Below are 398837 nucleotides of genomic sequence, written 5' to 3' on the forward strand. Positions count from 1 at the left end.
ACGCCCATACTTATCGGCTGTAAATTTTTAATGATCTCAACTACTTGACAGCTGCTATTTGCCGCTGCTTTTTCGTTCTTCGCTGTGATCAGCTGAGCCTCGAATTATATACCGGCTTTTTCATCACCGGCAAACTATTTTCAAGTTTCTTTGCTTTCCGGTTGGCTTCTTGCAGTGTTTGCGAGAAGCTTCGTCTTCAGCAGAGCCGCAAATCATAGCACCGTTTTCGCGCCCCGGAAAAGAAATTTCAAATCGAAAACCCATCTGGATTCCGGTGCCTGGCTGCCTGCGATTCAAGCCCTTTTCCAGACTGGGATGCCGCGTACTACCGCCTGTCCCCGCTTGCCTGCCTGCGCATCCAAAACGTTTTCGGAAAGTCCTAAAACCTGGCGGTCCGTCGTCCAACTCCGACACCGGGATAATCTCTGCCCTATATGGCACTTATTACTTTACTGGACGCTCAACTCGCTTTTGGGCACGTCGCACTGCTGGATCACGCAGATTTTTCACTTGAAGCCAACCAGCGTATTGGCCTGATCGGCCGCAACGGCACCGGTAAGTCATCCCTTTTAAAGATTCTGGCAGGTCTAGAAAAGCCCGACGATGGCACGTTGCAGCTGCAGCAGAATCTGCGTATTGCCTACGTGCCGCAAGAGCCGAGCCTGGACCCACACGCTACTGTTTTCATCGCAGCAAGCGCCGGACTGGCTAGAACCCGGCACGTGGTCGAACTGTACCTGGCAGCTGACGAACACACTGACCTTGACGCCCTTCAGTCTGAAATCGAGGCGCTTGATGGTTGGACCTGGGAACAACGCGTTGAAGAAACCCTTCACCGCCTGCACCTGGACAAAGATGCGTTCGTCGGCTCGCTATCGGGGGGGACGAAGAAACGCGTGGCGTTGGCGCAAGCCCTGGTCGCCAAGCCAGACGTTCTGCTGCTCGACGAGCCGACCAACCACCTCGACCTCGACTCGATTGCCTGGCTCGAAGAGCTGCTGGTCAACTTCAACGGCAGCATTATCACCATCACCCACGACCGGGCCTTTCTGGATCAGGTCGCTACGGTTATCGTTGAGTTGGACCGCGGCAAGCTGCGAAGCTACCCCGGAAATTTTGCCCAGTACTTGATTCAGAAGGAAGAGCAGATGGCGCAGGAGGCGGTCATCTCGGCCAAGGCCGACAAGCTCTTGGCGCAGGAGGAAATCTGGATCCGTAAAGGGGTGGAAGCGCGGCGCACCCGCAGCGTGGCTCGCATTGGCCGGCTTGAGGGTTTGCGCGAAAGCCGTGCGGCGCGGCGCGATGTAGTCGGCCGCGTTAATCTAGATGTTTCCAGCGGCGAGAAAAGCGGCAAGATCGTCGCTGAACTTACCAATGTGTCAAAAAGCTTTGGCCATTCAGGCGCCGAGAAAATTATCGTCAGTAAATTCAGCGGTACGCTGCTGCGAGGCGACAAGGTCGGCCTGCTCGGCCCGAATGGGGCCGGTAAAACGACGCTCCTCAAGCTCATTCTGGGCGAACTACAACCTGACGTGACCACGCCGCCCGGCAAGATACGCCAGGGCGCCAATTTGCAGGTGGCGTACTTTGACCAGATGCGTGACTCACTGGATCTCGACGCCACGCTGGAAGATTTCATCAGTCCAGGCAGTGAGTGGGTAGAGATCAACGGTCAAAAAAAGCACGTCAAGAGCTATCTCACCGACTTCCTGTTCTCGCCCGCGCGAGCCAACTCCCCGGTCCGCACACTGTCCGGCGGCGAACGCAACCGTCTACTGCTGGCGCGCCTGTTTGCACGGCCTGCCAACGTTCTGGTTTTGGACGAGCCGACCAACGACCTGGATATTGACACCCTGGAGCTACTCGAAGACCTACTGCAAAACTACGAAGGCACCGTGTTCCTCGTCAGCCACGACCGACGCTTTCTTGACAACGTCGTCACGAGCACCATCGCCTACGAGGGCACACCCGAAAACCCTGGCTTTTGGCGGGAATACGAAGGTGGCGTGACGGACTGGATTACCCAATCAAAGCGGGCCGCCCAAATTACCGGCAGCGCCAAAACCCCCGTCGCCATCTCAAAAGCAAAAAATCCAGGCAAGAATGGCGACGAGCCGAATCAGGGCAGCCGTGAGCAGCTATTAAAAAGGAAACTGAGTTACAAGGAGCAGCGCGAACTTGACGGTTTGCCGACCTTCATCCAACAGCTTGAGTCGCAGCAAAAAGCTATCGAGCAGGAGTTGTTTGACGGGACGCTTTACACCAGCAACGCCAAACGGGCGGCTGAACTCACGGCGCGCAACACAAAAATTGAAGAAGAATTGATGACAGCGCTGCAACGATGGGAAACCTTGTCATCCTGAACGGATCTCAAACCGCCCGCTTGCGTTGTTAGGCCGGACGCCCATTTGATAGGAGGCAGATTTGCCTGGCTTTGACTCCTCAAAAACTTCTGTCTTAAGCTAAAGTCATCTCACCATGATCTCTCCTGCCACCGGGCTTCGCCTCGCTTCTTTCGCTCCGTCGTCAGCGCCCCGCGGCGCGGCGCGCTTGACGTGGCTGAGCGCGCTCCTTTTGAGCTTCTGGGTCGCAGGATGTGCCTCCCTACCCAGCGAGGTCGATAGGCCGATTTCCACGGCGTTGGCGAATCCTTCTGACACACGGCTGGGTCAACTCGTGGCGGCACGGGCCGCCAGCGCGAGCACTCGCAACGATTCGGGCTTCGCCCTGGTAGGTAGTGCCGAGCTGGCCTTTACCAGCCGCATGGCGCTGATCAAGGCTGCGCAGAAAACACTGGATCTCCAGTATTACGCCATCCTTGCCGACGACACCACCGAGCGCATGCTTGACGCCTTGCGCGAGGCCGCCAGCCGGGGCGTGCGGATTCGCATCTTGCTGGATGACTTCAACACTTCTGGCAAAAACGCCCAAGTGCTGAAGCTGGCTTTTGAGAAAAATATCGAGTTGCGCCTGTTTAACCCTCTTCCGGGCGGACGCAGCTCCCAGCTGGTTCGTATTTTGAGCAACCTCAAGGACGTTGCACGTATGCAGCGGCGCATGCACAACAAGATTTTTGTGGCCGACAACGCCGTGGCCATTACCGGCGGTCGCAATTTGGGCCAAACCTATTTTGGCCAAAGCGAAGGCACCAACTTTGTCGATATCGATCTCCTGGCGTCGGGCCGAATCGTGCGCGACCTGTCGCGCAGCTTTGACCTCTACTGGAACAACCCGCTGGCCTACCCGGTGCAATCGCTGATGACGAAAAAGGAAATTGACGCCCTTAGACCGCAATCGCCTCAATCCAACACGATCGACCCCGCCCAGACGGCACCTGCGACGAGCACTTCAAGCACGTCGATGGATCGCATCACCCTTTCACCCGATGGTTTTGCCGCCGCGCTCCCTGTCTTACCTGACTCCACCGACCTGCGCTTGCTGACATGGACCTGGGCGCCCTCTGTCATGCTGGTGGATAAACCCTCCAAAATTGCCGCCGATGCTGACGCTGTCGGTGAATCGCAGGACACCGCCGTTGATGGCTTGCTTCAGCTTATGTCGCAGGCCCAGACCGAATTGCTAATCGTCTCGCCTTATTTTGTGCCGGGCGAGCCGATGATGAAGCAGTTTGCCGACCTGAGGCAGCGCGGCGTGCGCGTTCGCGTCCTGACCAACTCGCTGGCGTCCAATGACGCACCGGCCGCACACGCGGGGTATGCGCGTTACCGCAACCCGCTGCTGGCGATGGGGGTTGAGATCTATGAGATGCGCGCCGAACAAAAGGGCACCATTGCCCACTTCGGCTCCGCAGCAGGATCTTTAGGCGGCTCAATTGGCGGCTCTCGCGCCAGCCTGCACGCCAAAGTGGTGGTGGTGGACGGACGACTGTTGGTGGTGGGCTCGATGAATCTGGATTTGCGCTCTCAACTGCAAAATAGCGAGGTCGGCATCGCCATTCGCAACCGTGCCTTGTCAGCTGAGGCGACGCGCATGATAGAGCCCGCACTGGCAGGCGGCTCCTACCAAGTGGAGTTGGTGAACGGTGACCTGCTCTGGCATGCGCCAAAAAGTTCTGCTCTAAAAGATTCCAGGGTCGAGCCAGACGCGAGCTTCGGACTGAGGCTTCTGCTCAAGCTGATAGGACCGTTTGCGCCCGATGAGATGCTGTGACGACCAAGCCAGTTCTTCACGTTTTCGGGTGAGTTTGCGGTCTCCCTCCGCGCTGAAATGGACGCCTTCAGCGACGGCATTGACATCAAGCCTTACTGATTGACCCTGACCTGGTAGGTCACCACTAGCTGCGTGGCCGAAGCCAGAGATCCGGTGAAAGTCCATTGCAAGCTGCCCTGCCCGCCTATCGCAGGCTGCGTGCTTGTGCTGCAACTTGTGATCCCCGCTGGCAATGCACCGGGGCACGCCGCCGATACATAGGTAGTGAACGCCGGGGTGGTGTCGTTGATAACCAGCGCGGACAAAGGCTGGGCGCCGTTGTTGACCGCCGTGAGGGTGTACTGGAGGGCGTCGCCCGGAGTGGCATTGACCGCAGTAGCTGGTCCCAGGCTTTGCGTCTGATTGCTGACCAGCTTGCTCAAAGCCAACGCACCCGCCTGGCCGACGGTCGTGATGTCACTGGCGCTGACAGTACTTGAAAGGGCCGGGGTGGCGTTGGTATAACTAAAACTTGCGTTAAGGGTTACGATATTTTGCGCGCCTAAAGCAGCGCCTGCCGGCACGAACTGTTTGACGGACAAGCACAGCGTCTGTCCAACAGACACATTGACGGCGGCAACGATCTGCGGCTCGTTGGCATCCAGGACGCCATTGCAGTTGCTGTCTTGGTAAAGCACTTGGTTCCAGCCCGGGCTAGCCGGAGTGGCCGCATTGACAAGCGAGAAGGTAACCTGCCCCGAACTGCCGGCCTGGAAGGTGTGCGCGTAGAACACCACAGTGCCTGGTTGCGCCGTCTGTGCGCCGTTGGGGGCCAGGGTATTGGACGGCACCAGGCCAAAGTTCACGCCACTGTAGATCTGCCCTGCGGCGGGCAGATAACTCACGCCAGGTCGACTGTAAATACCACTTGAAGCACTCGTATTACCCGCCGAACCGCCGGTGGCCAAATACCCGCTTGGCGCTGCAGGCGTGATGGTGACCGCACCGCTGACGCTTGCGGGTAGCCACAGCGCATAGCTGCCGTCGCCAGCGGTGTTGACGCTGGCGACGGTGGTCGCGCCGGCGCTGACGTTCACCGTGACACCGGCGATACCCAATTCACCACCGTCTTTTACCCCGTTGTTGGCCACCCCTGCATTCGCGCCGGTATCGGCGAAAACAGTGCCGCTGAGCTTCGATCCGTTGTACAAACCGACGTTTTGCGGTGAGGGAGGCGCGCCGATGACGCTGAGCTGGACTACGCCGCTCGGATTTTGCGTTCCGATCCAGCCCGAAGGAAGGGTCGCGGAAATGTCCGCCAGGGTGTTGTTGGTACTAAGAATCAAGCAATAGCTGCCTTGGGCAACATTGGGCAGGCTGTAGACGCCGTTGGAAGTATTGACGGCTGCTGATGCGGTGGCAGGTCCGGAGCACACACCGCCCGAAGACGGCGCAAGCTTGATGTACAGACCCGACACACCCGTACCCGTTTCGCCCACGTCCTGGCTCGCATTGTGATTGGCGTCGTTGTAGACCGCGCCCGCCACGGTTTGCGTCTTGAGTGTCAGCGTGAGGGTGCAGGCAATCGCATCCCCGATTTGCGGGGTCAGGGTGAAACTGGTGCCTGCACCCGATGGGAGCGCGGTGTTCACGCCGCCATAGCCCGTGGCACCCGGCCCGCTGTTGGCACAAGAGATGTTGCCGTTGTAGCTGGACAGCGCCGAGACACTGGCACTCGCCATGCTTGCGCCCAGGGTGATGTTATTGGTACCAATGACGGCGTTCGCTCCGGTTGTCGCCGTAGTGCCCGTGCCACTGGTCGTGGCGCTATTTACATTGGTATAAGGCGCGGAATAGCCCACACTGGCGGTCATCTGATCAGCGGCATTAAGCCGCCCCGAGATCACCAGATTCAGCGTGATCTTGGGCAGTGAAACTGCAAACACCGCCGCCTCGTTGCCGGTAAATGCGGTGGACACCTGAGTCGGGTTCAGCGTCGCCAAAATCACGGAACCGTTGAAATTGTTATCCCCCGTAGGGGGGCCGGTTTCGGTCACTGATCCCGAACCGATCCCAGTGACCACCACCGGCCCGCCGTTATAGGCAGGGTAGCCAATCACGTTTTCAATCTGATTCCACGCGGCGGTGCTGCTGTAAACAATTTGTTCAACCGACCCATTGCCATCGGTTTTTTCGCCGTCAGCGGCGGCCAGAGACAGATTTCGTACGTTGCCCGCGGCATCCTTCATGACCAATGAAGTCAGACTCGCCGTGACCGTCCCACCAGAACTCAATCCCGTCGACCAATAGAGACTTGGACTCCCGGTAATACCGTTGTATGCGCCATTGCCAAAGGCGCCGCCTCCCGTCCATGAGGGCAGAGTAGAGGCGGTCAGCACACCCGGACCTGTTTTTTTAACCGTCATGGTGAGCGTCCCCGCCCCGTTGGGCAAGGTGAAACTGTAGGGCTGGCCCGCCGCGCCGGCGGCTGTGGCGTCGTTATAACCGGCAAAGTCCAGCCACCAGAGACTCTGGGCGTAGGTACTATTTGTGGCGTAAGACCCCCCCGCGGCCAGCGCCGTACTGCTTCCAAATCCCAATAAACCGGCGAGCAGCAAGCCGCCCCCCCGCCGACAGAACCATAAAACAGCGGAAAGGCACAGGTGGCGGTACGAAACCTGACGCCCTGTTTGACGGATTTTCAGAAAATTTGAGTGGGAGCTCATTTTGCTTTGTTCGGGGTCGCAGCTGTGTTGCCAGACACTGGCCCAGCATTGTCGCCATTGCTATTCGACGCGAAGAGGTTTTCATCAAACTTGAAGCGCAGACGCAAGTAGACCCCGCGTTGGGTATAGGCCTCTCCCGCGAGGTCAGCAGCACCGAAGCCTTTGAAGTTGTAGCCCAGTGAAAGCCACAAATTTTTCCACGCCAGGTAGCCCACTTCCAGGCCCACGGCGTTTTCGGCAGCGCCGTCACCCCACATTCGGTAGCCTTGCAACCCGACATCCCATCGATCCGTCAGATCCCAGGTAGAGCGACCCCCCATCAGCTGGGTGAACGAATGACTTTCGATACCGCTGGAGCGGTCGGTGGCCCACTTCGCCGCATAACGCGCGTTCATAAGCCAGCGGCGGTTGGGCTGAACGTTGAGGTGCGTGGAAACTATCCAGTCGGATTCATCGCGGTTCAGGCCGACGCCCAGCGTGCTGTCGGCATCGTGCTTGTATTCGACGCGGCCGAGCGCATTCCATACATCGGTCTGCACCGGGCGATAGGCCAGGCCAGACTGTGCAGTGACGAGTCTGTGCTCGCCACCACCTTCTGCCAGGTTGCTTTGCACACTATAGAGGGCGCGATTGAGCGACGTCCAGTCTGCATCGAGCTTGTTGGCCAGCGCGGCGGTCACCAGCCAGCTGCGCGACGAGGTGGAGGTTTGCCATTGCATCTGCCCGGAGCCCTTCCAATCGGCAGCGGCGGTGTAATCGACCCCTAAAGTTACGGCACTGGAATCGTCGCTAACCGCGCCAGACAGGGGTTTGATGCGCTGCAAGCTGCCCGTGACCCCGAGCCCGTTATCCAGTCGCCAAAGCCTGCGCAAACCCACTGCGGCTTCACTGCTGCGCCCATTGATGCTGTCGCCCATCCGGTATTCGTTGAACAACTGCGTGCTATCCGACAACTCGGTGTTGAGGCCCGCCACGGTGGTGTACTGCGATACCGCCGGATTGAGGGTGTAGGGACCGTTCAGGCTGTTGATGAAGTCGTGGCGAACGTACAGTCGCGTCGCAGGATTGATCGCATAGTTACCACCGACGCCGATTTCGCGCCCACCGCTCCCATCGACAGCGTATTCAGCTAAACCGTAGACATCGGCTTGTGGCAGGTTGGGCACTGGCACGGTCAGTTTGACGCGCGCGCTGGTGGTGCCGAGCGAAGGTGAGGACGTTGCGAGCGCCGCTGCTGAGGGAGCCAGCGGGACCAACGCACCCGGCAAAGGCAAGGCCGACAGCACCGAATAGGCGTTCGCGCGGCTGTAGCGCACGCCCACTTCAAGTTTTGAATTACCCAGAAAGCTGTGCTCCAGCTTGAGCTCCAAGCCGCTCTGATCGGCTCCGGTGACGCTGTTGGTAGTTTTCAGGGCTTCCGCCACCAGCCGATTTTTTTCGTCGAGGGTGTAGCCCGCCTTGATCCCATATTCCGATTGCCCAGCCGACTGCAAGCTGTTCGGGTTGTAAAAACCCGCGTCGGTTCGGGTACCCCAGACCCGCGCCTGCAGCGTTGGGCCTTCGTGGCGCAGCTCCACTCGCTGGCCCGCACCGCTGCCTTGCAGGTCGGTGCTGCTTCGCGCGACTTCGGCAACAGCTACCGTTTTGTCGCCCAGCTTGAGCGTCATATTGAGTCCGGTCAGGTTTTGATTATTGGTCGGGTCGGCATCGCGGATGGCGGTAGCACCCAGGACCATGCTCGGATTGACCTGAAGCGTGATGTCGGCGCCTGCGACCGAATGTTTCGGGCCGCCGGAATCAACGGAGTATCCCACCCGGATGAAGACCGGATTGAGGTCGGCGTCAACGCTGGGAACGGGACTCTTGAGCAGCAACTGGCCGGAGAAAGGCTCGAGTTCGTAGTCGGTGAATGCCGCTAGCGGTGTATCTTTGACAATGACGGAGGGCTGGTTGCGATCGCGCGTAATGACCTCTACCTGTTGGCTATTGACGACGCCGTTGATATTCAGCCGGAACGGTCCAGAGGTGCCGTTGGCCCGGAATTCCTGAACCACCTGCGTGCTGGAGGTACGGCTTGCAAAGCCCTCAACCGTGATGGCGCCTTCCTGTAAACGACCCTTGACCCCGTTGAGTGCGCGTGAATATTGCGTCAGCTGGCGCGCCTGATTTTCGCTCTGGGTGGAATAGTCGCCGAGCAGCGCGTAGTTACTGCCGTTTTGCAGCATCACATACAGTTTTCCGGTGGACTGGGCCTCAAAGCCGCGCGCCGACGAATCGCCATACACCGGGTAAAACTGATTCGGCTGAATGTCCCGGAACAAGGTGGTGTCCGAGGGCTTGTCCGAGTCATAGGACAGCGTCAGTAGAGAGGAGCCGAGCACCTTGCCTCTAAGGAACAGCGCCGTACGCGCAGCCACATCCCCTTTGCCGCCCGCGAAGCTGCGTGAGGTGCTCTGAATCTGGCGCTCGAACACATCGCCACTTTGCGCGGGCTGCAAGGCGGATGGATTAAGGTTGCGCAGATTGAGGGTCCCTTCCATCAAACCGGCGGCAATCATGGGCCGTAAATTGGGCACGAACTCCACCAGGGCGTTGGACTTGACGGTGCCGCTGGTGGCGCTCAGCTCCGCTTTGCCGGGCTGGGCAGGAGGCAGCAGCAAAAAGCGCCCTTCCCCGCCTTCCACAAACACTTGGGTACCAGGTTGCTGCGGATCGAGATCAGGCGTTAACCACTGGCCGAGGCTGGCGCGCAAGGTGACCTGGGTACGGTCCGCTACCGGCAAACCCAGCGCATCGCGCAGGAGGATCGCCACCGGTATTGCAGTGGCCCCGTCCGCCACGGGCTGTGGCGGAGACTCAATCTGAATGGTTGCGAGCGGACCGGGTGCCAACACCGTGATCTGCATTTTGCCGCGCGCGTTCCCAAAGGTATCCACCGCGCGCACGCTGAGCGTATTGCGGCCGGGCTTCAGGTTGATTCCGATATATTCCCAGGCGACTGTGGCCGTCTTTTCCAGGCTGCTCTTTTTGCCGACCTGGCTGACGGGTATTGATTGGTCGTTGACAAAAAGTTCGAAGCTGGCACCCAGCGGCCCTTTGACCCGCACGCGCGTCTGATCGCTGGTCAACACCTGGTCGCCGTGCAAGCCGATAAATCCGACATCCGGTCCGAGCCCTTGCAACAAGTCTTCCAGCGGCTCAAGCGCTGGCACCAATTTAGCGCTGGCTAGCGGCGATGCCACAGCGGAGGCACCCTGCAGCAGCGCGCTGCTCGGGGTGAAGATCGGCTTCGGCAGGCCTTGGGCATTGGGCGCGTAAGGACCGCCGATGTCGCCCACTGCGCCCAACTTACCCAGCGATGCGGCCGAACTCGGGAGTGGCGCTGAAGCGCCGGCCAGCGGCACGAAGCCGTCACTGCTGGTTTTTCCCCGCAGCGCTCCCGGCAGACCGATCGTGCCACTGGCTGGCAAAGTACGCGCATCCACGGTTGCAACGCTGTTGCCGGACGACAGCAGCGTGCCCGCTGCGCGCAGTATTTCCGAGGGCTTGCTCAGTCCGCTGCGACGCCCGGCAATCTGGTCACGAATGCCGGGACTGCACTCGGCAATGGCGAAGTCGGCCTTGTGCAGTTCACCGTTGGTAAGGTCGACAAACTGACTGCCAGGGTCAAGCGCATTTCGGTTGCTCAGCAGCTCAAGCGTGGCGCCTGCGGGTAACGTGGTGCTGTCGATTTTGACCACATGGCTACGCGGGCTCAAGCCGTAGAAGCTGTATTTACCTACTTCATCAGTGACAGCATAGGTGCCATCCTCCAGGTAAATTCTTACGCCGGGAATGCCCAGGTAGCCTGCTTCCTGAACACTGTCTGCTGGGTCGGCCTTGCGACAGTCGGCGAATACCTTGCCGATCACATAGCCCTTGGTGGAGAACACGCCGCCCACCACCTGCACTCGCGCGCTGGAAGTGTTGGACTGTATGCTGCCGCTGGCGGCCTGCGCGGTGTTGATGCCATTGCCGCCCTGGCTGCCCACGCCAACGCGAAGGCGGTAGCTTAGCGTGGGCTGATCGGCCGGTGCGACGAGCCCGAGCCCAAAGTTAATACTTGCGCCCGTACCGCCAGATGGATCGGAGAGTGGTGCGCCGTTGAGGCGCGCTGAGCCTTTTACAAAGGCAAAACCTGCAGGTAAAAGATCGTGGATCACGACACTCGGCAAGGGCGCCCCCGTGACATTGTTGACCTTGACGGTGTAGTCCACAAAGTCCCCCACCTCGGCCGTGGTTTTGTTCGCCGTTTTGTTAATGAAAAATCCACCCGTCGCACCCGGGTCTAGCGGCACATCGAACTTCACCGGTGCCCTGTCAACAATGAAATTACGGCCGTAGGAGCCTTGCGCATCAATCAGCCGCCCGGCTGGTTGCGCATTGGGAAGCAACTTCGATGGAAACGTCAGAATGGTCGGGGGAATAACCAGTAACTTGTAGGTACTGGACAAGACCAGCGGAAAGGCATAAACGCCGTCGGCCCCTGTCACCAATTCAGCGGGCGCAGGCGTCACCCCGTCTTCTTTGAAAACAAATGCCGCCCCGCCCGCGTTGCCTCCATTGCCAACGCCGGTGACATCAATCAGCCGCACCGTCACGCCCGGTAGCGGCTGATTGGTGGTGCTGTTGTAGACAATCCCGGAAGGATCAATGAGTACCGAGGTGGTGGCAGACACCGGCGTGGAACCGCACCCTCGCGTGGTTGCCGTGACCTGATCGTTGCGCAATACCTCAAGGATGCCGTTGCCCGAAGTCACAACGCTCCCCGTGGCATCTGCGGTTTTTACATTCGGCAAAACGCGGTACAGCCCGGTATTGGCGGCAGTTTCCACGGCCAAATAGGCTTCGGTATCGCCGGTGAGTTGGCTCGTCAGGGAAATTTCGACCGTATTGACCCGAATGGGATCTACGTTGCAAGCACCGACGTCCACTTGCAAAAACAAGGGGGCGCCTGCTGTGGTGTCGGCCTGAGGTCGGGTATAGGTGTTATCGGTGTAGAACACTATGCGGGGCGCACGTTCTGGCAACGAGAGCCGCACCGTGTTGCTCACCGTCGTTAACGGCGTGACGAGCTGACTCCAGTCGATAAACGCGGTGCCGGAAAGACTACCCGCCGCGTTGACGTTGACCGTGATGCTGAACTGGCCTTGCAAACTAGCGCCCTGAGGCAAACTGGCGATACCCCAGCCAATTACATCAGCGACCGCACCCGCCGGCAAGGTTTTGACATAGCTATCGGCTACCGAGCCCTGCACGTGGTAAAGCGTTTGGGCGCCTGCGCTGGTTGAGGTCTGCACGGCGGTAAACCTGGCATTGGCCAGCGCGGGAATACGCAACACGATCAGGTTGGCAGGCGCGCCGTCCACGGTGACCGCCCTGGGATTGGCCGCTGCATTGCCGTTATTCAGGGCAGTCGCTGTGAAAGTCACCCCCGCACCTGGCGCGGTGATGGCGGTTGACGCCGCCAGCGTTACCTGCACTGCAGCGTCGTTCGTCAGGCTGATGTTGTCGGTGTTGCTTGCGCTGACGGTCTGCAATTGGCTAACCACCGTGAGCACGACTTGCGCAGCCTGCCCGGGTAGCGCCCCGGCTGGCGCCAGACCCGTTAGCAAGAGGTTGGCGCTGGCGCCTGGTGCCAGGGTGAGGGTGCCCCCGTTGGGGATGATGGGCTCGCCCGGGTCAACCCGGCCATTGGCATTGGTGTCGCGCACCAGTTGCAGGTTGACGGGCGTAAAGCCAACACCCGACACCGCACTGGCAGTGACCCCGTAGGTGCTTGTGCTGTTACCTGTGTTGCTCAGCGTGTGGCTGATGGTGAACGCCGCCCCCGAAGAAATCAACACATTTTGGCTGGCTGTAAGGGTGAGCGCTTCCCGCGGCGTGACAGTCGTGGTCACCGTGTTCGACGTTAAATTTGCGCGCAGCCCGCTCGCTGAGTCGACAAAAGTACCCGTTGCCGTGTTGCTGATTACCGTTCCCGCCGTCGCAGGGACAGCCTGCGCCGCTACCGCACAAAGCAGCAGGCAAACAGCGAGCAGCGCGTGCAGCGGGCGGTAAAGGACTTGAATGACAACGCCTCAAGTTAGGGGAGGTGAGTGGCTTGCGCTTGGCGGGCGAAGACTTTCATCCCCACCCGCAAAGAGCGTTCTGCCCTTTTGTCTTGAATCGCTTTTGGCGTGTTTACTGATCAATCTTTACGCCGAAAGTCACCACCGCCGACTGGCTGGGCGTCAAAATTCCAATGGTGGCGCTGATCGATCCTGTCGTCCCATCTCCGGGAGCGGTCACGGTGCCCAATGAAGTGGCTGCCAAGCCCTTCATCGACGTGTAGCTGGGTGTGGAGTCCGACACCACAACACTAGTGGCATTGGCCGAGCCGACGTTGGTCACCGTAATCTGGTAGAGCACGCACTGGCCAGGCTTGGCACTCAAATTGCCAGGCGTGTAGGTGGTGGAGCCCGTCGGTCCCGCGCACAAAGCGTCCGTAGACTGGGCCTTGTTAAGCGTCAGGTTCCCGGCGATCACCGTGGTGCTGTCAGTCACTGCGGTCGGTACCGGCACCAGGGTGGTGTAGCTGACGTTTCCGGTGGTCACCGTGAGGAGAGTTGCATTGACTGCGCCCAGCGCTGCACCGCTCGGCGCAATTACTTTAGTGAAGAGGGTGATAGATGCGCCGGGAGCGAGGCCAGAAGACAGCACAGCGCTAAGATTTCCGGTGATCTGCGAATCAGCCGCATCGAGCACGCCGTTACCGTTGGCGTCGTAGTAAATCGCCGAGGTCCAGCCAGGCTGGTTGTTGACAGCGACCAGGGCCAGCGCGCTAGACAAACCATTGCCTTCGACCACGTTGCCCGTGTTAGTGAGCGTATGGCTGTAAACATACGAACCACCAGGATAGGTTTGACCCATGCTGTTTGGCGTGATGGTGATGGAACGCACGGCATTGACCGTCACTGCATCGTGCAGGGTATCGGCCGCGCCAGAGGTGGGCGACAACGTGCGGAAGTACAGGTCGCTGGTAACCGCTGCGGCGCCAGTCCCTGAAGCGGGCACGGTGACCACCGCGCAAACTTTGACATTGCCACCCGCTGGCGCCGAGCCGGTATTGGTGATGGTCGCCCCGGTGGTGGAGCAGTTTCCCGCGCCGCCATCCAGTTTGAATGTGACAGTCCAGGCTGCAGGTAAAGTCAGGCTGCCGAAAGCAGAATCGACGCTCGCAGCGAGGTTGTAGCTGTCAGGCGAAGGGCCGGTATTGTTGGCAAACAAGGTGAAGACCGTGGTGTTACCAGGATTCACGCTGTTGGCAACGGCAAGCACGCCTGGGCCAGGGCCGAAACCGGGCACGCCAACCGCAGCGGCCGCGTTGTTGGTCAGGTCCACTGAAGCGCCAGCGATGGCGCTGAGCGTGTCTGTCGTAGTAGCCGTCTTGGTCGGATCGACCACAGAGGTCGCTGTCTTGCTCACGTTAAAAGGCGCGCCTGCATTGGTGGCGTTGGGCGGCAGTGTGGCCTTGAGGATCACGTTGTAGCTGGCGCCAGGAGCCAGTGGGCCGGTGTCGATGGTGCCATCGCCGTTGGTATCCACCAGGGGAGTAAGACCGTCGCTCTTGAACAACTGGAAAGCCGTTCCCGATGGAAAGCTGCTGGTGCCCAGGGTGATGTTGAACGTGTCGGTGCCATTGCCGGTGTTTTTCACCAAATTGGTAAAGCTCGTCGTGGAGCCTGGTGCCACAGGGCCCGCCACTGTTGAGCCCGTGAGGGTTACGGCAGCAGTCTGCGTAACGGTAAAGGGAACGGTATTGGACGATCCAGTTACCGTTGTCGCACCGTTGTTGTACGAAGTAGTCGCGGTGTTGTTCTGAATACCGGGCGCAGTGCCGGCAGCAACACTCACCTGAAAGCTGATGGTGCCCGACTGCCCCGGCGTCACCTGGTTAAGCGTTGCCAGGAAAGTTTTGCTGGCCGCGGTGTACGACGAGACGACTGTGTTGGGCGCTGTGCCAACTGCAGTGCCAGTGTCAATGGCCGCTGTGGACCCAGTGACACTCCAACGGGCAGAGGAGCCGACATACGCCATGCCGGCGGGAAGCACGTCCGAGATGGCTACATTGGTAGCGGTACTGTTACCTGTATTGGTGTAAGTCAGCGTGTAGGTGTACGGCCCCGACCCTGCAGCACCGCTGGAGACACTCACAGCCTTGGTTAAGGTGACTACCGCGCTGGTGGTGACGGTAGTGGTATCAAGATTGGTCGCGTTAAGCGCCGGGGTAAACAGGCTTGCACCAGTCACCGTAATCACGTTCGTCTGTGTCGCCGTCGCGGTGGCAGGTAGCGTGCCGCTCACGATGAATTTGAAAGCCGAGCCCGACGCGAGTGGCCCGGTGGCGGTAATCGCCGGACCAGTGGGCTGACCACTGCCGTTGTCGGCGAATATCTGCACCGCTGCCATCTGAAACGGTGAGGCCGCGCTCACTGCCGAGAGGCCAAACGTGTCCGTGCCGTTCCCGGTGTTGGTCAGGGTATGCGGGTAATACACCACGCTGCCAGGGGTGGCAGTCTGTGCGCCAGGCGCAGCCAAAGTCAGGCTGGCAACTTGCTGCACGGTGGTTTGAACCACATTAGAGGTCACCGTGCGGGAAACCGACGACGCATCCGTATAGGTCGCTGAGGCCTGGTTGCTGATAGAGGTACCCGCTGGCGGCGGTGCGGCATGGGCCACCATGCCGACCAGGGCCAGCAAAACAGCAACGACAAAACACCCCAGCCAGTTAATGGAAAACTGGGACTTCCTTGGGGGCCGGGGACTCGAGGGGATAGCGTGCATGGTGGGTTTCTCTACTGACTTCGTAATGACGAGGAATCAACGACTAACAACAAATAAAGGCAAGCAGCGCAAAGCAGTCTGGATCGGCGCTACGGCACAGGGAAATTGGGGTGCCTCAGAGCTTGGCGCTGGACGTGGCGGGCGGCTCATCAATTCGCACCCGCAGGCTGACCTGAGCGCTACCGCCAGGCTTGAGCGTGCCGACCTCCCAGCGAAGGGCGCGATATTCCGACAACGGCACGGCTTCTTTGCGTTTGCTGCCGTCGGGCTGCGAGACCACGCGCACCAATGGCATTGCCGCGAAACGCGTGCCGTCAGTTGAGGCCTCACCTTGCGCGGGCTTAGCGCTACCGCCGATAAAGGTGGTCCCCGGTGGCACCGGTATCGTGGCCAGCAGCTTCTCCACCCCCGAAGCACTGCCATTTCGATAGGTGCCGCTGTACTCGATAGCATCACCCGGCTTGCCTTCGGAAGCAGGTTTGAGGATGGTTTTTCCATCCACCGTCTCCACGCGCTGGGCCAGTAACTGAGAGGTCACTGTCGGGCTTTGGGCCAGCAGTGCCTGTGCCAAAAACCAGCTCGACACGAAAACGAAAAGGTGAAAAAGTTGCTTCATATGAATGTATCTTATTGTTACCGCTGGTGGATTTAGCTTAAATTGAAGCGCGTTTCCATCAAAAAATCAGTTGCACTCCGTAATATTTTTTCTCTTCTTGATGGTAACTATATATTTCATACAACAATTAAAGCAACAGAAATACACGCCGTTAACAGGAAAAAGCTGGAATATAACGATGCAGCGTTAAAAATTACTCAGCAATTGCTAAATTTATCTAGTCATACTAATTTAATGTAACTTATTGCTACTTAAAACCAGAACGAATAATCTGGTTCGGCGGAACGTAAAGACCGTTCTTAGCCGTCTGTGAGCAACTAAACGTATCTCAAATCATCCGTTGTGGTGCTGTAAGCGCCGCCCGCAGTCAGGGATGGGACGACGCGATAAAAGACGGGTCAACGCGAAGATTTGCACGACGTTCGCATGGTTTACCCTGACCCCAACGAGGCCCACAGTGGAAGAATCCGCAAAGTGGACTTGAAGCGGTCAGTCTTCTATTTTTTAAGGTCGTATCTTTGGTCGATCAGAGAAATCGGCCTCATTTGGCGACACGAAATTCCACCGGTAGTGGACTGAATCGCCATTCATAAAATAGCCCGCTGCGTCCGTATCTATTCTGCTAGAAAACTAAAGTAGTTTTAAGCTCAGGCTGCACGGCCCGGGCCTGTCAGACCTTATCGCGCAAGCGTGCAAACACCGACCAAAATGCTGATTCCTGCGTGGTTGCGAAATTGATACGCATCAAGGTGCATGGCTTTCGTACCGCGTGAAACAGCGCGCCAGGCGCAATCAAATACCCTTCATCCAGCACGCGCTGCGCCAGAACGTCAGTGTCCACACCGGTCTCGACCCAGCCGAACAGGCCGGCCGGCTCGGCCGCAAAGGTGCAGCCGTGCGCCAGAGCAAGCTTGACGCTGCGGGCACGGGCTTGCTCCAGACGCGTGCGGATGCGCTCTGCGTGACGTCGTAGCTGGCCCTGGTCTATGCACCAGGCCAGCGCTTTTTCGAGCAACGCGGGGGTGGTCAGCGTAGCCAGCAGCTTGGTATTGAGCAGGCGCTCCACCATGTCGGGCGGCGCGGCCAGAAAACCCACCCGCCAGCCGGGCGCCAGAATTTTCGCGAACCCGCTGACGTAAATGGTGCGCTGTAGACCATCGAGTGCGCACAGTCGGGTGGCATGCTCAGGCGCCAGATGGCTGTAGGTGTCGTCTTCAACAATATGGAAGTTGTGCTGGTTCGCAAGCTGCAGCACGCGGTGGGCGCTACCGGGGGTCAGGCAGTAACCCGTGGGGTTGTGGAACACGCTGACGCTGACAAACAGCTTGGGCTGGTGGAGTTGGCAGTATTGAGCCATCACCTCAAGATCGGGGCCCTCTGCCCGGCGCGGCACCGGCAAGATGCGCATGCCGAGCGCATCGAGCCGTGCGAACTCCACCGCCCAACCGGGCTCCTCGACCATCACGCAGTCGCCGGGTCGCAGCAAGGTGCGGCTGACGATATCCAGCGCATGAGTCGCCCCAACGGTGGTAATGATCTGCTCGGGCACCGCGTGCACGCTGAGCGCGCCGAGCTTTTGCGAAAGCGCTCGGCGCAGGCCAGCATCGCCCAGAGGCTCGCCGTATTGGAGTGAAAACTCCCGGAGTGCTTTGGCACTGGTCACCTTGCGAACAGCCGCCGGCATAAAGCTGGTTTCCAGCCAATCCGGCGGAAAGACCCCCATACCCGGCTGCGGCTTGTCGCTTACCTTGTAGAACATGCCGCGAATCAACGTGCTGGCATCCACTGGCCCAATTGCTATTGGCGGCTTTATGGCTGCTTGAGCCCTGCTACTGCCCACAAAAGCCAAATTTGGCGATGAATCCCGGACGAAAAATCCTCGATTCTTGCGCGCCACCACCAGCCCCTGCGCCTGCAATTGGTCATACGAGGCAACGACCGTGGACACGCTCACGCCTTGCTGTTCGGCGCATAACCGCACGGATGGCAGCCGCGCACCAGGCGCCAGCAGGCGGCTGCGAATACGCTCAGCAAACCGGGCGCAAAGCTGTTCGGTCAAAGATTGCGAAGCGGTTTTCATTAACATGGAGGGTCCTGATAACGGGTTACTGGTGCGGCTCTTGCCTTGTCTGTGTGTTGACAAAGCAAGCAATACAGTTCTGAAATTTGTAATTAAAACTGTATTGCCAGTGTGCTGGTTTCGACTATAAAGTCATACACCATGAACTGGCAAGAATTTACGGCGTTACTCCTGCTCGCGACAGCAATGAGCTTCTCGCCCGGACCCAATACCACCTTGGCTACGGCACTTGGAGCCAACCACGGCTTGCGGCCTGCCCTGCCTTTCATATTCGCGGTTCCAGTAGGCTGGTGCGCATTGCTGCTGGTGTGTTCGATGGGGCTGGGCGCTTTGCTGCTCGCCGTGCCCGCGCTGAGCTGGGCCGTCAAAGTGATCGGCGTGGCTTACCTGCTATGGCTGGCCTTTAAGATTTATCGGTCGCGCCCGCCAGGTGAAACCGACGCCGCTCCGCTGACCGTGAGCTTCAAGCAAGGTGTAGCGCTTCAGTTTGTCAACATCAAGGCGTGGATGCTGGCGCTGACAATTGTGAGCAGCTGGATCGCAGGACGCACCGACCCCGCCGTGCGCCTTGCCGTCGTACTGCCCGTGATGCTGGTCTATGCTTTTGCAAGCAACCTCACTTACGCGCTGATGGGATCTCTGCTGCGTGATTGGCTACGTGGGCCTGCCAACACCAATCGCAGGCTAGCGTGGTTTAACCGTGTCATGGCGGGCGTGCTGGTGCTCACCGCCATCTGGATGCTTTTTGCATGATCCACAGCCCCGCCAACATCAGCAAGGGCCTCTGGCTCGGGCTGCTGGGTATTTTGATTTTTTCAGTCACGCTTCCAATGACGCGATTGGCCGTCGGTACGCCTGAGGTGCCCCAAATGTCAGGCGTTTTTCTGGCGATGGGCAGGGCCGTTGTGGCAGCTGCTTTGTCAGCTGTATTTTTGATCACGACACGGGCACCTTTTCCCCGGCGAAAAGACTGGCCACCGCTGGCCATCACAACGGGCGGTGTGGTTTTTGGATTTCCACTGTTCACGTCCATAGCGATGCGTCATGTTGAAGCCGTGCATGCCAGTGTGATCGTAGGCGTGCTGCCGCTAGCCACCGCCGCAGTCGGCGCGCTGCTGCATCGCCAGCGCCCGTCGGCGGGCTTTTGGTGGTGCGCGGCGGTCGGCAGTGCGCTGGTCGTGGCGTTCGCCATGCTCCACTCGAGCAGCGCAGCCAACGGTTTGTCGATCAACAGGGCGGACCTTCTGCTACTGGCCGCCATGCTGTGTGCCGCCGTCGGTTACGGCTACGGCGGGCGGCTGTCGCACCATATGCGGGCTGAGCACGTGATTTGCTGGGCACTGCTGTTGGCGCTGCCGCTGACCTTGCCTCTGGCCGGAGCAACTTGGCCCACTGCAGCCCTCAAAGCGAGCGCGTGGTGGGCCTTTGCTTATGTCGCTCTATTTTCAATGTGGCTAGGATTTTTTGCATGGTATCGCGGTCTGGCGCTGGGAGGCACGGTGCGCGTTAGTCAAGTGCAACTGGTTCAGCCGTTTTTATCGATGATGTTTGCAGTTCCGCTGCTTGGAGAGCAACTTGACATGATGACGGTCGGCTTTGGTTTGGCCGTGATCGCCACCGTGTTTGTTGGCAAGAAGATGCCGGTCAGCGCCCAGACCTGGGGAAATCGGCAGTAGAGACCTAAGATTTTGGAATCTGGGCTATAGCATTATTGGGCGACCTTTCGTGGCCCGCAATAAGGAAAATAAATGAAATGGACACAAGCGCGACGCGCCCAAAAAATGAACCCGTCGGTGATCCGCGAAATCCTGAAGGTTACCGAGAAACCCGGCATCATCAGCTTTGCTGGCGGACTTCCGTCGCCTAAAACGTTTCCAGTAAGCGCTTTCGCAGCGGCCTGCGAAAAAGTGCTGCGCGAAGACGCCCACGCTGCCTTGCAGTACGCGGCCAGCGAGGGCTATGCCACCTTACGCGAGATGGTGGCAGCGGGTCTGCCCTGGAAAGTAGATCCTGCGCAAGTACTCATCACCACCGGCTCGCAGCAAGGGCTGGATCTGATCGCCAAAATACTGATCGACGAGGGCAGCCGCGTCTTGGTTGAAACGCCGACTTACCTGGGCGCCCTGCAAGCATTTACGCCCATGGAGCCGGAAATTGTCGGCGTAGCCAGCACCGACGAAGGCGTTGACTTGGCTGATTTGCGCGCCAAAGCCGCTGGCGCGCGGTTTTTTTACGTGCTGCCCAACTTTCAAAACCCCACTGGCCGTACGATGACCGAGGCGCACCGGGCAGCGCTCAGCGAACAAGCCGCGCAACTGGGCTTGCCGATGGTTGAAGACAACCCCTACGGAGACCTTTGGTTCGATACGCCGCCGCCGCTTCCGCTGACGGCACGCAACCCCGAAGGCTGCGTCTACCTGGGCTCATTTTCAAAGGTGCTCGCACCCGGCCTACGGCTTGGTTTTATGGTGGCCCCGCCATCGCTTTATCCCAAGCTGCTACAGGCCAAGCAGGCGGCCGATCTGCACAGTCCAGGCTTTAACCAGCGCATGGTGGCCGAGGTGATGAAGGACGGTTTTCTAGACCGCCACGTGCCCACCATACGCGCACTGTACAAGTCGCAGCGCGATGCCATGCTGGCCGCCATGAAGCGTGACATGCCCGAGGGTGTGGAATGGAACACCCCCGCCGGGGGCATGTTTTTGTGGGTGCGTTTGCCCGAAGGCATGAACGCTATCGACCTGCTGCCCAAGGCCGTGGAGCGCAATGTGGCCTTTGTCCCTGGCTGGGCGTTTTATGCGGACAAGGCCGACGCCCGCACGCTAAGGTTGTCTTTTGTCACCTCCAGCGTGGATCAAATCAACTTCGGCATTGCTGCGCTGGCCGAAGCCATTCGTGAAATGCGGAAGGAAACGTCATGAAGCAACGCCCCTTTAAACAAGTCGACGTATTTACCGGAACGCCTTATCTCGGCAACCCGTTGGCCGTAGTCCTGGACGGTAGCGGTTTAGAGGACGAAGCCATGCAGCGCTTTGCACGTTGGACGAATTTGTCAGAAACCACGTTTTTGCTGCCGCCTACCGATGCATCGGCTGACTACCGGGTGCGGATCTTCACGCCCGGCGGCGAACTGCCTTTCGCCGGCCATCCCACGCTGGGCAGTTGTCACAGCTGGTTGCAGGCCGGCGGAAAGCCACACGCTAAAGACTTGATAGTGCAGGAATGCAAACTGGGCTTGGTAAGGATTCGCCGCGAGCCCCGTGACATCGGGGGGCAACGCCTGACATTTGCAGCGCCGCCACTCAAGCGCTCGGCGCCCAGCCCCGTCTTGCTGGCGCAAATCGCGGGCGCTCTGGGTTTGAAAGCGTCCCAAATTCTAGCTGCGCAGCTGCTGGATAACGGACCCGTCTGGCTCGGCCTGCTGCTGGACAGCCCGGGAACCGTCCTGCGGCTGGCACCTAACCACCTCGCCCTGCAGGCACTGCAAACCCACGTCGGTATTGCTGCCCTTTACGCCCCCTCGGAAACCCCCGCGCTGATCGCACGCGCCAACCGCGAAGCGCGCGCCTTCGACCCGCCCGGTCATTCAGCAGTAGCCGCCACGGGGATGCCTGACCTGGAAGTACGGGCATTCGTCGCCTCCACAAGTGTGTATGAAGACCCCGTAACCGGCAGCCTCAACGCCAGTCTGGCGCAGTGGCTGATGGCGGACGGACATCTCACTGAACGCTACGTAGCATCACAAGGCGCGTGCCTGGAGCGCGCAGGGCAGATTTACCTCACACGCGATGCGCAGGGCCAGGTTTGGGTCGGGGGTGAAGCGGTGACCTGCATTGACGGTGTGGTGACGCTATAACCGATTGAAGTTATGAAAGCTGCAGTCTTCTCACACGGCGTTTCCCTGCCGCTGACTTCTCAAGTCGACCACCTGGTGGTGGGGGCCGCCACTCTGGCCGAGGGGGTGCAGTGGTGTGAAGACGTGCTCGGGATCACGCCCGGGCTGGGTGGAGAGCACGCCTTGATGGGCACGCACAACCGCCTCCTTGAGGTGGCTACAGCCGCATTTCCGCAGGCCTACCTGGAAGTGATTGCCATACATTCGGGCGCGCCTTGCGCCCGCCCTGAAGGCGCAAAACGCTGGTTTGATCTGGATGACGCGGCGTTGCAGGCGCAATTGGGAAAAACTGGCCCCCAACTGGTTCACTTTGTGGCCAGCACCCCCCAGGCGCAAGTCGGCGTGCGCGCGCTGGCCCGCCTGGGACTGGATCGCGGCGCGGTGCTGGCCGCCTCGCGCCCGACGTCGCAAGGCCTGCTGGCCTGGAAAATCACCGTCCGGGACGATGGGCAGCGACTCTTTTTCGGTGCGCTGCCAACGCTGATCGAATGGAGCGGCAAGCACCCCACGCAGAGCATGGCGCCGTCGGGTGTCAAGTTGCTGTCGCTACAGGCGCATCATCCGCGGCCCAACGCCTTGCATGCGGCCTATGAAGCCATCGGACTGACCGCTGTTGACGTGACCCAGAACCCACCCAATCTCATTGCCACATTGCAGACGCCGCGCGGCGTGGTCACGCTTGAATCCAACGGAATCTAAATGCACCCAGCCCTGCCAAGCCTGAAGAAAATTGAGCAGGCGGCGCGTGTGGTGTACCGTGAATTTCAGGCGACGCCGCAGTACCGTTGGGGCCTGTCTTCGCAACGGCTCGGCACTGACTGCTGGATAAAACACGAGAACCACACCCCGGTCGGCGCATTCAAGATCCGCGGCGGACTCACCTACTTTGATGCGCTTGAACAATTGAATGCGTTGCCGACCGAAGTGATCAGCGCGACGCGTGGAAACCACGGCCAAAGCATAGGGTGGGCGGCGCGCGCACACGGCGTAGCTTGCACCATCGTGGTTCCCCTTGGCAATTCGCCAGAAAAAAATGCGGCCATGCGTGCGCTCGGCGCGACGCTGGTGGAGCATGGGCAGGACTTTCAGGAAAGTCGAGAGTTCGCCATGAAACTGGCCGCCGAGCGCGGCGCACACATGGTGCCCAGTTTCCACCCCGATTTGCTGCGCGGCGTAGCCACCTACTGGTGGGAATTCATGCAAGCGGTGCCGCAACTTGATGTCCTTTACGTGCCGATCGGCATGGGCTCAGGTGCCTGCGCAGCCATTGCCGCCAAGTTGGCGTTAAAGCGCACGGTGCGTATTGTCGGGGTGGTAAGCGCGCACGCCACCACGTACGCCGACTCGCTGGCAGCAGGCAAAGTGGTGGAAGCGCCGGTGACCACGCAACTGGCCGACGGCTTGGCCTGCCGCAGGGCGGACCAGGCGGCACTCGACATTCTTATCCCACACCTTGAGCGAATCGTGCAAGTGACCGACGACGAGGTCGCCCAAGCCATGCGCGACCTGTACGCCGACACCCACAACATAGCCGAAGGCGCGGGCGCCGCCAGCTTTGCCGCTGCCATGCAGGAGCGCCACTTACTGAAGGGACAGGTCGTCGGAACCACCTTGTGCGGCGGCAATGCAGACAGCGCCACGCTGGCAAAAGTACTGGCTGGCCGCTAACCCCGGAAGCACCCGGCCGGCCATCTAAACCGGCGACAGCACCTGCAAGACCCTAGGGTTTCCGAGGGGGCATTTCGCCCCAAATAGGCGGTTCAATTTAGCCGTTTATTACCTAATGGTTTGAGTCAGCGCATAGAGTGAATACATGTTTTTCACAAGGCCTGAATGTCAAAAATTATCCACAGCATGATCCGCGTGATGGACTTGGACCAGTCACTGAAGTTTTACGCGGACTGCTTTGCCCTGCAACCCGCTCACCGTCTGGATTTCCCAAGCTTCTCGCTGGTGTACCTGCGCAATGCAGAAAACGACGCCGAGATCGAACTCACCTGGAACCGCGGCCATACCGAGCCTTACACCCACGGCGACGGCTATGGCCACATTGGCGTGTGCGTGCCAGATGTCGTGTCTGACCGTGACCGCCTGCTCGGCCTTGGCTACCACCCGCTGGACATCAAGGAATTCAAGGCCGACGACGACTCGCTGATCGCACGCTACTTTTTTATTCAAGATCCCGATGGCTACAAAGTGGAGGTACTCGAACGTCTCGGTCATTACCAGTGAACCCTTAAGGCTCTGGCACGCCTCACCTTACGTATCACGCCATAGATTCAAACCAAGCACAGGAGACAACCATGAAAGTCATACCCATTACCCTGAATCTAGGGGGTAACCCTGCCGTATCTGGCAGCTGCAGTGAAGACAGTGGAGAGGTGCCCAAACTGAAGCTGCCGCTGACGCGCCGAAGTCTGTTGCGCGGCAGCGGGTTTCTGTTGGGCACCCTGGCCACTGGCAGCCTCTTGAGCGCGCTGGCCCCTTCGCGCGCCTGGGCCGTGGAACTCAAAACACTGAACAGCGCCGAAGGCACCACGCTCATGAAGATGGGCCGTGTCCTGTATCCGCACAGCAAACTGCCGGATGCCGTGTACGCGTTGCTTGCCAAGGATCTGGATGATGCCGCGACAAAAGACAGCGCGACCGCCGCGCTGATGCATACCGGCATAGCAGATCTCAATAAAGCCGCCGGAGGCGATTTCCCCAAAGCGTCCGCTGCCCGGCAACTCGCGGCCGTCAAGTCACTCGAAGGCACGCCGTTTTTTGCGGCTGTGCGTGGCAAATGCGTGACCTCGCTCTACGACAACGACATGGCCTTCGCCGTTTTCGGGTACCCCGGCTCGTCCTGGGAAAAAGGCGGCTACATCACGCGTGGCTTTCAGGATATCAAGTGGTTGGCTGAGCCGACAAAAGAGGCCAGCCCGCCACCGTGGTTCGGCTGAACCCTCCTCCACCCAGTTTCCCCACACATTTCCCACCAGGACACTACCATGGCAAAAATTGAGAACAGCGACGACAGTGTTGTCGTGATCATCGGCTCAGGTGCAGGGGGCGGAACGCTGGCCCACGAGCTGTGCACCAAAGGCGTCAAGGTCGTCGTACTGGAAGCCGGTGCGATGCAGTCGCAGGCCACCTACATTAACGACGAATGGAAATCCTTCAGCCAGCTGGCGTGGCTCGACAACCGGACCACATCGGGCAACTGGCGGGTTGCCAAAGACTTCCCAAATCTGCCCACCTGGATTTGCAAAACCGTGGGCGGCACCACCACGCACTGGGCCGGTGCCTCGCTTCGCCTGCAGGAGCACGAATTCAGAGCCAAAACCCATTATGGCGAGCTCAAGGGCACCAATCTGTTGGACTGGCCCATCACGCTGCAGGAGTTGGAGCCCTACTACGCCAAAGCCGAAAACAAGATGGGCGTGACCCGCACCAATGGCATTCCGGGCCTGCCAGGCAATAACAATTTCAAAGTTTTGTATGCGGGTGCCACAAAGCTGGGCTACAAAGAAGTGCACACCGGGAACATGGCGATCAACAGTGAGCCGCGCGATGACCGCGGTCGCTGTATGCAGTTAGGGTTCTGTTTTCAAGGCTGCAAGTCCGGCGCCAAATGGTCCACACTGTACGTTGAAATTCCCAAGGCCGAGGCGACCGGCAACCTCGACCTGCGGCCCGAATCGCATGTCTCGCGCATCGAGCACAATGCCAGCGGCAAAGTAAGTGGCGTGGTTTACTTCGACAAAGACGGCAAAGAGCAACGCCAGAAAGCCCGCGTGGTCTGCGTCGCCGGCAACTCGATCGAAACGCCGCGGCTGCTGCTGCTGTCGGCCTCTCCGCAGTTTCCGAACGGTCTGGCCAATTCTTCGGGCCAGGTTGGCCGCAACTACATGCGTCACCTGACCGGCACGGTATATGGTGCCTTCAAGGACCCGGTGCATATGTACCGCGGCACCACCATGGCCGGCATCATTCGCGATGAAGCGGGGCACGACACCCGGCGCGGCTTTGTCGGCGGCTACGAGATGGAAACGGTGTCGCTGGGCGTGCCGTTCATGGCCGCGTTCCTGAACCCGGGTGGCTGGGGGACGGACTTCAGTTGGTGGATGGATCGCTACACGAACTTGGCCGGCATGTGGATAGTCGGCGAAGACATGCCGCGCGAAACCAACCGCGTGACACTGAATGCGGCAGTCAAGGACAAATGGGGCAATGCCGTGCCGAATGTGCACTATGACGATCACGACAACGACCTTGCCATGCGCGACCACGCCTTTACGCAAGGTGAGCGGGTCTACCAAGCGGCCGGCGCAATCAGGACCTTCCGCACGCCGCCCTACCCCTCCACCCACAATCTGGGTACCTGCCGGATGAGCGCCAATGCAGCAGACGGCGTCTGCAACAAGTGGGGACAGACGCATGACATCAATAACCTGTTTATCTCGGACGGCAGCCAGTTCACCACCGGCGGTGCCGAAAACCCAACGCTGACCATCGTAAGTCTCGCGATTCGGCAGGCCGACTACATCACCCGTCAAATGACAGAGAAAACAATTTGAGGCATGCTCCGAGCTGAGGTGGCGGCGACAGGCGCTGCCACCTCAGCCTTTTTTTGACCACGCGTTCCAGCCCGACTAGTCCGTCAAGGAATCCACCATGTGTTATGTCTATGTGCATGCCGACCCGATCCAGTATGAAGCGCGAACGCGTTCTCTGAGGATCAATAACGTGGTCACCACGATCCGGCTGGAGAACCTGTTTTGGGACGTGCTGGCAGAGATCGCCAGCCGCGAAGGCAAGACCACCAACCAGATGATCGCGACCTTGTACGAGGAACTGACCGCCCTGCGTGAAGACAACCCCAACTTCACATCGTTTCTCCGCGTCTGCTGCCTGCGCTACCTCTCGCTGCCTCGGCTCGATGAATCGGCGCAAGAGCTGGCAGTCTTGCGCACCGCGCTGGCACCCGCACGGCCGACCGCGCTGTCGCATTGAGCCCTTCCTGACGCGTCGCCCGAGTGACAAGAGCCGTCGGACCATATGGTCTAAATTCGCCGAATGGGAATTCTTTATTTAGTACGCCACGGCCAGGCTTCGTTTGGCGCCAATGACTATGACGTCCTGAGCAGCACAGGGCGAGAGCAAAGTGTCCGCCTCGGCGAATACTTCAAATACAAAGGCGTAAGCTTCGACGCGGCGCTGACGGGCTCGCTCAATAGGCAGATTCAAACTTTCGCCGGAATATGTCAGGGCATGGACACCACGCTGGACGCGCTGTCCTGGCCTGGGCTCAACGAATACGACAGTGAAGCGGTGATCGCCTCAGTCCATCCCCACAAACTGGAAAAAGCGAACGCGCCCGAGATGTACCGGCACCACTTCCGCCTGCTGAAGGATGGTCTGGCCCAGTGGATGGCCGGCGTGGTCAGCCCCCATGGAATGCCGAGCTATACCGATTTTGTAGCGGGAGTCACCAGTGCGCTGGACCACGTACGCACCAGCTATGACGGCAATGTGCTGATCGTCTCCAGTGGCGGGCCGATCTCCACCGCCGTCGGTCAGGTGCTCAATACCAGCCCGGAAGCGACCATTGAGCTGAACATGGGCATCCGCAACAGCTCGGTGACAGAATTTGCGTTTACCCCAAAGCGCCACAGGCTGGTAACCTACAACACGCTGCCGCATCTGGACGCGCCCGAGTACGCAAAATGGGTGACCTACGCCTGAGGCAAGCGCTGCCCTGACTTGCAGAATCGGCCACAAACAAAGATACTCTGCGGCACCATGACCGCCATTCACCGCACACGCTCCCGCACGGGCGGCATTCGCCTACGCACCGTATCAACCGACGCGCTGACGGCGGCGAGCCACAGCTTCCTGGCGCAGCTGGAGCGGCTCGGTCTCACGCCAAATGTTGAAACGGCGGAAGGGCTTGAAGTCCCGATAGGCGACGTCGAAAAGAGCTTTCACCTGCGCGACGACCTCGCGCAAAGCTGGGCGCCCGGTGGCGACACCACCACTTTGACGGCTCGGCTGCGGTTGAACACGGAGCGCCGGTTGGACGATCTGGAGCGGGAAATTTTGCTCGCCATGCTGCTGAGCCCGGTGGCGTTCGAGTTTCCGAGTCATGCCGAGCTGGCCGCCAGCGTACGCATACGCCGCAACATCGTGGTGGCCGCACGCAAGACGTCGCTGGCTTTTCACACCACCGAGCTTGATCGACCGGAGGATTGCTGGACCTACGCCAAGGGAAGGGGCTTCACCGTACGACCCGGCCATTCATTGATCGCCGCCCTGCAAAAAGCCACTCAGCCAGAATCCTCAGGCAAGCTGTACTCGTTTTCCTGCTACCGCGCCACGGAGTACGTGATTTTGCTGGCGATTGCGCAAGAGCTCGCGCACTGCAACCCGGTTCTACTGGAAGGCTTGCAGCGCCAGTGGGAACACCGCGCCATCATGTCGGGACAGTTTCATGACGTATTTTTGCGCGAATACGGTTCGATGGAAGCCCCGCTGCCGCCCAAATATTACGTGCCGGGTGATCGTCTGTGGTTTCGTAACCCGGATGCGCACTCTTCCGACGTCTCCGGCTATGAGGGCTCCTGGGTGTTTTATCTGGGAGGCGGGCTGTTCACCAATTTCTGGCAACGCGAGCGACCCTACACCTTGACCGCTAAATGCCTTGAGCTGTTTCATTGGCGCCACGCGACCTATGTCGATGCGGGCGGTGAATTGCGCATTGATGAAGATATCGTCAAGGCACTCGTCCAGGCCTCGATGGCTGACCCGATCGAATTAGCGAAGATTCTGGAACTCATGCTGCGCCTGAGAGAGCCCCAAGGGGTGTACCAGTCGGGCGGCTGCATAGACGCCTCTCGCGAATACCCCCGCTGGGTCTGCCCGGGCAGCGCCGACATGGTATTGCCGGCTGACTGATGCCACCTGGCGCGGTCCCGCAACGCCTATTTTGCAGCGCTGCCGCTGACGCGCCAGATCACATTGCCCACGTCGTCGGCCACAAGCAGCGCGCCGCGCTTGTCGATCGCCACGCCCACTGGCCGGCCGTAGGCATAGCCTTCGGCACTCAGAAAACCTGTCAGTACGTCCACGGGTAGACCGACCGGCTGGCCTTTAGAAAAAGGCACAAACACGACCTTGTAGCCGCTGTGCGGCACGCGGTTCCACGAGCCATGCTCACCTACAAACGCGCCGTTTGATAAGGAGGGAGGCAGAGCGTTTCCGTCCGAGAAAGCCATCCCCAAAGGCGCGACGTGGGAGCCCAGCGCGTAGTCGGGTGACAGGGATTTCGCCACCAGATCAGGCCGCGGAGGTTTGACGCGATCGTCGACGTGTTGGCCGTAGTAGCTGTATGGCCAACCGTAAAACGCGCCGTCCTTTACGGAGGTCAGGTAGTCGGGTACCAGGTCGCTGCCAATCTCGTCGCGCTCATTGACGACCGTCCAGAGGGCGCCGCCTTCCGGCGCCCACCCCATCCCGTTCGGATTGCGCAGGCCAGACGCAAACACGCGGTGACTACCGGTTTTGGGATCGACTTCCCAAATCGCAGCACGACCAACTTCCGCCTCAACGCCTCGTTCGCCCGCGTTGCTGTTGGAGCCGACCGTTACATAAAGCTTTGAGCCATCCGGGCTGGCAATCAGGTTTTTAGTCCAGTGGTGGTTGATCGGCCCACCCGGCAGATCCACCACCTTGACCGGCGGCGCGTCGATCGTCGTTTGCCCGGTTTGGTAGGGGAAGCGAACCACCGAGTCGGTATTGGCTACATACAAATCATTGCCTACCAATGCCATGCCGAAGGGAGAGCTCAGGTTTTCCAAAAACACGCTTCGGGTCACTGTTTTACCGTCGCCGTTAACGTCGCGCAGCAGTGTGATGCGATTGGCAGAAGGCACACCGGCACCGGCTCCTTTCATCACCCATCTCATGACCATGCCCTTGACGCCCCGACCGTCCTCAGGCTTAGGGGGCGCGTTGCTTTCTGCCACCAGGACGTCACCATTGGGAAGGACATAGACCCAGCGCGGATGCTCCAGGCCAACCGCGAGCGGCATGACTTCCAGCCCCGCCTGGGGCGTCGGCATCACACCGTCAGGCCAACCCTTGGCGGGGGCTATGTTCACCGTGGGAATCAGGCTCGTCTTGGGCAGAGGCAAGGTGGGATGGGCGCCCATGCCCGCCTCCGGTGGCAGCATCGCGGTGTCGCTGCAGGCAGCCAGGCCGCCAACCACACCCAGGCAAAGCACGGACGTACTCCAATATTTGACAAAGAAAGCTGGTGACTGCATGAAAAATCCTTTTGAAAACTTATGGCGTACTGACGACGCATAAATACTTTTGCACCCTGCATCATCCGCGCCCGGCCCGGCCGTATCTGTCAGTGAACCTCACCGGGACTTGTCAGCGTTTTACTGCGTCGGTCAGGGCGTCTGAGCCTGCATTTCAAAACGCCGTCTGGTTGCGCAAGGTGCTGGCAGGTAACTGGTCGATTTCGGCCAGCAGTTGGGCCAAGCTGCGGCCAGCGGCGTCCAGCAGCGCGCGCCCCTTGTCTACCGTAGCCGCAGCGGCATTGCCGACTGCGCCTTGCGGGTTGTAATCCTGCATTTGCCAGCCTAGCTTGGCACTCCGGCCATCGCCCAGAATACCGAATGTTTGCGCTCTGTCTTGTGAGGTGGAATGAAAATCTTGGGCCTGCGTCATGTCGACCTGCTCCGGTTTGAGGGCCAGCATCATCGAGGTTTCAATCTCTCCGGCGTGAATGCCGAAGCGGTGTTCGTCGGCGCTGAATCGGTCGCCCACGGAATCCCCCTTCCCGTCACTGAGCGGCAGGTTGAACCAGTTCACGCTGTACACCAACATATCGAGCCGTGCCCGGAGGTCGCGCGCCACCACGTCCAGCAGGCCAACCTGGCCACCATGGGAATTCAGCAACACGAGTTTTTTGATGCCACTGTGCGCCACGGATTCGGCCAGCTCGGTCCAGAGCCTGATCAGCGTGTCGGCCTTGAGCGTGAGCGTGCCTGCAAAGCGCGCGTGCTCGGGGCTCAAACCGACCGATTGCGTGGGCAAAAACAGCACCGGCAGGCCGGGCGACAGAAGCGGCAATGCGCTCGCAATCACGCCGTCGACCAATGTGGCATCCACATTGAGCGGGAGATGAGGGCCGTGCTGCTCGATCGCAGCTACCGGCAACACCGCGATGCAGCGGGTCAAGTCGAGGCGCGCGAAGTCGGGACTTTTCAGGTCGGCCCAAAAACGAGGTGTGGCGGCAGGCGTGGAAGGAATCGATTTCATATGAGTATTTTGGGGCCAACGGCTTAAAGGCTTTTCATGCGGCCGCCGCCGCTCGCTTGATCGCCTCGCGGTGAACTTGCAACGCCGCCTGACCGTTCTCTCCTTGCTGTTGCCTCACATGGCGACCCTGCCGTTCAGCATGGCGTTTTTCATTCGTTCCAGGTGAGTCGATTCGGTCTGCACTCAGCACCCTAGCCAGACAGTTTGGTTTGCCGCGCGCACCACTGGCGCGGTAATCAGCCAGCAAGGCGGTGCTCACCTCGTCCGCGAGCAACCCGCGCATGGCGGTGAGGTGTTCAAACAACAAATCTACCAGTTTTTCGAGTGCAAATTCATGCGTTTTTCCGGTGACCCGCCAGAGCCAGTCGCTAAAAGTCAAGAAGTGATAAAACGCCGAACCCGCCATATCGTCCTTGCTCCGAAGCAGCAAAGACAGCGCTTGTGAGAACCGCCCCGAGTTGGCGACCATTTCCCAATAGCGCGCGAAACGGTTGATGCGCTGCATGGTGACAAAGTCAATCGTCGAGTTCTGCAAAATCGTGTAGGGCGTCTGCGGGTCGTAGACCATCGAAAAATCAGCGGTATGCCGAGTGATGGGCGTGCCGCGCAGGCGCTTGAGAATGCCAAACTGAATTTCGTGGGGCGCCAGTTGATACAAGCGATCAAATCCCTGGGCAAAACTCTCAAGCGTTTCGCCGGGCAGACCAAAAATCAGGTCGGCATGCACGTGGGCCTGACTTTCATGAACCAGCCAGCGCAGGTTGTCGGCGGTTTTGGTGTTGTCCTGCTTGCGCGAAATGCGCTTTTGCACTTCCGGGTTGAAGGTCTGGATGCCGACTTCAAACTGCAGCGAACCGGCTGGGAACTTCGCGATCAGCAGTTTGAGCCGATCGGGCAGGCTATCGGGTACAACTTCAAAATGAACAAATAGATCGGCGGCCATGCGATCCAGAAAAAACTGCAGGATGCGCACCGAGTGATCGACTTTTAAATTGAAGGTGCGGTCCACAAACTTGAAGTTGCGCGCGCCGCGCTGGTAAAGCGCGTCCATCGCGGCCATGAACGGGTCCAGATCAAACGCCCAGGCCGTTTTGTCGAGCGAACTCAGGCAGAACTCGCACTTGAACGGACAGCCGCGCGAAGCCTCAACATACAACAGACGCTTGGAAAGATCCTGGTTGGTGTACTCGCTGTAGGGCAGGGCAAGCGCTGCCAACGCGGGCTGCTCGCCAACGATCACTTTCATCAGTGGCTTGGGGCCATTCAGCAGTGCGCTGCAGAGTTTGGGGAAGCTCACGTCACCCCAGCCGGTGACGACATGGTCGGCCAGGCGACAAATTTCCTGGTCGGCGGTTTCGTGACTGACCTCGGGTCCACCCAGCACCACTTTGATGTCCGGGCGCAGCGCTTTGAGCAGGCGCACCACTTGGGTGGTTTCCACCACGTTCCAGATGTAGATGCCGAGGCCAATGACGTCGGGCTCCAGTGCCAGCAGCTCTTCCACAATCTGCGTGGGACGCTGCTGGATGACGAATTCGCGCAGTTGCGTCTGGGCGCGCAGACCGACACCGCCATGCATCTCCATATTGGCCAGCAAGTAGCGCAAACCCAGCGAAGCGTGAATGTACTTGGCGTTGAGCGTGGCCAGAACAATGCGCCCGCTACTGGCGGGCTGACAAGGGGTGATCTGGGACGCAACGCGGTTCATACCGGTATTATCGAGCGATGACAACAACCCTGGTTTGTGGTGACGCGTAGAAATTCGACCGGCGATTCCTTTTTTGCCTGGGAGGGCGACACCTTGGTCGTGAATATTCTGGGCAAGCCGAACGCGGCACGCAATGTCATTGGAAAGCCCAAGGGAACACAACTTAAAGTCAGCGTCACCGCCGCACCGGTCGCAGGCAAGGCGACTGACCACATGGTTCGTTTTTTGGCGCCCCTTTTTGGCGTGGTGACGGCCGACATTGAGGTGGTGTTTGGCCGGGAAAACGTGAACAAGCAGCTGCGCATCAAAGCCCCGAAGAAACTGCCCGCGGTGTTTACACAATCGTCTTTGCTGCCAGCCGAGGATTAAGTTGTTGCTCTCGTTTGCTTACTCGAATCTGCTTCCCTCGCCTGCCGCACAATGCGGGGCACCGCTGCGCGTCTCCTGCGCCACTGGAACTAAAGCCCGGTCCACTGCTCACACCCTCATCATGAATTTCCAACGTCTGGTTTCAGCTATCTTTTTGGTAGCTGCTTGCGCCCTTTCAACAGGCGCTTCCGCCCAAAGCGGTCTTATCAGTTCCGCCGTTACCCCCGCAAAAGGCTCGGTTGTCACCACCGACCAGGTGCGCGCTGAACTCCTGGCCTGGGCGCCAGAGGGTGTAGAAGCAGGCAAGCCGGTCTGGCTTGGGTTGCAGCTCGCCCACCAGCCTGAATGGCACACCTACTGGAAAAATTCCGGGGACTCAGGCCTTCCGACCCAGCTGGAGTGGCAGTTGCCCAGTGGCATCACAGCCGGGGAAATTGCCTGGCCGACACCCAAAAAAATATCAATCGGAACCTTGGCCAACTATGGCTATGACAACACCGTGTTACTGCCGGTGCCGCTCACCATAGCGCCCGGTTTCGGCGGTTCGGGTTCCTCGCAACTCGATGTCAAACTCAAGGCCGCATGGCTGGTCTGCCGAAAAGAGTGCATCCCGCAAGAAGGTGAATTTGCGCTCAGTATTCCTGTTAGAGGCTCGACCGCGCTTAGCGGCGCGGCGTTCCAGGCCACTTTTGACGCGACTCCCAAACCACTCCCCCCGGGCAGTAGCGAGGTGGAGGTCAGCGGCCAAGCTTTAAAGGTGTCGCTGGCAGGGTTGCCGACCGCTCTCCAAGGAAAAACGCTGGCCTTGTTCCCGGAAACCGGTAGCGTGATCGAGCCGGCAGCGCCTTGGCAGCAAGCCTGGCAAGGCGCGCTTTGGACAGCGCAGCTGCCGATGTCCGGCCAACGTACCGAAAGTCCCACCCAACTCCCGGTGGTCGTTTCGTTCGACCAGGTGGCTTACCGCATCGAAGCGCCGGTCAAAGGCGAATGGCCCGCCGTAGCGGCTGCCGCAGTCGTACCTGCGGCACTTGAAGCAGCCCTTCGAGCCAATGCGGCTGTGGGTTCCGCACCGGTACAAAACGGCGGAGCGCCCCTGGGACTGCTGGCCGCGTTGATTGGCGCGCTGTTGGGCGGGATGATCCTGAATCTGATGCCCTGCGTGTTTCCCGTTCTAGCCATCAAGGTGGTGGGTTTTGTCCACATAAAAACCCAAGCCACGCGTCTGGCGACAGGGCTGGCTTACAGCGCCGGTGTGGTGTTGTCGTTCTTGGCGCTGGGTGCGTTGCTGCTGGGCCTGCGCGCCGCAGGCGAGCAATTGGGTTGGGGCTTTCAACTGCAGAGCCCCGCCGTGGTGGCCTCGCTGGCGGCCTTATTCACGCTGCTCGGTCTCAACTTGGCGGGACTCTTTGAATTTGGCAGCTTCCTGCCCAGCAAAGTGGCTAATCTGCATTCGAAAAATCCCAATATCAATGCGTTTTTGTCGGGCGTGCTGGCCACCGCCATTGCCGCGCCTTGCACCGCGCCATTTATGGGGGCGTCATTGGGGTATGCCATCGGGCTGCCGGCGCTGCAGGCGTTGGCGGTGTTTGGAACGATCGGCATCGGCATGGCCCTGCCCTATCTGGCTGCAAGCGCGGTGCCTGCCGTAGCGCGAGCGTTGCCGCGCCCCGGCGCCTGGATGGTGACGTTCAAGCAACTGATGGCGTTTCCGATGTTTGCCACCGTCGCCTGGCTAGTCTGGGTGCTGGGTCAGCAAAGCGGAATAGACGGCGCCGGCGCGTTGCTTGCGCTACTGGTGCTGATGACGATGGCGATTTGGGCCTTTGGCTTACGGGGACCGTCCCGCACGGTGATCGCGACGCTTTCCATAGCGCTCGGCGTCGTTGGAATCTGGGCTATCGGTCCTAATGTCATCAAACCTGTCACTACTTCCGCCACGACCGAAGCCTCCGGCAGATGGCAGGCCTGGGAGCCGGGCCGCGTGGACCAACTGACCGCACAAGGGCAAAGCGTTTTTGTGGACTTTACTGCCGCTTGGTGCGTGACCTGCCAGTACAACAAGAAAACCACGTTGTCTAACGCGTCGGTGCTGGCCGACATGGACGAAAAAAATGTGGCGCTGCTGCGCGCTGACTGGACCCGCCGCGACCCAGCGGTGACCGCGGCGCTGGCGCAGTTGGGCCGCAGTGGCGTGCCGGTGTATGTACTGTACAAATCAGGTCGACCCCCGGTGGTGCTATCAGAAGTTTTGTCTGTGGATGATGTCAGGGCAGCGTTGGCCAAGCTGTGACGTGTCGAGGGCTTCGTGGGCGAGTGTTCGACACTGACCACACGCAATAAAAGGAACCGCGCCTTATGAAACCGATACCGCTCGCCGAGCGCATCCCCTACATCCTCAACCACTGCCGCACCATTGCGGTGGTCGGCCTTTCACCCAAGCCTCACCGTGCCAGCTTTGATGTGGCGCGCTACATGCAGGCCAGCGGTTACCGCATCATTCCCATCAACCCGAACGTTGCCGGGATGCAAGGCCAGGTTCTTGGCGAAAAGGCTTACGCCACGCTACTGGAAGCCGCGCGACACGAAACGATTGATCTGGTCAACTGCTTTCGTAACAGCGAGGACATTCCGCCCATCGTCGACGAGGCCATCGCCATCGGCGCCAAGGCGATCTGGATGCAGCTTGCCATTACCAATGCAGCGGCGGCAACCAAGGCCGAAGCGGCGGGCCTGCTGGTGGTGCAGGACCACTGCATCAAAATAGATCACCGGGTGCTGTGGTCGCAAGGTCTGCTGCAAGCGCCCGCGCAGCTACCCGCGAACAGCCCAAACCCAGGTACACCTAAGGTTTAAGGTACTCGTCATCGCCGCATTCGCTGCGGCGGATGCCGCCCCTTTCTGCCTCTTTTCCCTGCCTCTTTTTTCTGCATAAGACACGCATGCCCCCTAACTATCTTCCCCAAGTCAGAAGCCAATACGAGGCCTTGCCTTATCCGCCACGCGACCCGGAAGACGATCGCAAGCGTCTGGCGCTGACATGGTTGGAAGACCTGCCCATGATTAACCACTACTGTTTTGCCGGAAAGCAGTCTTTTCAAAACGGCTTTAGGGCCCTGGTGGCCGGAGCGGGGACGGGCGACGCCACTATTTTTCTGGCCGAGCAGTTGCGCACCACCAACGCGGAAGTGGTGCATCTGGACATGAGCGAAGCCAGTACCGCGTTAGCCAAGGAGCGGGCCGACATTCGCGGACTGACCAACATCACTTGGGTCCACGACTCCCTGCTCAACCTGCCCACCCTGGGCTTGGGTAAATTCGACTACATCAACTGCAGCGGCGTGCTGCACCACTTGGCCGACCCAGACCTGGGTTTCAGGGCGCTGCGCAGCGTTCTCAAGGACGACGGCGCTATTGGCTTGATGGTCTATGCCACCACAGGCCGCACCGGTGTTTATCAAATGCAGGCGCTGATGCGTCTTGTGAACGGCACGCAGACTGACGATCTGCACAAGCTTGCCAATACACGCGACTTGCTGGCCAGTTTGCCACCCAGCAACTGGTTTATGCGCAGCGAAGATTTGGTGCATGACCACAAGGCCGGTGACGCCGGCATCTACGATCTGCTGCTGCATTCGCAAGACCGCTCTTACTCAGTTGGAGAACTGTTCGACTGGTTGGGTGATGGCGCAAAAGAAGGTCAGCACAGTGGGCACGGGATGCACTTGGCGTTCACTGACGTGCAGCGCGGGCGCTCGCCTTATTTGCCGCACATGGTGCTCGGCAACAAACCGCCTGTCATGGCCAACGCATTGCGTCAATTGCCGCGCCGGCGGCAGTATGAAATGGCTGAGCTCATGATTGGCAACATCATTACTCATTCACTGTATGTCACTCGGGATGCGAGCTGCACTGCCCCTTACGGAAATGCCGAATACGTGCCCTTTTTCTTCCACGAACCCCTGACAGGTGAAATGGCGGCGCAGGTCTTTGGCAGCAACCGAGGTCAACCCTTCATTCTGAAGCACCAGCACTCGAGGATGTCGCTGATGGTCAACCCGGGCAAATATGGAGCCAAAATATTAGGCCTAATAGACGGCCGGAAAAGTTTTGGCGAAATCTTTGATCAGTTTCGCGCCGAATGGCATGGGAAAGCCGCGGCCCCTAACAACGAGGTATTGTTCGCGGACTTTGCGGAGTCCTATGAGGCTCTTAATGCGCTCGACCGCTTGCTCCTCAAACACCCCGAAGCCGATGCTGTGGCAGCGAACTAACCGGCCACGCCCCCAGTTCCTGCAGCACTTCTTGAAAACGTCAAGCTAAGGCGGGGGTGCTACCCGGCAACGGTTTGAGCCGCTTACCGTGTTCCAGCCGAAAAATCAGCTCCTTGACGATCCCGTACATCACCGCGCGATCCCGACTCGGATGGTCTAAAAAATGAACGGTAGTGGTACCTATGCTTGCAAAACCATTGCCCGGCTGCTCGGGACCGTTGCCGTAAGTCACCGTGATGCCGTACTCGGTCATCAGCGGTCCACAGGCCTGCCAATCGCGCGTCCACTGCGGCAAGGCCAGCGCGTTGTCCCAGAGCGTTCCCGCACTTTCATAACATTCCTCGATGTGGTGATGCCCCAGCAGTTGCGCCAAGTGCCGCTCTTTGGCAATACAGCTGCGAAAATACTCCTGGTCATTCATGTGCATGGCGACGCCCTTTACAAGACAAGCAAAAACTAACCATGCCATGGTAAATCTGAACCCGTCCTGCGCATAGCGGCCCACGCGGAAAAGCTACTTCGGGCGAAGCGCACCTCACACCTGAGACAATCTAGCCATGTTTGCACCACTTCAAAACGACACTTTTCTCCGCGCCTGCCTGCGCCAGTCAACCGACTACACCCCCGTCTGGCTAATGCGACAAGCTGGCCGCTATTTACCGGAATACCGCGCAACCCGCGGCCAAGCCGGCAGCTTCATGGGGCTGGCCACCAACACGGATTACGCGACTGAAGTCACCTTGCAGCCGCTGGAGCGCTACCCGCTGGATGCCGCCATTTTATTCAGCGACATTCTGACCGTGCCCGATGCCATGGGTTTGGGCTTGTCGTTTGCGTTGGGTGAAGGCCCGCGTTTTGCCACCCCGGTCCGTGACGAGGCAGCGGTGGCCCGTCTGGCGGTGCCAGACATGAACAAACTGCGTTATGTGTTTGATGCGGTCACGTCTATCCGCAAGGCACTGAACGGCCGCGTGCCGCTGATCGGCTTTTCGGGCAGCCCCTGGACGTTGGCCTGCTACATGGTGGAAGGTGCCGGATCTGACGACTACCGCCTCGTCAAAACCATGCTCTACCAGCGCCCCGACCTGCTGCACAAAATCCTGGCGATCAACGCAGACGCGGTAGCCGCCTACCTGAACGCGCAGATTGAAGCCGGAGCCCAAGCAGTCATGATTTTTGACAGCTGGGGGGGCGTGCTGGCCGATGCCGCGTTTTACACCTTCAGCCTGGCCTATACCGCCCGGGTACTAGGCCAGCTCAAACGCGAGCACAACGGCGTGAAAATCCCGCGACTGGTATTTACCAAAGGCGGCGGGCCGTGGCTGGAAGCCATGGGCCAGCTTGATTGCGAGGTACTGGGTCTGGACTGGACTGTCAATTTGGCTCAAGCGCGGGCACGGGTAGCCGAACAAGGACCTCATGCCAAGGCACTCCAAGGCAATCTGGACCCCAGCGTGCTGTTTGCCAGCCCGGCCCAAATTGAAGCGGAGGTGGCCAGCGTGCTGGACAGCTTTGGCCCTCCTCACCTGGATGCCAGTCAGGCTGGGCCGACCCATATTTTCAACTTGGGTCACGGCATCAGCCAGCATACCCCGCCCGACAACGTCGAAGTGCTGGTTCGCGCAGTGCACACTTACTCTCGCAAGATGCGCACGGCTCGGGCCTGAGACCTTCCACGCACGCCAGGAAACCGCCGATTCAGCGGCTATTTCAAGCATGACTAGCACAAAATCAGGCGCCTGCATTGGGACTTATGCACAAATTCCATGCTGCGGTGCCGCAAGGCAGGAGTGGCTGCCGATACCGCGCTATCAAAGAAATAGCGCATCTAAGTTGTTGATTTATATAGGAACTTTAACCTGCCATTTTTTCAGGCATTTTAAGAAAAACGTTGATTTACAAGGCTTTGATCCGCTATCTTCCAAGCTATCAACAAAGTTATCCACAGAAAATCTTGACAGCTTCAAAGTGGTGATAAATCAACGACTTAGCGCATTCATTGGATGTGTTTTTGAAGAAGTACCCATAAGTGGGTACCCCAAATGAGTTACTGGCTAGGGGTGGTCGTGGCCACACCGGCACACAGCGGCATCGCCGGACCTCTGACTTATCGGAGCGAGTCACCGCTAGCGCCCGGCACGCTGGTACGCGTCCCACTGGGTAAACGAGAAGTGCTTGGCGTGGTCTGGGAACTCTTGCCAGACGCTGGGGACTTGCTTGAGACGCAAGCCCGGCCTCTGGCCGGCGTCCTGGATGGACTGACGCCCCTCTCCGCAACCTGGCGAAAACTTGTAACATTTACGGCAAGTTATTACCAGCGCTCTTTGGGCGAGGTGGCGCTGGCTGCGCTGCCGCCGCAGTTGCGCGAACTGAGCAGCCTCCAGCTGGCGCGCCGGCTGAAGCGTCCTGTGGTGGATACCAGCAGCATGCAGGAAATAAATAATTTGATAGCGCTTAGCGCCCAGCAGACAAGGGCGCTCGCCGAATTTAATGCCGATAGGCGACCCGCCTTATTGTTTGGTGCCACCGGCAGTGGCAAAACCGAGGTTTATCTGCGCGCTGCCGCCGAGGTGCTGGCGCAAGACCCGGGCGCACAGGTGCTGGTGATGGTGCCGGAGATCAACCTCACACCGCAATTGCAAGCGCGTTTCGAAGCCCGCTTCGCCCACTTGGGCAAAGAACGGGTGGTAGCGATGCACAGCGGACTGACGCCCGCCCAGCGGCTTAAAAGTTGGCTGGCCGCCCACGCGGGCCATGCGCGGCTGGTGTTGGGTACGCGCATGGCGGTGTTGGCTTCTCTCCCCAATTTAAGGTTGCTGGTGGTGGATGAAGAACACGATCCCAGTTACAAGCAGCAGGAGGGCGCCCGTTATTCGGCGCGAGATCTGGCGGTGTACCGCGCCCAACTGGAAACCGGGCAAGCTGCTGTCGCCGCTCCGCCTCACGGCGCCTGCCGGGTACTGCTGGGATCCGCCACACCTTCCCTGGAAAGCTGGCAGGCGACGATCACGGGCCGCTATCAGCGGCTCACCATGAGCGATCGTATCGGCTCGGATCAAGCGGACGGCGGCGCCTACCTTGGCCGACTGCCGACTGTAAGGCGGGTGGACATGAATCACCAGCCCAAACACAGCGTCATCGCGCCGCCGTTGCTGGCTGCCATGGCCGAAAGGGTGGCGCGCGGCGAACAATCGCTGATTTTTTTAAACCGCCGCGGCTACGCGCCCGTGCTGGCCTGCCACGATTGCGATTGGAAAAGCGAATGTCCGCATTGCAGCGCCTACCGCGTGTTTCACAAAATCGACCGTACCCTGCGCTGCCACCATTGCGGTTTCACCGAACGCGTGCCGCGGGCCTGCCAGAACTGCGGCAACCTTGACATCGCTCCGGTCGGTCGCGGCACCGAACGACTGGAGGAACATCTTGCTGAACTGCTAACGGGCGTGTTGCGGCCCGACGGAAGTGCCGCGCGCATCCTCCGCATCGACGCCGACACCACCCGGCTCAAGGGCGCGCTCGAGTCGCAATTGGCGAGCGTGCATGCCGGCGAGGTCGACGTGCTGGTTGGTACGCAAATGATTGCCAAAGGCCATGATTTTCGGCATATCACGCTGGTGGCGGCGCTCAACCCCGACGGGGCGCTATTCTCCAGCGACTTTCGCGCACCCGAGCGCTTGTTCAGCTTGCTGATGCAGGCAGGCGGGCGGGCGGGCCGAGATGCGCGACAGAGCGAAGCCAGTGAAATGTGGGTCCAAACTTTTCATCCTGATCATCCGCTGTTCGCCGCCCTCAAACAGCACGATTACCCGGCTTTCGCAGCGCAGCAACTCGCTGAGCGCCACGCTGCGGGCCTGTCGCCGTTCGGATTCTCCGCGCTGCTTCGCGCCGAGGCCCGAACGCAGGAAGTCGCCCAGGGATTTTTGAATGCCGCCGTCACCTTGGCGCAACCGCTTCAGCTGCCCGGCCAAGCTCAGGTGACGTTGTACCCGGCCGTTCCCATGACGATCCAGCGCGTCGCCAATATTGAGCGCGCCCAAATGCTGATAGAGAGTCCTTCGCGCACGGCGTTGCAGCGTTTCCTGGCAGCATGGCAGCCGGTACTGTTTGAAACACGTCGGCAAGGTGAGTTCAAAAGCCTGATTCGCTGGGCGATTGATGTGGATCCGATTGCCATTTAAGGGGTGTGGGCACATGTTCCGGGGGTGCATCAGGTCTCCGCCTTACTTAGAATCGTCGCTCCTTAAACCGCGATCGATGCGTTCGACGAGGCCCCCACGGCACGAATGACTGCTTGGTACCGCAATTTTTATTGAATTGGAGATTTCCATGGGCAATAACATCGAAGGCAAAATCGTTGTCATCACTGGCGCGAGCAGCGGCCTTGGCGAAGCGACAGCACGTCATTTGTCGCAGCTTGGCGCCACAGTAGTGCTCGGCGCCCGACGTCTGGAGCGAATTCAGGCGCTCGCCAAAGAATTGACGGACAGCGGCAGAAAAGCAATGGCAGTGCAGACCGACGTGACGCAGAGCGAGCAAGTCAAGAAATTAGTCGATGCAGCGGTTGCCGCCTACGGTCGGATCGACGTCATGATCAACAACGCGGGATTGATGCCGCACTCCCCCCTTGATCGTTTGAAGATTGCGGACTGGGACCGCATGATTGACGTCAACATCAAAGGCGTGTTGTACGGCATTGCGGCCGCACTGCCCCATATGCAGCAACAAAAATCAGGACACATCATTAATGTTTCTTCTGTCGCGGGCCATAAAGTCCGTCCCGGGAGTGCCGTCTACGCAGCCACTAAACACGCCGTGAGGGCGCTGTCCGAAGGTTTGCGCCAGGAAGTAAAACCGTACAACCTGCGCACGACTGTCATTTCTCCGGGCGCAGTGGCGACAGAGCTCCCCAACAGCATTACGGAAGCAGATGTTGCCGCGAGCGTCAAAAAAATCTATGAAACGGCCATACCGGCCGATTCCTTCGCCAGAGCGGTGGCTTACGCCATGAGCCAGCCAGACGATATTGATGTGAATGAAATCCTTTTCCGGCCCACGCGGCAAGAGGTGTGACGGCGGGTTAAGTCCAAAGGTTTATCCCGGCGCTATGGGCGGGACTTGCCTTGTCAAGAACAAGAGCCAGTTCCCTGCCGCTGTGCAAGGCGCGCTTAAGTCAACCAGGCTACCGCCGCCGAGAAGCTGAAAAAAGCGAGCACGGTCGACAGCAAAATGATGCGCGCAATGCGCCCGTTATCCGCACCGAAGCGCTCAGCCAGCATGGCCACATTGCTGGCGCTTGGCAAGGCGGCCACCAGCACCACCACGGTTAGGGCGAAGCGGCCCAGCGGCAGACCCAGCGCGATAGCGCCCAGCCCGACGCTGCCCACCAGCAGCGGGTGAACGACCAGTTTGATAAGCACCACTGGCACATAGTCGGCCAGTGGCGTTCGGGTGACACTATTTATTTGTGAGCGCGCCAGCACCGCGCCAATGGTGAACAACGCGACCGGCGAAGCCGCATCGGCGAGCAGACTGACCGTCCCCATAAGGGGCGTTGGCAGCGCGAAGTGAATGGCGGATGCGAGCGTGCCCAACACAATCGACCAGGGCAGCGGATTAGCCACCACCCCTTTAAACGCCATGCGTGCCGCCCTGGCGGCGCCGTGTTCGTCCGCCCGGTCAAGCCGCGACAACGCAATGCACAGCGACGAAGTCATCACCATGTCCACCGTGATGGTGACAATCGCCGGGCCCGCCGCCTGGGCGCCCAGCAGGGCCACCAGAAGCGGCACGCCCATGAATCCGGTGTTGGGGAAAGCCGCTACCAACGCGCCGAAAGAGGCGTCGTTCCAACCGATACGGCCTGCGGGACCGGTGCGGGTCACCGCGATTGTGAAGGTCACCATCAGCACAGCGCAGAGCAGATACACCAGCACCAGGCTGCCGTCCAGTAACTGTGCAATGGGCGTGCTGGCGCCAAAGCGGTACAGCATGCAAGGGAGCGCGAAATACAACACAAACCCATTGAGCCCCGGAATGGCTTCGAGCGGCAACAGGCGCCGCCGGGCGGCCACATAGCCGGCCAGCACGAGGGCAAAGAAAGGAAAGGTAACCAGGAGAATGCTTAACACAACGCCTATTGTCACTGGCAAAGTTAGCTGTCGACTGACTGGCTATGATGCCGGTTGCCTCCTTCTTTTTTTCTAAGTCATTAGTTTCGAATCTTCTCGTTTTTGCCTGCATGTCGTCATCCTCTCCCGTGTCCCCTACCGCATCTCCTGCCACGTCGGGACTCAACCTCGCCCAACAAGAAGCCGTCAACTACCTGCAGGGACCCTGCCTGGTACTGGCGGGTGCGGGCTCAGGCAAAACGCGGGTAATCACGCACAAGATTGGCCGACTCATTCAGTCCGGTCTCAAGCCCGACCAGATTGCCGCCATCACCTTTACGAACAAGGCTGCCGCCGAAATGCGCGAACGCGCCAAAAGCTTGATCGGCAAGCAAGCCAGGGGCGTGGTGATTTGCACTTTTCACGCGCTCGGCGTGCGCATGCTCAGGCAGGACGGCGAAGCGCTGGGCCTGAAACCTCAGTTTTCGATTCTGGACAGTGACGACGTGACCAGCATCCTGAAAGACGCGGGCGGCAGCACAGAAGCGGCCACTGTGCGCCAATGGCAATGGACCATCAGCCGGTGGAAAAATGGGGGCCTCAATGCGGCCCAGGCCGGTGCGCAGGCCAGCGACGACGAAGAGCGCGTGATCGCGCGGATCATGGCGCACTATGAAGAGCGTCTGACAGCCTACCAAAGCGTGGACTTCGACGATCTGATTGGTCTACCCCTCAAGCTGCTGCAAGAGCACGAAGCGGTGCGCACCAAGTGGCAACGTTCGTTGGGCCATGTTTTGGTAGATGAATACCAGGACACTAACGCCACGCAGTACGAGGTCCTGAAGCTGATCGTCGGTCCACGCGGCCGCTTCACGGCGGTCGGCGACGACGACCAATCGATCTACGGCTGGCGCGGCGCGACACTGGACAACCTGAAACGGTTGCCGCAAGACTATGCCAACCTGAAGGTGGTGAAACTGGAGCAAAACTACCGCTCGACCAGCGCCATCCTGCGGGCGGCCAATAACGTGATCGGCCCCAATCCCAAGCTGTTCCCAAAGACCTTGTTCAGCGAACTCGGCGAAGGCGAGCCGGTGCGGGTGGTGGACTGCGACAGCGAGGAGCACGAAGCCGAGCGCGTGGTCGCCCGCATCCAAAGCCTTCGTGCCGGCGCGGAACTCCAGGCCGTCGGCAGCCAGTACAAAGAGTGGAAAGATTTTTGCGTGCTTTACCGCGCCAATCACCAAGCCAAGCCGTTTGAAAAAGCTTTTCGGAAAGCGCAGATCCCCTACAAGGTCTCCGGCGGTCAAAGCTTTTTTGACCGGGCCGAAATCAAGGACCTGTGCTGTTGGATGCGTCTGCTGGTCAACAACGACGACGACTTGGCATTTAGGCGCGCAGTGACCACGCCCAAGCGAGGCATTGGCCACACCACCTTGCAGGCGCTGAACACCTTTTCCGAACGCTACAAGCTCAGCCTGTTCGAAGCGCTGTTCAGCAACTCACTGGGTTCCGTGCTGCCCGCCAAGGCGGTCGGCTCGCTGCACGAGTTTGGCCGCTATGTCAATGAGCTGGAACAGCGCGCCAGAAAAACGGTTGGTGCCGAGGACGCGCGCATCCTCTTGAAAGACTGGCTGAAGGACATTGACTACGAAAAGCACTTGTACGATGGTGAAGAGAGTGAAAAAGTAGCGGCCGCGCGCTGGAACAACGTGATGGATTTCTGCGACTGGATGGCGCAGCGCTGCGGCGGACAGATCGAAGACGCGTCGGGCGCCGTGGTCGAGAAGGAAACCAAGACCATGCTCGAGGTGGTGCAGACGATAGCCCTGCTTTCCACCATCAGCGAGCGCGAAGGGGAACAAAACGTCGTCACGCTGTCTACGCTGCACGCCTCCAAGGGACTGGAATGGCCGCACGTGGTGCTCGCCAGCTGCGTGGAAGGGCTGCTGCCGTTCAAACTCGAAAACGACGACGGGACCAACACCGACAACATTGCGCTGCGCCTGCAAGAAGAACGTCGCCTGATGTATGTGGGCATCACGCGTGCACAGCGCACGTTGGCGGTGAACTGGCTGCGCAAGCGCAAAAAAGGCCGTGAGATGATTCCTGGCGTACCGAGCCGCTTCATCGCCGAAATGGCGCTGGACAAAACGACCATCAGGGAAGATCCTCGCGAAAAGATCAAAGCGCTGCGCGCCGAGTTTGCAAAAAAATCAGCCCTTGCACTGGCTGCGACGGCTGCGGCCGCAGCAGCGGATCGCCGTTGACTCATGGGCTCCAACCTGGCATTGAACATGACTTTTAATTCCCTCCGGTTCGCTCTTTTTTTTATAGCCGCTGGTGCAGTTGCCGCAGGTGCTGGCGCTAAAAACCAGCCTGAGCCAGCGTGCCCAACGGTTCAGTCTATGAAAGCCGAACAACTTTATGGACGGTGGGAAGCACGTTTTACCCCTTCCCCAGCAGGACTGTCGAGCCGAGCCACCGTACTGCTCGAGCGCCATGCGGAATTTTCTGAAAGTCTGGCCGGCGTGGTCAGTCGCGAACTAAGCCATGCAGCCGGATCGAACGTCACAACCGCCCAAGCCGCATTGGCCGGCGATCTGGAAGACGGCATGCTGTTGCTCGACGAGTCCTCCGACAAGATCAGCATTACGGGCACCTGGAATGGTGAAGTGGTGGAAGGCTCCTGCGGCAAGGTATTTCGGGGCAGTTGGAAAGATACCAGCTCCAGCGCGCCCGACAACGCACCCGAGGTATCCTTCATCCTGACGAAGCTCCCTTGACCGAAGTCAGGACGACTTCGTCTTGGTCTGCGACCTGGCGCTCGTAGCGGCTTGTTGGACTACAACAGAAGCGGCCATGGGCTGAGCATGAAGCCGAGTTTGGTTCACGGCGGGTGGACTCGCCCCATCGTTGAATAAGCTACTCTTTCAATAGCTGACTTCGTTTCTGTTTGTTGGGCTACAGCCGCTTTTAATCCAAACACCTTGCGGGTTCAAAGTTGCGCCTTTCCTTTCAGGCGCAACCGGCGGTGTTGCGGGGCCAGCCCCGATTGCTTTAAGCTGTGTCGATGAACTCCACAGCGTTGCATGCGGCCAGCTGGCTGCGCCAAGCCACCCTACCTTGAACGAGCCAACCACCTTCACCTTAGCTTGCATCATCGTCGGCCTGCTGCTGATAGCGATGACGCTCGCCGGCTCCTTTGTTGCCCGCTTGCCGCTGAGTGCCGCCATGCTTTATCTGGGCGCAGGGGTGGCCATCGGCCCGATGGGCCTGGGCCTCATCCGACTCGATGCCTTTAAAAATGTGGCGCTACTCGAGCGGCTGACCGAAGTGGCTGTTTTGATATCGCTCTTCACCGCCGGCATGAAACTGGAATTACCGATCACGAACCGGCGTTGGCGCATTCCGGTGCAACTGGCCACGGTGTCCATGCTGATCACCGTCGGGGCGGTCACTGCGGTGGGCGTCTTCATTCTGGGCTTGTCTTGGGGTGCCTCGGTTTTGCTGGGCGCAATTTTGGCGCCGACCGACCCAGTGCTGGCCTCTGATGTGCAGGTGGGCGACCCGAGCGACCGCGACCGTCTGCGCTTTGGCCTGACCGGCGAAGGCGGACTGAACGACGGTACGGCTTTTCCCTTCGTGATGCTGGGCCTGGGCTTGCTGAACCTACACGAGCTGGGTGAAGGCGGCTGGCGCTGGTGGTCGATTGACGTGCTGTGGGCCGTCGCGGGCGGCTTGGGTCTGGGCTACCTGCTCGGCACCCTGGTGGGCCGTGCGATTATCAACCTGCGTATGCGCCACCGCGAAGCGCTGGGCTCGGATGAGTTCATTGCGTTGGGCTTGATCGCACTGACTTATGGGCTGGCGCTTTTAAGCCAGACCTACGGGTTTCTGGCCGTCTTCGCTGCGGGCTTGGCGTTACGCCGTATTGACGAGCCGAAATCGGTTCTGCCAGCAGAGTCCACACCTGCGCTGAGCCCCGCAGACCGCGAAGCATCAGGCGCCGAAGCACCCGCCCACATGATGAACGCGGTACAGCGTTTTAACAGCCAGCTCGAAAGCTTTGTGGAAGTCGCCATTGTGCTGGCCGTGGGTGTGCTGATAGCCACAGTTCAGTTTCGTAGCGAAGTACTCTGGTTCATCCCGGTGCTGTTTTTACTGATTCGTCCAGCGGCGGTTTACGTCGGCTTATTGGGAACGCACGTCAAAGGAACGCAGCGGCGCCTGATGGCCTGGTTTGGCATTCGCGGCATCGGCTCCCTGTACTACCTGCTTTATGCGATCAGCCACCACATCGAACCGGCTTTGGCGGAACACTTGCTGTCTATTACCCTGGCTGTGATCGTCGCTTCAGTCATCGCACACGGCATTTCGGTAACGCCGTTGATGACGCGCTACGAGTCGCGAAAACGCTCTGGTCGCGGCACCGATGCAGGATCGGGCGGGACTTGAAGAGTCGGCGATCCGCTGCTTGACACGCTCGAATGCGTCAACCGATAACGCGAGGCTTCGCCAAAGCGGGTCCGGTTTTTTCTGTGGCTTTATTACGGTCTGGCAATCAACTGATGATGCGCGTTGACACCGAGGTCACCGCGAGACGCTGCATGCGTTTTCCGGTCTGAATGGTAGACAACGAGGACCGCATTGTCGTGCGTAACGAGGGTCGGAGAAACCATTGACACGACGGCCTTTCCTTCGCCATCCGCAACAAAATTGTTGCCTGAACCGGTTCCATCAAGGGGTGTGAACCCAACAGGTTGTTGGTCGAAATGATTTTCAAACAAGCTGTAGTGGCCGTGGGGCTTCAGATCTGAAAGAATAACGGTGACTTTTTCCCGGCCGCCGGGCAGGGGCGTCAAAATCACCTCTCCTTTTGAAGCTAACCAAGCACCGAGAGACATGTCGAGGGGTTTTCCTGACGCGTTCAACAGCGGCAGCTCTTGGGTCTCACCAATCAGCGCATTCCGGATACCCGCCACGTGCTTGATGCCCTGGGGACCGATCGCCGCAGCCGCGGCAGGCGCGGCGACGAACACCTGGGGGTCCAACGGTGGCTTCTGGTGTGTCTCGTTGGAAAAGAATGCCGCGTGGGTTTGAAAGTCGATAACCTGGCTTTCATTGTCAGCCCGTGCCGATCCACAAATTAAAGTTCCAAGCACCACCAGGCTGGCGGCTAACGCAGGCTTAAATTTCAGAGTCGTGGACATAATCGTGTTTCCCCTTTTTTGGCGTCACGGTTGAGAGTTTTAGGACTTCTGCTCATGGTATCAAAAAAGCGGTGAATGCACCGATTAACCCGTGAACACTCTGTGTACCTCCCCTGGAACGGGGTTCGGGTTGATCGGTTAAATACAAGGCGATTTACTTCAGAACGCGTGGCCGACGTTTAACAAAGCCATGACCCCCAAGCTGAGAAAGACTAACGCCGCGATGCCGTGGACCAAGGGCATGGACACCTTCTGAGCAAAGGCACCCCCCAGAAATACGGCGGGCACGTCGGCGAGCATCATCCCAAGCGTAGTACCGGCCACAACGGGCACCAGATCATGGTATCGCGCGGCCAGCGCCACGGTGGCGATTTGGGTTTTGTCGCCCATTTCTGCCAGGAAGAACGCCAGCACCGTGGTCCCGAAAACACCGAACCGCTGCTTTCCTCCGCTTAAATCACCGCTGGCCTTGTCGGGAATAAGCATCCAGACCGCCATCACAACGAAGCCCACGCCAACTACCCAGCGAAGCATGGTTGGGCCAAGCTGTGCCGCAACCCAAGTTCCCGCCACGCCAGCAAAGGCATGATTAATAAGTGTTGCGATCAGAATCCCAAAGATGATGGGAATAGGGCGTTTGAATTTTGCGGCCAAAAGGAAGGCCAGCAATTGGGTTTTGTCTCCCATTTCGCCGAGGGCGACGACGCCAGTCGAGACCAGGAATGCTTCCAAAAAGATTCTCCGGGGCCGGCTGATTTCCAATGACCACAGCGCGTCCCCGGCCCATATCGGAGGCAGTGTGGTCAAAGGTCTTGCCAAGCATGAAGCTGCCTGCGCCATGGTCTACGACCAAGTATGTTGACGCAGGCCCCTTTTGAACAGAGCGGCTACTCCCCAATGACTGCGGAAAGTGTAGCAGAGGCCTATCCAGTGGGATCCTAAATCGCCTGCACGAAAGCCCGTTTGACACCTTCCTCGCCGATCGAGCGCGCCACACCAAAGCCGGAGACTTGTCGGGCACCCTTGACCTCTACTGCTACAAATCTGAAGTCGCCCAGTTGCGTCATGGGCGCTGCCTCAGGAAAGCGTTGCAAATACACAGCGCGGCAGGACTGCCAGGTCTGACCGCGGGGCTCCAACACCGTTGCAAGTCCTTCAAGGGTGACTCTGGGCAATGCATGCACCGGCTCATCCGGCACTTCCGCCTGCATCACCAGTAACGATATTTTCGGCCTGGCTTGAAGGTTACCCGTGTGCGCGGCCAACCCGCTGACATGGATTACCAGGCAGCCAAGCACCGGCTCCAGGGCAAACGGAACCATCGAAACAAATGCGCCCCCATCGTCGCCAATAGTCCCCAGGGCGGCAACTCGCTGAGACGCTATAAGCGCACGTAGTTCGCGGATCATTCCAGTTTCATCAGACACGATTTCCCCCTCGAAGGCTTGTTAATTTAACGATAACGCGCAGCCTGACGCCGCAATATCTCTGACCCCTCGAATTTCTTGCGGTCAGGGCGGTCGACAGCGCCCACTCCTGGCCATGGGCGGTGTGGCAGAATTCCCAACGATTTCCAATTACCCGTAAAGGCACCTCGTGGATCTATTACAAATCCTGCTCCTTGCTGTTATCCAGGGCGCCGCTGAACTCCTTCCAGTCTCAAGCTCCGCCCATGTGATCGTCGCCGAAAAGCTCATGGGACTGGATCCCACGGCGCCCGAAATGACGCTTTTGTTGGTGATGCTGCATACGGGAACGATGTTCGCTGTCATTGTCCATTTTTGGAAAACCTGGCGCGCCACCTATTTCGGGTCTTTGCAGGCTTTTCGCACCAACGCGCTCTACGTCGTAACCGCCACTGTCGCAACCGGGATCGTCGGCCTTCTGCTGCTTCAATTGATCAAATATGCGGTCGCCAAAAACTCCCCTGATTTCGAAATTGAACACCTGTTTGGCAACGCCCGATTGATGGCAGCGTCCCTGGCGGCTGCAGGCCTGCTGATCATCGTCTCTTCGCGTATGGATCAAAATGTAAAACGGAATTTGTCTTTAAAAAGTGCCACCTGGATCGGCGCCGTGCAAGGGCTGTGCCTGCCTTTTCGGGGATTCTCACGCTCCGGCGCCACGATCTCAACCGGTTTAGTCCTGGGCGTGGCCCGCACACGCGCTGAGGAATTCAGCTTTGCGTTGGCCGTTGTTCTGACTCCAGCCGTGATCGTCAAAGAAGTTTATCGACTTTACAAGGCACATGTCGCCACTTCAATCGTAGATGCCGGCAGCTTTTTGCATCTCCTGGGCCCCAGCTTACTCGGGATGGTATTTAGTTTTCTGGCAGGTCTGGTAGCGCTTCGCTGGCTTTCGCGCTGGCTTGAGCAAGGCCGGTGGCATTTTTTCGGGGGCTACTGTCTGCTGGCTTCATTGGCCGTGCTTTGGGTCGGCTGATACACCCTCCTCCATAGCGAAGCGCGTGTTGCCGTCGCTGCAATGCGCCACGCAGGCGAACTGAATGCCGCTGCGCGCCTTCTGTGGTAGCGCCTGATTCCGTGACTATCAGGCGTTTAAGCCGCTTATGCGGCGGTATCTGAGTGCCGTCCGAACATCCTGTAGTCGATATACAGCCAGGTTTCGCGCCATAGAAATTTCCCCCAAGTGGTCCAGGATCGAAAGCGGCTGGAAAGTGTCGGAGCAGGTTTAGCCTGCAGCCCGAGATCCAGTGCCATCGCCATCGCGCGGCTCATGTGCAGGGGGTCGCTCACGAGGAGCACCGACCGAATCCCGGCAAGCTCCATCAATTCCTTGGCCCGTTCCAGATTTTGCCAAGTATTACGAGACTCGATATCGACGAGCATCGCTGAATTAGGAACGCCATGCGCGGCAGAAAATTGACGTCCAACCTCGGCTTCCGAGGGATATCCCGACTGGGGCGTTCCACCGGTAAAAATGATCCAGTGAACCCTTCCATTTTTATACAGAGATATTGCCTCGTTAATACGTTCACGATAAACCGGTGAAGGCTTGTTTCCCCATGCTGCAGCGCCTAATACCACCGCTGCATCCGCTGAAGCGTCAGAAGTTTGGTTGCCGAATTGAACGATTTGCCACGCCACTGCGGTGTAGGCACTGATGAGGAGCACAAGCCCCAATAGGATGATTTTTCGAAATGAAAGCACTGAAAGTTGCATTGGAGCCGAAGGGCGGCTTTTGAAAGTAAGCCGGACTGCGTAATTTAATTCGCTACAGCAGCGGTATCTGAAAAGAAAAGTATACGGAGAACGCGGCGCGCCTGGTTCTCGCCCGGACGGCCCTGCATTACATCTATTATGTGCCGGCGCCGCAGCGGACATCGCGCAGATACCGCGCAGGCCCGTCAGAACAGGCTTGCGCCAATATTGATCAGTAGCGCCAAAACGGTCGTGTTGAAAAGATACGCCAAAATGCAATGGACCGAGCCGATACGACGCATGGGCTTGGAGACGAAGGACACGTCTGCAGTTTGTCCAGAGGTACCAATCACGGCTGCGAAGTAAAAAAAGTCACCGTAATCCGGTTGATCGTCCTCAGGGAACTGCAGCCCCACCGCACGACCATAGGCTGACGCCGCATAGTAGTCGTGTGCGTAGTGAAGTGCAAACATCACTTGAATGAAGGCCCAGGACGACAACACCGTGACCCCAGCCAGCGTGATGTGCGCAACCTTGAGCAGTCCGTGCATGTCCTTCACGACTGACAGTTCTCCCGCGATGGCCGCCAAGCTGGCAATACCCGAGACAACAACGAGGAACAGGATCACGAGCTGGCCATCGTCCTGCGTTTGCGCGCGCCGGTGCATCTGGTGCTGCGACGAGCGAATCATCATGATCGCAGCGAGCAGAACATAAAGACAGGTGCCCACGTTCCACGCGATTAGCAGACGTGTGACGGAATGACTGGCGAGGTCGGTTGGGAGAAAGAGACTAACCGCGATCGCGGCAGCGGCCGCGATAAAGATTCGGGGCCGGGCGCGCATCAAGCGAAGGATTTTATTTCGTTGCCAATTCATGCGTGAGATTTGAAGTTCGCTAATTTCAAAAAATCTAATCTTAATGGGAAACACGGGAGACGGCGTCGCCCTCGAAGCGGAGGACTCCGTTTAGGTCGGTACCTGGCACCTTTGGCGGAGACTCACAAAGTAGCGGGTTGAACTTTCCTCACCCTGCCCCCAACTCCTGTGAAATATTCGAAAGGTAAAGGACGATGGTTAAAACAATTCAGTTAAAACTTGCTCTGGTACTCGCTAGCGCTGTTTTTAGCGTCAGCGCATTTGCCGCAGATCCCACGTTAAATCAGGTCTATCAAGCCGCTGAAGCGGGGAACTACCGCGAAGCACAGAACATGATGGACCAAGTGCTGCGCGACCACCCCAACAGCGCGAAGGCCCATTTTGCAGAGGCGGAACTTCTCGCGAAGCAAGGACGCGCGGCCAATTCCCAAGCGGAGCTTTCGACGGCAGAACGGCTCGCCCCAGGGCTACCATTTGCCAAACCGGCTGCAGTGCAAGAATTGAAGGCACGGATCGCCACGTCGCAGACGCCGATCCGGTCCAGTTTCTCTCCGGGGTCTCCATCTCCGTCCTCGGGTCCCAACATCCCTTGGGGAATGCTTCTGGCAGGGCTTGCTTTGATTGGAGGGATCTTCTTGTTCTTCCGCTCCAGAAATCAGAATTCGGTTGCACCTGCGCAAAACATGGGCATGCCCGGTTACGGTAGCCCGGTCAGTCCGCCGCAATCCTTCGGTGCGCCAGGATACAACGCCGCAGGCGTTGGCTCAATGGCGCCACCGGTTGCGGGTGGAATGGGTTCGGGCATCCTGGGTGGTTTGGCCACCGGGGCAGCCGTCGGTGCCGGCATAGTGGCGGGCGAAGCGCTTATGCACCGGATGACGGACGGTGGACGCCACGACGGCAATGTTCGTCAGCCTGATAACCTTGCAGACTCCTCCTCGCAAGGCGTCCAGCCGCAGTACGACATGGGTGGCAACGATTTCGGCGTGGCTGATGCAGCCTCTTGGGATGACGCGGGCGGCGGCGGTTCAGACGATTGGAGCTAAAAGGCAGGGCCGAGAATCGCCAAAATGAGCGTGGTCTGACCGGCGCTTGCCTGCCGGCTCGACGGGCAATCTGTCGGCCATAGTGGTTGAATATGACATCTTTTTCTCCTGATTAGATTCGGTGTTTGGCCTTGCTGAGCCGACCCTCGACAACGCTAGACACTGCGAACTTGACGGGTCATGCTCCGTTGCCGTTTAGAACGTGATGTTGGTACGCAGGCCCCACACCATTTCGTTGCCCAGCCTTTGCGTGGCATCTTTCGGATTCTGACCTGCAGCCGGATTGCGGATGTACTGAACATCCCCCTGCAGTTGCCACCAGGGAGTAGCCTGGTATTGATACGTCGCTTCCAGAACCGTCTCGCTGCTACGTACCCGGTTAATACCGAAATCCCTGTCCAGTCCACGAACGTTCTTCCCGACTTTGGCATACGCCAAACCGACACCGACCGTATCGTTGTCGCGCCCTTTGAACGGCGCAGTCAGTGTCACACCGACATTGGCGCTCAGTCCGATCAGATTGCGGTCGCCCGGCGCGGTCATCAGGCGGGCGAACACACCAAGGGCACGCGGGCCGTCTTCAGCCTGGCGCCAGACCATCTGGTCCACCACGGCATAGACGCTGTAGTTCCCCTTGAGCGAGGCGGGATTATTGTTGCTGGCTGGATCGGCAAGCGACAGGCTGTCACTGCCATAACGCTGGTCGGCAAACTGCTGGCTGTTGTACCAGACCCCAAGTTTGTACGTGCCAGGTAGGCCTGTCCTGACCGCGGCATCTTTGGCGACAGAATCCGCTTGCCCGGCAGGCAGCGGCTGATTGACGGCGTATTGGATTTCGGCAATGTAGAGCGCGCGATTGTGCAGGTTGAAGTTGGTGCCGTGCCGGTTCGCCGCTTGAGGGTCGCCCACGTTGGTGCCGGCAGGATTACCGTCGTAAACGCCACCGAGCAAGGTGACCGATTCAGTCGGTCGCGCGCGCAATCGCAGGCCCAATGAGGAGAGCGGATAGGCCGGCCCCCCTGCCGGCATGTCATATGACGGAAGCGCTGGCCAGCCGAATGAAGCGTTAACAAAAGCGCCGGCATACTGACTCACCATGAATTCCTGGTCGATGCTTTGCTGGCCTACCCTGACGTCCATTTTGTCGTCGAGAATTTTTTGCTGATACCACAGTTCCCACAGGCGAGTGCCAGCGTTCGCTTCGATGCCGCTTGCGGACTGCAGGCTGCCGAGGTACGCGGGGCTTAAAGGACGACCATGAATATTCAGCGCACTGACGTTGACGTTGCCGCCCTGCCAGCCAAAGGCCTTCTCGGTGTCAAGACCCAGCGTCAGGGTGGTTAAGCCGTGGTAGGCCGATCCTCTTTTTAAACCGCCGTTGGCATTATGGAGAACTTCACTCGTTTCGGTTAGCCCCAGCGTCACGCCGCCGTTTCCGAGCGCGGTCCGCAAGCCGCCCATATCGCCGAGCAGGTTCGGTCGCGTCCAGAAATCGTCTGCCGGCTTGGCCGCAAGCGGGTCGGCGGGATTGACATCGCTCGCTGCCGCTTCCGCCGCTAAGGCGGGAGCAACGCCCAGAAAGAAAGCTAGGCACGCGATCACCAGTTCCCACCGGCTGGCGTTCCACAGGTTCAGTACGATATTCCGCGCTGAAGCGGAAAGCGCCGGTGACAGGCCCTGCTTCGGCAGCCTGAAATTGGCAAACCTTTGATTTTTTTTCAACATAGGTACTTCTCTTAGGGTTGGTAAGAGGCACCTTTCGTCGTCATCAGTTCGAGAGCCCTCTGCGTGTCTGCGGCGCAGCCACAGTCACTCACGCCCGAGCGTGCGCCCGGGTTGCATAAGACAACCCTCGTGAAGAAACCGTCAGCCCAGGAGCCGGGGAGTCAACAAAAAAATAAGTAGGGAGGAAATCAGCATGTTCGCGACGAGGTCAGGAACATCGAGACACCACCATCCGCCTGCGGCTAGAGGGTGGCAAGGGAGACTTGCGTTATCTTACCGAGACGGTGCCAAAAAAAGGTTTTGGCAACTACAACAATCCGAACTGGCGCCCACGAAAGGGTCTCCAAAAGTTAAACACCGGCGGACTTTAGCCCGGAAATTTTGTCGAGTCAATCTTTTTCGGTTCGAGAAAAATAACGTGTGGAAACTCACCGCGGTGTTGTCAGAAAGTGAGCGTTGCAGCAGGTTCCCATACTCGTCAGACCGGGTGGCAGGTTGAAGAAGAAATCGGGCAGCCGCAGCACAGCCCCGGTAAAAGCTGGCCTAAAGGTAACAAGTCGTTATCGCAGCTCTACCGCTGTCAACCCGGAGCGCGTGGCGGCGTTTCAAGGGTGTGCTTCTCATTGAGAGCAGCTTCTCGAACTCCACCACTCAAAGGATTAAAAATGAAAAAACTGATTGGCATCGCCGCACTTGTTTTGGCCTTCACCCCATTCGCACAGGCTCAAACCAATACAGGCGCACTTGCCGGGCATCCGGATGCACGCAACGATCGTCAGGTCGAGGCGCCTGTCCGCGGGAACACCATGCACAAGGGCTCAGCCGGTGCAAAAAAAGTTCAACACGTCAAGCATCATCGCCGCGTTAGCAAAGCAAAGTAAGCCTCTCCTCAGCGGATGTCGGGGTGCCTTGATAGTTACGTGAGCCCGCTGGAGAGTAGCGCGTAGACGCTGTCCAGAAATCTATACGGAGGAACACTTGCATCTTCCGCAAAGCGGCTTATCTCTGTCAGGTTTAACTAAGGCACGATCCACCCGCCGTCCGCCACCGGGTGAATAAAATCCGGTTGCGCGAAGCGCACGATATAGCCCCCCTTGGACGCGAAGCGTTGACCCGCTGCGAGTCCAAGCCGGGGGTAGTAACCGTTCACAAGCCGCCGGCTTAACATCGCCTCAAGCTGTTCGACCAGATAGTCGCGCTCAAAGCTATCCAGCATGTCGCCCAAGCTCTCGGACAAGATACGACACGCCAAGTACGTATCAGACTGAACCCGTTCGTTCACCACCGGAATATTCCGCACCTTGAACCAGCCCAGAGGGAAATTCATTCTGATCTTTCTAAGATCCGGCAGGTCGAATGGATAGGTCATGCGAATCGTTTCGCGCCAAGCCAGCGGAAGCGGCGCGTTTTCGAGTTCAGCCATCAATCCGGATACAAATACCATTTGGCTATTGGTCGTACGCGGCAGCAGCAATAGATCTTTGGGGCGAAGCCATAGAACCAGCACATCCCCTGCTTTCGCACTATTCACGGCGCGTGCCAGTTCCTGTTCCGACCCTGGTCTCTTGAGTACGAGTGACTCTGAACTCAATCCAGTAGCCTTTAATTCGTGGTCGAGAGCATTCGCAGTCTCCTGTCCAATATCGCCTTCGCGAAATATTTGCAGGACCCGCGTTGTACCCGCCAACTTTCCCCGCTCCGCCAATCGGTTTGCGATAAGTTGCGCTTCGAGCAGAACGCCTTTGGAAAAATAAACAGGATAAAAATCGCGCTCCGCGTTGATCGGTAGATCTAGATTGGGAAGCAAGCAGGGAATCGATTCGTGCTCGCAAAACCGGTGGATGGGCGCCCACGTTTTCCCACCCAGTCCAGACACCATGGCAAACACCGGTTCCGCGGCGATCCGTTCTTGCAATTGCCGCTCCCAAGTGTCTGCAGGGCCTTTGAGTTCCCAAACGTGCAACTGCCATTTGCGGGTAACCCTGTACATGACGCCTCTATCGCTTTTCATGGGCAACCTGCCACCGCGAATAAATTCATTTTTATCGCGGAAGAAGCGCTCCAACACGTCGAGCATCCCTTGGCGCTTGACAGCATCCGCATCGGGTGTAATGACCGTCGCAAAATGCAGCGTATCTTCGGTAACGCCTGGCACTGGTCCACTGGATAGATTTTTTAGATAAGCAACCAGGTCGGCCATGGTGGCATCGTCCAGCGCGAAACGTGGCATCAGCTCGCTTAGCGGCTTACCCTCTCTGCCGATGCCGGACCGGATGGCGCGCGCAAGCGTCGCATCGGTGTAAGGGTCGCGCTTGGGAATGAACGCTGGTCCATAGCGAAAATCCACATCTTCTGGCCCGTCACCATGCGGCCGGAACAGATATTTTCCGCTGATTGGGGGGATGATGAATTTGCCTTCGGTCGTTCCGAAGCCACTACGCCGATGACAGTTGACACAGGCGGCAGCGGAACCTTCGACGTATCCATTCGAATCTCTTTCGCCACGGAGCAATGCTCCTGAGGCCAGCGTACCCTGCCGATAGAGGCGTTGCGCGGACTCGACATCGGCAGACGAATTCGGAGCGAACGCAACAAGCGTGCTCAGCAGTATAAAGTCTGCGATTTTTAATACAAAGACCTGCCGCTCACCCATGCGCTCTTACTCACTGCTTTGGCGCATAGGTCGGCGCAGCAAAGATTGCGTCATCCAGCGCCGCGTTGACGTTGATATGGTCAATGATGATTCTTTCCGTGGTGTGAGCGCCTCCAATGGAAGTGTCAAGCACATGCGGTATTTGAAGCCCTTGTACATTTTTATAGGCTGAGAAATAGGTCTCTACGGGCCAGGGTGTTCCGGAGACCATGCGCATGCCATCTATTTTGGTATCTAAAAATGTCTCGGCGTCAATCCAGAGGTGACGCTCTTGTTGATCACGCAGGTTCAGCTTCAGGCGATAGGTCTTTCTTCCCTCCAAAAGCTCGACTGCTTCCACAGTGACTTTCGTTCCCTTGGCGGCGCTGTCGATCAATGGGCCGTCGAGATCCTGCTGTATTGAAGCCGCACGCGCTGCGTCTGCCTGGAATTTCACGGCGACGACACCGTTCGGAGAAGGCATCACTCTCCAACCTTGCTCACCATCAAAAACCTGAATAGCGGTAGTCCCTTTATATTGAAGCTGCAAATAGAACTTGTGCGGACGTTTCATATGCATCGTGAAGGCCACATTGGTATCGTTAGCCGCAACACTCATTTTTCGGCGAGCGTCTGTCCGCTTCGGGGAAGTGCCATTAGCCACCTTGAGCTGGACCATTTCCATCCGTCCAAATTCGCTCAAACTCGTCACTGCGCGCCATGCTTGAAGGCCTCCGCGAGCGGCAACATTGCGTTCGACAATTTGCTCGGCCGAAGGCGTCATGCCTTGCAGTTGGTCCGGCGCGCCGACCTGCACGCTGGGTTCGGCCGCCTGGAGCCCCGCCGTCATCACCAGCATGGCTGACAGGCCTACGGCCCGCAATACCGCACGTCCGTAAGCGTGCATTGGGGTTCTACTCAACGCCGTGTTTTTAAAGGTGCACCGCACTGGGTCGTCAATTTTCATCTTTTCCTCCCTCAGCACCGCGACAACACTTCTCGGAAGAGAGCGTACGGAGCCCATCGATGTTGCGTTAGCCATTAGATGGTTCATAGTTTTACGAAACGTGCATCGGGTAGATCTGAGTTGACCTCCGCTTTGTCGATGATGATCTTCTCGGATTCCTTTAATCCGTCTCCGCGCGTCACCAGGGAGAACGGAAGCATGACGCCACTAACTCGGCGATAGTCGCTCAATAAGGTGGTGACTTTGCGTGAACGCCCACCGACGTCCCGCACGCCATCCACCATAACCTCCAGGAAAGTCGACGCGTCCACCCAGACCCGGCGCACCTCGCCATTGCGCAATACGACCTTGAGCTTGTACGCCTTCTTCTCATTCACGGTATCCACGCCGTCCATAACGATCTGGCTGCCATTGGCGGCCGAATTAATTAGCAAGCCATCCAGGTCTTGCTGAGACTCCGCGATCTTCGTTTCCGCAGGGGTAAACGATTCGAATGCGGTGCGTCCGGTAAATGGGCGCAGTTTCCAACCGACGTGGCCGTCATAGATTTGGACGGCGGTGTCCCCCGCGAACTCAAGTTCCAGGCGGATCTTGCGCGGCCGCTTCATCTCGAGACGAAATGGCAAGGAAATGACCGTCGTCTCTGGTGCTGGCGCCGCCGCGAGCATCATGCGACGCTGTCCCGGGCTCAGGTTGGAGGGAATCGAGGAGAAGTTGTCGACCGTACCGGCGGGCGCCGGGTGGGTCTTTCCCGCATCCATTTTTCCGGCAAAGGAAATAGAGTGGATTGCCTGCCACGCGGCCGCACCGCCGCGCGCCGCCACATTCCTGTCAACCACTTGGGAGGCACTTAAGCCGGCAGTCTCTGCCCATGACGGCGTCGACAAAACGAATACCAATGCCAGCGCACTGCCGCATTGCACAGCAATGGATGTGAGATGTTGCCTGTTCATGTTCGCTTTTCCTTCGTCGTTGAATTACCTATCGTCCTTCTCATTCGACCACCAGGTCTTCCGCGCGGAAAGCACCAATTTCGATCGTCACGTGGCCACCCCGCTGCACCACCTTGTTCGCATTTCCAAAAATAATGAAGTAGTCTCTGCCGCGTTCGAACGACGTCGCTTGCCGCAATTCGCCGATATTTTCCATGGCGGGAACGGCGAGCATCGCCCCAGTGGTCTTATCCGTTAAGTAGGGCTTGGCAGTCCGGTCGAGCAGCAGTTTTGCTTTCTCAGGATCAATCACGTGGTATTTAAACTGCAGCATCCAATTTGAGGACACCAGCCGTACCCCAAGAATGTCCACTCCCCACGTCCGCTCGAACAAGGGATTCCGGTAAAGCCGCCATGCGCGGGCTAGATCGCGCGGATCCTGATTACTCTCTGCGTAAACCGGACTGAAGGTGCCAACAAAGCTCAGGAGACCCAGCGCAATGACCACGCTTCTTGTCCAATTTCTGCTGCCACACTCAGCAGATTCAACAGGATAAATAGACGACGGCTGAAGTTCCCTCCGTGCGTTCTTTTCAACCCCCTCCTCAGCTTGCCGTGAAGAGAGCGCGATCATCGCGGGTAGATCGTCAGGGGTGATCCAGCTCATGACATTTCCCCGTCAAAAGGTTGCGCCGACGAGCGTAACGGTCTGGGTACTGTTCACAAGGCCCTTGCTATTGTCCTGAACGGTAAGCGTCGCCTGCGCCGGGGAGGCATTGACTTGCGGACGATAGGTGACCGTAATCAGGCACCTGCCACCGGCCGCGAGGCTGGCACCGCAATTGTTCTCGATCGGGAACTGAGCGTTATTGCCACTGGTAATGCTGCCGATCGAAAGTGCCGAATTGCCCGTATTTGTCAGCTGGACGGTCCCCGTGCTGCAGGCAGGCTGCCCCACCGTACCGCAGTTGATGGCCGAATGAATAATGGCCGGCAACAGGTTACCCAACTGTGCCACTGGCGCGGCGGTCGCATTGGTTGGCGCTAGCGCTGCAACCGTCGCCGTGAACAGAGCCACCGGCGTCAATTGTCCGACGGTCGGAACGGTAACGCCGCCCGGAACCGGCACCGGTTTGAACACAGCAATCTGCGGAACGGTAGCCGTTTGCGTTGTTACGACCTGCAGGGGTGTCGGCGGAGTTCCATTGATCGGCAGCGCTGGGCGGGGCGGCACAATGACGGGCGTTGTCGGTGCGCCCGCTACCGGTGTTGCTGGCGTACCGGCTGCTTGCGTCGCACCCACGTCATAGCCCGACGAGCGTCCGGCCGTCGGCCTTGGAGCGCCGAGGAAATCGATACGAGTTGCGGCAAGGCGGCTGGTTGGATCGGCACCGACCCCCGCGTTGAATGCCGACCCGGTAGCGGTGATGCGGTAGTCGCCGTAGAACACGGAGCCTGGCTTCAGCGGATCGGTCAAAGACAGCGGTCCGTATTTCAGATCGACAAAGTTACCGGCTTCATCAAGCGTGACGCCAGCAACCATGTTGAAGGGGGGCAGGAACGGCTGACCCGGTTCAAACTGAGCGCCAGGATTAGCGCGTGGACCGTTGCAGTAGCTCTTGACCAGCCCCGGATCATTGACCGTGAGGCCTTTGGCTGGGTTATTGCCATAGATCGACCCCGACGGCGAGAGTACCGAGTCGTTAATATCCGCTATGGTAAAACGAGATGCTGCTGCCGAGACATCACCTACGGTACCGATATCCCAGTAGGCGGGCGCCCCTGTGCAGTCCCCGGCACTGGCTGACGGCGGAAGCGCGACGCAGGTCTTGTTGCCTGCATCGTTGCTGGTGCAGACATTGGTCGCACCAACGCCCCGGCTGGCATCGACGAAGAATGAACGGTTATGCCAGATGATGTCATTGAAGATGACCGGACTGGAGTAGGTGTTGCGCGCTTTTGTAGCCGATACCGGTACGCTTGCCGAAGCCGTGGTTGGTAACACCGCCAGCAGCGCCGGAGACGTCATGGCAGTGCTGATGCCCGCTGGGCTTGGATACGACGTCGTTGGGCCGCGGCCGTTGGTCCCAAAAAGAGCACCGACGATTGCAGTACTGTCGTTGTTGGCGATGGTGTTTTCATGGATGACGGCATTGAGCGTGTCCACCAGCGAGATGCCTCCGCCCGACCATCCCGCCACGTTGTTCGTGATGATGTTATTGGTGATCGTCGCCCGATACCACTTCGATGGATTGTTGGGATTCTGGACAATGTCGTTGCCATTGACCTGCTGCAAACGGATGCCACCGCCATGTCCGGATTGCGCAAAATTTCCGACAATAAGATTGGAGTCTATGGTGACGTTTCCGGTACCGTTCGACAACGTGGTGTTGGTAGTGAGATCGCCTTCTATATCGATGCCGCCGCCATTGACCGTTGCCGTGCGCTGTGAGCTTTGATTGAACAATATCTGATTGTGGGCGATCACGCCGTTCATGTTGACACCCAATGTGCCGATGCCGCCGCCGCCGCCGTTGCTGTAATTGCCGCAGATAAAGTTGTAGTTGACCTCATAGTTATCGGTGCCGGTGCAGATCGACACGCCCGCTCCCGCGCCAGTGACGTTCACCCCGCCCGCGCCAGGCGTTGCTTCAACCGTGCCATTTTTGGTAATCGCATTGTGATGAATTTTTACGCCAACATCGTATCCATAGCCGTTGGTAGGCGGCGTTTCTTCTTCAAAGGGCGAACCGATACGCAGGCCACCGTGCATCGCACTCGAATTGCCGTAAATGCGGTTATTGGAAATTTCCAGCCCGTGCGTCCAGCCATTCACGAAGATGCCGCCCCCTGCATCGCTGCCGGTAATGCTCAAGGCGTCGATACGCGACTTGGCGCAGCTGAAATTTGAATCTCCCATGTTCCAGTTGGTTGGCTGTACCGCAACTGCGCTTGGAATTCCCTGACTTCTCGCGGTTACCGCGAAGTAATTGCTGGGTCCGTTGTCTGGAGAAAACGTATTAGCGCAATCGCTTTGAGGCAGATTCTTTGCAAGCACGACGATACCGGGGCCTTCCTCGGTGGCGAGGATAGTGGGCTCAAGCCGTATCACCCCACCGGTGATGGGCTGCTGCGTTGGCAAAGGATCGACTTGCGGTTTGTCGGTCAGATTGCCCGTGATGACATCAACACCAAATAGTTTGTTGATGCGCGGCCGCCAGTCTTCGAGCTTTTGGGTCGGATATTTTGCCGCGTTAATCACTACTGAAGCGGCCCCCACGCCTTGAAGCTGTATCGGCTTCCACATGATCACCAGTTCAGGGTAAGTGCCTTCATCGACGATGATGAGATCACCTGGCTTGGCACTGTCAATGGCCTCCTGAATCGGATGGGGAAAACCTGCTCCTCGTGCAGTGATGGGCGTCGGGCTTGAAAACGCGGGTTTGACCACCACCGGCGTAGGGCCACCGACGTTTACCGTCACCGTGTCGACACTCGGCAGTCCGCCGGAGTTCGTAATCTGCAACTCGCCGGTAGTGACGCCGGCAGGCACCTTCGCGGTAATGACGGCGTCGGACCACGCGACACTGGTCAGTGCAATACCGTTGACACTTATCTTGCCAGGCACCGAACCAAATCCATAATGCCGTTTCACGGTGCTTTGGTTAAATGGCGCAGCGGTCCCGCTCGGCCCTTGAAACGCCGGATTGGGCACATCGGTATCGCCCAGGGCGGTAACCTTCAAAGTGTGCGTTCCATCTGCGGTGGCCACCCAAGGGCCGATTCCATCGCCGTCAACGCGCTTGATAGACGGCGTGTTCTGGGGGTAACTGCAATCGGGCGGATTGTAGCCATCAGCGAACGCCGCCACTGGCAGCACGGGTGTATCCAAATAGACTGTTGCGCCTGGCATGAATCCGTTGGTGTAGCAGAAATTACTGAAAGACGGGTTAAACAATGGGTCGGAAATTGTTTGTCCGAACGTGGACGAACCGGTCCGCGTGTCGACGATCGGTCCTGGATCGTTCATGCAAGTAATCAGCATATTGGGCGAGTAGCCCGCTGGATTCGGCACATTCACTTGCCAGGTCGAAGGGGCCATGCCGTTGTAGGTACCCCATTGGTCGGAATAGACCCGGGAGATTTCTACGCCGTTCATGTCACGGATAGAAACAGGGGCGTGGGCGATCGCAAACTTCTCCCCAAAATCGGGCGAGACGGCATTGATTTCAGTGGCTGCGTCGTCCAGGATCAGCCCGGTGAAATGAGCTGCCACGGGGGTATTACTGAACAGGAAGAAGGTAGCGGTTCCCGTGGCTTGATCGCCGAGCAGCACTTCTTTACGATCGCACAGCGGTTTAAGCACCCCGGCGAATGGCGCTACCTGGCCCGAGTTCGGGAACAGGCTCATGAAATCCGGCACCGTTCGCACGGTCCCGACACAGCCGGGGTATTTCAACTTCGCCCCCTGGAACCCCAGGCTGGTGGTTGGGTTGTTCGGATTGTTGGGGTTGTAATACGCCGCCACTTGCGCTTGATCCGGCAGAATAAAGATATTCGAGAGCGCACCGAACTGCTGGGCTGCAGGGGCAACAAAGGCATCGCCAATGAGGATGTTCTTGTCTTCTTCTTTGACAATTTCATAGCCTGGCGGCGGAATTATTTCGACGACATATCTGCCGGACTCAAGCGGCTTTCCAGCAGCATCCGTGCGGAACGAATAAGCGCCATCGTAGACCGCCGGTTGCACCTGATTCCACAGGTGGAAGCCGTCGTAGCACTTGAACTGGTCTTTTACGCCCAGGGTGTAGGTCAGGAACGGGTCATTCGCATCCTGCCCTGGGCATACCATATTAGGCGTGCCGTCTGCTTTGGCGCCATTGGCGTAATCGTCCCAACTGGTCGTCTTCGTAGAGTTGACCAGCGCCAGAGAGGCGGTACCGTCGGCATTTATCGATTTCTTGTACAGGTTGACCTTCACGCGCGGCACGCCGGGTTCCCACTTGAACTGAACCTCAAGACTGGGATCGTCAAAGCCACGAGTCGAGGCGTAGACCACCATGCCCTCGATGCCGCCGTTTTCGCCCACTTTAAAAGGACGCTTGCCCCAGTCGAGAATCTGCGTTTGGTTGATGAACCCCTGCAGTCCTTCATACAGAACGCTGCCGCTGTCCTTACGGTTCGTCGCATGGCCCATTCCGGTGGGTACTGCCCCGAAATTCTTGCCGGTAAGCGGATCATTCCAGACGTACGACGAGTTCAGAATGCCGCCGATTCTTGCGCAGGGCATGGCACTATTTTGATTCACCGAGCCAACCGTTCCTTGCCCGGTCGACGCGTTATAGCTCACACAATCCGGCAGTCCACCGGCATCGACGGTGACGTTCACCCCGGTGCTGGCAAAACGTGTTCGGTCGGATTCCACCACATACCAGTTAAACAGTGGAAACAGTTCATTGAAAATCGCATTGCCATCGGCGTCGGTGAACAGCACGTTGGAGACTGAGCCGTCGCGGAAACGGATGGTGACCGGCACCTGCGCAATACCGGGCTCGCCCGCGTCACGTGTGCCATTGTTGTTGGCGTCGGTGTAGACACTGGTCTCCACCCGCGTGAACCAGCTGAATACCGGAATGTTGCCCATGGCGACAGGACCGGTAGGAACAGGATTGCCATTCACGTCAGGCGTTTTTCCCGCTGTCACCTGAACCGACTTAAAGGAAATAATTTGGTCAAGCCAGCGGTCCCAGATCACCAGCATGTAAGAGCCGACTGGAACATTACTCAACGTGAAATTACCTTGATCATCGCAAGCGGCAAAGCCGATATTCAGGCCAAGTTCACCATCCTGATTCAGTCCAACCAGGCAATTGGTGGCAGCCAGTGGCGCGCGAGATCCGGAATCCCATAGGGTTTCCATGATGGGACGCGACATGTGCAGGCTGGTGACGCGGCCAGACACGGTGGTAGTCGCGAGCGCCACAGGTCCAGTGATCGGCGGCGCCTCGTTGTCGGCTGAAGGCGCCGGTGGTATGCCGCTGACCGGGACATGCGTGGCAATGACATTTTGTTGGGCGATATGCGCCGGGTTTAAAAAACCGATAAACGTATGGAATCCAGGCGGGCCGTACTCTTGGAAGTAGGCCGGTTCACCCGCCTTGGAAAAAGCGTCCTGGCCTGGCGTTCCTTCCAGCGTGGACACCTGGTACCAGGTCTCTCCCGCACCCCGGCGCGCCGCACCGGGATGGGCGATCACGTCAAAGCGCCCCGGCATGAGATTCTTGATCTGCGCCTGCCCCTGCAAGGCATAGTCGACACCCGGATTATTGGGGTCTACGGGATCGTCCGGACAGGTAATGATGACCCCCGTAAGGTCCTTGGAAGCGTAGTTTGGATTGGCAAGTCCAGTTGCAGGATCGATCGGGCGCGTCGCCGATGCCGTCGAGCTGTACACATTCGGGCAGCCTGGCGTGCCCAGCAGCGCGTTCGACAGCGGCATATTGAAGGCGTCGTAGGTGATCTGACCAATCGCGTCGCCGGTGCGGCCAGCCACATCCCAAACGCGAACTTCGAAACCGCCAAGACCGTGCTCATTCGCATCCGGATCTCCATTGGTCGGACTGCTGTCTTCAAAAATATACACGGACAACTGCGCGGGCCGCAACGGACTGGGCTCGACTTTGACGGTTGTGCGCGGATAGGCGCCGCCTGCAAGCGGCGAAATCGGAGCGCCGCTCAGGGTGTGTCCGCATTTCGCGTCATTCGTCGCCGGCCCACTCGGCTTCAAGCAATCCGGATTAACCAACGGATCACCTGTAAAACCAGCCACGAATGGATTAGCCGAGTCGCCGGGCAAAATGGAAATGAAATACCACTTTGACGGATCAAGAGCGACTTCGGATGGCAAAGAGCGCGGACCAGGTGACGTCGCAGTACCGCCCGAGGTCTGCGCGTCCCTGCAACTCAGCCGCCCCGTACAGCCGGACGCGACCACCGGCATATAACTGTGGAAAAAGCTCGTCGCCAGGCTGGGCGTCGGCTTGTCCTTGTTGATCGGTGGCGTCACACCAGGGTTGGTGTTGTGCCACGTCTGATCCTCTTCAATGATCCAGCTGTAATCGTCAAGCAATGCTGTCCCGCTCTGGGCATCCACCACGCTTACCGGAAGGCCGCTACCCACAGGGAAAACAACGGTGGCTGTTTGCGGCTGGCTAGGGGTTCCCTGCGAATTAACCGCGACGAACTGGAACGAACAAGTCGCGGGAGCGGGTGAACAAGGCGTAGCCTGGAACGAGCCGTCGTCGCTCAACGTGACCCAGGTCGGCGCCGTGCCAGAGAATTTCGCGGTCAGCGGATATCTATCGGGATCCACCGCGCCTTCAAGAAGGCCAGCGCCGCGCGGTACTTTGATGAGGGAGGCTACGTTGCTCGGATAGGCCGTCGTAGCGCCGTTGTTATAAACCCGCGCAGCAGCGGCTGGCGCTGCGCCCGTCGCCTCAAATGTGATCGATACCAACGCGCAGACAGTGGCCGAATCATTGCCGCAGTAAGTAAAGCTTTCAATGAAAGGCGACAGCGTGTTTGCAGGCGGACTGGTCACCTTGTATTGAAACGTGCCATTGGTATTGAGCGTGACGGTGCCACGTGCCAGCGTTGCCGTGGTCGATGTTGCGCCAGCGGTCAGGGTCTTTCCCTGCAACACGGCGCGCGTGACCCCGATATCGTTGGTAAGTACGTTGTTATTCAGGATCGTCGCATTAGGCGATATCGTGTAATAGTCCGGATTGGCGGTCGCCGCTACCGCAGCTTTAGCGCTCGCGCCGATTGCCTTGTTCAGACCCGCTGTCAATGCAGCGGCGCTGAGCGTGGCGGTTCTTGCCGGCGCCACCACGAGATACCCCTGCATGCCGCCTTTGGTGTGGTTGCCAGTCGTGAGGGCAAGCCCACGGTCAAAAAATGGGTACACCTCGTCGGCGTAACGTGTGAACGTGCCGGCAGGCGCACCCGCCATGGGACGGATCAACGCATCAATCGTTTTTCCCGCCGGCATATTGACCTCGTTTTGCAACTTGGTGTTGCCTGGCGCGACGTTGCCATCTTCACCGATCAACGTGAAGGGATGTCCCACCACGGACGGCATATGAGTACGCAACCCGGCATTCACCATGCGGACCAGAATATTGCCCGTCACGAAGTCACTGCCTTGCAAATCGGGCAATACCAGAGAGGTATCGGCAGGGCTGGTTTCGTTGTAGGTCTTTCCGTTAACGAGGAAATAGGTCGGTGTGTAGTTCACAGCCGCCGGGTAGCACGGCACCTGCGCTGCGCCGGGGCCGGTCGGTCCCGGTTTTTGCGATTGACTGCAACGCGCGTCATTCCAGCGAATCGATTCACTCGTACCCGCAACGGCCGCCGCATCAACCGCTGCATTTTGGACGGTATCGATCTCAGAAAATAGCAGCGTCGCATCCATGTCGTACGGAACATTAGCCAGCCCCGCAAGAGGCGACGGTGTCTGAGTATTTCTTGCAAAGGCGCCGGGAAAAGCCTGCCCTGGCGTTTCCAGCGTTTGCGAGGCTTCTGCGGTCCCAGGCTGCTCGATTTCGTACGATGGCCGACGCGTGACAATCAGCACACCATACAAGCCCATCGGTGCCTGCAGCGAAGGGTGGCTACCTGTTTCATAAAGGTAGGTGCCAGGTTTGAGATAGCTGGCCTGGCTGGCCGAGGGAGCGATATTCGTATTCCAGGTGTAGGCGATTGTTCCGTTGAAAGCGGCCTCCTGGGCAAAAGCCCGAGCGCGTAAGGCTTGTTGAGGTGGTGTAAAACTGCCCGCCGAGTTCACTGGCCACGTGGTCGAGGTTTGCGCAGGATGATCCACTGGTGCGGCATCCCGCGTTGGGTTGCCCGCGCTGCCGCCGATTTGACCGAGGATCACCAGCGAGGTCGACGTGCCGGCTGCCAGCTCGTTTTTCAGGTGGATAGTGAGCTGATTGCCGACAGGAAGAACAATCGTTGGACCAGGCGCCCATGTCCTATTGGCACCATTCGAAGTGGTGGCGCAGGCATTGACATTAAGCAGCCTGCCACCGTTCAAGGCCGGATTTTGGGCCTTGTCATCACTACAGTAGCCCCACATGGATGTGTTCGTGCCGTCCGGTAGCGTCAGGCCCATGCGCTGCGCGGTGAGGTTGACCGTGGTTAGCGCGCCCGTTTGAGCCGCCGCGGCCAGTGTCACGATGCCCAGGGCTGTGGCCACCGAGGCCGATCTGAATGACAGCCATTTTCTTGCAAATGTCTTTTTCATGTTGTTTTCTCCTCACCTGTACACCAGTGATTACTGCTTTTCGTCGATTGCGGCACTCGGCGGATCGACGATCATCATCATCATCATCCCGCCAGGAAACACATCGTTTGTCGTTATTTCGCGCTCATCGTGCGAGTGCCACATGAAGGCATAACCGGCAGTCGTATTTTGTGTAGAGGTAGTGGGGGGCAACGGTCGCGTTATCGGCTGGACTCCTCCGCTGTTGGCGCTTTGCAGTCCAAGGTAAGGCGTACCGCCATACCAAAAACCGTTAGTCATGACTTGCGGATCCGGCGGGGTAACGGGGATCGGCTTGTTGTGATCGGCGCACCATTCCCCGTAGTTTTCTGTCACCCCCGGCACCGCTGGAGGAGTGCTGGCATCGGTATAAAAACCTGAGGCATCTGGGTAGCACGGGTGCGGATCCGGGCCACCGGATCCCGGTACAAAATTGTGGCCGTACACGTCCCAATTCAGTCCCTTGCCGTTCCACGTGAAAAGAGCGTCAACCGTTTGCCCGGGAACTGTGGGAAAAGTAAAGATCAGTGGCCCCGCAAGACTCTTTTCGTCCGCAGCAGAAAGAAGCAGGTTGGCGTCACGTGCCAACACACGCGCATGATTGCCATGAATATGCAGCGGATGCTGCATGCGGCCCTGCCCAATTTCACGAATGAGGATTGACTCGCCTGGATGCAGATGGGGATTGCCGTTGTAAGGCTGACTCGGATAGGCCGGCGAGAACGCTGAATCCATGTCATCGGGCATGGAACGTCCGTTGATCAGGAAATAGTTCGGGTGATAGGGCTCCGTAACCACCGCTATCGGCGGGCAGCGAGTAGCCCCGCCGACCAGCGCGGCATCGCATGCCTGCACCTGGTTCAGCGCAGCCAGGTGGATATTGGAGTCCATTTCCGCGAGCTGGAACAGATATTCGCGGTCATAGCAAGTCTGTGGATGTGCGTAAGCTGCAGTTGCAAGTCGATAATCGACCTGGCGGCCGAGTCCAGACTTGTTGCATTGAGCCGGTGCGACTTTCGGCACCACGATGATCGCACCGTACAAGCCCATTTCGACTTGCAGTTCGGCCTGTGTCCCACTGTGATATCCATAGGTACCGGGCTTCGTTGCCACGAAAGAATAGTGGACCGTTTTGCCGCGCGCCGCTTCGCGCGTCAAGATACCGGCAACGCCGTCGGTCGTGGAGGGGCGGCAAACGCCGCCAGAAATCGCGCCGACGCATACTTGAAATCCTGGAAACACGATGGATGTGTTTCCAGCCGCTGCGGGCAACGCGTTAGCCAGTCTGACCGTGACCATATCGCCCTGAGTCACAACGAGCGTCGGCCCCGGTAGCTGCATCGCAGGGCAGGTACTGACGCCGCTCATCGCTGCGGGCGCGAATCCCGCTGGCGATGCAGGTGCAATGGCGCCCGGAGCGGCGCCGGCACTGCCGCATCCGTATCCCCATGAATAAACCAGAGCACCGTCCGGCTGTGAAGAATAGCCAGCGCTCGCTACCAGCGAAAAAACAGGTGCCGAGACGCCTCCGGTAATTCCCGGTACGGCGGCTTGCACCGGCACCCACCCGCACGCATTGGCTGCAAAAGCCGCTACAACAAATTGGAGGGAACGGGCAACTACCCGGAGGTGTTTATTGAGTGGATGATTCACGGCCATACTCCTAGAGAACGTGAATTTCAGTCATCATGCCGCCGAAATTTTCCGCATCGTTCGACAAATGGTCGAGTTGAGTCGTGTAGAGAAAATAGGTCCCCTGGGGAATATTGGTGACGTCGAGAATCACATCGGCAGACTCCCCGCCACCGATCGTCAACGAGTTGGTGGTGTAGTACAGGTTCTCGCCAGCCATATCTCGCAGCAACCGCGCGTGAAAACCAATCACCAGCATCGGCACACCGACAGTCGCCAGCGTGTGGTATTCGGTCACGCTGAGGTTCGAGATGCGCAGCAGTGCACGGGTCTGTCCACTCGTCTTGTCAATGGTGATCAGCGTTGGTTGCACCTGCGACGGTCGCGACACCCCGTCGCTGGATGCCGTCGTGATGGCGCCTCCAGGCAACGGGTTGGTCGACGAAACAGGCAGGTTTGCATAGCCCGGTACGCCAATGGTGTCGGGATAACTCCGCCCACTCAGGGTGAAATATTTGTCCTTCATATCGACAAATGGCTCGGGATTGAAAGTCATACCGATGAAGTGAAAGTTCGGATCGAACCCCATCATCTGTATCGGATGCTCGACGTCATATCGTGTAGAGCCATCGCCGTCGTTGTAGGCGTATTTCGCCCCTGCTATTTGTTTCGCGCCGGTATCTTTTCTGGGTAGAGGTGCCGAACAAAGTATGTCTTTGCTGCAATCTTCGGGCGGAAATGTCGCGTTTGGATAATGCGCAGAAGCCTGTGTTGAAACTGGCGCGTTCGGATGAAGATAGTCATGCAGCGCGGTGTACAGGCTTGCGCCTTCCGCCAGGCGGTTCTGACGAGGCCGAACAAAAAGTTGTCCCACCATCCCCATCTGCAAGTGCTCAGGAGGGGTGATATGGCAATGCCAGAAATAGGTGCCTGCATCGGGTGCGGTGTAGTAATAAGTAAAGCTCCCCGCAATATTGATCGCAACTGACGCGTCAGGTACTCCATCGAAAAAAGACGACGCGTTGGGGTAGCCGTGGAAGTGCACGGTGTGCTGCTCGAACAAATCAGGTCGCATGATCATTCCGACGTTCGACAGCGTGAGAAAGAATTCGTCATCTTCGTCAATGGCCATCATCGGACCGGGGGCCTGGGCGGCCAGTACACCGTTGTTCATCATGAGGGCGGGTTCCGTGATGGCTGCGTTGTTCGGCGGTGTAGCGTCACCCGGAAATATAGGGCCGACAAATGGGCTGTTAAATACTTCTGCCGACTGAGTGCCCGGAAGACCCGCGGAGAGATCAGCCAGTCCTGACAACGCCCCAAATCCGAATAGATACATCTGCTGTCCGTCGGCCATCGTGGCAAAGCCGTCGCCGCCCGAGATATGCTGGCACTTAATCTGCGGATTCGCATTTTCCACGGTCGGCCGCGTCGGGTCTCCGGGGATCATCGAGTCAACCTTGCCGTCAAGCGACTTGTGCAGGGTCGTACCATTCGGACACTGCACCCGAAAAGCCTGTGCAACGGCTGGTGCGCTGGCTGCGATCAGCAGCAATCCCGACAGGCCGCCGTAAATCAATTTAGTGATGGACATCTGACCCTCCCTTTCGTTAGCAGCGTCTGCGCGGCGATGATTTTTTTGTGTCTGAATAATCATCCTCGCGTACGGATTCTTCAGACTGCATCAACTCGACAATGCGTTGAATTCGGATTGCGCTATTGAGATGCCGCCGATCCGTTTGCTACACACTGATAATCCGCTGAGTGAAGATTACGTTTGCTTGTAGAAAATAAGAATGGGGCAGCCCCCCCCAACGCGAGGTAGGGTCTTCACCCGCTTGAGTAGGCGGTCCTTGCTCCCGGTTCGCTGCGAGTCAACCCTCAAATCTCGCGGTATTGCGCGGAGTCCGCGAGCGCGCGTTCAACGGATTACGGAGTTCACCGAAGGGACGCTGTCAAGAAAGTGCGTTCCGACAGGCTCGTTGATGAGCATTGGGCCGGCGGTGGCGGATGACGATCAATAAAGAAGGGAGAGCGGACGGTCTCGTCAGCTTAGAAGCACAGGCCTGCTTGAAATGCGGCGAGGCGTCTTTCAATGGGCAGGTGCCCGGCAGCAAAGTAAGCGCACTCAAAGACAGAACGCGACGTCCATCAGTTGAGCCCTCGTGCAAATGCCGGGCGGGCTGACGCTTTCAGCAGCAGGCGCACGGTCCGGGCCAACCGCCGCTTATTCTGGCAGCGCGACCTGCTGATCGACGCCAAATTGGTAGTCGCGAAAAATATGCTCTGTGGTCAGTACCTGGTAGCTGCCATCCGGAAGCCGCCGAGTGGTGTCCTTCAGGCGGTAAGTGGTGCTCCCGCAAGTCCAGCAGTTGTAGTTGCGCATGTGGGTGCATAGACAGGTCTTGTCCATGACCGAGATATTTTTGCCATCCGGGTGCAGCGCTATTTGTTGGTTGTACGCGTTGATATAGGCACAGTTGCCGTTGCCATCCAACAGGTAGCCGTAAGCTTCGCAATTGGGTCGAATGCCGGATCCAATTGCAGGAGTGCTGCGCAGCATGCGCATGGGGTAGCCAGTGGGTGAAATAGTGTTCACCACAATATCTTCTTCGCTCGCCCTGAAGTATTCCTGCTTGACCTTCGCGGGCAGACCGCATTCCTGCGCAACCGTAAAACGCGTTGCCACTTGCACGGCGGCCGCGCCATTTTCCAAAAATGCGGTGGCATCACTCCCGGTAAAAATCCCGCCCGCAGCGATCAGGGGAATATCAAGTTTCTCTGTTTTCAGGTATTGGGAAATTTCGGCCAGGATGGTGGCCAGGTCGTACCGGTCCCAATCCAATCCAAAGCCCAAATGCCCTCCCGCAAGAGGGCCTTCCACCACCACGTAATCCGGCAACCGGTTGAGACGGGCATTTTTTCGTAAGAAAATCTGCAGCGCGCGCACCGAAGAAACAATGATTCCCAGTTTGGCATCCCGAAACCGTGGCTGGTCTGCCATGAGACCGAAGGAGCCCAGGTGCAGACCGGCACTCAAGGTGATGCCGTCGATGCCCGCTTCGAGTGCGGAATTCAACCGCACCTGCAGCGTGTCGCGCGGCGAGTTCATGGTCAACTTTTCCATGCAGTTGAGAAAGACCAAGCCTTCACCGCGCTTGGCCTCCATGGTTTGACCGACGTGAAGCTTGGTGGCTTCCGCCAGGCGCGCCAAATCAAACTGAACGACGCTCTTGTCCGAGTTGTCGATGTTGTGCTTGTAGAGTTTGGTCTTTTCCTTGACAAAACTCGTGTCGAACCGCCGGTCCGACACATCCTGCACCATCGCGTCCGAAATATGACCAATCCCGCCCAGGCGTGCAGCTTCAATTGCCAGTTCGGCGGTGGAAATGTCCACGCCCATTCCGCCAACAATGATGGGGACCAGTTCTTTGCGGCCGAATCTCAGGCGAAAATCATCAACTCGTTTCATCGGTGTCCTTGGTGAGGGTGCTATGGTGCCGTATGGACAGCCCAGCGAGCCCGTAATGGCCTATTGTTCCGGATAAATGAAACTTATTACCGAGAATGGTAATACCTTGAAAGGCGGCACGAGGTCCAGGGTTGCCTTAAATACGGCTCAGAAAGTGGATAAGTGATCAGAGGTGACTTGAATTTACGGCGGCGGGAGGGGCTTATTGGGCGTGAGCCTGACCACCCAGTGAGCCTCAAGGCCAGCCCTGAGCCGTTTTAGAGTCGGTAAGCAGGCCTTGCGCGCCGGAAATGAGCAAACCGTCATAGTGTATTACGTGTCGGCGCTGCAGCCTCTGAGCGTGTAAGGCTTTGAGACAACCGGAGCTCTCTGCCACGGGCTAACACGCGCCGGACTGGACTATTTGGGCAGACTTGACCCGGCCGCTCTCCGCCGACTGAACCGCCTCACCCCGACACCTTATGGAAAGTCCACAGCACTATCGAGCGGATAAATAGGTCGTCGAATTTTCTTGAATGGAAACAGTGAATAATTTGAACTCGTAGGACCACCAGAATCGGAATCGCACTCCACGAGCCCTTTACTGAGGGGCTCAAACACAGGCCGACAGTACATCCGGGATTTCAACAACAAATAGGCTTTTTCGGCGGGCTCGATCCCCACGCAGGTGTAGACCCCCAGATCAAACGGCTCGACGCGCTCTTCGGTAACGACGATTTCCGCAGCCCCGATGTCGAACAGGACAGTACGCCCCATGTTGACTTTTGATCCCGTATAAATGGGGCCGCGAACGCAAAACTCGCCTGAACTGATGACGCGCACCACGCCGGTTAGTACCGGTGGCGTCTTGGTCAATCCTTGTGCTTTTAGCAAAGTCTTGTTGCCCAGCGCCAGCGAGACTTTGGCCCCGACGCCCGCGGCGACCAATTGCGCAACCGACTCCGGATCCCACAGTGGCCCGACCGCAATGCCGGTCAGACCGGCTTGCAACACCGCCTCCAGCACATCCATGGTGTCGCAACTGCCGCCTGACATGACGTTGTCGCTGTGGTCGAGCAACAGCACCGGTCCGCCGCCCGGGACAGCGGCAAGCGCCTGCGCGCGCTGCAGCGATCGTGCAAGCGGCTCGCTGGTGTAAATGAATCCCTCGCGGTCTTCCCAGATCTGATGCGAGATGCGTGCGGCAACCACAGCGGCAGAATCAACATGGCGGTCCGCCACCACCACCACCGACATGCCCGCGCCCTCAAAATCGGCGAGCGAAAATCCGGCCATGATCGACACCGCGAGAATGCCAGGCTCGGTTTCGGCGGCGAGCGCCGCGTTAACCGCGCGCTGCATTGCAGAAACCGACGTATTACTCATCAGGGTATGCGACAACAAAGGCAACTGGCACCATGCCATGACCGGCTGGATACGCTTCTCGAGCATCTCGACCAGTAAGCCTCCCGCATGAGCCCCGGTTTCGTACATGTCGATATGGGGATAGGTTTTAAAGCTCACAATGATGTCGCAATTAGCGACCATCTTCTGCGTCAGGTTGCCATGCAGGTCAAGAGCGACACATACCGGCACACCGGGTGCCATCTGTCTGATTTTTTCCAGTAAGTTACCCTCCCCGTCCTCGGCCTGTTCCGCCACCATCGCCCCGTGCAAATCCAGCATGATCGCGTCACATCCTTCCGCAATGGCCGCCAGGATGGACCCGCATATCGCGTCGTACGCGGCTGCCGCAACGATGCCACTGGGATTGGCCGTCGCCGCGACAGGTGTCACCACTGAGGCCCCTAAGACAGATTCCGCAATATCCAAAAATGCACCCATGGCGGTTCGAGCACCTTTCTGATCCCGGTAAGCGTCTTCGTTCCACATCGGCGCGAAGGCCCGGAGCGGGGTTTCGATTGGCGAGAACGTATTGGTCTCGTGGTTGAAGCGGGCGATCACAATCTTGCGCGACATAAGTTCAGCTCCTGCTAAAGGCTAAAGGCTATAAATAAGATAATTTGCGATTGAGCCAGACTGGCAAAACCGTATGACGCTGCGCCTGACCAACCGCCTTGCTTGCCGGAGAAGCCCGGCGCTGCCCGAATGTGCCAAAAGCTGTCGTCAAGCGCTCGGCTTTCTCGAGTCCAGAACCACCGGAACCATCCAGTGAAGTCCGACATGGCGCGTGAAAAAATGAGCCGGTCATACTGAGGGTCCTGTCAGCAATGCCTTGTGAGCCCAGTTCGCGAGCTGCAGCACTTTATGGTCGGATCCAAAGCGGCCGATCAGTTGAAGGCCCAACGGCAAACCTTGTTGGCCGCTGGCAAACGGCAGGTGGATACACGGCAGCCCGAGCAAGGTCCACATTCGGCTGAACACCGGGTCGCCAGTGGCATTCAAACCGGTCGGAGCTTCGCCGATCGCGCTTGGCGCAAGCAGCACATCGCAGGCATCAAAACACGCATCGATGAGTTGGCGTCCACGCATTGCCGCTGCCAGGTTTTCCTGATGCCGCTGACAGCTGATAGCCATACCTGCCGCTAGCAGGGTACTTAGTTCGCGGCTCAATGCCTTTGAATGGCTGATGCGCTCGGCGGCCAGACTGCGCGCCGCCTCGTAGGCCATGATGTCGGTCTGCACCTGCACCATCGATGCCATCAGGTCTGGCAAAGTCACATCGGTCAGCAAGGCGCCGGCGTGTGCAAGCTTGTCGCGGGCTTGCAGCATGATGGCCTGGGTATCGGCATCGGCACGCGGCCACTCGTGGGTGCGGCAAATGCCGATTCGAGCGCCGCTCGCGCCCTCAATATCCAGCAAGCGTTTGTCGCCAGTCAAGGCCGCTACAAAGAGCGCAACGTCTGCGACAGAGCGACCGAACGCGCCGACCGTATCGAGTGATTTCGACAAACTTTTGATGCCTGCCCGAACAATCCAGCCGTAGCTGGGTTTATAGCCAACCACGCCACAAAACGCAGCCGGGCGGATCACTGACGCGGCGGTCTGGGTGCCGAATGCGAGTGGCACCATGTAGTCGGCCACTGCGGCGGCGGACCCACTGGACGATCCACCGGGTGTGCAATCGAGGCGATGGGGGTTATGCGTTTTACCGGCGTGAAACGTCGCGAATTCAGTGGTTACCGTTTTCCCCAGGATGACCGCGCCCGCTTCGCGGCACAGTGCGACAGCTGCTGCATCGGTAGCGGGTTGGTGTTGCGCATAGATTGGAGAGCCATATTCGGTGGGCATATCAGCGCTATCGAAGAGATCCTTCACGCCGATCGGCAGACCATGAAGCAAGCCGCGAATCGGGCCGCGGTCGAGTTCGCGCGCATGCGCCAAAGCGCTATCGGCGGCGACGAAAGTCCAGGCCAGCACTGCCGCCTCGCGCGCGTCGATACGGTCGAGACAAGCGCGCACCAGTTGCTCAGCGCTGATTTCCCTGCGCTGCAGCAGGCGTGCCGCAGCGCTAGCGTCCAGTTCGTTGAGGGGAATCGGGTTCATGCTTTGCACCAGTCGAGGACGATGGGACGGAACAATTTCTAAGGGTGATCCAGAACGGGGGCGTCCAGCCATCGGCCTTTCGCGGCCATGTGTTCTTGCGTGTCCATACGGTAATTTTTGCCCTCGATGACGGCAAACCGATCCGCATCATTCAGGGCAATCAGACCATGATGCCAAGTTCCCCGATGCAAACTGATGCCTTGGCCGGGCGACGTCACGAAGGCTGCGGCGTGCTGCCACTCAGGGCTGGCGCGGCCGGGCGCCACCACCACGACAAAACGGTGCATGCCCATTGGAATAAATACCTGGCTGGCCTGCAGATGGCGTTCGAGCTTGACAATCCACAGTGGAAAAGTGCGTGCATTTGCAAGATAAATTCCGATCGTCGGCCTCGCAACGTCACCGCTCGAATCAAATTCAGCCAGATCCGGATAGCGTTTTGTCGTACCCTCGTTAATGAACTCGGCGGTAGCGCGCCTGATGTCGATCACCGCGCCATAGCCAGCAAAGTTTTCCGCTGTGACGTTCCGGCAGGCAAGCCGCGGCATCAAAAGTCCAGTCCCAGCCACTGCTTCACCTGTTCATGCAGATCGCCCTGAAATTCTTCTTTCTCGCCTGCCGCTGTGATGCGGCCAAGGCTAAGCACGTGCACCCGATCAGACATTCGCACAACGCGTCTGACGTTATGGTCGATCAGTAGAATTCCCATGCCCGCCTGGGAAAATTTTTCGATCCAGGAAAACACCTCTTCAGCCATGATCGGCGACAAGCCGATACTCGGCTCGTCGATCAGGCACATGCGCGGTTGCTGCAGCCACGCTTTTGCGAACTCCACCTGTTTCTGTTGCCCGCCGGACAAATCACCGGCCTGCGCCGCGCGCTTCTCGCTAATTGCAGGAAATGCTTCGAGCACCTCTTCATAGCGTTGAGCAATGACGCCAGAGAATTTCTTCTTGCGTCCCTGCAGCGGCAGCAACAAATTCTCTTCGACGGTCAGATAGGGAAAGAGGCTCGACTCTTGCGGGATGCAACAAATGCCGAGATCGATCAACTGATGCGGAGGAACCCCAGAGATCGATTGACCCAGGAAATTGACTTGCCCGGCTTTGGGTCGCAGGAGCCCGCAGATCGTTTTGACGACCGTGGATTTTCCGGCGCCATTCAGCCCAATCAGACCACTGACCTGGCCGGCGTGGACTTCCAGCGACACATCACGAAGCACGTCGATGTCTTGCGCATAGCCCGCAGTCACATTCTCGACGCTCAACAACAATTCAGACATGACTCGAACTCCCCAGGTAGGCCTCGATCACCGGTGTGCTTTCCAGCACGCTACGGGTCGGGCCGACCGCGATGACCTTGCCCGCATTCACGCAGACAGAGCGCTGACATAAATCGACAACGATAGGCATGTCGTGGCTGACCAGCACGAAAGTCTGGCCGTCGGCGTTGCGGCGCCGGATGAAGCTGGCCATGGTTTCGCGCATGACCGGATGCACCGCTGCAAAGGGTTCGTCCAGAAGCGCTATCTTCGGTGGCTCGATGAAGCACATCCCGAACTCCAGCAGCTTGCGTTGCCCGCCCGACAACTGACCGGCATCGAGATACTGTACGGGCGTGAGCGTCAGCTCTTCAAGGAGCGCTTGGGCGCGATGCCCCGCTTCTTTTTCCGTGAGCCCCATGGCCATTCCAGCCACCAGCAGGTTATCGAGCGTCGTAATCTGAACGAATACCCGCGTCATCTGAAACATGCGCAGCAAGCCTCGCCGGGCCAGTTCAACCGTACTCAAGCGCGTCACCTCCTCGCCCGCGAAGTGGACTTCACCAGCGTCCGGCCGTAAAAACCCGGACAACATATTGAGCACCGTGGTCTTGCCCGACCCGTTGGGTCCGATCAATCCAAGAATCTCGCCTTTTTCGACGGCAAAGCTCACGTCGTCCACGGCCGCGACGCCACCAAAGCGTTTTGAGAGACCACTGATCGTGAGTAGGCTCATGCCGCTTCCTTTCCCGCAGCGGGGACATCACGGAGGCGCGCTCTCCAGCGCGTCGCCATGCCCCAAAGACCGGTTCGGAAAAAACGCGCAAACAGGATCACAGAGGCTGAAAATACGATCAGCTGGATACCGCCCAGTTCCCGCAGCCATTCAGACGATAGATAAACAAGAAGCGCGCCGAGAATGGGGCCTGTCAGGGTACCAATACCGCCAATGACGACCATGGAGATCACCAAACCGGTCTGCAGCAACAGACCGAGTTCCGGGCTAACCAGCTGGCTGAACGTTCCATACAGCCCGCCGGCAAGGCCACAGATCGCGCATGACAAACCGAACGCAAGGGTTTTATAACGCACAACATCGATACCGCGGCTTTCGGCACCGGTGGGGTCGTCACGAATCGCGAGCCAGAAACGCCCCGTGCGCGCACGCATCAGCAGATAAAGCCCGACCAGCGTGAACAGCAGCACGAAGAGAAAAATATAGTAATACCCGACCCGGCTTTCCATCAAAGTGGGCACATTCAGACCCTGATCCCCTCGCGTAAATTCGTTGGAGTTGCTGATGACAACGCGCGCGATCTCCGCGAACGAGAGCGTTGTCAGCGACAGATAGGGGCCGCGCAAACGAAGAATCAACCGCCCCAAGACCCACCCGATCAGCGCCGTCCCAAGCACCGCGGCCGGAAGTCCGATTGCAAGCGGCGCTTGCCAGTGATAGTTTAGTAATCCGACGGTGTAGGCACCCAACATGGCGAATGCCGCCGGTGCCAGCGAAAACTGTCCGGTAAATCCAGCCAACAGGTTCCAGCCCATCGCCAACATGGCGAAATACATGCTGACAATCAGTATCCCGAGCGTATAAGGCGACGTCACGAACAGCGGGATGGCGGCCAGGAGCACCAATAACCCCAGCGCCGCCCGAAAATCCGTACGCAGCCGATTGGCCCAGAGGTTGCGCGGGGTACTCATACTTCACGTCCTTTCTCTCCGAAGAGCCCTTGCGGACGAAATATCAAAACCAGAATCAGCAGCAGCAATCCAAAGGCGTCGCGGTAGGCATAGGACACATAGACCGCGAAGAATGCCTCAAACACGCCGAGCACCAGGGCGGCCACCATCGCACCCCAAATGGAACCCATGCCGCCGAGTACGACGATGACATAGGACTTGATCGCCGGAAAAGCCCCGACATCCGGGGTCGGGTTAATCACCGGTGCCAGCAAGGCGCCTGACAGTGCCGCCAGCAGACCAGCGATAGAAAAAATCATGCTGGTCGTGCGGGTGGCGTCAATGCCGGCCAGCGAAGCGCCGAGCCGGTTTTGTGCAACCGCCTGAATCTGACGACCCCACAAGGAGCGCTTGATGAACAAGGCCAAGCCGCTCAGCAGCGCCACCGAAATGCCCGCAGCAATCAGCTTCTGACCATTGAGAACAACCGGGCCTAATATAAAACGAGAAGTTTCAATCAGCTCCGGGCCACGGTAGGGGTAGGGGCCGACGACCTTGTCCACGAGATTGATCAGCAGCAGCGACAGGCCGAACGTGACGACGACGGCATATTCATCTTTCATGATGCTCCAACTGCCATACCCCGTGTACAGAGGCCGCATTAAGGTGCGCTCGACCAGCCACCCGAGCGCTGCGCCTATGGCCGCAGCGGCGGGCAACGCGATCCACGGCGACACCCCCAATTTCAGCGCAATCAGTACATACGCATAAGCCCCCACCATGTAGAACTCGCCGTGCGCGAAATTCACCACTTTCAGGACGCCAAAAATCATAGCCAGTCCGACCGCCATAAGCGCGTAGAACAAGCCAAAAATTAGCCCGTTGATGAGAAGGTCAAGTGCCAGCATGAAACTCCTTAGGACTGTTGGGCAAGCGGATGCTGATTTCGCCAGGGGGACAAGTGCTCCAGCCGCGCGGCCACGGCCAGCACCTGCCAGTCACTGCCGCCTTTCCCGATGAGTTGCAGCGCTAGCGGCACACCGTCCGGCGTCAGGTTCCACGGGACGGAAATTGCGGGCAAGCCGGTCAGATTGAAGGGCATCGTCAGTTGGGTTACTGCGGTGTGAAGCGGATATGACGCCCCTTCGATTTCGACTTGGGCCGCACCAACCGGTGGCGCGGGTACCCGCATCGTTGGGCAGAGCAGGAAATCGGCCTGACCAAACGCAGCGTTGACGTTTTCGGCCAGTTGGCGCCGCATTTTTTGGGCCTTCACATACCAATGGCCAGGCAAAAAATTACCGATTTCGAGTCGCGTCCTGACGTCTTCGCCAAGCGCTTCGCCGCGCTGCTGCAACAGCTCGGAGTAAGTTGCGCTGGCTTCGGCGCAAATGGTGTTGAATTGAATAGAAGGGGCGGCGTCCATGCCGTCGATCTGCGCCACCGAGCAGTTTGCGCCGTCTTGTGCGAGGGCGCTCATGGCCTCTGCGACAGCCTGCCGCAAGGTCGGATCGACGGGATGGTCGAAGTATCCGGTCAACCGGGCAATTCTGCGTCCTGCCAGGCTGCGATACTGCCAAGCCGGGATAGCAGGCAAGTCCAACATGGCGGCAAACACTGCGGCAGTATCGGCAACCGTACGACCCATGGGGCCAACGTGGTCCAGCGAGGGCGAGAGGTCCATCACCCCCGCGCGAGGCAGCACATCGTAAGTGGGCTTGAAACCGACGACGCCGCAACAGGCTGCGGGCACCCGGATGGAACCCGCCGTATCGGTTCCGAGGGCGCCATTGACGATGCCAGCGGAAATAGCGGCAGCGGATCCGCCGCTAGAGCCGCCCGGAATTCGGTCCAGCGCGACCGGGTTCACTACCCGACCAAAGCGCGGATTGTCGCTGGTGATGCCGTACGCCAGCTCATGCAGATTGGTGGCACCCATAAAAACCGCCCCCGCACGCCGAAGTCTCGCAACGACCTCGGCATCCCGCTGCGCCGGCTTGCCATCCACGGCCGCGCTGCCGCCGCTCGTTGGGGCACCGTTGATCGCAATCAGGTCCTTAACCGCAACCGGCATCCCCGCCAAAAATCCGGGCTCATGCGGCGGCGCCTGGTCGGACAGCCAGGTGAACATTTTCCATCCCTGCAAATCCCTGGCGCGCGCTAACGCATCAAGGACCAATGCAGGCGAAGTCGCGACAACAGGGTGTGCCAAATCCGGAACGCCGTCTGGCATCGGCATCGGCCCCGGCCGTGCCACATAGGCCGGACAGGCCGGAAGCAAGTGCGCTCGAAAATAAAGAATCTCCGGACGATTGACCTCAAGGCGCTGTGCCCATCGCGCCGCTCTGTCCGGATGCCCGTAGCCAAGCCAATCGGAATAGCCGACCAACATTTCACTCAACTTGCTCACAGCAGTACCGATCAAGGAAGACGGCCCAGCCCGCGCAGGCCAGGCCGCAATGAACTTTTATTTGACAGGCTTTTGCAGTTTGCCGACATTCAGCGGCTGACCGGGCCCTTGAATCAGATTAGTTTTCGATACTGGCTGATTGACTTCGGTGAGCTGGTAATTGACATACGGAATATCCACCCACTGCTGAAAGGTGATACCCGGTTGGCTGGAAAACTGGAAGGGTCCTCGCACGCCGTCGTATTTCATGGTTTGCAGCGTTTTGATGAGGGTCGCCGGATCAGTACTCTTGCCTTGCCGGATCGCCTCCACAATCAAAAACAATGAATCGGCAGCCTGGAAAATCAGCCGGTTCGGTTCGCCCTTGGTGCGCTTTGTATATTCTGCCGAAACCTCCTGCCCTAACTTCGGCATGGGCATTTGGGGGTGGTAAAGACCAAAGGAAAGCATGTACTTGCCGGCATTCTTTACGTTTTGCCAGAAGTCAGGGTAGTCGGCCAGACCGGCACCGTCATACATCCAGGTTTTAGGGCTGGGCGCCACGCCCTGCTCGTAAAGCTGGTTCATCAGAATATAAGCGGCTGGCGGCAACATGACATTGACCACCATGTCGGGCGGATTTGCACGCAAGGCGAGAATCGCAGGCGTGAAATCCTTGCCGGCGCGATCCAATGTCTCGTACTTGTAATCGACCTGCGGCGCTTTGACCTTAATCAGCTCTCCCATCAACTTGGCCTGGCCTATACCGTAATCGGTGTTCTCTGCAAAGGCGACCACACGCTTGACGCCCATGGCACTGATTGTTTCGGCCATTGCAGTCGATACCCGGGTGTTGTAATTGCCCGGATTGAAGACTTGGACATACCCCTTTTTACGCACATCGTCAGACCAGCAATTGGTGTTGACGTAAGGCACGTTGTAGCGGTGTGCAACTTCGATTTCCGCCAGACACACCGAGCTTTGATGACCGCCCGTGATCGCGACGACCTTGTCCTTGACGATCAGTTTTTCGGTTGCCGACCTCCCTTTTTCGGGAATCCCCTGATTGTCTTCATAGATCAACTTGATCGGCCGCCCCAGCACGCCGCCTTTGGCATTGATCATGTCCTTCATGATCTCTACGCCGTCTTTAACCTGCATTCCCTGCACTACCGAACCCGGCGGCGACTGCGCGATGCTGATCCCGATGGCAATCGGCTCCTGCGCATAAACAGCACTGCCGAGAAAGGCTATCAGCAAGGGAGCCAAGATGTTTCGTTGCATTGTCGTCCTCCTAAGGTGGAAAATAGCGTCGTGTTCAGTTACTCTAGTTTTGACTGGTCCGACTGGTCTGACCAGTCAATATAACCGGGATTTCTTCGGTACACAACAGCAATCGAAAGACGGGAAAAAATGAAAAAGAGTGCTCCGCAAAGGGCGGCCGAGGCGATCCAGCAGCGCATACGCAGCGGCAAATATCCAGTCGGCGAATCTTTGCCCGGCCAGCGGCTACTCGCGGAGCAACTGGGCGTAGGAAGGCCGGCGATTCGCGAGGCAGTTTCCGCCCTGGAGGGGCTCGGAATGCTTCAGGTCGAAGCGGGACGCGGAGTATTTGTACGAGACCCGAACGCTGCACGAGTTGCACGCTGGCGCTTTGCCAAGCAATATTCTTTGGCAGACGTCTACACAGTCAGGGCCTCCTTGGAATCCCTGTCGGCATTGCTCGCCACGAAACGTTCTACCCCTGCAGCGGTGAAGGTTCTGGATTGTCTGGCGAATAAGCTTGCCGGCGCCGTCCAATCCGGCGATCTGCTTGCGATGGCAGCCGCCGATCGCGCCTTCCATCGCAAGCTCGCGGAAGTGTCAGGCAATCCACTGCTCATGGAGATCCTCGACGTATTCGACGTCGTGATAACCGAAGGAAGAAATCTGGCGTTTCACGATGCGAGTAGCAAACATCGCAATGCGCCCGTTCTCGAACATCGCGAGATCATCGAAGCCATCAAATCAGGCGATGCTAACGCTGCCAGCAAAAAAATGACGACTCATATTCTTCACGCTCAAAGTCGGGCTGGGTTAGGGATTTAATAAAACTTTTTTCCCGAAATACCTTTTTTGGAAAGCCTTCTTTCTTGACACTTTTACCCGATTGAGTGCGCCCTTGCACTTTGTCACCAACGGCGGGACAGCTTCCCGAATTGGACGCGTAATCATGGGAGGGAATAAGCGGTGGTGTTGATCCCCCGACAAAACTAGGGCGTTTACCTATTCAATCGGTTGCTCGCACTCAGTAGTATGGGTTTTAAACGGAAAGATTATTACGAAAAGCACCCAGGAAAATACAAACGTTTTTCCATTGCTGCCGGTGTTTTAGAGTTGCGAAGAACTTCATAACTTGTAGTTTTTGACGCTTTGCCGGATTCAGTAGTTTTGTGGTTTTTATTTTTTTATATCCGAGACTTTATCGCGCGCCCGACAGGCTTCGACCGGCTTCTTGCTTCTTGTTTGTATAGCCCATTGGGCCATTTTCACGGAGGTTCATTGTGAGATTCAATCTGTTTGAACGACAAGCGGACGCGCACCTTCGGAAATCCCGGGAATATCTTGGACAGGCGAATCTCGCCCGAGTTGAGCATCAAGCCGCAGCCGAGCACCATACCGCCTTGGCAAACATGTATGCGGAAAGAATCGCAAGAATTGAAGGGGAAATTAATAGTGCCCTCCAGCCCCGCTCCTTAGTGACACGTCAGCCCGTAGAGGAGCAGCTGCGCCCGACGGTCGAATCTGTTGTGGTCTATCCGTCTCGGGGCACACGCGCCTGATCGGCCGGGCGGGCGTCGAGGTTTAGACGGAAAATCCGCGCCGCCAGAGCACCGTACGCCGGTGCCGGATGTGCCTGCGTCTATCGGATTGAGTTTTCTTCGCGCATAACGTGATGCAGTTAGGAAGGCGCCGCAACAAGGTGAGGTGCAAGGACTTGCCGAGCCGCTTTTGTCCTCGTGGTCGGTAAGCCCTGTTCCGACATACCGAAGCGGCTTGCGCTGACATTTTTTTTCGCCGTGTTTAAGGATACTCAAAGTGTTTTTGAATAACCAAATAAATGAACCCGGGCAGTTGCGCCCACTTTCGTAAATTTTAAAGTGCGCGTTGCCTGATTTCACCAATATCGTGACCTTTCCTTTCATAATTTACAGGCTTCTTGGCCTTTTACAATGACTGCCTTTAATCAGACCGTACTACTGACCGGTGGCGCTGGCTATATCGGCAGCCATACTTTTATGGCGCTGAGCGATGCGGGATTTACACCCGTCATCCTCGACGACTTTTCCAACAGCCATCCTGCGGTGCTGGACCGGTTAGCGCACCTGACCGGGCAGCGTGTACTGTGCGAGCGGGGCAGCGTCATCGACACCGGCTTTGTTGCACAGGTCATTCGCCGCCACCAGTGTGTTGCGGTAATTCACTTCGCCGGTTTCAAGGCGGTGGGAGAAAGCGTCCAACAACCTCTTAAGTACTATCACAACAATGTCGGCGGCCTCGTCAGCGTACTGCAGGCGATGCAAACAGCCGGTTGCCAGTCAATAGTCTTTTCTTCCAGCGCTACGGTCTATGGCGATCCGGACAACGTTCCAATCACTGAGCAGTGTCCCTGTGCGCCGGAAAGTCCTTATGCCCATACCAAACTGATGTGCGAGGATATTTTGACCTCCTTGCGTGCCTCCGATCCGGCTTGGCGCGTCGGCATACTTCGTTACTTCAATCCTGTCGGGGCGCACCCGAGTGGGCTGATCGGTGAGGATCCGGATGGCATTCCAAACAATCTGATGCCGTATGTGACTCAGGTGGCGGTTGGCAGGCGTGACAAGCTCAATGTGTTTGGCAACGACTACCCGACGCCTGATGGAACAGGGATACGCGACTACCTTCATGTGACGGATCTGGCAGAAGGCCATGTGGCCGCTGTCCGCGCATTGCTCGCGCGTCATGACAGCTTTACAGTCAATCTCGGCACCGGCGAAGGGACCAGTGTGCTCGGCGTATTGCATGCCTTCGAGCGCGCGAGTGGCCGACCCATTCCCTTCGAATTCGCGCCGCGTCGCGCCGGCGATGTGGCCGAGTATTTCGCCGACGTATCGTTGGCGAAAACCCTGTTGAACTGGCGCGCGCTGCGCACCATTGACGACATGTGCCGCGATTCTTGGCATTGGCAGCAAAGTAACCCCGACGGCTACAGGAACATGGCACCTCATGATTTGAATGTTCTCCAGACGAACTCCCTGCTTTCAAATCACGACGGATCTCGCCAGCCTGCGGCATCCGCCTAGAAACAATCCAGCCATGCCAACTTTACATAGCATTGCGCAGCTGTCTCCAAATGAGAAAAGCGCGCCTTCTTGAGCCGTTCGGGCTATTGCTCATTACGACACCGCCCCTCAAACTCCGTCCCTTCAGCAACCGAGGAGAAATCCGTGTTTCGCCCCCTGTTATCACTAGTTCTTGCCGCTGCCGTTGCTACAGCTTCCGCTTCCGCTTCGATCCTGCCTGTCCCGCCTATGACCTCCGGCGCTCCTGCATCTTCCCCGACAGGACAGATAAAGCTGCAGTCTCAAGCCAAATCTATAAAGGTCAGCACGATTCCGGTTGCTGGTCAGGGCCGCGGCGTTGCCCCTCATTCTGAGCAAGACCAAGCCAGCACCAATGGGTCCGGATGGCGCGCTTACGGCACGCCCCTGTCCGCCCTGGTACTGATGGCAATTATTGCTTTTCGGCGCCGTAAAGCGGACAGGCATTGAGCATGAGCGGACTTGGCCGATCTGGAGTATCAGCGGTCAAATGGAGTGCAGTCTCGACCGTGGCCCGCTTTGCGCTGCAACTCGTCGCGCAGGTGGTGCTGGCGCGTACCCTCGGGCCGGATATTTTTGGTGTTTTCGCGATCGGCATGGTGGTACTGACATTCGCAAACTTTGTATCTGGCTTCGGCTTCAGTTGGAGCCTGCTGCAGCGCCCGACGCTGTGTGAAGAAGACATCCGTTTTGCGTGGACCTGGCAGCTGCTCGTGGGCGTCATAACGATGCTCGCCCTCTACTGGCTGGCGCCGCTGCTGGCGCAGTATTTCAGGGAGCCTCGGGCACAATCCGTGATCGAATGGCTGTCGTTGGCCTGCCTGCTCACAGCAGCGGCTGCGCCTTCAACTTACTTGCTGCAGCGCGACCTGAATTTTCGGGGCGTCGGGCTCATACAGGTTGGCAGCTACGCGGCAGGGTACGTTGCCGTCGGCATGCCCATGGCGTTATTGGGATGGGGCACCGCCTCGCTGGTTGCGGCCTGGCTGGTTCAGGCGACAGTGCTTCTGGTGGCGAGTTACGCGCTGAAACCCCACGCCCTGCGCCCACTCTTCTGGTACCACGACGCCGCTTCGGCCGTAGGCACAGGGCGCACCGTGTTTATCACCAACATTGTCAATTGGGTTCTCAACAACCTGGACCGGGTAGTCATCGGTCGCCTCCTCAACGCCCAGTCGCTGGGCCTTTACAACGTCGCTTACAACCTGGCCACGATGCCCAACACTTTGTTGCTCGGCGCGCTATCGCCCGCGTTCCTGGCAGCCGGGGCACAACTTCAAAACGAGCGACAGCGGCTAGGACGCGCCTACCTTCAAATGCTGGCGACCATTTTCGTTCTGGGAATCCCCGCCTTTGTTTTTCTGGCGCTTATTTCAGCCGATCTCGTACGCCTTCTGTATGGACCTAAATGGAGTGAAGCCGCCTGGGTCTTGGGTATTTTGTTCCTGAGCATGCCCGCGTATGTCGTTTGGGGCCTTTCCACTCCTGTGCTCTGGAATACCGGACGCAAGCAGTATGAATACGCGTTGCAGTTGCCACTTGTGGTCTTTGGTGCGCTGGGCCTTTACTTCTTTGTCGGAAAAGGGATCCGCGCTGCCGCCATCGTCGCCGCCTTGCTGCTGGTGCTGCGTGCAGCCGTGATCGCGACGGCAGCGCTCCGCGCGTTGGAGCTGCGCTGGACCGCACTACTGCCCCACGCCGCGCGCGGTCTGCTGCTCAGCGCCGTGTGCGCTGCATCCGTGCTGGTCGGCCAAGAGCTTGTGGCCCGATTTGAGATTCCGCTGCTATCGCTAGTCATCAGCACCCTCCTCGCTTTCTTCCCCGCCGCATTGCTTGTGGCAGTGCGTCCCCAGGTGCTGGGTGACCAGACGGCGGCCATGGTGTTGAGGTTTTTCCCTTGGCTGGAAAACCTTCTCAGGCGTGCAAGCCCCGTTCCGCTTTCAGAAAAATTTGGCGAACAACGCCCCTGACGCGATCCCACTATGCAACAGACTGTCACACTCTTCATTCTCGTAGCGGGTGCCGTACTTGCGGCACTCCTGGCGACGGTCGGCATGGCCGGTGCCGTCCACCTGACATCCCGTCGCACCCATGGCTACCTGCATTTTATTTTCTATGCCATGTTGCTGATGACGGCATTAACCAACCTGCTATCCGGGCGCGACCTTGCGACTACTGCGCTTAGCTTTGATGAGCCTGCGGCAGCGCTGCGCAATCCTTTAATCGCATTGGCCCAGCCCCTTATTTCGCTATTGATCCTGGCCGTCGCTGGCGAACGCCTCATTACGCACTGGCTGCAAAGAGAAAAGGCCGCGCCTGCGCCTTTGCTGTTACTGGTGACTTTTATTCTTTTCTGGGTAGGCACGGTGGCCGCTCCGGCGCTGCTCGGTGCGCACCCATTCCTGACCCATGATTATGTCTATCCGCTGATCATAGGGAGTGCAGCCGTGCTGTCCACCGGCACTGAACGTGACCTTGCCATCCGGGCTGCACGCAACGCGCTGGTGTTGTTTATGGTCGCGGGACTTCTCGTGATTCCATTCAAAACAGGGCTGGTGCTTGACACCTCCTACACGCAAGGGTTGCTGCCAGGAGTACCGCGTCTTGCAGGCCTTGCCGCGCACGCGGTGTCACTGGGAATACTGGCGCAGCTCGGCTTGCTGTGCCTGCTGGCGCGGCCTTACCGGAATCCCTGGCTTAACCGTTTTGCGTGGGTGATAGGACTTTTGGTTCTCTTTCTGGCGCAATCCAAGACCTCCTGGATTTCTTTTGTTTTATGTTCAGCCTGCATCATCGGCGTGCGAGGGGGCCCGACTTTCTGGCGCCGCTTTAGCGATCCGCTACGGCCTGAATTGGGCATCGTTTCTGTTTTGGTATTTATGTTCTCGGTAGCGGCTGTCGCCCTGGTTTTGATGTTTGGAAACGTGGACGCCAGATTGAGCAACTTCTTTAACAGCGCAGAAGGTGCGCAGCTCGCCTCGTTGACGGGTCGCGACAAGATTTGGGCTATCGCCTACGACGAATGGCAGCGCAATCCCGTATTCGGCTACGGACCTACGTTGTGGGACGCCAGCTTCCGGGCCAGTATCGGTATGCCTAACGCCACCCATGCGCACAATCAATTCATGGACACGCTGTCGCGTTCCGGCGCCGTGGGCGCAACGGATCTGGTGCTTTATGCGCTGGTGCTGCTGGTGCTCTCAGTCCGTTACGCCCGCGCCACCGCTGGGCTTTCACTGGCGCTGTTCATGGCACTGGCACTGCGTTCATTGAGCGAAGTGCCGCTCCTCCTCTTCGGCTACGGCCCCGAACTGGTCACCCATGTGTTGTTGCTCATAACCCTGGCAGCTGCCGCCAGCCATGCGCGGGTGCGCAAAGACCACAAAGCGGGTTCTAAAACACGCGCAGAGTTTCCCATCCCCGCCAAGGACCCGTTACTGGCCGCCAGGTTCGGTCTATGAAATTCTCCGTCGTCATTCCGCTTTATAACAAAGCCCCTTACATCAATTGCACGATTGAGTCCGCTCTGGCGCAAACTTTCAAGGACTTCGAGGTGATCGTCGTGGACGATGGTTCCAGCGACGGCAGCGCTGAACTGGTCGCCTTAATAACAGACCCGCGTTTACGTTTGATTCGGCAGACTAACGCGGGTGTTTCCGCCGCCCGCAACAGGGGGATTGCATTGGCGCGGGGAGACTGGGTAGCTTTTCTTGACGGTGACGACTGGCATTACCCACGCTACCTGGAAACATTGGTGGCGGCCCAAAACGCCTACCCCGACGCGGACACCGTCGCCACCGAATTTTTGCCTGTGCCCGATTCTGATGGCGCATGGCCTCCGCGCTGGTTGGTTTCAGCAGAAGCTCCCGATGTGGAACTCATCAAGGACTTGCCCTTGCGATGGATGGCTGGCCCGTCGGTCTGCACCAGCGCACTGGCGGTGCGCGCTACTTTGCTAAGGCAGATGCAGCCTTGCTTCGCAATCGGTGAATCGTGTGGCGAAGACCTCGACCTGTGGTTCCGCCTGGCCGAGAAGACACCTATTGCATTGGCGCGAACGCCGATGGTCGCCTACCGCGTCGCGGTGAAAGGCAGCCTGACGACGCACCATATTCCCTTGACGATGCCGCCGTTTCTCCAACGCATGCGCCGCCGCGCCGATTCGGGCGCCATGACCGCACCGCAACGTCGCTCTGCCCTGCGGCTGGTGGCACAGCAAGAAGTCACTTTTGCGCGTCAGGCAGTGGTGTCTGGCAAACGTCTCCAAAGCCTGCTTTGGTTGCTGCGCGGACGCCGCGCAGCAACCAGCAGACGCTGGTGGCTGACTGCAGCCATGACGCTTTTCCTGCCAGGTCAGCTGGTCAAAAAATGGCAACACTGGCGTGTGCGGCGGGCCGTTCAATCAGTCGATGTCGTCGATGCGGGATAGAAAAATGAATTCAATAATTCGTGGCGAATCGCCCCGGCCCCTTCCCTCCAACTGCCACGTGTCGATCATCATCAAAGCACTTAACGAGGAAAAGCGTATCGCCGCGACGATAGAGAGCGCGTTGCGCGCGGTTTCCAGAGTGGGTGGTGAGGTGATTCTTGCAGACTCCTATTCCACGGACCGCACGGTCGAGTTAGCAAGGGCTTACCCGATCCGCATCGTACAACTTATGCATGCCCACGAACGCTGCTGCGGCGCCGGCCCGCAATTGGGCTACCAGCATTCGCGCGGTGAATTTGTCTACATCCTCGACGGCGACATGCAGATGCTCGAAGGTTTTCTTGAGCAAGCTTTGATTTTTCTGGAAGCGCATGTAGACGTGGCGGGTGTCGGCGGCCGCGTGGTGGAGCAGAACACCGAGAGCCTCGAATACCTTTCGCGCGGGGAGCGCACCTTGGCCCACCAGTCGCCCGGCAGTGTGGACCGGCTCGATGGTGGCGGCCTTTACCGACGCAGCGCCATCGCAGCGGCAGGGTATTTTTCCGACCGCAACTTGCACAGCTACGAGGAGTACGACCTGGCAGTACGGCTACGCGCGTTGGGCTGGGGCTTGTGGCGACTTCCGGTCGACGTCGCCCATCATCATGGCCACGACGCGCCGCCCTACCAATTGCTGATGCGGCGTTGGCGCACTCGCTACATTTGCGGACTGGGAGAACTGGTTCGCGCCGCAGCGGGCCAGCCGCGTTTGAATCTGGTGCTGAGGGGTTTGCGCGAGTTACGCCTTTACCTCGCCGTTCTGCTGTGGTGGAGCGTATTAATTAGCGTGCCGTTCTGGCCGCTGGCGGCGTCTTCGCGCCTGGCCTGGTTTTGTGCCTTGGTCACGGCGCCCGTTCTGTTGATGACCTGGCGCAAGCGATCCGTCATCAAAGCCCTTTATTCAGTGGTGTCGTGGTGCTTCAACGCGGCGGGTCTGGTGCGTGGACTACTGCACAAACAGCAGCCCGCGCGCGAAGCCATTTCCAGTCGCGTCCTGAAGGAGCTGTCGGCTTTTTCCTCACAGTCGACTGAAGCGACTTCGGTCAGGGCGCCATCGGTGTCTTACAGAGAGAAGCTATGACCCGGCAGTTCACCGGGGTTCAAATTCTCAGATTTGTGGCGGCCATGCTGGTCGTGGTGATGCACACGACCCAAGCTATATCGATTCACATCACGGGAACCGGACCCGACCATTACTGGGCAGACGGCTCGGCCGGGGTAGATATCTTCTTTGTCATAAGCGGTTTTGTGATGGCGATGTCGACGCCCACGCCTCCGGCGGATGGACCCTCGCGCCTCCATGCTGCATGGATTTTCATGAAACGCCGCCTGCTGCGGATCGTGCCCCTGTATTGGTTTTACACCCTGCTTAAAGCGGCTTTGTTGCTGGCCTTGCCTGCCCTGGCGGTGCGCTCTTCATTAACGCCCGGGCACTTCGCAGCCTCTTTGATGTTCATTCCCGCCATGAGTCCGTGGGGTCTCATCGAGCCAACACTTCCCGTCGGTTGGACGTTAAATTTTGAAATGCTTTTTTATGCGATATTTGCACTTGCGTTGGCGCTAGGGGCAGCGCGAATCAAGTTTTGTCTGCTGATTTTTGCGCTGCTTTTTCTCTCCGCGCGTTATTTCCCGGACTCTGTGGCGTTGACTTTTTATGGGCGTTCCATCGTTTTCGAATTTATTCTGGGTGCCTGCATCGCCCACTTGTTTTTGCATTACCGCACGATGGCGCCGCCAGTGGGGCTACTCGCCGTGATGGCGGGAATGGTCTTCATGTTTGGCATTGATTGGGGCGTCGGGGCTGATCGCCTTGTCACTTGGGGCGGCGGGGCAGCTGTCGCGGTGCTTGGAGCAGTCTGGCTGGAACCGTGGACAGCGCGGGTTCAAGCGGCGGCGCGGCTCTCATTTCTCGGAGACGCGTCTTATTCCATTTATCTCTCCCACACCTTTGTGGTGCCCGCGGTCGTTCTGATGCTTAAAAAGCTAGGCGTGCTGGACAGTCTCGTCATTGTGCTTACCGTGGCCCTGACGGTGATTGTTTCGGGCTGCCTCTCGTATGTATGGCTTGAGCGACCCATGACGACCTACCTTAAACGCACCCTGTTCAAGAAGCGCGAACTCTCTTACCAAAGTCTCGGAAAATAACCATGCCAAGTCAAACGATGCCACGTAGCGCTGCGCGCGAGCGCAAGGGCCGCTACATCCTTATTGCATGCCCGTGGACGCCCAAAGGCGGCGGCATGTTCAAGGTGGCCGACTACCTCATCCAGGCGCAGGCTTTCTCCACGCCAGTCGAGGCGGCCGAGTTGCGACCGCTCGATACTCGCGGCGGTGCCAATGCGCTTTACTCGTTTTGGGTGCTTACCACCGCGTTGGCCGGGCTGGTGCGCGGTCGACTGAACGGCCGACTTGCCGGCGTACACGTGAATATGGCCGAGCGCTTGAGTCTGTTTCGAAAGGCTGCCGTGGTGATCACGAGCCGAGCGCTAGGCGTGCCAGTGGTGCTGCATCTGCATGCGGCCCAACTCCACCATTTCTACCACACGCTGCCCCGACCGCTGCAAGCCCTGACACGCTGGGTATTTTCCCTACCCGCCAGCTGCGTGGTGCTGGGGACCGCCGCTCGGCGCTTCGTCACGGAGGATCTGCGGGTACCGGCAAGTCGCGTCGAGATCGTCATCAACGGCGTTCCTGAACCCACCCATGCGCGGCGCAAAGTGGTCACTAACGCCGTGCAGCGGGTGCTTTTCCTGGGTAACCTATCCGAGCGCAAAGGTGTGTCTGATCTTTTGCAGGCCTTGGCCTTGCCAGGATTTGATCGGTTCCGCCTGGAGGTGTCCCTCGCCGGCGGAGGAGATCTGGAAGCCTATCGCGCGAAAGCACGACAGTTGGGCGTGGAGGGTTTTGTGCGCTTTGAAGGTTGGTCGGATCAACAACAAGTTGCCCGTTTGATGGCGCGTGCCGATGTGCTGGTGCTTCCCTCGTACGACGAAGGCCTGCCCCTGGTCATTTTGGAAGCTTTGGCCAATGGGGTAGCGGTGGTTTGCAGCCCGGTCGGCGAAATACCTTCCGTGCTGACCGACGGCGTCAACGCCTGCTTTGTCGCACCAGGCGATGTGGCCGGAATCGCCGCCGGCTTGCAGCGGGTGCTGCAGCAACCCGGTTTTAGAGAGCTCCTTGAGCGCAATGGGCGTGCACTTTACGAGCAGCACTTTTCATTGACCCGGTTTTTCGCCAGCGTTGCCAGAATCCACCAGCGGCATTTCGGAATTTCAGGCCACCCATCGGTGGGCAGCGTTGCCACGCAGGAAGGCTCGCCATGATTGCCGACGCTAACAGCCTCCCAAACGGAGTCCAGCTGAAAGCCGATGTCTGCGTGGTGGGAGGTGGCCCTGCGGGAATCGCCCTGACGCTGGCTCTTTCAGAACGTGGTTTTTCGGTCATTCTGTTGGAGTCGGGACAGCTGGAGGCGGATGAAAAAACACAGTCGCTGTATGAGGGCGAAGTCGCCGACGAGCGCCTACACAGCCCGCCTGATAAATATCGGCAGCGGCGCCTGGGCGGGTCCACGGCGATTTGGGGCGGTCGTTGCATGCCGCTGGATCCGATTGATTTTGAAACGCGAAGCCAGGTTCCGGACAGCGGATGGCCGATTTCTTATGCAGATCTGCTTCCCTACTACCCCCAAGCCAACGCGTTGGCAGAAGCCGGGCGTTTCAGCTATGACGCGGACGATGCGCTCGATCCGCAGGTCGGGCCCATGATTCGCGGCTTCAAAAGCATGCGCGTAAGCACCAATGGGCTGGAACGCTTTTCGTGCCCCACCCACTTTGGGAGCCGCTACGCCAAGCGGCTACAACTGGCGCCCGATGTCAAGGTCTTGCTCGGCGCCAACTGCACCGCTGTCCAGCTCCAACCCGACGGCCGGGCGGTGAGCTCGCTGGAGGTGACTACGTTGCAAGGGATCCGGTTTTCAGTGACGCCCCGGGCGGCGGTACTCGCTACCGGCGGCCTCGAAACCGCCCGCTTGCTGCTCGCTTCGCGCAACGTGACGCCTGCCGGAGTGGGAAACTCCCACGACGTGGTCGGACGCTACTACATGTGCCACATTGCCGGGAACGTCGGCACGCTGACGGTCCACGGGCCTACAAATTCCGTACGGCACGGTTACGAAGTAGCCCCGGAGGGCATTTACTGTCGCCGGCGACTATCGGCTACTGCCAGCGAGCAGCGACGCCTGGGGCTGGCCAACGCAGTGGCGCGCCTGCACTTTCCGCGTATCACCGATCCGGCGCACCGTAACGGGGTGTTGTCGGGTCTGTTCCTGGCGCGAAAACTGATCAGCTACGAGTACAGCAAACGTCTTAACGATGGCCATGCCACCACGCTCGGGACCTATGGCCGCCATCTTCTCAATCTCGCCACCGACTCGCTCGACACGACCGCTTTTCTGGCTCACTGGCTAAGCCACCGCACTTTCGCCGAGCGCAAATTCCCTTCCGTCATTTTGCGCAACCGCACCAATCGCTTCAGCCTGGAAGTGCATGGCGAGCAGCGGCCTCTCGCCAGCAGTCGCGTCACGCTTACCGACAAAGTCGACGTTCTCGGCATGCCCAAGCTGCGGGTCGACTGGCGCTACAGCAGCGCTGATATCGATTCGGTGCAGCGCACGCTGGAGCTGCTAGCCACCGAGTTTGAGCTAAGCGGTACAGCCCACCTTGACTACAACCGGGACACCCTTGAGGAGGACCTCATGCGTTTCGGTGCGTACGGTGGCCACCACATCGGCACTGCCCGCATGGGCCGGGATGTCCGTACCAGCGTCGTCAATGCAGACTGCCAGGTGCATTCAGTGCCCAATCTATTTATAGCAGGCAGCGCCGTATTTCCCACGTCGAGTCAAGCCAATCCAACCCTGACGCTCATTGCAATGTCCCTCAGGCTGGGTAGTCATTTGGCACGGCGACTCGGCACCAGTCAGGCGGCTGCGTCACTCGGAGAAAGTGCATGAAAGTACTCGTATTGGGAGCCTCCGGTCACATCGGGAAAAGGTTGTTGAACACCTTGAGAAGCACCTCTTGGGCCTTGCCTTTGGGCGCCTCGAGAAAACGCGAGCAAGACACCAGCGCGAACGCAAACTGGATTCAGGTCGATACCCGGGATGTCATGGCGCTGACCAGTGCACTGAAAGGTTTTGACGCCGTCGTCAATTGTGTCGCGGGCGATGCACGATCGATTTCCGAAGGCGCACGTGGCTTGGTACAGGCTGCGTTGGCGGCACAATGCCGGCGTATTATTCATTTGAGCACCATGGCCGTCTACGGTTCCGCAGAGGGCATCGTCCACGAAGACGCACTCCTCAAACCCGACCTTGGATGGTACGGCCAGGCTAAATGCGAAGCCGAAATCCATATTGGCAACTTCGTCCGTCAAGGGGGAGAAGCGGTGGTATTACGGCCTGGCTGCGTATTTGGGCCCGGTAGTCACCTATGGGTTGAACGGGTCGCCAGATGGCTGCAAGCGGGACGTCTTGGTGATCTGGGTTTGGCCGGCGATGGCTGGTCCAACCTGGTTCACATCAACGATGTTTGTCAGGCCGCTGTGGCCGCGCTAAAGATTCCGGTTCTGCCCGACAAATTCCCAGTCTTCAACTTGGCGGCGCCCGACAGTCCGCGTTGGAACGATTACTTCGTAGACCTCGCTCTCGAGATCAAGGCCACGCCGGTGCGGCGCATAGGCCCGCGTCAACTCCAGCTCGACGCCTGGCTCGCCGGTCCACCCCTTAAAGTGGCGCAACGTGCCTTCAAGTATCTGGGAAATCAACAGGCCAGATTGCCGGAGCCGATGCCCCCGGGGCTGCTTCGCTTGTGGAAGCAAGCTATTTTTCTTGATTCGATGTCAGCGACGCAACAACTCGGTCTTGGCTGGACGCCGTATACAGTCGGCCTGAAGAGCTCCGCCGCCTGGTTTTGCGAAAAAAAGGCGCCACACGAACAGGTGTGTGGCGAGGGTGAATGCACGCATTAAAAGCCGACACCTACCGTCAATTCGGGCGCTTCAGCTGGTGGCTGGTCGCCAAGGGAATCGCAGTGAACGGCGCGTTTCGCGTAGTCGTCACCATGCGCTGGTGCCAAGCCGCACAACACAGCCTCCCGGCCTTGCGCTGGCTTCTTCTAACGCCTGCCAAAGTGCTGCACCGGCTGGCCAGCCAATGGGGGGGAATTGAGCTTCCCTGGCGAACTTCGATCGCACCCGGACTGGCCTTGACGCATGGTCGAGGAATCGTAGTCGGCGCCAAAGTCCGAATAGGCGGCAACGTGACCATTTTCCATGGGGTCACGCTGGGGCAAAGCGACCATATTGACGACGAAGGGCGCCGGTTCTCAAGGTATCCGGTGATCGAGGACGACGTGTGGATCGGGCCTCATGCGATCGTGGTGGGGGGCGTCACTATCGGTAAAGGCAGCCGTATCGTTGGTGGCGCCTATGTCTGCGAAAGTGTTCCGCCGTACTGCATGGTGCTGGGAAACCCGGGCAAAATCGTCAAAAGCAACTGCACACCCGACGTCGAAAATCGTTACGACTTCCCTGACCTAGCGCCACCGACCGAATGAAATTCAGCGCTGTGATGAACGCAGGCGGTGGGGATCCATTTTCAGGTAGCTGTCAACGGCGGCTCACCGACGCCAGCCGCAGCGCCCGCATTAAAAACAGCGGGTTGCCCACCACGTAACGTTGGAAAAGCCGACGCGGTTCCAGCGCCAACCGAAATACCCACTCCAGGCCGATGTGACGCATCCACACGGGAGCTCGCGGCGTTTTTCCGCCCAGAAAATCGATGATGGCACCGCCGCAAATGATGAGACACGGAAGAATTAACACGGTTCGCAACGCGGCCGCCACTTCCTCCTGCCGCGGCATTCCCATGCCAAGCACAATGAGCGCGGGCTGATGCTTGGATGCCAGAGCGATATAAGCGGCCACATCGAGATAGCCATGCGCGCTGACATACGCACTCCGGGGTGCAAAATCCTGCACAACGACTTGCAAGCCCCTCTGCAAATAGGGGTCACGAGTTCCGAAAAGCGCTATGCGCCGGCCGTTGAACTGGCGGAGCAACTTCGGTATCAGGTCGGTACCGTTGAGATTAATTCCCGGCGGCATCTTCAGCAGTTTGAAAAGAATTTCCATTCCCGAGCCGTCTCTAAGCACCATATCAGCCGAGCGCAAGGCATCAAAAAAAGGGGTGGATTCTGCAAGGGAATTCATCGCATGCGCATTGGCAAAAGCCAGCACAAAAGGCCTGTCAGGGCACGCGAGGTGCACCAGTAACTGCTGCTCGTCGGCAACGGTTTGGACTCGCTCTATCTTGTCTACCAGCTGCAACCACCGTTGCCGCCAGTCCAGGCAGGGTGCCGGGTACGCACTCATGGCACAAAGAACCCCGGGAGCTGCGCCGGGAAGACGTGAATCGGTCCGGGCTCGGTGCAGAACCCAGCCGAGAAAGGCGCTTGCCGTCGCCGTCGACAGCGCAGGAATCCAGCGCCAAATTTGCGTTGACTGGCATGACCACCAATTGCGCCAACGCACCGCACGACTGGCACCGGATTTGGCACTGCCGAGTCGGCGCCGTCGCGAGTGACGTTCTGAAAGCTGACGCGCTTGACGAGTGGTTTGGCGAGGGCAACGGACTGAGGCGCCGGCGCACTAGGCATCGTTGAGTACCGAACCCACCAAGGTCACGCCAAATTCACGCAAGCCCTGGGTGAACTGGGACATTTGCCGCAGGGAGCTCGTATTTTGCCGAGCGACCACCAGCGCGGCGCCTGCACGAACCGCTACCGTATGCGCATCAGCGCATTCGCTGGCGGCCGGCGTGTCAATAATAATGATGTCGAATTCCTCGCCGAGCGACTTTAACAATGCGGAGAAGGTCGGACGGCCGAGCAGCTCCTGCGGATTCGGCGGGATGGCGCCAGCAGGCAATACGGACAGGTCCTGCAGCGCCGCAATACCGACGACCGCTTCTGGTCCGGCACGACCGGCGAGCATGTCTGAAAGGCCGACGTTCTTGCCAAGATTGAAGAGCTGGTGCTGACGCGGAGACCGCATATCCGCGTCGATCAACAAAGTGCGCTCGCAAAGCTGCGAGAACACGATTGCCAAGTTCGCGGCAATATAACTGCGACCTTCTTTGGGACCCGCACTGACAATGGCCAGCTCCTTTCGGTCGGCCCCGCTGTCGAACCAGCGCAGCATCAGTTGGCTGCGCAACGCGCGGAGCTGCTCGACAGGACGACTGCCCGGCTGGTACGCTGCCACCAGCTCGCGGCTCAAGTTGCTGTCGCGACCAAGATACGGGTAGTCGAACTGAACCGACAATGCAAATCGAATATCGTCGTCAGTCAGCAGACCCAACGCCATGCCGGAATCACCAAAACGCGCGCCGCGTTCCCGCTGAAACTGCAAAATTCGCTCTGCATCGGCAGCCGAGAGCCGTCCCGCATCTATCAGAATCGCACCCATGGACCGGGTTGCACCAGTCGCTGGCCTGCTACGCACGGTCAGGGGAACCGATCTGATAATCTGAGTACTATTTTTGTTCATATCAGCTTTCAGTTGCCAAGCGCCAGTCGGCGCGAACCTGGGAGACTGCCTCGCGGCCCCGAGCTTGAGGCGAGGCTGGCCAAAACGGGCAGATCAAGCATCTGCACCAAGTCTGCAGCGGACCGTACCCGACGGTTTGCCAGTTCCAGCATCAATGCGCAGGCCACGCCCAGCAACGTCCCACCAAAAGCAGCGATCAGCAGGTTGAGCATTATTTTCGGGCTTGACGGATCGAGCGGCGCCGTCGCGGTGTTGAGGCGCACCACATTGGTCTGGTTGGTCAGGCTCTGGAGACGTGTCTGTGAAGCACTCTGGCTGACCGCTTCGTAAGCACGCTGAGCCGACTCGACATCGCGACGATACACATTGAGTTCGTCACGCTGCTTGTTGAGCATAAGAAGCCGCGTTTTCTGCGCACCGACTGCCCCCTGCAATTCGCGTTCGCGGTCTTTGCTCACGCGATAGGCCGTATCGATCGAGGCGGTGATACGCGCTGTTTCGCTGCCCAGTTGTTTCTTGAGGGATGCCAGTTCCGACTCAGCCCGCTTGCGCAGCGGATGATTCTCACCGAGATTCACGCTCGTCTCCTGTACTTTGGCCTCCTGCCGCGCAATATCGGCTTTCAGCCCATTGATCAACGGGCTTTGCATGACTTCAGCAACCGTGTCGCCGCGGCCATTGCGCTTGCTTTGGCTGTCTGTGCCTTCCCCCTGCACCGTTGTGAGCTGCGACGAGATTTGTCCCAGTTTCGCAGTTTCGTAGTCCAAGCGTTCATCCGCGGTGACGATGCCGGCTTTTTGCTGGTAGTCTGACAAACGGGACTGCGCCTCTTCAAGTTTGGCGCGTAAACTTTTGGTTTGCCCGTCAAACCATTCTGCGTAGAGGCGAGCAGGCTCGGTTTTCAATGCCAGATTAATATCCAGATAGGCTTGGGCGAAGGCATTAACTATCGTCGCCGCCGACTCCGGGTCAGTGTCCTTGTACGCAATGTTAATGACGTTGCTTTCTCGGGCAGGCCGCACATCCAGTTTCTTCTGCAACGATTCCGCCAGCCAGACGTCCATACTGCCCCGGCCATTCGTCGCCTCAAGCCATCTCGTTTTAGTAAGCGGGTCCTGGTCCAGTTTCAGCACTTTCACGACGCGCTGTGCAACCCGGTCGCCGCTGATAATGTCCACCTGAGTCGCCATGTAGCTTGGCGCAGTCGGACCGGACAGCGCGGCGGCCACCGGATCAGGCGAGTGCATGTCGACCAATACGGCGGTTTGTGCAATGTATTTTTTCGGCAACAGCAAGCTGACTGCCAGTGCGGACAAGATCGCGACAACAAAGATTGAAACGGCCACGCGGTAGCGGGCTTTCAGAATTAGCAGGAATTGATGGAGTGTCATGGCGGCTACTTAAAAGAGGCTTTCACGGACATACAGCACATCTTCGGCTCGCACCGGATCTGTGAGCTTGGGTACTGTTTCAACGACATTCCCGGTGGCATCGCGGCGGTTCAGGATAAGGCGGTTCTGGCTTCCGCGCACCGTCGGCCCACCACCCTGCGCCAGCGCCTGCATCACCGTCATACCGCGCTCAATGCGGTAGGGACCGGGACGCTGGGCCTCGCCATAGATATAAAACATCGGTGCCTTGTTGACAAAGAGCGTGTCTCCGCCGGCCAGGAGGATGTCATCCTCTGATTTCGCGTTCAAGAAAAGCCCTGGAATATCAATCACTTTGCGGAACGGCTTACCTTCACGCTCCCCGGTAACGATGAGCACATCATCCCCGGTTGCCGTGGCGCCGCCGGCGGCCGCAAGCATATCGCTGACACGGGTGTTGAAGGTTTCAAGCGGGAATCGCCCAGGCCGGCTGACCTGCCCCAATACAGCCACCTGGTTGCCGCGTACTTGCCGCAGAACGATGTTGACTTGGGGCATCTTTATAAACCCCCCCGTTCGCAACGCGTCACCAATTTTTTTCTCGGCCTCGGAGATCGTCAGGCCGCCCACCTGCACGCTGCCCACCAGAGGGTAACTGATCACTCCGCTTTCAGAAACGCGGGCATCGACCGAAAGATCCGGACTCTGGTAGACCTGCACACCGATGGCGTCTCCTGCGCCGAGTCGGTAGTCCTGGTTGCGTGGCACTGAAGCCGCGGCTGAGGGTTGAGGCGACGAAACCGTCTGCGCAAATGCAGTCGCGGTGAGAAGGAAAAGAAATGTCGTGGCGAAGCAGCGAGCGAGGAGTTTCATCTTGGCACCTTTAGAAGGGGTGGATTTTTGAAGAGTTGGCCGAAAGTAAACCTGGGGAGAAACGGGATGGTCATGGCGGCCTCAGAAACTTGCCAAAGCGGTCAGCCCGACCGAGTTGCTCACATAGTCGAAACCAGGCAGATTGGACTGGCGCTTGTCGCGCTGAATCGACGCAGTCAACTTCAGTGCGCGGAGCGGTTGCCAGTCGAGCGCCAGGGTGGCCAGATCGGTGGTGTCTTGGCGGCCACTGCTGGCAAACCCAGCAAGAGGACCTTTGTAATCCCGGACACCGTGGTCATATCGAGCCCGTAGTGCAATTTTTTCCGTGGCTTTCCAGGTCGGCGCGACAAAGAGTCGATAGCCTTGGTAGTAACTATCCGTCGAGGTCTGATAACTACCCAAATCCCTCGCCAGGCCTCCCGTTATGGAAGTTTTCCCAGTGACCGCCCAGGAGCCGTTCAGTTCGCCGATGACGCCCGAGAAATTCCGCGCGGAAAATCCGTCGTAGGTCCGGTCAAATTGCGACATCCGGGCCTGAACCGTGGTCTTTCCGGTGGGTGCCCAGTCGAGCCTGAACTCATGCTCCTTGTCCTTGAAGTTGCCTGCGAACCCCGACGAAGGGGGGAGGCCGGCGTTCTCACCAGAGCCGTTCCTGAAGCGATAAGCCACTGAGGTGTCCGACGGAAAAACGTAACGCACACCGGCTTCCGCACCGACCACCTTGGAGTCACCTTCAAAAGTGAACGGTTGACTATTGGTATTGCTGCGCCGGAATACGCCGCCTACCAAGCGCCATGCACCGCCTAGCTCGTACTCTGCATCGAGCACCGTAGAGCGACTGGTTCGACGATTGAGCGCGCCCGTGTTTTGGACATCCGCGTAGTTATCGACAGTTTCCTGTCGGTCAGTCGTTAGATTACCGTGCAGTGCGGGCGTAAAGCTCCATCGCCACGCGGCGGCGTAATTAACCGCTGTGAAATTCAAATTGGAAAACCGCCGGTACCGATGGTCCTCGGCGTTGACCGCCAACTCGAAGCGCTGCAAGCTATAAGGCTTGTTCAACTTCAAGCCCACCGTGGTCACTGCAATGGTGTCGGAGCGGGTCGGCGTGCCAATCAGCGCCTGGGCATCGGCTGAGTCGGACAATCGATATACGTTGCTGTCATGCTGCACGCTTTCACTCGCTTGAAATTGGAGCGTATCAAGTTCGTCTGCCTGCGCGGCCAGGGCAAGGAGCCCCAACATGGCAAGCGGAAGTTGAATCAGGGTGCGGGAAGACAACAACGATAAGTTAATTCGCCGACTACGGCATATCGTGGTGTCATCGCACGCCCCTCCCGGTTGAGCAAGACCAGAGGGAACAAGAGAGTAGGTTTTTAAGTTCATGAATATAACTATATCAATAGTTCTTATTTGTATTGAACTTTTAATACGCCGAACTGTCTTTAAATACCAGGCGAACGGTCCTCACGATGATCAAAAGGTCCAGAGCCAACGACCAATTTCGCAGGTAAGCCAGATCGAAATCAATCCGTGATTGCATCTTGTCCAGCGTATCGGTTTCGCCACGTTGTCCGTTAACCTGAGCCCAACCAGTGATGCCCGGACGGACTTTGTGGCGAACCATGTAGCCCTTGATGAGTGCGCGATAGGTTTCGTTGTGCGCCACCGCATGCGGACGAGGGCCGACGATGCTCATCCGACCCTGCAATACATTAATAAACTGGGGTAACTCATCCAGCGACGTCTTGCGCAGAAAGGCGCCGAGCCGGGTAACCCGCAAGTCATTTTTTCGTGCCTGTTGAATCGTGCCGCCGTCTTCGGTCACGGCCATGGAGCGGAATTTATAAACCAGTATCTGCTCGCCATCCAGACCGTAGCGCCGCTGCTTAAAAATAATCGGCCCTGGAGAGTCGAGCTTTACCAATAGCCCCAACACAAGCAGGATGGGAGAAATCAACACCAGGATGAGCAGGGCCAGCAGCATGTCGCTGACCCACTTTAACGCCCCATTGAAACCCCGAAATGGCGTATCGCAAACTGATATCACAGTGACGCCGCAGACCGAATCACTGCGCCCCTGAATCAGATCGGTGACAAACATATCCGGAACAAAATAGATCGAGGCCGTGGTGTCTTTCAGACCGTCCAGGATCTCCAAAATACGGGGTCGAGAAGCCATGGGTAGGGATAAATAGATGAATTGGACCCGGTTCTTTTTGACGTAATCTGACAGCCCTTCTATTTTTCCCACCAGCTTGTACTCATCCTGCCTCACCCTGCGCTCTTCGCTGCGGTCATCAAAAAACCCCAACAGTTCAATACCCGAGTAGGCCGAGCCCGCGATGTTCCTGGCGAGACAAACCCCCTGGTCGTTCATGCCGACAATGACGCCCCTGCGCAGGGGGCCCTGCAACTTCAACAACTGGGGCGCTGCGGCTCGAAGCGCCAAATGAGCCCCCACTTGGGCGAGTGGTGCAACCCACAACCAGGTGCCCACTACCGCCATCGGAAATTTGTAGATATATTCCGTCGCGAAACCCATTAGCAGCAACAGGCCCGCAACCCATAACCATTGAAATGCGATGTTGAGCATCATTTTCCACACCGGAACCAGGAGCTTGGACGTACCTGGGAAAGTCAGGGAAAACACCATCACGGAGAGAATCAAATAGGCAGGGCGTACCGAACCTTCAAAGCGGAATGCCAGCGCCCAAAGAGAAAGGACAAACACCATAGGATCAAGCGCCGATCCCAAAACGCTAAAAAGCTGGCTTCGGCCAAGCTCCACGGAGCCGGAATCAGCGCGGTTGGGCCATGCAGAAGTCGCTTTGACGTGGTTGGCTTCAGCCATACGGTGTCACCCGAGTAACTTTAGAAACCGCCTGCGCGCGATTGAACACGTTCAATTTGCGAAAAATGCGCTGCATGTGATTTTTCACAGTACACCCGCTGATATTCAAAATATCCCCGATTTCAGAATTCGTTTTTCCCATCGCCACCCAGGCCATGACCTGGACTTCGCGCTCACTCAGGCCCAAGAGTTCTTCATGCGCAGTTTGTAAGGACAACGAAGTCTGCGTGTGTTGTTGCGGTAGCTGCGTAATGCGCCGTAACGCGGAATCAACGAAGGGAATCAGCACCTTCATCGCGGTCCCCGCCGGTTCAGCGGGAATCTCAGCGGCGCTCATCACGACGTAGAGGCATTCATGGCCACTTCTCTCGTCTCTGAGGCCGTGAACCAATACGGTGCGCATATTTTGCAATGCACTGCGAAACGATGCCTCCGGGCGAGAACTGCCGCGCAAATATTCAGACTCTCGAAAGTTGAGTCGACAAGGTTGCCGCTGCGCGCCTACCCAAAGCGTATGAAATTTTCGCAACAGAAACGCCAGGCTTTCGGTACCTGCAGCGTAAGAGCGCACGCCAGGCAATTTGGAGAGGAGGTCGTGCGCGATAGGCCCCTCGCGGAAATCACCCCAACCTGCCAGCAAGATATCGTGGGGCAGATGGTGCTGCACGTCACCCTGCAGCCAGTGCAGCAGATCGACGTGCCGTTCGAGCGCCAAGCCCTGCTCGATCACCGGCAAGAAACGATTGCGTTCTTCGCCGAGAGATAGCGCGTGAAAGTTCATGTTTCCCTCCAATTCCCTGGTTGTTTTTTGTTGGTGGCACTGCGTTGCGTTGTCGCCTCAAGTGCTAACTAAGAATCCAACATACCGCCACGCGCGGCAATTGGATTGGCCGCACATTTGACGTAGGAAAATAGATCATCCGCACGTAGGCAACCTCCAGTGCGCGCGTCAGATCTCACCTTGCGGTCGAATTTTCAGCATCAACAACCAGATCTGCAGGGGATGCCGCAGCCGTTGCAAAAGGTTGAACCAACGGCCCGTCGCCGTTTGTTACCATAATTCAAGCGCACCGCCAGGTTGCTAATGTCGTTTGCGTAAAGTGCATTCTTGGCCATGGAGAACACTGCACTGGCATTGGCCAATACAAGTCGCAACAAGGCGGGCGGGCGATCGATGAGCGGACGGCGTGCATGAAAGCATGGCCAGAAGGCCGCATGATCCAGGGGCCTTATTGCACTGCACACTCAAAGACCTGTCGGCAGTCAGTTTGTCAACACGTGCTTCCTGCAATACCCTTGAGGCAAGGCAAGAGCGGGGACACCTTTTCACGTCAACCCACGGTAGATTCAAGATCTGCCTGTCACTCTAAATAATCAGGAATGCCCTCCATGCATAGACGTAAATTTTCTCAAGCTGCGGTGGCTCTCGGTGGGCTGGTTTTTGTGCCAAAAAGCGGCTGCACGCCACAGCAACTTCCAGGCTCAAATTCCTCCGCCAGGGCCGGAGCGACCGCGATGGGCACCAACCTGTCCGGTATGGAGTGGGCCGCGCCCGGACTGCGATTTGGCATGAGCACTATGCCCAACCTTGATTTCACCGTGCCACGCAAAGCGGACGTTGCTTATCTGGCGGCCTGCGGCTATGGCAAAAACCGTTTACCCATTCAATGGGAGCTTTTGCAGCCGATGCTGCACGATACGCTCGCCAATGCAGCGGCCAAATCGATGATCGGCAACCCGGGCGTATTCCATGCGGGCTACGAGTCCTACATCACCGGAGTGCTCGACGCCCACGCCGCCGCCGGGACCAAGTGCATCATTGACTGCCACAACTACTGCCGCTATCAGGACTTCACCTTTCAGGCTGATGGTTCGGTTATTGGCCTGACAGCACCCGCAGACCCATTGCGCCGGCCGTACACCACCGATAACAAGCAGGTCCAAGTTCGGATTTTTGCATTGGCTGCGGGCGCGACGCTCAAGCAGTCCAACTTCAGGGATTTTTGGACCCGTGTGGCAACGAAATGGCAGAGTCACCCTGGCCTGGGCGGTTATGGCCTGATGAATGAGCCCCATGACCTGCCGCAACCCGGTAGCGTCATTGCCTCGAACGGAGGGGAAGACTTGACGATCTGGCCGACCTTTGCTCAAGGGGCGATCAAGGCCATTCGCGCAGTGGACGCAAGCACCCCGATCTATGTAGCCGGCAACGGCTGGGATTCGGCGATGGCGATTAGCACGCAAAACCCGGGCTTCCCGCTTTCGGGCGCCCACCTGATCTATGAGGTCCATATGTACCTGGACGCGTTCAGCAACGGCGCTGCCTTTGACTATGACACCGAGGTGGCCAAGAACTTCAGCGCCGGTTTCGGCTCGGGTGCTATTGGGCCGTCCACGGGACTGGACCGTATCAAGCTTGCTACCGACTGGGCCAAAGCCAAAGGCGTCAAACTGGCGTTGACCGAGGTGGGGATGCCGATCGACGACCCGCGCTGGCAAGAGATGTTCAAAAAGGCCGTCACCTATGCCCACAGCGTCGGCTGCGAGATCTATAGCTGGATGGGGGGCAGTCACTGGCCTATCCGCAACTACGCCATCAACCATGCACCGGGCTGGCACCAGAACAAGACGCTGGAGCCTTTGGTCTCCGGCGTGCTCGAGACTTCTGCGGGCAGAGCGCATGCGACGCTGTTCGACGACGGCCCGGGTTACGCGCCTGCCGGCACGCCCGTCACGATCACGGTGTACGCCCGCGGTAACTTGGCTGCACCGGTCACCCTGACGGTCGCATCGAACAACGGCGGTACGCTGAGCAAGTCATCGCTTACCATCCCGGCCGGTCCCAACGGGAAGGACACTTATACCTACACGTCTGCGTTCAACCGCGTCGCCACACTGAGCTACGCCAGCGATGGCCAATTGGCAGGCCAGGTCCCGCCGCCGCGCAAAATCTTCTCGCTCAGCGACCCGGTGGCCTACGCCGCCACCAGCGTACCTGACGCGGCGCTGGCGATCATCGCTAAATACAGTGCCTGCAAATGGGAGCTGGCCGACGGCTACACCGACTTCATGCAGGGCGCGCCTGCTGCGGCCGGTCAAGTGGTCCGTGCGATCAGCGATTCGGGCTATGGCTCCAGCCCGGGCAACGCCATGGAGATGGTCAACTGGACCAACAAAGACAGTGCTGCCATGGGCACGATGGCGATGCCGGTCATGCGCGTGACGAATGGCAAAAAGAATTCGGACCATACGCTTGATAACACGTTCGGATTCTGGTGCAAGAAGTCCACCCCGGCAGCTGGCACCGAGCCCAACCCGACCAACCGGGTGCCCTACAACCTTGAAGACGCGCACTTCGCCATCGCTGCCGTGAGCGTTCCTTCCGCGAACAACACGGGCGTGGTGTTCCAAGCCTCACAGGCAGAGCAGCTGTACACCTCTGAACTCGGTTTCACCAACAGCCAGCCCCAAGCCAGCTGGGTCGATGCAAAGGGGAAGACCGTGCAACTGACCAGCCCAACCAGACTGCCGATTCGTACCCCCTCAGTGCTTGCGTTCACGTCGGTGCCAGGCGCGCAAACGCTGCGGGTCAATTCTGCCGTGGTCGCGAAGAGTAGCGCAACTTTCGCGCCCAGCGCCTGCAATCAAATGCTGATCGGTTGGGGTTACCGCAGTTATTACCCGCGCGATGGCTTCAGAGGGTCTATTTATGCAGTCATCACCGGCAAAGGGAAACCCAGCGCGGACGAGCTAGCGGTGCTGGAACAGTTTTTAGGAACTACCGCTGGCCTCACCCTGAAATAAACCCAATAGAGGTTAACCTCGCCGGGACAGGCATTCAGACAATAACGCCATGCCGCGGTCCCAAGCCTGTGCCATCTCGGAAACTATCAGGGTAGCGTCGAGTGGCCGGCCGGAATTAACCGCTCTGGCGCCTTTGAGAATGAGCGCCTTGTTGCTTTGGGAAATGGCATCGAAGCAATCGGCAACGGCAACCAGGCCCGGATGGTCAAACCCGGCCTGCCAACGGAGGTTGGCGGCAGCGAGTTCAAAAGCCGCCCCCGCCTGCCGAACCGAGGCAAAGGCCCAGGCATGGTAGTGCGGCAAGCCCTTTGCCTGCAATTCAAGAATATCCTCTGCAAAACGGCGTCCAAACCGGCGGAAAGGGTTGCTCAGAGGCCGCCGGTCAAAGTGCCGCCGGAGTAACTCAAAGGAAGAAGCCGCTAATTCGTCCTGTGGCCGCCTGACTACTCGGTCGATGCGAATAATCTCCGCAAAAAGTGGGAGGAATTCAGGGTCGGCGGGCGCCTCCAGGCGGAACAATTGGGAGAAGTCTTCGCCGCAGAGCTCAAAATAACCTGCGTTGTGAAAATAGCCAAGCCGTCGTGGTTCCCGATCCAGATTTGCCAACAAAATGGACGTCTTGGAGTGCTTGATGCGATAGTCGGTGCCCGCCGTATCAGGTAGCCAGAATGCATCAACTTCGGTATTGATAAGTTTACCGGCACTCAAATGCTCGACCGCATGCTCAATCAAGGGGCGCCAGACCGTCAACTCCTGAACATCGATGCCGTACAGGTCACGCAATTCTTCCAGGGATGGCTTGAAAAAAGTCCACTGATCACCCTCAAAATCCACCGCGAGCGTGAAAGGGAGCAAGGCTAGCGGTTCAAGCCTGAGCGTGTGCAGCAGCTCTATCCATAGATCGACGTAACAGTTCTTTTCGACCCAAACCATCGCTTCGCCATGCACCAGGTGGCGCCGGTAAGTACCCGGGCTCAGATCCGGCAACACCTCCATGGAGCTCATGTCCAGAGTTGTGCTCGAACAGCATCGGGCCAGGTTTCAGGGTTAAAGCCATGCGCCTTGATTAACGCCAACGTAACGCGTTCAAGGCCAAAGCCCAAACAGGCCGTGTGGGCGACTGATTCGTCCGCGTTGCGAATGCCGAACTTGGCGCTGAAATGGTCCTGGTGCCAGTTGAATGAACAGATCGCAGTCGGTTTTTCAAGGGAAATCACCGGCACCAGAATTTCAAACTTCAAGCGCTGGTCCATCTGGTTGGCAGCCATCATCTTCCCGACCCGGCCAAAAAACGGATCGGAGGCCACGTCGCTTTCTGCCGGCAAACCAAGACCGCGCAACAAGTCAAGGCCGCGCTGCAGCCAGGCGTCGCGCCAAGCCACAACGACGTCCGGCTTGCCCACCCGGATGAACTCGCGCATGCGGAAGGACTGCAGGCGAGTCGGCTCGTCGGATGGCTCGTGGCGATAGACCCAACCGAGCACCGTAACGAGTCGTCCGCCGTTGGGCAACAAACCGCTGAAAGTTGGATAGACCGGATAGCAGGCAGCCGGCGTCAACATGACTTCAGTTGGATTCAACAGCGCTTCCCAGCGTTCACCCCCGTGAATGCGGGCGGACAATTCCCGCGCCTTGGCGTCGTTACCGGAAAAGCTGTGTACCGAACCCGCCAATTGCGGGAAGTTGTCCATGTAGCCCACTTTTTCCACCAGCGCGCGCGGCAGGATAGGGGGGAACGTCATTTCTTCGGCATTATCAGGTTCGGCTGTGCGGCTGACCAGATCATTGAAACGCTGCAAAATATCTTCAAACACGCGGCTTCTTCCGTACGCGCCCTTCACCTCGCCGGGGATGATCAAGCCATGCTCGACCAAGCCACTATAGAAACTCTCGCTATCGTATGAAACTGTCAAGGCGCATCCTTGAAGACGAGCAGCATGGACGCGTTTTTGGCGAAGATTCGATCATTTGAAATCATCAGCGATGCCGACAGCGCATCACGGTATTGCCGGCCCAGGCTGAAGGGACTGTCGTTTTTGTAGCCCAGAATGCCCACGATCTGCAAGGCGCGGTGCACGATCTGTGGAGCCGCTTCCGAACACGATATTTTTAAATTGTTGAGTCGCAGCGCCCAACCCATACTCGACAACTCTTCCTGAGCTGCGGCGTCCGGGGCAATGGCATCGAACGCCTGAGCGGCACACTGCCAGTTCTGCTTCATCGTTTGCAGCTGCATGGACACCTCTGCCAAACGGGAGGCCGTGGGAGGCACCGTGCCGGGTGTCTGTCGGGCCTGACCGCGTACAAAATTGGCCGACTTCCCAACAGCGTCGGCTGCAATTCCCCACCAAAGCGCACCCCACAGGATATGGGAATAAGGCACCATGGTTTGGGCAGAACTGTCCGCATACGAACCGGGAACAATCTGATGATCGGAACCCGAAGATTCGAGCCGGAATCCCGGGCTGCAAGTGCCGCGCAAACCCATCGTGTCCCAGCTGGTCGTCTGAGTGAGCGTGCAGTCTTCACGTCTGACAAGTACCAGCACCTGGTCGCTGGCGGGCGCACTCGCCTCGCGGCGACAAGTTACCAAAATAGCGTCTGCATAAGCGCAATAGGAACCAGTAGTCGCGTCCTTGTTCAAGACAAACCGCCCACCTTGGCGCTCAACGGCACAGATACTTGAGCGGGTATCTCCATAGGTGCCCACCTCGGAAGTCATCGATGCCAATAAATACTGGTGCTTCACAACATCGCGCAAGTAGCCCTGGAAGAAATCGCTGTTCAACCCGTGGCGAGCAATGCAGCCCAGCTGAATGTAGTGCATGGCAAGCACCATGCCGCTGGAGCCGCAGGATTGAGACAACGTCGAGCACAGCTGGGCCAACTCCAACAGCGTGCATCCGGCACCTCCAAAGTCGCGGGGTACGGCGGCAGACAGAACGCCCGCCTCGCGCAGGGCCTCCAGGGTTTCCGCCGGAAAGCGGCCTTTTTTGTCTACGTCGGCAGCGTGTAGCGCCGCTACGTCTGCGCCGACCCGACGCGTTGCTTCGAGCAAGAACCCAAAACTTTGATTAACCTGTGTTGATTGAAGACTCATATTGATAGATGCCAATGTCAAACATTCGATTTCAGATTGGGCTTGAAAGCCCGGCTACTGCCGCTCAAAAAAAAGGGATCTTGTCTTACATTTCCCGTAACCAGTTACAGCCTATTATCCGTTTGCCAAGCGATAGCGTGTACAGATAAACCCTCAAGGTGCGTAGCATGAAAGCAAAATCCTGATGTTCAGATTAACACCTAATGAAAATATTTGTGCAAGCCTCTTACCGGGATTTCGCATGGGTTTCGACTTGGTAAAAATTAGCGAGCTAGCAAACTCGATCCACCATTTCGGCGACGTTTTCAAGCGCAAGTTATTTACCAAGAATGAGCTCAATTACGCGCACAGCGGAAGTGGATTGTGCGAGGAACGATTGGCAACTCGATTTGCTGCCAAAGAGGCTGTCATCAAGGCTCTCAAGCTCAGCGAAGCGGGAATCGGCTGGCGTGAAATTGAGGTGCTGAAGTTACCGGACGGAAACTGCGAAGTTGCCTTGCACGGCCGCGTTGCGGAGTTGGCGAAAAGTATGGGCGTTGCCGACATCTCGTTGAGTTTGAGCCACGACGGTGATTACGCAGGCGCCGTGGTGGCACTGCGCTGTTCACAACCTGAAGTTAACAACTCTCTTTATGACCGGCATTCACTATGAGAAATTTAGAACAGGTTGAAGCCCAAATCCGCAGCGTGTTACTGGCCCATGGTCGTCTGAATCGGGAAGTGAGTTCGCTGGACGTTTCCACGGACCTTTACCAATCGGGAATGACCTCCCATGCGAGCGTCAATGTCATGTTGGCACTCGAAGGGGCTTTTGACGTGGAGTTTCCAGACCATCTCCTGAAACGCAGCGTTTTCGGCAGCATTGAATCCATACACCATGCCTTGAACCAGCTGGCTACCACCTGAGCGTAGACATGAGTAAGCCAAGGACGCGCCACCACATGCGAGAGCTGCTGCTGGTGAACTGGCTTATCTGCGCTACGCCTCCAGGAGATGCCGGGCAATGCACTCCGCCTGAGGGATCTTGCTGGACCCGCATACGACAGCTGATGCCGGCCGCAGCCGCCTTGCGTGAACTGAAGGAATGGTCGCTCGACGAACCTGCCCGACGCTTTGATGCCCAGGACTGGTGGTACAAATTGACATTTGACGCCTCCCCCAGGAATTTTGCAGAACCAGCTGTCCTGGGGTTTGACGGGTTGGCGACGATTGCACAGGTCTGGTTAAACGGAAAGCTGCTGCTGGCCAGTACCAATATGTTCGTGGAGCACGAATGCGACGTCAGCAGCGTCCTCAAGGACAACGACAACGAGCTGTTGATTTGCTTTAGAGCGCTCGACGCGAAACTGGCCATGCCGCGCAAAAGACCGCGGTGGCGCGCTCCGATGGTTGCGCATCAGCAATTGCGCTGGTTTCGCACGACATTGCTGGGGCGCACTCCGGGTTGGTCGCCCCCTGCTGCTGTGGTGGGACCGTGGAAAGACATCTGGCTGGAGCAGCGCAGACAGTTTCACATCAAGGATCTTTGTGTCGAAGTCAGCGTCGATGACACGACCGGGACGGTCAAGTGCCGTTTGGCGTGTGAACCTCTAGGTGGCCAGACTATCGACGCCGTTACGCTGCAACTCGAGCGCTGCGGACGTGTCGATGTGCAGCGCCTTTCGGGCAGAGTTGGTACGATTTTCTTTGCAGGACAACTGCAGCTAGGCAACGTCGACTTGTGGTGGCCCCACACCCACGGGGAACCCTCGCTGTACTCGGCTTCCTTGAGAATCCGCATTGCGGGTATCCTGGATGAAACTGTCATTGCAATTGGCCGAGTGGGATTTCGCACGATCACGCTGGATACCGCTAACGGAAATTTCTCGTTGAACGTCAACGGCGTGTCTATTTTTTGCCGCGGCGCCTGCTGGACCCCTCTGGATCCGGTCACTTTGCGCGCTTGTCCCGAAGCGTCCCAAGCGGCTGTCGCACAGGCGCGATCGGCTGGCATGAACATGCTGCGCGTAGCCGGAACCATGGTCTACGAAGAACACCATTTTTTTGATGCCTGCGACGAACAGGGCATGCTTGTCTGGCAGGACCTTATGTTTGCCAACATGGATTATCCCGGCGACGACTCGGAATTCATGGCGTCCGTGGTGCTTGAAGTAAGCCAGCAGCTCCGGGGCCTTCAGGCAACCGCCTGCCTGGCATTGCTTTGCGGTAACAGCGAAGTGGAGCAGCAGGCCGCTATGTGGGGAGCGCCACGCGAGCTCTGGCAACCGGCGCTGTTTGAAGACACCTTGGCCCAACTCTGTGCGGATCATGCACCGGGCACGCCGTACTGGCCTTCCAGTGCGCACGGCGGATCGTTCCCGCACCAGGCAAGCACCGGCACAAGCTCCTACTACGGCGTCGGTGCCTACCTTCGTCCGCTGGACGATGCGAGGCGGGCAGACGTGAAGTTCGCAACCGAATGCCTGGCGTTTGCCAACATTCCCGCTGCCGCGACCATTGGCCGGATGCCCGGGGGGTTGGCCATCCGGGTGCATCACCCGGAGTGGAAAGCCCGCTCTCCGCGTGACCTTGGCGCAGGCTGGGACTTTGACGATGTGCGCGACCACTACCTGGGAACGCTGTTCCACACCGATCCGCAAAAACTGCGCTACACGGATCACGACCATTACCTTACATTGGGCCGCATGGCGACAGGCGAAGTGATGGCGGCCAGCTTTGCCGAATGGAGGCGCCCGGCTTCACCTTGCGGAGGCGCAATGGTGCTATTTTTACGCGATCTGTGGGCCGGGGCCGGCTGGGGATTGATCGATGACTCCGGTGTGCCAAAGGCCTGTTATCACTACCTCAAACGAGCACTACAACCGCTTACGGTGCTCCTGTCCGACGAAGGCGTTAACGGGTTGTTCGCGCATGTCATCAACGAGCGTAATGAAGACCGACCACTTGAACTTGAACTCACTGCCTGGCGGGAGGGTGATGTTTTGGTTGCGAGCGGGAGAAAACTCCTGACGCTGCCTGCGCGAAGTGCCCAGAGCTTTGCGGGCGTGGAGTTGCTCGGGCAGTTCATGGATCTGACGTATGCGTACAAATTCGGACCCATGACGTGTGACGCCGTCGTGCTGACGCTTCGAGACCAATTGGGAAATCAACTGGCTCAGGCATTTCATTTTCCCGGGGGTCTCGGCGTTCGATCAGAAATTGATATCGGGTTGACGGCACGGGCCACCATGGTAGACGCTCAAACCGCCGAGCTGACCGTTCATACCAAGCGTTTCGCGCAGGGCGTTCACTTTGCCGTACCGGGATTTCATGCGGACGATGACTATTTTCATTTGCCACCCAACTCGGAGGCTCGGGTCACACTTCGGGGGGCGGGGTCTGGTCCGTTGATGGGCTCTGTTCATGCGATCAACTCGATCAAAAGTGCGCGTGTTGACTTCGCAGCATCAGCGATTGGTGATCCGCATCGGGAAAAGACCAAATGACCGCTTTTTCCGCCCCCGAGGTTGCCACAGGCGCAGTACCGATTGCGTTCATGGCCGCAGGAGCGTGGTGTTTTGGATGGTTTCATCCGGCACGACTCCCGGCACGAAAAGTTGGCGTCGTCTTGTGTTCTCCGATTGGCTATGAAGCTATTTGCGCGCACCAAACTTATACCCAGCTGGCGGATGCTCTGGCGGAGGCCGGGTTTGCGGTCGTTCGATTCGACTATCACGGAACCGGTGACTCTTCCGGAGGAGATGCCGATCCTGATCGCGTGCGCGCCTGGATGGACAGCATCACGTCAGCCATCAATGAATTGAAGCGGCTAGGCGATGTTTCACACGTCGCCTTGTTCGGTGTACGCCTGGGTGCGACGCTTGCAGCGCACGCCGCGTCGCAGCTCGGCGGAATCGAAAGCCTGGTGATGTGGGCGCCCTGCATTACGGGCCGTTCTTTTGCGCGGGAATTACGCGCCGCCAGCGGAAATCGCCCTATGTCGGCTCGGCCTGCGGCGCCAGGCGATATTGAGGCGCTTGGCTATCTTTACACCGCCCAAACGCTTCAAGACCTCCAAGCTCTGGACTGTCAATGTTTGGATAGGCCGCTAGCGCAACGCGTGTTGATTCTCGGCCGCGACGATATGCCCGGGGAGGGGCCGTTGCCCGCGAAGTACCGCGAGATAGGGATGGACACCAGCTACGCTGTGATGCGTGGCTACTCTGGAATGATGACCGAGCCTCATGAGGCGGTACCCGAGCCTGCGACTCTTAATTTGATCACGGACTGGCTGTCTGCAGTGCACCCGCTGCCGGACACCTTGCAAGAGGCAACCAGCACAGCGGCCCCCGGCCCGATCGACTACCTGGTCGACGGCATCCGCGAGACACCTCAGCTGTTTGGCCTCGACCGATCACTGTTTGGGATATTGTCCGAGTCGGCCGAACTAAAGTCTTCCGACAGCCGCCTGGAAACGGCCATTTTGATGCTGAACGTCGGCAGGAATCATCACATCGGACCCAACAGAATGTACGTCAAGACGGCACGCTCATTGGCTGCGTCGGGGTATCGTACGTTTCGCTTCGACCTGGCCGGTATAGGAGACAGTCGCCCCCGGGCAGGCCTCTCGAGCGGAGGGATCTATTCAAAAGACTCGATTGCAGATGTTCAGGCGGCAATCGACAGCCTGGTGGCCCAAGGCTGCAAGAAGTTTTACCTCATGGGCATCTGCTCTGGCTCCTATGTTGCGTTCCAGACGGCACTTGTCGACCCACGGGTCACCGGACAAATCCTGATGAATTCCCGGCTGCTGGAATGGCATGATGGGAAGGCGGGCGGCACATGGCAAAGTTCCATGCAGATGTATTACAAGTCCTCTGATTTTTACCGACGCGCACTGTTGCGTCCGGATCTCTACCGACGAATCCTACGCGGTGAAGTTGATGTGAACGGCATCGCAAGGCGTCTAAGAACGGTTTTCAAGGCCCGGTTGGCACGCGCATTCAACCGTTTCCTCCATCGCACTCCGGCTGAAGAAGGCGTGCTGGATAAAGTCAAGAATTTGAGTGCCCGCGGCACGGATACGGTGCTGATCATGTCTGCTGACGACGATGGGCGTGACTACGTTGAGTTCCAGTTTGGAAGGTTGGGTAGTCGCATGCAGGGCAATCCCAATTTTCGTATGGTTCTGGTTGAGGAATCCGACCACACTTTTTCCGACTCGGAGAGTCAACGGTTCGTCATTGACACCGTCCAGGAACACCTGAAAAAAAGAGTCTCGAAGATGGGCTAGATCTGATGACTCATAGGTAGCGATGGGGGCCAGCACAAAAGCACTCGAGCGTTCTACGTAAAAGGTCCGGAGTTTTTTGAAACACCACTCCGACTCCGACTTCGACGCGGCATCCACCGTGTCATGCCAGTTAGGTACCGCAGGATCGGTCAACGCTCTACATGACCGCCAACTTTTTCTCAAGTTAATAGACGGGACAAGCGAGTAGCGCATCCCGACCCACGCAAAAGTAGGGTAGTCACCCATTGGCCTGAGGGCCCGGCCTCCTTACTATCGATTTATTTTCGGGGCAGCCAGAGAGAAGTAGAAGTAGAGTGCCCCCGCCCAAACGTTTGATGAATACGGAATTTAACCGTAAAGAAAGGAATGCAGTGCAGTGCAGTGGTGTTGCCCAATGTGAAAGGGCTTCATCCGATTGAAAAGTTAGCAAGCCCTATTTCCCCTGCAAACCGGCTCGACTATGGGGCCAAAACAGGACGGACTTTGCTGTGAAATGAACCCCAAGTACAACCTAAAACGACTCTAAACTTATGGCGCCTAACGTGACAGCCAACCGTCGACCGATTCCCATTCTGATGTATCACCAGATTGCCGTAGCGCCCCCCGAAGCGGGTCTCTACCGCAGCTTGTATGTGCCTCCAACTGAGTTTTCGCGACAGATGACTTTTTTGCGCTACATGGGCTACCGGGGTTTGTCGATGACGGCGTTGCAGCCGTATCTTCGGGGAGAAAAACAAGGGCGCGTGGTCGGCATCACGCTGGACGATGGCTATCTCAACAACCTCACTCATGCGCTGCCGGTTTTAGAACGCAATGGATTTTCGTCCACTTGTTATGTCGTCAGCCAACTGATCGGCAAGACCAACGCGTGGGACCGCGAGGCCGGCATACCGCAAACTCTTTTGATGGATGCCCCGCAACTGCGTCAATGGGTGGCAGCAGGCCAGGACGTGGGCGCACACACTCGGCATCATGTGCGACTTAAGAATATTGATGTTGACCGCAGCCTTGAAGAGATTGCACTGTGCAAATCTGACCTGGAGGAGGCAACCGACGCGCCCGTCCATCATTTCTGCTATCCCTACGGCGGATACGAGTCGCAGCATAGGGACATCGCGCAAGAGGCAGGTTATCAAACTGCGACCAACTCACGGCGTTCCCGCTGTCATTTAAACGAAGACATGATGCAACTGCCCCGCTTACCGGTCGTGCATTCAACCAACCTGCCGTCCTTTTTGCTCAAGGTGGCGACTCCCCACGAGGATCCTCGCAGGACTCTGTCCTTGTGGCTCAAGGCGACAAACGCCATCAAGGGATTGCGCCAAACCGAAGAGGTCTAGTCTAGCTTTGCGAGCCAGCTAGCAGAGCGGGCAATAGGATGTACGCCCCAGCCTGAACAACGTTGAGATGTGCCAAAGTGGAGGTAGGTAGTCATCATTTAAATGAGATCAGCTTCCCTTGATTTTCCGAGTTTTAAGCGGCTGATCAGTCGCTTAATTCGCTATAGCGATTCAAGTTGCAGGCGTTTCTACCGAATCAATGCTTTGAGGGGTTTGGCGTTGTCTGGATTTTCTGTTTGAGTTCCATTCATGATGATTGCCAGATAGGTGTAGTAGCCATTGAGACCAAGCATATCTACTACTCCTTTCTCCCCAAAGCGCTTTTTTGCCAGCGCATAGGTGGTATCAGACACGGAATGATTGACGTTCATCTCGCTTGAAAAAGCGTAAACGATCTGTTCGTCAGCTGTCAGATCGTCAGGCCGGCGACCTTCAGAGATGGCTTTGACAACGTCCGGTTTGATACCCACTTTCAACGCAATGGACTCGTGCAGATACCACTCTACTTGCTGCGACCATTGACGCGCAACAATCAAAATGACGAGCTCACTGAGCCGGTTGCCGATTGCGCTATGGTAGCGCAGATATTCGCCCATTTTTGACGAACGATCCATCAGCTCCGGGCTTCGAATCAACGGCAAAAACGGACCGTATAGAGCACCCCGCGGGCCTTTAATAATTTCTTCAGCCGGGCCTCGTTGATCGGGTGTCATTTTGTCAAGTGGGATTGGCGGCATGCGGTCTTCCGCAACTGCAGAGAGTGCCACTAGGGCAGTCAAGATACCGAATAGCTTTTTCATAAATTCCCCGTTAAAAAAATTAGAGCCCATTAATTAAAACATGCGACTGCACCCGTTGTCTTTTGATTTTCTAATTGAAAACCCGACTTCACCCGCTTCAATAGAAGGGAATTAGTCTCCAGTTGTACGCGGCCCCAAGCCAGCAAACCTATCTGATCAAAAAGACGATACCTGGGAATTCGATAGTAGGTTACCAAGAGCGCGTTGTTTTCGGTGACCACGCCACGGTTCATCACTGGGCGATCAAGATGGTGCCGGTGCTGGCGGCCGTATTTCGTTGGCGAAAGCACTCAGTGGGCAAGCGCTGGCGAATGGAAATACCTGTATCGCACCGTTGATCGTGAGGGCGACACGGTCGACTTCCTTCTCGCGGCCAAACGGAATCTAGCTGCGGCTCGGCGCTTTCTGGAGCGGGCCATCAATCTGCATGACTTGCCAGCGAAGATCACCATCGACAAAAACGGCGTCAACACGGCAGCCATTGAAAGCGTCAATGTTGCACTACGCCAATGCGAATACTTGAACAACATTGTCGAGCAGGACCATCGGGCCATCAAACGCATTAGGCACCCGGTGATGGGCTTCAAGACATTCCGGTGCGCGCGAATCACAATTACAAGTATCGAGACGATGCACATGATTCGCAAACGGCAGCTTGACTGCCCAGTTGGCCAAGCCATGTTTTCAGCCGGTCAGTTCTACACCCTGGCGATCTGATCGCCACCCAACAGTTCACCTTTTCTCGGCCTTTCATCCTTATCGCGCCAGAACCGTTAATAAGGCGCCTACGTTTGAAATGCCCGTAATCGCTAGCGCCGCTGCACCGCGTCAATGCCGAGCACGCTGCAGTCTTCGGAGCCGCGCCCGGCCGCGATGAGCTGATCCATGCGGGCCGCCACCGAGGGCAGCGCTGCCATTGGACGATCGCCAGTGGTCTCGAGCATCAGCCGCACGTCTTTACGCGCCATTGCCAGCTCAAAACTCGGGGTGAAAATTCCTTTCGCCATATTCATGCCGCGTCCGGCCAGAATCGCATTTAAGTCAATAAAACCGAACAGCTTGACAGCGTCTTCGGCACTCACATTGCTGGCTTGCGCCATCGTGAATACGTCAGCCATCACCGCCGAGAGGCCGATGATTAGGGCGTTGCCGAACAGTTTGTTGACAGCGGCCAAATCGGTGCGCGCACCCATGTACACCAGCCGGCCGGTCATTTTCTCCAGTTCAGCCCTGACGCTTTCGAAAAGCTCCTTGGGTCCGGCGGCCATCATCGTACCCTGTGCGTTGCGCGCCGCTGGCGGGCCCATAAAGACGGGACAGTGCAGATACTTCACCCCCTCAGCATTGAGCCGTTCTGCACGCGCCGCGGTGAGTGTCGGCAGCGTGGTCGAATGATCAATAATGATTGCATCGGGCAAAAGCCCGGAGCGCGCTGCGACCAGCACCTCTTCAACCACGGCATCGTCCTTGAGCACAAGGTGAACGCGTGACGCGTTGCGCACCGCCTCGGCCGGGCTCGCTGCTGCGATCACTCCAAACTGCTTGAGCGCAAGAACCTTATTGGGCGAGCGGTTCCACGCGGTGACCGTGTCTCCGCGTTTGGCCGCCGCTTCAGCGAAAGCGGCGCCGAGCAGGCCGGTGCCGAGAAAAGCGATGTTTGACATAGGCTTGATCCAGGAGAAATGCTATTTGGAGACGCGTGCGAGCAAAGCATAGGGAATTGATCTCGCGACTGACTATCTTATCGGAGTCAGCCATTAAGAGGGCGAGGTCGCATCCATTGCCAGCGAGTCCAGCTTTTCCGGTATGGTTCCGTGCCCAAGTTCAGTCTGCAACACCGTTGACGCCGCGACACGCGGAGAGGGCCACGCCATCCTGATAAAACCCGTTCCTGACGAGCGCGAGGATCTCGTTTTCCGCGCACAGTAGTGTCTGCGCGTATCAGCAGCTCGGTAGCACTTCAGAAATCGCCCCAATGCTCGCAATTGGTTTGTCTTGCTTTTTGTTGGGCACAGTTTGAGCACAACGAGAGCGCAAAAGCGAAACGCCCACATGAAGTGGGCGTTTGCTACCAGCCCAGAGGGCTTGGATATTGGTTGCGCGGGCAAGATTTGAACTTACGACCTTTGGGTTATGAGCCCAACGAGCTACCAGGCTGCTCCACCGCGCGATATTCCTTAATTATAGCCTACTTTTCGTCACTCGCGGCAACTGAATTACCTTCCGAGACGTCAGGTCGGTCAACCAACTCAACTAGCGCCATGGGCGCGTTGTCGCCAACACGAAAACCCATCTTGAGGATTCGCGTGTAACCACCGGGACGGGCCTCGTAACGCGGGCCTAATTCTCCGAACAGCTTAACCACCATATCGCGATCACGTAAGCGGTCAAATGCCAAACGCTTGTTGGCCAACGTGGGTTCCTTACTGAGCGTAATCATCGGCTCCACCACCCGGCGCAATTCCTTGGCCTTGGGCAGTGTGGTCTTAATGACTTCATGCTGAATCAATGAATTCATCATGTTACGCAACATAGCAAGTCGGTGCGAGCTTGTGCGGTTTAATTTACGTAGTCCATGTCCGTGTCGCATAGTGCTTCCTTTATGTAATATTCAAGCAGCCGTATCAGGTACTGCCCGTGCACTGCCTCATCTACGATGAGATTCTTTTAAATCAATTAACGCTTGTCCAGGCCCGCAGGAGGCCAACTTTCAAGTCGCATCCCGAGTGTCAGGCCGCGAGAAGCAAGCACCTCTTTAATCTCGTTAAGAGATTTCCGACCCAGATTGGGAGTCTTCAACAGCTCATTTTCAGTGCGTTGAATCAGATCGCCAATGTAATAAATATTTTCTGCTTTCAGGCAGTTCGCGGAGCGCACCGTGAGTTCCAGTTCGTCCACCGGCCGCAGCAAAATCGGATCGAACTGCTGCGAACTACGCGGGGCAGGAGCATCAAAAGCGGCCAGCTCATTCCCTTCCAACTGGGCGAAAACAGCCAACTGCTCCACCAAAATCTTCGCCGACGCGCGAACAGCATCTTCTGCGGTTACTGCACCATTCGTCTCAATCTCAAGCACCAGCTTATCCAGATCGGTGCGCTGCTCGACGCGGGCACTTTCAACAATATAGCTCACACGCTTGACAGGAGAAAACGACGCGTCAAGCACGATGCGACCAATCGACTTTGGCGATTCGTCACCATACCGGCGCATGTTGCCTGGCACATACCCGCGGCCATTTTCGATCTTGATCTGCATGTCGATCTTGCCACCGTGCGACAGATTCACGATCACATGATCAGGGTTGACAATTTCAACGTCATGCGGCGTTTGTATGTCGGCAGCCGTAACTGGACCCTCTCCCTCCTTACGCAGGCTTAAGGTAACTTCGTCGCGATTGTGCAGTTTAAAAACCACCCCTTTGAGGTTCAAAAGAATATTTACAACATCCTCTTGGACTCCATCAATCGAAGAATACTCGTGCAGAACACCGGCAATGGTTACCTCGGTCGCCGCGTGACCGACCATCGATGACAACAGTACCCGGCGCAACGCATTGCCCAGCGTGTGACCATAGCCACGTTCAAATGGCTCCAGAGTAACCTTGGCACGATTGGCGCCAAGCTGCTCAACATTGATAGTTTTTGGTTTTAACAAATTAGTCTGCATGCAGTCTTCCTCTCAATACCCTCGGTCCATTACACCGATAAGGCTGGCGAAGCACACCTGGCGATACGGTCACCCGTGTCGCAGGAACGAAAATTAACGCGAATACAGCTCGACGATCAACGATTCGTTGATATCGGCGGCAAACTCATCGCGGTCGGGGACTTTCTTGAACGTGCCCTCACCTTTGTCAGAATTCACGTCCACCCAAGCGGGCAAACCAACCTGCTTCGCAAGCTCCAGGGCTTCGGTAATCCGAGTCTGCTTTTTGGACTTCTCACGAACTGCGATCACATCACCCGTCTTGACCATATAAGAAGGGATGTTGACAGAGCTACCGTTCACCGTCATAGCCTTGTGTGACACCAGTTGACGCGCTTCGGCACGCGTGGAGCCGAACCCCATACGGTAAACCACATTATCAAGGCGTGATTCCAGGACGAACAGCAAGTTGGCGCCGGTGTTGCCCTTACGGCGATCCGCTTCTTCAAAGTAACGCCGAAACTGCTTTTCTAGAACTCCATACATCCGCTTTACCTTCTGCTTTTCACGCAGCTGGAGGCCGTAATCGGAAGTCCGGGTACCGGACGTACGACCGTGTTGTCCTGGCTTGGAATCGAACTTCGCCTTGTCGCTGATTGAACGACGTGCGCTCTTCAGGAAAAGGTCGGTGCCTTCACGGCGGGAGAGTTTGGCCTTGGGGCCGAGATAACGTGCCACTTGAATATCCTTTTATCAACTGCTGCAATTAATGCAGGAGCCTTCGGTGTCAACCTAACGGCGGTGGGCTTGATTAAATATGCGTGCACCTGGAAAATTGCATAGCAAATAGCCAGGCTCAGCAAGGCGATTAAATACGACGACGCTTCTGAGGACGACAGCCGTTATGCGGAACTGGGGTCACGTCCGCAATCGAATTAATTCGAATTCCCAGTGCGCCCAAGGCGCGTACGGACGACTCCCGCCCAGGACCAGGTCCCTTAATTTCGACGTCGAGATTCTTGATTCCCTGCTCAATAGCAGCGCGACCGGCGACTTCAGAAGCTACCTGAGCTGCAAACGGAGTTGACTTGCGCGAACCTTTGAAGCCCTGCCCACCGGAAGAAGCCCAAGACAACGCGTTGCCTTGACGATCCGTGATCGTGATGATCGTATTATTGAAAGATGCGTGAACGTGCGCGATGCCGTCCGCAACATTCTTACGTACTTTTTTGCGAACGCGCTGTGCTGCGCTATTAGTTGGTGATTTAGCCATAACGACCTCTTAATTATTTCTTCAAAGCAGCAGCGGCCTTACGCGGACCCTTGCGAGTACGAGCGTTCGTCCGAGTGCGCTGGCCGCGCATCGGCAACCCACGACGATGACGGAAACCCCGATAGCAGCCGATATCCATCAAGCGTTTGATATTCATCGTGGTCTCACGACGCAAATCACCTTCGATGGTGAAGAGCGCAATCTGATCCCGGATTTTTTCTAAGTCACCATCAGTCAAATCTTTGATTTTTTTTGCATAAGCAATATCACACGCATCGCAAATTTTTCGTGCGCGCGTGCGACCTATGCCAAAGATTGCAGTCAAGCCGATTTCGGCGTGTTTCTGCGGCGGAATATTGATACCAGCTATACGAGCCATGTGCGTCCTCTAAATCTCTTAAAAATCAGCCTTGACGTTGCTTATGGCGTGGATCTGTGCAGATCACGCGTACAACGCCCTTGCGACGGATGATCTTGCAGTTGCGGCAAATTTTCTTAACCGAAGCTGAAACTCTCATTTTCTTCTCCTAAACTTTCACTCTATGTTTACTCAAAACGCTGTGTAACTCACGCTCAGATCTATCGTGCGGTAGACCAGGGTTATGTTTTAAAGCTTGCTTTTTTCAATAACGACTCGTACTGCTGCGACATCATATAGTTCTGCACCTGAGCCATGAAATCCATCGTGACCACAACGATGATCATCAACGACGTACCGCCAAAATAAAACGGAACGTTGTATTTCAAAATCAGGAACTCAGGCAATAGGCATACGAAAGTGATGTACACCGCACCAGCCAGAGTCAGCCGAACCAAAATCTTGTCGATATACCGTGCCGTCTGATCACCAGGACGTATTCCAGGAATGAACGCGCCACTTTTTTTCAGGTTATCGGCTGTTTCCCTACTATTAAAAACCAAGGCCGTGTAAAAAAAGCAAAAGAAGACGATCGCACTGGCGTACAGGATTACATAAATAGGCTGGCCCGGAGTGAGCGTGCTAGCGATATCCTTTAGCCAACGCATACTCTCCCCGGAACTAAACCATCCAACCACAGTTGCAGGTAACAAAATAATAGATGAGGCGAAAATGGGTGGAATCACGCCAGCCATGTTCAGCTTTAGAGGTAAGTGAGACGATTGACCGCCATACACTTTATTACCTACCTGGCGTCGGGCGTAATTCACAAGAATTTTACGCTGCCCTCGCTCGATAAATACCACAAAGTAAGTCACCAACCCCACGACAGCAACTATCACTATGGCGATTAGGATACTCATCGCGCCGCTACTTACCAACTCAAGCAAACCACCTAAGGCATTAGGCAAACCTGCTGCAATTCCCGCGAAAATCAGGATTGAAATGCCGTTCCCCAATCCGCGCTCTGTAATCTGTTCGCCCAGCCACATCAAAAACATTGTGCCGGCCGTCAGGCTGAAAACAGCCGTCATCCTAAATCCGAATCCCGGAACCAGCACCAGACCTGGTGAGCTTTCCAACGCCACCGCAATCCCCATGGATTGAAATAAAGCCAAACCGAGTGTGCCGTAGCGTGTGTATTGCGTTATCTTGCGACGACCGCTTTCGCCTTCTTTCTTCATCTGCTCGAATGTTGGGACAACATACGTCAGCAGCTGCATGATGATAGAGGCAGAGATGTAGGGCATGATGCCCAACGCAAACACCGTAAATCTCGATAGTGCGCCGCCAGAAAACATATTAAACAGATTTAATATGCCGCCCTGCTGCCCCTTGAATAATTCTTTTAGCTGGCCTGGATCGATGCCCGGAACCGGAATGTGTGCGCCAACACGGTAAACGACGAGTGCCAGTAACAAAAACACAAGCCTGCTGCGCAAGTCACCGTACTTGCCGGTCTTTGCAATTTGAGCTGAGTTTGTTGCCACTGAATATCCTGTCAAGTACTAAGCAACAGAGCCGCCAGCGGCTTCAATAATGGCCTTGGCACCTGCCGTGGCAGAAATACCATTCAACTTGATCGCTTTGGACAAGCTACCCGACTTGATTATTTTCACATTTTTGACGAGCTGGCCCACCAAGCCGGCCTGCTTCAACGTCAGCAGGTCCACTTCTGCCAAATTCAGACGTTCCAGAGCGGAAAGAGTGATCTCACCATTAAATTTCAATAAATGAGATTTAAATCCACGCTTGGGTAAGCGACGAGCCATTGGCATCTGACCGCCTTCAAAGCCAACCTTGTGGTAGCCGCCAGCCCGGGACTTTTGCCCCTTATGACCACGCCCGGCTGTTTTTCCCAAGCCCGAACCGATACCACGACCGACACGTCGCTTGGCATGCTTTGCGCCTTGACTAGGCTTGATTCCGTTCAATTCCATGTGAGTCTCCGCTCAAATAACCTTGACCAGATAACTGATCTTATTGATCATGCCGCGCACTGCGGGCGTGTCTTGCAATTCACTGGTACTGTTGACGCCCCGAAGACCCAGACCACGCACGGTCGCGCGGTGCGATTCCTTTGTGCCGATGGGGCTGCGAACCAGTTGGACTTTTACTTTGGCTTCTTTAGTCATTTCGCTACTGCCTTAGCCGAAGATTTCTTCGACTGATTTGCCACGTTTAGCCGCGATATCAGAGGCCGTCGTGGAATTATTCAGTGCATCCATCGTGGCGCGCACCATGTTGTACGGGTTGCTCGAACCGTGGCTCTTTGCCACAATGTCCGTGATGCCCATTACCTCGAAAACAGCGCGCATCGGCCCACCGGCAATGATGCCCGTACCCTTGGGGGCGGGGGCCATCATGACATTTGCTGCGCCGTGGTGACCAAATACGTTGTGATGAATCGTTCCGTTTTTCAGCGAAACTTTGGTCATGTTGCGACGCGCTTCCTCCATGGCCTTCTGGACCGCTGCAGGCACTTCTTTTGATTTGCCCTTGCCCATTCCAACGCGACCGTCGCCGTCACCAACCACAGTCAGCGCAGCGAAACCGAGAATACGGCCACCCTTCACTACTTTGGTCACGCGGTTGATCGCGATCATCTTTTCCTTCAGACCATCGTCTGGAGCGTCATTTTGCGATTTTGCTTGAAACTTAGCCATACTTAATTCCAGTCTGCTTAGAACTGCAAACCAGCTTCGCGAGCCGCATCAGCCAACGCTTTAACGCGGCCATGGTACGCAAAACCGGCGCGATCAAACGCCACTTTTTCAACACCTGCTGCTTTTGCCTTTTCAGCAATTCGCTTGCCAATAGCCTGCGCAGCAGCAACGTTTCCACCTTTACCCGAGGTACCGATTTCCTTGCGTACTTCTACTTCCGCAGTGGAAGCAGCCGCCAAAATTTTTGTACCATCGCCAGATATCACGCTGGCGTAGATATGCAAATTTGTGCGATTTACGGTCAAGCGGGCAACCCCTTGAATGGCGATGCGGATCCGGGTTTGGCGTGAACGGCGAAGGCGCTGCTCTTTTTTGGTCAACATCATGCAGCTCCTTATTTCTTCTTGGTTTCTTTGATCGTGATTTTTTCATCCGAATAACGGATGCCCTTGCCCTTGTAAGGCTCAGGTGGGCGAACTGCGCGCACTTCGGCGGCAATCTGTCCAACACGTTGACGGTCAAAACCCTTGATCACCACCTCGGTGGGCGTCGGGGTCTCGACCTTAATACCAGCCGGCATATCCAACACTACGGGATGAGAATAGCCCACCGTCAAATTCAACTTGGCGCCTTGCGCCTGGGCCTTGTATCCCACGCCGACCAGGTTGAGTTTTTTCTCAAAGCCTTTGGTCACGCCGGTGACCATGTTGTTCACGAGCTGACGCATTGTGCCGCTCATGGCATTGGCCTGCCGCGAATCATTGGCTGGAGCAAAAGTCAATCTGCCAGCGTCATTGTTGATGGCGACAAGCGCATTTTTCATCAACGCCAAGCTGCCCAGAGCGCCTTTGACGTTAATCTGGTCGTCTTTAATCGCCACTTCCACGCCTTGCGGGATGGCAATTGGCATTTTTCCTACACGAGACATTTCAGTTTCTCCTCAATGCCGCCGTTAGGCCACGTAGCACAGCACTTCACCACCGATACCGGTAGCGCGCGCTTTGCGATCAGTCATCACGCCTTGAGGCGTCGTGACAATTGCCACCCCCAAGCCATTCATGACTTGAGGAATAGCGCCATGACCTTTGTAAACGCGAAGGCCCGGGCGACTAACGCGCTCAATGCGCTCAATCACGGGACGACCTGCGTAATACTTCAGGGCAATTTCCAATTGGGGTTTGCCGTCATTGGCCTTGACAGAGAAACCATCGATATAGCCCTCATCTTTCAAGACCTGTGCAATAGCCACCTTGACTTTTGAAGACGGCACCTGCACCACAGCTTTTTCAACCATTTGTGCATTGCGAATACGCGTCAACATGTCGGCGATAGGATCACTCATACTCATTTGCGGTTCTCCTATTGCTTACCAGCTTGCCTTGGTGATACCAGGGATATCACCAGCAAAAGCCAATTCGCGAATCTTGGCGCGGGCCAAGCCGAATTGACGGAACGTACCACGCGGACGACCCGTGATCGCACAGCGATTACGCTGACGAGTCGGATTGGCATTGCGAGGCAACTTTTGCAACTCGAGCCGGGCCAGTGCGCGCTCTTCATCAGAGCACTTGGCGTCGTTGGACGTTGCTTTAAGTTCAGCGTGTTTTTTGGCGAACTTAGCCACGAGCTTGTCGCGCTTTAGTTCCCGTTGCAGTAAAGCTTGTTTTGCCATGCCCGCCTCAGTTCTTGAACGGAAAACGGAAGGCGGTGAGGAGCGCTTTGCACTCTTCATCGGTCTTGGCCGTTGTGGTAATGCTGATATTGAGACCGCGCAAGGCGTCAACCTTGTCGTATTCAATTTCAGGGAAAATAATCTGCTCTTTAACGCCGATGTTGTAGTTGCCACGGCCATCAAAAGCCCGGCCAGAAATACCGCGGAAGTCCCGAACACGCGGCAAAGCCACGGTCACGAAACGGTCCAGAAACTCATACATCTGCACGCCACGTAGCGTCACCATGCAACCGATGGGCAAGTCTTCGCGGATCTTGAATCCCGCGATAGCTTTCTTTGCCTTGGTCACGACAGGCTTCTGGCCAGCAATCTTGGCCATGTCGCCGACCGCGCTGTCCATGACCTTCTTGTCCGCAACCGCCTCGCTCACACCCATGTTGAGCGTGATCTTGGTGATGCGCGGCACCTGCATCGGCGAGGTATAGCCGAACTTTTCAATCAGTGCCGGTGCGATTTTTTCGCGGAATTGAGTTTGTAAGCGTGCCATGTTCATGCAGCCTTAATTTCGTCGCCGCTGGACTTGAAGACGCGCACTTTTTTGCCGTCAGCCAACAACTTGATACCCACCCGATCCGCCTTGCCTGTTGCAGCATTGAAAATAGCCACATTAGATTGGTGAATCGGCATATTTTTTTCAACGATGCCACCCGTCGTGCCTTTGAGTGGATTGGGTTTGGTGTGTTTTTTCACCAGGTTGATCCCCTCTACCAGCACATAGCTGTCGTCTTTACGCAGTGAAATCTTGCCGCGCTTACCCTTGTCGCGCCCTGCGATCACAATGATTTCGTCGCCTTTGCGAATTTTGTTCATAGTGCGCCCTTAGAGAACTTCAGGAGCCAAAGACACGATCTTCATGAACTTTTCAGTGCGCAGCTCGCGCGTCACTGGTCCGAAGATGCGGGTACCGATAGGCTCCAGCTTGGCGTTCAGCAACACCGCTGCGTTGCCGTCAAATTTAACCAGGGAGCCATCGCCACGGCGAATGCCTTTGGCAGTACGAACAACCACAGCGCTGTAAACCTCGCCTTTTTTGACGCGGCCACGTGGAGCAGCTTCTTTGATGCTCACCTTGATGACATCACCAACGCTGGCGTACCGGCGCTTGGATCCGCCCAGCACTTTGATGCACATCACGGACTTGGCACCCGTGTTGTCAGCAACATCGAGTTTGGATTGCGTTTGAATCATTTAAGTTTAGTCCCAACTTGCACCAGAGGGCGGTCTACTTTTTGTCGCAAACCACCAACTAATCAGTCTTGGGCCCGTCGTCCACAGTACAAACCACTTGCACTGTTTTCGCTGGGCAGAATTATTCGCTTTTTGGAGCGAAGCCTTTGATTATCACTAAATACATGGGCGTGGTCAACTATCTTTTGGAGAAATAGACAAATATCTTTGGCAATACGACTTATGCGTCATCCGAGTCGACCTGAGGGCCACCAATCTTTTGCCAAAGAACCACGTAGTTTAAGGGGGAACCATGTGGGGAAGTCGCCTCTCAGCCTCGTCGGCCTCAAGAGCGAAGTGCAGCACGCCTTGAAATTCTCTCCTGGGAAACTCTGCAAGACTCCGCAGATTGCGTGCTTGATGCAAGCCCCGCCCGAAAAAATCCACTTTATGAAACAAGCAGCTTTGGCCGTCACTTTCAATGTCAAAAAGGCTCGCAAATGTGAGTTTTTGAAGCAGATTGAGGAAATGGTGTCATGGGCCGCATTGCTTGAACTCATTGCCGGTTCTATCTAAGAGGTTGCACCGCTTCAGCCTTGAATTCGGCTCGGTATCTCGCCGTCTTCACGGCTGTCACTCCAGTTCAATTTCGACCTTAACAGGGGTCTATTGAAGCGGGTGATGCACCTCTTGGGGTCGATGCCGCTTCCGCACTGATGCACAGCTTACGAGGCACCACGTGGTGAATTTTCTGGATTTGCATGGAATGCTCCTGAAGGACCCGATAAATTAAACGCCTTGGTGGGCAATGCTCATGGCCTCGCGCAGCACCGACAGATCGCCGATGTGATTGGCCAACAGCAGTACCAGTTTGGCATTGACCAGCGAACTTTGTTCGTCGGACAGATCCCGATGGGTTTCAATGAACGCGTCGTAAAAATCATCCCCTGGCGTGTAGGCTTGGAAATAGCGCTTACCGGGTTCTGAGAGGTTGGGTTTCAGATTGAGGGACATGTGCAGCTCCTTAATTAACATTGGAAGTAGCGCGTCGCAGTGCCGCCTTGACCGCGTTCGCTTCAAAGGCGCGCCAGCGTGCAGCGATGTGCTGATCAGGGCGAATCAAGTAGGCGGTGCCCGGCCGAGCATCGAATCGCTCGGCAAAACGTCCTTTCTCGTCCACATACACGCGTAAGCCTTCGAGTGCCACACCTGCCTTGGCCGACACCAGCACCACCTCGATTGGAATCGCCGCGTCCGCTAACGATTTAAAAACACGGGCGGTTGCAAGGTTGACCTCGGCAGGATCGCTGACATACACCAAGGCCATGAAATTATTGCCAACGCGCTCAAGCAGCCAGAAGGTGTTGCCGTTTTCCTGCATCGGCGCGTCTTCCATCGCTGCACCCGGCACCATGTCGCCTGCAAACATTTCGGTATCGGCGGTGTTCAGACGCGACTCGGTCAACACCGCAGGCACCGACAGGCGCCCTGAATTGACGAGGGCTCGCGCAAAGGCATGGTCTCTCGCCATCGTGAGCACCGCGTTGCGAATGGTCAGCGACATTTTGCTTTTGGGCGTGATGAAGTCGGTTGAACGGGTCGAGTTCAGCAAATTCTCGTCGGCCGCGAAAACGCGTTCTTCCGAATAAGTGTCGAGTAAGCTGGGAGGGGCCTTGCCTTCGATCACGAGTTTTAGCTTCCAGCACAGATTGTCCGTATCCTGGATCCCTGAATTGGCACCGCGGGCGCCAAACGGGGAAACCTGGTGCGCAGCGTCGCCTACAAATAGCACCCGTCCGTGGGTGAAGCTGTTCATACGCCGGCACTGGAAGGTGTAAACGCTCACCCATTCCAGATCAAATTCACGCTCATCACCCAGCATCGCCTTGATGCGGGGAATGACGTTTTCCGGCTTTTTCTCTTCTTCCGGATCGGCCTGCCAGCCCAGCTGAAAGTCGACGCGAAACACGTTGTCAGCCTGGCGGTGCAGCAGCACGGACTGCCCGGGATGAAAAGGCGGGTCAAACCAGAACCAGCGTTCCGTTGGGAAATCAGCTTTCATCACCACGTCAGCAATGAGAAAACGGTCCATGAATATCTTGCCGTCAATCTCAAGGTTCATCATGTGACGAATACCACTTCTCGCGCCGTCGGCCACGATCAGCCAGTCAGTTTCAATGCTGTAGATGCCGTCCGGCGTTTCGACTTGTAAGGTCGCGCCCTGCTCGTCCGGGTTAACCGACACCACCTTGTTTTTGAAACGCAATTCAAGATTGGGCAACTCCCTGGCCCGCTTGATCTCGAATTCTTCCAGGTAATACTGCTGCAGGTTAATCATGCCCGGGCGCTTTTGGTCGTCTTGCGGCCGCAGGTTGAAGTTGTAAACCTCTTCCTCCCGGAAGAAGGTACGCCCGACGTTCCAACTCACGCCCTTGTCCACGCACCGATCACCGACGCCCAGGCGATCAAGTATCTCCAGCGCCCGCTTGGCATAGCAAACACCGCGCGACCCAACCGATACCGTGTCGTCATCGTCGAGCACCACCACGGGCACGCCCGACTGGGCCAACTCAATGGCAGCCGCCAGGCCGACAGGTCCGGCACCCACGACGACGACGGGATAGCGCTTTTTTTCTCCACCGCTTTGTTCCGGCGGCCGAACATACTGATAGCTCGGATATTGATAAGTACTCAACATGGTTGTCTCCATTTTTTTAGGGGTGTCCGCTTCAAGAGGCGGGACGGCGGAACTCAATTGGCGGTCTGCAGGGCGTGCCACATTTCCTGGTCGCGCTCCGCGGTCCAGATGCGCGGGTGTTTGATACCGCTGGCCTCATCGACTGCACGGGTCACGTCGAACGGCAGACAGTGCTCGTAAATGAAGACCTGACCAAACTTGGGGTCCATCGCTTTGCGGCAATGCGCCATGGCCTGGTTCAGGTTCATGCACTGGGCGACCGCCTCGCGGGCGGAGCTCAACAGCGTCATTACAAAATCGCGGGTGTAGGCCAGTCCAACCTGGACCCGCTCGGGGCCAACCAGCGCCGGGCCGCGACCAGGCACCAGGTGTTCGGGCTTCAAGGCCGCCAGCGCGTCCAGCGTGGCAGGCCACTCTTCCAGCTGCGCGTCGCCGGTGTAGCAAGCGGCATCGGCTTCGATCAGGTCACCGGAGAAAAGGACTTTTTCAGCCGGCACCCAGACCACTGTGTCGCCCTTGGTGTGGCCAGCGCCAAGGTGCATGATCTTGACTTCGAGCTTGCCCATCCACAACGTCATTTCATCCTTGAACACCAGCGTCGGCCAGGTCAAACCGGGGATGGAGTCAAAGGCATCAAAGAGGCGAGGGAAACGCTCGTACTCGGACTGCATGTCTTGCGCACCGCGCTCGACAATCAATTCGTAGGTGCCTTGGCTGGCAATAATTTCTTGCATGCCCGCGGCCTTATAGCCCGAGGCGCCGAGCACCCGAACCGCATGGTAGTGGGAGAGCACCACGTACTTGATGGGCTTGTCGCTCACCTTGCGAATTTCGGCAATCAAGCTCTGTGCCATGACCGGGGTGGCCAGCGCGTCGCAGATCAGCACCGCATCTTCGCCAATGATCACGCCGGTGTTGGGGTCTCCTTCGGCGGTGTAGGCCCAGCAGTGCTCGGAGAGCTGTGCAAAGGTCGTTTTCTTGACCTCGAGGTCGGCTTGGGAGGCAAACTTTTTACTCATGATTTTCCTTGGTTAATTGCTTACATTCCCAGATACGCGGCGCGTACCTGCTCATTACTGATTAAGTCCTGGCCCGTCCCGGTTAGCGTGACACTGCTCGTTTCCAACACATAACCACGGCCGGCAATCGCCAGTGCCGCGAAGGCGTTCTGCTCCACCAACAAAATGGTCATGCCCGAGAAAAGAAATTGCAGAAATTGGGCCAGCATTACGCGCCCGCCCTCGCCAAGGTGATATCCGTTTTTTGGCACTGAAACCTGATCATTGGTCGTCTCCAGTCATCTTTTTGAACTGAAAAGATTACTTTCCAACTCAAGAGCAAATTCTGAAATACAGAATTCATTCTGTCAAGTGAAATTCGAAAACTATTTAAGAGCGTGTTTGTCGACGCGCGTGAAAACCGTTACCCGGCAGGGTATTGGGGGGAGAAACTGGGTAAAGACGGTGTCTGGTCGCAGACAAAATAACCCAGGCGGTGACCATGCTTACAGCGGCGCGCCGATACCGATTGTGAAAATGACTACCTGAGCGGACTGCTTGCGAGCAGCCAGGCCCTTTATTGCCGAGCTACCGGCAATAATTTAGGGTGCCAGCTTAGTTACGGAAGCACCCTCAACATAGCCCAAACGTCGTGAAAGCTTCAGCGCCGAGCGTTTCAATGCGCTGACGACCGCCCCCTCCAGCGACAGGTCAATCATGCCCTTCACGCCGATAGCCAGTACGGAGAGCGTGATTTCATTCTTGGCATCGAAGACGGGCGCCGCCACTGCGGCCACTCCCGGAACCAAGTGGTAGTCGGTTACGGCAGCCACCCCTTGCTGGCGTGCGAGGTTCAGCATGGCGTCAACGGCGGACGCGGTCCGGACTTCGGGCGGCAACTCCGGCGTCATCAATTCGCGGGCAATCAACGGAGCCACCACGGCTTTGGGCAGCCAGGCAGCAAAGACGCGGCCACTGGCCGAAGTCAGTGTGTTGAGCGCGGTGCCTGTCACCACGTTCACGGTGATGGGTCGGCGCGGCCGCTCGGAGCGCACGATCACCGCGCCGGTGTTGCCCCAAACGGCGAGTGCGGTGGTTTCATTGATCTCGTCGCGAAGTTCGGCAATGGCGGAAAGGCCGAGTCCAACCCGATCAAGCCGATCCACGGCAACCAGCCCCACCGTCAGGGCAAACGGCCCGAGATCGTAGCGCGAGGTCATGGGGTCTTGGTCAACGAGGCCCGAACGCACCAGACTGACCATGTAACGATGCACCTTCGAGGCCGGCATGTCTGCTGCTGCAGCAATGTCCTTGAGCATCATGGAGCGGTGTCCCTGGGTGATGGCACGCAGAATGCTGATGCCGATTTCCAGCGACTGAACGCCGTGTTGACCCTCTGTGTCTCTGCTCATGCGTGCCTCGTCCTTGCATCACGCGGAGCGGTGACGACGTCGTTTGATCATAAAACAGGTCGGGTCAAACTCAACTCTGTTAGTTCGAATAGATTCCTCTATTCAAAACTTGATCCAAAATAGCGAAGGACAAGCCCATGAAATACCGCTTGAAAAATTTGGTCGCTTCTTGCAGCTGGAGCATTACGACGATGACAGCGGTGCCAACACAACCAATGGTTTTTTTCGAACGACCGGTTCCACCGTGTCCCTGGTGCCGTTGGTCCAAAAGGCCAGGATCCCTTTCATCTCTCTGGCAGGCGCCGGGGCCATCATTGACGAGGTCAAGCACTGGGTGTTCAAGACGCCGCATACCGACCATATGGCGGCCACGGATCACAGGGGTCTCGATCTCTCGGCGTTCCGGCTGCTGGAAGTCAGGAACGGTGCATGGTCCCTGGTTCAGTAGTCTTAGTTCATGGCCCTTCGCAATGGGCTATGCTCCGCGAGCGCGACGTGCCACACACATCGAGCGATTCGAAGGGAGCTTGACCCGCACTGTTGCTCGGCCACGGTGTTTGCAAACCGCAACGCGGCGCCCGGTATCGATCAACTACTGCAGGAAACCTCATGCGGACCTATTTTGGCAAACTATCCCAACCCCTAGCGCAAATGTGCGTTGGGGTTTTTGTGTGTCTCGGCATGCAGATGGCTTGGGCCCAACCTACCCCAGCTGTGTCAGATTCTGAAATCCTGATCGGCCAATCGTGCCAGCTCAGCGGGCCCCTGGCCACCTTGACGAGCGAGGTCCGCCAAGGCGCAAGTCTGTACTTTGACCATGTCAACGACGCGGGTGGAATACGCGGCCGCAAGATCAAAATCCTTGCCCTGGATGATGGCTACGACCCCAAGAAGGCAGCGGAGAACACCCGCAAGCTGATTCAGGATGACAACGTGCTGGCGCTGTTTCAGTACGCCGGCACACCGCCTTCACTAGCGGCGTTGCAGCTGGTTGAAGAACATCAGGTGCCTTTCATCGCCCCCTTTACCGGGTCGGACGCCTTGCGTCAGAAGCTCACCCACTACGTGTTCAATATCAAGGCTGGCTACGGGACCGAACTTGACGCGATGGTCAAACAAATGGGAACCGTTGGTATTACCAGGATTGCTGCGGTCTACCTGAATAACGCATTCGGCACCGGGGGTCTGGCAGCGGTTGAAAAGTCGGCCAAGGCGCGCAAATCTTCGCTGGTGGCGCAGGCGTCACTGGAAGTCGACGGATCGAAGATGGATCTGGCGGTCGACAAGATTGCGAAGATGGCACCGCAGGCCATCATCGTCATCAGCGCTGGCAAACCCAGCGTCGACTTCGTTGACGCCTACCTCAAGGCCGGCCACCGCTCAACTTTTTACATGCTTTCCGTCATCAGCAATTCACAGCTGGTCAAAGCCTTGGGTGAGCGAGCCCGCGGCATCGTGGTCTCACAGGTGGTGCCGTCACCCTGGAACCAGGCCGTTCCGGTGACGCGGGAATTTCAAACGCTAGCCGTTGCCAAGGGCATCAAGGAATTCACCTTCAGCCAGATGGAGGGTTTTCTCTCGGCCAAGTTTCTAGTGGAGGCGCTGAAGGGCGCGGGCAACAAACCAACTCGCGAGAGCCTGGTCAAAAGCCTTGAGGCCATGAAGAGCGTCAACCTGGGCGGCTACCCGGTTGAGCTGTCGCCCGCTCAGCACAGTTCGGGGAAATTCGTCGACCTGCTGATCTTGGGACGAGACGGAAAATTCACCAAGTAATGCAGCACGGTGGGTCGGCGAGTGGACAAAATCGAACCTCGGCGCAGCTGCCCTGTTGAGCCCTGATCCGCATTCCATATGTCGTTAAGCGTGCGGCGTCTGGTCGGATTTATGAGACTTCAAAGTGTGCCCATTCGCGTCGGCAAACAGCGCCAACTCTTCGCCGTTCATTAGAGCGTGCCCTCGGGTCACCGCGTAGGCGCGAGCGCTGCCTACCAACACGACTCCATGCCTGTGAATGTTCTTTTAAGGAAGTCCCGCCCCCGGCACTTCGACCTGGACCGCTTCGATACGCCCGAGCCGTCGCTCTAACGACTTTTGCGGGTCGCCCAGGCGGCCGGTCACCATGTAGAGCGTGCGGCGGTCCGGTCCACCGAGCGTACAGGCGATCGCCTGGTTGTTGACGGAAATCTGATCGGCCAGGTTGCCCCCTTCGCGGACTCGCAAAAAGGTGGACGTCGGAGGCGACCCGACCCAGATCGCTCCTTCGGCGTCCAGACAAATACCATCCGGTGAGGCATCGCCCAGATCGGCCCAGACGCGCCTGTTAGTAAGTGATCCATCCTCGGTGATGCTGAATGCGGTCAGTCGCTTGGCAAATGTTTCAGCGACGATCAGCGTCGATCCATCCGGCGTGATCACACAGCCATTTGGAAACAGCAGATCGTCAGCCACTACCCGGACCTGACCGTCTTGCGTCACCAGCAAGAGTACCGTCGACTTTACTGGCGCCTTGCCGATCAGATCAAAGCCGAAGTTGCCGATGTAGGCCCGGCCTTGCCGATCGACGACCATGTCGTTGCAATGGAAAGGCGCTTGTCGGCTCAAATCCGCCACGGCTATGAGGCCGCCCGGATCTTGGCGCAACAGCAGCCGATCGGTCATTGACACCACCAGCAGTCGGCCATCTGGCAGCCAGCCGAGTCCGGAGGGTTGCCCCGGCACATCGAGTACCGCGACAGCTTGGCCATCTGCGCCCACATAACTCACTTTATGCGTATAAAAATCAGAGAACCAAAGTTTGTTTTCGTGCCAGCGCGGCGCCTCCGCGAAGGCCAGACCTTCTATGACAACCTTGGGTGGAAGTACATTTTTCATGGTGTTTCTACCTTTATCGCGTAACACTAACCCTCAATCAGAACCGGCGCGTGGTCGGTCGACTCGCGTGCGATCTGAGTGCGGTCTGAGTATCGTTCTTTGTCCATCGCAAGGTCAGTAGCCGAAATTCGCGGGCTGTCTTTCTTTCACCCTGGCGCTCACCTGCGGGAAGCGCTTACAGTCGGAGCTGGCTCCAAGACACCGCGCACCACGCACCACGCAGTCTCCGATGCGACGTCTGTCAGGGGTAATCCCTCAATCGATGCCGCTGAAGCCGCCACCACAATAGGCGGCAGGCCCTACGGTGCCGAATTGTCAACGGTATGGTGGGTATTTCAAGGATTGATGTGGAACTGTTTTTCCAGCAATTGCTCAATGGCCTGACGGTCGGCGGCGTCTACAGTCTGGTAGCGCTCGGACTGACGTTGGTGTATGGCATCCTGCACGTGCCAAATTTCGCGCATGGTGCCTTCTACATGATCGGCGCGTTCGCCGGCTACTACCTCATGACCGCGCTCGGCCTCAACTACTGGATCGCGATGGCCGGTGCGGCCGTGCTGGTGGCGGGCATCGCGATGCTGGCGGAGCGGCTGGTGTTTCATCCGTTGCGCAATGCCCCCGAACTGCATGACATGATCGCCGCCATCGGTATCCTGCTGTTCCTCGAGGCCGGAACGCAGGCCCTTTTCGGCGCTGACTTTCACCGCATGCCTACGCCCTACGGCCAGATCGTAGAAGTGTTCGGGCTCACGGCTCCGTTGCAACGCCTGCTGATCATTGCGGGTGCATTCGGGCTCATGGTGCTGCTGCACCTGTTCCTGAACCATACGGTGTTGGGTTCGACGATCGTCGCGATGGCCCAGAACCGCGACGGCGCGGCACTGGTCGGCATCGACGCAACGCGCGTCACGTTGCTGGTGTTTGCGATCTCGGGCGCGCTGGCCGCGATTGCCGCCGTGCTCTATGCGCCCATCAACCTCGTGTACCCGAGCATGGGCAACCTGGTGATCACCAAGGCCTTCGTCATCATCATTCTCGGCGGCATGGGCAGCTTTCCCGGCGCTATTGTGGGCGGCCTGATCATCGGCCTGGCTGAAAGCTTCGGCGGCTTCTACTTTTCCACCGATTACAAGGACATCATTGCGTTCGTGTTGCTGGTGGTGATCATGTCTTTGCGTCCGCAAGGTCTGTTCACCCAAAAAGGGGCGCGTTGATGAAACTGCTGCAAGGCAAGCTTGGCTGGACGCTGCTGCTACTGATCGCGCTGGCGTTTCCGCTGTTCGCGCAGAACAACTACCTGATCTCGGTGGCGACGCAGGCCTTCATCATGGTCATCGCCGCGCTGGGCTTGAATTTGATTACGGGTTACACCGGCCAGTTCAATCTGGCGCACGGCGCTTTCATGGCGGTCGGCGCCTACACGGTCGGCATCCTGACGGTCGATCACCAGGTGCCGTTCTGGATCGCGTTCCTGCTGGCCGGCGTTGTGACGGCGCTGATTGGATTCTTCGTCGGCATCCTGTCGCTGCGACTGAAGGGGCACTACTTTTCGATCTTCACGCTGTGCGTGGGCTCCATCATGTACCTGCTGATCGAGAAGTGGGAAAGCCTCACGCATGGAACGGTGGGCATCATGGGCATACCGGCGCCCAGCGGCATCGGGCCGGTGCAGTTTGGCACGCCGCTCTCGCAGTACTACCTGGTGCTGGCGTTCCTGGCGTTCGGCATCTGGATCATGGCCCGAATTGTTCGCTCGCTGCTTGGTCGCAGCTTCATGGCGGTGCGCAACAGCGACGAACTGGCGGAAGCACTCGGTATCGATCTGATGCGTACAAAAACGTTGTCTTTCGTGCTGTCGGTGGTCTATGCTGGCTTGGCTGGAGCGTTGTATGCGGGGCAGGTTCGTTTTCTCGGACCGGACCTGGCGAGCGAGGTCGTGACCTTCGACCTGGTGATGTATGTTCTGGTCGGCGGCATCGGCACCCTGCTGGGGCCGCTGGTGGGAACTTTCCTGGTGATCGGTCTTACCCAGAGCCTTCAGTTTTTGCAGGACTACCGCATGGTGGTGTTCGGTCCCGTGCTGATCGCGCTAATCATTTTCCTGCCTGACGGCATCGTCGGCACCTGGCTCAAGCGCCGTGCCCGCCGTGCCCATACGAGCAGCGCCGAGCAGGCCAAGGCGGCACCGCCTGCCCCAGCCCCGAGGAAAGCGTCGAGCCATGCTTGAAATTGTCTCCCTTACCAAACAGTTTTTCGGCCTGACTGCGGTCGACCACGTGAGCACACGTTTCGAACGCGGACAGGTCAGCGCCATCATCGGCCCGAACGGTGCCGGCAAGACGACCTTTTTTAACCTGGTGGCGGGCACGCACAAGCCAAGCTCGGGCCGGATCGTGTTCAAGGGCCGCGACGTGACCGGGCTGCGACCTGACCATGTCGCGCGGCTGGGCATCGCACGGACCTTCCAGACCACGCACCTGTTCGACAACGCCACGGTGCTGGACAACTTGATCGTCGGCCATCGGCTGCGCACCCGCTCGGGCCTGTGGGATGTCTTGGTGAATACGCAGCGGCTGCAACAGGAAGAACGACTGTGCCGCGACAAGGCGCAGGAGGCGCTTGACTTCGTCGGCCTCTCGCACATCGCCAACCGCATCGCAGCCGACATCACGCAGGAGGAGCGCAAGCGCGTGGCCTTCGCGCTTGCGCTGGCGACCGACCCGGAACTGCTGCTGCTTGACGAGCCGGCTGGCGGGATCAATCCTGAAGAAACCGTCGGCCTCGCCGCGCTCATTCGCAAGCTGGTGGACCACGGCAGGACCGTCTGCCTGATTGAGCACAAGATGGACATGATCATGCGCCTGGCGGACAAGATTGTGGTGCTGAACAACGGCTGCAAGATCGCCGAGGGTACGCCGGCGGAGATCCGCCGCGATCCCTTGGTCATCGAAGCTTACCTCGGAGTAGACCATGCTCCGGTTTGAAGGCGTGACGCTTCACTATGGCAGCTTCCGTGCGCTGAACGAAGTCACGCTGCATGCCGCCGCCGGCGAACTGGTGGTGTTGCTTGGCGCCAATGGCGCCGGCAAGACCTCGATCTTCATGGCGGCTAGCGGCCTCCAGCAGCCGAGTTCTGGCAGCATCCGTTTTGGCGATCGCGAACTGGTGGGTCTTCGGCCGGCGCAGATTGTCGCGTCCGGGCTGGTGCATTGTCCCGAGGGGCGCAAGCTCTTTCCGATGATGACAGTCCGCAAAAATATCACGCTCGGCGCCTATGTGTATCGACGCGACAAAACGGGCATTCAACGTTCGCTTGACGAAGTGTTCGGCCTGTTTCCGATCCTCGAGAAAAAGCAGAATGATCCCGCCGGATCACTTTCAGGCGGCCAGCAGCAGATGGTGGCGATCGGCCGCGCGATGCTCGGGCGGCCCAAGGTGCTACTGCTCGACGAACCCTCGCTCGGCTTGGCGCCGCTGGTCGTCAAGCAGGTGTTCGAGGTGATCCAGCGTATCAACCGCGCGGGCACCACGGTGCTGCTGGCGGAGCAGAACGCCTATTCGGCACTGGCCATCGCGCACCGTGCCTACGTCATTGAGCGCGGCTGCATCACGCTCGAAGGCGACCGTGATTCGCTGCTCAACAACGAGGCCGTTCGTGCGGCCTATATCGGCGCCTGAACCGCTTTACCCAGGCCGCTCGTTTACCTTCATTTCCGTTCATTCCACCCCCCAAGGAGATTCACTCATGAAGACCGTTTTCCCTCGCCGCCGCTTCGTCCTGCTGCCTTTTTCTGTGGCCCTGCTCGGTGCCTTCGCCAGCGCTTCCACGCTGGCCCAGGAGACCGTCAAAATCGGCTACACCGGGCCACTTAGCGGCGGTGCCGCGCTCTATGGCAAGAACGTAGTCAACGGCATTGAAATGGCCATCAAGGAGATCAATGCAACCGGGCTCGAGGTCGCTGGCAAGAAGATCAAGCTCGAACTGGTGGCATTGGACGATAAATACTCGCCGGCAGAGGCCGCCATCAACGCGCGCCGCCTGGTGCAGCAGTACCAGACGCCGGCCGTGTTCGTACCGCATTCCGGCGGCATCTATGCCATGCAAGCCTTCAACGAGCAAGAGAAGTTCATCGTGATGGCGTATTCGAGCACGCCGAAGATCACCGAAAGTGGCAACAAGCTTACGATCCGGATTCCACCTACCTTCAACTCCTACCTCGATCCGTTCACCCGTTACGAGATGAAGAAGTTTGGCAAGAAGGTCGGCATGCTTCCGGGCGACCACGAGTACGCCAAGAACTGGAGCCAGTTGTTCGTCCCGGCGTGGGAAAAAGCGGGCGGCACCATCGTTTCGAATAACCCGATGTCCTACAACCGCTCCGCCGACTTCTACAGCGGTGTCAGCCGGGTGCTGGCGGAGAAGCCTGACGTCCTGTTCATCGGTGGTCCGTCGGAGCCGACCGCGCTGGTGGCCAAGCAAGCGCGGGAACTCGGCTTTAAAGGGGGCTTCCTGATCATGGATCAAGCCAAGCTCGACGAGATGGCCAAGGTCACGGGAGGCTTGGGCCCGCTGGAGGGATCTATCGGCGTGCTGCCGGTCTCGTACGACGAGCGGCTGGGCCCCAAGACTTTCAGCGCAGCTTATCGAAAGATGTTTGGCGCAGACCGCGATCCGACGACCGAGTCCTCCTACAACTACGCGCTGACGCACGCGCTGGCAGCGGCGATGAAACTCGCCGGGACCACCAGCGACGCCAGCGCAATCCGCGCCAAGTTGAACGAGGCGATTGTCAAGCTGCCGAAGGAACTGAACGCGGGCGACTTCCGCGGCGTCGATGCCACGGGCGGAACCATTGTCGATCCGGTGATCGCCACCGTGGAAGGCGGAAAGATCAAGCCCGTCAGCCTGAGCAGTCTGATGAAATAGGCTGCTGCCGCACACCGTCTGGCAGCGCTGCTGCACAAAAAGGAACCGCATGAATTTCACGATGTCCGAAAAACAAACGTATTGGCGAGATCGCGTCGTCGCGTTCATGAACGCGCACGTTTACCCCGCCGTGCCGGTCTATGTCGCCCAAATGAAAGCGTTTGGTGACCATCGCTGGCAGGTCGTGCCGGTGGTTGAGGAACTGAAGGTAAAGGCCAAGGCGGAAGGTCTCTGGAATCTCTTTTTGCCACGGGACTCTTTGCCCGAAGACAGCCCCTATCGAGGGGCCGGTCTGACCAACCTTGAGTACGCTGTCTGCGCCGAAGAGATGGGAAAAGTCGGATTTGCGTCGGAGGTCTTCAACTGTTCAGCCCCGGACACTGGCAATATGGAAGTGCTTGCGCGCTACGCGTCGGACGACAACAAGAAAAAATGGCTGCAACCCCTGCTGGCGGGCGAGATCCGCTCGGCGTTTTTGATGACCGAGCCCGACGTGGCTTCATCAGACGCGACCAATATTCAGACCTCCATCCAGCGCGACGGGGACCACTACGTGATCAATGGCCGCAAGTGGTGGTCGTCCGGTGTCGGAGACCCGCGATGCAAGCTGGCCATCGTGATGGGAAAGACCGACCCGACAGCCCCCAAGCATGCGCAGCAGTCACAAATTCTGGTGTCGCTTGACACGCCGGGCATCGAGGTTGTCCGCATGCTGCCGGTTTTTGGTTTTGACGATGCGCCGCATGGTCATGCGGAAGTAAGTTTCAACAACGTGCGGGTGCCGATCGAGAACCTGTTGCTGGGCGAGGGTCGGGGTTTCGAGATTGCGCAGGGGCGTCTCGGGCCCGGGCGTATCCATCACTGCATGCGCACCATTGGCAGCGCGGAAGTGGCACTCGAAAAAATGGTCAAACGGCTGCAGGCCCGGGTTGCTTTTGGCAAGCGTATCTCGGAACAATCCATCTGGGAGGAGCGGGTGGCACATGCGCGCATCGACATCGAGATGACCCGCCTGTTGTGCCTGAAGACCGCCGACATGATGGACAAGGTGGGCAACCGGCAGGCGCGCGCGGAGATCGCCATGATCAAGGTCGCCGCACCGCGTGCTGCACTGAAAATTATCGACGATGCCATTCAGGCTTTTGGCGCTGCGGGCGTGAGCACGGATGCAGGCCTGGCCAAGCAATATGCAAGTATGCGCACAATGCGGCTGGCGGACGGTCCCGATGAGGTGCACAACCGGACCATTGCCCGCCTGGAGTACGGTCGCTACGCACTTGAGAAGCCGCAGGCCAAGACTTGATTGGCGGCCTCTTGCAGAACCACGACCGCATGAGCGCACCCGGCGCTGCCAATTAAAAACGAGATGGGTTCTTATTTTCAAGGAAATGCCACATGTCCTTATTTTCCCTGGCTGGAAAAGTAGCCGTTATTACCGGCTCCTCCCGTGGCATCGGCAAGGCGATTGCCGAGCGCATGGCAGAGCAAGGCGCACGGGTGGTAATTTCGTCGCGTAAGCCGGAGGCTTGTGACGAAGTAGCCGCCGCCATTAATGCGGTGCGGGGCGCTGGCGCGGCGATTGCAATCCCGGCCAACATTTCATCCAAAGACGATCTGCGGCATCTCGCGGCCCAGGCGATTCAGCGTCTTGGAAAAATCGACATCCTTGTGTGCAATGCGGCATCGAATCCCTACTACGGCCCGCTGGCTGGTATCGAAGACGACCAGTTCCGCAAGATTCTGGAGAACAACGTCATTGCCAATCATTGGCTGATTGGTTTTGTCGCGCCTCAAATGATTGAGCGCAAGGACGGCGCCATCATCATCGTTTCCTCGATCGGCGGCTTGCGGGGCTCGCCAGTCATTGGCGCTTACAACATTTCCAAAGCAGCCGACTTCCAGCTCGCGCGTAATCTTGCGGTCGAGTACGGCCCTCACAACGTCCGCGTCAACTGCATTGCCCCCGGGCTGATCCGCACTGACTTTGCACGCGCGCTGTGGGAAGATCCTGAAATGCTCAAGCGGCGCACCGAAACGACACCCTTGCGCCGTATTGGCGAGCCCGATGAGATCGCTGGTGCGGCGGTGTATCTTGCTTCTCAGGCGGGGTCATTTGTGACCGGTCAAAGCATCGTCGTCGATGGCGGCGTCACGATTTGATTCCCAAGCCTGATCCGTACGATTCGAATTGCTAAAACGTTGGGGATTGCTGCCGGCGGAGCTCGCTACAGGTTGAATCCAGTGGCTACCAGGTCTGTCGTTTCGGTGCACCGCTTGCTGGGTCTGAAACTGGTTGGTGCCTGTCGGCCAACGGCAGGGTGTTACCCGGAAAAGGACGACCTCGTGCCGGAGGCGTCGCGAATTGCAAAGCTAAGTCGTGTCGATAGACAGACCGCCCGATTAGCGCCAGCAAGCAGCCATCAACTTCGGGTAAGCCAGGCGTAATACCGTGAGCGTTGCAGTGCGAGAAACTCGATCACTCCCCAAGCGATGCTGCTGCCCAGTACCAACATTCTGAGCGCGTTAATCTTGCGCAAGTTCTGTTGACCCATCATGGTAGCTACTTCTGGAGTTCGGTAAGGCAAGACAGATCCACCGATCTTCGAAAAGTGCGTCGAGCATTTTTTGAAATCCAAACAGTTTCCAGAACATGGAGTGCTTTCTTGGAGTGAAGTAATGACTTCAACAGTACCTCATGAATATGACCGTTTCACGTCACTTTTTCGCTTTTCTTCGATTGACTTTGGTGTCGAGCACCGCAGGATTTTTGACGCTATGCTTGCTGATTCTTGCGCAGCACCTGACAACCCCTACCATTTTCTACTGTGGATAAAAACGCTTTTCCTGAGTTAGTTGCGCTGGAGAGAATTATTGAACTGGGGGCACCGCACCTCGAGGTCAAAGTGCTGCGTCAGGTTTCAGTAGCGTCGGCCCTGAGCTTTCCGATCTACTCCATCGCCTTGGGAAATCCCAGTCCCGACGTGCCTGCAGTTGGGTTCTTCGGCGGTGTGCATGGCCTCGAACGAATCGGTGCGGAAGTTGTGATGGCCTATCTGCAAAACGTGGTGATGCGACTGCGATGGGATACGACCCTGAACAAGCAGCTCGAATCCGTACGACTCGTCTTTGTGCCTCTCGTCAATCCAGGGGGAATGTGGAGAGGTACACGGGCCAACCCCCGAGGGGTCGATTTGATGCGTAACGCGCCAATCGATGCTACTGACAGGGTGCCGTTTCTTGTGGGCGGTCAGCGTCTCAGCCCCGGGTTGCCCTGGTATCGAGGGAAATTGGGTGATCCCCTTGAAACAGAGAGCCAAGCCCTTTGCGACGTTGTGGCTTCCGAACTCCTCGTCCGCAAGTTCAGTATCGCGCTGGACTGTCACTCTGGATTTGGCATCAGCGACCGGATTTGGTTTCCCTATGCCCACACGCGAAAGCCGATCAAGCATCTGGCTGAAATACATGCGCTCAAGGAAATGTTTTTGCAAGCGCACAGTCATCACCAGTATGTCTTCGAGCCGCAAAGTGTTCAGTATCTGGCGCATGGAGACTTGTGGGACCATCTGTATAAGCAGGCTTGTAATAACCCCGACAGTGTTTTTTTGCCATTGACGCTTGAAATGGGATCCTGGTTGTGGATCAAGAAAAATCCCAGGCAACTCTTTTCGCGAAACGGAATCTTTAACCCCTTGATCGAACACCGCCAGCAGCGCGTACTGCGTCGACATGTTTCTCTTCTGGACTTTTTAGGGCGGGTTGCTTGCGGTCATGAACTGTGGACGCCTTCCCAGGCGACGCGCGCCGAGCGTCATGCCAAAGCGCTCCAGGATTGGTACCGATAGGACGTGATGGCTAGTTGGATTTTTTTGCGCGGATTGACCCGAGGAACGGCACACTGGGGCCGCTTCCCTGACGAATTCCGAAGAGCCGTACCGAATTCAAGAGTCATCCCACTCGATCTCCCGGGAAACGGAACACTTAATCTGGTGCCTAGCCCGCTATCCATAACCGGGATGGTGTCGTATTGCCGAAACGAACTGCTACGACGCGGCGAAAAACCTCCTTACTATTTGCTGGCGATGTCTCTGGGCGCGATGGTGGCTACCGAGTGGTCCTACCAATATCCGAATGAGGTCGCGGGCTGTGTGTTGATCAACACCAGTTTCCGGCCCATCAGCCCGTTTTATCGACGCCTCCGACCCCGCAACTATTTATCGTTACTCCGACTCACCCTGTTGAAAGCAGCCCCGTCTGACCGGGAACGGACTATCCTGAAAATGACCAGTAGCAATGCGGCAAGTCACGAGCAGGTTATTCCAGATTGGATCGAGACGCGACTTGAACATCCGGTCAAAGAGGTGAACGCCCTGCGCCAGTTGGCGGCAGCGGCTCGCTATCGGGTTGCTGCCGCACCGCCCCCCGCGGAGGTGCTGCTTCTGGCCAGTGCGCAAGACAAACTGGTGAACGTTGAATGCTCTTTAGCCATTGCCACCAAGTGGAACTGTTCGCTTGAATTGCACCCCTCGGCAGGGCACGACTTGCCTTTGGACGCCCCGTTGTGGGTGACCGAGCAGGTTCGGAACTGGTTACGAGCGAGGTCAGGGGTGGCGAGAGAAAGCTGAACCTGCGCTTGCTTCTTTGAAATTCCCGGAACCCCAATTCGCTACACCTTCCAAGCCGTAACGGACGCCTCCCACGATACAAATTTCAATAGTGTGCGACAGTCATGAAGGTGACATACAGCATGGTCATTCTTGGAGGTTTGATGATGTACCTGGAGAATTTAATGAACCAAACTTTTCGAGTGTTGCTGCTGACCAGCATAACTTCCGGGGCGCTTAGCGCCTGCGGTAGCGGCGGCAGCGCCGTCAGTGGCGTCACCAGCGGTGTGGTGACCGGCAGCTACTTCAGACATGCAAAAGTCTGCCTGGACACCAATAGCAACGGCCGTTGCGACCCGGGCAAGCCCAGCACCTATACCGACATCGACGGCGCCTTTTCGTTGCCCGGAAAAGCTGCTGTGGTGGTCGAAATCGGCACCGATGCGACGCGCTTCGATCCAGATACAAAAACTGAAACCCCGATTACCCGGCAACTCGTTTTTCGCGCGCCTGCTGAGGCAAATCAGGTGGTCAGCGGTATTTCGACCGAGTTGCAGGCATTGATGGATGACAACGGTGGCGACTTCGCCAGCGCGAAGACCTTGTTGGCAAAACGCCTTGGCGTCGCTGAAGACAAACTTTTAGGCGACCACAATAAGGAAATTGATCCGACGACAAAAGCGATTCTGAAAACAGAAATTGATCAATCGATTGATCGAATTTCTGACGCAACCGCCGAAGCTGGGAATGACGGTGATATCAAAAAATCGCTGCGCAACCGCTTCAGCCTGGATCATGTTTCAAACGTCGTCGTGATCTATGCGGAAAATCGGGCTTTTGACAGCCTGTACGGTAAGTTCCCGGGTGCTAATGGCATTGACAACGCATTGAGTAGCAACCGCTATAAACAAATAGATTTGGATGGTTCGGTATTGTCGGTGTTGCCGCCTACATGGGGAGGAATGACCAGCGCTGGCGTGACGCCGGTTGTCGCTCAAGCCGATACGGCCAACCTGCCGAATGCGCCTTTCAACCTCGATGGTCCCAAATTCAATCTGTCTTTGAACGTTAAAACCCGGGATCTGGATCACAGTTTTTTCTTCAACCAGATGCAAATCAACGGCGGCAAGAATGATCGCTTTGCGGTGGCCTCCGATGCCGGCGGTCTGGTGATGGGGAACTATGACGGTTCGTCCCTGCTGATGTGGAAAAAGGCGCGCGATTACACGATAGCTGACAACTACTTTATGGGCGCTTTCGGGGGTTCTTTCCTGAATCATTTCTGGCTCATTTGCGCCTGCACGCCGGTCTATCCCAATGCGGATACCAGCCCGGCCAAGGCGAAAATAGCCAATCCTGGCGGCACCGACGGGGTCAGTCTGTTACTCGATCCGAGCAAGGGTATTTCGTCCGTTCTGAACAGCAATGGTCGTCCGCCCTATTTAGGCAATGGCGCGATCACCCCGATGAATGGACGTTTCGATAAGTTCTATGCAGTCAACACCATGCAGCCCGCGTATCAGCCCAGCGGAAATGCACCAGCGGCGGGCGGTGACCCTGCCTTGGCCGACCCGAATGCGGCAAGTACGTTGCCGCCGCAAGACATGACCACGGTAGGTGACTTGTTATCGAAGAAAAGTATCTCGTGGGCATGGTACGCGGGTGCCTGGACCGACGCGCAGAAAGACCGTACGAACATTTATAACAATACGATTCCGAATTTTCAGCCGCACCATCAGCCTTTCAATTTCTTCAGGCAGTTTGCCCCAGGCACCCAGGCACGTGCGGATCACCTGAAGGATGGCACCGACTTTCTTGCCGCGATTCAAAATGGGAATCTGCCACAAGTGACTTTTTATAAACCGCAAGGCGATGTGAATGAACATCCGGGCTATGCCGATGTCGCAAAAGGCGATCAGCACATCTCGGACATCATCGAGAAGCTCAAGGCCAGCCCGCAATGGAAAAACATGGTGGTGGTCGTCACTTATGATGAAAACGGCGGGCTCTGGGATCACGTCGCGCCGCCTAAAGGAGATCGTTTTGGCCCGGCCACCCGCGTTCCCGCCATCATTATTTCGCCGTATGCGAAAAGGGGATTCGTCGATCATTCTCAATACGATACGACCTCGATTTTACGTTTCATCACGCATCGCTTTTCTTTGCCGCCACTGGATGGTTTGCTGAGCCGCGACAAAGCCCTTGTCGCCAACGGCGTGAAACCGATGGGAGATTTGACAGGGGCGCTCGACTTCACTCAGAAGTAGGTATTGCAAGGGGGCTCTGGCTGATTGCGGCGCTGAAATCTAAGCGATTTCTGGCGGCACGCCAAGCCTCCTTAATTGTCTAATTTAAATCCCTGGCACCACGCGCTCAAGTGCCTTACCATCCCGGTTGAGTCGCTGTGAAGCCAGCTTGTCGGCTCGTCAGAGAGGGCTCTACAGGCCGCTAACGGCGCGACAGGTTCCCCGGAACTTCAACCGCGGGCATCTCTTTGACGGCCCGCGGCAGGGCGTTGCAGGTGTCCGCGCTACATGCGGTGCGCACGACGGTTTGCCGCACCGGTGCAAATCGATCACTCTATACTCACCTGAATCTACTGAACAAGGCGTCCTGACATGCTGGAAAATCTGACACCCTTTCTTCTGCACTGGGCAATCACAGCGCTGTCTTTGTGGGTAGCTAGTCATATTTTCGGCGGTCTGAAATTTGACGACGCGTCGTCCCTGATAGTCTCTGCGCTGCTTTTGGGCTTTGCAAATGCCCTCATCAAACCGCTGCTCATCGTACTCACCTTGCCGTTGACGCTGCTGACGTTCGGCCTGTTCGTGTTGGTGATCAACGCCTTGATGATTTTGTTGGTTGCCCGGCTCGTCAAGGGCTTCAAAGTGTCTAGCTTCTGGACGGCATTCTTTGCGAGCATTTTTATTTCTTTGTTCAGTATCGCGGTGGGCTCGTTCGTCGTCACAGACAGCCCCGCCACCACCATCCAAATGCCACACAACGGAACCTGGCTTTGAGGGACTGCTTGAAGATGTCGGAGTTTGAACTTCATCACCACTGAGAGGCGCGCTTTTCCCCAGTCCGCCGTCATTACACCGATCGCACCGCACACGCCAATCCCTATTGCGACGCTCCGGTATTCCTCACTAGGCCGTTGCTCAGCCACCCGTTTGGCGTGTGGTCGAAGGTTTCAGTTGACGCGGACGAAAATACCCCGCTTTCGGGTTTCCAGCTCACATGTTCAATCGCGATAACGCCAGCGGCAATACGAATGATGTTGAAGGAATTTGATTCCCCCCTGCCGCGTGTTGAGGTGGCTGTTCCCGCCTGTACGGCCAGAGCGGAATAGTCGGGCAATTTGTAGCGCGCTGCGGTAATTCCTGCGTGGCTGGCATGCAGGTGTCCGGCAAGCAGCATGTCTACTTTGCAGCCTGCAAAAATATTCATGGCGCTTGGCGCTCTACCAACCAGCTCTCTATCGCCGAAGTCAAGGGGTAAATCAAAGGGATGATGCGTCACTATGATTTTGGTGATGTGATCTTCTAATGTCCCTAGACGCGCGCGAACCCAGTCCATCTGCGCCTGATTGATCCGCCCATTCTTCATGGTGAGCGAGCGCGCCGTGTTAATTCCAAGTACCGCGATTTCATCATCCATATAAAACGGATCGAGGTCATCGGTGATGTGGCGTCGATACTTTTCAAGGGGCTGCATAAAGCGGCTAAAAACATTGTGCAGCGGGATGTCGTGATTGCCCGGTACGACAATCTGGGGCGTGGGAAGGGCATCCAGGAAACTACGTGCCGCCCGGAACTGCTCGGTGCGGGCCCGTTGAGTCAGATCGCCGGAAACCACAACGAGATCCGGCTTGATATTTCCGATGAGCTCAGTTAACGGCGCGATGAGGGCTGTATCGATACGCCCGAAGTGGAGATCAGACAGGTGTACGAGCGTACGCATGGCCATCTCCTTTTTTCTGACTATTCTTCGGCACGATCACATTCAGCACCGCTGGACGAATACGACAGCGCAACGGAGTGTTCATAAGGGTAACTTCTCCGTCGGTCGCTACCCGGATCTGCTGATGGTGGGTTTTGATCAGTATCCTTTTGGCGATAAGCACATCGAAGTCCTTTGCTTGCCGCAACCTGCCAAAGAGGGCGCGCACTGCCAGGAATAACAAGCCAAGCCGTCCTGTTCGTTGAGTTACATACAAGCTCAAACAGGCAGCGTCGAGCCGCTCTCGCCCACCAATGTTGAAGCCCTCCATCAAGTATTCATTGTTGCCTATGAAAATGAAAGGTGTGCGGCGGTGGAATTCCTCACCCTCCACGACAAACGTGACGTTCAAAAAAGGATACCGACGCAAGGCGGTTACGGTGGCCCAGAATAAGGAAAGCCATTTGCCTCTGCCTAGTCGCCGCTGCTGTCGTTCGCGGCGTCGAACGGCATCGGGATACAGTCCCAAGCTCGAATTATTGAGAAAAATATGGTCGTTAATTTCACCCACGTCAATCCTGGCCATGTATCCTTCAGCAATCGTACGGATCGCATCGTCGAGGTCGAGTGGAATATGCAAGTCTTTGGCAAAGTGATTCAGCGTTCCGAGCGGTAGAACGCCCAAGGCAATATCGGTTCCGATCAGTGCCGACGCAACCGCATTCATGGTCCCGTCCCCTCCGCCAGCAACAACCATTTTTGCGCCTTTCCCGACAGCCCGCTGGGCGGCTTCAATGAGCTCTGCGCCGCTTGTCGCAAGCGTCACGTGGACGCTGAGTTCGCGCGTCCGAAATTGATTTGTGAGGTCATTGGCGAATTCTGCAGTGCAGCCGGCGCCAGCGGAAGCGTTCAGAATGACCGCTATTTCCGTAAGTTCTTGCATAAGTTATTTTGCGAGGCGTTGTGTTATGTGCCGCTTGCGCCAGGTGGTGATCGCGGTGAAGGTGAACGCCAACCAAGCACAACTTGAGGCAACTGCCGCAAGGACATCACTTAGATAGTGGACTTCCAAATAAATGCGGCTCAGTCCAACCAGGGCCACCAGCGCTACCGCTGCACAGACCAAGAAAGCGCGCCATGGCCATGGCCTCACGATACAAATGAGATAGGCGAGAAAAACACCATAGAACACCGTGGCACCGGCGACATGACCACTTGGAAAACTGTAACTGGTCAGCGTTAGTAGCGGCTCATCGAACGACGGTCTCGGTCGCTGAAAGATATGCTTTAGGGCCACGTTGAGGAGCATTCCGGGAGGTACGACCACAACCAGCACCCCCAGCCAATCCCAAGCCTTCTTTCGAATCAAGTGAAATGCGAATAGCAAGCCCAGCACCAGGATGCCTACGGTGCTGTGAAAATGAGTGATGACCAGCATGAGCTGAGTCCAAGGCGTCGTTCTGTGCGCATAAAACCATTGGGAGACTTGCACATCAACTATTGTGATTTGATCGGCGGTCATGACATCTTCGGCGATGTTGCCGAAAATTAGAGTTGCCACGATCAGGACCAGGATGCCAATCGTCAAGTGAAGTCCCAGATAGCCCTCTGAGGAGAGGCGAGCGCGCACAAACGCGGACAGGGGGAGAGATTGGGTCCGTGTCATTTAAGAACACTATACGCAAATTCCTCGGTGCGGGCAGAAAGGCCTCACGGAGTGAACTCACGAAGCTGGCAAGGTCAAGGTGTGAGTACCCATGACGAACAGCCGCCACAAAAGGGATATAGTTTTCAGACCTGTTGGTCGAGACGACGGCTTTAGCTTTTAATCCAAATTGGGTTGGTGCAGACAAACTTTGGAATCTAATGGCGTCAAAAACAAGGAGATGACAAATGCCAAATTTCTGGATGATTTCAGACCGTAACCTGGTATTGGATTCTTTGGGAGTAGCCACCGGATTTGGCGATGATCGGGATGAACTTACCTATTGGACAAGTGATGCGTCGACCGCAGACGAACTTGCAATCGCCATCAACTGGAAGAAAGTAAATTCAAATAGCTTCAAAAGCCAGCTAATTCAAGCGACCGACCAATTTCCAAAGTTTGTTCACGGTGACAACGAGCGCCAAAAGCATGTGTCTCTCTTTATTCACGGATACAACAACGGATGGCAGGATGCGGCACGACGATATGGGTCGATAGCGACCGAACTGTTTAATAAGCCCAACGGCTTAGGAATCTGCATAAGTTTTGACTGGCCCTCGTACGGCAGCATTCTCGGCTATTACCCCGACAGAGATCACGCCAAAGATTGCTCCGGAGATCTCTCGTCGGTTTTGGGCGAGGTGTATGACTGGCTGCTGATAAAGCAAAAAGAGGCCATCCAGGATCCAAATCTCGCGTGCCGGGCTAAAGTGTCCGTCATTGCCCACAGTATGGGGAGCTACTTATTGCAAAAGGCTGCAAGCTCAACGTGGACGAGAAAGAATCAACCCCTTCTTTCAAGCCTGATAAACCAGGCCTTGATGGTCGCCGCTGACGTCGATAACGATCTTTTCGATGTAGGGTCATCGGACGCCCTTGATGGCAACGCGCTCTCAAACCTGTCCTATCGAATTACCTCCCTTTACAGTGGTCGAGATGCCGTCCTCGGGGCCTCCGCTGGATTAAAAAACTTCGGTGCGCGTCGCCTGGGGCGAAGTGGACTAAGCACCAGCCCACCGGTCAATAAATCTAATGTCTGGCAGGTTGACTGCTCCAGTTTTTTTCCAGCCGGGATATCTGGGAGTGAAGTTCACAGCGCCTACTTTTTGACGGCGGGAACACTCGATCTCATGCGCAAGCTACTGATCGGTATTGACCGCAAGGTGCTCGATAAACTCGGCGCAACGCGCGGTACGGTTTGGCCTTGAGTAATGTGACAAAGAGCGTTCTTGGCAGTGCGGCGGCAGAGTCATGATGGCGACCTCCGGCGCTACCCATGACCCGGCAACCCAAACCCGTGCCTCAGGACCGATGAGATCCCTGACTGCTGTGTAACGGGTCACTTTAGCAGTCCGCGCGGCGTCTCTACATTGGGGAAGACTACTAAAAAAAACTTGATGACATCCGTTCTACAAGGTGAGGCCGGCGATTGAATCAAAGAGCAGCGTCTCGAAAGGCTTCCCATTGACTCTGGGTTGTTTTTGTCATCTCGCGTGAAATTTCAAGGACGGCCGGTATCCAGGTGCCAGCTTGTGCGAAATCGATCAGTTCACCGGCGTTGGCCGCGCCGCCTCGTCCCGCAGCGCGCAGCTGATCCCAAGCCAGGATGCGGCCCATTGTGCTGACAACTTCCCGGAGTTGATTGATCTTCTTTCCCCAATCGCCGATCGCAACTCTGTCTTCTGACGGTTGCAAGCCCTTCAAAACGCAAGGCAGGCCTTCGAACAAAACGGGAAAAAGAAACGCATGATCCACACTTTGCATACGTTTTTGCACCGTAACAACGCGTGAGGCCTCATCCGGCCACGCAGGCTGATGAATGCCGCAGCGCTTAAGACGGTCTTGAAGCGCGGAAGGTTTTGCTTCTTTGAGATCAAGCAAATAGTTCCGATCCGGCGAGCCCTTGCCCTCGACCAAAATGACATAACGCTGCACGCCGAGACTGCCGGTACCTGCGATTCGTCGTGCGACGTCCAGCACCTTGAAGAAGCCAGGATTAGGCTGCTCAGCGGCAAAACGGGTCATGAATTCGATGACCTTGTCTCGCTGAATGGCGTCAACGGAGAGCGCCTTTACGCCGTCGATTTTCAGTTGTCGCTGACCATTTTTCCGGACGGTCCGGCCATCGAGAAATTCCGACCGGACACGCTTTTGCAGCGTCACGAACAGGTCCCGAACAAGTCCGGAAGAGGTTTCGGGTTCTACCCAGAGCGGCTTGCCGCGAATCAAGGCCGCCTGATAGCTGGTCAGACAGTCGCGGCTGACAGCCAGCGCTTCCGCCGCTGTGGCGCTCAAGGCCTTGGCACCGCACTGGATACTGGTCAGAAGCCGGACGATGTCCCAGGTGCAGGGTGCCAGGGCGGCTTCATCAAAATCGTTAATGTCGAAATAGACGAGGCGGTTGTCCGCCTTGTAGCTACCGAAGTTCTCGAAGTGCATATCTCCGCAGGACCAGGACAGCGGCGCTTTGGTGAGCGCGGATTCCTCCGGCAATGCGGCATAGAAGAGTTGACAGGCGCCCCGCAAGAAGACGAACGGGCTAGCCTTCATTTTTGCGTATTTCATCGCGAGCAGTTGGGGATCCCTTCCCGCGTTCGAGTGGCGAATGGAGTCGATGAGGGATACAGCGTGCATATTGACAAGGAATTTTGAAATCAGGTTTCATGGATAGAGGGGCCGATGCCGGTTCCGGTAAGTCCAGACGCTGGCAATTGATCCCGCTCAACGGACTTGCGGTGTTCTACGAAACCAGTGTCGCCGGTTCGCTCTCCCAACGAACGCTGCGCACACCCTTTTCCAATCCGAGGCGGCTGACTAATCGGACCAGGCCAGCACGCTCGGACACTGCGCACCAAATTCGGATCGTGACTTGCCGCAAGGGTCCCTGGCTTTGCGGTTCGTGAAATACGACCGGTGTGCCACCGGGGAAATTGATCAATTGCTGCCGAATGATGTGATTCACTTCCTCCACATCCGCGCTTCGGCAGGTCGCGGTGATTTGATAGGGAGAACGCCTTACGGTTTGGGAGGCGCCGATGCCGGGGCTAACCGACCAAAACCGGTTGAAAAGTAACTCAAATTTGCCGAGACGCATGGCAATTTCCTTTCCTTTATGTCTACGTTTCCAAAGCGTTTAAAACGGCCCAACGCGCGGCACTGACACCTTTTTCAAGGCTGATTCGACTCACTATCTGTTCCAACTGAAGATGATTACTTGGCGACGTGATCAAGTCCGCCCGAACCTCGAGTTGCCCTGCCAGAGGAAGATCCTCACTATGGAGCGATTGAATAATCAGTTGCGGCATGCCGTTGAGCATGTGCAGCATGAGCGTTCGAACATGGACTTCGTCGTCTGCGCGACAGACGATAGAGAGTCGATAGATGCCCTCCACTTCAGTCGCACTTTGCAGGCCTTGTTTGTTGATCAACTGACCGATCCCCCGAAGTAAAACATTGGCCCCCAAAATCGCGATCGCGCCGATTGTCCCTTTTAAGAGGGAACCGGTGCCTATCAAGACGCCAACTGCAGCCGAACACCATAAGGTGGCGGCGGTATTGAGCCCCCTGATATTGAGGCCTTCGCGCATGATGACGCCAGCGCCAAGAAAACCGATTCCCGATACCACTTGCGCGGCAATACGCGCATGGCCTTGCGGGTCTGCGGAAAATTCGGAAACAGTGACAAAAAGGCAGGCGCCGGCCGCTACCAGCGCATTGGTTCGCAGGCCGGCCATCCTCTGACGTATCTGCCGCTCTGCTCCGATGAGGGAGCCGAGTACCAATGCGACGGTGACGCGCAAAGTGAAAACATCCCAATCCATTACCAATCACCTCCGCAATCGTTAAATCCCTGTGATCCGAGCGTCACGACAGTGAGCTTCTTAACGTGGCAGGAAGCCGGCTGTTGAGGGTTTTGAAGATCATTTTGAGCACTCCTAAGTTCGACATACAGCCTCAGGCTAAAGCCAACGTCAACGGAAATGCCGGGTGGCCCAAATCAAGGACGACCAGTTCAACTGGTCAAACCAAAATCTGGGCATTGCGGTTCATTTGCGGCTCGCCAAAGCGAAGCGCAAATCACCGAAGTCCGGCGAACAATAGGAGGGAGGTCAAACATTCGCCCGATGGGCGAGGAAACTGCTTTGATTGACGCACCGTCCCGCTTTGCAGCGGGACGGCGGTATGAGAATAGACTCGTGCCGCGGATCCCGCTAATTACTTGCTAGGTCTACTAGGGCAACTGTCCATGGTGGGTAAAACCCGGTTGTTAAGATGTTGCGGATTCTCAATTGACTCTGAAGCCATGTCAACCCTCTTTTTGTAAAAAATTGCCGTGATTTGGCCGACCTGCTCGTTGGCTTTCTCCTACAAAAACGGCGTTTTAGTGCCTACACCCTTCGCGAGCCGGAACTGCGATAGTTCTTTGATGATCAAGCCAATTTCAGTTGTTTTTCGACCGCGCGCGGCTTCTCAAGCAGGCGCCGGAAAAGGCCTGGCGGTGAAGTCGCCACCGGCCAATAGGACAGGTACGCTCCAGAATGCTTCGGTGGACGTCAGCCTGCAGTTGCCGCACGAACGCGATCAATCCGTCGACATGACAGCACGAGAAACAAGCTCTGTCGTGGAGCAGGCCCGTCGAGATTTGGCAAAAGGGTTGCAAGACACGAGTAAAGGCGCCGAGATGGACGCTGCCTACAAAAAACTCGCCCCCTAGCCTGCCTCGGCAAGCCAGGTTCCTGAATTATTCCCAATAGCCCGCGCCAGTCCTGCTGCGCCAACGCGTAGGATTGGCATCTGTCAGATCGAGCTCTAAACACAGGGCACTCCAGCGCCGGTTACCACTTCCGCATGCTTGCCATTTCAGACCGGCCGACGCATCCATGACTAGGCCGCGCCACGCCGAAAAGCGATAAGCTCGGCAATCGCCAAATTGCGTATTTCCGCCGAGTTTTTTTTACCGGTTCACACCATGCCGCCTGCTAATCCGTCCGCTTCGCAACGTCTCCCCGGCGACGACACGCTTGATCCAGCCGCTCAATTGCGCGGACTGCTCGAACGTGCGGCGGGCGCTGGCAGCTGGACGCTGGAAGTCAATTTCCGACGCCTGAGCTGGACTGAACCGCTTGCAGAGTTGCTTGAAATGCCGCGCGATGTGGCGCCTGCGTTCGGAGACGCGCTGAGCTTCTATGCCCCGGAATCTCGAGCGCTGATGGCGGCAGCGTTAGAAGCGTGTAGGGGTAGTGCGACGCCGTTTGATGAAACGGTTCAGATCATCACGGCGCGCGGAAGGCGGGTCTGGGTGCGCTCGCTGGGAGAGGGTTTGCGTGATGCTTCGGGGAGTGTCGTGCGGATTCAGGGGGTGCTTCAAGACCTCACTGCCAAAAAACGAGCCGAGCAGGAGTCGCTGCGCCTGACGATGCGTTTGAGCACGACGCTGGCCAGCATCACGGACGTTTTCGTCACCCTTGATCGCGAGGGCCGCTTTACCTATGTCAACCGTGAGAGCGAACGCCTGCTGGGCCGCACGAGCGCTGAACTGTTAGGCCAGATTATCTGGCGGGAACTTGATGGAAGTGGCGGCAGTCGGCTGCGTCGGGAGCTACTGGAGGCGCTAAGGAGCGGGCAGAACATTGAGTTTGAAGAGTTCTATTCAGGGCTGGGAAAATGGCTGGAGCTCCGCGTTTATCCTTTTGAGGAAGGCCTCGCGGTGTACTTCCGCGACGTCAGCGACAGACGCCGCGCTCAAGAGCAAATGTTGCTACTGCAGACCAGTATTTCGCGCTTGAACGACGTTGTGCTGATTACCGAGGCCGGCTCAATTGATGCGCCCGGCCCACGGATTGTGTTTGTCAACGACGCCTTTGAGCGAAACACCGGATACAGCCGCGACGAAGTGCTGGGGCAGACACCACGCATGTTGCAAGGGCCGCTTACCCAGCGCCCGGAGTTGGACCGTATCCGCGCGGCGCTGCAGCAGTCGCAGCCAGTCCGGGCAGAGCTTATCAACTACAAAAAAAACGGTGAATTGTTTTGGCTGGAGCTGGAGATCGTTCCAGTGGACTATTTCAGCCGGGGGCTCACTCACTGGATTGCCGTCGGACGCGACGTCACCGAGCGCAAGGCCGCAGAAGATGAAATTGAATATTTGGCGTTTTACGATGCGCTGACGCAGCTGCCCAACCGCCAACTGCTGATGGACCGTCTGCAACGCGCGCTGTCTCAGGGCGTGGAGCACACCAAGATCGGGGCGCTGATGTTTATCGACCTCGATCACTTCAAGGTGCTCAACGACACGCTCGGGCACTCAAAAGGAGACTTGTTGTTGCAAAAAGTGGCCTCGCGCCTGAGTGCATGTGTGCGGGCCAGCGACACAGTGGCGCGTTTGGGCGGCGATGAATTTGTGGTCATGCTGGAAGACTTGGGAGAAAATTCAGAAGCCGTTACCGCTAGAACCAAAGTCATCGGCGAACAAATCCTGGCCGCGCTTATTGAGCCTTACGATCTCGCGGGTCACCAGCATCACAGCACCTGCAGCATCGGCATCACCTTATTCAGCAGTCACCAGCAGAGCATAGGCGACCTGCTCAAGCAAGCTGATCTGGCGATGTATCAAGCCAAGGCGGCTGGGCGCAATGCAGTTTGTTTTTTTGACCCCGAGATGCAAGCGGCGGTCACTGCGAACGCAGCCTTGAATTCGGAACTTCGCCAGGGCCTGCGCGACCATGAATTTTTGCTGCATTATCAGCCGCAAGTGGGGCGTTACGGCCGCATGATCGGCGTCGAGGCACTTGTGCGCTGGCAGCACCCGCAACGCCAGCTGATTTTTCCGGATGCATTCATCTCGCAAGCCGAAGAGAGTGGGCTGATTCTGCCGTTGGGGCAGTGGGTGCTCGAGACCGCCTGCGCGCAACTGGCCACCTGGGCGAAGCGTCCGGAGACTGAAAACCTCAGCATCGCTGTGAACGTCAGCGTGCGCCAGTTCCGACACCCGGAGTTTGTGGACCTCGTGATGACCGCCATCAATCAGGCGGGAATCGACGCACAACGACTCAAGCTGGAACTGACTGAAACCTTGCTGGCCACCGACATCGACGTGACGATTGCCAAAATGGGGATGCTTAAAAACGCGGGCGTGACCTTGTCCATAGATGACTTCGGAATGGGCTATTCGGCGCTCTCCTACCTGAAACACCTTCCGTTGGACCAGCTAAAAATAGACCGCAGTTTTGTGAAGGACGTGTTGACCGACCCTAACGACGCCGCTATTGCGCGCACCATCATCGGGCTGGCGCAAAGCCTGGGGCTGGCCGTGATGGCCGAAGGCGTCGAGACCGAAGCCCAGCGCGAATTTTTGAATCGGCATGGTTGCGAATGCTACCAGGGCTACCTGTTTTGCAAAGCGCTACCGATCGACGAGCTGGAAGTTTTCATGCAAGGTCTGGCGCTTTGAAAGCGGGACCTTCTCGCCGCCGCTTCACCACGTGTCAATAAAACGCGATGTGTTGGCCGCTGCCGGGGCAAACTGCTGGGCGGATTGCAAACCCCGCACGAGCCAGTTTCGCGTTTGCGCCGGATCAATGACCGCGTCAATTTCCAGCGTCGTAGCCATGTTGATCGCGCTGCCATTGCTGTATTGTTTGGCCACCAACTGCTGGTACAAAGCCTCGCGTTGCGCCCCTTCGGATGCGGCCGCGAGTTCTTTGCGATAGCCGAGTTTTACCGCGCCTTCCAGACCCATGGCGCCAAATTCTCCGGTTGGCCAGGCGACGGTGAACAACGGGGAATGAAAGCCGCCCGCCGTCATGGCCATCGCGCCCAAGCCGTAACCTTTGCGCAGTATCACGCTGAAAAACGGCACGCGCAAATGCGCTGCGGCGATGAACAGGCGGCTGACGTGACGCACCTGCGCAGTGGCTTCAACGTCGGGGCCTACCATGAAACCTGGCGTATCGACCAGGCTGACCAGCGGCAAGCCGTGTGCGTTGCACAGCTGCATGAAGCGTGCCGCCTTGTCAGCCGCGTCGGCGTCAATGGCACCGCCAAGATGGAGCGGATTGTTGGCGATAAGGCCAACCGGTCGCCCCTCGATGCGCGCCAGCGCGGTGTGGATGCCGGCACCAAAACCGGTGCGCAGGTGCAGCAGGGAGTCCCGGTCCACCATGCCGTTCATCGCGGCGCGGGTGTCGTACACACGCAGCCGGTTTTCGGGTACCACGTCGCGCAATGCGGCGGCGGTCGGTGCGGTGAAGTCTTTCAGCGGGTGCTCGCGCGTTTGGAAGAAAGAGAGGTAGTGCTTGGCCGCGGCGACGGCCTGGGCCTCGTCGTCCACCAGCAGGTCGATCACGCCGTTTTTGTGCTGCACACTGGCCGGACCGATCTGCTCGGGCTTGAAGACGCCCAGACCGCCACCCTCGATCATGGCCGGGCCACCCATGCCAATATTGCTTTGTTGTGTGGCGATGATCACATCGCTGCAACCGAGTAGCGCCGCGTTACCGGCAAAGCAGCGTCCCGTCACGATGCCCAGCACCGGCACCAGGCCGTTCAGGCGCGCATAGCTGGCAAAAGTGCCGACATGCAAGCCTGCAACGATGGGCATATCGGTGTCGCCAGGGCGGCCGCCGCCGCCCTCGGAAAACAGGACGACGGGCAGCTTTTGTTGCAGCGCGAGGTCCAGCATGCGATCGGTCTTCTGATGATTGCGCAGGCCTTGGGTGCCGGCCAGTACGGTGGCGTCGTACGACATGACCACGACTCGGGGGTTGCCCGCCCAGACGTCGCGGGCTGCCTGGGGGCGGAACAAGGCGCTGTTGACGGAACCAATCCCGGTCACCATTCCGTCGGCGGGGGTGTTATTGATCAGGTCTTCCTCGCTGCGGCGGCTGCGTTGCGCAGCCACGGCAAGGGCGCCGTATTCGATGAAACTGTCTTCGTCACATAAGTCTGCGATGTTCTCGCGCGCAGTGCGTTGGCCGAGCGCCCGACGCTTGGCTACCGCACCGGGTCGGCCAGCATCGAGTGTGCGTGCGTGGCGGTCCAGCACACGCTGCAAGTCGGCTCGCATCGACCCCGGGGTCGGCCTCTCGGCGTCGTGCAGCAGCGCAAGTGTGTCCTCGGTCGGTTCCAGCAAAACCAGAATTTGGCCCTCACGAAGGTGCTCGCCGACTGCTACGCGGATCTCCGCCACGCGCCCTGCGCCGGGAGCATACAGAACATGCTCCATTTTCATCGCTTCGAGTACTGCGATCTGAGCATTCAACGGCACCCGTTGGCCCACCGTCACCGCCAGCTGCACCAGACGAGCGGGCATGGGCGCGCGCATTGCGACAAAGCGGTCATCCGCGAGGTCCTGAACGAAAGATCGGGAGCTTGGGCCTATCGCGTCTGTGTTTGGCGCTGTTGGCTCGGTAGCAGAGCTGGCGCCAATTGCTGCGGCGGTCGCCAGAAGTTCTTCCAGGTGCGTTTCCGCGAAGCGCGTGTCGATCCGCTGGTCGGCGAACTCGGGTCGCACCGCCAATGCGCGCAGCAGCAACAAATTGGTGGCCACGCCATCGATGCGGCATTCTTCAAGCGCGCGCCGCGAACGGCGCACCGCATCCGCAAAGGTCGTCGTGCCCGAATGGACGATGAGCTTGGCCAGCAGGGTGTCGTAGCGCGGAGACGGCGCGGCGCCATTGAAGCCATGCGTATCGACGCGAATACCGGGTCCCGATGGCAGGTCGAAGCGCTTCAGCGTTCCGCTGGACGGCCGTACGTTGCCTTGCGCGTCCAGCGTTTCGGCATTGATGCGCCATTGCACCGCAAAGCCCCTCGGACGGGGAGGATTCTCAGGGTCCAAGCCGAGCGCGGCAAGTGTCTGGCCAGCTGCAACGCTGATCTGCAATTGCACCAGGTCTAATCCCGTCACGGCTTCAGTGACCGTGTGCTCGACCTGCAGCCGCGGGTTAGCCTCGATAAAGACGAAAGGAAGCGCCGTCGATGTCTCGTCCACCAAAAACTCAAAGGTACCGAGACTGCGAAAGCCGACGGCTCTGGCCATCTTCAGTGCCGCGTTGGTAAGCTGAACCCGCAACCACTCTGGCAAGGAAGGGCTGGGCGCGATTTCCACCAGCTTCTGGAAGCGCCGCTGCAACGAGCAGTCGCGGTCTCCCAGGCTCATACTGTGCTGGCCGTCGCCAAGAATCTGTATTTCGATGTGGCGCGCCCGCACCATAAGCCGTTCGACATAGACGCCCTCCACGCCAAACGCCGCTCGGGCTTCGGAAACGCAGCGGGCATAGGCCTCGGGCAGGGAGTCAGCATCCAGCACCGCACGCATTCCACGGCCGCCCCCACCGCCGATCGCCTTGACCATCATGCCCGCACCGTTTTCCTGCGCCGCGAAGAACGCCTGAGCCTCCGCCAGAGTTACGGCGCATTGGCTGCCCGGCATTAGCGGTACTGCGCATTGTTGAGCCAGCGCCCGCGCGCGCGCCTTGTCACCAAAAAGGGAAAGATGCTCGACCGACGGGCCAATGAACACGATGCCCGCATCAGCGCAGGCGCGGGCGAAATCTGCGCGTTCGCTCAGGAAGCCGTAGCCCGGATGTAACGCGTCGCATCCATGCTTCGTTGCGACGGCGATGAGGCCCGCCATATCGAGGTAGGCCGCTGGCCCGGCCGCATTCAACGCCACCGCTTCGTCGGCGTAGCGCACATGCGGCGAGTCGGCGTCATCGTCCGCATACACGGCCAGACTCGCTACGCCAAGGTCGCGCACGGCACGCACCAATCGCAACGCGATTTCACCCCGGTTTGCAATCAGAATTTTTTTGAACATCAGGGCTGTTCCTTTAACAAGCGCCGCAACACCTTGCCGGCACCCGTAGCCGGTAGCGCGTCGATGAAGCGCACTTCACGCGGCGCCTTGTAGGTCGACATGTTTTCCCGCGCCCAGGCAATCAGCGCTGCGGCATCAATGCTCTGCCCCGGCTTGCGCACGATGAAAGCGCGGATAAGTTCGCCTTTGGTCGCATCTGGCACGCCGATGACGGCCGCCTGTGCCACGGCGGGGTGCTTGATCAGAATGGTTTCTACTTCTTCCGGAAACACGGCGTAGCCCGAGACCTTGATCATTTCCTTCAACCGGCCAGTAAAGGTGAGGTACCCATCGGGGTCCAACCGGCCCATGTCGCCGGTGTAGACCCAGCCGCTCTTCAGCGTTCTCGCAGTCGCCTCGGGTTGGTTCCAGTAGCCCTTGAATACCCCAGGGCTGCGCAACACGATCTCGCCGACTTCACCAGGTGGCACCGGCGCGCCGCTGTCGGGGTCCAGAATGCGGATCTCATTGCCGGGAATCGCCTTGCCGTGCGTGCCCCAGCGAATCGCGTTCCACGGCATGTAGGTGTCCACCGTGTGAGTTTCACTCAGGCCATAGGCGGCCTCAAACGAGCTGCAGTTGGGCGCGAGCTGTCGCCATTGCTGTGCCAGTAGCTCCGTCAAGGTGATGCCGAAGCTGGTCACGGGGTTCATCCGCAGGCTGGATAAATCGAATTCCCTCGCGTCCGGCAGCTGCATCGCCGCTAAATTCATGGGCGCTATGCTGTACCACCAAGTCACGCGGTGCCGCGAAATTGCCTGCAGCGTTGCGAGCGGATCGAAACGATACAGCAGCACGCTCGTGGCACCGGTGTACATCGTCACATTGATGCCCATCACCATCCCTGCGATATGGTAAAGCGGCGCAACGGCCAACATCACGTCGTCGCTGCTGACGCGGTTGCAGCCGGCCGCCGCAGCGGTCTTGAACAGGGCATTGCCGTAAGTCAGCATCGCGCCCTTGGGCAGACCTGTCGTGCCGGAGGTATAGGTCATCAGTGCCACATCGTCCATGGCCAGTTCCACCGAAGGCGCCAGATTTTCGGTACGCGTCGCCACTAGAAAATCTTCGCATCCCGTGGGGACCGTGCGCGGCTGAGCCTTCATCGCGAGCAGTTCAGGTGGCACGGTGATCGACGGCACTTCGGGCAGCAAGTCGGCATAGTGCACGACGAATACATGCTCCAGCGTGCTGGTACCGCGCACCTTGTCCACGACTGGAATCAGCGGCTCGGCGGCGACGATGACGCGCGCCTTCAAATCGTGCAGTTGGTAGTCCAACTCATGCTCCTTGAATAGCGGCCCACACGGGCAGACGATGGCACCGAGCTTTTGGATGCCATAGTGCGCCATGATGTACTGCGGACAGTTGTTCATGAACAGCGCAACAGGTTCACCTTTTTTGACACCAAGCTGGGCCAAGCGGGCGGCAAACGCGTCGCTGGCCCGGTCGAGCTCAGCGTAGGTCACCGATCGACCATACCAAAGGTAGGCCGCCTTGTCCGGCTGCTGAAGCGCGTGTTGCCGAAGGTATTCATGCAGGGGCTGATCGGGTTGATTGGCGGCAGATGACATGGCGTCACTTTCAGTAAATAAACAGTTGCTGACCAATATATACCCAGTAGTAGAATATTCCTACCAATTGGTATAACGCATGCGACACCAAACAAATACCATCCCGCCCGGACAAGCCATTCCCAGCCCCGCACAGTTAGCCCGCGGTCGCCAGAAGGCTGCGACTCAAAGCAGCAGAGAGAAGCGTGAACGCATTCTCAAGGTCGCGGAGCGGCTTTTCCACGAGCAGGGTTATGCCGACACCACGATGGCGCAAATCGTGCGTGAGCTCGGCATGACCAAGCCCTATGTCTACTACTACTTCCAAAACAAGCAGGAGATCTTCGAGCGACTGGCCTGGCGTCCCACAGTCGCTTGCTTTACTGTCCTGGACTTCGTGCCCGAAGACCAGCGACCGGCTCACATCAAGCTGGCGAGTGGTCTTGAAAGTCTGATTCGCGCCACGATCGAGCACTACCCCTCGGCCTTCTTTGCCTACCGGGATCCACAGGTCTTTCGGCCTGAATTCGCGGCGGCCCAAAAGAAGATCGCGAACCATTTCTACGAACGCTTGTGCGTGCTGATGGAGCAGGCGCACCGCGATGGAACGCTGGACTTCAATGAAACGAAAATTACGGCGCTGGCCGCCTGCAGCCTGCCGGGCTTTCTCTACAGCTGGTATCGGCCCGACGGTCGGCTGGGGGCTGAAGCGATGGTCAAGGTGCTCACCGAGCTGACGTGGCGAGTCATCGGCTTGCGCGAGCGACCGGACGCGGGATTTGCCTAGAAAAAACCATGGCCATTCACGCCACGGGCCCGCGCAGCCTTAGAGAGATCAATCAGTTACCCCGTTCAATCCGGCGCGACGGCTTAATGCACACCGGTCAACAGCGCCGCATTACCGCCCGCCGCCGTGGTGTTGACAGTGACGGTTTGCTCGGTACAAAAGCGGTATAGGTAGTGCGGCCCGCCAGCTTTCGGGCCGGTGCCGCTCAAACCTTCGCCGCCGAAGGGCTGTACACCGACCACCGCGCCAATCATGTTGCGGTTGACGTAGATATTGCCCACGTGAGCGGCTGCGGCCAGTGCTTGTGCGCGCGAATCGATGCGGGTCTGCAGTCCCAGCGTGAGGCCGTAACCGAGTGCGTTGATCTCCGCGATGACGGCTTCAGGCGTGCTGAGCGCACCGCTGCCCCAGCGCACGATTTGCAGGACAGGCCCGAAAATTTCGTCTTTTACGTCGTCCAGGCGCTTGACCTCGAAGGCGGCTGGTACAACGCTGTTAACCATTTCTGCTATTGAGGAAATAGCTTCTGATGCACGTACAGCCTGCGTTATGAGAACTTTTGACGTTGATTGAAGGCGCTGCAGATGCTTTTGAAGCTTGTCAAAAGCTTCGCGGTCGATCACCGGGCCGACATCGGTCGCCAGCTCAGCCGGGTTGCCCACCACCAGTTCCTGCGCAGCGCCTTCGATCATTTCGATCACGGCGTCCGCAATGCCTTCGTGCACGCACAGCAGACGCAGCGCCGAGCAGCGCTGGCCAGCTGAACGAAAGGCACTTTGCACCACGGCATCGGTCACCTGCTCGGGTAAAGCGGTGCTGTCCACCAGCATGACGTTGATACCGCCGGTCTCGGCGATCAGGGGAACAATGGGGCCGTCCTTAGCGGCCAGCGCCCGGTTAATAATTTTTGCAACCTGGGTGGAGCCGGTAAACACCACGCCAGCCACGCCGGCCGCAGCCACCAGCGCCGCACCGACGGTTTCGCCGGCCCCATGCAGCAATTGCAGCGCGTTTTCGGGTACACCGGCGTCATGCAAAAGCTTCACAGCAGCCGACGCCACGCCCGGCGTTTGTTCAGCGGGTTTTGCCAGCACCGTATTGCCCGTAGCCAGCGCAGCCGCCACCTGCCCGGTAAAAATGGCCAGCGGAAAATTCCACGGGCTGATGCAGACCCAGACGCCGCGCCCTGAAAGGCGCAGTTCGTTGGTTTCACCCGTCGGCCCGGGCATCGTCAATGGCTGCATGATGCGCTCGGCTTCGTTGGCGTAATAGCGCAGAAAGTCGACCGCCTCGCGTACTTCTGACACCGCATCGTCCCACGTTTTGAAGGCCTCCTTGACCAGCAACGCGCAGAACATCGGCAACTGCTGCTGAAGCGCATCCGCCGCGCGGCGAAGGATGGCGGCGCGATCGGCTACCGGCACTTTGCTCCACGTTTGATAGGTGCTCGTTGCCGTATTGATTGCGAGGTACGCCGATGCAGCATCAAATTCAGGCACGGCGGGTACATGAACAGTATTGAAGGCAGCCAGCAGCGGTGCGCGCATGCTCTCCACCGTCAAGTCCAGTCCAAGGCTGTTGGCGCGGCCGGGGCCATAGAGCACTGGCGGCAGCGGTAAAGAAGACGCCGGCTCTAACCGGAGCGGCGACGTCAACAGCTCGTCCATGCCCACCGATTCGTCGGCCAACTGGTGTACGAACGACGAATTAGCACCGTTTTCCAACAGGCGTCGCACCAGGTAAGCCAGAAGATCCCGGTGTGCCCCGACGGGCGCATAAACGCGGCAGCTGATCAGCGGATTCTTCAGCACTTCGCGGAACACGCCCTCCCCCATGCCGTGCAGACGCTGCAATTCAAAGGGCACTGCGTTGCGAGAAGCCAACTGCAAAATCGCGGCAATGGTGGCGGCGTTATGGCCGGCAAATTGCGGGTAAACGGCGTCGGGCGCGGCTAACAGGGCCTGCGCGCACGCCAGGTAAGACACGTCGGTATGGTGCTTGTGCGTGAACACCGGATAGTGCGGCAGACCCATTTCCTGCGCGCGTTTAATTTCCGAATCCCAGTACGCGCCTTTGACCAATCGGCACATCAGGCGCAGCTTGTAGTTGCGGCCGATGGCGATGATGTGATGAACCAAATCCAGTGCGCGAGTTTGATAGGCCTGCATCGCCAGACCAAACCCTTGCCACTGCGGGTGGTGCTGTGCCACCTTGGCGGCAAGAGCCTCAAACACCTCCAGAGATAGCTCCAGCCGGTCCACTTCCTCCGCATCAATGGTCAGGTTGATATTCGCCTTGGCGGCCAGATCGCAGAGGCCCCAAACGCGAGGCACCAACTCCGCCAGTACCCGCACTCGCTGCGCGTCCTCGTAGCGCGGATGCAGCGCGCTGAGCTTGATGGAGATCCCGTCATTTTGCTCGGTCGCTGTTGCTGAATTTGAATTGGAAGCGATTGATTTAATCGCTACGGTGTAGCTTTCCAAGTAGCTCAGGGCGTCTTTTTCAGTGCGCGCCCCCTCGCCGAGCATGTCATAGCTGAAGCGCAAATTCTTTATCTTCTTACGCGCATCGTCGGCTTCCTTCATGGCGTCGCCAATCGTTTGGCCCAGCACGAACTGGCGTCCCAGCAGCTGCACAGCGCGCAGCGTGGCGGCCACCACGGTCCGGGCTCCCAGCTTGCTCATGAGGCTGGACTGGCCGCCTTCTGGTAAAAACTTTTTCGACAGTGCGATCGCCGATGCCGACAAGCGGGCCATCACGCCGTCGCTGGCCCCGTCGAAATCGGCGCGCCCCAACTGATCTGCGGTCAAGGCAATGGCGGTTTCTGCGTCGGGCACCCGCAGCAACGCTTCCGCCAAACGCATCAGCGCCAACCCTTCAGCACTGGAGAGCGGGTATTCCTTGAGCAAGCTCTCCATCGCCCAAAAGGGTGGCGGGCTGGCGCGCACTGCCTGAACCCAGGGCCGCGCCGACTGGGCCGCTGCCGCCCAGTCGAGTACGCCTTCGACCGTGTGCAAATAGCTGGCCACAACGTCGGCCTCCGGGCGATAAGGAAATGGCAGACGAGGAAAGGACATCTAAGGCTCCATCAATTTTCAATTTTTTAAACGAATCAGTAAATTCGGTGTAGTAAGGCAATGTTCTCTTGAGTACCAACGAATTTCCCGCTAAATTTGCATTATTTACAAAATAAATCACTACTTATGCTGCAAACTCTTACCGATATTGACCGCCTGGACTTAAAAATACTGAATGTTCTTCAGCAGGATGGCCGGATGTCCAACCTGAAGCTGGCCGAGCAGGTGGCCCTGTCGCCTACCGCCGTCCTGGCGCGAGTTCAAAGGCTGACCCGGGACGCCTACATTCTGGGTTACGAGGCGCGGCTCAACCCGCTAAAGCTCGGCGCGGAGCTGATGGTGTTTGTCGAGGTGCTGCTGGATCGCACCACGCCAAACGTGTTCGAGGCGTTCAAGGCGGCGGTGCAGGTCTACCCGGAAATCATGGAGTGCCACATGGTGGCCGGCGGCTTTGACTATCTGCTCAAGACGCGCATGGCGGACATGGCCGCTTACCGTTCGTTTGCCGGCACCGTGCTCTGGCAACTGCCCGGTGTGCGGGAAACCCGCACCTATGCGGTGATGGAAGAGGTGAAAAATACCACCCGACTGGCGCTGGGGGTCTAGCGTTTTAAATTCATCAAACGGGCGTACCCTCGGTACCTGCCGAACTGGTCATCGATCACGTCCGCCAAATGTGCCGGCCTATGTCGCTGGCATCCCGTCGGAAATAGTGCCGCCGGGTTCAAAACAGTCAATCATTTTTTAGAGGAATCATCGCGATGAAGATAAAACAATGGTTGAGAATCACTGCGCTGCTGCTGCTCGTCGGCAGCGCTGCAAGCCATTCGGCAGAGACGGGTGTCACTGAGTCAGAAATACGAGTGGGTCAGTTCGCCGCCCAGACCGGCCCTGCGGCTGAACTGGGGAAACGAATGCAGATCGGCATCCTGGCCCAGTTCAACGCGGTCAATGCGGCTGGCGGCATTAACGGACGCATGCTCAAGTTGGTCTCGCGTGACGACGGCTATGAGCCGAAAAATGCCGCTGCCGCGGTCAAGGCCCTGATTGAGGAAGACAAAGTATTTGCGTTGATCGGCTCGGTAGGAACACCGACCACGCTGGCGGCCATGCCGACCATCAATGCAGCGGCGATACCTTTGGTCGGTCCGTTTACCGGCGCGCAGGCCCTGCGAGAACCGTTTAACCGCAACCTGTTCCATGTACGGGCGAGCTATTTCGATGAAACCGAGCGCATCGTCCAACACCTGAGTACGCTGGGCATCGTCAAGATTGCGGTGTTCTATCAAAACGACTCTTACGGCAAGGCCGGACTGGAGGGCGTGATGCGGGCGCTGGAGCAGCGCAAGCTCAAACCGGTGGCAAGTGTCTCGGTGGAACGCAACAGCGTGGACGTTGCCGCTCCGCTGGCGGCGATCCTTAAAGCCGCGCCCGAGGCCGTGATTCAGATCAGCGCCTACAAATCCTGCGCCGCTCTGATACAACAGGCCAAGGCGAAAGGCTATGGAGGTCAGTTTTTTAATGTGAGTTTTGTCGGCTCAAAAGCGCTTTCTGACGCACTTGGGGAGGGCGGTGTCGGCGTGACGATCTCTCAAGTGGTGCCGTTTCCCTACACGTCCTCGTCAGTCATTGTGCGGGAATACCAGCAGCGCATGCTGGAAGCGAGCCATCCAGACTTTGATTTTTCCAGCATGGAAGGCTTTCTGGCTGCAAAGGTGTTTACAGAGGGACTGCGCCGCGCTGGCCGGGGGTTGACGCGGGAGAGCTTTGTCACGGCACTCGAGTCCTTGCGCGACTACAACATGGGAGGCTTCACCATAAACTACAGTCCCAAAAATCATCAAGGCTCACGCTTTACCGACCTCACCCTTATTGGACGCGGTGGACGATTCGTTCGCTGATCCCGGGACCCGGCCCAACGTTATCGATTGCCCACCCGAGCGCGCGGCAAAGGTGCCGTCTGGTCAATGGCAGCCGACCCGATTGCGACTTTGACAGCAACGACGTTCGCACCGAGCGCATCGCACGGGCGTCAACTGCGGCTGCCAAAAATTGCCGTACCTATCCGCACCAGGGTGCTACCGGCATGAATGGCGGCCTCCAGATCTGCCGTCATGCCCAGCGACAGCGTGTCCATGGGCGTGTGCAGCGTGCCAGAGGCATTAACGGCATCAAAAATCGCTTTTGTCTTTGCGTGAAGTTCGCAGGCAGCTTCAAAATCAATCGCCGGCTCCGGGATAGCCATTAACCCGCGCAGTGTGAGACGAGGTAGTTGAGCAACTGCCTGGGCAAGCGCCTGCACTTCTGCCGGCGCAACGCCTGATTTGTTAACGCCATCATCCACGTTGACTTGCAAACAAATCTGCAATGGTGGCAAATGAGTCGGGCGCTGCTCGCTCAGACGCTGCGCAATCTTGAGCCGATCGACCGACTGCACCCAGTCAAAGTGTTCGGCCACGAGGCGAGTTTTATTGCTTTGTACGGGGCCGATGCAATGCCATTCCGTCAGGTTGGCGGTCGCGCCGGATGGCTCACCAGGCTGTGCCGCCTGCCAAAGACGCAACGCCGAAATTTTTTCCACTCCCTCTGCGATGTAGTTTTCTCCAAACGCGCGCTGGCCCGCAAGCACAGCCTCAATGACGGCCTCTGCAGCAAACTTTTTGGAGACTGCCAATAAATGCACGCGGGTCGGGTCGCGCCCTGCGGCAACGCACGCCGTGGTGATGCGCTCTCGAACAAGCTGAAGGTTGCGTGCAATCGTAGTCATAATCGGACTGTAAACTCAACCCCAGTAAAGTTCCCAAGGATACCCGGATGGACATCACGCAGTTGCTGGCCTTCAGCGTCAAGAACAAGGCGTCGGACTTGCATTTGTCGGCAGGCTTGCCCCCCATGATTCGGGTACACGGCGACGTGCGGCGCATCAATGTCGATCCGCTGGACCACAAGCAGGTGCATGCCATGGTGTATGACATCATGAACGACACGCAGCGGAAACACTTTGAAGAATTTTTAGAGGTTGATTTCTCTTTTGAAATTGAGGGCCTGGCGCGCTTTCGCGTCAATGCTTTCAACCACCAAAGAGGCGCCGGCGCAGTGCTTCGGACTATTCCTTCCAAAATTTTGACGCTGGAGCAACTCAACGCGCCCAAGATTTTCTGCGAATTGGCGCTGAAACCGCGCGGCATGGTGCTGGTGACCGGCCCGACGGGCTCCGGAAAGTCCACCACGTTGGCGGCCATGGTCAACCATTTGAACGAAAGCGAATACGGTCATGTGATCACGATAGAAGATCCGATCGAGTTTGTGCACGAATCCAAAAAATGTCTAATTAACCAGCGTGAGGTGGGTCCGCACACGCTCAGTTTCAGCGCTGCGCTGAGGTCCGCCCTGCGCGAAGATCCGGACGCAATTCTGGTGGGCGAGATGCGCGATCTTGAGACGATTCGCCTGGCCATGACCGCTGCTGAAACCGGTCACCTGGTGTTTGGCACCCTGCACACGTCCAGCGCGGCCAAAACGGTAGACCGGATTATTGACGTGTTTCCTGGCGAAGAAAAGGACATGATTCGCTCGATGTTGTCGGAGTCGCTGCAGGCCGTGATCTCGCAAACCCTGTGTAAGACCAAAGACGGCTCGGGTCGCGTGGCAGCACACGAAATCATGCTCGGCACAGGCGCCATTCGCAACCTGATCCGAGAAGGCAAGGTTGCGCAGATGTACTCGTCCATTCAGACCGGCAATAGCGCGGGTATGCAAACGTTGGACCAAAATCTGACTGACCTGGTGCAGCGCAATGTGATTTCTGCCTCAGAAGCACGCAGCAAAGCCAAAATCCCTGCAAATTTTCCCGGCTGAAAGCGCCGAGCACTAGGAGAACTTATCCATGAAAGGCTTATTCGGACTTCTCAAACGGTCCACCCCACCCCGGGGTGATAACGACAGTCCTGATTCGCTCCTCTTCTCCACCGCGTTTGCCGATCAGGGCGTCAATCTGGCGATGCTGGTCCCGTGGGAAGCCCGTGCCAACGAGGTCGGCGCCAAACGACTATCTCCTGCGCGGGGCGGCAACCTGTTGCAGACACTGTGGGCCAAAGACAAGTACATGTCCCGGCTTGACTCGGCCTGCGTGTCTCGGCTGGAACACTTTTTTGACTTTGCCACCGTCCCGGAAAATCGTGATCTGATCCGCCAGGGAGAGTACGGCAACTTCATGATTGTGCTGTTGTCCGGCACTATCGCGGTGGACCGCTCGCAACCCTGGGGCGAACGCCTGCGCCTCACTGAAACACGCCCTGGCAACATCCTGGGTGAAATGTCACTGCTGGACAGTGGCATTCGCTTTTCAGTGTGCACTTCGTTGACCGAATGTGAGATTGCCGTGTTAAGTGCGCAGGCGCTGGATGAAATGATGTCCGCCGACCCGGCCTTGGCGGCAAGCCTGATTGCGTTGCTGGCACGCAAGCTCTCGCTGCGCCTCAGGGTCGTGAGTGCCCGGCTGTCGGACAATCAAACCTAGTGTGCAGTGCATTCTTATCGCCGTGCGGTCGTTGCAAATCCGCGTGATGTCTGAGGCACGTGTGCATCAATTATTTCTTTGATGCCACCTGTGAACCACATTCGTTAACCGCCACCTGCAACCCAAACTGAAGATTAAAAGGACCCGTCATGGAACGCGACCAGGCCAGCAAATTCATTCACGACCTCCTCCGGCTCATGGTGAGCCGCAATGGCAGTGACCTGTTCATTACCGGGGACTTTCCACCCGCCATGAAGGTGGACGGCAAAGTGACAAAAGTGTCGCCGCAGCCCCTTAACGCCGGCCACACATTGGCTTTGGCACGCGCGGTCATGAACGACAAGCAAACCGCCGAGTTTGAACGCACCAAGGAATGCAATTTCGCAATCTCGCCGCCGGGCGTCGGGCGCTTTCGGGTCAATGCCTTTATTCAGCAAGGCAAGGTCGGTATGGTGATGCGGGTCATTCCCTCCATTCTGCCGACGATTGACGGGCTCGGTTTGCCGCAGGTGTTGAAGGAAGCGGTGATGTACAAGCGGGGGCTGACGATTCTCGTGGGGGCTACCGGTTCCGGCAAAAGTACGACGATGGCCGCCATGGTGGACTGGCGCAACGAGCAATCGTTCGGCCACATCATTACGATCGAAGATCCAGTGGAGTTTATTCATCCGCACAAGAATTGCGTGGTGACACAGCGTGAAGTCGGCTTGGATACCGACAGCTGGGAAGCGGCGTTAAAAAACTCCTTGCGACAGGCGCCGGATGTCATTTTGATGGGCGAGATCCGCGACCGGCAAACCATGGCGCACGCCATCGCGTTTGCCGAAACCGGACATCTTTGCCTGGCCACGCTTCATGCCAACAGCGCCAATCAAGCGCTGGATCGCGTGATCAACTTTTTCCCTGAGGAATACCACGGCCAGTTATTGATGGATCTGTCACTCAACCTCAAAGCGATGGTTTCGCAGCGGTTGATCCCCAAGCAGGACGGAGTCGGCCGCTTTGCGGCGGTCGAGGTAATGCTTAATTCGCCGCTGATTTCTGACCTGATTCTCAAAGGCGAGATCACGGAAATCAAGGAGATCATGAAGAAAAGCCGCAATTTGGGCATGCAGACCTTTGATCAAGCCCTGTTTGACGCCTTCGAAAGCAACCAGATTTCCTACGAAGACACCCTGCGCAATGCCGACTCGGTGAACGATCTGCGGCTGCAGATCAAGCTCAATTCGCAACGCGCCAGATCGACGAATCTGGCAGCAGGCACCGAGAATTTCGCCATCGTGTAATACTGATTGCAGTTCCGGCTGAAACGTCCGATTTTTTAGTGGCTGTCTGCTTTTCCGTCCAGGCTTAGCCCTTCGCCGCTTGATTCAACCACTCTCATTACCTCTGCCATTCCATGTCCAGCACACGCCCCAAAACCTACGAAGCTTCCCGTTTACGCAAAGTCGCATTTTTGGGCCTCGGCGTCATGGGGTATCCCATGGCGGGGCATCTGGCGACGGCTGGCCATCAGGTCACGGTTTACAACCGCAGTCCCGCCAAGTCGGCGGCCTGGTGCGCGGAGTTTGCTTCCAACGCCCAGCCGACCAGTGCCGATCAGCCGCGACTGGCCGTAGCCGACGCTGACATCGTGTTTTGCTGTGTCGGTAACGACGACGACCTCCGGTCGGTCACATTGGGCGCGAACGGTGCGTTTGCGGGCATGAAGCCTGGCGCCGTATTTGTCGACCACACCACGGCCTCGGCCACCGTAGCCCGCGAGCTCTACTCTGCTGCAAGAAATATCGGACTGCAATTCATCGATGCGCCGGTATCGGGCGGTCAGGCAGGTGCCCAGAACGGTGCGCTCACGGTGATGTGCGGCGGCGATGAGGCCGCTTTCGAGATCGTAAAACCTGCCGGCATGGCGTTTTCAAAGGCCTTTACGCGGATGGGTAAAAGCGGTGCAGGACAGCTCACGAAGATGGTCAACCAAATCTGTATTGCAGGTTTGGTTCAAGGCCTGAGTGAAGCCGTCGCGTTCGGTCAAAAGGCGGGATTGGACGTGGACCAGGTGCTGGACGTTATCGGCAAAGGTGCGGCACAGAGCTGGCAGCTCGACAACCGCGGCAAGACCATGGTCGCCGACCAGTTTGATTTCGGTTTCGCGGTTGACTGGATGCGCAAGGACTTGGGCCTGGTGCTCGACGAGGCTAAGCGCAATGGTGCCCGCTTGCCCGTGACCGCGCTGGTGGACCAGTTCTACGGCGATGTGCAAGCGATGGGCGGCCAGCGCTGGGATACCTCCAGCCTCATCAAGCGCCTGAAATAGGTGTTAACCGCGTCTTGTCTTTAACCGCCAGCGGGCGTGGCCGCAGCGGGCTGCGGTTTGGTAGGCGCGGGCAGCATGTGCATCAGCTCGTCCTGGCTGATGATTTCAAAAATACGGACGACTTTTTGTACGCCCGGAGTCCCGCGAACCACCTCGGTTGCCAGGTCAGCCTCGCGTTGCGTCACACGCCCCATCAGGTAGGTGGTGCCCCGTTCTGTGACAACCTTAAACGCATTCGACTGCAAATCACGGGTATCTAGCAGCACGGCCTTGACGCGTCCCGTAACCAGCAGATCTGAAGAGCGTTGAACCAGTGATGGGCTGTTCAGAACAACCAGTTCGTTGACCACCGATGCCACATTTTCTACCCCCGAGACAACCTGTTCAACCAGTTGCTTGTCCTGCAGATTGGGCACCTCACCGGTCAGCAGCACCTGGCGGTTGTAACTGGTGACGCTGACGCGCACGCGGGTTCCAAGCGTAGAGCGAATTCGGCTGTCGGCCCGCAGCTCGATGCCTTCATCCTCCACTTGCGTACCCGATGTTCGGCGGTCGGTAGCCATTAGCGAACCGCCTGCCACAGCGCCCCCCACTATCAGCGGTACACAGGCCGTCAGCGCGCCCGCCATCAATGCGGCCACAGCGATCGACAGGGCCAGCCGTTTCATCACGATAGGTTTCATACTGAAGACTCCTGATCACCAAGTAACTGGGTGTCCACACCGTCACAAATACAGTGAAGGACGAGAAGATGCACTTCCTGGATACGTGCGGTCCGCTCATGCGGCACACAAATATGCACATCCGTTTCGCGCAGGGCGTGAGTCATTTTTCCGCCGCCCCGCCCCGTCAGTGCGACAACGGTCATTTCGCGCTCGTGGGCAGCTTCGACGGCTGCCAGAACATTGGCTGAGTTGCCGCTGGTCGTGATTGCCAGCAACACGTCGCCAGCACCGCCCAGCGCACGAACCTGTTTGGAAAAAATCACACTGAAATCGTAATCGTTGGAGATGGCCGTGAGGATGGAGCTGTCCGTCGTCAGGGAAATTGCAGCCAATTCGGGCCGCTCGCGCTCATAGCGACCTACAAATTCGGCAGCGAAGTGCTGGGCATCGGCCGCCGAGCCGCCATTGCCGCAGGCCAACACCTTCCCGCCACTGGTGACGCTGGCCAAAATAGCCTGCACCGCCGCCGCGATGGGTTTGGACAGAACCTGCGCCGCCTGGTACTTCAGATCGGCGCTGTCAATAAATTGCTGTTCGATACGTTGTTCAAGCATGGTCCCATGATACCGGGTCATGATGAAGACCCCAACCCGCGGCGGACAATCCAAGCCTCAGGACGCGTCAAACGCCGCGGTGAGCCACTCGATGCGGGCCTCGGGGTTTTCTGGCGATGCCCCACTCGGCAGCGAGCCTTGCACCAGTACCACATCAAAACGGCAAGGAGGTGGGCTGGCAAAGCGCATCAAATAGTGGCGGGCCGCGAAAATAATGCGTTGCTGCTTGACCGCGCTGACGCTGCCGCCCGCGCCGCCGTGCGAGGCACTGGTTCGCTGACGGACCTCGACAAAGATCAAGGTTCCATCGGGCGCACGCATCACCAGGTCAATTTCGCCCCCGCCGCGTCCAGGCGTCCGGTAATTCCTGTCGATGAGAAGCAAGCCCGCTCGCACCAGGTAGGCGAGCGCGGCAGCCTCCGCCGCGTCACCGCGCGACTTGGTGGTAACCTGCCCCCGTACCTCCGGGACGCAGTCAAGTGCGTCCTTTGCGACGCCATCCGGCGGCGATTTGGAGACCTGTTTCCGGGAAAACCACATTGAACGCTTCTTTCGACTTGGCACTGGATGCCGCACGTGCGGCGGCGGGTATGCAGCATTATCCAGAGGCGACGCTCTATGTCGTCGCCACGCCCATCGGCAACCTGGCAGACATCACTCTCCGCGCGCTGTTTGTGCTGCAGCTTGTCGACGCCATTGCCTGCGAGGACAAGCGCCATTCGCAACCGCTACTACGGCAATATGGCATAGAAACAGGAGCAAAGAAACCCCTGCTGGCCGTCCATCAGCACAACGAAGCCGAGGCCTCCGGGCTGGTCGTGGAGCGCCTGCAGCGCGGCGAACGCGTGGCCTACATCAGCGATGCGGGAACGCCCGCCGTGAGCGACCCCGGCGCGCGGCTGGTTGCCGCCGTTCGGGCCGCCGGGCTGAAGGTGATGCCTTTGCCGGGTGCCAGCAGCGTGACCACCGTCTTGAGCGCGGCGGGCGTAACCAGAGCAGAAGGCAGTGCAGACGCGGCCACCGGCTTTGTCTTCGCTGGCTTCTTACCGAGCAAGGCCGGCGAGCGCGATCAAGCCATCCTGGCCCTTCAAGCCGACACCCGGGCGACCGTGATTCTTGAAGCCCCTCATCGCATTGAAGCCTTGGCGCGCGCGATGGCGGTGCTGCAAGGACGACCGCTTACTGTGGGCCGCGAGCTGACCAAGCAATTCGAAGAAATTGCGACCATGCCCGCGCAGGACTTTGCCGACTGGCTGGCTGCCGGGCCTCAGCGCACGCGAGGTGAGTTTGCGCTGGTGCTGCACGCGTCAGCGCCTCTGGAGAGCCCGGAGGACGGGACTCGGGTGCTGCAATTGCTGCTGGCCGAACTTCCGCTTAAAACCGCTGTAAAGATCGCTGCAGACATAACCGGTGCACCACGCAACGAGCTCTACGAAATCGCTTTGAAGCTAAAAAAGGAATGAATCCGAACGCAGACCAGCTCTGGCGCGCGCCGCGCTGGACTCTCGCCGCCCTGTTGGCGGTACTCGGGATGTTGGGCCCGTTTTCGATTGATACCTACATTCCCGGTTTTTCTGGCATTGCCCAATCGTTAGGCGCGTCCCCGGTGGAAATGCAGCAAACGCTATCGGCCTATTTGTTCGGCTTTGCGTTTATGAACCTTTTTCATGGCGCACTTGCCGACAGCTTTGGCCGACGACCGGTGGTGTTGTGGGGCATCGCCATGTTCACGCTGGCGTCAGCGGGCTGTGCGATGTCGCAAAGCATTGGGCAACTGGTCTTTTTCAGGGCGCTGCAGGGGCTGTCAACGGGGGCAGGCATCGTGGTATCACGTGCCGTGATACGCGACATGTTTCCGCCGACGCAGGCCCAGCAAGTCATGAGCCAGGTCACCATTTACTTCGGCGTGGCTCCCGCGCTTGCGCCCATCATGGGCGGCTGGCTTTTTGTGCATTTGGGCTGGCACAGTATTTTCTGGTTTCTCACGGCGGTAGGCGTGGCGCTTTGGACCACGAACTACCGATTTTTGCCGGAAACCCTTCGGCGCGAAGACCGACAACCTTTCGAGGTGCGGCATCTGATGCGCGGCTACTGGCAGCTGGGTTCCAGCCCGCGCTTCCTGCTGCTGGCACTGGCCAGCGGCGTCCCTTTTAATGGCATGTTTTTATATATTCTGTCCGCACCGGCGTTTCTGGGCGGGCATCTAGCCTTGCAGCCGACCCAGTATTTCTGGTTCTTTTTGCTCACCATTTCAGGCATCATGTCAGGGGCTTGGCTAAGTGGCCGCTTTGCGGGACGCATTGCTCCGAAACAGCAGATTCGCCATGGGTTCGTCATCATGTTGACAACTTCGGTGATTAACCTTGTTGCCAACCTGCTGTTCACAGCGCAGGCTTCCTGGGCCCTGTTTCCGATTGCCTTGTTCTCGTTTGGCTGGGCATTGATGGTGCCCGTCGTCACACTCCTTGTGCTGGATCTTTATCCCGAGCGGCGGGGCATGGCGTCTTCCCTGCAAGCATTTATCGGCTCGACGGCCAACGGATTAGTGGCCGGAGTGATCGCACCGCTGGTGATGCACTCCACGCCCGCACTGGCCGCAGCTTCATTGGGAATGATGTGCATCGGACTGGTGGCGTGGATCTATTTGCACCACCGCTGGCCGGACATCGGCCGCGCGGTGTCGCGGTAAAAATAGCGCGCTGCGTTTTTGAACCCATTGCCTAAGATTGTCCGGATACCTTAGGCCTATGGAGGTCAATCGTCGTGCATTCGTCCTGGAAACTCTATGCCTTGCCCAGTGCGCTGAACCACATTTTTGCTATCTAAATAGGCCCAGAAAAACATGTTCTCGTCGCGATCAAGCCAGCGGTAAGTCATCACGTCGCCTGGCCAGGACGCCACTCGGTCCACCGTTGCAGGTCTGCCAAACTCACGCTCCATATCATCGCGCGTCCACTTGCCGAGTTCGATTTTAAAAAACTCCTGAGGGACCAATACCTGACGGGCCGAGACGACTTTGCCCTCAGGATCAAGATCGACCATTAGCGCGCTCTGGCCTGACGGCTGGGTTGAATACTGGAGCCTGGTGCCAGCGCTCAGCGGCAACTCCCGCGATGGTGTGCCGTAATTCGCGACGACCTCCTGGCGAGTCATGCCAGGCCGTATCGGATTAAAGGCACAGCCTGCCAGAAACGACGCGGCCACAAGTAGGCTTGAAAAGGTTTTTATAAGCGGCATGGCGGACTTCCAAGAAGTTAAATTCTACGGCTCTGCGCTTGTACAAATGTTCCCAAGCGGCAGATTTCCATCCTCTGGACAAAGCCTGATAGAACCGGATAATTTTGCACTGCCTCCATGTCGCGCGCTTGATTTTTAGACACGGGCGGCCGAGAACATTGAGTTTGGCCAGCCACCGGTTCGAGAACAGGAGCTTACCGACAACTATTCGTTATTGGGGCATGCCGAGATGCGCCGTCGAGATGCGTTGCTGCCATCGACTGGGAGGATTCTTACTTCCAATTGATGTCGCGGCGAGGGGCGTGGCTCGCAATCTTAGCGCTTGCTCGCCCTCGCTGGGACGCCAGTGCGAAAGCCCCAAGAAGTTACTGCTGCTGCAAGCCTGAAGGGAAGCGCCAGCAGGCGCTCCACGCCGCAAAAGGCGCATTAGCAACGTGGCTCAACACGTAACCGTCTTGGACGGTTACGCGTCACTTGCCTTGCAACGGCCCGTTCAGGGGTGCTTGTGATTCGCGTCTTTGAGCATTTCCTTTGCGTCGCCGACCTTTTTTTGCACCTTGCCCTCGGCTTCCTTGGACAGGCCTTTGATGCGCTGCTCAGCGCTACCGGTCAGTTCGCCCGCCTTGTTTTGTGCTTTGCCCATTGTTTCTTTGGCGACGCCTTTAACTTGGTCCTTGTTCATGAGTTCACCTTTTCAGTTGGTTAGATAGGAACCTGAAGATAATTCGATGGACCAAAGTACGTCGTCGGATTATTTCGCGACCACAGGTCAGTCTGCGCTTACATACAGTTTTAGCCAACCAGCTCCGCTCAGCCGCCTGTGCCGGCCGCTGCCGGTTCGTCGTCCGCTGTGCCTTGAACGCTGGCTTTGGTGCGCTGACCCAGGATCCGCATGAACGCAGCATTGAACGCAGGAATGTCTTCGGGCTTTCGACTACTCACCCAGTTACCGTCAACCACGACCTCGGCATCTATCCAGTGAGCACCCGCATTTTTCAAGTCGTCTTTGAGGCTGGGCCAGCTGGTCATCTTCTTGCCCTTCACCAGCCCGGCCGACGCGAGGAGCCAGGCGCCGTGGCAAATCACAGCAATGGGCTTACCTTGGCGGTCCATCTGCGTCACGATACGCTGGGCATCGGTGTTGCTCCGGATTCGATCTGAGTTGATAGCACCGCCCGGGAGCAGGACCGCGTCAAACTCGTCTGCTTTCGCCATGTCAAATGTCATATCGACGTCTAACAAGTCTGCTTTTTTAAGGTGGTTGTAGCCTTGAATCTGGCCTTTTCTATCGGCGAGCAACCGGATGATGACGCCAGACTCCTCCAGCGCCTTTCGCGGAGCCGTGAGTTCGATTTGCTCAAAGCCGTCAGTAACCAGGATGGCGACAGTCAGGCCACCCAGGTGGTGTTGTTGTGTTGTGGTCATGGATAACCTTTTCGGTTGAATAACGCTTCCTTTTACACCCAGCGAAAGCGCAGGCTGTCGGGGCCTCGGCTAGGGGGGTGTAGGAGAAAAGCGTCAAAGTGGCGAGCGGGCGCTCGCAAGGGATTCAAGCAGGCTCTTCAAGCAGGTTCCCGGGTGGGTCGGTTGCACCGGGGAATCTGAACCTCTCTCCTACTCAATTTGTCCTGCTACAGACCTGGGGCAACAAGACATAGCGGGCCTTAGCAAGGGCGTCAATCCTAGTTTTCACAAACCCGACTTGTCGCATTAACGAGTAGTTAGACGTCCCAACAAAAAACCGATCGCTATGGCGGCGCCGACTGCTTCGAGGGGTTTGTTCTTTACCCACGACTTGGAATAGTCAAGGGCGCGGGCGGGCGCCTCGGTAACAAACCGGGTCTGATCCGAAAACCGGTTGGCGAAATCGGTCGCATTATTGGCTAATTTGTCGATGGTTTCATGTGCAGCCGTGGACGCGCGATCAACTGTGTTGCGCGCGGGATCGATCACCTTCTCGAGGGTGCGGTGCATCGCCGCGCCTGCTGAGTCGACGTCGCCCCTAAAACCGCTGTCCGACGATCCATTTCCGCCTTCTCCACTGAATTTATCCATGATGATTCCTTAAAAAAAAAAACGTGTCAATCACAGGCCGCCGCTGGCGTAGATCGCTCAAGAACTTACCTAGATGAATTTTCACTGCCCGACTCACTTTAGAAAGGCGACGAGGACGCTTTTGTGCGGCACAGGAGTACCTCCCTGTAGGACAAAAGAGTCTTCACTGCACAGTGCGAAATACTGGCCAGACTCGAGGACAGCGCGTGGCTGTGCTGATTTTCTCTGTCACGAGCGCAACCCGCGATTTAACGAACTCACCCGCATAAGTTTGCAGGAGTCGGTTGAAGGGGATGCGGCCAGTCAGCCCAGCAACTCGGCGTAGGTCTGCCGGTCAGCGGCGTAGCAACTGCACGCCGCCGCTTCGAGTCCGCTGCGGTCGAGCACGGTCATCTCGCCGCGGTGGTATTGAATTAGCCCAAGGCGTTGCAAGGCACAGGCCGCCGCTGTGACTCCTTCGCGGCGCATGCCGAGCATATAGGCCAGGAACTCGTGTGTCACATGAAAGCTGTCGCAATGGGCCCGGTCCTGGCTCATCAGCAGCCAGCGTGCCAGGCGGGGACCGATGAGGTGAAAGCGAAGGCACGCGGCCGACGCGGCCTGCTGCGCCATCAGCACATACAGATAGCGGTTCAGGCCCTGCTGCAGGGCGCTACTGGCCGCCAGCTCGCGCCGGAAGAGGTCGGTGGCAATGCGCCACGCAGCGCCAGCACCTTGCACCAGCGCATGCAAGGGCGCCGTAACGACACCCAAAGCCAACTGCGCGCCGAGCATGCCCTCCCTGCCCACCATACCGACTTCGACACCGGGACTGCCCTCAACCAGCGCGACCAGGGATATGAAGCCTTCGGTGGGAAAGTAGACATGACGAGTCGGCTCTCCAGGCTCACACAGCACTTCGGACAAGAGCAGTTGGACTGGTTCGCAAATCGCCAACAGGCGCAGCCGGTCTTTGCGCGGAAGACGCTCGATCAGGTGGTTTTCGACGGTGGCCAAATAGGCTCTCCAGTAGATGGTCGATCGCTTCAACAAACGGAGTCAAGTTGCTGAGTCCATGCTCGACCTGCTGTCGAATGCAGTTGAAGTCGCTGGGCCAAGTCTAAACGACGCTCGCCCTGTAGCAACGCACCATCGTATGCAGGGGAAATCGGCCGACTCACTTGTCTAGGCGTGCCCGAGCTATATCGCTGCCCTCGGGGGCAGTAGCCTGTCGTACTCTTTTTTGACCACGCCATAACATTCGCAAGTGCGTCGCTCCAACCCCGCGCGGTCCAGCACGGTGATGCGGCCGCGAGAATAACGAATGAGCTCGGTCTTCTGCAACTTGAGCGCGCTCTCGGTGACGCCTTCGCGGCGCACACCGAGCATATTGGCAATCAGTTCCTGGGTCATGACAAGCTCGTTGCCCCGCAGGCGGTCCAGGCTCAGCAGCAGCCAGCGGCATAGTTGCTGATCCAGCGAATGGTGCCGGTTACACACGGCGGTCTGTGCCACCTGGGTCATCAGCGCCTGGGTATAACGCAGCAGCAGATGCAGCACGGGGGCGTGTGTAAACTCGTCCTTGATGGTTTGCGCTTTGAGCCGAAAACCCTGGCCGGCGCTTTGCACAACCGCCCGACTGGGGGTCGACTCGCCGCCCATGAACAGAGAAATTCCCACGACCCCCTCGTTGCCGACCACCGCGATCTCGGCCGAAGCGCCGTTCTCCATCACGTACAACAAGGACACGATCGCAGTGGTTGGAAAATAGACGTGGCTCAGCGTACCGCCCGACTCGCATAGCACTTCCCCCAAAGTCATCTCGACCCGTTCGAGGTGGGGCCACCAGCGCTGCCATTCAGCGTCTGGGAGCGCGGCGAGCAACTGGTTCAGTTTAGGATTGGAATTAGGGTTGGGGTTAGGGTTATTGGCCATCACGGAACTCTCAGGGAAAAATAATTATTTTTGGTACCTGCACAGCAGCTCAAACCTGGATTTTTCGCGGTAACAAGTCACCAGTACATCTATGTGCGATAGCGCACATTACTACACAACCAGCCGTTCTGCTGCCGGTTCGTCGTTTGCTTATGGGCGCCTGCGCCAAAGGTCCTCCGGACCGCACGTTGGCAATGCCTAATCAAGGTTAGCCTCGGGCTTCGAGGGGGCGGTCGCCCCATCTGTCTGCTGGGCTTCCTTCTTCTTCAGGTTGTCGGTCTGCTGAATGCAATAGGCAAATAGCTCATCCAATTCGCTGGATTTGTCGAACACTGCATCTGCTCCAAGCTCGATCGACCTTCTGCGGATTTCCGGCGTCGCGTAATTGGTCAAAACGACGACCTTCTGGTAGGGCTCTCGGTTCCGGCACCCGGCCAATATGCCCAGGCCGCTACCCTGTTTCAAGAATAAATCCACGATCGCCAAATGCCACTGTCCGTCGTGCAAGTCGAGCCAGCGGGTAGCTTCTGATTGAGTCGCTGAGTGGGCCGTGACTTTGACGTCTGCAATCTCTTTCAGCGATTCGATCAGGTTTTCGAGAATGGTCTGATTGTCTTCGGCCAGGTAGCAGATGAGTGACATGGGTCCAGCCTGATTTGTTGGATAGGCCGGTTATTGCGGGTAGTTCAATCCGGCACCTTTAGGAGAACACTCCGACCCAAAAAAAACTGCCATCCGTTGGCGCGCATCGCAGTAGGACAGCGTAGCGCGTTGCTGCCTACTGCGCGAATTAAAATGCGAAGCCTCTTGCTGCGTGGTCGCGCCCAAACCGCGTAGGGCCGAAAGCTGATGTCCTACACCGAGGGGCGGTTTTGCCCCAGCGTTCTGGCGGATGGATTTCTTTATATTTAGCAACGCAAGTTACGCTGCAAGCGTCCCTGGAATTTTCGGATTTCCACAATTTTGGATTTATAAATAGGCATGAACAACGCTCTTGAACCGTTAAAAAACTGCGCTGACGTCAGCACTCTGAGGTCGGCGTTGTACTCCCTGTGCTCTCGCTTTGGGTCGATTGCGCGCCTTGATATTCTTGCTGCCGGTCAGGCGGGTAAGCGACAAGCGTTATGTTTCTTGCGCATGGACTCTCCCGAGCAGGAACGGGAGCTTATGAGTGAGCTCGGGGTTGGACGCTTCGGCGGAGATCTGGTGGTGATTGTTGATCTGCGCACCGGGGGCTCCGCGAACAGCCTTAACGTCTCCGCTGAAGCGTTGTGACGCGCCGGCGAAGGTCGTGTCCGATGGTTTGGTCGAGCGTCTAACCCGGGTGCCTGTTTGCGCTTCAACTTTTCCACATTTCCTCTTCGCCATCGCTTCATTGGTGCTGATGCCCCACCCCTACCCTTATTTCAGAAATTAACCAGTGCCTGACATCAGGCTTGAGGGCAACGCCGATTAAGGTTCACGCGCCTCGAAGGTGTGACACGACCCATTGATGAAACACGACATACCTTGGTGAGGACCGTCGCAGGTCTGGCAAAGGCTTGCCGGGAACGGGTTTGACAGTGCTCGGTACGTTTTTGCCCCGTTCCCATTGATTTTGGCGTAATTCTGAGCCGTGGCGTACTATCAAGAACCGTCACACTGGGCCTTCATTGGAGTGCCAGCACGGCTGCCTTACGTTGTTCCCTAAATTAGGAGACCCCGATGAAAAAGCCCGTCTGGATTGTGGTGGCCAATGCGTCGCTGGCGCGTTGTTTTGAACACAGCTCGTTCACGGAACCCTTGGGGGCTCTGGCCACACTGGAGCATCCTGAGGGCCGGCTCCACGCACGCGACCTGGAAGGTGATCTTCTTGCCCATACTCACAAGGATGACGCGCGCCGCAACAGCTTTGCGCCGCGCACTGCGCCCAAGCAGCGCGAGCGCGAACAGTTTGCGCGGCAAGTGGCTAAATTTTTAGCCGAAGGTGTTGAGGCGCACCGGTGCCGGGGCGTGGTGGTGTTTGCGTCCAATCCGTTTTTGGGTGAGTTGCAAGCGCAACTTGGAGACGGTGTGCGACACCTCCTCCTTGCCATCCATGCGCTCGACCTGACTGCCTTGCCCGTCAACGAGTTGGATCAGCGCGTCAAACGCGCGTTACAACCGGCCTGAGGCGAGCAACGTAGAAAAAAATTCCTTGTCAGAGAAATGTAAAAATTAATTTCGTTACTCATCTTGCACAACGCCAAAGCTTTTAAAAATTTGCAGACGTACCATCGTTCCTTTTTAAGGAAGTCACATGGCAACACCGTTTTTTGGCAAGCGAGAGAATGAGACCCCGACGAATTTGCGTTCAGGTGCAGTGACCGGCTATGGATCTACGGGATCGTCGGGCACGCTGCAGTCCGGTTCCCACACGGCCAACCAACAAAACTCGGCCAAACCGGTGATTGATGCAGTAACGACAGTCGTTGTGAAAGAAGGCGGAAGCAAGCTGACGGTTGGGCCCAATATCAAACTCAAGGGCGTCGAGATCACGGATTGCGACACGTTGGTGGTGGAAGGTTTGGTCGAGGCAACCATGGATTCGCGTGTGATTCAGATCGCAGAACAGGGTGCGTTCAAGGGATCGGCCGAAATTGATGTGGCTGAAATTCGCGGCGAATTCAATGGCAACCTGACCGTCCGCGATAAGCTCGTAATTTATTCGACTGGCAAGGTCACCGGCACCATTCGCTACGGCAAACTGGTGGTGGAAGAAGGCGGTCAGCTGTCGGGAGAAATTCTGTTCGGCACGGCTGCCAACACCAAGTCAGCAAGCGCGAGCAAGACTGGTCTGCAAGCGGTCTGACGCTCCAAAAAAGTTGCCAGGTGCGAGGCAGCGAAAGTCGCGTCCGCTAGAAAAGTTTGAAAGCCAGCGGCAAAAGCGCAGACGCCAGCACCACCTGCAGGCCCAGCGCCAGCCCCGCGTAGGCGCCCGCATCCGCATCAACATGCATGGCGCGCGCAGCACCAATCCCATGCGCCGCTGTACCTAGCGCAAAGCCGCGGGCCGCCCACCCCGCGCTGTCTGTGGGTATACGCAAGGCACTAAATAGATATTTGCCTGAAAGAGCGCCCACCAACCCGGTCATGACTGCAAACACCGCGGCGAGCGCCGGAATGCCGCCTATTTGTTCTGCTATGCCCATGGCGACGGGCGCTGTGACTGACTTGGGCACCAGCGATAAAGTGACTTCTGACGGCAAGCCGAATGCCCAGCCCATAAGTAGCGCCGAGCCACTTGCGGTGACGCCGCCCGCCAGCGCGGCGATCAACAGGCGACCCCAGCGCTGGCGCAATTCCGCGCGCCGCTGCCACAAGGGCCACCCGAGTGCGACCACTGCCGGACCTAACAGAAAATGGATGAATTGCGCGCCGGCGAAGTAGCTGGGGTAAGGCACGCCAGTCAGCAGCAGGCCGGTGGCTAAGAACACCACCGTCCACAATACCGGGTTGGCCCAAGGCGCTTGTTCGAGACGGGTATAAGCAGCCTGGGCCACTACATACACCACGAGCGTGGCGGTCAGACCAAAGAGTGGCGTCGCCGAAAGGTAGACCCACAACTCGACAAACTTAGGCATGTCCGTCTTTCTTTTCGGACTGGTTCACTGGCTTTGAAGTTTCTCTCAAGAGCTGCATGCTCAAAACCGTCACACCCAAACCGGCGAGTGTCGACACGACGATAACCACCAGCATGCGCACGCCGTACTGACTGACCAACGAAAGATGGGTCATTACGCCCACGCCTACGGGGACAAAGAGTAAAGAAAGGTGCGACAAAAGAAAGTTGGCAGCCAACGCAACGGGCTCGCGCACCGGCTCCCAGCGTAGAGCGACCACCAGCAAGACCATGCCGATGACGGGACCCGGAAGGGGTAAATGCAGCCCGCGCGCGATCATTTCTCCCACGGATTGAAGTACCAGCAGCCAGGCGAGTCCGCGCAATGCTTGCATGATCGGTGGCGGTTGCCCTATTTAGAAACGAGGCAAGTCCGGATGCGCGATCTGTCCGCCGCGCACCAGCATTTTTCCGTACTCGGCGCAGCGATTCAGCGTCGGAATCACTTTGCCAGGATTGAGCAAACCCTTGGCGTCAAAAGCCCGTTTGACGCCGAACATCTGCTCGTTCTCTTGCGCCGAAAACTGCACGCACATGGAGTTGAGTTTTTCGACGCCCACGCCATGCTCGCCCGTGATAGTGCCGCCCATGGCGACGCTGGTTTCCAAAATATCAGCCCCAAACAATTCGCAGCGATGCATTTGGTCGGCGTCGTTCGCATCGAACATGATCAGCGGGTGCAGGTTGCCGTCGCCGGCATGAAATACATTCGCGCAACGCAGTTGGTATTTCTTTTCCATGTCGGCGATTGCCAACAAAATGTCGGCCAGACGTTTGCGTGGAATGGTGGAGTCCATGCACATGTAGTCGGGACTGATGCGCCCCGAGGCGGGGAAGGCATTTTTGCGGCCACTCCAAAAGCGCAGGCGCTCGGATTCGTTCTGGCTGACGGTAACCGCGGTGGCACCGTGCAGACGCAGCACTTCGCTCATACGGCCAATTTCTTCTTCAACTTCTTCTGGTGTGCCATCGCTTTCGCAGAGCAAAATCGCGACGGCGTTCAAGTCATACCCGGCGTGCACAAAATCTTCAACGGCCGCCGTCATGGGCTTGTCCATCATCTCCAGCCCTGCTGGAATGATGCCTGCGGCAATCACCCCCGCCACGGCATTGCCGGCTTTGCGTAAATCATCAAAGCTGGCCATGATGCAGCGCGCCAGTTGCGGGCTGGGCACCAGTTTCACGGTGACTTCGGTGGTGACTGCCAGCATGCCTTCGCTGCCAATGATGACGCTGAGCAGGTCATAGCCTGAGGCGTCCAGCGCATCACTGCCGAACTCAACCTCTTCGCCCTCGATGGTGAACCCCTTCACTTTCAGGACGTTGTGCACCGTGAGCCCGTACTTTAGGCAATGCACGCCGCCGGAGTTTTCAGCCACATTACCGCCTATGGTGCAGGCGATCTGGCTCGACGGGTCGGGTGCGTAGTAAAGGCCGTGCGGCGCTGCTGCTTCAGAAATCGCGAGGTTGCGGACCCCGCCCTGCACCACTGCCGTGCGGCTGGCGGGGTCCAGCTTCAGAATTTTATTGAATTTGGCCAGTGAGAGCGTGACGCCCAGCTTGTGCGGCATCGCGCCCCCGCTCAAGCCGGTGCCGGCGCCGCGCGCCACCACCGGCACATCCAACGCGTGGCATGTTTTAAGCACCGCCTGCACCTCGGCATAAGTCTCTGGCAGCGCGACGACCAGCGGGCGCTGGCGATAAGCCGTCAACCCATCGCATTCATAGGGCGTCGTGTCTTCGGTGTTCCATAGCAGCGCATGGGCCGGCAGCACCGCCGTCAGCGCGCGAACCACTTGGGACTGCCGCTCTGATCTATTCATCGCGTCGTTTTGCTGTCGTGATAAAGGCGCGTTCATGGTTTTCTTCCTGTTCTAAATCAGACTGTAGGGCAAGCCGCCCCGGCCGGGTTGAAGAAATTTAAAGCCCTGCGTGAAATGCGGCGACCGTTCACTTCTTCGCGAACCCATACGCCCCCTGAAAGCGGGAGCCTCTTGGCAAATAGTAGTATTCGTCCATGACTTCCCGCCATTCTTCCACCTCCCCCTTTGCTACGCTGTTGCCGCCCGACGACCCGCTGCGCACTGCGCTGCACAACGAGGTGCATGCACGCCCGTCGGCCCGCGTCCGGCTTCCGGCACTGATCAGTTACGTGGCCGTCCTGAATGCCGGCGTGACGCGCGAGCAGGAGTGCGCGCATCTGCGAGGCCTGCCCGGCCAGCAGGATTTGTCACCCGAGAGCTTGCACGGCAACTTCCTGCGCCTGCGCTTTGAGGGGTATGCCGTCCGGTGGGAACGGCATAGTGAGTTCACACGCTACTCCATCGTGCAGCCGCTTCCCGCAGCCGCGCTACTAGGGGCCTCGGAACCCGAATTGTTGTCGGCCCTGCTGGTGACGCCGGACTGGTTGCGCAGCATTCCCGGTCGCACGGTGGCGGCTATCCAGTTGGCCATGGTGCATGGGGAGCTGGGCGAAGAGCAGGCCTTGATGAACCAGGTGCAAATCTGGTTCGGCGGGCGTCCCGTGGTGGCTTCTCAGTTGGGCAATGGACACTCGTGGGCGGTGACCGAATTCCGCATCGGGGCTGACGGTTTTGAGCGCATGCTGGTGGTCGCTCCGCCAGGCTCCTCTGACACCCGCGCTGGCCGTATCTCGCAGCGCCTGCTGGAGCTTGAAACCTATCGGTTGATGGCGCTGCGCGGCCTGCCGGTGGCGAAACAGCTGGCGCCGATGCTCAGTGAGGCGGAAGGCGCACTGGCCGACATTACGGCGCGGCTGGAGCACAAGGCCGCGTCTGACCAGGACTTGCTCGATACGCTCGTCTCGCTGGCGGCTCGCGTGGAGCGCGCCACGGCGCAGCATGTGTACCGCTTCTCCGCGACGCGGGCCTATGACACGCTGGTGGGTCAACGCATCGATGAGTTGCGCGAAAAAGCCATTCCGGGCACCCAGACTCTGGGCGAGTTCATGCAGCGGCGGCTTTCACCGGCCATGGCGACAGTGGCGGCCACGGCGCAGCGCCTGGCGTCTTTGTCCGAGCGGGTATCGCGTACCAGTGCGTTGCTGCGCACGCGCGTGGACATTGCCACGGAGGTGCAAAACCAACTGCTGCTGGAAAAGCTGACGCGCGGCCAGGAACTGCAATTGCGCTTGCAGTCTACGGTGGAGGGGCTGTCAATTGCCGCCATCTCGTATTACGTGATCAGCCTGTTGCTCTACATCGGCAAGGCGCTCAAGGGCGCGGGCCTACCCATAAACCCTGAAATCGCTGCGGGTGCAATGGTTCCGGTAGTGCTATGGGGAGTGTGGCGCACGATACACCGCATCCATGCCAAGTTGCATGCGGAGCATTGATCCGGCAATTCTGTCGATGGTTGCGGGCGCTAACCCAGACTTTCGCGCAACCAGTCAGAAAACGCCGCGCATTCCCATCGGTCCATAGTGCCGGTACGCCAGCACAGGTAGTGCGCGTGCGGGCTGGGCGTGTTGGTTGCGAACACCTCGTTATTGCCCAAGCGCACCAGTGAGCCATTTTCCAGCCAGGGCGCGCCCAGCTTGAGGCGGACCAGGCCAATGCCCATGCCGGCAGCAGCGGCATCGCACATCAGGCCGATGTCATTGAATTGGGAGCCGTCTACGGGCTCGGGCCAACTGAGATAGTGCGCGGAAAACCAAGTGCGCCAAGGTTCCAGCGGCGAGCGCAACAGACTTTCACCTTCAAGGTCTTCTGCTGTTTCGAAGGGGCCGTGCTCCCGTATATAGGCCGGTGAAGCCAGCGGCGCCACTTCGTCCTCGAGCAGGCAGACATGCTCAAGATCGGCATAGCGCCCGGTGCCGAAGCGGACTATGAGGTCGGTGTCCTCAGCCACCACATCCAGCAGAGGAATCGACACCTGGAGAATCAGATCGATCTCGGGGTAAGCATCGGTGAACTGGCGCAAGCGTGGAATCAAAATCGAACGCGCAAAGGTGGGCGTAACCGCCAGCCGGAGTTTGCGTTTGCCAGGTGTGGCACTGTGTCCGGCGGTGCCGGGAAACTTCTGCAACGTGGCCAGTCCCTCGCGCACGTGAGCCAGGTATTCGCTGCCTTCGGTGGTCAATGAAAAATCAGCGCGACCAAACAGCTTGGTGCCGATGATTTGCTCAAGTTGCTTGACGCGGTGGCTCACCGCGCTAGGGGTGACGCAAAGCTCCTCCGCTGCCTGGGTTACGCTGCGTAGCCGCGCCAGCGCTTCAAACGTCAGCAGACATTGAATCGGGGGAATACGAGCTGCACTGGCCATGGCTTATTTGAAAATCACGGTTTTGTGACCGTTCAGCAGTACGCGATGCTCGCTGTGCCATTTCACGGCCCGCGCCAACACCTGACTTTCAGTGTCGCGGCCCATCGCCGTGAGATCTTCGACCGTCTTGCTGTGGTCAGCCCGTGCGACATCCTGCTCGATGATGGGGCCTTCATCCAGGTTGGCGGTCACATAGTGGGCCGTCGCCCCGATCAGCTTCACGCCCCGGTCATGGGCCTGGTAGTAAGGCTTGGCCCCTTTGAAGCTAGGCAAGAAGGAGTGGTGAATATTGATCGCTCGACCCTCCAGTTTTTTGCACAGGTCGTTGGAGAGGATTTGCATGTAGCGCGCCAGCACTACCAACTCCGCGCCTTCGGATTCTATGATTTCCAACTGTCTCGCCTCAACCTGCGCCTTGGTGACGGCGGTGACTGGCAAATGATGAAAAGGGATGTTGTAACTCGCCGCGAGCTGATAGAACTCGCGATGGTTGGAAATAATCGCCCGGATTTCCAGCGGCAGCAAACCCGACTTGCAGCGAAACAGCAAGTCGTTTAGGCAATGGCCTTCCTTGCTAACCAGGATCACCGTGCGCATGGGCTGCGTAGTGTCGTGCAGCTTCCAGTCCATCTTGAAAGGCTCGGCAAAAATCTTCAGTTGACTCGATAGCGACTCGTGGGTCAGGTGGTCACCAGCGAACTGTACGCGCATGAAAAACAGTCCCGTGCCGGTGTCGTTGTATTGCGCCGCCTCTTCAATGTTTCCTCCGTTCTCGAACAGAAAACCGGATACCGCATGAACTATGCCCCTTTGGTCCGGGCAGGACAGGGTCAGGATATAAGCGTGATTCATAAGGGATGAATTGTCGCAGGTGGTGCCCTCTGCGCCGCCCGAGGTCCATTTTTCAGGTGCGGTTGAGCAGCAAGAGTGCCAGAATGCAAGCTCAGTTCCTTACCTGTCTATTCAACACAACATTCCGACGCAGGAGACCGACATGGCCTACACAGAGTTCAATATGGAGCACCAGTGGCTGCCCTTCACGCCCAACCGCAGTTTTAAAAATGATCCGCGCATCTTCGTCGCGGCCGACGGGATGTATTTCACGACACACGATGGAAAGCAGGTGTTAGACGGGATTTCCAGTCTGTGGTGTGTGGCCGCCGGTCATAACCGCAAGCCGATCAACGAAGCCATCAAGAAGCAGCTCGACACGCTGGACTACGCAACCGCGTTTCAAGCCAGTAACGACCAGGCTTTCAAGGCGGCAGAGATGATTGCGGAGATGGCGCCCGGTGACTTGAACAAGGTGCTGTTTTGCAATTCTGGCTCGGAGGCGGCCGACACCTCGCTGAAAGTCGCGCTGGCCTACCACCGCGCCCGTGGCGAGGGCCACCGCAATGTATTCATCGGCAGGGAGAAGGGCTATCACGGCGTGGGATTTGGCGGCATGAGCGTGGGGGGCATTCCGTCCAACCGCAAAGTTTATGGCGCGGCATTATTACCGCGCGTGGATCATCTGCGCTTTATTCATGACCCGGTGAATCACGCCTACATCAACGGCGTTGAGCCCGAGTGGCAAGAAGATCTCTTGCTGGAGCTGGAAAATCGCATTTTGCCGCTGCATGACCCGAGCAACGTGGCCGCGGTGATCGTGGAACCGGTGTCGGGCAGTGCCGGCTGGTACCTGCCGCCCAAGGGCTATCTAAAACGATTGCGTGAAATCTGCGACAAGCATGGCATCCTGCTAATTTTTGATGAAGTGATCACCGGTTTTGGCCGTATGGGAAGCAACTTTGCCGCCGACTATTACGGTGTGGTGCCGGACATGCTGAACTTTGCCAAATGCGTGACCAATGGCGTGATTCCGCTGGGCGGCGTGATCTGCTCTGACCGCATTTACGACACCATGATGAAAGCCAACGCTGACAGCCCTGAGTATGCCGTGGAGTTTTTTCATGGGTACACGTATTCAGGCCATCCGGTAGCCTGCGCGGCTGCCATTGCCACCCTCAATCTGTTCAAGCAAGACAAGCTGTTTGAACGCGCGGGGACGATGGGAAAAGTGCTTGGCGATGCCATGCACAGCAGCTTCAAGGGCCTGCCCAATGTGATTGGTATTCGCAGCCTCGGGCTGGCGGGCGCAGTAGAACTCTCGTCGGTTGCGGGTGCACCGGGCAAGCGCGCTTACGATATTTTTATGGACTGCTTTCACCACGGCGTACTGGTACGCCCCGCCGGCGAAAACATTGTGATCTGCCCGCCGTACATCGTGGAGAAAGAGCACATCGAGCGCATCGTCAACGTGGTGGCCGACTCTATCCGCAAAAACGTCTGAATTTCACGGCGGGCAACTCTCCGCGCTGCAGTGGGTGGGAATTTCCGGCTATGCTGCATTTCCCCCGCGTACCCGTTAAACAGGCACCCGCTACTGCCCTATCAAGGTCTGGTTGGAACCGAAGCGCTGGGCTTCAGTTGCTCTTCCAGGTCGGCGCAGTAGTCAACTTCCGGCAGTGCGGGCGTGGGCCAAATGCTGTCAAAAGCATCCGCCTTCTCGCTGTCCGGCGCATCGCCTGCGCGAAGGCGAACGGCCTTGACTTTAAGGTCCGCAGGCAAGTGCTGTGGTACCCCTAAAAAGCGATCAACATGGCCACTGCCCGCGAGCAACACCACCACTTTGCCAGGCAGGACCGCCTGACTGAGCGTATTGGCCATGGTGATATCTTTGGCAATCTGGATACGCGTCATCGGCGTGATTTGACTTTCTGGCAGAAGGTTGCAATGACCGATGCGAACGCCTTGTTGTTGCGCTTTCAGGGCCGGGCCCGGCAATTGAACGTCGAGCTTGCTATCCCCCATGCTGTCCTGCATTTGTGCACGCGGCAAGTTGGCACCCACTACTGGTACGCCTGCGCGCACGGCAGTCATCACGGCCGGGCTATAGGCGGTCCAGGGCCAACTCTTGTTGTCCCACTTTAGCGCGTGGCGGGTTTGCTCCTCACTTGAGCTGGGTTTGAGCGCGGCGGTGCTCACCCCGCTATCGGCCATTTCAAGCGCCACTGCAGCCAGTAAGCCGCGCGCCGCGAGCAGCGTTATAACCCGCGCCTCTATCTTGTGGTGTTCGGCAGCGTCGTGCTGTTCGCCGATGAGAAGCACATCGGCAGGCAGCAGTGCATCCACTTTTGCGGCGGTGGCTTCAGCGGCACTGCCGCTGGGCTGCTGAACGATGGGCGCTTCGGGTCGACCGGCGCAGCCGGCCGCAATCGCCAACGAGGCCGCGCCAAGAAGCGAGACGATGGCGCGTGAGGAGGCATAGCGGGAGAGAGGTATGAAGTGAGGCATCGGAGAATACTAATGCTTTCAGCCCGACTTGGGCTTTCACGCTGACCGCTGGGGCCAACAATACCGCCGTCGCTCCGAACGGACTGCGCTGGAGCGGGCGGCCTGGATCCGTAACTTCAGTGCAGGGAAATCGGCGTATTGGCCAGACCGCTGTAACCTTCCAGTGTGTTTTCAATCTCTTCCTGGGTCGGTGTGTTTTGTGCCCAGGCACTCAGGTGCTCCTGAAACATTTCCGCCCATGAACCATCCAGGTACACCTCTTTATTGGAGCGTTTATCCACGATTTCAAACCCGTGGCGAGCCAGTACGGGAACGGCGGGAGCGGGCGCAGATTCTTCAGGCGCGTTGGCGTGAATCTGAACCACCACAAAAGAGTCTGAGTCGTAAAGCATTTGCATTGTGAGATCCTTGGTAATCAGATAGCAACGATGGTGCCAAGTTCAAGAGGACAGAATAAACCGTATGCGCCATTAAACCGCCGAAGGGTCGCGCCGGGCAACTCTTTTGAAGGTGTGGCTAGCGTTTTGTCAAGATTTACCCACGGCGCTAAGCTGCTGGTCGACAAAATCGCCGTTGTGCTGGGTGATTTTGCTGCGCACGGGGAGGTACCCCAGGGAAGGCGCATACCAGATTTCAACTTTCTGGTCATATTCACGCCGCGGCTGCCTAGAGAGTTTGACCGTAGCGAGCTCACCGAAAGGCAGGTTTATTTTCTCCTCGGTTTCCACCAGAAAAGTCCAGCTGTCCGCATCGCGCGGCCCGACGGTGTACATCGTAATGGTGGAACCAACGGGAAAGCCGCCCGGGTTCCCCGCCAGCATGCCCGCCAGTTGGAAAAAAACACTGACCCGGTCTTGAGCCCCCTTTATCCACGCGGCGGATGGCGTATTGGCGCTGAAGGTGATCAAGCCTTTGTCACTCTCAAAATGAGCTGCGACCTCACTTTTGAACTTGTCAGAAAAGCGGGTTGGAGCCAAGCCTTCTGCAGTCACTTGGCCGTTGCTGGCCATGGTCCGCGCCCCTATGAACAAAGCGCTGACGGTCATTCGGGCGTCGTAACTGTTGCCCGCGTTGTGCCAGGCCAATTCGGCGTTGGCGTAGTAGTTCAATCCCTTTGCGCCGCCAGTCACCCGGTAGTCCAGCCTCGCGCTCGGGGGCAACGCCATGGCGGTCACGGGGGTTTGCTGCGGACCAATCGGCGGCGTTGCGGCGGCACTGGCGGCAGAAGCGGCAGCCAGTGCAATCGCAGCGGCGGCCGAGGCAGCCGTGGCTTCCGTCGGCCCGCCGTCAGTGACGGATGGGTCGGTGGGGTTGTCGGAAAGCAGAGGTTCTGGAACTTGCGGCGCCGCCAAATCAATCGCGGGTTGCGCCGGTAACGCTTGGGCTACGACCTCTTGCTCCTTAAGCGCAGCTTTTTTGACCTGCTTGGCCGCCGGTTTTTCCAGCGGGGGGGCTTGGGTCGATGTTGAGGACGGTGGCGGCTCAATGCGGCGCGTCGTAAAAGCCTGGGCGCGTCGCGAGGAAGCATCCAGTTCCGGGCCAAAACGCTTTGGCGTGGTTTCTAACACCAGCGTATGGGCTGCGAGCACCACAATCACCAGCACCCCGAGCGCGCGCCGGGAAGGGCCTGCGTTCGGACGATCCGGGTGCTTTGTCGACAACGTGCTCATGCCTCTGTGAATCCCAAACCTATAGAAAGTTGCCAGGCTGCGGTTGCCAGAAGTGGCCCGAGGCGAGGTGGATTTGATCTTGCTTCCATGGAGAAAAATGAGGCTATAAAATTACTTTTCGGGTAAATCGGTTTCACTCAGTGTCGCTCTTGACTACGAGACAGGGCGTCCACTTGGTTCAAAAACTGAAAGTGTTCCTCGCTGCCCGGCGAATCTCCACGGCGATTGCGGGTGCGAAGGGCATGCGGGCCACCGCACAATTCAGGGTGTAATCGGGCGGACAAACCCGAACAAACCCCTACAGCTACCGAATTCAGGAACTTGATGAAACTCGCCACTTACAAAGACGGTTCACGCGACGGCCAGCTCGTCGTCGTGTCGCGCGATCTCTCCAGCGCTCATTATGCGACGGGCATTGCCAGCAAATTGCAGCAGGTGCTGGACGACTGGAACTTCATGTCGCCGCAATTGCAGGATTTGTATGATGCGCTGAACACCGGCAAAGCGCGTCACGCTTTCCCGTTTGAACCAGCCCGCTGCATGGCCCCGCTGCCGCGTGCCTACCAATGGGCCGATGGTTCGGCCTTCATCAACCATGTGGAACTGGTGCGCAAGGCGCGACATGCGGAAGTGCCGGAAACGTTTTATACCGATCCCTTGATGTATCAGGGCGGCAGCGACGACTTCATCGGACCTTGTGACGACGTGGTGGTTTCCAGCGAAGCATTCGGCATCGACTTCGAGGCCGAAGTCGCCGTGATCACGGCGGACGTCCCGATGGGGGCCACCTCCGAGCAAGCGATCGAGGGCATCCGGCTGTTGATGCTGGTAAATGACGTGTCCTTGCGCAACCTGATTCTCGGCGAACTGGCCAAGGGATTTGGCTTTTTGCAAAGCAAACCGGCCACCGCTTTTAGCCCCGTCGCCATCACGCTGGATGAAGTGGGTGAAGCTTGGAGCCAGGGCCGCCTGCACCTCACGCTGCAGAGCACCTGGAACGGTCGCAAGGTCGGCATGTGCGATGCGGGCTCCGAGATGACATTTCACTTTGGTCAGCTAATTGGCCATATTTGCAAAACCCGCAATGTGCGCGCTGGCAGCATTGTGGGCTCAGGCACCGTGAGCAATAAGGACTGGAGCCGTGGCTACAGCTGCATCGCCGAGAAGCGGGCGATTGAAACGATTGAAAATGGCAAACCCAAAACTGAGTTCATGAAATTTGGCGACACCATCCGCATTGAAGTAAAGGGCAAAGACGGGCAGTCGGTGTTCGGCGCCATTGACCAGAAAGTTGTCGCTGGCCAGCGCAATCTCGAAGCCCCCCAGGGGGCGCATGGCGCTTAGGGAGCGTTTCCGATCTGGGTCACAAAAAGCCGTATGCCGCGCAGCAGCATCTCGACCGAGATAGCCACCAGAATCAGGCCCATCAGCCGTTCAAAGGCCATCATGACCCGGTCCCCCGCTACCCGCTGAATCCGCTCCGACAGCACCAGTACCACGGCGCAGACCGCCATGGTGACGCACAGCGCCGCGACCCACTCTAGCCGCCGGGCCGGGGCCTGCGAGACCAGCAGCATCACGGTGGCCAAGGCGGAGGGGCCTGCCAGTGCAGGGATGGCCAGCGGCACGATCAGTGGCTCACCCTGTAGCGGCGCAGCGTCGGGTTGTGCCGATGGAAAAATCATCCGCAGTGCGATCAGGAACATCACTACCGCGCCTGCGATCTGAAGCGACAGATCACTCAGGTTCATCAGGTGCAAAAACCCATCGCCGACAAACATAAAAGCCAACAACAGCAAAAAGGCAATCAGCACTTCCCGAAGGATGACCCGAATGCGCCTCTCGGGCGCGACGCCGCGCAGAGCGCTTACAAAAATTGGGATGTTGCCAAACGGGTCAGTGATCAGCAGCAATAGAACAGTAGCCGACGCAAAGGTGTAAGCCATGTAATTAAGCGCTCTTCAAAACCATGGAATCAGACGGCATAGAGTGCGTCAAGAGATCTGAACCCCTTGATTTCGATCGGATTGCCAAACGGGTCGCAGAAAAACATGGTCCATTGTTCGCCCGGTTCCCCCTTAAAACGTATCTGCGGCGCAAACACGAACTCGATCTTGGCCGCCTGAAGACGCTCTGCCAGAGCCTGCCAGTCTGGCAGCGCCAGCACCACTCCGAAATGCGGCATCGGCACCAAATGCTGGCCCACCTGGCCGGTAAGTTCCGTCTTGAAGGGCGCCCCCAGGTGCAGCGAGATTTGGTGGCTGAAGAAATCGAAGTCGACCCACGTGTCGCTGCTGCGTCCTTCGCGGCATCCCAGCACATTGCCGTAGAAGCGCCGCGCGGCATCCAGGTTGGTGACATGGAAAGCGAAATGAAACAGGCTGTGCATCCGGCAAAGGATAGCAGCCTGCCGGGGGACCGAGGTTGCGCCTCGGCAAAACCGAACCGGCTTAGTCCAAGGAAGGGTCGGCCGCCATTCCGTCGAATTTTTTAAAATATTTGCGTGCCAGCGCCACCAACTGGCCGTCGGTCGGGTGGTCCATCGTCACCGAGTCAACAAATGTTTGGGCAATGGCCGAATGATGGATGCCGCACCAGTCGCGAAACTGGTTGCGCGCCAATCCTGGGCCTGCGAGCAGCACTTCGTGGGCGCCTGTTAGGGCACCGGCAATCTCGGCGAAAAACGCTGTAGTGTCCTCTGCCTTACCGTGGTGCTTGTGGTGACTGCGTGACTTGATCCGCTGGGCTTCCATGTGCTCGCGATCAAACATCGCCACATGGGCTTCGGAATGATCCATCCAGACGACGGTGTGGAAAGTGCTCATACGTGCCTTCGCAAAAGTTGTAGAGAAGAAGAAAAATAGAGGGCTTACTCCGAGCGCAGGTTTTCTGCCTTTTCTTGGCAGTGGATGCAGCGCGGCACCCCGGGGCTTGCCTTTAGCCGGGCCATGGTGATCTCTGCGCCGCAGTCGATGCATTGGCCGTAAGTGCCCGCATCGATACGGGCCAATGCGGTATCAATCACGGCGAGTTCATCCGTCTCGCGTTCACCCATGGCGAACTCAAGTTCGCGTTCGGTCGCCACTTGTGCGCTTGAGTCTTCGGAGTTTCCGAAATGGTCGGCGGCGGCTTGCGCGCGGCCAACCACCCCTCCCCGTTGATCAACGATTTGTGCGAGCAGTGCTGCGCGCATTTCCAATAACTTGCGCCGGTAGGGGGCTGCTTGGTGTTTGTCCATGGCGTCTTCTCCTATATTTATATCCATGATGCGCCTGGGCCTATGTATCGCATTTGAGGAGGGTCAATATTGATGGTTGGGCTTTTGACGAATACTACCCACTCTAATTGCTACGCACAACGAGACAGCGCTTGCGCTGAGCCTGCAGCGGCTGTTGCGGGATGCCCCTCCGTTGCAACTCAGAACAGCCCTGCTCCGCGCCGTCCCCTTTATTTCATGTGAACACGGTATTAAATAGGTAGCCAGTTCCACCCCAATTCAGAAACGCACAAGGTACTTTTGGTGTCTGAAAAGAGGAGGCAACCAACTTCTTTGCAGAACGCGGTCCCTAGCGCGATCATTCGGGATAAAAACCGGTTGACGTGCTGCGGCGACGCTGCACAATAAAGGCGCGTGCCAAGGTGTCCCTTGGGCATACGCAGCCCATCCTCTCAGATGCAATAGTGCACAACCGCCAGGAGACTTTCATGAGTGACGCAGACAATCTTTCATTTCCCGGTTTTGGCAAGTTGGTGCCGGGTTTCGATTTTTTGCAAAACCTTGCCAAGCAGGCATCAGGCAGCGCGGCCCAGCAGAGCTCGCAATTGCCCAATCTGGGGGGCTGGGTTGCACCCACGCTCAATGTTGAAGACCTGGAAAAGCGGATTCAAGAACTTAAAGCGGTCCAGTTCTGGCTCGACCAGAATGCCACTGCACTGAAGGCCACCATCCAGGCGCTGGAGTTGCAGAAGATGACCTTGGCCACGCTCAAAGGCATGAACTTCAATATGGCCGATGTGGCCAACGCCTTCAAGCTCAAGGTGCCTGATAGCGTGGCTGAAAAAGGCAAGAGCTTCTCCGGGCTCGAGATTCCGCCCTCGGCTTTCCAGGCCAGTAAAACCGATGCTGCGCGCGGTGCGGAAGCACCGGTCGAAGCCGGTCCAAAAGTCAATGCATCCAAGGCTCAACCGGACGAAGCCCCCGCCGCAGCAAGCGGCGTGGTGGACCCCATGCAATGGTGGGGAGCGCTGACGCAGCAGTTTCAAACTATTGCCACGGAGGCAATGAAGGAAGCGGCCAAGAAGACCGCCATGGACACCACCAACCGCGCGACGGCGGGTATGGCCAAGGAGGCGGTAAAAACCGCTACCGCGATGGCCAAAGGCATGGCCGACACTGCCACCAAAACGGTTGCTGGAGGGGCGCGCGCAGCGATGGACACTGCCTTGCGCAGCAGTCAGGCATGGCCCCAACCCGGGGCCGTCAAGACCTCCTCGCGGGCAACACCCGCTCCACCGCCCAAGTCAAAGGCAAAAGCGCCCGCGAGCAAGACCGCCCGCAAAACAACGCGCTAAATTTGGCACTGAATCCCCATGAAGCTTTTTCCCTATGGCCATGCCACCCATCCGCAATGGCAAATGGCGGCCGGGTTGGTGCTGGCTCAGCTGCGGGCGCACCTCGCTTTACCTGGCTATGCGAGCGCGCCCACGCTGGCGCTGCTGTACATCACCGACCATTACGCCGCCCATGCGCAGGATATCCTTGATCACCTGAGCGCCGAGTTGCCTGACATCACGGACTGGAGCGGTACGGTGGGCGTCGGGATCGCTTCCAACAACGTCGAGTATTTTGACGAGCCGGCACTGGCTGTCATGCTGTGCGAACTGCCGCATGATCAGTACCGCGTGTTCTCGGGCGTATCGCCCTTGCCACCCGCGAGCGGAGGCCGTTTCAAGGCGCACACCGCGCTGGTGCACGCCGACGCCGCAACGCCCGACGTGGCCGAGCTGGTTGACGAAATGGCCCAGCGTACCGACAGCGGCTACGTTTTTGGCGGCTTGGCATCAAGCCGTTCCAGCACGGTGCAATTTGCCCTCAGCGGCCACGGGAACGTGAAGGGGCAAGGCGCGGCGGGGGGCGTTTTTAGCGGCGGCTTGAGTGGCGTGGCTTTTGGCCGGGGTGCGGCGCTGATGTCGCGCGTGACGCAAGGTTGCCGGCCGATCTCGGCCGATCATGTCATCACGGCGTGCGACTCGAATGTAGTGACCGAGCTGGACGGTCTGCCGGCTTTGGACGTGATGCTGGCGGATCTGAGCACGTCGCTCGACCAGCCGCGTGAGGCGTTGGCAAAGGTACGCATGACGCTGGTCGGCCTGAGCCCTTCGGCAGATACCTTGAACGACGCGCCGACGCGCCATGCGGGCCAGTTTGGAGCCGACGTGCTGGTGCGCCACCTGATAGGGCTGGACCCTTCGCGCAAAGGAATTGCGATTGCGGAAATGCCCACGGTCGGGATGAAGTTGGCTTTTTGCGAACGCAACGCCGAGGCCGCGCGTGCCGATCTGATTCGCATTTGTGCGGAAATTCGCGAAGAGCTGGAGCCTGCAGAACTTACGCTGGAAGTGGCCACCGCCTTGAACGCCCCTGAGGCCGAATCGGCACCGCACGCCGCCCGGCGCATCGCCGGTGCCATCTATGTCAGTTGCTCGGGGCGCGGCGGGCCGCACTTTGGCGCACCCAGCGCCGAGTTGCAGATCGTGCGGCGCGCTTTGGGAGACGTGCCCCTGGTAGGATTTTTTGCGGATGGTGAAATTGCGCGCCATCACCTCTATGGCTACACCGGCGTTCTGACGGTGTTTACTGCGGGCGACTGACGACTGGCTCCCCCGCATCAGTCGATGGGTAAAAATAGGCACTTGAAGCCTATTTTTGGCCGCCAACCCAAACGGGGCGATCACAGACAGCTATTAAAAGTATAGCAAGTTGATCCAGAAAAATATCTTTCTCCCGGCGCGCGTTGGAATTGTCATCTATCCTGTGGGGCTTCTCCTAAAAGTGCCGGATTCACTGGACCGGCTCTAATCTGAACCAAAGTGCCTTATGGCTTTCGTGTTGCCCCGACAACTTCAGCAAAAGCTGGCGCTTCTCCCGCTTCTTTCCTGCACCGTCGTGGTCGCTCACGCCGCTGCGCAAGTCGTCGTGCAAGCCCAGCGCCAAGGTGATGCGGTCCAGGTGCAGGCTCAGGCCACGGTCAAAGCGCCGCATGAGTTGATCTGGCAAACGCTCACTGACTACAACCACCTTGCCGAATTCGTGCCCGGCATTACCAAGAGTCGCGTGCTGCAGCGGCTCGGCAACAAAATCACAGTCGAGCAAGTAGGCGAAGCACGCCTTTGGTTTTTCACCTACATCATTGACGTGGTGGTCGAGTCCACGGAACATCAACCCCGCACTATTGGCATACGGGTCGTCAAGGGCAACCTCAAGCAGCTCAATGGCGGCTATCAGCTTGAACACGTGACTGGCAAAGAGGGTGAGTTTTTACTGACCTGGTCGGGTGTGATTGAGCCAGCCATTCCCGTACCCGTAATCATTGCCGTACCGCTGATGCGCGCCAGCATCTCAGAGCAGTTTGCTGGCATGGTCAGAGAAATTGAGCGCCGCCAGGCCCTGCGTGCGCCGGGCACCCAGAGTCGACCGCCCGACGACTGAGCCCTTCGAAAATCAGGACGGAATCTGACGTAACATTCAGACACATGACAAGCAACCCACTGAGTGGGGGAAAAGCTTGCCCACAACCCCTTGAAAAGACTCCTCCGTCATGCGCGTTGATGCAGCCACACCGGTATCCCCGTCAGATCCACACCAGCACCCCAATCAATTTGCGCTTCTGAAGCAGCGCCGCTTTGCGCCTTTTTTCTGGACGCAGTTTTCGGGAGCGGCCAATGACAATCTTTTCAAGTTTGCGTTTACCGTGATGGTGACGTACCAGCTCAGTGTCAGCTGGCTGCCGCCGGCACTGGCAGGGCTGGTGATTGGGGCACTGTTCATCTTGCCTTTTCTGCTGTTTTCGGCTACCAGCGGGCAACTCACGGACAAATTTGAAAAATCCCGCGTCATCCGGTTCGTCAAGAACCTGGAAGTGCTGATCATGCTGGTGGCTGCCGTAGGATTTCTTAGCCCCCATGTCGCGGTGCAGATCCCGGTGCTCCTGAGCTGTACTTTCTTGATGGGCCTTCACTCCACGTTATTTGGTCCGGTCAAGTTCGCCTACCTGCCTCAAGTGCTGAATGAGCGCGAGCTGACGGGCGGCAACGGCATGGTTGAAATGGGGACTTTCGTGGCTATTTTGGTCGGTAACATTGTCGGTGGATTGATGGTCTCGGTGTCAAACATCGGCCCGGTTTACGTAGCGATTTCCTGCGTGTTGCTGGCGCTAGTTGGCCGCGGGGTGGCGCAGTTTATTCCGCTGACACCGGCCATTGATCCTGGCCTCCAAATCAATTGGAACCCGATCACCGAGACCTGGCGTAATCTCAAGCTCGCCAACGGCAACCTGGTGGTGTTTCGCTCCATGTTGGGCATCAGCTGGATGTGGTTTTTTGGTGCGGTTTTCCTGAGCCAGTTTCCCAGTTTCGCCAAGGAGGTGATGCACGGCAACGAGCAGGTGGCGTCATTGCTGCTGGTGGTGTTCTCGATCGGCATTGCGACCGGCTCGCTTCTCTGCGAAGTACTGAGTCGCCGCCACGTTGAGATCGGCCTGGTACCGCTCGGCGCGATCGGTATGAGCGTGTTTGCAGTCGATCTTTACTTCTCATCACGCGGCTTGCCGCTGGCACCGCTCATGGGCGTGGCTAGCTTTATTGCGCGGCCGGCGAACTGGCACGTGATGATTGATCTGGCGCTGCTGAGCCTGTTCGCCGGGCTTTACAGCGTGCCGATGTACGCGCTGATCCAGTTGCGGAGCCAGCCGACGCACCGTGCCCGCATCATCGCGGCCAACAATATTCTCAATGCGCTGTTCATGATCGTCAGCGCAATTCTGGCGGGTGCTTTGCTCAAGAGCGGGTTTGGCATTCCGCAGATTTTTCTGTTTGTGGGCTTGGCCAATTCGGTGGTCGCTTTTTACATCTTCATGCTGGTCCCCGAGTACTTGCTGCGCTTTGTGGCGCTGATCGCCTCGCGCTGTGTTTACCGCTTCAAAATCAGCGGCGATGACAACATTCCGCGGCAAGGCGCGGCCATCCTGACCTGCAACCACGTCAGCTTCGTCGATCCGGTACTGCTGATGGCGGCCAGCCCGCGCCCCATTTACTTTTTGATGGACCACAGGATATTCAAAATTCCTTTGCTGGGCGGGCTGTTCAGGTTGGCCAGAGCGATTCCGATTGCGCCCCGCGCCGAAGATCCAGCGGCTTACGAAGCGGCGTTTGAAGCCGCCGCCAAAGTGCTGCGCGAGGGTAATCTGCTGGCCATCTTTCCTGAAGGCGGCATCACCCGGGATGGCGAACTGCAGGCCTTCAAAGGCGGCGTCATGAAAATTCTTGAGAATGCCGAACACGATGGCCTGAGCGTGCCGGTGATTCCTTTGGCGCTCACCAACTTGTGGGGTTCCTTTTTCAGTCGGGTGGAGCAAGTCAACGGCCAGAAGGTGGCCATGGTCAGACCCTTTCGGCGCGGTATGTTCAGCCGTGTCGGTTTGAATGCAGGCGCCGCCATCCCGCCGGGAGAAGTTCAGCCAGAGCTGCTGCGGGCGAGAACGGCCGAATTGATGATGCGCTGAATGATGTCCTGCACCGGGCTTATCGTTGGCAGCTTGCGCATGCCTGCCTTTCCTGTAGCGCGCGCAAGAGCGCGTTCGCCAAATTCTGTCATGCCTGCGGTGCCACAGGCGAGCAGGGCCGGCGCTTGCCTGCGAGCGCCGCAGTAGCCGGCTGACGGGCGGGATTCACACCCGGCGGCCAAAGAAAGGGTAACCCGGGTCGTTGTACCCAGGGCTGGACGCATGGCCCGGCACCACCAAGGCGTCAATAAAGGCCTCGTCTTCCTGATCCAGTACCAGGTCGGTAGCCCCATAGACATCTTCCAGATGCGACAGCAGGCGCGGACCGACAATTACCGAGCTAATCAGCGGATTGGCGAGCACCCAGGCGGCTGCGAATTGTCCGGGAACCAGCCCTTTGGCCTCACAGCGCAGCTTGATTTTCTGTGCAATCAGCAGCGACTCTTCGCGAAACTCGGTTTCCAGTATGCGTTTGTCGCCGCTACCGGCACGGGTGCCCTCTGCCGCCGGCTGGCCGGGCGGATATTTTCCGGTGAGTACGCCGCGCGCCAGCGGACTGTAGGGCACCACGCCCAATCCGTAGTGGCCGCAAGCGGGCAAGATTTCAACTTCGGGTCCCCGGTTGAGCAGGTTGTAGTACGGCTGGCACACGGAGGGTGGCGGCACGCCCATCTTCTCGCACAAGCGAACGACCTCGGCAATACGCCAGCCGCGAAAGTTGGACAAGCCAAAGCTGCGGATTTTTCCCTGCCGGATCAAGTCGCCCAGCGCCCGAACTGCTTCTTCAAGGTTTTCTTCGTGATAGTCGCGGTGGAGATAAAGGATGTCGAGGTAATCAGTTTGCAGCCGGGCCAAAATGGCGTCGGTTTCTTGAATCAGCCAACGACGGGAGTAGTGGCTCTGGTTGATGCAATCGTCGACCGGGTTACCCAGCTTGCTGGCGAGCACCCAGTCGTGGCGCTGGCCGGCAAGCAGCTTGCCCACGTCCTCTTCCGACTGGCCGTGGTTGTAGACGTCGGCGGTGTCAATAAAGTTGATCCCATGCTCGCGCGCTGACGCCATGATCCGCGAGGCCTCGTCAAATGGCGTTTGCCGACCGAACATCATGGTGCCCAGGCAGAGGGTCGAAACTTTCAGGTTGCTGTTTCCAAGACGACGGTATTGCATGATTAGTTCCTTGCTGAAAAATTGCTGGTCCGAGCTGGCGAGCCGGGATTCTCAGGGCGTGAGTCGCTCAACCAGATATTCCCTGGCATACCAGAAAGTCTCCGGTGTTTTAAAGGCGGCCAGAGTCCCTTCTTTTTCGTCTTGTCGTGACCTCAGGTCCCAGCGCACATCCAGAATACGGCACTGCGCGCAAGGTGCCTGGCCAACGCGCCGCTGCACCAACGCATAGCGGCTGGTTTTAAACAGCGCCTCCACATCGGTATAGTCCACCGGCTGTTCCGCAATATAGGGAACAATTTTGGCGCCTTTGATGATGAATTGGTAGCGTTCAAACTGCCCGTTGAAATTGGTGGGCACGGACACGGCCTGGCCTTGCAACTTGGCGATGGTCTCTGCGCGGAATTCGCCCAACACGCCATTGAAAGGCGCTGTGACCCAGGCAAGCGCCAGCAACACGGCGAAGCTGGCCATTGCAGCGATCGGTCGAGTGAACTCTTTTTTGATTACGCCAATCACGCAGCAGGCGGCCGTAGCCACCAGGAAAAGCCAGAACAACGGCGAATAAAGCCATTGATTTTGCGTGGCGCGCACGGCGCCGAAGCCGATCAGGCCCATGGCCAGTGCACCAATCAAACAGAGCAGCAGCGTGATGCTGAACCAGATGCGTGGGATGCGGCTCCAGTACAACGCGATCAAAATGGCAACCGCTGGCATCGCGGGAATCAGGTAACGGGTAGACCGCTGGTTGGGCAGCATGAACACCAGCGCTAACGCCAGCAGCCACAGCCACATTACTTTTTCTGCAGCGGTTATCGACTGCCCGAGCGCTGCACGCTGACGAAAGCTGCGCCATGCCGCCCAGGCGCAGCCGACGGAAACCGGGAGCAGCAAACCGGCATTTGAAAAGTAGCCTGTGAGGATCACCATAAAGCCGCTGCTGCCGCTGAAAGCAACCTTGAAGTAGCCCATCGATGACTTGAGTTTTCCAGCATTTTCGCCGACCACAAATTCACGCCATACTTCGCCAGGCTGCGGGTCAAGGGCGAACCACAAGCCAAATATTGAAAGCGCAATCACGCAGATGGCGAAGACCTTGGCACCGTCGACGACGATGCCGCGCCTGAAAATCTGCCAGAGCGCCGCCCGCGCCCCGATCGTTTGATAGCACAGTGCCAGCCCGAAGCCCACGGGCACCACCATGGCGAACGATTTATACAAGCTGCCTATTCCGATGGCCAATCCAGCAATGAGCGGAAATTTCCAGCGAGAAGCAAGCAACTTCGCGGGTGACCAGGCGATGGCGAAGAACACGCCAAACAACCAGAAGGTCTCAGGCGCACTGGTCAGAAAGGGTCGTCCGTAGCGGTAGGTGCTGAAGAACGAAAGGTAGATGATCGTTGCGATGCCGCCCATGGCCATGGCATGGTGGTTCCGGCCCTCAGCGGTGTTTGCCGGCGCGGCATTCACGGAGGCGTCGCCGCGCACTATCTTCCAGGTCAACAGGCCCACCATGAGCGCAATGGCCCATGAATACACCACGCTGGGTAAGCGCAGATTTAGCAGCGTCCAGTGTTCGCCCCAGCCGCCAGCAACCATGGCCTGCCAAAACAGCACAGGTGGCTTGGTATTGCGCATGAAATCATAAGAGCTGACCAATGGCAACCAGTGACCGCTTTCAGCAGTAAGTCGCGCGATGTGGGCGTAAACCAGCTCATCGCCGTTTCGGGGAATATGGTCGCCCCCTAATCCAAACAGGTAACCCAGGGCCACAGCGATGCTGAGACTGATCCAGATGTAATGAACAGGAATACGTAGTTTCATTTTTCAAGGCTTGTCATGGACATCGGCAGGTGGCGAGGCACTATCACTTGTAGATCCGGGCGTCTCTATTTTGGCGCGGCGACGGCGAAAAGTCATACGGTCGTTGGCGACAAAATTGGCGGCGCTGGCAATCACGATTGCCACCAGATTGGCCACCAGGTAATGCATATACACCGCCAGCCATTTGGTCAGCAAAGACTGAATCACAATCGACAAGCCCGCCGCCATCACATAGTTAAAAAACAGCAGCAAGGCTGAATGATGCGCCTGGTGCTTGCGGTCGCGCCAGGTCAGACGTCGATTCCAGTAAAAGTTGCTGATCGTTGCAAGAGTAATTGCCAGCGCGATTGAGTAGTTGAGCCGCGAATGGAAGTCTTCGATGCCGGTTAGCAGAAACTCCTGCGCGACGTAAAGCACCGCAATATTGATCACCGTACCGCTGGCGCCGACGACGCCGAACTTGATGAAGCGCCACCGCACCATAACCTGAAGCCGCCGGGGCAGATGGCTGATCAGCCGTTCCGCAAAAGATCGAAGTGCTGACATCGGACGGTTGCGATCAGGGGCTAGCCAGGCACTCGCGCGCTTTCGTCAACACCTCGATCGGCTGAATGACCTTGAGGCACTGATTGTCGCCGTCGCAGTAAGAGGAACGGTGGTTGTAAGCGGTAAGGCAAGGCGAGCAGGGCCAGTGGCTGAAGAACGAGTAGCACTGCGGAGTGAGCGGCGCGTAAAGACGCGGGGTTTCAGGGCCAAACAGCATCAACGTCCAGATCGGCGTCAGTGCGGCGAACTGTCCGGGCCCGCCATCATTGGTGACCAGCAGGCGCGCCACATGAAACAGCGCCAGAAGCTCGGAAATCGACCGGGTATAGCCGGTTAAATCGATCACCGGGCTGGCCGGAAACGTCGCCTGGACATTGGCAACCAGCTGCCGGGCGAGGACTTGGTCGTCTTTCAGACCAATCACCGCCACGGCGCAACCGTCAGTGACCAGCCCTTCGCACAGCGCGGTGTAGGACGCCAGGGGCCAGGCGCGGATAGGCAAGATACCGCCGCCCGGATACACCAGCACCAACGGTCGCCCGGCGATCTCGGGAAAGTCCTGATCCAGGCGGGTTTGAATACTCTGGACCAGCGCGCCGTCCAACTGCACATGCGGCGGCGGCTTGCCAGTGGTCATCACAGGCAATTTGGATTTGGGCACTGCCGTTGAGTCAATCGCGCGCGCGAGGGTTAAAAATTGCGCGCTGATGTGGTGGTAAGGGTTGTAGGGCACGCGCCGATTGATATGCGAGCCGCGGTACAAACCCTCTTGGGTATGGCGATGAAAACCGACGCGAACCGACGCGCCACAGGCAAACGACAACAGACTGCTGATACGCGAAAACAGCTCGCAGTCAATGGCGACGTCCACGTGAGCGCGGCGCAGCGCCAGGATGGCTCGCCACAGGCTGGACAGCAGCGTGGACAGCGAGCGATCATCCAGCGTGTGAATATGCGCGGCGTCCACCACATGCATGAGATCGAGTATTTCGCGGTTCTTTTTGAACAGTAGCGCATGCAGTTCGGCATTCGGGTACCGCTGCTTCAAGCGCGCAAACATGTCGTGGGCCAGCACCAGGCTTCCCATCTCGGAGAGCAGTATCACGACGATGGCACGCGGCGCCGCGTCGGCGCGGGAAGGGGTTTTGAACTGGCTGATGAGGGCGTCCAGAACGGACACGGCCGCACACAGGGGGATGCCAATCCAGCGATCAATCCATCGTTGCGTGTCGATGTTCATGGCTCAGACCCCTCGGAGCCGGTCGGTGCTGAACTGGCCAGCAAATTCGTTAAAGCGTCCGGAATCCAATGCATCGCGAATTTCCTGCATGAGGTGTAGGTAATAGTGCAGGTTGTGAATGCTGGACAGCATCGGGCCCAGCATTTCGCCGCAGCGATCCAAGTGGTGCATGTACGCACGGGAGAAATTCTTGCAGGTGTAGCAGCTGCAACTGCTGTCTACGGGCTGCTCTTCGGTCTTGTAGCGCGCGTTGCGGATTTTCAGGTCGCCGAATCGGGTAAACATATGGCCATTGCGCGCATTTCGGGTCGGCATGACGCAGTCGAACATGTCCACGCCGGCAGCGACGCCCGCCACTAAGTCTTCCGGCGTGCCGACACCCATCAGGTAACGCGGCTTGTGCGCCGGCAGGCGATGCGGCGTGTGCGCCATGATGCGCAGCATTTCTTCTTTCGGTTCGCCCACGCTCACGCCGCCCACGGCATAGCCCGGCAAGTCCAGTTCCACCAGCGCATCCAGCGACTCCTGGCGCAGGTTTTCAAACATACCGCCCTGCACAATGCCAAAAAGCGCATTCGGGTTTTCAAGCTTTTCAAACTCTGCCACGCAGCGTTGCGCCCAGCGCAGACTGAGCTCCATGGAACTTCGCGCTTCCCCCTCGGTGGTGATGTGGCCTTTGGTGTCGTAAGGGGTGCACTCGTCGAACTGCATCGCGATGTCGCTGTTGAGCAAGGTCTGAATCTGCATCGAGATTTCGGGGGTCAGAAATAGCTTGTCGCCGTTCACAGGCGAGGCGAACTTCACGCCTTCTTCAGAAATCTTGCGCATCTCGCCGAGCGACCAGACCTGAAAGCCTCCGCTGTCGGTAAGGATGGGTTTGTGCCAACTCTCAAATTTGTGCAGTCCCCCAAACTGTTTGATGACGTCCAAGCCCGGGCGCATCCAGAGGTGAAAGGTGTTACCCAGAATGATTTGCGCGCCCATGTCGTGGAGAGACTGTGGCATCACGCCTTTGACGGTGCCATAAGTGCCTACTGGCATAAAAATGGGCGTTTCCACCACGCCGTGGTTAAGCGTTAACCTGCCGCGCCGGGCATAGGACCCCGGGTAAGCGCCGGCCACAACGTCGGTTTTCAGAACTTCAAATTCGAGCATTTCGTGATTGTCGCAGGTGTATCTGGGGGGGTTTAGTGGCCTCAGGCCGCCGCGCGAAGGGTCGTTTGCAGGTCATTGCGTGCCAGCAGCATGGCATCGCCGTAGCTGAAAAAGCGGTAGCGCTGCGCTATCGCATGGCGGTACAGCGCCATGATGTGTTCATAGCCTGAAAACGCGCTGACCAGCATCATCAAGGTGCTTTTGGGCAGGTGAAAGTTGGTCAACAGCAGGTCCACGACGGCAAATTCAAAGCCTGGCGTGATGAAGATGTTGGTGTCATTGCAATCGGGGCCGAACTTGACGACTGATTCGAGCGCGCGCACGGTGGTGGTTCCCACGGCCACCACGCGCCCGCCACGCTTTTTGCAGTCGGCAATGGCTTGCTGTGTGGCAAGCGGCACTTCAAAGCGTTCGAAATGCATGACGTGCTCAGTCAGGTTGTTGGTTTTGACGGGTTGAAATGTCCCCGCCCCCACGTGCAAGGTCAGGCTGGCGCGCTCGACGCCGCGCAGTTCTAATTGCGCCAGCATCGCCTCATCGAAATGCAGCGCAGCCGTGGGCGCCGCCACCGCCCCCGGGTTTTTCGCAAAAACGGTCTGGTAGCGCCGCTCGTCTTCCGCCGAATCGCTGTGGGTAATGTAAGGCGGCAAGGGAACGTGACCATGCTGGGCCATCAGCGCATACGGGTCGCTGCTAAGCCTGAAGCGATACAGCGGGCCGTTTTCCTGTGGCCAGCGCCCCAACAAGGTCGCGGTGAACCCGCCCTCCATCTGCAAAATAGCGCCAGGCAAGGGTTTTTTACTGACCTTCATATGGGCTGCGACTTCATGGCCTGAGTCGGTGTGCGGTGAAAGCACCCGTTCAATCAGTAGTTCGAGCCTGCCGCCGCTGGATTTTTGGCCAAAAAGTCGCGCCTTGACCACTTTGGTGTCGTTGAACACCAGCAGGTCACCGGGCGCCAGCAGCTCGGGTAGATCCTGAAAACGGCGATCAGCAGGATCAGCGTTGCGTCCATCGAGCAGGCGGGAAGCGCTGCGCTGCGCTGCAGGATGCTGGGCAATTAGTTCGTCGGGGAGTGTGAAATCAAAATCACTGAGGCTGAAATGCGTCTTCATGAGGGCACAATTGTCCCATGTTGCCTCCCGGTGTTCCCGCTAGCAAAACAGCCCAAAAGTCGGCCCCGCTCAAAGAGACGGCTGAAGACCAAGCCGCGCCTCAACCCCGCTTTGAGAAAGCCCCCGCTAAATCGCCCGCTCAAAAAGCCCTCGAAAAACTCGGGCTTCGCCGCGACATCGACTTGGCCCTTCACTTGCCGCTGCGGTATGAGGACGAAACCCGCATCGTGCGGCTCAGCGAGGCGCAAAACGGCGATGTGGTGCAAATAGAAGGGCAGGTCATTCACAGCGAAATAACGCTCAGTCCGCGCCGCCAGTTGCGCGTGACGGTGGACGATGGCTCGGACACCTGCGTATTGCGCTTCCTCCATTTTTACCCTTCGCACCAAAAGGCGCTGAGCGTGGGTGCCCAAGTGCGGGTGCGTGGGGAGATTCGTGGCGGCTTTGCAGGTCGGGAGATGGTTCACCCCAGCTTTAAGGCCGCAGGTGGAGCATTGCCGGGCGCATTGACGCCGATATATCCTACCGTCGCCGGCTTGCCCCAGGCGTATTTGCGTAAAGCGGTGTTAGGTGGTCTGAGCCGCGCCGACCTCAGTGAGACTATTCCGAGCCAATTCTTAACTAAAAATATGGCGGAGTCCTTGTGGAGCTTGCGCGAAGCGCTACAGTTTTTACACCATCCCACGCCGGCGGTAGCGCTTGATACGCTGGAAGACCGCAGTCACCCGGCCTGGCAGCGACTCAAGGCAGAAGAGTTACTGGCCCAACAACTATCGCAGTTGCAGGCCAGACGGGTGCGCGCTGCTATGCGTGCACCCCCGCTGGCCGGTTTGGCGATGCGGGGTACGCAGTGCACCTTGCAGGAACAATTACTGGAGCGCCTGCCCTTCCGATTGACGGCGGCGCAGCAGCGCGTCTGCGCAGAAATCGAAACCGACCTGCAAAAAAGTATTCCGATGCACCGCCTGCTGCAAGGTGACGTCGGTGCCGGGAAAACGGTGGTGGCCGCATTGGCGGCGGCACGTTGCATGGATGCGGGCTGGCAATGCGCCTTGATGGCGCCCACTGAAATTCTGGCCGAACAGCACTTTCGAAAATTGATCAGTTGGCTGGAGCCTCTAGGCATTACGACCGCCTGGCTTACGGGCAGTCAGAAGGCCAAAGAGCGGCGGGAGATGCTGGCGTTGATTGAAAGCGGAGAAGCGGGCTTGGTCATCGGCACTCACGCGGTGATTCAGGACAAGGTGAAATTCAAAAACCTGGCGCTCGCCATCATTGACGAGCAGCACCGCTTTGGCGTCGCGCAACGGCTGGCGCTGCGCAGCAAGATGACCGACGACGGCCATGAGCCGCATTTGTTGATGATGACCGCCACACCCATTCCGCGCACCTTGGCCATGAGCTACTACGCGGACCTGGATGTCTCCACCCTGGACGAGTTACCGCCGGGGCGGACGCCCATCGTGACCAAGGTGGTGGGCGAAGCCCGGCGTGACGAGGTGATCGAACGCATACGCGGACAAATTGCCGAGGGCCGGCAGATTTATTGGGTTTGCCCGCTGATTGAAGAGAGCGAGTCTATCGACCTGGTCAACGCCACACAGACGCATGAGGCGCTGAGCGCCGCCTTGCCTGGCGTGATGGTTGGCCTGTTGCATTCGCGTATGCCGGTGGCCGAAAAGAAGGTGGTGATGAGTTTGTTTGCCGACGGATTGATGGCTGTTTTGGTCAGCACGACGGTTATAGAGGTGGGTGTGGATATTCCCAATGCGTCGTTAATGGTGATTGAACATGCCGAACGTTTCGGCTTAAGCCAGTTGCACCAGTTGCGCGGCCGCGTAGGACGCGGTGCGGCGGCTTCGGCCTGCGTGTTGCTGTATTCCACCGGCGAGGCACCCCGCTTGGGCGAGACGGCGCGGGCTCGCCTCAAGGCCATGGTGGAAACGAATGACGGGTTTGAGATTGCCCGGCGCGATCTGGAGATTCGCGGACCCGGCGAGTTTTTGGGGGCGCGCCAGTCGGGCGCACCGTTGCTGCGCTTCGCCGATCTGGCAACCGACGCCGTATTGCTGGCCTGGGCGCGGGAACTGGCGCCGGTGCTGCTCACACAACACGCCGAGCTGGCGCACCGGCATGTTCTGCGCTGGCTGGGCGGCAAAGCGGAATACCTCAAGGCATGAGCTGCGATCGCCACGGTAAGACGAACACGAAAAGCCGCACAATCACCCCATGACGCTGACCGAACTTAAATACATCGTCGCGGTAGCTCGCGAAAAGCACTTTGGCAAGGGGGCTGATGCCTGTTATGTCTCGCAGCCAACGCTCAGTGTGGCCATCAAAAAGCTGGAGGAAGAACTGCAGGTCAAGCTGTTCGAGCGCAACGCCAACGAAATTACAGTCACGCCGCTGGGGCAAGAAATTGTGCGCCAGGCGCAAAGCGTGCTTGAGCAGGCCGACAACATCCGGGACATTGCCAGACGCGGCAAAGACCCGCTCGCCGGCGCGTTGCGCTTGGGCGTGATCTACACCATAGCGCCCTATCTGCTGCCCGACCTGGTGCGGCAGATCATCGCGCATACACCCCAAATGCCGCTGATACTGCAGGAGAATTTCACGGTCAAACTGCTTGAAGAACTACGCACCGGGGAGATTGATTGCGCCATTTTGGCCGAGCCGTTTCCGGATACCAATTTAGCGATTGCGCCGTTGTATGACGAGCCTTTCATGGCGGCGGTCCCGAGCGGACACTCGCTGGCTGCGCGCAGCAGCATCACGGCGGAAGAACTCAAGAAGGAAACCATGCTGCTTCTGGGTACCGGCCATTGCTTTCGCGATCACGTCCTGGAAGTTTGCCCCGAGTTTGCGCGGTTTTCCAGCAGCGCCGAGGGCATTCGCAAGAGTTTTGAGGGTTCATCTCTGGAGACCATCAAATACATGGTGGCGGCAGGCATGGGTGTCACGCTGGTACCGCGGTTGAGCGTTCCCAAAGAAGCGCTGGCCGCCCTGGCAGCCGGTGGAAAATCCGCCAGCGACAAAAGCGTTTTGGCGATAGAGGGCCCCTCGTTTATTAAATACCTCCCGTTTGAGGCAGACGTTCCCACCCGGCGCGTGGTGCTGGCCTGGCGGCGTAGTTTTACGCGCTACGAGGCGATCGCAGCGCTGCGCAACGCCATTTATGCCTGTGAGCTGCCCGGTGTCACGCGTCTGTCCTGAGCAGAAGACGTCTTAAGCCGCTTCGAGTTGGCGATTTATAACGGCAATAGAAGAAAGCTATTGCAGCGTCCAGTCTGAATGCGTAAAGTTATATTTTAAAAGGAAAAATCATGGCCAAGTCGTCTGAAAAAACCGTCCCCTCCATCAATATCGGCATCAGTGAAAAAGATCGGACTGCGATTGCCGAAGGCCTTAGTCGTCTGTTGGCCGACACCTACACGCTGTACCTGACAACCCACAACTTTCATTGGAATGTGACTGGGCCGATGTTCAACACCCTGCACCTCATGTTCATGGCGCAGTACACCGAACTGTGGACCGCCGTTGACCCCGTGGCAGAACGCATTCGTTCGCTGGGGCATTTCGCACCGGGCTCTTACGCACAGTTCAGCAAGCTGGCCTCGGTGCCGGATGCGCCCGCCAATCCGCCCAAAGCGCTGGAAATGGTGCGTATTCTCGTGAGCGGGCACGAGGCCGTTGCCCGGACCGCCCGGGAGTTGTTCCCGCTGGCAGACGATGCGGGCGATCAGCCCACGGCGGACCTGTTGACCCAGCGGCTGACCGTGCACGAGAAAACCGCATGGATGCTGCGTTCGCTTCTTGAAGAATAAGCTAGCGCTCTATCTGCAGCTGATCCGCTGGAACCGCCCAGCGGGATGGCTGCTGCTGCTCTGGCCCACGCTTTCGGCGTTGTGGGTGGCCGCGCACGGTTTCCCTGGATGGCATTTACTGACGGTGTTTACGCTGGGTACGATCTTGATGCGTAGCGGCGGCTGTTGCCTGAATGACGTGGCTGACCGTGATTTTGACCGGCACGTTAAGCGCACGGCCCAGCGGCCGGTCACCAGCGGCGCCGTCTCTGGCAAGGAAGCGCTGCTGGTCGGTGCGGTCCTGACGCTTCTCGCGTTCGGCTTGGTGCTCACCACCAACACCGTCACCATTGGTTGGTCGTTTGCGGCGCTGGCGGTGACGCTGATCTATCCCTTTGCCAAGCGTTTTATGTCCATGCCGCAAGCCGTGCTTGGCGTGGCTTTCAGTTTTGGTATTCCGATGGCTTTTGCCGCTGTTCAGTCGCAGGTGCCTTTGCTGGCGTGGGTGTTATTGCTGGGAAACTTATTCTGGGTGATTGCCTACGATACCGAATACGCCATGGTGGACCGAGATGATGATCTTCTGATCGGTATGAAAACCTCGGCCATCACGCTGGGCCGGTTCGACGTGGCTGGCGTCATGGCCAGCTACCTGATATTTCTGTCGATCTGGGCTTTTGCGCTTGTGAGTCAGGCGCAGTCAGCTATTTATACAGCGGCAATCGGACTGGCCGTGCTGCAAGCCTTGTGGCACGGTTGGCTGATCCGCAAGCGTCAGCGTGACGGCTGCTTCAGGGCGTTTCGCCTCAATCACTGGCTGGGATTCACGCTGTTTGCCGGGATTGCTTTGTCTTATTGGGGGCGTTGACTCTCGACTCCAGCCGGGTTTGAAGTAGGTGGTCAAGGCTGCTGGCGCGCAAAAAAAAGCCCGCACTGGGCGGGCCTTAAGATGTTCAACTGGCCGGCTCCATGGCCTGAACCAGCTCAACACGGTGCGGCTTAGTAAGCTGCTTTTTTAGCCGATTTGGCTTTTGACATGCGCTTGGCTTTGTGCTTTGCTTTGTGCTTGGTTGCAGCTTTTGCAGGCATTGCTTTCTCAGCAGGAGCGGCGGCGGGTGCTGCAGCGGGTGCTGCGGCAGGCGCACTGGTTTGAGCCGCTGCCGGGGCAGAGATCACGGCCAGTGGCATAGCGAGAACAGCGGCGCTGGCGAGGATGGACAGAAATTTTTTCATAGAGAACTCCGAGTGTTAGAAAGGTGTTTACGCGCACTCTGCCTAAATCGTTAACCCGCGTGGTGTATGACAAGAGGTGCGTGCGTAGTGTAATAACGTTTGCTTGCGCCAAAGGGTTGACGGGACCCGGTCACGCCTGCAAAACACAGCCTTGCGCGGTTCAGAAATTTGTTTTTTACAGGGCTCACTGCGTGGGGTAAATAGCCAGTTTCATTCGTATGGCTTCAGGCTTTGCAAGATTCTAAGTGAGGCAAACGTAGCTCAGCAGGCTCCAAATTCGTCGCCGAGTTCGCGCGCGCGCTGCCTCGCAGCATGCATGCCGCGCATGAAGCGTTGTTTGATGCCGTCTTGCTCCATGGAGATCAGCGCCGCATACGTCGTGCCTCCTTTCGAAGTCACGCGAGTGCGCAGAGTTTCCGGCGGCTCGTCGGAGGATTGCGCTAACGCCGACGCACCCACAAAGGTGCCGACAGCCAGCTTGTGGGCCTGCTCACGGCTGAGACCCATGTCGGTGCCGGCCTGGATCATGGCCTCAATGAAATAAAACACATAGGCTGGGCCCGATCCGGAAAGCGCGGTCACCGCATCGAGCTGTTCCTCTTGGTCTAGCCACAAATAGTCTCCCGTCGTCTGGATCACACGCTCCACTTCCAGCCGGTCGACCGGGGTTGCTGCCGAGCGGGCAAACAATGCGGTCATACCCCTGCCGATCAGCGCAGGCGTATTGGGCATGGCCCGCACCACTCGCTCGGTGTCCAGCCACGCGGCAATGCTGTCCGAGCGGATGCCCGCCGCCACGCTCAAGTGCAAGGCCGCTTGGGTATAGGGACCGCCTTGCTTCGCCGCATCCTTGAAGGTTTGGGGCTTGACGGCCCAGACGATCAGGGACGCCCGCTGCAGCGCGGCGCTGGGTGCTTCGCTGACCGCAACCTGAAACTGCTGTGTCAGCTTGGCCCGCTGTTCGGCAAAAGGCTCGACCACCTGAACTTGGCTGGCCGGAAGGCCTCGTTTGAGAAGGCCGCCAATGATGGCGCTGGCCATGTTGCCGCCGCCTATGAACGCGATGGATTCGTTGTTGCTGTCTTGATTTTGAATGGTCATGCCGGTCTCGGTCTTGCTAAGTCGGGCGGCATGGAAGCGGCCGTCCGGGCTTGAATTGTCGTCGAAGCGCGGTCCTATTGAAGCACCGTCTGCCGCACGGCATGCTCCCATTGCGCCATCAGGTCAGCCGCGCGGTCGGCACCTAATGTAGGAATAAAAGTCCGCTCTGCCCGCCACAGGTCAGACAGCTCTGACTTACTGTGGTGCACCCCGCTGGACAGTCCTGCCAGGTAGGCAGCGCCCAAGGCAGTGGTTTCCGTCACGGCGGGCCGAATGACTGGAATGCCCAGCAAGTCAGCCTGGAACTGCATCAGCAAGTCGTTGATGCAGGCCCCCCCGTCGACCCGCAGCTCAGCGATGGGCGCCGCCCCGGCTGCTACCGCGTCCCGGCTCATGGCTTGAAGTAACGCCGCACTCTGGTAGGCAATACTTTCGAGTGCGGCTCGCGCAATGTGGGCCACTGTGGTGCCGCGCGTGAGTCCGGTGATGGTTCCGCGGGCGTCAGGCTTCCAGTAAGGTGCGCCCAGCCCGGTAAAAGCAGGCACCATCATCACGCCCCCCGAGTCGGGCACGCTTCGCGCGAGCGCTTGCACTTCTGTGCTGCTTTGAATCGCGTGCAAGCCGTCGCGCAACCACTGCACGACAGCGCCGCCGACAAATACGCTGCCCTCAATGGCAAATTCGGTCTGCGCCGTGGTCTGCGCAGCGCTGGTGGTGAGCAACCCGTTGTGCGAAGTCTGGAATTGCGTGCCGGTGTGCATCAGCATGAAGCAGCCAGTTCCGTAAGTATTCTTGGCCATACCTGCCTTGAAGCAGGCTTGGCCAAACAGCGCGCTTTGCTGATCTCCGGCAACGCCGCCAATGACAATCGCGTGGCCCAGCAGTTCCGGCCGGACCGCGCCGTAATGGGCACTGGAGGGCAGGACCTGTGGCATGAGGGAGGTCGGAATACCCAGCAACTCCAGCAGTTCGACGTCCCATTGATTCGTGTGCACGTTGAACAACATCGTGCGTGACGCGTTGCTCACATCGGTGGCGTGAACTTCGCCGGCCGTGAGCTGCCACATCAGCCAGCTGTCGATGGTGCCAAAAGCCAGTTCGCCCTGTTCGGCCCGCGCACGTGCACCGGGCACATTGTCAAGCAGCCATTTGATCTTGGTGCCAGAAAAGTAGGCGTCAATCAGCAGCCCGGTTTTGGCCTGGACCAACGCGTCCTTACCGTGCTCGCGCAGGTCAGCGCAGGTGGCTTCGGCGCGTCGATCCTGCCAGACGATGGCGTTGTGGATGGGCTGGCCGGTCACCCGGTCCCAGACCACCGTGGTTTCGCGCTGGTTGGTGATGCCGAGTGCGCGGATGGCGCTGGCGTTCAGTCCCGCCTGGCTAAGAGCCTGGCGAGCGGTGGCTAATTGGCTGCGCCAGATTTCCATGGGATCGTGTTCGACCCAGCCTGGCTTGGGGTAAATCTGGTGCAGCTCCTGCTGCGCCAATGCCACAACGCAGCCTTGTTCGTCAAACACAATACTTCGGGAACTTGAAGTGCCCTGATCAAGCGCAAGTAGGTAAGTCATGGTGGTTCAGCGACAGTCGGTAAATCGGCATTAAAAATTTCCAGTCACTCTATACCGAAACGGTGCCAAACCACTCCGGTCGAGCGTCCGCAAACAAGGGAAACTTCACAAAGTTCGGACTGGCGGGGAGCCCGGCAGTCGCTACGGGTAAGCTCGATGCACCCGAAACAGGTTTATGAAATGGAAACTAACGCACATGATGACTGAACCCGCACCGGCTCCCACGCGGCGCAAGGACTTGATGGACTTGCTCTCAGCGCCGCGTCAATACGACGTGGCGGTCATTGGCGGCGGGGCGACCGGGCTGGGCGTGGCCCTCGATGCCGCCGCACGTGGTTTTTCTGTCGTATTGGTCGAGTCGCACGATTTTGCCAAGGGCACCTCGTCGCGCTCAACCAAACTGGTGCATGGGGGGGTACGCTATTTGGCCCAGGGCAATATCTCGCTGGTGCGCGAGGCGCTGCGAGAGCGGACAACGCTATTGGCTAATGCGCCCCATCTTGCACAGCCGCTGCCTTTTGTAATGCCTTCTTATACGTTTTGGGAAGCGCCCTTTTATGGCGTGGGACTGAAAATATATGACGCTCTGGCCGGTAAAGCGGGACTGGGCCCCACTGCGTTTTTAAGCCGAAAAGAAACCCTTGAATGCCTGCCAACGGCACAGCCTCAGGGCCTCAAAGGGGGGGTCAAATATTGGGACGGCCAGTTTGACGACGCGCGGCTCGCCTTGGCGCTGGCCCGCACGGCCGCACGGCAGGGCGCACTGCTGGTTAATTACTGCGCGGCCACCGGCCTGATTCACGAAAACGGAAAATTGGTGGGTCTTCACGCGCAAGATCAGGAAACCGGCCGTTCTTTTGAGGTGAAAGCCTGTTGCGTCGTGAACGCCGCAGGCGTGTGGGTCGACCAACTGCGCCTTCTGGACGGTGCGGCGATCGGCCGCGATACCCAGCCCGTGGTGGCGCCCAGCCAAGGGGTACACATCGTGGTGGATCGATCGTTTTTGCCCACTGACCACGCGATGCTGATTCCCAAAACGGCAGATGGTCGGGTGCTGTTTGCTGTACCGTGGCTGGGAAAAACCATCCTCGGCACCACCGATACGCCGCGTCATGACCTGGCCCGGGAGCCGCTGCCGTTTAAAGAAGAGGTCGATTTCATCTTGCGCGAGTCAGCCCGTTATTTGAGTCGCGCTCCCGGGCCAGCCGATATCCGAAGCATTTGGGTCGGGCTGCGACCGCTGGTCAAGCCGCCAGAAGACGACGCCGACAACACCCAAGCCCTGTCACGCGAGCACACGGTGCTTGTCAGCAAAAGCGGCCTGGTCACTGTGACCGGTGGCAAGTGGACGACTTACCGGGCTATGGCCGGGGACGTGCTGGAGCAATGTTTCGCTGCCGACCTGCTACCGGCGCGCACGGGAACAGCGACCGCCGATCTAAAGCTGGTGGGCGCTCAGGCTTCCCGCACGAAAATCAGTGATCCGCCCGGCCTACATCTGTATGGAAGCGAGGCCGGCGCCGTGCAAGCCCTTCCGGGAGCCGGCCAGCAGCTCGGTGGCGGCCTGACCGAGGCCATGGTGCGTTTTGCGGCGCGCTTTGAGTACGCGCGAACCGTAGAAGACGTATTGGCGCGCAGATCCCGTCTCCTTTTTCTGGATTCGGCGCTGGCCCGGTCAATGGCGCGAGACGTGGACACTTTGCTGAGAGAAGAAAATGGCGCGGACCCCCGCTTGGAAAGCTTTTTGGCACTTTGCGATCAATACCTCTGCCTGCCCGACTGAGCACTGCGCTATCGTGAACGGTTTCAGCGCCACTGAGGGCGGTCGGGAAAAGTCAAAAACGGCCGGATAGTAGCGACGTATTCGATGGCCATGGCCTAATCGTCCTGCTTATCCGGGCACACACAAGGTCTGACTTTCAATCAAATTAATGCCGAGTTGCCGAGACGCTTTGCCGACGCGCCGATCATCCTGCGATGGCCCTGATTGCCAGCCTTCATGATCCCTGGATTGATCCTGGCTGATGCGATCGGCACAGGCCGCGGCGAACGCTGCAAGGCTCCGGCCTGAGGACGCTGGAACACGCCCACCGCCTCCATTAAACGAGTCGCCTGCTGACTCAAACTTTCAGCCGCAGCGGCACTCTGTTCAACCAACGCCGCATTTTCTTGCGTTGCCCGGTCAAGCTGACTCACTGCATCACCCACTTGGCTGATGCCCAGGCTTTGTTCGCGGCTCGCCAAACCGATTTCGCCAATCAAGTCTTCGACACGCTTCACCTGGGTCACGATGTCGTGCATGGTGGCGCCCGCGTCCGCCACCAGCTTGGAACCGACTTCGACGCTCTGCACACTCGCCACGATCAGGGCCTTGATTTCCTTGGCCGCTTGCGCCGACCGGCCCGCCAGGTTCCGCACCTCTGAAGCCACTACGGCAAAACCACGCCCCTGCTCGCCGGCCCGCGCGGCTTCCACGGCGGCGTTCAAGGCAAGAATGTTGGTTTGGAAAGCGATGCTATCAATCGCGCTGATGATGTCAGTGATTTTCTTGCCGCTGGCAGCAATGTCGTCCATGGTGGCAACCACTCGACTCACGACCTCGCCCCCTTTGACGGCCACATTACTCGCCGCGCTCGCTAACTGAGCGGCGAGGCCCGCGTTGTCTGCGTTGTGACTGACCGTGGAAGTGATCTCTTCCATCGCCGCCGCCGTCTCTTGCAAACTGGCGGCGGTTTGTTCTGTACGTCCGCTCAGATCGTTGTTGCCCTGGGCAATCTCCTTGCTTGCAATCTGCATGCCAGAGACCTGCCCGCCAACATCGTCCACCAGCGAATGAAGGTTCAATCCAGACTGGTTGACCGCACGCAGAATCATGCCTATCTCGTCCACCCGGTTGAGTACCATATTTTCCGCCGGGCTACCAGCGGCCACTCTAAGCGCCTGCCGGAGAACCCATTCCAGAGGCCGTGAAATCTGGGCTTCCAGCCATAGCGAAGCGGTCAGCGTGGCGCCGGCCATCACTGCCAGAAACGCGATCAAGGCAACGCCGCTCAGCCCCCCCAAATAGGCACTTGCTACGGCTGCGGTACCCAGCACCAGCAAGGCCGTGCGAATACGCCAGCAAACCGGCATGGTCTGCATCAAGGACGTCCAACCCAGCAGCCCGGTGCGAACAATCAGTCCTTTGTGAAACGCACGACTGCCCGCCTTACCCTCTCGAAACTCACGAAACAGGTTTTCTGCACCGGCGACTTCGTCACGCGTGGGCATGGTACGTACAGACATGTACCCCACGAGTTGCCCGTCACGCACCATGGGTGTGGCGTTGGCCCGCACCCAGTAATGGTCGCCATCTTTGCGCCGATTCTTGACCAGCGCGGTCCAGGACTGACCGGCCTTGAGCGTTTTCCACATGTCGGCAAACGCTTCAGGCGGGGTGTCCGGGTGGCGCACCTGGTTGTGCGGCTGATCCATAATTTCGTCACGATCAAAGCCGCTAACCTGTATGAAAGCGGCGTTGGCGTAAGTGATGTGACTCTGCATGTCCGTGGTGGACATCAGCGTGGTGTCCGCCGGAAATTGGTATTCACGGTGGGAAATGGGCAGGTTTTTACGCACGGAAAGCTACTTTCTGGCTGAGAAGGGGAAGGCGTGGCGAAATGCCTTCAACCAAGCCAGAGGGGCCTGACCAATACCTGCCCGAAAAGGTAAATTTAACCTTTATTTTACAAGGCTATTGTGTTTCTAAATCGTGGCATTACTGTGACGTTAGGCTTGGCGCTAGGGCCTAACGAGTCCGCCAGCGCGACACCAGTTCGGGCACCCAGGCGCGCAATAGACGCCAACTGCGCCAGAGGACCACGCCGCGCCTAAGCCAGCGCCAGGTACTCGTAGGCTTGAACAACACCAGAGCCACCACAGCAAGTACCGCGGGCAGTGGGTGCTTTTTTAATCGCTGTACGCCATCGCGGAGCAGCGAGTAGATACGGCTACCGGTTTCTGAAACATTTTCCAACGGTATTAACTGCTGCGCCAGGGTCGTGCGCTGGCTGGCAATTCGCTTCAGTAGCCGACCGCGCTGCAGCTGCAGTTCAACCAGGTTTTTGTTCATGGCCAGCGGCCTCTTTGAGTTGACGCAGGTCTTCCTGCAGCTCAGCGAGACTAAGCACAAACAGGCGGCCGGAGGCTGCGTTGCCGCTGCGCAATGCAGCATAGAAATACCCCGCCAAGCCGACGAATAATGCGGAAAAACCTCCGAGCACCAAGAGGCGATGCTCCCACCATAGCAATACCGCCAAGCCTACCGCCAGCAAGGCGCCAAGCCCGAGGCAGCCAACCAGCGCCAACGCCAGCCAAAGCTGCCGCAGAGCGTGGTATTTTTCGACCTGAATTTCATTCACCAGCAGCGCCAGCCGCGTTTGAACCGTGGAAAACAGCGTGGCGGCGATGTTCTTCAACGCTGTCACAGGTCCGCTACCGCCCGATAAATCGATCATGGACGCGTATAGGCTCCGGGGCTCACCGGGAATTCAACCCGGAGAAAGCGCTCAGCGGCGACCAATGACCAGGCCTATCAGTAAACCCAGACCAGCGGAAATCCCGATGGCGGTCCATGGCGACTCGTGCACATAAGCGTCAGTGGCCCGAGCAGCGTCCTTGGTCTTGGCGACGAGTACCACTTCGGCCTCGGTCAGACGCACTTTCGCCGCGTGCAGGCGGGTCTGGATTCGAGTGCGTAAATGGGCGACTTTCTCGCCGACCTGATCTGCTGTGGCCGACAGCATGTCTTCGGCATCAGAGATCACGGCCTTGATATCAAGGACCAATTTTTCTTGCGACTCGACGCTGCCTTGGCTGGATAGGGACATGAATAACCTCTATAAAGAAATGGAGTCCCAAAGATTAGCAGATTCGCAGTGGGCGTCACGTTCTAGAAACCAACGCATGCGTTCCTTGCAGACTTTTGGGGAATAATCGCGGGGCAAACTTCGCCTACCCCTACCATGCCCCTCACTCCTCAGCGCGTTACCGCCACGCACCCGACCTTGCCCTGCCGCCGATGGGCTTTTCGGTGACCGACGCACGGCTAAGTGGCCGAGACCTGGTCGCCGTTCTGGTGGTGGTTCTTCTTTGGGGCGTCAACTTTGTCGTGATGAAATTCGCCTTGCGCGACTTCACCCCGTTTCAGCTCGGTGCAGCTCGCTATGTGTTTGCCGTGCTGCCGCTGGCGCTATTCATCCGCCCGCCCAAAATTCCCTGGAAATGGCTGTTGCTGTACGGGTGCTTTCAGGGCGTGGGGCAGTTCGGCATTTTGTTCATCGCCCTCAAAGTGGGCATGACGGCGGCGTTGGCGTCGGTGCTGCTGCAAACGCAAATTTTCTTTACCGCGCTGTTCGGCTTTGTGCTGCTGCGTGAGCGCGTCGGCCGGCCACTTCAGGTCGGTTTGGTGCTCGCCGCGCTGGGCTTGTCGTGCTTTGCGCTGAACTATATAAACCCCAACGCGACCGGTGACGGTGCGGGCAGCACCACCACGCTGCTGGGCTTCGTCCTCACGCTATGTGCAGCGGGCATGTGGGCGTTGTCCAACATTGTGGCCCGGCGCGTGCAGCAGGTGGCCGGGAACTATTCACCGCCAGCCTTTGTCGTGTGGAGCAGCGTGGTCGCGGTGCTGCCGTTTGCGGCGCTTTCCTTCCTGTTTGACCCCGAGACGGTGCGCTGGCAGTGGACGCAAGCGCGCTGGTCGAGCTGGCTGGCCGTAGCCTACCTGGGCTGGGCAGCCACCATCGTGGGTTATAGCCTGTGGACGGGATTACTGAAACGCCATCCCGCGAACCGCGTCGCACCATTCAGCCTGGGCGTGCCGATTGTGGGCCTCAGTGCGGGCATGCTGGTGCTGGGCGAGGTCATCACACCTTGGCAATGGGCTGGAATTGCCTTGGTTGTTTCCGCGCTGGGCAGCGTGATGCTGGGTGGGATGATGAAGCGACGCTAACCGCACGCGGCGCATCGGGAGCCCGCGCCGCCTGGATTTCCGGCTTTATCGGCCAGCCTTCGTTGACTCGTCTCAATCCCTATGCGGTCGCAGTGCGCCGGGAATGCCGTGCCGATGCAGGCCACCACCCTCCAGCCAATGCCGGGTACTTTCCCTGGCCCGTTCAATCAGCTCCGGCGCGCGCGAAAAGTCGTAAGCCGACGCGGACAGCGGGCACAACGGGGGCACTGTCACGATTTCAAACCGATCTGCCAACAACTCCAGGTCTTGCACCAATTGGTGAGCGATCAACATATTTAGCGCATGAAGCGCGCTGGCGATGGCGCTGACAGGCGGCACGGTCAACGCGCAGGCATAGCCGGTCGGCAGCACGATCAGTCGGGTCGCACCCAAAATAACCGCCGTCGCGACCGGCGTATTGCTGGCGATCGCACCGTCGATCAGATACTGGTCACCAACCCGCACGGGAGGAAAGATCGCAGGAATCGCACAACTGGCCAGAATCGCATCCACGGCCGGCCCCTTCGAGAGGCAGACCGAGAGGCCGTGAAGTTGATCGGTAGCGACCACATGGACGGGAAGCGCCGCCTGTTCCAGCAGGCTGTACGGCAAATATTGGGCGATCAAGTCGCGCAGCCCGCCAGAATCGACCAGCGATGAAGAGCGCGAAAATAGCCCTGCGATTCGGCGGAAGGTCATAGGAAAGACCATGCTGCGTCTGAGCTCGGACCACAACCGCTCCAGCTGCTGAATTCCAGTCAGCGTCGGATTGCCTGCGAAATACGCGCAGTTGATCGCGCCTACCGATGCACCCACCACGAAATCGGGCATCACGCCGTACGCCACGAGCGCATGCAGCATGCCGACCTGAATGGCGCCGAAACTGCCGCCACCAGCAAAAACGAAGGCGGTCTTGCTATTCGCCTTGGGCCCCATAGGCATCTCCGAGCCGCCTCGGCTATTCCATCGAGCGGCAACTAATTTATCTTACTGCAGCCAGCCTCAGGCACGCACAGGAAATCCCTTTAACGCCCCAATCGCCAATCGACGTACGGAGCCGCCGCATCAAACTTTATGCCTCAGCGAGCAGCCTGCAGGATAGCGCGGGTCCTGATGGCTTCGGTGCGTGCGGCCTCGGCAAAGTTGTCCCCCGATGCGGCATACAAAATGGCGCGGGACGAGTTGACGATGATGGGGGCGCCCGGCTTCCTGCCCGCACGCACGGTGGCCGCGGCGTCGCCGCCTTGCGCGCCGATACCGGGAATCAGCAGCGGCAGCGTGGGTGCGACCGCACGCACGCGCTCGATTTCTGCGGGATACGTGGCACCCACCACCAGCCCCAGCTGACCGTTAAGGTTCCACGGCCCTTGCGCCAGACGGGCCACGTGCTCGTACAGCAACGGCTGCCCTTCAATCGAGGCAAGACGTTGATTCTGCAGATCATCACCGCCGGGATTGGAAGTGCGGCACAGCAAAAAAGCCCCTTTGTCGTGGTACTTGAGATAAGGCACGACCGAGTCGAACCCCATGAACGGCGACAGCGTGACCGCATCAGCGCCGTAGCGCTCGAAGGCCTCCTTGGCGTACTGCTCGGCAGTGTTGCCGATGTCGCCCCGCTTGGCATCCAGAATGATGGGCACCTGGGGAGCGGCGCGGCGCATGTGTTCCATCAGGCGCTCAAGCTGGCTTTCGGCGCGGTGCGCGGCGAAGTAGGCAATTTGCGGCTTGAAGGCGATCACCAGATCGGCGGTGGCATCGACGATGGCTGCGCAAAAATCGTAAATCTTGCTGGGATTGTCTTTGAGCAGGCCAGGAAATTTGGTGGGCTCCGGGTCCAGTCCCACGCATAGCATGGAGCGGTTCTGGCGTTCTGCAGCGCCCAGCATATCGAGAAAGGTCATACCTTGATTGTAAGAAGCCCCAAGGTCATGGCACGCTGGGTAGCGAGCCAGGCGCCAAACTCATCGCCAGCTGCAGGTCATCCCACGCCTTGGCTTTGTCGGCGGGAGCACGCAGGAGGTAAGCAGCGTCATACGTGACGACGGTTTTAAAGCCGTGCAGACTATGCACCTGGCCCCTGAGTTTTCCGAAGGGCTCAGTGGACTGCAGCAAAGCCTGTGCTGCAAGACGCCCCATCACCAGCACGACATCGGGCTGCGCGCGCGCGACCAAGGCCGACAGTGCGTTCGAAAAGTCCGGCGCGCCAGAGGCTGCGTTTCTAACCAGCGGCGCCAGTAGCACCACGCCACCCTTGTTCAAGCGCGCGGCGCGCAGCATGTTGCCGAGCAACTTGCCCGCGTCGCCCTGAAAGGGGTCCGCCTGCAGCGCTGCTGCCGGTGTTTCCGCCAGCACCAGCCACCGCGCACCCTCCGCCAGAACGGCTTCTGCGTACAGGGCTTGCGCCTCACCCAGGCTCCAAGGGGCTGGCCCGCCTTTTCGCGCAACAGGCCGTAGCGCCAGGGTGGGCGCTGGGGCTGAGGTTACAAGGGGAATTCGCGCGGACCGTTCGCTTCCTGCCGGACTGGCCGAGTCGACGGGAGTCGCGGCTACTGGGCTGTTTTGAACAACCTGGCTTGGCTCCGCCAACACCTCTGCATTTTTTGCTACTGGCTCGGCGGGCTGCCAAACCCGCACGCCGATTTCCCGCAGCATGGCCCTCTGGCGTTTGTCGAGGTGAAGGCTCATGGATGGATATTCCTCGAATAACTCACAGCGCAAGACTCATGACGATGGCATCCTCGCCTTTGGACGCGGTGGCCGGGTAGTAGTTGCGGCGCGTGCCCACATGACGGAAGCCATACCGTTCGTAAACCACTTTCGCGCGGGCGTTACTCACCCGCACTTCCAGCCACACCCACTGTGCCCCCTGGCCACGCGACCAGATCGCCAGCGCGTCCAGCATCACATGGGCCCACCCTTGCCGCTGGTAGGGCGGCGCCACGGTGATATTGAGCAAGTGCACTTCGTCCACACCCTTCATGGCCACAAAATATCCCAAGAGTTGCGCTTGCGGGGGCGCACCAGCGGTGAGAAGCTGCGCTTGATAACCCGCTGTGAGCGAGTCGATGAAATTGCCGCGCGTCCAGGGATGATCGTATGCGCTGTGTTCCACCCGCACCACCTCCTCCAGCCACGCGGGCGTCATCGCTTCGAACTGGGCTTCGATGGGTTGGAGAGCAGCGTTCATGAAAGACGGACAAGTTAACCTGAGGTGGGCAGATCTGCGGCGACAGCGGTGAGGACTGCAAGCGCCGCTGCGGCCTTGACCTGGGCGCGCTCTTCGGTGGTGAGGGCGACTTTGTCGCGAACATACAGCGGCAGCGCCAACGCCGCTGCCACGCAGTGCCCCGCATTGGCCAATGCAGGAGCCAGCCGCAGCAAGGCGGTGGCTGTGGGCAGCGCTGACACCTGATCAAACGAAGCCAGGCCGGCGGGGAACCGGTCTGAGTACACGCCAAACACATTGCCCGCGAGCAGTTCGGTGGTCGGATCAGGCATCAACTTTTCAGGCCGGACGAGCTCGCAGTCCTTAATGGGTTGGCACATCCCGCTATTAAATTCATAGCTTTTAACATACATTTCGCTCATGCGTGCATCCAGCAGTGCGGTCACCCTGGAAGGCCCGTCCGCCGACGACGCGCCAGCGGTGCCGCGCCAATGAAATCGCGCCTCTTCGGCCACCGCCATGAGCGTGTCGATGGGCAACACCGGAATGCCCGCGCCGTGGTTGGCACCAAAGGCAAGACCTTGCGCCACGGCACAGGCCGTGCGCAGGCCAGTGAACGAACCCGGCCCACGGCCAAAGACAATCGCATCGAGTTCGCCCAGGGCCAAGCCGGCGTCTGCCAGCAAAGCCAAAATTGCCGGAATCAGTGTGGTCGAGGCGTGAGCACCCCCTGGGCCGCTGTGCTCCCACACGCGCAGGCCGTCGGTCACCGCAATCGACATACGGTCGGTACTGGTGTCAAACGCGAGGAATTTCAGAAGTTTAGGCATTAAGTAAGGCTATAACCCAGGCAAAGAAGGCGCAAGCAGCTATCAAAAACATAGTCCCGAGTTCACCGGCCGCAAACGCGCATCCAACGATTATCCGGCCTGCACGTGTTAAACCTGCAACCGATAATCGGCGCATGCTTTTTAACTCACCTCGTGCCCAATTCAAGGCGCGCCTGCTGGCCGGACTGATTGGGTTATGCACCTTCAATGCAGTCGCCCAAGGCCCCAGCCAAGTCTTGCCTCCTGAAGTGGACGCCTTGCTCGCACGCGCCAAAGTACCGCGCGAGGCGCTGGCCGCAGTGGTGGTGGACGCCGCGCCTGCATTTAATGGCCAATCAGCCCCTTTGCTGAGCTACCACGCCCGCGTCGCCATGAACCCGGCTTCTGTTATGAAGCTGGTAACTACTTATGCTGGATTGGAACTTCTGGGGCCCTCCTTCACATGGAATACGCCGGTGTATGTCGATGGAACCGTTGCTGATGGCGTGCTTCAAGGCGACCTCATCATTCAAGGCAAAGGCGACCCCAAGCTGGTGCTTGAGCGGCTTTGGCTGCTGCTGCGCCGAGTGCAGGGAATGGGCATCAAAACCATCACGGGCGACATCTTGCTGGACCGCAGCGCCTTTGCCATCCCCACGCAAAACCCGGCCGACTTTGACGGCGAACCAATGCGGCCTTACAACGCCACCCCCGATGCGCTGCTGATCAACTTTAAATCGGTCGTCATGACCTTTACACCCAACCTGGCGAGCGGCATCGCCAGCGTGAGCTTTGACCCGCCCTTGGCGAGCGTTCAAATGCAGTCCAGCGTGCCGTTATCGGCGGGCCAAAATGGCACCGCTTCGCTGACCGACTGTGGCGACTATCGGGCGCAACTCAAAGCCGACTTCGCGAATCCTTTGCGCATTGCCTTTAACGGCAGCTATCCTGCGGGCTGCGGTGAAAAAGTGTGGTCGGTCGCCTATGCCGATCCCCCCCGCTACGCCGAACGCGCAATCGCCGGTCTATGGCAAGAGATGGGCGGCCATCTGGGCGGACGCGTGCGGGAAGGTCGCGCCCCACTCAATCAGAAACCGGCCTTTGAAATCACCTCGCCCCCATTGGCCGAGGTGATTCGCGACATCAACAAATACAGCAACAACGTGATGGCGCAGCAGCTATTTTTAACCCTCAGCCTCGCCCCCAATTTGCCGTTGATTCAAGGCCCGGGCGTGGCCAGCAACGAGGCCTCGCGCGAGGTCGTGCGGAGCTGGTGGCAAGGGCGCTTTGGCAACGAAGACCAACCGTTTCTGGACAACGGCTCGGGCCTGTCACGGCAGGAGCGCATCACCGCGCAAGGGCTGGCCCGCTTGCTGCAAACGGCCTATGTCTCAGGCGACATGCCCGAGTTGATGGCCTCGCTGCCAATCATGGGGGTGGACGGTACGCTCAAGCGCAGCAAGTCGCGCACTTCACCCCTCGCACAGGGCTGGGCGCATCTGAAATCCGGCACCCTGCGCGACTCGACGGCATTGGCCGGCTATGTCGACGCCGCCAACGGCAGACGCTTGGTGGTGGTGGCCATCATCAACCACCCGAACGCACCCGCGGCACGGCCGGCACTTGAAGCGCTGGTGGACTGGGCGCTGAAAGAAGGCAACCGATGAGCCTGGTACACATCGGCTTCACCGACCTCATCGGCTCCCTGGCCGCAAGCCTGACGACTCTAAGCTTTGTGCCGCAAGCCTGGCTCAGTTTCAAAACCCGGGACGTCAGCGGCGTCTCCCTGGTGATGTACAGCGTGTTCACCGCCGGGGTTGCCTTGTGGCTGGCTTACGGTCTGCTGCTTGGGTCTTGGCCCATGGTGGTTGCCAATCTGATCACGCTGGTTCTGGCGCTGGCGATTCTTGGCATGAAATTGCTGTACGGGCGGCCGCGCCGACCGCAAAATAAAGCTTACCGAGCCGACTGGGTGGACTCCGAATGACTGCTACCTACAGATTTTTATTTTTGATAGCAGATAGCCGTCGCCCATCCCGAGCCGGTTTGTGAAACACCGAAGCGCCTTTAGCGGGTGTCAGGTAGCTTGTTCAAGAAGAAAAAACGCAACATTTCTTCGGTCGCGTCGGGGCCGGTGGTATCGGTGTAGGAGCCTCGCGCACTGCCCCCTGACCAGGCATGACCGGCGCCATGCACCGCCCAGTGCTCTGCCACCACTTCGCCGCCCGCTTTCCGATAGACGCGTCTGGTGTATTCGCGGCCGTTGTCGCTGCGTGCGCGCAGCAGCTCAGGCGCCGAAGCACCGGCACTTGCCGCCGCCACCTGTTCGCCATTCGCCGGATGCACGGTGGTGTCTTCGTCACCATGAAAAACAATCGTAGGCGGTGTCTGACCCGAGGATGCGGCACCGGAGGCGCCGCTTTTCATCGCACCAAGCGCCTCTTGAACATTGGTCGCTGCGCCCGTGGCCAAGCCCGAGTGGACCCCCACCGCTGCGAATATGTCGGGGTAGGCGTCGCCCAGAATCGCTGCCATGGCGCCACCGGCCGACAGGCCCGCTACATAGACACGTCGGGAGTCGATGTTGTAGCGACTGATCACCTCGCGCGTCATGCCCGCCAATATCGCAGGCTCCCCCCGGCCGCGCTTTTGGTGGGTGTGCTTGAACCAGTTCCAGCAGCGGGAGGGGTTGGCGCTTTGCGCTTGCGCCGGGTAGAGTACGAAAAAACCTTGCCTGAGCGCGGCCTCATTCATGCCGGTGCCCGCTGCAAAGTCGTCAGGGTTCTGCGTGCAGCCGTGCAGCATTACAACCAAAGGCAGCGCCTGGCCGGAGTCGCCGGGCGGAACATACAACTTGTAGTCACGCATGCCGCCCGCTTCGGTGTGACTGCCGTTGATGAACTGGCCCGACAGCCCCGCATTGGTTGGCTTCACCGGTTCTGCCGCCGCCGTTGTTTCGCGCTTTACGTCGCGCGCCACAACGTCCGCGTCGCTGGACGCTGAGGCTGAGGCTGAGGGTACGGCGCTGCCTCTGAGTGCGGCCATGATCGCTGCAGTAGCTGCGCGCAGATTGCCGCTCTGCGTCAGACGCGTGGCGTCAGAGATGAAGCGGTGAAAAGAGGGATTCATGGGGGGTTCCTTGAGGGGGTGGTCAACGAATGCGACGGGCGAGCGCCGCTTTCACGGCCGGGCTCGCATGCAGCGCGCCCAGCACCACCACCGAATCAATGGCGGCCAGCGCCAGTTCCGGGGTGACATCGGGCGCAAGGGTGGCCAGACCCAGTACGCGAATCTGCAGCACCTCGCCCGACGCCTGCACAGCACGCAGATCATCGGCGGAGAAATACTGGATGCCTAGCACCAGCGTTTTCCGGGCCACTACCTGCTTCACCACGTCGGCGTGGCTGGCCAGATGGTTACGGATGGCGGTTCGGATCAAATCAGTTCTATTGGCGTAGAACCCCTCCTGAACCAGGAGGTCGATCTGGCCCAGGTCGATATAGCCCAAATTGATAGTGATTTTTTCGTCAGCCGGCTTGGCGACGACGGCAGAATTGGCAGTTCTTGGCGGCATTCAAGCCATCGTAGCACCATCCAAGTGGATGTTTTTTAGTTTATTTAAAGGCTTTCGAATTACTCACGAAACGTTTGGAAATTCGTCAGTAGTGCGGTGGCAAATCGTCGCCTGATCGACTAAATCCGCCACTGCTGGAATCCGGCAGCTGGTCTCGAAGCCGCGCCATTTCACGCGTTAACGCATCGATTTGAGCCTGCTGGCGAATGATGATCTGGTTAAGTTGATCCAATAGGTCTTCGCCGAAAGTGGCTTTGATTTCCAGATCGGTGAGGCGATTTTCAATGGCGTGGGGGTGTTCCATGCCCCTATTGGACACGAATTGCGGACCGCCTTGACGGCCGTTCACCACCCCTGCGGCAGTGCCGGCTTTTGCGTCGCCCTCTGGGGCTTATCCTATAATTTTCTTTTTCTCAAGAAATCTTGAAATGCCCAAGTCTTCCTTTCCAAACACAAAGTCCTGCATCGCCGGCGCCGTGCTGGCACTGGGGGCCTCGATGGCTTCCGCTCAGGAATTTCAGACGGTGGAAATCGCCCACGCGGGCCCGACCTCTGGCGGCATAGCGCATATTGGCAAGGACACCGAGAACGGCGTGCGTTTGGCCATTGACGAGTTGAACACCCAGAATCTCGTCATCGGCGGCAAAAAAATCAAGTTTGAGCTGAAGGCTGAGGACGACGGGGGTGATCCACGCCAGGCCACCGCGGTAGCCCAGAAGCTGTGCGACGCAAAAGTCGCGGGCGTGGTGGGCCATTTGCAATCGGGCACGACGATCCCGGCTTCGAGTATCTACAGCAAGTGCGGCATTCCGCAGATCACCGCGTCAGCGACCAATCCTGACCTGACCAAGCCTGGGTACAAAACCACTTTTCGATTGATTGCCAACGACAACGCACTGGGGGCAGCGCTGGCGATTTTTGCCAGCGACGCGCTCAAGCTCAAGAAAGTAGCCATCATCGATGACCGCACCGCCTATGGCCAGGGCTTGGCCGACGTATTCAAGGCGACAGCGCGGCAAAAAGGGATGGAGGTGGTGGATGAAGAGTTCACCACCGACAAGGCGACCGATTTCATGACGATCCTCACAAACATCAAAAGCAAGAAGCCCGACGCCATCTTTTTCGGCGGCCTGGACGCGCAGGCCGGCCCGATGTTGCGCCAGATGGAACAGCTTGGCCTGGCGAATGTCCGGTTTTTTGGCGGCGACGCGCTGTGTACCGAGAAGCTGCCGGAGTTGTCAAGCAGGGCGGCATCACTGAAAAACGTGGTCTGTGCGACGGGTGGCGCATCGCTGCAGAAAATGCAGGGCGGCGCCGAATGGAAGAAGCGGTACGACGCCAAGTTTCCCGGACAGTTTCAGATCTACAGCCCTTACGCTTACGACGCGACTTTTGTGCTGGTGGACGCCATGAAGCGCGCCAATTCGGTGGACCCCAAGGTCTACTTGCCCTTCATCGGCAAGACGCAATACAAAGGGGTCACGGCCAATATCGCCTTCACTAGCCGCGGAGAGTTGACCAAGCCCGCCGTCACTCTCTATACCTACAAGGACAATCTGCGCGCCGCGATGAACTGACGGCTGGCAGGCTCAAGCTGGCCGACGCAGAGTCCACCCGCAACTTAAAACCGAGAACACTAGCGGGCGGGCCGGACCGACTCCAGCGCCAAGGCATATTTCCGGCAGTGTTCCAGGTAGCCGGATTCATGGTCAGCGACGAGTTGCACCACGCTTTTCCAGAGCCAGGTCGGGGCGGCGAGGGTCTTGCCGCGATCCCGGTTCAATTCAACGCGCCAGCGTTTTCGGGCGCCATCGTCCATCTGCCGGGCGTGGGCGCGGCCAACTACATAGGCGAGGTAGTGCGCCACGATGGTGGTGTCTTGCAGCGTTAACTGATTGATTTCCAGTTTCATATCCTGGGGCAACAACTCCCGCAGGAACACGTCGTGATCCATAAATCTCTGGGCCACCATGCGTTCCCCAAGCGCTGGCGATAAATGCCGCGCCCCCTGCACCACACGGTGGGCGTTGTCGCGCGGAATACTGACATCTCGGTAGCGCGGCGCGGCGGCCTTGACGGCCTGCTTGATGTCGATCAGGCAGTATTCGCCGTTTTTCTTGTCGCCCACACCCAACAGTACCGCGTAGCGCAAAAGGCCCAACGAACTGCACCCTTTGACCCAATAAGCGGCATCGAGCACTTCAACCGGAGCGTCGTCGCTGCGTGATTCAAGCGTTCTCACCAGCTTGAGCACTTCAGGATTTTCAAACAATTTCATCATTCCGCTTTTTTCCCGACGCGACAAAGGCCAAAAATCCCGGCCCAACGGTATCGTTGGCCGCATATCGGCGATGCGCTCTTTCGCCAGCTGCTTCCACGACCGCTCGACCGCTTTGCGCACCACCCACCGGACCGCCTTCGGTTGCTCGACTTGTTCCTTGTCGCCGCCGCTGACAAAGGCCTGGTAGTAGCCCTGCATCACGTGCTCCAGCATCCGAGCGGTCACTACGCCCGACACCCTCGAACCCCGGGCGGCCATCGCCAGCGATAGGGAGAGCCGAACCAGATCGTGTACCGGGTTGCCGATAAGCGCTTGGTCAAGATCACGTATTTGGAGTTTTACATTGCCCTCCGCGTCGCCCAGCGGCCCAAGATTGCCCACATGACAATCGCCGCATATCCACACCGCTGGCCCTTCAGGCAGCGAGTGCCCCCGCTGGCCGTTCAACCACTCGTAAAAAAGCACCGTATTGCCGCGCACATAGGCGTCCGGCGAGCGGGCCATTTTCTTGTCGCGGCGTGCCAGCAAATGCTCGCTTCTTGCGTCGTGTGTTGGAAGAATCATCGACTGAGCTTAGAACAGTCTCGACATGCGGGCGGTGGGGTGCCGCCGCTTATCCACAACGATTGAGCGGGCAAGCGATCAAGCCCCTGATCCGTCCGTCGCGCAAGACGCTAACAGGGCGTCGTGGTGTCAGCTTGCCGCCGCTCGCTCCAACCGGTCGCGCACACCGTCCCACTCTGCGGTAGCGGGGACGCTCTCAATCCAGATCAGTTTGACGTTCTGGAGATCGAAGTTGCGCAAAACGGCAAAGAGTTGCTGGGCGGCGGCGGCTGCGTCGTCTGGCATGCGCCGATAGACCACCTGCTCTGACTTGATACGCACGATGGCGCGGGCATACACCGCGATGTGTGCCGCGTCTGTGCCCAGTAAATCAAGTGCAGCTTGTAGTGCGCCGGCCTCCATCAGGCGCACTTTGGCGTTAGGGGCGTAGTGCGCGCTTAGTGTGCCGGAAGCGCGCGGCGCGTTGCCAAACCCTGACTCGGCTTGTGCCAACTCCTCTTTCCCGAACACCGGCTCGCCACACGCGGCCTCAAGCTGCGTACGCGAAAGGACACCAGGGCGCAGCAACACGGGTCGCCTGCGGGTGCAATCGACAATGCTGGACTCAATGCCGACCTCGCAGGGCCCACCGTCAAGTACCAGCAGCTGATCGCCAAACTCTTCGCTGACGTGCCGGGCAGTGGTCGGGCTGACGCGGCCAAAACGGTTTGCACTGGGGCCAGCGACGCCGGTATTGCATGCTTTGAGAAAAGCCAGGGCCACCGGATGATCGGGGCAACGCAGGCCGACAGAATTTTGTCCCCCGGCTGCAGCCGCAGCCACGCCCTCTTTGCGCGGCAAAATAACCGTGAGGGGTCCTGGCCAGAACGCCTGCATCAGGCGCGCGGCAAACGGCGGCACGCTGCTGGCGTAAACATTTACCTGCTGTACGTCGGCGACATGAACGATCAGGGGGTGGTCTGCGGGGCGGCCTTTGGCTGCAAAGATACCGGCTACGGCCTGATCGTTGGAGGCGTCGGCACCTAGCCCGTAAACCGTTTCTGTCGGAAAGCCGACCAGCCCGCCGGCTTTGATGCAGCGAGCCGCTTGAAGAATGGATTGTGGGTCGGCACCCGACAAAATCATTGAAGGCTCTCGAGGCCTGGCAAGCCCAGAATATCGGCGGCCCGGCGCGCGGTGGCTTTTACGCCCGCCACATCAGGGCCCGTGATGTTCAGGTGACCCATTTTTCTACCCGATCGCGCTTCGGTTTTACCGTACAGGTGGAGATGGGTGCCGGGCAATGCCAGAACGGCCTGCCAATCTGGCGTGCGCGATTGACCTTGCGCGTCCAACCAAACATCCCCCAGCAAATTGAGCATGATGGCGGGCGAATGCTGGCGTGGCTGTGGCAACGGCAAGCCGGCCAAGGCATGCACCTGCAAGTCGAACTGCGAGAAATCGCAGGCGTCCAGGGTGTAGTGACCGCTGTTGTGCGGACGCGGGGCCATCTCGTTGACGACGAGCGTAGCGCTCTCTTTCCCGCGGTGGCTACCGTCATCAAGCACGAAGAATTCGACGCACAACACACCGACGTAGCCGATGTGTTGTGCTATCGATTTAGTCGCTTGTTGTGCTTGCGCAGAAAGTGCCGAAGGCATATTCCCTTCATACGCCTCGGTGACCGCCAGAACGCCGTCCACATGCACATTGCGCTGGGGCGGAAAGCTCACGACCTCGCCGTTCCAGCCGCGCGCCACAATGACGGAGCATTCGGCCTTGAGCGGCAATAGCTTTTCGAGCACGCAGGGTACCTGCTGGAGATCCGCCCAGGCTTTTGCCAGCTCCGTGGTATTTTTAACCCTCACCTGACCTTTGCCGTCGTAGCCCATGCGCGCTGTTTTCAGAATACCGGGCAACAAATCGGCAGGCACGGCTTGGAGGTGGTCTGGCGTTTCGATGACGGCGTAAGGTGCGCACTGGACGCCCGACACGCTGGCGCAAGCGGTGAAATGGGACTTCTCTTGAATCCGGTCTTGCGCAATAGCCACGCTTGCAGCGCCGGGCGCTACGGGGCGCCGAGCCGCCAGCGTTTGGAGTGCATCGGAAGGCACATTTTCGAATTCAGTGGTGATGGCGGCGCACAGCGACGCGAGCTGCAGCAAACCCTGCTCGTCGCTGTAGCCTGTCTGCACATGATGATGACTTATCAAGCCCGCCGGGCTTTCTGGGTCGGGATCAAGCACCGCCGTGACGTAGCCAAGGCGCTGCGCGGCATGCACGAACATGCGGGCGAGCTGGCCACCACCCATCACGCCCAGGGTCGCAGGCCGGCCGGTAGCTGAAACCGGGCCCGGAAAAATAGGCAGCGTGGACAAAGTGCTCATGCAGACGGCAGCGTCATGGCGCGGGCGGCGGCGGTTTGATCCGCGCGGAAAGCCTGCAACTTGGACGCGAGTGCCTTGTCGTGCAAAGCCAAGATAGCCACCGCGAACAGCGCCGCATTGGCCGCTCCGGCGTGACCAATGGCGAAGGTGGCTACCGGAACGCCCTTAGGCATTTGTACGATGCTGTGAAGAGAATCCACGCCCTGCAAATGCTTGCTCGCCACTGGCACGCCCAACACGGGCACTGCGGTTTTAGCGGCCAGCATGCCGGGCAGGTGCGCTGCCCCGCCGGCCCCCGCAATGATGGCCTGAAGGCCGCGCCCAGCGGCCTCTTCGGCATAGGCAAACAAGTCGTCGGGCATGCGGTGGGCCGAGATCACTTTCGCCTCGTGCGCCACGCCAAACTGCTGCAGAATCTGCACCGCATGCTGCATGGTGTCCCAGTCGCTGCTAGAGCCCATCACCACGCCCACCACGATAGGGAGCGGCGACCTGGCTGGATTGTTAGTTGTCGTCATAAGGGACCTTGTAGGTCTTTAATTTTTACGGCGGTGCGCCCGGAACCCCTGATTTTAAGGGCTTGGGCGGCCCCCTGCGTGCTATCGTCTTGCCAAGTCTTGCCTCCGATTGAAAATCTCCTTCCACTCCCCAACTCAGAAGAACCATGATCGACGTCACCGTTGCCAATTTTGAAGAGGAAGTCGTTGCGGCTTCCATGACTACTCCTGTGCTGATTGACTTTTGGGCGCCTTGGTGCGGCCCTTGCAAGTCGCTCGGACCGATTCTTGAAAAGGTCGAAGTGGACTATGCGGGGCGCTTCAAGTTGGTGAAAGTCGATTCTGACCAGGAGCAGCAACTCGGTGCCGCCTTCGGCATTCGCAGTATTCCGACCTGCATTTTGATGATGAATGGCCAGCCGGTAGACGGCTTTACCGGCGCGCTGCCAGAAGGCAAGGTGAAGGAGTTTTTGGACAAGCATGTCGCACCCGCCGCTGAAGAAATCCCAGAACTCGAAGAGCCAGCCGACCTCGCTGAAATTACCCCTGAAGCCGCGCTGGAAAAGCTTCACCAAGGGGTAGTGACCGATCCGACCAACGACGCCGCACGCTTTGATTACGTGAAGCAGCTTTTGACCCTTGGGCGCGAGGACGAAGCCAAGGTGGCGTTCGCGCCAGTGATTGCACAAACGTCTGTCGTGCGGCGTTTTGATTCTCTTCAGCGCTGGATGAACGCTATTGATTTTGTAGCTACTAATGCGCTTACGGAGACCGCAGGAGTCCAATTTGACTCAAAAATAGCGAGCAACAAGCGGGACTTCGAAGCGCGGTTTGACAAAGCCCGCTGGCTAATCGCCCAGCAACGCTGGACCGAAGCGTTGGACGAATTGCTCGAAATACTGATGCGCGACAAAGCGTGGTCTGGTGAAGCCGCACGCAAAACCTACATCGCCATCCTCGACATCATGGAAGCCCCTAAACCCAAGGTGGCGGACGGTCAAATTCCACCGGACGATCCGACAGTGGCGACCTACCGCCGCCGCCTGAGTAGTGTGGTGCTCAGCTAAACCGTTTACTAGCTGCGTGCAAAAGATCCCGTTTCTAAATTCCCCTTGAGCGCTAGTGCCTGACTGGCTTGGCAGCCCCTATCAAGCGGTCAGCCGCGTTAACGCTTCCTGGTACTTCGCTGCGGTCTTTGCGATCACATCGGGCGGTAAGTGCGGCGAAGGTGGCGTTTTGTCCCACGGCTTGCCGTTGATGCGCACACTCTCCAGCCAATCGCGCACAAACTGCTTGTCGTAACTGGGTGGGTTAAGTCCTGCAGCGAACGCCTGCTGATACCCCTCAATCGGCCAATAGCGCGACGAGTCGGGCGTCAACACCTCGTCCATCAAGGTGAGCGTGCCGTGCTCATCCAGGCCAAATTCGAACTTGGTGTCGGCAATGATGATGCCCTTGGTCAGTGCAAAGGCGGCTGCGGTTTCGTAAATCTCGATGCTGAGCTTTTTGATCTGCGCGGCAAGCTCAGAGCCCACCACTTTCACGACTTGCTCGTAGCTGATGTTTTCGTCGTGTTCGCCCGCCTCGGCCTTGGCCGCTGGGGTAAAGATCGGCTCGGGCAGCTTGCTGGCGTTTTTGAGCCCTGCTGGCAGTGCCACACCGCATACTGACTGGGTTTCCTGGTATTCCTTCCAGCCGCTGCCTGCCAGGTAGCCACGTACGACGGCTTCCACCGGAATCGGTTTAAGACGCTTGACCAGCATGGAGCGGCCGGTGACTTGTGGAATTTCAGCGGCAGTGACCGCACTCTCGGGTGCCTCGCGGGTAAGATGGTTAGGGCAAATATGGCCGAGCTTGCCGAACCAAAACAGCGCCATTTGCGTCAGCAACGCGCCTTTGCCGGGGATCGGCTCGCCGAGGATGACGTCAAACGCACTCACACGGTCGCTGGCCACCATCAGCAGCCGGTCTTTACCCACGGCGTAGTTATCCCGCACTTTGCCGCGCGCAAGCAATGGCAGGGAAGTCAGGGCAGAAGTGTGGAGAGCTTGGATCATGGTGGTCGGGCGGGTGTGAATGTAAAAAGCCCGCGCGACTTGAGTCAAGTCTGCGAGCTCTGAATTATCGCGAATACGGTGAGGTGGGCGGCAGTGACGTTTTAATTCACCACCTGAGCCAGCTCACCTTTGGCATATTGGGCTGCCACGATTGACAGGCTCTTGCCCTTGATCTTGCCGGCCTGGCCTTCACAGCCGAACTCGATATAGCGTTGCTTGCAGATGGCCTTGGCCGCTAGCGTGGCGGGTTTAAGCCACTCGCGCGGGTCGAATTTGCTGGGGTTCTCCGCCATGAATTTGCGCACGGCGGCAGTCATGGCCAGACGGATATCGGTATCGATGTTGATCTTGCGCACACCGAACTGGATCGCCTTTTGAATCTCTTCCACCGGCACGCCGTAGGTTTCTTTCATGTCGCCACCGTACTGGCGGATGATCGCCAGCAAGTCCTGCGGGACACTCGAAGAACCGTGCATCACCAGATGGGTGCTCGGAATGCGGCGGTGGATTTCCTTGACGCGCTCAATCGCCAAAATGTCGCCGGTGGGCTTGCGCGTGAACTTGTACGCGCCGTGGCTGGTGCCGATCGCAATGGCGAGTGCGTCGAGCTGGGTGCGCTTGACGAAATCAGCCGCTTGTTCCGGGTCGGTGAGTAACTGGGCGTGCGTCATCACCGCGTCGCTGCCGTGGCCGTCTTCTTTTTCTCCCTGCATCGTTTCCAGGCTGCCCAGGCAACCCAGTTCGCCCTCAACGGAAACACCCGTTGCGTGGGCCATTTCAACCACTTTGCGGGTCACCTCGACGTTATAGTCGTAATCGGCAATGGTCTTGCCGTCGGCCAGCAGTGATCCGTCCATCATGACCGAGCTGAAGCCCAGTTTGATGGCACCGGCACACACCTCGGGGCTCTGCCCATGGTCCTGGTGCATGACCACGGGAATGTGCGGGTAGCTCTCGACTGCCGCCTGAATGAGGTGCTTGAGAAAGCTTTCTCCGGCGTATTTGCGCGCACCGGCGCTAGCCTGCATGATCACCGGGGCATTCAGCTCGTCGGCCGCCTGCATGATGGCAGTGACCTGCTCCAGGTTGTTGACGTTGAAAGCCGGAATGCCGTAGCCATTGACTGCCGCATGGTCCAGCAGCTCGCGCATCGAAACGAGTGCCATGATCGAACTCCTCAAGAAAGTTAAAACGTGTTGAACAACGATAGGTTAATAACGCAAGCCCGCGCCGCGTGAACGCGACCTGAAACAGGCTGTAACCGTTATGTAATCGCAATTTTGATTCTACCGTTTGCAGGAACGGCGAAAGTCGCTCCGACGTCTCCGGGTTGTGCACGTCAGGGACAATTGCCTGCCAGTGCAAAGTTTCTCGGCGGGCGGTCTTGAGGCATACTTCCACCATCGTTGTTATCTCGCAGACTAGGCTTCGCGAGAAGTCACTTCATGACCATCCCAAAACTCCCGGAAGCCCTTGTCCGGTCTCGCATTTTTCTTTGGTCGCTGAGCAGCTTGTTCTTGTTGATGGTGTGGGACTATTCAGGGCTGGACTTGGCGATGGCGCACTGGTTTGGCTCTGCCACCGGATTTTCCTTGAACAGCCACTGGCTGTGGCGCGACGCTTTGCATGACGACATCCATTACCTGCCCTGGATTCTGGAACTCGCGCTGCTGCTGGCCATCTGGAAGCCTTTCGGCACCCTCAAACTATTGCCCACTGCAAGGCGAACGCAATTTGCATTGACCACACTGGTTGCGTTACTGGTGGTCTCGTATATCAAGATCCACAGTCGCACCAGTTGCCCCTGGGACTTGAAGCAATTTGGCGGCGTGGCGACTTATGTATCGCATTGGGCTTGGGGAATTGAGGATGGGGGCAGCGGCCGCTGTTTTCCCGCCGGCCACGCGTCGGCAGGCTTTGCGTTTGTCGGCGGGTATTTTGCCTTCCGACATCATTTGCCGCAAACGGCTCGCCGCTGGCTTGTCGGTGCCATGCTGGTTGGCTTTGTATTCGGTTTTTCGCAGCAGGTCCGCGGGGCGCATTACATGAGCCACACACTCTGGACGGCGTGGTTTTGCTGGACTGCCGCTGCCACGGTTGATTTTGGGGTCAGCCAATGGATTTTACAAAAGCGGCTACGCGCTCACGCACGGGTGCCTGACCTCTCAGTACTGACGCCATTGAAGCCATCAGAGTGACGTGGCTGACACCGTCAAACAATTCTGACTCCACCCGCACACCGCTGCTCTTGAGCCGCTGGGCCATGGCCACCGTACTGCGTTGCGGGTTCACCACGCGATCAGCCGTTGGCGCCAGCAACAACGCCGGAGGGGAAGATGACGAGGCATGCGCGAGCGGTTGGCTATCGGCGGGCGTGCCGGGCCAATTGAAGGCGACCTGAGTTTGGGCGTCCCCGATGGGCAGAAAATCGTAGGGTCCAGCCAGTCCAATCCAGCCCGCCAGTTGCGAGGGCGTCATGCCTTGTGCCTCCAGCCAACGTCCGTCCAGCGCCACCATGGCCGCGTTGTAAGCACCGGCACTGTGGCCCATTACAAAGACGCGCGCCGGGTCAGCCCCGTAATCGGCGGCGTGGGCCAGCGCCCAGTGCACGGCTTGCGCACTGTCTTGCACAAAAGCGGGGTAGCGGAATTCGGGGCTCAGGCGGTAGTCCGCAACAAGAGTCACGATGCCTTCAGATGCCAGCGCCTCCCCGACAAAGCGGTAGTCACCTCGATCTCCCGACGACCAGCTGCCCCCGTAGAAAAATACCACCAGTGGTGCTTGGCGAACAGGGCTCTCAGGTTGGTAGACGTCCAGGCGCTGTCTCGGATGGGCGCCGTACGACACGCCTTCCGTGCGCCGGTAGGTGTCGGTGGAAACGGTGGCATTGAGTAAATCGGCGCCCGAGCAGGCCGTGAGCAGCGCGGGCAACATGGCGAAAAGGGAACGTCTTGGCAAGCGGGCATAAATTTGGTCCATAGGCTTTCTCTTACGCACGCCTGCCGCGAATGGATTCAGCCGACACCGCCGCTTGGTGTGAGGGTTTTACGCCACCCGGCAGATTTTGAGCATGTTGGTGCCGCCCGGCGCCCCCATGGGCTCGCCGCAGGTGATGGCGTAGATGTCACCGCTTTGCACGATGTTTCTGCGCAGCAAGTGGCCTTCCGCCTGATCCAGCGCCGTATCCCGGTCGGCACTGGTGTCCATGAGCAGGGGCCGCACGTTACGGTAAAGCGCCATCTTTCGCTGCGTGGCCAAGTGCGGGGTCAATGCGTAAATAGGCACGCGGATATCATGGCGGCTCATCCACAAAGGCGTGGAACCGCTGTCTGTAAGTGCCACGATCGCCTTCGCGCCAAGTCGATTGGCCGTAAACAAGGCGCCCATCGCAATCGACTGATCGATACGGGTAAACGTTTTACCGGTGAAATCGGCCTCCAATTCTTTGTACTCAGCTTTTTCGGCCTCTGCACAAATCTTGGCCATCTCCTCGACTGTCTCCAGCGGATACCTGCCAGCGGCGGTTTCGGCGCTGAGCATCACCGCATCAGTGCCGTCCAGCACGGCGTTAGCCACGTCGCTGACCTCTGCCCGCGTGGGCACCGGATTCAGAATCATGCTTTCCATCATCTGGGTGGCGGTGATGACGACTTTATCCGCGGCCCTCGCCATTTTGATCATGCGCTTTTGCAGCGCAGGCACCGTCGCATTACCGACTTCGACCGCCAGGTCGCCACGCGCCACCATGATGCCGTCGCTGACCCGCAAAATTTCTTCTAGCTGGGGGATGGCCTCAGCCCGCTCAATCTTGGCGATCAGACCCGGCTTGTGCTTGTAAGGTGCGGCAGCCACATTACACAGTTGGCGCGCCATTTCCATGTCGGTGGCATTTTTGGGGAAACTCACGGCCACATAGTCGGCCTGAAAGCTCATTGCGGTCTTGATGTCTTCCATATCCTTGGTCGTCAGCGCAGGCGCGGTAAGGCCACCGCCCTGCTTGTTGATGCCTTTGTTGTTGGACAGTTCACCGCCCAATTTGACGGTGGTGCGCACTTCTTCGCCGCACACCGCGTCGACGGTCAACACAATCAAACCATCATTGAGCAATAACAAGTCGCCCGCCCGCACGTCGCGCGGCAGCTCTTTGTAGTCCAGCCCCACGCCTTTAAGATCGCCCGGCACTGTACGGGACGCATCGAGTACAAATTTTTGACCGGGCTCCAGCATCACCTTGCCTTCGGCAAATTTACCGACCCGAATTTTAGGGCCTTGCAGGTCCGCCATGATGGCAACCTCGCGGCCAGCTCGTTGGGCCGCCTCGCGCACCAGCTTCGCCCGTTCGACATGGTCCTGGGCCGTGCCATGGCTGAAATTCAGGCGCACCACATTGACACCGGCACGGATCATTTTTTCCAACATCGCGGGATCGCTGGAAGCAGGGCCGAGGGTGGCAACGATTTTGGTGGCACGACGCGTCATTGAAGGTCTCCCGTAATTTAGTCTCTGATTTTCACACGAAATCAGTCACCACCGAGACATCAAAACGAGGGCCGGGTGATGGTGGGTGAGTGTCGGGCAGCGGCATCAGGCTGCAATTGATTGGGTCAGGTCGGCCCCTGCAAAAACGCAACATCGATGCTCTGGCGAACAATGCGAATGCGGCGCGCACAAAGGCTGCGCCGCCAAGACCGGGACGCTAGCCAAGTTGGTCAAAAATGCAGACACCGCACGGTATGATCAGTTTTCCACCAAGGCCCGCGTCGCCACTCGGCAGCGTCCACAGTTCGCGGCCCGTCCAAAGCAAATCGCACACGGAGTTTCGATGCTAGGTTTTGATACACGGATCGCAAAAATTGTCTGGACCGTCTTTGTAATCGGGCTCCTGCTGTTCATTGTTTTCTCGGTACGACAGACCATTCTTGTCGTTACGTTTGCAATATTCTTCAGCTATCTTCTTTATCCTCTGATTGAGTTGGCGGAGCGCTACAAACCACCCAGGATTCCGCGTATCGTTTCAATTTGCGCCGTGTTCGTGTTGGTACTCGGAATCTTCGCTATCGCCGCCAGTTTGTTTGGCTCGCAAGTCGCGGACGAAGCGAGCCGACTCAGCCAACAGTTACCAAGTTTGTTAGACGTCAAGAATATTTCAGACAGAATACCGTTGCCAAATTTTCTACAGTCGCAACGTGTTCGGCTGGTCGCGTTTGTCAGCGAGCAATTGCAAAGCAGCTCCGGACAGGCGGTTCCTTTTGCTCAGAAACTGGGACTTGGCGTCATGCACGCAGCCTCCAACCTGATCTACCTCGTTCTGATTCCAATCCTGAGCTTTTTGCTTATCAAGGAAGCGCCGACCCTGAAGCGTGAAGTGCTGGCATGGATAGGCCACACCAACAGCTCGTTGTGGGCCGGCATCATTGAAAACCTGGATAAGCTCCTGGCGGGCTATGTGCGAGCACTGCTGATTTTGTCGATAGTGACGTTCATCGTCTACAGCACGGGATTTACCTTGATGGGAGTTTCCTACGCGCTGCTGCTTGGCGTCGTGGCGGGCCTGCTGGAAGTGATTCCGTTTGTCGGTCCGCTGATCGCGGCCGTCGTAGTGGTGCTGGTTTCAGCCTTTAGCGGCTATCCCCATCTACTTTGGCTGGTGGTGTTTATCTTCGCGTACCGGATCTTTCAGGATTATGTATTGAGCCCGTATCTAATGAGCGCCGGCCTGGAGGTCTCGCCGTTAATGGTCATCATTGGGCTGCTGGCAGGCGACCAACTTGGCGGGGTAGCCGGCATCTTCCTGGCCGTACCCGTCCTTGCAGCCCTGAAAATTGTTATTGCGGAAGCGGCGAAAAGTGCAAAAAAAACGGGAACTATGCGGTTTTGAATTGCACGGCGCGGATGCCCGTGCCGGTTCCTTACGCTGTCCAATAGGCTCTGCCGAAAATAGCCGGACCGAGCGTCTATTCACGGCATCCTACGCTTGATACCTTAAACCTTTTTAGATCGGGTAGCGGTTTCATTTTCCCAAGTGTGCACACGAAGAAATAATCCCAATCGCCAGCACGAAGTCCGCCAAAATGAAGGTATTTTCAAATCGTTTCTCTCAGCTGCGAGCTGCTTTCTGCTGCCATGCCGACCTTCCCTTAGGGGCCATTCGTCACTGCTGGCAAAGCGCGATTCCGGTACCCGGAAAGCTGGCGATAGATCGATTCAATGATTTGTCTGTCTCGGTCTGGACGAGTCCGTCGCTGACTCCCTGATAAAGCGGCCATGTGCGCAGAGAATCCTGATCAAAAGCCTATTGATGTAAGCTTCCCTCTGACGCCTTGAAAAAGTGCTTGATTGGCGCTTCCGTGGCCGCGCAGCCTTCTTGAATCAACCTATGAATGAAATTCCGATTTATTTAGGGTTATTTGATTTAACCCTCGCGCCGGAATTGAAGTGATTTATCAATTGCGAACCAAAGGCCTCGCCAACAAGCTTTATAAAAAAATGCAGTGCTGGAATCAACAATCGCTTACATTTTAAACACCGGCCTGGATTTATTGTTTTCAATCACCGAGTTGAGCCGACAGGTAATGCATCGGTCCCGAAAACGGCGACATGAATGAGCAGGCGCTTGAGCAAGCGATCCGTGAAGGTCGGCCGCGGATCCTATTAGCGGCGGGCCTGCGCGGCTGGCACGCCAAAGCCCAGGGGGGTATGCGGAAACCACTAGAATTTGGCAGCCCCTGGCGGATGTCACGCCCTTATCTAAGACAGGATTTACACCTTGCGCTACACCGACGTTTTTGCGCTTACACCGAAAGGCGAACAAGAGTTGCGCAATTCGGCCACCACAATTTCACCGCTAGAGGTCGAATTTCTGGTGCGCCTCGATGGCAACTTGTCACTGGCTCAGATTTACCAGGGCATGGATGCTGCAGTTGCCGAAACCTTCGATAAAACCGTGGCGCTGGTGGTAGGCAAGGGACTCGCGGCATTTGTCCAGCCAGACCCCTTTGCTGCATCGCTGCAGTTCGGTCTTAGCAGTTCGGCGCTGCATCAGGCCGACGCGGAAGCCGATATATGCGCCGCATCGCTTAAAAAATCCAACTACTATGTCCGCATTGCGCGTAAGCGGGGCGCGCCCCGCCAGCGTGCGGCAGGTGAGCGGATGTCAGCCGTCATTGTTGATGATGAGCCGCAGCTCGCCAAGTTCCTGAGTTACTTCCTAACGTTTGAAGGCTTCGATGTACGCGTCGCCAGCTGCCGCGCCGAGATCGTGGCGGAGTTTCGTAAACTGCCGGTCCCCGATTTGGTTTTGCTTGACGTCACGCTTCCCGATGCAGACGGTTTTGACATCCTGCTCAGAATCCGGTCTCATCCAGCATTGAAAGACGTACCCGTCATCATGCTGACGGCCAAGGCAAGCCGGGAGGGAGTTCTCAAGGGTCTGGCGGGAGGCGCTGACGGGTACGTCACAAAACCTGTCGAGACTGACTCCTTGCTCCAGGCGGTACGTACTGTGGTGGGCTTGAAGTAATCAGGAAGACCGACGCAATGGATCCCTTTTCTTTTGAGCAGTCCTTAGGAACGCCGAAGGTATCTGGTCACTGGGCACATCGGTCTGCGGGCCGAGTCAGGCCGTCGTAAAGCCGCGCCCTCCCACCGCCATAACGGGGCCTTGTGCCGGACTACAGGCCTCAGCGGTGGCGCTACTGCGAACTGTGGACGGGGTTATAACTAGGCAGGCTGCCCAAGAGCGTTTGAATGGCCAGACCCACCTGTACAGTCATTGCCGGTGTCAAAGAACCTGTCGAATTGACAAGCGGATGGACCGCCAGTTCAACCACTCGAGCGGCTTCTCCAAGCGCAGCAAAGCCGAATGTCGCGCTAGAGCCAGCCAAACTGTGCGCTTGTCGCTCCAGACTGTCCAACGCGTGTGCATCCTGCCGGTCGTCAAGGATCTGACGCCAGAGCGTTTCGATGCCAGCGAGTCGTTGGGGCAAGGAACGGCGGTAATCCGCACGCTGCTGTTCCATAAAGACCAGGAAAGCGGGATTGGTTTGAGTCATAGCGGCAGGACGGTGGTTGGCGACCTGGCTCGAAAGCGGCCACTAAGTTGCAAAGTGCGCGGACGGGACAAGTGTTTACAACGACAAAGGCGCGAACAACGCGGGTACGCTCCTGGCTTTATAGTATCGAAGCGTTTCACAGCTTCTTTCATCCACCCGCCCGGCGCTCCAGAATCTCAAATGCGGGCAGCGTTTTACCTTCCAGAATTTCCAGGAAAGCACCGCCGCCGGTGGAGATATAGTCCACCTGCTTTTCGATGCCGTATTTGGCGATGGCTGCGAGCGTATCCCCTCCGCCAGCAATCGAAAATGCGCTGCTTTCGGCAATAGCGCGGGCGATGCCTTCAGTGCCTTTGGAGAAGGCATCAAACTCGAACACCCCGACGGGGCCGTTCCAGACAATCGTGCCGGCCGCCTTAAGCTGGGCCGCCAGTTTGGCGGTAGTGTCGGGGCCAATGTCCAGAATCAGGTCGTCGTCGGCAACCTCCGTCGAGGCCTTCACGGTGGCCGGTGCGTCGGGGGCGAAAGTCTTGGCGCAAACCACGTCGGTGGGAATCGGCACTTCGGCGCCACGCGCTTTCATGGCCTCCATCACGACTTTGGCCTCTGGCACCAGATCAGCTTCCACCAGACTTTTCCCAATCTTCAGACCCGCTGCGAGCATGAAGGTATTGGCAATGCCGCCACCCACAATCAGTTGGTCGACATTGGCTGCGAGGGACTTGAGGATCGTCAGCTTGGTCGAAACCTTGCTGCCCGCGACAATCGCAACCAGCGGCCTGCGCGGGTTGGAAAGTGCGGCCGTGATAGCGTCCATTTCGGCCGCCAGCAGCGGACCGGCGCAGGCAATCGGGGCATATTGCGCAATGCCATAGGTTGAAGCTTCAGCGCGGTGGGCCGTCCCAAACGCGTCATGCACAAAAATGTCGCAAAGAGCGGCCAGCTTGCGGGCTAGCGCTTCACTGTTTTTCTTTTCGCCTTTGTTGAGGCGGCAGTTTTCCAACAGCAGCAACTGGCCCGGCTTGATGTCCACGCCATCGACCCAGTTGGAAACTAACGGAATCTCGCGTTTCATCAACTCGCCCAAGCGCTTGGCCACGGGCGCCAGTGAGTCGGCGGGCTTGAATTCGCCTTCTACCGGGCGGCCGAGGTGGGAGGTCACCATCACGGCGGCGCCAGCGTCCAGCGCCATTTGCAAGCACGGAATGGAGGCCCGGATACGGGTGTCCTCGGTGATGTTTCCGCTGGTGTCCTGCGGAACATTCAAGTCTGCACGAATGAAAACGCGTTGGCCCGCAACCTTGCCGCGGCTACACAAGTCGGAAAAACGGATGAAATTCATGAGCGCTCACAAAATGAATGAATGGTCTTGCAGGCCGAGCGGCCATGCTGAATGTCTGTGATTGTAGGCGGGCGAGTTGCGGCGGAAATCTGCAGGCCCGCTACCGATTCCCCGGCCTAGATTACCAGCCTAACGCCAGATGCAGCGGCAGGTAAACCGCCATGCCGATCACGATGGTGCCCAGCACGGCTTGCCCGGCCCCCCGGCGCCAGAAATAAAACGCAACGCCCGCAGCCGCGCCGTAGATGCGCGCGTCCTGCCAAGAAGCGATCAGCTGCCCCTGCGTTATGACCAGCGCGGGTGCGATGACGGCCGCCAAGGCAGCAACCGGTGCGTACTGCAGGCCCCGCTGCGCCCAGCGCGGTAGGTGCCATGGGCGGCTGGAGATAAAAAAGAAGCTGCGCGTGACGACAGTGACGACCGCCAGACCCACGATGACGCCGAGTGTCCCCCAATTGGTCATAAGGCCTTCAGTCCGCTACTCGTTTTCATGTCGGGGTCTTGGGGGCCGCGCGGGCGTTTCAAAAAGCAAGCAAAGCGCTACTGCCGCAGCGATTGCCACCACGCTGTTGAGGTTGAATGGCAAGGCAACCGCCGCCACCGCTGCCGCGCCTGCCACGCCGGCCGAGACGCGACGCATCGGAGTCGAGGCGAGCGAACACGTCACCCCGATCAGGGCCAGAATACCCGCAAAACCCAAGCCCCATTGCGGCGGAATCCATTGTGCCAACGCGATGCCCAGCAGGCTTGCTGCTTGCCAGCTCAACCAGTTCAGTCCGCCACCGCCGGCCAAATAGGCAAATTGCGCCTGGCGCTCGGCCGAATCCACGGGAGGATGGGGAAAGCGGCGCACAAAGAGGACGTAAGACATGTCGGTGGCAAGGTACCCCGCCAGCAAACGCACCGGACGGGGCAGGTGCATGACATAGCTGCGCAGATGTGCGCTGAATACGACAAACCGCAGGTTCACGCAAAAACTGGTCGCCAGAATGACCCATACCGGGGCGCTGGCGGCAATGAGCGGAATGGCTGCCAGTTGCGAACTTCCGGCATATACCAGCAACGTCATCGCTACGGCCTCAGTCGCCGACATCCCGGAGTTGACCATGGCGACGCCGGTCATCATGCCCCAAGCGGCCAGACCGGGTGCCACGCCGGAAATCTCTCGCGCGCCGAGCCGGAACTCAGGACGATGAACCAGCCTGGACAGGGCGAGACGGAGGCGCGCTACGGAGCTAATAGGATCTCACAGAGGCGGCAGGTCGAACGATTGACCCGCGTGCAAGGGAAAGCCGCGCAAAAAATCAGCGGCGGGCAAGCGCTTGCCGCCTGCGCGCTGCAGCTCCGTCAACGTCAGCACCCCGTCCCCGCCCACTACCTGCACACCGGCGGCCTCTGCAGACAAGATAGTCCCAACGGGCTTACCTGAGGGGGACGAACAGCTATCGATTTGAGCGCTCCAGAGTTTGAGGGTGTCTGCACCGAACTGCGCAGTGGCTCCTGGGTGAGGGTTCATGGCGCGAAGATGCCGCTCAATCACGGCCACGGGCTGCCTCCAGTTCACTGCCGCTTCCGCCTTCTCGATCTTGTGAGCGTAGGTGATGTCCTGGTCGGGTTGTTTGACCGGGCGCAGGCCTCCACAGGCCGCCAGTTCCAATGCCTCCACGATGAGTCGGCCACCGAGCTGCGAAAGTTTGTCATGCAGGGTGGCGGTGGTATCTGGCGTCGCACCGGTCTGGACGATGGGAAGCTTTTCCACCAGCAGCGTATCGCCAGTGTCCAGCCCGGCATCCATCTGCATGATGGCCACGCCCGTTTCCTGGTCACCGGCCTCGATAGCGCGGTGAATCGGTGCCGCCCCGCGCCAACGCGGCAGCAAGGAAGCATGAATATTCAGGCAGCCTAGCCTGGGGAGATCAAGCACCCACTGCGGCAAAATAATCCCGTATGCCGCCACCACCATGACATCGGCGCGAACCGCTTCCATCGCTTGACGGGCCAAGTTCGCATCGTCAGGATATTTGCCGTCCAATCGCAGACTGCGGGGTTGGATCACCGGGACTCGCTGGTTTTCAGCCCACTGTTTGACGGCCGACAGCTGCAACTTCATGCCACGCCCGGCGGGTCGGTCCGGCTGGGTTAACACCAGAGCAATCTCAAAGCCGGCGGCGTGCAATCTTGCCAACGCCACGCGGGCAAACTCGGGAGTACCGGCAAAAATGATGCGCATAGTGCCGATTCTAAAGACTCAACAAAAAAATCCCGCGGTGCCGCACCGCCGCGTGGTCTTCAACTTACCGAATCACGTTCTTCGTCTTTTTTCTGCTTGATCATTTTGGTCTTGATGCGGTTGCGCTTCAAAGGCGAAAGGTATTCCACGAATACCTTTCCTATCAAATGGTCCATTTCATGCTGGATACAAACCGCCAGCATGCCTTCAGCGCTATGCACGCAGAGCTTGCCGTCCAGATCCAGCGCCTGTACCTTGACGGCGATTGAACGCTCGACCCCGTCATAGATACCAGGCACCGACAAACAGCCTTCGTCACCGACGCGGGTCTCGGCGCTGGCCCAGACGATCGCGGGGTTGATCAGCACGAGCGGCTGGTCGCGGCTTTCGCTCACATCAATCACGATCAAGCGCTCGTGCACGTCCACCTGCGTCGCCGCTAGGCCAATACCCGCCGCTTCATACATGATCTCAAACATGGCGCCAGCGAGCTTGCGCAAGCGTGCGTCTACAGCGGTCACAGGAATGGCTACTGTGTGCAAACGTGGGTCGGGATAGCGAAGAATGGTCAGTTGGGTCATGGGGGCAACAAGTGAGATGTCGCTATTTTCGCCACTTTTGTCCGTTTTTTAAACGTTACGATCTTCCCAGAATCGGGTAATCGTTGCTTAATCAAGGGCTTAAGGTCAGAATCGTGCGTCACTTCTCAAGATAAAAACAGGGTCCGGCGAGTTCAATTTCGCTAAATTGGAACCACGCCAGCCTCAAGGGCCTTCAAGATGCAAACTATTTTTGGTCGTTTTAGTCATATTTCAATAGCAACCGCCGCCTTGTTGGGAACCACAGTTGGCCTACATGCGCAAAATTTCCCGATTACCCCGAATCAAAGGGCGACGGCTACCCAGGTCGCAGATTCCGGCGTGGCCTTGGCTGACTTGGCACCCAATGCGCCAGACCGCTACAGCGTCAAGCGTGGTGACACCCTCTGGGCGATCTCTGGCATCTTTCTCAAAAGTCCGTGGCGCTGGCCAGAATTGTGGGGCATGAATCTTCAGGACATCCGCAACCCGCACCGCATTTACCCTGGCCAGCAGCTCTATCTTGAAAAAACCAATGGTCGGGCAACTTTACGCACCCGCCAGGCAGCAAGCGACGGTCCGCCCACCGACACGGTAAGAGTCTCTCCCACCACCCGGGTCGAATCGTTGGCGGACACCTCCATCCCCACGTTGGCCCCCAATGCCATCGAACCGTTCCTGAGCGAAGCCATGATTGTGGACGAAGTCGCATTTGCGACGGCGCCGCGGATTGTGGCTGCGCAGGAAGGTCGGGTGCTTCTCAGCCGTGGCGACCGTGCGTACGCGCGAGGCGGATACGCGGGGGCCAACACCACCGGGAAGCCCCTGAGCGACGCGAAAGGCGAACCGCTTAACTACAGAGTCTTTCGCAATGCCACGCCCTTGAAAGATCCGACCACCCAGGAAATCTTGGGCTATCAGGCGCAGTATGTGGGCAAAGCCGAACTGGTGCGCGGTGAATCCACCGACCACACAACTGACAAAGAAGGGAAAGAGCAAATCGAAATTGTGCCGGCGACCATCGACATCGTCGCCACCAAAGAGGAAATGCGGGCGGGTGACCGTCTGATCCCAGAACCAGCCCGTGAATTGCTCAGCTACGTCCCTCGCGCACCTGCTACCGCCATCACCGGGCAGATTGTCGCGGTTTATGGGAACGCCGTTGCCATTGCGGCAGAAAATCAAATTGTGGTGATTAACCGGGGCAGCAGCGACGGGATCGAGAAGGGTCACGTCATGGCCCTCATCAGGGACGGCGAGCGCCTGCAGGATAAAACCGACAGCGCCCGACCACAGATCAAGCTGCCCAACGAACGCAATGGTTTAATGATGGTGTTCAAGAGCTTTGAGCACCTGTCTTATGCGCTGGTTCTGCAAACGACCGAGGGCGTCAAGGCCGGCGACCGCTTCACCAACCCGAATTGAGACTTTCAACGGTTGCCACGAAGCCAGCCCCCTCCTCTTAAAACCAGCGTTTTAGTGGACTCTCACGAGCTTCGCGCGTGGCTACGGTTGACCTTGTCGCCCGGTGTAGGTAACGCCACTTCACGCAAGTTACTGGCTGCCTTCGGGTCGGCACAGGCCGTTTTTGATCAAAGCGCAGTGACCTTGCGACAAGTCGGTTCCGACAAGCTGGTCAGTGCGCTCCAGATCGAGCCGCTGACTTTGGCCGCCCAGTTGCAAACCACCCTCGACTGGCTGCACGCTGGCGACGACCGGCGCGTGGTGACCCTGGGCGATGCTGCTTACCCGTCTGAGTTGCTCGATATCGAAGATCCGCCCCTGATGCTCTACATGCTTGGGACCGCCGCGATCCGGCTACAACCAGCGACAAAAGCAATAGCGCTCAACCTGGCCATCGTAGGCAGCCGAAATCCCACACCCCAGGGCGAAGACAACGCCCGGCAATTTGCCAAGGCGTTTGGCAGCGCCGGACTGTGTGTCGTGTCGGGACTGGCTCTGGGTATTGACGGCGCTGCCCACGACGGCGCAATGCTGGGTGGGGGAGAGACGATTGCGGTGGTTGGAACCGGACTGGACCGGGTCTATCCGAAAAGACATTTGGCGCTGGCGCACCGGATTGCCCAGCAGGGAATGATCATCAGTGAATTTCCGCTCGGCACGCCTCCGTTGATGGCCAACTTTCCCAAGCGCAACCGTATCATCTCCGGGCTGTCCCGAGGTACGCTGGTGGTTGAGGCAGCATTGCAATCAGGCTCGCTGATCACGGCGCGGCTGGCTGCAGAACAAGGCAAGGAAGTTTTTGCCATTCCCGGATCCATTCATTCACCCCAATCACGCGGCTGCCACGCACTCATCAAGCAGGGCGCCAAATTAGTGGAGTTGGCGCAAGACGTGCTGGAAGAGTTGAATCTTCCACTGATCAGCCTGGTCGAAAGCTGTTACGGCGCTTCACACGCGGCGGATGGCGATGATCCGGGTGCCGGCTGGCCCTCGAATGACCCGCTCATTGCGGCTCTTGGCTTTGATGCCGCGAGCCTGGATGCATTGCAGGCGAGAACTGGACTTGAAACTGCCCAATTGCAAGCACAGTTGCTTGAACTCGAACTGAACGGACAGGTCGCGCGCCTGCCCGGCGGTTTGTTTCAACGCCTGACAGCGGCCTGAAGCCTCCCACGCAATCCTCCCTAACGGCGTTGACACTGTCGCCCCTATCTGCGTTATATTGAATCTATGTTTGAAGTATTGGTCTATGTTTACGAGAATTATTGGCAAGGTGACGCGTGTCCGGAACTACAGCGGCTGGGTCGCAAACTCACTGCAGCTGGATTTGAAGCGGAAGAGATCCAGGCGGCTCTTGTTTGGCTTGACGGATTGAATATCGCAGCGCAGGTGACGCAGATCGGCCTCCCTGCAAAGACGCCGGCGGGCATTGCCGGAGCCCTTGCGGTTCATCCCGGCATACAGCCGCAGTCGGCCGACAGCCTTCGTGTTTACTCGACGGCCGAACAGGCTCATCTCGGTGCACAAAGCCTCGGATTTGTGAGTTTCCTGGAATCATCCGGCGTGCTCCCCTCCCATATGCGAGAGATTGTTATTGACCGTGCCATGGCGGCACCGGGAGAGCCAGTAACGCTGGACGACCTGAAAATTATCGTGCTCATGGTGTACTGGAGCTTTGGCGAGGAGCCCGATGCACTGGTTCTCGACGAATTGTGTGACGACACGGCGTTTCGCGTCGCCCACTAAACGCCTGCGCAGGGCCGTCACTACCCCAGTAAGCGCTCTGGATTGGCGTCCAGTTTGGCCAAAGCGTCGCGTGTGGCGCGGACTGTCAGGGCCTCTTCTTCCATAGGCACCAGTAAACCCGCTTGCAAGTAGGACGCCAACCGGCGCGCCTGAATCAAAAAGTTGCGCCCGTCGGCAGCCGCAAACAGATGCAAATGCTTTCGATCGCTGCACCAGACAAACTGAACTTGTCTGACTTGGCCGTTAGTGTCCAGGCTGAACCAGGCGCCCAACTGAAGTTCTTTTACCCAAGCGCGCATGGCGTCTGTGGGGTAGCTGCCACCGTCAGTGATGACGTCAATATCTGCGGCATCAATGCCAATCATCGTCACCAGACTGGCCGTATCCAGCGGCAAGTCGCCGACATCGTCATCCGACAGATAGTCTTCCAGATTTGTCAGCCGCTTGGCCATGGCTTCAACCCGCTCCACCGAGAGCGCGTCGGTTTTAGACATGAATGCGTCCGCAAGGATGTCACTGATTGCTTTCAAATGACCGTCCTGTGCGGGTATTCCCAAGCCCAGCAGAGACATGCCGAGGCGCAGGAGTTGCAGCAGTTTGGGTAAATCGGCAATGACACGGGCACGATCAACCCGATTTGGTTTGGCGCTTGCGGCCCAGACCAAGTCCGCAGCAGCCCGCTTGAGCGTAAGGGTTTCTGCGTGCTGCGGGCCATTTTTCATCGCCGCAATGGCCAGCGCTTCGGCCCATATTTTGAATAGAAACCCTCGGATCTCTTCGCGCACCGGCATGTCATTGAGCATGTTCCGCATCTCAATGGTGTACTGAATGGTCATGGTCTCTTTTTGCTCGACCTGCTGGACCACACTGACCGCGCGGGCTGTGCTGTCTTGTTCGGAAAAGAACTTCGACAAAAACTTTTCAAACTCCTCGCTGACGAGTTGAAATACCCGGCGCCCGGTTTCTGGATACTGCTCTATAACTTGCACAATCCGCTTGATTTCAAATTCTATCGCTCCGCTTGAGACCGTGACACCAAACCCCAGCACGCAGGAGCCCATGCGGTCGATCAGCCGACGCGCCGGATGCTGCAAGGATCCGAAAAACTCGGGTTCGGCAATCGCCACACGCAGCACGGGCATTTGCAGCCGCGCAAACCAGACCCTGATCACGGGCGGAATCCGCTCTTCGGCCAAAATACTCTGAAACATCAAGGCCACAATTTCGATGGTCGCCTTTTCCGCAGATGTGGCAGCCGCCTGTTTAAGCGTGCTGCTGCGCTCGCGCAGTGCGCCCAGAGCCTGAGCGATGTCCGCCTGACCGTACACTTGGCCTGGGGCCTCTGCCAGCAAAGTACGCTCCGCGCCACTTTCTTCCGCCCGTAGAACGCTGGCCATCGCCTGAGCGAGCGGCACAGAAGGCCGAGTGGCCTGCTTGATGTCAAAATCCGAAACTTGCTTTGAAAGTAACCGCTTGAGGTTCCCCATCACGTCTTGGGCGCGTTGGCGCGCTCTGGCCAAAGGTGTGGCGGCAGTTTGCATGCGCGTCTCGTTAGCAATGGAGTCGTTTGAGCCCCCATTCCCGAACCCCTGCCCAGCACCTGCGGCGCTCCTGAACGCCGATAGGCTGTCAGGAGTCCTTGAGCCCGCAGTGCGCCCGCCGCCATCGCCTGAACTTCGCGGCTCAAATCTCGATCGTTCGTACGAAGGCTCCAGAGCGCTATTTAAACCTGACCTAACAGTTGTAGCCGAAGGAGTGCGCTTGACCAATGGCCGCAGATCAATTTCTACCATCACCCCTTGGCGGACCAGAAATTCATTGGTCGCGTGATAGGTCTTCAGCATGTGCTCGCCCATGCCTTTATAAATCAGGTCCTGGACCATCAACCATAAATACTGCGGGAGAGGTGCCCGCGTCCACTGTTCGACCAACAGCTGGGCCAGCACTTCGGGGCGAAAGATATCCTGCTTATCCAATTCGGAAATGGCTTCCAAATTTTGCACGCGCAATCGCAGATCATTCAACTCCCAGCTCATGAAATCGAGCAGGCGCAACGCCAGCCGGGAGGCGAATATCTTGCTCTCCATCATGTCGTCGCTCACCAGCTCGAGTTTGCCGCTGTTCCCAACTCTAGCTTCGGAAGTCACCGAAGGAGCGGCTTGCGCTTTCATCCAGGCCTGACCCGTGCCCTGCACCCAGACCGCACCATTTTTCTGGAAAACCAGGAAGGCGTCGCGCCGTTCCTGCATTTCGCGGGCTCCGCCAGGCTGGTCGGCCAAGAGTGCCAGTTTGTCTCCAATGGCTTTAGCCAACTCGGGTAACACCCGCACGGCAAGCTCTTTAAATAACGCCCGTGCCTGCTTGGCTAGAAGACTATTCTTGTTAATACTGGAAGCCACAACTACCCTGAATGGTTAGCCTTTAGCTTACACCGTGGCACCTGCGTTGGGGTCGTTGGGGTCTTCTTCCTTCTTTGGAGGGCCCTTGATAAGATCTTCGCGCTTGATACCCAGCCACATGGCGATCGCGGCAGCCACGAACACCGACGAATAGATACCGAAGAGAATGCCGATGGTCAGCGCCAGGGCGAAGTAAAACAGGGTGGGCCCGCCAAACAACAGCATGGACAACACCATGATCTGGGTCGACCCGTGGGTAATGATGGTACGGCTGATGGTGGAAGTAATCGCGTTGTCGATGATCCCCACGGTATTCATTTTCCGGTAACGGCGGAAGTTTTCCCGGATCCTGTCAAAAATTACTACGGACTCATTGACGGAATAACCCAGCACGGCGAGTACCGCAGCCAGTACCGCGAGCGAAAACTCCCACTGAAAAAATGCAAAAAATCCGAGAATAATGACCACATCATGCAGATTTGCAATGATGGCCGCCACCGCATATTTCCATTCAAACCGAAAGGCAAGGTAGACCATGATGCCAAAAACCACCATGGCCAGAGCTTTCAACCCATCTTGAGCCAGCTCTTCGCCCACTTGAGGGCCCACAAACTCCGTTCGGCGCAGCACCACATCGCTGTTGGCAGTCTTTAACGCTGCCAGAACTTTGTCGCTTTGCTGAGAGGTGCTGACACCTTTTTGAGCCGGCAAGCGGATCATCACATCACGCGAGGTGCCAAAATTCTGAATCTGAACATCGGTCAGGCCCAGTCCTGCCACCGTCGTCCGGATTTTTTCGACGTCAGCGGCCTGTGCGTAATTGACCTCCATCAAGGTGCCGCCGGTGAACTCTACAGACAGGTGCAGACCCCGGGAAAAAAGGAAAAACACCGCCAGCGCGAACGTCGCAAAACTGATGCCGTTAAAGATCAAGGCATGCCGCATAAACGGAATGTCACGTCGGATTTTGAAGAATTCCATCTGGGGTCCTTGGGAAGCTGCTCAGCAAAAAGAGGTGAATTATTTCGCCACGGTACCGGAAGCCGCAGGCTTCCACACCGTGCCAATGGACACCGTCTTGAGCTTTTTCTGACGGCCGTACCAGAGGTTAACCAAGCCGCGCGAGAAAAACACCGCCGAGAACATGCTGGTCAAAATACCGATGCAATGCACAACGGCAAAACCGCGGACGGGGCCAGAGCCAAACGCCAATAGCGCCAGCCCGGCTATCAGGGTGGAGATGTTGGAATCCAGAATGGTGGTCCAAGCCCGCTCATACCCCGTGTGAATAGCCGCTTGCGGGGAGGCACCGTTGCGCAATTCCTCCCGCACGCGTTCATTGATCAGCACGTTAGAGTCGATGGCCATGCCCAATGCAAGCGCCATCGCCGCCATACCGGGCAACGTCAAGGTCGCTTGCAGCATGGAAAGCACCGCCACAAGCAGCAACAAGTTGACGGCAAGCGCCAATCCGGAAAACAGGCCGAACAGCATGTAATAGACCGCCATGAAGGAAACAATCACCACGAAGCCCCAAGACACACTGTGAAAGCCTTTAGAAATATTGTCCGCCCCCAACGTCGGGCCAATCGTGCGCTCTTCAATAATTTCCATCGGGGCGGCCAGCGAGCCCGCACGCAACAACAATGCCAGGTCATTGGCTTCAGTCACACTCATGGATCCGGAAATCTGGAAGCGGTTGCCGAGTTCACTCTGGATGACCGGTGCGGTCAGCACTTCGCCCTTGCCCTTTTCGAACAGCAGGATTGCCATGCGCTTCTTGATGTTTTCACGACTGGTATCGCGCATGATGCGTCCGCCCTTGGCGTCAACCGTCAAGTCAACCTTGGGCTGCTGGTTCTGAGAATCGAAGCCCGGCTGCGCATCCGTCAGGCTTTCGCCGGTCAGGATCACCTGTTTCTTGACAATCACAGCTTGCCCGTTGCGCTCAAGGAAACGCTCGGATCCGAAAGGTACCGGCCCGGTGTTGTTCTCTGCGGCTCTCGCCTCGGCGCCATCTTCTACCAGACGCATCTCCAGCGTGGCCGTGCGTCCAAGAATGTCCTTGGCCTTGGCCGTATCTTGAACACCCGGCAATTGCACCACAATGCGGTCTTTACCCTGCTGCTGAATGACCGGCTCGGCAACGCCCAGCTCATTAATCCGGTTGTGCAGAGTCACCATGTTCTGCTTGAGCGCCTGGTCCTGCACGCGACGTGCGGCCTCGGGCTTGATGGTGGCGGTTAATTTGTACTCGCTACCTTCTGGAACATCGACCGTCTGGAGATCCTGAAACTGATCTTGGATAAGCGCTTTGGCAGACGCCAGGGTTTCGGAGTCGCGGAATCTGATTTCAATGGCCTGCCCGTTGCGACTAATGCCGCTGTGCCGAATATTTTTTTCGCGCATCGACAAGCGAAGATCGCCGGCCTGGGACTCCGCCCGCTTGGTAAGTGCCGCCTGCATGTCCACCTGCAGCATGAAGTGCACGCCGCCGCGCAGATCCAGCCCCAGATACATAGGAAAGGCATGCAGCGAAGTCAACCACGCCGGTGAGCGCGACAGCAGATTAAGCGCCACCACATAAGCCGTATCGGTGGGGTCCGGCGACAAGGCCCGCTCGACCGCATCTTTGGCTTTCAGCTGCGTATCGGTATCGCCAAAACGGGCTTTTACGGAACTGCCTTCTAGCGTGATGGCATCCGCCTTGATGCCCGCGTCCTTCAGCGCCTGCTCCACCCGGGCCATGGTGGTACTGTCAACCTTGGTGGTGGATTTAGTGCTGGAAACCTGCACTGCCGGCGCTTCACCGAAAAAATTGGGCAGCGTATACAAAGCTGCCATCAGCAACGCGACCACAATGATGGCGTACTTCCAGGCCGGATAACGATTCATGAGAGGGCTGTTCCTGATGGGCGGAGAGAGAAAGGGGCCTTGATTACCTCAACGGGCCCCTACGCGTAATGCCGTATGGTTTACTTGGTGGTGTTGATAGCGCCCTTGGGCAACACCTGGACGATGGCACTGCGTTGCAGCTGCACTTCAACGCCAGGGGCAATCTCAAGCGTCAGATAAGCCTCCCCCAACTTGGTCACTTTGCCTAACAGACCGCCTCCGGTGGCGACTTCATCGCCTTTTGCCAACGCCTCAATCATGGTACGGTGTTCTTTTTGCTTCCTCATTTGTGGGCGGATCATCACAAAGTACAGCACGACAAACATGAGCACCAACGGCAGCATGCCGGTCAGTGAAGACATCCAGTCGGTGCCTACGGCGGCAGTCGGAGCGTTTTGGGCAAAAGCAGAAGAAATGAACACAGCTAACTCCACAACTATTTAAAAAGACACTGACAGGGGCTCCGGCCTGTAGAGCCAGAACGAACATCGTGTGATTGTATGCGGCGGGCGGAGCTAAAAGGTGTCATAGGCGCGCGCCCGGCCATTTTCGAGCCGGATTCGAAAGCCGCCGCAACCCACAGCAGCTCCTGCGCTCTCGGCTCATGCCACTTTCTGTTCGATGGCAGACGAAGGCTGACGGAATGATTGCATCAACGCCGCCCATTGCGGCCGTGCCGACGCAAGGTGGCGAGCTTTGACATGGCCGTACCCTTTTATCAGTTCGGGAATCCTGGCGATTTCCAGTCCGACGACATGGTTCCGAGCGCTAAGGCCTGTCAGCACCTCTTCCATGCTCGCCCTGTATTCATCGATAAGCGCGCGTTCCGTCCGCCGCTCTTCGCTGCGCCCAAAAATATCCAGCGGCGTGCCGCGCAAACCTTTGAGTCGTGCCAACACCTTGAAGCCCGTCGTCATCCAGGGACCAAATTTTTGCTTTTGCAGCTCTCCCCGCTCGTTTCTGGGCGCTATCAAAGGGGCTGCCAGGTGGTAATTGAGTTTGAAGTCGCCTTCAAACATGGCGTTGACCTTGTTGAGAAAACCGGCATCGGTATGCAAGCGCGCCACCTCATACTCATCTTTGTACGCCATGAGCTTGAAGAGGTAGCGGGCCACGGCCTCGGTCAATGTGGTTTTCCCCAGAGGCGCTTCGACGGCGCGCACTTTGTCCACAAAGCCTTGATAGGCCTGTGCGTAGGCAGCATTCTGATAAGCCGTCAGGAAGTCCACCCGCTTGGCCACCATTTCATTCAAAGACGGTTTTTTGACGAACTCGATCACTTGCGCTGCCTTGAACATGGACTGCACGGAAGCAAGATCGTGCGCGCAGCGACGGCCCCATTCAAAAGCCGCCTTGTTGTTATCGACCTGCACGCCGTTGAGCTCAATCGCACGCATAAGCGCCGCGTGCGACAGCGGTACACGCCCTTTTTGCCAGGCAAATCCCAGCATCAGGGGGTTGGTGTAGATCGAGTCGCCAATCATCTGCACGGCCACTTCTTCGGCATCGAAGCTACCCATCAACTCCGCGCCCACCGCGTTACGCACCGCGCTTTCGCAATTGCCGCCGGGGAATTGCCAATCAGGATTGGTTACGAACGCCGCCGTCGGGGTGCCATGCGAGTTCATCGCCACATAGGTACGCCCGGGCTGCATGACAGCAAGGGTGTACTTGGCCGCAGCCACAATCGGGTCGCAGCCAATCACCAAGTCAGCCTTGGCGGTATCAACCTTGGTGGTGTAAATAGCCTCGGGCCGGTTGGCGATCTGGATATGGCTCCAAGTGGCGCCGCCTTTTTGCGCCAGTCCGCCAGCGTCCTGCGTGACGACACCCTTGCCCTCAAGGTGCGCGGCCATGCCCAGCAACTGGCCGATGGTGATGACCCCGGTGCCGCCCACCCCCCCCACCACGATGCCCCAGGCGGTTTCAGCCACAGGCAAAACAGGCTCGGGAATCTCGGACAAACCAGTGGGAAGCCCTTTTTTCTCCTTTTTAGGTTTTTTCAATTGCCCCCCTTCAACCGTCACAAAGCTCGGGCAAAAACCCTTGACGCAGGAGAAATCCTTGTTGCAAGTGTTCTGGTTGATGCGGCGTTTGCGGCCAAATTCGGTTTCCACCGGCTCCACCGACAAACAGTTGGACTGCACCGAGCAGTCGCCACAACCCTCGCACACCAGTTCATTGATCACCACCCGTTTCTCGGGGTCGACCAAAGTACCCCGCTTGCGGCGGCGGCGCTTTTCAGTGGCGCAGGTCTGGTCATAAATGATGACGGTGGTGCCCTTAAGCTCCCGAAACTCGCGCTGGATGCGGTCGAGTTCATCACGGTGATGCACCTCTACCCCCTCCAGCAACCGTGCACCCTGGTACTTCTCCGGCTCGTCGGTCACGATCACCAGCTTGCTCACGCCTTCGGCATCGAGGCTCCGCATAATCTGCAGCACCGAGTGGCCCTCAGGGCGCTCACCCAGAGGCTGACCGCCGGTCATGGCTACCGCATCGTTGTAGAGGATTTTGTAGGTGATGTTGACCCCGGCCACTATGCTTTGACGGATCGCCAGCAGACCGCTGTGGAAGTAGGTGCCATCGCCCAAATTGGCAAAAATATGCGGGTCACGGGTGAACGCGGACTGCCCCACCCACGTCACGCCTTCGCCGCCCATCTGGGTGAAGGTAGAAGTTGAACGGTCCATCCACACCGCCATATAGTGGCAGCCGATCCCGGCGACTGCGCGGGAACCCTCCGGTACACGCGTGCTGGTGTTGTGGGGACAACCGCTGCAAAACCAGGGGGCACGGTCTCCGGTTTCAACCGTCAGCTCAGTCAATGCACGTTCGCGCGCTTCGATCACCGCCAGTCGCGCGTCCATGCGAGAAACAATGTCCGCCGGCACGCCCAGCTTTGTCAAGCGCTTGGCGATGGCCTTCGCAATGATGGCGGGCGTCAGGTCCGCCTTGGCACGTAGCAACCAATGGTCGCTCGGATTGGACCGCCCCCATTCGCCGCCCGAGGCATCGCCTTCGGGTTCATCAAATTTGCCCAGAACATTGGGCCGCACGTCGTCGCGCCAGTTGTAGAGTTCTTCCTTCACCTGGTATTCGATGATCTGGCGCTTTTCCTCAACCACCAGGATTTCTTGCAAGCCCCGCGCAAAGTCGCGGGTGATGGTGGCTTCTAGAGGCCACACCACGTTGACCTTGTGCAGCCGGATGCCCAACTGATGGCAGGTTTCTTCGTCCAGCCCGAGATCAACCAGTGCCTGCCGGGTGTCGTTGAAAGCTTTCCCGCTGGCAATAATGCCGAAGCGGTCGGTCGCTGTCGCAATCACATTGTGATTGAGCTTGTTGGCCCGGATGTAGGCGAGCGCGGCATACCACTTGTAGTCCATCAGACGCGCCTCCTGGTCCAGCGGCGCGTCAGGCCAGCGAATGTGCAGGCCGCCCGGTGGCATTTGGAAATCCTCCGGAATAATGATCTTGACGCGTTCAGGATCGACCTGGATCGAGCTCGACGACTCCACCACTTCCTGAATCGTTTTCATACCGGCCCAGACGCCAGAAAATCGGCTCATGGCGAATGCATGCAGACCCATGTCAAGGATGTCCTGCACACTCGACGGGAAAAACACAGGCAAACCGCAGGCCTTGAAAATGTGGTCGCTTTGATGCGCAGCGGTCGAACTCTTGGCGACATGGTCGTCGCCGGCAATGGCGATTACGCCGCCGTGTTTGGCGGTACCTGCCATGTTGGCGTGCTTGAACACGTCCGAGCACCGGTCCACCCCTGGGCCCTTGCCATACCAGATGCCAAACACGCCATCGAACTTGTTGCTCTGCGGATAAAGGTCGAGCTGCTGGCTGCCCCACACCGCCGTTGCGGCCAATTCTTCATTGACGCCCGGCTGGAACACGATATTTTGTGCCGCCAGGTGCTTCTTGGCCGCCCATAACGCCTGGTCGTAACCGCCGAGTGGCGAACCACGGTAGCCACTGACAAACCCGGCAGTATTCAGGCCACTCATGGCATCGCGCATGCGCTGCAGCATGGGCAAGCGGACCAGCGCCTGCACGCCGCTCATGAAAGCACGGCCGTGGCCGAGAGAATACTTGTCGTCCAGCGTGACCGTTTCTAGCGCTTTTCGAATGTGCTCGGGAAGTGGTGCGTTCATGTCGTTGTCTCCAAATTATTTGTAATACCGCCTTTTGGGCAGCTGCAAGCGAGGCCAAACCCGGGTGGGGTCAAGTCTCCAACTGAACGCAAAGTGTATGCCGCGCAGCAAGATATGTCTTTGCGTTCTTTGCCCGATTTAGACTATCCCTAGAAAGATTCTTGCTAGAAAATAGGATAAATGGAAACATTAGACAAGTTTGATCTCGCGATCCTGAATGAGTTGCAAAAAGATGCGCGCCTGACCAATACCGAGTTGGCGTCCCGCGTAGGCCTGTCGGCGGCGCCCTGCTGGCGGCGTGTGCGGGCGTTGGAAGAGTCGGGTTTCATCACCGGCTACCGGGCCGAGATCAACCGCCACAAGATCGGCTTGGGCGTACTGGCTTTTGTGCGGCTCGACGCAGCGCAGAGTACCGGCCACGTGCTGCCAGCCCTCGAAGAGGCGATCCGCAAAATTCCCGAGGTCATCAGCTGCCATTACATCAGCGGTACCGGCACCTTCGAATTGCAGGTGGTGAGCTGCGATCTGAACACCTTCAGTCAGTTCGCGCGCGACGTGCTCATCAACCTGCCCAACGTCAAGGATTTGCACACCAGCTTCTCGCTCGGCGAGGTGAAAGCCAGCAGCGCGCTGCCGCTAGGCCATCTGGCGCGCGGGAAAGCTTAAATTTTCACAAAATACGATTGCAGCCAACCGGGCATAGTTGTCAAAAACTATAGCTTTAACAACCGGCAAAGACCCATTCGGATGCACCGTCAAACCACGGAAGCGCGCTGGTGTTGGAAACCAGTGGGGCAGCTACCGTGGCCAGAGAACCCAGAGCCGCAGTGGCTGATTGACGCGCGCAGCCATCTCACCGGCTTGTGGTCCGGTTCCCGCAAAATAATCCGCCCGCACCGCACCCACAATGGCACTTCCGGTGTCCTGCGCCACCACCAGCTTTTGCAGGTTGGCCGCGTTGCCGCGCGACGCTAGCCAGACTGGCGTTCCATAAGGAATGCTGTCGCGATCCACGGCAATGGATCGTCCCGGCGTGAGCGCCACGCCTTGAGCGCCTTTGGGGCCGAACGCGGCATCAAAATTACTCAGCGCCTCTTCGCGGAAAAAGATAAACCGAGGATTGCTCCAGAGCAACTGCTGCACGCGCTGCGGGTTTTGCAGCGCCCAGGCTTTCGTAGCGTCCGGCCACGGATTGATTTTTGTGACGCCTTGCGCCAACAGCCACTGGTTCACACTCCGGTAGGGCTGGTCATTGGACCCTGCGAACGCGACGCGGACCACGTGCTGCGAACCGTCGGGCTCGCTGATATCAAGACGGCCCGACCCTTGTATTTGCAGCATCAGCGCATCAATAGGATCTGCCACCCAGGCGATTTCCCGACCTTTTAGCGCCGCTCTGGCTTCGGGCAGCGTGTCGATTTCCTGCCGCGAGAACCACGGCTTGCGGCTGCCCAGCGTGCTGGGTGCGCGGTACAAAGGCACTTCATACGCCCCGCCAGTCATGCGACTGGCTTTCAGCACCGGTTCGTAGTAGCTGGTGAGCAAGCCTTCGGACCCGCCCTGCAGGGTCTCAACCCGATAGGGCTGCAGCCGGGCGACCATCCAGACACGCTGCTCCTCCGCCGAGGCGATGCTCAGGCGCCGAACTTCACCGCACAGGGGCGCGAAAATCGGACCCGGCCGCTCGCAGCTTTTGAGCCAGGCGTTCCAGGCCTCAAACAACTGATCCTCTTCAAATCCCGGCAATTCGGCCCAACGCACCGGAACCCAGCGACTCTTACCTTGCACCAGAGGCGCGGGCAAAGGGCCGCTATCGCCAGGACGACTCCCGGCGGTCACGGGCGCAGCAACAGGCACCGACGGCATAGACGATGAAGGCGGCATGGGGGGGCTGGCGCATGAAGCTAGCAGCGCCGCCATGGCGATAATGGGTGCCAGTCGTATTGACCGCGTTAAGACCGTATTTGCAACCCAAGGAAATGTCATGTCCCTACTCTTGCTAGAAGCCCTGGGCGCGTTGCTGCTGTTCGTGTTCATTGTGTGGTGGACGATGTTTTCCGGTCGTAAAAATGGTGAACTGCAGCGCGGTTCGGAATCCTCTGCGTCCAGCCTGGAATCAGACCAGTCCGCTGAAAAAAAATAAATCGCTGGGTTACCGGCTCGACAATAAGTTGGTTCGATTTAGCGACCACTCGTTCCCCATTTTGTCAAAAACTCCAGCGCAACGCACCTAGGAGTGTCCTACCGGGCCAGCGACGGGCGCTGGTTTGGCCCGCTGATGAAGCACCGCTTACAAGACGCGATGATTTAACGCCGGCAGGCGACGCCGCATAGCTTGCAGATGAGGCCCAAGAACTTCAGCCATCACCAGTCCTGCGCCTTGCGGCTGCTGCGCCAAAATCTGGCCCCACGGATCCACCACCATGCTGTGACCCCAGGTGCGGCGCGCATTTTCATGGGTACCGCCTTGGGCGGCTGCCACCACATACGCCAGATTCTCAATCGCGCGGGCGCGCAACAATACTTCCCAATGGGCTTGTCCGGTAGTGTAAGTAAAAGCGCTCGGCACCAGCAACAGGTCCGCCTTCAAAGCCCGATAGAGCTCTGGAAAACGCAGGTCGTAGCAAACGCTCATGCCGATGGCGTAAACATGACCGTCTTGTGAGGCCAACTCAAACTGCACCGGCTGTGTACCGGGCTCCAGCACGCGGGTTTCGTCGTAGTGTTCTTGGCCCTGCGCAAACCTGAACAAATGGATCTTGTCGTAGCGTGCCACACAATCGCCTGACGGTGCATACGCCAGCGAGCAGTTGCGCGCGCGGCTCGGGTCAGCGGTCGCCATCGGCAGCGTTCCGCCAACAATCCAGAGTCCCAACTGACGGGCCGAATGACTCAAAAAATCCTGGATCAAGCCGCAGCCAGGCGTCTCCTGAAACTTTAATTTGTCGGTGTCCTTGAAACCCATCACACAAAAGTATTCGGGCAGAACCGCCAGCTCGGCGCCTTGTGCTGCGGCCTGCGCCAGCCAGTGCGCGGCGGCGTCCAGATTGCCCTGAACGCTGACGCCTGAAACCATCTGGATAGCGGCAATTTTCATGATCAGCGAGTCTCCGCAGGGGCAACGCCGGACTTTCCTGGTGCCTGGCTTCTGCGATCAACCTTGGTGATTTTGGGGTCCGTCCAAGTGCCATCAATGTGAAACTCCTGGGTCGCCGCTTCCATCAGGGGGCGGCGCAAAAACATCTGAGCCAGGAAGCTGCCCAAGCCGATAGCCGGATTGATGACCGTGGCAATCAACGAGGCTGTACCGGCATTGATCTCAGGCACCACGATCACCTTGATGTTTTGCGTTTCCCGGGCAATGTCGGCACTGCCGTCCATCAGCACCGCGGCATTGACACCGCTCATCTGCAGATTGTTGGTACGTGCCAGCCCCTGGTTGATAGTGACATCGCCGCGAACGAAGTCAAAGGCGAAGCCCTCGGAAAAGACGTCCCGAAAATCCAGCGCCAGGCGCCTGGGCAAGGACTGCAGGCTCAGCACGCCCAGCAGCTTTGCGATGCCCGGGTCTGCCTTCACGAATTGCCCGGACTCGAGGTTCACGTTGAACTGCCCGCTCAGGGTGGGATAGTCCAGGCTCAGCGGAGAGCCGATCCAGGCGACTTGGCCTTCGAGCTTGCCTTTGCCGCGGCGAATCAGCTCGCCCATGCCAAAGCGTTTGAGCAACTGACCCGAATCGGCAATGTCGAGCTTGAAATTCATCTCGGTGCGGCGCCGCTCCGAAGGTCCATGCGGTATCCGTGGCCCACCTGCTGCTGCTTTGACCGTTGAGGCCTGCGGGTTCAATGCCACCCAGTTGCCGGTCGCCGTCAGCATGGCCTCGGGCAAGATCATATTGAACTTGTTCAAGCGCCACTCGCGGATACCCCCCCCGGCTACAGCAGATCCGCCCCGGTTGACCGCTTCAATTTCAATCCGGCCCAGTTTCTTGCCCCGCAGTTCCATATCTTCCACCACAATGTCTAGGGCCGGGATGCTGGCGGGCTGCTCGTTCAACAGCGCCTCCACGTCGCTGGCCGTGCTGGGCGCCAAGCTCAAACGTGAAAGCCGTGCGTACACACGATCGGCACCTACGCCGCCGGGCTGGGGAAACTCAATGTAGCCATCAAGCTCAGTGGCATCAATATTCGCGCGCCAGTTCAAGCCGTCGCGCGACCCGCCCACCACCACATTGCTCAGCCGGCGGCCGCCTACTATCAATTCCTTGGCCCGCACGGCCATCACCGAGGGAACATAGCCCAGGGACGCAGCGGCAGAACTGACTGGCGCGGCCTCCAATACGTTGCCGCTGGGCGCGTCGGCCAGAATTTTCCCCCAGGCGTCCAAATCCACACGGGCCAGGTTAATGTTTGCGCCGACTCCCGTTACCTGCACCGGACCCGTCTCCCCGGGCTCCAGTCCGATGCCTATGCCGCCTCGAATCACGCGCGGTTCGCTACCGCTCACATCGCGCACATAGCGGAGGGAAGCGACCCTTCCGATGCTCAATGAAAGCTGGTCCTGCAACGTCTGCCCTGGGCTCATGGAGGCCGGCAACAGCGCATTCTCAAAGCGGAGTGGCAACACCGCTTCAGCGGTTTTGCTCAGGGGCGCGGGCAAATTCAACGCCATACCCTGCAGACTGCTGACTACCACCAGCTCCGACACCCCGCGCCTAAAACCGAGGGAGGCCGAGTACGCGGCGCTGCCGCTGGCGTTTTGCGCCATGCGTGCGACGAACCCCATGTCTTTGGCCTGGCGTAGCCCTTCTGCCGTGACCGTGCCTTGAGCCTTGAAGGCCACGCCAGTCTCTGTGTCGGGATTGCCCGCCGGAGTTCGTGAAGGGGCACGCGTACCCCCGTCAAAGCGAATCTCCCCTCCGAGCAGGCGTCCTTGGGCACCGCTCACGGTGAAGCCCCGCTCGCTCACCGTCACCACCCCCTTAACTTTTGTCAGCTGGGGCGTAGCAGGCGCAAACTGCAGGTCATTACCAGGCAGCGTGACCGTGCCTTCAACCCGCGATTTATCGATCGAATGGATAGGCAAGATCAGGTGAAAGCGATAGTCGCCAATACCGCTTGCAACCGTCTTTGCCAAGGCCTGGTTGGTCATGCCGGCCAGCGGCGAGGTATTGACAAAACCCAGCGCATCGGAAAGCAGCCCTTTGATGTCAGTGCTGACCTCGACCGTTGCGCCATGAGTCAGGTCAGGAATTCGCGCCGCGCCCTTGACCAATTGCAGGCCGGGCAATCGATCGACTTTTCCGCTGACGCCATTCACCTCAAGTGCCGCGCGGTTGAAAACCAATTCCCCATTGAGCTCGGTCAGGGCTGGCCACGGTGCCGCGCCCGGCGGTTGCAGGAACTTGGGGACATACGCAAAATGTCCGTTGTGCACTTTAGCGGAGACGCGAAAGTCTCCTTGGGCCGGGTTGACAAAAGGAATCAGCCTGACCGCACCCAAGACCTTGAATTTCACGTCGCTGACCTCGCCTTGCACCACGGCGTCACGGACGTAATGGCGCACCGGCTCGGGCAGCACCAGAGGTAAATAACGGTGAACCTTGGTTCCATTGCCGCGGCTCAAGGTGCCCTGCAGATCTAGCACTCCAGGGAAGCGGCGATCAGAGGACTTGTCAACCGTCGCAGCGCCGGGGGCGGCGTCCTCGGTATGCCATTTAACCTGAGCTTGCCCCTGCGCGTCGGCATTGGCAAATTGCAAATTGCGCAACTGCATTTCAATTTTCTGGCCCGAGAACTTCCATTGCGCCTCAACCGACAGTTGATCCATTGGAACCTTCGCGTCCTCGAAAATACCCGGCAGATCAATCGCACCGTTAACGATCTTGACCTGGGCTTGGCCGCCCTGCTGCGTCATGTCGAAATCAACGTTGGCCCCGCTAACACCCGGCCTCCCAGGGGTGTCGGGCGGGGCGCTTCCCGCGCCCGCGCTGGACGCCGGTTGCAGCGCTGCAGGCGCTGCCGGCAAGGCGGCAACGCTCAGCCCCACCACGCGGCCTTTCGCCGAAAAAGTAGTCGGCGCCTCCGCTGGTCCCTGCCAGCGGGCCTCGATGGTTTGCACCAATCCCTGGGGCGCGAATGAGGTGATAAGTGCCTGCGCACCAGCGTCGAGCGGCAGGCGACTGGCGATCTGTGCCAGCGCTGCAAGGTCCAGTTTGTCGGCTTTAAGTTCGCTGTGCTGCGGCACGCCCGCTTGATCGTTGGTGTGCGTCAGCGCGACGTTGCCGCCCGGCCACTGCAAGCCGTCCCGGGTGAGAAACCGCAGGCCTTCTGTATTGAAATCAAAGCCGCTGGCGCGCTGTCCGCCACCAATGCGCCCAGCCACCGATTCAAACGCCAGCGGCTGCAGCCGGGCGCTTAGCCGGGCATCGACATCGCGCAGCGCCATGTCGGCGGTGCCGCCAACAATCTTGCCTTTGATGACATCAGCCCAGGCACGCAGCGCCCCGTTTCCTCGTATTAATTCCACGCCCAGCGCATCTTCGCCGACGTATTGCTTGGCGCGGGACACGTCGACGCGGGCAAACTCGGCGTACAGCTGCCCGGCCCAGTCCGTAAAGTCGCCCGCGTGGCCTGACAACAAGGGCTGCCTGAAAATTCCTCTGAGTGTGAAGCGGTCACCCCATTCCACCGGTGGCGTGGCATCCAGTCGCACCAGGTGGCGGCGCCCGGCATTGCGCAATACCAAGTCCAGCTGCGTCAACGCCAGGGGCGGCGCCCGATGCAACTCGTCGGTCCAGCGCACCGCGCCTTCGCGTATGACAAACTCGGTCTGCGAGAAGAACCAGTCCGCCGCCGGGCTGCGCCTGGCGTCTGGACCCTGCGACATATCCAGTCCGCCAATGTAGATTTTTCCATCGGCAGCACGCCTGATATCGAGTTCGGGCTTGTCGATATAAAGCTGCTCAAAGCCCAAGCCCAAAATTGAGGACGCTGACAACGCGCCCAGAACACGGGGCAGGCGCAACGCCTCCCGCCCTTGCGAATCCAGCAAGGTCACGTCGTGCAACTCAAAGGCAGGAATCATGCCTTGCGAATAGGCTGTAATCTGACCGATGCGAACAGGCACCCCCAGCGCCTTGCTGGCTTCCTGTTCGATACGCGAACGAAACTCCCCGATTCGCGGCACAATCCACCCGTGCAGCACGAACCAGCTCAGACCAAAAAGAAGCCAGGCCGCTGCAACCAACCAGAGCAAGAGGCGCATGAGAAAAGCGATCCATCGGAGGCGTCTGGACGGCGAGGCTGGCGGGTCGATCGGGATGGTTATCGTGGGTTCCATTGGCTAGATAATTATGACCGCCGGTGGTAATGTTCGCCCGACGCAACACCATGAAGTTTGTGAAGTAGTGTGATGACCATGAATTCGACCGTCCGCCCGGACATCCTTTCCGCCACGGAGTCGCCCTTGGTGGGTGCGTCGGCTTATTCCCGTTTTGTCCAGCGCATCCGCCGCCGTTATGCAGAGCAGTTGCCGCTTTTGCCAGAGGGCGCACCAGCGCGCGCTTCCATGCAGCTCACGCTAGCGGCGCTTTTGGCGAGCGGCCTCGAAACGGGAGCGGCCCTTCGAGTGCTTCGCCAACTGGTCCTGGAACGGCTGGTGGTGCTCGATTGCGATGGCAGCTGCGACAGCCAGGCGCCGTTGCTCATGGTGACCAAGGCCATGACCGAGCTGGCTGAATTGGCGCTGGATGTGGCCATGCAGAGCTCGGGCCAAATGCTCGACGCGTTGCACGGTGCCCCTCAGGCACCCAACGGAGAGCGCGCCTGCATGTGGGTAGTGGGTATGGGCAAACTTGGCGCACGTGAACTCAATGTCTCCAGCGACATCGACCTGATTTATGTTTATGACCACGACGGTGAAACAGCCGGCCGTAGCGATGGCCGCGGTCAAATATCGAACCACGAGTATTTTGCACATCAGGTCAAATCGGTTTTCAGCCTGATCGGTGACGTCACCGAGCACGGCTTTGTATTCCGGGTCGATCTTGCGCTGCGGCCCAACGGCAACTCCGGCGCCGCCGCCATCTCGCTGAGCGCACTCGAGGACTATTTTCAGGCACAGGGGCGTGAATGGGAACGCTTTGCATGGCTTAAAAGCCGTGTGGTAGCGCCCCAGGATTGCATCCGCAGCGGTTCGGCGCAAGCCTTGCGCAGTTCCGTGCTGCCGTTTGTCTTCAGGCGCTACCTCGACTACAACGTGTTTGATGCGTTGCGCATCCTGCACCGGCAAATTCGCGAACACGCCACCAAACGCTGCGCCGGCCATCCCGAGCGCGCCAACGACGTGAAGATGTCGCGTGGCGGCATACGCGAAATTGAATTCACGGTGCAACTGCTGCAAGTGGTGCGCGGCGGGCAGTTTCCCGAACTGCGCACTCGCCCAACTGTCGACGCACTTCAGCGCGTCGCCCACGCCAACCTGATGCCTCAGGACACCGCCGATGCGCTGGCGAAGGCTTATGACTTTCTGCGCCGTGTAGAGCATCGCATCCAGTACCTGGATGACCAGCAAACCCATGTGCTACCGACGCGCGATGACGATCTGGGCTGGATTTCAAAGACCTTGGGCTTCGATAATTACTGCCTGTTCCTGATCGAACTGGACGCACAGCGCGAGCTGGTCGCCGCAGAGTTTGACAAACTGCTGGGCGGCAAAATCGACTGCAAAGGCTGTGGGAAAGGGACATCGGAGCCGCCACCGCAGCTGGACGACCTACTCGAACAGTTACCCGCGCAGTGGCCGGCTCAATTTCGCCATCGTTTAACGCTGTGGCGCCAACATCCCAGAATCCTTGCCTTGCGCGAGGACTCGCGTGCCCGCCTCGCCAGGCTGCTTCAGCGCACTGCGGGTTGGCTGTGCGAACGTAGCGTGACGGAAGAAGCCGCTTTGCGCTTCCTCGACTGGATAGAACCGCTGCTCAGGCGGGAAAGCTATCTGGCGCTCCTGCTCGAACGCCCCGCGGTGCACGAACGTCTATTGCGGCTGATGGGCGCGGCAAAATGGCCTGCACGCTACCTGCTCCAGCATCCGGGGGTGATCGACGAGCTCGCCAGCGACGAGATGATGCACGAGCGTTTTGATGCCGCCGGCTTCACCAAAGAATTGCAACAGCGGCTGGCCGCCTTGAGACGCACGGGCGAAGATGATGAGGAAACCTGCCTCAACCTGCTGCGTCGCGCCCACCATGCCGAAGTGTTTCGCACACTGGCCCGGGACGTAGAAGGCGTCCTTACCGTAGAACAGGTAGCCGACGACCTGAGCGCCTTGGCCGAAGCCGTTTTGAGCATTACCGCCGACTGGTGCTGGCAGCGTCTCAAAAACAGGCACCGCGAGTCGCCGCAATTTGCCATCATTGCCTACGGAAAGCTGGGCGGCAAGGAGCTCGGCTATGGCAGCGACCTGGACATCGTATTTGTCTTCGAAGACGAGGATGAGCGCGCCCCCGAGGTCTATGCGACCTTCGTGCGAAAACTGATCAACTGGCTGACCATCAAGACCGGCGAGGGCGACCTCTTTGAGATCGATACCGCTTTGCGGCCCAACGGCAACTCTGGTCTGCTGGTGACCCGCTTTGAGGCCTATGCCCGCTATCAGCAGCAGCGCGGAAGCAACACCGCATGGACTTGGGAGCACCAGGCCATGACGCGCGCCCGTTTCGTCCTGGGTGAAGAATCCTTGCGCTTGCGGTTCGACCAGGTTCGGGAGGCGGTCATCTCGGCGCCGCGCGACGTGGCGGCCCTGCGCGATGAAATCATGGCCATGCGCGACAAGGTGCGCGCGGCCCATCCCGTCAAGGGAGACAAGTTTGACGTTAAACACAGCGTCGGCGGCATGGTGGATGCCGAATTCGCAGTGCAGTTTTTGGTGCTGTCGCAGTCCGCGCGGCACCCCGAGCTGATTCACAATGTCGGCAATATCGCCCTGTTGCAGCGCGCCGAAGCGGCCGGCTTGTTGCCGCCGGGCGTCGGCGAGCGGGCGGCCAGTGCCTATCGGGAACTCAGACGCGTGCAGCACCGCGCCCGCCTCAACGAGGAGCCTACGCAGGTGACGCCGCCTTTGCTGCAAGCCGAGTGCGACGCCATTCAGGCGCTTTGGGCGGCTATCTTTAAATCGATCCCTTGATTTAACCTGCTTTAATCCACGTAGCCTGCGCGCAAACCTTCTGTTGCCCTGCAGGATGTGGCAACGCACGAGGGAAACCGCAACCCATGAATAAAATTTACGCCGCCCTCAGGGCTTCCAAGCCGCTGGCGGTGGGCGTCTTATCCGGTTTCGGACTCGCGGGCTGCGCAGTTGGGCCAGCCTATACGCCTGTTTCCGTGGCAATCCCCACGACCTGGCAGGCGCCCTTGCCACATCAAGGCACCCTGACCAACTTGTCGCAGTGGTGGCAGCAGCAGAACGACCCCTTACTGGTCGAGCTGATCATGGCCGCCGAGACGATCAGTCCTACTATTGCGTCGGCGCGCTCCAACATCGAACAGGCGCGCGCCTCCCGCATCGCCTCTGGTGCGGCTTTGCTGCCGACGCTGGACGCCACCGCCAGCGCTACCCGCGGCCGCTCACCCCCCGTGAACCGGGCCAGCCCGCCGATTGCCACGACCGAACAGGCAGGGTTGCAGGCATCGTGGGAAATAGATCTGTTTGGCCGGTATCGCGACACTCAGAATGCCAACCAGCAACGGCTGGAAGGCTCCGCAGCGTTGTGGCATGCGGCGCGTGTCTCGGTTGCCGCCGAGGTGGCCAATCAATACTACAGTCGGCGAACCTGCGAAAAGCTTTTGAGCGTCGCACGCGCCGATGCAGCCTCCCGGCTTGAAACGGCGCGCTTGGCAGAACTCAGTGCCAAGGCGGGATTCCAAGCACCGGCGACGGCAGCCCTTGCGCGTGCCAGTGCAGCGGAAGGGAATGGCAATGCGATTGCACAACGCGCATTGTGTGATCTCGATATCAAAGCGCTGGTAGCCATGACGGCCATCGACGAGCCCGCCCTGCGGCAAAAACTGGCCCAGCCAGCCGCCGATACGGCGCAAGAAACGATGCCACCCATTGCCAGTGTGCCTGCGGAAGTACTGGCACAGAGGCCGGATGTGTTCAACGCCGCGCGCGAGGTCGATGCCGCTCACGCAGAGGTGGGCAGCGCGCTGGCCCAACGCTATCCACGCTTGAGTCTCAGCGGCTCCATTGAAACCGCCAAATCGATAGCGCGCGGCGTTTCGCAACGCTTTGACACCTGGTCGGTCGGTCCACTGCAGTTGACCGTCCCGCTGTTTGATGGCGGCGTTAGCGCCGCCAATGTTGAGGCGGCCAAAGCGCGTTACCAGAACGCCGCAGTCCAATACCGCAGCAGCGTGCGACAGGCTGTTCGCGAGGTGGAGGAAGCGCTTGTCAATCTGCAGAGCACCGCCGAACGCAACGACGACGCCAAGGTCGCTGCCGCAGGCTACCGTGCGTCCTTCACCGGTACCGAAGCAAAATACAAAAGCGGCCTGGCCAGTTTGATCGAACTGGAAGACGCGCGGCGCACGTCGCTGGCCTCCGAAACGGCGGTCGTTACCCTGCAACGCGAACGCTCCAACGCCTGGGTGGCCCTGTACCGGGCACTCGGCGGTGGCTGGACAAGCGCCAGCCCTACGCCACCCGCCCCATTAACTGACCTCGACGTTTCTTCCGCTTCCGCTTCCGCTGCCGCCGCCACACCCTGAAAACGCGGCCATCGTTGATCTTTATCTCACCCGACCGACGAATCGAACACCCCCATGGAAAATTTTAAAAAGAGGCCGGCAGCTATTATTTTGACAGCTGTTATCGTTTTGGCGCTAGCTGCAGCCGCTGTCTATTTATTCAATTTCAGGGCGGCGGATAAACAAAGAACGATCGCAGCGAAACCAGCCCTCACGGTAGCCACGGCCCGGCCCAAACAATTGAGTCTTCCGGTCAAACTCAGCGCCAATGGCAACATCGCCGCCTGGCAGGAAGCCATCATTGGCTCTGAATCGAACGGACTCCGCTTGGTCCAGGTGCTCGCCAATGTAGGAGACCCGGTTAAAGCCGGACAAGTCCTGGCAGTATTTTCGGGCGACAGCGTGCAGGCAGAGGTGGCCCAGGCCCGTGCCAACCTGCTGGAAGCGCAAGCCAACGCCGCCGATGCGGCAGACAACGCTGCGCGTGCGCGCACCCTGGAAAGCTCAGGCGCCTTGAGCGCACAGCAGATCAACCAATACAGCACCGCTGAAAAAACGGCAAAGGCACGCGCCGAGGCCGCCAAAGCGGTGCTGGACGCGCAGCAACTGCGAGGGCGACAAACCAGGGTGCTTGCCCCGGACAACGGGGTGGTGTCTTCACGCACCGCCACCGTGGGCGCGGTCGTCGGCGCGGGCACCGAGTTGTTTCGGATGATTCGCGGCGGGCGCCTCGAATGGCGCGCGGAAGTGACCGCTTCCGAGTTGGGTCGTCTCAGCGTGGGCACCCCCGCCACAGTCATCGCGGCCAATGGCACGCGGCTGACGGGCCGAGTACGCATGGTCGCGCCGACCGTAGATCCGCAGACCCGCACCGCCTTGGTCTATGTGGATTTGCCCGCGTATGCCGGCATAGGTTCGCCGGCAAAAGCAGGGATGTTTGCCCGAGGTAGCTTCGATCTTGGCAGCACGCCGGCGCTCACCATTCCGCAACTGGCCCTGGTGGTGCGCGACGGCTTCAGCTATGTGTTTCGCCTCACTCCCGACAATCGCATCAGCCAGATCAAGGTGCAGACTGGCCGGCTGGCCGGGGAGCGGATCGAAATCACGTCGGGCCTGACTGCCGACGCAAGGATCATCGTGAGTGGCGCGGGGTTTTTGAACGATGGCGATTTGGTGCGGGTGAACGACGCAGCGACCATCGATAAGCCTGTTACGCCTGCCAGCGGCGTACGAGCAGCTATTCAATAAAGAGCACCCCGAATGAACGTCTCTGCCTGGTCGATCAAAAATCCGATCCCTGCCGTCATGCTGTTTGTACTGCTGACATTTGCGGGCATGTTGTCGTTCAGGGCCATGAAGGTACAGAACTTTCCAGACATTGACCTGCCTACCGTGACGGTGTCGGCCTCGCTGCCAGGCGCGGCACCGGCCCAGCTCGAGACCGAAGTGGCTCGCAAACTTGAAAACTCGATGGCGGCAGTTCAGGGCCTCAAGCACCTCTACACCAAGGTGCAGGATGGCGGCGTGAACATCACCGCCGAGTTCCGGCTCGAAAAGCCGGTGCAGGAAGCCGTGGATGACGTGCGTGCCGCCGTCGCCCGCATACGAGGTGATCTGCCCGCCGATGTGCGCGAGCCGGTCATCACCAAAATGGACTTGGCCGGTCAGCCGGTGCTGGCCTTCGCCATCAGCTCGCCACGCATGGACGAGGAAGCGCTGTCATGGTTTGTCGATAACGAGGTATCGCGCAAACTGCTCTCGGTGCGCGGTGTGGGGGCGGTCAATCGCGTGGGGGGCGTGTCGCGGGAAATACGCGTCGCGCTCGACCCGTCACGCCTACAGGCCCTGGGCGCGACCGCGGCCGACATCTCGCGGCAGCTGCGCCAAGTCCAAACGGAAAGCGCAGGCGGACGCACTGACCTGGGCGGCAGCGAGCAGCCCATGCGCACCCTGGCGACTGTCAAAACTGCCGAAGAACTCGGTCGCCTGGAACTGGCGCTCAGCGACGGCCGGCACATCCGGCTCAACCAGGTGGCGACCGTCAGCGACACCACCGCCGAGCCCCGCGCCGCCGCTTTGCTTGACGGCAAGCCGGTCGTGGGGTTCGAGGTCGCGCGCAGCCGGGGCGAGAGTGAAATCGCCGTTGGCGCGGCCGTGCAAACAGCGCTGGCCGAGCTCAAGCGGCAATACCCGGACGTGGCACTCACGGAAGCCTTCAATTTTGTACAACCGGTGCAAGAGGAATATGACGGCGCCATGCACCTTCTGTACGAAGGCGGCATTCTGGCGGTGCTGGTGGTGTGGCTGTTCCTGCGCGACTGGCGGGCTACATTCGTCTCTGCAGTCGCCCTGCCACTGTCGGTGATTCCGGCCTTTATCGGCATGCATTTTCTTGGCTTTTCGATTAACGTGGTGACGCTGCTGGCGCTGTCCCTCGTGATCGGCATCCTCGTGGATGACGCGATTGTGGAAGTTGAAAACATCGTTCGCCACCTCCGCATGGGAAAAACGCCGTACCAAGCCGCCATGGAAGCCGCCGATGAAATCGGCCTGGCGGTGGTGGCCACCACCTTCACCTTGATTGCTGTATTTTTGCCGACTGCTTTTATGAGCGGAGTGGCCGGAAAATTCTTCAAGCAATTCGGCTGGACCGCCTCGCTGGCGGTGTTTGCTTCGCTCGTCGTGGCCCGGGTGTTAACGCCCATGATGGCCGCCTACATTCTCAAGCCCATCGTGGGCCAACATCCAGACCCGCGCTGGATGAAGCGCTACTTGCGTATGGCGACCTGGTGCATGCAGCACCGCGTCACGACCATGCTGTTGGCCACCCTCTTTTTCATCGCCTCGGTCATGCTGATTCCGTTGCTACCGACCGGTTTTATTCCGCCAGACGACAACTCCCAAACACAGGTCTACATGGAGTTGCCGCCGGGCGCCACGCTGGCGCAAACGAGCGACTCCGCCGAGCAGGCGCGCTTGCTGATCAGCAAGCTGGAATATGTCAAAAGCATCTACACCACTATTGGCGGCGGGTCGGCCGGCGGTGATCCATTTGCCGTCCCGGGCGCCGCAGAAACCCGCAAGGCCACGTTGACGGTGCTGCTGGCCGAGCGCAGCGCCCGCCCGCGCAAGCAACTCATTGAAAGCAAAATGCGTACTGCGCTCGAAGCGCTGCCAGGCGTTCGCAGCAAAGTCGGGCTTGGCGGTGCCGGCGAGGCCTATATCCTGGTGCTGACAGCGGAAGACGCCAACGCGCTGCAAACTGCGGCGCTGGCGGTTGAAAAAGACCTGCGAACCATTCCCGGCCTGGGCAACATCTCGTCCAGCGCCAGTCTGGTTCGGCCCGAGATTGCAGTGCGTCCCGATTTCGCGCGCGCGGCCGATCTGGGCGTGACCAGTGCGGCGATCAGCGAGACACTGCGCATTGCCACCGTCGGGGATTATGAGGAGGCGCTTCCAAAACTGAACCTGCCGGAGCGGCAGATTCCGATTGTCGTCAAGCTCGACGATGTCGCCCGACAAGACCTCAGCGTCCTGGAACGCCTCGCGGTGCCCAGCGTCAAGCAGGGGGTCGGCCCGGTGATGCTCGGACAGGTAGCCGCGTTGGAGATGACCGGCGGGCCCGCCATCATCGACCGCTACGATCGCTCACGCAACGTCAAGTTTGAAGTCGAACTCTCGGGGCGGGCGCTCGGCGATGTCACCGACGCCGTGAAGAAACTTCCCGCTATCAAAAGCCTGCCCGCTGGTGTGAAGGTGGTGGAGATCGGCGACGCCGAAGTGATGGGCGAGCTGTTTGCAAGTTTTGGTCTGGCCATGCTGACCGGCGTACTGTGTATCTACATTGTTCTGGTGCTTCTGTTCAAAAATTTCTTGCATCCGGTGACAATTTTGGCGGCGCTGCCCTTGTCTTTGGGCGGGGCCTTTGTGGGACTGCTGATCGCGCAAAAAAGCTTTTCCATGCCTTCGTTGATCGGCCTCATCATGCTGATGGGCATTGCGACGAAAAATTCCATTCTGTTGGTTGAATATGCCATCGTTGCTCGGCGCGACCACAAACTGTCGCGCTGGGAGGCGCTGCTGGATGCCTGTCACAAACGGGCCCGGCCCATCATCATGACCACGCTGGCCATGGGCGCCGGAATGATGCCGATTGCACTCGGTTTCGGTGCGGCCGATCCAAGTTTTCGCTCGCCGATGTCGGTTGCAGTCATTGGCGGCCTGATGACTTCCACGGTACTCAGCTTGCTGGTCGTTCCCGTGGTATTCACTTACGTCGACGATATGGCCCAATGGGGCCATCGACAGGTCGGACGCTTGCGCGGACACGACAAGCCCCCCGCGGCGGAAAGGTAGCGGCACCCCGATAGGCATCGTCAAACCCTAACAGGGTCTGCCGCCTTTGATGGCATAGCAATTGTGCAGGTCTAATACAACCCCTGATATAAAGACTTGGGTGGATCCGTCTGCCGCTCAACCACCACCTGTAAGGCCACCACTCTGTTGAGGCGACTTCGCAGGCGCAAATAGCCGGGACACGTTACAAACACCTCTATTTCTAGAATTAATGGTCAATCGCATTTCTGCAAGCGGCGCTTCACAAACGACAGTCAAGGCACTGACGCTGAAAGGGGGCCGCCATGGCGTTTTGTTGTTTCATGGCCTGAGCAGCAGCCCGCTGGAACTGCAGTTTGTCGCTCGCGGGCTCCACCGAGCGGGCTACACGGTGCATGCGCCTGTTATTCCTGGCTACACCTATGGGTTGATCCATGATCAAGGGGCAAGCCACTGCGTAGAAGACTGGATTTCAGTCGCCTTGAAGGAGCTTGACTGGCTGTCGAAGAAATGCGACCTCGTTTCCGTTGGCGGCCTGTGTATTGGCGCGGTATTAGCCTTGCGAGTTGCTGCCATGCGCTCTGACAGTCTCCGCTCGGTGCTGGCGCTTTCCACCGCGCTGCACTTTGATGGGTGGGGCAATCCCTGGTACACGCAGTTGTTGGATCTGGCCCGCTACACCCCCTTTGCAAAACGCATTTCTATCAAAGAACGTGAGCCTTACGGATTAAAGGACGAAAGAATGCGCGCCTGGGTCAAGCGCCAAATGGACACGATCGGTCAATCGAATGCGGGCGCGGCATCTCTGCGCGTTGGAGACTTGCTGATCGCCAGAGACTTGATCTCCCTTACAAGAAAATCACTCGATAAAATTAAATGCGATTCGCTACTGATTCATGCAAAAGAAGATGAAATTGCATCGACAAAGAGCTCGTTTGAAGTGGCAGATCGCGTTAACTCAACGCGAATTCACCTTGTAATCTTGAGCAACAGTTACCACATGGTCAGCATTGATCAGGAAAAAGACGTTGTGATTTCTGCAATGATTCAATTCCTGTCGCAAGATGACATTGCGCCCAGCGTAGGATCGGTATCCCCGCCGGCCCAAGGACTTTCACTGGCAAAGCGGTAGTTTGGCAAGCAGGAAAAAGACGCACTGAGCATGAAAACGGCACGCGATGCAGCGAGAATGGGGCGACCGTTCCTCATAAACCCCCCACCGTATGGCGCCACAGATTTTGCCCCTCAATAAAGTGTGACAATCCATTTCGATGAAAAATTTACGGCTTGACGATGAATACTGATCTGGTTGCTCTTTTTGCCGAGACGTTTGGCATCAGTGAAGAAAAGCTGCTGCCCGAGGCAACGCTGGAGAGCCTCGGACTGGACTCCCTGGCAGTGATTGAATTTCTTTTCCAGATTGAAGACAAATTCGGCATTCAAATTCCCGATCAGGCCAACCCGCCCCGCACCCTTGCGGAGATGATGCAGCTGATTGGCCCCTTGTTGCCAGCCGGCAAGCCTGCTGTCTGAGCGCTAAATCGGGCTTGCCATGACTGCCCTTCGCCGTGTTGCCATTACAGGTCTTGGCGTCATCTCCGCCACCGGCACGGGCGCTCCTGCCTTCTTCGAGTCGCTGCTTGCAGCCCGCTCGGGCATCCGGTCTATAGACATTCTTTTCCCCACCGGCACTGAAAGCGTGTTGGCGGGTGCCATTGACTTTGATCCCGATCCTCACTTCTCGCGCGCCCAGTCGCTGACCATGGACCGTGTCAGCCAGTTTGCGTTGGTGGCGGCACGCGAGGCCATGGCGCAAGCCGGGCTGAGCGTCGCTGGCATCTGGCCCTCCGGCCTGGCCCGGGAGAGATTCGGCGTTTCCATGGGCACCGGCAGTGGCGGCGCCTCCTCCATTGAAGCGGCCTACACGGCACTGCTTGAGCAAAGGGTGGCACGCCTGCGTCCGATGACGGTCGTGCTGGCAATGAACAACGCCATTGCCGCCCATGTTTCAATGGAATTTGGGCTCAAGGGCCCGAGCAGCACTATTTCAAACGCCTGCGCTTCCTCGGCCAACTCCATCGGCGAAGCCTTTCGCCAGATTCGACATGGGTATGCAGACGCCATGCTGGCAGGCGGTTCAGAGGCGCTGCTAGTCCGGGGGTCCCTCAAGGCCTGGCAGGCAATGCACACCCTGGCGAAACCTCACAGCGACGGCGTCGAGACGTCCTGCCGCCCGTTTTCAATTGACCGTACCGGCTTGGTTTTAGCCGAAGGTGCAGGCATGCTGGTTCTGGAAGAGTGGGAAAGCGCCAAGCGTCGCGGTGCGACTATTCTGGCTGAGCTTTCGGGTTATGCGTCCACAAGCGACGCCCATCACCTGACGCAGCCGGAGGCCCAGAGTCAGGCTCGGGCGATGCGGCTCGCACTGGAAGACGCCAGACTCGACAGCTCGGCAATCGGTTATCTCAACGCGCATGGCACCGCGACCGAAGTCGGCGACGTGGTGGAGTCGATCGCCATCAAACTGGCTTTTCCGGACGCTGCCCAACGCTTGCCGGTCAGCTCCACCAAAGGGGTTCATGGACACGCGATGGGTGCAGCGGGCGCCCTGGAATTTATCGCCAGTGTGATGGCTTTGCGCACCGAGCAGCTGCCACCGACCGCTTTCCTGCAACACCCGGATCCGCGTTGCGATCTCGATTACATTCCGCAGACGGCGCGGGATTGCCCCGGCTTGCGGGTGGTGATGTCGAATTCGTTCGCCTTTGGCGGCTCCAACGCCGTGTTGATCGCCAGCGCAGCCTAAGCACCCTGTTCTGATTCAACCAAGCGATAAGGCACCAGCGACTTCCGTTAAGGCGTTGTTCTGATTTTTTTCACCAGGGCGGTGGTTGAATAACCGGCCACAAACGGAATCGCCACAGCCTTGCCGCCATAAGCCTTCACGACCGCCGTTTCGGCCAGCCTGCTCATGTCGTAATCGCCGCCTTTGACCAAAATATCGGGCTTGAGCTCGGTGATTAACGCCAGCGGCGTGTCCTCGTCAAACCAGGTCACCAAACTAACGGACTCCAGCGCCGCCATGACCGCCGCGCGGTCGTCTTGATTATTCAAAGGCCGATCCGGCCCTTTGCCCAGCCGCTTCGCGGACGCATCGGTGTTGAGCGCCACCACCAGGCTGGCACCGAGCTGGCGAGCCTTGGCAAGATAAGTCGCATGGCCCCGGTGGAGCACGTCAAACACCCCATTGGTAAACACGACGGGACGTTGCAACGCTGCCATGCGTGCTGACACGTCTTCGCGCGCAACCAGCTTGGCCAAAAATGCGGGAACGCTCATACGGTCTGCGGCTTCGCGCCGGGCGTCGCGGACTCGGCCATCTCGCGGTTCAGCTCCTTGCGGTAACGGTTGAGCTCCTGCACCGTTTTAAAACTCTGCTCCATCAAGAGGCTCAGGTTGTGCAGGATCCGGTCAACCACTTTGCCTTCCCAGGCGGAGTCGAAATGGATCTGGGTGTCGAGCCAATGCTCCAGCCACTCGGGATCGGGCAAGCGGCTTTGAATCGTGTCACGCGGGAACAGGTTTTTATTCACGTGCAAATTGGTCGGGTGCAGCGCCTGCGCCGTGCGACGGGCACTGGCCATCAATACCCCGATTTTGGCGAAGGCGGTCTTGGCTTGATCGCCGAAATTGCCGAGGGCGCGTCGCATGTAGCGCAAATAGGCCCCGCCGTGGCGCGCTTCGTCCTGACTGAGCTGGGTATAAATCTGCTTGATTACCGGCTCTGTATGCCACTCGCTCGCGCAACGGTACCAGTGATTTAGGCGGATTTCGCCGCAAAAATGAAGCATGAGCGTTTCCAGCGGAGGCGCGGGCTCAAACTCAAAGCGAACCTCATGCAATTCTTTTTCCGTGGGCAGCAGATCAGGCCGGAAGCGCCGCAGGTATTCCATGAGCACGAGCGCATGTTTCTGCTCCTCAAAAAACCAGATTGAAATGAAGGCCGAAAAATCACTGTCGTCCTTGTTGTCGCGCAGGAACATTTCCGTCGCTGGTAAAGCCGCCCACTCGGTGATCGCATTCATCTTGATGGTCTGGGCTTGCTCGTCAGTCAGTTTGGACGCATCAAAACTTGCCCACGGGATGTCCGTGTCCATGTTCCAGCGGACGGATTCAAGCTGTTTAAAAAGTTCGGGGTAAAGCATAGAAGCTCCTTGCAACGAATACGCAGAAAAGTCTGCTTTGGATGTCCTGTCAGGCTATCTGGGTACTGCTTCGATTTTATGCGGCTAATGTGACAGGGGCGTCGACTTGACAATTACTGCATGTCTTTCAGCGACCGGCGCTTTGCAGTTAAAGCCAGCCTTCGATGTCCGCACCACCGTACGCACTGTCTCAGGCTGAGGCGACGCAGTTAGAAGAAAACTGCCAGAATAAAGTGTTTTAAATCACTGTCACCGAGTACTGCCATGTCCCCATTTCCTCTCAAACTGATTCTCCTGATGACGCTCTTGACCGGCTCGGCGACAAGCGTCTTGTCAGCTGTGCCCAGCGTACCGGTGCCGGTTACGGCATCGGGAAGTGCCCCACCATCGGCGGCGTGTTCCAGTCTTCTGCAACAAAACTTCTTGCGTCTCCAGGACGAAAAGCCCCAGTCGCTATGCCAGTACAGCGGCAAGGTCGTGGTGGTGGTCAACACCGCCAGTTTTTGCGGGTTTACCCCTCAGTACAAGGGTCTCGAAGAGCTGTACAGCAAATACAAGGACCGAGGATTGGTGGTGCTCGGGTTTCCTTCCAACGACTTTTCCCAGGAAACCGGTAGTAACAAAGACATTGCAGATTTTTGCGAAAACACCTTTGGAGTGAAATTTCCGATGTTCACGAAAACCACCGTGACCGGCAAAGACGCAAGCCCTCTGTTCAAGCAGCTGGCCGATAAAACCGGTACCGCACCGCGCTGGAACTTTTACAAGTACGTGATTGCCCGGGACGGCCTGAGCGCAGTCAGCTTCAACTCAATGGCCGACCCTGCAAGCCGCCAATTTCTCAAAGAAATTGAAAAACAGCTGGCAAGCAAATAGCCCCGCGCAGTCTTCATTTTCAGTAAAAATACCACTTAGTCACTATTTCTACTAAATAGTAATTTAGCTTGTATGATGGGGCATGGGCAATTTCTCCATGGACCACACTGCTTTGCCGACGGCGCTTACAAGCGCAGTCATGTCCCCCTGCGAAACACTCCGCGCCGGCGCTGTCTGGCAAAACGACGGCGACCTGCCAAGGCCGTCCTACGTTTACAGAAATTTACCGTATGCCGTGGGCCAATGCAGGGAACTACTAAAGCCTTGCCGGTCTCCCAGAGATAGTCACGCAGTTCGACACGCCGGACGGCGTCGGCTGCATAACTGTTTTATTGCTGCGAAGTCTTCTGAGCCGATTCGGTTCGGACGCAATCCCGGGGCGCTCCTCCTCCTCACTCCCTCCTCAGTTCGCGCCGGGGCGCTTCGCAGCATTCTTATCTTTCGGGTGGCGGCATGAATGCCCTCCGGCGCGTGGCCATCGTTGGCTCCGGCATTTCAGGATTGGCCGCCGCACATGCCCTGCACGGCTTGGCCGACGTCACCCTTTTTGAGGCGGGCAACTACTTCGGGGGTCACACCCATACCGTCGACGTCACGCTGCCAGGCGAACAAGGCCTTGTAAGTCACGGCGTGGATACGGGCTTTCTGGTGTTTAACGAGCGCACCTACCCTCAACTGATCCATCTTTTTGCCGAACTTGGCGTGGAAACAGCCAAGTCAGACATGTCGTTTTCAGTCAAGGTGCCCGGCGCGTCGAAGGCCGCAAACAGTCCGGGCCTCGAATGGAGCGGCGCCAGCCTGAACAGCGTCTTTGCTCAACGCGGCAATCTGGCAAACTGGAAATTCCTTCGGATGCTGCGCGACGTCGTCCGCTTCAATCGCATCACCACTCAACTGGCCGAGTCAGGCGCCGATGCCGACGCCGCAATGTTGCAGCCGTTGAGCGAATTTTTGCGGGCTGAAAAGTTTTCTGTCGAGTTTCGAGACTGGTATTTCCTGCCCATGATGGGCTGCATCTGGTCCTGCCCGACCGATCAGATGTTGCAATTTCCGGTAGCCACCATGATCCGGTTTTGCCACAACCATGGCCTGATCCAGATTACCAACCGACCACAATGGTGGACGGTCAAGGGCGGAGCGCGGCATTACGTTGAAAAAATTATTCAACGTATCGCCGACAAACGGCTCAACACACCGGTCCGCTGGATTGAGCGCGATGCAGACGGCGTAACCATCGCGACGGACGGCCAGATCGAGCGTTTTGACAAGGTGGTGCTCGCCGCGCACTCCGACCAATCGCTCGCCTTGCTGCGCGATGCCAACCCGATCGAAAGCGCCGTGCTAAGTGCAATCCGCTACCAGGCGAACCGAGCTGTCCTTCACACCGACGTCTCGGTGCTGCCGCAAAAAAAGCTGGCCTGGGCCGCCTGGAACTACGAGCGCGCACAAGACCAAGGGCGCGAATCGGCGCGTGTTTGCCTTCATTACCTGCTGAACAAGCTGCAACCGCTGCCTTTTAAGCAACCCGTGGTGGTTTCACTGAATCCGACGAGCGAGATTGAGCGTAAACATATCATGGGCGAATTTGAATACACACATCCAGTTTTTGACGCGGCAGCCATCCGCGCGCAAAAAGAGCTGCCCAAACTGCAGGGCCTGCAACATACCTACTTTTGCGGTGCCTGGACCGGTTATGGCTTTCACGAGGATGGCCTGAAGTCGGGGCTGCAAGCGGCTAAGCTGTTGCTGGAACAACCGACCGAGGCGACCGTATGAATCTGGTTGTTCCGTCTGCCCAGGCGCTAATCGGATTTGGCGAGGTACGCCACACCCGTCTGCGCCCAGCCAATAACGCCTTTAATTATCCGACCTACTTCCTGATGTTGCCTATGCGCAGCCTGCACGCGAATGGCAGCGGCGCGCTGGCCCATAACCGCCGTGGGGCGCTGAGTTTTTTTGACAAAGACCATGGCGACGGCGGAGACAATGCCGTGGCGTGGCTGGACGCACTGCTGCTGAGGGAAGGCGTAGAAGATGCTAAAGGCGAAATTTGGCTGCACACCTATCCACGCGTGTTGGGCTACACCTTCAAACCGGTGAGTTTCTGGTATTGCCATCACGCCGATGGCACCTTGCGGGCGATTCTGGTGGAAGTCAACAACACCTTCGGAGAGCGCCACTGCTATCTGCTCGATGCGCCGAAGTACGGGCAGGAACTGAAAGCGGACAAGGTATTTCATGTTTCCCCCTTTTGCACCCTCGAAGGTGGCTACCGCTTTCGCTTTATGCGTACGAGCAGCCATGGAATCCTTAAAACCCTGGCCCGCATCGACTACGACGATCAGGATGGCCCCCTGCTTGAAACCAGCGTGAGTGGCACGCTGGAGCCGGTTACCAGCGCCAGTTTACGCAAGGCCTTGTGGGGGTACCCCGCCATGACGCTCGGTGTGATGGCTCGCATTCACTGGCAGGCCCTCAAGCTGTGGCGCAAACGCGTCCCTTTTATCCGAAAACCGAAACCTACTGAACCATTTGTGACGCGATGAACACACTCCGCTCCCCCTCCGTATCCCAAGCGTTTGAAATGCCAGGCGATGCCCCGAGCGCCGCTCGGACGGCCTTGAAATTGCTACTGCGTTTGAAACACGGCACGCTCACCGTGCAGCTGCCGGATGGCTCGTTGCAGCGTTTTGGCTCCGGCACTGCGCCTATGGCGAGCCTGCACCTGCACAACTGGAATCCGTGCAGCGCGGCGCTACGTTCAGGTGATATTGGTTTCGCGGAAAGCTACATTGCTGGCGACTGGACTACGCCTCACCTGACCGACCTGCTGCAGGTGTTTATCGTCAACCGCAAGGAAGTTGAAGATGTGGTCTACGGTAGTTGGCTGGGACGCCTCGCTTACCGAATCAAGCACCTCCTGAATCGCAATACCAAGGCGAATAGCCAGAAAAATATCCACGCGCATTACGACCTCGGCAACGCCTTCTACGAGCTGTGGCTGGACGATACGATGAATTACTCATCGGCGATATTTGCGACCCCGGCTACCTCCATGAAGGATGCCCAGGATGACAAAGTACGCCGCGCGCTGAGCATGGCGCAGGTGAGGCCCGGCGACCGTGTGCTGGAGATCGGCTGCGGCTGGGGGGCACTGGCCGAGATGGCGACGACGGAATTCAAAGCCTCCCTCGTCGGCGTCACGCTGAGCACGGAACAACTGGCCTGGGCCGATGCCCGAATGGCTCGCGTCGGGGCTACCGGCAAAGCAGATTTGCGTTTGCAGGATTACCGGGACATTGGAAAAACCACAGCTGACGCGCCCTTCGATGCGATCTGCTCCATTGAAATGGTTGAAGCGGTGGGCCGCGAATATTGGCCCGAGTATTTCCAGACCGTGGCACGTCTTCTCAAGCCCGGCGGCCATGCATGTATTCAGAGCATCGTGATTGCCGACGAACTGTTCGAGCGCTACATCCGCTCCACCGACTTTATCCAGCAATACATTTTTCCCGGCGGCTGTCTGCCTTGTCCGCGAGAGTTTCGCAAGCAAGCCCAGGCCGCCGGCTTCGAGGTGGTGGACGAGTTTTCGTTTGGCCAGGACTACGCGCGCACCCTGAAGATCTGGCGCGATGACTTTTTGGCCCAAGAGTCACGGGTGCTCCAACTCGGGTTTGACAAGAGGTTCATACGTATATGGGAGTTCTACCTGGCGTATTGCGAAGCTGCTTTCACCCAGGCCAGCACCAGCGTCATGCAGTTCACGCTGCGCAAACGCTGAAGCGCTGGTTGCTGGCGGGTTTGGCGAGTGCCATGTGCGCTGGTGCGGTGCTGGCACAGCCCACGGAGCCTACCCCCTCTGCAGTGACTGAAGCGGCTGTCAATACCAGCGCGTCCGACTTTCGGCCCGAGCTAAAAGAAGCTCTGCCCCAAGGCCAGCTGATTGGCAAGGGGCGCCTCACCATCTGGGGATTCCAGGTCTATGACGCCCGTCTATGGGTACCTGCAGGCTTCGCCGCCGAAAACTACGCCAGCCAGCCATTGGCGCTGGAACTTGCGTACTTGCGCGCCTTTGATGCGACCGATATCGCCAGACGTTCACTGCAGGAAATGCGGCGGAGCCAGCCCATCAGCGAGAACCAAGCGGCGCAATGGACGGCTGAAATGTTGCGTGTAATTCCCAACGTCCGCAAGGGCGATCGCATCCTGGGCGTCCACCGACCCGGCGTCGGAGCGTCCTTCTGGGTCAACGGCAAAGCCAGCGGCGATATTCGGGACGAAGAATTTGCAAAACGATTTTTTGGAATATGGCTGTCGCCTAAAACCTCTGAGCCAAAGCTGCGTGGCGCCCTTTTGGCGGGGGCAGGAGGGTGACGCTTCAACACGCCCAAAGCCCCGCACTGCAAGTGACAGAAACTGCGCAGCCACCGGGCCGACAAAGCAAGGGGCGCAGCGCGGGCGAAGAGGCTTTTTCAGTGCGTAATGGGCTTACTTACGGATTGCTGGGGTTGCCTCTGGCGTTCGTGGCGCTGCCGCTCTATGTCATTTTGCCCAATTACTATGCCCGCGAATTTGGCCTCCCGCTGGCCACGTTGGGCGCCATTTTGCTCGGCGCCCGGCTCTTTGATGCGCTGATCGATCCGATGCTGGGCCGCGTCAGTGACCGCCTGTTTGCGCGATCCGCCAAAGCCGTCCTACTGCTCGGCGCCGGGGCGGCGCTGGTGTTGGCGCTGGGATTTACCCTGCTGTTTTTTCCGCTAGCGGGCGTCCGCCAAGCGCCCACGGCCTTGGCCGCCTGGGCCAGCGTGATGCTGGTGGTGACGTACGCGGCCTACAGTGCACTCAGCGTGTCCCATCAGTCCTGGGGTGCCATGCTGGGCGGCAATGAGGCGCAGCGCAGCCGAATTGTGGCGTGGCGGGAAGGTCTGGGTCTGATCGGCGTCGTATTGGCCTCCATCACGCCAGTTGCGCTTGGCCTGCAAGTGACTACTGCTATTTTCTTTGTCGCGTTGTTGATGGGCTGGCTGGCCTGGACCCGCGCGGTTAGGCCGGTCGCGCGGCGGGTAAGCCATTCGATCAATGCCAGTCGTACCGTAGCCCTCTGGCTGCCGTTCAAATCGACCGCTTTTCGCAGTCTGCTGGCGGTCTTCATGCTGAACGGAATTGCCAGCGCGGTCCCCGCTACTCTGGTCCTATTTTTTATTCAAGACCGGCTGCAAGCCCCTCGATCCATGGAGCCGTTATTTCTGGGCAGTTACTTTTTGTCAGCTGCGCTGTCCATTCCGTTGTGGCTCGCGGTCGTGAAGCGGCTCGGACTGGCGAGCACCTGGCTGGCCGGCATGCTGTTGGCGATTGCCGTGTTTGCTTGGGCCACTCAAATCGCCGCCGGGCAAACGATTGAATTTGCGGTGGTCTGCATGCTCTCGGGCGTTGCGCTCGGCACCGACCTCGCACTGCCCGGTGCCCTGCTGACTGGCGTAATCCAGGCCAACGGCCAGTCGGGCCAGTCCGAAGGGGCTTACTTCGGCTGGTGGAATTTTGCAACCAAGCTCAATCTCGCACTGGCTGCGGGTCTGGCGCTACCGCTGTTGACTCTTTTTGGCTACGCCCCCGGCGTACGCGATACCGCCGCCCTGGATGCGCTCGTGGTGGCTTACTGCGTGCTGCCCTGCGTACTCAAGCTCGCGGCAGCAGCGGGTGTTTATTTCTTCATCATCAAAAAACCGGAAAGCTTTGCCCATGACTTACTTTAAACCACGCGTGCTCGGGTTATTACCTGCCCTGATGCTGTCTGCTGCACTGATGGCAGGTTGCGCCAGCCCACAAATCGCCGACTACGCAGCCGAGAAGCCCGTGCTCGACATGCGCCAGTACTTCAATGGCACGCTCGACGCCTACGGCATGTTCACGGACCGTTCGGGCAAGGTCGTCAAGCGCTTTACCGTGGTCATGAAGTGCAGCTGGGTCGGGGTGCCGGGCGCCGAGACCGGTGTTCTGGATGAGGACTTCACTTACTCGGACGGTACCAAGGGCCGTCGCATCTGGACCCTCAAGCGCACGCCCGATGGTCATTACACCGGCACCGCCGCAGACGTTTTGGGTGAGGCGGCTGGCGAGGAAAAAGGCAACGCCTTCCGCTGGGGCTACACGCTCAAGCTGCCTGTCGATGGTCGCATTGTTGAAGTGCAATTCGACGACTGGATGTACCTGATGAGCGACAAGGTGATGCTCAACAAGGCTCAGATGAGCAAGTTCGGCTTCAAGCTGGGCGAGGTCACCCTGTCGTTCATCAAGCGCTAAAGCGCACTAAATCCCATAGTGCCTCTGATACCTACACAACACGCTTCTATTTTCACAGTGAAAAGTACCCGTCATGGCATTTAATCTTCCTATTACCGACTGGCGCGGTAAGACCGTTTGGCTGGTCGGGGCCTCCAGCGGGATCGGGCAGGCCACCGCCCATGCCTTGTATGCGCAGGGTGCCAACGTGTTCGTATCCGCGCGCAATGCCGATGCGCTGTCGGCCTTCACCGCGACTCACCCCGGCGCCCAAGCCCTGCCGCTGGACGTGACCGACCGCGCGGCCATTCAGGCGGCCGCACAAACCATTTTCGCAAAGGGCCCGCTGGATCTGGTGCTGTACTGCGCCGGTTACTACAAAGAGTTGCGCGCCACGGCGTACGACCTGACTGAAATGTTGCGACATTGCGAAGTCAACTATATCGGCGCCCTGTATCTGTTAGATGCCGTGCTGCCGGATTTTGTGGCGCGGAAGGCGGGTCATGTCAGCCTTATCAGTAGTGTGGCGGGTTACTGCGGTCTGCCGAAAAGTCTGGCCTACGGGCCCACCAAAGCGGCGCTGATCAACCTGGCGGAAACACTCTACCTGGATTTGAAGGGAACTGGCGTCGGCGTCAGCCTGATATGCCCGGGCTTTGTCGAAACGCCGCTTACCGCGCATAACCAGTTCAACATGCCGGCTTTGATTACCCCCGATCAAGCCGCCGCAGAGATCCTGGCCGGCTGGCGCAAAGGTCTGTTCGAAATCCACTTTCCCAAACGCTTTACGCGCTGGATAAAAGCCTTGCGCGTGTTGCCGTATGCGGTGTATTTCGCCATCGTAAGCAGAGTCACGACGCGCTAAGCTTCAACCCATGAATCTGCCTTCCATTACTGCCACAGGCGCTGCGGCTTCAGACGGCTCAACGCACGCCGTAGCAGCGCACGTGGTTGAATTTTTTGAAGCCCTGACGCCAGACAGCCTGACCCGTCTTGACACCTTTTACACGCAGAACGCCTACTTCAAAGACCCCTTCAATGAGGTACGTGGACTCGCCGAGGTGCTGCGCATTTACACCCACATGTACGAAGCGCTCGACCAGCCCCGGTTTGTCGTCACGGAACGCATAGTGGACGGAAATCAGTGCTTCTTGACATGGAACTTTGAATTTCACTTCAAGAACTTTGACCGAACGACATTGCAAACGGTGCGTGGCGGCTCACATCTGAAATTTACCGCCGACGGTTTAATAGATTTTCACCGCGATTACTGGGACGCGGCAGAGGAGCTGTATGAAAAGCTGCCGCTGGTAGGTAGCTTGATGCGCTGGCTCAAAAAACGTGCGGCCCAATAAAAAAAGCGCAGTGTGCTGTTTTTAGGAGCGAACTGCGCGGGTAGGTGGCGAACGAAGAGCTGGTGCAACTCTAAAATTTAATCGGGATGGGTTTCCACAAAACTGGCTCTAAGCATCAGTTTTTCCTGCAGCTTTGCCAGGTTAGGATAAGTTTCACGCCAAAGGATTTCCGGAAAACGAAAATCCAGGTAGCCCAGAGCACACCCGACAGCCACATCGGAAAGGCTGAGATGGACCCCATTGCAAAAAACCTTATCGGCCAAGCCCTTGCTCAAGGCCTTCAGCGTCGCCTCTATTTTTCCGATCTGGCGGGCGATCCAGGCGTCGCTGCGCTCTGCAGCGCCGCGACCCGGCCAGGTCGCTTCCAACCGGGCCAGAATGGCGGCATCCAATAGGCCGTCCGCCAACGCTTCCCAGGTCTTGACCTCTGCACGCTCACGGCCCAGGCCAGGAATAAGCTTGCCCACGGGCGAGAGGGTATCCAAGTATTCAACGATCACGCGCGAGTCGAAAATGGCCTCGCCTCCCTCCATGATCAGGCAAGGGACTTTACCCAGCGGATTGGAGATGGCAATGGTGGTGTTAGCCGCCCAGACGTCCTCGAGTATCAGCTGGTAGTCGAGCTTTTTCTCAGCCATCACAATGCGTACCTTGCGTACGTAGGGGCTGGTAGCGGATCCGATAAGTTTCATGGTGAATTTAAATCGTGGTCCGAGGGAAGGTTATTCTATCGAGTAAGCGGCAAACCCCACTGGCGGGGGACGAAAAGCACGTAAATCTGCAAGGTTTCAGGATCTAACCGCTTGCGGGCGGCGCGCCCCCAAACGTCAGCGCCCAGCCTACAATTGTGGCATGAGCTTTTCCACCATTAACGCCTTGTCTCCGCTGGACGGCCGCTACGCCAGCAAACTGAGCACCCTGCGCCCTCTGATGTCCGAGCAAGGTTACATGCATCGCCGGGTCCAGGTCGAAATTGCCTGGTTTATTGCACTTTCGGATGCCAAATTCGCTGAATTCAAGCCGTTGAGCCCGGGCGCGCGAACTTACCTGCTCGGCCTCATCAAGAACTTCTCGGAAGCCGATGCGGCGGCGATCAAGGAGATTGAAAAAACCACCAACCACGACGTTAAAGCCGTGGAGTATTGGATCAAATCGAAATTCGAAGCGCGGCCAGAGTTGCAGGGCGCCAGCGAATTTGTGCACTTTGCCTGTACCAGCGAAGACATCAACAATACCAGCCACGCGCTGCAGTTGCGCGCGGGGCGCGATCTGGTGGTGCTGCCAGGGCTGGACCGCCTGGTGCTGAAGCTCCGGGAAATGGCCCACGCCTACGCCGAGGTGCCGATGCTCAGCCGCACGCATGGCCAAACCGCCAGCCCCACCACGGTAGGCAAGGAAATCGCCAACATAGTGGTACGCCTGCAGACCGCCTGCGACCGCATTGCAGCGGTCAAGATTCTGGCCAAAATGAACGGCGCCGTGGGCAACTACAACGCACACCTGTCGGCTTGGCCCGACTTTGACTGGGAAGCCTTCAGCAGGAAGGTGGTCGAAACGCCGGAACCGCTGGGCTTGGGCCTGACCTTTCAGCCTTACAGCATCCAGATCGAGCCGCACGACTACATGGCAGAGCTGTTCGACGCGGTGGCTCGCGCCAATACGATCCTGATCGACTTTGCGCGGGACGTCTGGGGTTATGTCAGTGTGGGCTACTTCAAGCAACGGCTTAAAGACGGCGAAATAGGTTCGTCCACCATGCCGCACAAAGTCAATCCGATTGATTTTGAAAACGCCGAGGGCAACCTGGGTCTGGCGAATGCGCTGCTCCGGCATCTGAGCGAGAAGCTGCCGATCAGCCGCTGGCAACGCGACCTGACCGACTCTACCGTGCTCCGCAACATGGGTGTGGCGCTCGGTTATGGCGCACTGGCCTACACGTCGCTGGGAGTAGGGCTGGGCAAGTTAGAACTCAATCGCGAAGCCATCGACGAGGACCTGAATGCTTCGTGGGAAGTGTTGGCTGAACCGATTCAAACCGTGATGCGCCGCTACGGCGTGCAGGGGGCTTACGAGAAACTCAAGGAAGCGACCCGCGGCAAAAGAGTGACCACCGAAGCGCTACACAGCCTCATCAAGTCGCTGGAAATTCCGGAGCCGGAAAGGCAGCGCCTGCTGGCTATGACGCCAGCCAGCTATGTGGGCATGGCAGCGACGTTGGCTAAACGGGTTTAAAGCTTCCGGATTGCGCGGGGCTGACAGACTCAGCCACCCGCCGCTAGCCCAGCTCTACCGGCATGGCCGCGCCGCAGTTCCAGCACTGCTCAAAGCCACCTTCAACGGTCTCGCCGCAACGGCACAGCCAGCGCCGCTGCGGCATGTTTTGCAGCGCGTGCAACAACGCCCGCGCGCCGGATTCCTCTTCATCATGGGTAAGCCAGACTTCCGGCAGGCATTGATCGGGGGGAAGCTGTCCAGCGACGCTGCCCAGAAAGTAACGCTGCACCGTGGCCGCAAAACCCGCCTGCTGTAAAGCATCCGCCCACAAGGCGGCGATTGCGATATTGGGAGCTTGGGTTAATCGAAGCATGGTCTGCAGTGTAGGCTAGATGACTGCAGTCCACTACAAAATTGATAGCTGCCGACCAATGACTTATCGGACAAGAGGGGAGACATCCTGGTTTTTGACGTTTCTCAGGCGGCCGAAGACCGTTTATTGTTTTCAAGTGCGCGGTCCGCATAGCGACCGAAGCGCCACGCAGTCGCTTCCAGCGTGATGCGGCGCCAGGTGCTGCGCTTCTCGACGGGTGTCATCGCAGGCCAGTGTTGCACTTCGTGAAAGGTACGCCCGCAGCCCTTGCAGGTATCGTCGCCTTGACTGGTCGAGCAGATGGCGATGCAAGGGGTGTCGGCCGTCGAGTCGTACCAGGTGCCCCAGGCAGCCAGCGCCTCGGCCGGCAAACCCATCGCTTCGGCCTCTTCCTCATGGTGGAAAACCATGCGCGCGTACACCTCGGCCAGCGTCCGCAGTTCCGGCGTCAGCGTTACACCGTCGGATGACGTCCTTTTGTCGCGCCAGAAGTTGATGGCAGCTTCAATGTCGGTGATGTGGATGCCGGGCATGGTGAAAAAGAGAAGCAGAAAAAGGTGTTTTGGGCGTGTGAATGCGCTTGTACCGCACTACTTTTTTATTATCGGCGAGTCGGGCGGTGGCCCTTTAAAAGAGGAAGAAATGCCCAGGAAACGCCCCGGCCTTTGCAGAAAATTCCTTTTTAATGTCCAATAGAGGCCCGAAGGGGAGTAACTCCCTGGTTTTGCCGCAGTGCTTCAAACAGCCGCTGCAGCAAAATCGCATCAACAAGCCGTCATCACGAAGTTCACGCTTCCGGTTTGTTGGGCATGCAGCCTCACCGCATGTCGAGCCAGACCTTCGATTGAAACCTGAACCGGTTTGATCGAAGCGTTCGCATTTTTCTTCATGTCATCCGCACGCTCCCAGACTTGTACAGTTTCACCAATCCGGAAATCCACTTAGGATTTTTATGTCGAAACTTGAAATGGAATGTGAACAATGGATTTATTAACAGCCCCCTGGTGGTCCGCCTTGCTGGCCATCATCCTTATTGACCTGGTACTTGCTGGCGACAATGCTATCGTGATTGCGTTGGCTGCACGCAGCCTGCCGACTAATCTTCAAAAAAAGGCGATCCTCTGGGGTACGGTTGGCGCGATTGTGGTTCGCTCTGCCATGACTGTGGGTGTCGTGTGGCTGCTGAAGATTCCGGGCTTTCTGCTGGCAGGTGGCTTGGGCCTTCTGTGGATCGCCTACAAGCTGCTGGCCGAGCAAGGCGACAAAGCGCACGACGGCCCGATTGTCAGCACCTTCTGGGGCGCCATGAAGACCATTGTGGTGGCCGATGCCCTGATGGGAATCGACAACGTATTGGGCGTGGCTGGCGCGGCCCGCGGCTCGTTTGTACTGGTCATCATTGGCCTGCTGGTGAGCGTGCCGATTGTGGTGTTTGGCAGCACGATGGTGCTCAAACTTGTCGAGCGCTTCCCGAGCATCATTCGTATCGGAGCCGCCGTGCTGGCGTTCACTGCCGCAAAGATGGTGGTGAGCGAGCCGTTGCTCGACCCCCTTTACGGTGGCCCTAACGCCTCGCCACCCGCGACCATCCTGCAGCTCGCTGCCGAATGGGCGACTTATGCGGTAGCCATTGCGGGCGTGCTGGGAGCGGGCTGGTGGGCCACGCGGCGCGCCAGGTTCGCACGCGAGGCCAGCGATGCGCAAACGACAACCACCTGATCGCTGCCGGAGGAAGGACTGAAAGGCGATTCGGCATTCATCCCTGCCGGCCATGGCGCGGTGGTATTCTCCGCGCATGAAACTCCTCATCAACTGGCTTTTAAGTGCGACCGCCTTGCTGGCGGTGGCTTACCTCTATTCCGGCGTCGTGGTGACCAGCTTTACGGCAGCGCTGATTGCGGCGGCCGTGCTGGGAGCGCTGAATATGGTGGTGCGCCCTGTTCTGGTCATCTTGACCTTGCCCGTCACGGTGGTGACGCTGGGTCTATTTTTGTTCATTGTCAATGCGCTCATGTTCTGGGCCGCCGCAAGCCTGGTTAGCGGCCTGAGTGTCAGGGGATTCGGTGCCGCCCTGATCGGCTCGCTAATTTACTCCGTGCTGCAGCTAGCGATCGATTTTGTCCTGGAGCGCCTGTTCCTTAATCAGTAGCTCAGTCTGGCGAGTTCGCGTATCAAGGATTGAACCCTCCACATAATCGGAGCCACTTGGCGTGCTGCGCATCAGCGCCTGCGCGGCCTTAAAACGATCCAGTGCCGCCGGGTAGTCCAACTGGGCAGCGCGGCTTTCGGCGTCGGCGCGAATGGCTCGGACATTCTGGTTTTGATTGCCATACGCCACCGCCAGAATTTGCCAGGCCATTGCATCTTTGGGATGAGCCGTGACCCAGGTTTGCAATCGGCTTGACACCTCTTGTGCCCGATGCGCCGTCAGCAATGACTGGGCCTCGGTCAACACTTCAGCACGCGAGCTGGCCTTGGCTATATCGGCCGAAGACGCCGAGGGCGGCACGACACCGGCGAGTAAATCAATCTCGATGGCCAGCAGATCCACCACCTTGTTCGCATGTGGGATTTCGGTGACGAGCGGTTTGAGCTGCGCTAACAGGCTTCGCGCGCCCCCAAAATCACGCAGCTGCGCCGACGCAAACACGCCGGCATACAACGCGCCCGCATCCCGGACGTTTGCCACCGAAGCAGGGGACTCCACCGGCTGCAACGCGGCGGCGCGGTGCCGCGCTTCTGTCACCATCGAGCGCAGTGCATCCACCCCTGGAACCGCCAGGATTCGCGCGCGCGCAGCCATCATGGCATGCAGCACATGCGCCCTGCCAGCCTCTGCCTGACTTTCTTTGGAGGGCTTGACAGCCGAGTCTGCGGCCAATTGGAGGCGCGCCTGCGCCTCGGCTATTCGCTGGGTGGTCAGCGGATGCGTCCGCAGGTAGGGAAAAGAGCCGTTGTCGTTCAGGCGTGCTGCCTGCTGCAGCTTTTCGAACATTGTCGTCACCCCCCGACCCTCAAACCCGCCATCGGTCATAACGCCAAAACCGATCCGGTCGGCTTCCCGCTCCATGTCCCGCGAAAAGTTAAGCTGATTTTGCGCCGCCACCGCCTGTCCGCCGACGATCGCTGCGCTGGCGGCATCCGGACTTTTACTGGCAGCCAGGACGCCCAAAATCATCGCGCCAATCATCCACGGGGTCTGACGGCTCTGCTGCGTGATCAGCCGGGAAATATGCCGCTGTGTGACGTGGCTAAGCTCGTGCGCCAGCACAGCGGCCATTTCATCCGCACTGCTCACCGAAGCAATCAAGCCGAGGTGTACGCCGAAATATCCACCGGGCAGTGCGAACGCGTTGATGGTTCGGTCGCGAACCAGAAAGAGTTGCCAGGAAAACCGCTCGTCCAGCTCCGGTTGTAACTCCCCCCGCGCGCGCGCAGCGGCCAGCAGAGGTTGCCAAATGCTTTGAAGGTAATCTCCAAGCACCGGGTCATCGATATAGTCCGGATCGCGAAAGATGCTCAAGGCAATTCGGTCCCCAATCCGGCGCTCTGCAGCCGACGATAATTCAGAACTGTCGCCCAGTGATGGCAGGGAACCCGAAGCAGCAAGCGGCGCCACGCTCGGCGATTGCGCCAACGCGAAAGGGGCGGAAGCCATTAAAACCAGAGCGGCTGTTATCAGTCGGCACAGCGCAAGGCGCGGCGCTGACCGTGGGGTTTTAGGACTCATCGAGGACAACAAAAATAATCACCTCTGCGCTGGGAGTGGATTTACAGGCATGCTCTTATGATGAGGGATGGTTGTAAAGGTTCTGTAACAGCATGACAACGTCTTCTTCCGCCCTCACCCACTTTGATGACCAGGGCCAAGCGCATATGGTCGACGTAGCCGCCAAGGCCGCTACGCATCGTATTGCTATCGCACAGGGCCGTATTGTCATGAATCCGGCGACCCTGTCCATCATTCTCGAAGGCAGCGCTAAAAAAGGTGACGTACTGGGCATCGCTCGCGTTGCAGGCATCATGGCTGCCAAAAAAACGAGCGACCTGATCCCGCTCTGCCATCCTCTGGCGCTAACCCGTGTGGCGATTGATTTTGCGGCCGCGCCTTCAATAGGCACCCCTGTTGCAATCCTTGAAAAGGATAAAAAAGGGGCCGTGACCTGTACCGCTACAGTAGAAACTGTCGGCCCCACCGGCGTGGAGATGGAGGCGCTGACCGCGGTCACCGTTGCATTGCTAACCATTTACGACATGTGCAAAGCGGTGGACCGCGGCATGACGATTACCGACGTCAAACTGCTCGAAAAGCGTGGCGGGAAATCGGGGCGCTACGTGTCGGGCGCATGAAATTGCCGAGGTAAACCGACACCGGCGGTCGGGCTTTACTGCCTGCTCGACGGCATCCCATGGTTCGCATGCTCTCTGGCCCAGCGCGCATGTTCCTCGGGGTAGGCGGCGCGGAAGCGCGCCAGATACAGCACCGCATCCTCGTCTCGACCGAGCATGACCGCGCTCTCAATCAGCTTTTCAGCGACCCGGGGTTCTGGCGAATAGTGGAGTAATTGCTGTGCTAGGTCATACATCGCTACAGCGTTGTCCGGGTTGAGGGTCGTGACGCTCAACTCCGCAAAGCGGACCTGGTCGCTAAACAGCCAGGTGCCGCGTATTTTGTTGAGGGTATCGTCGCGATAGGCCGCACTTCGTTCCGCAGGCGGCAGATAAATCTGGCTCACCCGGTAATAGCTGACGGACGCGCCAAGCAGAAGTGCTATTGATAAAGTAGCGACCAGCAGATTGAAATATCGGACTAACGCCTCATTTCGCCGAGATTTTTCTTGAAGCCCGCTGGTTGGCGCTTCCTCGTTTCCGCGCACCGACGCAGGGGTCGCGCACAGCAACAGCACACAGAGCCCAAAAGCGATTTGAAACGGCCCATACCAGAGCGGGTATTCAAGCAGGCTGTGCAGCAGGATGACGGCCAACACCCCCCAGGCCATCTGACGCACCGAGTCCGTTTCGCGCCAAGGCTTTAACCGCCAGACGATCCAGCTTGCAAGCGCGCAAATTGCTACAGCGGCAGGAACACCCAGCTCCACGGCAAGATGCAACGGCAGATTGTGAGCGTTGTCGAGGATTTCGCAAAAACGCTCGCCCGGGTAGAGCGTCATGAAGTGGGCATAGTCCAATTCACGCCAGCCCCAGCCCAGCCATGGCTTTTGGGCAATCAGAGTCAGTACGTTGGACCACAGCACCCGTCGACTGGCGCAGCCTGGCGTTTCAACCAGCCGGCCAAACAGCCCCCCGCTGGTCAGCCCGGTTACAGCCGCGAGTAGCCACGGAAGGGCAACCACGGCGAGCCCATAGGCCAACATCGCCTGCAAAGCAAGCATGAGCAAGCGCCGTTGCCCACGGGGAGCAGAAAGCGCCCACCACGCGGTCATCACCAAAATCAGCCCCCATTGCAACAGCCCCGTGCGTGAACTGCTGGCCGCATTGCCCAGCGCCAGCAGCAGCGCGAAGAAAGTCGCCCACCAGGGCACTCTCTGTCCAGCGGTTTGCCGTGAGAGCAAGCCCAGCAAGGCCAGCAGGCCAATACTGGTCAGCGTCGCAAACTGATTGCGCTGGCGCAAGTTGCCAAATGCCTCACCGGCGCTGGTCTGACTGACCCAAGGGCTGAAGGCATGTGCAAGACCAAAGTATTGCAAGAGTGCAAATGCAGCGCTGATGCCCGCGGCCAGCAGCCAGGCGGTGGCGATGATCCTGACGTTGAGCCTGCGCCGAAGCAGCCACAACAGAACTGCGCAATATGCGGAGATTAGCCACGGCCATGCGTTAGGCGTTGGCCCCGACGTGTAGGGACTAATCCAGGGTAAGACCAGTAACCAGCCTAAGCACCAGGCCGACAGATGGCGATTGTTTAGCGTTTGCGGCACTGGAAAATTAGCTTGACGTGAAGGGCAAGAATCAATTGGTTAATTGCAAAGTTAGGCTATGCAGCAGGCCGTGAGCTTGTCGCAAGGTATTTCGGCTCACCTTCTGCGCTGATTTTCCATGTCATTAATGACTACTTGAGTTACACCTATTTTGAAGATTAATAAATCTGACCGCCCCTCGACCAGTCAGCATTAAAACGAATCAATGGGAACAAAAGCAATAACTTCGGCAGTGTTCACGTCAATCAACACCGTCCAAAATGAGTTGCGCCCAATCATCGGTAAGTACCTCACAGAGGTCGCGGGTCTTGTGGGCGACAAATCTGCCACAGCACGGTCAATTTCGGCCGAGCGAGCCGGAAACCGGTTTTTCAGCTCATCCAGCGGATGCGCGTGCGCTATAACTTTTGGCTTCGCTTTTAAGTAGCTTTGCCACAGATCTGGTCGGGCACTGAGCGAGACGCCTTGCAACGCTGCCATGGTGGCATCAAAGCTTTCTTTGCCATCCTTGAACTCACGCACCGACAAAAGCGTCGGCCCCATAAGCGGAAGTTGCTGCAAGTCTACCGGAGCATGACTGAGCAGATCAGCCGGAATGTCAATCGCATGCACAACCCGAAATCGGTCAATTTCAAATACCAAATGAACCGGGCGGGCAACCGCCACCGTCCACAAACCATACGTTAGGGCTGCCAATTGTAGTAACCCAATAATTGTCAGATCCCGGCGCAACTCACGGCGCGGCTTGCTGCGATTGAACACTACCAATGTCATGAGCGGCCCCATGATGACGTCAACCGATACCACCAACAAAAACAGACTGCGTCCGCCGGAAATTTCCCGGTAGGGATAAGGATACCAAACCAAAAATACCAAAAGAGCGGCCAAAGCGGCCAGCGCCAAGCTGATTCCTAAGTGAATGAAAGCGGCCCCCAAACGATCTTTCCAAAGACGTGTATCCATGTGTGTACTTTTCTGTTTCGCTATGGCTAGAAAATTTTGTGCCGTGTGTTTAAATTAACTGCATTCAGGGCGTAAGTACTTGGGCGAGTACGGGGTATTTCTCGTGTTGTAGCCCCCGCAACACACTGACCGCAGCGTGGTAATAGTAGTCACCGTACATTCCACGAATAACAGCCATCTGGCGCGCCGCCGCTACCGGGTTTCCATTTAGGCCCAATGCCAATGCGTATCGCAGAGCCAAGCTGCCATAAGGAAAGCGCAACGATGCCTTGCGAAGATTTTCCAACTCGATTGCGCCCATACCCGGCACTGCCTGTTGGCGCGCCGCTTTGAGCATGGCACCCATGTGCGAAAGCATCCATATGTGGGGTACCTCATATTCCGTGGGAGTCTGACCTATGTGCAAATTCTCAAATCGGACCACGCGAAAGTCCTCCTCGATCAGTAAATACTCATAGATCATGTAACTGCCAAGAACAAACCATATGGCTACTACGCCGCCCACCCAGCGCAGTTTCAGCCTAATCGTCTTAATCCCCTGATGCGACGCCTCCACGATCCCAACCATTAATCCGGCAGCCAGAAAAAAATAAGAATAGGCAAACGGATACTCCACCATGCTGTGGACAGCAATGGGCAACAAGCATGCCATCCCATAAACCGCACTGGATTCGATTGCACCCCTCATGCGCGAGACAAACCAGTAAACACACGCCCCAGTTAGCAACAGGCCCAATGGCACGCCATTCCATGCCAACAGATCCAGCACGATATTGTGGGCGTTGGTGTAGGTCATGGTGCCCGGGACTGCCAAACTACCGGCAGCATGCGCGGTGGGGGTTTGGTTCCATCCATAGCCTAGCCATGGTGCCTGGCTGATGCCACTAAGCACTTGTTTCCAGATGGTGATCCGGGCACTGTCAACGCCGGGATTCATGTTTCGACCGCCGCCCATCAGCAGCAGGTCACTCAGATAGGGAAGCAGCAGCACAGCAAGCCAACCAAATACGTGGGTGTAATTCGCGTTTGCGACGAGCGACTCTTCCAAATCAGGAAACTGGAGCAACTAGCGCGCTCAACATACCCGCCCGTGACTGCGCAAAAACCAACCCCATTGTCATGAAAGTGATGCCGACAACGAGCCATAAACGTCCGATGCGCCTACGCTCAAAGGTCCATGCCAAGGCCGCCACCTCCGTCAGGCGCACCGCGCGAGTCCCAGTAGAACAAACGCGAGGCAACCCAAAGTAACCAGCAAAGGAGTTACGGACGGCGAAGGGCCGGGGGGAAATGGGTTGAGCCAGGGCAACGTTATGAAAACGAAAACGGCAAGGGATGGCATAAAGGTGAGGGAACAGACACCAGCGGTGCGAGTGCTTTGGCGTACGGAAACAGGGGGGAAAGATTTAGGCCCCTATTTTCGTTCGAACTTGCGGCGGGTTCGTGATCGGGAACTTGACTTTAAGAAGGGCTTGACTCCGAATAGCCGGACCATCTCAAGGCAATTTCAGCGCATTCAGCTGCGGGTATTTTTCATTGGCTAGCAGGATCCATCCGGCCTTGATCTGCGCGTAGGATTTTTCGCCATGCAGTGCCCGCATGACGAGCAACTGGCGGATGGCCTCGTCAGGGTTGCCATTCAGTGCCAGCGACTGGGCGTAACGATTTTGCGTGGCGGGCCACGGAAAGCGCAAGGCGACTTTTCTGGCCACCTCCACTTCATCGGCACTCATGCCCGGTTTGGGAACTATGCGCCCCCCGTGCAACAACGCATCCAGTTGCGTCAGCATCACGATGTGCGGGCGTTCATAGTCTCGAGGTGTTTGTCCAACGTGCAGGGCCTCAAAGCGAAGGATTCTGAAATCTTCCTCTATAGGGATGTACTCGATCACGCTCCAGACCATGGCGGCACCGATGAGCAACCAAGCCGTTGCAGCGGGCCACCAGCGCATCCTTACGCCCCTGCTAGGGGCTAGACGGGCTTCCAAAGCGCCTAGCAGCAGCATGACCGGCGCAAGTAAATAGGCATAAGCAAAGGGAAATTCCAACATTGAATGCACAGCCAATGGCAATGCAGCAGCAATGCAGTACCAAGTCAATGGATCATTGACAGCACTGGCTCTTCGCCATACCCAGGCTAAAGTAGCACCGACCAGCAGTAGCGTGAGAGGGAGCCCTATACCCACCGCCAGATCCAGGATGATGTTATGTGCATAGGTGACAGGTAAGCCTTCCACATAGACGTGGATTACGGCATTTTGCGCGGATGACACTTCACGCAATCCCCAGCCAAACCAGGGTCGAAGCAAGACAGCTTGCCAAAGCTGCTGCCATATTGCCAAACGACCACTGTCACCGGTGTTAATTTGCGCGACAGTCGATTCAGCCCAACCGCCTTCCTGAATGACATTGAGGCCAGTAGGACAAAACCAGAAACAACCGCCAAAAAAAATCAGCCACAAACTGACCGCCGGCACGGACAGGGTAAAGCCGAGGCGGCGACGCTTGGCAAACCACCATGCGGTTATCAATAACAACCCCAATACGCCAGTCCGAGATTCGGTCACCGACAGCCCCACCAGTAACACCGCTGCGACGGGCAGCGCGACCAATGCACTCAATCGTCTGGATTCAAAAAGATACGTGGTACTGGCAATGGAAAACAAAAGCAAAGTAGCCAAATGGTTCGGCTGAGCCAAGTTGCCACCGGGGCGACGAAGGCTCTGCAGGGGAGTAATCCAACCACCCAATTCCCAGATATCTAACGCTTGTACCAGCGCCACGATGGCCGAACACATTCCACCCACCACAAGCAACACTGCGAGTTTATCGACAAGTTTCGCGCCTGAAGTCAGTCCACATTCATTGAGACTTATGGCCGCATAACCAAGGATCAATGCAAGCAAGCACAGCAATAAATAGAAGCTAAGTACTACCGCGTCACCTAGGAATAGGATACGTCCCGTCAACACCTGTATGACAACAACCACACACAGCAACCCGATGGGCCAACCCATCATTGGCAGATAAATCGTGCGTCTACCATGATCAAAGCAATTTTTTACAAGCACGCCGGACAAGAGCAATATTGATGCGAACGCAAGCACTTCGTTGTGCCAACTATTCCACGGGAGAAAGTGCACAGACGTCATCCAACTCCCGAACAGCAACAGAAAGCTGAGCGAAATAATTACCCCATAAAAAAAACGCCTCGATAGAGGCGTTTTTTTCGGATTTGAAATAATTTTCAAAATTTCACATCCCGATTTATAAAATCATCAAGGTGCGTATGTTGCGCCACCGGCAGTTCCAACAGTTGCAGCCGAGGGATCCCGGCAAGAACCTGGGAGAAACTTCGCCGCAATGGTACCGGGGCCGCAAAGCCATCCTGTTACTGAATTAGTCCCAGTCACAATAACTGGAGTAAGGATCATCGTCTTGTTATCAATGGTAGCGTCGTTAGTTCCTTGCGCAGTTACTTGAACCGATCCCATGTTGTTGGTTGAAACCAGTTTCACATATTTTGTTGCACCCGTACCAGAGACTTCACAACCCCAAGCGCCAGCGACGGGCAAGGACGCAGCGTTGTTAGTTTGATAAGATTCTGTAACACTGGTGCGGCAGGCCGATGCCGCCAATACGACCTCGGACATCTTCGCACGCTTCGTGTAATCCTGATAAGCCGGTAACGCCACCGCGGCCAAAATACCAATAATCGCAACCACGATCATCAATTCGATCAGGGTAAAACCCTTTTGCATCTTCTGCATGGAACGTTTCATTAAGAACTCCTTGGTTAATAGACTTGCAATCAACTGCAGCAGTTTGTGTGCCACCTCGTTCCACCCCACAAATCCCGTGTTTAAGTGTCAAAGACGGTAACTATTTTACATTTTTGACTTACACGCGGAAACTTGGTGACATTCATGTCACGTTGCGTTTGTTATGTGACTGATTCGGCTAGCGCTTAGGGTTCTCGAGAGGCGGTGACTGCGTGGTAGCGCTTTTACAAGCGCGTTAGCGAAGCCTGCTTTCCAGGCGATCTATAAATCAAACACCTGACCGCCCTGCAGCCAGCGGATGTCGTGCGTTACACGCCGGTCCAGCTCGCCCATTTGATCCAGGCCCTTTACTTCCGCCATGATGAACTCTGTTTCGACTGGCTTGGCGTGGGTGAGGTAAATCGGGTAACGGTTGCCAGACGCGATGCAATCAAGCTCGGCGGCAAGAGAGTGCGTCGAAAGGTGCAAGCTACGTTTTGCGAGGTTACGCGCCCGGTTGCTGAAGGCGGTTTCGATGATCAGCATCGCGACATTTATTTGATTGAGACGCGCCCACAATGCGGGGTTTTTCTCGGTGTCGCCGGTAAATACCCACCAGCCTTTGGAGGTGGACACCGCGTAGCCCACGGCGGGCACCGTATGCACTGCGGGCAACACTTCTATTTCCTTATCCGCTATCCGTAAAGTTTGCCCGGGCTCCAGTGGGTGAAAACTGATGAAGGGAGCGGCGGGGGTAGGCATGGTCGAAAAATCAGGCCAGATGATGTTGTTGAAAATGTGCGCCTTCAATGCATCAATCGTGTCTTGCAGGGCATGTACGTGTATCGGAGTGGTTCGCCGGCTGGCCGTTGCGTCCGCCATCAGGGGAAGCCCCGCGACGTGGTCCAGATGGGAATGCGTTAGCAAAACATGGTCGATGCCGGTCATCTCCTCAAGGGTGAGATCTCCAACGCCGGTGCCGGCGTCGATCAACACATTCTGATCCAGCAAGAAAGACGTGGTACGACAGTCTTTGACAATCGATCCTGAGCAGCCAAGTACACGTATTTTCATGGGATTTCTGGCTGGCTTTGACGTGACTTTGTCAGCTAATTAGCTGCGCCATTCCAAGCTGTATCGACAGGTGACAACCTTAGGAGGGCTACACGCCTTGCTCGCGGGCGGTAAAAGGTACTTCTGCCCCAAGTGGCCTCCGGTTTCCAGTACAGCCCGGTTAGGCGCATCCATTAGTGTAGAAAAAACTGCATTCGGGTTCCGGCCAGTTCGAGGATATCCCCGCTCTTTAAAATCGCCGGTTCAGCGTCAGTCGGCGCGCCGTTCAGCGTCAACTTGCCGGCCCCTTCCACATGGGCGACTACAAAACCTTGGGGCCTTTTGGTAATAGCCGCCACCGCCACACCGGGTTTGCCGATCGTGGTGACCACTTTGACCAAGGCCACCTCGCGACCTGCTGCCGCGCCCGACATCACCTTGATGGTGGCATTGAGAGCAGGGGCCGACCCGGCAGCGGATCCTGGCAAAGCCGCCGAAGCAGCTTCAAAAGGCGGTAGCACAGGCGCCGCGGACCCCGCCTGGCCCCGCGTGGGCTTTGCCCCCCCGAGTGGGGCGGACTCATTTACATATTCGATCCTGTACTTGCCAATTTCAACGAGGTCGTTGTTTTGCAGTAACTGCTTCTTGATCGCCTTGCCATTGACATGGGTGCCATTAGTGCTGTTGAGGTCCTCCAGGTAAACCTCGGCACCGGACATTTGTAAAACGGCATGCTCACCGCTGACAGCGAGGTTGTCTATCACGATGTCGTTGTAAGGCCTCCGGCCTAGAGAGGTCCGGTCTTTCGTCAACTGGACTTCCTTGATCACGACACCGTCAATCGAGACGATCATTTTCGGCATGGCCGACTCCTGTCAATTTTTAATAGTTTAAATACTGCGCTATTTTCCCAGTATCCTGGAAAGAAGGCCCCGTTTGCGCAAATCCTCACTCGCGCGCACCAACAAAACCGAAATATTATCGCGTCCACCCGCTTCATTGGCCGCCAGAATCAGTTGCTCGGCTTTGTGCTCGAGCGTCTCGCTACTTGAAAGAATACTTGCAATACTGTCGTCCGCGAGCATGTCTGACAAACCATCCGAGCACATCAAATAGACATCGCCCAACTCCACGCGGTGCTCATTGACTTCAACCAGCACCATGTCTTCAACACCCAGGGCACGCGTAACGAGGTTCCTGATCAATGAAGTGCTTGCCTGCTCGGGCGTGATCATGCCCGCGTCCACCTGCTCCTGAATCAAGGAATGATCCTTGGTTATTTGCAGGAACTGCCGACCGCGTAATCGGTAGCAGCGCGAATCGCCGACATGGGCCAGCATCAATCGACCGTCCAGAAATACGCCCACTACGAGCGTGGTTCCCATACCCGCGTATTGGGGGTTAGAACTGGCCGCATTAAAAATCGAGTGATTTGCATTTTCCACGCAGATTTCGAGGGCCCGGCGCACTTCTCTGGAATTCACCTGCCTGCCAGCGTCGGAGAGCCAGCGTCCCATTTCCGAATTGATGAAAGCCACCGCCATCCCGCTTGCGATTTCGCCCGCGTTGTAACCGCCCATTCCGTCGGCCAGAATACAAAGCCGTGTTGCGGCATCGAAAGCAACCGCATCTTCATTGTTATCCCGCACCAAACCCACATCTATCTGGGTACAAATGTCGTAGCGCATCGCGTTAGCGCCGACCACGAGGGCAGGTTAACGGCCCGGGCAAGGGACGCCAAAGTCGGTCATTGCCACAGGCTAACGACGATGATCCGTCCGGAAGATTGACATGACATGTCTGTACTGATTTGTTGCCCATCTCCGTTTTCCTCGCCCTATTTTTCACGATTGCCGCGCAGGTTTGTTGTTACATAGCCATAACAAATTACCCAGAAAGGGACGTTAACAGACGGATTACAGCAGTACAAGGGTCTTTTTCACGACTTTCCTACTTTTTGTTGCAAGTAGATTCTGGCGCAGTCAATCGTCTTCTTCTTTTTGTAGCCAGATCGCATCCGGCCTTTGATGGCGTTGTCCGGTTTTTTGACGAAATGCCGTCTTGGCTTGCCTGCAGCAAGCACGCACCGCCCATCTCCTCGCGACCACCGCTTAACGATAGCAGTCGCCTCGGGCCGGTAAGGCGTGCGCTGCGGGGCGGTGCGATTACCGTCCTCCCAGGCAATTTCCAGGCAGAAAAAAACCGACTGTCAGTGATAACAACCGGTTTTTTTTGGTGCGGCTTGCCGCGAAGCGCTGGGCAGCAACGCCTTTGAGCAACTTGGTGATGCTTACAGCAACGCCTTGAGCAGTTTCGCCATTTCGGAGGGATTGCGCGTGATGGTGAAGCCACAGGCTTCCATGATTTCCAACTTGGCGTTCGCTGTGTCGGCACCGCCAGAAATCAGCGCACCGGCATGGCCCATGCGCTTACCGGCAGGCGCGGTGACGCCGGCGATGAAACCAACAATCGGTTTTTTCATATTGGCTTTGCACCAGATCGCCGCTTCGGCTTCGTCCGGACCGCCAATTTCGCCAATCATAATGACGGCATCGGTGTCGGGATCGTCATTAAAGGCTTGCATCACATCAATGTGTTTCAGACCATTGATCGGATCACCGCCAATGCCCACGGCAGTTGACTGGCCCAAGCCGATTTCGGTGAGTTGCGCCACGGCTTCGTAGGTCAGCGTGCCGGAGCGGCTAACCACACCAATGCGTCCTTTGCGATGGATGTGACCCGGCATGATGCCGATTTTGATCTCGTCGGGCGTGATCAGGCCAGGGCAGTTGGGGCCGAGCAGCAGGGTTCTTTTGCCGCCAGCGGCCTCCCGGGCTTTCATGCGGTTGCGCACTTCGAGCATGTCACGGACAGGAATGCCTTCGGTGATGCAAATGGCCAGATCCAGGTTGGCCTCCACGGCTTCCCAAATGGCGGCCGCAGCGCCTGCAGGCGGCACATAAATGACCGAAACTGTCGCGCCCGTCGCTTGAGCGGCTTCCAGCACGCCGGCATAGATTGGAATGCCTTCGAAGTCTTCGCCCGCTTTCTTGGGGTTCACTCCCGCCACAAAGGCTGCTTTGCCGTTCGCATAGTCGCGGCACATGCGGGTATGGAATTGACCGGTCTTGCCGGTAATGCCTTGCGTAATAACTTTGGTGTTTTTGTTGATGTAGATCGACATGCTTGTTCCTGATCGGTAGGCGTTGGCGCGGGGCTTACTTGACGGCAGCGACGATTTTGGTCGCGGCCTCTGCCATGGTGTCTGCGGCAATGATGGGCAAACCGGAGTCGGCCAACATTTTCTTGCCCAGGTCTTCGTTAGTGCCCTTCATGCGCACCACCAGCGGAACCGACAGGTTAACGGCTTTGCAGGCGGTGATGATGCCGTCGGCAATCGTGTCGCACTTCATGATGCCGCCGAAGATATTGACCAGAATACCTTTGACATCGGGGTTCTTCAACATGATCTTGAAAGCTTCAGTGACTTTCTCAGCGGTTGCGCCGCCGCCCACGTCGAGAAAGTTGGCGGGCTCGCCACCGAACAGCTTGATGGTGTCCATGGTCGCCATCGCCAGGCCAGCGCCATTGACAAGGCAACCGATGTTGCCGTCGAGGCTGATGTAGGCCAGATCGAACTTGCTGGCTTCCACTTCAGCCGGATCTTCCTCGTCCAGGTCGCGGTAGGCCACGATTTCCGGGTGACGAAACAGCGCGTTGGGGTCGAAGTTGAACTTGGCGTCAATGGCCTTGATGTTGCCGTTTCCTTCGAGAATTAACGGATTGATCTCAGCCAGACTGCAGTCGGTCTCCATGTAGCACTTGTAGAGCTTTTTCAGCACATCAATCGCCTGGGCGGTGGAGCCCGCCGGCACCGTCATGCCGTCGGCCAGCTCCTTGGCTTGGGCATCGGTCAGGCCAATGGCCGGATCGACAAACACCTTGATGATCTTTTCAGGCGTGGCGTGGGCCACTTCCTCAATGTCCATGCCCCCTTCGGAAGACGCCATGAACGCCACTTTCTGGGTAGCGCGGTCGGTGACGACCGAGACGTAATATTCCTTTTTGATATCAGCGCCGTCTTCAATTAGAAGGCGGCGTACCTTTTGACCCTCAGGACCGGTCTGGTGCGTGATCAGCTGCATGCCCAGAATTTCACCAGCCAGCTTTTTCACTTCGTCAATACTGCGTGCCAGCTTGACGCCGCCGCCTTTGCCGCGACCACCGGCATGAATTTGCGCTTTGATCACCCACACCGGGCCGCCTAGTTTTTGTGCGGCTTCAACCGCTTCCTGCACCGTAAACGCGGGAATGCCACGGGGCACAGGCACGCCAAAACTACGCAAGATTTCCTTGCCTTGGTACTCGTGAATTTTCATGAAAAACCTTCAGGATTCAGTAAAAAAGGGTGCGACAAGGTTTTTGACAAGGCGGTGTGGCCGGTTTAAAACAAAGCGCCGCCGCCTAAAGACAAGCTGATCGCGATCACTACAGGCAGCAAGGCAGAACTGTATCATGGTGCGACGCACAATTATTTTACAAACCTTAGACACCCGACCCACCCTGAATCCGTGCCCCCCGGCACCGATTTGTCGCTGAAAGTTCTTGATGCCCAAAGTTTTTATAGACGGTGAAGCCGGCACGACGGGCCTGCAGATCCGTCAACGGCTGCAAGCAATGCCGCAGATTGAGTTGGCCAGCCTGGCCCCTGAGCTGCGCAAAAATGCAGCCGCCAAGCGCGACCTGATGGCGCAGGTGGACCTGGTCGTCCTGTGCTTGCACGACGACGCGGCGCGTGAATCGGTCGCCATGATCGACAGCCTCCGGCAGGGAGGTAGCCCAAAAATTCCCAAGATCATTGACGCGTCAACCGCTCACCGCACTGCGTCGGGCTGGGTCTTCGGCTTCCCGGAACTGGTCAAAGGCCAGCGCGAAGCCGTAGCTGCCGCCGAGCGCGTGGCTAACCCCGGCTGCTATGCCACCGGGGCGATCGCGCTGATTCGTCCGCTCGTGGATGCGGGTGTGATTCCGGCTGATTTCCCATTAAGCCTGCCGGCTGTGAGCGGATACTCTGGCGGCGGCCGTCCCATGATCGAGGCCTACGAAAGCGGCAGCGCGCCTTTGTTTGAGATTTACGGCTTGAGCCTGGAACATAAGCATCTGCCTGAAATCATGCGTTACACGGGCCTGACGCGCCGTCCGGTGCTGATTCCGTCAGTGGGCAACTTTAAGCAGGGCATGCTGGTTCAGTTGCCGTTGCACCTTGATTTGCTGCCCGGCCACCCCACCGCCGCGCAGTTGCAGGAAGTGCTTGCCAGCCATTACGCGGGTAGCGAATGGGTGACGGTCGAGGATGCGCCCGAATCCGGCAAGCTGGATGCGTTGGCGCTGAACGGCACCAACAAGATGGACCTGCGCGTGTTTGGCAACGAAACCCATCGCCAGGCCGTGTTGATTGCGCGGCTGGACAACTTAGGCAAAGGTGCGTCGGGCGCAGCGGTGCAAAACCTCAAGCTCATGCTCGGGCTTTGACGCGGTAGGTTCGCCTGCTCTCGGGGCAGGGTGCAGCCCTTTGGTTGGACGAACGCACTAGTTTGTCGGGGTTTTCAAGTCTTTATTCGTCGTCCGGCTGAGACACCACGCGTCGAATAACGTCTCCCCCAAAACCACGGGCGGCAAGGAATCGCATTTGTTTGGCGCGCCCCGCCGCGTCCGGTGGCAGGTTCTTGAACTTCTTGCGCCAGACTTCCCGGGCGCGCTCCATTTCGCTGCTTTTGAGCCTGTCCATGGCGCCTGACACCGTCTCAGGGTCGAGCCCCTTGTTCAGCAATTCGTAGCGTATGCGCGCTGCGCCGAAACGTGCAGCGCGTCGATTGATGACCGACTCGACCACACGCGCTTCGCTGATGAAATCCTTAGCTTGCAGCTCATCGAGAACCTGTGCCAGTTGGCCCGGCGTTTCTTCATGAGGTGCCAGCTTGCGCTCTAGCTCGGCACGCGAATGTTCGCGAGCCGCCAAATAACGCAGCGCGCGCCCCTTGAGTGAAAGGCCGAAGCCCCTTCGGGCTGCTGGTCGGGCGGTGTTCATCAGACTGCGATGGGACTGTTCAGCAGCAGATGGTTGCGTGGGCTAACGCCTGCCGTGCCAGATAAAACCGCGTCATGCCGCTGCTTTGACGGGTTTCTCACCTTTCTCGGCTTTCTCGGCTTTGCCAGCCTTGTCTGAGGTGTCGCCCGCGTCAATCGTGGCCTGGACCAGCGGAATGCCTAGCGATTCCCGCACCTTGTTTTCGATCTCGATGGCGAGCACGGGATTTTCTTTGAGGAATTCGCGCGAATTGTCACGGCCCTGGCCGATTTTCTCGCCGTTGAAAGCGTACCAGGCACCGGCTTTTTCAACGATATGGCCCGCCACGCCCAAATCGAGCACTTCGCCCAGACGGCTGATGCCCTCGCCATAAAGAATATCAAATTCCGCCGTCTTGAAAGGCGACGCCACCTTGTTTTTGACCACCTTCACGCGGGTTTCATTGCCGATGATCTCGTCGCCCCTTTTAATGGAGCCGATGCGGCGAATGTCCAGACGCACCGAGGCATAGAACTTCAGCGCATTGCCGCCGGTGGTAGTTTCAGGGGAGCCGAACATCACGCCAATCTTCATGCGGATCTGGTTGATAAAGATCACCATGCAGTTGGCCTTCTTGATGGAGGCGGTTAGCTTTCGCAGCGCCTGGCTCATCAAACGGGCCTGCAGGCCGGGCAGCGAGTCGCCCATTTCGCCTTCGAGTTCAGCTTTGGGCGTGAGCGCGGCCACCGAGTCGATCACGATCAGGTCGACGGCGCCGGAGCGGGTCAGAGAATCCACGATCTCGAGCGCCTGCTCACCGGTGTCGGGCTGTGAAATTAGCAACTCTTGCAGATTCACGCCAAGCTTTTGCGCGTATTGAATGTCCAGCGCGTGCTCGGCGTCCACAAAAGCGCAAGTGCCCCCCAGCTTTTGCATTTCGGCAATCACTTGCAGCGTCAGCGTGGTTTTACCAGACGACTCCGGCCCGTAAATCTCAACCACCCGGCCACGGGGCAGGCCACCAACGCCCAAAGCAATGTCCAAGCCGAGCGAACCGGTCGAAACCACTTGAATGTCTTCGATCACTTCGCCGGCACCCAACTTCATGATGGTGCCTTTGCCAAACTGCTTTTCAATTTGGGCCAGCGCAGCCTGCAAGGCCTTGGCTTTTTCGGTGTTCAGGGCGGGATTGGTTTTGATCGGTGCGTCCATGAAAGTGTCCTTAAGAATCAATGGTATAAAAAACTTTTGCCTCCGCTCCAGCGTTCGTCTTTAATCGCGAGCTGGATGCATAACCAGTACTTTATGGGCACTGTATAAATAAGTAAACCTTATTTTTAGTCAGTTTTACTGACTAAACAGGGGTTGGTAAAGTAACATGACCGGATGCAGATACCCCCAGTGAAACCGCTCTCCGACGCCGGGAATCAGGGCTGGCGTCTCACCCATCTGGGGCGCCTGCTTGGCCAATCCCTGCGCCGCTTTGATGCGCGCGTGCTCTGGCTCATGGCCCGCGATGTGGAGGTGCCGCTGGCGCTCTCCAATCTGGCGGCGCGCAATCAGGTCGGCGCCGCGCACGTCCACATTACACGGCACTTGGCGGTCGGGGGGTCGCGCTTGACGGACCTGGCCGCCAGTGCGGGCATGAGCAAGCAGGCGATGGGGGATCTGGTGGACCAGTGCGAAGCCTGGGGCTTGGTCAGGCGGGAAGCCGACCTGCACGACCACCGGGCGCGGCAAGTGGTCTTTACCGCCGCTGGTTTGTTGTGGCTCGACGCGTTCAAAGGCGCTGTGGCGCAGGCCGAAGAAGAGTTCCGGCAGGCGGTAGGGGCCGACGTTGCGACCGTGGTGGCGCTGGGGCTAGAGGCCTATTCGGGCGCTTGGTCGGCGCCTGGCTAAATAGAGCATTCACCTGCACCACGCCAAAAAATAGAACCGGTTGCGGCGATCTCTTTCAACCCCGACGGACTGGCAAACGCCTAAAATTCATTGCATAAGTAATAAACGATCCGCCGTGCGTTCGGCGGACTGCTGTCTGGAGACAACCATGCGTATTCTGATAGCCGAAGACGACCAGGTTCTGGCCGACGGCCTGCTGCGCACCTTACGCGCTTCGGGCGCCGCCGCTGACCACGTCGCCAGCGGCACCGAGGCGGATGCCGCATTGCTGACCAATACGGAGTTCGATTTGCTGATACTCGACCTCGGCCTGCCACGCATGCATGGTCTGGAAGTACTCAAGCGGCTGCGGGCCCGCGGCTCGGCCCTGCCGGTATTGATTCTGACGGCTGCCGACAGCGTTGAAGAGCGTGTCAAGGGCTTGGATTACGGCGCTGACGACTACATGGCCAAACCGTTTTCCTTGCAGGAGCTGGAAGCCCGTGTTCGTGCTCTGGTGCGCCGCGGCATGGGCGGTGCCAGCAGCACCATCAAGCACGGACCGCTGGTTTATGACCAAGCCGGGCGCGTTGCCACCATCGATGGCCAGATGCTGGAGTTGTCTGCGCGCGAGTTAGGGCTGCTTGAAGTACTGCTGCAGCGCGCGGGCCGACTGGTCAGCAAGGACCAACTCGTCGAGCGCCTTTGTGAGTGGGGAGAAGAGGTCAGCAACAACGCGATTGAGGTATACATCCACCGCCTGCGCAAGAAAATAGAAAAGGGCCCGATCCGAATCGCCACGGTGCGCGGGCTCGGATATTGCCTCGAGAAAATCCCAAATTAATGCGGTCGCCACGCGGGTCGCCTGGGGTGAGGCGGTGTGCACAAACTTCCCGGAGTAAGCCGTAAGCACCATGGCGTTAAGACTCTTTCAGCGCGAGCGGCGCAGTCTCTTTGGCGAGATCCTCGACTGGATGCTCACGCCGCTGCTGCTGCTGTGGCCCATCAGTCTGGCGCTGACCTGGCTGGTTGCGCAAAACATTGCCGGCAAGCCGTTTGACCGGGCGCTTGAATACAACGTGCAGGCACTGTCCAAGCTGCTGGTGGTCAAAAACAACAAGGTCCAGTTCAACCTCACAGCACCTGCACGCGAAATTCTGAGCGCTGATGACACTGACCTTATTTACTACCAGGTAGTGGGCATCAACGGCGAACATCTGGGCGGCGAACGCAATTTGCCCCTGCCCCCGGACGAGGAAAAACCGACCGACGGGGAGGTGAGGCTGCGCGAAGATGTGGTTCAAGGCGAAGAAATTCGCGTCGCCTACACCTGGATCAAGATGGATGTGAAGGGCGCCGCGCTGATCCTGGTGCAGGTGGCTGAAACGCTGAAAAAGCGCAAGACACTAGCGACCGAAATCGTCAAGGGCACGATGGTGCCGCAGTTTGTGACGCTGCCGCTGGCGGTGCTGCTGGTATGGCTGGCGCTGGTGCGCGGCATCAAGCCGCTGGCCCAGCTTGAAAGACGCATCCGGGCGCGAAAATCCGACGACATGAGCCCACTGGACGACACGGAAGTGCCGGAAGAAGTGGCGCCGCTGGTCTCTTCGATCAACGATTTACTGAGCCGCCTGAAAGTCTCGCTGACCACGCAAAAACGCTTTCTGGCCGATGCCGCGCATCAGCTTAAAACGCCATTGGCAGGCCTGCGCATGCAGGCCGACCTGGCGCAGCGGGAAACCGACGCCGACGAACTCAAAAAATCGCTTAAAAACATTGGTCTTGCCAGCATACGTGCGACCCACACCGTCAACCAACTACTGGCGCTGGCGCGTACCGAAACCACCGGCCGCAGTCTGGCCAAGCAGCGCATCGATCTGGTCCACGTCGTTTCGGAAGTGATGGCGGATTCGGTGCCGCGCGCGCTCGAGAAGCAGATTGACCTCGGCTACGACGGGCCGGCCGCCGGGGCGCAACCGACTTATCTTGAAGGCAACCCCACCTTACTCAAAGAACTCGTGCGCAACCTACTGGACAACGCCATCAACTACACCCCTGACCATGGACAGGTGACGCTGCGGCTGCTGACCGACCGCTTCAGCGGCGTGCTGGTGCTGCTGGTAGAAGACTCGGGACCGGGCATTTTGGAATCAGAACGGGAGCTGGTGTTCCAGCCTTTTTACCGCACGCTCGGCACAAACGTGGATGGCTCAGGGTTAGGCCTGGCCATTGTTATGGAAATCGCGCAGCAGCACGGCGCCACGATCGCGATAGAAGACGCCGACCTTCCGGGTCACCCCCAGTCCTCCGGCACGCGCGTCATGGTGCGCTTTGTGGGTATGAACCCGCCTACCCCACCCTGACCACCGAGTGGGATAAATTGGAAACCAACACTTCTGATCGAGCACTATGAACTCCTCACTATGCAGGGCAATCCAAAGGCTTAAACGGGTGCAGGTCGCGTCGTCATGACGGCCGCCAATCGCCTCAAAATTGGTCTCTCGGCCTGCTTTTTACATGCCGACCCTACCCGGTCTCTTTTTACCGGCAAGACGCTGCAATATGTCGAGCAGTCGATTGCGCATTGGCTCATGTCGTCCGGCGCCATGGTGGTGATGGTGCCGTGCCCGACGGGAAGCACGCAGCGCGGCGACGTGACTTATGCACATTACGCAGCGTGGCTCGACGGCCTGGTGCTACACGGCGGATCGGATGTCTGGCCCGGCACCTATGGTGAAACGCCGCTGGACGAGCAATGGTCGGGTGACCGCATGCGCGACGACTATGACAAAGCGCTTGTCGCCGCTTTTGAAGCCACCGGCAAGCCGGTTTTTGGGATTTGCCGCGGTCTTCAGTTACTCAATGTCGCTTTCGGCGGGACGCTTTACCAAGACATCGTGACGCAGGTCCCCGACTCTTTTGCGCACCGCGATGCCACCACCTACGACCTGAATTTTCACAGCGTGAACATCGTGCAAGGTTCACGCCTTTCAGCCCTTTATCCGGGCGTGGAACGAGTCCGCGTCAACAGCATCCACCACCAGGGAATCAAAGACCTCGCGCCGGAGTTCGTAGCCGAAGCCTACAGCGTCACCGATGGCATCGTCGAAGCCATACGCCGCAAAGATCCGACCAAAAGCTATATTGCCGCGCTGCAATGGCACCCCGAGTTCCACAAGCCGGGTTCCGACACCATCGACGATGGCGCCGTATTGAAGGATTTCCTTGAGGCCGTTGCGGCGGCAAAAATCAAACTACCGAAGTGAGACAAGGGAGCGGCGGCTAATAAATAGCCTCCCGGCTTCAAAAAACTGGCGCACCACCGCACAGAAAGTCGGGCCCCTGCGTGCAGGGCGTCAACTCAGGTGCTTGCCCACAATGCCCGCCAGTTCAAACATCGTCACCTGCGGTTTGCCAAACACGGCCAACAGCTTGGCGTCCGCATTGATGGCGCGTTTGTTGGCAGCATCTTGCAAGCCCTCGGCCTTGATGTAGTCCCATAGCTTTTTGATCACTTGGGTGCGTGCCACCGGCTCGGCGCCAATCACCGCAGCCAGTGCATCGCTGGGCTTGAGTCCGGTGCCCGGCGTGGTCTTGCGGGCGACCTTGGGTTTGTCGGTTTTGACGGCAACTTTTTTGGCGGCAACCTTTTTAGCCGCTGTTTTTTTGGCTGCCGGAGCCACTGACTTGGCTGCCACGGTCTTGCCGAATGGCGTCTTGACGCTACCAGTCCGGGCAGCAGCGGGTTTGCGCGGAGGAAATTTCGACGGCGCAAACTCAAAGTTCACTTTGCCGGCTTCTTTGTCCCAGGAGAGCATGGCCTTGAAGGCCCGGCGCGTACGCATGGAGACGAACTTGTCGAGCAGATCGGTCTTTCCGGTCGCCAACAGCTTGCTCATTTGCTCGCGCTCGATCGGTTGCTGCAAGATGACCTGCCCGGTCTTGAAGTCGCAACTGGGTGTGGGCTGCGCCAGTGTGGAAACCGACTTTTCGCAGACGTAGTTCTTGCCGAGCTCATACACCGCGCCGGCGCACTTGGGACAAGCGCCCAGAGAGTGCTGTTCGCCGAAGTCCACAAGTTCGCCAGTCTCGGCATTCTTGTCATCCCCAAAATCAAATTCAAGCTTGTAGTTTTTGGTTTCCTCATCAAACTTGATCACTATTTCGGCGCTGAAGGGCCAGCCCGCTTTGGAACGAAAGCCCTCCAGCGGGCCGATTTTCTTGTCGCGCAAAAATTGCTCGACTTCGGCCGTTTCAAAAGTGCGGCCGGCTGGCGTTTTACCAAAGGAAAAGCCGCAGCCGTTTTCCCCGCTTTTGCCGGTGCAGGTGTAGCGGCGGTAGTTTTCTTTCATCACGCCGCCGCAATTGGGACAGGGGGTTTGTAGCGTTGCGTAGTCACCGGGAATCGTGTCTTTGTCGTAGCCCTTGGCCTTGCTGACGAGGCGCTCCGTCATGGCTGCAATTTCGGCCATGAACGTTTCACGACTCAGCTTGCCATGTTCCATTTGCGCGAGCTTGTGCTCCCACTCGCCCGTCAGCTCGGCTTTGGACAACTCTTGCACGTCCAGACCGCGCAGCAGCGTCATCAGCTGAAAGGCCTTGGCCGTGGGGATCAGCTCGCGGCCTTCGCGCAACATGTATTTTTCAGCGATCAGGCCCTCGATGGTGGCCGCGCGGGTGGCCGGTGTGCCCAGGCCTTTTTCCTGCATGGCTTCGCGCAACTCATCGTCGTCAATGGTTTTCCCGGCGCCTTCCATGGCCCCCAACAAGGTGGCTTCGCTGTATCGGGCCGGTGGCCGGGTCTTCAGCCCCTTGGCGTCTACCGTTTCGGCAAGCACCCGCTCGCCGGGCTTGACGGGCACCAATGTCTTGCCGTCTTTTCCGTCTTTGTCGTCAGTTTCGTCCTGGGCTTCTTTGCCGTAGATAGCCAGCCAGCCCGCCCTTACGAGCACTTTGCCCTCGGTCTTGAAGCTCTGGTCGGCCACCAATGAAATGCGCGTCGTCACCAGGTACTCCGCGCTCGGGAAAAACACCGCCATAAAACGGCGTACCACCAGGTCGTAAATCTTCTGCTCAGCCTCGGACAATCCGCTCGGTGCCTGCAGCGTGGGAATAATGGCGAAGTGGTCGCTCACCTTGGCGTTGTCGAAGATGCGCTTGCTGGGCTTGATGTAGTTGCCCTTGAGCGCTGTGGCCGCGTGGGGCGCCAGATGCTTCATGCCGCTGTTGGCGAGCATTTCAAAGGTCTGCCTGACCACCGGAACGTAGTCTTCGGGCAAGGCGCGGGAGTCGGTACGCGGATAGGTCAGCGCCTTGTGGCGTTCGTACAGGCTCTGCGCAATCGAAAGCGTGGTTTTGGCGGAAAAGCCAAACTTGCCGTTGGCCTCGCGCTGCAGGGAGGTCAGGTCGAACAACAGCCCCGCTGCCTGCGTCGTCGGCTTGGACTCCTCGGTCACCGTGGCGGTTTTGCCGCGCGCCGCCTCGGCAATGGCCCGCGCTTCACGCTCCGACCAGACCCGATCTGCCCGCAGCTCTGCGTCAGGTTCGGCGTTGTCTGCATTGGCAGCGGCCTTTTTCCACTTGGGGTCAAACCATTTGGCGTTGTATTCACCTGCTTCGGCCAGAAAAGTTGCGTGGACTTCCCAGTAGTTGCGGCTGACAAATTTGCGAATTTTTTCTTCGCGCTCGACGACCACCGATAAGGTGGGCGTTTGGACGCGGCCCACGGTGGTTAAAAAGAAACCGCCGTCGCGGGAATTGAAGGCCGTCATGGCCCGCGTGCCGTTAATGCCGACCAGCCAGTCGGCCTCGGAACGGCAGCGCGCTGCGTCGGCCAGCGGCCGCATCTGTTCGTCACTGCGCAACGATGCAAATCCATCACGAATGGCTGCGGGCGTCATGGACTGCAGCCATAAGCGTTTGACCGGGTGGTTGCTTTTGGCGTACTGCTGAATCAGCCGAAAGATCAGCTCCCCTTCGCGGCCCGCATCACAGGCATTGACAATCGCGCCCACGTCTTTGCGTTTGGCCAGTTTGACGATGGCGTTGAGACGGGTTTTAGTTTTGTCGATGGGCTTGAGATCAAAGTAAGGCGGAATCACCGGCAGGTTGGCAAAACTCCACTTGCCTCGTTTGACATCAAATTCCTCCGGCGCCTGAATTTCCACCAGATGGCCAACCGCCGAAGTGACCAGCCAATCGTCGCTTTCAAAGTACTCGTCGTGCTTTTCAAACTTGCCCGCCGTGGGCGTGATGGCGCGCACAATGTCTTGTGCCACCGAGGGTTTTTCTGCAATCACCAGAGTTTTCATAAGTACTTCTTCAAAACCTTCCGCCTCTTCGGGAAACATTTCCCCGCTTTCGGCCTAGACAACTTTCGCATCATGCGCGCCAAAAGGCGTTCTGCAGAGGGCGACTCAAATGCCTCACTACAATCAGGCCTTCTCGCGCATGTACGCGCGCCGGTGCGCACGCCCACACGCACACATGCATGAATTAACCATACCAAAAAAATACACCGTGTCAAAACCACAGGCCTCTGCGCTCCCTTCTTCGCCCAGTCTGCGACTACCCGGCAGCGCTGGTCGCCGCCTTCAAACCCGTCTCTCGGGCGTGCACGGCAAGGGCGTTTACGCCCTGCAGGATCTGGCCGAAGGAGAAACGCTGATTGAATATGTGGGTGAGGTCATTAGCTGGAAAGAAGCGCTGCGCCGCCACCCCCACGACCCGACCGACCCCAATCACACGTTTTACTTTCACATCGATGAAGACCACGTGATCGACGCCAAGCACGGTGGCAACTCCTCGCGCTGGATCAACCACAGTTGCAAGCCGAACTGTGAAGCAGACGAAGACGAGGGGCGCGTGTTCATCAAGGCACTGCACAACATCAAAGCGGGCGATGAGCTGTTTTATGACTACGGCTTGATCATCGACGCCAAGTACACCCAGAAACTGAAAGCTGAATACCCCTGCTGGTGCGGCGCTAAAAGCTGTCGCGGCACGCTACTCGCGCCGAAGGAAAAAAACGGCAAAAACAAGACAGCTACAAAAAAGTCCGAAAAAAAACCTAAGAAGAAGAGCCCGAAGGCCTGATTCTTTGTGAGCGCTTTCCTCCCCTCTCCCCTTCGATGGCCTGCTGAGGCCATTTGGGAAGCCCTGGCACCAGTCTTACCCGGCTTTACGGTGGAGGTACTGCCCGAGATCGATTCGACCAACACGGAGCTGATGCGGCGCTTTAGGGGAAGCGCCAGCACGCGGCCCCGGCCCGAGCCCTTGCTGTTGGTGGCCGAGCAGCAAACCGCCGGTCGCGGACGATTGGGCCGAAGCTGGCAAAGCCGGCGCGGCGACAGCCTGACTTTTTCACTGGGCCTGCCTTTGCAACCCAGCGACTGGTCGGGCCTGTCCTTGGTGGTAGGCATCAGCGTGGCCGAAAGCCTGGACCCCGGCAACACCGGCCCGGCCAGGATCGGCTTGAAATGGCCCAATGACCTCTGGCTTTCCGGACCATCAGGTGACCGCAAGTTGGCCGGGATATTGGTGGAGACGGCCAGCTGGGAAGGCATTCGCTTTGTCGTGATCGGTATCGGCATCAACATCCGGGCGTTGCCGCTGGCAGCAGTCTCCGCCCTTGCCACGCCTTCGATGGCCACACCATCAGTCGCTGCTATTCCGCCAGGCGGTCTCCAGGAGTTGCTTCCCAGCATTGATGCGGCGCAGACGTTGTTGCGTATTCTGCCGCCGTTGGTCCAGGCAGTGCAGGCTTTCGAACAATTCGGTTTTGCGCCGTTTCAGAACCGCTTTGCCGCACGCGACGTGCTGTCAGGCCGGACGATCGAGTTGTCGGACGGCACCCAGGGCCGGGCACAAGGCGTCGGCGAAAACGGTGCCTTGTTAGTGCATACTGCGGCTGGTATGAAAGAAATCACCAGCTCCGAAGTCAGCGTTCGGCCGGTTTCAGAGGGCGACCCGGCAACCGTCCTAAAAGACCCACGTCCATGCTGAGGGGGTTGGTGCTTGCCCTGGTGCTGGCTAATGCAGGCTACTTTGCCTGGACCCGAGGTTTTCTAGCCGACTACGGTTTTGCCCCCCCCATTCAATCGGAACCGCAACACCTGGCGCAGCAGATCAGGCCCGAGACCATGCATCTACTGGGCGTGAGCGACGCCCCGCAACTTGACAAAGTCGAGCCGCCCGCCCTACAAGTTGCTGTCACCTGCTTGCAAGCTGGCCTCTTCAACGAGCAGCAGGCCAGTACCCTTCGGCTACGCCTTCAAAGCAGCCTGCCTGTCGGTAGCTGGTCGCTCAAAAGCAGCGTCGAACCGGGCCGCTGGATTATCTACATGGGCAAATACGCCAGCGAAGAGGTTGCAGCCAAAAAGCGCACCGAGTTGCGCCAGCGCGGCTTGTCGTTCGAACCGCTGGTTAACCTGGAGCTGGGCCCCGGCCTTTCCTTGGGTCACTTCAATTCGCAAGCCGATGCCGAAAGGGAACTGGCGGCGGCCGTCAAGCGCGGGGTGCGCACCGCCAAGGTCGTGCAAGAGCTGCCTGAAGTGAATGGTCTGCTGCTCAAGGTGGACGCCGCTGATGCGCCATTGCGCGCCAAGCTGGAAACACTCAGGCCACAACTCGCGGGCAAGGCGCTGCTGACCTGCCGCTAAGGCCTTTCTGCTCTGGCAAGCGCACTGTTCGCTTTATTTTCTACGCATCAAGCTTGCGCGGCGCGCCAGTAGCGCAGCGGCACGCAGGTCTGCAGTCGTGTGATGGCTTGGTCCATGAGCGCCGGATGCAGTTCGTGACCCAACGACGCGGCCATGTCGAAGGTGGCGTCAGCGCCTAGCGCCATCAGGCGTTCAAAGCCTTCACGCGCCCGGGCGACCGGTGCGACGTTGTCGTCTTGCCCGTGCAACAGGTGAAGCGTGGTCAGTAGCGGGGCTTTGTCGGGCCAGACCGGGTGGCTGCCGCCGAACGCCAGCACCCGACCCACCAAGCCGTCGTGCGCATCGCTGAAGGCCAGGGCCAGGCTGGCCCCGGCACCAAAGCCGGCCAGCGCAGTATCAGACTGCAGCACGTCAAAGCGCTGCTGCTGCGCACGAACAAACGAGGCCAGCGCCTCGACACGCACGGCCAGCGCGCCAGCGTCTTCGTCGATGCCCGTGCACGAGCCGGTAAGCCCTTCTGGAATCAGCACCGCCGCTTCGGCAAATGCACCCCCCAGCAAATGGCCTAGTTGCAGCATGTCTGCGGCAGTTCCCTCCACGTCGTGGACCAAAATAAACAAGGGTCGGGGTGTTGCTGCGATGGACAGCAACTCAATGGTTTCAAGGTCAAGTGGATTCATGCGACAACTGATTAATGAAGGTGCTTTTTGGTGTGGCAAGTCTACGTCTGGTGGACTAGATAGGCACGCCATGGCGGCTTGCAAGCCCCGCGCCGACGAGCGGCAGCGATGCGGCGGCCATCGTTGATAAGATCGTGCAACTCCGGAACGTGCTGCTCAGCCGGCCTCCGCCTCAAGCCCCCCGAAAGCACCCCGAAAGCACCCACCATGAAAATTGAAAAAGACACCGCCGTCACCTTGCGCTTCAAAGTAGCCGATGCACAAGGCAAGCTTCTTGAAGAAAGCAGCGACCCTATGGTTTACCTGCATGGCGGTTATGGCAATACGCTGGCAAAAATCGAAGAAGCGCTGGAAGGCAAAGAGCCCGGGTTTCAAACCATCCTTGCGTTGCAACCCGAAGATGCTTTCGGCCTGCGCGACGAAAGCCTGGTGCGCACCATCCCTCGCAGCCAGTTTCCACCGGGCGTCAAAGTAGGTGGGCAGCTGGAAGGCCGCGGCAGCGATGGTCGCGAGCAGGTGTTTAACGTCACCAAAATCAAGGGCGAGATCGTGCTGCTGGACGGCAACCACCCGTTGGCGGGCAAGGCCCTGCGCTTTACCTTGAAGGTCACCGACGTGCGGATCGCTTCTGAAGATGAGATTACCCATCAGCACGTGCATGGCGAGCACGGTCATCACCACTGAACGACTGGCGAAGCAGGCGGACAGGTCGTAGCCGGTGCACACCATGGAGCCCAACCCACAGCCGCAATCTGAAACTACCCTTCAGCAGGGCAATTCCTCGACGCGCCCGGTGTGGATCATGCTGTTTGCGTTGACAACCGCGTTTGCGCTCAGCCAGGCCTACCGCACCGTAGCCGCTATCATGGCCGCGCCGTTACAGGCCGACTTTCACTTGAGCGCGCAGGCCCTGGGCCTTTTTGCGGGCGCCTTTCACTTTGCGTTTGGCGCCATGCAGTTGTTCATGGGCATCGGGATTGACCTGCATGGCGTGCGGCGCACGGTATTGACGGCGTTTCCCCTTGCAATTGCCGGCTCAGCTGTGTCGGCGCTGGCCACCAGTTACGGCGTGCTGGTGGCCGGGCAAGTGCTGATCGGCATTGGCTGCGCGCCTGCGTTTTTGGTCTGTACCGTGTTCATTGCCCGTCACCTGCCGAGCGACCGCTTTGCCGCAATTTCCGGGTTGACGCTAGGCTTGGGCGGCATCGGCATGCTGCTGACGGGCACGCCACTGGCCTGGTTGATTCAAGCCACGTCATGGCGCATGGGCTTTTGGGTGCTTGGCGGTTTGGCGACGCTGGCGTGGCTGTTGATCTGGTCGCTGGTTTACGAGCCTGCGCGCCCGGCAGCGGTGGCGAAGGCTTGTGCGACGCAGAAAAAAGAAACCTTTCTCGAAGCCATCACCAAGTTCGGCGCGCTGTTCATGCTTCCGCATACGCTGGGTATTGTGCTGCTGGGAAGCGTGGGCTATGCCTCTTTCATTTCGCTGCGCGGCCTTTGGCTGGGGCCGATGCTGATGCAACGCCACGGCTTCTCACTGGTGCAAAGTGGCAACGTGGCGCTGCTGATGTCGCTGGCCTCGTTATTCGGCCCACCGTTGTTTGGCCGCCTCGACCCCGGACCGATTCACAGGCGCCGCTGGATCGTCGGCTTCACGCTGCTGCTGGCGGGTTTGTTTGCGGTATTTGCAATGACGCACAGCACAGTCATCGACGTGGCGGGCCCGATACTGATCGGCGCGCTGTCGGGGTACCTGGTGCTCCAATACGCCGACGTGCGCACGGCCTACCCGGCGGCCATCACAGGCCGCGCCATGGCCGTCTTCACCATGGCCATGTTCCTGGGCGTTGCAGCCATGCAGTGGCTGACGGGCATCGTGGCTTCTGTGGCGATCGCCCACGGCACCGACCCCTTCACGGCGGTACTGGCGAGCATTGCGGCGTTGCTGACGGCCGGCGCGCTGGCGTTCACGCTATTGCCAGGGCCAAGCCGCGCCAATTAATCAGTCGAAGCATCCGCCCGGATGGCGCGCAGTGCCAAGGCAAAGTCGCCGTCTTGCCGGTCGGCAATCATCAACCCGACCTGACGAACCCGCGCCGGATCCAGCGCCGGCGCATCGGGAACGCTTTGACCGCGAAAGCTTGGGGTGAATGCCGAAAGCGGTAGCGTGACCGTGGTCCACACGCCCACAGGGGGCTCGAACGGCGCCTGGTAACTAATACCGTCAAAGGCGTCGTCGGTACGCAAGGTGAGCTTGTAGCGCTTACCGTCGCCTTGCACCTCGAGCAAGTAGCTCGTCAATCGGGGAAAACCGGGCGGCAACGGCGTCAACGCCTTTGAACGAACCGAGGCAAAGCCGCCATTGCGGTCCAGCGACACGGTGCCTTCAAACACCGCGTACCCGGCCACGTCGTAACGCATGCCGCTGTGCGACACACCACCCATCACGCGATCGTCCACTGCCGTCCAACTGGCAGCAGCATCGGCGGCGTCGAAAATCAACAAGTCGCAAATCATCATCGTCGGGTCCTCAGCTTGGGCGATACATGCGAAACAACTGCTCCGGGCCGATGGAAAAGTAATCACCCGCGCCGCCACCGCGCAAGATGTGCCCCGCAGCAGCGGTGTCGTACACACCGTTTTTCAGAAGGTTCTGCGCAATATGCACGGCCACTACCTCGCCGAGCACCAGCCAGGTCGGCACCTTTTCACCATCGACGCCTTGAAGCTGCACGATCTGGGTACTGCGGCACTCAAACGACACCGGGCTCTCCGCCACCCGCGGCACCGCAATGACGCGCGACGCCACCGGCGTCAATCCGGCCAGCTCAAACTCACTGACCTCGGGTGGTACCGCGGCGCAGGTCAGGTTCATGGCCTCGGCCAGCGGGCGGGTGGCCAGGTTCCAGACGAACTCGCCGGTTTGCTCGATGTTGCGTACCGTGTCCTTGTAGCCGATGCTCGCAAAACCAACGATGGGCGGGGTGTAGTTGAAGGCGTTAAAAAAACTGTACGGCGCCAGGTTCAGCGAACCCGCTTCATTGCGGGAAGAAATCCAGCCAATAGGGCGTGGCCCGACGATGGCGTTAAAAGGGTCGTGCGGCAATCGGTGGCCGTCACGAGGTTCGTAAAAATGAATGGCATCGGACATTGGAAGCTCCACGGTGAATCTGGAGCAGACGATACCCGAACCGGCAGCAGCCGCAGCGTCCAAAAATGTTTACCTTACTTTTTATAGCTGGCGCTACCTTCTGTGCAGGAACTGCGGGCTGTTGGGTGTAAACAAGGCACAGGGGGCAAGTCCGGCCGGAGCGGCCTTACTCTCGCTGGCCGGTGATGTAGCGCTCGAGCTGCTCAATGATGAATTTCTGCTCGGAGATGATGTCTTTCACCAAATCCCCGATAGAAATGATGCCTAGCAACTTGCCTTCGTCTACGACCGGCAGATGGCGCAGACGGTTTTCCGTCATGAGCGCCATGCAATGCTCGGTAGATTGTTCGGGGCCTACAAACATGACCGCCGCGGTCATCACCTCCCGCACCGGCGTTTGCAGGGAGGTACGCCCCTTGAGCGCGATCTTTCTGGCGTAATCGCGTTCGGTGATGATTCCCACAATTAACGCCCCTTCCATCACCAGCAGCGACCCGATGTTTCTGTCTGCCATCAATTTGAGTGCATCAAAGACCGTCGCGGAGGGGTTGATGCTGTAAACATCAGCGTCCGCTTTTGAATTCAGGATATCGGCTACGGATTTCATGGGTTTTCTCCCTGAGAGTGGGTGGGTGTGCTGCTGCAGATGACTGTCTCGGCCAGTGTGCCAGACCCCTGCGATGGCGTCCATAAAGTCCGCGCTATCGACGCCAGCTTTCAAAAGTCTCTGAAAAAAAAGTCAATGGCCGTTATGCAGCATGCTGCATAACGGCCATTTGCGAAATTGCCAATTATCAGCCGTGACTTTTAAAGGAATTTCGCCCCTTGCTGCGCGCATTGGTTTCCACCGTGCAGCGTCTGCAAGCGGGTCTGGAACAGAGCTTCAGGCTATTCATCCTCTCGCTTCAGACCCCTGCCGGATTACGGCTTGGGCGGTACCACCACAATGGTGTTGCCACTCGAGCCGCCAGCACCCGTTTTGCCTTTGGCGCCTGTGGCCCCGGTGTTGCCCGTGTTGCCGGTATTGCCTTGCATGCCCGCGGCTCCGGTGTTACCGGTGTTGCCCGTATTACCGGTCGCGCCCACCTCGCCAGTATTGCCTGTATTGCCCTGATTACCCGTGGCGCCCACATCGCCGGTATTGCCCGTATTGCCTTGATTACCCGTGGCACCCTTGGCCCCCGTGTAACCCGTATTTCCGGTGTTTCCCTGACTACCCTGCGGTCCCATTGGCCCGGTGCATGCACCCAGTGCGAACAACGCGAGTAACAGCAGTGATGGCAATGAATATTTCATAACAATTCCTCTTTTGGTTGTATGCGGTTCAGATACCCGCATAAATCACTATTCCCAGATGGGAGAACTGCGTCTGTTCGCTACCGCGCTTATAGGGCAAGGTCCTACCTGTCTCGAGTGGGTTTCCTACGTCCTCAACGCAGCACCTCAACGCTGGTCAACAAACTTATTTAACGCATGATATATGTCGCAAAATGTTAGTTTATGTATTGAAAAGTTGGTGGCCCCTCTATGGCGACTCTTATTCCTGCGATGGGTTCGTGCGTTTCGCGTATGACCAGCGGCGAGCGGCGGCTGGCCGAACGGCTCGAACAAAAACTCGATGACGACTACCTGCTCTGGTACGACGTGCCCATTGGCCCCAAGCAAACGCACCCCGACTTTGTAGTGATGCATCCGCGCCGAGGATTGCTGATCCTCGAAACTAAAGACTGGAAGCTTGAAACCATCCAGCGCGCCACCCGCCAGATGTTTGAAATCGCACCCGATGGCCAGTTCAAGGTGGTAATCAACCCGCTGGCGCAGGCGCGTCATTGCGCCATTCAGGTCGTCAACGTGCTGGAACGCGACCTACAACTGGTGCAGCCTGCTGGCGCCCACCACGGAAAACTCGCATTTCCGTGGGGCCACGGCGTGGTGTTGACCCACATTACCCGCAAACAGTTTGATGCCGCCGGGCTGGGCGACGCCATCGAGCCGCACTACGTCATCTGCAAAGACGAAATGGAAGAGTCGGCCGACGTCGAGGAATTTCAGCAGCGACTGTGGAACATGTTTCCCTACTCATTTAGTAGCGTCATGAGCCTGCCGCAGATTGACCGCGTGCGCTGGATCATGTTCCCCGAAGTGCGCGTGCAGACGCAAGGTGCGCTGTTTGACGACGGCGACGTGGACGCCGAACTGCCCAGCATCATGCGCGTGATGGACCTGCAGCAAGAGCAACTCGCCCGCAGCCTGGGCGACGGCCACCGCGTGATTCACGGCGTGGCCGGCTCTGGCAAAACGATGATCCTGGGCTACCGCGCCGAATACCTGGCCAAGGCCCACACCGCCGCAAGCAAACCCATCCTGATTCTTTGCTACAACGAGCCGCTGGCCGTCAAGCTGGATTCGGTGATGGAAGCCAAGGGACTGGCCGACCGGGTGCATGCTCGGCATTTTCATAAATGGTGCCGCGACCAACTGGTGGCCTTTGGGCAAACACTACCTGCGCAAAACATGCCAGTGGACACAAAGATGGCGGACATGGTTCAGCGCGTCATCCACGGCGTGGACCGCAAGCAAATCCCCAGCGGCCAATACCAGGCAGTGCTGATCGACGAAGGCCACGACTTTGCGCCCGAGTGGCTAAAACTCGTCACGCAAATGGTGGACCCGACGACCAACAGCCTGCTGGTGTTGTACGACGATGCGCAGAGCATTTATGAGCGCAGCCGCAGCAAACAGTTCAGCTTCAAAAGCGTGGGCATTCAGGCGCAAGGCCGCACCACGATTTTGAAAATTAACTACCGCAACACCCGGCAGATCCTGCAAACCGCCAGCCTGATTGCAGCCGACCTGCTCACCGCCGACGACAAAGACGACGACGGCATTCCGCTGATCAAACCCATCAGCTGCGGGCGCGATGGGGAAGCGCCGCTGATCATCCGTTTGCCGAATCTGCGCGCTGAAGCGACCAAGATTTCCGACCTGCTGAACGCCGCGCATCAGGAGGGCCACGCGTGGGGCGACATGGCGGTACTGTGCCGACACCACCACGAGATGGATGAATGCGCCCAGGCCCTGAGCCGCTCGCAACTGCCGTTCGAAGTGCGCGCCAGATCCGGCAGCTTTCACCCGCATGACGACACCATCAAGGTGATGACCATGCACGCCAGCAAAGGGCTGGAGTTTCCGTTGGTGGCGTTGATGGGCGTGGGGCAGATGCCTGCTGCGGGGGAGGACGAGCGGGATGAGGCACGGCTGTTTTATGTCGGGGCGACGAGGGCGACGCAGCGGTTGGTGATTGGGGCTAGTGGGGATGGGGGATTTGGGCGGAGGTTGGGATGACCGACCGCTACGCTTCGAGCCTGCCTCGACAAACACGCTGTAGCGCAAGACCGCATGGATACACTGCCCAAGGTCAGTATTCATTCACCATGGCACAAGAACCGCAGGGGAAACATTGGCGCTCTCCGTTGGTGATGTCTGAGTTTTGAAGGAAGTTATATGGCACATGCGCAGAAGAAAGAAAAACCACCTTACTCTGGCTATTTTTTGACGTTTGAATTAGGGCGCATCAACAAGATTAAAGAGAGCCTGTATTACCCAGGTGAGGCCTCCGAGTCATTTTCGGCCATGGACTGGACTTTCGAACGTCGAGAAATCGCATTTTTGTCATTGACACCCGGTGAAGTCTGCATAGACGCGGTTGTGCTCATGGAGCGCATGCACGGAACCGGTGGTACTGGCAAGCTAAAGATGCGAATGTGGGCACCGGTAATGATCGAAAAATCGATTAATCCCGTTGAAATTGTTGATGCTTTTCCCGCTGCAGAGCGATTGTGTACTGCGGAGACATTTCGGCGCATACCGCATGACGAATGGTCCCGAGCCATAGATGCAATCAAGCGCCTGCGTCCTGTTGTGGCAGAGCTTTTAGATACTTTGATTGCGTTGCGTGCCGAGCAGAATCGCCTGACAGGTAATGACACAAAAATCCTGCGACTGACCGAACAACGTGATGCGATTGGATTAGCATTTGACATCGCCTCATTGGATCGCAAAACCATTTTGCGTGAAGCGCACCTTGAGCGGGTCCAAAGTGCCCAGTCTGTTTTGGATCTCTTGGATCAAGAGCCGCAACAAGAACAAGATTTGATTAGAGACGACCAAAAAGTTTTCAAAGGACTTTTGTCCAAAGAGGATATGCGAAGTGCCCAATTTGATGGCCTTGGCGGACGCAAAGTGCGAGTACACGTCTACGACAAAAAACCCTTGGAAACTGTGCTTGGTATCGATCTACTGATCTATTTGGCGGACTACAAGTCGTACCTGCTGCTGCAATATAAGTGCATGGAGCCAAAAAGCGACGAGGAAGGAAGGACGTGGTCGTATTTGGTTGATCCACAGTTGCACAAACAAATTCAGGCAATGAACAACGCGGTCAATGCCTTCACCAGACTGCCTACCCCCTCGTCACCGTCTATGGCGGACTGGCGATTGAGCAGCGAAGCTTTCTTTTTTAAATTCTGTGAGACGACTCGTCCTGATGCGCGCGACGACGCTTTGGTGGCGGGCATTACATTGGGTCATTCGCACCTCAAGCAATTTCTTCAGCTACCCGATTCGCATGGAAAGGACGGCGGGCAACGCGTTGGTTACGGAAACTGCCCTAGGTATCTGAACAACTCGCAATTTGTGGAGTTAGCGCGTGCAGGTTGGATTGGGTGTGACCAGCGAGGTTTTTCCTTAATTTCGCAAGTCATCACGGAAGGGCAGCGGGGAGGGAAGTCAGCAATGTTTGCCGTGATCGAAGGTAGCGGAGCCAAAACGTCTCAAGATAGAAGAAAGCGAATCAGGTAATTAACCCATGAGCGACATCAAACTTTTCCGTCTTACTGCAGGCAACGCCACCGAACTGCAAGGCAGTGCTTCCGACCTAGAAAAACCCCTACAAACACTGATCGAGGCCAACCTGGGGCCGCTGCTCAACATCCGGTTTCTGGCCGGCGAGCACTCCACCGGCAAAACCCACGGAGGGCGCATTGATTCGCTGGGGCTGGACGAGAACGACTGCCCGGTGATTCTGGAATACAAGCGCTCGGTGGGCGAAAACGTTATCAACCAGGGCCTGTTTTATCTGGACTGGTTGATGGACCACCAAGCCGAGTTCAAGCTGCTGGTGCTTGACAAGTTGGGCGCAACCGCCGCCGATGCCATTGACTGGAGCGCACCGCGTGTGGTGTGTATCGCTGCAGACTTCACCAAGTACGACGGCCACGCAGTGCAGCAGATTGGCCGCAACATTGAGCTGATTCGCTACCGCCGCTTTGGCGACGATTTGCTGCTGCTTGAGTCTGCCAACGCCGGGGGCGACACGACGGCCAAAGTCACGCCCAACAAACAATCCAAGACTAAGCTAGCTGCCGCGCCTGCGGCGCTTCCAGGCGCGCCGTTAAACACGGCCCTCGTCAAACCCACGGGGCCGGACAAGTCGTTCGCGGAGCTGTTGGCCGGTTTGTCAGAGCCCACACAGCAACTTTTGGCCTCGTTGGAGGATTACACACTCTCGCTCGGCGACGATGTGCAGCGCAAAGAGTTGCGTCTGTACGCAGCCTTCAAGCGCCTGAAGAATTTTGCCACCGTGGTGCTGCATAAGAAGAATTGTCTGCAGCTGTTTCTGCATGTAGACCCTGCACCTGCCGTGGCGGTGCTACCAAACGCGCGCGATGTGACGCACATCGGGCATTGGGGCACGGGCAACCTGGAAGTAACCATCAGTACCATGGCCGATCTGGATGCGGCTAAGCCGTTCATCAACGCCGCGTACGAAGGGCGTGCAGTTACCAGTCTCGTTTTTTAGCTGGATATGTTGGTAAAAGGGAAAGGAAAGCATGAGCATTGACGACCGCGACTACATGCGTGATCGACATTGCGCCTCCGCCATGGAGTCCCGACGATTCCGTACATCTGAGCAGCATAAAACCCGTCAAGCAGAACAGCTGAAACAACGTTTTGCAAAGTACAGCGACTCGCCAAATCGGGTTGCTGTCACCAAGGCGGGTTGTAAACGCTTTGTGCTTATCTTGCTGGTGCTGGTCATGGGTGCCATGCTGTTTAAACGCGTGCCGCAAATTTCGGCGTATTTCCAATCCCGAGAAGCTAAAGCCCCATTCCCCATGACCGGTGCGGTTCGCTGGTTTATCCCGGCACCGGCCAATGGAGTGAACGATATGGCACCTTTGACGATCACCGGGTTTGCTGAGGCGGGCCGCCATGCGGTGGTCAGGCTCGATACGTGGGAGGCCCATGCGCCCGTCGTCATGATCCCGATTCGCAGCGGTGAAACGGTCACGCTTCAGGTGCCGCTTGGGTGCTATCGGATCAGCTATGCGCCAAACGCCTCATGGCAAGATGAATTCAGGTTGCAGGGAGAGGCGCGAGAAGGCATTGAGCCGATGGAGTTTTACCGCACGGACAATCGGACATGGGGCACTTTATTGACCTGAACGGGCACCTTAACGGCAACCTCAAAACGCGCCGGTCCAGTTTTTTCTGAAACAAATACTCAAAATGTACATCCGAACTTTCCGCAGTGGCGACGAAACTACGCTTCGCGCCATCTTCCACTCATCGGTGCATGCGTTGGCCCGCAAAAACTACACACTCGAGCAACTGGATGCATGGGCGCCGCGCCAGTACGATGCGGCGCAGTGGGGCGAGCGGGTTCGCAGCAACCAACCGTTCATTGCCGAGATCGAGGGTCACATCGCGGCTTATGCAGACCTTCAGCCGTCCGGCTATATCGACCATTTCTTTGTCGCGGGCGCGTATGCGGGTCGGGGTGTGGCAGGGCGCTGATGGTGCATATCCATCAGACGGCCGCCATCCGTGGCATTGCCCGACTGTTCGCCGATGTCAGTCTTACCGCCGAGCCATTTTTTAGGAAGAGCGGCTTTGTGGTCGAGGCGCGTCAGCTGGTTGAGGTGCGTGGCGTCGTTCTGGCAAACGCGCGGATGTGCAAGGAACTGCCGGCTCATCACACTTGATTTAATAGCTTCTCGAGCTGGCAGAAATCGTGCTGGAGACTAATTTTACTTTGGGTGTGGCGACTTTTCACCGTGCGCCGCAGGTGCTTCGACCTCAGGGCCTGAGAGGCGACAATCTACCATCAACACTCAAAGCAATTTCCGCGCTAGTGCCTCGTTGACGTAGGGCCAGACGGATACGGTGGTTCACCCGCTGATGAATGGCCAACACGCCACCATCACCAACATTAAGAGCTACAACATGACCCAAGACTTAAATCACAAGAACGCATTGAAGAAGATGGCGCTGTGCGATTCGTGCGCTGGCATCCAGCGCAACTGGCGCGGGGCGCCCGGCCATCCCGAACTGATGCAAGGCGTCAACCGCAAGGAACCGCGCAACCACGGTCAGGTCACCGTTACCAAGTACCGCTGTGAACGCTGCGGCACACATTGGGAGTACGAGAACGACAAGGTCAATCTCCACGCGGGTTGGTCGGTGGTGGGGCAATAGTCGGCGCGCACTCCCTGTTGGGCTCCTGACTCTGGCCTGCGCTGCCCCTCTGCGCAGCGAGTCAATCGCTTTTTAGCCAAAATGGCGGCCTTTGGGCACGCACCGCCCGTTTCCATTTCAAGGAACCGCCATGACCGATCTCTCCGAATTCCCCATCACCCACAAATGGCCGGCTCAGCATCCCGACCGGCTGCAGCTCTATGCCCTGACCACACCCAACGGTGTCAAGGTGTCGATCATGCTGGAAGAGACCGGCCTGCCGTACGAGCCGCATCTGGTCAGCTTCGAGCACCACGACCAGCTGTCGCCAGAATTCCTCTCCCTCAATCCGAACAACAAAATCCCGGCCATTCTCGACCCCAACGGGCCGGACGGCCAGCCGCTGGCGCTGTTCGAATCCGGCGCGATCCTGCTCTACCTGGCGGACAAAACCGGCCAATGCATTCCGCAGGATGCGGCGCAGCGTTACGAGACGATCCAGTGGTTGATGTTCCAGATGGGCGGCATCGGCCCGATGTTTGGCCAGTTGGGCTTCTTTCACAAGTTCGCCGGCAAAGATTATGAGGACAAGCGCCCGCGTGATCGCTACGTGGCAGAGTGCAAGCGCTTGCTGGCGGTGCTGGACCAGCGACTTGCAAACCGCGCCTGGATCATGGGCGAGCGCTACACCATAGCGGATATCGCCACCTTTCCCTGGGTGCGCGGGCTGCTCGAGTTTTACGCGGCGGGTGATCTGGTGGGCATTCAAAATTTTCCGAACGTCACGCGGGTACTGACGGCGTTTCTGGCACGCCCGGCGGTGGTGCGGGGGCTTGGGATTCCAGCGGGGGCTTGATCCGCCGGACCCACCGTCGAGTTGAACCGCTGCCGCGCCCAACCTCCACCAGCAGTTGATTAAGCCTTGGCGCAGCCGTGGTTGCCGGACAGCGCCATTTATGATGCCTGTCACGCCTTCTGACAAAAACCTCGTATGCCTCAATCTTCTGCACGTTCCAGCTTCATGGCTGGTGTTCGCGATACCGTTCCCATGCTGGTGGGAGCCGCGCCCTTCGGCATGATTTTTGGTGCTTTGGTAGGCACCACAGCGCTGGCGGCGTGGCAAGGCCAGTTGATGTCGCTCAGTGTGTTTGCCGGCTCCAGCCAGTTCATTGCCCTCGGGCTCATGGCAGGGCTGGCCGGAACGCTGGTGATCTGGTTTGCGACCTTCATCGTCAACCTGCGTCACATGCTGTACGCGGCGGCCCTTTTGCCGCACGTGGGCCATCTGCCGCCGCGCTGGCGCTGGCTGCTGGGCTTTTTGTTGACCGACGAAACCTTTGCGGTAGTGGACAGCTACTACCGCCAGCATCCTCAGGCGCGTTTGGGGCATTGGTACTTTTTGGGCTCTGGTTTGTCCATGTATGCGAACTGGCAGTGCTGGACTCTGGTGGGGCTGTTGTTTGGTGCGGTGTTCCCGCAGTTGCAGACACTCGGTCTGGACTTTGCGATGGTGGTGACGTTCATTTCCATCGTGGTGCCGCAATTGCTGCGCTTGCCCCACTTGGCGGCGGCTCTGGCGGCGGGCAGCGTGGCGTATGGGCTGAACGACCTGCCTTTCAAGCTGGGCCTGTTGGCCGCCATTGTGGTCGGCGTCGCCATCGGCATGCTGCTGACCCAATGGCGCCTGCACAAGTCAATGCCCGGGAGTGTGACATGAGCGCCACCGTGACGATCCTGGGCATGGCCCTGATCACGTTTGTGATCAAGGCGCTGGTGTTCATTCTGGGTGACCGGGTGAGGTTTGCGCCGACCCTGAAGCTGGCCCTGAGTTTTGTGCCTGTGACGGTGCTGACCGCGATCATTGTGCCGATGGTGTTGGCGCCGCATGGCCGGGGTCCGGAGTTGAGCTGGCACAACCCGCAACTGGTGGCGGCTCTCTTTTCGGTGGTGCTGTGCGCCCTAACCCGGCATCAGCTGCTGACCATCCTGAGCGGGCTACTGGTATTTTTCGGCTGGCAATATTGGGTCGGCTGAAGCCCGCGAATTCACGCAACGTCCTGATTCGATAGCTGGCTGCCCCTATGGGCCAGGCACTACAGCCTGTTTAACTAATTTTGCAAATCTGGCGTTTCGGTCATGCCGGCGCATGGGGGACCCGATTCGGGGTAGGAGCGGTCTTTCGGATGCTTAAGCCGAGTTCGCCCGACGCGCGGGGGCTCGGCAATACCCGCGGCCTGGGCAAAGAATCCGCCATCGTCATACACTGATTGTGCGGTCAGGCGCTTGCGCAGTCAGCGCCTCTACATCCGCCTCACACCCCCATTCACTTTGTTAAATAAAGGAAACGTCATGCTCCCATCTGTTGGCTATGCTGCCCAAACGGCGCAGACTCCTCTGACCCCCTACAGTTTCGAACGGCGCGAGCCGGGTCCGCACGATGTGCAGATAGAGATCATGTATTGCGGCGTCTGCCATTCCGATTTGCACACGGTGCGCGATGAATGGCACAACACGGTTTATCCGGTGGTGCCAGGGCATGAAATTATTGGCCGTGTGACCCAGGTCGGCGAGCATGTTAAAAAATTCAAGGTCGGGCAAATCGCTGGCGTCGGCTGCATGGTCGACTCCTGCCAGACCTGCCCAAGCTGCGCCGAAGGACTGGAGCAATATTGCGAAGTCGGTTTCGTCGGCACCTACAACGGCGAGGAAAAACAGACCGGCGGCATGACTTACGGCGGCTACGCAAACAACATCGTTGTGAACGAAAAATTCGTGCTTCGGGTATCAGAGAAACTTGATCCTGCGGCAGCGGCGCCCTTGCTCTGCGCCGGCATTACAACCTACTCACCGCTGCGCCACTGGAAAGTTGGCAAAGGCCAAAAGGTCGGTATCGTCGGGTTGGGCGGGCTGGGCCATATGGGCGTCAAGATTGCGCATGCGATGGGCGCCCATGTGGTTTTGTTTACAACCTCGCCGGACAAGAAGGAAGATGCGCTGCGCCTGGGTGCCGATGAGGTGGTAATTTCCAAAGACGCTGACCAAATGGCGCAGCATCTGAACAGTTTTGATTTCATCCTCAACACGGTCGCCGCGCCGCACAACCTGGACGCGTTTCTGGTCTTGCTCAAACGCGAAGGCACGATGACCCTGGTGGGCGCGCCCGCCACGCCGCATCCGTCCCCGCAAGTATTCAACCTGATCCTCAAGCGTCGCCATCTGGCGGGCTCGCTGATCGGCGGCATTCAGGAAACGCAGGAAATGCTGGATTTTTGCGCCGAGCATGGAATTACTTCTGACATTGAACTGATCAAAATTCAGGACATCAATACAGCCTACGAGCGCATGCTCAAAAGCGATGTGAAATACCGCTTTGTCATCGACATGGCGTCGCTTCAGTCATAAAGCTGCAGACTGCGCAGTTGACATTTACGTTGACGCGCGCAGCGCGCACTCCCGAGCGCTACCTCCGCCGCCGGCGGTTGTAGCGCTCCAGCCGCTGACTCACGTGCTGACCTTCCCTGGAACGTCACAGGCGCCATGTCTGTGATGCGTAAGGAGTCTTACAGACGCCTGTGCTCCTATGGCTCTAACTTTCTTCCGGTCTTTCGCTTCCCCGCATTGCGGGACTCCGCTTGCGGCACCTCTTCAAGTAATGGCAGCAGCTGAATCGTCCAGTGGCTGATCGAAGATTCGTTGACCAACCCCTCACACTTGCGCACCATTTTTTTCTGATGGCGATAGCTCGGCGCGGCGCAACGGGCTAACCATCTTTTTAGCCGCCAGTATTTCGTTTCACGTCTTTTCAGTCAAAGCGCTCCGCAAAAAGGACCGGGCTGTTTGCGCGCTAGATGGGCGCTAGACGAGCGAGGCAACTAGGCATCTCTTGCCTCGCGCTCAGAACTCGCTTTTAGAAAATAACCAATTTGGTAATTCGATAATTTATTGACTTTATTGACTTTATTGAATTTGACGGCTCGAATTATTAATACCGTTATTGCTCTGGTTGTTTTGAAAAGTAACAACGATTAATAAGTGTTTTTTCCGGCAATAGTTGTTATGCGTTTGCATACAAGTTCATGCAACATATGCGAACAACTATTGCACAATCCGTATGCCCTCTTTAATCCGCATTTGTTTTTATGAAGTTTCTTCGCAAGGCCGGATCACCGGCTTGTTGCCCAACGAATAGTGACCGTGACTTTTCTTCTATGAAATTTCGAGGCATGACATTGATTGAGCTGATGGTCGCGATCGCGCTAGTGGCGATCATCATGGCGATAGGCGTCCCCTCGTATCGTTACATCACCTATAGCAGCCGAATAGCGGGTGAAATAAATTCCTTGCTGGGTGATCTGCAATTTGCTCGATCGGAAGCGGCGAAAGAAGGCGTCCCGGTGACCGTTTGCGCGTCTACCGATGGCACCAGTTGCAGCGGGTCAGCTGCCTGGAGCAGTGGCTGGATTGTTTTCGTTGACAACTCGACTGCCGGGACGGCGGTGCCGGGAAATGCGGTTGTCGACTCTGGCGACACAGTGCTTCGCAAGTATCCCTCTATCGCCGCTTTTGACAGCTTCCTAGCGAGCAATAGCGCGGCCGCATTTACCTTTAATCGCGACGGTTTCCTTATCAATCAAACCGCTGATCCGGTAACGCTGACATTAAAACCTGTGAACGGCACGGACACTAAATGGACTCGTTGTTTGGCCGTTGCCATGATTGGTCGGATGACGGTACAACGGTCGGGTACCGGGGCGTGCGCATGATTGATCGCTCCTCGCGCCGTTCGCAAAGCGGCTTCAGTCTGCTCGAAGTCATGATTTCGCTATTGGTCATTGCGATTGGTTTGCTGGGTGTAGCAAAAACGCAGGCACTGGCCATCGGCAATACAAAAACGGCTGGCTCTCGCTCACTTGCAGCGCTCCATGCGGCAAGTATTGCTTCTGCCATGCATGCAAACAAGGGCTATTGGGCTTCTGGATTGGCGCCTGCCAGTTTGACGATATCGAATACAACCGTCTCTGATGCCACCCTCAATAGCCAAAGTATGAATTGCACTGCCAGCTCATGCACGTCCGTTCAACTGGCGGGATACGACCTGAAGACTATATGGGGTCCGGCAGTGCAGCAGCAGCTGCCCGGCGGCACCGGAACCATCGCATGCTCAAACGCCGTTGGCGTTGCCGTGACTTGCACCGTGACCGTTAGTTGGAACGAGAAATACATCGGGCTCAACCAGGCGACCGTGGACACCAGTAAGCAAACCTCGATTCAAAGCGTCGCCTTGCTGGTTGAGCCATGAGTTACAACCCCCTACGAAGTCAGGCGCCAAAAAGACATCAATCCGGCATGTCCTTGTTGGAAATCTTAGTGGCCTTGTCGATCGGGTTCTTCTTGTTGACAGGCATCATCACGGTGTTTTCTGCGACGCGCCAGAACTTTACCGCGCAAGGTCAGATGTCGCAGTTGCAGGACGATCAGCGAATGGCCATGGGGATCGTCACGACCGTTCTTCAGGAAGCCGGATTTTTTCCTGCGCCTCAAACTACCACGGTCGCCGTGGCGCTTCCTGTCGCCGCGCCCTTCACGGCGGTCGGGCAGTCCGTTAGCGGCGTCAACACTGCTGGCGCTCCGGATACGCTGACGGTGCGCTACCTGGCTGGGGCAAATGGCGGCGACAGCATGACCGACTGCAATGGGAAACTGAACACCACCGCTCTGACCGTCACCTTTGTCAACACCTTTGCGATCAACGCGAACAAGGAGTTGACCTGTTCAGTGAACGGCGGTGTCCAGCGACCTCTTGTTGGCGGGATTACCGGATTAACCATTCTTTTTGGCGTGGACTCGGACGGCAATGGATCAGTCAATCAATATCTCCCGGCCGCTAGCATTGCCGCCAGTGCTTGGCCGGGAGTGCTCTCAGCGCTTGTAACGATGACGTTTCAAAACCCATTGGCCGGACAGCCTGGGCAAAATGCCACGATTTCGTTAACAAGATTCATCAGTCTTATGGGCAAATCATGAAGCCAGGAATCGTTAATCCAAACGCGGCGCAAGTCCGTTCACTGCAAAAGGAGCGCGGCATCGTGCTGGTCACCGCGCTGCTTATTTTGGTCGTTCTGACACTGCTCTCGGTGAGCATGTTCCGCACTTTCGGGCTATCCGAACGAATCGCGGGCAACACCCGAGAAAAACAACGTGCCTTTCATGCGGCGCAAAGTGCCATGCAATACGCTGAGTGGTGGCTGACGCAAGGCAACGGCTCAGCGGGGACGACTTGCTCTGGGCTTTTAACCGCAGACGGTACGACACCGACAACGCAAGTTTGTAATAACGCAATGACCGCCCCGCAAACCGCTGCGGTGCCCTGGCAGACCAGCAGTGGTGCCAGCCTTGGCGTGGCTTACACCCCGCCTGGAATGACCGTCGCGGCAGCCGGGCAAGCAGGCGCGTACGCCGCGTCGGCCCGGTTCTACATCACGCCGCTGGGCGCCGACCCAGCCGACTCGACGGGCAACTCTCAACTTTATCAAATCAGTGCCATGAGTACTGGCGGTAACAATGTTGCTGCGTCAGTGGTTCAAAGTGTGTATTCCATCAAGACTGGCGTCGTTGACGCAGGGGGTTTGTAATGCAATCCAAGAATTTCCGCCGCCGCAAGTTATCTTTGTTGCTCACCCTGCTTCTGACGGATTGGGCCAGTGCAGCCCCGGTGGTGGTCACTGACGACTTTACCGGCACTACGGCCACCAATCCCTGGCAAACTTTCGGCGGCGCATGTCTGACCGCATCCACCTCGACCAGTACTGCCAGTGGAAATATCCCGGGTTGCGTTAACAACTCTTATTACACCGATATTTTTCGCATCAAGGGGGGAACCATGGGCGGCGGCCAAACCGGGACCTTGCCTGACGCCGCTGGCAATGGCGCGCTACGGTTGACCGCCGTTGGAAATGACGAGCGGGGCGCCATCATCTCTAACTTCGACTTTGCGAAGGATGCCGGTTTGAGCGTTGTTTTCAAAACCGTCACTTATGGCGGAAATGGCGCCGATGGCATGTCGTTTTTCCTAATGGATTCAACCGCCACCCCAGCGCTAGGAGGTTCAGGAGGAAGTCTGGCGTATTCATGTAGTAACGTTAACGATTTCTACGAGGGTGTACCGGGGGCTTACATCGGGCTGGGGATGGATGAATACGGAAATTTTTTGAACGCCAGCGACAACACGGCTACCGGGGCCGGGTTTTCGGCAAATCGAATCGGTCTGCGCGGGGCGGGAAATATTACGTGGAATAACTTAAAAAGTATTGGCATTTATCCTTCGAATCTCTCATCAAACGACCAAAAACTCGCTGTTCAAAACACCTGTAAAACGGGAACCGTGTGGGACTACTCAAAGAATAATTCGAAACTCCAAGATACTAAAGCTACGATTCTGGATTACCCACTGATCCCAGGCGGCTACACCAACAGTGCCTCACTGTGGAAAAATACCGCCCTTCGGCCGAACGCCACCCCCATTACCTACAACCTGAAACTTACCGCGACGGGCTTGCTTAGTTTGTCTTACAGCGTGAACGGGGGGAATTACCAGCCGGTGCTGACCAATCAATCCATCTCGGCATCCAATGGCCCCATGCCCGACAGGTTTAAGTTTGGATTCACAGGCGCGACCGGTGGCTCAAATAATATCCACGAAGTCTTGTGCTTCCAGGCCGGCCCCGCCGAAATTTCAACCAGCAGCGCCGGCATCAACACGCAGCAGTCAGGGCAGGTCAAGACCGGCACTCAAATTTATCTGGCCTACTACCACACCAATAATTGGTGGGGACAATTAACCTCGCAGAACTTGCTGTATTCCAGTGCCAACAACGGCACGGTGTCCATCAGTCCGACCGCGAATTGGGATGCTTCCTGCGTATTGACGGGCGGTAAATGCGATGCCACCAATGTCGCCGCCATGACGCCGCAATCGCCGGTCAAGAGGGTCATGCTGACATGGAGTGGGCTAGCAGGTACTCCCTCAGTAGGCAGTCCCGCCGTAGGCATTCCCTTTGAGTGGACCAGTCTTTCGAGTTCGCAGCAAACTGCTTTAACTTCAGGTGATGCTTCGGCCACTTCCGACCGCTTGAACTTCTTGCGCGGTGACCGCACCAAGGAACTAACGACCACCGGTGCAAATATGTACCGTATGCGCACAAGCGTGCTGGGTGACATCATTGATTCAAGCCCGACATGGGTGGGTGGTCCCTCTGCACCCTATGCCGACGTGTGGGTCGACAGCACCCAACCTAGAGCGGCCGCGTCCGCGCTGCCGGAGAATGCAGCGTCTCCGTATTCTTCATTCGTAATGGCCAACGCGACGCGACAAAATGTGGTGTACGTGGGGGCCGACGATGGCTTCCTGCATGGGTTTCGCGCGGGGGCTTACGACACGACCGGCAATTTTGTCAACAACAGTACTTCTCCAAATGACGGGGCTGAGGTGCTTGCCTATATGCCGTCTTCTGTGCTGAAAACTATTCACAGCACCACGGCTACTGCGGATTACTCCAATACCCAGTATGCGCAGGCGTTTAGCGTCGACGGAACGCCCTACGCTGGCGATCTGTATTACAAAAATGCCTGGCACACCTGGTTGACGGGTGGCATTGGGCCAGGGGGCAGCGATGTTTGGGCCCTCGATATTACAAATCCCAGCACCACTAATTTTGTGGAGGCGAATGCCTCCAGCCTGGTGATGGGCGATTGGTCCGCTGGATCATTTGCCTGTGTTGGAGATAGCGGGACACCAAACTGCAGCAGCAATTTGGGCCAAACATTCGGTACGCCCCAAATTCGCCGCTTTCACAACGGAATGTGGGGCCTAGTCTTTGGCAATGGCCTTAACAGTACAAACGGCAAGGCCGGAATTTTCATAGTCACCATCGACCCCACGACTGCGGCGCAGAAGGTCTACTACCTCGACACGGGGACCACTTCAAACGGCATCACGTATGTGACACCGGCTGATCTGGACGGCGATCACACGGTTGACTATATCTACGCCGGAGACGTTAAAGGCAACGTGTGGCGATTTGACGTGACCAGTACTTCGCCGAGCAACTGGGCCGCCTCCAAGTACGGCAACGCCGCGGCCACGCCGCTATTTACAGCGGCCAGCAACCAGCCGATTACCACGAAGCCCCTGGTAGCCATCGTCCCAACCACCACCGGGGCGTCTCGTGTCGTTGTTAGTTTTGGTACCGGGCAGCAAGTCCCTCAAACCTTACTGTCCCCCGCAACCTATGCAAGCGGTTCTCAGGCCTTGTATGGGATTTGGGATTGGGATATGGCGGCTTGGAATTTACTCAATCCGGCTGCGCCGAAAAGCGCCACCACGGGTAGAAAAACAATCGCTCAAACAGATTTAACCCAACAAACCGTGACCGCTACCTATCCAACGACCACGACCAACGGGGTATCGGGGTATCGCACCGTCAGTAACACCGCCGTGTGCTGGCAAGGCAGTACTACGTGCACCAGCGGCAACAACCAATGGGGATGGGAACTCGTTCTGCCGACGTCGAGCGAGCAGGTCATCTACAGCCCGATTCTTGCCCAGGGTGCCGTCATCGTCAACACGACCATACCGGCCAACAATTCTGCGTTGACCTGTTCAATCAACCCCAACACCGGTTGGACGATGGCCGTCGATCCTGCTACGGGTGGGGCATTCAAACAGTCGTTTTTCGGTGATGCCAGTAATAACTTTGTGAGCTATAACGGCGCCAAGGTCAGCGGGATCCAGATCGGCGCGGTAGGTAGTCCCTCCGTGGTCACTGCCTCGAACAGCCCCTATCTGGTGAATCAAACCAGTGCCGGCACAGGGCACGTGGACAAAATTGCGCCGCCCGGAGGCACCCTTGGTAAGCGGCTGACATGGCAGCAACTGCGTTAACGGAGCGATCTATGGAAATTGCTGGTTTTAGCCTCGGTAGCGAGCCTGCCGCTTGCCTGAAAGAGATGGCTGTTTCACGCGCTCGGAAGCACCACGGGCTATCGTCATCGAGGCCCGCAGGGCTTTTCGGTTTTACCCTCATTGAGTTGATGATTGTGGTGGCTGTGGTGGCCTTATTGGCGGCGGTTGCACTACCAAGCTACCGGGCGCAAGTCCGCAAATCCAAAAGGACTGATGCAAAGATGTCGCTGCTGGACTTGGCGAGCCGCGAGGAGCGCTACTCCACCACCAACAATTCCTATACCATCGCGTACGCCAACCTGGGCTTCGCAAGCGATTTTCCGGTCGCGGTCCCAAGTGCAACGACGTTCAACTATGCCTTGGCAGTAACGGCTGCAGGCACGAGCACCTTCACGATTACGGCGACTCCGAACGGAGATCAGGTAAATGACACCTGCGGAACGTATCAACTCACCGAACAAGGCGTTCAAAGTAATACCGGAGCGACAACGGATTCCGCGACCTGCTGGCGTTGATAGCGCGAAGCTTCGAGCGGGCAAAGTCTCGTTAGCTACCCAGCCTGCGATGCGTTCGCGCACTCACAGTCCGCTCACAAAAACCCAATGGAAAGCCATGGAATCGCCGCCACGATGACGGTGCCGATAAACAGCGCGAGCATATAGCCCACGATGGGGCGAATGCCTTCGTCTGGCGGCACCCGGCCAATCGCGCAGGCGGCGTAATAGCCCACACCCAACGGCGGGGCGAACAGCCCCAGGCCCATCGACAAGACGACCACCATCGCGTAGTGCACATCGTGTATGCCTAGCTGACGTGCGATTGGGAACAGTAGTGGACCGAACAACACGATGGCGGGGATGCCCTCGAGCACGGAGCCAAGTACCACGAACGCCAGGATGGACACGGCCATGAACATGGGCGCACCGCCGGGCAAGCCGCCCATGGTTTCGGCCAGCAGCCGCGAGAATCCTGATTGCGTGAGGCCCCACGCCATGGCGGTGGCGGTGCCGATGATGAGCAAAATGGAACCCGACAAGGCGGCCGTGTCGACCAGCATGTGGCCGAGGCGTTTGAAGTCGAACTGCCGGTAAATAAACAGCCCTGCCAACACCGAGTACGCAATGCCAATAGTCGATACCTCCGTTGCGGTGGCTACGCCCTCCACCACTGCGGCGCGAATCACAAAAGGCAGGGCCAGCGCGGGAAAAGCGATGACACCCAGGCGAGCCACACGCGCCCAAGGCGTGCGCTGAACCTGGCTGAGATCTTCGAAACGATTGCGCCGGTGCACCACGACACACAGCATCAGGCCGAGCACCAGCGCGGGCAACAAGCCTCCGGTGAACAGCGCGGAGATCGAAATCCCCGTGACCGAACCAATCGTGATGAGCACCAGGCTGGGCGGCACCGTTTCCGTCTGCGCGCCGGTGGCGGCGAGTAGTGCGACCAGTTCGCCCGGCTTGGCGCCGCGGCTTTTCATTTCCGGAAAAAGAGCGGGCGCAATGGCCGCCATGTCCGCCGCCTTGGAGCCCGATATACCCGACACCAGGTACATCGCCCCAACCAGCACGTACGACAAACCGCCTTTGACGTGGCCGAGCAGGCTGGCCAGAAAGCTGATCATGGCGCGGGCCATGCCGGTCATTTCAATCAGCAGGCCGAGAAACACAAACAGCGGTACGGCCAGCAGGATCAGGTGTGACATGCCCTCGTCCATGCGTCCGACCAAAGCGGGCATGGGGGTTGCCGTGGTGAGCGCCAGATAGCCGAAAGTCGCCAGGCCAAACGAAAATGCAATCGGGATACCGGCAAATACGCAGCCGCCCGCAACGCCGACAAAGAAGATCAGCAAATTGATGCGCCCCAGATCGGCGAACAGGGGACTGGCCAACCAGAAGGCCAGCACGATGGCCGCGACGATAGCCACCGACTGAAGCACTTGGCGATTGGACGCCGAGCGCAGCAGGCGCAGCAGCGCAAACACGCCCATCAGCGCGATGCCCACAGGCAAGGCCGCAGCACGCCAGAGGTTCGAGATTTCCAATGCCGGCGTGGTGATGACCATTTCGTCGTGCGCGTATTCCCACGCCGGGCCCACCACCATGACCAGGAAAGCCAGGCAGGCAGCGGTGGCAACCAGTTCATACACGGCGCGTCGTGACGCGGCCACACCGCTGACAAACGCCGTCATGCGCATGTGCTCGCCACGCCGCAACGCAACGACCGAGCCCAGCAGCGCCAGCCACAAAAACAGGATGGAGGCGAGCTCGTCGGACCACAGCAGCGGCGAATGAAACGCATAGCGCGCCACCACGCCCGCAAATAACACCAGGATGTCGGTCAGCACCAGCAGCGCGGCCGGCACGGCGACCATCAGGCCGAGTAGCGTATCGAGCTTTTCCACCCAGCGAGGCCCGCCTGGCCCCGAAGCCTGCGGCTTGTCGGCTGCCAGGCCAGCGCTCACGCCAATTTGCCGGTGTATTTCTCCAGGACAGCCCAGGCTTCGTCACCAAATTTTTTGTGCCAATCGGCATAAAAGTTGGCAGAGCGCAGTTTTGCGCGGAACAGGTCGGCATTGGTGGTGTTGATGATCATGCCCTTGCCTTTGAGATCGGCCAGCAGGTTGTCGTTGAGCTGACGGACGTCGTCGCGCTGCTTCAGGCCGGCCGCGTTGACGTTGCTGCTGACAATAGCGCGCAAATCTGCGGGCAAACGCTCGAACGATTTTTTGTTGCCGAGGAACCAGAAACCATCCCACATGTGGTTGGTGAGGGAGCAGTACTTCTGGACTTCATTCAGCTTGGCGGTCGCAATAATCGCCAGCGGATTTTCCTGTGCGTCCACCACCTTGGTCTGCAGCGATGAATAGACCTCGGCGAAGTTGATGGTTGCGGGGGCCGCCTCAAAAGCCTTGAACATAGAGACCCAAAACGGGCTCGGTGGAATGCGGATCTTCATGCCTTTGAGATCTTCAGGCTGATTCACCGGCCGCGTGCTGGTGGTGATCTGGCGGTAGCCGTTGTCCCAGATTTTTTCGAAAGCAAACAAGGTGGACGCACCTTCGATTTGCTTGCGTACGTGCACACCCAGGTCGCCGTCCATAGCCGGCCAAACCTGGCCGTAGTCTTTGAATGCAAAACCGACGCCGCTAATTTGCGCAGCGGGCACCAGCGTCCCCAGAATCAACGGTGACAAGGTAAAAAAGTCGAGCGCGCCGGAGCGAGCTTGCGACAGCATATCGGTGTCATTGCCGAGCTGGTTGTTCGGGTACACCTCGAAGGCAATGCGCCCTTTAGATTCGGCATTGATTTTGGTCGCCATTTCCGCGGCCCGCACATTCATAGGGTGGGCAATCGGCAAGTTGTTGCCATACTTAAGTGTGAACTCTGCTTTCTGTGCAAATGCGTTGCCGAAAGGCAGCGCCAGCGCGCTTGCGCCGGCCATCAGGGTGCGTCGTGTGATGTTCATGGGTTTGTCTCCTGAATTTATTGAGGGATAGGTGAGTGAGTTGGCCGACCGATGCAAGGAGGGGCAGAACTGACTAATGTACGACGGGATCGCGCCAGCTCTGCTTGGTGAAAACGCCCGCTTTCAGGGTTTCAGTGCGGTGGGCGGCGGTTGTGCAAGCCGGACATCTCGCCGACGAAGGTACTCGGCACGGATGTCTTTTTTAACCAGCTTTCCGTAAGCACTGGTCGGCAGGGAAGGCCAAAACTCGATGCTGCGAGGCCATTTGTACTTGGCCAGCTGCGGCTGCAGGCGGACAAACACCTCTTCAATGGCAAGGTGCACCCCCGCGTTGCGGGGTGAGAGCACCGCCACTCCGACTTCACCCCATTGCGCATCCGGTATGCCAAACACCACGGCTTCCCCAATTTCGGGAATGGTGCGCAAGGCTTCTTCAATTTCTCTCGGATAGACGTTGGAGCCACCCGAGATGTACATGTCGGAGGAGCGGCCCGTGATGGTAATAAAGCCGCGCTCGTCGATAGTGCCGAGGTCGCCGGTATGAAACCAGCCGCCGCGAAAGGCCTGTTGATTAGCCTGGGGATTGTTCCAGTAACCGGCAAATACGGCGAGACCGCGGGTGCAAATTTCACCTTGTTCCATCGTCGCTACGGGTTGGCAATGCGCATCGAGTACGGCCACCTCCATCATGGCGCGCGCAGTGCCGCAGGTTCCCAGCAACGCACCGCCACCCTCCAAATGTTCGTGCGGACGCAACACCGTGATATTGCCGGTGACTTCCCCCAACCCGAAGTACTGCACGATCACCGCACCGAAGACGTCCAACGCCTTGCGCTGGTCGGTGCGACTCATGGGCGCGCCTGCATAAATTATTTGTTTGAGGCTGGAATGATCAAACCGCGCCGCCGCAGGGTCTTCGGCCAGGCGCTTGAGAATGGTGGGTACGGTAAACATATTGGCCACGCGGTGCCGTTCGATGGCCTCGAAAGCAGCCGCGCAGTCCAGGCTTTCTCCCGGCAACAAAATGCTGGCTGCACCGCGCGCCGTATTGACGAGCGCATGAATGCCGGCCCCGTGAGAAAGCGGTGCCACCACCAGCGAGGACTGGGTTTCACGCAAGCCCGGCAGCAGATCGGCCAGATGGTTGGTGATGACAAACGCCATCTGACCGTGGGTCAGCACCGCGGCTTTGGGCTGCCCGGTGGTGCCGGAGGTAAAGAAGAACCAGAGCGGGTGATGGGCGGTGACCTCGACAGCCTCGAAAAAAACGGAGTGAGGGCCGGACACCTTTTCTTCATACGCCGGGTCATCGCATCGGATGACCTGGCGCAACGCGGGCGATGCAGCCTGCGCCGCTGCTGCATGGGCCTCAAACGCCTGTTGCGTGAGCATCACTGACGCACCGCTGGATTGGGCCATGTAGGCCACCTCGCTGGGCGTGAGCCGGTAGTTCACCGGAACCCAAACGGCACCGAGTTTGAAGGCCGCCCAAGCCGATTCCAACAACGGCAAACCATTGACCATTTGCACCAGGATACGGTCGCCGGCATGAACCCCCTGCGTCGCCAAATGAAAGGCCAGCGCATCCACACGCTGGTTGATCTGCCACCAGGTGTGGCTCCGCTCGCCATGAATCAGGCCGGGGCGGCGGGGATACTTGCGGGCGGTCTGCGTCAGCAAGTTGCCGACGTTCATCACTTGCGCCAAGCCTTGCGGCATCTCGGGCGGACGGCGCGCACTCGTCATGCCGAACGCTCCAGAATGCTGGCGTAGTTGGCCACAGCGACACCGCCCATGTTGAAGACCCCGGCCAGCTGCGCGCCAGGCAACTGCATATCGGCAGCTTCGTCCACCAGTTGCATGGCGGCCAGTACATGTTGGGACACGCCCGTGGCGCCAATGGGGTGCCCTTTGGCCTTCAATCCCCCTGAAAGATTAATCGGCAAACGCCCACCGCGCCGGGTTTGACCCTCGCGCACGATGGCGGGTCCCTGACCCGGTTTGGCCAGGCCCATCGCCTCCACTTCCAGTAACTCCGCAATCGTAAAACAGTCATGCGTTTCAACCAGCGACAAATCGTCCAGCGCGCAACCAGCCTCGGCAAAGGCGCGTTGCCACGCCTGCTGCACGCCTTCAAAACGCAGAATATCGCGCCGGGAAACGGGCATGTAATCGTTCAGCGACTGGGCCGCGCGGAACTTCACGGCACGCTTGAAATTGCCGCGGGCCAGAGCTCGCTCGCTACAAAGTATCAAAGCCGCTGCGCCATCGGAGATCAGTGAGCAATCGGTACGGCGCAATGGACCCGCGACGATCGGGTTTTTGTCACTCACCGTGTTGCAAAAGTCAAAGCCCAGGTCGCGTCGCACATGCGCATAAGGATTAGCGACAGCATTGAGGTGGTTCTTGGCCGAGATGTGTGCCAGTGCATCGCTGGCGTCGCCATAGGTATCAAAATATTTTTGCGCGATGCCGGCAAATACGCCGGCAAACCCGGTGCTCGATGTTTCTTCCTTGACGTACGAGCATTTCAGCAGCACGTCACCGACTTGCGCCGTAGGCAGGCCATTCATGCGCTCGTAGCCAACCACCAGCACCACATCGGCCGCGCCCGCGCGAATGGCTTGAATACCTGTGTAGATGCTGGCTGACCCGGTGGCACAGGCATTTTCCACCCGCAAGGAGGGTTTGAAGCGCAAGCCGGGTTGTGCGTTGATGGCCAGTGAAGACGGAAAGTCCTGACCGACAAAGCCGCCGTTGAATGTGCCGACCACCACGGAGTCGACGTCGGCGGCCGTGAGTCCGCCATCCGCAAGGGCCTCGCGCACGGCATCCGAAATCAGTGTTTCCGGGTCGAGCTGGTCGAACTTGCCAAACTTGGAGTGGGACCAGCCCACGATATGAACGCCAGGGGTGCTGTGGGTAGTCACGGAAATGCCCTCAAGGTTTACTATGTGAAACGAATTTGCTTGCGCAGAAAGTTACGGTTACGCGGTTCCCTATTTAAAGTCATGACAAAGCCCCTTAGCTTAGGCTGAAACGGTTCGCGCAACAGCCCATTTTGACACTGCGACACCAAAAAGCAGTCCACTATGTGATCGGGTCGGCACGGGTTTATACCGATCGTCGGGTTCAACATATGAACCCAAAATCGCTTCATGTTAAGCACCCTCTCCTCTCCCGCTGGCAAAGTTGCGGGCGCTCAGACGCTGCGCCGGGGTCTGGCGGTGTTGCGTCTGCTGACCCGCGTCGGACCGGGTGGCCTGCGGATGGGCGACATCGGCCGCCGCCTGGAACTGAACAAGGCCACCGCCATCCGCCTGACCCGCACGCTGGTTGAAGAAGGCTTTGTGCTGCGCGACGGCACCTCGGGCGGTTATCGCCTGGGTCCTGAGGCGTTTGCGGTGGGACTGGCCGCAGAGCCCAGCTATGAACTCCAGCGACTGGCGGCCCCGACGCTGCGAAACCTTGCCGCAGAGACCGGTGACACGGTGTTTTTCTCGGTGCTTCATGGTTACGAAAATATTTGCCTGTCACGCGACGAGGGGGATTTTCCAATTCGCAACCAGCTCATCAAGGCGGGTGATCGCTGGCCTTTGGGCGTGGGGGGCGGCGCCTGCGCGATGCTGGCTGCATTGGACGATGAACAGGTGAATGACGTGCTGATGCGTAACGCCGTTTTCAGGGCCGAGCGCTTTCCGCGCTGCACCGATGACGCGATCCGCCTGCTGATCCGGGAAACGCGCGAAAAGGGTTATTGCGTACAACCGGGCCTGGTGATCGAGGGCTCGTGGGCGGTGGGCGTGCCGGTGTACGACGCGCAAGGCCGCCCGGTCGCGTCCATCAGTGTGGCGGCAATAGAAACGCGCCTGGGAGCCGCTCGAAGCGCCGCCCTGGGAAATCGGCTGATGCAAGCGAGCCGCGAAATTACGGCCTTGCAGGCTGACCGTGGCCGCAGCAACAAGGAACGAACGCCGAAGTCACGTTAAAAATGCCGGTGTCGCGGTATGTTCGCTGCTCAATCGGTCTGTCCGCAAGCCCTCAACCATTTACTTTTTAACCACGATAAAGGCATAACGCTTCATGACTGCAACCAATTCATCCGCGCCTGTGGCCGTCGTCACGGGAGGCGCACGCGGCATTGGCCTCGCGATCGGTCAATGGTTTCTTTCGAACGGGTACCGCATCGCGCTGCTTGACATCGATGCCGACACGCTGATGCCCGCCGCCGCCAGGTTGCAGGGTACCGACCACGTCCTGCCCGTCCACTGCGATGTATCGGACCCCGCGCAGGTGCAAGCGGCCATCGAACAGGTCGATGCCCATTTTGGTCGCATCGATTCTCTGGTCAACAACGCCGGAGTCGCCGTCTTCAAACCGATTGGCGCGACGACGTTTGAGGAGTGGCGGCGGGTGCTGGCAACCAACCTGGACGGGGCCTTCTTGTGTACGCAGGCCTGCGTGCCGATCATGCTCCGAACGGGGGGCGGCAGCATCGTCAACATCGCTTCCATTTCCGGCTTGCGTGCCAGCACCTTGCGCGTGGCTTATGGCACCAGCAAGGCCGCGCTGATTCACCTTACCAAGCAGCAGGCCGTCGAGTTGGGGACTGTCGGTATTCGCGTCAACGCGATTGCACCCGGGCCGGTCGAGACCGAAATGGCCAAACTGGTTCATAGCGTGGCGATTCGCTCCGACTATCACGATGTGATTCCGCTGGAACGCTACGGGACGCCCGAAGAAATCGCGTCGGCGGCCGGCTTCTTGTGCAGCCGGGCCGCCAGCTACGTTAACGGGCAGGTGCTTGCGGTGGACGGCGGCTTTGACGCCGCAGGCGTGGGGCTGCCAACACTGCGAAAAACCAGGACCTCGTAAGCGTGAGGGCGGGGGCTGCATGCAATCATCTTGATGACGAAGGCATCGCCCCCAACTGGGCTGATTGAAAGGGCAGCGATGACGAGCAATCCTAACAATCCGATCAATTTACCGAATCCGATCGTGCAGATTAAAGCGCTCGGATTCCCTTGGGAAACGGTTGACCCTTTCCTTTTTTGCGTCTATCACGACGACGCTTATCCGCAGGCCAATGCGCAACTGGGACCCAAGGCGTCGCTGGCAGGGCGCGACATCGGCCAGGACTTTAGCCGCAAAGACGGCTGGAGCATGTACCACGGCAGCTCGGTTCCGGGCTTTCCGGCGCATCCTCACCGAGGCTTCGAAACCGTGACGATCGTTCGCAAGGGGCTGATCGACCACGCTGATTCACTCGGCGCCAGCGCCCGCTTTGGCCAGGGGGATGTGCAGTGGTTGACGGCTGGCAAGGGCGTGGTGCATTCAGAAATGTTTCCCTTACTGGAGCAGACCGGGGCGAATCCGCTTGAGTTGTTCCAGATCTGGCTGAACCTGCCGGCACGCAGCAAAATGGCGACGCCGCACTTCACCATCTTCTGGTCGCAGGACATTCCACGCATCACGGTCGCTGACGCTGCAGGCCGTAGCACCGAAGTGGCAGTGATCGCGGGCCAGTTTCACGACGCGAGCGTGGGCGCGCCGCTCAGCCCGCCGCCTGATTCGTGGGCGGCGCAGACTGGGGCCGATGTGGCGATCTGGACCCTCCGCATGGCGCCAGGTGCGCGCTGGACATTGCCACCCGCTACGGGTAAGAGCACGCGACGGACGCTCTATTTTTTCAAAGGCACCTCCGTCACGGTGGGCGGACAGACCGTGAATTCTCACAGCGCCATCGAGCTGCGCGCTGACCTCTCAACCGCGCTGATCAATGGCGAAGAAGTAAGCGAATTCCTGTTGCTGCAAGGTCGGCCGATTGGCGAGGCGGTGGCGCAACGCGGCCCCTTTGTAATGAACACCCAGGCCGAGATTGTGCAAACGATTGACGACTACCGCCGCACGCAGTTTGGCGGTTGGCCCTGGCCAGACAGCGCGCCGGTGCATGGGCGCGACCCGGCGCGATTTGCCCGCCATCCGGGCGGTCGGCAATAATCGGCTTATCTTTCTACCGGGGCTGATCGGAATCACCTGCGCGCTCAACCGCTCGTTGGCCGGGAACTCCAAACAAAAAACGCGCCCTGAGACGCGTTTTTAAATGGCCTGTCGGGGCAATTACTTGGCGACGACCCGCACCATCTCCAGGCACTTGTTGGAGTAGCCCCATTCGTTGTCGTACCAGGCAACAATCTTGACAAAGGTGCTGTCCAGCGCCAAGCCGGCATCGGCGTCGAAAATGGCGGTGCGGGCATCGCCGCGGAAGTCGGTTCCGACGACCTTGTCGTTGGTGTAGCCGAGAATGCCTTTGAGGGCGCCTTCGCTCTGCGCTTTCATTTCAGCGCAGATTTCTGCGTAAGAGGCTTCCTTGTTCAGCTCGACCGTCAAGTCAACCACTGACACGTCTGACGTGGGCACGCGAAACGACATGCCGGTGAGCTTTTTGTTCAGTTCGGGAATCACGATGCCGACGGCCTTGGCGGCACCGGTGCTGGAAGGAATGATGTTTTCCAGAATCCCGCGACCACCGCGCCAGTCTTTGTTGCTCGGGCCGTCGACGGTTTTTTGGGTCGCCGTGGCGGCGTGTACGGTGGTCATGAGGCCGCGCTTGATGCCCCATTTGTCGTTAAGCACTTTGGCCACGGGGGCCAGGCAGTTGGTGGTGCAGCTGGCGTTGCTGACGATGGCCTGACCGGCATAGGTCTTGTCGTTTACGCCGAAGACGAACATCGGGGTGTCGTCTTTGGAGGGAGCGGACAAGATCACTTTTCTGGCGCCGGCGTCAATATGTTTTTGGGCCGTTTCCTTGGTCAGGAACAAGCCAGTGGACTCCAGCACGATGTCGGCGCCGACCTGGGCCCATTGGAGCTTGGCGGGGTCGCGCTCTTGCGTCAGGCGGATTTTTTTGCCGTTGACGATGAGGGTGTTGCCGTCCACCGAAACGTCGCCTTTGAAGCGGCCGTGCACGGAGTCGTACTGCAACATGTAGGCGAGGTAGTCGGGCTCGAGCAAGTCGTTGATGCCGACCACCTCGATGTCGCTGAAGTTTTGTACGGCGGCGCGCAACACGTTGCGTCCGATGCGGCCGAAGCCGTTAATACCCATCTTGATCGTCATCTGCTTTTGCTCCTGGAAGTTAACTTGTCAATCACCCGTTCGGCCGGCTCGGCCCGCCCGGAACTATTTTTTCGCCAATACCTTGCGCACGGTGTCCGCTACGTTCTCCGGCGTGAAGCCGAAGTGTTTAAACAGCACGGGTGCTGGCGCAGACTCGCCGTAAGTGTTGATGCCGACCACCGCGGCACAGCCGTATTTCCACCAGCCGTCGGTCACGCCCATTTCAACCGCTATACGCGGAATACCTTGGGGCAAAACCTCTGATTTGTAGGCTTCCTTTTGCTTGTCGAACGTGGTGGTACTCGGCATGGAGACTACCCGCACGGCAATTTTGTAAGTGGCCAACAGCTCCTGGGCCTTGAGTGCCAGCTGGACTTCGGATCCGGTGGCAATCAGGATCGCTTGGGTCTTTTTCTGGAGGCCCACTTCAGCCGGCTCGGCCAGCACGTAAGCGCCTTTGCTGATGTGGCCCAGGTCATCCTTCGGCGCGTAAGGCAGATTCTGACGGCTCAGTAACAACGCAGTGGGGTGATTTTTGTTTTGCAAGGCCACGGCCCAGGCTACAGCCGTTTCAGCCGTGTCGCCCGGACGCCATACGTCTAAATTGGGAATCAGGCGCAGGCTGGCGGCGTGCTCAATCGACTGGTGCGTCGGGCCGTCTTCGCCCAGACCGATCGAGTCATGCGTGAACACATGAATCACGCGCAGCTTCATCAGTGCAGCCATGCGAATGGCATTGCGGCTGTAGTCGCTGAAGGTCAAAAAGGTGCCGCCGTACGGGATGAAACCACCATGCAACGCGATCCCGTTCATGATCGCGGCCATGCCGAATTCGCGCACGCCGTAATTGATATGGCGACCGCCGATTTTGAGGCCGCTGCCGTCCGCGGCGTCGGTCTGCACAACCTCACCGTGGTCGTCGAAGCGCAGGCCGGGCGTCGACTTGGTGTTGGTCAGGTTGGAGCCGGTCAGATCCGCCGAGCCGCCGAGCAGTTCGGGCAGGCCCGCGGTGAAGGATTCAAGCGCCAACTGCGAGGCTTTGCGCGAGGCGACGGTTTCGGCTTTGGTGTGCGCACCAATCACGGTGTCCACGGCAAGTTGCGCAAAACTCTTCGGCAACTCGCCCTTCATGCGGCGCACAAACTCTGCAGCCAACTCGGGGTGGGCCGATTTGTAAGCGGCAAACTTGGCGTCCCAGTCGGCCTCCAGCACCAGGCCCTTGGCTTTGGCGTCCCAATCGTCATAGGTTTCTTGGGGCACTTTGAACGGGGCATAAGGCCAGCCGAGGGCTTCACGCGTCAGCTTGATTTCTTCAGTGCCCAAGGGCTCGCCGTGGGCCTTGGCCGTATTGGCACGATTTGGCGATCCTTGGCCGATACTCGTTTTGCAAACGATCAGCGTCGGATGGTCGTTAGTCGCTTTCGCGCTCGCAATGGCCGTAGAGACGGCCCCGGCGTCGTGGCCGTCCACCGGGCCAATGACGTTCCAGCCGTAGGCGGCAAAGCGTTGCGCGGTGTTGTCGATGAACCACGGGGCGACCGGGCCGTCAATGGAAATTCCGTTGTCGTCGTAGAGGGCGATCAGCTTGTTCAGCTTCCAGGCGCCCGCCAGCGCGGCGGCCTCGTGGCTGATGCCTTCCATCAGGCAGCCGTCGCCCATGAACACATAGGTGTGGTGGTCCACGATGACGTGGCTTGCCTCGCCATCCTGGCGGTTGAACTCTTTGGCGAGCAGCTTCTCAGCCAACGCCATGCCGACGGCATTGGTCAGGCCCTGGCCGAGCGGGCCGGTGGTGGTTTCTACGCCTGGGGTCACATCGACTTCGGGGTGCCCAGGGGTTTTCGAGCCGAGTTGGCGGAAATTTTTGAGTTCCTTGATCGGCAGCTTGTAGCCGGTGAGGTGCAGCAGCGCATACAGCAGCATGGAGCTGTGGCCGTTAGACAGCACGAAACGGTCGCGGTCAAACCAATGCGGATTGTGCGGGCTGTGCTTGAGGTGCTGGCCCCACAGGGCGACGGCCATGTCGGCCATGCCCATAGGCGCACCGGGATGTCCCGAGTTAGCTTGTTGTACAGCGTCCATCGCGAGTGCGCGTATCGCATTCGCCATCATTTCAGTATTGGCCATCAGGAAAAGGTCCGGGGAGTTCGGAAATCAGGGAAAAGCAGTATTTTACCGGGCGACTGCCTGCAACACGTTCCGCGGAGTGTATGTGCGCCTGGTGCGGGCGGTTAAAACCTGGCCACCGCGAATGCTCTAAAGTCCTGTTCATGCACAGACCTCACCACACCCTACCCGTTCGTCCCCGCCTGCGCGCCGGAGTGGCTACAGGCTGCGCATGACCATCAAAGCCATGATTCTTGCGGCCGGTCGCGGCGAGCGGATGCGCCCCCTGACCGATCGCACGCCGAAGCCGCTGCTGGTCGTGCGCGGCAAGCCCCTGATCGACTGGCACACGCAGGCCCTGGCGCGCGGCGGTTTCAACGAGTTGGTGATCAACACCGCCTGGTTGGGCGAGAAGATTTCAGATCACTTTTCCGCCTGCCTCTCGCCATGCGGTGGCCGTCCGCTAGCCATTTCATACTCCCATGAAGGGGTAGATTTTGGCGCTGCGCTGGAAACGGCAGGCGGCATTGCGCGCGCTTTACCGCTTCTGGGCGAGGTTTTTTGGGTACTGGCAGGCGACGTCTTCGTTCCCTATTTTGAGTTTTCACAAGATGCCGTCAGGCGCTTTGAAGCCAGCCATCACCTGGCCCACCTGTGGCTGGTCCCCAACCCTTCCCACAACCCTTGCGGCGACTTCGGCTTGAGTCCCGAAGGGCTGGCCTTGAATCTGGCCAGCGGGACGCCAGATCGCCGCTTCACCTACAGCACGATTGGCCTGTATCGGCGGGCGTTATTCGACGGGCTGCCTTTTGGCAACCCGCGAGGGCTCAAAGCCCCACTGGCCCCGCTCTTGCGCGCGGCGATGGACAATCACCAGGTCAGCGCCGAGCTGTATGAAGGCGCGTGGACCGATGTGGGCACACCAGCCCGCCTGGATGAATTAAATCAACCCACCCCGAATTGAAACACCCACCCCATGAGCACTTCCCCGATTTACGCCAAGCGCCGCGCCGCCATCGCGCGCGCCCTCAAAGCGGCTGGCGGCGGCATTGCCGTGCTGCCCACGGCGCCCGAAGTCCAGCGCAACCGCGACAGTGACTTTCCTTACCGGCACGACAGCTACTTTTATTACTTGACCGGTTTCAGCGAACCGGAGAGCTGGCTGGTGATTGAAGCCACGGGAAAGACGGCGAAAAGCACCTTGTTTTGCCGACCCAAGGACCTGGAACGAGAAATCTGGGACGGCATTCGTTTAGGGCCTAAAGCGGCGCCGTCGCAGTTGGGCATCGACGCCGCTTTCAGCGTCGATACGCTGGATGAAAAAATGCCGGAATTGCTCGCCAACCAGAACGCCGTATGGTTTCCGTTTGCGACCCACAAAGGCTTGGAAACTCAAATCGATGGTTGGCTGAACACCGTGCGCGCCCGCGTTCGGCTGGGTGCTGAATGCCCGCAAAGCCAGCATGACCTGTGCAAGTTGCTCGATGAAATGCGCTTGCTTAAAGACAGCCACGAAATCGCGATCCTGCGGCGCGCCGGAAGAATTTCTGCAGCTGCGCATGTGCGTGCCATGCAGACCTCGGCGACCATGTTGCGTGACGGCGTCAAGGGTGGATTGCGCGAGTACCACCTCGAAGCCGAACTGCTGCACGAATTTCGCCGCCACGGCTCGCAATTTCCGGCCTATACCAGCATCGTTGCAGCGGGCGCCAACGCCTGCATCCTGCACTACCGTGCCGGCGACACCGAGCTCAAGCCAGGCCAGCTGTGCCTGATTGACGCGGCCTGCGAACTGGACGGCTATGCCAGCGACATCACGCGCACCTTTCCGGCCAATGGCAAATTCACGCCAGCGCAGCGCCGGCTGTACGACATCGTGGTGGCCGCCCAGGAAGCGGCCATCCAGGTCACGCGCCCCGGCAAGCGGTTCACCGACCCGCACGAGGCCGCCACGCGCGTGCTGATTGAAGGCATGCTGGAGACCGGCCTGCTGCCCAAAGCCAAGCATGGCAAGGTGGACGACGTGCTCGAATCAGGTGCTTACCGGCAGTTCTACATGCACCGCACCGGCCATTGGATGGGTATGGATGTGCACGACTGCGGCGACTACACCGAGCCCACCGCCAAGCCGCGCGAAGAAAAAGACGCCCTGGGCCAAACCGTCATGCGCAAGCCCTCCCGCATCCTCAAGCCCGGCATGGTGCTGACGATTGAGCCCGGTCTGTATGTGCGCCCTGGCAAAAACGTTCCCAGGGAATTCTGGAACATCGGCATTCGAGTGGAAGACGACGCTCTGGTCAACGCCAAAGGCTGCGAGCTGATGACGCGCGACGTTCCCGTCGACGCGGCTGAGATTGAAGCGCTGATGCGGGAATGAGCGCGGAGAGCAGCGCTTGGAAATGGGCGGCAAGACGCTGCAAAAGTCAGCGAAATTTTTGCAGTTCCGGATCGTCTATTTTCTGCTCGGGCAGTCCAATCATGTTGGGAATTTCCGATAAGCGCGGCATGCCTCCCTTGACTTGAATTTTTCCGTCGCGATCTTTCCACACGATTCCCGGCGTACCACTGATCGAAAATTTTTCCATCAATTCCCCGTTCTTGCGAATTTTCTCCGTAAGCTCAGGTTGCAACGCCATGCGGGGACCGGGCGTCGGTGGTGCACCCGGACGATACTGCGCCTGCATGGTGCGAAATGCGGCAGTCTTGTCTTTCGCCGCCATGATGGCAGCGGCTTTTGGCAAGCTGGTTTCGCCCAGCACGGCGACCGGAATCCACCGCACCTGCAAGCCGGCTTTTTCATAGGGCTGCAATGCCTTCCACGTGAAATGGCAGAACGGACAGTTGGCGTCGAAAAAAACATAAAGAACGCTTTTTGGATTTTTGAGCGTCCCCTCCACCACGTGGTCCGCGCGCTCCAATTCCGTAAAGCTTGCCGAATAGTTGGGCGGCGGGACGAACTGGCTTGCATACTGGGCATTAAGCGGTTTGCCATTCTCATCGATCAACTCACCTACCAGCATCGTTTTACCGTCAGGGGTCGTATAGACAATTGACGACTGGCCTCCCTGCGACAGCACCCAGCCGGTCAGGGAAGAAACGGCGGGAAAGGTTTTGACCACTTTAATGCCCCGTGCTACCGCACCTTGAATCTGTTTTGGGTAGTCTGCCGCGCGAGCGGCGTTGTGGGCACCCGAAAGCGCCAAGCCAAGCAAAACGGAGGCTGCGAGTCGCCCGAAGAATGGGAGGGGATAAGGGGGTAAGTTGCGCATGGCTTTCTATTTTGAGTTGTCAAAAAAAGGACTGGTTAAAACTAGTTCTGAGCCGCGTGGAAAACAAAGCCGCCACCAGGCGAAGGTTTTTAAATTACCAAGGGGCTACTTGTCGAACGAGGGAATCGGGGAGACGCGCAGCTGCCTTAATTTACTGGCCAGCGAAGCAGCCGATAGCTCGCCTAAATGGACATCGACCAATCGTCCGCCAGCGTCATAGAACAGCGTGGTCGGCAAGGCCGTCGAACCGACCGCCTTGCCGAGCGCTGTGCCTGGGTCAAGCAGGACATTGGCAAGATCAAGCCGACGGGCGGAAAGGAAGCTTTGGACTTTGACCGCGTCCTCACCCTGGTTGGCGAAGACGAATATCACATTAGTTTGCTGCTGCTGTGCGGTAGCGAGCACGGGCATCTCACGCTGGCAGGGAGGACACCAGCTGGCCCACAGGTTAACGACCATCGGCTTTCCAGCCGCCAGTCTCTGGAGTTCTGCCGGCTGGCCTGCAGGGGTCGTCAACAGCACCGTGGGGAGAGCCGGCCTTTCCTTTTCCGTCAGGCGTAACGCACCAAACATGCCGCCCCAGACAAACGCCCCGGCGGCCAGCCCGAGGACCAGCGGCTTGCGCAGTGCGGCATGGCGACCGCCGTGCCAGATCGCGATTAACAAGGCCGCGAGCACCCCGGCCCAAAGCGTGAACCCGCCATCACGGATATCGAGAACAGACCAGGGCGCAAGGCGATAAATGTCAAACCAAATAGCAACGAAGCCAATGCGGGCTACCAGCAACGCCCCGATCATCATGTCGGACAGGACATTGCCTATGCCGCCCGTCTGCTGACGACGCCCGACCCAGTGGCCGATCCCGAGTGCGACCAGCAGCGCCACCGCCACCAGCAGCTGCTGGATCGACACCGGGAAAGGCCCTAGATTAACCGTCAGCATGGTCAGTTGCCCTGCCTTGCGCGCAGCAGGCGGGCAAGAAATTCATCGGCATTGAGTTCGCCGATGACGCGCTCCGCACGGCGTTCCTGGCCATCGGGGCCAATCAGCAGCAGGGTCGGTGGACCGAGAATTTGGTGGACGCTCATTAGCGCCCGATTGTCCGCATTAGCAGCCGTCACATCTGCGCGCAACAACTGCGTGGTGGCCAGCGCCTGCTGAACCCGCGGGTTGGCGAACACCTCGCGCTCGATCGCTTTACACGAGACGCACCAGTCCGCGTAGTAATCCACCAGCGTCCACTGGCCGCGTTGGCCCGCCTCGGCGACACGCGCGTCAAGCGCTTGCTGTGTCTTGACCGATGCGAATCGGTCCATGAAGGGCTGGGCCACAACGGTCTGGGCCGGCGCCTCTTTTCCCGCAAGAAAGGCCAGCGGCTTCAAGGGATCCTGTGCGCCGCCGGCTGCGCCTATCACCATGGCCCCACCCCACAGTCCAAGCAGCAGCGCCAGATAGCGCGGCAGCGAACGCCCGACGCCGATATCTACGTTCTTTGCCCATGCCAGCAGGCTGACTGCGATGGCCAGCAGCCAGGCGCCCCACAGGCCCAGCGCCAGAGCGGGCCGCAGCAGCCGTGCCAGAAACAGAATCGCGGTGGCGAGCAGCATAAATCCAAACAAGACCTTGATCCGGTTCATCCATCGGCCAGGGCGGGGTAACAGCCGCGCGCCAAGTGTTCCTACCAACAGCAGCGGCAGCCCCATGCCCAGCCCCATGGACAAAAGCACCAGGGCGCCGGTCAGTACATCGCCGGTCTGGCCGATGTAGAGCAGCGCGCCGGCCAACGGTGCGGTCATGCAGGGACCCACCAGCAACGCCGATAGCACGCCCATCGCAGCAGCGCCTGCCAAGCTGCCGCCGCGCTGGCCCTGGCTTACCCGGTTCAGGCGGTTGTTCAGCACAGCAGGCAATCGCAGTTCGTAAAATCCGAACATCGCCAGCGCCAGCGCGACAAAAATAAGACCGAAGCCGGCGAGCACCCACGCGTTCTGCAGCATCGCCTGCAAATTCGCGCCGGCCAGCGCGGCGCTGGCGCCGAGCACGGCGTAGGTTAAGGCCATAGGCAGTACAAAGGCCAGCGAGAGGACAAAACCGCGCTTGGGGCTGGCCTCACTCCCCGCAATCAGACTGGAGAGAATGGGCACCATCGGCAGTACGCAGGGGGTAAAAGTCATAAGTAGCCCCAAGCCGAAGAACACGGTCAGCATCCACGCCAGATTGCCGCGTGACAGACGCCTGGCCAGGCTCTGGTCGTCGCCAAGCAAGCGGCTGCCGGGCTGATTGATGGCAACCGTGGACGCGCCGGCTGCACCGCTAGCGGTTTCGGCGATATCGGCCACCCTCACTCGCAGAGTTTGCGGCGGGTAGCACAGGCCCGCTTCGGCGCAGCCTTGCCAGCCGACTTGAAGTGCCTGAGCATCTGACGTTTTGACCAAAACATTCAGACGATCGTGATAGACCTCGGTGTCGCCAAAAGACTCGTCCGTCTTGAGCGTACCGGCGGGTAACGTGACAGCGGGCACGCTGCCGGCCGGTTCACCGTCGATTTTTATCTGCTTGCGATAGAGGTAATAGCCCTCGCTGATGTTCCAGTTCAGACGCACCTGACCGCCGCCCTCGTTGCTGACAGTCAGCCGGAAGGCCTGTTCCGGCCGGAGGAAATCATTTTGGGCGCGCGCCGGCAGCACGCCTAGCATGGCAAGCACCAGAATCGACCATAACAAACGCAACATGAGCGCCTCCGAATCAAGATAGACTCGCATTTTTGCGCGACCGGATTAAGGCAACGTTAACAACTTTAACGATGCGACGCTCGATAGCGTAGCTACTTTTCCGCGCCAACGACAAACCATGCGCGTACTACTGATAGAAGACGACGAACTCATTTCCCACGGCATCCTGGCCGGTCTGCGTGCGCACGGTCTGACGGTGGATGGCGTGGCGACGGCGACCCAGGCCGAGGCGGCGCTTTCGACAGTCCATTGCGATGTGGTGATTCTTGATCTTGGGCTGCCCGACGAAGATGGCATGACCCTTCTGCATCGCTTGCGGTCCAGCGGCATGGCGCTACCCGTGCTGGTACTGACAGCTCGCGACGCCGTGGAAGATCGCGTTGCAGGGCTGCGTGCCGGTGCGGACGACTATCTGCTCAAGCCCTTCGATCTGAATGAACTGGTCGCCCGTCTGCACGCGCTGCTGCGCCGTGCCGCCGGGCGCAGCGTGAATGTCATTGCGCAGGGCCCCCTGCGCCTCGATCCGGCGAGCGGGGAAGTCTTTTTGCAGGGTCGCGCCGTTGTATTGTCTCGACGCGAACTGGCCCTGCTGGCGGCACTGCTGCAAGCTCGGGGACGCATTCTGAGCGCCGACCAGCTCAAGGACAGCCTGTACGATTTTAGTGAGGAGATTGGCAGCAATGCACTCAATGTGCATATCCATCATCTGCGGCGCAAGCTGGGACCAGACATTGTTGAAACGATACGCGGCGTGGGCTACCGCTTCAATTGGGTCGGCGCGTGAGTCTACGACTACGGCTACTGTTGATGATTGGCATATCGCTGAGTCTGCTGTGGGGCGGCATAGCACTCTGGATGCTCCGTGATCTGGACAAGGAGATGCACCGCACCCTGGACCAGCGCCTTGCGATGTCGGCGCAAATGGTGGCGGGACTAATGTCGCAGAACCCTGCCGCGTGGGATGGCCGCACAGGAAAATCGGGCGCATCGATGTTGGGCCTTGCGGCAGCCGCTAAAGGATTGGCTTGCCAGGTTTCGTTACGCGGTGAGGTCATCGCGCGCACCCCAGGTGCTGCACCCGAGGCGGTGGCGGCATTCGGCCCCGGTTTTGCCGAGCGCGAATTTAGGGGAGAACGCTGGCGCAGCTACACCGTTGAAGCGCACGGTTTCCGCGTCACCACGGCTGACCGTCTGACCGAACGGAACACGCTGCTACGCAATGTCATGGAAGCCGCTGTCGTTCCCTTTGTAGTCGCCATGATCGGCAGCTTGATAGCACTTTGGTTTGGCGTGAAGAAGGGTTTGCTGCCACTGGAACGCCTGCGCCAGGCGTTGGCCAGCCGGGCACCGGATACGCTGACGCCCCTTCCCGCCGCCCCGATGTCCCGTGATTTGCTGCCACTGGTCACGACCCTGAACCAGGTTTTGGAGCAGATGAGTGGCACCCTCCGCCGCGAACGTCGCTTCACCAGCGATGCCGCTCATGAGTTGCGCACGCCGCTCACCGCCATCAAGACCCACCTGCAGGTCGCGCGCATCACGCGTGGTGCGGAGGCGGCACAGGCCCTGGAATACGCACAGGAAGGGGTGGCACGATTGCAACACACGCTGACGCAACTGCTCACACTGTCGCAGGTAGAAGGTCCGTTTTCCTGGAACGACGGACGTGTCGCTTATGCCGATGAAGTGGCGCGTTTGGCGATCCGCGATGCGGCGCCCGAGGCCCACCAGCAGGTCGTTTTCGACAACCAGGGCTGCTCGGCTGAACTCGCGCTGCCCCAAGCGCTGGCAGTCACCGCGTTGCGTAACCTGCTTGACAATGCCATCCGTCACTCGCCGTCAGAAAATAGTGTGCGACTGGAACTCCAGCCCTTGAAGAACGCCATCTGTTTCCGGGTATGCGACAGTGGGCCAGGACTCAGCGCCGAGGAGTTAACGCTGGCGACGCAACGCTTCTGGCGGCGCGGCCCCGGTCGCGGTACCGGGCTGGGACTGTCTATCGTTGCTGCCATCACCGAGCGCTTTGGTGGCGCGCTCGAACTGGCGCAGCGCCCAGACGGCGGGCTGGAAGCAAAATTGACGCTTCCAACAGTGAAAGACGCTCGCTCGGTCGGTGCAGCGCCCAATTCTCTTTGACCCCGCTAGGTCGCGCGAAAAGCGCTTGAAGCCGGTTGGATGTCCCTGCCGCGGATACCAGGCAGTGGTACCAGACGGATCGCCCCGCGACGTGTAGATGCAATTTGGAAATCGTGGCTTGCACGCGCTAAAAATTCACGCCTTCGGAAAACGCGGCACTGTCTTACACTCAAGTCAAGAGGCGCGGATCATGCTGATTGCAACGTCGATCTGACGCAAGACAATGAATTCCTGAACCCTCCGCTATCCGAAACTAACCAAGTGATCCACCTTCTAAAGCTTCTTTCAATCTTCGCCGCTGCAACACGGGTTTGGGCGCACGCGCTCTATCTGCGGCCGGTCGCCATCCTCGTTCGTCCTGGCAACCCCAGGGGCATACGCGGCTTTCGCGACTTGCTGGTACCCGGGGTGAAAGTGCTGACCGCAAAGTGGGGTTGGAACGCGCGTTGACGGGCGCACCAGACCGCCATGATCCGGATCGAAAATTCCGCAGCGCAGGGGCCAAACCCATTTCGGAATACTGCCTTCCGCTTTCGGTCCGCTTGTCAGGCAAAGGGGAAATGGCAGCTCCGCCCTGCCGGGGACAGGACCTGGACGGTAAAGCCTGGCGCCCACTTCGCAGCGCTCAAGCAAGTTAAAGCGTTGTATGGAATGCCCTTGCAGGTCCTGTTCGCTTGCCTGGCTATGCTGACTGGATCGGTCTGCGCACAGAGCGGTGAAAAGATTGCCAAGGCTGGCAATGCGGCTGGCGCACCGGCCTGCGTGACGTGCCACGGCCCCAGCGGGCAAGGTCAATCGACAACGGGGTTTCCGCGCCTGGCAGGTATGAATGCCGGCTACTTGGTGCGGCAGCTGCAAAACTTTCAGGACGGGGCGCGCGTGAACCCGATCATGGGGCCGGTCGCCAAGCTGCTCAGCGCAGCCGACCGACAGGCCTTGGCCACGTACTACGCTGGGCTGCCGGCGATTGACGCGGCGGTCAGCCCGGCGGCGACAGCCACGACGGTTGCCAGCGGCGAAACGTTCGCCCAAAACGGCAACTGGAGTAAAGGCTTACCGGCCTGTGCGCAATGCCACGGCACCAAGGGCCTCGGAGTCGGCGCGACCTTTCCGAAGATCGCGGGCCAATCGTCGCTCTACCTCTCGAATCAGTTACTGGCGTGGCAGGCCGGTACGCGCAAAAACGACCCGATGGGGCTGATGCACGGGATTGCACTCAAGTTGTCCGCTTCGGACGTCAGCGCAGTCGCCGCTTACTACGCCACGCTGTCTAGCGTCGCCGACAAGCCGCGGAGCGCAAACCCATGAAGCTCGTCTTCTCCGTTTCAGCCGCCGTATTGATCTTCGGCCTGGCGGGCTCGAGCGCCGTTCTTGCCGCGCGCGACGAGCCTCGCGAGGGCGCTCAAGCAATGGCACCGGCGGCACCGGCAAGCGCGGTGCCGCCGGTTGCGGTAGCCCCGGTCGAAGCACCCCGGCCTGCAGCAAGCACGCCAACGCGAGCCTTTGCACCGCCTCCCGACAGTGCGATTCCCAACAACGAATTCGGCAAGGAAGTGAAGCTCGGGCAGGCCATCTTCAACGGCACCAGCCCGCTTGCGGCGGCCTTTGTCGGTAACTCGCTTCGTTGTGCGAGTTGCCACCTTGACGCGGGAAGGCTGGCGAACTCCGCACCTTTGTGGGGAGGCTACGTTCAGTACCCGGCCTACCGCAGCAAGGACGGCCATGTGAACACGTTCGCCGAACGCATCCAGGGCTGTTTTCGCTACAGCATGAATGGCACGGCACCGCCGCTCGGTCACAAAGTGCTGGTCGCGCTCGAGTCGTATGCCTTTTTCTTGGCCAAAAGCGCGCCAGTCGGCACCTCGCTTCCCGGGCGCGGGTATCCCACCCCGGCAAAGCCGGCATTGGCCATGGACTTCACACGCGGCGCGCTGGTTTTCCAGCAGAAATGTTCGTTGTGTCACGGCGCCGATGGGCAAGGTCAGACAGCGAACGGCGCGGTGGTGTTTCCGCCGCTGTGGGGGCCGAAGTCGTTCAATTGGGGGGCGGGCATGGGCTCGATCAAAAACGCGGCCGGCTTCATCAAGGCGAACATGCCGCTGAGCCAGGGCAACACGCTGACCAATCAGCAAGCATGGGATGTGGCGGCGTTCATAGACAGTCAGGAGCGTCCTCAGGACCCCCGATTCCAGGGCTCCATCGCCGAAACGCGAAAGAAATTTCACGACTCGCCCGACGACATGTATGGGCAAACCGTCCATGGACAGACGTTGGGCAAGGGCTCGGCGCCGCCGATCAAGACGCGCAATCGGTCAACGCCGTGAACGCTTATGCAGCACCCGTTTGGATCGGATATTTCATGCTGCGGAGTTGCTAAAAATTACCGTTGGGTCAAAACGGGCCTGACCGTCAGACTGTCGCGCACCGGTCGGGAAAAGAAGGTTTTCCCTACCAAGGCAACTAAGAATGGCGGCTGCGATTCCATGGAAACAGCGATACCAAGTGCGCCATCGCACAGTACCCCACTCAGTTCTTCGCAGTTGATTGCAAACCTACGCGGTCGCCTTTTATTTTTGTCCTGCGAGCCTTATTTGCCGAACCTGCCGCCGCGTCCCGGATCTGGTCTGGACCCGCTACTGCTATATTAATTGTTAACGCTCTACAGGAACTCTCCATGATCTTCCGTCAGCTCTCTGAACCCATTTCGAACACCTACACCTACCTGCTCGGCTGCGAAACAACCGGGCAGGCGATGCTCATCGACCCGGTCATCAATTCGATCGATCGCGATCTCCAAGTCTTGCAGTCGCTCGGGCTCACCTTGGCTTACACGCTGGACACTCACATCCATGCCGATCACATCACGGCGGCACGGCACCTGAAGGAGCGCGTCGAAAGCAAGATTGCCTGGCCCGCCATCGACCGCCTGCCTTGCACTGATGTCGGTATCGTCGAAGGCATGCCGTTTCAACTGGGGAGTATCACGCTGGACCCGCTGCACACGCCCGGCCACACGGATGGCCACTTCGCCTATCGTTGCAATGACCGTCTGTTCAGTGGCGACGCGTTGCTGATCGACGGTTGCGGCCGCACCGACTTTCAGAATGGCGACGCTGAAGCCCTCTATAAGAGCGTCACAGAGAAGTTGTTCGCGCTGTCCGACGACGTGCTGGTTTATCCGGCGCATGATTACAAGAATCGTCGCGTGTCGTCGATCGGACAGGAGAAAAGCCGCAACCCACGCCTTGGCCAAGGTCGCTCGGTGGACGAATTCAAGGCGCTCATGGCCGGACTCCATCTGCCCTACCCCAAGTTCATTGACTTTGCGGTGCCGGGAAATCGCCAATGCGGAATGTGCCCGGAAGACCTGCCCGAACAAATGCGCCAATACTGTGAACACATGGCCGGGAGTTTCCAAGGCTGAGTTTTCGATGTGCAACCCTGGCAAATTTAAAGCTGCGGCGAAGAGACGTCGCAAGCGCTCCGTCCGGGGCGTGTCCAGTCTGCCTGCAATTAGGTGGCGAGATCGATTACGGCCGCCCCAGGAGCAGTCCCGATGCTGATTTCTCTTCTTCTCGGCGTTCTGGTCGGGGCGGTGCTCGGAGTCACCGGTGCCGGCGGTGGAATTCTCGCGGTCCCCGCTCTGGTGGTGGGCTTGGGATGGTCGATGCAACAGGCCGCGCCGGTCGCGCTGATTGCGGTCGCGGCAGGTGCTGGACTCGGAGCGGCGGAGGGCTTACGGAACAAGCTGGTGCGCTATCGGGCTGCGGCGCTGATGGCTGTCGCGGGCATTCCGGTGACTGCGCTGGGCCTGCGAGTCGCTCACGCCATGTCTCAGAGGATATTGCTCGGTCTCTTTGCGGCCGTCATGCTGCTGGTGGCGGTTCGACTTTTGTGGCAAGCCATCAAGGATGGGCGAAACGACATCGATTCGTCGTCGAAGCTAGCCCGCATCGACGCGAACACCGGACGTTTTGTCTGGACCTGGTCGACCGGCCTGTTGCTGACCGGCATCGGCGCATTGACCGGTTTTATGACGGGCTTGCTTGGTGTAGGTGGCGGCTTTGTCATCGTGCCGTTGCTGCGCAAGTTCACGAATGTCTCAATGCATGGCATCGTAGCGACCTCATTACTGGTCGTCGCCATCGTGGGGGCCGGTGGCGTGCTCACCGCAGTTCTCTATGGCGCCGTGTTACCGCTGGCAGTGACCCTTCTGTTCTCGGCCGCAACGGCCGCCGGGATGCTCGTCGGGCGCTATGTTTCCCACCGACTGTCGGCCCGCCATGTTCAGATTGGATTCGCAACGGTGCTTTTTACCGTTGCACTTGGCTTGTTCATAAAGGCGGCCTTGAACGACTGAACGGCGGTTTTTTACGTGCGCCCGGACCGGTCAGCGCGGCAAGACAGAACCGGTACATCATCGTACTGCGTCAAATTAATTCAATCGGAGCTTTTCCTCATGAAAAACTATCTTTCTTGTCTTGCGCTTCTCGCCGGCTGCAGCCTGCCCTTCTCCGCGTTTTCGACCGATACCCAGCGCCAGGCGGACGTCGCGAAGCGAGGCGCCGAGGAGATGCCATTTGAACTTTCCGCCACCACCCACTTCTTTACCAAGTCCAAAGACGGTGGAACGCAACGGGTGATTGCCAAGGATGCGTCCGATGCGGTGCAAATTCGGCTGGTGCGAGAACACCTGCGCGAAATTCAGTCTCAGTTTGGAAAAAGTGACTTCTCCGGACCGGCGCGCATTCACGGCACTGACATGCCCGGCATGGCCCAGCTCAAAGCGGCCAAGCCTGGTCAAATCACGATTGCTTATCGAGAGGTAAGCGCCGGCGCTGAGCTTACGTATCAAACCAAAACCGCCGCGCTGGTCAAGGCGTTGCACGCCTGGTTTGATGCCCAACTGGCTGACCATGGTGCTGATGCGATGGCTGGGCATGAACATCATCAGGGCGATATGCCCGGCAAGTAGCTCGTGCACAGCACCCGTGAACTGCTTTCATGGATGTGATCGCAAAGACGCAAAGACGCAAAAACGCGAGTTTTCCGTGTTGCCTTCGCTGCCGTCTTAGGTCCCGCGAGGCCTCCATGTCTGACCGCGTCAAAATTCTGAGTTGACTACACTGAGATCCTTCTCAAACGACCCCCAACCCAAAGAAACAATGGACATTTTTATTCTGGCGTTGCTGATCGCCATTGGCGCTTACACGCTCAAGTTGAAAGACGAGCGCAGGCGTATTGGCTTGTTGGGAAGCCACCTCGGAAAGTACCAGATTGAAAAACTGATGGAAAGCCTGACGGAAGGCTACCTGCGAGCGCTGGGGGAAGTTAATCCCGAGCGCCGTGAACTGATTTGGGGTTTGTTAGACAGCTCCGAGCAAAAGTTGTGTGATCAGTTCAACAGCTTCGTCGCTGAGTTTTCCAGGGTCGAGGAGGCCGACGCTCGCGTCAGCAAACTCGCCTTTCACATCCCCTATGCCGACAAACTTTTCCCAACCGCAACGTTTGACTTCCGAAAGGTTTTGAGCATTCATGCCGAAGGGATCACAAATGCAGCGAAAAACAGCCTCAATCGACCGCCCAAAAACAAGGCCTTTGCGATATCAGCCGAGATATTTTTGATGCAGCACTCCTGCCACTGGTTCTGCAAGTCCAAGGCAGTAGCTTCCGCCCGGATGCTGGTACGACACCAAACGTCTTATGCGCTGCTGTTAGCGTCGGTGGCCGCCACTACGCGCAACGCCTACTGCGCCTTGATCGAAGGTTGAGCTCCCCTACTGGGAGCGTTGCGCAGGGTCAAATTACCGTCACCCCACACGGGAAATACGATTTGGCTATCATTCCGTAGATATATATTAATATAAACTATCAATGGAATTCCCGATGAACGTACAACGACCCAAAATCAAGACCATGGCCAACCTGGAAGCGGCCTTTGCGGGCGAGTCTATGGCCCACATTAAATATCGTTATTTCGCCAAGCTGGCCCGCGAAGCTGGGGACGAAGACACGGCGCGGACCTTTGAAGAGACGGCCGACCAGGAAGTCATGCATGCTTTCGGCCACCTAAACCTGCTGTACCCGAAGTCCACGATGACGCCCGCCAAAGCGCTGCAAATCGCCATTGAGGGTGAAACGTATGAGTACACCGAGATGTATCCTGGCTTTCGCGCCACGGCTGAAGCAGAGGGCCATGCTGCGGCCGTGGCCGAAATGGACGAGCAAATCGAAGAGTCCAAAGTCCACGCAACGCAGTTCAAGGCTACCCTTGAAAAGGCTCAAAAGCGTTTCGCCGCGTTGGCCAAGGTGGAACAGCGCCATGCCAACCATTACAAGGCACAGCTGGCCACGGTAATCACGCAGACCACCTGAACCTATAGCCAGCGGCACGCTGCCAATTGCTACTTTTTCTATCGCGTGTTGCAGAAATCACGTTTGGTCTAGCAACCATTTTTATAGCCAACACCCAAAGAACTTCATGAAAACTTATCTCTGTATCGTTTGCGGCTTTATCTATGACGAAGCGACTGGCAGACCTGAAGACGGCATTGCCGCCAGCACGCGCTGGTCCGACGTCCCCGAAAACTGGGCCTGCCCGGATTGCGGCGTCGCGAAGGCAGATTTCGAAGTGATCGAGATCTGAAAAACGGGAAACCTGGCAGCGCGAACATCGCCATCGTGAGTTGCGCAACGCATTGCATCGTCTTCAACTGACTAAATTGAATTGAAATTAATAGCATGAATCCGATTCTCATCATTGGCGCCGGTCTGGCTGGCTGGACCACGGTGCGCGAGTTCCGCAAACTGGACCCCACCACGCCGGTGACGATGATCACAGCGGACAGCGGCGACTTTTACGCCAAGCCGTCCCTGTCCAATGCTTTTGCGCAGGGCCGGCTACCTGCCCAGCTGATCAGCACGCCCGCGGCCAAAATGGCCGAAACGCTGAAGGTGACGTTGCTGCCCTTCACACGGGTGAACGCCTTAGACTGCGCCGGAAAAACAATCACCACATCCACTGCAACGCTCGCTTACAGTCAGTTGGTGCTGGCTACCGGCGCACAGCCCATTCGCGTAGCCGTCGCGGGCGACGCAGCGGACCAGGTCGTCAGTGTCAATTCGCTCGAAGATTTCGCAGCCTTTCATGCCCGGCTTCAACCAACTCACAGCCAGCACCACGTACTGATCATGGGCGCTGGTCTGATTGGTTGCGAGTTTGCCAACGACCTGGCTCAAGCAGGCTACCGCGTAAGTGTTGTGGACCTGGCCGCGCGACCGCTAATGGCGCTGCTTCCAGAGGCCGCCAGTGCGGCCTTGCAGGTCGCCTTAGAGGCACTCGGTGTGCGCTTTCATTTCGGTACCTCCGTGCGTGCCATCAATTCGGCGGTGGAGCGCGCAACCCCTATCGACCCGCTCGAGATCTTGTTGGCGAACGGAGACGTCATCGCCGCCAGTTGCGTCTTGAGCGCCATCGGATTAAGGGCGGATACCGCGCTGGCGCAGGCCGCTGGCCTGACGGTGGATCGCGCCATCACGGTGAACACGCGCCTCCAGACCAGCGCTAACGACGTCTATGCGCTGGGGGACAGTGCCCAATACGCCAGCGCAGCCTCGCCGCTTTCCGCGCACGGTTTAACCTTGCCTTATGTCATGCCCATCATGGCGGCGGCCAAGGTACTTGCGGCCAATCTGGCGGGTACGCCTTGCGAGCTGGCTTTTGTGGTGATGCCGGTTTCGGTGAAAACTCCAGCGCTGCCCTTGGTTGTAGCCACTCCCAAGCCGGGAACAGGCGGCCAGTGGAACGCACCGGAACCCGGCCTTTGGCAATGGCTGGATGAGGCTGGATTGCAGCGCGGTTTTGTATTGGCGGGCGCGCAGACCGCCCAGCGCATGGTGCAGTCCAAGTTGGTCACGCAGTAGCCCCTCCGTGTTGCCGCCCTCGGCTAGTCAGTATGCGGGCCCGGATCACCCGTTCGTGGGCTGAAGAATCGTTTCGTCCGAGTTTCGTCTCGTGTTGAAATCGGCTCTAAGCGGGCCTGATTTCAGCTAAAAAATCAAAAGCGCATTACCTGTTTTTGGGGGATCGACCACCCAAACGCCCGCTTTCGACGGCCTACAATCTTAAAAATTGCATCGATTTGGCGGCCACACCGACCGTTCTGCTGGAGACCCTTTTAATGCCAACCCCACCTGCTGCGACCCCCGACGACCAAGAAGAAAAGCGCGCCGAGTTGCGCCGTGCGGCCCTTGAATACCACGAGTTTCCGACACCCGGCAAACTGGCCATTGCCGCGAGCAAGCAACTGACCAACCAGCGCGACCTGTCTTTGGCCTACTCCCCCGGCGTTGCGGCGCCTTGCGAGGAAATCGTCAAGGACCCCAACGCAGTCTTCAAGTACACCAGCCGCGGAAACCTGGTGGCGGTGGTAACCAACGGTACGGCGGTACTGGGTCTAGGCGACATCGGCCCGCTGGCCTCGAAACCCGTGATGGAGGGCAAAGCAGTGCTCTTCAAGAAGTTTGCCGGTGTCGATGTGTTCGATATCGAAATCGACGAGAAGGACCCCGCTAGGCTGGTCGACATTATTGCCGCGCTGGAGCCCACTTTCGGCGCGATCAACCTTGAAGACATCAAGGCGCCAGACTGCTTTTATGTGGAGAGAGAACTCCGCAAGCGCATGAAAATTCCGGTCTTTCACGACGACCAGCATGGCACGGCCATCACCGTGGGCGCAGCCATCCTGAATGCGCTGAAAGTGGTCGGCAAGGACCTGACGAAAGTCAAGCTCGTCACCTCCGGTGCGGGCGCTGCGGCACTGGCCTGCCTGAAGCTGCTGGTCAAGCTGGGCATCCCGCGCGAACATATTTACGTGACCGACCTGGCCGGGGTGGTGTATGAAGGCCGCATCGAACTGATGGACGAAGACAAGCTCCAGTTTGCGCAGGCAACGTCAGCTCGCTCGCTGCGGGAAATCATCGTCGATGCCGACATCTTTCTGGGGCTCTCGGCCGGCGGCGTGCTCAAGCCGGATATGGTCAAGACGATGGCGGCTCAGCCGATTATTTTTGCGCTGGCTAATCCGAACCCCGAGATCACGCCAGAGGCGGTGAAAGCCGTGCGCAATGACGCGATCATGGCCACTGGTCGTGCGGACTATCCCAACCAAGTCAACAACGTTCTGTGTTTTCCCTATATTTTTCGCGGTGCTTTGGATGCCGGGGCCTCCACCATCACCCTTGAAATGGAGATCGCCGCAGTACACGCGATTGCCGAACTGGCGCAAGCGGAGCAGAGTGAAGTCGTGGCGGCCGCTTACGCAGGCGAGCAACTTGCGTTTGGTCCTGAATACCTGATTCCGAAACCGTTTGACCCGCGTCTGATGATGAAGATTGCACCCGCCGTGGCACAGGCCGCCGCCGACAGCGGCGTGGCGTTGCGACCCGTTCAAGACATGACGGCTTACCGGGAAAGGCTGCAGAGTTTTGTCTATGCTTCCGGCACGCTGATGAAACCGATTTTTGCCGCTGCTAAAACGGCAGCCCGCAAGCGCGTAGCTTATGCGGAGGGTGAAGAGGAGCGCGTGCTGCGTGCCTGCCAAATCGTGGTGGACGAAGGTCTGGCGCGGCCGACCTTGATTGGCCGGCCCGTCGTGATTGCCCAACGCATTGAAAAATTCGGCTTGCGTTTGAAAGAGGAGCTTGATTACGACGTGGTCAATGTCGAGCAAGATCGCCGCTACCGCGACTTTTGGCAAACCTATCACCGCATGATGGTCCGCCGCGGCGTGACGGTGCAAATGGCCAAGATAGAGATGCGCCGCCGTCTCACGCTGATTGCCGGCATGCTGCTGTACAAAGGCGATGTGGACGGACTGATCTGTGGAACTTGGGGCACGACCGCCCACCATCTGGATTATCTCGATCAGGTCATCGGCAAACGCGAAGGCGTGAATACTTATGCGTGCATGAACGGCCTGCTATTGCCCGGCCGTCAGGTGTTTCTGCTGGACACCCATGTCAATTACGATCCGACCGCCGAACAACTGGCGGAAATCACGACCATGGCCGCCGAAGAAATGCTGCGCTTTGGCATCAAGCCCAAGGTGGCGCTGCTATCGCATTCCAATTTCGGCTCGTCCAACCTGCCCAGTGCCCTGAAAATGCGCCGTACGCTGGAGTTGCTGCGCGAACAATCCCCTTGGCTGGAAGTTGATGGGGAAATGCACGGTGACATCGCGCTGGACGCCGACGCTCGCGTCGCCCTCATGCCCGGCAGCACCTTGACGGGCGAAGCAAACTTGCTGGTATTGCCGAACATTGACGCCGCCAATATTTCGTACAACCTCCTCAAAACCGCAGCAGGCGGCAACATTGCCATTGGCCCCGTGCTGCTGGGCGCCAACAAGCCGATGCATATTTTGACCGCGACCGCGACCGTGCGCCGAATTGTCAATATGACAGCATTAACGGTCGCAGACGCCAACGCGGTTCGACAGGCTTGATTGTAAGTACACACTAACTTGTCAGCGTTTCAACCCCTTGCGTTGAGGGCCTACCCTTTCGGCAGGGCCTTGCGTTTTTTCCGCACATGCGGCAAACTATCCCTCTTGAAATTTAAGGGTTAACCCGAAACATCGGCAGGTTAACACCGAGTTCAAGAAAGGCATTTTTTCATGGTTGGCAATGGGTTGGGACGTTGGCGAAAGACCGGAGCGGCTGTGCTGCTTGCGGTGTCGGCCTCCCTGATTGGATTGGCAGGTTTATGCCCCAGCATGGTGCAGGCCAAAGATTCGGTCCCCTTTGGTGCGGCGGACACGATTGCACTGGCTCAATTACCGCAGCAAGGACGCGGCATGCTGACGCTGATTTACCAGGGTGGACCGTTCAGCCAAGTCAAGGACGGGGTGGTGTTTGGCAACCGGGAGCGAATTCTTCCTGCCAAAAACCGCGGTTTCTACCGCGAATACACCGTCAGAACGGCCGGTGAACGTAGACGAGGCGCGCGGCGCATCGTCTGCGGTGGCTTGAAGCCTGCGGCCCCTGATGCCTGTTATTACACCGACGATCACTATGCGAGTTTTCGCAGAATCATTCAATAAAATGAATTGTGGTGGTTATTTTGAGTTTTGACTTCAAAGAAAGAGAAGCGGAGATGGATACACCACTTCGTAAGGGCCACGAAACGCCCCTGCGCAAAAATGACGAAACGCCGTTGCGCGGCGTGCGGCCCAATATCGTGCAGTCCATACGTGCCTTCCGCGTACCCGACTTGCAGGACGCCGCCACGCAACTGAACCAGCATTTCCTGTATGCCAACTTGGGCAATGCCCAGAGCAAGCAGGACATACTGGACATGATCGCGGCGCAATACACCTTTCCGGCGCATTTTGGCAAAAACTTCGACGCCTTGTACGACTGCATGACAGATCTGGTTTACAAATCTGGCCCGCAGACCGGCTTCATCGTCGTGCTTGAACAAATTCCAGCGCATGCCAAGTTTGACAAAGAAGCGCGCGAGCAACTGCTGGACATCTTCCGGGATGCCGCGGACTACTGGGCAGATCGCAAGATCCCGTTCAGATGCTTCTATTCTTTTCTGTAGCCCGCTCCCCAGACATTGGCCAAGGGGATCGGGCGAATGAGGCCCTGCAAGTAGTTTCAGAAGGCGATGAGCCCATGCCTACTGACAAATTGATAGACATATCACCGATGGCACTGCGTATGAGCAGCCCGTTCAATGCGGCTTACTGGCTCGCAGCCGCCTGAAGTAACCGCTTCAAGCTGAAAATAAAAAGCCCGCTTCTTGCGGGCTTTTTATTGGTCAGAAATCCGGCGATCGCCTACCTTTTACGGGAAGGGAATGCGCCACCTTCTATCGTACGTCCAACCCGACAACCGGCGCCGGGCAAGCCGCCACTTGCTGCGCCAGCATCAGATAGTCGGCCACAGGGACTTCTTCCGCCCGCCGCTGCACATCAAACGATCCCGTAAAGCCCCGCGCGGTGAGCCATTGGCCCAACGTATGGCGCAGCAACTTGCGGCGCTGGCTAAAGGCTACCTGCACCAGTTCACTCAACTGTTTGACAGGGAGCGCCACCGGGTCGGTATGCGGCACCATACGAACCACCGCACTGTCCACCCGCGGCGGTGGATTAAAGCTTTGGGGCGGCACAAACAAGACGTTTTCCATCGCGTAGCGCCATTGCAACATCACGCTGAGCCTGCCGTAGTCACTGGTGGAGGGAGCCGCCACCATCCGATTAATCACTTCCTTTTGCAGCATGAAATGCTGATCTTCAATCACGTCCACCGCGTCGAGCAAAAGAAACAAAATGGGCGTGGAAATGTTGTAAGGCAGGTTACCCACTACACGAAGTTTCGAGGGAACCGAACCGGGCAGGTCTGCTTCCCCGCTCCTCGAAAAAGCCGCTGCACCGACCTCTTCTGCCAATTGCCTGAAATTTACCTTGAGAACGTCGGACTCGATTACCGTTAGCTGTGAATGCGACCGGAGTTGCCGCGCCAGATCACGGTCTAACTCGATCACTGTCAGGTGCCCCAAGCGCTCGACCAGAGGCTGCGTCAGGGCGGCAAGCCCTGGACCGATTTCCACCATGGCTTCACCGGCCTTGGGCGCAATCGCCTGCACGATGCTTTCAATGATGTTCCGGTCCGTCAAAAAATGCTGGCCAAAACGCTTGCGCGGAATATGCTTCATGAGGGGTCGCGCTGAAGCAGCTGAGCCGGTAATCTCGTAATAGCCCCATCACCCAGCAGCGTCTGGGCTCTCCCAGCCAATCGGTGCAAGGCCGTCGGGCCGGTCCAGGTACGGGCTGCCTTCAAAGGCGGCAGTGCAGTCAACAAAGTGACGAACCTCAAGGCCATGCTTACTGAGGCGGATCGCGGTATTCCACGTACGCGCGGCCCCGGATTTCCTGCGCCCACGCGGTGTACGCTTCTTCCTGCTTTTTCTCGCGCAGCGCATTGCGCGCCATCTCACGCTGCTCTCGCTGGGTCAGCTGGGTCTCGCGCCGCTCCAGCACCTGCAGCAAATGCACCCCGAAGCGCGACACCAGCGGGTCAGAAATCTGATTGGGCGCCAGGCTGTTCATCACCTTTTCAAACTCGGGCACAAACATACCCGGATTGGCCCATCCCAAATCGCCGCCTTCTTTGGCAGAACCATCCTCACTGCTTTCGCGCGCCAGCGTGGCAAAGTCTGCCTGTCCCGCAAGAATGCGCTTCTTGAACCCAGCCAGTTTCGCGACCGCGGCGGCTTCGCTCAACTCGGGTGTTATGCGCAACAGAATATGGCGCGCGTGGGTCTGCGTGATGGCGGCATCAGGCATGCCAGCCTGTCGCTTCTCGACCACCTTCAAGACGTGAAACCCGGCAGCACTGCGCACGGGTCCGGCCAGTCCTCCGGTTTGTAACGCCTGCGTCGCTTCGACAAACAAGGGCGGGTAACGGTCCGCATTGCGCAGCCCCATTTGACCCCCGTTGCTGCGGGTGGGTGAGCTGGAGAACTCATTGGCCAATGCCGCGAAGTCGGCGCCGGACCGGGCACGGTCCATGACCTGCTGGGCTTTGGCTTGCAGTGCGGCGACTTGGTCAGGTGTTGCCTTTTCGGGCACCGCTACCAGAATTTCAGCCAAATTTAGAGCCAGCGAGGAGGGCTCCGTGGCCAGCCCGGACTTGCCTTGCTGGTCCCGCAAAAACCGGTCAATATCCTGCTCCGTCACTGTCACCCGTGATTCGACCTCGCGCTGGCGCAGGCGGCTAACCAGCAGCTCATCGCGCAGCTCAGAGCGGAACTGGTTGAAGTCAATGCCGTCCGTCTTCAAGCGACGGCGTAACTCATCCACGGTGATCTGGTTCTGGCGTGCGACGCCCTGGACTGCGGCCTCCACGGCATTGTCGTCAACCCGCACCCCGGAGGCGAGCGCCATTTGCAGCTGCGCTTTGTCGCTGATCAGGCGCTCCAGCAGTTGCCGGACCAACTCCTTACGCGGCGGCATGGCGGCGCCTTGCTGAAGTATTTGCTGCTCGGTTCGGACCAGCTTGGTGCGCACTTCGCTGTTGGTAATGGGTTCCGAATTAACCACCGCGACGATGAAATCAGCCTGCCGCTGTCCTGACGGGGCTTCCCGGCCTGCAGCGCCCGTGCTGGCGGCCGGGTCTGAGAGACGCAACGCGCTGGAAGGCCGGAGGCCTTGGGCTTGCGCGGTCATCAGGGGTAGCGTGAGCAGGAGCAACCGCGCGGTGACAAGTAGTCGGGTCGAAAAAAATCCAGTTAAAGAACGATAGTTAGTCATAGGTAGTAAAGCGGCTGGGGCTGCTGGTTTTCTCACGCAGGGTTTGATAACGCGGAATATTCGACTTAAGGGTTTCCAGAGTGCTTACGCCGATGCGGGAAAAACCGACCAGCTCAAGCTGAAACAAAATTCGGGTGTTGGAGCTGGAGGTGGTGTTTTGTGAGCGCTGCAGCACCACGCGGCCAATCCAGCAGCAACCATCGTACTCAACGCCCACGATCGAATCAACCAGTTTTTTGTCCAACACACTGTAATTCAAGCGACCCACCGCGTAATAGCGTCCGCCGCCCTGTCCCTGCCCGGCGCCCAGGTCGCGGCCTTTGTCGCCCCACAGATCATTGATCGGCCACTGCCAGCCTACGTCAACCTGTTCACTGATATTGCGCTGTAGCCGGTAGGCCGCGCTGATGACATGGTAGTTGCTGGGGTTGTAACGGACGCCAAAAGTGGAGCGGTCCGACTGTTTGGTTTTGGGGTTGTATTGCACTATGCTGTCGAAAGCCCATTGCGGCACCCAGTTGACTGATGCGCCCACCAACAAATCGCTGATGCGGTCCGTAACGGGCAAGGCCCCGGGCAACGTCACTTTCTGGTCCTCAAAACGCAGGCGCTGCGCGACGCCAAAGCGCAAGGCCTCAGCGCCGGTTGCAGGATCGAGCAAACGCGAGGTCACGCCCAGCGTGAGCAAGTTCTCGTCTGAAATACGGTCATTGCCTACAAACGCATTTTCGGTAAATACCGTTGCAAAATTAAAGTCGTTGGCACCTGAGTCGTAGTTGGGCAGCCCGCTCTGGTCGCGGAAAGGCGTGCGAACATAAAAAGCCCGCGGCTCCAACGTCTGCGTCACGTTGCGGCCCAAAAAGCTTGCATTGCGTTCAAACTGCAGTCCGCTGTCCAGGCTGAAGGTGGGAACAACGCGCGATGCCGAACTGGCGCCATTCGCCAGCGGCGCATCAAACTGGTAGTTCGTTGCGTGCAATTGCAATTTGGGGGTAATAAATCCGGCCGGTGACAACCAAGGGTGGCTGACCTGCGCCCGGGTGAACGCCCGGTTGCTGTTGGGCTGGTTGGTCAGCAGGCGGTCAGCCGAAAAACGCGTGTAATCGCCCTCCACCGACCAGTCAAAACCGTTGCCTAAACCCACCAGCGGTGCATCGACGCGGGTATAGGTAGCGGTGAATTGGGGCAATCGATCATAGGGCGGGATGATGGGGGCGCTCACATCCTGCAGCGTCTGCCACTTGAGGGCGCGTACCGCCGTTGAAAAGAAGCCTTGCCCCCACGACAGGGTGGCATCTTGAGACAGCAGCCGCTGAATTGTCGACGGATTGGCAACGGGAAAATCACGCCAGTAATCGTTGTCACTGACGCGGTTCAGATTGAGGGCGAGCCCCAAATTGCCGATAGCGGGCAGCCCGCTATTGATCGCTCCGGTATGTTGAAGACTGTAAGACCAGCGGTCACGGTCACGTAGTTTGTCCCCGGGCATCAAGTTGGCGCGCAAGGTCCCCTGGTAGGCCGGCTCCAGGTAGCGGAACTCTCCGGCAAGATCAATGCCGCGCTTGGTCATGATCGCCGGTGAAAACGTCGCGTCGCGGTTGGGCGCAATATCGAAGTAATAAGGCTGTCGGTATTCAAAGCCGTTCACCGAACCGAGGCCGAGCGTTGGCGGCAACAGACCTGATTTCCGCTTGTCGCTGAGGGGAAAGCTTACCACCGGAAAACCCAGAATCGGCACGTTCTTAAATCGAACGACAGCTCCGGTAGCCACGCCGACATCGTTCTCCAGATCAAACTGGAACTTGCTGGCGCGCAATACCCAGGCCGGCTCCCAACTGGCTTCGTTGTCCCTTTCGCAGGTGGTGTAACTGGCTCGTAGCGCCGTCAGGTGTTTCTCGTCAATGAAATCAACGCGCTCGGCCTGCCCGTTACCACCATTGGAAAGAAATCGGTAGCGAGGGGCGGTGAAAAAACCTTCGAACCGGTCCAGCTTGATTTCCAACTCCGGGCCTTCAAACCGGTTACCGGCACGATTGATGCGAACCTTGCCGCTGCTTTTGACTAAATCATCGGGCTGGTAATACTCAATATGGTCCGCGCGCATCGAGGTGGCGCCCCGTCGCAATTCTGCGTTGCCTTCGATCACGGTTTCCAGGTCGGGGCGCCCCGAGATCCGGTCGCCAAACACAAAGGTCGGGCCTTGGTCCTCCGGCAAATTGGAGACTTGCTCGGCCAGCATGGGTGTGCTTTTGAGTTTGGAAGCGCCTTCCGCCACGGACGTCTCCGCTGGTTTGGGAGCGGATGCAGGCGTCTCCGGCAGCGCTGCAGGATCCGAGGGGAGCGCCAAAGGCTGGGCCTGCGCCGGCGCGGAACAAGCGAGCCCCAGCATGGCGCAAGACACCAACCAGGAGGCACCATGAGCGACCGGGGAAAGAATAAAAGGAGAGCGGGATGCACGGCGCATCGTTTATGTGAGATAAACCCGTTTGTAAAAGCAGGCCTGATTATCCATGACCCTCCACGCAATCCACACCCTACCGGCCCAACGCAAGGCTTCGACCCTCGCAGAAGCTCAAAAATCATGACTTCCTTATCTATCACCTGGTCCGACCCGACACGTGCGGACGCCTTTGGTCGCTGGCTAGCCGCCATCGCTTTGCAGCATCCGCTGCAAGCCGGGAGCGTCAGACTGGCCAGCGCCGATGCCAGTTTTCGCCGTTATTTCCGGGTCGATGCCGTCGGTGGTGCGGCCGGTGAAGTCACTGCCGACAGTTACATCATCATGGACGCCCCACCGGCTTTGGAAGACTGCAAGCCATTTGTCAGGGTGGGGGACTTGCTGCTTCATGCCGGCTTGAACGCCCCCCGGGTGCTAGCCTGGGATGAAGCGCAGGGATTTATGTTGCTGAGCGATTTGGGCAGTCAAACCATGCTCGACGTGATCGCGCCGCCGTCCGCCGTTGAGGCCATTACGCAACCCACCGCCGCGCATTTCGATCTCTACATGGAGGCCTTAGATCTACTGGTACGCTGGCAACTCGCTTCCCAACCGGGTGTCTTGCCGCCTTATGACGATGCGCTGCTGTCACGCGAACTGGCGCTTTTCCCAGACTGGTATGTCGCCCAATACCGCCGCTTCCCACTGAATACGGGACTTCAGGGAAAGCTCGATGGAATGTTCGCGCAAATAAAGGCCAGCAATTTGAAATCGCTGGGCGGCGCCAGGGTGTACGTGCACCGCGACTTCATGCCCCGAAATTTGATGCTGGCAGACCGAGGCGAACCGCGCCTTGGCGTCCTGGACTTTCAGGATGCGGTTTATGGCCCCATCACCTACGACATTGCCAGCTTGATGCGGGACGCGTTTTTGACCTGGGAAGAAGATTTCGTACTCGACATTACCGTGCGTTATTGGCAGAAGGCCCGCAAGGCCGGACTTCCCGTGGGCGATGATTTCGGCGAGTTTTACCGCGCAGTGGAATGGATGGGCTTGCAGCGCCATCTCAAGGTGCTCGGCATTTTTGCGCGCCTTACCCTGCGCGACGGCAAGCCAAAGTATCTGGCCGACGCGCCGCGCTTCATGAAATACGCACGCGATACCGCCGCCCGCTACCGTCCTTTAGGTCCTTTGATGGTTTTACTGGACGAGATTGAAGGCAACAAAACCCGGGTGGGCTATACATTTTGAATATCTCCACTGTGCTTGCCCATACCATTCAAGTACGAGCTATTGTTTTAACCGTACCGCTGGTTTTTCTTCAAGGTAGCTTCATCTCGTGACCGCCCGTTTCTACGCCGACATGGCACTGCTGCCCCAAACCTCCGTCAGCCTGCCGGAGCAGACCGCACGCCATGTGCAGGTTTTGCGCTTGCAACCCGGCGAGCGCATCACCTTGTTCAACGGACAAGGCGATGGTCAAGCCGGCAGCGAAGGCGAATTCGAGGCCACTGTTGAACGCATGGGCCGCAGCGAGGTACAGGTCACTGTGGGCGCCTACACGCCCACCGCACGCGAAGCCGGCCGCTCCCTTCATCTGGCGATGGGCATGCCCGCCAACGAACGGATGGACTGGCTGATTGAAAAAGCCACCGAGCTCGGGGCGACCAGCATCCAGCCCTTGATGAGCGAACGCAGTGTGCTGCGCCTCAAAGGCGAGCGCGCCGACAAGAAACTGGCGCACTGGCGTGGCGTGGCGATCGCGACCTGCGAACAGTGCGGCCGCAACCGTCTGCCGCTGATTCACGACGTCACCCACCTCACCGACTGGCTGAAAGACATGCCGCCGACCGCGACTGCTGATACAGCGGGCACGCGGCTGCTGTTATCCCTGCAAGACGGCTCGCGCCCACTGGCGCAAGTCTTTGCAAGAACAGGTCCCTTGACTCTTCTGAGCGGCCCGGAAGGCGGCCTGAGCGCATTAGAAGAGTCCGCCGCAATCGGCTGCGGTTTTGCCGCCGTGACCTTGGGTCCGCGCGTGCTGAGGGCCGAAACCGCACCGCTGGCGTGCCTCACATTGCTAACTTTGGGCTTCAGCGCATGAACCGCAATCTCTGGCTTCTGGTCATCTGCCAAGGCTTGTTTCTCACCAACAACGTCACCTTTATCGCCATCAATGGGCTGGTCGGCTTGAGTCTTGCCCCCTTAGGCTGGATGGCGACCTTGCCGGTTATGGGCTATGTCATTGGCGGGGCGCTCTCGACCGGTCTGGTCGCGCGCACGCAACATCGATTTGGCCGAAGAACCTCGTTTCAGCTCGGGTTGGTAGTGGCGGTCGCCTCCGCGCTGCTCTGCTGCTATGCGGTTTACAGCAAAAACTTCTGGCTGCTGGTCACGGCCACCGTGATTGCGGGTTATTACAACGCCAATGCGCAGCTGTACCGCTTTGCCGCCGCGGAGCTTGCGCTACCCGCCTTTCGCGAAAAAGCGATTTCCCTGGTGATGGCTGGCGGCCTGATCGGTGCCGTTGCCGGGCCGAATTTGGCGGCAGGCACACGCGGTCTGACCGAGGCGCCGTTTGCCGGCGCCTACCTGGCGCTGGCCGGCGTTGCGCTGCTGTCCATGTCGCTGCTCGCCTTCATCCAGTTTCCTCCGGCGCCCATTCGGACTTCGGCAAGCGGCGGTCGGCCGCTCGGTGAGATCGTGCGCCAGCCTGTCTTTATCATCGCGGCCGCGGCCAGTGCTTTGGGTTATGGTGTCATGAACCTGCTGATGGCGGCCACGCCGATCGCGATGCAAACCTGCGGACTGCCGTTTTCGGACGTGGCGCTGGTGCTGGAGTGGCATGTGATTGGCATGTTTGTGCCGGGCTTTTTCACCGGTCACCTGATCAAGCGATTTGGCACCCTGCCCGTCATGGCGGTGGGACTGGCGTTGAATGGGGTATGTGTCGGGATTGCGCTCTCCGGTATCGATTTCAAACAGTTTCTGGCAGCCCTCTTTTTGCTCGGCCTGGGCTGGAATTTTCTCTTTACCGGCGCCACCTCCCTGGCGCTGACGGCCTATCGGCCGGAGGAGAAAGACAAAGCACAAGGCGCCCTCAATTTTTGCGTGTTTGCGGTGCTCGCGGTATCGTCGCTGGCTTCGGGCGTATTGGTGACGACCCAGGGATGGGCGCTGCTGAACTGGGGGTCCCTGCTGCCGCTGGGCCTTACCGGGCTGGCGCTGGCGTGGCTTGCACTGGCTCGACGCAGACGCCAAGAGGCCTGAGCTATCGCGGATCTGGGCGGCCTGTTTTAATAACGCTACGCGGCTAAACCGCTACCGGATTGCTACTATTTTTGTAGCTTGCCACGCCTGACTGGTTTGCACGGCTGCGACTTTTAAATGGAAATCTTGCATCCAGCCAGGCTTTGAGCAGATCAAACACGGGGCCCGCGTCGATTTCGTTGAAGATCTCGTGGTACAGCGGGTCAAAGCATTGGGCGGTCACCGTACCTGGTTTGACGGCCGGCGAGTCAACTGCGTTTTGTGCAAAGGCGCGGCTGCCCGCAGGGTTCACAAGCCGGTCCGAGCCCGCGTACATCAACAAGGTGGGCGTGGACCAGTGGACGGCCGCCGCTACCGTGGATGGGCCAGCGGTCGCAATAAATTTGCCTAGCCGCGCAGATATCTTGTGATGCACCAAACGATCCGCGAGATAGTTTTTGACAACCTGCCCGTCGTGGGACAAGTCGCGAGCATCCAGCCCGTTGCTGACAGCCAGATCGGGCGCCAATCGGAGCAAAACGGCCAGCAGCAGCTTGTGCGCCGCACTGAGTCCCGCATCCAACGCGGGGGACGACATCACCAGCCCCTCGACGGGACGCATTTTCAGCACGACAAACCGGCCCACCACCAAGCCGCCCAAGCTGTGCCCGAGCAGGATCAAGGGCAGCGGCGCTTTTGAAGCGTCCGGGCCGCCAATCCCCTGCTGCTGCCGCAAGAAGTGCTGCCGCGTGTCATCCACCACCTCCGCCAAGTCGTCAAGCAGCGCGGTTTCGTTCGGCAGCACGCCACGCACGCCGCCTGATTCCCCGTGGCCCCGCTGGTCGTAGGCCCGCACTGCAAATCCCCAGCCAAGCAAGCGACGTGCGATAGGCGCGTAGCGAGCCGCATGCTCGCCCAAGCCGTGAACTATCAAAATGACCGCGCGCGGTAGCAGCCCTATCGGATTTGGAGGCGCAATTTCAGGGCTCCATCCGTCTACAGACCAGTCGTACAAGGCCAGGTTCTCACCATCACGGGCGGTAAACGGGGTCAAACTAGTCGAGGGCATACGGCAGCAGTTGGCTTGTAAAAAACCGCGTTGAACATTCCGCGGTTAGTGGAGAAAAGTCTCGGCTCAGCCGGGCATGAGCGCAATGACCTGGGCGACGGCCGCGGTCAGCTTTTTGGCATAAGGCACGTGCAAAAACTCATTGGGTCCGTGCGCATTGCTTTTGGGGCCCAGTACGCCGCAGACCATCATCTGCGCGTTTGGAAAGCCTTTGCTCAACATTCCCATCAGAGGAATCGTGCCGCCTTGGCCCATGGTGCCGCAGGGGGCACCGAAAAAGCTTTGCGAGGCATCGTTGAGCGCATTCTCAAACCACGATGCGGTACTCGGTGCGTTCCAGCCAGTAGCGCCGCCATTGCTTTGAAAGGTTACTTTGGCTTGGTACGGCGCGTTGTCTTCCAGCAGAGTCTTCAGCGTCTGAACCGCCGTGCTCGCGTCAATTAACGGCGGCAAGCGCAGCGACAGCTTGAAGGCGGTGTAAGGACGCAGCACATTGCCGGCATCCTTCAGCGCAGGAAGGCCTTCGGCACCGGTGACGCTCAGGGTGGGGCGCCATGTTCGATTTAGCAGCGCCTCCACCGGGTCCGTGGTGGTGGGGAGCGCAAAACTGGTCGAGCCTTCACAGTCGTAATGCGCCCAGGGGAAACGCTTGTAAACCTCGTCGCCCAAGATTTTGGCGGTGGCGCGCGCCTGGGCTAACCGTTCCGCAGGAACTTCACAGTGAAAACTTGGCGGCAGCAAGCGCCCCGTGTGACTATCTTCCAGCCGATCCAGGATTTGCCGCAGGATGCGAAAGCTTGAGGGCACTAAACCGCTGGCATCGCCAGAATGAACCCCCTCCGTCAACACCTCCACCTTGAGCACGCCCCCGGCGTTGCCGCGCAGACTGGTGGTCAGCCACAGCTGATCGTAATTGCCGGCGCCCGAGTCCAGACACACCACCAGCCCGACCTCGCCCAGCTTTGCCTTGAGCGCGTTCACGTAAGGTAGCAAATCGTAGGAACCGCTCTCTTCGCAGGTTTCGATCAGGCCGACGATGCGCGGATGCGGTACGTTTTGACTTTTAAGCGCTTGCACGGCGGCAATGCTGGCGTAAACCGCGTAGCCGTCGTCCGCGCCGCCGCGGCCGTAAAGTTTGCCGTCCTCGTACTTCGCCGCCCAAGGACTCAGATTGTTGCGCCAGCCCGTGAACTCGGGCTGTTTGTCGAGGTGGCCGTACATCAATACGGTTTGCGTGGAATCGGCGCGGGTCGCGGGAATTTCAAAAAAAAGTACCGGGGTCCGCCCTTCCAGCCGCACGATTTCCAGCGCAAGTCCCTCGACTTTCTGGGCTTCGACCCAGGCCGCCGCGTTGCGCATAACCGTGTCGATAAAGCCGTGCTGCGCCCAGTCGCTGTCGAAAGTGGGGGATTTGGCGGGAATGGAAATGTAGTCACTGACCTGTCGAACGATGTCGTCGTCCCACTGAGAGGTGACCTGGGAAAGGGCTTGGGTCGCATTAAGAATGCTGGCTGGAATTTCTCGGTGCAAAGGGGCGTTCATGGAAAAGCTCCGGGGCGGGAAGGTTGGCAATTTTCAGCGGTTTCGTTAACTGTACGCTTCCGGCAAAAAGGGTGCAGCCCATGGCGAATTCAGGCTGTTTGCGGCTCCGGCCTGCAGCACTTTCCCTCTCCGTATCTGATGATTCACTTCACTTCAGCCGGAAAGCGATTCCTAACCGGATTCGCCATGACGCGCAAACTCGGCAAATTAATGGCTACGGACACGTCAGCCCCGACAGCTCACAGACCGTCGGTCCCACAAATTCGGGAGGGTGTGGGCGGCTGGCAATTTATGCCCGGCAAATCGTTTGAGACCGAAGCCTTTGAGGCTTTTTTGGCCCTGCTACCGATCCCTTCCGAGCCCCTTGCCGTATCCATTTCTTTCATCAATAGCGCTGCTGAGGCGACTTGAAATTTCAACGCTAGGTCGTGGAAATGCGGCGGCGTCCTAAGCGTAGCTGGCCATGAGGTCTCCCAACCGAACGCTTCCACCAGGCGTCCAAGCGGGGTTGAAGTGCTGCGGCCCTTGGGGAAACAGCATGACAACGGTAGAGCCCAATAAAAAGCGGCCCATTTCTTCACCCTGGCGCAGGTCGATAGGGGTTTCTTGGACGTCCGGATAGTGCCATTCGCGCACCGTCTTGCCGTGCGGCGGATTAATCACGCCGTGCCAGACCGTAGCCATGCTGCCGACAATCGTGGCACCGACCAGAATCAACACAAATGGGCCATGCGCTGACTCGAACACGCACACGACCCGCTCGTTGCGCGCAAACAATTCGGGTACCCCGCGCGCCGTAGCCGGGTTGACTGAAAACAAATCTCCCGGCACATGAATCATTCGTGTCAGGCGCCCATCGCAAGGCATGTGAATGCGGTGGTAATCCTTGGGGCTCAGATAGAGGGTGGCAAAGCTGCCATTCTGGTACTGCATTGCCAGCGCCGCATCGCCACCCACCAGGGCCGTGGTGGAGTAGTGGTGTCCTTTGGCCTGGAAAATCTGATCGCGCTCAATCACGCCAAACTGACTGATCGCCCCATCGACCGGGCAAATCAGATCGGCCTGGGCCAAGGGGCGCGCACCGGGTTTGAGGGCGCGCGTAAAGAAGTCGTTAAAAGTTCGGAAACTGGCAATGTCGGAATTAAGCGCCTCGCTCATGTTCACCTGATATTTGGCGACAAACCAGCGGATGATTTCAGTGGTAACCCAGCCGCGCTCGCGCGAGGCGACGAAGCCCGCGAATGCAGTCAGCGCTTGCTTCGGTAACAGGTATTGAAAAAGAACGAAGAAACGGTCGGACACAGGCGCTCGCGATAGTGGGGGTCGCGGCATTTTATAGGGTCGCAACAAAACGCCTGTGTCGACGCACCGGATTAGTGTGTTGGGTAGCCGGCTTCTGTCAGCGCCGTTGCCACCGTTTGCCGGTCTTTCGTCGTTTGCAGCGTCAGCTTTTTAGTGGCTAACTCCACGCTGATCTTGGCGTCGGGATCCAGCAACTGAACCGTCTGGGTAACGGCCTTGACGCAATGACCGCAGGTCATTGCAGGGATATCGAATTCCATATGCTTCCTTAAATAGTTGAGTTGAACACCATGAAGCAAGTGTGAACCTTCCCACTGGGGGAGAGTCAATAAACTTTTAGCAATCGCCCTGTTTATGAGGAACAAGGTGCACGTATCAACTAGAACCTTGACCCTGCCACGGTGGTAAGGTTCACACTTTGGCTGTTATCGCTTCGCGCGATCCACCTCACGAGAGCCTTTATGAGCGTTACGCACACATTTAAGCAGCCGGGCCCGGCCGTTATCTCCCCAACACCTCTGAACGAATGGCAATTCCCCGTGGAGGGCATGACCTGCGCTTCTTGCGTGGCCCGCGTGGAGAAGGCGCTCGGCAGCCTTCCCGGGGTCGCAGAAGCCAACGTTAACTTCGCGACTGAGCAGGCCAGCGTCAAAGCAAGCGGCAAGGTGAGCATGGAAACGCTTAAGACCGCCGTGGAGCAAGCTGGGTACGCCGTCGGGGAGCAGTCCCTGCGGCTCAAAATTGGCGACATGACGTGCGCCTCCTGCGTATCCCGCGTCGAAAAGGCGCTCAAGCAGTTGCCGGGCGTCCTTTCGGCCGAGGTCAATCTGGCCACTGAAACCGCTGAGGTGAAGGTTTCAGGGGGCTCCGCCACGCTCTCCCAACTCATCGCTGCAGTGGATAAAGCGGGTTACCGGGCCTGGGAGATCCAGGCGTCTGGTGTGGGATCGGGAACTGATCCGGACTCCGCCAAAAAGCCTGGCGCCACTTGGTGGCCGATCGCGCTCGCAGCAGCCCTATCGGCTCCGCTGGCGTTGCCAATGCTGGGCGGATTGTTTGGCAAGCACTGGATGCTGGACGGGTGGCTGCAGTGGCTGCTCGCTACCCCGGTTCAGTTCTGGCTGGGCGCGCGCTTTTATCGCGCCGGCTGGAAAGCGGTGCGAGCGGGCGCTGGCAACATGGATTTACTGGTCGCCATTGGCACATCGGCCGCTTATGGACTCAGTGTTTACCAGCTCTTGGTGCATGGCGATCAGGGGATGGCACATCTTTATTTCGAGGCGTCAGCAGTCGTGATCACGCTGGTGCTGCTCGGCAAATGGATGGAAGCGCGCGCCAAGCGTCAAACCACCGAAGCGATTCGGGCACTTAATGCGCTCCGACCCGACACCGCCCGACGTCGGCGCGATGGGAAAGACGAAGAGGTGGCGGTGTCTGAGGTGCTGGTTGGCGACCTCGTCGTGGTGCGCCCCGGCGAGCGGGTCGCGGTGGACGGCGAGATCGTCGAAGGTGCCACCCAGGTCGATGAATCCTTGATCACCGGCGAGAGCCTCCCGGTGATCAAGCACGAGGGCGACCGGGTGACCGGCGGGGCGGTCAATGCCGAAGGTCTGATCGTGGTTCGCACCACGGCGATTGGTGCCGAATCGACGCTGGCCCGCATTGTACGAATGGTGGAGTCGGCCCAAGCCAAAAAGGCGCCCATCCAACGACTGGTGGACCAGGTCAGCGCGGTGTTTGTACCGGTCGTCATTGGCCTCGCCTTTATCACCTTGCTGGGCTGGGGCTTGCTGGCGGGCAATTGGGAAGTCGCCATTCTCAACGCGGTTGCCGTGCTGGTTATTGCGTGCCCCTGCGCATTGGGTCTGGCTACGCCGACGGCCATCATGGCCGGGACGGGTGTGGCGGCACGCCACGGCATCTTGATCAAGGACGCCGAAGCGCTTGAAGTGGCGCACCAGATCAAGGTGGTGGCCTTCGACAAGACCGGCACACTCACCGAAGGCAAACCGGAAGTGGTCGATTTAGTCGCGCTGGAGCCCACCGACCACGCGCGTCATGCCGTTCTGGCCTGGAGCGCCGCCATCCAGGCTGGCAGCGAGCATCCGCTGGCCAAAGCAGTGACACAACTGGCCCTCAAGGAACAAATTCTGGTACCTGCGGCAGCGCAGGTACGGGCGGTCGCCGGTCGCGGCATGTCTGCCGTCGTGGAGGGGCGCGAGCTGCGGCTGGGAAGCCCGCGCTTCATGCAGGAGCTCAAAGTCGACCTCAGCGCCTTTGCCGCGCGCGCCCAGGAACTGGAAGCGGGTGGGCGCACGGTGTCCTGGCTGGCCGACGTGACGGAACAACCCAAACTGCTGGGCCTGCTGGCCTTTGGAGATACCCTCAAACCGACCGCAGGCCCGGCGGTGGCACAGCTCCATGCATTGGGAATTAAGACTGCGCTAGTCACCGGTGACAACCGCGGCAGCGCCGAAGCCGTTGCCAAACAGCTTGAGATTGATCTGGTGCATTACCAAGTTTTGCCTGAAGACAAGGCCGCCATCATTGGCCAACTGAAAGACCAAATCGGGGAGAAGGGGGGCCGCGTGGCGATGGTGGGAGACGGCATCAATGACGCGCCCGCCCTGGCGGCGGCCGATGTCGGCATTGCAATGTCGACCGGCACCGACGTGGCGATGCATGCGGCGGGGATCACGCTGATGCGCGGTAACCCGGCGCTGGTGGCGGACGCCATCGACATCTCGCGCCGGACTTACGCCAAGATCCGGCAAAATTTGTTCTGGGCTTTTTTCTATAACGTAGTGGGTATTCCGCTGGCGGCGTTTGGGCTGCTGAGTCCGGTGATTGCTGGCGCCGCCATGGCGCTTAGCAGCGTGAGCGTGGTGTCCAACGCGTTGCTGCTACGGCGCTGGAAGGGAAAAGCCCAATGATTCAAGCGCAAACATCCGTCGTAGCGGAAAGCGGCCCCTTTAACATCGGGCAGGCCGGTGCCCGCTCGGGCGTTTCGGCAAAAATGATCCGGCATTACGAGTCGCTTGGCCTGCTACCAAACGTACACCGTACCGACGCAGGTTATCGCCAGTATGGCGACAAGGAAGTGCATACGCTGCGCTTCATCCGCCGCGCACGCTTGCTGGGTTTTAGCATGGCCGAAATCGCCGAATTGCTTAAACTGTGGCAAAACAAGCGCCGCGCCAGCGCGGACGTCAAGCGCATCGCGCAAGCCCACGTTGTCGACCTGGAGCGACGCATCGCCGAGATGGAAGCGATGCGGCAAACCCTGAAGCACTTGGCACACTGCTGTCAAGGCAACAGTCGGCCGGACTGTCCTATTTTGAATGAGTTGGCCGGATAGGCTTTCTTCCGACGAGCAGGTAAGTTGACTGGGCTTAGCAACTAAAGTAGCAAGGAATCAGGAGTTTTTTTGACCAGAAGCCTTTTTGACGAAACGCCCACGCCTTACGTCGCGCCCGACGCAATCGCGCCTGGTGCCGTGCTGTTGCGCGGTTTTGCCTGGGCCATGGATGAAGCGCTTGTGCGAGCGGCAGAGCAGGTCATTGCGGCAGCCCCCCTGCGCCATCTCACCACGCCGGGCGGCCGCACGATGTCGGTTGGAATGACCAACTGCGGCGAACTGGGTTGGGTTTCAGACCAGACGGGTTACCGCTACGACAGCGCAGACCCGCTTTCCGGTCAGCCTTGGCCCCCGATGCCCGAGTGCTTTGTGGACGTCGCGGTGCGCGCTGGCGCGCAGGCCGGCTTCGGAAGCTTCCAACCAGACGCCTGCCTCATCAACTCCTACGCGCCAGGGGCACGACTTTCATTGCACCAGGACAAGGATGAAGGCGATTTGACGGCGCCGATTGTGTCGGTTTCACTGGGGCTGCCTGCCATTTTTTTATTCGGTACGACACAGCGGACCGACCGCCCAGCCCGCTACCGACTGGTGCACGGCGACGTGGTCGTATGGGGCGGACCCGCGCGCCTGGCTTACCACGGGGTTGCGCCACTGACCGACGGGGATCATGTTCGCCTGGGTAGGCAGCGG

General features: G+C 58.4%; 354 protein-coding genes, 1 tRNA gene, 3 pseudogenes and 1 riboswitch. Of the genes and pseudogenes, 173 read left to right on the forward strand and 185 right to left on the reverse strand.

Annotated elements, in window-relative coordinates:
• Positions 1 to 434 precede the first annotated feature (434 nt).
• On the forward strand, positions 435 to 2363 hold the full coding sequence (locus tag HHJ16_RS04180; RefSeq protein WP_293640952.1) for an ATP-binding cassette domain-containing protein: 1929 nt from the start codon (positions 435 to 437) through the stop codon (positions 2361 to 2363).
• Positions 2364 to 2478: 115 nt separating this feature from the next.
• Entirely contained in the window at positions 2479 to 4170 is a 1692-nt protein-coding gene (locus HHJ16_RS04185) for a phosphatidylserine/phosphatidylglycerophosphate/cardiolipin synthase family protein (RefSeq protein WP_293640955.1), read from the forward strand.
• A gap of 92 nt (positions 4171 to 4262) precedes the next feature.
• On the opposite strand, the gene HHJ16_RS04190 is transcribed toward HHJ16_RS04185, so the two are convergent.
• From HHJ16_RS04190 to HHJ16_RS04210, 5 genes are all read right to left on the reverse strand, one after another.
• On the reverse strand, positions 4263 to 6875 hold the full coding sequence (locus HHJ16_RS04190) for a hypothetical protein (RefSeq protein WP_293640958.1): 2613 nt from the start codon (positions 6873 to 6875) through the stop codon (positions 4263 to 4265).
• Positions 6872 to 12814, reverse strand: a complete 5943-nt coding sequence (locus HHJ16_RS04195) for a hypothetical protein (protein ID WP_293640961.1) — start codon at positions 12812 to 12814, stop codon at positions 6872 to 6874. The genes HHJ16_RS04190 and HHJ16_RS04195 overlap by 4 nt, the downstream gene beginning before the upstream one ends.
• Before the next feature lie 283 nt (positions 12815 to 13097).
• The gene (locus HHJ16_RS04200; protein WP_293640964.1) at positions 13098 to 15740 is read right to left on the reverse strand and encodes a hypothetical protein; all 2643 of its coding nucleotides are present in this window, start codon (positions 15738 to 15740) and stop codon (positions 13098 to 13100) included.
• Positions 15741 to 15855: 115 nt separating this feature from the next.
• Complete coding sequence (locus HHJ16_RS04205; protein ID WP_293640967.1) at positions 15856 to 16356, reverse strand: hypothetical protein; 501 nt, start codon at positions 16354 to 16356, stop codon at positions 15856 to 15858.
• A 670-nt stretch (positions 16357 to 17026) separates the two neighbouring features.
• Positions 17027 to 18442: a PLP-dependent aminotransferase family protein gene (locus HHJ16_RS04210; protein WP_293640970.1), complete on the reverse strand. Its 1416-nt coding sequence runs from the start codon at positions 18440 to 18442 to the stop codon at positions 17027 to 17029.
• A gap of 135 nt (positions 18443 to 18577) precedes the next feature.
• Here HHJ16_RS04210 and HHJ16_RS04215 point away from each other — a divergent pair, with 135 nt between their 5' ends.
• The 12 genes from HHJ16_RS04215 to HHJ16_RS04270 all read left to right on the forward strand — a co-directional run bounded on the left by HHJ16_RS04215 (position 18578) and on the right by HHJ16_RS04270 (position 29270).
• Positions 18578 to 19189, forward strand: a complete 612-nt coding sequence (locus HHJ16_RS04215; protein ID WP_293640972.1) for a LysE family translocator — start codon at positions 18578 to 18580, stop codon at positions 19187 to 19189.
• On the forward strand, positions 19186 to 20112 hold the full coding sequence (locus HHJ16_RS04220) for a DMT family transporter (RefSeq protein WP_293640974.1): 927 nt from the start codon (positions 19186 to 19188) through the stop codon (positions 20110 to 20112). Before HHJ16_RS04215 ends, HHJ16_RS04220 begins: the two co-directional genes overlap by 4 nt.
• A 72-nt stretch (positions 20113 to 20184) precedes the next feature.
• Positions 20185 to 21357 carry a PLP-dependent aminotransferase family protein gene (locus tag HHJ16_RS04225; protein ID WP_293640976.1) on the forward strand — a complete coding sequence of 391 codons (1173 nt, stop codon included), beginning with the start codon at positions 20185 to 20187 and terminating at the stop codon, positions 21355 to 21357.
• The gene (locus HHJ16_RS04230; RefSeq protein ID WP_293640979.1) at positions 21354 to 22292 is read left to right on the forward strand and encodes a PhzF family phenazine biosynthesis protein; all 939 of its coding nucleotides are present in this window, start codon (positions 21354 to 21356) and stop codon (positions 22290 to 22292) included. The genes HHJ16_RS04225 and HHJ16_RS04230 overlap by 4 nt, the downstream gene beginning before the upstream one ends.
• 12 nt (positions 22293 to 22304) lie before the next feature.
• Positions 22305 to 23030, forward strand: coding sequence for a VOC family protein (locus HHJ16_RS04235; protein ID WP_293640982.1), 726 nt, complete (start codon positions 22305 to 22307; stop codon positions 23028 to 23030).
• Positions 23031 to 23999, forward strand: coding sequence for a threonine dehydratase (locus tag HHJ16_RS04240; protein WP_293640985.1), 969 nt, complete (start codon positions 23031 to 23033; stop codon positions 23997 to 23999). It begins immediately after the preceding gene.
• Between the two features lie 165 nt (positions 24000 to 24164).
• A complete protein-coding gene (locus HHJ16_RS04245; protein WP_293640988.1) occupies positions 24165 to 24563 on the forward strand; it encodes a VOC family protein in 399 nt (132 codons plus the stop codon).
• A gap of 71 nt (positions 24564 to 24634) precedes the next feature.
• Entirely contained in the window at positions 24635 to 25276 is a 642-nt protein-coding gene (locus tag HHJ16_RS04250) for a tat (twin-arginine translocation) pathway signal sequence (protein ID WP_293640990.1), read from the forward strand.
• A gap of 48 nt (positions 25277 to 25324) precedes the next feature.
• On the forward strand, positions 25325 to 26893 hold the full coding sequence (locus HHJ16_RS04255; RefSeq protein ID WP_293640992.1) for a GMC family oxidoreductase: 1569 nt from the start codon (positions 25325 to 25327) through the stop codon (positions 26891 to 26893).
• Between the two features lie 97 nt (positions 26894 to 26990).
• Positions 26991 to 27329 (forward strand): ribbon-helix-helix domain-containing protein, encoded by a 339-nt coding sequence (locus HHJ16_RS04260; protein ID WP_293640994.1) that lies wholly within the window; start codon positions 26991 to 26993, stop codon positions 27327 to 27329.
• Positions 27330 to 27392: 63 nt separating this feature from the next.
• On the forward strand, positions 27393 to 28061 hold the full coding sequence (locus HHJ16_RS04265; RefSeq protein ID WP_293640996.1) for a histidine phosphatase family protein: 669 nt from the start codon (positions 27393 to 27395) through the stop codon (positions 28059 to 28061).
• A gap of 57 nt (positions 28062 to 28118) precedes the next feature.
• The gene (locus HHJ16_RS04270; RefSeq protein ID WP_293640998.1) at positions 28119 to 29270 is read left to right on the forward strand and encodes a hypothetical protein; all 1152 of its coding nucleotides are present in this window, start codon (positions 28119 to 28121) and stop codon (positions 29268 to 29270) included.
• 26 nt (positions 29271 to 29296) lie between these two features.
• Here the strand turns inward: HHJ16_RS04270 and HHJ16_RS04275 are convergent, their stop codons facing one another.
• The 3 genes from HHJ16_RS04275 to HHJ16_RS04285 form a co-directional block, all read right to left on the reverse strand.
• Positions 29297 to 30640, reverse strand: a complete 1344-nt coding sequence (locus HHJ16_RS04275) for a sorbosone dehydrogenase family protein (RefSeq protein WP_293641000.1) — start codon at positions 30638 to 30640, stop codon at positions 29297 to 29299.
• A 154-nt stretch (positions 30641 to 30794) separates the two neighbouring features.
• Positions 30795 to 31646 (reverse strand): creatininase family protein, encoded by an 852-nt coding sequence (locus tag HHJ16_RS04280; RefSeq protein ID WP_293641002.1) that lies wholly within the window; start codon positions 31644 to 31646, stop codon positions 30795 to 30797.
• A 34-nt stretch (positions 31647 to 31680) separates the two neighbouring features.
• The gene (locus HHJ16_RS04285) at positions 31681 to 33354 is read right to left on the reverse strand and encodes a B12-binding domain-containing radical SAM protein (protein WP_293641004.1); all 1674 of its coding nucleotides are present in this window, start codon (positions 33352 to 33354) and stop codon (positions 31681 to 31683) included.
• Between the two features lie 39 nt (positions 33355 to 33393).
• Between HHJ16_RS04285 and HHJ16_RS04290 the strand changes: the two genes are divergently transcribed.
• The 4 genes from HHJ16_RS04290 to HHJ16_RS04305 all read left to right on the forward strand — a co-directional run bounded on the left by HHJ16_RS04290 (position 33394) and on the right by HHJ16_RS04305 (position 37994).
• Complete coding sequence (locus tag HHJ16_RS04290; protein ID WP_293641007.1) at positions 33394 to 33723, forward strand: DUF167 family protein; 330 nt, start codon at positions 33394 to 33396, stop codon at positions 33721 to 33723.
• Between the two features lie 121 nt (positions 33724 to 33844).
• Positions 33845 to 36013: a thioredoxin family protein gene (locus HHJ16_RS04295; protein WP_293641010.1), complete on the forward strand. Its 2169-nt coding sequence runs from the start codon at positions 33845 to 33847 to the stop codon at positions 36011 to 36013.
• Between the two features lie 65 nt (positions 36014 to 36078).
• Positions 36079 to 36576, forward strand: a complete 498-nt coding sequence (locus HHJ16_RS04300; protein ID WP_293641012.1) for a CoA-binding protein — start codon at positions 36079 to 36081, stop codon at positions 36574 to 36576.
• A gap of 86 nt (positions 36577 to 36662) precedes the next feature.
• Positions 36663 to 37994: a class I SAM-dependent methyltransferase gene (locus HHJ16_RS04305; protein ID WP_293641013.1), complete on the forward strand. Its 1332-nt coding sequence runs from the start codon at positions 36663 to 36665 to the stop codon at positions 37992 to 37994.
• A gap of 40 nt (positions 37995 to 38034) precedes the next feature.
• Here HHJ16_RS04305 and HHJ16_RS04310 read toward each other — a convergent pair whose 3' ends face one another.
• Positions 38035 to 38463 carry an aminoacyl-tRNA synthetase gene (locus tag HHJ16_RS04310; RefSeq protein ID WP_293641014.1) on the reverse strand — a complete coding sequence of 143 codons (429 nt, stop codon included), beginning with the start codon at positions 38461 to 38463 and terminating at the stop codon, positions 38035 to 38037.
• Positions 38464 to 38551: 88 nt separating this feature from the next.
• Between HHJ16_RS04310 and hemE the strand changes: the two genes are divergently transcribed.
• From hemE to HHJ16_RS04325, 3 genes are all read left to right on the forward strand, one after another.
• Entirely contained in the window at positions 38552 to 39661 is a 1110-nt protein-coding gene (gene hemE, locus HHJ16_RS04315; RefSeq protein WP_293641016.1) for a uroporphyrinogen decarboxylase, read from the forward strand.
• Positions 39662 to 40036: 375 nt separating this feature from the next.
• A complete protein-coding gene (gene priA / locus HHJ16_RS04320) occupies positions 40037 to 42172 on the forward strand; it encodes a primosomal protein N' (RefSeq protein ID WP_293641018.1) in 2136 nt (711 codons plus the stop codon).
• Between the two features lie 148 nt (positions 42173 to 42320).
• Complete coding sequence (locus HHJ16_RS04325; RefSeq protein WP_293641020.1) at positions 42321 to 43064, forward strand: SDR family oxidoreductase; 744 nt, start codon at positions 42321 to 42323, stop codon at positions 43062 to 43064.
• 95 nt (positions 43065 to 43159) lie between these two features.
• On the opposite strand, the gene HHJ16_RS04330 is transcribed toward HHJ16_RS04325, so the two are convergent.
• Positions 43160 to 44122, reverse strand: a complete 963-nt coding sequence (locus HHJ16_RS04330; RefSeq protein ID WP_293641022.1) for an AEC family transporter — start codon at positions 44120 to 44122, stop codon at positions 43160 to 43162.
• Between the two features lie 110 nt (positions 44123 to 44232).
• Here HHJ16_RS04330 and HHJ16_RS04335 point away from each other — a divergent pair, with 110 nt between their 5' ends.
• The 3 genes from HHJ16_RS04335 (at position 44233) to HHJ16_RS04345 (ending at position 48559) form a co-directional block, all read left to right on the forward strand.
• Positions 44233 to 46371: an ATP-dependent helicase gene (locus HHJ16_RS04335; RefSeq protein ID WP_293641023.1), complete on the forward strand. Its 2139-nt coding sequence runs from the start codon at positions 44233 to 44235 to the stop codon at positions 46369 to 46371.
• 138 nt (positions 46372 to 46509) lie between these two features.
• Entirely contained in the window at positions 46510 to 46887 is a 378-nt protein-coding gene (locus HHJ16_RS04340; RefSeq protein WP_293641024.1) for a hypothetical protein, read from the forward strand.
• A 340-nt stretch (positions 46888 to 47227) separates the two neighbouring features.
• Positions 47228 to 48559: a cation:proton antiporter gene (locus HHJ16_RS04345; RefSeq protein WP_293641026.1), complete on the forward strand. Its 1332-nt coding sequence runs from the start codon at positions 47228 to 47230 to the stop codon at positions 48557 to 48559.
• A 92-nt stretch (positions 48560 to 48651) separates the two neighbouring features.
• Here HHJ16_RS04345 and HHJ16_RS04350 read toward each other — a convergent pair whose 3' ends face one another.
• The 3 genes from HHJ16_RS04350 to HHJ16_RS04360 all read right to left on the reverse strand — a co-directional run bounded on the left by HHJ16_RS04350 (position 48652) and on the right by HHJ16_RS04360 (position 50741).
• On the reverse strand, positions 48652 to 49269 hold the full coding sequence (locus HHJ16_RS04350) for a hypothetical protein (RefSeq protein WP_293641028.1): 618 nt from the start codon (positions 49267 to 49269) through the stop codon (positions 48652 to 48654).
• Between the two features lie 204 nt (positions 49270 to 49473).
• Positions 49474 to 50046, reverse strand: coding sequence for a TMEM165/GDT1 family protein (locus HHJ16_RS04355; RefSeq protein ID WP_293641030.1), 573 nt, complete (start codon positions 50044 to 50046; stop codon positions 49474 to 49476).
• 7 nt (positions 50047 to 50053) lie between these two features.
• A riboswitch (yybP-ykoY riboswitch) is annotated at positions 50054 to 50222 on the reverse strand.
• A 30-nt stretch (positions 50223 to 50252) separates the two neighbouring features.
• Positions 50253 to 50741, reverse strand: coding sequence for a pyridoxamine 5'-phosphate oxidase family protein (locus HHJ16_RS04360; RefSeq protein ID WP_293641032.1), 489 nt, complete (start codon positions 50739 to 50741; stop codon positions 50253 to 50255).
• Between the two features lie 169 nt (positions 50742 to 50910).
• On the opposite strand from HHJ16_RS04360, the gene HHJ16_RS04365 reads away from it, so the two are divergent.
• Positions 50911 to 51756 carry an undecaprenyl-diphosphate phosphatase gene (locus tag HHJ16_RS04365; protein ID WP_293641033.1) on the forward strand — a complete coding sequence of 282 codons (846 nt, stop codon included), beginning with the start codon at positions 50911 to 50913 and terminating at the stop codon, positions 51754 to 51756.
• Between the two features lie 125 nt (positions 51757 to 51881).
• On the opposite strand, the gene HHJ16_RS04370 is transcribed toward HHJ16_RS04365, so the two are convergent.
• A complete protein-coding gene (locus HHJ16_RS04370; RefSeq protein ID WP_293641035.1) occupies positions 51882 to 52496 on the reverse strand; it encodes a YdcF family protein in 615 nt (204 codons plus the stop codon).
• 185 nt (positions 52497 to 52681) lie between these two features.
• Complete coding sequence (locus HHJ16_RS04375; RefSeq protein WP_293641037.1) at positions 52682 to 53353, reverse strand: DUF1345 domain-containing protein; 672 nt, start codon at positions 53351 to 53353, stop codon at positions 52682 to 52684.
• Positions 53354 to 53547: 194 nt separating this feature from the next.
• Here HHJ16_RS04375 and HHJ16_RS04380 point away from each other — a divergent pair, with 194 nt between their 5' ends.
• Positions 53548 to 54399, forward strand: a complete 852-nt coding sequence (locus tag HHJ16_RS04380; protein ID WP_293641039.1) for a tetratricopeptide repeat protein — start codon at positions 53548 to 53550, stop codon at positions 54397 to 54399.
• A 195-nt stretch (positions 54400 to 54594) separates the two neighbouring features.
• Here HHJ16_RS04380 and HHJ16_RS04385 read toward each other — a convergent pair whose 3' ends face one another.
• Complete coding sequence (locus HHJ16_RS04385; RefSeq protein ID WP_293641041.1) at positions 54595 to 56124, reverse strand: carbohydrate porin; 1530 nt, start codon at positions 56122 to 56124, stop codon at positions 54595 to 54597.
• 665 nt (positions 56125 to 56789) lie between these two features.
• Here HHJ16_RS04385 and HHJ16_RS04390 point away from each other — a divergent pair.
• On the forward strand, positions 56790 to 57005 hold the full coding sequence (locus HHJ16_RS04390; protein ID WP_293641042.1) for a hypothetical protein: 216 nt from the start codon (positions 56790 to 56792) through the stop codon (positions 57003 to 57005).
• Positions 57006 to 57142: 137 nt separating this feature from the next.
• Here HHJ16_RS04390 and HHJ16_RS04395 read toward each other — a convergent pair whose 3' ends face one another.
• The 17 genes from HHJ16_RS04395 to HHJ16_RS04475 all read right to left on the reverse strand — a co-directional run bounded on the left by HHJ16_RS04395 (position 57143) and on the right by HHJ16_RS04475 (position 85190).
• Complete coding sequence (locus tag HHJ16_RS04395; protein WP_293641044.1) at positions 57143 to 58777, reverse strand: cytochrome c; 1635 nt, start codon at positions 58775 to 58777, stop codon at positions 57143 to 57145.
• A 10-nt stretch (positions 58778 to 58787) separates the two neighbouring features.
• Positions 58788 to 59810 (reverse strand): outer membrane lipoprotein-sorting protein, encoded by a 1023-nt coding sequence (locus HHJ16_RS04400; protein WP_293641045.1) that lies wholly within the window; start codon positions 59808 to 59810, stop codon positions 58788 to 58790.
• Positions 59807 to 60676, reverse strand: a complete 870-nt coding sequence (locus tag HHJ16_RS04405) for an outer membrane lipoprotein-sorting protein (protein WP_293641046.1) — start codon at positions 60674 to 60676, stop codon at positions 59807 to 59809. Before HHJ16_RS04405 ends, HHJ16_RS04400 begins: the two co-directional genes overlap by 4 nt.
• Positions 60677 to 60716: 40 nt before the next feature.
• Positions 60717 to 61322: a hypothetical protein gene (locus HHJ16_RS04410; RefSeq protein WP_293641047.1), complete on the reverse strand. Its 606-nt coding sequence runs from the start codon at positions 61320 to 61322 to the stop codon at positions 60717 to 60719.
• A gap of 12 nt (positions 61323 to 61334) precedes the next feature.
• Positions 61335 to 69962, reverse strand: a complete 8628-nt coding sequence (locus tag HHJ16_RS04415; RefSeq protein WP_293641048.1) for an SdrD B-like domain-containing protein — start codon at positions 69960 to 69962, stop codon at positions 61335 to 61337.
• A 30-nt stretch (positions 69963 to 69992) separates the two neighbouring features.
• Positions 69993 to 71543, reverse strand: a complete 1551-nt coding sequence (locus HHJ16_RS04420; protein ID WP_293641559.1) for a multicopper oxidase domain-containing protein — start codon at positions 71541 to 71543, stop codon at positions 69993 to 69995.
• Between the two features lie 100 nt (positions 71544 to 71643).
• Complete coding sequence (locus tag HHJ16_RS04425) at positions 71644 to 73206, reverse strand: multicopper oxidase domain-containing protein (RefSeq protein WP_293641049.1); 1563 nt, start codon at positions 73204 to 73206, stop codon at positions 71644 to 71646.
• 633 nt (positions 73207 to 73839) lie between these two features.
• On the reverse strand, positions 73840 to 75084 hold the full coding sequence (locus HHJ16_RS04430) for a nitronate monooxygenase (protein ID WP_293641051.1): 1245 nt from the start codon (positions 75082 to 75084) through the stop codon (positions 73840 to 73842).
• A gap of 459 nt (positions 75085 to 75543) precedes the next feature.
• Complete coding sequence (locus HHJ16_RS04435) at positions 75544 to 77043, reverse strand: M81 family metallopeptidase (RefSeq protein ID WP_293641053.1); 1500 nt, start codon at positions 77041 to 77043, stop codon at positions 75544 to 75546.
• Positions 77044 to 77271: 228 nt separating this feature from the next.
• A complete protein-coding gene (locus HHJ16_RS04440; RefSeq protein WP_293641561.1) occupies positions 77272 to 78561 on the reverse strand; it encodes an amidase in 1290 nt (429 codons plus the stop codon).
• Between the two features lie 47 nt (positions 78562 to 78608).
• On the reverse strand, positions 78609 to 79118 hold the full coding sequence (locus HHJ16_RS04445; RefSeq protein ID WP_293641054.1) for an ureidoglycolate lyase: 510 nt from the start codon (positions 79116 to 79118) through the stop codon (positions 78609 to 78611).
• A complete protein-coding gene (locus tag HHJ16_RS04450) occupies positions 79118 to 79852 on the reverse strand; it encodes an ABC transporter ATP-binding protein (protein WP_293641055.1) in 735 nt (244 codons plus the stop codon). The genes HHJ16_RS04445 and HHJ16_RS04450 overlap by 1 nt, the downstream gene beginning before the upstream one ends.
• Positions 79845 to 80567: an ATP-binding cassette domain-containing protein gene (locus tag HHJ16_RS04455; protein ID WP_293641056.1), complete on the reverse strand. Its 723-nt coding sequence runs from the start codon at positions 80565 to 80567 to the stop codon at positions 79845 to 79847. Before HHJ16_RS04455 ends, HHJ16_RS04450 begins: the two co-directional genes overlap by 8 nt.
• Positions 80564 to 81538 (reverse strand): branched-chain amino acid ABC transporter permease, encoded by a 975-nt coding sequence (locus HHJ16_RS04460; RefSeq protein WP_293641057.1) that lies wholly within the window; start codon positions 81536 to 81538, stop codon positions 80564 to 80566. Before HHJ16_RS04460 ends, HHJ16_RS04455 begins: the two co-directional genes overlap by 4 nt.
• Positions 81535 to 82425 (reverse strand): branched-chain amino acid ABC transporter permease, encoded by an 891-nt coding sequence (locus HHJ16_RS04465; protein ID WP_293641058.1) that lies wholly within the window; start codon positions 82423 to 82425, stop codon positions 81535 to 81537. Before HHJ16_RS04465 ends, HHJ16_RS04460 begins: the two co-directional genes overlap by 4 nt.
• A gap of 8 nt (positions 82426 to 82433) precedes the next feature.
• On the reverse strand, positions 82434 to 83927 hold the full coding sequence (locus HHJ16_RS04470) for an amidase (protein WP_293641060.1): 1494 nt from the start codon (positions 83925 to 83927) through the stop codon (positions 82434 to 82436).
• A gap of 57 nt (positions 83928 to 83984) precedes the next feature.
• On the reverse strand, positions 83985 to 85190 hold the full coding sequence (locus HHJ16_RS04475; RefSeq protein ID WP_293641061.1) for an ABC transporter substrate-binding protein: 1206 nt from the start codon (positions 85188 to 85190) through the stop codon (positions 83985 to 83987).
• A gap of 129 nt (positions 85191 to 85319) precedes the next feature.
• On the opposite strand from HHJ16_RS04475, the gene HHJ16_RS04480 reads away from it, so the two are divergent.
• The 11 genes from HHJ16_RS04480 (at position 85320) to HHJ16_RS04530 (ending at position 99331) form a co-directional block, all read left to right on the forward strand.
• Positions 85320 to 85994 carry a FadR/GntR family transcriptional regulator gene (locus HHJ16_RS04480; protein WP_293641062.1) on the forward strand — a complete coding sequence of 225 codons (675 nt, stop codon included), beginning with the start codon at positions 85320 to 85322 and terminating at the stop codon, positions 85992 to 85994.
• 1124 nt (positions 85995 to 87118) lie between these two features.
• Complete coding sequence (gene galE, locus HHJ16_RS04485; protein WP_293641063.1) at positions 87119 to 88231, forward strand: UDP-glucose 4-epimerase GalE; 1113 nt, start codon at positions 87119 to 87121, stop codon at positions 88229 to 88231.
• A gap of 470 nt (positions 88232 to 88701) precedes the next feature.
• Positions 88702 to 90219 carry a lipopolysaccharide biosynthesis protein gene (locus HHJ16_RS04490; RefSeq protein WP_293641065.1) on the forward strand — a complete coding sequence of 506 codons (1518 nt, stop codon included), beginning with the start codon at positions 88702 to 88704 and terminating at the stop codon, positions 90217 to 90219.
• A gap of 12 nt (positions 90220 to 90231) precedes the next feature.
• Complete coding sequence (locus tag HHJ16_RS04495; RefSeq protein ID WP_293641067.1) at positions 90232 to 91710, forward strand: O-antigen ligase family protein; 1479 nt, start codon at positions 90232 to 90234, stop codon at positions 91708 to 91710.
• A complete protein-coding gene (locus HHJ16_RS04500; protein WP_293641069.1) occupies positions 91707 to 92678 on the forward strand; it encodes a glycosyltransferase family 2 protein in 972 nt (323 codons plus the stop codon). Before HHJ16_RS04495 ends, HHJ16_RS04500 begins: the two co-directional genes overlap by 4 nt.
• A 4-nt stretch (positions 92679 to 92682) precedes the next feature.
• Positions 92683 to 93798 carry a glycosyltransferase gene (locus tag HHJ16_RS04505; RefSeq protein WP_293641071.1) on the forward strand — a complete coding sequence of 372 codons (1116 nt, stop codon included), beginning with the start codon at positions 92683 to 92685 and terminating at the stop codon, positions 93796 to 93798.
• The gene (locus tag HHJ16_RS04510; protein ID WP_293641073.1) at positions 93795 to 94862 is read left to right on the forward strand and encodes an acyltransferase; all 1068 of its coding nucleotides are present in this window, start codon (positions 93795 to 93797) and stop codon (positions 94860 to 94862) included. The genes HHJ16_RS04505 and HHJ16_RS04510 overlap by 4 nt, the downstream gene beginning before the upstream one ends.
• A 2-nt stretch (positions 94863 to 94864) precedes the next feature.
• A complete protein-coding gene (locus HHJ16_RS04515) occupies positions 94865 to 96040 on the forward strand; it encodes a glycosyltransferase family 4 protein (RefSeq protein WP_293641075.1) in 1176 nt (391 codons plus the stop codon).
• The gene (locus HHJ16_RS04520) at positions 96037 to 97728 is read left to right on the forward strand and encodes a GMC family oxidoreductase (protein ID WP_293641077.1); all 1692 of its coding nucleotides are present in this window, start codon (positions 96037 to 96039) and stop codon (positions 97726 to 97728) included. The genes HHJ16_RS04515 and HHJ16_RS04520 overlap by 4 nt, the downstream gene beginning before the upstream one ends.
• Positions 97725 to 98744 carry an NAD(P)-dependent oxidoreductase gene (locus HHJ16_RS04525; protein WP_293641079.1) on the forward strand — a complete coding sequence of 340 codons (1020 nt, stop codon included), beginning with the start codon at positions 97725 to 97727 and terminating at the stop codon, positions 98742 to 98744. Before HHJ16_RS04520 ends, HHJ16_RS04525 begins: the two co-directional genes overlap by 4 nt.
• A complete protein-coding gene (locus HHJ16_RS04530; RefSeq protein WP_293641080.1) occupies positions 98732 to 99331 on the forward strand; it encodes a serine acetyltransferase in 600 nt (199 codons plus the stop codon). Before HHJ16_RS04525 ends, HHJ16_RS04530 begins: the two co-directional genes overlap by 13 nt.
• A 52-nt stretch (positions 99332 to 99383) precedes the next feature.
• On the opposite strand, the gene HHJ16_RS04535 is transcribed toward HHJ16_RS04530, so the two are convergent.
• The 7 genes from HHJ16_RS04535 to epsA all read right to left on the reverse strand — a co-directional run bounded on the left by HHJ16_RS04535 (position 99384) and on the right by epsA (position 107202).
• Positions 99384 to 100148 (reverse strand): WecB/TagA/CpsF family glycosyltransferase, encoded by a 765-nt coding sequence (locus HHJ16_RS04535; protein ID WP_293641082.1) that lies wholly within the window; start codon positions 100146 to 100148, stop codon positions 99384 to 99386.
• Between the two features lie 276 nt (positions 100149 to 100424).
• On the reverse strand, positions 100425 to 101324 hold the full coding sequence (gene epsG / locus HHJ16_RS04540; protein WP_293641084.1) for a chain length determinant protein tyrosine kinase EpsG: 900 nt from the start codon (positions 101322 to 101324) through the stop codon (positions 100425 to 100427).
• Positions 101325 to 101332: 8 nt separating this feature from the next.
• The gene (gene epsF / locus HHJ16_RS04545; protein WP_293641086.1) at positions 101333 to 102715 is read right to left on the reverse strand and encodes a chain length determinant protein EpsF; all 1383 of its coding nucleotides are present in this window, start codon (positions 102713 to 102715) and stop codon (positions 101333 to 101335) included.
• Between the two features lie 9 nt (positions 102716 to 102724).
• Positions 102725 to 103567, reverse strand: coding sequence for a polysaccharide export protein EpsE (gene epsE / locus HHJ16_RS04550; protein WP_293641088.1), 843 nt, complete (start codon positions 103565 to 103567; stop codon positions 102725 to 102727).
• An 81-nt stretch (positions 103568 to 103648) separates the two neighbouring features.
• The gene (gene epsL, locus HHJ16_RS04555) at positions 103649 to 104953 is read right to left on the reverse strand and encodes an XrtB/PEP-CTERM-associated polysaccharide biosynthesis outer membrane protein EpsL (RefSeq protein ID WP_293641090.1); all 1305 of its coding nucleotides are present in this window, start codon (positions 104951 to 104953) and stop codon (positions 103649 to 103651) included.
• Between the two features lie 40 nt (positions 104954 to 104993).
• Complete coding sequence (locus tag HHJ16_RS04560; RefSeq protein WP_293641092.1) at positions 104994 to 106421, reverse strand: undecaprenyl-phosphate glucose phosphotransferase; 1428 nt, start codon at positions 106419 to 106421, stop codon at positions 104994 to 104996.
• Entirely contained in the window at positions 106414 to 107202 is a 789-nt protein-coding gene (gene epsA / locus HHJ16_RS04565; RefSeq protein ID WP_293641094.1) for an XrtB/PEP-CTERM-associated transcriptional regulator EpsA, read from the reverse strand. The genes HHJ16_RS04560 and epsA overlap by 8 nt, the downstream gene beginning before the upstream one ends.
• A 608-nt stretch (positions 107203 to 107810) precedes the next feature.
• On the opposite strand from epsA, the gene HHJ16_RS04570 reads away from it, so the two are divergent.
• Positions 107811 to 110225: a cellulase family glycosylhydrolase gene (locus tag HHJ16_RS04570; protein WP_293641095.1), complete on the forward strand. Its 2415-nt coding sequence runs from the start codon at positions 107811 to 107813 to the stop codon at positions 110223 to 110225.
• 12 nt (positions 110226 to 110237) lie between these two features.
• Here HHJ16_RS04570 and HHJ16_RS04575 read toward each other — a convergent pair whose 3' ends face one another.
• The 3 genes from HHJ16_RS04575 to HHJ16_RS04585 are packed head-to-tail and all read right to left on the reverse strand — an operon-like array spanning position 110238 to position 113325.
• Positions 110238 to 111230 carry a DUF1839 family protein gene (locus HHJ16_RS04575; protein WP_293641096.1) on the reverse strand — a complete coding sequence of 331 codons (993 nt, stop codon included), beginning with the start codon at positions 111228 to 111230 and terminating at the stop codon, positions 110238 to 110240.
• On the reverse strand, positions 111227 to 112138 hold the full coding sequence (locus HHJ16_RS04580) for an amino acid--[acyl-carrier-protein] ligase (protein WP_293641097.1): 912 nt from the start codon (positions 112136 to 112138) through the stop codon (positions 111227 to 111229). The genes HHJ16_RS04575 and HHJ16_RS04580 overlap by 4 nt, the downstream gene beginning before the upstream one ends.
• On the reverse strand, positions 112135 to 113325 hold the full coding sequence (locus HHJ16_RS04585; protein ID WP_293641099.1) for an acyl-CoA dehydrogenase family protein: 1191 nt from the start codon (positions 113323 to 113325) through the stop codon (positions 112135 to 112137). The genes HHJ16_RS04580 and HHJ16_RS04585 overlap by 4 nt, the downstream gene beginning before the upstream one ends.
• A gap of 241 nt (positions 113326 to 113566) precedes the next feature.
• Here HHJ16_RS04585 and HHJ16_RS04590 point away from each other — a divergent pair, with 241 nt between their 5' ends.
• The 5 genes from HHJ16_RS04590 to HHJ16_RS04610 all read left to right on the forward strand — a co-directional run bounded on the left by HHJ16_RS04590 (position 113567) and on the right by HHJ16_RS04610 (position 119937).
• Positions 113567 to 113977 carry a holo-ACP synthase gene (locus HHJ16_RS04590; RefSeq protein WP_293641101.1) on the forward strand — a complete coding sequence of 137 codons (411 nt, stop codon included), beginning with the start codon at positions 113567 to 113569 and terminating at the stop codon, positions 113975 to 113977.
• Complete coding sequence (locus HHJ16_RS04595; RefSeq protein WP_293641103.1) at positions 113974 to 114231, forward strand: acyl carrier protein; 258 nt, start codon at positions 113974 to 113976, stop codon at positions 114229 to 114231. The genes HHJ16_RS04590 and HHJ16_RS04595 overlap by 4 nt, the downstream gene beginning before the upstream one ends.
• 8 nt (positions 114232 to 114239) lie before the next feature.
• Positions 114240 to 116810 carry a glycoside hydrolase family 2 protein gene (locus HHJ16_RS04600; protein ID WP_293641105.1) on the forward strand — a complete coding sequence of 857 codons (2571 nt, stop codon included), beginning with the start codon at positions 114240 to 114242 and terminating at the stop codon, positions 116808 to 116810.
• Positions 116807 to 118597, forward strand: a complete 1791-nt coding sequence (locus HHJ16_RS04605) for an alpha/beta fold hydrolase (RefSeq protein ID WP_293641106.1) — start codon at positions 116807 to 116809, stop codon at positions 118595 to 118597. Before HHJ16_RS04600 ends, HHJ16_RS04605 begins: the two co-directional genes overlap by 4 nt.
• Before the next feature lie 530 nt (positions 118598 to 119127).
• Positions 119128 to 119937 carry a polysaccharide deacetylase family protein gene (locus HHJ16_RS04610; protein WP_293641107.1) on the forward strand — a complete coding sequence of 270 codons (810 nt, stop codon included), beginning with the start codon at positions 119128 to 119130 and terminating at the stop codon, positions 119935 to 119937.
• Positions 119938 to 120125: 188 nt separating this feature from the next.
• On the opposite strand, the gene HHJ16_RS04615 is transcribed toward HHJ16_RS04610, so the two are convergent.
• Complete coding sequence (locus HHJ16_RS04615) at positions 120126 to 120737, reverse strand: carboxymuconolactone decarboxylase family protein (protein WP_293641109.1); 612 nt, start codon at positions 120735 to 120737, stop codon at positions 120126 to 120128.
• 194 nt (positions 120738 to 120931) lie between these two features.
• Between HHJ16_RS04615 and HHJ16_RS04620 the strand changes: the two are divergent.
• A pseudogene (locus HHJ16_RS04620) lies at positions 120932 to 121454 on the forward strand (DDE-type integrase/transposase/recombinase); the annotation flags it as partial.
• Positions 121455 to 121546: 92 nt separating this feature from the next.
• On the opposite strand, the gene HHJ16_RS04625 reads toward HHJ16_RS04620, so the two are convergent.
• The 19 genes from HHJ16_RS04625 to rplN form a co-directional block, all read right to left on the reverse strand.
• Positions 121547 to 122401 carry an NAD(P)-dependent oxidoreductase gene (locus tag HHJ16_RS04625; RefSeq protein ID WP_293641110.1) on the reverse strand — a complete coding sequence of 285 codons (855 nt, stop codon included), beginning with the start codon at positions 122399 to 122401 and terminating at the stop codon, positions 121547 to 121549.
• 429 nt (positions 122402 to 122830) lie between these two features.
• A tRNA-Met gene (locus HHJ16_RS04630) sits at positions 122831 to 122907 on the reverse strand.
• Between the two features lie 18 nt (positions 122908 to 122925).
• The gene (gene rplQ, locus HHJ16_RS04635) at positions 122926 to 123327 is read right to left on the reverse strand and encodes a 50S ribosomal protein L17 (RefSeq protein WP_293641112.1); all 402 of its coding nucleotides are present in this window, start codon (positions 123325 to 123327) and stop codon (positions 122926 to 122928) included.
• Between the two features lie 86 nt (positions 123328 to 123413).
• Positions 123414 to 124403 carry a DNA-directed RNA polymerase subunit alpha gene (rpoA, locus tag HHJ16_RS04640; protein ID WP_293641114.1) on the reverse strand — a complete coding sequence of 330 codons (990 nt, stop codon included), beginning with the start codon at positions 124401 to 124403 and terminating at the stop codon, positions 123414 to 123416.
• A gap of 93 nt (positions 124404 to 124496) precedes the next feature.
• A complete protein-coding gene (gene rpsD / locus HHJ16_RS04645) occupies positions 124497 to 125120 on the reverse strand; it encodes a 30S ribosomal protein S4 (protein ID WP_293641116.1) in 624 nt (207 codons plus the stop codon).
• Between the two features lie 130 nt (positions 125121 to 125250).
• A complete protein-coding gene (gene rpsK / locus HHJ16_RS04650; protein WP_026781246.1) occupies positions 125251 to 125655 on the reverse strand; it encodes a 30S ribosomal protein S11 in 405 nt (134 codons plus the stop codon).
• A gap of 13 nt (positions 125656 to 125668) precedes the next feature.
• Positions 125669 to 126034 carry a 30S ribosomal protein S13 gene (gene rpsM, locus HHJ16_RS04655; RefSeq protein ID WP_293641117.1) on the reverse strand — a complete coding sequence of 122 codons (366 nt, stop codon included), beginning with the start codon at positions 126032 to 126034 and terminating at the stop codon, positions 125669 to 125671.
• Positions 126035 to 126059: 25 nt separating this feature from the next.
• Complete coding sequence (rpmJ, locus tag HHJ16_RS04660) at positions 126060 to 126173, reverse strand: 50S ribosomal protein L36 (protein ID WP_011481465.1); 114 nt, start codon at positions 126171 to 126173, stop codon at positions 126060 to 126062.
• A gap of 82 nt (positions 126174 to 126255) precedes the next feature.
• A complete protein-coding gene (gene secY, locus HHJ16_RS04665) occupies positions 126256 to 127563 on the reverse strand; it encodes a preprotein translocase subunit SecY (RefSeq protein ID WP_293641119.1) in 1308 nt (435 codons plus the stop codon).
• Between the two features lie 18 nt (positions 127564 to 127581).
• On the reverse strand, positions 127582 to 128013 hold the full coding sequence (gene rplO, locus HHJ16_RS04670; RefSeq protein WP_293641120.1) for a 50S ribosomal protein L15: 432 nt from the start codon (positions 128011 to 128013) through the stop codon (positions 127582 to 127584).
• Positions 128014 to 128025: 12 nt separating this feature from the next.
• Positions 128026 to 128208 carry a 50S ribosomal protein L30 gene (rpmD, locus tag HHJ16_RS04675; RefSeq protein WP_293641122.1) on the reverse strand — a complete coding sequence of 61 codons (183 nt, stop codon included), beginning with the start codon at positions 128206 to 128208 and terminating at the stop codon, positions 128026 to 128028.
• 12 nt (positions 128209 to 128220) lie between these two features.
• Positions 128221 to 128739 carry a 30S ribosomal protein S5 gene (rpsE, locus tag HHJ16_RS04680; RefSeq protein WP_293641124.1) on the reverse strand — a complete coding sequence of 173 codons (519 nt, stop codon included), beginning with the start codon at positions 128737 to 128739 and terminating at the stop codon, positions 128221 to 128223.
• A gap of 17 nt (positions 128740 to 128756) precedes the next feature.
• On the reverse strand, positions 128757 to 129122 hold the full coding sequence (rplR, locus tag HHJ16_RS04685) for a 50S ribosomal protein L18 (RefSeq protein ID WP_293641126.1): 366 nt from the start codon (positions 129120 to 129122) through the stop codon (positions 128757 to 128759).
• A gap of 11 nt (positions 129123 to 129133) precedes the next feature.
• Positions 129134 to 129667, reverse strand: coding sequence for a 50S ribosomal protein L6 (gene rplF / locus HHJ16_RS04690; RefSeq protein ID WP_293641127.1), 534 nt, complete (start codon positions 129665 to 129667; stop codon positions 129134 to 129136).
• A gap of 24 nt (positions 129668 to 129691) precedes the next feature.
• Positions 129692 to 130087, reverse strand: a complete 396-nt coding sequence (rpsH, locus tag HHJ16_RS04695) for a 30S ribosomal protein S8 (protein WP_026781255.1) — start codon at positions 130085 to 130087, stop codon at positions 129692 to 129694.
• An 18-nt stretch (positions 130088 to 130105) separates the two neighbouring features.
• Positions 130106 to 130411: a 30S ribosomal protein S14 gene (rpsN, locus tag HHJ16_RS04700; RefSeq protein ID WP_293641130.1), complete on the reverse strand. Its 306-nt coding sequence runs from the start codon at positions 130409 to 130411 to the stop codon at positions 130106 to 130108.
• 7 nt (positions 130412 to 130418) lie between these two features.
• Positions 130419 to 130958 (reverse strand): 50S ribosomal protein L5, encoded by a 540-nt coding sequence (gene rplE, locus HHJ16_RS04705; RefSeq protein ID WP_293641132.1) that lies wholly within the window; start codon positions 130956 to 130958, stop codon positions 130419 to 130421.
• Between the two features lie 2 nt (positions 130959 to 130960).
• Positions 130961 to 131281: a 50S ribosomal protein L24 gene (rplX, locus tag HHJ16_RS04710; protein WP_293641134.1), complete on the reverse strand. Its 321-nt coding sequence runs from the start codon at positions 131279 to 131281 to the stop codon at positions 130961 to 130963.
• A 9-nt stretch (positions 131282 to 131290) separates the two neighbouring features.
• Complete coding sequence (gene rplN, locus HHJ16_RS04715; RefSeq protein WP_007869247.1) at positions 131291 to 131659, reverse strand: 50S ribosomal protein L14; 369 nt, start codon at positions 131657 to 131659, stop codon at positions 131291 to 131293.
• 429 nt (positions 131660 to 132088) lie between these two features.
• On the opposite strand from rplN, the gene HHJ16_RS04720 reads away from it, so the two are divergent.
• Entirely contained in the window at positions 132089 to 132214 is a 126-nt protein-coding gene (locus HHJ16_RS04720; protein WP_293641136.1) for a hypothetical protein, read from the forward strand.
• A 213-nt stretch (positions 132215 to 132427) separates the two neighbouring features.
• On the opposite strand, the gene HHJ16_RS04725 is transcribed toward HHJ16_RS04720, so the two are convergent.
• The 5 genes and pseudogenes from HHJ16_RS04725 to HHJ16_RS04745 all read right to left on the reverse strand — a co-directional run bounded on the left by HHJ16_RS04725 (position 132428) and on the right by HHJ16_RS04745 (position 136746).
• Complete coding sequence (locus HHJ16_RS04725) at positions 132428 to 132652, reverse strand: DUF2783 domain-containing protein (protein ID WP_293641138.1); 225 nt, start codon at positions 132650 to 132652, stop codon at positions 132428 to 132430.
• A gap of 10 nt (positions 132653 to 132662) precedes the next feature.
• On the reverse strand, positions 132663 to 134336 hold the full coding sequence (locus HHJ16_RS04730; RefSeq protein WP_293641140.1) for an FAD-dependent oxidoreductase: 1674 nt from the start codon (positions 134334 to 134336) through the stop codon (positions 132663 to 132665).
• A 53-nt stretch (positions 134337 to 134389) separates the two neighbouring features.
• On the reverse strand, positions 134390 to 135355 hold the full coding sequence (locus HHJ16_RS04735; RefSeq protein ID WP_293641142.1) for an MBL fold metallo-hydrolase: 966 nt from the start codon (positions 135353 to 135355) through the stop codon (positions 134390 to 134392).
• Between the two features lie 20 nt (positions 135356 to 135375).
• Positions 135376 to 135531, reverse strand: a pseudogene (locus HHJ16_RS04740) (ABC transporter); the annotation flags it as partial.
• Between the two features lie 405 nt (positions 135532 to 135936).
• A complete protein-coding gene (locus tag HHJ16_RS04745; protein ID WP_293641144.1) occupies positions 135937 to 136746 on the reverse strand; it encodes an IclR family transcriptional regulator in 810 nt (269 codons plus the stop codon).
• Between the two features lie 109 nt (positions 136747 to 136855).
• On the opposite strand from HHJ16_RS04745, the gene HHJ16_RS04750 reads away from it, so the two are divergent.
• Together HHJ16_RS04750 and HHJ16_RS04755 are read left to right on the forward strand one after the other, a co-directional pair.
• Complete coding sequence (locus HHJ16_RS04750; RefSeq protein WP_293641146.1) at positions 136856 to 137194, forward strand: hypothetical protein; 339 nt, start codon at positions 136856 to 136858, stop codon at positions 137192 to 137194.
• A gap of 266 nt (positions 137195 to 137460) precedes the next feature.
• Complete coding sequence (locus HHJ16_RS04755; protein WP_293641148.1) at positions 137461 to 138519, forward strand: ABC transporter substrate-binding protein; 1059 nt, start codon at positions 137461 to 137463, stop codon at positions 138517 to 138519.
• A gap of 246 nt (positions 138520 to 138765) precedes the next feature.
• Here HHJ16_RS04755 and HHJ16_RS04760 read toward each other — a convergent pair whose 3' ends face one another.
• The gene (locus HHJ16_RS04760) at positions 138766 to 139617 is read right to left on the reverse strand and encodes an SMP-30/gluconolactonase/LRE family protein (RefSeq protein WP_293641149.1); all 852 of its coding nucleotides are present in this window, start codon (positions 139615 to 139617) and stop codon (positions 138766 to 138768) included.
• Between the two features lie 347 nt (positions 139618 to 139964).
• Here HHJ16_RS04760 and HHJ16_RS04765 point away from each other — a divergent pair, with 347 nt between their 5' ends.
• The 7 genes from HHJ16_RS04765 (at position 139965) to HHJ16_RS04795 (ending at position 146704) form a co-directional block, all read left to right on the forward strand.
• Positions 139965 to 140831 (forward strand): branched-chain amino acid ABC transporter permease, encoded by an 867-nt coding sequence (locus HHJ16_RS04765; RefSeq protein WP_293641150.1) that lies wholly within the window; start codon positions 139965 to 139967, stop codon positions 140829 to 140831.
• Positions 140831 to 141844: a branched-chain amino acid ABC transporter permease gene (locus HHJ16_RS04770; RefSeq protein WP_293641151.1), complete on the forward strand. Its 1014-nt coding sequence runs from the start codon at positions 140831 to 140833 to the stop codon at positions 141842 to 141844. Before HHJ16_RS04765 ends, HHJ16_RS04770 begins: the two co-directional genes overlap by 1 nt.
• A complete protein-coding gene (locus HHJ16_RS04775; RefSeq protein WP_293641153.1) occupies positions 141837 to 142601 on the forward strand; it encodes an ABC transporter ATP-binding protein in 765 nt (254 codons plus the stop codon). The genes HHJ16_RS04770 and HHJ16_RS04775 overlap by 8 nt, the downstream gene beginning before the upstream one ends.
• Positions 142588 to 143295 (forward strand): ABC transporter ATP-binding protein, encoded by a 708-nt coding sequence (locus HHJ16_RS04780; RefSeq protein WP_293641155.1) that lies wholly within the window; start codon positions 142588 to 142590, stop codon positions 143293 to 143295. Before HHJ16_RS04775 ends, HHJ16_RS04780 begins: the two co-directional genes overlap by 14 nt.
• Before the next feature lie 67 nt (positions 143296 to 143362).
• A complete protein-coding gene (locus HHJ16_RS04785; RefSeq protein ID WP_293641158.1) occupies positions 143363 to 144544 on the forward strand; it encodes an ABC transporter substrate-binding protein in 1182 nt (393 codons plus the stop codon).
• Between the two features lie 49 nt (positions 144545 to 144593).
• A complete protein-coding gene (locus HHJ16_RS04790; protein ID WP_293641161.1) occupies positions 144594 to 145847 on the forward strand; it encodes an acyl-CoA dehydrogenase family protein in 1254 nt (417 codons plus the stop codon).
• 92 nt (positions 145848 to 145939) lie between these two features.
• Positions 145940 to 146704, forward strand: a complete 765-nt coding sequence (locus HHJ16_RS04795) for an SDR family oxidoreductase (RefSeq protein WP_293641163.1) — start codon at positions 145940 to 145942, stop codon at positions 146702 to 146704.
• Positions 146705 to 146964: 260 nt separating this feature from the next.
• Here HHJ16_RS04795 and HHJ16_RS04800 read toward each other — a convergent pair whose 3' ends face one another.
• Positions 146965 to 147099 carry a hypothetical protein gene (locus HHJ16_RS04800; RefSeq protein WP_293641165.1) on the reverse strand — a complete coding sequence of 45 codons (135 nt, stop codon included), beginning with the start codon at positions 147097 to 147099 and terminating at the stop codon, positions 146965 to 146967.
• 270 nt (positions 147100 to 147369) lie between these two features.
• Between HHJ16_RS04800 and HHJ16_RS04805 the strand changes: the two genes are divergently transcribed.
• From HHJ16_RS04805 to HHJ16_RS04820, 4 genes are all read left to right on the forward strand, one after another.
• On the forward strand, positions 147370 to 148386 hold the full coding sequence (locus HHJ16_RS04805; RefSeq protein ID WP_293641167.1) for a M14 family zinc carboxypeptidase: 1017 nt from the start codon (positions 147370 to 147372) through the stop codon (positions 148384 to 148386).
• Positions 148387 to 148392: 6 nt separating this feature from the next.
• The gene (locus HHJ16_RS04810) at positions 148393 to 149166 is read left to right on the forward strand and encodes an alpha/beta hydrolase (protein WP_293641170.1); all 774 of its coding nucleotides are present in this window, start codon (positions 148393 to 148395) and stop codon (positions 149164 to 149166) included.
• Between the two features lie 164 nt (positions 149167 to 149330).
• The gene (gene acpA, locus HHJ16_RS04815) at positions 149331 to 151412 is read left to right on the forward strand and encodes an acid phosphatase (protein ID WP_293641173.1); all 2082 of its coding nucleotides are present in this window, start codon (positions 149331 to 149333) and stop codon (positions 151410 to 151412) included.
• Positions 151413 to 151763: 351 nt separating this feature from the next.
• Complete coding sequence (locus HHJ16_RS04820) at positions 151764 to 152165, forward strand: phage holin family protein (protein WP_293641176.1); 402 nt, start codon at positions 151764 to 151766, stop codon at positions 152163 to 152165.
• Positions 152166 to 152268: 103 nt separating this feature from the next.
• Here HHJ16_RS04820 and HHJ16_RS04825 read toward each other — a convergent pair whose 3' ends face one another.
• From HHJ16_RS04825 to HHJ16_RS04835, 3 genes are read right to left on the reverse strand one after another with little or no spacing between them, the layout of a single operon-like run.
• Positions 152269 to 153108 (reverse strand): metallophosphoesterase, encoded by an 840-nt coding sequence (locus tag HHJ16_RS04825; RefSeq protein ID WP_293641179.1) that lies wholly within the window; start codon positions 153106 to 153108, stop codon positions 152269 to 152271.
• Positions 153083 to 154030: a diacylglycerol kinase family protein gene (locus tag HHJ16_RS04830; RefSeq protein ID WP_293641182.1), complete on the reverse strand. Its 948-nt coding sequence runs from the start codon at positions 154028 to 154030 to the stop codon at positions 153083 to 153085. Before HHJ16_RS04830 ends, HHJ16_RS04825 begins: the two co-directional genes overlap by 26 nt.
• A 3-nt stretch (positions 154031 to 154033) precedes the next feature.
• A complete protein-coding gene (locus tag HHJ16_RS04835) occupies positions 154034 to 154675 on the reverse strand; it encodes a phosphatase PAP2 family protein (protein ID WP_293641185.1) in 642 nt (213 codons plus the stop codon).
• 305 nt (positions 154676 to 154980) lie between these two features.
• On the opposite strand from HHJ16_RS04835, the gene HHJ16_RS04840 reads away from it, so the two are divergent.
• Positions 154981 to 156000, forward strand: coding sequence for an alpha/beta hydrolase (locus tag HHJ16_RS04840; RefSeq protein WP_293641188.1), 1020 nt, complete (start codon positions 154981 to 154983; stop codon positions 155998 to 156000).
• 226 nt (positions 156001 to 156226) lie between these two features.
• Here HHJ16_RS04840 and HHJ16_RS04845 read toward each other — a convergent pair whose 3' ends face one another.
• From HHJ16_RS04845 to HHJ16_RS04855, 3 genes are all read right to left on the reverse strand, one after another.
• Positions 156227 to 157426: a DUF2252 family protein gene (locus HHJ16_RS04845; protein WP_293641191.1), complete on the reverse strand. Its 1200-nt coding sequence runs from the start codon at positions 157424 to 157426 to the stop codon at positions 156227 to 156229.
• Positions 157427 to 157532: 106 nt separating this feature from the next.
• Positions 157533 to 157886: a hypothetical protein gene (locus HHJ16_RS04850; protein WP_293641192.1), complete on the reverse strand. Its 354-nt coding sequence runs from the start codon at positions 157884 to 157886 to the stop codon at positions 157533 to 157535.
• Between the two features lie 22 nt (positions 157887 to 157908).
• Entirely contained in the window at positions 157909 to 158613 is a 705-nt protein-coding gene (locus HHJ16_RS04855) for an MgtC/SapB family protein (RefSeq protein WP_293641193.1), read from the reverse strand.
• Positions 158614 to 159218: 605 nt separating this feature from the next.
• On the opposite strand from HHJ16_RS04855, the gene HHJ16_RS04860 reads away from it, so the two are divergent.
• The gene (locus HHJ16_RS04860; protein WP_293641194.1) at positions 159219 to 159506 is read left to right on the forward strand and encodes a hypothetical protein; all 288 of its coding nucleotides are present in this window, start codon (positions 159219 to 159221) and stop codon (positions 159504 to 159506) included.
• Positions 159507 to 159761: 255 nt separating this feature from the next.
• Entirely contained in the window at positions 159762 to 162242 is a 2481-nt protein-coding gene (locus HHJ16_RS04865) for an EAL domain-containing protein (RefSeq protein WP_293641196.1), read from the forward strand.
• Between the two features lie 24 nt (positions 162243 to 162266).
• Here HHJ16_RS04865 and HHJ16_RS04870 read toward each other — a convergent pair whose 3' ends face one another.
• Positions 162267 to 165611 (reverse strand): carboxyl transferase domain-containing protein, encoded by a 3345-nt coding sequence (locus tag HHJ16_RS04870; RefSeq protein ID WP_293641198.1) that lies wholly within the window; start codon positions 165609 to 165611, stop codon positions 162267 to 162269.
• A complete protein-coding gene (locus HHJ16_RS04875) occupies positions 165611 to 167224 on the reverse strand; it encodes an AMP-binding protein (protein WP_293641200.1) in 1614 nt (537 codons plus the stop codon). The genes HHJ16_RS04870 and HHJ16_RS04875 overlap by 1 nt, the downstream gene beginning before the upstream one ends.
• A 79-nt stretch (positions 167225 to 167303) precedes the next feature.
• On the opposite strand from HHJ16_RS04875, the gene HHJ16_RS04880 reads away from it, so the two are divergent.
• The gene (locus HHJ16_RS04880; protein WP_293641202.1) at positions 167304 to 167990 is read left to right on the forward strand and encodes a TetR/AcrR family transcriptional regulator; all 687 of its coding nucleotides are present in this window, start codon (positions 167304 to 167306) and stop codon (positions 167988 to 167990) included.
• Between the two features lie 83 nt (positions 167991 to 168073).
• On the opposite strand, the gene HHJ16_RS04885 is transcribed toward HHJ16_RS04880, so the two are convergent.
• Positions 168074 to 171067, reverse strand: a complete 2994-nt coding sequence (locus HHJ16_RS04885) for an L-glutamate gamma-semialdehyde dehydrogenase (protein WP_293641204.1) — start codon at positions 171065 to 171067, stop codon at positions 168074 to 168076.
• Positions 171068 to 171193: 126 nt separating this feature from the next.
• On the opposite strand from HHJ16_RS04885, the gene HHJ16_RS04890 reads away from it, so the two are divergent.
• Together HHJ16_RS04890 and HHJ16_RS04895 are read left to right on the forward strand one after the other, a co-directional pair.
• Positions 171194 to 171673, forward strand: a complete 480-nt coding sequence (locus HHJ16_RS04890; protein WP_293641206.1) for an Lrp/AsnC ligand binding domain-containing protein — start codon at positions 171194 to 171196, stop codon at positions 171671 to 171673.
• Positions 171674 to 171828: 155 nt separating this feature from the next.
• Positions 171829 to 172968, forward strand: a complete 1140-nt coding sequence (locus HHJ16_RS04895) for an ABC transporter substrate-binding protein (protein WP_293641209.1) — start codon at positions 171829 to 171831, stop codon at positions 172966 to 172968.
• 131 nt (positions 172969 to 173099) lie between these two features.
• Here the strand turns inward: HHJ16_RS04895 and HHJ16_RS04900 are convergent, their stop codons facing one another.
• Entirely contained in the window at positions 173100 to 173834 is a 735-nt protein-coding gene (locus tag HHJ16_RS04900; RefSeq protein WP_293641212.1) for a YggS family pyridoxal phosphate-dependent enzyme, read from the reverse strand.
• Between the two features lie 47 nt (positions 173835 to 173881).
• On the opposite strand from HHJ16_RS04900, the gene HHJ16_RS04905 reads away from it, so the two are divergent.
• From HHJ16_RS04905 to HHJ16_RS04920, 4 genes are all read left to right on the forward strand, one after another.
• Positions 173882 to 174925 carry a type IV pilus twitching motility protein PilT gene (locus HHJ16_RS04905; RefSeq protein ID WP_293641214.1) on the forward strand — a complete coding sequence of 348 codons (1044 nt, stop codon included), beginning with the start codon at positions 173882 to 173884 and terminating at the stop codon, positions 174923 to 174925.
• Between the two features lie 28 nt (positions 174926 to 174953).
• Entirely contained in the window at positions 174954 to 175586 is a 633-nt protein-coding gene (locus tag HHJ16_RS04910) for a cyclic nucleotide-binding domain-containing protein (RefSeq protein WP_293641216.1), read from the forward strand.
• Positions 175587 to 175735: 149 nt separating this feature from the next.
• Entirely contained in the window at positions 175736 to 176872 is a 1137-nt protein-coding gene (locus HHJ16_RS04915; RefSeq protein ID WP_293641218.1) for a PilT/PilU family type 4a pilus ATPase, read from the forward strand.
• A 113-nt stretch (positions 176873 to 176985) separates the two neighbouring features.
• Complete coding sequence (locus HHJ16_RS04920) at positions 176986 to 177900, forward strand: NAD(P)-dependent oxidoreductase (RefSeq protein WP_293641221.1); 915 nt, start codon at positions 176986 to 176988, stop codon at positions 177898 to 177900.
• Between the two features lie 20 nt (positions 177901 to 177920).
• On the opposite strand, the gene HHJ16_RS04925 is transcribed toward HHJ16_RS04920, so the two are convergent.
• From HHJ16_RS04925 to HHJ16_RS04935, 3 genes are read right to left on the reverse strand one after another with little or no spacing between them, the layout of a single operon-like run.
• On the reverse strand, positions 177921 to 178583 hold the full coding sequence (locus tag HHJ16_RS04925; RefSeq protein ID WP_293641223.1) for a BON domain-containing protein: 663 nt from the start codon (positions 178581 to 178583) through the stop codon (positions 177921 to 177923).
• Positions 178580 to 179179, reverse strand: coding sequence for a phosphoheptose isomerase (locus HHJ16_RS04930; RefSeq protein WP_293641225.1), 600 nt, complete (start codon positions 179177 to 179179; stop codon positions 178580 to 178582). The genes HHJ16_RS04925 and HHJ16_RS04930 overlap by 4 nt, the downstream gene beginning before the upstream one ends.
• Positions 179180 to 179236: 57 nt before the next feature.
• On the reverse strand, positions 179237 to 179719 hold the full coding sequence (locus HHJ16_RS04935; protein ID WP_293641227.1) for a YraN family protein: 483 nt from the start codon (positions 179717 to 179719) through the stop codon (positions 179237 to 179239).
• 50 nt (positions 179720 to 179769) lie between these two features.
• On the opposite strand from HHJ16_RS04935, the gene rsmI reads away from it, so the two are divergent.
• Together rsmI and HHJ16_RS04945 are read left to right on the forward strand one after the other, a co-directional pair.
• Positions 179770 to 180642 carry a 16S rRNA (cytidine(1402)-2'-O)-methyltransferase gene (gene rsmI / locus HHJ16_RS04940; protein ID WP_293641562.1) on the forward strand — a complete coding sequence of 291 codons (873 nt, stop codon included), beginning with the start codon at positions 179770 to 179772 and terminating at the stop codon, positions 180640 to 180642.
• Positions 180639 to 181868, forward strand: coding sequence for a multidrug effflux MFS transporter (locus HHJ16_RS04945; RefSeq protein ID WP_293641229.1), 1230 nt, complete (start codon positions 180639 to 180641; stop codon positions 181866 to 181868). The genes rsmI and HHJ16_RS04945 overlap by 4 nt, the downstream gene beginning before the upstream one ends.
• 65 nt (positions 181869 to 181933) lie before the next feature.
• Here HHJ16_RS04945 and HHJ16_RS04950 read toward each other — a convergent pair whose 3' ends face one another.
• The 7 genes from HHJ16_RS04950 to HHJ16_RS04980 form a co-directional block, all read right to left on the reverse strand.
• Positions 181934 to 182416, reverse strand: coding sequence for a hypothetical protein (locus HHJ16_RS04950; RefSeq protein ID WP_293641231.1), 483 nt, complete (start codon positions 182414 to 182416; stop codon positions 181934 to 181936).
• Positions 182417 to 182909: 493 nt separating this feature from the next.
• The gene (locus HHJ16_RS04955; RefSeq protein ID WP_293641234.1) at positions 182910 to 183098 is read right to left on the reverse strand and encodes a CsbD family protein; all 189 of its coding nucleotides are present in this window, start codon (positions 183096 to 183098) and stop codon (positions 182910 to 182912) included.
• A 128-nt stretch (positions 183099 to 183226) separates the two neighbouring features.
• Positions 183227 to 183841: a type 1 glutamine amidotransferase domain-containing protein gene (locus HHJ16_RS04960; protein ID WP_293641237.1), complete on the reverse strand. Its 615-nt coding sequence runs from the start codon at positions 183839 to 183841 to the stop codon at positions 183227 to 183229.
• Positions 183842 to 184126: 285 nt separating this feature from the next.
• The gene (locus tag HHJ16_RS04965; protein WP_293641240.1) at positions 184127 to 184471 is read right to left on the reverse strand and encodes a hypothetical protein; all 345 of its coding nucleotides are present in this window, start codon (positions 184469 to 184471) and stop codon (positions 184127 to 184129) included.
• Positions 184472 to 184774: 303 nt separating this feature from the next.
• On the reverse strand, positions 184775 to 185467 hold the full coding sequence (locus tag HHJ16_RS04970; RefSeq protein WP_293641243.1) for a Crp/Fnr family transcriptional regulator: 693 nt from the start codon (positions 185465 to 185467) through the stop codon (positions 184775 to 184777).
• A 183-nt stretch (positions 185468 to 185650) separates the two neighbouring features.
• The gene (locus tag HHJ16_RS04975; RefSeq protein WP_293641246.1) at positions 185651 to 186385 is read right to left on the reverse strand and encodes a Crp/Fnr family transcriptional regulator; all 735 of its coding nucleotides are present in this window, start codon (positions 186383 to 186385) and stop codon (positions 185651 to 185653) included.
• A gap of 198 nt (positions 186386 to 186583) precedes the next feature.
• On the reverse strand, positions 186584 to 187027 hold the full coding sequence (locus HHJ16_RS04980) for a response regulator (protein WP_293641249.1): 444 nt from the start codon (positions 187025 to 187027) through the stop codon (positions 186584 to 186586).
• 339 nt (positions 187028 to 187366) lie between these two features.
• Here HHJ16_RS04980 and HHJ16_RS04985 point away from each other — a divergent pair, with 339 nt between their 5' ends.
• The 3 genes from HHJ16_RS04985 (at position 187367) to HHJ16_RS04995 (ending at position 189215) form a co-directional block, all read left to right on the forward strand.
• On the forward strand, positions 187367 to 187660 hold the full coding sequence (locus HHJ16_RS04985) for a hypothetical protein (protein ID WP_293641252.1): 294 nt from the start codon (positions 187367 to 187369) through the stop codon (positions 187658 to 187660).
• A gap of 429 nt (positions 187661 to 188089) precedes the next feature.
• On the forward strand, positions 188090 to 188536 hold the full coding sequence (locus tag HHJ16_RS04990; protein WP_293641254.1) for a host attachment protein: 447 nt from the start codon (positions 188090 to 188092) through the stop codon (positions 188534 to 188536).
• Between the two features lie 127 nt (positions 188537 to 188663).
• Positions 188664 to 189215 (forward strand): polymer-forming cytoskeletal protein, encoded by a 552-nt coding sequence (locus HHJ16_RS04995; RefSeq protein ID WP_293641256.1) that lies wholly within the window; start codon positions 188664 to 188666, stop codon positions 189213 to 189215.
• Between the two features lie 46 nt (positions 189216 to 189261).
• Here HHJ16_RS04995 and HHJ16_RS05000 read toward each other — a convergent pair whose 3' ends face one another.
• Genes HHJ16_RS05000 through HHJ16_RS05010 form a run of 3 tightly spaced genes read right to left on the reverse strand, consistent with a single transcriptional unit; the run spans position 189262 to position 191884 of the window.
• Positions 189262 to 189987 carry an LrgB family protein gene (locus tag HHJ16_RS05000; RefSeq protein ID WP_293641258.1) on the reverse strand — a complete coding sequence of 242 codons (726 nt, stop codon included), beginning with the start codon at positions 189985 to 189987 and terminating at the stop codon, positions 189262 to 189264.
• A complete protein-coding gene (locus HHJ16_RS05005) occupies positions 189980 to 190360 on the reverse strand; it encodes a CidA/LrgA family protein (RefSeq protein WP_293641261.1) in 381 nt (126 codons plus the stop codon). Before HHJ16_RS05005 ends, HHJ16_RS05000 begins: the two co-directional genes overlap by 8 nt.
• 21 nt (positions 190361 to 190381) lie before the next feature.
• Positions 190382 to 191884, reverse strand: a complete 1503-nt coding sequence (locus tag HHJ16_RS05010; protein WP_293641264.1) for an FAD-linked oxidase C-terminal domain-containing protein — start codon at positions 191882 to 191884, stop codon at positions 190382 to 190384.
• A gap of 158 nt (positions 191885 to 192042) precedes the next feature.
• Between HHJ16_RS05010 and HHJ16_RS05015 the strand changes: the two genes are divergently transcribed.
• On the forward strand, positions 192043 to 193380 hold the full coding sequence (locus HHJ16_RS05015) for a DUF3422 family protein (protein WP_293641267.1): 1338 nt from the start codon (positions 192043 to 192045) through the stop codon (positions 193378 to 193380).
• Positions 193381 to 193409: 29 nt separating this feature from the next.
• Here the strand turns inward: HHJ16_RS05015 and HHJ16_RS05020 are convergent, their stop codons facing one another.
• Together HHJ16_RS05020 and purU are read right to left on the reverse strand one after the other, a co-directional pair.
• The gene (locus tag HHJ16_RS05020) at positions 193410 to 194309 is read right to left on the reverse strand and encodes a LysR substrate-binding domain-containing protein (protein WP_293641270.1); all 900 of its coding nucleotides are present in this window, start codon (positions 194307 to 194309) and stop codon (positions 193410 to 193412) included.
• Between the two features lie 3 nt (positions 194310 to 194312).
• On the reverse strand, positions 194313 to 195161 hold the full coding sequence (gene purU / locus HHJ16_RS05025; RefSeq protein ID WP_293641272.1) for a formyltetrahydrofolate deformylase: 849 nt from the start codon (positions 195159 to 195161) through the stop codon (positions 194313 to 194315).
• Between the two features lie 142 nt (positions 195162 to 195303).
• On the opposite strand from purU, the gene HHJ16_RS05030 reads away from it, so the two are divergent.
• Positions 195304 to 196644: an aspartate aminotransferase family protein gene (locus HHJ16_RS05030; RefSeq protein WP_293641274.1), complete on the forward strand. Its 1341-nt coding sequence runs from the start codon at positions 195304 to 195306 to the stop codon at positions 196642 to 196644.
• A gap of 101 nt (positions 196645 to 196745) precedes the next feature.
• On the opposite strand, the gene HHJ16_RS05035 is transcribed toward HHJ16_RS05030, so the two are convergent.
• From HHJ16_RS05035 to HHJ16_RS05045, 3 genes are all read right to left on the reverse strand, one after another.
• Positions 196746 to 197648 carry a ChaN family lipoprotein gene (locus HHJ16_RS05035; RefSeq protein ID WP_293641276.1) on the reverse strand — a complete coding sequence of 301 codons (903 nt, stop codon included), beginning with the start codon at positions 197646 to 197648 and terminating at the stop codon, positions 196746 to 196748.
• Between the two features lie 116 nt (positions 197649 to 197764).
• Entirely contained in the window at positions 197765 to 198046 is a 282-nt protein-coding gene (locus tag HHJ16_RS05040) for a DUF3567 domain-containing protein (RefSeq protein ID WP_293641278.1), read from the reverse strand.
• A gap of 129 nt (positions 198047 to 198175) precedes the next feature.
• Positions 198176 to 199318, reverse strand: coding sequence for a DUF3108 domain-containing protein (locus HHJ16_RS05045; protein ID WP_293641279.1), 1143 nt, complete (start codon positions 199316 to 199318; stop codon positions 198176 to 198178).
• 324 nt (positions 199319 to 199642) lie between these two features.
• Between HHJ16_RS05045 and HHJ16_RS05050 the strand changes: the two genes are divergently transcribed.
• Complete coding sequence (locus HHJ16_RS05050) at positions 199643 to 200662, forward strand: fumarylacetoacetate hydrolase family protein (RefSeq protein ID WP_293641281.1); 1020 nt, start codon at positions 199643 to 199645, stop codon at positions 200660 to 200662.
• Here the strand turns inward: HHJ16_RS05050 and HHJ16_RS05055 are convergent.
• The 4 genes from HHJ16_RS05055 to HHJ16_RS05070 form a co-directional block, all read right to left on the reverse strand.
• The gene (locus HHJ16_RS05055; RefSeq protein ID WP_293641283.1) at positions 200659 to 201264 is read right to left on the reverse strand and encodes a MarC family protein; all 606 of its coding nucleotides are present in this window, start codon (positions 201262 to 201264) and stop codon (positions 200659 to 200661) included. The genes HHJ16_RS05050 and HHJ16_RS05055 overlap by 4 nt on opposite strands.
• Before the next feature lie 29 nt (positions 201265 to 201293).
• Positions 201294 to 201707 carry a VOC family protein gene (locus HHJ16_RS05060; RefSeq protein ID WP_293641286.1) on the reverse strand — a complete coding sequence of 138 codons (414 nt, stop codon included), beginning with the start codon at positions 201705 to 201707 and terminating at the stop codon, positions 201294 to 201296.
• A gap of 61 nt (positions 201708 to 201768) precedes the next feature.
• Entirely contained in the window at positions 201769 to 202143 is a 375-nt protein-coding gene (locus HHJ16_RS05065) for a hypothetical protein (RefSeq protein ID WP_293641289.1), read from the reverse strand.
• Positions 202144 to 202187: 44 nt separating this feature from the next.
• Positions 202188 to 202556, reverse strand: a complete 369-nt coding sequence (locus HHJ16_RS05070; RefSeq protein ID WP_293641292.1) for a TraR/DksA family transcriptional regulator — start codon at positions 202554 to 202556, stop codon at positions 202188 to 202190.
• A gap of 467 nt (positions 202557 to 203023) precedes the next feature.
• Between HHJ16_RS05070 and HHJ16_RS05075 the strand changes: the two genes are divergently transcribed.
• The 4 genes from HHJ16_RS05075 to HHJ16_RS05090 all read left to right on the forward strand — a co-directional run bounded on the left by HHJ16_RS05075 (position 203024) and on the right by HHJ16_RS05090 (position 208098).
• Positions 203024 to 203890 (forward strand): PhaM family polyhydroxyalkanoate granule multifunctional regulatory protein, encoded by an 867-nt coding sequence (locus HHJ16_RS05075; protein ID WP_293641294.1) that lies wholly within the window; start codon positions 203024 to 203026, stop codon positions 203888 to 203890.
• Positions 203891 to 203908: 18 nt separating this feature from the next.
• Entirely contained in the window at positions 203909 to 205189 is a 1281-nt protein-coding gene (locus HHJ16_RS05080) for an FIST N-terminal domain-containing protein (protein WP_293641296.1), read from the forward strand.
• 226 nt (positions 205190 to 205415) lie between these two features.
• Positions 205416 to 206027: an SRPBCC family protein gene (locus HHJ16_RS05085; RefSeq protein WP_293641298.1), complete on the forward strand. Its 612-nt coding sequence runs from the start codon at positions 205416 to 205418 to the stop codon at positions 206025 to 206027.
• A gap of 109 nt (positions 206028 to 206136) precedes the next feature.
• Positions 206137 to 208098, forward strand: coding sequence for an MFS transporter (locus HHJ16_RS05090; RefSeq protein WP_293641300.1), 1962 nt, complete (start codon positions 206137 to 206139; stop codon positions 208096 to 208098).
• Positions 208099 to 208263: 165 nt separating this feature from the next.
• Here the strand turns inward: HHJ16_RS05090 and HHJ16_RS05095 are convergent, their stop codons facing one another.
• The 6 genes from HHJ16_RS05095 to queA are packed head-to-tail and all read right to left on the reverse strand — an operon-like array spanning position 208264 to position 215142.
• Entirely contained in the window at positions 208264 to 209265 is a 1002-nt protein-coding gene (locus HHJ16_RS05095) for an aldo/keto reductase (RefSeq protein WP_293641302.1), read from the reverse strand.
• 51 nt (positions 209266 to 209316) lie between these two features.
• Entirely contained in the window at positions 209317 to 211086 is a 1770-nt protein-coding gene (locus HHJ16_RS05100) for a glycosyl transferase (RefSeq protein WP_293641303.1), read from the reverse strand.
• Positions 211087 to 211089: 3 nt separating this feature from the next.
• Entirely contained in the window at positions 211090 to 211632 is a 543-nt protein-coding gene (locus HHJ16_RS05105; protein WP_293641305.1) for a GtrA family protein, read from the reverse strand.
• Positions 211633 to 211645: 13 nt separating this feature from the next.
• Entirely contained in the window at positions 211646 to 212872 is a 1227-nt protein-coding gene (locus tag HHJ16_RS05110; protein ID WP_293641306.1) for a glycosyltransferase family 9 protein, read from the reverse strand.
• Positions 212873 to 212875: 3 nt separating this feature from the next.
• Positions 212876 to 214027, reverse strand: coding sequence for a tRNA guanosine(34) transglycosylase Tgt (gene tgt / locus HHJ16_RS05115; RefSeq protein ID WP_293641307.1), 1152 nt, complete (start codon positions 214025 to 214027; stop codon positions 212876 to 212878).
• A 41-nt stretch (positions 214028 to 214068) separates the two neighbouring features.
• Positions 214069 to 215142, reverse strand: coding sequence for a tRNA preQ1(34) S-adenosylmethionine ribosyltransferase-isomerase QueA (gene queA, locus HHJ16_RS05120; RefSeq protein ID WP_293641308.1), 1074 nt, complete (start codon positions 215140 to 215142; stop codon positions 214069 to 214071).
• Between the two features lie 17 nt (positions 215143 to 215159).
• Between queA and recG the strand changes: the two genes are divergently transcribed.
• The 4 genes from recG (at position 215160) to ubiA (ending at position 219813) form a co-directional block, all read left to right on the forward strand.
• A complete protein-coding gene (gene recG / locus HHJ16_RS05125; protein WP_293641310.1) occupies positions 215160 to 217322 on the forward strand; it encodes an ATP-dependent DNA helicase RecG in 2163 nt (720 codons plus the stop codon).
• A 49-nt stretch (positions 217323 to 217371) separates the two neighbouring features.
• Positions 217372 to 218355, forward strand: a complete 984-nt coding sequence (locus HHJ16_RS05130; protein ID WP_293641312.1) for a hydrogen peroxide-inducible genes activator — start codon at positions 217372 to 217374, stop codon at positions 218353 to 218355.
• A 110-nt stretch (positions 218356 to 218465) separates the two neighbouring features.
• Positions 218466 to 218966 carry a Dps family protein gene (locus HHJ16_RS05135; RefSeq protein WP_293641314.1) on the forward strand — a complete coding sequence of 167 codons (501 nt, stop codon included), beginning with the start codon at positions 218466 to 218468 and terminating at the stop codon, positions 218964 to 218966.
• Positions 218956 to 219813, forward strand: a complete 858-nt coding sequence (gene ubiA, locus HHJ16_RS05140; protein WP_293641317.1) for a 4-hydroxybenzoate octaprenyltransferase — start codon at positions 218956 to 218958, stop codon at positions 219811 to 219813. Before HHJ16_RS05135 ends, ubiA begins: the two co-directional genes overlap by 11 nt.
• A gap of 131 nt (positions 219814 to 219944) precedes the next feature.
• On the opposite strand, the gene HHJ16_RS05145 is transcribed toward ubiA, so the two are convergent.
• From HHJ16_RS05145 to glpK, 3 genes are all read right to left on the reverse strand, one after another.
• A complete protein-coding gene (locus tag HHJ16_RS05145; protein WP_293641320.1) occupies positions 219945 to 220178 on the reverse strand; it encodes a hypothetical protein in 234 nt (77 codons plus the stop codon).
• 261 nt (positions 220179 to 220439) lie between these two features.
• Positions 220440 to 221279, reverse strand: a complete 840-nt coding sequence (gene proC, locus HHJ16_RS05150; RefSeq protein ID WP_293641323.1) for a pyrroline-5-carboxylate reductase — start codon at positions 221277 to 221279, stop codon at positions 220440 to 220442.
• A 74-nt stretch (positions 221280 to 221353) separates the two neighbouring features.
• Entirely contained in the window at positions 221354 to 222847 is a 1494-nt protein-coding gene (gene glpK / locus HHJ16_RS05155; protein ID WP_293641326.1) for a glycerol kinase GlpK, read from the reverse strand.
• Positions 222848 to 223043: 196 nt separating this feature from the next.
• Between glpK and HHJ16_RS05160 the strand changes: the two genes are divergently transcribed.
• Complete coding sequence (locus HHJ16_RS05160) at positions 223044 to 224630, forward strand: glycerol-3-phosphate dehydrogenase/oxidase (protein ID WP_293641563.1); 1587 nt, start codon at positions 223044 to 223046, stop codon at positions 224628 to 224630.
• Positions 224631 to 224770: 140 nt separating this feature from the next.
• On the opposite strand, the gene HHJ16_RS05165 is transcribed toward HHJ16_RS05160, so the two are convergent.
• From HHJ16_RS05165 to HHJ16_RS05180, 4 genes are all read right to left on the reverse strand, one after another.
• Positions 224771 to 226465 (reverse strand): PAS domain-containing methyl-accepting chemotaxis protein, encoded by a 1695-nt coding sequence (locus HHJ16_RS05165; protein WP_293641329.1) that lies wholly within the window; start codon positions 226463 to 226465, stop codon positions 224771 to 224773.
• Between the two features lie 169 nt (positions 226466 to 226634).
• Complete coding sequence (locus HHJ16_RS05170) at positions 226635 to 226958, reverse strand: YqjK family protein (protein WP_293641332.1); 324 nt, start codon at positions 226956 to 226958, stop codon at positions 226635 to 226637.
• Complete coding sequence (locus HHJ16_RS05175; RefSeq protein ID WP_293641335.1) at positions 226939 to 227343, reverse strand: phage holin family protein; 405 nt, start codon at positions 227341 to 227343, stop codon at positions 226939 to 226941. Before HHJ16_RS05175 ends, HHJ16_RS05170 begins: the two co-directional genes overlap by 20 nt.
• Before the next feature lie 51 nt (positions 227344 to 227394).
• Positions 227395 to 227715, reverse strand: coding sequence for a DUF883 family protein (locus HHJ16_RS05180; RefSeq protein ID WP_293641336.1), 321 nt, complete (start codon positions 227713 to 227715; stop codon positions 227395 to 227397).
• A gap of 191 nt (positions 227716 to 227906) precedes the next feature.
• On the opposite strand from HHJ16_RS05180, the gene HHJ16_RS05185 reads away from it, so the two are divergent.
• Positions 227907 to 228839 carry an EamA family transporter gene (locus HHJ16_RS05185; protein ID WP_293641565.1) on the forward strand — a complete coding sequence of 311 codons (933 nt, stop codon included), beginning with the start codon at positions 227907 to 227909 and terminating at the stop codon, positions 228837 to 228839.
• A 72-nt stretch (positions 228840 to 228911) separates the two neighbouring features.
• Here the strand turns inward: HHJ16_RS05185 and HHJ16_RS05190 are convergent, their stop codons facing one another.
• From HHJ16_RS05190 to tsaB, 5 genes are all read right to left on the reverse strand, one after another.
• Complete coding sequence (locus HHJ16_RS05190; RefSeq protein ID WP_293641337.1) at positions 228912 to 229775, reverse strand: patatin-like phospholipase family protein; 864 nt, start codon at positions 229773 to 229775, stop codon at positions 228912 to 228914.
• A 143-nt stretch (positions 229776 to 229918) separates the two neighbouring features.
• Positions 229919 to 230740: an orotidine-5'-phosphate decarboxylase gene (pyrF, locus tag HHJ16_RS05195; RefSeq protein WP_293641338.1), complete on the reverse strand. Its 822-nt coding sequence runs from the start codon at positions 230738 to 230740 to the stop codon at positions 229919 to 229921.
• Positions 230741 to 230765: 25 nt separating this feature from the next.
• Positions 230766 to 231524, reverse strand: coding sequence for a uracil-DNA glycosylase family protein (locus HHJ16_RS05200; protein ID WP_293641339.1), 759 nt, complete (start codon positions 231522 to 231524; stop codon positions 230766 to 230768).
• A gap of 22 nt (positions 231525 to 231546) precedes the next feature.
• Positions 231547 to 232026 (reverse strand): ribosomal protein S18-alanine N-acetyltransferase, encoded by a 480-nt coding sequence (rimI, locus tag HHJ16_RS05205; RefSeq protein WP_293641340.1) that lies wholly within the window; start codon positions 232024 to 232026, stop codon positions 231547 to 231549.
• Between the two features lie 14 nt (positions 232027 to 232040).
• Positions 232041 to 232835 (reverse strand): tRNA (adenosine(37)-N6)-threonylcarbamoyltransferase complex dimerization subunit type 1 TsaB, encoded by a 795-nt coding sequence (gene tsaB, locus HHJ16_RS05210; protein ID WP_293641342.1) that lies wholly within the window; start codon positions 232833 to 232835, stop codon positions 232041 to 232043.
• Positions 232836 to 232969: 134 nt separating this feature from the next.
• Between tsaB and dacB the strand changes: the two genes are divergently transcribed.
• Positions 232970 to 234481: a D-alanyl-D-alanine carboxypeptidase/D-alanyl-D-alanine-endopeptidase gene (gene dacB, locus HHJ16_RS05215; protein WP_293641343.1), complete on the forward strand. Its 1512-nt coding sequence runs from the start codon at positions 232970 to 232972 to the stop codon at positions 234479 to 234481.
• 11 nt (positions 234482 to 234492) lie between these two features.
• Positions 234493 to 234801 (forward strand): SemiSWEET transporter, encoded by a 309-nt coding sequence (locus HHJ16_RS05220; protein ID WP_293641566.1) that lies wholly within the window; start codon positions 234493 to 234495, stop codon positions 234799 to 234801.
• A gap of 80 nt (positions 234802 to 234881) precedes the next feature.
• Here HHJ16_RS05220 and HHJ16_RS05225 read toward each other — a convergent pair whose 3' ends face one another.
• From HHJ16_RS05225 to HHJ16_RS05235, 3 genes are all read right to left on the reverse strand, one after another.
• Complete coding sequence (locus HHJ16_RS05225; protein WP_293641345.1) at positions 234882 to 235943, reverse strand: PHB depolymerase family esterase; 1062 nt, start codon at positions 235941 to 235943, stop codon at positions 234882 to 234884.
• A gap of 22 nt (positions 235944 to 235965) precedes the next feature.
• A complete protein-coding gene (locus HHJ16_RS05230; RefSeq protein WP_293641347.1) occupies positions 235966 to 236388 on the reverse strand; it encodes a CopG family transcriptional regulator in 423 nt (140 codons plus the stop codon).
• Between the two features lie 85 nt (positions 236389 to 236473).
• On the reverse strand, positions 236474 to 236692 hold the full coding sequence (locus HHJ16_RS05235) for a SlyX family protein (protein WP_293641349.1): 219 nt from the start codon (positions 236690 to 236692) through the stop codon (positions 236474 to 236476).
• Between the two features lie 193 nt (positions 236693 to 236885).
• Here HHJ16_RS05235 and HHJ16_RS05240 point away from each other — a divergent pair, with 193 nt between their 5' ends.
• Positions 236886 to 237965 (forward strand): branched-chain amino acid ABC transporter substrate-binding protein, encoded by a 1080-nt coding sequence (locus tag HHJ16_RS05240; protein WP_293641567.1) that lies wholly within the window; start codon positions 236886 to 236888, stop codon positions 237963 to 237965.
• A 59-nt stretch (positions 237966 to 238024) separates the two neighbouring features.
• On the opposite strand, the gene HHJ16_RS05245 is transcribed toward HHJ16_RS05240, so the two are convergent.
• The 4 genes from HHJ16_RS05245 to purE form a co-directional block, all read right to left on the reverse strand.
• Positions 238025 to 239233 carry a DUF2252 family protein gene (locus HHJ16_RS05245; RefSeq protein WP_293641351.1) on the reverse strand — a complete coding sequence of 403 codons (1209 nt, stop codon included), beginning with the start codon at positions 239231 to 239233 and terminating at the stop codon, positions 238025 to 238027.
• Between the two features lie 129 nt (positions 239234 to 239362).
• A complete protein-coding gene (locus HHJ16_RS05250; RefSeq protein ID WP_293641353.1) occupies positions 239363 to 240358 on the reverse strand; it encodes an L-threonylcarbamoyladenylate synthase in 996 nt (331 codons plus the stop codon).
• The gene (locus HHJ16_RS05255) at positions 240355 to 241599 is read right to left on the reverse strand and encodes a 5-(carboxyamino)imidazole ribonucleotide synthase (protein WP_293641354.1); all 1245 of its coding nucleotides are present in this window, start codon (positions 241597 to 241599) and stop codon (positions 240355 to 240357) included. The genes HHJ16_RS05250 and HHJ16_RS05255 overlap by 4 nt, the downstream gene beginning before the upstream one ends.
• Positions 241596 to 242117 (reverse strand): 5-(carboxyamino)imidazole ribonucleotide mutase, encoded by a 522-nt coding sequence (gene purE / locus HHJ16_RS05260; RefSeq protein ID WP_293641355.1) that lies wholly within the window; start codon positions 242115 to 242117, stop codon positions 241596 to 241598. The genes HHJ16_RS05255 and purE overlap by 4 nt, the downstream gene beginning before the upstream one ends.
• A 146-nt stretch (positions 242118 to 242263) precedes the next feature.
• Between purE and trxA the strand changes: the two genes are divergently transcribed.
• Positions 242264 to 243163, forward strand: coding sequence for a thioredoxin (gene trxA, locus HHJ16_RS05265; RefSeq protein ID WP_293641357.1), 900 nt, complete (start codon positions 242264 to 242266; stop codon positions 243161 to 243163).
• A gap of 81 nt (positions 243164 to 243244) precedes the next feature.
• Here trxA and HHJ16_RS05270 read toward each other — a convergent pair whose 3' ends face one another.
• Together HHJ16_RS05270 and fba are read right to left on the reverse strand one after the other, a co-directional pair.
• On the reverse strand, positions 243245 to 244153 hold the full coding sequence (locus HHJ16_RS05270) for a phosphoribosylaminoimidazolesuccinocarboxamide synthase (protein WP_293641359.1): 909 nt from the start codon (positions 244151 to 244153) through the stop codon (positions 243245 to 243247).
• A 101-nt stretch (positions 244154 to 244254) separates the two neighbouring features.
• Positions 244255 to 245319 carry a class II fructose-bisphosphate aldolase gene (gene fba, locus HHJ16_RS05275; RefSeq protein WP_293641361.1) on the reverse strand — a complete coding sequence of 355 codons (1065 nt, stop codon included), beginning with the start codon at positions 245317 to 245319 and terminating at the stop codon, positions 244255 to 244257.
• A gap of 279 nt (positions 245320 to 245598) precedes the next feature.
• On the opposite strand from fba, the gene HHJ16_RS05280 reads away from it, so the two are divergent.
• The gene (locus HHJ16_RS05280) at positions 245599 to 246351 is read left to right on the forward strand and encodes a phosphatase PAP2 family protein (protein WP_293641363.1); all 753 of its coding nucleotides are present in this window, start codon (positions 245599 to 245601) and stop codon (positions 246349 to 246351) included.
• On the opposite strand, the gene HHJ16_RS05285 is transcribed toward HHJ16_RS05280, so the two are convergent.
• Both HHJ16_RS05285 and pyk read right to left on the reverse strand, forming a co-directional pair.
• On the reverse strand, positions 246263 to 247132 hold the full coding sequence (locus HHJ16_RS05285; protein WP_293641365.1) for an alpha/beta hydrolase: 870 nt from the start codon (positions 247130 to 247132) through the stop codon (positions 246263 to 246265). The genes HHJ16_RS05280 and HHJ16_RS05285 overlap by 89 nt on opposite strands.
• Before the next feature lie 66 nt (positions 247133 to 247198).
• Positions 247199 to 248632, reverse strand: coding sequence for a pyruvate kinase (gene pyk / locus HHJ16_RS05290; RefSeq protein WP_293641367.1), 1434 nt, complete (start codon positions 248630 to 248632; stop codon positions 247199 to 247201).
• 343 nt (positions 248633 to 248975) lie between these two features.
• On the opposite strand from pyk, the gene HHJ16_RS05295 reads away from it, so the two are divergent.
• Together HHJ16_RS05295 and HHJ16_RS05300 are read left to right on the forward strand one after the other, a co-directional pair.
• The gene (locus HHJ16_RS05295) at positions 248976 to 250031 is read left to right on the forward strand and encodes an AI-2E family transporter (protein WP_293641369.1); all 1056 of its coding nucleotides are present in this window, start codon (positions 248976 to 248978) and stop codon (positions 250029 to 250031) included.
• A gap of 888 nt (positions 250032 to 250919) precedes the next feature.
• A complete protein-coding gene (locus HHJ16_RS05300; protein WP_293641371.1) occupies positions 250920 to 251672 on the forward strand; it encodes a response regulator in 753 nt (250 codons plus the stop codon).
• A gap of 172 nt (positions 251673 to 251844) precedes the next feature.
• Here HHJ16_RS05300 and HHJ16_RS05305 read toward each other — a convergent pair whose 3' ends face one another.
• The 6 genes from HHJ16_RS05305 to def form a co-directional block, all read right to left on the reverse strand.
• Complete coding sequence (locus HHJ16_RS05305; protein ID WP_293641373.1) at positions 251845 to 252204, reverse strand: Hpt domain-containing protein; 360 nt, start codon at positions 252202 to 252204, stop codon at positions 251845 to 251847.
• Positions 252205 to 252352: 148 nt separating this feature from the next.
• Positions 252353 to 253546, reverse strand: a complete 1194-nt coding sequence (locus HHJ16_RS05310; protein WP_293641375.1) for a phosphoglycerate kinase — start codon at positions 253544 to 253546, stop codon at positions 252353 to 252355.
• 121 nt (positions 253547 to 253667) lie between these two features.
• Positions 253668 to 254009 carry an AzlD domain-containing protein gene (locus HHJ16_RS05315; protein WP_293641376.1) on the reverse strand — a complete coding sequence of 114 codons (342 nt, stop codon included), beginning with the start codon at positions 254007 to 254009 and terminating at the stop codon, positions 253668 to 253670.
• A 15-nt stretch (positions 254010 to 254024) separates the two neighbouring features.
• On the reverse strand, positions 254025 to 254708 hold the full coding sequence (locus HHJ16_RS05320) for an AzlC family ABC transporter permease (protein WP_293641568.1): 684 nt from the start codon (positions 254706 to 254708) through the stop codon (positions 254025 to 254027).
• A gap of 84 nt (positions 254709 to 254792) precedes the next feature.
• The gene (gene fmt, locus HHJ16_RS05325) at positions 254793 to 255776 is read right to left on the reverse strand and encodes a methionyl-tRNA formyltransferase (protein WP_293641377.1); all 984 of its coding nucleotides are present in this window, start codon (positions 255774 to 255776) and stop codon (positions 254793 to 254795) included.
• 59 nt (positions 255777 to 255835) lie between these two features.
• A complete protein-coding gene (def, locus tag HHJ16_RS05330; protein WP_293641378.1) occupies positions 255836 to 256357 on the reverse strand; it encodes a peptide deformylase in 522 nt (173 codons plus the stop codon).
• A 198-nt stretch (positions 256358 to 256555) separates the two neighbouring features.
• Here def and HHJ16_RS05335 point away from each other — a divergent pair, with 198 nt between their 5' ends.
• From HHJ16_RS05335 to HHJ16_RS05345, 3 genes are all read left to right on the forward strand, one after another.
• Entirely contained in the window at positions 256556 to 257779 is a 1224-nt protein-coding gene (locus HHJ16_RS05335) for a LysM peptidoglycan-binding domain-containing protein (RefSeq protein ID WP_293641380.1), read from the forward strand.
• 54 nt (positions 257780 to 257833) lie between these two features.
• On the forward strand, positions 257834 to 258982 hold the full coding sequence (gene dprA / locus HHJ16_RS05340) for a DNA-processing protein DprA (protein ID WP_293641381.1): 1149 nt from the start codon (positions 257834 to 257836) through the stop codon (positions 258980 to 258982).
• 66 nt (positions 258983 to 259048) lie between these two features.
• A complete protein-coding gene (locus tag HHJ16_RS05345) occupies positions 259049 to 259564 on the forward strand; it encodes a DUF494 domain-containing protein (protein ID WP_293641383.1) in 516 nt (171 codons plus the stop codon).
• Between the two features lie 20 nt (positions 259565 to 259584).
• On the opposite strand, the gene HHJ16_RS05350 is transcribed toward HHJ16_RS05345, so the two are convergent.
• The 5 genes from HHJ16_RS05350 to HHJ16_RS05370 form a co-directional block, all read right to left on the reverse strand.
• On the reverse strand, positions 259585 to 261963 hold the full coding sequence (locus HHJ16_RS05350; RefSeq protein WP_293641385.1) for a DUF1631 family protein: 2379 nt from the start codon (positions 261961 to 261963) through the stop codon (positions 259585 to 259587).
• Positions 261964 to 261990: 27 nt separating this feature from the next.
• Positions 261991 to 262944, reverse strand: a complete 954-nt coding sequence (secF, locus tag HHJ16_RS05355) for a protein translocase subunit SecF (protein WP_293641387.1) — start codon at positions 262942 to 262944, stop codon at positions 261991 to 261993.
• A 39-nt stretch (positions 262945 to 262983) separates the two neighbouring features.
• A complete protein-coding gene (secD, locus tag HHJ16_RS05360) occupies positions 262984 to 264858 on the reverse strand; it encodes a protein translocase subunit SecD (RefSeq protein WP_293641389.1) in 1875 nt (624 codons plus the stop codon).
• Between the two features lie 80 nt (positions 264859 to 264938).
• On the reverse strand, positions 264939 to 265280 hold the full coding sequence (yajC, locus tag HHJ16_RS05365) for a preprotein translocase subunit YajC (RefSeq protein WP_293641391.1): 342 nt from the start codon (positions 265278 to 265280) through the stop codon (positions 264939 to 264941).
• A 180-nt stretch (positions 265281 to 265460) separates the two neighbouring features.
• Positions 265461 to 269027 carry an indolepyruvate ferredoxin oxidoreductase family protein gene (locus tag HHJ16_RS05370; protein ID WP_293641392.1) on the reverse strand — a complete coding sequence of 1189 codons (3567 nt, stop codon included), beginning with the start codon at positions 269025 to 269027 and terminating at the stop codon, positions 265461 to 265463.
• Positions 269028 to 269207: 180 nt separating this feature from the next.
• On the opposite strand from HHJ16_RS05370, the gene HHJ16_RS05375 reads away from it, so the two are divergent.
• Positions 269208 to 269693 (forward strand): Lrp/AsnC family transcriptional regulator, encoded by a 486-nt coding sequence (locus tag HHJ16_RS05375; protein ID WP_293641394.1) that lies wholly within the window; start codon positions 269208 to 269210, stop codon positions 269691 to 269693.
• 132 nt (positions 269694 to 269825) lie between these two features.
• Here HHJ16_RS05375 and HHJ16_RS05380 read toward each other — a convergent pair whose 3' ends face one another.
• Positions 269826 to 271013, reverse strand: coding sequence for an MltA domain-containing protein (locus HHJ16_RS05380; protein WP_293641396.1), 1188 nt, complete (start codon positions 271011 to 271013; stop codon positions 269826 to 269828).
• On the opposite strand from HHJ16_RS05380, the gene HHJ16_RS05385 reads away from it, so the two are divergent.
• Entirely contained in the window at positions 271012 to 271170 is a 159-nt protein-coding gene (locus HHJ16_RS05385) for a hypothetical protein (RefSeq protein ID WP_293641397.1), read from the forward strand. The two genes, HHJ16_RS05380 and HHJ16_RS05385, sit on opposite strands and share 2 nt — an antisense overlap.
• Before the next feature lie 147 nt (positions 271171 to 271317).
• Here the strand turns inward: HHJ16_RS05385 and HHJ16_RS05390 are convergent, their stop codons facing one another.
• Together HHJ16_RS05390 and HHJ16_RS05395 are read right to left on the reverse strand one after the other, a co-directional pair.
• Positions 271318 to 272124: a carbon-nitrogen hydrolase family protein gene (locus HHJ16_RS05390; protein WP_293641398.1), complete on the reverse strand. Its 807-nt coding sequence runs from the start codon at positions 272122 to 272124 to the stop codon at positions 271318 to 271320.
• 2 nt (positions 272125 to 272126) lie between these two features.
• Positions 272127 to 276293 (reverse strand): YhdP family protein, encoded by a 4167-nt coding sequence (locus tag HHJ16_RS05395; protein WP_293641399.1) that lies wholly within the window; start codon positions 276291 to 276293, stop codon positions 272127 to 272129.
• Positions 276294 to 276446: 153 nt separating this feature from the next.
• On the opposite strand from HHJ16_RS05395, the gene glnE reads away from it, so the two are divergent.
• The 7 genes from glnE (at position 276447) to HHJ16_RS05430 (ending at position 287915) form a co-directional block, all read left to right on the forward strand.
• On the forward strand, positions 276447 to 279212 hold the full coding sequence (glnE, locus tag HHJ16_RS05400) for a bifunctional [glutamate--ammonia ligase]-adenylyl-L-tyrosine phosphorylase/[glutamate--ammonia-ligase] adenylyltransferase (RefSeq protein WP_293641400.1): 2766 nt from the start codon (positions 276447 to 276449) through the stop codon (positions 279210 to 279212).
• A gap of 86 nt (positions 279213 to 279298) precedes the next feature.
• On the forward strand, positions 279299 to 280795 hold the full coding sequence (locus tag HHJ16_RS05405) for an efflux transporter outer membrane subunit (protein ID WP_293641401.1): 1497 nt from the start codon (positions 279299 to 279301) through the stop codon (positions 280793 to 280795).
• Between the two features lie 54 nt (positions 280796 to 280849).
• Positions 280850 to 282022 carry an efflux RND transporter periplasmic adaptor subunit gene (locus HHJ16_RS05410; protein WP_293641402.1) on the forward strand — a complete coding sequence of 391 codons (1173 nt, stop codon included), beginning with the start codon at positions 280850 to 280852 and terminating at the stop codon, positions 282020 to 282022.
• Between the two features lie 12 nt (positions 282023 to 282034).
• Positions 282035 to 285130 (forward strand): efflux RND transporter permease subunit, encoded by a 3096-nt coding sequence (locus HHJ16_RS05415; RefSeq protein WP_293641404.1) that lies wholly within the window; start codon positions 282035 to 282037, stop codon positions 285128 to 285130.
• Between the two features lie 211 nt (positions 285131 to 285341).
• Entirely contained in the window at positions 285342 to 286241 is a 900-nt protein-coding gene (locus tag HHJ16_RS05420; RefSeq protein WP_293641406.1) for an alpha/beta fold hydrolase, read from the forward strand.
• A gap of 161 nt (positions 286242 to 286402) precedes the next feature.
• Positions 286403 to 286642 (forward strand): acyl carrier protein, encoded by a 240-nt coding sequence (locus tag HHJ16_RS05425; RefSeq protein WP_293641408.1) that lies wholly within the window; start codon positions 286403 to 286405, stop codon positions 286640 to 286642.
• 19 nt (positions 286643 to 286661) lie between these two features.
• On the forward strand, positions 286662 to 287915 hold the full coding sequence (locus tag HHJ16_RS05430) for a beta-ketoacyl-[acyl-carrier-protein] synthase family protein (RefSeq protein WP_293641410.1): 1254 nt from the start codon (positions 286662 to 286664) through the stop codon (positions 287913 to 287915).
• Positions 287916 to 287962: 47 nt separating this feature from the next.
• Here HHJ16_RS05430 and rfaE2 read toward each other — a convergent pair whose 3' ends face one another.
• Positions 287963 to 288448, reverse strand: a complete 486-nt coding sequence (gene rfaE2 / locus HHJ16_RS05435; protein ID WP_293641412.1) for a D-glycero-beta-D-manno-heptose 1-phosphate adenylyltransferase — start codon at positions 288446 to 288448, stop codon at positions 287963 to 287965.
• Positions 288445 to 289314: a ferritin-like domain-containing protein gene (locus HHJ16_RS05440; RefSeq protein WP_293641414.1), complete on the reverse strand. Its 870-nt coding sequence runs from the start codon at positions 289312 to 289314 to the stop codon at positions 288445 to 288447. Before HHJ16_RS05440 ends, rfaE2 begins: the two co-directional genes overlap by 4 nt.
• A 264-nt stretch (positions 289315 to 289578) precedes the next feature.
• Between HHJ16_RS05440 and HHJ16_RS05445 the strand changes: the two genes are divergently transcribed.
• The 9 genes from HHJ16_RS05445 to HHJ16_RS05485 all read left to right on the forward strand — a co-directional run bounded on the left by HHJ16_RS05445 (position 289579) and on the right by HHJ16_RS05485 (position 297824).
• Positions 289579 to 290190 (forward strand): glutathione peroxidase, encoded by a 612-nt coding sequence (locus tag HHJ16_RS05445; RefSeq protein ID WP_293641416.1) that lies wholly within the window; start codon positions 289579 to 289581, stop codon positions 290188 to 290190.
• A 453-nt stretch (positions 290191 to 290643) separates the two neighbouring features.
• A complete protein-coding gene (locus tag HHJ16_RS05450; protein WP_293641418.1) occupies positions 290644 to 291966 on the forward strand; it encodes an FAD-dependent oxidoreductase in 1323 nt (440 codons plus the stop codon).
• Positions 291963 to 292736, forward strand: a complete 774-nt coding sequence (locus HHJ16_RS05455; RefSeq protein WP_293641419.1) for a DUF1365 domain-containing protein — start codon at positions 291963 to 291965, stop codon at positions 292734 to 292736. The genes HHJ16_RS05450 and HHJ16_RS05455 overlap by 4 nt, the downstream gene beginning before the upstream one ends.
• Entirely contained in the window at positions 292733 to 293971 is a 1239-nt protein-coding gene (locus HHJ16_RS05460; RefSeq protein ID WP_293641421.1) for a cyclopropane-fatty-acyl-phospholipid synthase family protein, read from the forward strand. Before HHJ16_RS05455 ends, HHJ16_RS05460 begins: the two co-directional genes overlap by 4 nt.
• Before the next feature lie 32 nt (positions 293972 to 294003).
• Positions 294004 to 294564, forward strand: a complete 561-nt coding sequence (locus HHJ16_RS05465; RefSeq protein ID WP_293641423.1) for a chalcone isomerase family protein — start codon at positions 294004 to 294006, stop codon at positions 294562 to 294564.
• A 101-nt stretch (positions 294565 to 294665) separates the two neighbouring features.
• Positions 294666 to 295943, forward strand: a complete 1278-nt coding sequence (locus tag HHJ16_RS05470; RefSeq protein WP_293641569.1) for an MFS transporter — start codon at positions 294666 to 294668, stop codon at positions 295941 to 295943.
• Complete coding sequence (locus HHJ16_RS05475; RefSeq protein WP_293641425.1) at positions 295930 to 296490, forward strand: DUF3833 domain-containing protein; 561 nt, start codon at positions 295930 to 295932, stop codon at positions 296488 to 296490. The genes HHJ16_RS05470 and HHJ16_RS05475 overlap by 14 nt, the downstream gene beginning before the upstream one ends.
• Positions 296491 to 296563: 73 nt before the next feature.
• Positions 296564 to 297334, forward strand: coding sequence for an SDR family NAD(P)-dependent oxidoreductase (locus HHJ16_RS05480; protein ID WP_293641427.1), 771 nt, complete (start codon positions 296564 to 296566; stop codon positions 297332 to 297334).
• A gap of 10 nt (positions 297335 to 297344) precedes the next feature.
• On the forward strand, positions 297345 to 297824 hold the full coding sequence (locus tag HHJ16_RS05485; RefSeq protein WP_293641429.1) for a nuclear transport factor 2 family protein: 480 nt from the start codon (positions 297345 to 297347) through the stop codon (positions 297822 to 297824).
• 77 nt (positions 297825 to 297901) lie between these two features.
• On the opposite strand, the gene HHJ16_RS05490 is transcribed toward HHJ16_RS05485, so the two are convergent.
• Complete coding sequence (locus tag HHJ16_RS05490; RefSeq protein ID WP_293641431.1) at positions 297902 to 298516, reverse strand: glutathione S-transferase N-terminal domain-containing protein; 615 nt, start codon at positions 298514 to 298516, stop codon at positions 297902 to 297904.
• A 160-nt stretch (positions 298517 to 298676) separates the two neighbouring features.
• Between HHJ16_RS05490 and purB the strand changes: the two genes are divergently transcribed.
• Entirely contained in the window at positions 298677 to 300056 is a 1380-nt protein-coding gene (purB, locus tag HHJ16_RS05495; RefSeq protein ID WP_293641433.1) for an adenylosuccinate lyase, read from the forward strand.
• A 43-nt stretch (positions 300057 to 300099) separates the two neighbouring features.
• Here purB and HHJ16_RS05500 read toward each other — a convergent pair whose 3' ends face one another.
• Together HHJ16_RS05500 and HHJ16_RS05505 are read right to left on the reverse strand one after the other, a co-directional pair.
• Positions 300100 to 300411, reverse strand: a complete 312-nt coding sequence (locus tag HHJ16_RS05500; protein WP_293641435.1) for a DUF2007 domain-containing protein — start codon at positions 300409 to 300411, stop codon at positions 300100 to 300102.
• Positions 300412 to 300515: 104 nt separating this feature from the next.
• Complete coding sequence (locus HHJ16_RS05505; protein WP_293641437.1) at positions 300516 to 300944, reverse strand: DUF3717 domain-containing protein; 429 nt, start codon at positions 300942 to 300944, stop codon at positions 300516 to 300518.
• Positions 300945 to 301392: 448 nt separating this feature from the next.
• Here HHJ16_RS05505 and HHJ16_RS05510 point away from each other — a divergent pair, with 448 nt between their 5' ends.
• On the forward strand, positions 301393 to 302130 hold the full coding sequence (locus tag HHJ16_RS05510; protein WP_293641439.1) for a TerC family protein: 738 nt from the start codon (positions 301393 to 301395) through the stop codon (positions 302128 to 302130).
• 76 nt (positions 302131 to 302206) lie between these two features.
• Positions 302207 to 302560 carry a phage holin family protein gene (locus HHJ16_RS05515; RefSeq protein WP_293641441.1) on the forward strand — a complete coding sequence of 118 codons (354 nt, stop codon included), beginning with the start codon at positions 302207 to 302209 and terminating at the stop codon, positions 302558 to 302560.
• On the opposite strand, the gene HHJ16_RS05520 is transcribed toward HHJ16_RS05515, so the two are convergent.
• On the reverse strand, positions 302516 to 304069 hold the full coding sequence (locus HHJ16_RS05520) for a M48 family metalloprotease (protein WP_293641443.1): 1554 nt from the start codon (positions 304067 to 304069) through the stop codon (positions 302516 to 302518). The two genes, HHJ16_RS05515 and HHJ16_RS05520, sit on opposite strands and share 45 nt — an antisense overlap.
• 164 nt (positions 304070 to 304233) lie before the next feature.
• Here HHJ16_RS05520 and moaC point away from each other — a divergent pair, with 164 nt between their 5' ends.
• Entirely contained in the window at positions 304234 to 304761 is a 528-nt protein-coding gene (gene moaC, locus HHJ16_RS05525; protein ID WP_293641444.1) for a cyclic pyranopterin monophosphate synthase MoaC, read from the forward strand.
• A 35-nt stretch (positions 304762 to 304796) separates the two neighbouring features.
• On the opposite strand, the gene HHJ16_RS05530 is transcribed toward moaC, so the two are convergent.
• From HHJ16_RS05530 to sucC, 10 genes are all read right to left on the reverse strand, one after another.
• Entirely contained in the window at positions 304797 to 306206 is a 1410-nt protein-coding gene (locus HHJ16_RS05530) for a Wzy polymerase domain-containing protein (RefSeq protein ID WP_293641445.1), read from the reverse strand.
• A 333-nt stretch (positions 306207 to 306539) separates the two neighbouring features.
• The gene (gene tfpZ, locus HHJ16_RS05535) at positions 306540 to 307310 is read right to left on the reverse strand and encodes a TfpX/TfpZ family type IV pilin accessory protein (RefSeq protein ID WP_293641446.1); all 771 of its coding nucleotides are present in this window, start codon (positions 307308 to 307310) and stop codon (positions 306540 to 306542) included.
• 64 nt (positions 307311 to 307374) lie between these two features.
• On the reverse strand, positions 307375 to 308376 hold the full coding sequence (locus HHJ16_RS05540) for a Wzy polymerase domain-containing protein (RefSeq protein WP_293641447.1): 1002 nt from the start codon (positions 308374 to 308376) through the stop codon (positions 307375 to 307377).
• Positions 308377 to 308806: 430 nt separating this feature from the next.
• On the reverse strand, positions 308807 to 310561 hold the full coding sequence (locus tag HHJ16_RS05545; RefSeq protein ID WP_293641449.1) for an O-antigen ligase family protein: 1755 nt from the start codon (positions 310559 to 310561) through the stop codon (positions 308807 to 308809).
• Positions 310562 to 310588: 27 nt separating this feature from the next.
• Complete coding sequence (locus tag HHJ16_RS05550) at positions 310589 to 311092, reverse strand: pilin (protein WP_293641450.1); 504 nt, start codon at positions 311090 to 311092, stop codon at positions 310589 to 310591.
• Positions 311093 to 311353: 261 nt separating this feature from the next.
• Positions 311354 to 312145 carry a 3',5'-cyclic-nucleotide phosphodiesterase gene (locus HHJ16_RS05555; RefSeq protein ID WP_293641452.1) on the reverse strand — a complete coding sequence of 264 codons (792 nt, stop codon included), beginning with the start codon at positions 312143 to 312145 and terminating at the stop codon, positions 311354 to 311356.
• 173 nt (positions 312146 to 312318) lie between these two features.
• The gene (locus HHJ16_RS05560) at positions 312319 to 312987 is read right to left on the reverse strand and encodes an FHA domain-containing protein (protein ID WP_293641454.1); all 669 of its coding nucleotides are present in this window, start codon (positions 312985 to 312987) and stop codon (positions 312319 to 312321) included.
• A gap of 39 nt (positions 312988 to 313026) precedes the next feature.
• Positions 313027 to 313812, reverse strand: coding sequence for a Stp1/IreP family PP2C-type Ser/Thr phosphatase (locus HHJ16_RS05565; protein WP_293641456.1), 786 nt, complete (start codon positions 313810 to 313812; stop codon positions 313027 to 313029).
• A 602-nt stretch (positions 313813 to 314414) separates the two neighbouring features.
• Complete coding sequence (gene sucD, locus HHJ16_RS05570; RefSeq protein WP_293641458.1) at positions 314415 to 315308, reverse strand: succinate--CoA ligase subunit alpha; 894 nt, start codon at positions 315306 to 315308, stop codon at positions 314415 to 314417.
• Between the two features lie 34 nt (positions 315309 to 315342).
• Positions 315343 to 316503, reverse strand: a complete 1161-nt coding sequence (sucC, locus tag HHJ16_RS05575) for an ADP-forming succinate--CoA ligase subunit beta (protein ID WP_293641460.1) — start codon at positions 316501 to 316503, stop codon at positions 315343 to 315345.
• Between the two features lie 229 nt (positions 316504 to 316732).
• Between sucC and argC the strand changes: the two genes are divergently transcribed.
• On the forward strand, positions 316733 to 317656 hold the full coding sequence (argC, locus tag HHJ16_RS05580) for an N-acetyl-gamma-glutamyl-phosphate reductase (protein WP_293641462.1): 924 nt from the start codon (positions 316733 to 316735) through the stop codon (positions 317654 to 317656).
• An 82-nt stretch (positions 317657 to 317738) separates the two neighbouring features.
• Here argC and recX read toward each other — a convergent pair whose 3' ends face one another.
• Both recX and recA read right to left on the reverse strand, forming a co-directional pair.
• Positions 317739 to 318212: a recombination regulator RecX gene (recX, locus tag HHJ16_RS05585; protein WP_293641463.1), complete on the reverse strand. Its 474-nt coding sequence runs from the start codon at positions 318210 to 318212 to the stop codon at positions 317739 to 317741.
• 72 nt (positions 318213 to 318284) lie between these two features.
• Positions 318285 to 319403: a recombinase RecA gene (recA, locus tag HHJ16_RS05590; RefSeq protein WP_293641464.1), complete on the reverse strand. Its 1119-nt coding sequence runs from the start codon at positions 319401 to 319403 to the stop codon at positions 318285 to 318287.
• A gap of 174 nt (positions 319404 to 319577) precedes the next feature.
• Between recA and HHJ16_RS05595 the strand changes: the two genes are divergently transcribed.
• From HHJ16_RS05595 to HHJ16_RS05610, 4 genes are all read left to right on the forward strand, one after another.
• Positions 319578 to 320090, forward strand: coding sequence for a helix-turn-helix domain-containing protein (locus HHJ16_RS05595; RefSeq protein WP_293641465.1), 513 nt, complete (start codon positions 319578 to 319580; stop codon positions 320088 to 320090).
• A 148-nt stretch (positions 320091 to 320238) separates the two neighbouring features.
• The gene (locus HHJ16_RS05600) at positions 320239 to 320913 is read left to right on the forward strand and encodes a response regulator transcription factor (protein WP_293641466.1); all 675 of its coding nucleotides are present in this window, start codon (positions 320239 to 320241) and stop codon (positions 320911 to 320913) included.
• A gap of 70 nt (positions 320914 to 320983) precedes the next feature.
• A complete protein-coding gene (locus tag HHJ16_RS05605) occupies positions 320984 to 322432 on the forward strand; it encodes a sensor histidine kinase (RefSeq protein ID WP_293641467.1) in 1449 nt (482 codons plus the stop codon).
• Positions 322433 to 322537: 105 nt separating this feature from the next.
• Positions 322538 to 323335, forward strand: a complete 798-nt coding sequence (locus HHJ16_RS05610) for a gamma-glutamyl-gamma-aminobutyrate hydrolase family protein (protein WP_293641468.1) — start codon at positions 322538 to 322540, stop codon at positions 323333 to 323335.
• Between the two features lie 90 nt (positions 323336 to 323425).
• Here HHJ16_RS05610 and HHJ16_RS05615 read toward each other — a convergent pair whose 3' ends face one another.
• Positions 323426 to 326380 (reverse strand): DNA topoisomerase III, encoded by a 2955-nt coding sequence (locus HHJ16_RS05615; RefSeq protein ID WP_293641470.1) that lies wholly within the window; start codon positions 326378 to 326380, stop codon positions 323426 to 323428.
• 208 nt (positions 326381 to 326588) lie between these two features.
• On the opposite strand from HHJ16_RS05615, the gene HHJ16_RS05620 reads away from it, so the two are divergent.
• From HHJ16_RS05620 to HHJ16_RS05630, 3 genes are read left to right on the forward strand one after another with little or no spacing between them, the layout of a single operon-like run.
• Positions 326589 to 327164 carry an SET domain-containing protein-lysine N-methyltransferase gene (locus HHJ16_RS05620; protein ID WP_293641472.1) on the forward strand — a complete coding sequence of 192 codons (576 nt, stop codon included), beginning with the start codon at positions 326589 to 326591 and terminating at the stop codon, positions 327162 to 327164.
• A 6-nt stretch (positions 327165 to 327170) separates the two neighbouring features.
• Positions 327171 to 328073, forward strand: a complete 903-nt coding sequence (locus HHJ16_RS05625; RefSeq protein WP_293641474.1) for a biotin--[acetyl-CoA-carboxylase] ligase — start codon at positions 327171 to 327173, stop codon at positions 328071 to 328073.
• A complete protein-coding gene (locus HHJ16_RS05630; protein WP_293641476.1) occupies positions 328067 to 328729 on the forward strand; it encodes an SPOR domain-containing protein in 663 nt (220 codons plus the stop codon). The genes HHJ16_RS05625 and HHJ16_RS05630 overlap by 7 nt, the downstream gene beginning before the upstream one ends.
• 47 nt (positions 328730 to 328776) lie before the next feature.
• On the opposite strand, the gene ypfH is transcribed toward HHJ16_RS05630, so the two are convergent.
• The gene (ypfH, locus tag HHJ16_RS05635; protein ID WP_293641478.1) at positions 328777 to 329409 is read right to left on the reverse strand and encodes an esterase; all 633 of its coding nucleotides are present in this window, start codon (positions 329407 to 329409) and stop codon (positions 328777 to 328779) included.
• A 207-nt stretch (positions 329410 to 329616) separates the two neighbouring features.
• Between ypfH and HHJ16_RS05640 the strand changes: the two genes are divergently transcribed.
• Complete coding sequence (locus HHJ16_RS05640; RefSeq protein WP_293641480.1) at positions 329617 to 330093, forward strand: peptidylprolyl isomerase; 477 nt, start codon at positions 329617 to 329619, stop codon at positions 330091 to 330093.
• A 118-nt stretch (positions 330094 to 330211) separates the two neighbouring features.
• A complete protein-coding gene (locus tag HHJ16_RS05645; protein WP_293641570.1) occupies positions 330212 to 331411 on the forward strand; it encodes an MFS transporter in 1200 nt (399 codons plus the stop codon).
• Here the strand turns inward: HHJ16_RS05645 and HHJ16_RS05650 are convergent.
• The 4 genes from HHJ16_RS05650 to HHJ16_RS05665 form a co-directional block, all read right to left on the reverse strand.
• A complete protein-coding gene (locus HHJ16_RS05650; RefSeq protein WP_293641482.1) occupies positions 331408 to 331929 on the reverse strand; it encodes a CIA30 family protein in 522 nt (173 codons plus the stop codon). The two genes, HHJ16_RS05645 and HHJ16_RS05650, sit on opposite strands and share 4 nt — an antisense overlap.
• Before the next feature lie 10 nt (positions 331930 to 331939).
• The gene (locus tag HHJ16_RS05655) at positions 331940 to 332560 is read right to left on the reverse strand and encodes a flavin reductase family protein (RefSeq protein ID WP_293641484.1); all 621 of its coding nucleotides are present in this window, start codon (positions 332558 to 332560) and stop codon (positions 331940 to 331942) included.
• A 166-nt stretch (positions 332561 to 332726) separates the two neighbouring features.
• Positions 332727 to 333167: a CBS domain-containing protein gene (locus HHJ16_RS05660; protein WP_293641485.1), complete on the reverse strand. Its 441-nt coding sequence runs from the start codon at positions 333165 to 333167 to the stop codon at positions 332727 to 332729.
• Between the two features lie 314 nt (positions 333168 to 333481).
• Positions 333482 to 333856: a collagen-like protein gene (locus HHJ16_RS05665; RefSeq protein WP_293641487.1), complete on the reverse strand. Its 375-nt coding sequence runs from the start codon at positions 333854 to 333856 to the stop codon at positions 333482 to 333484.
• A gap of 231 nt (positions 333857 to 334087) precedes the next feature.
• Here HHJ16_RS05665 and HHJ16_RS05670 point away from each other — a divergent pair, with 231 nt between their 5' ends.
• From HHJ16_RS05670 to HHJ16_RS05745, 17 genes are all read left to right on the forward strand, one after another.
• Positions 334088 to 335905 carry a 3'-5' exonuclease gene (locus HHJ16_RS05670; RefSeq protein ID WP_293641489.1) on the forward strand — a complete coding sequence of 606 codons (1818 nt, stop codon included), beginning with the start codon at positions 334088 to 334090 and terminating at the stop codon, positions 335903 to 335905.
• 159 nt (positions 335906 to 336064) lie between these two features.
• Positions 336065 to 337420 (forward strand): hypothetical protein, encoded by a 1356-nt coding sequence (locus tag HHJ16_RS05675; protein ID WP_293641491.1) that lies wholly within the window; start codon positions 336065 to 336067, stop codon positions 337418 to 337420.
• Between the two features lie 7 nt (positions 337421 to 337427).
• The gene (locus HHJ16_RS05680; protein WP_293641493.1) at positions 337428 to 338420 is read left to right on the forward strand and encodes a DUF5655 domain-containing protein; all 993 of its coding nucleotides are present in this window, start codon (positions 337428 to 337430) and stop codon (positions 338418 to 338420) included.
• A 31-nt stretch (positions 338421 to 338451) separates the two neighbouring features.
• The gene (locus HHJ16_RS05685) at positions 338452 to 339066 is read left to right on the forward strand and encodes a hypothetical protein (RefSeq protein ID WP_293641494.1); all 615 of its coding nucleotides are present in this window, start codon (positions 338452 to 338454) and stop codon (positions 339064 to 339066) included.
• 64 nt (positions 339067 to 339130) lie between these two features.
• Positions 339131 to 339418, forward strand: coding sequence for a GNAT family N-acetyltransferase (locus HHJ16_RS16870; protein ID WP_366557467.1), 288 nt, complete (start codon positions 339131 to 339133; stop codon positions 339416 to 339418).
• Positions 339418 to 339606 carry a hypothetical protein gene (locus HHJ16_RS16875; protein WP_366557468.1) on the forward strand — a complete coding sequence of 63 codons (189 nt, stop codon included), beginning with the start codon at positions 339418 to 339420 and terminating at the stop codon, positions 339604 to 339606. The genes HHJ16_RS16870 and HHJ16_RS16875 overlap by 1 nt, the downstream gene beginning before the upstream one ends.
• 241 nt (positions 339607 to 339847) lie before the next feature.
• Positions 339848 to 340099, forward strand: coding sequence for a hypothetical protein (locus HHJ16_RS05695; protein WP_293641495.1), 252 nt, complete (start codon positions 339848 to 339850; stop codon positions 340097 to 340099).
• A gap of 130 nt (positions 340100 to 340229) precedes the next feature.
• Positions 340230 to 340934, forward strand: coding sequence for a glutathione binding-like protein (locus HHJ16_RS05700; protein ID WP_293641496.1), 705 nt, complete (start codon positions 340230 to 340232; stop codon positions 340932 to 340934).
• Positions 340935 to 341069: 135 nt separating this feature from the next.
• On the forward strand, positions 341070 to 341795 hold the full coding sequence (locus HHJ16_RS05705) for an AzlC family ABC transporter permease (protein ID WP_293641497.1): 726 nt from the start codon (positions 341070 to 341072) through the stop codon (positions 341793 to 341795).
• The gene (locus tag HHJ16_RS05710) at positions 341792 to 342112 is read left to right on the forward strand and encodes an AzlD domain-containing protein (RefSeq protein ID WP_293641498.1); all 321 of its coding nucleotides are present in this window, start codon (positions 341792 to 341794) and stop codon (positions 342110 to 342112) included. Before HHJ16_RS05705 ends, HHJ16_RS05710 begins: the two co-directional genes overlap by 4 nt.
• A 315-nt stretch (positions 342113 to 342427) precedes the next feature.
• Positions 342428 to 343480: an NAD(P)-dependent alcohol dehydrogenase gene (locus HHJ16_RS05715; protein WP_293641500.1), complete on the forward strand. Its 1053-nt coding sequence runs from the start codon at positions 342428 to 342430 to the stop codon at positions 343478 to 343480.
• An 806-nt stretch (positions 343481 to 344286) separates the two neighbouring features.
• The gene (locus HHJ16_RS05720) at positions 344287 to 344841 is read left to right on the forward strand and encodes a GspH/FimT family pseudopilin (protein WP_293641502.1); all 555 of its coding nucleotides are present in this window, start codon (positions 344287 to 344289) and stop codon (positions 344839 to 344841) included.
• Positions 344838 to 345377, forward strand: a complete 540-nt coding sequence (gene pilV / locus HHJ16_RS05725) for a type IV pilus modification protein PilV (protein ID WP_293641504.1) — start codon at positions 344838 to 344840, stop codon at positions 345375 to 345377. Before HHJ16_RS05720 ends, pilV begins: the two co-directional genes overlap by 4 nt.
• Positions 345374 to 346102, forward strand: a complete 729-nt coding sequence (locus HHJ16_RS05730) for a PilW family protein (RefSeq protein ID WP_293641506.1) — start codon at positions 345374 to 345376, stop codon at positions 346100 to 346102. The genes pilV and HHJ16_RS05730 overlap by 4 nt, the downstream gene beginning before the upstream one ends.
• Complete coding sequence (locus HHJ16_RS05735) at positions 346099 to 346710, forward strand: PilX N-terminal domain-containing pilus assembly protein (RefSeq protein WP_293641508.1); 612 nt, start codon at positions 346099 to 346101, stop codon at positions 346708 to 346710. Before HHJ16_RS05730 ends, HHJ16_RS05735 begins: the two co-directional genes overlap by 4 nt.
• The gene (locus tag HHJ16_RS05740) at positions 346710 to 350018 is read left to right on the forward strand and encodes a PilC/PilY family type IV pilus protein (RefSeq protein ID WP_293641509.1); all 3309 of its coding nucleotides are present in this window, start codon (positions 346710 to 346712) and stop codon (positions 350016 to 350018) included. Before HHJ16_RS05735 ends, HHJ16_RS05740 begins: the two co-directional genes overlap by 1 nt.
• 11 nt (positions 350019 to 350029) lie before the next feature.
• On the forward strand, positions 350030 to 350554 hold the full coding sequence (locus HHJ16_RS05745; protein ID WP_293641510.1) for a type IV pilin protein: 525 nt from the start codon (positions 350030 to 350032) through the stop codon (positions 350552 to 350554).
• Positions 350555 to 350628: 74 nt separating this feature from the next.
• Here HHJ16_RS05745 and HHJ16_RS05750 read toward each other — a convergent pair whose 3' ends face one another.
• The 4 genes from HHJ16_RS05750 to HHJ16_RS05765 form a co-directional block, all read right to left on the reverse strand.
• The gene (locus HHJ16_RS05750) at positions 350629 to 352491 is read right to left on the reverse strand and encodes a TRAP transporter large permease subunit (protein ID WP_293641571.1); all 1863 of its coding nucleotides are present in this window, start codon (positions 352489 to 352491) and stop codon (positions 350629 to 350631) included.
• An 8-nt stretch (positions 352492 to 352499) separates the two neighbouring features.
• Positions 352500 to 353483 carry a TRAP transporter substrate-binding protein gene (locus tag HHJ16_RS05755; RefSeq protein ID WP_293641572.1) on the reverse strand — a complete coding sequence of 328 codons (984 nt, stop codon included), beginning with the start codon at positions 353481 to 353483 and terminating at the stop codon, positions 352500 to 352502.
• 147 nt (positions 353484 to 353630) lie between these two features.
• The gene (locus HHJ16_RS05760) at positions 353631 to 355253 is read right to left on the reverse strand and encodes an AMP-binding protein (RefSeq protein WP_293641511.1); all 1623 of its coding nucleotides are present in this window, start codon (positions 355251 to 355253) and stop codon (positions 353631 to 353633) included.
• Positions 355250 to 356437 carry an acetyl-CoA acetyltransferase gene (locus HHJ16_RS05765; RefSeq protein WP_293641512.1) on the reverse strand — a complete coding sequence of 396 codons (1188 nt, stop codon included), beginning with the start codon at positions 356435 to 356437 and terminating at the stop codon, positions 355250 to 355252. The genes HHJ16_RS05760 and HHJ16_RS05765 overlap by 4 nt, the downstream gene beginning before the upstream one ends.
• Positions 356438 to 356665: 228 nt before the next feature.
• Between HHJ16_RS05765 and HHJ16_RS05770 the strand changes: the two genes are divergently transcribed.
• From HHJ16_RS05770 to HHJ16_RS05780, 3 genes are all read left to right on the forward strand, one after another.
• Positions 356666 to 357496, forward strand: a complete 831-nt coding sequence (locus HHJ16_RS05770; RefSeq protein WP_293641513.1) for an IclR family transcriptional regulator — start codon at positions 356666 to 356668, stop codon at positions 357494 to 357496.
• A 94-nt stretch (positions 357497 to 357590) separates the two neighbouring features.
• Positions 357591 to 358382: an SDR family oxidoreductase gene (locus tag HHJ16_RS05775; RefSeq protein WP_293641514.1), complete on the forward strand. Its 792-nt coding sequence runs from the start codon at positions 357591 to 357593 to the stop codon at positions 358380 to 358382.
• A 78-nt stretch (positions 358383 to 358460) separates the two neighbouring features.
• Positions 358461 to 359507 carry a pirin family protein gene (locus tag HHJ16_RS05780; protein WP_293641515.1) on the forward strand — a complete coding sequence of 349 codons (1047 nt, stop codon included), beginning with the start codon at positions 358461 to 358463 and terminating at the stop codon, positions 359505 to 359507.
• Between the two features lie 120 nt (positions 359508 to 359627).
• On the opposite strand, the gene gap is transcribed toward HHJ16_RS05780, so the two are convergent.
• Together gap and tkt are read right to left on the reverse strand one after the other, a co-directional pair.
• Positions 359628 to 360626 (reverse strand): type I glyceraldehyde-3-phosphate dehydrogenase, encoded by a 999-nt coding sequence (gene gap, locus HHJ16_RS05785; RefSeq protein WP_293641516.1) that lies wholly within the window; start codon positions 360624 to 360626, stop codon positions 359628 to 359630.
• 63 nt (positions 360627 to 360689) lie between these two features.
• A complete protein-coding gene (gene tkt, locus HHJ16_RS05790) occupies positions 360690 to 362753 on the reverse strand; it encodes a transketolase (RefSeq protein WP_293641517.1) in 2064 nt (687 codons plus the stop codon).
• A gap of 211 nt (positions 362754 to 362964) precedes the next feature.
• On the opposite strand from tkt, the gene murU reads away from it, so the two are divergent.
• Together murU and HHJ16_RS05800 are read left to right on the forward strand one after the other, a co-directional pair.
• On the forward strand, positions 362965 to 363696 hold the full coding sequence (gene murU / locus HHJ16_RS05795) for an N-acetylmuramate alpha-1-phosphate uridylyltransferase MurU (RefSeq protein WP_293641518.1): 732 nt from the start codon (positions 362965 to 362967) through the stop codon (positions 363694 to 363696).
• 12 nt (positions 363697 to 363708) lie between these two features.
• Entirely contained in the window at positions 363709 to 365109 is a 1401-nt protein-coding gene (locus HHJ16_RS05800) for an aminopeptidase P N-terminal domain-containing protein (RefSeq protein WP_293641519.1), read from the forward strand.
• A 46-nt stretch (positions 365110 to 365155) separates the two neighbouring features.
• On the opposite strand, the gene dsbG is transcribed toward HHJ16_RS05800, so the two are convergent.
• From dsbG to dsbD, 3 genes are all read right to left on the reverse strand, one after another.
• Complete coding sequence (dsbG, locus tag HHJ16_RS05805; protein ID WP_293641520.1) at positions 365156 to 366001, reverse strand: thiol:disulfide interchange protein DsbG; 846 nt, start codon at positions 365999 to 366001, stop codon at positions 365156 to 365158.
• A 105-nt stretch (positions 366002 to 366106) separates the two neighbouring features.
• Positions 366107 to 366943 (reverse strand): TlpA disulfide reductase family protein, encoded by an 837-nt coding sequence (locus tag HHJ16_RS05810; RefSeq protein WP_293641521.1) that lies wholly within the window; start codon positions 366941 to 366943, stop codon positions 366107 to 366109.
• Positions 366944 to 366945: 2 nt separating this feature from the next.
• Complete coding sequence (gene dsbD, locus HHJ16_RS05815; RefSeq protein WP_293641522.1) at positions 366946 to 368733, reverse strand: protein-disulfide reductase DsbD; 1788 nt, start codon at positions 368731 to 368733, stop codon at positions 366946 to 366948.
• A 118-nt stretch (positions 368734 to 368851) separates the two neighbouring features.
• Here dsbD and HHJ16_RS05820 point away from each other — a divergent pair, with 118 nt between their 5' ends.
• The 15 genes and pseudogenes from HHJ16_RS05820 to HHJ16_RS05890 all read left to right on the forward strand — a co-directional run bounded on the left by HHJ16_RS05820 (position 368852) and on the right by HHJ16_RS05890 (position 382474).
• Positions 368852 to 369517, forward strand: coding sequence for a response regulator (locus HHJ16_RS05820; RefSeq protein WP_293641523.1), 666 nt, complete (start codon positions 368852 to 368854; stop codon positions 369515 to 369517).
• On the forward strand, positions 369514 to 370869 hold the full coding sequence (locus tag HHJ16_RS05825; RefSeq protein ID WP_293641524.1) for an ATP-binding protein: 1356 nt from the start codon (positions 369514 to 369516) through the stop codon (positions 370867 to 370869). Before HHJ16_RS05820 ends, HHJ16_RS05825 begins: the two co-directional genes overlap by 4 nt.
• Positions 370870 to 371193: 324 nt before the next feature.
• Positions 371194 to 371289, forward strand: a pseudogene (locus HHJ16_RS05830) (ABC transporter substrate-binding protein); the annotation flags it as partial.
• A 237-nt stretch (positions 371290 to 371526) separates the two neighbouring features.
• Positions 371527 to 372177 carry a c-type cytochrome gene (locus HHJ16_RS05835; RefSeq protein WP_293641525.1) on the forward strand — a complete coding sequence of 217 codons (651 nt, stop codon included), beginning with the start codon at positions 371527 to 371529 and terminating at the stop codon, positions 372175 to 372177.
• Positions 372174 to 373193: a c-type cytochrome gene (locus HHJ16_RS05840; protein WP_293641526.1), complete on the forward strand. Its 1020-nt coding sequence runs from the start codon at positions 372174 to 372176 to the stop codon at positions 373191 to 373193. The genes HHJ16_RS05835 and HHJ16_RS05840 overlap by 4 nt, the downstream gene beginning before the upstream one ends.
• A 350-nt stretch (positions 373194 to 373543) precedes the next feature.
• Positions 373544 to 374293 carry an MBL fold metallo-hydrolase gene (locus HHJ16_RS05845; RefSeq protein ID WP_293641527.1) on the forward strand — a complete coding sequence of 250 codons (750 nt, stop codon included), beginning with the start codon at positions 373544 to 373546 and terminating at the stop codon, positions 374291 to 374293.
• A 132-nt stretch (positions 374294 to 374425) separates the two neighbouring features.
• A complete protein-coding gene (locus HHJ16_RS05850; RefSeq protein WP_293641528.1) occupies positions 374426 to 375229 on the forward strand; it encodes a sulfite exporter TauE/SafE family protein in 804 nt (267 codons plus the stop codon).
• Positions 375230 to 375328: 99 nt separating this feature from the next.
• Positions 375329 to 375844 carry an aspartate carbamoyltransferase gene (locus HHJ16_RS05855; RefSeq protein WP_293641529.1) on the forward strand — a complete coding sequence of 172 codons (516 nt, stop codon included), beginning with the start codon at positions 375329 to 375331 and terminating at the stop codon, positions 375842 to 375844.
• A 190-nt stretch (positions 375845 to 376034) separates the two neighbouring features.
• Positions 376035 to 376640, forward strand: coding sequence for a hypothetical protein (locus tag HHJ16_RS05860; RefSeq protein ID WP_293641530.1), 606 nt, complete (start codon positions 376035 to 376037; stop codon positions 376638 to 376640).
• Between the two features lie 115 nt (positions 376641 to 376755).
• Positions 376756 to 377244 carry a rubrerythrin family protein gene (locus HHJ16_RS05865; protein WP_293641532.1) on the forward strand — a complete coding sequence of 163 codons (489 nt, stop codon included), beginning with the start codon at positions 376756 to 376758 and terminating at the stop codon, positions 377242 to 377244.
• 106 nt (positions 377245 to 377350) lie between these two features.
• Positions 377351 to 377515 (forward strand): rubredoxin, encoded by a 165-nt coding sequence (locus HHJ16_RS05870; RefSeq protein WP_293641534.1) that lies wholly within the window; start codon positions 377351 to 377353, stop codon positions 377513 to 377515.
• A gap of 95 nt (positions 377516 to 377610) precedes the next feature.
• Positions 377611 to 378792: an FAD-dependent oxidoreductase gene (locus HHJ16_RS05875; protein ID WP_293641536.1), complete on the forward strand. Its 1182-nt coding sequence runs from the start codon at positions 377611 to 377613 to the stop codon at positions 378790 to 378792.
• A 257-nt stretch (positions 378793 to 379049) separates the two neighbouring features.
• Complete coding sequence (locus HHJ16_RS05880; RefSeq protein ID WP_293641538.1) at positions 379050 to 381374, forward strand: NADP-dependent malic enzyme; 2325 nt, start codon at positions 379050 to 379052, stop codon at positions 381372 to 381374.
• A gap of 270 nt (positions 381375 to 381644) precedes the next feature.
• Positions 381645 to 381971, forward strand: a complete 327-nt coding sequence (locus tag HHJ16_RS05885; protein WP_293641573.1) for a ribonuclease domain-containing protein — start codon at positions 381645 to 381647, stop codon at positions 381969 to 381971.
• 53 nt (positions 381972 to 382024) lie between these two features.
• Positions 382025 to 382474: a barstar family protein gene (locus tag HHJ16_RS05890; protein ID WP_293641539.1), complete on the forward strand. Its 450-nt coding sequence runs from the start codon at positions 382025 to 382027 to the stop codon at positions 382472 to 382474.
• Positions 382475 to 382744: 270 nt separating this feature from the next.
• Here HHJ16_RS05890 and rsmA read toward each other — a convergent pair whose 3' ends face one another.
• The 3 genes from rsmA to HHJ16_RS05905 form a co-directional block, all read right to left on the reverse strand.
• Positions 382745 to 383590, reverse strand: a complete 846-nt coding sequence (gene rsmA / locus HHJ16_RS05895) for a 16S rRNA (adenine(1518)-N(6)/adenine(1519)-N(6))-dimethyltransferase RsmA (protein WP_293641541.1) — start codon at positions 383588 to 383590, stop codon at positions 382745 to 382747.
• A gap of 169 nt (positions 383591 to 383759) precedes the next feature.
• Entirely contained in the window at positions 383760 to 385187 is a 1428-nt protein-coding gene (locus HHJ16_RS05900; RefSeq protein ID WP_293641543.1) for a peptidylprolyl isomerase, read from the reverse strand.
• Entirely contained in the window at positions 385180 to 387651 is a 2472-nt protein-coding gene (locus HHJ16_RS05905) for an LPS-assembly protein LptD (RefSeq protein ID WP_293641544.1), read from the reverse strand. Before HHJ16_RS05905 ends, HHJ16_RS05900 begins: the two co-directional genes overlap by 8 nt.
• Positions 387652 to 387768: 117 nt before the next feature.
• Between HHJ16_RS05905 and HHJ16_RS05910 the strand changes: the two genes are divergently transcribed.
• The 3 genes from HHJ16_RS05910 (at position 387769) to HHJ16_RS05920 (ending at position 390894) form a co-directional block, all read left to right on the forward strand.
• On the forward strand, positions 387769 to 388875 hold the full coding sequence (locus HHJ16_RS05910; RefSeq protein ID WP_293641545.1) for a phosphotransferase: 1107 nt from the start codon (positions 387769 to 387771) through the stop codon (positions 388873 to 388875).
• 88 nt (positions 388876 to 388963) lie between these two features.
• Entirely contained in the window at positions 388964 to 389728 is a 765-nt protein-coding gene (locus HHJ16_RS05915; protein ID WP_293641546.1) for a 16S rRNA (uracil(1498)-N(3))-methyltransferase, read from the forward strand.
• Positions 389725 to 390894, forward strand: coding sequence for an MFS transporter (locus tag HHJ16_RS05920; protein WP_293641547.1), 1170 nt, complete (start codon positions 389725 to 389727; stop codon positions 390892 to 390894). Before HHJ16_RS05915 ends, HHJ16_RS05920 begins: the two co-directional genes overlap by 4 nt.
• Before the next feature lie 43 nt (positions 390895 to 390937).
• Here the strand turns inward: HHJ16_RS05920 and HHJ16_RS05925 are convergent, their stop codons facing one another.
• Both HHJ16_RS05925 and HHJ16_RS05930 read right to left on the reverse strand, forming a co-directional pair.
• Positions 390938 to 391942 carry an alpha/beta hydrolase gene (locus tag HHJ16_RS05925; protein ID WP_293641548.1) on the reverse strand — a complete coding sequence of 335 codons (1005 nt, stop codon included), beginning with the start codon at positions 391940 to 391942 and terminating at the stop codon, positions 390938 to 390940.
• 66 nt (positions 391943 to 392008) lie between these two features.
• On the reverse strand, positions 392009 to 393484 hold the full coding sequence (locus HHJ16_RS05930) for a M20 family metallopeptidase (protein WP_293641549.1): 1476 nt from the start codon (positions 393482 to 393484) through the stop codon (positions 392009 to 392011).
• Positions 393485 to 393670: 186 nt separating this feature from the next.
• Between HHJ16_RS05930 and HHJ16_RS05935 the strand changes: the two genes are divergently transcribed.
• Positions 393671 to 393895: a hypothetical protein gene (locus HHJ16_RS05935; RefSeq protein WP_293641550.1), complete on the forward strand. Its 225-nt coding sequence runs from the start codon at positions 393671 to 393673 to the stop codon at positions 393893 to 393895.
• 36 nt (positions 393896 to 393931) lie between these two features.
• Here HHJ16_RS05935 and asd read toward each other — a convergent pair whose 3' ends face one another.
• The gene (gene asd / locus HHJ16_RS05940) at positions 393932 to 394786 is read right to left on the reverse strand and encodes an archaetidylserine decarboxylase (protein ID WP_293641551.1); all 855 of its coding nucleotides are present in this window, start codon (positions 394784 to 394786) and stop codon (positions 393932 to 393934) included.
• Between the two features lie 71 nt (positions 394787 to 394857).
• Entirely contained in the window at positions 394858 to 395046 is a 189-nt protein-coding gene (locus tag HHJ16_RS05945; protein WP_293641552.1) for a heavy-metal-associated domain-containing protein, read from the reverse strand.
• Positions 395047 to 395247: 201 nt separating this feature from the next.
• Here HHJ16_RS05945 and HHJ16_RS05950 point away from each other — a divergent pair, with 201 nt between their 5' ends.
• From HHJ16_RS05950 to alkB, 3 genes are all read left to right on the forward strand, one after another.
• On the forward strand, positions 395248 to 397719 hold the full coding sequence (locus HHJ16_RS05950; protein WP_293641553.1) for a heavy metal translocating P-type ATPase: 2472 nt from the start codon (positions 395248 to 395250) through the stop codon (positions 397717 to 397719).
• Positions 397716 to 398144, forward strand: a complete 429-nt coding sequence (gene cueR / locus HHJ16_RS05955; RefSeq protein WP_293641555.1) for a Cu(I)-responsive transcriptional regulator — start codon at positions 397716 to 397718, stop codon at positions 398142 to 398144. Before HHJ16_RS05950 ends, cueR begins: the two co-directional genes overlap by 4 nt.
• 69 nt (positions 398145 to 398213) lie before the next feature.
• The coding region (gene alkB / locus HHJ16_RS05960; protein WP_293641557.1) for a DNA oxidative demethylase AlkB at positions 398214 to 398837 on the forward strand (624 nt) is incomplete at its 3' end.

This window comes from Polaromonas sp., assembly GCF_012927485.1.
Lineage (GTDB): Bacteria > Pseudomonadota > Gammaproteobacteria > Burkholderiales > Burkholderiaceae_C > Polaromonas.

What these genes read in the sequence shown, in the direction of transcription:
- HHJ16_RS05295 (WP_293641369.1), top strand. Translation starts at nt 248,976, where the DNA reads ATGCTAGGTTTTGATACACGGATCGCAAAAATTGTCTGGACCGTCTTT.
- HHJ16_RS04950 (WP_293641231.1), bottom strand. Translation starts at nt 182,416, where the DNA reads ATGCCGCTTATAAAAACCTTTTCAAGCCTACTTGTGGCCGCGTCGTTT.
- tsaB (WP_293641342.1), bottom strand. Translation starts at nt 232,835, where the DNA reads ATGCCTAAACTTCTGAAATTCCTCGCGTTTGACACCAGTACCGACCGT.
- HHJ16_RS05425 (WP_293641408.1), top strand. Translation starts at nt 286,403, where the DNA reads ATGAATACTGATCTGGTTGCTCTTTTTGCCGAGACGTTTGGCATCAGT.
- HHJ16_RS05285 (WP_293641365.1), bottom strand. Translation starts at nt 247,132, where the DNA reads ATGGACCAAATTTATGCCCGCTTGCCAAGACGTTCCCTTTTCGCCATG.
- HHJ16_RS04220 (WP_293640974.1), top strand. Translation starts at nt 19,186, where the DNA reads ATGATCCACAGCCCCGCCAACATCAGCAAGGGCCTCTGGCTCGGGCTG.
- HHJ16_RS16875 (WP_366557468.1), top strand. Translation starts at nt 339,418, where the DNA reads ATGGTGCATATCCATCAGACGGCCGCCATCCGTGGCATTGCCCGACTG.
- HHJ16_RS05480 (WP_293641427.1), top strand. Translation starts at nt 296,564, where the DNA reads ATGGCATTTAATCTTCCTATTACCGACTGGCGCGGTAAGACCGTTTGG.
- HHJ16_RS04190 (WP_293640958.1), bottom strand. Translation starts at nt 6,875, where the DNA reads ATGAGCTCCCACTCAAATTTTCTGAAAATCCGTCAAACAGGGCGTCAG.
- HHJ16_RS05090 (WP_293641300.1), top strand. Translation starts at nt 206,137, where the DNA reads ATGCGCGTTGATGCAGCCACACCGGTATCCCCGTCAGATCCACACCAG.
- dsbD (WP_293641522.1), bottom strand. Translation starts at nt 368,733, where the DNA reads ATGTTGCGTTTGTTATGGTCGATTCTGGTGCTTGCCATGCTAGGCGTG.
- acpA (WP_293641173.1), top strand. Translation starts at nt 149,331, where the DNA reads ATGAACCAAACTTTTCGAGTGTTGCTGCTGACCAGCATAACTTCCGGG.
- HHJ16_RS05595 (WP_293641465.1), top strand. Translation starts at nt 319,578, where the DNA reads ATGCAGATACCCCCAGTGAAACCGCTCTCCGACGCCGGGAATCAGGGC.
- HHJ16_RS05010 (WP_293641264.1), bottom strand. Translation starts at nt 191,884, where the DNA reads ATGAACGCGCCTTTATCACGACAGCAAAACGACGCGATGAATAGATCA.
- HHJ16_RS05395 (WP_293641399.1), bottom strand. Translation starts at nt 276,293, where the DNA reads ATGCGCCTCTTGCTCTGGTTGGTTGCAGCGGCCTGGCTTCTTTTTGGT.
- HHJ16_RS05945 (WP_293641552.1), bottom strand. Translation starts at nt 395,046, where the DNA reads ATGGAATTCGATATCCCTGCAATGACCTGCGGTCATTGCGTCAAGGCC.
- hemE (WP_293641016.1), top strand. Translation starts at nt 38,552, where the DNA reads ATGTTTGCACCACTTCAAAACGACACTTTTCTCCGCGCCTGCCTGCGC.
- HHJ16_RS05720 (WP_293641502.1), top strand. Translation starts at nt 344,287, where the DNA reads ATGAAATTTCGAGGCATGACATTGATTGAGCTGATGGTCGCGATCGCG.
- HHJ16_RS04425 (WP_293641049.1), bottom strand. Translation starts at nt 73,206, where the DNA reads ATGTCCATCACTAAATTGATTTACGGCGGCCTGTCGGGATTGCTGCTG.
- HHJ16_RS04490 (WP_293641065.1), top strand. Translation starts at nt 88,702, where the DNA reads ATGAGCGGACTTGGCCGATCTGGAGTATCAGCGGTCAAATGGAGTGCA.
- HHJ16_RS05685 (WP_293641494.1), top strand. Translation starts at nt 338,452, where the DNA reads ATGAGCATTGACGACCGCGACTACATGCGTGATCGACATTGCGCCTCC.
- HHJ16_RS05190 (WP_293641337.1), bottom strand. Translation starts at nt 229,775, where the DNA reads ATGGGGCCCAAGGCGAATAGCAAGACCGCCTTCGTTTTTGCTGGTGGC.
- HHJ16_RS05500 (WP_293641435.1), bottom strand. Translation starts at nt 300,411, where the DNA reads ATGCTTCGATTAACCCAAGCTCCCAATATCGCAATCGCCGCCTTGTGG.
- HHJ16_RS04510 (WP_293641073.1), top strand. Translation starts at nt 93,795, where the DNA reads ATGACCCGGCAGTTCACCGGGGTTCAAATTCTCAGATTTGTGGCGGCC.
- HHJ16_RS05510 (WP_293641439.1), top strand. Translation starts at nt 301,393, where the DNA reads ATGGATTTATTAACAGCCCCCTGGTGGTCCGCCTTGCTGGCCATCATC.
- HHJ16_RS04240 (WP_293640985.1), top strand. Translation starts at nt 23,031, where the DNA reads ATGCACCCAGCCCTGCCAAGCCTGAAGAAAATTGAGCAGGCGGCGCGT.
- HHJ16_RS05925 (WP_293641548.1), bottom strand. Translation starts at nt 391,942, where the DNA reads ATGCCCTCGACTAGTTTGACCCCGTTTACCGCCCGTGATGGTGAGAAC.
- HHJ16_RS04965 (WP_293641240.1), bottom strand. Translation starts at nt 184,471, where the DNA reads ATGGATAAATTCAGTGGAGAAGGCGGAAATGGATCGTCGGACAGCGGT.
- epsG (WP_293641084.1), bottom strand. Translation starts at nt 101,324, where the DNA reads ATGAACAAAAATAGTACTCAGATTATCAGATCGGTTCCCCTGACCGTG.
- HHJ16_RS04525 (WP_293641079.1), top strand. Translation starts at nt 97,725, where the DNA reads ATGAAAGTACTCGTATTGGGAGCCTCCGGTCACATCGGGAAAAGGTTG.
- HHJ16_RS05840 (WP_293641526.1), top strand. Translation starts at nt 372,174, where the DNA reads ATGAAGCTCGTCTTCTCCGTTTCAGCCGCCGTATTGATCTTCGGCCTG.
- glnE (WP_293641400.1), top strand. Translation starts at nt 276,447, where the DNA reads ATGAATTCGACCGTCCGCCCGGACATCCTTTCCGCCACGGAGTCGCCC.
- HHJ16_RS05875 (WP_293641536.1), top strand. Translation starts at nt 377,611, where the DNA reads ATGAATCCGATTCTCATCATTGGCGCCGGTCTGGCTGGCTGGACCACG.
- HHJ16_RS05405 (WP_293641401.1), top strand. Translation starts at nt 279,299, where the DNA reads ATGAATAAAATTTACGCCGCCCTCAGGGCTTCCAAGCCGCTGGCGGTG.
- HHJ16_RS05715 (WP_293641500.1), top strand. Translation starts at nt 342,428, where the DNA reads ATGCTCCCATCTGTTGGCTATGCTGCCCAAACGGCGCAGACTCCTCTG.
- secD (WP_293641389.1), bottom strand. Translation starts at nt 264,858, where the DNA reads ATGAATCGTTATCCGGCCTGGAAGTACGCCATCATTGTGGTCGCGTTG.
- HHJ16_RS04280 (WP_293641002.1), bottom strand. Translation starts at nt 31,646, where the DNA reads ATGAAATCGATTCCTTCCACGCCTGCCGCCACACCTCGTTTTTGGGCC.
- HHJ16_RS04910 (WP_293641216.1), top strand. Translation starts at nt 174,954, where the DNA reads ATGAAAGGCTTATTCGGACTTCTCAAACGGTCCACCCCACCCCGGGGT.
- HHJ16_RS04410 (WP_293641047.1), bottom strand. Translation starts at nt 61,322, where the DNA reads ATGAGCTGGATCACCCCTGACGATCTACCCGCGATGATCGCGCTCTCT.
- HHJ16_RS04780 (WP_293641155.1), top strand. Translation starts at nt 142,588, where the DNA reads ATGCTCCGGTTTGAAGGCGTGACGCTTCACTATGGCAGCTTCCGTGCG.
- epsA (WP_293641094.1), bottom strand. Translation starts at nt 107,202, where the DNA reads ATGAACTTTCACGCGCTATCTCTCGGCGAAGAACGCAATCGTTTCTTG.
- HHJ16_RS04205 (WP_293640967.1), bottom strand. Translation starts at nt 16,356, where the DNA reads ATGAAGCAACTTTTTCACCTTTTCGTTTTCGTGTCGAGCTGGTTTTTG.
- HHJ16_RS05695 (WP_293641495.1), top strand. Translation starts at nt 339,848, where the DNA reads ATGACCCAAGACTTAAATCACAAGAACGCATTGAAGAAGATGGCGCTG.
- HHJ16_RS04595 (WP_293641103.1), top strand. Translation starts at nt 113,974, where the DNA reads ATGAGAAATTTAGAACAGGTTGAAGCCCAAATCCGCAGCGTGTTACTG.
- HHJ16_RS04285 (WP_293641004.1), bottom strand. Translation starts at nt 33,354, where the DNA reads ATGAACCGCGTTGCGTCCCAGATCACCCCTTGTCAGCCCGCCAGTAGC.
- HHJ16_RS05005 (WP_293641261.1), bottom strand. Translation starts at nt 190,360, where the DNA reads ATGCAAGCATTGCGCGGACTCGCCTGGCTGCTGGTACTTCAATCCGTG.
- HHJ16_RS05930 (WP_293641549.1), bottom strand. Translation starts at nt 393,484, where the DNA reads ATGAACGCCCCTTTGCACCGAGAAATTCCAGCCAGCATTCTTAATGCG.
- gap (WP_293641516.1), bottom strand. Translation starts at nt 360,626, where the DNA reads ATGACGATCAAGATGGGTATTAACGGCTTCGGCCGCATCGGACGCAAC.
- HHJ16_RS05755 (WP_293641572.1), bottom strand. Translation starts at nt 353,483, where the DNA reads ATGGCCGGCGCAAGCGCGCTGGCGCTGCCTTTCGGCAACGCATTTGCA.
- HHJ16_RS05130 (WP_293641312.1), top strand. Translation starts at nt 217,372, where the DNA reads ATGACGCTGACCGAACTTAAATACATCGTCGCGGTAGCTCGCGAAAAG.
- HHJ16_RS04810 (WP_293641170.1), top strand. Translation starts at nt 148,393, where the DNA reads ATGGCTAGTTGGATTTTTTTGCGCGGATTGACCCGAGGAACGGCACAC.
- HHJ16_RS04745 (WP_293641144.1), bottom strand. Translation starts at nt 136,746, where the DNA reads ATGAGCAGAGACACAGAGGGTCAACACGGCGTTCAGTCGCTGGAAATC.
- rpsK (WP_026781246.1), bottom strand. Translation starts at nt 125,655, where the DNA reads ATGGCTAAATCACCAACTAATAGCGCAGCACAGCGCGTTCGCAAAAAA.
- HHJ16_RS04250 (WP_293640990.1), top strand. Translation starts at nt 24,635, where the DNA reads ATGAAAGTCATACCCATTACCCTGAATCTAGGGGGTAACCCTGCCGTA.
- HHJ16_RS05730 (WP_293641506.1), top strand. Translation starts at nt 345,374, where the DNA reads ATGAGTTACAACCCCCTACGAAGTCAGGCGCCAAAAAGACATCAATCC.
- HHJ16_RS04465 (WP_293641058.1), bottom strand. Translation starts at nt 82,425, where the DNA reads ATGCTGGCACTTGACCTTCTCATCAACGGGCTAATTTTTGGCTTGTTC.
- HHJ16_RS04615 (WP_293641109.1), bottom strand. Translation starts at nt 120,737, where the DNA reads ATGAAAAAGCTATTCGGTATCTTGACTGCCCTAGTGGCACTCTCTGCA.
- HHJ16_RS05555 (WP_293641452.1), bottom strand. Translation starts at nt 312,145, where the DNA reads ATGAAAATACGTGTACTTGGCTGCTCAGGATCGATTGTCAAAGACTGT.
- HHJ16_RS04775 (WP_293641153.1), top strand. Translation starts at nt 141,837, where the DNA reads ATGCTTGAAATTGTCTCCCTTACCAAACAGTTTTTCGGCCTGACTGCG.
- HHJ16_RS04770 (WP_293641151.1), top strand. Translation starts at nt 140,831, where the DNA reads ATGAAACTGCTGCAAGGCAAGCTTGGCTGGACGCTGCTGCTACTGATC.
- HHJ16_RS05065 (WP_293641289.1), bottom strand. Translation starts at nt 202,143, where the DNA reads ATGAGCACTTTCCACACCGTCGTCTGGATGGATCATTCCGAAGCCCAT.
- HHJ16_RS05640 (WP_293641480.1), top strand. Translation starts at nt 329,617, where the DNA reads ATGAAAATTGAAAAAGACACCGCCGTCACCTTGCGCTTCAAAGTAGCC.
- HHJ16_RS05345 (WP_293641383.1), top strand. Translation starts at nt 259,049, where the DNA reads ATGTTTGAAGTATTGGTCTATGTTTACGAGAATTATTGGCAAGGTGAC.
- HHJ16_RS04370 (WP_293641035.1), bottom strand. Translation starts at nt 52,496, where the DNA reads ATGCAACTTTCAGTGCTTTCATTTCGAAAAATCATCCTATTGGGGCTT.
- HHJ16_RS05935 (WP_293641550.1), top strand. Translation starts at nt 393,671, where the DNA reads ATGACGCGCAAACTCGGCAAATTAATGGCTACGGACACGTCAGCCCCG.
- HHJ16_RS04730 (WP_293641140.1), bottom strand. Translation starts at nt 134,336, where the DNA reads ATGTTGAGTACTTATCAATATCCGAGCTATCAGTATGTTCGGCCGCCG.
- dacB (WP_293641343.1), top strand. Translation starts at nt 232,970, where the DNA reads ATGCTTTTTAACTCACCTCGTGCCCAATTCAAGGCGCGCCTGCTGGCC.
- HHJ16_RS05310 (WP_293641375.1), bottom strand. Translation starts at nt 253,546, where the DNA reads ATGAATTTCATCCGTTTTTCCGACTTGTGTAGCCGCGGCAAGGTTGCG.
- HHJ16_RS05385 (WP_293641397.1), top strand. Translation starts at nt 271,012, where the DNA reads ATGTCCCTACTCTTGCTAGAAGCCCTGGGCGCGTTGCTGCTGTTCGTG.
- HHJ16_RS04210 (WP_293640970.1), bottom strand. Translation starts at nt 18,442, where the DNA reads ATGTTAATGAAAACCGCTTCGCAATCTTTGACCGAACAGCTTTGCGCC.
- HHJ16_RS04380 (WP_293641039.1), top strand. Translation starts at nt 53,548, where the DNA reads ATGGTTAAAACAATTCAGTTAAAACTTGCTCTGGTACTCGCTAGCGCT.
- rplF (WP_293641127.1), bottom strand. Translation starts at nt 129,667, where the DNA reads ATGTCTCGTGTAGGAAAAATGCCAATTGCCATCCCGCAAGGCGTGGAA.
- HHJ16_RS05740 (WP_293641509.1), top strand. Translation starts at nt 346,710, where the DNA reads ATGCAATCCAAGAATTTCCGCCGCCGCAAGTTATCTTTGTTGCTCACC.
- HHJ16_RS05085 (WP_293641298.1), top strand. Translation starts at nt 205,416, where the DNA reads ATGGCTTTCGTGTTGCCCCGACAACTTCAGCAAAAGCTGGCGCTTCTC.
- HHJ16_RS04385 (WP_293641041.1), bottom strand. Translation starts at nt 56,124, where the DNA reads ATGTTGAAAAAAAATCAAAGGTTTGCCAATTTCAGGCTGCCGAAGCAG.
- HHJ16_RS05050 (WP_293641281.1), top strand. Translation starts at nt 199,643, where the DNA reads ATGAAACTCGCCACTTACAAAGACGGTTCACGCGACGGCCAGCTCGTC.
- rpsH (WP_026781255.1), bottom strand. Translation starts at nt 130,087, where the DNA reads ATGAGTATGAGTGATCCTATCGCCGACATGTTGACGCGTATTCGCAAT.
- HHJ16_RS04445 (WP_293641054.1), bottom strand. Translation starts at nt 79,118, where the DNA reads ATGCCGCGGCTTGCCTGCCGGAACGTCACAGCGGAAAACTTTGCTGGC.
- HHJ16_RS04515 (WP_293641075.1), top strand. Translation starts at nt 94,865, where the DNA reads ATGCCAAGTCAAACGATGCCACGTAGCGCTGCGCGCGAGCGCAAGGGC.
- HHJ16_RS05885 (WP_293641573.1), top strand. Translation starts at nt 381,645, where the DNA reads ATGGTGCAGGCCAAAGATTCGGTCCCCTTTGGTGCGGCGGACACGATT.
- purB (WP_293641433.1), top strand. Translation starts at nt 298,677, where the DNA reads ATGAGCTTTTCCACCATTAACGCCTTGTCTCCGCTGGACGGCCGCTAC.
- HHJ16_RS05900 (WP_293641543.1), bottom strand. Translation starts at nt 385,187, where the DNA reads ATGACTAACTATCGTTCTTTAACTGGATTTTTTTCGACCCGACTACTT.
- HHJ16_RS04795 (WP_293641163.1), top strand. Translation starts at nt 145,940, where the DNA reads ATGTCCTTATTTTCCCTGGCTGGAAAAGTAGCCGTTATTACCGGCTCC.
- HHJ16_RS04400 (WP_293641045.1), bottom strand. Translation starts at nt 59,810, where the DNA reads ATGAACCATCTAATGGCTAACGCAACATCGATGGGCTCCGTACGCTCT.
- HHJ16_RS05565 (WP_293641456.1), bottom strand. Translation starts at nt 313,812, where the DNA reads ATGCGCTACGACATTTGTACCCAGATAGATGTGGGTTTGGTGCGGGAT.
- HHJ16_RS05490 (WP_293641431.1), bottom strand. Translation starts at nt 298,516, where the DNA reads ATGAAACTTATCGGATCCGCTACCAGCCCCTACGTACGCAAGGTACGC.
- HHJ16_RS05055 (WP_293641283.1), bottom strand. Translation starts at nt 201,264, where the DNA reads ATGGCTTACACCTTTGCGTCGGCTACTGTTCTATTGCTGCTGATCACT.
- HHJ16_RS05910 (WP_293641545.1), top strand. Translation starts at nt 387,769, where the DNA reads ATGACTTCCTTATCTATCACCTGGTCCGACCCGACACGTGCGGACGCC.
- HHJ16_RS05705 (WP_293641497.1), top strand. Translation starts at nt 341,070, where the DNA reads ATGCCTCAATCTTCTGCACGTTCCAGCTTCATGGCTGGTGTTCGCGAT.
- rplN (WP_007869247.1), bottom strand. Translation starts at nt 131,659, where the DNA reads ATGATTCAAACGCAATCCAAACTCGATGTTGCTGACAACACGGGTGCC.
- HHJ16_RS05145 (WP_293641320.1), bottom strand. Translation starts at nt 220,178, where the DNA reads ATGAAAAAATTTCTGTCCATCCTCGCCAGCGCCGCTGTTCTCGCTATG.
- HHJ16_RS05780 (WP_293641515.1), top strand. Translation starts at nt 358,461, where the DNA reads ATGACGAGCAATCCTAACAATCCGATCAATTTACCGAATCCGATCGTG.
- HHJ16_RS05850 (WP_293641528.1), top strand. Translation starts at nt 374,426, where the DNA reads ATGCTGATTTCTCTTCTTCTCGGCGTTCTGGTCGGGGCGGTGCTCGGA.
- HHJ16_RS04980 (WP_293641249.1), bottom strand. Translation starts at nt 187,027, where the DNA reads ATGTCACTCATCTGCTACCTGGCCGAAGACAATCAGACCATTCTCGAA.
- HHJ16_RS05475 (WP_293641425.1), top strand. Translation starts at nt 295,930, where the DNA reads ATGACTTACTTTAAACCACGCGTGCTCGGGTTATTACCTGCCCTGATG.
- HHJ16_RS05645 (WP_293641570.1), top strand. Translation starts at nt 330,212, where the DNA reads ATGCTGTTTGCGTTGACAACCGCGTTTGCGCTCAGCCAGGCCTACCGC.
- HHJ16_RS04905 (WP_293641214.1), top strand. Translation starts at nt 173,882, where the DNA reads ATGGACATCACGCAGTTGCTGGCCTTCAGCGTCAAGAACAAGGCGTCG.
- HHJ16_RS04995 (WP_293641256.1), top strand. Translation starts at nt 188,664, where the DNA reads ATGGCAACACCGTTTTTTGGCAAGCGAGAGAATGAGACCCCGACGAAT.
- HHJ16_RS04895 (WP_293641209.1), top strand. Translation starts at nt 171,829, where the DNA reads ATGAAGATAAAACAATGGTTGAGAATCACTGCGCTGCTGCTGCTCGTC.
- HHJ16_RS04450 (WP_293641055.1), bottom strand. Translation starts at nt 79,852, where the DNA reads ATGTCTGAATTGTTGTTGAGCGTCGAGAATGTGACTGCGGGCTATGCG.
- HHJ16_RS04435 (WP_293641053.1), bottom strand. Translation starts at nt 77,043, where the DNA reads ATGTCGCGCAAGATTGTGATCGCCCGCTTCAACCACGAGACCAATACG.
- HHJ16_RS05445 (WP_293641416.1), top strand. Translation starts at nt 289,579, where the DNA reads ATGTCCCCATTTCCTCTCAAACTGATTCTCCTGATGACGCTCTTGACC.
- rplE (WP_293641132.1), bottom strand. Translation starts at nt 130,958, where the DNA reads ATGGCACGCTTACAAACTCAATTCCGCGAAAAAATCGCACCGGCACTG.
- pyk (WP_293641367.1), bottom strand. Translation starts at nt 248,632, where the DNA reads ATGACGCGTCGTGCCACCAAAATCGTTGCCACCCTCGGCCCTGCTTCC.
- argC (WP_293641462.1), top strand. Translation starts at nt 316,733, where the DNA reads ATGCCCAAAGTTTTTATAGACGGTGAAGCCGGCACGACGGGCCTGCAG.
- HHJ16_RS04915 (WP_293641218.1), top strand. Translation starts at nt 175,736, where the DNA reads ATGGAACGCGACCAGGCCAGCAAATTCATTCACGACCTCCTCCGGCTC.
- HHJ16_RS05870 (WP_293641534.1), top strand. Translation starts at nt 377,351, where the DNA reads ATGAAAACTTATCTCTGTATCGTTTGCGGCTTTATCTATGACGAAGCG.
- HHJ16_RS05110 (WP_293641306.1), bottom strand. Translation starts at nt 212,872, where the DNA reads ATGAACATCGACACGCAACGATGGATTGATCGCTGGATTGGCATCCCC.
- HHJ16_RS05240 (WP_293641567.1), top strand. Translation starts at nt 236,886, where the DNA reads ATGGCTTCCGCTCAGGAATTTCAGACGGTGGAAATCGCCCACGCGGGC.
- HHJ16_RS04455 (WP_293641056.1), bottom strand. Translation starts at nt 80,567, where the DNA reads ATGAGCCTACTCACGATCAGTGGTCTCTCAAAACGCTTTGGTGGCGTC.
- HHJ16_RS05390 (WP_293641398.1), bottom strand. Translation starts at nt 272,124, where the DNA reads ATGAAAATTGCCGCTATCCAGATGGTTTCAGGCGTCAGCGTTCAGGGC.
- HHJ16_RS04245 (WP_293640988.1), top strand. Translation starts at nt 24,165, where the DNA reads ATGTCAAAAATTATCCACAGCATGATCCGCGTGATGGACTTGGACCAG.
- rsmA (WP_293641541.1), bottom strand. Translation starts at nt 383,590, where the DNA reads ATGAAGCATATTCCGCGCAAGCGTTTTGGCCAGCATTTTTTGACGGAC.
- HHJ16_RS04395 (WP_293641044.1), bottom strand. Translation starts at nt 58,777, where the DNA reads ATGGGTGAGCGGCAGGTCTTTGTATTAAAAATCGCAGACTTTATACTG.
- HHJ16_RS05800 (WP_293641519.1), top strand. Translation starts at nt 363,709, where the DNA reads ATGAGCACTTCCCCGATTTACGCCAAGCGCCGCGCCGCCATCGCGCGC.
- HHJ16_RS05600 (WP_293641466.1), top strand. Translation starts at nt 320,239, where the DNA reads ATGCGTATTCTGATAGCCGAAGACGACCAGGTTCTGGCCGACGGCCTG.
- HHJ16_RS05860 (WP_293641530.1), top strand. Translation starts at nt 376,035, where the DNA reads ATGGACATTTTTATTCTGGCGTTGCTGATCGCCATTGGCGCTTACACG.
- HHJ16_RS04590 (WP_293641101.1), top strand. Translation starts at nt 113,567, where the DNA reads ATGGGTTTCGACTTGGTAAAAATTAGCGAGCTAGCAAACTCGATCCAC.
- HHJ16_RS04460 (WP_293641057.1), bottom strand. Translation starts at nt 81,538, where the DNA reads ATGAGTACCCCGCGCAACCTCTGGGCCAATCGGCTGCGTACGGATTTT.
- rfaE2 (WP_293641412.1), bottom strand. Translation starts at nt 288,448, where the DNA reads ATGAGCGTTCCCGCATTTTTGGCCAAGCTGGTTGCGCGCGAAGACGTG.
- HHJ16_RS05605 (WP_293641467.1), top strand. Translation starts at nt 320,984, where the DNA reads ATGGCGTTAAGACTCTTTCAGCGCGAGCGGCGCAGTCTCTTTGGCGAG.
- HHJ16_RS04310 (WP_293641014.1), bottom strand. Translation starts at nt 38,463, where the DNA reads ATGGCATGGTTAGTTTTTGCTTGTCTTGTAAAGGGCGTCGCCATGCAC.
- rimI (WP_293641340.1), bottom strand. Translation starts at nt 232,026, where the DNA reads ATGAACGCTGCTCTCCAACCCATCGAAGCCCAGTTCGAAGCGATGACG.
- HHJ16_RS04865 (WP_293641196.1), top strand. Translation starts at nt 159,762, where the DNA reads ATGCCGCCTGCTAATCCGTCCGCTTCGCAACGTCTCCCCGGCGACGAC.
- HHJ16_RS04920 (WP_293641221.1), top strand. Translation starts at nt 176,986, where the DNA reads ATGTCCAGCACACGCCCCAAAACCTACGAAGCTTCCCGTTTACGCAAA.
- HHJ16_RS04870 (WP_293641198.1), bottom strand. Translation starts at nt 165,611, where the DNA reads ATGTTCAAAAAAATTCTGATTGCAAACCGGGGTGAAATCGCGTTGCGA.
- HHJ16_RS05560 (WP_293641454.1), bottom strand. Translation starts at nt 312,987, where the DNA reads ATGCCGAAAATGATCGTCTCGATTGACGGTGTCGTGATCAAGGAAGTC.
- HHJ16_RS05200 (WP_293641339.1), bottom strand. Translation starts at nt 231,524, where the DNA reads ATGAGCCTTCACCTCGACAAACGCCAGAGGGCCATGCTGCGGGAAATC.
- HHJ16_RS04605 (WP_293641106.1), top strand. Translation starts at nt 116,807, where the DNA reads ATGACCGCTTTTTCCGCCCCCGAGGTTGCCACAGGCGCAGTACCGATT.
- HHJ16_RS04575 (WP_293641096.1), bottom strand. Translation starts at nt 111,230, where the DNA reads ATGAGCTCCATGGAGGTGTTGCCGGATCTGAGCCCGGGTACTTACCGG.
- HHJ16_RS05420 (WP_293641406.1), top strand. Translation starts at nt 285,342, where the DNA reads ATGGTCAATCGCATTTCTGCAAGCGGCGCTTCACAAACGACAGTCAAG.
- HHJ16_RS05015 (WP_293641267.1), top strand. Translation starts at nt 192,043, where the DNA reads ATGACTTCCCGCCATTCTTCCACCTCCCCCTTTGCTACGCTGTTGCCG.
- HHJ16_RS04530 (WP_293641080.1), top strand. Translation starts at nt 98,732, where the DNA reads ATGCACGCATTAAAAGCCGACACCTACCGTCAATTCGGGCGCTTCAGC.
- HHJ16_RS04300 (WP_293641012.1), top strand. Translation starts at nt 36,079, where the DNA reads ATGAAACCGATACCGCTCGCCGAGCGCATCCCCTACATCCTCAACCAC.
- HHJ16_RS04850 (WP_293641192.1), bottom strand. Translation starts at nt 157,886, where the DNA reads ATGCGTCTCGGCAAATTTGAGTTACTTTTCAACCGGTTTTGGTCGGTT.
- HHJ16_RS05225 (WP_293641345.1), bottom strand. Translation starts at nt 235,943, where the DNA reads ATGAATCCCTCTTTTCACCGCTTCATCTCTGACGCCACGCGTCTGACG.
- HHJ16_RS05045 (WP_293641279.1), bottom strand. Translation starts at nt 199,318, where the DNA reads ATGAGCACGTTGTCGACAAAGCACCCGGATCGTCCGAACGCAGGCCCT.
- HHJ16_RS04975 (WP_293641246.1), bottom strand. Translation starts at nt 186,385, where the DNA reads ATGGCCAATAACCCTAACCCCAACCCTAATTCCAATCCTAAACTGAAC.
- secF (WP_293641387.1), bottom strand. Translation starts at nt 262,944, where the DNA reads ATGGAATTCTTCAAAATCCGACGTGACATTCCGTTTATGCGGCATGCC.
- moaC (WP_293641444.1), top strand. Translation starts at nt 304,234, where the DNA reads ATGACAACGTCTTCTTCCGCCCTCACCCACTTTGATGACCAGGGCCAA.
- HHJ16_RS04495 (WP_293641067.1), top strand. Translation starts at nt 90,232, where the DNA reads ATGCAACAGACTGTCACACTCTTCATTCTCGTAGCGGGTGCCGTACTT.
- rplX (WP_293641134.1), bottom strand. Translation starts at nt 131,281, where the DNA reads ATGAACAAAATTCGCAAAGGCGACGAAATCATTGTGATCGCAGGGCGC.
- pyrF (WP_293641338.1), bottom strand. Translation starts at nt 230,740, where the DNA reads ATGACCTTTCTCGATATGCTGGGCGCTGCAGAACGCCAGAACCGCTCC.
- HHJ16_RS04200 (WP_293640964.1), bottom strand. Translation starts at nt 15,740, where the DNA reads ATGCACGCTATCCCCTCGAGTCCCCGGCCCCCAAGGAAGTCCCAGTTT.
- murU (WP_293641518.1), top strand. Translation starts at nt 362,965, where the DNA reads ATGACCATCAAAGCCATGATTCTTGCGGCCGGTCGCGGCGAGCGGATG.
- HHJ16_RS04785 (WP_293641158.1), top strand. Translation starts at nt 143,363, where the DNA reads ATGAAGACCGTTTTCCCTCGCCGCCGCTTCGTCCTGCTGCCTTTTTCT.
- HHJ16_RS05650 (WP_293641482.1), bottom strand. Translation starts at nt 331,929, where the DNA reads ATGATGATTTGCGACTTGTTGATTTTCGACGCCGCCGATGCTGCTGCC.
- epsE (WP_293641088.1), bottom strand. Translation starts at nt 103,567, where the DNA reads ATGAAACTCCTCGCTCGCTGCTTCGCCACGACATTTCTTTTCCTTCTC.
- HHJ16_RS05890 (WP_293641539.1), top strand. Translation starts at nt 382,025, where the DNA reads ATGGATACACCACTTCGTAAGGGCCACGAAACGCCCCTGCGCAAAAAT.
- HHJ16_RS04860 (WP_293641194.1), top strand. Translation starts at nt 159,219, where the DNA reads ATGATCAAGCCAATTTCAGTTGTTTTTCGACCGCGCGCGGCTTCTCAA.
- HHJ16_RS05075 (WP_293641294.1), top strand. Translation starts at nt 203,024, where the DNA reads ATGAGTGACGCAGACAATCTTTCATTTCCCGGTTTTGGCAAGTTGGTG.
- HHJ16_RS05315 (WP_293641376.1), bottom strand. Translation starts at nt 254,009, where the DNA reads ATGACCAATTGGGGGACACTCGGCGTCATCGTGGGTCTGGCGGTCGTC.
- HHJ16_RS05810 (WP_293641521.1), bottom strand. Translation starts at nt 366,943, where the DNA reads ATGCTGACGGTTAATCTAGGGCCTTTCCCGGTGTCGATCCAGCAGCTG.
- HHJ16_RS05665 (WP_293641487.1), bottom strand. Translation starts at nt 333,856, where the DNA reads ATGAAATATTCATTGCCATCACTGCTGTTACTCGCGTTGTTCGCACTG.
- HHJ16_RS04520 (WP_293641077.1), top strand. Translation starts at nt 96,037, where the DNA reads ATGATTGCCGACGCTAACAGCCTCCCAAACGGAGTCCAGCTGAAAGCC.
- sucD (WP_293641458.1), bottom strand. Translation starts at nt 315,308, where the DNA reads ATGTCGATCTACATCAACAAAAACACCAAAGTTATTACGCAAGGCATT.
- HHJ16_RS05415 (WP_293641404.1), top strand. Translation starts at nt 282,035, where the DNA reads ATGAACGTCTCTGCCTGGTCGATCAAAAATCCGATCCCTGCCGTCATG.
- HHJ16_RS05610 (WP_293641468.1), top strand. Translation starts at nt 322,538, where the DNA reads ATGACGGCCGCCAATCGCCTCAAAATTGGTCTCTCGGCCTGCTTTTTA.
- HHJ16_RS05040 (WP_293641278.1), bottom strand. Translation starts at nt 198,046, where the DNA reads ATGCAAATGCTTTACGACTCAGACTCTTTTGTGGTGGTTCAGATTCAC.
- HHJ16_RS04185 (WP_293640955.1), top strand. Translation starts at nt 2,479, where the DNA reads ATGATCTCTCCTGCCACCGGGCTTCGCCTCGCTTCTTTCGCTCCGTCG.
- def (WP_293641378.1), bottom strand. Translation starts at nt 256,357, where the DNA reads ATGACCCAACTGACCATTCTTCGCTATCCCGACCCACGTTTGCACACA.
- HHJ16_RS05455 (WP_293641419.1), top strand. Translation starts at nt 291,963, where the DNA reads ATGAATCTGGTTGTTCCGTCTGCCCAGGCGCTAATCGGATTTGGCGAG.
- HHJ16_RS04275 (WP_293641000.1), bottom strand. Translation starts at nt 30,640, where the DNA reads ATGCAGTCACCAGCTTTCTTTGTCAAATATTGGAGTACGTCCGTGCTT.
- HHJ16_RS04390 (WP_293641042.1), top strand. Translation starts at nt 56,790, where the DNA reads ATGAAAAAACTGATTGGCATCGCCGCACTTGTTTTGGCCTTCACCCCA.
- HHJ16_RS04880 (WP_293641202.1), top strand. Translation starts at nt 167,304, where the DNA reads ATGCGACACCAAACAAATACCATCCCGCCCGGACAAGCCATTCCCAGC.
- HHJ16_RS04500 (WP_293641069.1), top strand. Translation starts at nt 91,707, where the DNA reads ATGAAATTCTCCGTCGTCATTCCGCTTTATAACAAAGCCCCTTACATC.
- dsbG (WP_293641520.1), bottom strand. Translation starts at nt 366,001, where the DNA reads ATGCGCAACTTACCCCCTTATCCCCTCCCATTCTTCGGGCGACTCGCA.
- HHJ16_RS05520 (WP_293641443.1), bottom strand. Translation starts at nt 304,069, where the DNA reads ATGGCTTCCGCCCCTTTCGCGTTGGCGCAATCGCCGAGCGTGGCGCCG.
- rpmD (WP_293641122.1), bottom strand. Translation starts at nt 128,208, where the DNA reads ATGACTAAAGAAGCCAAAGTAAAAGTCCAACTGGTTCGCAGCCCCATC.
- HHJ16_RS05175 (WP_293641335.1), bottom strand. Translation starts at nt 227,343, where the DNA reads ATGATCGATTTATCGGGCGGTAGCGGACCTGTGACAGCGTTGAAGAAC.
- HHJ16_RS04305 (WP_293641013.1), top strand. Translation starts at nt 36,663, where the DNA reads ATGCCCCCTAACTATCTTCCCCAAGTCAGAAGCCAATACGAGGCCTTG.
- epsF (WP_293641086.1), bottom strand. Translation starts at nt 102,715, where the DNA reads ATGACACTCCATCAATTCCTGCTAATTCTGAAAGCCCGCTACCGCGTG.
- HHJ16_RS04885 (WP_293641204.1), bottom strand. Translation starts at nt 171,067, where the DNA reads ATGTCCTTTCCTCGTCTGCCATTTCCTTATCGCCCGGAGGCCGACGTT.
- tkt (WP_293641517.1), bottom strand. Translation starts at nt 362,753, where the DNA reads ATGGCCAATACTGAAATGATGGCGAATGCGATACGCGCACTCGCGATG.
- HHJ16_RS04855 (WP_293641193.1), bottom strand. Translation starts at nt 158,613, where the DNA reads ATGGATTGGGATGTTTTCACTTTGCGCGTCACCGTCGCATTGGTACTC.
- HHJ16_RS04215 (WP_293640972.1), top strand. Translation starts at nt 18,578, where the DNA reads ATGAACTGGCAAGAATTTACGGCGTTACTCCTGCTCGCGACAGCAATG.
- HHJ16_RS05305 (WP_293641373.1), bottom strand. Translation starts at nt 252,204, where the DNA reads ATGACTCAAACCAATCCCGCTTTCCTGGTCTTTATGGAACAGCAGCGT.
- HHJ16_RS05270 (WP_293641359.1), bottom strand. Translation starts at nt 244,153, where the DNA reads ATGATCCAAGCTCTCCACACTTCTGCCCTGACTTCCCTGCCATTGCTT.
- HHJ16_RS04735 (WP_293641142.1), bottom strand. Translation starts at nt 135,355, where the DNA reads ATGAGTAAAAAGTTTGCCTCCCAAGCCGACCTCGAGGTCAAGAAAACG.
- purE (WP_293641355.1), bottom strand. Translation starts at nt 242,117, where the DNA reads ATGACGACAACTAACAATCCAGCCAGGTCGCCGCTCCCTATCGTGGTG.
- HHJ16_RS05440 (WP_293641414.1), bottom strand. Translation starts at nt 289,314, where the DNA reads ATGCTTTACCCCGAACTTTTTAAACAGCTTGAATCCGTCCGCTGGAAC.
- glpK (WP_293641326.1), bottom strand. Translation starts at nt 222,847, where the DNA reads ATGACTTACCTACTTGCGCTTGATCAGGGCACTTCAAGTTCCCGAAGT.
- purU (WP_293641272.1), bottom strand. Translation starts at nt 195,161, where the DNA reads ATGAATCACGCTTATATCCTGACCCTGTCCTGCCCGGACCAAAGGGGC.
- HHJ16_RS04430 (WP_293641051.1), bottom strand. Translation starts at nt 75,084, where the DNA reads ATGAAACGAGTTGATGATTTTCGCCTGAGATTCGGCCGCAAAGAACTG.
- trxA (WP_293641357.1), top strand. Translation starts at nt 242,264, where the DNA reads ATGATCGACGTCACCGTTGCCAATTTTGAAGAGGAAGTCGTTGCGGCT.
- HHJ16_RS05485 (WP_293641429.1), top strand. Translation starts at nt 297,345, where the DNA reads ATGAATCTGCCTTCCATTACTGCCACAGGCGCTGCGGCTTCAGACGGC.
- HHJ16_RS04505 (WP_293641071.1), top strand. Translation starts at nt 92,683, where the DNA reads ATGAATTCAATAATTCGTGGCGAATCGCCCCGGCCCCTTCCCTCCAAC.
- HHJ16_RS05760 (WP_293641511.1), bottom strand. Translation starts at nt 355,253, where the DNA reads ATGACGAGTGCGCGCCGTCCGCCCGAGATGCCGCAAGGCTTGGCGCAA.
- HHJ16_RS04800 (WP_293641165.1), bottom strand. Translation starts at nt 147,099, where the DNA reads ATGATGGGTCAACAGAACTTGCGCAAGATTAACGCGCTCAGAATGTTG.
- rpmJ (WP_011481465.1), bottom strand. Translation starts at nt 126,173, where the DNA reads ATGAGAGTTTCAGCTTCGGTTAAGAAAATTTGCCGCAACTGCAAGATC.
- HHJ16_RS04230 (WP_293640979.1), top strand. Translation starts at nt 21,354, where the DNA reads ATGAAGCAACGCCCCTTTAAACAAGTCGACGTATTTACCGGAACGCCT.
- HHJ16_RS05855 (WP_293641529.1), top strand. Translation starts at nt 375,329, where the DNA reads ATGAAAAACTATCTTTCTTGTCTTGCGCTTCTCGCCGGCTGCAGCCTG.
- HHJ16_RS04840 (WP_293641188.1), top strand. Translation starts at nt 154,981, where the DNA reads ATGCCAAATTTCTGGATGATTTCAGACCGTAACCTGGTATTGGATTCT.
- HHJ16_RS05430 (WP_293641410.1), top strand. Translation starts at nt 286,662, where the DNA reads ATGACTGCCCTTCGCCGTGTTGCCATTACAGGTCTTGGCGTCATCTCC.
- HHJ16_RS05255 (WP_293641354.1), bottom strand. Translation starts at nt 241,599, where the DNA reads ATGAGCACTTTGTCCACGCTGCCTATTTTTCCGGGCCCGGTTTCAGCT.
- HHJ16_RS05865 (WP_293641532.1), top strand. Translation starts at nt 376,756, where the DNA reads ATGAACGTACAACGACCCAAAATCAAGACCATGGCCAACCTGGAAGCG.
- tgt (WP_293641307.1), bottom strand. Translation starts at nt 214,027, where the DNA reads ATGCTCGAATTTGAAGTTCTGAAAACCGACGTTGTGGCCGGCGCTTAC.
- HHJ16_RS04475 (WP_293641061.1), bottom strand. Translation starts at nt 85,190, where the DNA reads ATGCAACGAAACATCTTGGCTCCCTTGCTGATAGCCTTTCTCGGCAGT.
- HHJ16_RS05135 (WP_293641314.1), top strand. Translation starts at nt 218,466, where the DNA reads ATGGCCAAGTCGTCTGAAAAAACCGTCCCCTCCATCAATATCGGCATC.
- HHJ16_RS04790 (WP_293641161.1), top strand. Translation starts at nt 144,594, where the DNA reads ATGAATTTCACGATGTCCGAAAAACAAACGTATTGGCGAGATCGCGTC.
- HHJ16_RS05675 (WP_293641491.1), top strand. Translation starts at nt 336,065, where the DNA reads ATGGCACATGCGCAGAAGAAAGAAAAACCACCTTACTCTGGCTATTTT.
- rplQ (WP_293641112.1), bottom strand. Translation starts at nt 123,327, where the DNA reads ATGCGACACGGACATGGACTACGTAAATTAAACCGCACAAGCTCGCAC.
- HHJ16_RS05845 (WP_293641527.1), top strand. Translation starts at nt 373,544, where the DNA reads ATGATCTTCCGTCAGCTCTCTGAACCCATTTCGAACACCTACACCTAC.
- recG (WP_293641310.1), top strand. Translation starts at nt 215,160, where the DNA reads ATGTTGCCTCCCGGTGTTCCCGCTAGCAAAACAGCCCAAAAGTCGGCC.
- pilV (WP_293641504.1), top strand. Translation starts at nt 344,838, where the DNA reads ATGATTGATCGCTCCTCGCGCCGTTCGCAAAGCGGCTTCAGTCTGCTC.
- HHJ16_RS05950 (WP_293641553.1), top strand. Translation starts at nt 395,248, where the DNA reads ATGAGCGTTACGCACACATTTAAGCAGCCGGGCCCGGCCGTTATCTCC.
- HHJ16_RS05185 (WP_293641565.1), top strand. Translation starts at nt 227,907, where the DNA reads ATGGGCTTTTCGGTGACCGACGCACGGCTAAGTGGCCGAGACCTGGTC.
- HHJ16_RS05380 (WP_293641396.1), bottom strand. Translation starts at nt 271,013, where the DNA reads ATGACATTTCCTTGGGTTGCAAATACGGTCTTAACGCGGTCAATACGA.
- HHJ16_RS05770 (WP_293641513.1), top strand. Translation starts at nt 356,666, where the DNA reads ATGTTAAGCACCCTCTCCTCTCCCGCTGGCAAAGTTGCGGGCGCTCAG.
- HHJ16_RS04235 (WP_293640982.1), top strand. Translation starts at nt 22,305, where the DNA reads ATGAAAGCTGCAGTCTTCTCACACGGCGTTTCCCTGCCGCTGACTTCT.
- HHJ16_RS04725 (WP_293641138.1), bottom strand. Translation starts at nt 132,652, where the DNA reads ATGTCCCTCAATCTGAAACCCAACCTCTCAGAACCCGGTAAGCGCTAT.
- HHJ16_RS04600 (WP_293641105.1), top strand. Translation starts at nt 114,240, where the DNA reads ATGAGTAAGCCAAGGACGCGCCACCACATGCGAGAGCTGCTGCTGGTG.
- HHJ16_RS05060 (WP_293641286.1), bottom strand. Translation starts at nt 201,707, where the DNA reads ATGCACAGCCTGTTTCATTTCGCTTTCCATGTCACCAACCTGGATGCC.
- HHJ16_RS04585 (WP_293641099.1), bottom strand. Translation starts at nt 113,325, where the DNA reads ATGAGTCTTCAATCAACACAGGTTAATCAAAGTTTTGGGTTCTTGCTC.
- HHJ16_RS05235 (WP_293641349.1), bottom strand. Translation starts at nt 236,692, where the DNA reads ATGGAACACCCCCACGCCATTGAAAATCGCCTCACCGATCTGGAAATC.
- tfpZ (WP_293641446.1), bottom strand. Translation starts at nt 307,310, where the DNA reads ATGGATACACGTCTTTGGAAAGATCGTTTGGGGGCCGCTTTCATTCAC.
- HHJ16_RS05335 (WP_293641380.1), top strand. Translation starts at nt 256,556, where the DNA reads ATGCAAACTATTTTTGGTCGTTTTAGTCATATTTCAATAGCAACCGCC.
- rsmI (WP_293641562.1), top strand. Translation starts at nt 179,770, where the DNA reads ATGCAGCATTATCCAGAGGCGACGCTCTATGTCGTCGCCACGCCCATC.
- HHJ16_RS04335 (WP_293641023.1), top strand. Translation starts at nt 44,233, where the DNA reads ATGTCGTCATCCTCTCCCGTGTCCCCTACCGCATCTCCTGCCACGTCG.
- proC (WP_293641323.1), bottom strand. Translation starts at nt 221,279, where the DNA reads ATGACCATTCAAAATCAAGACAGCAACAACGAATCCATCGCGTTCATA.
- HHJ16_RS05680 (WP_293641493.1), top strand. Translation starts at nt 337,428, where the DNA reads ATGAGCGACATCAAACTTTTCCGTCTTACTGCAGGCAACGCCACCGAA.
- HHJ16_RS04935 (WP_293641227.1), bottom strand. Translation starts at nt 179,719, where the DNA reads ATGTGGTTTTCCCGGAAACAGGTCTCCAAATCGCCGCCGGATGGCGTC.
- HHJ16_RS05710 (WP_293641498.1), top strand. Translation starts at nt 341,792, where the DNA reads ATGAGCGCCACCGTGACGATCCTGGGCATGGCCCTGATCACGTTTGTG.
- HHJ16_RS05920 (WP_293641547.1), top strand. Translation starts at nt 389,725, where the DNA reads ATGAACCGCAATCTCTGGCTTCTGGTCATCTGCCAAGGCTTGTTTCTC.
- HHJ16_RS04985 (WP_293641252.1), top strand. Translation starts at nt 187,367, where the DNA reads ATGAACAACGCTCTTGAACCGTTAAAAAACTGCGCTGACGTCAGCACT.
- HHJ16_RS05020 (WP_293641270.1), bottom strand. Translation starts at nt 194,309, where the DNA reads ATGGCCAGTGCAGCTCGTATTCCCCCGATTCAATGTCTGCTGACGTTT.
- HHJ16_RS04945 (WP_293641229.1), top strand. Translation starts at nt 180,639, where the DNA reads ATGAATCCGAACGCAGACCAGCTCTGGCGCGCGCCGCGCTGGACTCTC.
- HHJ16_RS04180 (WP_293640952.1), top strand. Translation starts at nt 435, where the DNA reads ATGGCACTTATTACTTTACTGGACGCTCAACTCGCTTTTGGGCACGTC.
- cueR (WP_293641555.1), top strand. Translation starts at nt 397,716, where the DNA reads ATGATTCAAGCGCAAACATCCGTCGTAGCGGAAAGCGGCCCCTTTAAC.
- HHJ16_RS05775 (WP_293641514.1), top strand. Translation starts at nt 357,591, where the DNA reads ATGACTGCAACCAATTCATCCGCGCCTGTGGCCGTCGTCACGGGAGGC.
- HHJ16_RS05000 (WP_293641258.1), bottom strand. Translation starts at nt 189,987, where the DNA reads ATGCCTAAGTTTGTCGAGTTGTGGGTCTACCTTTCGGCGACGCCACTC.
- rpsE (WP_293641124.1), bottom strand. Translation starts at nt 128,739, where the DNA reads ATGGCTAAGTTTCAAGCAAAATCGCAAAATGACGCTCCAGACGATGGT.
- galE (WP_293641063.1), top strand. Translation starts at nt 87,119, where the DNA reads ATGACTGCCTTTAATCAGACCGTACTACTGACCGGTGGCGCTGGCTAT.
- rplO (WP_293641120.1), bottom strand. Translation starts at nt 128,013, where the DNA reads ATGGAATTGAACGGAATCAAGCCTAGTCAAGGCGCAAAGCATGCCAAG.
- HHJ16_RS05450 (WP_293641418.1), top strand. Translation starts at nt 290,644, where the DNA reads ATGAATGCCCTCCGGCGCGTGGCCATCGTTGGCTCCGGCATTTCAGGA.
- HHJ16_RS04830 (WP_293641182.1), bottom strand. Translation starts at nt 154,030, where the DNA reads ATGCAAGAACTTACGGAAATAGCGGTCATTCTGAACGCTTCCGCTGGC.
- HHJ16_RS05630 (WP_293641476.1), top strand. Translation starts at nt 328,067, where the DNA reads ATGCTGAGGGGGTTGGTGCTTGCCCTGGTGCTGGCTAATGCAGGCTAC.
- HHJ16_RS04375 (WP_293641037.1), bottom strand. Translation starts at nt 53,353, where the DNA reads ATGAATTGGCAACGAAATAAAATCCTTCGCTTGATGCGCGCCCGGCCC.
- HHJ16_RS05095 (WP_293641302.1), bottom strand. Translation starts at nt 209,265, where the DNA reads ATGCAATACCGTCGTCTTGGAAACAGCAACCTGAAAGTTTCGACCCTC.
- recX (WP_293641463.1), bottom strand. Translation starts at nt 318,212, where the DNA reads ATGAACACCGCCCGACCAGCAGCCCGAAGGGGCTTCGGCCTTTCACTC.
- HHJ16_RS04415 (WP_293641048.1), bottom strand. Translation starts at nt 69,962, where the DNA reads ATGAAAAAGACATTTGCAAGAAAATGGCTGTCATTCAGATCGGCCTCG.
- HHJ16_RS04405 (WP_293641046.1), bottom strand. Translation starts at nt 60,676, where the DNA reads ATGAACAGGCAACATCTCACATCCATTGCTGTGCAATGCGGCAGTGCG.
- HHJ16_RS05245 (WP_293641351.1), bottom strand. Translation starts at nt 239,233, where the DNA reads ATGATTCTTCCAACACACGACGCAAGAAGCGAGCATTTGCTGGCACGC.
- HHJ16_RS04270 (WP_293640998.1), top strand. Translation starts at nt 28,119, where the DNA reads ATGACCGCCATTCACCGCACACGCTCCCGCACGGGCGGCATTCGCCTA.
- HHJ16_RS05820 (WP_293641523.1), top strand. Translation starts at nt 368,852, where the DNA reads ATGCGCGTACTACTGATAGAAGACGACGAACTCATTTCCCACGGCATC.
- HHJ16_RS04900 (WP_293641212.1), bottom strand. Translation starts at nt 173,834, where the DNA reads ATGACTACGATTGCACGCAACCTTCAGCTTGTTCGAGAGCGCATCACC.
- HHJ16_RS05100 (WP_293641303.1), bottom strand. Translation starts at nt 211,086, where the DNA reads ATGAAACTACGTATTCCTGTTCATTACATCTGGATCAGTCTCAGCATC.
- HHJ16_RS04890 (WP_293641206.1), top strand. Translation starts at nt 171,194, where the DNA reads ATGCTGCAAACTCTTACCGATATTGACCGCCTGGACTTAAAAATACTG.
- HHJ16_RS05460 (WP_293641421.1), top strand. Translation starts at nt 292,733, where the DNA reads ATGAACACACTCCGCTCCCCCTCCGTATCCCAAGCGTTTGAAATGCCA.
- HHJ16_RS04990 (WP_293641254.1), top strand. Translation starts at nt 188,090, where the DNA reads ATGAAAAAGCCCGTCTGGATTGTGGTGGCCAATGCGTCGCTGGCGCGT.
- HHJ16_RS05660 (WP_293641485.1), bottom strand. Translation starts at nt 333,167, where the DNA reads ATGAAATCCGTAGCCGATATCCTGAATTCAAAAGCGGACGCTGATGTT.
- HHJ16_RS04925 (WP_293641223.1), bottom strand. Translation starts at nt 178,583, where the DNA reads ATGAAACCTATCGTGATGAAACGGCTGGCCCTGTCGATCGCTGTGGCC.
- HHJ16_RS04225 (WP_293640976.1), top strand. Translation starts at nt 20,185, where the DNA reads ATGAAATGGACACAAGCGCGACGCGCCCAAAAAATGAACCCGTCGGTG.
- HHJ16_RS05180 (WP_293641336.1), bottom strand. Translation starts at nt 227,715, where the DNA reads ATGTCCCTATCCAGCCAAGGCAGCGTCGAGTCGCAAGAAAAATTGGTC.
- recA (WP_293641464.1), bottom strand. Translation starts at nt 319,403, where the DNA reads ATGGACGCACCGATCAAAACCAATCCCGCCCTGAACACCGAAAAAGCC.
- queA (WP_293641308.1), bottom strand. Translation starts at nt 215,142, where the DNA reads ATGAAGACGCATTTCAGCCTCAGTGATTTTGATTTCACACTCCCCGAC.
- HHJ16_RS05745 (WP_293641510.1), top strand. Translation starts at nt 350,030, where the DNA reads ATGGAAATTGCTGGTTTTAGCCTCGGTAGCGAGCCTGCCGCTTGCCTG.
- fba (WP_293641361.1), bottom strand. Translation starts at nt 245,319, where the DNA reads ATGGCACTCGTTTCGATGCGCGAGCTGCTGGACCATGCGGCAGTCAAT.
- HHJ16_RS05655 (WP_293641484.1), bottom strand. Translation starts at nt 332,560, where the DNA reads ATGTCCGATGCCATTCATTTTTACGAACCTCGTGACGGCCACCGATTG.
- HHJ16_RS05370 (WP_293641392.1), bottom strand. Translation starts at nt 269,027, where the DNA reads ATGAACGCACCACTTCCCGAGCACATTCGAAAAGCGCTAGAAACGGTC.
- HHJ16_RS05030 (WP_293641274.1), top strand. Translation starts at nt 195,304, where the DNA reads ATGGCCTACACAGAGTTCAATATGGAGCACCAGTGGCTGCCCTTCACG.
- HHJ16_RS04295 (WP_293641010.1), top strand. Translation starts at nt 33,845, where the DNA reads ATGAATTTCCAACGTCTGGTTTCAGCTATCTTTTTGGTAGCTGCTTGC.
- HHJ16_RS05105 (WP_293641305.1), bottom strand. Translation starts at nt 211,632, where the DNA reads ATGTCAGCACTTCGATCTTTTGCGGAACGGCTGATCAGCCATCTGCCC.
- HHJ16_RS05080 (WP_293641296.1), top strand. Translation starts at nt 203,909, where the DNA reads ATGAAGCTTTTTCCCTATGGCCATGCCACCCATCCGCAATGGCAAATG.
- HHJ16_RS05170 (WP_293641332.1), bottom strand. Translation starts at nt 226,958, where the DNA reads ATGAACAAAAACCTGGTTGAACTGCAGCTGCAGCGCGGTCGGCTACTG.
- HHJ16_RS16870 (WP_366557467.1), top strand. Translation starts at nt 339,131, where the DNA reads ATGTACATCCGAACTTTCCGCAGTGGCGACGAAACTACGCTTCGCGCC.
- HHJ16_RS05035 (WP_293641276.1), bottom strand. Translation starts at nt 197,648, where the DNA reads ATGCCTCACTTCATACCTCTCTCCCGCTATGCCTCCTCACGCGCCATC.
- rplR (WP_293641126.1), bottom strand. Translation starts at nt 129,122, where the DNA reads ATGTTGACCAAAAAAGAGCAGCGCCTTCGCCGTTCACGCCAAACCCGG.
- HHJ16_RS04570 (WP_293641095.1), top strand. Translation starts at nt 107,811, where the DNA reads ATGCATAGACGTAAATTTTCTCAAGCTGCGGTGGCTCTCGGTGGGCTG.
- HHJ16_RS05880 (WP_293641538.1), top strand. Translation starts at nt 379,050, where the DNA reads ATGCCAACCCCACCTGCTGCGACCCCCGACGACCAAGAAGAAAAGCGC.
- rpsM (WP_293641117.1), bottom strand. Translation starts at nt 126,034, where the DNA reads ATGGCTCGTATAGCTGGTATCAATATTCCGCCGCAGAAACACGCCGAA.
- fmt (WP_293641377.1), bottom strand. Translation starts at nt 255,776, where the DNA reads ATGCGCATCATTTTTGCCGGTACTCCCGAGTTTGCCCGCGTGGCGTTG.
- HHJ16_RS05410 (WP_293641402.1), top strand. Translation starts at nt 280,850, where the DNA reads ATGGAAAATTTTAAAAAGAGGCCGGCAGCTATTATTTTGACAGCTGTT.
- HHJ16_RS05700 (WP_293641496.1), top strand. Translation starts at nt 340,230, where the DNA reads ATGACCGATCTCTCCGAATTCCCCATCACCCACAAATGGCCGGCTCAG.
- HHJ16_RS04875 (WP_293641200.1), bottom strand. Translation starts at nt 167,224, where the DNA reads ATGTCATCTGCCGCCAATCAACCCGATCAGCCCCTGCATGAATACCTT.
- HHJ16_RS04820 (WP_293641176.1), top strand. Translation starts at nt 151,764, where the DNA reads ATGCTGGAAAATCTGACACCCTTTCTTCTGCACTGGGCAATCACAGCG.
- HHJ16_RS04325 (WP_293641020.1), top strand. Translation starts at nt 42,321, where the DNA reads ATGGGCAATAACATCGAAGGCAAAATCGTTGTCATCACTGGCGCGAGC.
- HHJ16_RS05615 (WP_293641470.1), bottom strand. Translation starts at nt 326,380, where the DNA reads ATGAAAACTCTGGTGATTGCAGAAAAACCCTCGGTGGCACAAGACATT.
- HHJ16_RS04625 (WP_293641110.1), bottom strand. Translation starts at nt 122,401, where the DNA reads ATGTCAAACATCGCTTTTCTCGGCACCGGCCTGCTCGGCGCCGCTTTC.
- HHJ16_RS05280 (WP_293641363.1), top strand. Translation starts at nt 245,599, where the DNA reads ATGACCATCCCAAAACTCCCGGAAGCCCTTGTCCGGTCTCGCATTTTT.
- HHJ16_RS04560 (WP_293641092.1), bottom strand. Translation starts at nt 106,421, where the DNA reads ATGGCTGAAGCCAACCACGTCAAAGCGACTTCTGCATGGCCCAACCGC.
- rpsN (WP_293641130.1), bottom strand. Translation starts at nt 130,411, where the DNA reads ATGGCAAAACAAGCTTTACTGCAACGGGAACTAAAGCGCGACAAGCTC.
- HHJ16_RS05070 (WP_293641292.1), bottom strand. Translation starts at nt 202,556, where the DNA reads ATGGACAAACACCAAGCAGCCCCCTACCGGCGCAAGTTATTGGAAATG.
- HHJ16_RS04845 (WP_293641191.1), bottom strand. Translation starts at nt 157,426, where the DNA reads ATGCACGCTGTATCCCTCATCGACTCCATTCGCCACTCGAACGCGGGA.
- HHJ16_RS05550 (WP_293641450.1), bottom strand. Translation starts at nt 311,092, where the DNA reads ATGAAACGTTCCATGCAGAAGATGCAAAAGGGTTTTACCCTGATCGAA.
- HHJ16_RS04255 (WP_293640992.1), top strand. Translation starts at nt 25,325, where the DNA reads ATGGCAAAAATTGAGAACAGCGACGACAGTGTTGTCGTGATCATCGGC.
- HHJ16_RS05250 (WP_293641353.1), bottom strand. Translation starts at nt 240,358, where the DNA reads ATGATTTTGTCGGGTGCCGACCCACAATCCATTCTTCAAGCGGCTCGC.
- HHJ16_RS05465 (WP_293641423.1), top strand. Translation starts at nt 294,004, where the DNA reads ATGTGCGCTGGTGCGGTGCTGGCACAGCCCACGGAGCCTACCCCCTCT.
- HHJ16_RS05375 (WP_293641394.1), top strand. Translation starts at nt 269,208, where the DNA reads ATGGAAACATTAGACAAGTTTGATCTCGCGATCCTGAATGAGTTGCAA.
- HHJ16_RS04760 (WP_293641149.1), bottom strand. Translation starts at nt 139,617, where the DNA reads ATGAAAAATGTACTTCCACCCAAGGTTGTCATAGAAGGTCTGGCCTTC.
- HHJ16_RS04825 (WP_293641179.1), bottom strand. Translation starts at nt 153,108, where the DNA reads ATGCGTACGCTCGTACACCTGTCTGATCTCCACTTCGGGCGTATCGAT.
- HHJ16_RS04720 (WP_293641136.1), top strand. Translation starts at nt 132,089, where the DNA reads ATGAAACAAGCAGCTTTGGCCGTCACTTTCAATGTCAAAAAGGCTCGC.
- HHJ16_RS04960 (WP_293641237.1), bottom strand. Translation starts at nt 183,841, where the DNA reads ATGACCACAACACAACAACACCACCTGGGTGGCCTGACTGTCGCCATC.
- sucC (WP_293641460.1), bottom strand. Translation starts at nt 316,503, where the DNA reads ATGAAAATTCACGAGTACCAAGGCAAGGAAATCTTGCGTAGTTTTGGC.
- HHJ16_RS04610 (WP_293641107.1), top strand. Translation starts at nt 119,128, where the DNA reads ATGGCGCCTAACGTGACAGCCAACCGTCGACCGATTCCCATTCTGATG.
- HHJ16_RS05230 (WP_293641347.1), bottom strand. Translation starts at nt 236,388, where the DNA reads ATGCCGCCAAGAACTGCCAATTCTGCCGTCGTCGCCAAGCCGGCTGAC.
- HHJ16_RS05515 (WP_293641441.1), top strand. Translation starts at nt 302,207, where the DNA reads ATGAAACTCCTCATCAACTGGCTTTTAAGTGCGACCGCCTTGCTGGCG.
- HHJ16_RS04260 (WP_293640994.1), top strand. Translation starts at nt 26,991, where the DNA reads ATGTGTTATGTCTATGTGCATGCCGACCCGATCCAGTATGAAGCGCGA.
- HHJ16_RS04930 (WP_293641225.1), bottom strand. Translation starts at nt 179,179, where the DNA reads ATGCTTGAACAACGTATCGAACAGCAATTTATTGACAGCGCCGATCTG.
- HHJ16_RS05735 (WP_293641508.1), top strand. Translation starts at nt 346,099, where the DNA reads ATGAAGCCAGGAATCGTTAATCCAAACGCGGCGCAAGTCCGTTCACTG.
- HHJ16_RS04480 (WP_293641062.1), top strand. Translation starts at nt 85,320, where the DNA reads ATGAAAAAGAGTGCTCCGCAAAGGGCGGCCGAGGCGATCCAGCAGCGC.
- HHJ16_RS04955 (WP_293641234.1), bottom strand. Translation starts at nt 183,098, where the DNA reads ATGAACAAGGACCAAGTTAAAGGCGTCGCCAAAGAAACAATGGGCAAA.
- HHJ16_RS04265 (WP_293640996.1), top strand. Translation starts at nt 27,393, where the DNA reads ATGGGAATTCTTTATTTAGTACGCCACGGCCAGGCTTCGTTTGGCGCC.
- HHJ16_RS04340 (WP_293641024.1), top strand. Translation starts at nt 46,510, where the DNA reads ATGAAAGCCGAACAACTTTATGGACGGTGGGAAGCACGTTTTACCCCT.
- ypfH (WP_293641478.1), bottom strand. Translation starts at nt 329,409, where the DNA reads ATGAATCCACTTGACCTTGAAACCATTGAGTTGCTGTCCATCGCAGCA.
- rpoA (WP_293641114.1), bottom strand. Translation starts at nt 124,403, where the DNA reads ATGCAGACTAATTTGTTAAAACCAAAAACTATCAATGTTGAGCAGCTT.
- HHJ16_RS05160 (WP_293641563.1), top strand. Translation starts at nt 223,044, where the DNA reads ATGATGACTGAACCCGCACCGGCTCCCACGCGGCGCAAGGACTTGATG.
- priA (WP_293641018.1), top strand. Translation starts at nt 40,037, where the DNA reads ATGAGTTACTGGCTAGGGGTGGTCGTGGCCACACCGGCACACAGCGGC.
- epsL (WP_293641090.1), bottom strand. Translation starts at nt 104,953, where the DNA reads ATGAACTTAAAAACCTACTCTCTTGTTCCCTCTGGTCTTGCTCAACCG.
- HHJ16_RS05505 (WP_293641437.1), bottom strand. Translation starts at nt 300,944, where the DNA reads ATGCCCGGCATCCACATCACCGACATTGAAGCTGCCATCAACTTCTGG.
- HHJ16_RS05670 (WP_293641489.1), top strand. Translation starts at nt 334,088, where the DNA reads ATGGCGACTCTTATTCCTGCGATGGGTTCGTGCGTTTCGCGTATGACC.
- HHJ16_RS05905 (WP_293641544.1), bottom strand. Translation starts at nt 387,651, where the DNA reads ATGCGCCGTGCATCCCGCTCTCCTTTTATTCTTTCCCCGGTCGCTCAT.
- HHJ16_RS04535 (WP_293641082.1), bottom strand. Translation starts at nt 100,148, where the DNA reads ATGAGTGCGTACCCGGCACCCTGCCTGGACTGGCGGCAACGGTGGTTG.